This window comes from Pseudomonas sp. LBUM1669 (assembly GCF_059695705.1).
In genome coordinates this window covers 980,417-1,436,748 of sequence record NZ_CP166784.1, presented here as the reverse complement: position 1 = coordinate 1,436,748, position 456,332 = coordinate 980,417, and the positions used below count along the sequence as shown (strand labels likewise).

430 protein-coding genes and 16 pseudogenes (2 of these 446 running past the window's edge) are annotated in these 456,332 nt (G+C 58.2%); 173 read left to right on the top strand and 273 right to left on the bottom strand.

Features of this window, described 5'->3' with window-relative positions:
• The 25 genes and pseudogenes from ACA051_RS06535 to ACA051_RS06415 all read right to left on the bottom strand — a co-directional run.
• Positions 1-449, bottom strand: partial view of a lysis system spanin subunit gene (locus tag ACA051_RS06535; RefSeq protein ID WP_497374041.1) — the 5' portion only. The gene continues 88 nt to the left of window position 1, outside the view; the window shows 449 of its 537 coding nt (coding positions 1-449); the start codon lies at positions 447-449; the stop codon falls past the left edge of the window.
• The gene (locus ACA051_RS06530; protein ID WP_497308583.1) at positions 431-994 is read right to left on the bottom strand and encodes a glycoside hydrolase family 19 protein; all 564 of its coding nucleotides are present in this window, start codon (positions 992-994) and stop codon (positions 431-433) included. The genes ACA051_RS06535 and ACA051_RS06530 overlap by 19 nt, the downstream gene beginning before the upstream one ends.
• A 66-nt stretch (positions 995-1,060) precedes the next feature.
• Positions 1,061-2,077, bottom strand: a complete 1,017-nt coding sequence (locus tag ACA051_RS06525) for a phage late control D family protein (RefSeq protein WP_497374039.1) — start codon at positions 2,075-2,077, stop codon at positions 1,061-1,063.
• A gap of 9 nt (positions 2,078-2,086) precedes the next feature.
• Complete coding sequence (locus ACA051_RS06520) at positions 2,087-2,299, bottom strand: tail protein X (RefSeq protein WP_497374037.1); 213 nt, start codon at positions 2,297-2,299, stop codon at positions 2,087-2,089.
• Positions 2,292-2,675: a phage tail protein gene (locus ACA051_RS06515; RefSeq protein WP_497374035.1), complete on the bottom strand. Its 384-nt coding sequence runs from the start codon at positions 2,673-2,675 to the stop codon at positions 2,292-2,294. Before ACA051_RS06515 ends, ACA051_RS06520 begins: the two co-directional genes overlap by 8 nt.
• Positions 2,675-4,825: a phage tail tape measure protein gene (locus ACA051_RS06510; RefSeq protein WP_497374033.1), complete on the bottom strand. Its 2,151-nt coding sequence runs from the start codon at positions 4,823-4,825 to the stop codon at positions 2,675-2,677. Before ACA051_RS06510 ends, ACA051_RS06515 begins: the two co-directional genes overlap by 1 nt.
• A 128-nt stretch (positions 4,826-4,953) precedes the next feature.
• Positions 4,954-5,538, bottom strand: coding sequence for a phage tail assembly protein (locus tag ACA051_RS06505; protein ID WP_497374031.1), 585 nt, complete (start codon positions 5,536-5,538; stop codon positions 4,954-4,956).
• A gap of 156 nt (positions 5,539-5,694) precedes the next feature.
• Positions 5,695-6,201, bottom strand: a complete 507-nt coding sequence (locus tag ACA051_RS06500; protein WP_497308572.1) for a phage major tail tube protein — start codon at positions 6,199-6,201, stop codon at positions 5,695-5,697.
• Positions 6,201-7,367, bottom strand: coding sequence for a phage tail sheath protein (locus ACA051_RS06495; protein ID WP_497374029.1), 1,167 nt, complete (start codon positions 7,365-7,367; stop codon positions 6,201-6,203). Before ACA051_RS06495 ends, ACA051_RS06500 begins: the two co-directional genes overlap by 1 nt.
• 1 nt (position 7,368) lies before the next feature.
• Positions 7,369-7,554 (bottom strand): hypothetical protein, encoded by a 186-nt coding sequence (locus tag ACA051_RS06490; RefSeq protein WP_497374027.1) that lies wholly within the window; start codon positions 7,552-7,554, stop codon positions 7,369-7,371.
• Positions 7,555-7,714: 160 nt separating this feature from the next.
• Positions 7,715-8,062, bottom strand: a complete 348-nt coding sequence (locus tag ACA051_RS06485; RefSeq protein WP_497374025.1) for a hypothetical protein — start codon at positions 8,060-8,062, stop codon at positions 7,715-7,717.
• Positions 8,059-8,397, bottom strand: coding sequence for an MFS transporter (locus ACA051_RS06480; protein WP_497374023.1), 339 nt, complete (start codon positions 8,395-8,397; stop codon positions 8,059-8,061). Before ACA051_RS06480 ends, ACA051_RS06485 begins: the two co-directional genes overlap by 4 nt.
• 136 nt (positions 8,398-8,533) lie before the next feature.
• On the bottom strand, positions 8,534-9,388 hold the full coding sequence (locus tag ACA051_RS06475; protein ID WP_497374021.1) for a putidacin L1 family lectin-like bacteriocin: 855 nt from the start codon (positions 9,386-9,388) through the stop codon (positions 8,534-8,536).
• Between the two features lie 4 nt (positions 9,389-9,392).
• Positions 9,393-9,581 (bottom strand): Com family DNA-binding transcriptional regulator, encoded by a 189-nt coding sequence (locus ACA051_RS06470; protein WP_497375519.1) that lies wholly within the window; start codon positions 9,579-9,581, stop codon positions 9,393-9,395.
• Positions 9,582-9,759: 178 nt separating this feature from the next.
• A pseudogene (locus tag ACA051_RS06465) lies at positions 9,760-10,409 on the bottom strand (transposase); the annotation flags it as partial.
• Positions 10,410-10,506: 97 nt separating this feature from the next.
• Positions 10,507-11,055 carry a DUF4376 domain-containing protein gene (locus ACA051_RS06460; protein ID WP_497374019.1) on the bottom strand — a complete coding sequence of 183 codons (549 nt, stop codon included), beginning with the start codon at positions 11,053-11,055 and terminating at the stop codon, positions 10,507-10,509.
• Positions 11,056-11,058: 3 nt separating this feature from the next.
• On the bottom strand, positions 11,059-12,966 hold the full coding sequence (locus ACA051_RS06455) for a phage tail-collar fiber domain-containing protein (RefSeq protein ID WP_497374017.1): 1,908 nt from the start codon (positions 12,964-12,966) through the stop codon (positions 11,059-11,061).
• A complete protein-coding gene (locus tag ACA051_RS06450; protein ID WP_497374015.1) occupies positions 12,967-13,602 on the bottom strand; it encodes a phage tail protein I in 636 nt (211 codons plus the stop codon).
• Positions 13,599-14,594: a baseplate J/gp47 family protein gene (locus tag ACA051_RS06445; RefSeq protein WP_497374013.1), complete on the bottom strand. Its 996-nt coding sequence runs from the start codon at positions 14,592-14,594 to the stop codon at positions 13,599-13,601. The genes ACA051_RS06450 and ACA051_RS06445 overlap by 4 nt, the downstream gene beginning before the upstream one ends.
• Positions 14,591-14,923, bottom strand: coding sequence for a GPW/gp25 family protein (locus ACA051_RS06440; RefSeq protein ID WP_497374011.1), 333 nt, complete (start codon positions 14,921-14,923; stop codon positions 14,591-14,593). Before ACA051_RS06440 ends, ACA051_RS06445 begins: the two co-directional genes overlap by 4 nt.
• Positions 14,924-14,933: 10 nt before the next feature.
• Entirely contained in the window at positions 14,934-15,545 is a 612-nt protein-coding gene (locus ACA051_RS06435; RefSeq protein WP_497374009.1) for a phage baseplate assembly protein V, read from the bottom strand.
• 3 nt (positions 15,546-15,548) lie between these two features.
• The gene (locus ACA051_RS06430; protein WP_497374007.1) at positions 15,549-16,061 is read right to left on the bottom strand and encodes a hypothetical protein; all 513 of its coding nucleotides are present in this window, start codon (positions 16,059-16,061) and stop codon (positions 15,549-15,551) included.
• Between the two features lie 48 nt (positions 16,062-16,109).
• Positions 16,110-16,460: a phage holin family protein gene (locus ACA051_RS06425; protein WP_497374005.1), complete on the bottom strand. Its 351-nt coding sequence runs from the start codon at positions 16,458-16,460 to the stop codon at positions 16,110-16,112.
• Between the two features lie 507 nt (positions 16,461-16,967).
• Entirely contained in the window at positions 16,968-17,702 is a 735-nt protein-coding gene (locus ACA051_RS06420; protein ID WP_497375517.1) for a LexA family transcriptional regulator, read from the bottom strand.
• Between the two features lie 379 nt (positions 17,703-18,081).
• The gene (locus ACA051_RS06415) at positions 18,082-18,351 is read right to left on the bottom strand and encodes a hypothetical protein (protein ID WP_497374004.1); all 270 of its coding nucleotides are present in this window, start codon (positions 18,349-18,351) and stop codon (positions 18,082-18,084) included.
• Between the two features lie 106 nt (positions 18,352-18,457).
• On the opposite strand from ACA051_RS06415, the gene ACA051_RS06410 reads away from it, so the two are divergent.
• On the top strand, positions 18,458-18,847 hold the full coding sequence (locus ACA051_RS06410; protein WP_497374002.1) for a hypothetical protein: 390 nt from the start codon (positions 18,458-18,460) through the stop codon (positions 18,845-18,847).
• Here ACA051_RS06410 and ACA051_RS06405 read toward each other — a convergent pair.
• Both ACA051_RS06405 and ACA051_RS06400 read right to left on the bottom strand, forming a co-directional pair.
• Positions 18,820-19,341 carry a lysis system i-spanin subunit Rz gene (locus ACA051_RS06405; protein WP_497374000.1) on the bottom strand — a complete coding sequence of 174 codons (522 nt, stop codon included), beginning with the start codon at positions 19,339-19,341 and terminating at the stop codon, positions 18,820-18,822. The two genes, ACA051_RS06410 and ACA051_RS06405, sit on opposite strands and share 28 nt — an antisense overlap.
• Positions 19,341-19,766 carry a cell wall hydrolase gene (locus tag ACA051_RS06400; RefSeq protein WP_497373998.1) on the bottom strand — a complete coding sequence of 142 codons (426 nt, stop codon included), beginning with the start codon at positions 19,764-19,766 and terminating at the stop codon, positions 19,341-19,343. Before ACA051_RS06400 ends, ACA051_RS06405 begins: the two co-directional genes overlap by 1 nt.
• A gap of 110 nt (positions 19,767-19,876) precedes the next feature.
• Here ACA051_RS06400 and ACA051_RS06395 point away from each other — a divergent pair, with 110 nt between their 5' ends.
• Positions 19,877-21,886, top strand: a complete 2,010-nt coding sequence (locus ACA051_RS06395; protein WP_497373996.1) for an acyltransferase family protein — start codon at positions 19,877-19,879, stop codon at positions 21,884-21,886.
• A gap of 38 nt (positions 21,887-21,924) precedes the next feature.
• Here the strand turns inward: ACA051_RS06395 and ACA051_RS06390 are convergent, their stop codons facing one another.
• From ACA051_RS06390 to ACA051_RS06330, 13 genes and pseudogenes are all read right to left on the bottom strand, one after another.
• On the bottom strand, positions 21,925-23,958 hold the full coding sequence (locus ACA051_RS06390; RefSeq protein WP_497373994.1) for an SGNH/GDSL hydrolase family protein: 2,034 nt from the start codon (positions 23,956-23,958) through the stop codon (positions 21,925-21,927).
• A 96-nt stretch (positions 23,959-24,054) separates the two neighbouring features.
• Entirely contained in the window at positions 24,055-24,420 is a 366-nt protein-coding gene (locus tag ACA051_RS06385; RefSeq protein WP_497373992.1) for a tail fiber assembly protein, read from the bottom strand.
• A 13-nt stretch (positions 24,421-24,433) separates the two neighbouring features.
• A complete protein-coding gene (locus tag ACA051_RS06380; RefSeq protein ID WP_497373990.1) occupies positions 24,434-25,378 on the bottom strand; it encodes a hypothetical protein in 945 nt (314 codons plus the stop codon).
• Positions 25,379-25,389: 11 nt separating this feature from the next.
• The gene (locus ACA051_RS06375; protein WP_497373988.1) at positions 25,390-25,989 is read right to left on the bottom strand and encodes a YmfQ family protein; all 600 of its coding nucleotides are present in this window, start codon (positions 25,987-25,989) and stop codon (positions 25,390-25,392) included.
• Positions 25,980-27,017, bottom strand: a complete 1,038-nt coding sequence (locus tag ACA051_RS06370) for a baseplate J/gp47 family protein (RefSeq protein ID WP_497373986.1) — start codon at positions 27,015-27,017, stop codon at positions 25,980-25,982. The genes ACA051_RS06375 and ACA051_RS06370 overlap by 10 nt, the downstream gene beginning before the upstream one ends.
• A complete protein-coding gene (locus ACA051_RS06365; protein WP_497373984.1) occupies positions 27,007-27,405 on the bottom strand; it encodes a phage GP46 family protein in 399 nt (132 codons plus the stop codon). The genes ACA051_RS06370 and ACA051_RS06365 overlap by 11 nt, the downstream gene beginning before the upstream one ends.
• Before the next feature lie 2 nt (positions 27,406-27,407).
• The gene (locus ACA051_RS06360) at positions 27,408-27,914 is read right to left on the bottom strand and encodes a phage baseplate assembly protein V (RefSeq protein WP_497373982.1); all 507 of its coding nucleotides are present in this window, start codon (positions 27,912-27,914) and stop codon (positions 27,408-27,410) included.
• Entirely contained in the window at positions 27,911-29,026 is a 1,116-nt protein-coding gene (locus tag ACA051_RS06355) for a phage baseplate assembly protein (RefSeq protein ID WP_497373980.1), read from the bottom strand. The genes ACA051_RS06360 and ACA051_RS06355 overlap by 4 nt, the downstream gene beginning before the upstream one ends.
• A gap of 3 nt (positions 29,027-29,029) precedes the next feature.
• Positions 29,030-30,337 carry a DNA circularization protein gene (locus tag ACA051_RS06350; RefSeq protein ID WP_497373978.1) on the bottom strand — a complete coding sequence of 436 codons (1,308 nt, stop codon included), beginning with the start codon at positions 30,335-30,337 and terminating at the stop codon, positions 29,030-29,032.
• Positions 30,337-32,397 carry a phage tail tape measure protein gene (locus ACA051_RS06345; protein WP_497373976.1) on the bottom strand — a complete coding sequence of 687 codons (2,061 nt, stop codon included), beginning with the start codon at positions 32,395-32,397 and terminating at the stop codon, positions 30,337-30,339. The genes ACA051_RS06350 and ACA051_RS06345 overlap by 1 nt, the downstream gene beginning before the upstream one ends.
• Positions 32,398-32,527: 130 nt before the next feature.
• Positions 32,528-32,824: a phage tail assembly protein gene (locus ACA051_RS06340; protein ID WP_497373974.1), complete on the bottom strand. Its 297-nt coding sequence runs from the start codon at positions 32,822-32,824 to the stop codon at positions 32,528-32,530.
• Positions 32,821-33,168: a phage tail tube protein gene (locus ACA051_RS06335; RefSeq protein WP_493146802.1), complete on the bottom strand. Its 348-nt coding sequence runs from the start codon at positions 33,166-33,168 to the stop codon at positions 32,821-32,823. Before ACA051_RS06335 ends, ACA051_RS06340 begins: the two co-directional genes overlap by 4 nt.
• A gap of 60 nt (positions 33,169-33,228) precedes the next feature.
• Positions 33,229-33,651, bottom strand: a pseudogene (locus ACA051_RS06330) (phage tail sheath C-terminal domain-containing protein); the annotation flags it as partial.
• 43 nt (positions 33,652-33,694) lie between these two features.
• Here ACA051_RS06330 and ACA051_RS06325 point away from each other — a divergent pair.
• From ACA051_RS06325 to fdxA, 4 genes are all read left to right on the top strand, one after another.
• A complete protein-coding gene (locus tag ACA051_RS06325) occupies positions 33,695-33,814 on the top strand; it encodes a hypothetical protein (RefSeq protein ID WP_497373972.1) in 120 nt (39 codons plus the stop codon).
• On the top strand, positions 33,781-35,058 hold the full coding sequence (locus ACA051_RS06320; protein ID WP_497373970.1) for a site-specific integrase: 1,278 nt from the start codon (positions 33,781-33,783) through the stop codon (positions 35,056-35,058). Before ACA051_RS06325 ends, ACA051_RS06320 begins: the two co-directional genes overlap by 34 nt.
• Positions 35,059-35,083: 25 nt before the next feature.
• Positions 35,084-37,651, top strand: coding sequence for a DNA mismatch repair protein MutS (gene mutS, locus ACA051_RS06315; protein ID WP_497310547.1), 2,568 nt, complete (start codon positions 35,084-35,086; stop codon positions 37,649-37,651).
• Between the two features lie 142 nt (positions 37,652-37,793).
• Complete coding sequence (gene fdxA / locus ACA051_RS06310; RefSeq protein ID WP_219096772.1) at positions 37,794-38,132, top strand: ferredoxin FdxA; 339 nt, start codon at positions 37,794-37,796, stop codon at positions 38,130-38,132.
• Positions 38,133-38,604: 472 nt separating this feature from the next.
• On the opposite strand, the gene rpoS is transcribed toward fdxA, so the two are convergent.
• The 8 genes from rpoS to ACA051_RS06270 all read right to left on the bottom strand — a co-directional run bounded on the left by rpoS (position 38,605) and on the right by ACA051_RS06270 (position 45,746).
• Complete coding sequence (gene rpoS / locus ACA051_RS06305) at positions 38,605-39,612, bottom strand: RNA polymerase sigma factor RpoS (protein ID WP_010462770.1); 1,008 nt, start codon at positions 39,610-39,612, stop codon at positions 38,605-38,607.
• Between the two features lie 105 nt (positions 39,613-39,717).
• The gene (locus ACA051_RS06300) at positions 39,718-40,575 is read right to left on the bottom strand and encodes a peptidoglycan DD-metalloendopeptidase family protein (RefSeq protein ID WP_497373968.1); all 858 of its coding nucleotides are present in this window, start codon (positions 40,573-40,575) and stop codon (positions 39,718-39,720) included.
• Between the two features lie 211 nt (positions 40,576-40,786).
• Complete coding sequence (locus ACA051_RS06295; RefSeq protein WP_497310546.1) at positions 40,787-41,422, bottom strand: protein-L-isoaspartate(D-aspartate) O-methyltransferase; 636 nt, start codon at positions 41,420-41,422, stop codon at positions 40,787-40,789.
• A 38-nt stretch (positions 41,423-41,460) separates the two neighbouring features.
• Positions 41,461-42,210 (bottom strand): 5'/3'-nucleotidase SurE, encoded by a 750-nt coding sequence (gene surE, locus ACA051_RS06290; RefSeq protein ID WP_131059177.1) that lies wholly within the window; start codon positions 42,208-42,210, stop codon positions 41,461-41,463.
• Positions 42,198-43,256, bottom strand: a complete 1,059-nt coding sequence (gene truD, locus ACA051_RS06285; RefSeq protein WP_497373966.1) for a tRNA pseudouridine(13) synthase TruD — start codon at positions 43,254-43,256, stop codon at positions 42,198-42,200. Before truD ends, surE begins: the two co-directional genes overlap by 13 nt.
• Positions 43,253-43,726 carry a 2-C-methyl-D-erythritol 2,4-cyclodiphosphate synthase gene (gene ispF / locus ACA051_RS06280; RefSeq protein WP_010462780.1) on the bottom strand — a complete coding sequence of 158 codons (474 nt, stop codon included), beginning with the start codon at positions 43,724-43,726 and terminating at the stop codon, positions 43,253-43,255. Before ispF ends, truD begins: the two co-directional genes overlap by 4 nt.
• A 53-nt stretch (positions 43,727-43,779) precedes the next feature.
• Positions 43,780-44,625 carry an S-formylglutathione hydrolase gene (gene fghA, locus ACA051_RS06275; protein ID WP_497373964.1) on the bottom strand — a complete coding sequence of 282 codons (846 nt, stop codon included), beginning with the start codon at positions 44,623-44,625 and terminating at the stop codon, positions 43,780-43,782.
• 8 nt (positions 44,626-44,633) lie between these two features.
• Entirely contained in the window at positions 44,634-45,746 is a 1,113-nt protein-coding gene (locus ACA051_RS06270) for an S-(hydroxymethyl)glutathione dehydrogenase/class III alcohol dehydrogenase (RefSeq protein WP_033059912.1), read from the bottom strand.
• Between the two features lie 107 nt (positions 45,747-45,853).
• Here ACA051_RS06270 and ACA051_RS06265 point away from each other — a divergent pair, with 107 nt between their 5' ends.
• On the top strand, positions 45,854-46,750 hold the full coding sequence (locus ACA051_RS06265; protein WP_497373962.1) for a LysR substrate-binding domain-containing protein: 897 nt from the start codon (positions 45,854-45,856) through the stop codon (positions 46,748-46,750).
• Positions 46,751-46,927: 177 nt separating this feature from the next.
• Here the strand turns inward: ACA051_RS06265 and ispD are convergent, their stop codons facing one another.
• The 23 genes from ispD to rpsB all read right to left on the bottom strand — a co-directional run bounded on the left by ispD (position 46,928) and on the right by rpsB (position 73,054).
• Positions 46,928-47,635 carry a 2-C-methyl-D-erythritol 4-phosphate cytidylyltransferase gene (gene ispD / locus ACA051_RS06260; protein ID WP_497373960.1) on the bottom strand — a complete coding sequence of 236 codons (708 nt, stop codon included), beginning with the start codon at positions 47,633-47,635 and terminating at the stop codon, positions 46,928-46,930.
• Complete coding sequence (gene ftsB, locus ACA051_RS06255; RefSeq protein WP_008028992.1) at positions 47,632-47,910, bottom strand: cell division protein FtsB; 279 nt, start codon at positions 47,908-47,910, stop codon at positions 47,632-47,634. Before ftsB ends, ispD begins: the two co-directional genes overlap by 4 nt.
• A gap of 170 nt (positions 47,911-48,080) precedes the next feature.
• Positions 48,081-49,370: a phosphopyruvate hydratase gene (gene eno / locus ACA051_RS06250; protein ID WP_452625136.1), complete on the bottom strand. Its 1,290-nt coding sequence runs from the start codon at positions 49,368-49,370 to the stop codon at positions 48,081-48,083.
• Positions 49,371-49,526: 156 nt separating this feature from the next.
• Positions 49,527-50,372, bottom strand: coding sequence for a 3-deoxy-8-phosphooctulonate synthase (gene kdsA / locus ACA051_RS06245; RefSeq protein ID WP_421139262.1), 846 nt, complete (start codon positions 50,370-50,372; stop codon positions 49,527-49,529).
• Between the two features lie 5 nt (positions 50,373-50,377).
• A complete protein-coding gene (gene pyrG / locus ACA051_RS06240) occupies positions 50,378-52,009 on the bottom strand; it encodes a CTP synthase (protein WP_497308528.1) in 1,632 nt (543 codons plus the stop codon).
• Positions 52,010-52,283: 274 nt separating this feature from the next.
• The gene (tilS, locus tag ACA051_RS06235) at positions 52,284-53,612 is read right to left on the bottom strand and encodes a tRNA lysidine(34) synthetase TilS (protein ID WP_497373958.1); all 1,329 of its coding nucleotides are present in this window, start codon (positions 53,610-53,612) and stop codon (positions 52,284-52,286) included.
• 133 nt (positions 53,613-53,745) lie between these two features.
• Complete coding sequence (locus tag ACA051_RS06230; protein WP_010462799.1) at positions 53,746-54,693, bottom strand: acetyl-CoA carboxylase carboxyltransferase subunit alpha; 948 nt, start codon at positions 54,691-54,693, stop codon at positions 53,746-53,748.
• Positions 54,694-54,833: 140 nt separating this feature from the next.
• Complete coding sequence (gene dnaE / locus ACA051_RS06225) at positions 54,834-58,355, bottom strand: DNA polymerase III subunit alpha (protein WP_497308524.1); 3,522 nt, start codon at positions 58,353-58,355, stop codon at positions 54,834-54,836.
• Between the two features lie 76 nt (positions 58,356-58,431).
• On the bottom strand, positions 58,432-59,058 hold the full coding sequence (gene rnhB, locus ACA051_RS06220; RefSeq protein ID WP_497310545.1) for a ribonuclease HII: 627 nt from the start codon (positions 59,056-59,058) through the stop codon (positions 58,432-58,434).
• An 11-nt stretch (positions 59,059-59,069) separates the two neighbouring features.
• On the bottom strand, positions 59,070-60,200 hold the full coding sequence (gene lpxB / locus ACA051_RS06215) for a lipid-A-disaccharide synthase (protein ID WP_497308522.1): 1,131 nt from the start codon (positions 60,198-60,200) through the stop codon (positions 59,070-59,072).
• Between the two features lie 2 nt (positions 60,201-60,202).
• The gene (lpxA, locus tag ACA051_RS06210; RefSeq protein WP_131059164.1) at positions 60,203-60,979 is read right to left on the bottom strand and encodes an acyl-ACP--UDP-N-acetylglucosamine O-acyltransferase; all 777 of its coding nucleotides are present in this window, start codon (positions 60,977-60,979) and stop codon (positions 60,203-60,205) included.
• Complete coding sequence (gene fabZ / locus ACA051_RS06205) at positions 60,976-61,416, bottom strand: 3-hydroxyacyl-ACP dehydratase FabZ (RefSeq protein ID WP_008154051.1); 441 nt, start codon at positions 61,414-61,416, stop codon at positions 60,976-60,978. Before fabZ ends, lpxA begins: the two co-directional genes overlap by 4 nt.
• Positions 61,417-61,524: 108 nt before the next feature.
• On the bottom strand, positions 61,525-62,580 hold the full coding sequence (lpxD, locus tag ACA051_RS06200; RefSeq protein ID WP_497373956.1) for a UDP-3-O-(3-hydroxymyristoyl)glucosamine N-acyltransferase: 1,056 nt from the start codon (positions 62,578-62,580) through the stop codon (positions 61,525-61,527).
• Between the two features lie 3 nt (positions 62,581-62,583).
• Positions 62,584-63,087 carry an OmpH/Skp family outer membrane protein gene (locus ACA051_RS06195; RefSeq protein ID WP_010462812.1) on the bottom strand — a complete coding sequence of 168 codons (504 nt, stop codon included), beginning with the start codon at positions 63,085-63,087 and terminating at the stop codon, positions 62,584-62,586.
• Between the two features lie 45 nt (positions 63,088-63,132).
• On the bottom strand, positions 63,133-65,508 hold the full coding sequence (gene bamA, locus ACA051_RS06190; protein WP_497373954.1) for an outer membrane protein assembly factor BamA: 2,376 nt from the start codon (positions 65,506-65,508) through the stop codon (positions 63,133-63,135).
• A gap of 74 nt (positions 65,509-65,582) precedes the next feature.
• Positions 65,583-66,935: a sigma E protease regulator RseP gene (gene rseP / locus ACA051_RS06185; protein ID WP_497308516.1), complete on the bottom strand. Its 1,353-nt coding sequence runs from the start codon at positions 66,933-66,935 to the stop codon at positions 65,583-65,585.
• 54 nt (positions 66,936-66,989) lie between these two features.
• Positions 66,990-68,180 carry a 1-deoxy-D-xylulose-5-phosphate reductoisomerase gene (gene ispC / locus ACA051_RS06180; RefSeq protein ID WP_497308514.1) on the bottom strand — a complete coding sequence of 397 codons (1,191 nt, stop codon included), beginning with the start codon at positions 68,178-68,180 and terminating at the stop codon, positions 66,990-66,992.
• Entirely contained in the window at positions 68,177-68,983 is an 807-nt protein-coding gene (locus tag ACA051_RS06175; RefSeq protein ID WP_497308513.1) for a phosphatidate cytidylyltransferase, read from the bottom strand. Before ACA051_RS06175 ends, ispC begins: the two co-directional genes overlap by 4 nt.
• Positions 68,983-69,738: a polyprenyl diphosphate synthase gene (gene uppS / locus ACA051_RS06170; protein ID WP_497308511.1), complete on the bottom strand. Its 756-nt coding sequence runs from the start codon at positions 69,736-69,738 to the stop codon at positions 68,983-68,985. The genes ACA051_RS06175 and uppS overlap by 1 nt, the downstream gene beginning before the upstream one ends.
• A 13-nt stretch (positions 69,739-69,751) precedes the next feature.
• The gene (gene frr, locus ACA051_RS06165; protein ID WP_403104918.1) at positions 69,752-70,309 is read right to left on the bottom strand and encodes a ribosome recycling factor; all 558 of its coding nucleotides are present in this window, start codon (positions 70,307-70,309) and stop codon (positions 69,752-69,754) included.
• On the bottom strand, positions 70,306-71,049 hold the full coding sequence (gene pyrH, locus ACA051_RS06160; RefSeq protein ID WP_048719949.1) for a UMP kinase: 744 nt from the start codon (positions 71,047-71,049) through the stop codon (positions 70,306-70,308). The genes frr and pyrH overlap by 4 nt, the downstream gene beginning before the upstream one ends.
• A 211-nt stretch (positions 71,050-71,260) precedes the next feature.
• Positions 71,261-72,124, bottom strand: a complete 864-nt coding sequence (tsf, locus tag ACA051_RS06155; RefSeq protein ID WP_033056302.1) for a translation elongation factor Ts — start codon at positions 72,122-72,124, stop codon at positions 71,261-71,263.
• Positions 72,125-72,316: 192 nt separating this feature from the next.
• On the bottom strand, positions 72,317-73,054 hold the full coding sequence (gene rpsB, locus ACA051_RS06150) for a 30S ribosomal protein S2 (protein WP_003219330.1): 738 nt from the start codon (positions 73,052-73,054) through the stop codon (positions 72,317-72,319).
• Between the two features lie 373 nt (positions 73,055-73,427).
• Between rpsB and map the strand changes: the two genes are divergently transcribed.
• The 4 genes from map (at position 73,428) to ACA051_RS06130 (ending at position 79,464) form a co-directional block, all read left to right on the top strand.
• On the top strand, positions 73,428-74,210 hold the full coding sequence (gene map / locus ACA051_RS06145; protein ID WP_010462836.1) for a type I methionyl aminopeptidase: 783 nt from the start codon (positions 73,428-73,430) through the stop codon (positions 74,208-74,210).
• Between the two features lie 50 nt (positions 74,211-74,260).
• Positions 74,261-76,963: a [protein-PII] uridylyltransferase gene (locus ACA051_RS06140; protein ID WP_497308509.1), complete on the top strand. Its 2,703-nt coding sequence runs from the start codon at positions 74,261-74,263 to the stop codon at positions 76,961-76,963.
• Between the two features lie 175 nt (positions 76,964-77,138).
• A complete protein-coding gene (dapC, locus tag ACA051_RS06135; RefSeq protein WP_497373952.1) occupies positions 77,139-78,338 on the top strand; it encodes a succinyldiaminopimelate transaminase in 1,200 nt (399 codons plus the stop codon).
• 382 nt (positions 78,339-78,720) lie between these two features.
• On the top strand, positions 78,721-79,464 hold the full coding sequence (locus tag ACA051_RS06130) for a M12 family metallopeptidase (protein ID WP_497373950.1): 744 nt from the start codon (positions 78,721-78,723) through the stop codon (positions 79,462-79,464).
• 23 nt (positions 79,465-79,487) lie between these two features.
• Here the strand turns inward: ACA051_RS06130 and ACA051_RS06125 are convergent.
• Positions 79,488-80,288, bottom strand: a pseudogene (locus ACA051_RS06125) (cation:proton antiporter family protein); the annotation flags it as partial.
• Between the two features lie 140 nt (positions 80,289-80,428).
• Between ACA051_RS06125 and ACA051_RS06120 the strand changes: the two are divergent.
• The 4 genes from ACA051_RS06120 (at position 80,429) to ACA051_RS06105 (ending at position 87,170) form a co-directional block, all read left to right on the top strand.
• Positions 80,429-82,741 (top strand): hypothetical protein, encoded by a 2,313-nt coding sequence (locus ACA051_RS06120; protein WP_497373948.1) that lies wholly within the window; start codon positions 80,429-80,431, stop codon positions 82,739-82,741.
• Entirely contained in the window at positions 82,734-84,872 is a 2,139-nt protein-coding gene (locus tag ACA051_RS06115) for a tyrosine-type recombinase/integrase (protein WP_497373946.1), read from the top strand. The genes ACA051_RS06120 and ACA051_RS06115 overlap by 8 nt, the downstream gene beginning before the upstream one ends.
• Positions 84,869-85,837 (top strand): hypothetical protein, encoded by a 969-nt coding sequence (locus ACA051_RS06110; protein WP_497373944.1) that lies wholly within the window; start codon positions 84,869-84,871, stop codon positions 85,835-85,837. Before ACA051_RS06115 ends, ACA051_RS06110 begins: the two co-directional genes overlap by 4 nt.
• A gap of 187 nt (positions 85,838-86,024) precedes the next feature.
• Entirely contained in the window at positions 86,025-87,170 is a 1,146-nt protein-coding gene (locus ACA051_RS06105) for a site-specific integrase (protein ID WP_497373942.1), read from the top strand.
• A 194-nt stretch (positions 87,171-87,364) separates the two neighbouring features.
• On the opposite strand, the gene ACA051_RS06100 is transcribed toward ACA051_RS06105, so the two are convergent.
• Positions 87,365-87,880, bottom strand: a complete 516-nt coding sequence (locus ACA051_RS06100) for an antitoxin Xre/MbcA/ParS toxin-binding domain-containing protein (protein ID WP_497373940.1) — start codon at positions 87,878-87,880, stop codon at positions 87,365-87,367.
• A 311-nt stretch (positions 87,881-88,191) separates the two neighbouring features.
• Here ACA051_RS06100 and ACA051_RS06095 point away from each other — a divergent pair, with 311 nt between their 5' ends.
• The 3 genes from ACA051_RS06095 to ACA051_RS06085 all read left to right on the top strand — a co-directional run bounded on the left by ACA051_RS06095 (position 88,192) and on the right by ACA051_RS06085 (position 90,552).
• On the top strand, positions 88,192-88,926 hold the full coding sequence (locus ACA051_RS06095; protein WP_497373938.1) for a Fic family protein: 735 nt from the start codon (positions 88,192-88,194) through the stop codon (positions 88,924-88,926).
• A 612-nt stretch (positions 88,927-89,538) separates the two neighbouring features.
• The gene (locus tag ACA051_RS06090) at positions 89,539-89,748 is read left to right on the top strand and encodes a hypothetical protein (RefSeq protein ID WP_075948110.1); all 210 of its coding nucleotides are present in this window, start codon (positions 89,539-89,541) and stop codon (positions 89,746-89,748) included.
• Between the two features lie 51 nt (positions 89,749-89,799).
• Entirely contained in the window at positions 89,800-90,552 is a 753-nt protein-coding gene (locus tag ACA051_RS06085; RefSeq protein WP_346830914.1) for an Ea47 family protein, read from the top strand.
• Positions 90,553-90,580: 28 nt separating this feature from the next.
• On the opposite strand, the gene ACA051_RS06080 is transcribed toward ACA051_RS06085, so the two are convergent.
• The 5 genes from ACA051_RS06080 to ACA051_RS06060 form a co-directional block, all read right to left on the bottom strand.
• On the bottom strand, positions 90,581-91,345 hold the full coding sequence (locus ACA051_RS06080) for a hypothetical protein (protein ID WP_497373935.1): 765 nt from the start codon (positions 91,343-91,345) through the stop codon (positions 90,581-90,583).
• Positions 91,346-91,451: 106 nt separating this feature from the next.
• A complete protein-coding gene (locus ACA051_RS06075; protein WP_497373934.1) occupies positions 91,452-92,399 on the bottom strand; it encodes a hypothetical protein in 948 nt (315 codons plus the stop codon).
• 456 nt (positions 92,400-92,855) lie between these two features.
• A complete protein-coding gene (locus ACA051_RS06070; RefSeq protein ID WP_497373932.1) occupies positions 92,856-93,677 on the bottom strand; it encodes a GIY-YIG nuclease family protein in 822 nt (273 codons plus the stop codon).
• Positions 93,678-93,866: 189 nt separating this feature from the next.
• A complete protein-coding gene (locus tag ACA051_RS06065) occupies positions 93,867-94,172 on the bottom strand; it encodes a hypothetical protein (RefSeq protein ID WP_497375515.1) in 306 nt (101 codons plus the stop codon).
• A gap of 333 nt (positions 94,173-94,505) precedes the next feature.
• A complete protein-coding gene (locus ACA051_RS06060; protein WP_497373931.1) occupies positions 94,506-94,979 on the bottom strand; it encodes a hypothetical protein in 474 nt (157 codons plus the stop codon).
• Between the two features lie 422 nt (positions 94,980-95,401).
• Here ACA051_RS06060 and ACA051_RS06055 point away from each other — a divergent pair, with 422 nt between their 5' ends.
• From ACA051_RS06055 to ACA051_RS06045, 3 genes are read left to right on the top strand one after another with little or no spacing between them, the layout of a single operon-like run.
• On the top strand, positions 95,402-97,738 hold the full coding sequence (locus ACA051_RS06055) for a type I restriction-modification system subunit M (protein WP_497375513.1): 2,337 nt from the start codon (positions 95,402-95,404) through the stop codon (positions 97,736-97,738).
• The gene (locus ACA051_RS06050; RefSeq protein WP_497373930.1) at positions 97,738-99,045 is read left to right on the top strand and encodes a restriction endonuclease subunit S; all 1,308 of its coding nucleotides are present in this window, start codon (positions 97,738-97,740) and stop codon (positions 99,043-99,045) included. The genes ACA051_RS06055 and ACA051_RS06050 overlap by 1 nt, the downstream gene beginning before the upstream one ends.
• On the top strand, positions 99,042-102,305 hold the full coding sequence (locus ACA051_RS06045) for a type I restriction endonuclease subunit R (protein ID WP_497373928.1): 3,264 nt from the start codon (positions 99,042-99,044) through the stop codon (positions 102,303-102,305). Before ACA051_RS06050 ends, ACA051_RS06045 begins: the two co-directional genes overlap by 4 nt.
• Before the next feature lie 204 nt (positions 102,306-102,509).
• Here ACA051_RS06045 and ACA051_RS06040 read toward each other — a convergent pair whose 3' ends face one another.
• From ACA051_RS06040 to ACA051_RS06030, 3 genes and pseudogenes are all read right to left on the bottom strand, one after another.
• Positions 102,510-102,962 (bottom strand): DUF6392 family protein, encoded by a 453-nt coding sequence (locus ACA051_RS06040; RefSeq protein WP_497373927.1) that lies wholly within the window; start codon positions 102,960-102,962, stop codon positions 102,510-102,512.
• Positions 102,959-104,356, bottom strand: a complete 1,398-nt coding sequence (locus ACA051_RS06035; RefSeq protein WP_497373926.1) for an S-type pyocin domain-containing protein — start codon at positions 104,354-104,356, stop codon at positions 102,959-102,961. The genes ACA051_RS06040 and ACA051_RS06035 overlap by 4 nt, the downstream gene beginning before the upstream one ends.
• A 94-nt stretch (positions 104,357-104,450) precedes the next feature.
• Positions 104,451-104,587 (bottom strand): annotated as a pseudogene (locus ACA051_RS06030) (DNA polymerase V subunit UmuC); the annotation flags it as partial.
• Positions 104,588-104,739: 152 nt separating this feature from the next.
• Here ACA051_RS06030 and ACA051_RS06025 point away from each other — a divergent pair.
• Genes ACA051_RS06025 through ACA051_RS06015 form a run of 3 tightly spaced genes read left to right on the top strand, consistent with a single transcriptional unit; the run spans position 104,740 to position 109,412 of the window.
• Complete coding sequence (locus ACA051_RS06025) at positions 104,740-106,983, top strand: type VI secretion system Vgr family protein (RefSeq protein ID WP_497373925.1); 2,244 nt, start codon at positions 104,740-104,742, stop codon at positions 106,981-106,983.
• Between the two features lie 3 nt (positions 106,984-106,986).
• Entirely contained in the window at positions 106,987-108,276 is a 1,290-nt protein-coding gene (locus ACA051_RS06020) for a VRR-NUC domain-containing protein (protein ID WP_497373924.1), read from the top strand.
• An 11-nt stretch (positions 108,277-108,287) separates the two neighbouring features.
• A complete protein-coding gene (locus ACA051_RS06015) occupies positions 108,288-109,412 on the top strand; it encodes a type VI immunity family protein (protein ID WP_497373922.1) in 1,125 nt (374 codons plus the stop codon).
• 180 nt (positions 109,413-109,592) lie between these two features.
• Here the strand turns inward: ACA051_RS06015 and ACA051_RS06010 are convergent.
• The 4 genes from ACA051_RS06010 to ACA051_RS05995 form a co-directional block, all read right to left on the bottom strand.
• Positions 109,593-110,809, bottom strand: a protein-coding gene (locus tag ACA051_RS06010) for an IS3 family transposase (RefSeq protein WP_497372983.1) whose coding sequence is annotated in 2 segments (ribosomal slippage) — positions 109,593-110,464 and positions 110,464-110,809 — 1,218 coding nt in all. Because the reading frame shifts where the segments join, the coding sequence is not laid out codon by codon here.
• Between the two features lie 195 nt (positions 110,810-111,004).
• Entirely contained in the window at positions 111,005-111,805 is an 801-nt protein-coding gene (locus tag ACA051_RS06005) for a hypothetical protein (protein WP_497373920.1), read from the bottom strand.
• A gap of 40 nt (positions 111,806-111,845) precedes the next feature.
• Entirely contained in the window at positions 111,846-112,646 is an 801-nt protein-coding gene (locus ACA051_RS06000; protein ID WP_497373918.1) for a hypothetical protein, read from the bottom strand.
• A gap of 338 nt (positions 112,647-112,984) precedes the next feature.
• On the bottom strand, positions 112,985-113,350 hold the full coding sequence (locus tag ACA051_RS05995) for a histone-like nucleoid-structuring protein, MvaT/MvaU family (protein ID WP_497373916.1): 366 nt from the start codon (positions 113,348-113,350) through the stop codon (positions 112,985-112,987).
• Between the two features lie 224 nt (positions 113,351-113,574).
• Here ACA051_RS05995 and ACA051_RS05990 point away from each other — a divergent pair, with 224 nt between their 5' ends.
• Positions 113,575-114,291, top strand: a complete 717-nt coding sequence (locus ACA051_RS05990; RefSeq protein WP_497373914.1) for a DUF4365 domain-containing protein — start codon at positions 113,575-113,577, stop codon at positions 114,289-114,291.
• Positions 114,292-114,414: 123 nt separating this feature from the next.
• Here ACA051_RS05990 and ACA051_RS05985 read toward each other — a convergent pair whose 3' ends face one another.
• The 5 genes and pseudogenes from ACA051_RS05985 to ACA051_RS05965 all read right to left on the bottom strand — a co-directional run.
• Complete coding sequence (locus ACA051_RS05985) at positions 114,415-116,802, bottom strand: AAA family ATPase (RefSeq protein WP_497373912.1); 2,388 nt, start codon at positions 116,800-116,802, stop codon at positions 114,415-114,417.
• Positions 116,802-117,494 carry an ABC-three component system middle component 1 gene (locus tag ACA051_RS05980; protein ID WP_497373910.1) on the bottom strand — a complete coding sequence of 231 codons (693 nt, stop codon included), beginning with the start codon at positions 117,492-117,494 and terminating at the stop codon, positions 116,802-116,804. The genes ACA051_RS05985 and ACA051_RS05980 overlap by 1 nt, the downstream gene beginning before the upstream one ends.
• Complete coding sequence (locus tag ACA051_RS05975) at positions 117,484-118,920, bottom strand: ABC-three component system protein (protein WP_497373908.1); 1,437 nt, start codon at positions 118,918-118,920, stop codon at positions 117,484-117,486. Before ACA051_RS05975 ends, ACA051_RS05980 begins: the two co-directional genes overlap by 11 nt.
• A 200-nt stretch (positions 118,921-119,120) precedes the next feature.
• A pseudogene (locus tag ACA051_RS05970) lies at positions 119,121-119,237 on the bottom strand (DUF4113 domain-containing protein); the annotation flags it as partial.
• A 10-nt stretch (positions 119,238-119,247) separates the two neighbouring features.
• Positions 119,248-119,586: pseudogene (locus ACA051_RS05965) on the bottom strand (LexA family protein); the annotation flags it as partial.
• Positions 119,587-120,022: 436 nt separating this feature from the next.
• Here ACA051_RS05965 and ACA051_RS05960 point away from each other — a divergent pair.
• A complete protein-coding gene (locus ACA051_RS05960) occupies positions 120,023-120,499 on the top strand; it encodes a hypothetical protein (RefSeq protein WP_497373906.1) in 477 nt (158 codons plus the stop codon).
• A gap of 124 nt (positions 120,500-120,623) precedes the next feature.
• Here the strand turns inward: ACA051_RS05960 and ACA051_RS05955 are convergent, their stop codons facing one another.
• A complete protein-coding gene (locus ACA051_RS05955; RefSeq protein ID WP_497373904.1) occupies positions 120,624-121,121 on the bottom strand; it encodes a hypothetical protein in 498 nt (165 codons plus the stop codon).
• Between the two features lie 418 nt (positions 121,122-121,539).
• Here ACA051_RS05955 and ACA051_RS05950 point away from each other — a divergent pair, with 418 nt between their 5' ends.
• Positions 121,540-121,755, top strand: coding sequence for a hypothetical protein (locus tag ACA051_RS05950; RefSeq protein WP_497373902.1), 216 nt, complete (start codon positions 121,540-121,542; stop codon positions 121,753-121,755).
• Positions 121,756-121,865: 110 nt separating this feature from the next.
• On the opposite strand, the gene ACA051_RS05945 is transcribed toward ACA051_RS05950, so the two are convergent.
• From ACA051_RS05945 to ACA051_RS05935, 3 genes are read right to left on the bottom strand one after another with little or no spacing between them, the layout of a single operon-like run.
• Positions 121,866-122,222 carry a hypothetical protein gene (locus ACA051_RS05945; RefSeq protein ID WP_497373900.1) on the bottom strand — a complete coding sequence of 119 codons (357 nt, stop codon included), beginning with the start codon at positions 122,220-122,222 and terminating at the stop codon, positions 121,866-121,868.
• A gap of 49 nt (positions 122,223-122,271) precedes the next feature.
• On the bottom strand, positions 122,272-122,676 hold the full coding sequence (locus ACA051_RS05940; protein ID WP_497373898.1) for a DUF6957 family protein: 405 nt from the start codon (positions 122,674-122,676) through the stop codon (positions 122,272-122,274).
• Between the two features lie 16 nt (positions 122,677-122,692).
• A complete protein-coding gene (locus tag ACA051_RS05935) occupies positions 122,693-123,421 on the bottom strand; it encodes a metallophosphoesterase family protein (RefSeq protein ID WP_497373897.1) in 729 nt (242 codons plus the stop codon).
• 811 nt (positions 123,422-124,232) lie between these two features.
• On the opposite strand from ACA051_RS05935, the gene ACA051_RS05930 reads away from it, so the two are divergent.
• Positions 124,233-124,715 carry a helix-turn-helix domain-containing protein gene (locus tag ACA051_RS05930; protein WP_497373895.1) on the top strand — a complete coding sequence of 161 codons (483 nt, stop codon included), beginning with the start codon at positions 124,233-124,235 and terminating at the stop codon, positions 124,713-124,715.
• Between the two features lie 662 nt (positions 124,716-125,377).
• On the opposite strand, the pseudogene ACA051_RS05925 reads toward ACA051_RS05930, so the two are convergent.
• Positions 125,378-126,232, bottom strand: a pseudogene (locus ACA051_RS05925) (cation:proton antiporter); the annotation flags it as partial.
• Between the two features lie 575 nt (positions 126,233-126,807).
• On the opposite strand from ACA051_RS05925, the pseudogene ACA051_RS05920 reads away from it, so the two are divergent.
• Positions 126,808-127,209, top strand: a pseudogene (locus ACA051_RS05920) (transposase); the annotation flags it as partial.
• Between the two features lie 138 nt (positions 127,210-127,347).
• On the opposite strand, the gene ACA051_RS05915 reads toward ACA051_RS05920, so the two are convergent.
• From ACA051_RS05915 to ACA051_RS05900, 4 genes and pseudogenes are all read right to left on the bottom strand, one after another.
• Positions 127,348-127,800 (bottom strand): DUF4440 domain-containing protein, encoded by a 453-nt coding sequence (locus tag ACA051_RS05915; RefSeq protein WP_497373893.1) that lies wholly within the window; start codon positions 127,798-127,800, stop codon positions 127,348-127,350.
• A gap of 401 nt (positions 127,801-128,201) precedes the next feature.
• Positions 128,202-128,462: pseudogene (locus ACA051_RS05910) on the bottom strand (transposase); the annotation flags it as partial.
• A 77-nt stretch (positions 128,463-128,539) separates the two neighbouring features.
• Complete coding sequence (gene sodC, locus ACA051_RS05905) at positions 128,540-129,061, bottom strand: superoxide dismutase [Cu-Zn] SodC (RefSeq protein ID WP_497373891.1); 522 nt, start codon at positions 129,059-129,061, stop codon at positions 128,540-128,542.
• 305 nt (positions 129,062-129,366) lie between these two features.
• Positions 129,367-130,259 (bottom strand): annotated as a pseudogene (locus ACA051_RS05900) (IS30 family transposase); the annotation flags it as partial.
• A gap of 84 nt (positions 130,260-130,343) precedes the next feature.
• Between ACA051_RS05900 and tnpB the strand changes: the two are divergent.
• Positions 130,344-130,703: an IS66 family insertion sequence element accessory protein TnpB gene (gene tnpB / locus ACA051_RS05895; RefSeq protein WP_024647222.1), complete on the top strand. Its 360-nt coding sequence runs from the start codon at positions 130,344-130,346 to the stop codon at positions 130,701-130,703.
• Between the two features lie 18 nt (positions 130,704-130,721).
• A complete protein-coding gene (gene tnpC, locus ACA051_RS05890) occupies positions 130,722-132,254 on the top strand; it encodes an IS66 family transposase (RefSeq protein ID WP_497373889.1) in 1,533 nt (510 codons plus the stop codon).
• Between the two features lie 45 nt (positions 132,255-132,299).
• Here tnpC and ACA051_RS05885 read toward each other — a convergent pair.
• From ACA051_RS05885 to ACA051_RS05825, 13 genes and pseudogenes are all read right to left on the bottom strand, one after another.
• Positions 132,300-132,434 (bottom strand): annotated as a pseudogene (locus ACA051_RS05885) (helix-turn-helix domain-containing protein); the annotation flags it as partial.
• 45 nt (positions 132,435-132,479) lie between these two features.
• Positions 132,480-132,581: pseudogene (locus tag ACA051_RS05880) on the bottom strand (DUF1348 family protein); the annotation flags it as partial.
• A pseudogene (locus tag ACA051_RS05875) lies at positions 132,581-132,940 on the bottom strand (transposase); the annotation flags it as partial. The pseudogenes ACA051_RS05880 and ACA051_RS05875, both read right to left, overlap by 1 nt.
• Before the next feature lie 98 nt (positions 132,941-133,038).
• Positions 133,039-135,078 (bottom strand): endo-beta-N-acetylglucosaminidase, encoded by a 2,040-nt coding sequence (locus ACA051_RS05870; RefSeq protein ID WP_497373887.1) that lies wholly within the window; start codon positions 135,076-135,078, stop codon positions 133,039-133,041.
• Between the two features lie 368 nt (positions 135,079-135,446).
• On the bottom strand, positions 135,447-135,692 hold the full coding sequence (locus tag ACA051_RS05865) for a hypothetical protein (protein ID WP_497373885.1): 246 nt from the start codon (positions 135,690-135,692) through the stop codon (positions 135,447-135,449).
• A 467-nt stretch (positions 135,693-136,159) separates the two neighbouring features.
• Positions 136,160-136,630 carry a DUF1353 domain-containing protein gene (locus tag ACA051_RS05860; RefSeq protein WP_497308498.1) on the bottom strand — a complete coding sequence of 157 codons (471 nt, stop codon included), beginning with the start codon at positions 136,628-136,630 and terminating at the stop codon, positions 136,160-136,162.
• A 10-nt stretch (positions 136,631-136,640) separates the two neighbouring features.
• Positions 136,641-136,820: a lysozyme family protein gene (locus ACA051_RS05855; protein WP_497308496.1), complete on the bottom strand. Its 180-nt coding sequence runs from the start codon at positions 136,818-136,820 to the stop codon at positions 136,641-136,643.
• A 371-nt stretch (positions 136,821-137,191) separates the two neighbouring features.
• Entirely contained in the window at positions 137,192-137,755 is a 564-nt protein-coding gene (locus tag ACA051_RS05850; protein ID WP_497373883.1) for a glycoside hydrolase family 19 protein, read from the bottom strand.
• 56 nt (positions 137,756-137,811) lie between these two features.
• Positions 137,812-138,858: a phage late control D family protein gene (locus tag ACA051_RS05845; protein ID WP_497373881.1), complete on the bottom strand. Its 1,047-nt coding sequence runs from the start codon at positions 138,856-138,858 to the stop codon at positions 137,812-137,814.
• A gap of 81 nt (positions 138,859-138,939) precedes the next feature.
• Positions 138,940-139,146 carry a tail protein X gene (locus tag ACA051_RS05840; RefSeq protein ID WP_497308488.1) on the bottom strand — a complete coding sequence of 69 codons (207 nt, stop codon included), beginning with the start codon at positions 139,144-139,146 and terminating at the stop codon, positions 138,940-138,942.
• On the bottom strand, positions 139,121-139,981 hold the full coding sequence (locus ACA051_RS05835; protein WP_497373879.1) for a phage tail protein: 861 nt from the start codon (positions 139,979-139,981) through the stop codon (positions 139,121-139,123). The genes ACA051_RS05840 and ACA051_RS05835 overlap by 26 nt, the downstream gene beginning before the upstream one ends.
• A gap of 12 nt (positions 139,982-139,993) precedes the next feature.
• On the bottom strand, positions 139,994-143,038 hold the full coding sequence (locus ACA051_RS05830; RefSeq protein ID WP_497373877.1) for a phage terminase large subunit family protein: 3,045 nt from the start codon (positions 143,036-143,038) through the stop codon (positions 139,994-139,996).
• A 3-nt stretch (positions 143,039-143,041) separates the two neighbouring features.
• Positions 143,042-143,617: a terminase small subunit gene (locus ACA051_RS05825; RefSeq protein ID WP_497373875.1), complete on the bottom strand. Its 576-nt coding sequence runs from the start codon at positions 143,615-143,617 to the stop codon at positions 143,042-143,044.
• 356 nt (positions 143,618-143,973) lie between these two features.
• Here ACA051_RS05825 and ACA051_RS05820 point away from each other — a divergent pair, with 356 nt between their 5' ends.
• Entirely contained in the window at positions 143,974-144,201 is a 228-nt protein-coding gene (locus tag ACA051_RS05820; protein ID WP_497373873.1) for a hypothetical protein, read from the top strand.
• Here ACA051_RS05820 and ACA051_RS05815 read toward each other — a convergent pair.
• From ACA051_RS05815 to ACA051_RS05760, 12 genes are all read right to left on the bottom strand, one after another.
• A complete protein-coding gene (locus ACA051_RS05815) occupies positions 144,170-144,502 on the bottom strand; it encodes a hypothetical protein (protein ID WP_497373871.1) in 333 nt (110 codons plus the stop codon). The genes ACA051_RS05820 and ACA051_RS05815 overlap by 32 nt on opposite strands.
• Before the next feature lie 39 nt (positions 144,503-144,541).
• A complete protein-coding gene (locus ACA051_RS05810; RefSeq protein WP_497373869.1) occupies positions 144,542-144,928 on the bottom strand; it encodes a hypothetical protein in 387 nt (128 codons plus the stop codon).
• Positions 144,929-144,964: 36 nt separating this feature from the next.
• A complete protein-coding gene (locus tag ACA051_RS05805; protein ID WP_497373867.1) occupies positions 144,965-145,159 on the bottom strand; it encodes a DUF7940 domain-containing protein in 195 nt (64 codons plus the stop codon).
• A gap of 4 nt (positions 145,160-145,163) precedes the next feature.
• A complete protein-coding gene (locus ACA051_RS05800; RefSeq protein ID WP_497308438.1) occupies positions 145,164-145,493 on the bottom strand; it encodes a phage holin, lambda family in 330 nt (109 codons plus the stop codon).
• Between the two features lie 224 nt (positions 145,494-145,717).
• A complete protein-coding gene (locus tag ACA051_RS05795) occupies positions 145,718-146,281 on the bottom strand; it encodes a hypothetical protein (protein WP_497373865.1) in 564 nt (187 codons plus the stop codon).
• Between the two features lie 3 nt (positions 146,282-146,284).
• Positions 146,285-146,605 carry a hypothetical protein gene (locus ACA051_RS05790; RefSeq protein WP_497375511.1) on the bottom strand — a complete coding sequence of 107 codons (321 nt, stop codon included), beginning with the start codon at positions 146,603-146,605 and terminating at the stop codon, positions 146,285-146,287.
• Between the two features lie 5 nt (positions 146,606-146,610).
• The gene (locus ACA051_RS05785) at positions 146,611-147,906 is read right to left on the bottom strand and encodes a tyrosine-type recombinase/integrase (protein ID WP_497373863.1); all 1,296 of its coding nucleotides are present in this window, start codon (positions 147,904-147,906) and stop codon (positions 146,611-146,613) included.
• Complete coding sequence (locus tag ACA051_RS05780) at positions 147,903-148,112, bottom strand: hypothetical protein (RefSeq protein ID WP_497373861.1); 210 nt, start codon at positions 148,110-148,112, stop codon at positions 147,903-147,905. Before ACA051_RS05780 ends, ACA051_RS05785 begins: the two co-directional genes overlap by 4 nt.
• A complete protein-coding gene (dnaB, locus tag ACA051_RS05775) occupies positions 148,112-149,491 on the bottom strand; it encodes a replicative DNA helicase (protein ID WP_497373859.1) in 1,380 nt (459 codons plus the stop codon). The genes ACA051_RS05780 and dnaB overlap by 1 nt, the downstream gene beginning before the upstream one ends.
• Positions 149,484-150,191: a helix-turn-helix domain-containing protein gene (locus ACA051_RS05770; RefSeq protein WP_497373857.1), complete on the bottom strand. Its 708-nt coding sequence runs from the start codon at positions 150,189-150,191 to the stop codon at positions 149,484-149,486. The genes dnaB and ACA051_RS05770 overlap by 8 nt, the downstream gene beginning before the upstream one ends.
• Positions 150,192-150,365: 174 nt before the next feature.
• The gene (locus ACA051_RS05765) at positions 150,366-150,791 is read right to left on the bottom strand and encodes a phage regulatory CII family protein (RefSeq protein ID WP_497373855.1); all 426 of its coding nucleotides are present in this window, start codon (positions 150,789-150,791) and stop codon (positions 150,366-150,368) included.
• A 51-nt stretch (positions 150,792-150,842) separates the two neighbouring features.
• Positions 150,843-151,082 carry a helix-turn-helix domain-containing protein gene (locus tag ACA051_RS05760; protein ID WP_497373853.1) on the bottom strand — a complete coding sequence of 80 codons (240 nt, stop codon included), beginning with the start codon at positions 151,080-151,082 and terminating at the stop codon, positions 150,843-150,845.
• An 83-nt stretch (positions 151,083-151,165) separates the two neighbouring features.
• On the opposite strand from ACA051_RS05760, the gene ACA051_RS05755 reads away from it, so the two are divergent.
• From ACA051_RS05755 to ACA051_RS05745, 3 genes are all read left to right on the top strand, one after another.
• Positions 151,166-152,029, top strand: a complete 864-nt coding sequence (locus tag ACA051_RS05755; RefSeq protein WP_497375509.1) for a LexA family transcriptional regulator — start codon at positions 151,166-151,168, stop codon at positions 152,027-152,029.
• A gap of 139 nt (positions 152,030-152,168) precedes the next feature.
• Positions 152,169-152,915, top strand: coding sequence for a hypothetical protein (locus ACA051_RS05750; protein WP_497373851.1), 747 nt, complete (start codon positions 152,169-152,171; stop codon positions 152,913-152,915).
• A gap of 111 nt (positions 152,916-153,026) precedes the next feature.
• Positions 153,027-153,464: a hypothetical protein gene (locus ACA051_RS05745; RefSeq protein WP_497373849.1), complete on the top strand. Its 438-nt coding sequence runs from the start codon at positions 153,027-153,029 to the stop codon at positions 153,462-153,464.
• A gap of 122 nt (positions 153,465-153,586) precedes the next feature.
• Here the strand turns inward: ACA051_RS05745 and ACA051_RS05740 are convergent, their stop codons facing one another.
• Positions 153,587-153,892 carry a DUF1654 domain-containing protein gene (locus ACA051_RS05740; RefSeq protein WP_497373847.1) on the bottom strand — a complete coding sequence of 102 codons (306 nt, stop codon included), beginning with the start codon at positions 153,890-153,892 and terminating at the stop codon, positions 153,587-153,589.
• A gap of 966 nt (positions 153,893-154,858) precedes the next feature.
• On the opposite strand from ACA051_RS05740, the gene ACA051_RS05735 reads away from it, so the two are divergent.
• The 3 genes from ACA051_RS05735 to ACA051_RS05725 all read left to right on the top strand — a co-directional run bounded on the left by ACA051_RS05735 (position 154,859) and on the right by ACA051_RS05725 (position 155,910).
• Positions 154,859-155,218: a hypothetical protein gene (locus ACA051_RS05735; protein ID WP_497373845.1), complete on the top strand. Its 360-nt coding sequence runs from the start codon at positions 154,859-154,861 to the stop codon at positions 155,216-155,218.
• On the top strand, positions 155,215-155,526 hold the full coding sequence (locus tag ACA051_RS05730) for a hypothetical protein (protein WP_497373843.1): 312 nt from the start codon (positions 155,215-155,217) through the stop codon (positions 155,524-155,526). The genes ACA051_RS05735 and ACA051_RS05730 overlap by 4 nt, the downstream gene beginning before the upstream one ends.
• A 72-nt stretch (positions 155,527-155,598) precedes the next feature.
• A complete protein-coding gene (locus ACA051_RS05725; protein WP_497373841.1) occupies positions 155,599-155,910 on the top strand; it encodes a hypothetical protein in 312 nt (103 codons plus the stop codon).
• Positions 155,911-155,916: 6 nt separating this feature from the next.
• Here the strand turns inward: ACA051_RS05725 and ACA051_RS05720 are convergent, their stop codons facing one another.
• The 3 genes from ACA051_RS05720 to ACA051_RS05710 all read right to left on the bottom strand — a co-directional run bounded on the left by ACA051_RS05720 (position 155,917) and on the right by ACA051_RS05710 (position 156,935).
• Positions 155,917-156,126, bottom strand: a complete 210-nt coding sequence (locus ACA051_RS05720; RefSeq protein WP_497373839.1) for a hypothetical protein — start codon at positions 156,124-156,126, stop codon at positions 155,917-155,919.
• Positions 156,127-156,230: 104 nt separating this feature from the next.
• Positions 156,231-156,701, bottom strand: a complete 471-nt coding sequence (locus ACA051_RS05715; protein WP_497373837.1) for a hypothetical protein — start codon at positions 156,699-156,701, stop codon at positions 156,231-156,233.
• A gap of 48 nt (positions 156,702-156,749) precedes the next feature.
• Positions 156,750-156,935, bottom strand: coding sequence for a hypothetical protein (locus ACA051_RS05710; protein ID WP_497373835.1), 186 nt, complete (start codon positions 156,933-156,935; stop codon positions 156,750-156,752).
• 77 nt (positions 156,936-157,012) lie between these two features.
• Here ACA051_RS05710 and ACA051_RS05705 point away from each other — a divergent pair, with 77 nt between their 5' ends.
• The 12 genes and pseudogenes from ACA051_RS05705 (at position 157,013) to ACA051_RS05650 (ending at position 164,812) form a co-directional block, all read left to right on the top strand.
• On the top strand, positions 157,013-157,792 hold the full coding sequence (locus tag ACA051_RS05705) for a DUF2786 domain-containing protein (protein WP_497373834.1): 780 nt from the start codon (positions 157,013-157,015) through the stop codon (positions 157,790-157,792).
• Between the two features lie 427 nt (positions 157,793-158,219).
• The gene (locus tag ACA051_RS05700; protein WP_497373832.1) at positions 158,220-158,543 is read left to right on the top strand and encodes a phiTE_072 family protein; all 324 of its coding nucleotides are present in this window, start codon (positions 158,220-158,222) and stop codon (positions 158,541-158,543) included.
• Positions 158,544-158,569: 26 nt separating this feature from the next.
• Positions 158,570-158,848, top strand: a pseudogene (locus ACA051_RS05695) (morphogenetic protein); the annotation flags it as partial.
• A 70-nt stretch (positions 158,849-158,918) separates the two neighbouring features.
• Entirely contained in the window at positions 158,919-159,143 is a 225-nt protein-coding gene (locus ACA051_RS05690) for a hypothetical protein (RefSeq protein ID WP_497373831.1), read from the top strand.
• A gap of 61 nt (positions 159,144-159,204) precedes the next feature.
• Positions 159,205-159,678 carry a TRM11 family methyltransferase gene (locus ACA051_RS05685; RefSeq protein ID WP_497373830.1) on the top strand — a complete coding sequence of 158 codons (474 nt, stop codon included), beginning with the start codon at positions 159,205-159,207 and terminating at the stop codon, positions 159,676-159,678.
• Between the two features lie 51 nt (positions 159,679-159,729).
• Positions 159,730-160,203, top strand: coding sequence for a hypothetical protein (locus ACA051_RS05680; protein WP_497373829.1), 474 nt, complete (start codon positions 159,730-159,732; stop codon positions 160,201-160,203).
• Between the two features lie 37 nt (positions 160,204-160,240).
• Positions 160,241-160,483 (top strand): excisionase, encoded by a 243-nt coding sequence (locus tag ACA051_RS05675; protein ID WP_497373827.1) that lies wholly within the window; start codon positions 160,241-160,243, stop codon positions 160,481-160,483.
• Positions 160,464-161,567 carry a phage integrase Arm DNA-binding domain-containing protein gene (locus ACA051_RS05670; RefSeq protein WP_497373825.1) on the top strand — a complete coding sequence of 368 codons (1,104 nt, stop codon included), beginning with the start codon at positions 160,464-160,466 and terminating at the stop codon, positions 161,565-161,567. Before ACA051_RS05675 ends, ACA051_RS05670 begins: the two co-directional genes overlap by 20 nt.
• A gap of 50 nt (positions 161,568-161,617) precedes the next feature.
• Positions 161,618-161,980 carry an ArsC family reductase gene (locus ACA051_RS05665; RefSeq protein WP_497373823.1) on the top strand — a complete coding sequence of 121 codons (363 nt, stop codon included), beginning with the start codon at positions 161,618-161,620 and terminating at the stop codon, positions 161,978-161,980.
• 33 nt (positions 161,981-162,013) lie between these two features.
• A complete protein-coding gene (gene dapD / locus ACA051_RS05660; protein WP_497308398.1) occupies positions 162,014-163,048 on the top strand; it encodes a 2,3,4,5-tetrahydropyridine-2,6-dicarboxylate N-succinyltransferase in 1,035 nt (344 codons plus the stop codon).
• 157 nt (positions 163,049-163,205) lie between these two features.
• A complete protein-coding gene (locus tag ACA051_RS05655; RefSeq protein WP_497308396.1) occupies positions 163,206-164,411 on the top strand; it encodes an aminotransferase class V-fold PLP-dependent enzyme in 1,206 nt (401 codons plus the stop codon).
• Positions 164,408-164,812 carry a SufE family protein gene (locus ACA051_RS05650; protein ID WP_497297624.1) on the top strand — a complete coding sequence of 135 codons (405 nt, stop codon included), beginning with the start codon at positions 164,408-164,410 and terminating at the stop codon, positions 164,810-164,812. The genes ACA051_RS05655 and ACA051_RS05650 overlap by 4 nt, the downstream gene beginning before the upstream one ends.
• Positions 164,813-164,901: 89 nt before the next feature.
• On the opposite strand, the gene tcdA is transcribed toward ACA051_RS05650, so the two are convergent.
• Positions 164,902-165,714: a tRNA cyclic N6-threonylcarbamoyladenosine(37) synthase TcdA gene (tcdA, locus tag ACA051_RS05645; RefSeq protein WP_497373821.1), complete on the bottom strand. Its 813-nt coding sequence runs from the start codon at positions 165,712-165,714 to the stop codon at positions 164,902-164,904.
• Between the two features lie 217 nt (positions 165,715-165,931).
• On the opposite strand from tcdA, the gene ACA051_RS05640 reads away from it, so the two are divergent.
• From ACA051_RS05640 to ACA051_RS05625, 4 genes are all read left to right on the top strand, one after another.
• Complete coding sequence (locus tag ACA051_RS05640; protein WP_497308392.1) at positions 165,932-168,523, top strand: glycosyltransferase; 2,592 nt, start codon at positions 165,932-165,934, stop codon at positions 168,521-168,523.
• Positions 168,524-168,732: 209 nt separating this feature from the next.
• Positions 168,733-169,884 (top strand): succinyl-diaminopimelate desuccinylase, encoded by a 1,152-nt coding sequence (dapE, locus tag ACA051_RS05635; protein ID WP_497373819.1) that lies wholly within the window; start codon positions 168,733-168,735, stop codon positions 169,882-169,884.
• Entirely contained in the window at positions 169,884-170,693 is an 810-nt protein-coding gene (locus ACA051_RS05630; protein WP_497375507.1) for a putative RNA methyltransferase, read from the top strand. Before dapE ends, ACA051_RS05630 begins: the two co-directional genes overlap by 1 nt.
• A 75-nt stretch (positions 170,694-170,768) precedes the next feature.
• Complete coding sequence (locus ACA051_RS05625; protein ID WP_128872768.1) at positions 170,769-171,146, top strand: hypothetical protein; 378 nt, start codon at positions 170,769-170,771, stop codon at positions 171,144-171,146.
• Between the two features lie 119 nt (positions 171,147-171,265).
• On the opposite strand, the gene ACA051_RS05620 is transcribed toward ACA051_RS05625, so the two are convergent.
• A complete protein-coding gene (locus ACA051_RS05620) occupies positions 171,266-171,475 on the bottom strand; it encodes a cold-shock protein (RefSeq protein ID WP_010462862.1) in 210 nt (69 codons plus the stop codon).
• 166 nt (positions 171,476-171,641) lie between these two features.
• Between ACA051_RS05620 and plsB the strand changes: the two genes are divergently transcribed.
• The 5 genes from plsB to ACA051_RS05595 all read left to right on the top strand — a co-directional run bounded on the left by plsB (position 171,642) and on the right by ACA051_RS05595 (position 176,543).
• Positions 171,642-174,125 (top strand): glycerol-3-phosphate 1-O-acyltransferase PlsB, encoded by a 2,484-nt coding sequence (plsB, locus tag ACA051_RS05615; RefSeq protein WP_497373817.1) that lies wholly within the window; start codon positions 171,642-171,644, stop codon positions 174,123-174,125.
• Between the two features lie 109 nt (positions 174,126-174,234).
• Positions 174,235-174,837 (top strand): hypothetical protein, encoded by a 603-nt coding sequence (locus tag ACA051_RS05610; RefSeq protein ID WP_497373815.1) that lies wholly within the window; start codon positions 174,235-174,237, stop codon positions 174,835-174,837.
• Positions 174,838-174,913: 76 nt separating this feature from the next.
• Positions 174,914-175,351, top strand: coding sequence for a YbaY family lipoprotein (locus ACA051_RS05605; protein ID WP_497373813.1), 438 nt, complete (start codon positions 174,914-174,916; stop codon positions 175,349-175,351).
• 76 nt (positions 175,352-175,427) lie between these two features.
• Positions 175,428-175,826: a YbaY family lipoprotein gene (locus ACA051_RS05600; protein WP_497373811.1), complete on the top strand. Its 399-nt coding sequence runs from the start codon at positions 175,428-175,430 to the stop codon at positions 175,824-175,826.
• A 27-nt stretch (positions 175,827-175,853) separates the two neighbouring features.
• Entirely contained in the window at positions 175,854-176,543 is a 690-nt protein-coding gene (locus ACA051_RS05595) for a DUF4197 domain-containing protein (RefSeq protein ID WP_497373809.1), read from the top strand.
• 69 nt (positions 176,544-176,612) lie between these two features.
• Here the strand turns inward: ACA051_RS05595 and ACA051_RS05590 are convergent, their stop codons facing one another.
• The 3 genes from ACA051_RS05590 to ACA051_RS05580 all read right to left on the bottom strand — a co-directional run bounded on the left by ACA051_RS05590 (position 176,613) and on the right by ACA051_RS05580 (position 181,749).
• A complete protein-coding gene (locus ACA051_RS05590; RefSeq protein WP_497373807.1) occupies positions 176,613-177,002 on the bottom strand; it encodes a DUF6124 family protein in 390 nt (129 codons plus the stop codon).
• A gap of 574 nt (positions 177,003-177,576) precedes the next feature.
• Entirely contained in the window at positions 177,577-180,642 is a 3,066-nt protein-coding gene (locus ACA051_RS05585; protein ID WP_497373805.1) for an efflux RND transporter permease subunit, read from the bottom strand.
• A 6-nt stretch (positions 180,643-180,648) separates the two neighbouring features.
• A complete protein-coding gene (locus ACA051_RS05580; protein WP_497373803.1) occupies positions 180,649-181,749 on the bottom strand; it encodes an efflux RND transporter periplasmic adaptor subunit in 1,101 nt (366 codons plus the stop codon).
• 93 nt (positions 181,750-181,842) lie between these two features.
• On the opposite strand from ACA051_RS05580, the gene ACA051_RS05575 reads away from it, so the two are divergent.
• A complete protein-coding gene (locus ACA051_RS05575) occupies positions 181,843-182,478 on the top strand; it encodes a TetR/AcrR family transcriptional regulator (protein WP_497308375.1) in 636 nt (211 codons plus the stop codon).
• Between the two features lie 113 nt (positions 182,479-182,591).
• Here ACA051_RS05575 and ACA051_RS05570 read toward each other — a convergent pair whose 3' ends face one another.
• On the bottom strand, positions 182,592-183,374 hold the full coding sequence (locus tag ACA051_RS05570; RefSeq protein WP_497308373.1) for a class I SAM-dependent methyltransferase: 783 nt from the start codon (positions 183,372-183,374) through the stop codon (positions 182,592-182,594).
• 93 nt (positions 183,375-183,467) lie between these two features.
• Here ACA051_RS05570 and ACA051_RS05565 point away from each other — a divergent pair, with 93 nt between their 5' ends.
• On the top strand, positions 183,468-184,088 hold the full coding sequence (locus tag ACA051_RS05565) for an energy transducer TonB (RefSeq protein ID WP_497373801.1): 621 nt from the start codon (positions 183,468-183,470) through the stop codon (positions 184,086-184,088).
• Positions 184,089-184,091: 3 nt separating this feature from the next.
• Here the strand turns inward: ACA051_RS05565 and ACA051_RS05560 are convergent, their stop codons facing one another.
• The 7 genes from ACA051_RS05560 to ppc form a co-directional block, all read right to left on the bottom strand.
• Positions 184,092-184,787, bottom strand: a complete 696-nt coding sequence (locus tag ACA051_RS05560) for an extensin-like domain-containing protein (RefSeq protein ID WP_497308369.1) — start codon at positions 184,785-184,787, stop codon at positions 184,092-184,094.
• Between the two features lie 2 nt (positions 184,788-184,789).
• On the bottom strand, positions 184,790-185,611 hold the full coding sequence (locus ACA051_RS05555) for an isocitrate lyase/PEP mutase family protein (RefSeq protein ID WP_219097637.1): 822 nt from the start codon (positions 185,609-185,611) through the stop codon (positions 184,790-184,792).
• A gap of 33 nt (positions 185,612-185,644) precedes the next feature.
• Positions 185,645-186,505, bottom strand: a complete 861-nt coding sequence (locus ACA051_RS05550) for a DUF72 domain-containing protein (RefSeq protein WP_497308367.1) — start codon at positions 186,503-186,505, stop codon at positions 185,645-185,647.
• The gene (locus ACA051_RS05545; RefSeq protein ID WP_219097639.1) at positions 186,505-186,810 is read right to left on the bottom strand and encodes a hypothetical protein; all 306 of its coding nucleotides are present in this window, start codon (positions 186,808-186,810) and stop codon (positions 186,505-186,507) included. Before ACA051_RS05545 ends, ACA051_RS05550 begins: the two co-directional genes overlap by 1 nt.
• Positions 186,811-187,088: 278 nt before the next feature.
• Positions 187,089-187,763, bottom strand: a complete 675-nt coding sequence (gene tsaB, locus ACA051_RS05540; protein ID WP_497308365.1) for a tRNA (adenosine(37)-N6)-threonylcarbamoyltransferase complex dimerization subunit type 1 TsaB — start codon at positions 187,761-187,763, stop codon at positions 187,089-187,091.
• A 93-nt stretch (positions 187,764-187,856) separates the two neighbouring features.
• Positions 187,857-188,504, bottom strand: coding sequence for an adenylate kinase (gene adk, locus ACA051_RS05535; RefSeq protein ID WP_497308363.1), 648 nt, complete (start codon positions 188,502-188,504; stop codon positions 187,857-187,859).
• Between the two features lie 288 nt (positions 188,505-188,792).
• Positions 188,793-191,423, bottom strand: a complete 2,631-nt coding sequence (ppc, locus tag ACA051_RS05530) for a phosphoenolpyruvate carboxylase (protein WP_497375505.1) — start codon at positions 191,421-191,423, stop codon at positions 188,793-188,795.
• 214 nt (positions 191,424-191,637) lie between these two features.
• On the opposite strand from ppc, the gene ACA051_RS05525 reads away from it, so the two are divergent.
• From ACA051_RS05525 to lptF (ACA051_RS05515), 3 genes are all read left to right on the top strand, one after another.
• The gene (locus ACA051_RS05525; protein WP_109628178.1) at positions 191,638-191,982 is read left to right on the top strand and encodes a pilin assembly protein; all 345 of its coding nucleotides are present in this window, start codon (positions 191,638-191,640) and stop codon (positions 191,980-191,982) included.
• 377 nt (positions 191,983-192,359) lie between these two features.
• Positions 192,360-192,773 carry a DUF4398 domain-containing protein gene (locus ACA051_RS05520; RefSeq protein ID WP_497308359.1) on the top strand — a complete coding sequence of 138 codons (414 nt, stop codon included), beginning with the start codon at positions 192,360-192,362 and terminating at the stop codon, positions 192,771-192,773.
• A gap of 56 nt (positions 192,774-192,829) precedes the next feature.
• Positions 192,830-193,618 carry a lipotoxin F family OmpA-related lipoprotein LptF gene (gene lptF, locus ACA051_RS05515; RefSeq protein ID WP_497308357.1) on the top strand — a complete coding sequence of 263 codons (789 nt, stop codon included), beginning with the start codon at positions 192,830-192,832 and terminating at the stop codon, positions 193,616-193,618.
• A gap of 196 nt (positions 193,619-193,814) precedes the next feature.
• On the opposite strand, the gene ACA051_RS05510 is transcribed toward lptF (ACA051_RS05515), so the two are convergent.
• The 15 genes and pseudogenes from ACA051_RS05510 to ACA051_RS05440 form a co-directional block, all read right to left on the bottom strand.
• Entirely contained in the window at positions 193,815-194,144 is a 330-nt protein-coding gene (locus tag ACA051_RS05510; protein WP_497297603.1) for a PA3694 family proteiin, read from the bottom strand.
• Positions 194,141-195,055 carry an alpha/beta hydrolase gene (locus tag ACA051_RS05505; RefSeq protein WP_497373799.1) on the bottom strand — a complete coding sequence of 305 codons (915 nt, stop codon included), beginning with the start codon at positions 195,053-195,055 and terminating at the stop codon, positions 194,141-194,143. The genes ACA051_RS05510 and ACA051_RS05505 overlap by 4 nt, the downstream gene beginning before the upstream one ends.
• 144 nt (positions 195,056-195,199) lie before the next feature.
• On the bottom strand, positions 195,200-196,477 hold the full coding sequence (locus ACA051_RS05500; RefSeq protein ID WP_497308354.1) for a flavohemoglobin expression-modulating QEGLA motif protein: 1,278 nt from the start codon (positions 196,475-196,477) through the stop codon (positions 195,200-195,202).
• A gap of 36 nt (positions 196,478-196,513) precedes the next feature.
• Positions 196,514-197,079 (bottom strand): annotated as a pseudogene (locus tag ACA051_RS05495) (hypothetical protein).
• A 157-nt stretch (positions 197,080-197,236) separates the two neighbouring features.
• Positions 197,237-197,953, bottom strand: a complete 717-nt coding sequence (locus tag ACA051_RS05490; RefSeq protein ID WP_497308351.1) for a TetR/AcrR family transcriptional regulator — start codon at positions 197,951-197,953, stop codon at positions 197,237-197,239.
• A 102-nt stretch (positions 197,954-198,055) separates the two neighbouring features.
• A complete protein-coding gene (gene lysS, locus ACA051_RS05485; RefSeq protein ID WP_497308349.1) occupies positions 198,056-199,555 on the bottom strand; it encodes a lysine--tRNA ligase in 1,500 nt (499 codons plus the stop codon).
• Between the two features lie 71 nt (positions 199,556-199,626).
• Positions 199,627-200,722 (bottom strand): peptide chain release factor 2 gene (prfB, locus tag ACA051_RS05480; protein ID WP_095920368.1). Its coding sequence is split into 2 segments (ribosomal slippage): positions 199,627-200,649 and positions 200,651-200,722, totalling 1,095 coding nucleotides; the frame shifts between segments, so codons are not numbered across the junction.
• Positions 200,723-201,009: 287 nt separating this feature from the next.
• Positions 201,010-202,011 carry a diguanylate cyclase domain-containing protein gene (locus ACA051_RS05475; protein ID WP_497308347.1) on the bottom strand — a complete coding sequence of 334 codons (1,002 nt, stop codon included), beginning with the start codon at positions 202,009-202,011 and terminating at the stop codon, positions 201,010-201,012.
• A gap of 48 nt (positions 202,012-202,059) precedes the next feature.
• The gene (locus ACA051_RS05470) at positions 202,060-203,070 is read right to left on the bottom strand and encodes a chemotaxis response regulator protein-glutamate methylesterase (RefSeq protein WP_497373797.1); all 1,011 of its coding nucleotides are present in this window, start codon (positions 203,068-203,070) and stop codon (positions 202,060-202,062) included.
• On the bottom strand, positions 203,067-205,361 hold the full coding sequence (locus tag ACA051_RS05465) for a hybrid sensor histidine kinase/response regulator (protein WP_497373795.1): 2,295 nt from the start codon (positions 205,359-205,361) through the stop codon (positions 203,067-203,069). Before ACA051_RS05465 ends, ACA051_RS05470 begins: the two co-directional genes overlap by 4 nt.
• Complete coding sequence (locus ACA051_RS05460; RefSeq protein ID WP_497373793.1) at positions 205,358-206,041, bottom strand: chemotaxis protein CheW; 684 nt, start codon at positions 206,039-206,041, stop codon at positions 205,358-205,360. Before ACA051_RS05460 ends, ACA051_RS05465 begins: the two co-directional genes overlap by 4 nt.
• Positions 206,038-207,297 carry a CheR family methyltransferase gene (locus ACA051_RS05455; RefSeq protein ID WP_497373791.1) on the bottom strand — a complete coding sequence of 420 codons (1,260 nt, stop codon included), beginning with the start codon at positions 207,295-207,297 and terminating at the stop codon, positions 206,038-206,040. Before ACA051_RS05455 ends, ACA051_RS05460 begins: the two co-directional genes overlap by 4 nt.
• Positions 207,294-207,830, bottom strand: coding sequence for a chemotaxis protein CheW (locus ACA051_RS05450; RefSeq protein ID WP_497308337.1), 537 nt, complete (start codon positions 207,828-207,830; stop codon positions 207,294-207,296). The genes ACA051_RS05455 and ACA051_RS05450 overlap by 4 nt, the downstream gene beginning before the upstream one ends.
• Complete coding sequence (locus ACA051_RS05445) at positions 207,830-209,392, bottom strand: methyl-accepting chemotaxis protein (protein WP_497310540.1); 1,563 nt, start codon at positions 209,390-209,392, stop codon at positions 207,830-207,832. Before ACA051_RS05445 ends, ACA051_RS05450 begins: the two co-directional genes overlap by 1 nt.
• A gap of 294 nt (positions 209,393-209,686) precedes the next feature.
• Positions 209,687-210,409, bottom strand: coding sequence for a tellurite resistance TerB family protein (locus tag ACA051_RS05440; protein ID WP_497373789.1), 723 nt, complete (start codon positions 210,407-210,409; stop codon positions 209,687-209,689).
• Between the two features lie 175 nt (positions 210,410-210,584).
• Between ACA051_RS05440 and ACA051_RS05435 the strand changes: the two genes are divergently transcribed.
• The 8 genes from ACA051_RS05435 (at position 210,585) to ACA051_RS05400 (ending at position 220,643) form a co-directional block, all read left to right on the top strand.
• Complete coding sequence (locus tag ACA051_RS05435; RefSeq protein ID WP_094468922.1) at positions 210,585-211,499, top strand: LysR family transcriptional regulator; 915 nt, start codon at positions 210,585-210,587, stop codon at positions 211,497-211,499.
• 100 nt (positions 211,500-211,599) lie between these two features.
• Positions 211,600-213,087, top strand: a complete 1,488-nt coding sequence (locus ACA051_RS05430; protein ID WP_497373787.1) for a gamma-aminobutyraldehyde dehydrogenase — start codon at positions 211,600-211,602, stop codon at positions 213,085-213,087.
• A gap of 82 nt (positions 213,088-213,169) precedes the next feature.
• A complete protein-coding gene (ydcS, locus tag ACA051_RS05425) occupies positions 213,170-214,321 on the top strand; it encodes a putative ABC transporter substrate-binding protein YdcS (RefSeq protein WP_497308331.1) in 1,152 nt (383 codons plus the stop codon).
• A gap of 237 nt (positions 214,322-214,558) precedes the next feature.
• The gene (locus ACA051_RS05420) at positions 214,559-215,596 is read left to right on the top strand and encodes an ABC transporter ATP-binding protein (RefSeq protein ID WP_497308329.1); all 1,038 of its coding nucleotides are present in this window, start codon (positions 214,559-214,561) and stop codon (positions 215,594-215,596) included.
• Position 215,597: 1 nt separating this feature from the next.
• Entirely contained in the window at positions 215,598-216,545 is a 948-nt protein-coding gene (locus ACA051_RS05415) for an ABC transporter permease (RefSeq protein ID WP_497308327.1), read from the top strand.
• Entirely contained in the window at positions 216,535-217,344 is an 810-nt protein-coding gene (locus ACA051_RS05410) for an ABC transporter permease (protein WP_497308325.1), read from the top strand. Before ACA051_RS05415 ends, ACA051_RS05410 begins: the two co-directional genes overlap by 11 nt.
• A gap of 168 nt (positions 217,345-217,512) precedes the next feature.
• Entirely contained in the window at positions 217,513-218,937 is a 1,425-nt protein-coding gene (locus ACA051_RS05405) for a gamma-aminobutyraldehyde dehydrogenase (RefSeq protein WP_497308324.1), read from the top strand.
• A gap of 224 nt (positions 218,938-219,161) precedes the next feature.
• Complete coding sequence (locus tag ACA051_RS05400; RefSeq protein ID WP_497308322.1) at positions 219,162-220,643, top strand: APC family permease; 1,482 nt, start codon at positions 219,162-219,164, stop codon at positions 220,641-220,643.
• Positions 220,644-220,687: 44 nt separating this feature from the next.
• Here the strand turns inward: ACA051_RS05400 and ACA051_RS05395 are convergent, their stop codons facing one another.
• Together ACA051_RS05395 and ACA051_RS05390 are read right to left on the bottom strand one after the other, a co-directional pair.
• Positions 220,688-221,314, bottom strand: coding sequence for an RloB family protein (locus ACA051_RS05395; protein WP_497373785.1), 627 nt, complete (start codon positions 221,312-221,314; stop codon positions 220,688-220,690).
• 2 nt (positions 221,315-221,316) lie between these two features.
• Positions 221,317-222,570: an AAA family ATPase gene (locus ACA051_RS05390; protein ID WP_497373783.1), complete on the bottom strand. Its 1,254-nt coding sequence runs from the start codon at positions 222,568-222,570 to the stop codon at positions 221,317-221,319.
• A 437-nt stretch (positions 222,571-223,007) separates the two neighbouring features.
• Here ACA051_RS05390 and ACA051_RS05385 point away from each other — a divergent pair, with 437 nt between their 5' ends.
• Complete coding sequence (locus ACA051_RS05385) at positions 223,008-223,511, top strand: BRO-N domain-containing protein (protein WP_497308318.1); 504 nt, start codon at positions 223,008-223,010, stop codon at positions 223,509-223,511.
• A 58-nt stretch (positions 223,512-223,569) separates the two neighbouring features.
• Here the strand turns inward: ACA051_RS05385 and ACA051_RS05380 are convergent, their stop codons facing one another.
• Complete coding sequence (locus ACA051_RS05380) at positions 223,570-223,755, bottom strand: hypothetical protein (RefSeq protein ID WP_438662641.1); 186 nt, start codon at positions 223,753-223,755, stop codon at positions 223,570-223,572.
• Between the two features lie 389 nt (positions 223,756-224,144).
• On the opposite strand from ACA051_RS05380, the gene ACA051_RS05375 reads away from it, so the two are divergent.
• Positions 224,145-225,770, top strand: a complete 1,626-nt coding sequence (locus ACA051_RS05375) for a glucan biosynthesis protein D (RefSeq protein WP_497308316.1) — start codon at positions 224,145-224,147, stop codon at positions 225,768-225,770.
• A gap of 181 nt (positions 225,771-225,951) precedes the next feature.
• On the opposite strand, the gene ACA051_RS05370 is transcribed toward ACA051_RS05375, so the two are convergent.
• From ACA051_RS05370 to ACA051_RS05360, 3 genes are all read right to left on the bottom strand, one after another.
• A complete protein-coding gene (locus ACA051_RS05370; RefSeq protein WP_497308314.1) occupies positions 225,952-227,058 on the bottom strand; it encodes an NADH:flavin oxidoreductase/NADH oxidase in 1,107 nt (368 codons plus the stop codon).
• 281 nt (positions 227,059-227,339) lie between these two features.
• Positions 227,340-229,049: a single-stranded-DNA-specific exonuclease RecJ gene (gene recJ, locus ACA051_RS05365; RefSeq protein WP_497373781.1), complete on the bottom strand. Its 1,710-nt coding sequence runs from the start codon at positions 229,047-229,049 to the stop codon at positions 227,340-227,342.
• A gap of 66 nt (positions 229,050-229,115) precedes the next feature.
• Entirely contained in the window at positions 229,116-229,658 is a 543-nt protein-coding gene (locus tag ACA051_RS05360; RefSeq protein ID WP_007897614.1) for a YaeQ family protein, read from the bottom strand.
• A 147-nt stretch (positions 229,659-229,805) separates the two neighbouring features.
• On the opposite strand from ACA051_RS05360, the gene ACA051_RS05355 reads away from it, so the two are divergent.
• A complete protein-coding gene (locus ACA051_RS05355; protein WP_497308310.1) occupies positions 229,806-231,005 on the top strand; it encodes a CaiB/BaiF CoA transferase family protein in 1,200 nt (399 codons plus the stop codon).
• On the top strand, positions 230,959-231,927 hold the full coding sequence (locus ACA051_RS05350) for a TIGR02285 family protein (protein ID WP_497308308.1): 969 nt from the start codon (positions 230,959-230,961) through the stop codon (positions 231,925-231,927). Before ACA051_RS05355 ends, ACA051_RS05350 begins: the two co-directional genes overlap by 47 nt.
• Before the next feature lie 169 nt (positions 231,928-232,096).
• Here ACA051_RS05350 and ACA051_RS05345 read toward each other — a convergent pair whose 3' ends face one another.
• The 11 genes from ACA051_RS05345 to ffh form a co-directional block, all read right to left on the bottom strand.
• Complete coding sequence (locus tag ACA051_RS05345; protein WP_497373779.1) at positions 232,097-232,384, bottom strand: DUF3509 domain-containing protein; 288 nt, start codon at positions 232,382-232,384, stop codon at positions 232,097-232,099.
• 163 nt (positions 232,385-232,547) lie between these two features.
• A complete protein-coding gene (locus ACA051_RS05340) occupies positions 232,548-233,903 on the bottom strand; it encodes a transporter substrate-binding domain-containing protein (RefSeq protein WP_497308304.1) in 1,356 nt (451 codons plus the stop codon).
• A gap of 121 nt (positions 233,904-234,024) precedes the next feature.
• Positions 234,025-235,434: a threonine synthase gene (gene thrC, locus ACA051_RS05335; protein WP_497373777.1), complete on the bottom strand. Its 1,410-nt coding sequence runs from the start codon at positions 235,432-235,434 to the stop codon at positions 234,025-234,027.
• 66 nt (positions 235,435-235,500) lie between these two features.
• The gene (locus ACA051_RS05330) at positions 235,501-236,805 is read right to left on the bottom strand and encodes a homoserine dehydrogenase (protein ID WP_010462982.1); all 1,305 of its coding nucleotides are present in this window, start codon (positions 236,803-236,805) and stop codon (positions 235,501-235,503) included.
• 133 nt (positions 236,806-236,938) lie between these two features.
• Entirely contained in the window at positions 236,939-237,670 is a 732-nt protein-coding gene (gene dsbC / locus ACA051_RS05325; RefSeq protein ID WP_219095835.1) for a bifunctional protein-disulfide isomerase/oxidoreductase DsbC, read from the bottom strand.
• 314 nt (positions 237,671-237,984) lie between these two features.
• Complete coding sequence (gene xerD, locus ACA051_RS05320) at positions 237,985-238,881, bottom strand: site-specific tyrosine recombinase XerD (protein WP_010462986.1); 897 nt, start codon at positions 238,879-238,881, stop codon at positions 237,985-237,987.
• 99 nt (positions 238,882-238,980) lie between these two features.
• Positions 238,981-239,331, bottom strand: a complete 351-nt coding sequence (gene rplS / locus ACA051_RS05315; protein WP_003175895.1) for a 50S ribosomal protein L19 — start codon at positions 239,329-239,331, stop codon at positions 238,981-238,983.
• 44 nt (positions 239,332-239,375) lie between these two features.
• Complete coding sequence (gene trmD / locus ACA051_RS05310; RefSeq protein ID WP_497308300.1) at positions 239,376-240,149, bottom strand: tRNA (guanosine(37)-N1)-methyltransferase TrmD; 774 nt, start codon at positions 240,147-240,149, stop codon at positions 239,376-239,378.
• Positions 240,131-240,667: a ribosome maturation factor RimM gene (rimM, locus tag ACA051_RS05305; RefSeq protein ID WP_497308298.1), complete on the bottom strand. Its 537-nt coding sequence runs from the start codon at positions 240,665-240,667 to the stop codon at positions 240,131-240,133. The genes trmD and rimM overlap by 19 nt, the downstream gene beginning before the upstream one ends.
• 5 nt (positions 240,668-240,672) lie before the next feature.
• Positions 240,673-240,924 (bottom strand): 30S ribosomal protein S16, encoded by a 252-nt coding sequence (gene rpsP / locus ACA051_RS05300; protein WP_010463010.1) that lies wholly within the window; start codon positions 240,922-240,924, stop codon positions 240,673-240,675.
• A 250-nt stretch (positions 240,925-241,174) separates the two neighbouring features.
• Positions 241,175-242,551, bottom strand: coding sequence for a signal recognition particle protein (gene ffh, locus ACA051_RS05295; RefSeq protein WP_497308296.1), 1,377 nt, complete (start codon positions 242,549-242,551; stop codon positions 241,175-241,177).
• 210 nt (positions 242,552-242,761) lie between these two features.
• On the opposite strand from ffh, the gene ACA051_RS05290 reads away from it, so the two are divergent.
• From ACA051_RS05290 to ACA051_RS05280, 3 genes are all read left to right on the top strand, one after another.
• A complete protein-coding gene (locus tag ACA051_RS05290; protein ID WP_497308294.1) occupies positions 242,762-243,574 on the top strand; it encodes a cytochrome C assembly family protein in 813 nt (270 codons plus the stop codon).
• 12 nt (positions 243,575-243,586) lie between these two features.
• Complete coding sequence (locus ACA051_RS05285; RefSeq protein ID WP_497373775.1) at positions 243,587-244,819, top strand: transporter associated domain-containing protein; 1,233 nt, start codon at positions 243,587-243,589, stop codon at positions 244,817-244,819.
• Between the two features lie 472 nt (positions 244,820-245,291).
• Positions 245,292-246,608, top strand: a complete 1,317-nt coding sequence (locus ACA051_RS05280; protein ID WP_497308290.1) for an MFS transporter — start codon at positions 245,292-245,294, stop codon at positions 246,606-246,608.
• 114 nt (positions 246,609-246,722) lie between these two features.
• Here the strand turns inward: ACA051_RS05280 and purT are convergent, their stop codons facing one another.
• The 5 genes from purT to ACA051_RS05255 all read right to left on the bottom strand — a co-directional run bounded on the left by purT (position 246,723) and on the right by ACA051_RS05255 (position 250,091).
• Complete coding sequence (gene purT, locus ACA051_RS05275) at positions 246,723-247,904, bottom strand: formate-dependent phosphoribosylglycinamide formyltransferase (protein WP_461957368.1); 1,182 nt, start codon at positions 247,902-247,904, stop codon at positions 246,723-246,725.
• A gap of 99 nt (positions 247,905-248,003) precedes the next feature.
• Positions 248,004-248,471 (bottom strand): preQ0 transporter, encoded by a 468-nt coding sequence (locus ACA051_RS05270; protein ID WP_497373773.1) that lies wholly within the window; start codon positions 248,469-248,471, stop codon positions 248,004-248,006.
• A gap of 229 nt (positions 248,472-248,700) precedes the next feature.
• Positions 248,701-248,916, bottom strand: a complete 216-nt coding sequence (locus tag ACA051_RS05265; RefSeq protein WP_497308288.1) for a DUF1289 domain-containing protein — start codon at positions 248,914-248,916, stop codon at positions 248,701-248,703.
• A complete protein-coding gene (locus ACA051_RS05260) occupies positions 248,913-249,437 on the bottom strand; it encodes a gamma carbonic anhydrase family protein (protein ID WP_497308287.1) in 525 nt (174 codons plus the stop codon). The genes ACA051_RS05265 and ACA051_RS05260 overlap by 4 nt, the downstream gene beginning before the upstream one ends.
• A 54-nt stretch (positions 249,438-249,491) precedes the next feature.
• A complete protein-coding gene (locus ACA051_RS05255; RefSeq protein WP_497308285.1) occupies positions 249,492-250,091 on the bottom strand; it encodes a CoA pyrophosphatase in 600 nt (199 codons plus the stop codon).
• Between the two features lie 146 nt (positions 250,092-250,237).
• Here ACA051_RS05255 and ACA051_RS05250 point away from each other — a divergent pair, with 146 nt between their 5' ends.
• From ACA051_RS05250 to nagE, 7 genes are all read left to right on the top strand, one after another.
• Positions 250,238-250,789 carry an NUDIX hydrolase gene (locus ACA051_RS05250; protein ID WP_497308284.1) on the top strand — a complete coding sequence of 184 codons (552 nt, stop codon included), beginning with the start codon at positions 250,238-250,240 and terminating at the stop codon, positions 250,787-250,789.
• A gap of 69 nt (positions 250,790-250,858) precedes the next feature.
• Positions 250,859-251,362, top strand: a complete 504-nt coding sequence (locus ACA051_RS05245) for a L,D-transpeptidase family protein (RefSeq protein ID WP_497373771.1) — start codon at positions 250,859-250,861, stop codon at positions 251,360-251,362.
• 464 nt (positions 251,363-251,826) lie between these two features.
• Entirely contained in the window at positions 251,827-252,558 is a 732-nt protein-coding gene (locus tag ACA051_RS05240) for a GntR family transcriptional regulator (RefSeq protein WP_010463034.1), read from the top strand.
• A gap of 31 nt (positions 252,559-252,589) precedes the next feature.
• A complete protein-coding gene (gene nagA / locus ACA051_RS05235) occupies positions 252,590-253,696 on the top strand; it encodes an N-acetylglucosamine-6-phosphate deacetylase (RefSeq protein WP_497308280.1) in 1,107 nt (368 codons plus the stop codon).
• The gene (locus ACA051_RS05230) at positions 253,689-254,699 is read left to right on the top strand and encodes an SIS domain-containing protein (RefSeq protein ID WP_497310539.1); all 1,011 of its coding nucleotides are present in this window, start codon (positions 253,689-253,691) and stop codon (positions 254,697-254,699) included. The genes nagA and ACA051_RS05230 overlap by 8 nt, the downstream gene beginning before the upstream one ends.
• A 148-nt stretch (positions 254,700-254,847) precedes the next feature.
• The gene (gene ptsP, locus ACA051_RS05225) at positions 254,848-257,364 is read left to right on the top strand and encodes a phosphoenolpyruvate--protein phosphotransferase (RefSeq protein WP_497373769.1); all 2,517 of its coding nucleotides are present in this window, start codon (positions 254,848-254,850) and stop codon (positions 257,362-257,364) included.
• A 46-nt stretch (positions 257,365-257,410) separates the two neighbouring features.
• The gene (gene nagE, locus ACA051_RS05220; RefSeq protein ID WP_497308276.1) at positions 257,411-259,126 is read left to right on the top strand and encodes an N-acetylglucosamine-specific PTS transporter subunit IIBC; all 1,716 of its coding nucleotides are present in this window, start codon (positions 257,411-257,413) and stop codon (positions 259,124-259,126) included.
• A 235-nt stretch (positions 259,127-259,361) separates the two neighbouring features.
• On the opposite strand, the gene ACA051_RS05215 is transcribed toward nagE, so the two are convergent.
• The 4 genes from ACA051_RS05215 to purL all read right to left on the bottom strand — a co-directional run bounded on the left by ACA051_RS05215 (position 259,362) and on the right by purL (position 264,948).
• The gene (locus tag ACA051_RS05215; RefSeq protein WP_497308274.1) at positions 259,362-259,817 is read right to left on the bottom strand and encodes a hypothetical protein; all 456 of its coding nucleotides are present in this window, start codon (positions 259,815-259,817) and stop codon (positions 259,362-259,364) included.
• Between the two features lie 231 nt (positions 259,818-260,048).
• Positions 260,049-260,438 (bottom strand): hypothetical protein, encoded by a 390-nt coding sequence (locus tag ACA051_RS05210; RefSeq protein ID WP_497373767.1) that lies wholly within the window; start codon positions 260,436-260,438, stop codon positions 260,049-260,051.
• A gap of 296 nt (positions 260,439-260,734) precedes the next feature.
• Positions 260,735-261,046, bottom strand: coding sequence for a YqfO family protein (locus ACA051_RS05205; RefSeq protein WP_461957359.1), 312 nt, complete (start codon positions 261,044-261,046; stop codon positions 260,735-260,737).
• A gap of 5 nt (positions 261,047-261,051) precedes the next feature.
• Positions 261,052-264,948, bottom strand: coding sequence for a phosphoribosylformylglycinamidine synthase (purL, locus tag ACA051_RS05200; protein ID WP_497373765.1), 3,897 nt, complete (start codon positions 264,946-264,948; stop codon positions 261,052-261,054).
• 274 nt (positions 264,949-265,222) lie between these two features.
• On the opposite strand from purL, the gene mltF reads away from it, so the two are divergent.
• On the top strand, positions 265,223-266,683 hold the full coding sequence (gene mltF / locus ACA051_RS05195) for a membrane-bound lytic murein transglycosylase MltF (RefSeq protein ID WP_497308270.1): 1,461 nt from the start codon (positions 265,223-265,225) through the stop codon (positions 266,681-266,683).
• 129 nt (positions 266,684-266,812) lie between these two features.
• On the opposite strand, the gene pdxJ is transcribed toward mltF, so the two are convergent.
• The 8 genes from pdxJ to lptF (ACA051_RS05155) all read right to left on the bottom strand — a co-directional run bounded on the left by pdxJ (position 266,813) and on the right by lptF (ACA051_RS05155) (position 275,229).
• Entirely contained in the window at positions 266,813-267,559 is a 747-nt protein-coding gene (pdxJ, locus tag ACA051_RS05190; RefSeq protein WP_497308268.1) for a pyridoxine 5'-phosphate synthase, read from the bottom strand.
• A 47-nt stretch (positions 267,560-267,606) separates the two neighbouring features.
• Positions 267,607-268,290 (bottom strand): DNA repair protein RecO, encoded by a 684-nt coding sequence (gene recO, locus ACA051_RS05185; protein WP_497308266.1) that lies wholly within the window; start codon positions 268,288-268,290, stop codon positions 267,607-267,609.
• Between the two features lie 166 nt (positions 268,291-268,456).
• Positions 268,457-269,359: a GTPase Era gene (gene era, locus ACA051_RS05180; RefSeq protein WP_010463054.1), complete on the bottom strand. Its 903-nt coding sequence runs from the start codon at positions 269,357-269,359 to the stop codon at positions 268,457-268,459.
• Positions 269,352-270,041 carry a ribonuclease III gene (gene rnc / locus ACA051_RS05175; RefSeq protein WP_010463056.1) on the bottom strand — a complete coding sequence of 230 codons (690 nt, stop codon included), beginning with the start codon at positions 270,039-270,041 and terminating at the stop codon, positions 269,352-269,354. The genes era and rnc overlap by 8 nt, the downstream gene beginning before the upstream one ends.
• Before the next feature lie 184 nt (positions 270,042-270,225).
• Positions 270,226-271,080: a signal peptidase I gene (gene lepB, locus ACA051_RS05170; protein WP_497308265.1), complete on the bottom strand. Its 855-nt coding sequence runs from the start codon at positions 271,078-271,080 to the stop codon at positions 270,226-270,228.
• A gap of 5 nt (positions 271,081-271,085) precedes the next feature.
• The gene (gene lepA, locus ACA051_RS05165; protein ID WP_008151572.1) at positions 271,086-272,885 is read right to left on the bottom strand and encodes a translation elongation factor 4; all 1,800 of its coding nucleotides are present in this window, start codon (positions 272,883-272,885) and stop codon (positions 271,086-271,088) included.
• 171 nt (positions 272,886-273,056) lie between these two features.
• Entirely contained in the window at positions 273,057-274,118 is a 1,062-nt protein-coding gene (gene lptG / locus ACA051_RS05160) for an LPS export ABC transporter permease LptG (RefSeq protein ID WP_497308262.1), read from the bottom strand.
• Positions 274,111-275,229: an LPS export ABC transporter permease LptF gene (gene lptF / locus ACA051_RS05155; RefSeq protein WP_497308260.1), complete on the bottom strand. Its 1,119-nt coding sequence runs from the start codon at positions 275,227-275,229 to the stop codon at positions 274,111-274,113. Before lptF (ACA051_RS05155) ends, lptG begins: the two co-directional genes overlap by 8 nt.
• Positions 275,230-275,537: 308 nt before the next feature.
• Between lptF (ACA051_RS05155) and ACA051_RS05150 the strand changes: the two genes are divergently transcribed.
• From ACA051_RS05150 to rlmF, 5 genes are all read left to right on the top strand, one after another.
• The gene (locus ACA051_RS05150; protein WP_497373763.1) at positions 275,538-277,028 is read left to right on the top strand and encodes a leucyl aminopeptidase; all 1,491 of its coding nucleotides are present in this window, start codon (positions 275,538-275,540) and stop codon (positions 277,026-277,028) included.
• 60 nt (positions 277,029-277,088) lie between these two features.
• Positions 277,089-277,517, top strand: coding sequence for a DNA polymerase III subunit chi (locus ACA051_RS05145; protein ID WP_401329889.1), 429 nt, complete (start codon positions 277,089-277,091; stop codon positions 277,515-277,517).
• Positions 277,518-277,525: 8 nt separating this feature from the next.
• The gene (locus ACA051_RS05140) at positions 277,526-277,912 is read left to right on the top strand and encodes a DNA polymerase III subunit chi (RefSeq protein WP_497373761.1); all 387 of its coding nucleotides are present in this window, start codon (positions 277,526-277,528) and stop codon (positions 277,910-277,912) included.
• 265 nt (positions 277,913-278,177) lie between these two features.
• Positions 278,178-281,024: a valine--tRNA ligase gene (locus ACA051_RS05135; protein ID WP_497373759.1), complete on the top strand. Its 2,847-nt coding sequence runs from the start codon at positions 278,178-278,180 to the stop codon at positions 281,022-281,024.
• A 229-nt stretch (positions 281,025-281,253) separates the two neighbouring features.
• On the top strand, positions 281,254-282,276 hold the full coding sequence (rlmF, locus tag ACA051_RS05130; protein ID WP_497308251.1) for a 23S rRNA (adenine(1618)-N(6))-methyltransferase RlmF: 1,023 nt from the start codon (positions 281,254-281,256) through the stop codon (positions 282,274-282,276).
• Between the two features lie 209 nt (positions 282,277-282,485).
• On the opposite strand, the gene ACA051_RS05125 is transcribed toward rlmF, so the two are convergent.
• Positions 282,486-282,767, bottom strand: a complete 282-nt coding sequence (locus ACA051_RS05125; protein ID WP_007905514.1) for an HU family DNA-binding protein — start codon at positions 282,765-282,767, stop codon at positions 282,486-282,488.
• 394 nt (positions 282,768-283,161) lie between these two features.
• On the opposite strand from ACA051_RS05125, the gene yejK reads away from it, so the two are divergent.
• Together yejK and ACA051_RS05115 are read left to right on the top strand one after the other, a co-directional pair.
• Positions 283,162-284,166, top strand: a complete 1,005-nt coding sequence (yejK, locus tag ACA051_RS05120) for a nucleoid-associated protein YejK (RefSeq protein WP_219095810.1) — start codon at positions 283,162-283,164, stop codon at positions 284,164-284,166.
• Positions 284,166-284,516: a glutaredoxin family protein gene (locus ACA051_RS05115; RefSeq protein ID WP_497308249.1), complete on the top strand. Its 351-nt coding sequence runs from the start codon at positions 284,166-284,168 to the stop codon at positions 284,514-284,516. The genes yejK and ACA051_RS05115 overlap by 1 nt, the downstream gene beginning before the upstream one ends.
• A 158-nt stretch (positions 284,517-284,674) precedes the next feature.
• Here the strand turns inward: ACA051_RS05115 and ACA051_RS05110 are convergent, their stop codons facing one another.
• The 4 genes from ACA051_RS05110 to ACA051_RS05095 all read right to left on the bottom strand — a co-directional run bounded on the left by ACA051_RS05110 (position 284,675) and on the right by ACA051_RS05095 (position 287,256).
• Complete coding sequence (locus ACA051_RS05110; RefSeq protein ID WP_497308247.1) at positions 284,675-285,610, bottom strand: glutathione S-transferase family protein; 936 nt, start codon at positions 285,608-285,610, stop codon at positions 284,675-284,677.
• An 88-nt stretch (positions 285,611-285,698) separates the two neighbouring features.
• Complete coding sequence (locus ACA051_RS05105) at positions 285,699-286,010, bottom strand: GIY-YIG nuclease family protein (RefSeq protein WP_497308245.1); 312 nt, start codon at positions 286,008-286,010, stop codon at positions 285,699-285,701.
• A 40-nt stretch (positions 286,011-286,050) separates the two neighbouring features.
• Positions 286,051-286,521: a nuclear transport factor 2 family protein gene (locus ACA051_RS05100; protein ID WP_497308243.1), complete on the bottom strand. Its 471-nt coding sequence runs from the start codon at positions 286,519-286,521 to the stop codon at positions 286,051-286,053.
• 102 nt (positions 286,522-286,623) lie between these two features.
• On the bottom strand, positions 286,624-287,256 hold the full coding sequence (locus ACA051_RS05095) for a response regulator (RefSeq protein WP_497308241.1): 633 nt from the start codon (positions 287,254-287,256) through the stop codon (positions 286,624-286,626).
• A gap of 355 nt (positions 287,257-287,611) precedes the next feature.
• On the opposite strand from ACA051_RS05095, the gene ACA051_RS05090 reads away from it, so the two are divergent.
• From ACA051_RS05090 to ACA051_RS05070, 5 genes are all read left to right on the top strand, one after another.
• Entirely contained in the window at positions 287,612-288,244 is a 633-nt protein-coding gene (locus tag ACA051_RS05090) for a DUF1120 domain-containing protein (RefSeq protein ID WP_497373757.1), read from the top strand.
• A gap of 67 nt (positions 288,245-288,311) precedes the next feature.
• The gene (locus tag ACA051_RS05085) at positions 288,312-288,932 is read left to right on the top strand and encodes a DUF1120 domain-containing protein (protein ID WP_497373755.1); all 621 of its coding nucleotides are present in this window, start codon (positions 288,312-288,314) and stop codon (positions 288,930-288,932) included.
• A 51-nt stretch (positions 288,933-288,983) separates the two neighbouring features.
• Complete coding sequence (locus ACA051_RS05080) at positions 288,984-289,700, top strand: fimbria/pilus chaperone family protein (protein WP_497373753.1); 717 nt, start codon at positions 288,984-288,986, stop codon at positions 289,698-289,700.
• 106 nt (positions 289,701-289,806) lie between these two features.
• Positions 289,807-292,275: a fimbria/pilus outer membrane usher protein gene (locus ACA051_RS05075; RefSeq protein WP_497373751.1), complete on the top strand. Its 2,469-nt coding sequence runs from the start codon at positions 289,807-289,809 to the stop codon at positions 292,273-292,275.
• 10 nt (positions 292,276-292,285) lie between these two features.
• Positions 292,286-293,425, top strand: coding sequence for a DUF1120 domain-containing protein (locus ACA051_RS05070; protein WP_497373749.1), 1,140 nt, complete (start codon positions 292,286-292,288; stop codon positions 293,423-293,425).
• A 7-nt stretch (positions 293,426-293,432) separates the two neighbouring features.
• Here the strand turns inward: ACA051_RS05070 and ACA051_RS05065 are convergent, their stop codons facing one another.
• Together ACA051_RS05065 and ACA051_RS05060 are read right to left on the bottom strand one after the other, a co-directional pair.
• Positions 293,433-294,740: a CynX/NimT family MFS transporter gene (locus ACA051_RS05065; protein WP_497373747.1), complete on the bottom strand. Its 1,308-nt coding sequence runs from the start codon at positions 294,738-294,740 to the stop codon at positions 293,433-293,435.
• On the bottom strand, positions 294,730-295,389 hold the full coding sequence (locus tag ACA051_RS05060) for a FadR/GntR family transcriptional regulator (RefSeq protein WP_497373745.1): 660 nt from the start codon (positions 295,387-295,389) through the stop codon (positions 294,730-294,732). The genes ACA051_RS05065 and ACA051_RS05060 overlap by 11 nt, the downstream gene beginning before the upstream one ends.
• Positions 295,390-295,556: 167 nt before the next feature.
• Here ACA051_RS05060 and ACA051_RS05055 point away from each other — a divergent pair, with 167 nt between their 5' ends.
• Complete coding sequence (locus ACA051_RS05055) at positions 295,557-295,868, top strand: type II toxin-antitoxin system MqsR family toxin (RefSeq protein WP_497308225.1); 312 nt, start codon at positions 295,557-295,559, stop codon at positions 295,866-295,868.
• Complete coding sequence (locus ACA051_RS05050; RefSeq protein ID WP_497373743.1) at positions 295,865-296,353, top strand: type II toxin-antitoxin system MqsA family antitoxin; 489 nt, start codon at positions 295,865-295,867, stop codon at positions 296,351-296,353. The genes ACA051_RS05055 and ACA051_RS05050 overlap by 4 nt, the downstream gene beginning before the upstream one ends.
• Before the next feature lie 65 nt (positions 296,354-296,418).
• Here the strand turns inward: ACA051_RS05050 and ACA051_RS05045 are convergent, their stop codons facing one another.
• From ACA051_RS05045 to ACA051_RS05030, 4 genes are all read right to left on the bottom strand, one after another.
• Positions 296,419-297,183: an amino acid ABC transporter ATP-binding protein gene (locus ACA051_RS05045; protein ID WP_007944823.1), complete on the bottom strand. Its 765-nt coding sequence runs from the start codon at positions 297,181-297,183 to the stop codon at positions 296,419-296,421.
• A gap of 10 nt (positions 297,184-297,193) precedes the next feature.
• On the bottom strand, positions 297,194-298,291 hold the full coding sequence (locus ACA051_RS05040; protein WP_497308221.1) for an amino acid ABC transporter permease: 1,098 nt from the start codon (positions 298,289-298,291) through the stop codon (positions 297,194-297,196).
• 10 nt (positions 298,292-298,301) lie between these two features.
• Positions 298,302-299,483, bottom strand: a complete 1,182-nt coding sequence (locus tag ACA051_RS05035; protein WP_497308219.1) for an amino acid ABC transporter permease — start codon at positions 299,481-299,483, stop codon at positions 298,302-298,304.
• Positions 299,484-299,548: 65 nt separating this feature from the next.
• The gene (locus ACA051_RS05030) at positions 299,549-300,577 is read right to left on the bottom strand and encodes an amino acid ABC transporter substrate-binding protein (protein WP_497308218.1); all 1,029 of its coding nucleotides are present in this window, start codon (positions 300,575-300,577) and stop codon (positions 299,549-299,551) included.
• A 468-nt stretch (positions 300,578-301,045) separates the two neighbouring features.
• Between ACA051_RS05030 and ACA051_RS05025 the strand changes: the two genes are divergently transcribed.
• From ACA051_RS05025 to ACA051_RS05005, 5 genes are all read left to right on the top strand, one after another.
• Positions 301,046-301,702, top strand: a complete 657-nt coding sequence (locus tag ACA051_RS05025) for an alpha/beta hydrolase (RefSeq protein ID WP_497373741.1) — start codon at positions 301,046-301,048, stop codon at positions 301,700-301,702.
• A gap of 85 nt (positions 301,703-301,787) precedes the next feature.
• Positions 301,788-303,281: an ATP-dependent RNA helicase RhlB gene (rhlB, locus tag ACA051_RS05020; protein WP_497308214.1), complete on the top strand. Its 1,494-nt coding sequence runs from the start codon at positions 301,788-301,790 to the stop codon at positions 303,279-303,281.
• Positions 303,282-303,407: 126 nt separating this feature from the next.
• Positions 303,408-304,355: an ornithine cyclodeaminase family protein gene (locus ACA051_RS05015; RefSeq protein WP_497373739.1), complete on the top strand. Its 948-nt coding sequence runs from the start codon at positions 303,408-303,410 to the stop codon at positions 304,353-304,355.
• Positions 304,356-304,416: 61 nt separating this feature from the next.
• The gene (locus ACA051_RS05010) at positions 304,417-305,544 is read left to right on the top strand and encodes an NAD(P)/FAD-dependent oxidoreductase (protein ID WP_497373737.1); all 1,128 of its coding nucleotides are present in this window, start codon (positions 304,417-304,419) and stop codon (positions 305,542-305,544) included.
• A gap of 90 nt (positions 305,545-305,634) precedes the next feature.
• Positions 305,635-306,261, top strand: a complete 627-nt coding sequence (locus ACA051_RS05005) for a helix-turn-helix transcriptional regulator (protein WP_219095797.1) — start codon at positions 305,635-305,637, stop codon at positions 306,259-306,261.
• A 114-nt stretch (positions 306,262-306,375) separates the two neighbouring features.
• Here ACA051_RS05005 and ACA051_RS05000 read toward each other — a convergent pair whose 3' ends face one another.
• The 6 genes from ACA051_RS05000 to ACA051_RS04975 all read right to left on the bottom strand — a co-directional run bounded on the left by ACA051_RS05000 (position 306,376) and on the right by ACA051_RS04975 (position 311,729).
• Positions 306,376-307,152, bottom strand: coding sequence for an ABC transporter substrate-binding protein (locus ACA051_RS05000; RefSeq protein WP_497297516.1), 777 nt, complete (start codon positions 307,150-307,152; stop codon positions 306,376-306,378).
• Between the two features lie 308 nt (positions 307,153-307,460).
• A complete protein-coding gene (moaE, locus tag ACA051_RS04995; protein ID WP_219095795.1) occupies positions 307,461-307,913 on the bottom strand; it encodes a molybdopterin synthase catalytic subunit MoaE in 453 nt (150 codons plus the stop codon).
• A gap of 1 nt (position 307,914) precedes the next feature.
• Positions 307,915-308,157, bottom strand: a complete 243-nt coding sequence (locus ACA051_RS04990) for a MoaD/ThiS family protein (protein ID WP_497308208.1) — start codon at positions 308,155-308,157, stop codon at positions 307,915-307,917.
• A complete protein-coding gene (gene moaC / locus ACA051_RS04985; protein WP_059406245.1) occupies positions 308,154-308,627 on the bottom strand; it encodes a cyclic pyranopterin monophosphate synthase MoaC in 474 nt (157 codons plus the stop codon). The genes ACA051_RS04990 and moaC overlap by 4 nt, the downstream gene beginning before the upstream one ends.
• 234 nt (positions 308,628-308,861) lie before the next feature.
• A complete protein-coding gene (locus ACA051_RS04980) occupies positions 308,862-310,256 on the bottom strand; it encodes a PhoH family protein (protein ID WP_497308206.1) in 1,395 nt (464 codons plus the stop codon).
• A gap of 348 nt (positions 310,257-310,604) precedes the next feature.
• Positions 310,605-311,729, bottom strand: a complete 1,125-nt coding sequence (locus tag ACA051_RS04975) for a polysaccharide deacetylase family protein (protein ID WP_497373735.1) — start codon at positions 311,727-311,729, stop codon at positions 310,605-310,607.
• Positions 311,730-312,055: 326 nt separating this feature from the next.
• On the opposite strand from ACA051_RS04975, the gene yaaA reads away from it, so the two are divergent.
• The 13 genes from yaaA to ACA051_RS04910 all read left to right on the top strand — a co-directional run bounded on the left by yaaA (position 312,056) and on the right by ACA051_RS04910 (position 330,322).
• Positions 312,056-312,835, top strand: coding sequence for a peroxide stress protein YaaA (gene yaaA, locus ACA051_RS04970; RefSeq protein WP_497373733.1), 780 nt, complete (start codon positions 312,056-312,058; stop codon positions 312,833-312,835).
• An 808-nt stretch (positions 312,836-313,643) separates the two neighbouring features.
• Positions 313,644-314,960, top strand: coding sequence for a nucleotide sugar dehydrogenase (locus ACA051_RS04965; RefSeq protein WP_219095791.1), 1,317 nt, complete (start codon positions 313,644-313,646; stop codon positions 314,958-314,960).
• A 107-nt stretch (positions 314,961-315,067) separates the two neighbouring features.
• Entirely contained in the window at positions 315,068-316,549 is a 1,482-nt protein-coding gene (alg8, locus tag ACA051_RS04960) for a mannuronan synthase (protein ID WP_497373731.1), read from the top strand.
• Positions 316,550-316,584: 35 nt separating this feature from the next.
• Positions 316,585-317,754, top strand: a complete 1,170-nt coding sequence (locus ACA051_RS04955; RefSeq protein WP_497308200.1) for a PilZ domain-containing protein — start codon at positions 316,585-316,587, stop codon at positions 317,752-317,754.
• A 138-nt stretch (positions 317,755-317,892) separates the two neighbouring features.
• Entirely contained in the window at positions 317,893-319,272 is a 1,380-nt protein-coding gene (gene algK, locus ACA051_RS04950; protein ID WP_497375503.1) for an alginate biosynthesis TPR repeat lipoprotein AlgK, read from the top strand.
• Complete coding sequence (locus ACA051_RS04945; RefSeq protein ID WP_497308198.1) at positions 319,269-320,756, top strand: alginate export family protein; 1,488 nt, start codon at positions 319,269-319,271, stop codon at positions 320,754-320,756. The genes algK and ACA051_RS04945 overlap by 4 nt, the downstream gene beginning before the upstream one ends.
• Positions 320,757-320,782: 26 nt before the next feature.
• A complete protein-coding gene (gene algG / locus ACA051_RS04940; protein WP_497308197.1) occupies positions 320,783-322,372 on the top strand; it encodes a mannuronan 5-epimerase AlgG in 1,590 nt (529 codons plus the stop codon).
• 10 nt (positions 322,373-322,382) lie between these two features.
• Complete coding sequence (locus tag ACA051_RS04935; protein ID WP_497373729.1) at positions 322,383-323,831, top strand: alginate O-acetyltransferase; 1,449 nt, start codon at positions 322,383-322,385, stop codon at positions 323,829-323,831.
• An 11-nt stretch (positions 323,832-323,842) separates the two neighbouring features.
• Complete coding sequence (locus ACA051_RS04930; RefSeq protein WP_497373727.1) at positions 323,843-324,976, top strand: mannuronate-specific alginate lyase; 1,134 nt, start codon at positions 323,843-323,845, stop codon at positions 324,974-324,976.
• Positions 324,977-325,185: 209 nt separating this feature from the next.
• On the top strand, positions 325,186-326,751 hold the full coding sequence (locus tag ACA051_RS04925) for an MBOAT family O-acyltransferase (RefSeq protein WP_497308193.1): 1,566 nt from the start codon (positions 325,186-325,188) through the stop codon (positions 326,749-326,751).
• A gap of 11 nt (positions 326,752-326,762) precedes the next feature.
• Entirely contained in the window at positions 326,763-327,938 is a 1,176-nt protein-coding gene (locus tag ACA051_RS04920; protein ID WP_497308191.1) for an alginate O-acetyltransferase, read from the top strand.
• A gap of 17 nt (positions 327,939-327,955) precedes the next feature.
• Positions 327,956-328,609 (top strand): alginate O-acetyltransferase AlgF, encoded by a 654-nt coding sequence (locus tag ACA051_RS04915; RefSeq protein ID WP_497308190.1) that lies wholly within the window; start codon positions 327,956-327,958, stop codon positions 328,607-328,609.
• A 261-nt stretch (positions 328,610-328,870) separates the two neighbouring features.
• Positions 328,871-330,322: a mannose-1-phosphate guanylyltransferase/mannose-6-phosphate isomerase gene (locus ACA051_RS04910; RefSeq protein ID WP_497297501.1), complete on the top strand. Its 1,452-nt coding sequence runs from the start codon at positions 328,871-328,873 to the stop codon at positions 330,320-330,322.
• A 78-nt stretch (positions 330,323-330,400) separates the two neighbouring features.
• Here ACA051_RS04910 and ACA051_RS04905 read toward each other — a convergent pair whose 3' ends face one another.
• Positions 330,401-333,268, bottom strand: coding sequence for an RHS repeat domain-containing protein (locus ACA051_RS04905; RefSeq protein ID WP_497373725.1), 2,868 nt, complete (start codon positions 333,266-333,268; stop codon positions 330,401-330,403).
• A 166-nt stretch (positions 333,269-333,434) separates the two neighbouring features.
• Here ACA051_RS04905 and ACA051_RS04900 point away from each other — a divergent pair, with 166 nt between their 5' ends.
• From ACA051_RS04900 to ACA051_RS04890, 3 genes are all read left to right on the top strand, one after another.
• Entirely contained in the window at positions 333,435-333,899 is a 465-nt protein-coding gene (locus tag ACA051_RS04900) for a multidrug transporter (RefSeq protein WP_497308185.1), read from the top strand.
• A gap of 35 nt (positions 333,900-333,934) precedes the next feature.
• Positions 333,935-334,759: an SDR family oxidoreductase gene (locus ACA051_RS04895; RefSeq protein ID WP_497373723.1), complete on the top strand. Its 825-nt coding sequence runs from the start codon at positions 333,935-333,937 to the stop codon at positions 334,757-334,759.
• 147 nt (positions 334,760-334,906) lie between these two features.
• Complete coding sequence (locus tag ACA051_RS04890; protein ID WP_497308182.1) at positions 334,907-335,305, top strand: DUF4440 domain-containing protein; 399 nt, start codon at positions 334,907-334,909, stop codon at positions 335,303-335,305.
• A 107-nt stretch (positions 335,306-335,412) separates the two neighbouring features.
• Here the strand turns inward: ACA051_RS04890 and ACA051_RS04885 are convergent, their stop codons facing one another.
• The 4 genes from ACA051_RS04885 to ACA051_RS04870 form a co-directional block, all read right to left on the bottom strand.
• Positions 335,413-336,276, bottom strand: a complete 864-nt coding sequence (locus ACA051_RS04885; protein ID WP_497308180.1) for an efflux RND transporter periplasmic adaptor subunit — start codon at positions 336,274-336,276, stop codon at positions 335,413-335,415.
• A gap of 25 nt (positions 336,277-336,301) precedes the next feature.
• On the bottom strand, positions 336,302-336,502 hold the full coding sequence (locus ACA051_RS04880; protein ID WP_497308179.1) for a DUF1656 domain-containing protein: 201 nt from the start codon (positions 336,500-336,502) through the stop codon (positions 336,302-336,304).
• Positions 336,492-338,696 (bottom strand): FUSC family protein, encoded by a 2,205-nt coding sequence (locus tag ACA051_RS04875; protein ID WP_497373721.1) that lies wholly within the window; start codon positions 338,694-338,696, stop codon positions 336,492-336,494. Before ACA051_RS04875 ends, ACA051_RS04880 begins: the two co-directional genes overlap by 11 nt.
• Before the next feature lie 138 nt (positions 338,697-338,834).
• Positions 338,835-340,334: an efflux transporter outer membrane subunit gene (locus tag ACA051_RS04870; RefSeq protein ID WP_497373719.1), complete on the bottom strand. Its 1,500-nt coding sequence runs from the start codon at positions 340,332-340,334 to the stop codon at positions 338,835-338,837.
• 279 nt (positions 340,335-340,613) lie between these two features.
• Here ACA051_RS04870 and ACA051_RS04865 point away from each other — a divergent pair, with 279 nt between their 5' ends.
• From ACA051_RS04865 to ACA051_RS04845, 5 genes are all read left to right on the top strand, one after another.
• Positions 340,614-341,582 carry a LysR family transcriptional regulator gene (locus ACA051_RS04865; protein ID WP_497308174.1) on the top strand — a complete coding sequence of 323 codons (969 nt, stop codon included), beginning with the start codon at positions 340,614-340,616 and terminating at the stop codon, positions 341,580-341,582.
• A 173-nt stretch (positions 341,583-341,755) separates the two neighbouring features.
• A complete protein-coding gene (locus ACA051_RS04860) occupies positions 341,756-342,250 on the top strand; it encodes a hypothetical protein (RefSeq protein WP_497308172.1) in 495 nt (164 codons plus the stop codon).
• Between the two features lie 342 nt (positions 342,251-342,592).
• On the top strand, positions 342,593-342,970 hold the full coding sequence (locus ACA051_RS04855) for a DUF6124 family protein (RefSeq protein ID WP_497308170.1): 378 nt from the start codon (positions 342,593-342,595) through the stop codon (positions 342,968-342,970).
• A 1,113-nt stretch (positions 342,971-344,083) separates the two neighbouring features.
• Positions 344,084-345,058, top strand: a complete 975-nt coding sequence (locus ACA051_RS04850) for a 2-hydroxyacid dehydrogenase (RefSeq protein ID WP_497373717.1) — start codon at positions 344,084-344,086, stop codon at positions 345,056-345,058.
• Positions 345,059-345,200: 142 nt separating this feature from the next.
• Complete coding sequence (locus ACA051_RS04845; protein ID WP_497373715.1) at positions 345,201-345,710, top strand: DUF2165 family protein; 510 nt, start codon at positions 345,201-345,203, stop codon at positions 345,708-345,710.
• A gap of 21 nt (positions 345,711-345,731) precedes the next feature.
• Here ACA051_RS04845 and ACA051_RS04840 read toward each other — a convergent pair whose 3' ends face one another.
• Positions 345,732-346,634 (bottom strand): DMT family transporter, encoded by a 903-nt coding sequence (locus tag ACA051_RS04840; RefSeq protein WP_497373713.1) that lies wholly within the window; start codon positions 346,632-346,634, stop codon positions 345,732-345,734.
• Positions 346,635-346,772: 138 nt separating this feature from the next.
• Between ACA051_RS04840 and ACA051_RS04835 the strand changes: the two genes are divergently transcribed.
• On the top strand, positions 346,773-347,648 hold the full coding sequence (locus tag ACA051_RS04835; protein WP_497373711.1) for a helix-turn-helix domain-containing protein: 876 nt from the start codon (positions 346,773-346,775) through the stop codon (positions 347,646-347,648).
• 118 nt (positions 347,649-347,766) lie between these two features.
• Here the strand turns inward: ACA051_RS04835 and ACA051_RS04830 are convergent, their stop codons facing one another.
• The 6 genes from ACA051_RS04830 to ACA051_RS04805 form a co-directional block, all read right to left on the bottom strand.
• Complete coding sequence (locus ACA051_RS04830) at positions 347,767-350,196, bottom strand: TonB-dependent siderophore receptor (protein WP_497373709.1); 2,430 nt, start codon at positions 350,194-350,196, stop codon at positions 347,767-347,769.
• A 287-nt stretch (positions 350,197-350,483) separates the two neighbouring features.
• On the bottom strand, positions 350,484-351,473 hold the full coding sequence (locus tag ACA051_RS04825) for a FecR family protein (RefSeq protein WP_497373707.1): 990 nt from the start codon (positions 351,471-351,473) through the stop codon (positions 350,484-350,486).
• Complete coding sequence (locus ACA051_RS04820; protein ID WP_497308157.1) at positions 351,470-352,033, bottom strand: RNA polymerase sigma factor; 564 nt, start codon at positions 352,031-352,033, stop codon at positions 351,470-351,472. Before ACA051_RS04820 ends, ACA051_RS04825 begins: the two co-directional genes overlap by 4 nt.
• The gene (locus ACA051_RS04815) at positions 352,033-352,356 is read right to left on the bottom strand and encodes a DUF3325 domain-containing protein (RefSeq protein ID WP_094469034.1); all 324 of its coding nucleotides are present in this window, start codon (positions 352,354-352,356) and stop codon (positions 352,033-352,035) included. Before ACA051_RS04815 ends, ACA051_RS04820 begins: the two co-directional genes overlap by 1 nt.
• Positions 352,357-353,937, bottom strand: coding sequence for a PepSY-associated TM helix domain-containing protein (locus ACA051_RS04810; RefSeq protein WP_497373705.1), 1,581 nt, complete (start codon positions 353,935-353,937; stop codon positions 352,357-352,359).
• Positions 353,934-354,239: a DUF3649 domain-containing protein gene (locus ACA051_RS04805; RefSeq protein ID WP_497373703.1), complete on the bottom strand. Its 306-nt coding sequence runs from the start codon at positions 354,237-354,239 to the stop codon at positions 353,934-353,936. The genes ACA051_RS04810 and ACA051_RS04805 overlap by 4 nt, the downstream gene beginning before the upstream one ends.
• Positions 354,240-354,415: 176 nt before the next feature.
• Here ACA051_RS04805 and ACA051_RS04800 point away from each other — a divergent pair, with 176 nt between their 5' ends.
• The 3 genes from ACA051_RS04800 (at position 354,416) to fecA (ending at position 358,405) form a co-directional block, all read left to right on the top strand.
• On the top strand, positions 354,416-354,904 hold the full coding sequence (locus tag ACA051_RS04800; protein ID WP_497308150.1) for a sigma-70 family RNA polymerase sigma factor: 489 nt from the start codon (positions 354,416-354,418) through the stop codon (positions 354,902-354,904).
• Positions 354,901-355,839, top strand: a complete 939-nt coding sequence (locus ACA051_RS04795) for a FecR domain-containing protein (RefSeq protein ID WP_497373701.1) — start codon at positions 354,901-354,903, stop codon at positions 355,837-355,839. The genes ACA051_RS04800 and ACA051_RS04795 overlap by 4 nt, the downstream gene beginning before the upstream one ends.
• Positions 355,840-356,071: 232 nt before the next feature.
• Entirely contained in the window at positions 356,072-358,405 is a 2,334-nt protein-coding gene (gene fecA, locus ACA051_RS04790; RefSeq protein ID WP_497373699.1) for a TonB-dependent Fe(3+) dicitrate receptor FecA, read from the top strand.
• Between the two features lie 267 nt (positions 358,406-358,672).
• On the opposite strand, the gene ACA051_RS04785 is transcribed toward fecA, so the two are convergent.
• Together ACA051_RS04785 and ACA051_RS04780 are read right to left on the bottom strand one after the other, a co-directional pair.
• Positions 358,673-359,083 carry an HPF/RaiA family ribosome-associated protein gene (locus tag ACA051_RS04785; protein ID WP_149418217.1) on the bottom strand — a complete coding sequence of 137 codons (411 nt, stop codon included), beginning with the start codon at positions 359,081-359,083 and terminating at the stop codon, positions 358,673-358,675.
• Positions 359,084-359,296: 213 nt separating this feature from the next.
• Positions 359,297-360,244, bottom strand: a complete 948-nt coding sequence (locus ACA051_RS04780; protein WP_497308144.1) for a LysR substrate-binding domain-containing protein — start codon at positions 360,242-360,244, stop codon at positions 359,297-359,299.
• Between the two features lie 135 nt (positions 360,245-360,379).
• On the opposite strand from ACA051_RS04780, the gene ACA051_RS04775 reads away from it, so the two are divergent.
• From ACA051_RS04775 to ACA051_RS04765, 3 genes are all read left to right on the top strand, one after another.
• Positions 360,380-361,756 (top strand): L-serine ammonia-lyase, encoded by a 1,377-nt coding sequence (locus ACA051_RS04775; RefSeq protein ID WP_497373697.1) that lies wholly within the window; start codon positions 360,380-360,382, stop codon positions 361,754-361,756.
• A 62-nt stretch (positions 361,757-361,818) separates the two neighbouring features.
• On the top strand, positions 361,819-363,120 hold the full coding sequence (locus tag ACA051_RS04770; RefSeq protein ID WP_497308141.1) for an HAAAP family serine/threonine permease: 1,302 nt from the start codon (positions 361,819-361,821) through the stop codon (positions 363,118-363,120).
• 239 nt (positions 363,121-363,359) lie between these two features.
• Positions 363,360-363,677: a DUF3509 domain-containing protein gene (locus ACA051_RS04765; RefSeq protein WP_497373695.1), complete on the top strand. Its 318-nt coding sequence runs from the start codon at positions 363,360-363,362 to the stop codon at positions 363,675-363,677.
• Here ACA051_RS04765 and ACA051_RS04760 read toward each other — a convergent pair.
• Positions 363,674-364,174: a phosphate-starvation-inducible protein PsiE gene (locus tag ACA051_RS04760; protein WP_403101274.1), complete on the bottom strand. Its 501-nt coding sequence runs from the start codon at positions 364,172-364,174 to the stop codon at positions 363,674-363,676. The two genes, ACA051_RS04765 and ACA051_RS04760, sit on opposite strands and share 4 nt — an antisense overlap.
• A gap of 356 nt (positions 364,175-364,530) precedes the next feature.
• On the opposite strand from ACA051_RS04760, the pseudogene ACA051_RS04755 reads away from it, so the two are divergent.
• Positions 364,531-364,770, top strand: a pseudogene (locus ACA051_RS04755) (YebG family protein); the annotation flags it as partial.
• A 175-nt stretch (positions 364,771-364,945) separates the two neighbouring features.
• Here ACA051_RS04755 and ACA051_RS04750 read toward each other — a convergent pair.
• Positions 364,946-365,965 carry a Glu/Leu/Phe/Val dehydrogenase family protein gene (locus tag ACA051_RS04750; RefSeq protein WP_109628037.1) on the bottom strand — a complete coding sequence of 340 codons (1,020 nt, stop codon included), beginning with the start codon at positions 365,963-365,965 and terminating at the stop codon, positions 364,946-364,948.
• A 183-nt stretch (positions 365,966-366,148) separates the two neighbouring features.
• On the opposite strand from ACA051_RS04750, the gene ACA051_RS04745 reads away from it, so the two are divergent.
• Positions 366,149-366,952 carry a SirB1 family protein gene (locus ACA051_RS04745; RefSeq protein ID WP_497373693.1) on the top strand — a complete coding sequence of 268 codons (804 nt, stop codon included), beginning with the start codon at positions 366,149-366,151 and terminating at the stop codon, positions 366,950-366,952.
• Positions 366,953-367,008: 56 nt separating this feature from the next.
• Entirely contained in the window at positions 367,009-367,833 is an 825-nt protein-coding gene (locus ACA051_RS04740) for a class I SAM-dependent methyltransferase (protein ID WP_497373691.1), read from the top strand.
• Between the two features lie 23 nt (positions 367,834-367,856).
• On the opposite strand, the gene maiA is transcribed toward ACA051_RS04740, so the two are convergent.
• From maiA to hmgA, 3 genes are read right to left on the bottom strand one after another with little or no spacing between them, the layout of a single operon-like run.
• Positions 367,857-368,492 (bottom strand): maleylacetoacetate isomerase, encoded by a 636-nt coding sequence (maiA, locus tag ACA051_RS04735; protein WP_497308133.1) that lies wholly within the window; start codon positions 368,490-368,492, stop codon positions 367,857-367,859.
• 12 nt (positions 368,493-368,504) lie between these two features.
• Positions 368,505-369,809, bottom strand: coding sequence for a fumarylacetoacetase (gene fahA / locus ACA051_RS04730; RefSeq protein WP_497308131.1), 1,305 nt, complete (start codon positions 369,807-369,809; stop codon positions 368,505-368,507).
• 3 nt (positions 369,810-369,812) lie between these two features.
• Positions 369,813-371,117: a homogentisate 1,2-dioxygenase gene (gene hmgA / locus ACA051_RS04725; RefSeq protein ID WP_497308129.1), complete on the bottom strand. Its 1,305-nt coding sequence runs from the start codon at positions 371,115-371,117 to the stop codon at positions 369,813-369,815.
• 165 nt (positions 371,118-371,282) lie between these two features.
• On the opposite strand from hmgA, the gene ACA051_RS04720 reads away from it, so the two are divergent.
• Positions 371,283-372,086: an IclR family transcriptional regulator gene (locus ACA051_RS04720; RefSeq protein ID WP_497308127.1), complete on the top strand. Its 804-nt coding sequence runs from the start codon at positions 371,283-371,285 to the stop codon at positions 372,084-372,086.
• 52 nt (positions 372,087-372,138) lie between these two features.
• Here the strand turns inward: ACA051_RS04720 and ACA051_RS04715 are convergent, their stop codons facing one another.
• The 9 genes from ACA051_RS04715 to ACA051_RS04675 form a co-directional block, all read right to left on the bottom strand.
• Positions 372,139-375,501 (bottom strand): dermonecrotic toxin domain-containing protein, encoded by a 3,363-nt coding sequence (locus ACA051_RS04715; protein ID WP_497373689.1) that lies wholly within the window; start codon positions 375,499-375,501, stop codon positions 372,139-372,141.
• A gap of 528 nt (positions 375,502-376,029) precedes the next feature.
• The gene (locus tag ACA051_RS04710; protein ID WP_497373687.1) at positions 376,030-378,585 is read right to left on the bottom strand and encodes a LuxR C-terminal-related transcriptional regulator; all 2,556 of its coding nucleotides are present in this window, start codon (positions 378,583-378,585) and stop codon (positions 376,030-376,032) included.
• 140 nt (positions 378,586-378,725) lie between these two features.
• Positions 378,726-380,093 carry a DUF1329 domain-containing protein gene (locus ACA051_RS04705; protein ID WP_497308122.1) on the bottom strand — a complete coding sequence of 456 codons (1,368 nt, stop codon included), beginning with the start codon at positions 380,091-380,093 and terminating at the stop codon, positions 378,726-378,728.
• Positions 380,094-380,116: 23 nt separating this feature from the next.
• Positions 380,117-381,910, bottom strand: a complete 1,794-nt coding sequence (locus ACA051_RS04700) for a DUF1302 domain-containing protein (protein ID WP_497373685.1) — start codon at positions 381,908-381,910, stop codon at positions 380,117-380,119.
• 552 nt (positions 381,911-382,462) lie between these two features.
• On the bottom strand, positions 382,463-383,374 hold the full coding sequence (locus tag ACA051_RS04695) for an SDR family oxidoreductase (protein ID WP_497373683.1): 912 nt from the start codon (positions 383,372-383,374) through the stop codon (positions 382,463-382,465).
• A 110-nt stretch (positions 383,375-383,484) separates the two neighbouring features.
• Positions 383,485-384,387 carry an alpha/beta fold hydrolase gene (locus tag ACA051_RS04690; RefSeq protein ID WP_497308116.1) on the bottom strand — a complete coding sequence of 301 codons (903 nt, stop codon included), beginning with the start codon at positions 384,385-384,387 and terminating at the stop codon, positions 383,485-383,487.
• Entirely contained in the window at positions 384,387-385,169 is a 783-nt protein-coding gene (locus tag ACA051_RS04685) for a class II aldolase/adducin family protein (protein ID WP_497308115.1), read from the bottom strand. The genes ACA051_RS04690 and ACA051_RS04685 overlap by 1 nt, the downstream gene beginning before the upstream one ends.
• Positions 385,170-385,300: 131 nt before the next feature.
• Complete coding sequence (locus tag ACA051_RS04680) at positions 385,301-385,987, bottom strand: LrgB family protein (protein ID WP_497308114.1); 687 nt, start codon at positions 385,985-385,987, stop codon at positions 385,301-385,303.
• A complete protein-coding gene (locus tag ACA051_RS04675; protein WP_497308113.1) occupies positions 385,977-386,363 on the bottom strand; it encodes a CidA/LrgA family protein in 387 nt (128 codons plus the stop codon). The genes ACA051_RS04680 and ACA051_RS04675 overlap by 11 nt, the downstream gene beginning before the upstream one ends.
• A gap of 96 nt (positions 386,364-386,459) precedes the next feature.
• Between ACA051_RS04675 and ACA051_RS04670 the strand changes: the two genes are divergently transcribed.
• Entirely contained in the window at positions 386,460-387,356 is an 897-nt protein-coding gene (locus ACA051_RS04670) for a LysR family transcriptional regulator (protein WP_497308111.1), read from the top strand.
• Here the strand turns inward: ACA051_RS04670 and ACA051_RS04665 are convergent.
• Entirely contained in the window at positions 387,337-387,792 is a 456-nt protein-coding gene (locus ACA051_RS04665; RefSeq protein ID WP_497308110.1) for a flavodoxin, read from the bottom strand. The two genes, ACA051_RS04670 and ACA051_RS04665, sit on opposite strands and share 20 nt — an antisense overlap.
• Before the next feature lie 101 nt (positions 387,793-387,893).
• Between ACA051_RS04665 and ACA051_RS04660 the strand changes: the two genes are divergently transcribed.
• Together ACA051_RS04660 and ACA051_RS04655 are read left to right on the top strand one after the other, a co-directional pair.
• Positions 387,894-388,370, top strand: coding sequence for a PAS domain-containing protein (locus ACA051_RS04660; protein WP_497308108.1), 477 nt, complete (start codon positions 387,894-387,896; stop codon positions 388,368-388,370).
• A 54-nt stretch (positions 388,371-388,424) separates the two neighbouring features.
• Entirely contained in the window at positions 388,425-389,030 is a 606-nt protein-coding gene (locus ACA051_RS04655) for a hypothetical protein (RefSeq protein WP_497308106.1), read from the top strand.
• A 2-nt stretch (positions 389,031-389,032) separates the two neighbouring features.
• Here ACA051_RS04655 and ACA051_RS04650 read toward each other — a convergent pair whose 3' ends face one another.
• Complete coding sequence (locus ACA051_RS04650; RefSeq protein ID WP_497373681.1) at positions 389,033-389,992, bottom strand: MerR family transcriptional regulator; 960 nt, start codon at positions 389,990-389,992, stop codon at positions 389,033-389,035.
• Between the two features lie 208 nt (positions 389,993-390,200).
• Here ACA051_RS04650 and ACA051_RS04645 point away from each other — a divergent pair, with 208 nt between their 5' ends.
• The 7 genes from ACA051_RS04645 (at position 390,201) to ACA051_RS04615 (ending at position 394,751) form a co-directional block, all read left to right on the top strand.
• Entirely contained in the window at positions 390,201-390,770 is a 570-nt protein-coding gene (locus tag ACA051_RS04645) for an antibiotic biosynthesis monooxygenase (RefSeq protein WP_497308103.1), read from the top strand.
• A gap of 80 nt (positions 390,771-390,850) precedes the next feature.
• Positions 390,851-391,561, top strand: coding sequence for a dihydromonapterin reductase (folM, locus tag ACA051_RS04640; protein ID WP_497373679.1), 711 nt, complete (start codon positions 390,851-390,853; stop codon positions 391,559-391,561).
• Positions 391,562-391,582: 21 nt separating this feature from the next.
• Positions 391,583-392,158: a GTP cyclohydrolase I FolE gene (gene folE / locus ACA051_RS04635; protein WP_497308099.1), complete on the top strand. Its 576-nt coding sequence runs from the start codon at positions 391,583-391,585 to the stop codon at positions 392,156-392,158.
• 2 nt (positions 392,159-392,160) lie between these two features.
• Positions 392,161-392,532: a dihydroneopterin triphosphate 2'-epimerase gene (gene folX / locus ACA051_RS04630; RefSeq protein ID WP_007970304.1), complete on the top strand. Its 372-nt coding sequence runs from the start codon at positions 392,161-392,163 to the stop codon at positions 392,530-392,532.
• A 68-nt stretch (positions 392,533-392,600) separates the two neighbouring features.
• Complete coding sequence (locus ACA051_RS04625) at positions 392,601-392,897, top strand: DUF1244 domain-containing protein (protein WP_497373677.1); 297 nt, start codon at positions 392,601-392,603, stop codon at positions 392,895-392,897.
• Positions 392,890-393,228 (top strand): HopJ type III effector protein, encoded by a 339-nt coding sequence (locus ACA051_RS04620; RefSeq protein WP_497308098.1) that lies wholly within the window; start codon positions 392,890-392,892, stop codon positions 393,226-393,228. Before ACA051_RS04625 ends, ACA051_RS04620 begins: the two co-directional genes overlap by 8 nt.
• Positions 393,229-393,500: 272 nt before the next feature.
• The gene (locus tag ACA051_RS04615; RefSeq protein WP_497373675.1) at positions 393,501-394,751 is read left to right on the top strand and encodes a 2-aminoadipate transaminase; all 1,251 of its coding nucleotides are present in this window, start codon (positions 393,501-393,503) and stop codon (positions 394,749-394,751) included.
• A gap of 184 nt (positions 394,752-394,935) precedes the next feature.
• On the opposite strand, the gene trxB is transcribed toward ACA051_RS04615, so the two are convergent.
• Complete coding sequence (gene trxB / locus ACA051_RS04610) at positions 394,936-395,898, bottom strand: thioredoxin-disulfide reductase (protein WP_497308094.1); 963 nt, start codon at positions 395,896-395,898, stop codon at positions 394,936-394,938.
• Positions 395,899-396,214: 316 nt separating this feature from the next.
• Between trxB and cysZ the strand changes: the two genes are divergently transcribed.
• Both cysZ and ACA051_RS04600 read left to right on the top strand, forming a co-directional pair.
• Positions 396,215-396,967, top strand: coding sequence for a sulfate transporter CysZ (gene cysZ / locus ACA051_RS04605; RefSeq protein WP_497308092.1), 753 nt, complete (start codon positions 396,215-396,217; stop codon positions 396,965-396,967).
• Between the two features lie 40 nt (positions 396,968-397,007).
• Positions 397,008-398,207 (top strand): glycosyltransferase family 4 protein, encoded by a 1,200-nt coding sequence (locus tag ACA051_RS04600; protein WP_497308090.1) that lies wholly within the window; start codon positions 397,008-397,010, stop codon positions 398,205-398,207.
• A 119-nt stretch (positions 398,208-398,326) separates the two neighbouring features.
• Here the strand turns inward: ACA051_RS04600 and ACA051_RS04595 are convergent, their stop codons facing one another.
• From ACA051_RS04595 to ACA051_RS04585, 3 genes are all read right to left on the bottom strand, one after another.
• The gene (locus tag ACA051_RS04595) at positions 398,327-399,430 is read right to left on the bottom strand and encodes an NADH:flavin oxidoreductase (protein WP_497373673.1); all 1,104 of its coding nucleotides are present in this window, start codon (positions 399,428-399,430) and stop codon (positions 398,327-398,329) included.
• A 196-nt stretch (positions 399,431-399,626) separates the two neighbouring features.
• A complete protein-coding gene (locus ACA051_RS04590) occupies positions 399,627-400,109 on the bottom strand; it encodes a glutathione peroxidase (protein WP_219095738.1) in 483 nt (160 codons plus the stop codon).
• Between the two features lie 122 nt (positions 400,110-400,231).
• Positions 400,232-400,717: an FKBP-type peptidyl-prolyl cis-trans isomerase gene (locus tag ACA051_RS04585; RefSeq protein WP_045061434.1), complete on the bottom strand. Its 486-nt coding sequence runs from the start codon at positions 400,715-400,717 to the stop codon at positions 400,232-400,234.
• On the opposite strand from ACA051_RS04585, the gene ACA051_RS04580 reads away from it, so the two are divergent.
• Genes ACA051_RS04580 through yihG form a run of 3 tightly spaced genes read left to right on the top strand, consistent with a single transcriptional unit; the run spans position 400,686 to position 404,087 of the window.
• Positions 400,686-401,024 carry a DUF3565 domain-containing protein gene (locus ACA051_RS04580; RefSeq protein ID WP_497308086.1) on the top strand — a complete coding sequence of 113 codons (339 nt, stop codon included), beginning with the start codon at positions 400,686-400,688 and terminating at the stop codon, positions 401,022-401,024. The genes ACA051_RS04585 and ACA051_RS04580 overlap by 32 nt on opposite strands.
• A 60-nt stretch (positions 401,025-401,084) precedes the next feature.
• The gene (gene pta, locus ACA051_RS04575) at positions 401,085-403,184 is read left to right on the top strand and encodes a phosphate acetyltransferase (RefSeq protein ID WP_109628005.1); all 2,100 of its coding nucleotides are present in this window, start codon (positions 401,085-401,087) and stop codon (positions 403,182-403,184) included.
• Positions 403,185-404,087 carry a 1-acylglycerol-3-phosphate O-acyltransferase, YihG family gene (gene yihG, locus ACA051_RS04570; protein ID WP_497373670.1) on the top strand — a complete coding sequence of 301 codons (903 nt, stop codon included), beginning with the start codon at positions 403,185-403,187 and terminating at the stop codon, positions 404,085-404,087.
• A gap of 180 nt (positions 404,088-404,267) precedes the next feature.
• On the opposite strand, the gene cysN is transcribed toward yihG, so the two are convergent.
• The 3 genes from cysN to ACA051_RS04555 all read right to left on the bottom strand — a co-directional run bounded on the left by cysN (position 404,268) and on the right by ACA051_RS04555 (position 408,102).
• Entirely contained in the window at positions 404,268-406,166 is a 1,899-nt protein-coding gene (gene cysN / locus ACA051_RS04565) for a sulfate adenylyltransferase subunit CysN (RefSeq protein WP_497373668.1), read from the bottom strand.
• A gap of 9 nt (positions 406,167-406,175) precedes the next feature.
• On the bottom strand, positions 406,176-407,093 hold the full coding sequence (gene cysD, locus ACA051_RS04560) for a sulfate adenylyltransferase subunit CysD (RefSeq protein WP_010463281.1): 918 nt from the start codon (positions 407,091-407,093) through the stop codon (positions 406,176-406,178).
• Positions 407,094-407,343: 250 nt separating this feature from the next.
• Positions 407,344-408,102, bottom strand: a complete 759-nt coding sequence (locus ACA051_RS04555) for a Nif3-like dinuclear metal center hexameric protein (RefSeq protein ID WP_109628001.1) — start codon at positions 408,100-408,102, stop codon at positions 407,344-407,346.
• 102 nt (positions 408,103-408,204) lie between these two features.
• On the opposite strand from ACA051_RS04555, the gene algW reads away from it, so the two are divergent.
• The 3 genes from algW to ACA051_RS04540 all read left to right on the top strand — a co-directional run bounded on the left by algW (position 408,205) and on the right by ACA051_RS04540 (position 412,289).
• Positions 408,205-409,365, top strand: a complete 1,161-nt coding sequence (gene algW / locus ACA051_RS04550; RefSeq protein ID WP_438659481.1) for a Do family serine endopeptidase AlgW — start codon at positions 408,205-408,207, stop codon at positions 409,363-409,365.
• An 86-nt stretch (positions 409,366-409,451) separates the two neighbouring features.
• A complete protein-coding gene (locus tag ACA051_RS04545) occupies positions 409,452-411,557 on the top strand; it encodes a TonB-dependent siderophore receptor (RefSeq protein WP_497373666.1) in 2,106 nt (701 codons plus the stop codon).
• A gap of 12 nt (positions 411,558-411,569) precedes the next feature.
• A complete protein-coding gene (locus tag ACA051_RS04540; protein ID WP_497373664.1) occupies positions 411,570-412,289 on the top strand; it encodes a DUF4198 domain-containing protein in 720 nt (239 codons plus the stop codon).
• Between the two features lie 19 nt (positions 412,290-412,308).
• On the opposite strand, the gene hisC is transcribed toward ACA051_RS04540, so the two are convergent.
• The 10 genes from hisC to ACA051_RS04490 form a co-directional block, all read right to left on the bottom strand.
• Complete coding sequence (hisC, locus tag ACA051_RS04535; protein WP_497308074.1) at positions 412,309-413,361, bottom strand: histidinol-phosphate transaminase; 1,053 nt, start codon at positions 413,359-413,361, stop codon at positions 412,309-412,311.
• Positions 413,362-413,363: 2 nt separating this feature from the next.
• Positions 413,364-414,689, bottom strand: coding sequence for a histidinol dehydrogenase (gene hisD / locus ACA051_RS04530; RefSeq protein ID WP_497308072.1), 1,326 nt, complete (start codon positions 414,687-414,689; stop codon positions 413,364-413,366).
• Between the two features lie 126 nt (positions 414,690-414,815).
• Entirely contained in the window at positions 414,816-415,451 is a 636-nt protein-coding gene (gene hisG / locus ACA051_RS04525; protein ID WP_007901570.1) for an ATP phosphoribosyltransferase, read from the bottom strand.
• A 128-nt stretch (positions 415,452-415,579) separates the two neighbouring features.
• Entirely contained in the window at positions 415,580-416,845 is a 1,266-nt protein-coding gene (murA, locus tag ACA051_RS04520; protein WP_010463300.1) for a UDP-N-acetylglucosamine 1-carboxyvinyltransferase, read from the bottom strand.
• A gap of 22 nt (positions 416,846-416,867) precedes the next feature.
• Complete coding sequence (locus tag ACA051_RS04515; protein ID WP_007912386.1) at positions 416,868-417,107, bottom strand: BolA family protein; 240 nt, start codon at positions 417,105-417,107, stop codon at positions 416,868-416,870.
• A 114-nt stretch (positions 417,108-417,221) separates the two neighbouring features.
• A complete protein-coding gene (locus ACA051_RS04510; protein WP_497308070.1) occupies positions 417,222-417,527 on the bottom strand; it encodes an STAS domain-containing protein in 306 nt (101 codons plus the stop codon).
• Positions 417,524-418,177 (bottom strand): MlaC/ttg2D family ABC transporter substrate-binding protein, encoded by a 654-nt coding sequence (locus ACA051_RS04505; protein ID WP_497308069.1) that lies wholly within the window; start codon positions 418,175-418,177, stop codon positions 417,524-417,526. Before ACA051_RS04505 ends, ACA051_RS04510 begins: the two co-directional genes overlap by 4 nt.
• Before the next feature lie 11 nt (positions 418,178-418,188).
• A complete protein-coding gene (gene mlaD / locus ACA051_RS04500) occupies positions 418,189-418,656 on the bottom strand; it encodes an outer membrane lipid asymmetry maintenance protein MlaD (RefSeq protein WP_497308067.1) in 468 nt (155 codons plus the stop codon).
• Complete coding sequence (gene mlaE / locus ACA051_RS04495) at positions 418,656-419,453, bottom strand: lipid asymmetry maintenance ABC transporter permease subunit MlaE (RefSeq protein ID WP_497308065.1); 798 nt, start codon at positions 419,451-419,453, stop codon at positions 418,656-418,658. Before mlaE ends, mlaD begins: the two co-directional genes overlap by 1 nt.
• Positions 419,453-420,262 (bottom strand): ATP-binding cassette domain-containing protein, encoded by an 810-nt coding sequence (locus ACA051_RS04490; protein WP_497373661.1) that lies wholly within the window; start codon positions 420,260-420,262, stop codon positions 419,453-419,455. Before ACA051_RS04490 ends, mlaE begins: the two co-directional genes overlap by 1 nt.
• A gap of 277 nt (positions 420,263-420,539) precedes the next feature.
• Between ACA051_RS04490 and ACA051_RS04485 the strand changes: the two genes are divergently transcribed.
• The 10 genes from ACA051_RS04485 to ACA051_RS04440 all read left to right on the top strand — a co-directional run bounded on the left by ACA051_RS04485 (position 420,540) and on the right by ACA051_RS04440 (position 427,567).
• Positions 420,540-421,514 (top strand): KpsF/GutQ family sugar-phosphate isomerase, encoded by a 975-nt coding sequence (locus ACA051_RS04485; protein ID WP_462025519.1) that lies wholly within the window; start codon positions 420,540-420,542, stop codon positions 421,512-421,514.
• Entirely contained in the window at positions 421,514-422,038 is a 525-nt protein-coding gene (locus ACA051_RS04480; protein WP_497308063.1) for a KdsC family phosphatase, read from the top strand. Before ACA051_RS04485 ends, ACA051_RS04480 begins: the two co-directional genes overlap by 1 nt.
• Positions 422,039-422,045: 7 nt before the next feature.
• Entirely contained in the window at positions 422,046-422,618 is a 573-nt protein-coding gene (gene lptC, locus ACA051_RS04475) for an LPS export ABC transporter periplasmic protein LptC (protein WP_497308061.1), read from the top strand.
• Entirely contained in the window at positions 422,605-423,153 is a 549-nt protein-coding gene (gene lptA / locus ACA051_RS04470; protein WP_497308059.1) for a lipopolysaccharide transport periplasmic protein LptA, read from the top strand. The genes lptC and lptA overlap by 14 nt, the downstream gene beginning before the upstream one ends.
• The gene (gene lptB, locus ACA051_RS04465) at positions 423,153-423,878 is read left to right on the top strand and encodes an LPS export ABC transporter ATP-binding protein (RefSeq protein ID WP_010463322.1); all 726 of its coding nucleotides are present in this window, start codon (positions 423,153-423,155) and stop codon (positions 423,876-423,878) included. The genes lptA and lptB overlap by 1 nt, the downstream gene beginning before the upstream one ends.
• Positions 423,879-424,062: 184 nt before the next feature.
• On the top strand, positions 424,063-425,556 hold the full coding sequence (locus tag ACA051_RS04460) for an RNA polymerase factor sigma-54 (RefSeq protein ID WP_497308057.1): 1,494 nt from the start codon (positions 424,063-424,065) through the stop codon (positions 425,554-425,556).
• 74 nt (positions 425,557-425,630) lie between these two features.
• A complete protein-coding gene (hpf, locus tag ACA051_RS04455; protein ID WP_007941242.1) occupies positions 425,631-425,939 on the top strand; it encodes a ribosome hibernation-promoting factor, HPF/YfiA family in 309 nt (102 codons plus the stop codon).
• A gap of 12 nt (positions 425,940-425,951) precedes the next feature.
• A complete protein-coding gene (ptsN, locus tag ACA051_RS04450; RefSeq protein WP_347803529.1) occupies positions 425,952-426,416 on the top strand; it encodes a PTS IIA-like nitrogen regulatory protein PtsN in 465 nt (154 codons plus the stop codon).
• Between the two features lie 2 nt (positions 426,417-426,418).
• On the top strand, positions 426,419-427,276 hold the full coding sequence (gene rapZ, locus ACA051_RS04445; RefSeq protein ID WP_145306962.1) for an RNase adapter RapZ: 858 nt from the start codon (positions 426,419-426,421) through the stop codon (positions 427,274-427,276).
• A 15-nt stretch (positions 427,277-427,291) separates the two neighbouring features.
• The gene (locus ACA051_RS04440) at positions 427,292-427,567 is read left to right on the top strand and encodes an HPr family phosphocarrier protein (RefSeq protein WP_497308055.1); all 276 of its coding nucleotides are present in this window, start codon (positions 427,292-427,294) and stop codon (positions 427,565-427,567) included.
• A gap of 8 nt (positions 427,568-427,575) precedes the next feature.
• Here the strand turns inward: ACA051_RS04440 and ACA051_RS04435 are convergent, their stop codons facing one another.
• From ACA051_RS04435 to pmbA, 6 genes are all read right to left on the bottom strand, one after another.
• Positions 427,576-428,469 (bottom strand): ZIP family metal transporter, encoded by an 894-nt coding sequence (locus ACA051_RS04435; protein WP_497308053.1) that lies wholly within the window; start codon positions 428,467-428,469, stop codon positions 427,576-427,578.
• A 30-nt stretch (positions 428,470-428,499) separates the two neighbouring features.
• Entirely contained in the window at positions 428,500-429,111 is a 612-nt protein-coding gene (locus ACA051_RS04430) for a superoxide dismutase (RefSeq protein ID WP_497373659.1), read from the bottom strand.
• Between the two features lies 1 nt (position 429,112).
• The gene (locus ACA051_RS04425; RefSeq protein ID WP_497373657.1) at positions 429,113-429,541 is read right to left on the bottom strand and encodes a DUF2753 family protein; all 429 of its coding nucleotides are present in this window, start codon (positions 429,539-429,541) and stop codon (positions 429,113-429,115) included.
• A gap of 27 nt (positions 429,542-429,568) precedes the next feature.
• Positions 429,569-430,945, bottom strand: coding sequence for a class II fumarate hydratase (locus ACA051_RS04420; protein WP_497308047.1), 1,377 nt, complete (start codon positions 430,943-430,945; stop codon positions 429,569-429,571).
• A complete protein-coding gene (locus ACA051_RS04415) occupies positions 430,926-431,333 on the bottom strand; it encodes a FagA protein (RefSeq protein ID WP_497373655.1) in 408 nt (135 codons plus the stop codon). Before ACA051_RS04415 ends, ACA051_RS04420 begins: the two co-directional genes overlap by 20 nt.
• Positions 431,334-431,580: 247 nt before the next feature.
• The gene (pmbA, locus tag ACA051_RS04410; RefSeq protein WP_497373653.1) at positions 431,581-432,927 is read right to left on the bottom strand and encodes a metalloprotease PmbA; all 1,347 of its coding nucleotides are present in this window, start codon (positions 432,925-432,927) and stop codon (positions 431,581-431,583) included.
• Between the two features lie 108 nt (positions 432,928-433,035).
• On the opposite strand from pmbA, the gene yjgA reads away from it, so the two are divergent.
• Complete coding sequence (gene yjgA, locus ACA051_RS04405) at positions 433,036-433,560, top strand: ribosome biogenesis factor YjgA (RefSeq protein ID WP_054049927.1); 525 nt, start codon at positions 433,036-433,038, stop codon at positions 433,558-433,560.
• A 49-nt stretch (positions 433,561-433,609) separates the two neighbouring features.
• Here the strand turns inward: yjgA and tldD are convergent, their stop codons facing one another.
• The 8 genes from tldD to mreB all read right to left on the bottom strand — a co-directional run bounded on the left by tldD (position 433,610) and on the right by mreB (position 444,933).
• Entirely contained in the window at positions 433,610-435,052 is a 1,443-nt protein-coding gene (gene tldD / locus ACA051_RS04400; RefSeq protein WP_497297416.1) for a metalloprotease TldD, read from the bottom strand.
• Between the two features lie 4 nt (positions 435,053-435,056).
• On the bottom strand, positions 435,057-435,917 hold the full coding sequence (locus ACA051_RS04395; RefSeq protein ID WP_497373651.1) for a carbon-nitrogen hydrolase family protein: 861 nt from the start codon (positions 435,915-435,917) through the stop codon (positions 435,057-435,059).
• Positions 435,918-436,095: 178 nt separating this feature from the next.
• Entirely contained in the window at positions 436,096-439,899 is a 3,804-nt protein-coding gene (locus tag ACA051_RS04390; RefSeq protein WP_497373649.1) for a YhdP family protein, read from the bottom strand.
• A 75-nt stretch (positions 439,900-439,974) separates the two neighbouring features.
• Positions 439,975-441,432, bottom strand: coding sequence for a ribonuclease G (gene rng / locus ACA051_RS04385; protein WP_010463355.1), 1,458 nt, complete (start codon positions 441,430-441,432; stop codon positions 439,975-439,977).
• A 57-nt stretch (positions 441,433-441,489) separates the two neighbouring features.
• A complete protein-coding gene (locus ACA051_RS04380) occupies positions 441,490-442,086 on the bottom strand; it encodes a Maf family protein (RefSeq protein ID WP_497308037.1) in 597 nt (198 codons plus the stop codon).
• Between the two features lie 44 nt (positions 442,087-442,130).
• Positions 442,131-442,622: a rod shape-determining protein MreD gene (gene mreD / locus ACA051_RS04375; protein ID WP_461957232.1), complete on the bottom strand. Its 492-nt coding sequence runs from the start codon at positions 442,620-442,622 to the stop codon at positions 442,131-442,133.
• Positions 442,622-443,719: a rod shape-determining protein MreC gene (gene mreC / locus ACA051_RS04370; RefSeq protein WP_497373647.1), complete on the bottom strand. Its 1,098-nt coding sequence runs from the start codon at positions 443,717-443,719 to the stop codon at positions 442,622-442,624. The genes mreD and mreC overlap by 1 nt, the downstream gene beginning before the upstream one ends.
• A gap of 176 nt (positions 443,720-443,895) precedes the next feature.
• Positions 443,896-444,933 (bottom strand): rod shape-determining protein MreB, encoded by a 1,038-nt coding sequence (gene mreB, locus ACA051_RS04365; RefSeq protein WP_002555108.1) that lies wholly within the window; start codon positions 444,931-444,933, stop codon positions 443,896-443,898.
• A gap of 210 nt (positions 444,934-445,143) precedes the next feature.
• Between mreB and gatC the strand changes: the two genes are divergently transcribed.
• The 6 genes from gatC (at position 445,144) to ACA051_RS04335 (ending at position 450,406) form a co-directional block, all read left to right on the top strand.
• Complete coding sequence (gatC, locus tag ACA051_RS04360) at positions 445,144-445,431, top strand: Asp-tRNA(Asn)/Glu-tRNA(Gln) amidotransferase subunit GatC (protein WP_007901429.1); 288 nt, start codon at positions 445,144-445,146, stop codon at positions 445,429-445,431.
• Between the two features lie 16 nt (positions 445,432-445,447).
• On the top strand, positions 445,448-446,899 hold the full coding sequence (gatA, locus tag ACA051_RS04355; RefSeq protein WP_497308034.1) for an Asp-tRNA(Asn)/Glu-tRNA(Gln) amidotransferase subunit GatA: 1,452 nt from the start codon (positions 445,448-445,450) through the stop codon (positions 446,897-446,899).
• 10 nt (positions 446,900-446,909) lie between these two features.
• Positions 446,910-448,355 carry an Asp-tRNA(Asn)/Glu-tRNA(Gln) amidotransferase subunit GatB gene (gatB, locus tag ACA051_RS04350; RefSeq protein WP_497308032.1) on the top strand — a complete coding sequence of 482 codons (1,446 nt, stop codon included), beginning with the start codon at positions 446,910-446,912 and terminating at the stop codon, positions 448,353-448,355.
• A 190-nt stretch (positions 448,356-448,545) separates the two neighbouring features.
• A complete protein-coding gene (locus ACA051_RS04345; protein ID WP_497373645.1) occupies positions 448,546-448,920 on the top strand; it encodes a septal ring lytic transglycosylase RlpA family protein in 375 nt (124 codons plus the stop codon).
• Positions 448,921-448,970: 50 nt separating this feature from the next.
• Entirely contained in the window at positions 448,971-450,029 is a 1,059-nt protein-coding gene (locus ACA051_RS04340) for a calcium/sodium antiporter (protein ID WP_497310537.1), read from the top strand.
• Complete coding sequence (locus ACA051_RS04335; protein ID WP_497373643.1) at positions 450,026-450,406, top strand: carboxymuconolactone decarboxylase family protein; 381 nt, start codon at positions 450,026-450,028, stop codon at positions 450,404-450,406. The genes ACA051_RS04340 and ACA051_RS04335 overlap by 4 nt, the downstream gene beginning before the upstream one ends.
• A gap of 128 nt (positions 450,407-450,534) precedes the next feature.
• On the opposite strand, the gene ACA051_RS04330 is transcribed toward ACA051_RS04335, so the two are convergent.
• The 5 genes from ACA051_RS04330 to kdgD all read right to left on the bottom strand — a co-directional run.
• Positions 450,535-451,476: an AEC family transporter gene (locus ACA051_RS04330; RefSeq protein ID WP_497373641.1), complete on the bottom strand. Its 942-nt coding sequence runs from the start codon at positions 451,474-451,476 to the stop codon at positions 450,535-450,537.
• Positions 451,477-451,662: 186 nt separating this feature from the next.
• Positions 451,663-453,216, bottom strand: coding sequence for a galactarate dehydratase (gene garD / locus ACA051_RS04325; RefSeq protein WP_497373639.1), 1,554 nt, complete (start codon positions 453,214-453,216; stop codon positions 451,663-451,665).
• A gap of 11 nt (positions 453,217-453,227) precedes the next feature.
• A complete protein-coding gene (locus ACA051_RS04320; RefSeq protein ID WP_010463380.1) occupies positions 453,228-454,595 on the bottom strand; it encodes an MFS transporter in 1,368 nt (455 codons plus the stop codon).
• Between the two features lie 95 nt (positions 454,596-454,690).
• Positions 454,691-456,136 carry an aldehyde dehydrogenase family protein gene (locus ACA051_RS04315; protein ID WP_497373637.1) on the bottom strand — a complete coding sequence of 482 codons (1,446 nt, stop codon included), beginning with the start codon at positions 456,134-456,136 and terminating at the stop codon, positions 454,691-454,693.
• A 58-nt stretch (positions 456,137-456,194) separates the two neighbouring features.
• Positions 456,195-456,332: the end of a 5-dehydro-4-deoxyglucarate dehydratase gene (kdgD, locus tag ACA051_RS04310; protein ID WP_046052865.1), read on the bottom strand. Its footprint extends 774 nt past the window's final position; the window shows 138 of its 912 coding nt (coding positions 775-912); the start codon falls outside the window, past its right edge; the stop codon is at positions 456,195-456,197.

Here is a 456,332-nt window from a genome sequence, read left to right as displayed (position 1 = left end):
TGAGCATGCGCCGGGTCAAGTCGGGCTCGCGCAGTTCCATGATCCACGCCGCCGGTGCTGGAGGTGGGTGACATTGAACAGCCTGAGGCAGCGTCATCGACGTCGAGGAGGACTGACAGGCGCAGATCAGCAGTGGCGAGACGATCGCGCAGGCGACCTTGATCACGTTGGGCATCGCTAAGCGCTCGATAATGGGTTTGTTCACTGACCGATAGACGTTGCTCAAGCGCCAGACGCTTGTCGTGCTCGGCCTGCTGCCGGGTTGCGGCGGCCAGTGTCAGCTGATTGAGTGCCTCGGCGTGCAGCCTGGCCAGATCCGCGAGTTGCTGGCCATACCGCCAATCCTGAAAGTGCCAGGCCAGCGCCGCCGAACAGCCGGCCAACACCGCCAGTAACACAATCATGACGATTGCCCGATAAGAAACCGGCATCACACCGAAGGCTGACATAGCACCGCCCGCGCCCGCGCCCATAGTTGAAGACGATCTTGCAGGCCGTTAAGGCCACCGTTGATGCGGCGAGTGATGCTGTTGAACTGATCGCGGTCCGCCAGTTCGTTGAGGCCGTTCTGTTGCCAGAACCAGGCGGCTGATTCGGCGGCCCATTGGGGTTTTTCCAGCAGCTGCGGAATAAACACCAAGCGATCATCGCCGAACAGCCCAAGACTGCATTGGCGGTAGTTGTCGCGACCGGTGATCTGGATCAGGCCTCGACCGCGGTATTTTTGGCCGTCGCCGTCGGGCTCCGGGGTATTGCCCAAACGTGCGGCCAACGTGCCGGTGTCGTACTTGCTCAAATACTGATCGCTGCCGAGTTCTCGCACGTATTGAAGCTGTCCAGATTCATGGCCAACTTGTGCAAGGAAGGCGGCGACGCGTTTCGGGGTATTGATGTTGAAGCGAACCATTGCGCTGTTGAGAGCGGAAATGAAAACGCCCGCTTGGCTGCGGGCGTTGGGCATGATGGTTTCCAGCAGTTGCTGCGTAACAGTCATGGTTATACCCATAGACAGGATGGAAAAGTGACTCGGTCGCCACCGGCAGAAATCAAAAAATGTCCGTCAGGACCGAGCGTCCAGACAGGTCGCCTCGATCGAACACCGATAGCTGTTCTGACGACTGCCGCTGGCCGTAACCTTGTCGATTGACCAACGACCACGCATGAAATCGGGCCATGTACTGTCCAGCAGCACCAGACCTTCGGCGGACAATCCTGGATTGCCGGGACAGTCGATTTTCACCTTCAATGCTTCACGCATCATCCGGCGTACCTCGCCCTCACTGGCGGCCCGGGCATCGCCTGCACTCTGGTAGCGCTGGCGCATCGTCTTGAACGGCGCGATGCCGCTCTCCACCACCTGCACTTTGCCGGCGACCGCGTCCCACCAGCCGGTTTTGCAACCCTGATATTTCGCCCGGGCGGTTTCCACCAACACTGCGGAGATAAAGGCGTTATCGCCCGGGCGATTGTTGGTCGTCACCGACAGCTTTATGTTGGGAAGAACTTTGCCCGACAAGGATTTCACCTGACCGCGCCGCGCCAACACATACAGTTCGTTGATCGGCTTGGCGACGGCGTCATGAAGGTGGGCCAGCCGGGTCAGAAAACCCATGTCCGTTTCGTTGGACTGATCGATGTGTTCGATTCTGATCAGCGCCAGCTCGGGTGCGACACGAGGCGAAAACCCATGCCTGGACGTCAGTTGGCGAAACAGTGCACCCAACGTCGTCGGACCATGGCTGACCGATCGACGCTGCTTGAAACCGGTCAGGTCCGCAGCGCTGAACGGTGCCGCCGTGGCCACTAGCGTCAGACGCAACGGGAACAGCGTCGGTGTACGTCGTGTAATGACGAACTCGCCTTTGTCCACCAGTCCCGACTCCCGATAACCGACTCGCAGACCGATCTTTCCACCCAGGTCCGGCAAGCCTTCAATCCCGTCCAGACTGAGGGTCAGCGTCAAACTATCGGACTCGATTCCCGCCGCAGCGACGTGCTGCCAGGAGAGCAATCGTTCGTTGAGCAGCGCAGCATTGGCGCCATAAATTTCCACCGCGGGGGTGAATCCCAGTGACATGTTGCCTCCTTAATCCCAAGCCGAAACCGGCGTGGGTGCAACGGGTTTTGCATCCACTTCCGGCAGGACCACCCACACCCCCGCCGGCAACACTGCAGCGTATTCGGCCAGTCCCGGATTGAGCCGCCAGAGCGCTTCTTCGACGGCGTCGTCACAACGCCCGAGCTCGCGGGAGAGCAACAGGTTCACCGAATCACCGGCAATACTTCGAACCCTACGCATTGGCGACCTCCATCAGCTCAATCGACCAGTCGACCACCATCGCGGTGCCGTCATCGATGATGTTGTTTTGGGTTTCGGACACATCGTTGATCCGCCACAAGCCCCAGTTGCGACCGATGCCGTCAACCAATGGCAAAGGGATGCGCAGCGCCTGCAAGGCACGCAGTTCATCGAGCCGATCCATGGCGGTCGCGTACATTGATTTGCCCGAAATCGTCAGGGTTTGCAGGCCTTGGCCGATCTGGCTGGACTTGGGTTTGCTGATGAGAATGTCGATGTTCGTCCAGCCACCGCTCGACTTGTGCACCAGGGCGCTGTAGGCGAAGTTTCTGGACAGGCCGAAGATGAAACTGCCCAGGACCATTTGCTGGCGCATTACGTACCTCCGTCGGTCAGGGCCGCGTCACTTCGTGCAGAGAGCGGATTGATCATCATCGGCATAAACTCGCCGTTGAACTGCATGCGCAGATTCGCCATGATTTTCTCAGTCAGTCGATCAGAGTCCGTCGGATCGGCACCGGTGATCTGGATGACGGGCGAGTAGTTGAACTGCCGGTTGTCCATGGGGTTGCGGGTCAGGTCCTTGCTGACCTGATCCGGTGACCTAAGCTGGTCAACCTCGGTGTAGAGAGATTCACCAAGTATTTCCCCGCCCTTACTGCCGGCGTAGGAACCGATCAGGCCGCCGACCAAAGCGCCAATTGCAGTGCCCACGACCGGGACCGGGATGAAACTGCCGATCAACGCGCCGGCGGCAGCGCCCGCATAACCGCCGGCCAAACCGCCGACGCCCGATCCGAGCGCACCGGAAGCGGCTTTGTAATCACCCGCCAGCAGCGCTTTAACGCCGTCGTAACTCGCGCTGGCGACCGCCATGGGAGCGCCCAGCCGGCCGGTGAAGGTCTTGGCTCTGGCCATCGAAGTGACCAGTCGACTGTGCATCGCAGGACGTGGGGCTTTGGTGTTTGCGGCCCCCAGTGGTTTCTGTTTGCCGTTGTTGTCCGGCGTACCGTCGCCTGTCTTTCTCCGGTCTTGACCAACGACCTCGTCACTTCCCGGCAGCTTGATGGCAGCGTCCGGTTTCAGCAGCTCTGTTTTTGCGGAGGAAACAATCGACGTCAGCTTGTTCATGATCACCCCGCGAAACGGGGTCGCGAGCGCTGCGCCCAGCAAGGACAATCCGGCGATGACCTTCGGGAACGTCTCAACCACCGAACTGAGGCCACTGACCACCAGATCGGCGCTGACCATCGCGAGATCAGCAATGGGCGCCACTGCGTTAGCGAGCCCCGTATTGAGACGGGTCCCGCTTGCGTCCAGTGCATTCCAGCGCGCTTGCGAGGTATTGCCACGGGCGTCGGCAGTCTCGGCCATTGAGCCTTTGCTCTTATCGGCCGCTACCGTAAACGCGGTGTTCAGATCCTGGGGGCTCTTCAGCAATTCGCGGATGCCGGCATCGCCCTCAAACAGCGTCTTGATCAATGCACCCTGTTGCTCGGCAGGCTTGCTACTCAGCAGCGCCAGCACTTCCTTGATCGCTCCCGATGCGTCCGTGCGCATCCTGCTGGCTAGTGCCCCCGGCTCGATATCGAGCTCGGCCCAGGCAGCCCGTTGCTCAGGTGTAGCCTTGTCGCCCTTGCCGAACGCCGTGCCCAGCGTCTTCAACGATGCCCCGGCGCCGTCCTTGCTTACGGAAGCGCTCAGCAGGGCCGCTGCGATTGCAGCCACATGCTCGGGCTTCATGCCCGCCGCCAGACTCGTCTCGCCGCCGTTTTTCACCACCGAACCGATGTCTGCTGCCGTGGCCTTCAAATCGACCCTGGCGCCAAGGCGGTTGACCGCGTCGCCCAGGTCAAGACTTTTTGCCCGATCAAGTCTCAACGAGCTATGCCAACCGGACATCAACTCGCCGGCCTCCTTCACGTCAATTTTGTACGCAGACGCCATGATGCCGGTGTCGCGAGCGAAATCCGTCAGCACTTGCTCAAAGTCATCCGACTTGACGTTTTTGACCAGGCCCGCATTGACCGCTGCCAGTTGCACCTCCACCAGCTGCACACCCGTCGTGCCACTAGGAGAGATGCGTTTTTCGGCGGCAATTTTCGAGGCTGCATCCGCCAGCGCCTGAAGAGTTTCCGGGTCCAGCTGCAACTTTTGATTGAGGTCAACCAGAGCCGTCTGCATTGCCATTGCCGGCTTCAAATCCTCAGGTGGCGCACGCTGGTCAACCTCGGCCTTGAGCTTTGACTTGGCCTCCCCGGCTGGCGCAGGTGTCGGCGCATTTGCCTTGAGCAGCGACTGCTGCGAAGACAGGGTGCTGTTCAACGACACCAGGGTTTCTCGCAGCTTTTCCTGGGTCTCCACCAACAGACGGATGTCGAGGCTGGCGGTGTTGAGTGCCAGATTCAGCCCCGACAAAGGATCCGTGATACCGGCAAGTCCCGGTGTTTCTGATGCACTGCCGAGGGACGGCAGCTTTATGCTCTTGATCCCCGCACCGGGCGGCGAATATTTACTCTCTGCCATCCCGCTCTACTCCTGTTTCACGCCAAGGCGAGTGATCGCGATGTCGTAGCGGCGCAATGCCTTGCCGGCGTCCCATTCCAGAATGTCCGCCTCACTTACCGGGTAAATGAGCGGCACCACATCGAGGATTACTTCGATGTCGCGCTCCGAAAGAAGTCCGCCGGTTTGTTTAAAAAATCGTCGATGCGTACCTGAAGCTGTGTCCAGTCGGGCACGGTCAACAGATCCAGATCGGGAAGCATCAACCCGGTGCAATGGGCGGTGATGAACTCGGCGCGTTCCTTGGCCGTCTTCAGTTTTTTCATCGCTTTGGTGGCACGCAGTACCGGCATTTCCAGGGTCAGAGAGGTCAGGCTGCGGCCCGCTGCATCGAGCGGTTGCAGCAGTTGAACTTGGTCGGGATCGTTCGATGCTGATTCAGCTTCGGTGTCCCGCTGTAGAAAATACGACGCCGGAAGGGTCGACATCTCATGCACGTACTGCGCGATGCTCACGTAGTCCGGGCGTTTGAGCTGGTCGAGTTCCTTGACCGAGAGGCCGGTAGCCAATTTCGCCAGCTCGAAGAACTGATCGTCTTCATCGTTGCCGGCGCGAGTCAGGGCTTCTTTCTGTGCGGCGTAAAACAGTGGCTTGAGCTGGATTTGCTCGAGTGGCGATTGGTCGTCGGCGGTGATCGACGACAACAAGACGTGAACGGGAGGCGTCCAGGACATGAAATGAATTCCTTGGGTGTGCAACCTGTGGAAGCCGGCCTGTAGCGATGGCGGCGACAAACCCGACATCAATGTGTCAGGCACGCCGCTTTCGCGAGCAGGCTCGCTCCCACAGGGACTGCGTTTAACCGGGTTGCATGGGGGTAGTGCGAGGGGTTACGGAATCAAAACAGCGCGGCGGGCATCACCGAGAATGTCCACGCCGTTGAGCACGAACTTTTGCGTGCGCACGTCGATGTCGATCACCGGAATGCCATTTTCGAGGCGGTTGTAGGTGCGGCAGGAGAGTTCGAGCGTGGTGGTGGGTTTATCGTTCATCTTGAGTGTGGCTTCAGTCAAAGACTTAAGTTGACCGCCAACGGTGTGGTACGTGAACCAGGTATTGCCGTCCTGATCCTGACCCGCCTCGCGCACGTTGAGCAGAATGTCTTCCCCCAGCTTCACGCCTAGGGCGAGCATGATTTCCGGCCCCATACCTTGCAGAACCAGTTTGGCTGATAGCGCGGTGGCACTTTTGGCCATTGACTCGCTAATGAAGCGCCCGCCCACCATTGTTTCCATTACAAAATCAATCTTCGGCGGTTCGAAACTTTCCACCGTCGCCGACAACGGCAGGCCTTGCAGGGTGGCCGCGATGGCCTGTCTTACGCGGTTGGTAAACATTAGAGAACATCCTCCAGGAACTGCTCGATGATTTCATCGCGGGCGTTGAGTTGATAAACCATGTGTTCGTTCGGCGCGTAGCGGCCGTAGTCGATGACGATGAACCAGGTGCCGTTCTTGTACTTCTCGACACTGTTCAATTCCGGGTGCAGGTACACGCTGCCGCCCGGGATGGTTTCGTCGGCGACCAGGGTTTGCAGCCAGTCGTTGATGCGCTTGACCTCCTGATCCATGAACGACTTGGTCAGGTTTTTCGCCATGGCTTTCTGACCAGCCTTGACCAGCTTGCGGCTGATGGCATCTTCGAGGCCGACATAGCTGATGAACTTGCCGGTGATGGAGCGGTTACCCAGCAGCGAGAAGCCGCCGAGGATGGTCCGGGCGTAGTAGCTGATGCCGTAGCGGTTGAGCAGATCGCCTTCGGTGGATTTGTCGAGGATGTTGTATTCCACGACCCGCGACACGTCTTCGGCGTAGGTCACCTGGTTGCCCGGGCTTTCCCATTGCTTGACCTTGGCCAAGGCGGCGATGGCCAGACTCGATGGCGACAGGAAGACGTTTTTCTTCGCCGCCTTGGAGTACACCGACGGCATGTTGTGCACCAACAGGCAACGGTCGAAACCGAGGTCCGCACCGCCCAGTTCCTGACTGTAGGTCACTTGATCGGCCACCGCGGCATCCTTGCCGTCGAGTACCACACGCGCCTTGATGCGCTTGCCGAACGAGGCGAACTCGCTGGCCACGGCTTTGGTGCCGGTGAAGCCTGGCGCACCGATGATGGTCAGGTCTTCGGGCACACCGCTCAACGCGGCTAGGCCCAGTTTGCGACCGGTCAGAGGCTCAATGCCGCCGATCACGTTATTCACCGTGTCCGCCGGGGTCGCGCCCTCTTCGACGATGACCACGTAGACCGGGACCTTGACCACTTTCAGAATCTGGAACACCGCGTGGAACAACGTGCCCGACTCAGTGCCGGTCGGATCGAGCAGCGCCTGGGTGGTGAAACTGTTGATGCGGAGCGGCGCATTGCGCGGAATCAGCGGATCGGCCTTCGGTGCGGTGCCGATCAGACCGATGACGTTGTCGCCGAGGCCACCCATGGCCTCGGGGGATTCGGTGGCATTGACGGTGATGCCGTTGTGCTCGAAGTTCAGAACCTCAGCCATGTTATTCAGCCTTCTTGGCAGCGGCCTTCACGGCCTTGGTGGATGTGGATTTCAGCTCCAGGCGACCAGCGCTGAGCAGGGCGTTGGCTTCGACGTCGAGCAGGTCGAGTTCCTGGCCGGCGGTGGACCAGTGACCGCGCCCGGTGGGGAATGGGATGAGGACGGTGTAGGTTTGGCGTTCTGCCATTTGGGTTTCTCCAGATATGAAAAAGCCCCTTGATGAAGGGGCTGTCAGGTCTTGATTTGTGGATGAGAAAACGCGGTATCCAGCCGCCACGAGAGGTAGCCGATGGATACCAGCGCAACGAGGACGACCCACAACCACGTCGGAACCAACCGAAGAAGCGTCATGGGATCTTTCTCTCTGCAGCCATGCCGACCTTGTCGCTGCCTATGCAGTGCTCGCAGTTCAGCGTGCGGCAGAGCCAAGCTTTCACCGGCTGCCAGAACGTGACCATGAAGATATGGCGCATACCGGCAAGGGCCAGCGAGACGTGCAACGTGATCCCGGCAGTAGTCGGGCCGATGATGAAGATGTTCTGGTTACGGCTCATCACGACGAACCCGCTGATGGCGATCGCCGAGTAGATCAGTTTGCCGATGACGCCGTCCCGCACTCGACCGCTCAGAACACACCAAGTCGCCCACAAGGCAATCAAGCCGCAGACGATGGAATTGATCAGTTCAAGATTCATGGCTGGTTGCCTCCCCCAAACCGCTGGCGAATGAGCGTCCAGAGGTCAGCGGCTTTGATGGCTCGGTTGATGGCCGCGAGCAGCGACCCGCCGAAGGTGCCGAGCAGGAAGCCGATACCAGCGACGATCTTCGGCTCGGTCACACCCAGGTAGGTGCTGACCATGCTCGTCAGGTACAGCGCGCAGGCGACGCCGGTGACCAGGAAGATCATCCAAGCACGCCAGTCCGCCAGATCGTCTTTGTGCCACCAACTGGAAACAACGGCGCCGACCAATCCTGCGATCAGCAACCCGAACCTGTCGATGAGCTCGAGCAGGCGATGTAAAGAATCCATGCGCTCGACTCCGTGGGCATGTTGAAAAAAAAGACCTCTGCAATCGCAGAGGCCTGAATAGGTGCGCGGGTGTACCCGCGCGGTGTTGCTTATTGAGACGCTTTAGACGCCGTTCAATGACGGCATCATGCCGACATCAGAACGTCCAGATGAAGTCTTTGAAAGTCGGCAGCGGCCCAGTCGTGTTGTCTGGGTAGAACACGTTTTTCGGTACAAGCGTTGGCGTGTAGCCGAAGCGAGCCCAGACCGGTTTCTCTTGCACGATGGACAGATTGCCGTTCGCTTGAACTCGCAAGAACGCACCAGGATGACCGGCAGTTCCGCTGTTCCACAGTGGCGTGAAATTCGGGCCGTAAACCACTAGGTTACCGTCGCCCTGAATCACTGCCATCTCGGCGCCTTTGTTCTGCGTCCAGCTGGCCCACAGAACGCCCAGCGGGCCGTTGGAGATCACCAGGTTGCCGTCAGTCTGGAAGATGAAAGTCGTACCGCCGACTACATACTTCTTACCCATTTCCAGCATCGTTCCCGCAGGGAAAATGATGGACTCTTCGGCACCAGGTGCTTGAGGAATAGCTGGGTTACTGCTCCAGACCGCGGTGGAATCGGTAATTACGATGTTGCCGTCGTTCTGAACGCGCAGGTAGGTCCGCTCCGCAGCAGCAGTTTCATCACGATTAGGCGGAGTGCTGTTGAAGGTGGACCAGGTACGAACATGCTCACGATCCTTCAGAACCGCGTAGTACAGCAGGTAAAACGAGGTCGGAGTGTTCTCATACACCTTGTTGCCATACTGGGTGTAAGGCTGATTTGCTTGAGCCGACCAGACAGCGGTCTGACCATCATAAAGAACCAAGTTCGAGTCGGCCTGGAGGATCAGTCGGAAGCGCTTGTTGGGCGAATCCAGATACTGGTTCCAGGTCATTTCGTGCTTGGGAAGCAAGGTAGAGGTACCGTTCTGTGCGAACGGAATGCGTGCAGGAATAGCCATATGATTACCTTTGAGTCGAATGATTGTTCGCGGAGGATTCCGCTTTCATGTCGCTCAAAGGCGATAGCTCAAGGCTCGTGGCCTTCTCATGATTCAACGTCCCGCATCGGGAACACTTGATCTGGAGCTCGGTGAACTCACCCACCCGGGCGAGAAGTCTGTTGCACTTTCCACATCTGCATTCTTTTAACATCTGCAAGTCCATTTGGTTTTCTGCTAGCTCCGTCCCGTTCGCGCGAGCAGTGGCCCTTGGCTGGCTTGCAGGCACTATCTGCGATATGGCGTTTCTTTTGGGTGTTCGCGCACCCTCTAGAATCGCCCTCTCTTTTTTCCGCGCGCATAAAAAAGCCCCAAACTTGTCGTAATGCTGTTCACTTAAGCGGAGCAGCCTTACGGTCCACTGGAAACCGGGTCTTCGAAATCTTCATCGTCCTTGGCCTCGAAGGCCTGGGGCGGTGATCCAGAAACAATCCTCCAATACCGGCCTCAACTCTGCCAATCGTCTCCCGGTCGCTGAAACCGGGTTAGCCGCTGCCATTACGATCAGTTGAACGGCGATGTACTGGCAGACCGGTTTGAAACGGATGTCCGAAGGTACTCGACCAAACGCCACCGCCGCCTGACTGGCTTCCCGACGAATTACGTTGTAAGACAGCAAGAGTCCCCATACCTCCTGATAGACCAGATCGACTTTCTTGCTGCGCAAGGTCACTGCGTTCTGTTGCATCGAGCTCTTGATGTCCCTGAAACCCAATTCGATCTCCCAACGTTCCTGGTAAAGCGTGGCAAAGGCCTTGGTGTTGTAAGCGTTGGCCGGCAATGACGTCATGACCGTCTTCAATTTGCCTTGAATTTCATAGCTGACTTCGCTCGCTTCCCAGTGTGTCCCAAGCGTCGGGTTTCGCTTCCTGGCCTGCGGCGAGACTTTCATGCGCACCTGACGGTCGTGCGGGCTGTAACGGACCACTTCCTCACAGACGATTCCCTTTTTGGCAGGGATCAACCAATGACGGTGGGTACCCGCATTGTTGAGGCCAGAGGTCTGGCATCGGATTTCCAAGGAAGCCCTGCTGCGACTCAAATACTTAAGTGAACAGCATTACGACGGTGCGGGGCGTTTATGGGGCTGTTGCAGCCGTTGTGGATGACAAAGAATCCGGCCATCCCGTATTGAGCATTGCTTCCGTGTAGAGGCCCCCCTCGAGCGCACGAAGCAGTACGAGTTCACGGTCAAAGCAAGCTTGGACATGCGCCCTGACAGCCTTGGCAATCATGAGAATCTGCGCGGCGCCGATCTCGACGAAACCATCGACTGTTTTGAAGTTGCAGCGATAGTCAGGATCTAGCAAAGCGGAAAGACCCGTACCGGCAATCAGTGCCTGGCTGTCGCGGGTTGTTTCAATTACAAATTCGGCGACGGTGACGCCACTGACCTCGTGGGCGAATCGCTCATTAGCAATAACAACCGGATAATTCTTGGCCGGGATTGCGGGATCTGCAAGCATCGGCACTCCTTCATCACTCCACGAAAGCTGTTTACCTGCGCCAAGGCCTACTACTAATTCGGCGTACTTCTCTGTGGTGATATTAATGGCGTCTTGGGGTATATCCGCATTGCCTGGTTGATGATAAAAGCCGCTGGTAGCGGGAGATACAAAAATGCTCATAGGTTATTTCCCGATTGAAATCCAAAGGACATTAAAGCCGCCACCGGATTTAGCCCCGTTAGTTGTGTTGTAGCAGGGAATCACTGCGCCATTTAACGCAATTGAGTTATACGCATACGCTTTCTGGGTGTTCATCCCCGAGACACCGAGAATCATGAAATGATTGGAGTTGTATGTTGTTGGCAAGGTGACAGAACAGTCGCCAGAAGCATTTACGATTGATATTCCCCACTGGATAGTGAATCCGCCAATAAATTTCGGGAATCGAAGAAACCCGGTGGTCGCTACAGAGAACCAATAGCCGAACAGGAGTTTTTTGGGTGTAACGAACTTCGAGTCATCGCCTCCCAACTCAACTTCACTTTGAGTCGCTACTTTAGCAGTCCCCTGATTTAACTCTGATGCCTGGTTGGCCAGAACCGCCAATGCAGCTATATCAATATTTCCCTGATTTATTGGCGCGTTCCAGGCCTTGATGCACCACATCACTGCCAAGTTGCGGCCCCGGGTTTCCGTCGAAGTTCGCGCCACCTTGGAGGCATCGAACGTCATGTTGATGACGCCAGAAGCAGCCCCTCCACCCGGGATTTGTGTGCCCCCTACGGATACCCCAGCGAATGCACCGGAAACCGTACCCGTAGCAGCGAGCTGCACGCCATTGTTCGCCGCGTAGGCACCCGTAATGTTTTGCAGGGTGTCGAGTTGGTAACTGCCAATAGCCCGGTTTGCATCGACCCCGCGGCCATGATCCCATCCGCGCAGGAACTCGCCGCGAGACTCAGGCAGCCGGAAGTTACCGGCACCTTCATCACCCTTGTTGAACGCTGCTCCCAGAAACGCCACCAGATCAGGATAGGTCGCAATGCTCTTGACGCTGCCGTCGATTTCAAGAAATCCGGGAGCGATTTTGTTCAAGGGAAACGCCACCATGGACCCGACCGGCAACGCCGAAGCCTGCGCAATCATCGCCTCGATTTCGGCTTTGGTGTACGTATCCTTGATACCAAACCCCGCCAGCGTTTCCGGGTTCGTGCCCGCAGTGGCGCGTCCGTATTTATCGACCGTCAGACTCTTGTAAGTCCCAGCCTGAATACCCGTTCTGCCGGCCAGCATTTCAAAGCTCAGCGCAGTGGTACCCAACGTTACCGGACCGTTCGTAACCAAGTGCCAAAGAGAGTCGCCGTTCGCCGCGCCCTCTTCGACCATTACAGTCAGGTTTGGCGTCACTTTGATGCTGGCGTTGGCGTCAGTCGCCCGCAGCCACGCGCCGTTGGCCGCGACATAAATACCGTTGTCCTTCGCCGCCGTTTGCGCCGCCACCAGCACGCGCTGTCCAGACAGCACCGCGACGCCATCGATTTGTTGCGCACCACTCAACACGATGTTTTCCGTGGTGGCCACTCGAACCGATTGCTTGCCATCGAGCTTGGCCAACTCATCGGCGAGATAACCCATCACCCACGCCCGCGTTGCCTTGACCACGGTGTCGTCAATCAACAACGTCACCAACGCCGCATTACTGGTCTCGAAAATCGAGCGAATGTAAAACTCTTTCCCCGAACCCGACGTCGCCAATACCGGCTTGAACGACTCCGGGTATTTGACGATGGCGTACAGAATGCCGGTATCAGTCCAGATCCCGGCCTCACGCACATACCAACCACCAACATCCGGCGGGATGGCCACTTCAGCCAGCAACCAGCTCGGATTTTTCTCATCCTGAAACAGTGCATTGAGCGGCCCGCGCCAGACTTCGCGCTTGAGCGCGGTGTCGGTTGCCGCCGGGTTGTAAACCGCGCCACCGCCGTCACCGACGGAAAGCTGAGACAACTTGATTGGCAGGCCCGCCGCTTTGCAGGCAGTTTCGTAGGCAATCCCCGCATTGGTAAGCAGGGTGTAATATTCGGCCATTTAGGACCCCTGAGGATAAATAGTGGAGGTTTCGACGGTGTAGAGCCCGACGGCCATGAAGGCCTGCCCCGAGGCTTCAAGCCCTTCGATGACAATCGGGTAAACCGTGGTCAGTTCGCCGCACACGGTGGCTGCGCCGATGACGTGATTGCCAAAGGCGCTCAAGCCGACGGAGACCGTCAAGGTGTCGCGTTCGCTTTTTGCGTCCGCCAGACGTCGATCAAGACGGGCATCGATCTCTTCGCTGTAGGGCTGTTCGGTAAAGGCCCGAACGGAAAAGCTGTAAGGCGGGCCTGGCGGTGTTTGCTCGTACCAGGCACGCACGTCGGGTCGCAATTGCAGCCCCTTGGCAGCGTTTTCCAGGGCCATGCGTGTCCCGGCCTGGCGAGCGGTGGGCCAGGCGAGTTCTACCGTCAAACGCTTTTCGATTTCGCCAGCCGTGGAACTCCATTCGCTGACACCACGATCCGCGCCGAGGTACGGCAGGAATGCCAGCGGTGTTTCAGCAGGATTCATCAACGCCGGAAACGGCGGAGCAATCCGATCAAGCAACCGGGCAAACCCCAGATCAAGCGCCATTTCCAGCGACGAACTGTTGGCCGGCAGCAGGCTCGGACGATGCGTATCGTCACTCATAATGTGTCCACCTCGACCTCGACACCCGTGCAATACGGGGCCTGGAAAGGCGTTGTCACAATCGGCGCCAGCGGCTCAAGAATCTGCAACTGAACCGCGCCGGCACTGTGCAACGTGTAGTCGATCCAGCTCGGGTCAACTCGCCCTTCCAGGCGATGACAGGCATCGGCATATGCCTGCAACTGCTGCTGCGCGGCCACCTTGGTCAACCCGGAATCTGGCCCGGCGTTGATCTTCGCCACCACCCGGATTTTATAGTTCTTGATGTGCGCCCCCTGCACCGTGACAAGGTCCGTTTCGGGGCGCACATCAGGTCGGGCGAAATGCTGGCGAACACCGTCAAGCAACGCTTCGGAGGGCGTGCCATCACCCTCACGGGCAAGTACGGTGACCATGACCTCCCCGGGGGCAGTACAGCGTCCGTTGCCATCCTTGACCTGCGCCGCGTAGCCGTCCGGGTCGAACGTGTAGGTGACCGTCACCACGCCTGAGGCGGTGGTTTCCACCTTCACGGCGGGACGCTCACCGAGGGTGAACACCTCACGACGGTATTGCATGCGCGACCCGGCCGCCGGTGCATGGGGCGCCAGGTAGTAACGCAACCGGGCGTCATCGTCGCTTTCATAAACAGGGGCCACTGGCGGGAACGCCGCCGGGTCGCCCGGGTCCAGCAATTGCCTTTCCAGGCCCATGTCCGCCAGTCGCGCATCGAGGTTGCTGCCCGTGGCCCACCACGCCAACATTTGCTTGATCCGGGCGTTGTATTTGCGCTCATGAATTTGCAGACGCACACAAAAGGCTTCAAGGGCCAGAGTCAGCAACTCGCTCTCGTTGTCGAGGCTGACCTTGAGTTTTTCCGCGCGCTCGGGAGAACGGGCGCCGACGTACTCGACGACGAACGTCTTGAACTCTGCGAGCAAATCTTCGAACGCTTCGACGGTGACGATCGCAGGTTCGGCCAGCTGATTCTGACCAGGTATCAACATACTCATGTCACCACCTCGAATGTCTGATTATGGTTTTTCCAGAGGCCGGCGAAACGCAGCAGCAGCCCTGCCCCGTGGCGACTGGCAACAATGACCTGCGGCTGGAAATCACCAATGCCGTTCTGCTCGTTGAAAAACGCCTGCGCCGCATGGCTCTGGGCAAGCATCAGCAGGTCGTCACCGAGGTTTTGTCCCAAGAGATTCGGGATCAACGAGCCATACAAGGGACGCTTCTGACGAGTGCCCAAAGGCGTGGTCAGTGCCCGGGTCGCGCGCTGTACAAACTGCGGCCAGTCGTCGACCGTTACGCCGGTGTTTCTATCGATTCCGATCATGGAATTCTCTTTATGCAGTGCTAATGACTCGCCCCTGGTGATCCACCAAGGGGCCGCTCAGGTGCACACCGGATGCGTCGAGCAGTAAGCCGGTCGCGCCCAGTTGCAGTTGGATCGCCTCGGGCGTCATGACCCACCGGGCCGGGCCGATGCTCAGTTCGAGCGATTCGCGAGTGCCGGTGAATGTGGCCGGGCCGTTTTGCCAGCGCAGGGCATGACTGACGTCGTCGTAACCACTTTCGGTGCCGTCCTGATAGCGGCGACGCGTCAGCGAAGCCTGCGTTGAGACCGGCGGAAACTGGCCACCATTGAGGCCGAACAACGCGACGGACTGACCGCCGCTGTCGCCGCCGCCATGGTTCAGCAACACGCACTGTTCACCCACAGAGGGAATACGCGACTCGCTTTGCGCCCCGGCACTCGGGTTGAAAAACCTGATGGCAGGGGTCAACAACTCCCCGTGGCGGACCCTGCACGTGTTGCTGGCCGCATCGACTACCTCGCACACGCCAATGCGGCAGAGACTGTCGGTACGCCGATGCAGGTCTTCAATCTCGGTTTCCATTTCGGCCAGACGCTCGATGATCGGGCCCAGTTGCTGGTTGAACAGTGCGTCGAACATGGATTACTCCTCGAGTGGCTGGTACTGGCCTGGATCGTCGATGTCCGACACCTCCCAGGTACGGGCGAATTTCGGAGTGCCCAACGGGTCGTCCAGCATTAATGGGCCGAGGTACAAGGTCTGGGTGAAGGAAACGGTCCAGGTGGCGTACTCCCGGGCACCGCTGATGAATGTGGATGCAATGCCATCGATGTTCATCGGCAAATCGCATTGATCGCCGGGCAATTTCCAGCGGTTGTCAGTGATCAGGTTTTTCAACTGGCTGCCCAGGTCGCAGGCAGCCAGCGCGGAGATGGGCGACACGACCTGCAACGAAACGGTCATTGCATGAGCAATGCGTCCGTCATTGCCACGGTCACCGGGGGCGTCGTGCTCCAGTGCAATCAGAACCCAGTCGGAATCGACCGTACTGTCGAAGTCTTGATGACGGGTTACTTTCAAACCTGCAATGGCAGTGCGCAGCGCCTCGGAGACGGCGTAAACCAGCTGCGAAGGCTTTTCGATGATGGTGGGCATTAATGGCCTCCTTTTCTTTTTAGCGATGCGAAGATCAACGAGGCCTGCTCACTGTCGATCAGAGCGAGAATCGCGCGGCGGCACTTCGCAAACACCAATCCGCTTGGCCGCCCAGCGCTCGTAAAGACCGATGGCAACGTCCGCCCCGGCCATCGCCGTCAGGCAGCCAAATGCGCAAGCGGCCCAGATCGACACGCCGGCGGCATACAGCAGCATGATGGCCGAGACCCCGCAGATCACGCAGGCCCCGGAACGCAAGGCCAGACGCCGCAGCAGTGACCAGCCGCGGGCACCGTCCTTGTCGGCACGCCACATTTCGCCGGACACCCCGCCCACCAGGGCGAGGACGATGACAAGCCAGATCGGCATGTCCAGCAACGCTTGTTGCTCGTTTGTCATGTCACGCCTCCCGGGGTGATTGATGAGTGATGTGTGGTTCTTTCAAACGGTGTCTCTTGGGGTGCCTGACGGTAGGTAGGCATTCCAAAAAGCCCGGTGGTGTGCCGGGCTTTTCAGTAATGCGGTCCTTCGCGTTGATCTTTCGGCGCTACTGGCGCGGTACGGATCCATTCAAATTGTTTTTCCGACCGCGGTCCCTGCCCGCCGGATAACTGCTTCTGGTGCTTTACGCTGCACACCCGGGTCAGTTGCCAACCCTCTGAACCGTTGAGGCCGGTTCATCGCTGCCTTTGTGATGGGACTAAAGAGCTTCGTTTCGAGCTGCTTTGTTGAGCGGCTTGAGACAAAGAATATGCATGGATGCATATACAGTCAATGCATTAATGCATTTATTTATGCGCGAGGAATGCACTGACGCATGAAAGCCCCGCAGACAAAGGCGCTGACGGTTTGTGGCAGGCGAAAAAAAACCCGCTCGGAGGCGGGTTTTAATGCAGAGAGGTGAGGTTAGCGGGCGTACATGCCCCACCAGAAGACGTGACCCAGGATGACGATTTGCTCTTCCTGGACTTCCTGGAAGGTGTAGTCCTCGTCCGGGTGTTCATCGCGATTGAAGCTGCGCAGGCGAATACCGGTGGGCAAACGGTAAAGCTGTTTCACACGTAACTGACCGTTGTGATTGATGGCGTACAGGTCACCATCGACGATGTCGCCAATCCCGCACTTACCCGCATTCACGCCAACGGTGGCGCCATCGCGCAGCACCGGCAACATACTGTTGCCGCGCACCGTCACGCATTTGGCCTGATCGAACTGCACACCGTTATGGCGCAAGCTGCGCTTTCCGAAGCGCAGGCTAGAGCGCTCGCTCTCTTCGATGACGAATCTTCCTGATCCAGCAGCCAATTCAACCTCGCGAAGAAAGGGGACCGACACCTCGTCGTCATCGACGGGCGTGTCGTCGTCCCACAGACTTATGTCCTTGAGTTCGGAATGCAATTGATCGCGCCCGGCATTGACGGTGGCAGCGACATCCGCGCGCCCCCGCAACTGATCGGTGCTCACAGCGAAGTACTCGGCGATCTTCGAGATGTGTTTATCCGAAGGATCGACGATCTTCCCGCTGAGGATCCGCGAGAGAGTGGATTGAGGCACGCCGGTGCGACGGTGAAGCTCCGTGGGGGAGATCCCGCGCTGATCGAGCAGCGCTCTTAGGACGGTAGAAACATTGCGTTTTTGCATAACGGGCATAGTGCTTGATCTTTTTTCGGAAGACAAATGCTGATTTGCATAGAACATGCATAAACAGCAGAAATGTGCAGCAGGGCTTTCATGCCTGCGCCCGGCAGACCGCGCATGTTAACCTTGCGCCCATCGCGGAAAAGCCGGGCCGATGTCCCTCCTTTGCCCTACACCTTTCAACGAATTTGCCTGATATCCGATGAATAAAGCACTGTCCGATCTGTCCTCTCACACCCCGATTGTGCTGGAGTACTAACGCAAATAAGCCCTACACCCTCGAACTACAAGGGGTGTAGGGCTTATTTGACAAGTACGGAATAACGTTGGCTTGGCATTTAAGGGCATTGGTTGGCATACGGTTTGCCCCATTTTTGCCCCATCAAGATCGCTTACCCTGACCAGGCAACCCTCCCTGCAATGGTCGGCTACCACCATGGCAATGCTCTTTCAGCTTAGTGAACGGTGTCGCCGCCTCCTCATCTGGCAGTACCTGGTCGGTTTTTACCGATCGCTTCAGCGCTTTCATGGTTACCGCCCTCCTCTCCTTCACAACGATCAATGCATCCTCGAAAGAAATGCCCTGCTCATCGGCAAGCTCTTTGGCTCGGTCCCTGATCTTGGATTCTCGGTACTCTGAATGCTTACCCATGGCCAGCCCTCCGCGCTGAATGTGAATACAGGTCGTCGCCTCACTGTAGCCAGTATTAGGTCCGGCCGAATACTGTATATACAAACAGCTCAAGCAAGGCAACAACATGGACCCGTACGAAATAGAAGACACCAGCGATTGGCTTGGCTGCCCAACTGAGCTTGAGACCTGTCGCTACTTCCTACGCGTGACCGAAAATGAGGTGCAGGAACTGACCCTGCATCTGCGTAAAGCCCGCGAAGACATCTTCGGGCTGGTGCAGATGCACGCTGATGCCGCTAAAGAATGCGTGGCGCTGCGTGCTGAACTACTGAAGGCCAAGGCCGACCTCGCAGATTCAAACCGCAGAGCCACCGAAATTGAGACGAAAAGCAACTGGGAGCTGATGGCCAACAGCAGGCACATCAGCGAACTCACCCTCAGGGTCCGCGAGCTATCCGGGGAGAAACCATTCGATAGCCCCTTCCCTCATCTGCGCGATACTTCTCGCACGTAGGATTGGCACGCAGCCAATGCAATCAGTCCTTGGTCGCCGGTGTCGGTGATTCCGATAATTCGTTGAGCATGCGCCGGGTCAAGTCGGCCGCGCGATCCTCCATGAACCACGCCGCTGGCGGTGGTACCGGCTGGCACTGTGCAGCCACTAGCTGAATCCGCGGCGTCGAGAAGGACTGACAGCCGCAAATCAGAAGTGGCAAGGCGATCGCGCAGGCGAGCCTGATTGGTTTGAGCATCTGTTAGTTCCTTGTGGTGGACATGGTCGCTGACCGACAGGCGCTGCTCGAGCGCCAGGCGCTTATCCTGATCGGCGCGCACCTGGGCGGCGGCCGCATTGTTGATGGAGGTCAAGTCGTCCTGATGCAGGCCAGCCTGTTCGGCGATCTGCTTGCCGTAGCGCCAGCCCTGAACCTGCCAGGCGACTGCCGCGCTGCCGGCCATCAGCATCACGACCAACGCCAGCACACCGAGCAGCTTCTGCACCGGCGTCATCACGGCACATCCTTGAAGAAGACGTGACCGCCGATAACCACGGTCTGCTTGGCCTTACTCGCCCAGGCCGGCGCCTTCTTCATGGCGATCGCGTGGTAATGCGTCGCGCCACCGGTAGGATCCGACACCTTGCCGGCCATCACCTGATCAGCTGCGATCTGTGCCTGGGCAAACTCGCGTAACGGCATCGGCTTCGCGCCCGACAGGTAGACGTAGTTCGGGTCGTTCCGATTCCAACAGCTGAACTGGTACGGCTTCTGGCAAACGCCGGCGTAGCCCTCTCCCCACCACGACCTGGCCTTGCCATCGTTCACGCGGTTGCGGATGGTCCAGGCCACCGCGATCTGGCCGGCCAGCGATTCGCCGCGTGCCTCCCCCCACAGCGTTCGAGCCAAAACATCACGGTCCTTTTCGTTTTCGGTCATCACTTTTCTCCAAGCGAAAAAAAACCGCCCAATGGCGGTAATGGTCGGATGTACTGGTAGGATACGCGGCGCCCAGCATGGGCTTTTGTCACATGGAGCCGCACACAACAATGACTTCCACATCTGCCGCGGCAATGCCAGCGATTGATAAACACCTGAGCCACCCGAAATATCGACCGGATATTGACGGCCTTCGCGCACTTGCCGTGCTTTCAGTGGTCGCCTTCCATGCGTTTCCATCCATAATTCATGGTGGGTTCGTTGGCGTTGATGTTTTTTTCGTTATTTCTGGATACTTAATCTCAAGCATCATTTTCGGCAGTCTTGAGAAAAACAGCTTCAGCTTCGGCGAGTTCTACAGCCGTCGAGTCAATCGAATCTTCCCCGCGCTACTGTTAGTTTTGGCCGCAAGTTGGGTGTTCGGTTGGTTCACCCTACTTGCAGATGAATATATGCAGTTGGGGAAACATATCGCCGGAGGATCGTTATTTCTCTCAAACTTCGTATTGTTGGGAGAGGCTGGATACTTCGACAATACTGCGGAGACGAAGCTTCTTTTGCACTTGTGGTCCCTTGGGATTGAAGAGCAGTTCTATCTGATTTGGCCTCTGCTCCTGTGGGCAGCATGGAAAGTCAGACTGAACGCTCTACTGCTCGTAGTTATCACGGCAGCGATCTCTTTTGCATTGAATATTGCGTTCATTCAATCAGACGCTGTCGGAACATTCTACTCACCGCAAACTCGGTTTTGGGAGCTGCTGGTCGGGTCGTTCCTGGCCTATGTGACCATGCACAAGGACAAGGTATTTCCGAATTGGAGGGCCGAAAGCAGCCTGGTTCTGAGAAATATACAGTCAGTCATCGGGGTAGCCTGCCTGGCAGTAGCATTTGCGGTCATCACCAAAGCCGACAAATTCCCCGGTTGGTGGGCGATTCTGCCGACCGCTGGAGCGGGGTTGATTATCGCTGCTGGACCGAATGCATGGTTCAACAGGGTCATTCTGTCGAACCGCATCTTCGTGTGGTTCGGCCTTATCAGCTTCCCGCTATACCTTTGGCACTGGCCGTTGCTGACGTTCGCGCGAATTATTGAAAGCGCAGTGCCGTCTGTCACGGTCCGCTGTCTCGCCGTTTTGCTGGCCATTGTGCTTTCCTGGCTCACCTACCGCTTCGTTGAGCGTCCACTTCGCACGGGTGGCCGTGGGACCAAAAAAACCGCTGTGCTGATTAGTTTTATGGTGGTCACCGGCGTTGCTGGATACCTCACCTACAGCCATGCTGGCCTGCCCAATCGCGCCCTGATCAAGGACGCTGAGCGAGTCAACTCGCAGTTTGTCGGGCCGCTGTGGAAGTACATGAAAAATGATATCTGCCTCAACAAGTACCCACTGAAGGAGTCGTCTGACTACCTCTGGTGGTTCTGCATGGCAAACAACGATCAGAAACCGACGCTCTTGATTTTGGGCACCAGCTTCGCGAATCACTTGTACGCTGGGATTGCCTCCAATCCGGCCATAAGCAAAAACAACATCGTCTCGATGGGATCTTGCGATCCATCTCAGCCGGTGCTGCCGGAGGAAAGTATCCCGGTAGACAAAAATCCTTGCGCAGGAAATCGGGTGAAGCACCAAAGGGATCTAGCCGACAAGGTCATCGATGAATCTGGCACGGTGAAGTACGTGATTTTCAGTGGTCTGCGGCCGAATGTGGACGCGGAAAACATTGAAGTGCTCAATGAATACATCGACCAGTTGGAGCGACGCGGCGTAAAAGTGATCGTCTTCTATCCCCACGTCAGAGCGCAGTTTGAGATAAAAGGTTGCTTCCCGCGCCCACTGAAGGCACCTCTCATTGCCTGCGAACTAGATCGCGCGAAACTTGATGAAATTCACCAGAGTTTCCAGCCATTGGTTGATAGCGTTACTCAACGCCATCCAGATGCGAAGTTCTTTGATCCAAACCAACTTTATTGCGACGATAAGAGCTGCAAATTGGTCATCGACCATATGCCGCTTTTCCGAGACGAATACAGTCACTTCTCTGAATTCGCGAGCGGTAAGCTCGCAGAGGTATTCGTGGAGTGGGCGAAGATCAATGCTCCGGGCATCTTGATACCCTGAGGCAATAAACAAAAAGCCCGGCTGATGCCGGGCTTTTCTTATTCTGCAATTTGATAGGAAATTGCACTCAGATTGATGTAATAGCTGCCCTCATAGGGAGAGTCGAAAATTTTGAAGGATCCATCTACACCCGCAAGGATGTGCACTACCCCGCCGATCTCGCCTGTTGCTTTCTGCCAAGTGACCGGTATGAGCTTTTGCCATCTGGTGGCGAATGCCGCCGGCACCGCCATTATGTTTGATCCATCGACTAGCCTTAGCCCGCTGTATGACAAACAGTCGGAAAGCGAGAAGTGATCTCCCTGAATCGAATAGACCGGCTTGGCTGCTGAGCCAAACCCCTTGTAAAGCCAGTTTGCGTTCACCGTCTTTGGCGGCGTGTCTTTCGACACCTTCGGTGATATGGCGCCGGCCAAGGCTTTCGCCCACGCAAATCCCGTCAACATTCTCGCGTAGGCACCAGGATGGATGTTGTCGACTACAATCGGGTCATTACTTGAGCGAGCCAGGAAGTCGGCCATTACAGCGCCTTGATCCTGAATGGCAAGCGTCGTTCCCTGCACACCCAGATCTGCCAGACGACGCATCAAATAGTTTCGGAATGGGGCGCCCTTCTCGGACTGGAGAGCGTCCTGTCCCATGTTCCCGTACGGCAAGGCGTCAGCTCTTCCATACCAATATGTCGGAAGACCAACTATTGGCGTTACGCCCTTGCTCTGGCAATAACTGACCATCGCCTCGATCTCAGCAACATACGCAGTGATGTAGTTAGAAATCTGAATATCATTAATGCCAAGCTGAATCAGGCAGTAGTCATAACCTTCTATGTCCGTCGCGAGAAGCAGGTCCTTTTGCTGTGACGAAATATCACCAGCCACTGCGAGGTTTTTGAGCTCCATGATCTGGACACCGGACATCCCCGTGAGGAATCTCCGCATGTGACCAGGCCAGGCACCTGCAACCGCGTCGGTAGTGGTTGAATCCCCGCATACAACAATTTTCAGCGGGCTCGAACCCATGGAATTCTTGCCGATCACACGATACGGAGCGATCAACGAGGTTGCACCAGCGGCGGTTTGATTGCCTACGGCCCACCCAGCATAAGTGATGTTTCCGCCCGCATTTTTCACCCGCGCCACTTCCAGCCCGTTGAACACTACGGAAAACATCTTGGCGGAATGCACCCTGACGCCTACGGTGGCGTTCTTGGCGAAGTATTCCTTCCTTTCCTGCATGGGGTAGATGATCGGCTTGGAGAAGCTGACTGGTTGTGAGCCACTCTTTGTCGCAATGCCTATCGGGCCGCCCGCGGTGTGTTGATAGGCGATGCACCAGCCCTCATCCGTGACAACCGCTGCCGCCACCAGGCCGCAGAACGTGGCTGTGTCAAAGCAGCCATGAATTTCATGCCCAGGTCGAACCGGCGCAGTGGTCAGATTAAACCCAGCCACCGGAACGCCGGAAAACATGACGAGGTCTTTTGACGCGAGAACTGGTGTAGAAAAGTTGAGGTCACCATTCGTGAGATTGACTGTCTGGTTGAAAAAACGAGACGCATCGAGCGACTCAGGAATCTCAGCCTCGCCGAGCAGCGGGCTCATGAAAAAGGACTTTTCTACATTGCTCTTGTACGCCTCAGGCCCAAGAGTGAATGTATATCTAAGCGAGTCATATCTTATGGAAAGAGGAGCTGTTGTTCTGGCTCCGTCTCCTGCAAGAAAGCATTCCCAATCATCGAATCTGATCGAAACACCCACACCAGGATCCAATACGAATTTCCCGATATCGGTAAAATGGTTATTGCCAGATATGAAATAAACACCGTGCGAAGAGCGTGGCATTTCGATGATGCATCCATTCGGATTGTTCCGAAATATTTTCATGAAGACGGATGTATTATCCGAAGCATCATCGTCAATACCGCCTTCTTCAATGATATTGACTCGATTTGACGGCGCTGCGTTGCCATGACTAGTGTTGCCGCGTGCCACAGCATCCACACTTATTGCGCCAACTCCCAATCCTAGTATTTGCAAGAATTTTCTCCTTGCGCGGGAAACGCGGTTATCCATGAGCACGCTCACCACCAGACGACTAATTTCAAATAAAGTCGCCGATGGTAAGCCAGGAGGGGCTGCTTATCCATAGCGCGTGTGAGTTCGCCACAATTACGCCGGTGCAACTGGCCATTCGATTATCTGGGGAAATCCTGCCTGGGTACGGACGCGAATCAAGGCAACGGCATATTTTTTCCATGTAAGCAGTTGCACCTGGTCCTCATCGTTCGACTCACCGAGCTCGTCGGCATATCGAAGCGGCGCGATGTTCAACTCGGCATAGCGCAGCTTTTCTAGGAGCGAACTTTCTGCACTGTCTTTTGCGCTCGGCAACCGCGACTCCAAGAACGATAGGTATCTCGGGTCTTCTTCATCGATTTCTCCTTGATTTGGAATCTCCGGGCCTTGAACGCATCCGAAAACTGTCATCACAACCGCTTCCGTCTCGTCTGCAAACTGCACGTGTATGACGCTCATTCCTCACCCCCAATCAAAACGTATACGACGAAAGCCAGATAACGCCGTTTTGAGATGCGGCTTGTGTTGCCGCGTAGTAGATCGTCTGTGGCGTGATGATCGGTGTTGCAAACCATCCCCAGATCGGTGCTGTGGCCGGGGATACGTTGCCGACACCTACGAGGCCACCACCGATATAACTGACGTCACCACCGATTTGGATGACGCCGTTGGCTGCGTTGTTGATTGCATAGCCCGCACACGTTTTGGCATTTCGCGGAACAGCACTTGCGATAGAAGTGGCGGTCGCGGTGACGGCAGTGCCTCCTGACAGAACGCTTTTGCCGCCAAAGCTGACGGTGCGGTCAGCCTGATAGCCGGCTGCAAAGGCGGTTCCTGGTGTGGTCGGCCAAACACTCACCAGAGCCGAGGCCGTATAACCGGCCGGCATGTTCGCGCCACCATAGACTTCCGGTTGAGCCGCGGCCGTTGCGTTTACCCCAAGCAATGCAGGGTTGGTTGCCGACAAGGGTGCGGTCGGATTGTAGATAGCATAGATTGCGACAAACCCACTGACTGGAGACATTCCGACGTCCATACCTCCAACGCCGGTGGAGCCACCGTTGATGACCTTATTGAAGCCGGAAAGTTTGTAGTTCAGACCACCAACAGCAGTACTGACAATGATTTCATCGGCAGTAAATGTGGGGGCGCCAGCGGCAGTCGGAATGGACATACGGGCATTGCGCATTGAACCGGTCACACCCGGCGCAAGCTTCCTTGCAGCGGCCAACAACTGGTTGTTAAGGTTTTCTGTTGGCACAAGCCCGGCCGCCGTAATGACTGCCAGTATTTCATCAGTTACTGCGTTACCCCAAGCAGACGGGATCAAAGACCCCGGGGTGCCAGTCAAGGTATTCTCATCGACAAACCGACCAGCAACCAAACCGATACTTGGAACTGTTTTAGGAAAATCCACGCGGCTACTCCTTAGTCATAGTTGATTCGCACGATGGTGTGCGCGGGCGCGGGGCGCCGTATCAAGCATTCAATTGCATCACCCGGGTTGGCCCCAAAGCGTTCCCCCCAATAGCTCGCGCCAAAACGACGGCCCTTCAACTGCCGCCCCCCGGTGTTTAGAGTCCACATGAACTGCGCGGACCAACCGCCAAAATGTGCCAAGCCGAACCGCGAGCGACCCATGCGCGGCGCTCGATGCTCTGTGATTGAGGCGCCGGGGTAACCCTGGCTGACGGCAATATCAATGAAGTACTCCGGGTTCTGGCCACCGACTTCTACCAGCCGCCGGCGAACCGCAAGGCGTCGATCTTCGAAAGCAGGGTTCGGGCCGAGGCAAGCATCTGGGAGCCCCATGACAGACTCCCAGTCAGGTACCAGCTCACTGACGCCTGATGGGTCCATTTCATTGAGCAGATCAACGGCACGGGCATCTAGCCGGGAGAATTCAAGGGATACACCAGCAAGAACCAACTCGACCTCAGGCACAAGTTCTGGATCCCAGGCCGGGCCTTGGGGTAGTAGCCCGCGAAGCTGTTGCCGGTACTGATCGGCCGTTCTTGCTACAGCCATGTGATACCCCCAAATGTCAGCAGTTGATTGGTGGCGGGAACAACGTTGGCCGATGGCACAGTGAGTTGGTGGTCGGTCTCCCCTGACGAACCGCTGATGGCTTCGCGGATGTGGCTTATGAGTAAGGTTTCTCCCAGTCCTGCTTCACGCTCGTGCAGATCTATCAACTGGGCCTGAATGCCAGCACGAACTGCGCTGGTGTCCGGCACAGCGTGGATGGTGTAGGGGACCGGAACTCTGATGGGTGCAAGTACATAAAGCTCTGCCGTAACCGGCCGCAGTGGTTCGATGTAGGCTTTTACCTCTGCAAGCTGCGTCGGATTAGGAACAGGATCTACATCGCCGTCACGCATAACGAACAGGCCAACGGTGCCTGGCCCCATGTAGCTGCCCCGGCACCAGGCACGAGTTACGCCGGGCACTTCGACTGCCCAAGTTTCATAGTCGGCAGCAGAGCCGCCGTGGGGGATTACGCGATAGGAGCGAACCACCCGCGCCCGCAACGACTCAACACTTTCTATGGCAATTCCGCCGGTCAACCCCGGGGCCAACACTGTGAAAGTGTTGGTGACGCCTGCCACCGGCTGAACCAGGCTTAACGTCAGACCGGGATCAGCGTTGCCCAGAGTGCCAGCGTCGACCGCCTCAATTGTGGTGGTGTTGAGTCCTGCCGACGTGGTGACACCAGTCGTCACCTTATAGGTGCGACCATCACCGGCCTGCAACACGACATCAACATCAAGCACTGCCCCCGCCGCGGCGGTAAAACTGACCGGGCCTTCTGCTGGCTGGGCGGGGTTGCGCGGCTGATTCAGGCGCAACAAAGCGACCCGCTCCAGCGTTTCTTCGTCCGCCCGATCGGGCAGGATTTGCTCAACGATCCAGTCGAGGTAGCCGTATAAACCAAAAGCCGTGCCGCCCAGGGTTCTGGCCAGCACCTGCGCATCAGAACGGCGCAGCGAGTCAGAGGCCAAGTCACCCTGGGTACGGCCGATCAAGACAGGTAGCGAAGGCGTTTCAAACGGCATAGATCACCTGCCATGAAGAGGGTTGTTTGATTTCAAGCCGCGTACCGCCGGTGATGGTCAGCGTCGGAATTAGGTTCAGACGGTTGATATCCACCTTCTCGCTGGCGATGGAGATATCGATGACATGACCATCGTCCAGCAACCATTGCAGGGCTTCGTGCGCGTAGGCTTCGGCATCGCGCTGGGTTTGTGGTGTCAACTTCACCCGGCGTAATAGCCACAGGCGGGAGCCAATGCGGTCATCCGTGATCGGCGGGTAACTGTCGCCCCACCAACCGAAACGCTCGTCGTCATCAACGGGGTCATCTGTTTCAGCCCGGCGCCAGGTATACAGGCTGATGATCACGGCCCTAATCAGAGCAGCTTCAACGTCGGAAGGGATGACCATGCTCAACCTCCCGCGACAGGGACGCCGCTCTGGCCACTACCAGCCTGGACACCACCGTGAATATGATTAATTTGGCTGACCCCACCTGCGACCTGATCGCCCTGCGAAACGATTTCCCCGGTCTGGTTGATCACCGGCGAATCAATGTTCACCGCTGTCGTGGCCTTGATGTTCAGGGTTTGCGTCTCTATGTCGATGATCCGGCCGCGCTTGAAGTGGATGTAGTCGCCTTCGTCGGTGTAGATGGCGACCTCGCCAGACGCCATTGCCTGAATGCGGTACCGGCGATCAGCCGCCACCAGCACCACCGCATGAGATCGATCCCCCCCGATAAACGCAGCCAGCACCTCGGCGCCGGGCAGTGGGTTGCTGGTGAAACCGTAAGGTTCGAAGTGTTCGGCGCCATCCTTGAGCTCACCAGCGGTGAGGCGGACCTGCAGGCCTTGGAGCTTTTTGGAGGCATTGACCAGCACCACCGTTCCGCGGGCGAGCATATTTTTCATGTTCATTTTTTTGGCTCGTAGTCAGCGGGGATCAGGTATTCGAAGTTGTCGCCCTTGCCGCCCTTCTTCACTTTCCTTTTGCCATGCGGATCCTTCGGCTCAGGCTCGAAACCCTCAGGCGGCCCCACCTCCAATTTGGTGAGCATCCCCTGCTCACTCAGCGTGTAGGTGATGCGCGAGATCAACATGTCCCGGTCCATGCCAATGATGGGGTCGATCACCCTGACGACCGTGTTGTGACGCCAAAGCTGGCCATTGGATTGACGCCAGCCCTGAACCACATAAGTCACCGTCAGCGCCTTCCCCATTCGGCTGCTGCGCTCCCAGTTGGCTCGCGACTGGGCCAGCTCGTTGGTCACCTGGCCGGACTCCTGAATGATCATCACCCGCTTGCGCGTGGTGCGATCGTCAGCAGCGCTGGCCGAAACCTCAGCAGCATCCGGCCCGAATTCATCGTCGGTACCACTCTTCTGGCCCAGCACCTGGTACTCGGAAAACACCCCGGAAAAATCGAGCGGCGCATCGCCGGTCTTGACGTTCTTACCCACCTCAATCGCATCGAAGGTCCGACCACCACTGCCTGGACTGGCAAGCACGGCTGCGCCGCGCGCGTCGTCCGTGGAGAACACCCGGAACAATGTCAGCAACCGGTCAATGGAGGCGAAAGCCGTCTCGCCCGGCTCGATGGTGTGGTCAGAAAGTTTTCCGCCTTCGGGGATCTCACTGTTCACCGTGATGCTATAGGGCGCAGCCAACGCTTTGACGATGGCCAGCACCGCCTGGTTGTTCCATTGGCCAGGCTTGTTGACTGCCGCGCAGTCCACCAGGTCCGCCGTCAATGATCTCCCGCTGATCGTCTTGGTGATTTGCTTATCGTCGTAGCTGACCGGTGTCGCAAACACCCACGCAGTCAGCACCAGGTCATTACCGATTTTCACCTGGCACTTGTCGCCCTGCCGAATCGGTACGTTTTGCACTTGCCCCGGCCACTTCCAGGTCAACGACACATTGAAAGAGCGGGCTTGATCTTCGAGCCCCGCGGTGATTTCCACCGATTTCCAGCCGAAGTAATCCATACCGCCAACCGTGAGGCTGACCGCATTTTGGTCATCAGACATTGGTTACCTCTGGGCGATTTTGATGGGTACCGCCGGCACAAAGCCCGGGTGCTGAATGCGGTTGCGTTGCACCACCTCCGGCGAACGCGTTGCATCGCCGAAGCGTCTGTATGCCAGCACCAGTGCCGACAAGGTTTCAGGCGGTGTGATGTCGACCAACTTAACCCCGGATTGCGCGACGGCCGTCAGGTGCTTCACCACCGTCTGCCGAAAATTGTTCAGCGCCAGATAGTGCTCAGGATCAGCCTTCAGCGATGCTTCATGAATGGCCTCATTGAGGTTGTCCCGAAGCTCGATCACATCGTCAGCCACCGGTACGTCGGGCCGCACAATGGGCTGGAGCGCCTGTTGCTCAACGGAAGGCATGGAACCTATCGACTCTGGTTGTGGGGCGACCGGCATCTCACTCACGATCAGACCGATCTGCACCAGGGTTGAATCCTGAACCAGGTTCGCGGTGGCCTGCGATGCAGTGATCGCATCGGTGCCACCGATTGAACTGACGGTGTTGATGCTGCTGACCGCCTCCGTCTGCTGGCTGGCTTCGGCGACTGCCCCGCGGTAACCGCCGCCATCATTTCCCGAGCTGGTGCCGACGTTCCTGCCCGAGCTGGACCGACCACTTGAACCCGAGCTGAAAAAATCGAAGCCAGAAAAGCTGCTGAAGTAGCTGGAAAAGAGTGAGGACAAAGAACCCGGGGAGTTCATCAGTGACTGCGCGAAACCCGTGACATCCGTAAAGACACTCACGAACGGTGCGAACTGCTGCTGAATAACAGAGAACACATTCGTAAGGCTGTTGCGCATTTGTAGCAACCCGAGCCGCGCTTGATTCACTGTGCCCATGGCGGTCTTGTACCGATTGAGCGAAGACGTCAGCAGGCTTTCGGACGAATTCACCACCTGCGCCTGGGTGTTGACCTTTGCCGCCGGCGTCTTCAATGGCACGTCCGGATAGAACGTCAGCTCAAAACTGACCATGCCACCGCCCACGAAGTCGTGGGACATATCGCACTCGCCCGCCTTGACCTGCATTTTTCCGAGCCAGGGGTGGACCAGCTCGCCGCCACCCGGTGTGTTCAGCGCCTCGATCAATTTGTCTCGGCGCTCGAAACAGTCATCACCGATGATCCACGCCGTCATCTTGTGCACTTGGGACTGCTTGCCCAGCTGCTCAAAGAACGGGGTGTCCCGCTGCGGGAACTCGTGCAGTTGTCCCTTCATTCCCACCGGCACCGAAGTCTGAGGGATCAAGAAGCTGATCCCCCGGAACGAAGCCGGCAACAACTTATCACGCCACGTCGCTGTCATTAGTTGGGCCTCATAACACCGATGGTTCGGGTACCGACACTGGGCTTGATGCTCAGGCCCGGCTGATTGGTTTTCGCTTGATCGACGGTGGTGCCGGGAGGAGCGCCGGGGATGTTGATGGTGATCTCACCATTGAGCTTCGGCGCCTGGTTACCAGACGCCTGTTGAAGCAGACCGCTGGATTGGTTGGCCAGATTCGGCCGACTCAACAACTTGTCAGTGCTCGGGATGCCCGCCGCGTTTTTCATCATCCGCTGATAACGCTGAGCACCCTCTACAGCGCCGGCCTCAACAAACGCACCATCACCGCCACCTGGCCCCGCGTTGCGCACGCGCTGTTCTTCGGCGAACTCGTTGGCCTTGTTGGTGGCGGTTTTGATGATGCCTTCTCCACCTTCGCCACCGCCGAAGTACTTCATCATCGGCTCGATAATCGGTTTCAATTTCGCCCATAGCTTCTGGAACCACTCAGTGATGGGTGCCCAGTTCTTCGCAATCATCCCGAGCGGCGTCCACTCAAACATACGCCCGAGAAAATCCATTACCGGTGTGGAGACAGCGACAAGAACATCCCAAAGCGCCGAGAACAACTCAGTCAACGGCCCCCAGTTTTCGATCACCAGCCCGATCGGGGAGAATGCAAAGGCCTGCTTAAACCAGCCCCACAGGATCATGGCCGGACCTTTGATCTTTTCCCAGATCGCCTCGAAGTACGGCGCAACGGTCGCCCAGTTGGCAATCAACAGGCCGGCCGCGAGCGCGATACCTCGAACGATTATCCCGATCGGTGACATAGCGGTGACGGCACTGAGGATCTTGGTTGCCACCACGGCGCCCATCACCGCGACTCGCAGCACACCGAAGGCAACGCCGGCACCCAACACGCCGCGGATAACGCCAGGGTGTTCAGCGGCAAGCGAGGACATTTGGGAAATGGCCGGGCCGATCTGGTCCATGAAAGCATTGAACGGCGGCAGGAGACCGGAACCCACAGCGACACCCAAGCGAGTGACTTTGTTGGTCAGCAGCTGCATGGAGTTGGCAGTGGTCGCCGACCGCGCCGTGTATTCCGCCTCCATCGATCCCGCAAATTTTCCTTCCTTGCCTACGGCGCCGAAGCTGGACTTCAACAGATCGAGGTTGGTTAGCAGTGGCGCGATAGCGGACACCGACTCCGTACCGAACAGCTGCGTCAGTAACCCGGCCTGCTTCGCCGGATCGACCTTGGCGATGCGCTCCAGCACGTCTTCGATAGTGCCCTGGGCATCCTTTTGCATGCTCTTCGAAACTTGCTTGACGTCCAACCGCAGCGACTTGAAAGCCTGCGATTGTTCCTTGGTGGCCGCACTGCCCTTGGTCAGCGACAGCATGAAGTTTTTCATGCCGGTCGCTGCCACTTCACTTGGCACGCCCACGCCCGCAAGCGTTGCACCCATCGCGGCAACTTGCCCCGCCGACAGGCCGGCGATGCCACCCAACGAACCGATGCGGGTCACGATGTCGGAGATCTGCGCGGCCGACGAAGGGCCGATGTTGCTCAGGTAGTTGATCTTGTCAGCCAGGGTCACAACTTCGGGCTGGGTCATTTTGAATGATGTCCGCCACTTGGCCATCATGTCGCCGGACTGGTCGGCTGTCTGATCGAAGGCGATGCCCATCTTCACCGCGTCTTCGGCGAACTGCTTCAGCTCACCACGGGCAAAACCAGCCTGACCTCCGGCGGCAACGATGGCGGCGATGCCGCTCGCCGCCATCGGCATTTTCTCCGACATATCAAGCACGTCCTGCCCCATCTGCTTGAACTGTTCGGGTGTGTCGAAGGTAACCACCTTCTTCACGTCAGCCATGGACGTTTCAAATTCCATGGCAGCACGGGCACCAGCAATGAACGGCGCCGCAAAGGCGCCGCCTTGCAACATATCCTTGAAGCCGATGTTGCCAAGGCCTGTGCTGTTCATCTGTTTTCGGAAACCCGCAACGTTCTTGCGGATCCCGGTCAGTGTCGGCGACAGCTTGTCGACGCCGGTGATCAACGCCTTTAGCTGGAACTTGTCCGCCATCACTGCACCTGCTGAAGTTCGTTAATGCGTTGGGCGTGCTCAAGGCATTCCGTGAGCGCATCCAGTGGCCTGGCCATCATCTGTTCGGGGTCAACCTTCCAGAACCAGGCCAGGTCGTAGGCGACTGAAATCAGGTCGTTGATGGAGCCGACGCCGCACTCATGAAAAAACCGGCGACCGCCCAGCTCAGCGCGTTGAGGTCAGCCAAGTCCAGCTGGTTGACCGACGACGGCGGGATGCCTGCACAGACCGCGATATATTTGGCGGCCACATCCATGTCGAGTCCGACCTCTTCGTTCTTGTCGATCCGATACGGCAGCGCCTTGATGGCGCGCACTTCCTGTACGGTCGGCCGACGCAACGTCAGCTCAGTCAGTGGCTCGCCGTGCGCCTCAATGGCCGCCTGAAGTTTTACTGCGCCTGTCATTGCCACACCCCTTTTATGCCGTCGAATTGCAGTTCAATGGTGCCGTCATCGCCTTTCGACGTCGGCTCGTCGACCAGGTACGCCCCCGAAAGCACGTAGACCTTGCCGTTGTTGAATTCACAGGTGACCGTCATATCCGTGCCTTCGGTCAGCGTCTTGATCGACAGAGCCGGATCGTGGATGGCGGTCATCTTCAGATAAGGCGCGAGCTCTTCTTCCTTGTAGAAGCCCGGATAAACCGTCTCCCGTTTTTTATCCATCAACGGCGCTTCGGCGCCACCGGTGACGGTTAGCTGCATTCCGTCCACCTTGATGTACGCCGTGCCCGCTACTTTTTTGCCCATGGGTTGTATCTCCAGAATGAAAAAGCCCGCTCGCGGCGGGCTTGGTGATCGTGGTCAGCGTTACGCGGCGGCGTTGTACTGGAGGCGGAACTGGTTGAGCAACGCAAAAATACGCAGGCCGTTGATGTAGTCCGGCGGGAACAACACGTTCACGCGGCTCGGGTCGTTGCTGTCGCGCTCCACCACCAGGTGCTCGGCGAACAGGTCAGCGTTTTCCACATGACCTTCTTGCTCGAGCTTGGCGTACTGCGCGATCAGCTCGCCACGAATGGTGCTCGGCGTGACGATCGGCTGGCCGGCACCGAAGCGCGTACCGTCGCTGGCCAGCTTGTGGCGACCGTACTTGCTGGTGATCACGCTCTGCATGCGCCGGATGATGAACGCCGACTGATGCATGGTCTCGCTGTCCAGGTATGAGTTGTCCGCTTGGCCGTAAGCGTTTTTCTGGTAGGTGGTGATCGAGCGCTGAATGCGCACGTAGCCATCCGAACTCACTGGCTACAGCGAAGACGCCATACGCCACAAAGTGAAGAACGGAACATGGGCACAGGGCCGTATCTGGCGCAAAACGCCAGACGGGCGCATCGCAATCAACATGACGGAGTACGACAAGTGGGCCGAGAGCGCACCTCAGGAAGCGGCCTAGAAGCCGAGCTGGCCAAACACAAAGGGATCGAATTACACGGCGGAAACATTCGCGTCGTGTTCATGTGGAGGCGAGTCCGCTGCCGCGAATCCCTCGGCCTTCCGGTTACCAAAGCCAACATCAAACATGCCGCCCTTCTCAGGGCGGCAATAATTCATGAGATAAAAACAGGACACTTCGATTACACCCGACACTTTCCCAATTCGAAGAACGCGACTAACTACAGCAACGTAAAGGACGAACGGCTGGCCATGCTGATGGCCCGCTACAAACCACTAAAGGCCGTCGACATAACCCCGATGACCGAAGAAAAATACGGATACGCGCTTGATATCTGCACCGAACTATTAGGGCCAGATCGGTTGGCAGGCATCCTTTTACCCGAAGATATCCAGCTACTCAGAACACAACTGATTTCGACCCGAGCACCTTCCACAGCGAACCATTACCTGGCTACGTTCGCCGGCTTCTTGGCGTGGTGCGAGAACAACAGCTACTGCCGCAAAGGGCTGTCCACCGCCTGCATTCGATTCGCGATGATCGGGCGCGAACCGGACCCATTGACCAAAGGCGAGTTTGAACAGCTGCTCAGTAAAGGCTGCCTACACCCGCAGGACTCAGCCGCGATCACGCTAGCGGTTTACACCGGCATTCGCCCTGGGGAGATGTGCGCATTAGCCGTCGAGGACGTCGACCTGATCGCTGGCCAGATCAACATCACCCGGGCCATCACTGCGGACGGCACATTCAAAGTGCCCAAGACCGGCAAACCGCGCGCAGTACTTTTGATGCCGCCAGCTGTCGAGGCCTGCAAAATTCTACTGGGTTTGGTGGCCGATCACGCACCGCGCGAGATCGAGGTGTACATGAACCGCCACGAAAGCCGCCTCGAAACAGTCACCCCGCTACTGTCCCCAACCACACAAGCCCGGAAAAAAATCATCAACCAATGGTTTATCCCCACGTCATGGAACACTAAGTGGGCAGCCATCCAAAAGCGATCGGGGATTCGCCCTCGCCGCCCATACCAGACTCGACACACCTACGCCTGCTGGTGCTTAACCGCCCGTGGTAACCTTGCGTTCATTGCAAAGCAAATGGGCCACAAAGACTTCACCATGCTGGTCGAGGTGTACGCCAAGTGGATGGACGACGAGTCGCCGACCGAGCTTTTACACATCTGGTCAGGCATCCAAAAGCAAACCAAAAAGCCCCATTTTTGCCCCACACTTTTGAACAATTAACGCTAAGCCACTGATGAATAAAGCTATTTCAGATTTATCCAGCCACACCCCGATGATGCAGCAATACTGGCGCCTGAAGAACCAGCACCCCGACCAGCTGATGTTCTACCGCATGGGCGACTTCTACGAGATCTTCTACGAAGACGCGAAGAAGGCCGCCAAGTTGCTGGACATCACCCTGACCGCCCGTGGGCAGTCGGCCGGTCAAGCGATTCCGATGTGTGGGATTCCTTACCACGCCGCCGAAGGTTACCTTGCGAAACTGGTGAAGCTCGGCGAATCTGTGGTGATTTGTGAGCAGGTCGGCGATCCGGCCACCAGCAAGGGTCCGGTGGATCGTCAGGTGGTGCGGATCATCACGCCGGGTACGGTCAGTGATGAAGCGCTGCTGGATGAGCGTCGGGACAACCTGATCGCGGCGGTGCTGGGTGACGAACGTCTGTTCGGTCTGGCGGTGCTGGACATCACCAGCGGCAACTTCACCGTGCTGGAAATCAAAGGCTGGGAAAACCTGCTGGCGGAACTGGAACGGGTCAATCCGGTAGAGCTGATGATTCCGGATGACTGGCCAAAGGATCTGCCGGCGGAAAAACGCCGTGGGGTTCGTCGCCGTGCGCCGTGGGATTTCGAGCGCGACTCGGCACTGAAAAGTCTTTGTCAGCAGTTCTCCACCCAGGACCTGAAAGGCTTCGGCTGCGAGAACCTGACCCTGGCCATCGGCGCCGCCGGTTGCCTGCTCAGCTACGCCAAGGAAACCCAGCGCACCGCCCTGCCGCACTTGCGCAGCCTGCGCCATGAACGTCTGGACGATACCGTAGTGCTGGACGGCGCGAGTCGTCGCAACCTGGAACTGGACACCAACCTGGCGGGCGGGCGCGACAACACGTTGCAATCGGTTGTCGACCGCTGCCAGACGGCCATGGGCAGTCGCCTGCTGACTCGATGGCTGAACCGTCCGCTGCGCGACCTCAGCGTATTGCTGGCGCGCCAGACTTCGATCACCTGCCTGCTCGACGGTTACCGTTTCGAAAAACTGCAACCGCAGCTCAAGGAAATCGGCGACATCGAGCGGATTCTGGCGCGGATCGGCCTGCGCAATGCCCGTCCTCGTGACCTGGCTCGCCTGCGCGATGCACTCGGTGCGCTGCCTGAGCTGCAAGCGGCGATGACTGAGCTGGAAGCACCGCACATCATTCAACTGGCGAAGACCACCAGCACCTACCCGGAACTCGCGGCGCTGCTGGAAAAAGCCATTATCGACAACCCGCCAGCGGTGATCCGTGACGGCGGCGTGTTGAAGACCGGTTACGACAGCGAACTCGACGACCTGCAGTCACTGAGCGAAAACGCCGGGCAGTTCCTGATCGATCTGGAAGCACGGGAGAAGGCTCGCACCGGCCTGTCGCACCTGAAGGTCGGTTACAACCGCATTCACGGTTACTTTATCGAATTGCCGAGCAAGCAGGCTGAATCGGCACCCGCCGACTACATCCGCCGCCAGACGCTCAAAGGTGCCGAGCGCTTCATCACGCCGGAACTGAAAGCGTTCGAGGACAAGGCGCTGTCGGCCAAGAGCCGCGCCCTCGCCCGCGAGAAAATGCTGTACGAAGCGCTGCTCGAAGACCTGATCGCCCAATTGCCGCCGTTGCAGGACACCGCCGCTGCACTGGCCGAACTGGACGTGCTGAGCAACCTGGCCGAACGCGCCCTGAACCTCGACCTGAACTGCCCGCGCTTCGTTGACGAGCCGTGCATGCGCATCTCCCAGGGTCGCCACCCGGTGGTCGAGCAAGTGCTGACCACGCCGTTCGTGGCCAACGACCTGAGCCTCGACGACAATACGCGCATGCTGGTAATCACCGGTCCGAACATGGGCGGTAAATCCACCTACATGCGCCAGACCGCTTTGATCGTGCTGCTGGCGCACATTGGCAGTTTCGTGCCGGCGGCCAGTTGCGAATTGTCGCTGGTGGACCGGATCTTCACCCGGATCGGCTCCAGTGATGACCTGGCCGGCGGGCGCTCGACCTTCATGGTCGAAATGAGCGAAACCGCGAACATTCTGCACAACGCCACCGAACGCAGCCTGGTGCTGATGGACGAAGTCGGTCGCGGCACGAGTACTTTCGACGGCCTGTCCCTGGCCTGGGCCGCCGCCGAACGCCTGGCGCATCTGCGGGCTTATACGCTGTTTGCCACCCACTACTTTGAGCTGACCGTGCTACCGGAAGCCCAGCCGCTGGTGGCCAACGTTCACCTCAATGCCACCGAGCACAACGAGCGCATCGTGTTCCTGCACCATGTGCTGCCCGGGCCTGCCAGCCAGAGCTACGGCCTGGCGGTTGCGCAGTTGGCCGGTGTGCCGAGCGAAGTGATCGTGCGTGCTCGCGAACACCTCGGCCGACTGGAAGCGACTGCCCTGCCCCATGAGGTTCCGAAACCTGCCAAAGGCAAACCGGCCGCGCCGCAGCAGAGCGATATGTTCGCCAGCCTGCCACATCCGGTGCTGGATGAACTGGCCAAACTTGATCTGGATGACATGACACCGCGCCGCGCGTTAGAAATGCTCTATACACTAAAGACACGGATCTAACGCACTTGCCTGCAAGCTGTTAGAATCTCGCGCGGTTTGGGATGCTGCAGGCTAATAGCCTGGCCTGCAGACTATCGCTCCCAAACCTGGCGACCCCAACATGAAGGGGCTCCGCTGCCGCCGCCTGAGGAGAAAATTAGAAATGACCTTCGTCGTCACCGACAACTGCATCAAGTGCAAGTACACCGACTGCGTAGAAGTCTGTCCGGTGGACTGCTTTTACGAAGGCCCGAACTTCCTGGTGATTCACCCGGATGAATGCATCGACTGCGCACTGTGCGAACCAGAATGCCCTGCCGTGGCCATCTTCTCCGAAGATGAAGTACCGGAGGACATGCAGCAGTTCATTCAGCTGAACGTTGAGTTGGCCGAAATCTGGCCCAACATCACCGAGAAGAAAGAATCGATGCCCGATGCTGAAGAGTTTGATCGCGTCATCAACAAATCTGTAGGTAGCAAGCTCAAAGACCTCGAACGCTGATTTCCCCCGCGTTCCCAAAAGGCCCCTAGCGGGCCTTTTTGCTTTTCGGCAGGCAAAAAAAAGGGGCGGTTTGACCCGCCCACATTTTTTCCTTATTCCCTGTGTTCCTTTTCATCGTCCTGATGAATCGCTTCCTGCGATGTCCATCCCCCTCATCCTTGAAGGGTGTGTCTGTCCGTCGACACAGTTCAGATACTAGAGAGTTCCCCACCAAGAGCAATCGCCCCCAATCCGCAAAAGTCTCTGTCACATGCTTTTAATATTTATTAATAACCATATAAATCAATTAGATAACTCGAGCAGACGTAGCAGATGGGCGACTGCCACACTGTAAAAATAACGAACACTTACGAAAGAGTAAGCAAAGACTTACAGCGCGAAACTACAAACCTGAGGCGCTTGCCAGCCATCTCCCAGGCATTAAAAAACCCCGAACCAGTCGGGGTTTTTTAATGTCACTCAAGCGCGTTGCTTACTGAAACAGCGACTCGCTCGACAGGCCGTTCTTTTCGAGAATCTCTCGAAGACGTTTCAGGCCTTCCACCTGAATCTGTCTGACCCGTTCCCGGGTCAGGCCAATTTCCAGGCCCACGTCTTCAAGTGTGCTGCTCTCGTGACCACGCAGGCCGAAGCGGCGTACCACCACTTCGCGTTGCTTGTCGGTCAGTTCCGAAAGCCATTGATCGATGCTCTGGGACAGGTCGTCATCCTGCAACAGTTCACATGGATCGGTTGGGCGGTCATCCGTAAGGGTGTCCAGCAGGGTTTTATCCGAATCCGGACCCAGCGAGACGTCGACCGAAGAAACCCGCTCGTTCAAGCCGAGCATGCGCTTGACCTCCGCCACTGGTTTTTCCAGCAGGTTGGCGATTTCTTCGGGTGAGGGTTCGTGATCGAGTTTTTGGGTCAGCTCCCGTGCAGCCCGCAGGTACACGTTGAGCTCTTTGACCACATGGATCGGCAACCGGATGGTCCGGGTCTGATTCATGATTGCGCGCTCGATGGTCTGACGAATCCACCAGGTAGCGTAGGTCGAAAAGCGGAAGCCGCGCTCAGGATCGAATTTCTCCACTGCCCGGATCAGTCCGAGGTTGCCCTCTTCGATCAGGTCCAGCAGCGACAGCCCACGATTGACGTAACGCCGGGCGATTTTCACCACCAGCCGCAGGTTGCTTTCAATCATGCGCTTGCGCCCGGCCGGGTCGCCACTTTGCGACAGACGCGCAAAATGAACTTCTTCTTCCGGGGAGAGCAGCGGGGAAAAGCCAATTTCGTTGAGGTATAGCTGCGTGGCATCAAGTGCCCGCGTGTAGTCGATGTACTTGTGTTGCTTTAGCGAAGCGGAGTGTTTGGATTTGGCACGAACGGAAGGTGGAGCAGCCCCTTCATCATTCGACATCGAATCCGTAGCGATGCCGGTCTCCATAAGGAGAACCTCATCGTCGATGTCAAACTCCGGCACTTCTTTACTGAGAGCCATTGTTATAGTCCTTTGGTGAGTTCGACCCCAAGCTCAAGCGGCGCCTTTATCCTTGGCAACGCTGGAGCCTGTCCCCTCTACGTGACGGAACAGGCTGGTAACAAATCAACGACGTGGCAGGAACTGCAGTGGATCTACAGGTTTACCTTGTCGGCGAATCTCAAAATGCAGTTTCACCCGGTCTGTACCCGTTGACCCCATTTCGGCAATTGTCTGTCCGACCTTGACCTGCTGCCCCTCCCGAACCAACAGCCTGCGGTTATGTCCGTAGGCACTGACGTAGGTATCGCTGTGTTTGATGATGACTAATTCGCCGTAGCCCCTTAAGCCACTCCCGGCGTATACCACCGTCCCATCAGACGCAGCTAAAACAGGCTGTCCCAAATCTCCGGCGATATCAATTCCTTTATTCAAACTACCGTTTGAGGAGAACTTTCCAATCAGAATGCCATTAGATGGCCATCCCCAGCCGGTCGGGGCCGGGCCGGCAGGAGGCATCGGAGCAGGGGTCGGCTTGTTGGCGACGGACGGTGCAACCACCGCTGTGCTGGTCGTTGCGCCATTCGGCTGACGCCGGATTACCGTGGTTTTCAGCGAAGACGAAGGCGCTGAATCGGCAGCACTGGCCACCGGCGCCGACGTTGATCCGGTGCGACCGTCGAAGCGAATTGTCTGACCCGGATGGATCGTATACGGCGTAGGAATGTTGTTCCGTGCGGCGAGGGCTTTGTAGTCCCAGCCGTAGCGAAAAGCGATCGAGAACAACGTATCTTTTGGTCGAACGACGTATTGACCCGTGGTCACCGCCGGACGCTGGGCGACGGTCTTGTTGCGATCGACGACACGCACGTCACTCGTTTTGGAACTGGAGCAACCGACCAGCAAGGTGCTCATGACGAGGCCAGTCACCAGGCGCTGAAAGCTCTTTGTACCCATACGCTGCGCAATGACTGTGAGACTCACCCGCCGCTCCCTTTGTGGTGGCTGAAATTGTGGATTGCCGTGTTTCGGCACGAAATGTCGCAAGTATAACGGGCCGAACAGGCTTTACCTTTAATGAAGCGAAATCGCTCCGCGCACACGTTTGCTGCCAGCAGATGAATCCTGTTTAACCCATCGATGCCGCTGTAAGACCCGAGCAATCGAAGAGAATTCAGCGTGCCTGCACAAATGCTCAGGCCAGCGGCCCGTTGAGCAGTGGTACGAAGCGCACCGCCCCCAGAACGCGGCGTGAAAAGCCTTGTTCTTCGCGGATGATCAGCATCAGTTGCTGCACCTCACCGGAGCCGACAGGAATCACCAGTCGCCCGCCAGGGGCCAATTGATCGAGCAGCGCCTGAGGCACATCGGTGGCCACGGCCGTCACGATAATGCCGTTATACGGCGCCAGCGCCGGCCAGCCTTCCCAACCATCGCCCCAGCGGAAGACCACGTTACGCAAGTTGAGATCGACCAGACGTTCCTTGGCCCGGTCCTGCAATACCTTGATGCGCTCGACCGAGAAAACCCGCTCGACCAGTTGGGACAAGATCGCTGTCTGATAACCCGACCCGGTGCCGATCTCCATCACCTTGTCCAACGGGCCCGCCTCAAGCAGCAACTCGCTCATGCGGGCCACCATATAAGGCTGGGAGATCGTCTGGTTATTGCCGATCGGCAACGCCGTGTCTTCGTAGGCGCGGTGCGCCAGCGCTTCATCGACGAACAGGTGACGCGGTGTACGGCGGATCACTTCCAGCACCTTGGCGTTGGAAATGCCTTCCTCATACAACCGCTGGATCAGGCGCTCGCGCGTGCGCTGCGAGGTCATCCCGATGCCACGATGCATCGGGTCTTGTTCACGAGCCATTAGCGCAACCCCTCCAACCAGCCATCGAGACTTCTGAAGGCATCATTGAAGGTGCGATCCAGTTGCAGCGGGGTAATCGACACATAACCCTGCATCACCGCATGGAAATCTGTGCCAGGGCCGCCATCTTCGGCATCCCCGGCGGCGGCGATCCAGTAACCGGACTTGCCGCGGGGGTCGACCACTTTCATCGGTGCCGCAGCACGTGCGCGGTGCCCGAGGCGGGTCAGCTGAATGCCGCGAATATGATCCAGCGGCAAATTGGGAATGTTCACGTTGAGTACCGTGCGCGGTGGCAAGTCGAGGTCGGCGTGGGCCTCGACCAGTTTGCGCGCAAAGTAAGCGGCCGTGGGAAGGTTCTCCACTTGCCGTGAGACCAACGAAAAGGCGAACGAAGGACGCTCAAGGAAACGCCCCTCGAGTGCCGCCGCAACGGTGCCGGAATACAGCACGTCGTCGCCCAGGTTGGCGCCCAGGTTGATGCCGGAAACTACCATGTCCGGTTCGCGCTCCAGCAAGCCGTTAAGGCCCAGGTGCACGCAATCGGTGGGTGTGCCGTTCAGGCTGATAAAGCCGTTGGCCAGGGTTTGCGGGTGCAACGGACGGTCGAGCGTCAGCGAGCTGCTGGCGCCGCTTTTGTCCTGGTCCGGGGCGATAACCACGCATTCGGTGTAATCCGCCAGCGCAGCATAAAGCGCGGCGAGACCGGGTGCGGTTACCCCATCGTCGTTAGAAATCAGAATACGCATGGGCTGTCCGTCTGCCCCACCGGCACCAGATCAACAAGCTCGCGCACCAATACGGTGGCAAAGCATCCGGCCGGGAGGACGAATTCCAGTTGCAGAATGTCAGGCTCGGGATAATGCCACGTCAACCCACCAATGGGCAGCCGCAGGATGCGACGTTCGTGGCTCATTCCGGCGTTAATCAACCAATCGCGCAGATCCGCTTCGCGAGCGGCGACTGCCTGCTCCAGTACATGGACAGCGCCGGTCGCCGGCGAGTCACCTTCGCCCCACTGAGGGCCGGTCGGGTGCAGGTCGAGAATCGCCAGGCGCGGGTCGCTGCACTCGGCTTCACCGGCCGGGAAAAAACTGCGGCTGTCAGTGAAGGCCAGCAGATCGCCCACCAGCGCTTGCTGCCAGGTGCCATCGGCCACACGCGCCGCCAATACCTGATTGAACAAAAAGCTACGGGCGGTGGAGAGCAGACGCGAACGGACATTGCGTTGCTCCGGCAGCGCTTTGCGCGCGGCCCAGGCACGGGCATCGACCACGTTGCCGCCGTCAAAGCCGAAACGCTGGGCACCGAAATAATTCGGAATACCTTGCTTGGCGATCAACTGCAACCGCCCTTCAATCGCGGCTTTATCGCCAGCGAATTGCGTCAGCCGCAAGGTGAAGCCGTTCGCCGAATGGGCACCGCGTTGCAGCTTGCGCTTGTGCCGACCGGTCTTGAGGATTTTCAGCGTGTCGTTTTCGGCCGCAGACAAATCAGGATCAGCCTTGCCCGGCAACTGCACGCTGAACCACTGGCGAGTCAGCGCCTGACGATCCTTGAGGCCCGCATAACTGACGGTGCGCAATGGCACACCCGCTGCCTTGGCAATGCGCCGTGCCGCTTCTTCGGTATTCAGGCCGCGCTTTTCCACCCAGATCCACAGGTGTTCGCCATCACCACTGAGGGGGATATCGAGCACTTCATCGACCTGAAAATCTTCCGCCGAGGCTTTTAAAACCGCCGTACCGAGGGCGTCACCATAGGCCCGCGGGCCGAGCAATTGCGCTTCGTTCATGCGCGCAGCAACAAGGCAACGGAATGCACGGCAATGCCTTCTTCGCGACCGACAAAGCCGAGCTTTTCGGTGGTGGTAGCTTTCACGTTCACTTGATCCAACTCAACTTGAAGATCCGCGGCAATCAGCGCGCGCATCGATTCGATATGCGGGGCCATTTTCGGCGCTTGGGCGACGATGGTGTTATCGACGTTGCCGACTTTCCAGCCTTTGGCGTGGATCAGTGCGACGACGTGACGCAACAGCACGCGACTGTCGGCGCCCTTGAATGTCGGGTCAGTGTCCGGGAAGTGCTTGCCGATATCACCCAGCGCAGCGGCGCCGAGCAAGGCATCGCTCAAGGCGTGCAGCAGGACGTCACCGTCGGAGTGAGCGAGCAGCCCGAAGCCGTGTGCGATACGCACGCCGCCCAGAGTAATGAAATCGCCTTCAGCGAAACGGTGCACATCATAGCCGTGGCCAATACGCATAAAAAAACGCCCCGATTTTTGTCAGGGCGTGATTCTACCTGCTTTGTCGGATATTAGGCGCTTAGAGCACGTGCGTGATGCTGCAAGTGGTCGTCGATGAAGCTGGCGATGAAGAAATAGCTGTGATCGTAGCCGGGTTGCAAGCGCAACGTCAGCGGATGACCGGCCAGTTTGGCGGCCTGTTGCAAGGCTTCAGGCTTGAGCTGAGTGGCCAGGAAATCATCGCGATCACCTTGGTCGACCAACAGCGGCAACTTCTCGCTCGCCTCGGCAATCAGGACGCAGGCATCCCACTCACGCCATTTCGATCGGTCCTCCCCCAAGTAGCGGGAAAACGCCTTCTGACCCCAAGGGCAATCCATCGGATTGTTGATCGGCGAGAACGCCGACACCGACTGATAACGCCCAGGATTGCGCAAGGCGCAGACCAGTGCACCGTGGCCACCCATGGAGTGACCGCTGATGCCGCGCTTGTCCGACGCCGGGAAATGGGCTTCGACCAATGCCGGCAATTCCTGCACGACATAGTCATGCATCCGATAGTGCCGGGACCAGGGTTCCTGCGTGGCATTCAGGTAAAACCCGGCACCGAGACCGAAGTCCCACGCGCCATCCGGATCGCCCGGCACATCGGGGCCGCGAGGGCTGGTGTCCGGCGCGACGATAATCAATCCAAGCTCGGCAGCCATGCGCATCGCGCCAGCCTTGTGCATGAAGTTCTCGTCGGAGCAGGTCAGGCCGGACAACCAATACAGCACCGGCAGCTTGCCGCCCTGCTCCGCTTGCGGCGGCAGGTACACGGCGAACACCATGTCGCAGCCGAGCACATCGGAGCGGTGCTTGTAGCGTTTGTGCCAGCCGCCGAAGCTTTTCTGGCAGGAGATATTTTCCAGGCTCATGACCGACCTCAGAAATGGATGACGCTACGGATGCTTTTGCCTTCGTGCATCAGGTCGAAAGCCTTGTTGATATCTTCCAGGCCCATGGTGTGGGTGATGAAAGTATCCAGCGGGATTTCGCCGGTTTCGGCCATCTCGACGTAGCTTGGCAACTCGGTACGACCGCGCACGCCGCCGAATGCCGAACCGCGCCAGACGCGACCGGTCACCAGCTGGAATGGACGGGTGGAGATTTCCTGGCCGGCACCGGCCACGCCGATAATCACCGACTCACCCCACCCCTTGTGGCAGCACTCAAGGGCCGCACGCATCAATTGCACATTGCCGATGCACTCGAAGGAAAAGTCGACGCCGCCGTCAGTCATGTCGACGATGACTTCCTGGATCGGACGATCGAAATCTTTCGGGTTCACACAATCGGTTGCACCCAACTGCTTGGCGATCTCGAACTTGGCTGGGTTGATGTCGATGGCAATGATGCGCGCAGCCTTGGCCTTGACCGCACCGATCACGGCCGACAGGCCGATGCCGCCGAGACCGAAAATGGCCACGGTATCACCCGGTTTTACCTTGGCAGTATTGAGCACCGCGCCGATGCCGGTAGTCACGCCGCAGCCCAGCAGGCAGACTTTTTCCAGTGGCGCTTCTTTTGGAATTTTGGCGACGGAGATTTCCGGCAGCACGGTGTACTCGGAGAATGTCGAGGTCCCCATGTAGTGGAAAATTGGCTGACCCTTGTAGGAAAAGCGCGAAGTACCATCCGGCATCAGGCCCTTGCCTTGAGTCGCGCGAATCGCCTGACACAGGTTGGTTTTGCCCGACAGACAGAATTTGCACTGACGGCATTCCGGGGTGTACAGCGGGATCACATGGTCGCCGACCGCGACGGAGGTCACGCCCTCACCGATCGCCTCTACCACCGCGCCACCTTCGTGACCGAGGATCGACGGGAAGATGCCTTCCGGGTCCGCGCCCGACAGGGTGTAGGCGTCGGTATGGCAGACACCGGAGGCAACCACACGCAGCAGGACTTCACCGGCCTTGGGCATGGCGACATCGACTTCGACAATCTCGAGAGGTTTCTTGGCCTCGAAGGCAACGGCAGCGCGCGACTTGATCATGTGGATTCTCCAGTGAATAAAAACGAGACAGGGAGTGTAATACAGCGCCTTACGAGGAATAATCCGGACAAAAGCAAAACATTATTGCCACACAGGGATAATCCTTGATGTCTGAAAACCGCTGGGAAGGGATCGACGAGTTCGTCGCGGTGGCCGAGTGCAGCCAATTCACGGCGGCGGCGGAACGCCTTGGGGTTTCTTCCTCTCACATCAGTCGACAAATCGCACGCCTCGAAGAGCGCCTCCAGACGCGGCTGCTTTACCGCAGCACTCGCCGGGTTACGCTGACCGAAGCCGGGCAAACCTTTTTGCAACATTGCCAGCGCTTGCAGGACGGTCGCGAAGAAGCCTTGCGCGCAGTCGGCGACTTGACCAGCGAACCCAAGGGCATGCTGCGCATGACCTGCGCCGTGGCGTATGGCGAACGCTTCATCGTGCCATTGGTGACCCGTTTCATGGGCCTTTATCCACAATTGCGCATCGACATTGAACTGAGCAACCGCCCTCTCGACCTGGTGCACGAAGGGCTGGACCTGGCTATCCGCCTCGGACGTCTTCAGGATTCACGATTGGTCGCCACACGCCTCGCACCACGGCGCATGTATTTGTGCGCGTCGCCTTCCTACGTGGAACGGTATGGTCGCCCACACAGCTTGTCGGAACTCAGCCGCCACAATTGCCTCATCGGCAGTTCGGACATGTGGCAACTTGAACAGAACGGGCGGGAATTTTCGCAACGGGTGCAAGGAAACTGGCGCTGTAACAGTGGGCAAGCAGTTTTGGATGCGGCGTTACAGGGCGTGGGTTTGTGTCAGCTGCCGGACTACTACGTGCTGGAGCATCTGAAAAACGGCGAATTGATTTCACTGCTGGAGGCTCACCAACCGCCGAACACGGCGGTTTGGGCGCTTTATCCACAGCAGCGGCACCTGTCGCCGAAGGTGCGCAAGTTGGTGGATTATTTGAAGGAAGGGTTGGCGCAAAGGCCGGAGTATCGGAGTTAGACCTGCCAATGCATTCAGCGATAAATTCGTTGACTGGACCACCGCTTTCGCGAGCAAGCCCGCTCCCACATTGGTTCAGCGTCATACCACCAAACATGTAACCGACCGAGATCTCGTGTGGGAGCGGGCTTGCTCGCGAAGGGCGCGACTCGGTGGCCCGTATGAACACGAAAAGGCTTAGCGGCGGTTAGCCCAGCGCTGCCGCAACCACTCAAGGTCTTCAGGCCGAGTAACTTTGAGATTATCGGATCGCCCTTCAATCAGACGCGGCGCCAAACCTGCCCACTCCATGGCCGAAGCTTCATCAGTCACCAAGGCATCCGCCACCAGACTGTCCGCCAACGCCCGATGCAACGCGCCGAGGCGAAACATCTGCGGCGTGTACGCCTGCCAGATCACGCTGCGATCCACGGTTTCAACCACACGACCGTGCTTGTCGACCCGTTTGAGCGTATCGCGGGCAGGAACTGCCAGCAGCCCGCCCACTGGATCGTCCGCCAACTCACTCAACAACTTATCAAGATCATCACGCGAAAGATTCGGCCGTGCGGCGTCGTGAACCAGCACCCAGTCTTCATCATCAGCACCTTGAGCGTGCAGATGAAGCAACGCATTGAGCACCGACCCGGAACGCTCGTCGCCGCCCTCGACCCGCTGAATACGCGGATCGGCAGCACACGCCAGGTTCGGCCAGTAAGGATCATCTACAGCAAGACTGACCACCAACCCCTTCAGGGCAGGATGATCAAGGAAACAGCCAAGGCTGTGTTCGAGAATAGTGCGCCCGCCCAGTTGCAAGTATTGCTTGGGACGGTCCGCGGCCATACGGGCACCGACGCCCGCGGCAGGAATCACGGCCCAGAAGGCCGGTAACGACTGGATCATTGGGCCAACTGGTAAAGGGTTTCACCGTCCTTGACCATGCCCAGCTCATGGCGAGCCCGCTCTTCAACGGTCTCCATGCCTTTTTTCAACTCACTGACTTCAGCGTCCATGACCCGATTGCGTTCCAGCAACCCTTCGTTCTCAGCGTGTTGATCCGCGATCTGCTGAGTCAGCTCGGCCACTTGCGCCAGACTGCCATTACCCACCCACAGGCGGTATTGCAGGCCAGCCAGCAGCAAGAGCAAGACGAGGAACAACCAATTGGGACTGCGCATCGAATATCAGGTATCCAGTGGAAAAAGACAGCCATGCCAAACTATGAAGCTTCTGATAGCACGAAGCCTGGAAGATCCAGGCTTGTGCTCTTAAGGCATCAGATTAGTGGCAAATCCATCGCTGTAGCGATTTTTCCGACACAATCCGGTGTCTTTTTACCAGTTAACGATTAACCGCGGAATTCGCTGCGACCGTTGTACTTGGCTTTGCCGTTCAACTGCTCTTCGATACGCAGCAGTTGGTTGTACTTGGACACGCGGTCCGAACGGCACAGGGAGCCGGTCTTGATCTGGCCAGCCGAGGTGCCCACCGCCAGATCGGCAATGGTCGAATCTTCGGTTTCGCCGGAGCGGTGCGAGATCACGGCGGTGTAACCAGCGGCCTTGGCCATCTGGATGGCTTCCAGGGTTTCGGTCAGGGTACCGATCTGGTTGAACTTGATCAGGATCGAGTTGGCGATCTTTTTATCGATGCCTTCTTTCAGGATCTTGGTATTGGTCACGAACAGGTCGTCGCCTACCAGTTGGACTTTCTCGCCGATCTTGTCGGTGAGGATTTTCCAGCCAGCCCAGTCGGACTCGTCCAGCCCGTCTTCGATCGAGATGATCGGATAACGCTCGGTCAGGCCTTTGAGGTAGTCGGCGAAACCTTCGGCGGTGAAGACCTGGCCTTCGCCGGACAGGTTGTATTTGCCGTCTTCGTAGAATTCGCTGGCCGCGCAGTCCAGTGCCAGGGTCACATCGGTGCCCAGCTTGTAACCGGCGTTGGCCACGGCTTCGGAGATCACTTTCAACGCGTCTTCGTTGGAAGCCAGGTTCGGTGCGAAACCACCTTCGTCACCCACGGCAGTGCTCAGGCCACGGGCCTTCAGCACAGCTTTGAGGTGATGGAAAATCTCGGTGCCCATGCGCAAACCTTCCGAGAAAGACTTGGCGCCAACCGGCTGAACCATAAATTCCTGGATGTCGACGTTGTTATCGGCGTGCTCGCCGCCGTTGATGATGTTCATCATCGGAACCGGCATCGAGTAAACACCCGGGGTGCCGTTCAGGTTGGCGATGTGAGCGTACAGCGGCAGGTCCTGGTCCTGTGCTGCTGCCTTGGCCGCGGCCAGGGAAACGGCGAGGATCGCGTTGGCGCCCAGGGAACCTTTGTTTTCAGTACCGTCGAGCTTGATCATCGCGTGATCCAGCGCTTTCTGGTCGCTTGGGTCCATGCCTTTCAACAGGTCACGGATCGGACCGTTGATGTTGGCCACGGCCTTCAGAACGCCCTTGCCCAGGTAACGGCTCTTGTCGCCATCACGCAGCTCGAGCGCTTCACGCGAGCCAGTGGAAGCACCGGACGGCGCGCAAGCGCTGCCGATGATGCCGTTATCGAGAAGCACGTCCGCTTCCACGGTGGGATTGCCACGGGAGTCGAGAACTTCACGACCTTTGATGTCGACGATTTTTGCCATTGTTGTAAACACTCCAAAGTTGACGAAAACGACGCAGCTAGAGGAAATCTTTTACCGTCGGCAAGTGGTGTGCAGCGGGCAGACTTGCGGACGATAAGGCTCAGGCCCGAGGGCCTGAGCAACAAATCGTGCGGTACTTTACCGGAGAAATGAGGTTTACGCGGTTTCTACCGTCGGAAAACTCTTCACCAGTTCGTCCAGGGCTTTGAGCTGGGCCAGGAATGGCTCCAGTTTGTCCAGACGCAAGGCGCAAGGGCCGTCGCACTTGGCGTTGTCCGGGTCCGGGTGGGCTTCGAGGAACAGACCGGCCAGCGACTGACTCATGCCAGCCTTGGCCAGGTCAGTGACCTGGGCGCGACGACCGCCGGCGGAATCGGAGCGACCGCCGGGCATTTGCAGCGCGTGGGTCACGTCGAAGAACACCGGGTATTCGAACTGCTTCATGATGCCGAAGCCGAGCATGTCGACGACCAGGTTGTTGTAGCCAAAGCTCGAACCGCGTTCGCAGAGGATCAACTGATCGTTACCCGCTTCCACGCACTTGCTCAGGATGTGTTTCATCTCATGCGGGGCGAGGAACTGGGCTTTCTTGATGTTGATCACCGCGCCGGTCTTGGCCATCGCGACCACGAGGTCGGTCTGGCGCGACAGGAAGGCCGGCAGCTGGATGATGTCGCAGACTTCAGCGACGACCGCGGCCTGCTCAGGCTCGTGGACGTCGGTGATGATCGGCACGCCGAAGGCTTGCTTGATGTCCTGGAAAATCCGCATGCCCTCTTCCAGGCCGGGGCCACGGTAAGAGGTCACGGAGGAACGGTTGGCCTTGTCGAAGCTGGCCTTGAACACGTAAGGGATACCGAGTTTCTCGGTGACCTTTACGTATTCTTCGCAGACCTGCATCGCCATGTCGCGGCTTTCCAGCACGTTCATGCCACCGAAAAGCACCATTGGCTTGTCGTTGGCAATCTCGATATCGCCTACACGGATGATCTTCTGCGCCATCGGATTTACGCCTTCTTCTGGTGTTGAACCAAAGCTGCTTTAACGAAACCGCTGAACAACGGGTGACCGTCGCGAGGTGTCGAGGTGAACTCAGGGTGGAACTGGCAAGCGACGAACCATGGATGATCCGGGGCTTCAACCACTTCTACCAGCGCGCCATCACCGGAGCGACCGGAGATTTTCAGGCCGGCTTCGATGATTTGCGGCAGCAGGTTGTTGTTCACTTCGTAGCGATGACGGTGACGTTCGACGATCACGTCCTTGGCGTAGCAATCGTGCACCAGGGAACCCGGTTCCAGCAGGCAATCCTGAGCGCCGAGGCGCATGGTGCCGCCCAGGTCGGACGATTCAGTACGGGTTTCAACCGCGCCGGTGGCATCTTCCCACTCGGTGATCAGCCCCACGACCGGGTGACCGCTGGCGCGATCGAACTCGGTGGAGTTGGCGTCTTTCCAGCCCAGCACGTTACGAGCGAACTCGATCACGGCCACTTGCATGCCCAGGCAGATGCCGAGGTATGGAACCTTGTTTTCACGAGCGTATTGAACGGCGGTGATCTTGCCTTCCACGCCGCGCAGACCGAAGCCGCCCGGTACGAGGATCGCGTCGACACCTTCCAGCAGCGCGGTGCCCTGGTTTTCGATGTCTTCGGAATCGATGTAGCGCAGGTTGACCTTGGTGCGGTTGCTGATGCCGGCGTGACTCATCGCTTCGATCAGCGACTTGTAGGCGTCCAGCAGTTCCATGTACTTGCCGACCATCGCGATGGTGACTTCGTGTTCCGGGTTCAGCTTGGCGTCAACCACGGCTTCCCACTCGGACAGATCGGCGCTGCCGCATTGCAGGCCGAAACGCTCGACGACGAAATCGTCCAGGCCCTGGGAGTGCAGGATGCCCGGGATCTTGTAGATGGTGTCGGCGTCTTCCAGCGCGATCACCGCACGTTCTTCAACGTTGGTGAACTGCGCGATCTTGCGACGCGAAGAGATGTCGATCGGGTGATCGGAACGACACACCAGCACGTCTGGCTGCAGGCCGATGGAACGCAGTTCCTTGACCGAGTGCTGGGTTGGCTTGGTTTTGGTTTCGCCGGCAGTAGCGATGTACGGCACCAGCGTCAGGTGCATCAGCATCGCGCGCTTGGCGCCGACTTCGAAACGCAATTGACGGATCGCTTCGAGGAACGGTTGCGACTCGATGTCACCCACGGTGCCACCGATCTCGACCATCGCCACGTCGGCATCGCCGGCGCCCTTGATGATGCGGCGCTTGATTTCGTCGGTGATGTGCGGGATGACCTGGATGGTTGCACCCAGGTAGTCACCACGACGCTCTTTGCGCAGGACGTGTTCATAGACACGGCCGGTAGTGAAGTTGTTGTTCTGGGTCATGGTCGTGCGGATGAACCGCTCGTAGTGGCCCAGGTCCAGGTCGGTCTCGGCGCCGTCGTGGGTGACGAACACTTCACCGTGCTGGAACGGGCTCATGGTGCCCGGGTCAACGTTGATGTACGGGTCCAGCTTCAGCATGGTGACCTTAAGTCCCCGCGCCTCCAGGATGGCCGCCAATGAAGCCGATGCGATGCCTTTCCCCAATGAAGAAACAACACCGCCCGTGACGAATATGTAGCGCGTCATGAAAAACCCTAGAAGTCTGCGTTAAAGCGGTCCGAGCCGCCGGGGAAAGCGAAGGAAGGCCGAAGCCCCCGATCACCTGCATTAATCACAGTGCACCTTTCAAAAAAACCGCCGCGTTGGGACAGACCGGCAGATGGGACACCGGTACGTTGCTCGCTACACATTTTTTGGAATCGCCCAGCAAAGACTGCTTGGTAATCGGCAACTCCTGCAATTCAGTCGAATCCACAGAAGTTGTATCAAGAAGGGAGCGTAGTCTACCGGAAAGCCCCTTTCAGCTCAAACCTTGATCTTCGCAAGGTGGCTGCCAATGCAAATGCCAGCCCCACTGCTCACTGCCACTCAAGCCCCGCACATTAGCCACCGCCAGCAATTCTCCGGCGCGATAGACCAGCGGCAATCTGCCACGGACGAAGCCTGGAATACCGCGTTCGTTGAGCAAACGCTTGAGATCCCGGTGCCCGCGACCAGACAGACTCATGACCTCGCCTCCTTCACGATAGCGGATCTGCAGCGGGCCAGCGGGGATTTGGCCGGTGAAGGTGAGCACGCCATTTTCCGGCAATGCCAGCGCAGTCGAGGGGTCAGCCCAGACGCTGGCGGAGGGCGGAATGCGCAGCCAGCAGCCCGAAAGCCACCAGATACGCCCACCCGCCCGATGTAATTCGCCCTCCGCCAATCGCCAGATTGGACGGGCATCAACCGTGGCATCGCGCAAATCATCCCAACCCGACCAATGGTCGCTATCCGGCAACCGCGTCAACGCTGTGAGCCAGTGACTCACTGCGTTGCGCTGGCGCGCGGCAGAAAGTTTTGTCAGCGGCGCCAACTCCAGGGACGGCAACCCCAGCCAATCGAAATCGCTGACGGTGCTCGCGCTGACCAGATCGATTTGCGCCAGATCATCGAGCAACCCCTGCGCTTCGCTCAGATGCGCGGCGCTGCGGGCCATGGTCGTCATCGCTTGCGGCCAGCGCTCGGTCAATACCGGGAACACTTGATGGCGCAGGTAATTGCGCGAGAAATGGCGGTCCTGGTTTGAAGGGTCCTCGATCCAGCTCAACTGATGCTCGGCCGCATAAGCCTCAAGCTCGGCGCGCGTGACATCGAGCAACGGGCGCAGAAGATGCCCGCGACCCAGGACGCGCTCGCGAGGCATGCCCGACAAGCCCCTCACTCCTGCCCCGCGCAACAGCCGAAACAGCAGGGTTTCCGCCTGATCGTCGCGGTGCTGCGCGGTGAGTAGCAGTTCGTTCGCTTGAGTGGCCTCAATGAACGCGCCATAGCGCGCATCCCGGGCGGCACGCTCAAGGCTGGCGCCGGGCTGAACCTGAACGCGAACCACCTGTAGCGGCACGCCCAGAGCATCACAGACGGATTGGCAATGTGCCGGCCACGCATCGGCCGCAGCCTGAAGGCCATGGTGGACATGGAGGGCGCTGAGCGCTGGCAGGGATTGGGTTTTTGCGAGGTGGGCGAGAAGGTGCAGCAGGACAGTGGAGTCGAGCCCGCCGGAGAAGGCGATGCGCCAGGTATTGGCGGTGCGCCATGGCGCGAGACTCAGCAGAAGCCTGGTAGACAGATCAATCATGGGCTGACTCATATCGATCACTCCACACAAAACAAATGTGGGAGCGAGCCTGCTCGCGATGGCGGTCTAACATTCAACTAATCGGTTGGCTGTTATACCGCTTTCGCGAGCAGGCTCGCTCCCACATGGGTGAAGCGCGGTCAGATCAGAGACCGTAGCTCATCAGACGCTCGTAACGACGGGCCAGCAGCGCCTCGTTATCGAACTTCTTCAGCATCGCCAGTTGCGAGCTGAGCTCGGCACGGATCGAAGCCGCCGCCGCCGCAGGATCGCGGTGCGCGCCGCCCAATGGCTCGCCGATCACTTTGTCGACGATGCCCAGGCCTTTCAGGCGCTCAGCGGTGATGCCCATGGCTTCAGCGGCGTCCGGGGCTTTCTCGGCGGTTTTCCACAGAATCGAGGCGCAACCTTCCGGCGAGATCACCGCGTAGGTCGAGTACTGCAGCATGTTCAGCTGATCGCAAACGCCGATCGCCAGAGCGCCACCGGAACCACCTTCACCGATCACGGTGGCAATGATTGGGGTTTTCAGGCGGGCCATGACGCGCAGGTTCCAGGCAATCGCTTCGCTCTGGTTGCGCTCTTCAGCGTCGATGCCAGGGTAAGCGCCCGGGGTGTCGATGAAAGTCAGGATCGGCATTTTGAAACGTTCGGCCATTTCCATCAGGCGGCACGCCTTGCGGTAGCCTTCCGGACGCGGCATGCCGAAGTTGCGGCGAACTTTCTCTCGCACTTCACGGCCTTTCTGGTGGCCGATGATCATCACCGGCTGATCGTCCAGACGGGCAATACCGCCCACGATCGCGGCGTCGTCGGAGAAGTGACGGTCGCCGTGCAGTTCGTCGAATTCGGTGAAGATGTGTTCGATGTAGTCCAGGGTATACGGACGTTTCGGGTGACGCGCGAGACGTGCGATCTGCCAGCTGGTCAGCTTGCCGAAGATGTCTTCGGTCAGCGTGCTGCTTTTGTCCTGCAGGCGGGAGATCTCATCGCCGATATTCAGCGAATTGTCGTTACCGACCAAGCGCAACTCTTCGATCTTGGCTTGCAGGTCGGCGATCGGCTGTTCGAAATCTAGAAAATTCGGGTTCATAGGCGTCCGTCTTGGGTCGACATCCAAGAGAGCTTGGGCCGGCCGGTTGTCTATTCGCGCCCTACCTTAAGGGACAGGCGCGTTCAGGTCGAGATTAAAAATGCTGGTCGAGATCGGGGCCTACGGATAGCCCCCGACCGTCAACGGTATTGGAGGAAGACGTTGTCTCGCCCGAACTGGTCACGCAAGGCTTGAATCAACGCATCCGCCGGGTCGATCCGCCAGGTCTCGCCAAACTGCAGCAAAGCCTTCGCATCGGGGCTCGTGTACTCCATGGTGATCGGGCACGCGCCGCGGTGACGCTTGAACAACTCACCCAGCCAGCGTAGCTGATCGCCCTTCAAATCCTTGGTCTGTAGCTTCAGGCGCAAGCTTTCGGCGAGGTTGGTGCGCGCATCTTCCATGCTCATCACCCGCTTGACCCGCAGCCGCAGGCCACCGGAGAAGTCGTCATTGCTGACTTCGCCTTCGACCACCACCATCGCGTCCGTCTGCAACAGCGATTGCGCCGAATGGAAAGCCTCGGCAAACAACGAGGCTTCGATCCGCCCGGAGCGGTCATCGAGGGTGATGAAACCCATCTTGTCGCCCTTTTTGTTCTTCATCACCCGCAAGGCGATGATCATGCCCGCGACGGTTTGCGTATCACGAGCCGGCTTAAGGTCGATGATGCGCTGGCGGGCAAAACGGCGAATCTCGCCTTCGTATTCGTCAATCGGGTGACCGGTCAGGTACAGGCCCAGGGTGTCTTTCTCCCCTTTCAGGCGTTCCTTGAGGGTCAGCTCCTTGGCCTTGCGGTGATTGGCGTAGACATCGGCGTCTGCCTCGACGAACAGTCCGCCAAACAAGTCGGCGTGACCACTGTCGTGGGTGCGTGCGGTTTGTTCGGCGGCCTTGATCGCCCCTTCCATGGCGTTCAGCAAGACCGCTCGGTTGCGGTCGATATTGGCCTGATAGGCTTTCTGCTCGTCATGGAAGTAAGGCCCCAGACGATCCAGCGCACCGCTGCGGATCAAACCATCCAGTGTGCGTTTGTTGATTCGTTTGAGGTCGACACGGGCGCAGAAATCGAACAGGTCCTTGAACGGACCGTTCTGACGCGCCTCGGTGATGGCTTCGACCGGACCTTCACCCACACCTTTGATCGCACCGAGGCCGTAAATAATTCGGCCTTCGTCATTCACCGTGAACTTGAACTCCGAAGTATTCACATCCGGCGCGTCGAGACGCAGCTTCATGGTGCGAATTTCTTCGATCAAGGTCACGACCTTGTCGGTGTTGTGCATATCCGCTGACAGTACCGCAGCCATGAACGGCGCCGGGTAGTGCGTTTTCAGCCAAGCGGTCTGGTACGACACCAGGCCATAAGCGGCGGAGTGGGATTTGTTGAAGCCGTAACCGGCGAATTTTTCTACCAGGTCGAAAATGTTACCGGACAGGTCCGGGTCGATATTGTTAGCGGTGCAACCTTCAATGAAACCGCCGCGCTGCTTGGCCATTTCTTCGGGTTTTTTCTTACCCATGGCTCGACGCAGCATGTCCGCACCGCCGAGGGTGTAACCGGCCATGACCTGGGCAATCTGCATCACCTGTTCTTGATACAGGATGATGCCGTAAGTCGGTGCCAATACGGGCTTGAGGCCTTCGTACTGATAGTCCGAGTGCGGGTACGCCAGTTCGGCGCGACCGTGCTTACGGTTGATGAAGTCGTCCACCATGCCCGATTGCAGCGGGCCCGGACGGAACAGAGCCACCAGTGCGATCAAGTCTTCCAGGCAGTCGGGCTTGAGCTTTTTAATCAGCTCTTTCATGCCGCGCGACTCAAGCTGGAACACTGCGGTGGTTTCGGCTTTTTGCAGCAACTGGTAAGTCGGCTTGTCATCCAGCGGGATGAACGCGATATCCAGCGGCGGCTCATCGACCTTGGCACGGTCGCGGTTGATGGTTTTCAGCGCCCAGTCGATGACCGTCAGGGTCCGCAGACCGAGGAAGTCGAACTTCACCAGACCCGCCGCCTCAACGTCATCCTTATCGAACTGGGTGACCAGACCATCACCGGCCTCATCGCAGTAAATCGGCGAGAAGTCAGTCAGCTTGGTCGGCGCGATAACCACACCACCCGCGTGCTTGCCGACGTTACGCACAACGCCTTCAAGCTTGCGGGCCATTTCCCAGATTTCCGCGGCTTCTTCATCGACCTTGATGAAGTCACGGAGGATTTCTTCCTGTTCGTAGGCCTTTTCCAGGGTCATGCCGACTTCGAACGGAATCATCTTCGACAGACGATCCGCCAAACCGTAGGACTTGCCCTGCACCCGCGCCACGTCACGGACCACAGCCTTGGCCGCCATGGAACCGAAGGTGATGATCTGGCTCACCGCGTTGCGGCCGTATTTCTCGGCCACGTAGTCGATCACGCGGTCGCGACCGTCCATGCAGAAGTCGACGTCGAAGTCGGGCATGGAAACCCGTTCCGGGTTAAGGAAACGTTCGAACAGCAGGTCATATTCCAGCGGATCGAGGTCGGTGATCTTCTGCACATAGGCCACCAGGGACCCGGCACCCGACCCCCGGCCAGGCCCCACGGGCACGCCGTTGCTCTTGGCCCACTGGATAAAGTCCATAACGATCAGAAAGTAACCGGGGAAGCCCATCTGGATGATGATATCCAGCTCGAAATTCAACCGGTCGACGTAGACCTGACGCTTGGTTTCGTAGTCTTCGGTGGTGTCTCGGGGCAGCAGAACGCTGAGGCGCTCTTCCAGACCATCGAACGAGACCTTACGGAAATATTCATCGATGGTCATGCCATCTGGGATCGGGAAGTTGGGCAGGAAGTGAGTACCCAGCTTCACTTCGATGTTGCAGCGCTTGGCGATCTCGACGGTGTTGGCCAGCGCCTCGGGAATGTCGCTGAACAGCTCGGCCATTTCCTCGGCGCTTTTGAGGTATTGCTGATCGCTGTAATTCTTCGAACGCCGCGGATCGTCGAGGGCGCGGCCCTCACCAATGCAGACGCGGGTTTCGTGAGCGGCAAAGTCTTCCTGCTTGATGAAACGCACGTCGTTGGTGGCGACCAGCGGAGCACCGATTTTTTCGGCCAGGGCCACAGCGCCGTGCAACTGCTCTTCGTCGTTGGGGCGGTTGGTGCGCTGGATCTCCAGATAGAATCGATCCGGGAACACGGCCATCCATTCGCGCGCGAGGTTTTCCGCTTCTGCCGGATTACCACTGAGCATGGCCAGGCCAATCTCGCCCTCTTTGGCCGCCGACAACATGATCAAGCCTTCGCTGGCTTCGGCCACCCACTCGCGCTCGATGATGACCGAGCCATTGCGCTGGCCGTCGATGAAGCCGCGGGAAATCAGTTCGGTGAGATTGCGATAGCCGACAGCGTTCATCGCCAGCAGGCTGATCCGGCTCAGGGCGTTGTCCGGGTCCTTGTTCGACAACCACAGGTCGGCACCGCAGATCGGCTTGATGCCTGCGCCCATGGCGGCTTTATAGAATTTGACCAGGGAACACATGTTGTTCTGGTCGGTGACCGCAACGGCAGGCATGTTCATGCCGACCAGGGTCTTGACCAGCGGTTTGATCCGCACCAGACCGTCGACCAGGGAATATTCAGTGTGCAGGCGTAGGTGAACGAATGAAGCCGGCATAGTGATCCTGTCTGTGAACGTGAAGACAACAAGGCCCGGATTGTACCGGGCCTTGGTAAAAACATCAGCCTTGCGACTAACTCTCGATCAGGTTTGCGCGAGCCTCGTAAGCCAGGCGCACCGGGGCGAATGAGCGGCGGTGAATCGGCGTTGGCCCCAATCGGGCCAGGGCTTCCAGATGAACGGGAGTCGGGTAGCCTTTGTGGCCGCCGATCCCGTAACCCGGGTAAATCAGTTCGAAAGCGGCCATTTCACGGTCACGGCTGACCTTGGCCAGAATCGATGCCGCAGCGATGGCCGGCACCTTGCCGTCACCCTGCACCACCGCTTCGGCGCGCATGGACAGTTTCGGGCAGCGGTTGCCGTCGATCATCGCCAGTTTCGGCTGGATGTGCAGCCCTTCGATCGCGCGCTGCATGGCCAGCATGGTGGCATGCAGAATATTCAGCTCGTCGATTTCTTCGACTTCGGCCCGGGCGATGCACCAGCTCAGGGCTTTTTCGCAGATTTCGTCGTAGAGCTTTTCGCGGCGGGCTTCGGTGAGCTTTTTCGAGTCGTTCAGGCCCAGGATCGGACGGTTCGGATCGAGGATCACTGCAGCCGTGACCACGGCACCGCAGAGCGGACCGCGACCGACTTCGTCAACACCGGCAACCAAGTCTTCCACTTCAGCGACCAAGGTGAAATCCAGCCCCATTTGCATGTTTGTCTTACTCATTTCACTTGGCCAATCAGTTTCAGCACGGCATCCGCCGCCTGGTTGGAGGCATCCAGACGCAAGGTCCGGTGGATTTCGTCGAAGCCACGGGTCTGTTCTTCGCCCCCTTCGATCAGCGGCGACAAGGTCTTGGCCAGGGCGTCGACCGTCGCATCGTCCTGCAGCAGCTCGGGCACCAAAAGACGCTGGGCCAACAGGTTCGGCAGCGAGATGTAGGGGCTTTTCACCATGCGCTTGAGAATCCAGAACGTCAGCGGCGCCAGGCGATAAGCGACCACCATCGGCCGCTTGTACAACAACGCCTCAAGGGTCGCTGTGCCGGAGGCAATCAACACGGCGTCGCAGGCTGCAAGGGCCAGATGGGATTTGCCATCGAGCAGGGTCAGCGGCAGATCGCGGCCGGCCAGCAACTCTTCAAGCTGCGCGCGGCGTTCGGGGCTGGAGCAAGGCATGACGAACCGAACGCCGGGGCGCAAGGCCCGCAGGCGTTGGGCGGTATCGAGGAACAATGCACCGAGACGGCCGACTTCACCGCCACGGCTGCCCGGCATCAGCGCAACCAGCGGCCCGTCAGGCAAACCGAGTTCTGTTCGCGCGGCGGCGCGATCGGCTTCAAGCGGGATCGCATCAGCGAGGGAATGCCCGACAAACCGCACCGGGACCCCCTTCTCTTCATAGAACTTCGCTTCGAACGGAAACAGCGTCAGCATCAGGTCGCAGCCTTCGCGAATCTTCAGCACCCGCTTCTGCCGCCACGCCCACACCGACGGGCTGACGTAATGCACGGTCTTGATCCCGGCCTGACGCAGCTTGAGTTCGATATTGAGGTTGAAGTCCGGTGCATCGATACCGATGAACACGTCCGGCTTCTCGGCGATCAGATCGGCAACCAGCTTCTTGCGGCGTGCCAGCAGTTCGCGCAAGCGGCCCAGCACTTCCACCAGGCCCATGACCGAAAGACGTTCCATCGGGAAATACGAAGTCAGGCCCTCGGCCTGCATCAGCGGACCACCGACACCGATGAACTCCACTGCCGGATGCTGAGCCTTGAGGGCGCGCATGAGGCCCGCGCCCAGAATGTCACCGGAAGCCTCACCCGCCACCAGCGCAATACGCAGATTAGCCATGATTAACGTGTGATGCCGCGGGTCGAAGACTGGATGGAATCACGAAACACCGCGACTTCAGGGAACTGGTCCGAAGGTTCGGCCAATTCGGCGAGTGCCTGCTCAACCGTCAGGCCCTGGCGGTAAACCACCTTGTAGGCACGACGCAGGGCGTGGATCGCATCTTCACTGAAACCACGACGACGCATGCCTTCGAAGTTCATGCTGCGGGCTTCGGCGGGGTTGCCGAACACCGTAACGTAAGCTGGAACGTCCTTGCCGATGGCGGTACCCATGCCGGAAAAGCTGTGGGCGCCGATGTGGCAATACTGGTGAACCAGGGTAAAACCGGACAGGATCGCCCAGTCTTCAACGTGCACATGGCCCGCCAACGCGGTGTTATTGACCAGAATGCAGTGGTTGCCGATTACGCTGTCGTGGCCGATGTGGGCATAGGCCATGATCAGGTTGTGATCGCCCAGGGTCGTTTCCGAACGATCCTGAACGGTCCCGCGGTGAATCGTCACGCCTTCACGGATGACGTTGTGGTCACCGATAACCAGACGTGTTTCTTCGCCTTTGTATTTCAGATCGGGCGTGTCCTCGCCTACCGAAGAAAACTGGTAGATCCGGTTGTGCTTTCCGATTCGGGTCGGGCCCTTGAGAATCACATGCGGCCCGATCACTGTCCCCTCGCCGATTTCCACACCAGCGCCGACGATCGACCAAGGGCCGACCTCGACACCTTCGGCCAGAACGGCCGTCGGATCGATGATTGCGCGAGGGTCAATCAAACTCATAGTTTGCGTTCCGCGCAGATGATTTCAGCGGAGCAGACTGGTTTGCCATCGACCGAAGCCTGGCACTCGAACTTCCAGATCTGACGCTTGCAGCTGATGAAGCGGGCTTCGAGGATCAATTGGTCGCCTGGAGTGACGGGCTGGCGGAAACGCAGCTTGTCGGAGCCGACGAAGTAGTAGAGCGTGCCGTCGGCAGGCTTCACGTCGAGCATTTTGAAGCCAAGGATACCGGCAGCTTGAGCCATCGCTTCGATGATCAATACGCCCGGCATGATTGGATGCGCGGGGAAGTGACCATTGAAGAAGGGTTCGTTGATGCTGACATTCTTGTAGGCGCGAATGCGCTTGCCTTCCACATCCAGATCCACGACCCGATCCACCAGCAGGAACGGGTAACGGTGAGGCAGGTATTCGCGAATCTCGTTGATGTCCATCATTTCGGGGGGAAGCCTATGTAAAGATTGGGAGCGCGCGACTGACGCGCGCCCCTCTAGCAAATCAAGGAGGCAGTCTAGCGGCTGTGCACACTTGATATGGAAATGGTATCAGCCATCTGATGAAGCATTACCGTCAGGGGTCACGTCCCCTACACGCTTTTCCAGCTGTCGCAGACGTCGCGCGATGTCATCGAGCTGACGGATACGGGCCGCGCTTTTGCGCCATTCGGCGGCTGGTTGCATCGCCGTACCGGAAGAATAGGCACCCTTTTCGGTAATCGAGTGGGTCACCATGGTCATCCCGGTGATAAACACGTTGTCGCAGATTTCGATATGCCCCACCAGCCCTACACCACCGGCGAGCATGCAATGCTTGCCGATTTTGGTGCTGCCGGAGATCCCCACACACGCGGCCATGGCAGTGTGATCACCGACCTGTACGTTGTGGGCGATCTGAATCTGATTGTCGAGCTTCACACCGTTACCCAATACGGTATCGGCCAGCGCTCCGCGATCGATAGCGGTATTCACGCCAATCTCCACATCATCACCGACCAATACACCGCCGATCTGGGCGATTTTCTGCCAGACACCTTTCTCGTTGGCAAAGCCGAAGCCTTCGCCACCCAGCACGGCACCGGACTGAATCACTACCCGCTTGCCGATGCGCACGTCGTGGTACAGCGTGACCCGCGGGGCCAGCCAGCCGCCTTCGCCGATTTCGCTACGGGCACCGATGAAGCAATGCGCCCCCACGGCCACACCGGCACCAATACGCGCGCCGCTTTCGATCACCGCAAAGGCACCGATGCTCGCCGCTGGATCAACCACTGCGTCCGAGGCCACTACCGCTGTTGGGTGAATACCGGCCGGCGCCTTGGGCTTGGGATCGAACAGATGGGAAATACGCGCGTAGGCCAGATACGGATCAGGCACCACCAATGCATCGCCGGCAAAACCTTCAGCGTCAGCGGCCTTCAGCAACAGGGCTGCGGCCCGGCTGTCGGCCAGGTATTTACGGTATTGGGGGTTTGCGAGAAAGCTCAACTGAGCTGGGCCAGCCTCTTGCAAAGTGGCTAGCCCAGTAATTTCTTTCTCCGGGTCGCCACGTAGCGTGGCGCCGAGGAACTCGGCCAACTGGCCGAGCTTTATAGTCGCTGTCATGGATTACTTCAGCTGATTCATGCGCTCGATAACCTGGCGAGTGATGTCGTACTGAGGTTTGACATCAATCACTGCGCCACGCTCGAAGACCAGGTCAAAAGCACCTTTCTTGATGACTTCTTCCACAGCGCTGTCCAGTTTCGGCTTGAGCTGCTTCAGCATTTCACGGTCGGCAACGGCTTTGGCTTCGTTCAGTTCCTTGGACTGGAACTGGAAGTCACGGGCCTTTTGCTTGAACTCGAGCTCAAGGCGTTCACGCTCGCCTTGCTGCATCTTGTCGCCGCCAGCCATCAGACGGTCCTGGATGCCTTTGGCGCTGCTTTCCAGCGTCTTGAGTTTGGACAGTTGCGGGCCAAACTTCTTCTCGGCATCCACAGCGTATTTCTTGGCCGCGTCGGATTCCAGCAGGGCCATCTGATAGTTCAGAACGGCGATTTTCATGTCGGCAAAAGCCGGACCTGCTACCAGTACGGTTGCCAGGAGAACCAATTGAGTCAACTTACGCACGATGCACTCCTACAAAATCCATTGTCGTTATTTTGAGGCAAACGCTTAGAACGTCTGACCAAGAGAGAATTGGAACACTTGAGTCTCAGCTTCATCCGGTTTCTTGATCGGCATAGCCAACGCGAAGCTCAGAGGACCCAGTGCGGTAACCCAGGTCACGCCCACACCGACGGAACTGGCCATGTTACTCAGGCTGATGTCGTTGCACTTTGTATTGGACGCCGAACCGTTTGCGTTGGTGGTGTCTTTGCACTGCGAGTCAAAAACGTTACCCACATCCCAGAATACCGAGGTACGCAGGGAGCGCTGATCCTTGACGAACGGCAGAGGGAACAGAAGCTCTGCACCACCCTGGATCAGGACGTTGCCACCAAATGGCAGTGGATCCTGGTCCGGGTCGAACGCCGTCCCCGGGTTCGTGCCACGACTAGGCGTACTGCGCGGGCCCAGGGTGCTGTCCTTGAAGCCACGAACCGAGTTGAAACCACCAGCATAGTAGTTTTCATAGAACGGCAAGCCGTCGGTCGAACCGTAACCGTCGCCATAGCCCAGCTCGGTGTGCAGACGCACAGTGTAGTTTTCAGACAATGGCTGGAACAACTGGCCACGGTAATCAACCTTGAAAAACGACAGGTCGCTGCCCGGCGTGGTGGTTTCCAGTGTCAGGCTCTGGGAACGTCCACGGGTCGCCAACACGCCTTTGTTCAGGGTGGACTCCGACCAGCCGGCCGACGCCTTGAAGTTCAGGTAGTTGTCGCCTTCCTTGTTCACGAAGTCGAAAATCTCGTCAACGGTGTACTGACCGGTCTTGATCTTGTCCTGTTGCACGCTCAGGCCAAAGGTCAGACGCGACGTCTCGCTGATCGGGTAACCGACGTTAACGCCAGCACCCAGGCTGTCTACGGCATAGCTCGCTACATCGACATCGAGGTCATCGTAGTCAGTGGTGCGATAGAAAGCGTTGTAACCCAGGCTCACGCCATCAGCAGTCCAGTACGGGTCGACATAACCGAAGTTATAGCGGCTCTGGTATTCACTGCGGGTCAAACCGATGCTGACCTTGTTACCCGTACCCAGGAAGTTGTTCTGGGTGATCGAACCACCGAGGATCAGACCGGCGCTCTGGGCGAAACCGACGCTGGCGGTGATCGAACCGGAAGCCTGTTCTTCAACGCTGTAGTTCACGTCAACCTGGTCATCGACACCCGGTACAGCCGGGGTTTCGACGTTGACTTCTTTAAAGAAGCCCAGACGCTCAAGACGGGTCTTGGATTGGTCGATCAGGTAGGTCGAAGCCCAACCGCCTTCCATCTGACGCATTTCACGGCGCAGCACTTCGTCTTCGGACTTGGTGTTGCCACGGAAGTTGATGCGGTTGACGTAAGCACGCTTGCCCGGATCGACGGCGAACGTGATGTCTACCGTGTGATCTTCATCGTGCGGCTGAGGCACGCCGTTGACGTTGGCGAAGGTGTAACCCTCGTTACCCAGGCGACGGGTGATCAGCTCGGACGTGGTGGTCATCAGCTTGCGCGAGAACACCTGGCCTTTCTGAACCAGCAGCAGGGACTTGACCTGGTCTTCAGGGACTTTCAGGTCGCCGCTCAGCTTGACGTCACGAACGGTGTACTTCTCGCCTTCGTTGACGTTGACGGTGATGTAGACGTGTTTCTTGTCAGGGGTAATGGACACCTGGGTCGAAGCGATATCCATGTTGATATAGCCACGGTCCAGGTAGTAGGAGCGCAGACGCTCCAGGTCACCGGACAGTTTTTCACGGGCGTACTTGTCATCGTTCTTGAAGAACGACAGCCAGTTGGTGGTCTTCAATTCAAACAGGTCGATCAGGTCTTCGTCAGGGAAGACCGTGTTACCCACCACGTTGATGTGCTGGATAGCCGCAACGGTGCCTTCATTGATGTTGACCTTCAGGCCGACGCGGTTACGCGGCTGCGGCACCACCTCGGTGTCGACGGTGGCCGAGTAGCGACCCTGAGCGACATATTGGCGCTGCAGTTCGTTACGCACACCTTCGAGGGTGGCGCGCTGGAAGATCTCGCCTTCGGCCAGACCGGATTGTTTGAGGCCCTTCATCAGGTCTTCAGTAGAGATCGCCTTGTTACCTTCGATCTCGATACTGGCGACCGACGGACGCTCGACTACCGTGATGACCAGGACGTTGCCATCGCGACCCAGCTGGATATCTTGAAAGAACCCGGTTTTGAACAGCGCACGAGTGGATTCCACCAGGCGACGATCATCCGCCTGTTCACCGACGTTTAACGGCAAAGCACCAAAGACGCTACCCGCGGAGACCCGCTGGAGGCCATTGACGCGAATATCAGAGATAGTGAAGGACTCGGCGTGAACTTCGGCGATCATCAATACGGTGAGAACCGCAGTTAGCAGCAGACGTTTCATGAAGTCCTTTCTTATTCCAACTGGCAATAAACAAACTGCCGCAAAATGCGGCAGATTCGCAATTCAGCGAAGTGTTACAGACGGCTCAAATCATTGACCAGAGCAAGCAACATCACCCCGACCACCAAACTGATACCTATCTGTATCCCCCAACCCTGCACCCGATCCGACAAGGGACGACCACGCGCCCACTCGATCAGATAAAACAACAAATGTCCCCCATCCAGTACAGGAATGGGCAACAAATTCAGAACCCCCAAGCTAATACTCAGATAAGCAAGGAAATTCAGGAAATCAGCGACACCCGACTGGGCAGAAGCGCCCGCCACTTTAGCAATGGTTATCGGTCCACTCAAGTTTTTTACCGAGAGCTCGCCGAACAACATTTTCTTGAGCGAATCGAGGGTCAGTACGCTCATGGTCCAGGTGCGTCGAGCACCCTCGCCAATTGCGGCCACCGGGCCATAACTGACCTCACGAATCATCTCTGGTGGCCAATCGACCGCCTTCACCCCTGCCCCCAGATAACCGGTAGGCGCCTTGCTCTCGCCGCGAGCGGCCAAGGTCACAGGGACGTCGATTTGAGCACCATCACGCTCAACGCGCAGCATGATTTTGGTATCCGGTTGCATACGGACCGTGTCGACCACCTGCTGCCAGTCATCGAGTGACTTGCCATCCAGCGCCAACAGCCGATCACCGGTCTTCAGGCCCGCAGCCTGTGCCGGCCCTTTCGAATCCAGTTCAGCCAATACGGGCGGCAACGCTGGACGCCAAGGACGAATACCCAGCGAACGAATCGGATCCGGTTCGTCAGCCCCCTTGAGCCATTTATCCAGCATCAGCTCACGGGGTGAATCCGCCGTGGAGCCCTGCTCACGCACCAGCAATTGTAGAGAACCACTCTCGCCAAGACGACGAACCAGTTGCAGATTGACTGCGGCCCAACCGGACGTTGGCTCGCCATCGATGGCAATAATTTCCTGACCAGCACCCAGACCGGCCTTGGCGGCGATACTACCGGACTCGACCGCGCCGATGACTGGCCGCACCTGCTCGCTGCCGAGCATGGCCAACACCCAGAAAAACACCATTGCCAATAGAAAGTTGGCAATCGGCCCGGCCGCCACGATGGCAATGCGCTGACGGACCGATTTGCGATTGAAGGATTGATCGAGCTGATCGGCCGGCACTTCGCCTTCGCGCTCGTCGAGCATCTTCACATAGCCGCCCAACGGAATGGCAGCCACCACGAACTCGGTGCCTTTCTTGTCGTGCCAGCGCAGCAGCGGCATGCCAAAGCCTACGGAGAAGCGCAGCACTTTGACCCCACAGCGACGTGCGACCCAGAAATGGCCGAACTCGTGGAAGGTGACCAGCACGCCCAATGCAATCAGGGTGCCGACAATCATATAGAGCGCGCTCATCTATTTTCTCCGCAATCCTATCCAGTGCCGCATGGGGCCAACGTATTGCAGCACTTACCGCCCGTGACGGTTCAACCATTGCACGGCGAGTACTCGCGCTTTCGCGTCGGCCGTAAACACCGCCTCGAGATCATCCAGCGCAACGACCGGCTCGAGGTTTAACACTTCCTCGATGATACTCGCGATTTCCGGGTAGCGAACCCGCCCGTCGAGAAACGCCGCGACAGCCACTTCATTCGCTGCATTAAGTATGGCCGGAGCACTATTGCCCGCTTCAGCGGCCTGACGCGCAAGGCGCAGGCAAGGGAAACGCTCTTCATCGGGCACCTCGAAATCCAGTCGCGCGATGGCAAACAGATCCAGCGGCGCCACACCCGAATCGATGCGCTCCGGCCAGGCCAGGGCGTTGGCGATCGGCGTGCGCATGTCCGGATTGCCTAACTGCGCCAGCACCGAACCATCGATATAGTCGACCAGCGAATGAATCACGCTCTGAGGATGAATCACCACTTCGACCTGGGACGGCTTGGCGTCGAACAGCCAGCAGGCTTCGATCAACTCGAGCCCTTTGTTCATCATGCTGGCCGAATCGACCGAAATCTTGCGACCCATGGACCAGTTCGGATGAGCGCACGCTTGCTCAGGGGAAACATGCGCCAGTTCGGCCATCGGCGTCTGTCGGAACGGACCACCAGAGGCTGTCAGCAGAATCCGACGCACGCCCACCGCGCCAAGCCCACGGGCGAAATCCTGTGGCATGCACTGAAAAATCGCGTTGTGCTCGCTGTCGATCGGTAGCAGCACCGAACCGCTTTTGCGCACGGCCTGCATGAACAGCGCACCCGACATGACCAGCGCTTCTTTGTTGGCCAGCAGGATCTTCTTGCCTGCCTCGACCGCCGCCAGGGTCGGACGCAAGCCCGCCGCGCCAACGATGGCCGCCATGACCGCATCGACCTCAGGGTCGGAAGCCACCTGACACAGCCCCTCTTCCCCAACCAGCACGCGGGTCGACAGGCCTGCGGCGCGCAAGTCGTGCTGCAAGGTTCGGGCAGCACCCGCTTCCGGTACGACGGCAAACTGCGGCGTATGGCGCACGCACAAAGCCAGCAGCTCACTCAGGCGAGTAAAACCGCTCAAGGCGAACACTTGATAACGCTCGGGATGGCGAGCGATCACGTCGAGGGTGCTCAGACCGATCGAACCGGTCGCCCCCAGAACGGTAATCTGTTGTGGACGGCTCACGGTGCAGCCATCCACAACAACACGGCGAATACCGGGATCGCGGCCGTCAGGCTGTCGATGCGATCCAGCACACCGCCGTGGCCCGGCAGCAAGTTACTGCTGTCCTTGATCCCCGATTGACGCTTGAACATGCTCTCGGTGAGGTCGCCCACGACCGAGATGAAGACGATCACTGCCGCACCGATCAGGCCCATCAGCATTTGCACGAAACTCCAGTCGCGCACAAATCCAACGATCGCCGTAATCAACAGACTCAGCAGCAAGCCGCCGTACACGCCTTCCCAGCTCTTGCCAGGACTGACCTGCGGCGCCAGCTTGCGCTTGCCAAAGGCCCGGCCGGAAAAATACGCGCCGATATCGGCACCCCAGACCAGCACCATCACCGCCATGATCAACCAGTTACCCAAGGGTTCCTGCTTGATCTGGACCAGACCCTGCCAGGCTGGCAGCAGGATCAGCAAACCGATCACCAGCTTGCAGGCGGCGCTGGACCAGTGCTCGCTGGAACGCGGATAAGTCAGCACCAGATACGTCGCCACGCCCCACCAGAGCACCGAAGCGCCCAGTACCCAGGGCGCGAGCCCCGGCAGGATGTGCATGACAAACAGCATCAAGGCGACCCCAACCGCGTAGCCCACGCGAATCGGCTGGGCGTTGAAGCCTGCCAGGCGAGCCCACTCCCATGCGCCGAGGGTCACGACCAACCCGATGAACAGCGCGAAGCCTGTACCCTCGAGCAGGAAAAACCCGCACAAAGCGATCGGCAGCAGGATCAGCGCAGTGATGATTCGTTGTTTAAGCATTAAAACCGGGCTCCAGCCTCGACCTGCTCGCTCGTTTTACCGAAGCGGCGCTGGCGAGAAGCGAAATCGGCCAGCGCGTTACGCATGGCGTCGTGTTTGAAGTCCGGCCAGAACAGGTCGGAGAAGTACAACTCGGCATAAGCCAGTTGCCAGAGCAGGAAGTTACTGATGCGGTGTTCGCCACCGGTGCGGATGCACAAGTCCGGCAACGGCAGATCGCCGGTGGCCAGACAGGTCTGCAACAGCTCCGGGGTGATGTCCTCCGGACGCAGATGCCCGGCCTGAACCTCCCGCGCCAGACGCTGCGCGGCTTGCGCGATGTCCCACTGACCGCCGTAGTTGGCGGCGATCTGCAAGACAAAGCGGTTCGCGCCGGCGGTCATCGCCTCGGCTTCACGCATGGCGACCTGAAGCTCGGGATGAAAGCGCGAACGATCACCGATGATGCGCAGACTGATGTTGTTGTCATTGAGGCGCTTGGCCTCGCGACGCAGCGCCTTGAAGAACAGATCCATCAAGGCACTGACTTCATCGGCCGGGCGCTGCCAGTTCTCACTGGAAAAGGCGAACAGGGTCAAGACCTCGACCCCGGCCTCGGCACACACCTCGATCACTGCGCGAACCGCATCGACGCCCGCTTTATGACCGGCGACACCGGGCATGAAGCGCTTTTTCGCCCAGCGATTATTACCATCCATGATGATCGCGACATGGCGCGGCACCGCGGACGGCGCAGTCTGCTTAGTCTTTTCCATGAAAACGCGACCCTTATACGGCCATCAGGTCTTTTTCTTTCTGCGCCAGATTCGCGTCGATTTCAGCCACGTACTTCTTGGTCAAATCGTCGATCTCGCCAGTGGCGCGACGCTCTTCGTCTTCGCTGATTTCTTTTTCCTTGACCAGATCCTTCAGCGAGCTGTTGGCATCGCGACGGATGTTGCGCACGGCAACACGGGCATCTTCAGCGACGTCACGAGCCTGCTTGGTGAAGCCCTTGCGGGTTTCTTCGGTCAGGGCCGGCATGGAGATCAACAGCAACTCACCCAGGTTGGTCGGGTTGAGGTTCAGACCTGCACTCCCGATCGCCTTGTCGACGGCACCGAGCATGTTGCGCTCAAAAGCAACGACTTGCAGGGTACGGGCGTCTTTGACCGTGATGTTCGCCACCTGCTTGATCGGCGTGTCTGAACCGTAATACGGCACCATCACGCCTTCAAGAATGCTTGGGTGCGCCTGGCCGGTACGAATGCGGCCGAAGTTGTGCGCCAGCGATTCAACGGATTTTTTCATGCGCTCTTGAGCGTCTTTCTTGATTTCATTGATCATTGTTGGCCTTCCTCGATCAGGGTTCCTTCAGCGCCGCCATGTACGATGTTCAGCAGGGCGCCGGGCTTGTTCATGTTAAAGACGCGCAACGGCATCTTGTGGTCGCGACACAGGCAAATGGCCGTCAGATCCATCACGCCCAGCTTGCGATCCAGCACTTCATCGTAAGTCAGATGATCGAACTTCTCGGCATGCGGGTCTTTGAATGGGTCAGCGGTGTAAACACCATCAACCTTGGTGGCCTTGAGCACCACGTCCGCGTTGATTTCGATGCCGCGCAGACAAGCTGCCGAATCGGTGGTGAAGAACGGGTTGCCGGTACCGGCAGCAAAAATCACAACTTCCTTGGCATCCAGGTGGCGCATGGCTTTGCGCCGATCATAGTGATCGGTTACGCCGACCATGGAAATAGCCGACATCACGATAGCGGTGATATTGGCTCGTTCCAGGGCGTCTCGCATGGCCAGGGCGTTCATTACAGTGGCCAGCATGCCCATGTGGTCGCCGGTGACCCGATCCATGCCGGCCGCGCTCAGCGCTGCACCGCGGAACAGGTTGCCACCGCCGATCACCAGACCGACCTGAACACCGATGCCGACCAGTTGGCCGACTTCCAGCGCCATGCGATCCAGCACCTTGGGATCGATCCCAAACTCTTCGGACCCCATCAGGGCCTCGCCGCTAAGCTTGAGTAGAATGCGTTTATAGCGAGCCTGATAACCACTGCCCTGCTGAGCCATTGCGAATCTCTCCTGCGGCGTATTTTAAAAATTCTTTGCTAGCTGTTTACAGCTGGCTGTTCACTCTAGCTTGGCGCTGCTTCAGCGCCATCGGAACATGGCTTTGTAAGCCAGTTCCAAAGGGAAACCAATTAAAAATTGGTGCCCCATCTGAAAAGAGGCTGCGCGCGTAAGCGGGCAGCCTCTTCAGGGCGACAGTTAAAAAACCGTCTTATTGCTTGGCGGCAGCCAGCTGGGCAGCAACTTCTTCAGCGAAGTTGTCGACCGGCTTCTCGATGCCGTCGCCTACTTTGAAGTAGGTGAAGGAGACGATTTCAGCACCGGCTTTCTTAGCCAGTTCGCCAACCTTGATTTCAGGGTTCTTGACGAACGCCTGCTCAACCAGGCTCGCTTCAGCCAGGAACTTGCTGATACGGCCTTTGACCATGTTTTCAACGATGTTTTCTGGCTTGCCAGCGATCTTGTCAGCGTTGAGGGTCAGGAAAACGCCCTTCTCGCGTTCAACCGCTTCAGCGGAAACTTCCGATGGCAGCAGGAATTCAGGGTTGGTCGCCGCTACGTGCATGGCGATGTCTTTGGCCAGCTCAACGCTGCCGCCTTTAAGGGCAACCACAACACCGATCTTGTTGCCGTGCAGGTAACCACCAACAACGTCACCTTCAACACGAGCCAGGCGACGAATGTTGACGTTTTCGCCAACCTTGCCGACCAGGACCAGACGATCGGCTTCTTGAGCGGCGATCAGCGGAGCAACGTCAGTCAGCTTGTCAGCGAACGCTTTTTCAACGCTGGAAGCGACAAATGCCTTGAAGTCATCCTGCAAAGCCAGGAAGTCGGTCTGCGAGTTCACTTCCAGCAGAACGGCGGATTTACCGTCTTCTTTCAGAGCGATTGCGCCTTCAGCAGCGACGTTGCCTGCTTTCTTGGCAGCCTTGATAGCGCCGGAAGCACGCATGTCATCAATGGCTTTTTCGATGTCGCCGCCGGCCTTGGTCAAGGCCTTTTTGCAATCCATCATGCCTTCGCCGGTACGCTCACGCAGTTCTTTAACCAACGCTGCAGTAATCTCTGCCATTTCAAAAATCCTCTTGGATAGGTTATCAACCATTCCACCCGATCGAACGGGCGTTCAATTCTTCCCGAAACACCTTTGTAAGTCGCTGCACGTTACAGAAGCTGTAGCTGCGCTACCGACAAACGGTTTCCGAGGTGGCAAAAAGGGGGCCAAGCCCCCTTTTTGCTTACTGAGTCAACGCCAAGGCGTCAATTACTCAGCTGCTGCTACCGGAGCTTCTTCAACGAACTGCTCGGTGCCGCCAGCAACGTGGTTGCGACCGCGGATAACAGCGTCAGCCATCGAACCCATGTACAACTGGATAGCGCGGATTGCGTCATCGTTGCCTGGGATGATGTAGTCAACGCCTTCCGGGCTGCTGTTGGTATCGACTACGCCGATTACCGGGATGCCCAGCTTGTTGGCTTCGGTGATCGCGATGCGCTCGTGATCAACGTCGATAACGAACAGTGCGTCTGGCAGACCGCCCATGTCCTTGATACCACCCAGGGAACGATCGAGCTTCTCAAGATCACGAGTGCGCATCAGCGCTTCTTTCTTGGTCAGCTTGGCGAAAGTACCGTCTTCGGCTTGCACTTCAAGGTCACGCAGACGCTTGATGGAAGCACGGATGGTTTTGAAGTTGGTCAGCATGCCGCCCAACCAGCGGTGATCGACGTAAGGCGAGCCGCAACGTGCTGCTTCTTCAGCAACGATCTTGCCAGCGGAACGCTTGGTGCCGACGAACAGAATCTTGTTTTTGCCCTGGGCCAGACGCTCTACGAAAGTCAGAGCTTCGTTGAACATTGGCAGGGTTTTTTCAAGGTTGATAATGTGGATCTTGTTACGCGCGCCGAAAATGTACTTACCCATTTTCGGGTTCCAGTAACGGGTCTGGTGACCGAAGTGCACACCGGCCTTCAGCATATCGCGCATGTTGACTTGGGACATGATAGTTCCTTAATAAGTCGGGTTTGGCCTCCACGTATCCCAATGACCAACCAGCAGCATCAGCTGAAGGCACCCAGGTCATCGTGTCGACACGTGTGTGGATTTAAGCCTTTCGGGGTATCCCCGGAAAGCGGCGCATTTTATATCACAGGACTGAAAAAAACGGAACCCGGATTCTCAATTCCTGGTGCGCGACTTCAACCGCGCACTTGGAATCGCCCAAGAATGCGCCAATCTATAGAGAGAAGCGATGCACAGAGGCTCAGATTTGCGCTGATCGTCTGTTAGAATCGCGTTTTTCAGGGCCGCGAAGATCGATCGCGCAATGCCCATTTCGTTTCAGCAAGCGCCATCGAGCGCAGAGAGAGCCTGTATGACCGTCACCCTCAAAACCCCCGAGGACATCGCAAAGATGCGTGTCGCCGGCAAACTGGCCGCCGATGTGCTGGAAATGATTGCCGAACATGTCAAGCCGGGTATCACCACCGAAGAACTGGACCGCATCTGCCACGACTACATCGTCAACGAGCAGAAAGCCATCCCGGCCCCGCTCAACTACAAAGGCTACCCGAAGTCGATCTGCACCTCGATCAACCACGTGGTCTGCCACGGCATCCCGAACGAGAAGCCGCTGAAGGATGGCGACACCCTGAACATTGATGTCACCGTCATCAAGGACGGTTTCCACGGCGACACCAGCCGCATGTTCCACGTCGGCAGCGTGCCGGTCTGGGCCGAGCGCCTGTCGCAAGTGACTCAGGAATGCATGTACAAGGCCATCGAAATCGTCAAACCCGGCTGCCGCCTGGGCGACATTGGTGAAATCATTCAGAAACACGCTGAAAAGAACGGTTTCTCGGTGGTTCGCGAGTTCTGTGGTCATGGCATCGGCAAAGTGTTTCACGAAGAGCCGCAAATCCTGCATTACGGCCGCGCCGGCACCGGCATGGAGCTGAAAGCGGGCATGACCTTCACCATCGAGCCGATGATCAACCAGGGCAAGGCTGACACCAAGGTATTGGGTGACGGCTGGACCGCGATCACCAAGGACCGCAAGTTGTCGGCCCAGTGGGAGCACACCCTGCTGGTGACCGAGACCGGTTACGAAATATTCACCTTGCGCGCCGATGACACCATCCCGCGCGTTTCGGCCTGATCCGCCCCCAGGCAGCTCCCAACCTTATAGATAGATAGGAAAGCCAATCGATGCCGCAGGTGGATCCCGAACTCTTCGACCGCGGCCAGTTCCAGGCTGAACTGGCCCTGAAGGCAAGCCCGATCGCGGCCTTCAAGAAGGCGATCCGCCAGGCCCGCGAGGTGCTCGACGGGCGCTTTCGCAGCGGCCGGGACATCCGCCGGTTGATCGAGGATCGCGCCTGGTTCGTCGATAACATCCTGCAAAAGGCCTGGGAGCAATTCAACTGGAGCGAAGACGCCGACATCGCGCTGGTCGCGGTCGGCGGCTACGGTCGCGGCGAGTTGCACCCTTATTCCGACATCGACCTGCTGATCCTGCTGGACAGCGCCGATCACGAAGTATTCCGTGATTCCATCGAGCGTTTTCTGACGCTGTTGTGGGACATCGGCCTGGAAGTCGGCCAGAGCGTGCGCTCGGTGGACGAATGCGCCATTGAAGCCCGCGCCGACCTGACGGTTGTCACCAACCTGATGGAAAGCCGCACCATCTGCGGCCCCGAGCGTTTGCGCCAGCGCATGCTTGACGTCACCAGCACCGCGCACATGTGGCCGAGCAAGGACTTCTTCCTGGCCAAGCGCGCCGAGCAAAAGGCCCGTCACCACAAATACAACGACACCGAATACAACCTGGAACCCAACGTCAAAGGATCGCCCGGCGGCCTGCGGGACATTCAGACGATTCTGTGGGTGGCCCGTCGCGAATACGGCACCCTGAACCTGCGAGCTCTGGCCGGTGAAGGTTTCCTGGTCGAAAGCGAGAACGCCCTGCTCGCCTCGTCCCAGGAGTTTTTGTGGAAGGTCCGGTACGCGCTGCACATGCTTGCCGGTCGCTCCGAAGATCGCTTGCTGTTCGACCACCAGCGCTCGATTGCCGGGCTGCTGGGTTTCGAGGGCGATGACGCCAAGCAAGCCATCGAAAACTTCATGCAGCAGTATTACCGGGTGGTCATGAGCATTGCCCAGCTCAGCGACCTGATCATCCAGCACTTCGAAGAAGTCATCCTCGCCCCGGAAGACGAAGCGCCGCCGCAGCCGATCAACTCGCGGTTCCAGCTGCACGATGGCTATATCGAAGCGCGTAACGACAACGTGTTCCGTCGCACACCGTTCGCCATGCTCGAGATCTTCGTGCTGATGGCCCAGCAACCGGAAATCAAAGGCGTGCGCGCCGATACCATTCGTCTGCTGCGCGAGCACCGCTACCTGATCGACGACGATTTCCGCAACGACATTCGCAATACCAGCCTGTTCATCGAGCTGTTCAAGTGCAAGATCGGCATCCACCGCAACCTGCGCCGCATGAACCGTTACGGCATCCTCGGGCGTTATTTGCCGGAGTTCGGCTTTATCGTCGGGCAGATGCAGCACGACCTGTTTCACATCTATACGGTCGACGCCCACACCCTGAATCTGATCAAGCACCTGCGTAAGTTGCAGTACACCCAGGTGTCGGAAAAATTCCCGCTGGCCAGCAAGCTCATGGCCAAGTTGCCCAAACCCGAGCTGATTTACCTGGCTGGCCTGTACCACGACATCGGCAAGGGCCGGCATGGCGACCACTCGGAAATCGGTGCTGTGGATGCCGAAGCCTTTTGCCAGCGCCACCAACTCCCGGTGTGGGACAGCCGCCTGATCGTCTGGCTGGTGCAGAACCACCTGGTGATGTCGACCACCGCCCAGCGCAAGGACTTGTCCGACCCGCAGGTGATCCACGATTTCGCCCAGGCCGTCGGCGACGAAACCCGTCTCGACTACCTGTACGTACTGACCGTCGCCGACATCAACGCCACCAACCCGACCCTGTGGAACTCATGGCGCGCCAGCCTCTTGCGCCAGCTCTACACCGAGACCAAGCGCGCCTTTCGCCGTGGCCTGGAAAACCCGGTGGACCGCGAAATGCAGATCCGCCAGACCCAAAGCGCAGCGTTGGACATCCTGGTGCGCGGCGGCACCGATCCGGACGATGTGGAACAGCTCTGGTCGCAACTGGGCGATGACTACTTTCTGCGTCACACTGCCGGCGACGTCGCCTGGCACAGTGACGCGATCCTCCAGCAACCGGCTGATGGCGGGCCGTTGGTGCTGATCAAGGAAACCACCCAGCGCGAATTCGAAGGCGGTACGCAGATCTTCATCTATGCACCTGACCAGCATGACTTCTTCGCCGTGACCGTGGCCGCGATGGACCAGCTCAACCTGAACATTCACGACGCCCGGGTCATCACGTCCAGCAGCCAGTTCACCCTCGACACTTACATCGTGCTCGACGCTGACGGCGACTCGATTGGCGATAACCCGACGCGGGTCAAACAGATCCGCGACGGCCTGACCGAAGCCCTGCGCAACCCGGACGACTACCCGACCATCATCCAGCGTCGCGTGCCGCGCCAGCTCAAGCATTTTGCGTTTGCGCCTCAAGTGACGATCCACAACGACGCGCAGCGTCCGGTGACGGTGCTGGAACTTAGCGCGCCCGATCGGCCGGGCCTGCTCGCGCGCATCGGCACAATCTTCCTGGAATTCGACTTGTCGCTGCAGAACGCCAAGATCGCCACCTTGGGCGAGCGCGTGGAAGACGTGTTCTTCATCACCGACGCGAACAACCAGCCGTTGTCCGACCCATTGCTGTGCAGCCGCTTGCAGGATGCAATCGTCGAACAGCTGAGCGTCAGTCATGAACCGGATATCAAACTGTCGCGCTTGAGTATTTGAACTAACCAACTTTCCCTGTGGGATAGAGCTTTTGTGGCGAGGGGATTTATCCCCGTTCGACTGCGAAGCAGTCGCAAACGCGGTTTAATTTTGAAATGCCAGGGCCGCTCCGCAACCCAACGGCGATAAATCCCCTCGCCACACAGGCTCGCTCCCAGATTTAAAGAGGCCCCTCATGAACAACGCTCTGAACCAATTGCAGCCCTACCCGTTCGAGAAGCTCCGCGCCCTGCTCGGCAGCGTCACGCCAAACCCGGAAAAGCGCGCCATCGCGCTGTCCATCGGCGAGCCGAAGCACCGTTCGCCAAGCTTTGTCGCTGAAGCCCTGGCAAACAATCTGGATCAGATGGCCGTGTACCCGACTACCCTCGGTATCCCTGCCCTGCGCGAAGCCATCGCCGCCTGGTGCGAACGCCGCTTCAGCGTCCCGAACGGTTGGCTCGACCCCGCGCGCAACGTGCTGCCAGTCAACGGCACTCGTGAAGCGCTGTTTGCCTTCACCCAGACCGTGGTCAACCGTGGCGAAGACGCACTGGTGGTCAGCCCGAACCCGTTCTACCAGATCTACGAAGGCGCGGCGTTCCTCGCCGGGGCCAAGCCGCACTACCTGCCATGCCTGGACGAAAACGGCTTCAACCCGGATTTCGACGCTGTCTCGCCGGACATCTGGAAACGCTGCCAGATCCTGTTCCTGTGCTCGCCAGGCAATCCGACCGGCGCGCTGATTCCGGTCGACACCCTGAAAAAACTGATCGCCCTGGCTGACGAATACGATTTCGTGATAGCTGCGGACGAGTGCTACAGCGAGCTGTATTTCGACGAACAAACCCCGCCGGCCGGTCTGCTCAGTGCTTGCGTGGAGCTGGGCCGCAAGGACTTCAAGCGCTGCGTGGTGTTCCACAGCCTGTCCAAGCGCTCCAACTTGCCGGGCCTGCGTTCAGGTTTTGTCGCCGGTGACGCCGACATCCTCAAGGGCTTCCTGCTCTATCGCACCTACCACGGCTGCGCCATGCCGGTTCAGACCCAACTGGCCAGCGTCGCCGCGTGGAATGACGAAGTGCATGTCCGCGCCAACCGTGCGCTGTACCGGGAGAAGTACGATGCGGTGCTGGCAATCCTCAGCCCGGTGATGGACGTGCAGCGTCCGGATGGTGGTTTTTACCTGTGGCCGAATGTTGAAGGCGATGACGAGGAGTTTTGCCGTGATCTGTTTGTGGAGGAACACGTGACCGTGGTACCGGGCTCATATTTGTCCCGTGCGGTTGATGGCTTCAACCCGGGTGCAGGTCGCGTCCGCTTGGCGCTGGTTGCGCCACTGGCAGAATGCATAGAAGCCGCAGAACGCATTCGCGCCTTTATTACGCGCAACAAGTAACACTGCCCCCCCCGCGCCATACCCATGGCGCGGGGCGTTGTTGCAAAGCCGAACTTAACCCACTACAAACATCCAAACTACTTGAGCGCCCTTCTAACTCTTTAGTAGCGCCTTCGCATGCCCACAATAAAAGAAGCCACCCAGCCACCTCTATCCACTCTTAAATATACAACCAAATAGAGGACTTTTAGTATTCGCAGCGCGCAATGCAATGCGAAAGAGCCAAAACCACAAACATAATGAAACACCACAACATTCGCTACTTATCTTTATATCGATTACAACTTACCGAATGCGGAACACCTGAAACTGCCACGCGAGTAGCTTTTCCTGCATCTTAAAAAATCAAAACTATTTAAACACTTACAAGTAGCGATAACATATGAACATTCCAAAACCCTGCTGCCGCATGTACGACCTCAACGATGCCGGCTCTACAATTAACGCTTCCGAACCCCCCGATAACGAGGCCAGTGGTAACTACCTATCCCCCTTCGCACGAAGCGTCGCGGCGCCTACCAAATTCTGGACCAACGGCCAAACGCTGCGCATTGCTATCACACGCTATGACGAAGCCATGTTTCAGACCGTCGTCGCTGCCATCAAACAATGGGCACCCCACGTAAACCTGAACTTTGAATTCATCGAACTGGACGATAACGACGAGTTGTATGACGGCGACATACGTATATTACTGTCTCACCTGAACGATGGTGCAGACAGCTCTGTCATTGGGACAGACGCACAAAACATTCTCCCGCATCTGCCCACAATGGTGCTGGGCACCGACTACCAGTCTCCTTTTTTCACGGTAGCAGTCATGCATGAGTTTGGTCATGCCCTTGGGGTTGAACATGAACACCAACATCCCGATGCGCCGCTGGACTGGAATCTACCTGCCCTCTATCGCGAATTCAAAAAACACGGTTGGACCGAAGAAGAGATTTACCGGAATGTCCTGAAAAAACTTGATTACCGCCAGATCCGTCAAACACCTTATGACCCGAAATCAATCATGCATTACGCCTTTCCCGCGAGTGTCATGTGGGACAAGATCGAAGTTCCTCAAAACAACCAACTGTCCGAGCAAGATATCAAGTTCATTAGCTCGGTTTATCCACGCTGAAAACCGTCAGGTCGCCTATTCGCTCATGACTTCACTTGACCTAGGTTGGCCTCACTCAAATCCAGTTCCCCCAACACTTCTCGCAACACGTCATCGCCAATCTGGTGATGACGGCTGAGCTTGTACAATTCCAGGCGCTGCGCTCGCAGCGCCTTCAACCGCAGACGCCGCTCCAGCAAATCCATCTGAAATGCCAGTGCCTGGGCCTCCGCCGAATCATTGAACACGTCCAGTTGATGACGATACTCGGACATGATCCGCGCCTTCAGTTCGGCGGCCAACGCGGACTGAGCGGCGTCCTGGGGAGTGGCCTCTTCGGCTTCGAGCGCATGAATCGCCGCTTCGGCGGTCTTGCGCCAGGCGTCACGCACTTCATTGCGGCGTTTGTCGTCGGGACTTTTCTCAATGCCGCGCAGCAACAACGGTAGCGCAATACACGCGGCAATCAGCGACAGCAGAATCACCCCGGCCGAGATGAAGATCAGCAGATCCCGCTCGGGAAACGCGTCGCCGCCCATCAGCAGCGGCACCGACAGTACACCCGCCAGCGTCACGGCCCCGCGCACGCCGCCGACCGTCAGCAGCCAGCAGGAGCGCGCGGTCGGCACTTGAGTCATTTCGCCTTTGCCGCGCAATCGCCGCAGCAGAACCGACAAACGCCAGATGCTCTGCACCCAGACAAAGCGCAACACCAGCAGCACCAGAAAAATCGCCACCACGTCCAGGCAGCGGTAAAGCAAGGTCGGCCACAGCGAAGTTTCATGGCTGGCCACGGCCTTGATGATGTCCGGCAACTGCAAGCCCAGCAGGAGGAAGATCAAGCCTTAGTTTTTCTATGTAGAATAGGTAAACAGCTAGGTTTAGTTTATCATCCTGCTAGACGTAAACGGGGCGCAACCAGTGATTGAACCAAAGACTCTTAGCAAGACCGTACACACAATCGCATGGGCAGAGGGAGGTGGTCGTGACTGAAGCCACCACTCTCGAACCCGTCACAGCCCTTTATGAGAGGGTGGACACGGAGTCGATCAGAGAGGCCTGTGAGAGCTCTCAACCATCACTGAATTCTCGGGCAGACAACTCGGATAAGCAGATAGACGCTCAGCTCCCATTTGCCGAGGTCACAAGTTCGAATGGGATTTCGCTCAAATGCAGTTATCTTGATCATCCAGGGTTTGATCCGGCTTCAAACCTATGTATCACCATTCACTATCTTGTCGTTAAGCTGTCACCAAGTAGGGTCGCTGGATGGACACAAACTTTATTCACAGCTCTGAAATACCTCTTTGACTTTCTGGTAATTTATAATTCAGGCCGAGAGATTCGGATTACACATTTCTTAGACATCACCCCGTCAGTATTTAAATCCTACATGACCCATTTAAGGAAAGAAGGCAAGACTCAGGCCTATGCATTTAGGATCAAGTCGCTTCTTGTAATGGGCTCCGCCGAAACAGAGCTGGTTCCCAAAATAGAACTACCCGCAGTCACGATGGATCAATCTATTCCCTCGGAGCCTCTTTATGAGGATGGCCTTGCGACTCTTACTGCATGTACCAAAAATGTAGTCGACGCGATCCGCATGAAAATCGAAAACCGAAGATTCATTGAAGAAGCAGAGCCTTATACCTTAGAAGAGCTAAATGACCTACACGATACTCGAATAAGTGATGAAGACTTGTTCGGGTGGTATAAAGTTCGCCTTCTGAAAAAACTGCGCACCGATAGGCTGCAAATATTTGCGAAGATTAACCATGCTAAAAACCCAGAAGCGCGCGCCTTACCGAACAACAAGAATCTAAAGAAAGCATTCCATGAATTATATGAGCGCATTGGAAGCGCACTGGACATTCCTGAAAAATTCTTACGGGCAGAGCCAGTGCGAAGAAAGTCTCTACATTGGTCATTAATCTTGGATCCCTATAGGGTAACCAAGACATTTATTATGCATGACTTTCCTTTCGCCTACAGCTCCGAAGAGTTAAGGAAAGAATATAATACTCTATCGTTGGGACGCGAGGAAAACCGAGATAACGTAATTAAGGTTCTAGCCCACAAGCTATCTGCAGTCAGGACATTTCAGGAACAACACAATGTACCGACGTCCATGAGCATGGATGAGCATATGGCGCTTTATTTTCCAACGGCGGATGACCTCGTGGGGCTAGCACTGTTTATGATGTTGCAGGCTGGCTGGAACAAAGAGACTGTGCTAGATATTGACAAGGATAACTTTGAGCATGCTTTAACATCAACAGTCGAAGAGAGAATAAAAATCGTTTGGTCTGAGAAATTCCGGAGCCAGGGTTTACATCTTCCCTACGATGCCCCGAAACAGATGCTTGCCAGGACGGATAGCGAGGATCCTTACTCCCTATATAATCTGATTTTACTGGCTAAAGACCTTACAGCCCCAATTTCCAGATATGTACAAGGTCGTACTGACCCCTTCAAAAATCGTCCAGTGAATTCTCTTTTCGCTTACGTGAGGTCATGGAGTGCATGGTCATCATACACCCCACTCGGCACACTAGATTTCCAAACAGCATTTGGAAGAGAGGTTAAAAGTTTTCTTGCTCAGCACACTGTCATTGATAACGGAATTCGCTTGAAATCTGCGCAGTCGTTAACTCGTCGTTTGCGAGCTACGTGGGTCTATTACAATGCGGAGAACACACCTTTCGCTTTTCTATCGCAGTTGCTTGGGCACAACTCTCGTGACACCACGGATGAGCATTATGACAACTCCTCGCTTGCACGCTCTAGACGATATACACGTCTACGCGATGCTCTTGAACACGTCATTGAGCTAGTGCGAGCTCGAAAATTTAGCGGTTTGCTCAGCAAGGAGCAGCCCGCATCTTCAAAACCGAAGCTCACTGCATTCACTCTCCCATACTTTGATAGGGTGCTATGGGCCTGTAGTGATCGCAAAAATCCTGACTGGGCTGGAGCACCAGCATTGCAAGCGGAAGAGCTTTGTAGTGCGCTCGAGAAATGCATATTTTGCAGCCAAATCTGGATACTCAAAGACTCTCTACCTTACCTGTTAGAGCGAATTAGCCACATTGATGATCTGATGCGGGATCACCGAATGTCTGATTTTGGGTCTGAGTTAGAAGCGGAACATAAAGCAATCAGTTCAATTTTTGATCGCTGGAATGATCAAGGCGCGATCAAAGATGCAATCCGCTACCGAGCTGCTAATGCACCTCTACTGCCACGGGAGATGCGCGACCTTCAGTTGATTTTCAGAACGGGTGAACTTGATGCATAACAGTAACTTAACTCTAGCTCACCACACACAAAGCACTCTGGAAAACGCGGAAGCCGTTTCTAGCGATAAGCAGTACAGGCAATTGCTTCTCGACGAATTTGAAGGCGATGTCAATGATGAAGCCGAGGAAGAACTGGAACAACTGCTTCGTGCGACAGAACAGGTTTTCCGACCGACTACAAGCGATCTAATCATGCAGCTGGAAGCAACCGCAGGATGGTTCCCAATTTCGTCAGCATCATTGTATCGCGATGCATACTGGAGGTTGGACAATTCAAAATTTAGCACTCAACTCCGTATATCTTTCGACAGCGAGATCGAAAAAGGAAACGAATTAAAGCGAGCTCTTTCATTCTACATGCTGCCTCAGCATTCGCTACTTGGCGGAATCAAGAGCAATCGTTCGGCAGTCAATCGAACTTTGGAATTCAAGCTTATCGAGCGCTATATCTTTCAAAGCTTTCACATAACTGCCAAAAGTACAGATTTGACGCTAATTACCGCAAAATTATTGAACCAAGCCTTGGACAAGGCCAAAGGCGTGAGCGCCAAACACTATCAGAATCTCTTCAGGGTTTTGAAACTATGGATACTTGTTTCAGATCAGCATTTAATCCCGAAAGAACTTAGGATAACAGTCCCACTTAAAAAAATTGATGTACCCGAGCGCAAGGCTGATATTTATAAACAAATACAAAATTCGCTCCTAGGCTGGACAGCTTTTTCGGAGGAGGAACTCGGCCACCTTGTTGAATACGCTTTATTTTGGCTAGAGAAAGCTGCACCGGAGCTAGAAAAACTAGAACTGCATATCGCCGAAATTAGTAAGCGCGCCAAAGGGCGAATCGTATTATCGTCCATAGATGAGGAACTTGAAAACAAGTTTCGCGTATTAGTAGATGAAAAAATAGTAATGGAACTCAATCGCAACCACTGGAAATCTAAAACTCGAAGAACACAATATAGCTATACATGGCGAGAGAATTTCTCCATTGCGCTTGACCACGTCAGGAATGCGTTATTTATCATAATAGCCTTGGTAACTGGCGCTCGAGCCTCCGAACTCACTCCGCTCAGCATGTCTGATATTACAAATGACAAACCCGATGGATCAGGTGACTATTGGATACGAATCGTTCGCTGGAAGACGGCCGCAGACCCGATCTACAATGGCGAGGTAGAGTTATTACCTCTACCAAAATTCGTCGCTGAATGCGCGTTTCTTTACGACAAGCTCGCGAATTTCGGATGCATTATAAAACGCCATTGGTTATTTCAATCAAATCGATTTATGCAAACCAAAACAACGATTACCACCCATACGCTGGCACATGTTATCGCCCAACTTAAAGAAGAATTACCCATAGAGCGAATCCACGCTCATCGCTTCCGCAAGACCATTGCTGAGATTCTTATCAATCAGGATGAACGCAATTTAGATTTGATAAGGGCGCTTTTTGGTCATAAAAATTTCAATATGACCATGCAATACATAGCGCGCAACCCTGCAATGGTTAGATGTGTGGCCGCCGCAATCGAGATCTCCTACACGGAAGAGCTCCACGATATTATTACTCAAATACACTACGGAGCATATTCTGGTGAAGTGGCTCAGCGCATTGCCAAAAACCTAGCAGGCAAGCAAGAGGAATTGAAAAACAACGGTCGCGAACTGAGGGTTACTCTCATTGAGTTCGTTTCTAACTTACTGGAGGGCGGCGAACCTTTGTTCATTAAGCGAACCGCCGTTGGCACATATTGCGTAACAGCTGAGAGTTTTGAGCCCGAAAACTTTCCACCATGCATTGCTGGACGAAATTTTGATAATGAAGTGGCACGACCCGATCCAACCAACTGCCATTATGAATGTCGGAAAGTCGTTGTTCTAGATAAAGCGCGCGCTTCCTTAGAGGGTAATATTCGATTCTATCAACGTATTATCGATCACTCGCTCAATCAACTGCCGGAAAAAACCCGACGCGTGCTTATAAACAAAATAGAATCGTACCGCTATCATTTGACAAATTTGAACTCGACTACAATTAGTCGGTATAACACTCAAATTGCCACTGGCGTTATTTTCAAGCAAACCCCAGCAGATGATACCGTGGTGCTGGAGGGGGTGTTATGAACACAGAAACTCGTCAGCGGATAATTGACCTGATCATACAAGGCTACTACTCAGGCGGCATTGAATCGCTGAAGGTCGGAAAGATTGCTGATGCGGCTAATATTACGCGTCAGGCCCTCCACCGCTATCACGGAGATCTTATTGACTACATAAAAGGGATAAAAGATGTCGCGGAACTGCTTCCAAAAACAGAGAAAGAAGCTGTTGACCAACTCCTAATAGATGCTCGCCACAGAGTACTTGAGTTAGAGAAAGCACTGTGCACCCAGGTTGCAAGCCACGAAAGAAAATTGAGCTCAACAGTCGAGAGTTATATCACATCATTGATGCAAAACGATATTACTCTCTATGAGACTGATGAAATCACTCTCGCGTTCGAAAAGCAAAGCTCATTGATTGAGAACTACACCCATCAAATAAATGAATTAAAAGTTCAGTTAGCCAAGGTCAAACTAAACGAGACAAATCAGAAACTTGTACCTCATAACGCTCAGCGTCTAGTTATAGAGCCTAATCTCATGCCGGCATTGCTCGCTTACAAAAGAGATGAAAACTATGATAACTATCTAGATCTCAAAGATAACGAAATTGCCAAAATCATCTCTAAGATCAACGCCTTCAAAAGCAAACACACCAGACTTGTGATCTTCTTAGAACGATTAATCTGTGATTTCAGCAGCTTCGTGGATTCGCTCCCTCCGTCACTGTCTGATGAAATCGTAATACGCCTGCCTCTCTACTCCAATATTGAGATCAAGTCGTTTATATCTTCCATTACACTCCCTGGTGCGAAAATCATCTACGTGCCAGAGTGTCTATCAATTTCAGAATCGTCAGCGCAGCGGAAATTTCGATCTATCAATGTACCTAAGCAGGATGTCACCCACGCTTCTAAAGCTGAGCATGTTTATGTATTCAAAGGGATCGAGCAAGTGATTCACTATGTCGTATCGCCGGGAATATAGAATGCTTATCATAACTAAAAAATTTCTAACTTATACCCCCACTGGCACCGGACGCGAGATATCGCATTTCGTTTTGATACATGAGGGAAAATCCCAATGTACGCTATTGAGTCATGCGAACCTCTTTTTATATGAGAAAACTCGACAATCCAAGAAGACTTCTTCGCGGTACGCGAGTATTATATCTATGTTCTATCGATACCTCTCTACATTAGATGATTTCAAAGAAAAACCACCTAGCATTTATCACATTTCCGTCCTAAACAAGCATGTGAAGCGGTGGCAAGATAGCCGTGAAATCGAACGTGTAAAGAAAAATAAAGCAAAGCCGTCCAGCGCTACCATATTCGATGACGCGATGCTTTTAATGAATTACTTTCGATGGCTGGGCGACTCGCACTTTCCTGTCGCAATCCAAGTGAAGCTAAAAACATGGATACCCCCATTTAAAAGCGCTCGCTATCAGTCATATATTTCATTGAAAGCGCGAGACATCATTGACTCAACTAGCATTCGTACTCTCGACAAAGTTAATAGACAGACTTCATTCGATGGATTAATTACACCTCACGAAATTAAGACTCTCACGTCCAACTATACCGACCCTGTTTATTCTTCGCTCTTACTCTTCGCAATCGGTACAGCTATGCGCCCGATGGATCTCTGCAGATTCCCTTATTACGGAAATGGAAAGAACAACCACATCATGCCATTTTCTGCAATGGGCATGAATAATACGACTACGGATTATGTCATCACGAACAGTAAGGGCAGCAAAGATCGCACAATAATTTTGCACCGAGATGCTCTTAAAGCCTTGGAGGAATCCTATATCACTCCTCTCTACCCTGAGCGGGCATTGAAATATGAAAAAAAATATGGCCGCAAACCACCGATGTCGATTCTCTTCCTTAGCCACGATGGTGATCCTGTAACGCCTGACATGATCTCGCAACGCACCAATGCAGCGAAAGCTAAAGCTCTGCGTACTGATCCAAATTTGCGCCCTAGCTTAACATTCTACGATGCAAGAGACTGGTGGCCTACGCACTATATGATTCAGTCCTTCGGAGATGAGTTGGTAAACTCAAATGAAGTTCTCTTCAACTATGCTATCGCCCAAGTGCTTCTTAGCCAAATGGGGCATAGCAGCTTGCGAACAACGTTCAAACATTACATATCTATGGCTACTGTCATCCTTTCAATTTACCGGGGTAAAAGCACTGAAATTTTCAAGGCAGCCGATCTAAGTTGCACTGCGTATTTATCCAACGTAGCCAAATTTGAGCCTGACACTCCTCTACCGAACACCGTTGGTGAAGGACTGGAGTAGAATGGGGTTGATCTGCTCTATACAACAACTCATATTTCGCAACTGGCGGCCGCTGCTTTGGTGATTAGCACAGGAGTTTACGCTCCGTCTCTGACCTCCAGCACCCTCTCGCTAGGTTGGGCGCTTCAGCTAACGGGTGAAGCGCAAACTTTCTGATGTCGCCGCCGGCTATCAATAAGTCCGCCGGACGGGACTCACAGAAGAACTCCCTTCTCCAGCTGGCCGATAAGATCGAAGACGGCCCTCGTTTCCACCCTCGTCCCCATCATATCCAGAGGACGCTTCGAACCAAGCCCACGAACCGGCGTACTCATCCATTCCGTTGCAGCAGCGACATCGTTTTCGAAAAGGGAAAGGGCTTCCTCAATGACAGCTACCAATGAGACAAAGCAGTCGCTTTCTACCGTGTTCAACCGTCCTGCTTTTGCCCTACGGGCCATCATTGTGGGTGACATGCAAATAGCCTTGGAGACAACACCTCGCTGCACCTGCAAGAGGCTTGCTATCCGTTCGAGGTATTCGAAAGGTAGTCCTTCGTGAACTAGGTCATGAAGCCTGGTGCCGCGTGACGGCAGTCCGAGGGTCATCCAAATGCTCGGTGGGATCTGCGGCCCTGGTTGGTATTCCTTGATCGATGACAGCACTTTCACCTCCATATAAAACCTACCATCAAGCCGGGCCAGGTGGCCCGAATTAGCGATATCCCCCATTGCCCGCCACGTATGATCTGTCAGACCAGGAAGATATGGTATGGAGAGGTAGTTAGTTCTTCCTAGCCTGTGAGCTTTCGTGACTTCCACGAAATGCTATGCACCGCTTCGCTCGTTTCGAAATCTACACTTGTTGCATGACAAGCGCTTTAAGCATGGATAGTGTCAGCGTCATGAATGCCTCAGAACCAGCTCTCCCCGACTCGATTCCTCCGTCAATGCTAGCGCGCGCAGACTTGCTTGTAACGAAGTCAGCTTTCCTGGCCGGCATGGTCGCGCCTGAAACCGCTTCGTCCTTGAGCAGACTGTTGATGAACACTGACGCCCGTTTTTCAAGGATCATCGACGGCTACCACACAGGGCCAGAAGCTCTGAAGAATGCACTGAACTCAGCGAACCAGCAGTCCACGCTGGAGAAGGTGCCAGAGCTTCGTCGACGCATCGTAGCGGCGCTAGCCCACCACTATCGCCTTCTACAAACTCCAGCTGGGAATGGTGTTGTGGCGAGAATGATCGCTCACCAGCATTTGGCTCAGCTCCGGCTACATCCGCAACTCTGGTCACTTTCTCGCGGCTTGGCCCGTAGGCAAGAGGAGTATCACGCTGCCCTGAACACGACTGATAGCACTCAAGATGTTCAGCTTGCTGCCGGTGCCCAGCGATCTGACAAAGCCCTTCTCGGCTTCATTGAGTTCATGCTTGATGTCTGCCATGAGGAGCTGGACTACATGACTGCAGCCCTGAATCGTTCCAAACTTCGTGAATCTGTTTCGCATGCGATCCACACAAACCCTCGCTTAACAGAGGCCGGGGTCAGAGCAGAAATTGCACCAGCTTTCCTGGCAATGCTGATCCAGGGCGCGCTTCCTCGTTCTGAGTTCGTGACCTTTATCGGACTTCAGCCTGACATCGCAAACGCTCAGCTCAACAGGTTGATTGACGTCGGCGTCGTAGTGAGCTCGTCATCTGACCTCCTCACACTTGAGGTTGCGTTACCAGACTGGTTTGTAAGGGAACTCCTTCCGGATCTGCACAAGAGCTGGTAGCTCTGATCGCCAAGATGCAGCCTCGCAGATACTACGGATGCCGGCAGAATTGCTGGCCAGGGTTTACGTCGAGCCGGGCCATGAGGCCCGAAGCAGCGACATTTAGAAAATGCCTCGGGAGCCATCTACTGCTAAGCCGTTCTCCCGCAAAGACGAGCGCATTGCACTGTCATAAATTGTCTCAGCTGAAGCCCGTCCCGTTCTTGAAATCGTCTTGTTTTGTCGGTACTTGTAGGGCACCAATCTCATGCACGGAAAGCAACCATGCACACAAGATTCAGAGTGATTGAAACCACCACACTGGACGATGGCAGCAAGCGATACAGGGTGGTTGACCTTGTGGAGGGAGGTTCAGCTAGCAAGCATGGTGTGTACAAGGCCAGGACAGAGGCAGACGCTGTTTGCTCGGCATTGAATGCTGAACATCCAAGGCCGTTGGCAGTGCGTGCATCGCAGAATGCCTACTGTGCCGATACGGCATCTCACTCGCTACTATGCAGAGCTACTTACGGAGCCGGTTTCTATTAGGGAAGCGCTGACCTCAGACACCAGGCAACTTGAACGGGAACAACCCCTGCCTGCTACGCTTTCCTCTTTCATGGAGGAATCACAATGTCGAACGCAGACTTACTCCCTTCCCTACTCTTCAAGATCAATCAAAACCAACTCGCTCTCGAAGCCGCGATAATGGAGCTGACACTCTGGGTCGAGCAGCGCGGATCAGCGGAGGTCGCTGGCAATGTTCGCGGCGCTTTGGACACAATCAGCAAGAACGAAGAGTTCATCAATATGACGCTTGCGGTGCTCATGACGCCTGAGTAAAAACCGACACAGTCAAATGGACGTACCTACCGGTAAGAGGAGATATCGACAATGGAAAATTGCCCGCATAGATATCTAGAGCTTTCTCTCGACCGATGGAATGAATGTCACTGGCATTTACATCAGATGGAAGCTCACTATCACGAGCCGGAGCCATTTCGTTATTCGTGCAACTCTTTTTTGCGCGCGGTGAAGGAAGTGCCTGATGCATTGAGTAATGACCTGCAGAAACACCGTGAGGTGAAGGCAAAAATCAAACCGCAATTCGATATTTTTTCAAAAAACGACTTCATATACAGACTGGGTAAGCAGCGGGATTTTATCGTCCACCATGGAGCGCTGAACCTAAATAGCCATGGCCGGATTGGTACAACGGAAGGGGCCAAAATCAAGATCGTCTTTCCGTTTCAGGTGCATCCTTGGGAAACTTCGGATGCAGCTTACGAGCGTTATAAAGCCTTGTGCAAAACGAATAAAGTCTTACGCGGACTAGGCCCCGATTGCGATTCCGCCCCGGCTCTTTGGCGCACATGGATGATTCCACAATTTCCGAACCGAGACCTTCTCGACATTGCGTTTGAGGCGTGGAGTCACCTAGGCGAACTCCTATCTGTGGCAGTAGAGGCATTTGGCGGTGAAAAGCTGGATCTCAGCTTACCTTGTCGTCACGCCCCAGAACTCATCCGAATCAGACGATATAGCCAGTATGAGTTTTTTTTGAGCGTCGACGGAATCGATCTAAAAGAGGAAGAGCGGAAATGGCGCGAGCGACATACCAAGGCCGATCCAACGCAGGAGAGTTAACCGCAATGGCTTGATAGGCATGCAGCTCTCATGGCCACTCATTAGACTGGTAGTCGGAACTTGTTGCCCGCAAAAATCCGGCCTCGAAATTGCGGATTGAAACAAATAATTCTTCATCACCAAAGGCCTTTGCTGTGAAGCAACAAGCCATGATGCCACGATAGAAATAGTTCCAAAGATCAGCGCGATGCTCGGCTTGCCTTAAGGTTCCATGCATGCCCCGCATTTGGAACCTTGGTGGAGCCCCCCCGAACATATCCATAATTTGCGGTGACGCGGCATGGACATAACCAGAATATGCCTTACTGACAGTTCTGGATGCGTCCAGGTTCTTGCTTGAGCCTTTTGGGCCGTTTACACATCGATCCAAATACGCGCGAATCTTTTTCCTCGGAACCATTGCCCGATCTTTGGACGAAACAGCAACGTCATTGGGATCAAACTCTTCTTGAAAGAAATCCTCCAGATATCTCGTATGTGAAGGAGTCGACTCTCCAAGTATTACCGAGAAAGATAGGAATGAAATATCTTCGGTGATCTCATCAAGAATTCGTTGTAGGGCGGCCTGCTCTTGAACAAATCCTGCTTCCAAGAGCAGCCTTGCGGCATGGAGACCGCTCACCATCCGAGCGAGCTTCTGCACCAAAGCTTGATGTACCGTCTTCTCTACATACCGATAAACGAACGAATCCTTGTACTGAACACGTCTTGGTGCAGGGACGCGCATTGAAAATACATTAACTGTACGCTCCATATGTTCTAGCGCTTGCTCGTACAAATTCATATCCGTCATCTGGAAACTGCCATCAGGCGATGATTGATCGCAAAATGTTTTTTTAGTCGTCCGGCTACATGTTCATCGCCAGCAGCCAAAACGGGATTAGCAAGAGGGATAAACGTTACTCAGCCATCATTTTGTCGTAGCGATGTTGGCAGTAACTGCATTTACCCTCGGAGTACAACCGTTCCTCGATGGAGAGTGGCTCCCCACAGTCTTCGCAACTAGAGTATTCCAACTCGCTGAAGCATGCCGCACACTCACCCTCGTCTACCAATAACGCATCCTCTCCACATTCGGGGCAGGTACACGTAACTGGTTCGTCGCCATCCTTAACGCGCCAGTGATTTCTACCCGCCATACGAGCAGAAATAGCCGGCCCAACGACCGCTGCGTATAAAGCCTCCTCCTGGCAACTGCTACAAATAAACGTGATAGCGCCACGCGTAGCTGTTGGATCAGTCACTTTCACCAACCGAGACTCACATTCCGGGCAAACCATAGAATCAATAGATTCGGTTACGGCACCAAAAGGCCAACTGACGGAGTTGAGGTTTTCCTGGCAAGCTCTCAGCTCAGCTTCAAAAACCGCCGTGACACTCAGCATGAGATCCCAACATTCCTGGCCCAGAATATCCACTGGCCGCTCATCCAAGTGTGGCTCACAGAACTGCGTGATAAGGTGCAACGCGTTCGCAACCGCTTCCTTCATGCGCTCGACAGGCAACTGGCTATAGTAATGCTCAATATCGTTGCGAATATCTTGCAGCGCCTTGAGGAGCTTCCAGTCCACTCCAGTAATGCCCAAGGCATTCAGACGCTCAATGATGTCTTGTACTTCTACAGTTTTTTTACCCTTGCCGATCCAAATAACTGCTCCGGTTGTAGGGTCGGTCACTGGGATAACCTTGGTCTTCAAAAGTGCTTCATCTGAATTTTCAGGGCTTAGCTGCTGTAGCTTGTATTTGAATAGCAGCAGGATTCCCGCGTACAGATTGCGAATTGCGGAAAGCACTCTGCGATCATCCTCCTCATGGAAATCCTCCATCCCAACCTGGATGGATTCCACTGCATTCCTTAGCATCGACATACAAGGTTCCTCCCGTTTTTAGCTACTGAGTGTAGCGTGCCGTCGGGGTCATCGGAGCACATATGAGCACCGTTCGCTGGTAGAACAGATCTCGTAGGCGAGGGTTGTGTCGGAAGCGCCCCATACTGACCAATTACTATCCGTCAGATGTCTCAAGTTCGTCCTGCAATTCGAGCCTGGCGATCAAGTATGGGAGAGTCAACGTGCGACTCTAAAATCCAAGGCGCGACATGGAGGGAGCAGATGAAACCTGGGAGGCCGTCGTGGGGTGGCGAGTACTGGATCAACACCGCCAGATCATGAACTGGGATAATGTAGTTTTTGGTTTTGCTCATGGCCTGCGGCATAGACATGCTCATGGTGACACAAAGGCTGCTTGGCTTGCCCAGGGCAGGGTTAGATCTAGCCACGAACAGGCTGACATGCGCATTCGGGCTAATTACCGTTGAGACCACTGTCTCTAGTAAGAAGTCGACGCTTCCAGTCATTTTCACGTTCCAGCATTTGCTCCTTGCCCGTGTGCTTATCTGCAATTTCCAGAATGGAGAAGTGGAACCCGTCTGTGAATATCGTCCCCTTCTCATCTCTCAATGCCTTGAGCCTCTTGTTGCCGCCATGCCCACCCTTTGCGTACTCGCACCACCGGCCCCAGAGCCCTGATTCGCCCGTAGCGCTGCCTACGTACAGCATCTGATGCTCACGGTCGGATATCAGATAAACGCCAGCCACGCTTGACAGAGCAGCCTCCCATGACTGGATGTTCTCCCTAGCGATGATCTTGAGTTCACGAAAGCTGATCTCGACAGATTTGAATCCTGGGAACGGGCCTATGGTCAGAGGTGACGGCAGAATCTGCGAAATAGACATTCTGTCGATGCAATTATGTAGAAGCCGATATGAAGGCCGGTCGGTACGATGGAAGTTGATTATCAGGCGACCCTCAAGCTCCTTGAATTCTTCGAGGCGATTGAACGTGTAGCGAAATTTGCATTTGGTGCTTGGATCACTGATTGGCGTGGCCTTAAGTGAGTCATACGCTCCCACGAACAGCCAGTGCTTTGGGTTGGGCATCTGGATAACAGAAATCAGATACTTGCGCTGAAAATTTCGCTGCATCTGCCAAGACTGCCAGTAATCAAACTTCCCATCCAGGTAGACATCCAAAGGATCAACCTTGCCGTTAAAACATGCCAAGTGGATTTTGGTATGTTTGGGGTCAAACTGGGGAAAAACTGACCCGAGTAACTTCTCGAGCATGCGGTGGGCTCCTGGCGGGCAATAATGTCATGTTGATTATCACGGGCAATATGGTGTCATCCAAGACGAAAATCAATGAGCTTGGTTCGATTGTTTCTGGCTGTTAAGGAGAGCGGCATTCAGCGATAAGCACTTCGCTAACAGTTGCTACTGCCGGTTTCACTTTCTAACGCTACATAGATCAGTTTGTCACCATTCGGAATACAGCATCCTCTCCACTTCTAGCATCATGACGGGGTACCTTTCCAATAGTTCTTTTAGGCTGTTCTGATCTAGCAGCTCTACCGAATTCAACGCAGCATGTTCATGAGCCTGACGATTAAAGAACTGATTCGTGAAGCAAACCTTCTCAAAAACCACGTGGGGGTGGCCACGCCTATAGAAGGCCTCACCTGTCACCACGTCCTTAACGGCCTCCCAGCTCAACATGGCACCGTCCGTGCCGCTGGTTTTTGCCTGCACCAACGGGCCCTTCCCCTCCCTTAGGGCCACCATATCCACGCCGTTGTCGTTGCTACCTGGGGTTCGGTAGCACGAGTAACCGCGCTTAGCTGGCCGACTGAAGCAAGCAAAGCGCAAGAAAGAACGAGCGTGCACAACGCTTATAGTAGGGCGTTACGATTGACTGGTTCACATCCCTGCTCTCACTGAATCCCACGAGAGCCGAGTTTAGTGGATAGAAGTGGATTTCACCTGAGTGATGGCGTTCTGCGCTTGATCTTGTCCGCTTCCTGGAACCAGGGATTTACCATAAGTGCCGTTCACTTGAGCTAAATCCAGAAAACTTGCCACCCATCTAGAAGGAATCCAGCTACGTCTGCACGGGGATCACCAATCGGGCTCTGGCTCTGTACCCAAATGAATAGACATAACCAGCGCACGCCGGTAGTGCAAAGGGGTGGCGTTCAACTCGAGGGACAGAAGTCGGTCAGCCGCACCAACCAAGGCGTCAATCCGCTCGCGAGGCACTGCTACATACGCAACCAGGCGTTTCCCGCTTGCCGTCATAGATCCGATTCCTTTTGGAGGATCTACGTCTTGCATCAATCGAGGATCTGCGTATAGCTGGCATTCGACTTCTGGGTATTTGAAGCTCTCCGGGTAGAGAACTTCGCCCTTCAGCGTCAGGATCATATGTTCATGATAATGACCTTCGTTAGCCCTCAAATTGTTGGGCAGGGCTAGGCTGAGTGACCACGTAAAATCCCACCCGGAAAGCTTAATTTGATAGAGGGCCCGTTGCGTTTCAAGCCTGGGCCGGCCTCGCCGAACGCTAGATTTTTTCTGGGCTGTACGGGTCATAGCGACCTCCACCAGACAAACGACCAGCCTTGTGGAAAGGATGAACAACTCCTCAACTGACCCTCAAAGCATAGCCGTAGTGAGCGCTGGAGCACGATGGGACGTAAACCAATGGAATGGAGGCTGGCCGAAATTTCTCACCCGAAAACGCCAAGCTGCACTTGACGCCTTCGCGACCAATTGTCAGAAGCTTTATGGAACCACAGCGCGCCGATAAAACTGATGACGCTGCCAAGCAATTTTTACGATTTAGGTCTCACTCCGTCACAGGGTGGAACATTCCCCACGCAAATCCATCGAGTGAAAATATCCAATTTGAGGCATAACCACGTGCTGTCGTTGCAGCATAATGCCGCCCAGTATTATTCATAATCGTGCTCCGCACCGCGTCAGCAACCGCCAAGCACTGCAGGGAATTTCAAATAATGTCGCAAGCCTCCAACAACCTGGCCGCCTACATCTGGTCTTTAGCCGATTTACTACGTGGTGACTTTAGGCAAAGCCAGTACGGTCGTATCATTCTGCCGTTCACCTTGTTGCGTCGCCTCGAGTGCGTGTTGGAGGCAAGCAAGACGGCGGTGCTGGCGGAGCATGCACGCGTCCAGCAACTTAATATCTCCGAAGAAGCCCAGGAAAAACTGCTCCTGCGTGCCAGCGGTGGGCTGTCGTTTTTCAATACCTCGAAAATGGATCTGTCCAAGCTCGGTGAATCCGGCATCAAGGGGAATCTGGAGTCCTACCTGCAGGGCTTTTCCAAAGATGCACGGGAGATTTTCGAACACTTCAAGTTCACCGAGTTTCTCGGACAGCTGAACGATGCCAACCTGCTCTACAAGGTTGTCCAGAAGGTACGGAAGACGGACTTAAGCCCTGCGGCTGTTTCCAACCACGACATGGGCTTGGTGTTTGAAGAGTTGATTCGCCGATTTGCGGAAAGCTCGAATGACACCGCTGGGGAGCACTTTACCCCGCGTGACATCGTGCGGCTCACCACCTCCCTAGTGTTTATGGAAGACGATGATGCGCTGACAAAGCCCGGCATCATTCGAACCATTTACGATCCAACAGCGGGTACTGGAGGTTTTCTATCTTCAGGCATGGAATACGTACATGAGCTCAATCCAAAAGCGGTGATGCGCGCCTATGGCCAGGAGCTCAACCCCGAGAGTTACGCCATCTGCAAAGCGGACATGCTGATCAAGGGGCAGGATGTCAGCAACATCAAGCTAGGCAACACCCTCTCGAACGACCAGCTTTACGCTACTGAATTTGATTACATGCTCTCTAACCCACCCTTTGGCGTGGATTGGAAAAGGATCGAGCAAGAGATCAGTGACGAGCACACGCAAAAAGGATTCAGTGGCCGTTTTGGTGCAGGTTTGCCACGAGTCAGCGATGGCTCCTTGTTGTTCCTAATGCACCTGCTCAGCAAGCTACGCGACGGTTCTCAAGGTGGTGGACGGATTGGCATCATCCTCAATGGCTCGCCTTTGTTTACCGGTGGCGCCGGCTCTGGCGAATCGGAGATCCGCCGCTATATTCTCGAAGCCGACTTGCTCGAAGCTATCGTCGCGCTGCCTACCGACATGTTCTACAACACCGGCATTTCGACCTATGTCTGGGTGCTGTCGAACAAAAAAACCCAGGAGCGTAAGGGTAAGGTACAACTGATCAACGGCGTGAACCTTTGCGGAAAAATGCGCAAATCCCTCGGTTCCAAACGCAATGAAATGGACGAAAGAGATATCGCGACGGTGATCCGCGCTTTCGGCAGCTTTACCGCAGTCGACGCTTACGAACTGGACAAACAAGCCGCACAAAAAAGCAGTCGAGGCCGCCAGGCTGCCAACCCGAAAGTTGAGGCAGCCAAGACCTTCGCCAGCAAGATCTTCAACAGCCATGAGTTCGGCTATCGCCGTATCAGCATTGAGCGACCGTTGCGTCTGTCCTACCAGTTCAGTGAGGAGCGAGTGGCCACCTGTCGCTTCGCCCCAGGCCCCCTCAACAGCGCCATGCGCTGGGTCTACCAAGAGTTCAGCGCAGTAGAGGGCGAAAGATGGAGCGACGGCGAAAACTGCAAGCGTTACGGTGAGCTAAGCTCCCATGAAGACTCCATTCGACGTTACTGCAAACTGCACTTCGCCGATCTAAAAGAGAAACACATCAAGGATCTACTCAACAGAACAACGTGGATGGATCAGAAGCGGCTGTTACTCAAGGCGCAAAGCTTGCAGGTCATCATTGGCACTGCTCAGCACGACGACATAAATACTTTTGACGACACGCTCAAGGTTACCTGCAAGCAACAGGGTATTGCCCTGGATGCAAAAGAGAAAAAGCAGATTACCGATGCCGTGAGTTGGAAAAACCCAGAAGCTGAAAAGGTCATCAAGAAAATTCACAAAACTAAAGCCAATCCCCTATATGGCTTGTTTGCCGTCAACGGGGAAGTGCTGGAATACCAAACCGATAGTGACCTACGCGACAACGAAAACGTCGCACTTGACCCGAGTCAGAGCGTTGACGCTCTCAACGAGGCTTATTTCCTTAAAGAAGTACAACCTCACGTCCCTGATGCTTGGATTGATGCGAGCAAGAAAGACACAAAAGATCAGGAAATCGGCATCGTCGGTTATGAAATCCCGTTTAGCCGTCACTTCTACCAGTATCAGCCCCCAAGGGATTTACTGGAGATAGATGCAGATCTTGATGCCGTTACATCTGAAATCATGAAAAAGCTGAAAATGGTGCACTCATAATGGCGGGTAAATATAAGCCTTATCCTGAGTATAAGGACTCAGGCATTGAGTGGCTCGGAGAGATACCTAGTTCATGGAAGGTCAGCCGCTTGAAGTTCATGGCAAAAATAAAGAATGGGCAAGATTATAAAGCTGTTGAAGCCGACGAAGGCTATCCTGTTATAGGATCCGGAGGGCAGTTCACATACGCATCTAAATTTACATACAACCGTGAATCCGTACTTCTTGGTCGGAAAGGTACGATTGATAAGCCATTATACATCAACGAACCATTCTGGACAGTGGACACGATGTACTACACCGAGATAAATAAAAATACTTATCCAAAGTATTTTTATTACTTGGCACTGACAATTCAGTTTGGAAGATATTCAACCAATACAGCTTTGCCAAGCATGACTCAGGAACACCTAAACAACTATTTTTTTGCAACGCCAATTAGTAATACTGAAAAAAAAGAAATTGCCAATTTCCTCGATCACGAAACCAGCAAAATCGATACACTGATCGAAAAACAACGACAGCTTATCCAACTGTTAAAAGAGAAACGTCAATCCATAATTAGCCATGCCGTCACAAAAGGTTTAAACCCCAACGCAAAGATGCGCGAATCGGGGGTTCAGTGGCTGGGCGAAGTTCCGGAGCACTGGGGCATTGGCAAAATTAAAAACTTATCGTCTACTATTTCAAAAGGGACAACGCCATCCACGATGGGGTCAGATTTTGAAACTACTGGAATCCGTTTTCTAAAAGCAGAAAATATTGGAAAAGGATTTTATGTCGCACCACAGCCAGAATTTTATATTTCTGAAAAGACAGATGAGCAACTGATTCGAAGTAGATTGCAAAATAAGGATGTACTTGTAATTATTGCTGGCGCAACAACGGGACTGTCATCAGTAATCACTACTGATTTGTTACCAGCAAACACCAATCAAGCCGTTAGCTTTATACGGCCATTAAACAAAGCGTACTCAGAATACATTTCTTATTGGCTGTCAACTGAGTATGCTCAAAGCAATATATGGCAGGTTGCCGTTCAGGCTGCACAGCCGAATTTATCTATGGAAGCTCTTGGCAATATTTACATTCCAATACCGCCTCAAAAAGAAGTAGAAAATCTCGTCACTGAAATTAATGTAAAACTTTTACAGCTCGCGAGCCAATCTGAGAATGCAGAATTGGCTATCAATTTGATGTGCGAACGCCGTGCGGCCCTAATATCCTCCGCCGTCACCGGAAAAATTGATGTAAGAAGCTGGATTGCTCCAAAAGAAATTGAAGCCAACAAGGAAGAAGCAGCATGAGTGCATTGGGTGGCGGTAAGGCCAACGAGCTGACGTTCCAGAACAACATGCTCAAGCATTTACTGGCCAACGGCTGGCTGCTGGGCAAGGCTGAACATTACAACCGTGAGTTGGCCTTATACCCAGAGGACTTGCTGGGTTTTGTGCAAGACACCCAGCCTGAACAGTGGCAAAAATTCTGCGCGCTCTATGCAAGCAACCCAGAGCACCACTTTCTTGACCGTGTCGCCACCCAACTGAAAAAGACTGACCCCATTGCTGCCAATAAAGACATGCGCACCTTCGGCACCCTGGGCGTGTTGCGCCATGAACTGCGTCACCGTGGCACCCGCTTCAGCCTGTGCCAGTTCAAGCCTGAACACGATCTAAATCCCGACACCTTGGCCCGTTATGCCAAGAACCGCTGCCGTGTCGTCCCCGAGTTGATTTACTCTCCTTGGGCGAACAAAACCCATCTCGAACAAACCGGTAGCAAGGCTCAAGCCTGGCGCATTGATTTGGTATTGTTTGTAAATGGCTTGCCCGTGGCCACGCTGGAGCTGAAGTCCGAATTCAAGCAGGCAGTAAAGAATGCCATTAAGCAATATAAGACCACGCGCTTTGCCACCGACCCAATTACCAAAAAGCCCGAACCGCTGCTGACCTTCAAGCGTGGCGCGCTGGTGCATTTTGCCGTGAGCCAGTACGAGGTCTATATGGCCACGCGGTTGGAAGGCGCGGAGACCTTCTTCCTGCCATTCAACAAGGGCACTACTGTCGGCGGTGCCGGTAACGATGTGCCGGTAGACATTAACCAGTACGCCACCGATTACCTGTGGAACGAGGTCTTGCTGCCCAGCAATCTGCTGTCGATTCTCGGACACTTTGTACATCTGCAAATTGAAGAGAAGGAAGATTGGGAAGGCCGTAAATACAAAAAAGAAAGCCTGATTTTTCCGCGTTACCATCAGTGGGATGTGGTGAATAAATTGGTCACGGCAGCCCGCACTGAAGGGCCTGGCCATAAGTACCTGATTCAGCACAGCGCCGGCTCCGGTAAGTCCAACTCGATTGCCTGGATAGCGCATCAGCTGTCGGCGCTTTACGACGCGCATGGCTGCAAGCAATTCAACTCCGTGATTGTGGTGACGGATCGCACCGTTCTGGATGATCAGCTGCAAGACACCATCAACCAGTTTGAACATGTCGATGGCGCGGTTGGCCGCATCAATAATCAGGAAGGTGATGGCTCGAAATCAGAGAAGCTGGCAGCCGCGTTGGAGAACTCACAGCCCATTATTATTGTCACCATCCAGACCTTCCCCTACGTGCTGCGCGCCATCGAGAATAGCGTCAGCCTGAAAGAACGCAGCTACGCAATCATTGCCGACGAAGCCCACTCCTCGCAAACCGGCTCTACAGCGCGGCAGCTGAAAGAAGTGCTGATGATTGAGGCCAAGGCCAATGGTGAGGACGAACTCAACTCTGAGGACATCCTCGATGCCGCCGTGGCGTCCCGGCGGGCATCAAAAAACCTGAGTTACTTTGCCTTCACCGCCACGCCAAAAACCAAGACGCTGGAGCTGTTTGGCCGTTTGCCCAAGCCAGCTGAGCAACCCTCTAAAACCAATAAGCCCGAGGCCTACCATGTGTACAGCATGCGTCAGGCCATTGAAGAGGGCTTTATTCTGGATGTGCTAAAGAACTACACCAACTACAAAGTGGCCTACAACCTGGCGCAAAAAATCGATAAGGCCGATCAGGAAGTTGAAAGCAAAAAAGCCAAGGTCAAGCTCAACCAGTGGGTGCGCCTGCACGAGTACAACATCGCGCAAAAGGTGCAGGTTATCGTTGAGCACTTCCGCAGCAACGTCATGGGCCTGCTGGGAGGGCAAGCCAAAGCTATGGTGGTCACCAGCTCGCGCAAAGAAGCTGTGCGCTACAAACTGTGCTTTGACAAATACATCGTCGATAAGGGCTACCAAAAAATCCATGCCATGGTGGCGTTCTCCAGTGAAGTGGAATTCACCGAGAAAGACCCCAACGCTGTCGCGCTACTCGGCACCAAATACACCGAAAGCAACATGAACCCAAATCTCAAAGGCCGCGACATGCGCAAAGCCTTTGATAGCGATGATTATCAGGTGATGATTGTTGCCAACAAATTTCAAACCGGCTTTGACCAGCCCAAGCTCTGCGCCATGTACGTGGACAAAAAGCTCGGCGGTGTGGAGTGCGTGCAGACCCTGTCACGCTTGAACCGGACTTATCCGGGCAAGGCGGAAGTCGGCACTTTCATCTTGGATTTCTTCAACGAGCCGCAAGAAATCCTCGACTCGTTCCAGCCGTATTTTCAGACGGCAGTACTGGCGGATGTTTCCAATCCAGACTTGATCTTCGATCTATTTGAGAAGCTCAACGCCGCTGGTATTTATAAGTCGACTGAGGTTGAGCAGTTCTGCGCCGCCTTCTTCGTCAAAAACAAAAGCAATGCGGCGATTGCCAATATTTGCAAGCCAGCGGTAGAGCGCTGGACGAAAAGCTACAAGCAGGCGGTTGAGGCCTACGCGCACTCGAAAGAAATATTTGAGCGGATTAAAAAGACCCAAGATGCTGTGTTGATCGCCAACGCGGAAAACGACCTGAAGGAATGCAAGCAAGCCAAGGACGCCCTCGATATCTTCAAAAAGGATCTGGGCACCTTCGTGCGCTTCTATGAGTTCATGTCGCAGATCGTCGATTACGATGACAAGCAGTTGGAAAAGCTCAGCCTGTACGCGCGAAACCTAAGCCCAATGCTGCGAGAAACCGCTGTGGACGAGGATGATATTGACCTCAACAGTATCGTGCTCAGCCACTACCGCGTTTCGAAAATACGCCAGCAAGACCTGAAGCTAATAGAAGACTCGACCGACCATAAACTGGTACCAGGAGAGGGGCTTGGCTCAGCAACGGCAAAGGACATCAAGGAAGAGCTGCTTTCGCAAATATTAGAAAGGCTCAATGAGCTGTTTGTGACTGATCAACTGACTGAGAAAGACATGGTGAATTACGCCTACACCATCCGCGACAAGGTCAGTGAAAACCAATTGGTCATGCAGCAACTGGCCAACAATACCGCTGAGCAAGCACTGCTAGGTAACTTTGCCAACGCGGTAGATGACGCAATTATGGACAGTGGCGATGCTCACCAGAATCAGATGATGCAATTGTTATCTGACCCAGCCAAAGCCAGTAAATTTGCGAAAGTGGTTTTTGATTTGCTTAACTTGACGGCTTAATAACTGGCTGCCCCGTTTGGAAAGTCGCTTTTTGTGGGAATGTATACCGATCTTCAGACCTTTTGATGTGTCGCCTATGGCGACGATCAAGCGTGATGTCTATTTGTTGCCAGACGAAGGAAAGACCTGGAAAGCCATCGCGCAGGCGGGGAAACGCTATAGGGGCCCAGAGGGTAGAACTGCTGAGTCCTACCCCATAACTATTTATTGGCCCTTAAAGTGAATTACGTTGACAGCCAACGAGTCGGTGTATTGAAAGATCATCCGAACTGATCCATACACCTTCGGATCTAGAGTGTACGCATCCCAACCACCCTTCTTGCCGAGCACTGGAAGCGTCACGGGCCCTTTTGAGTCTACTGGAGCACCAAATTTTTCTCTCACCCAGCTTTGGTTGATCTGCTTGACCAAGGGCTCAGGCAAGGGGCCCTTATATTCTTTGGTGCCCTCAACAGTTTTAAGAAGTGTCACATAGACATGCTGAAGTATCTTCTCTTCAGAAAAGCTCAAGCTCAAACCGTCTTCAACAGCCAAATATGGCTCATTATCACCGTCAAATAAATACTGAAGACTCGTTTTAGGAATAGTACCTTCCGCCAGCAATGTGGAATAGCTCTTACCAATTCTTTTTACGTAATTGTCTACTTTAGTAGTCATTTGTACCATCCCTGCTCTTTATGCAGATTATGCAATTCTTCGCGAGCCTTTTCAATATCACCTTCTGTGTAACCCTCTTCGAGCAATCCTCGCTTGATAGCGTCAAAATTACTATCAACTGCTGCTTTTAGATTTGAGGCGTCGAGTCTTTGCTTGGCTTTTACATTTCGCCCGGCATAAGTCTCGCTATATTTTCTGTGAACCGACTGCGGAATCGCGATACTCGGCGCCTGAGATAGTAGGTATTTAATCTCCTCCGGCGTCACGTTATCGAAGTTATCAACGATATATGTTCTAAGTGCCGCTTGAGAGGTGATATGGTCAATATCAAGCGTATCCTTCACACTTCTGTTGCTCAGATCCTTGTACACCCCAACCTCTAAAGGCTTTACTGCCGGCTTCGCAAAAACAATGTAAAGAGGTGGAATACCTGACTTTGGCGGAAATACCAGGATGCAGTCCTGCCAGGTTATGTCATTTTCGGCGGGATAAATCTCGATCTGGGTATCAATATCCTCGGCTATTGGGTGTACCAATACTTTTGAAAGCTCGTCTGACACACCTGGATACGGCGTTGGAGCAGTAATTACAGGGCCATCATTTGGAGTCCAGATTATAGTGATGCCGCCAACATGCGCTTCAATGTGCAGCTTATCTGCGCTCCAGCTAGCATTCACGACCGGAACACTTGCCATCCCAGAAGCCTGGGCCGTATGTATTCCGTAGACCTGAGCCTCTCCCTTTTCGTCCCTTCGGAACTGGAAGCGAACCCGTGTCGCCGCCTCACTCATAGCCCTCAGTTGCTCCTCGGTGTAAAGACTGCCGTCAGCTACGTCGGCAGGCCAGAACGCTAGGAGTAATCCGCTAGCGACCGAACCAGCTGTCAAAGCGCTGCGCAGGGCCCACCTACCAAGTCCCTCAGTGCCAAGCTGCCCGGAGATTCGACCAAGGTACGTTATGCCACCGGAACCAGCCTCAACACTTGCGGGAGCTCCAACAGCTCCGAGAACCGCGACTTTACCAAAATTATCCGCCGGCTCTTTACCCTTTCCTGCTTCTATCGAGCCTGCAGGAACGGTGCATGATTTCGCGAAAACGCAGAGTTTCGGCGGCTTGTAACCGCTTAGATTATTGGTTGGAATGCCTGCCGTGAATTCGCTTTTATAGGATCCATCGCTGATAGCTTGAGCCCAGATATGGGTCGCGGCCTGGGCTTTGGCGGCAAAATCAGGAGCAATGGCGACACTCACATCTTCAGCGGCCATTGTGCTGGTCTGGGTGGAGATAAGACGGTTGCTACCGAAGGGGCAACCACACTGGACAGCATGGCCATGAGTAGCGATAGCTACGAACTCATCGATGACTGTCGGGTTACCCTCAGCGATAAACCCCATTGAACTGCATTTTGGATACCACACCGGATCACTGATACGCGCCGCTTTTTGATACTAAATGGTGGTGTTCGTGGAGCCCTTGACCACTTTACTGTTGGCGCTGATTGAAACTGCCCCACCGGCTCACTCGAATTTTCTTGCACAGCGACTGCTGGGCCCGGAGCGTCTCCTGGCTCGCATTATATAGGTGGCCACAACTTCTTTGATCGGCGCCATCTCGGTGAGACGCTTCAATAGTACGAATATCCGATGCGCATGATACTGTAGGAAAATTCTGATTTTTTGCTGAGACAACTCCTGCACCAATTTTTATATTGAGGGAATGAAGCGAATCCCGCACCATCCTTGATTCCTGAATCGTTTCAATGGATGGAATTCAAGGCATGCTGGACGCAAACGCAACTCATATTTCCCTCACGCTGGAGGGCATATCTGTTGACCTTCAGGTACTCAGTTTTGTTGGCCGCGAAGCCCTCAATCAGCCGTTCTGCTTTGACATCGAACTGGTCAGTGCCCGTCCCGACCTGAAACTTGAAGAGCTTTTGTACAAGCCGGGTTGCCTGACCTACGGAGCCACCGGCAAAGGCGTCATCCATGGCGTGGTGTATCGCATTGAGCAGGGCGATTCCGGCAAAAGTCTGACCCGCTACAGCATTAGCCTAGTCCCGCAACTCGCCTACCTGCGGCACAACTATGACCAGCAGATCTTTCAGCATCTGACGGTGCCGAAGATTATCGCGCAGGTACTCGAAGCGCGCGGCATTCTGGGCGACGCCTACAGCTTTCAGCTCGGCGCGGTCTACCCCGAGCGCGATTACTGCGTGCAGTACGACGAATCCGACCTGCATTTCATCCAGCGCCTGTGCGAAGAAGAAGGCATTCACTTCCACTTCCAGCACAGCGCCAGCGGCCACAAGCTGGTGTTCGGCGATGATCAAACGGTGTTCCGCAAACTGTCGCCCGTGAGCTACCAGCAAGACTCTGGCATGGCCGCCGACAAGCCAGTGATCAAACGCTTCAACCTACGCCTGGAAACCCGCACCAGCCGCGTCAGCCGCCGCGACTACGACTTCGAAAAACCGCGCATCCTGCCTGAAGGCGCGGCCAAAAGTTCATTCCTGCCAGACCTGGAAGACTACGACTACCCCAGCCGTTTCACCGACCGCGAACGCGGCAAGCAACTGGCGACCCGCGCTCTGGAACGTCATCGCAGCGACTACCAGTTGGCTGAAGGCAAAAGCGATCAACCGATCCTGGTCAGCGGCCATTTCCTGGCCTTGAGCGAACACCCCCGCACTGAATGGAACGACCTGTGGCTGCTGCTGGAAGTCATCCACGAAGGCAAGCAACCGCAAGTGCTGGGCGAAAACACTACCAGCGACGTCACCGATAGCAAGGACGACTTCCACCAGGGCTACCGCAACCGCTTCCTTGCCACCCCGTGGGACGCGCACTACCGCCCTGCCCTCGAACACCCGAAACCCAAGGTAATGGGCAGCCAGACCGCCATCGTCACCGGCCCGCCGGGCGAAGAAATCCACTGCGACCAGTACGGGCGGGTCAAAGTCCAGTTTTTCTGGGATCGTGACGGCCAATCGGACGACAACACTAGCTGCTGGCTGCGCGTCGCCACCGGCTGGGCCGGCAGCACGTACGGAGGCATCGCCATTCCACGCGTCGGCATGGAAGTGCTCGTCACCTTCCTCGAAGGTGATCCCGACCAACCTCTGATCACCGGCTGCCTGTTTCACAAGGAAAACGTCGTCCCCTACGATCTGCCGGCCAACAAAACCCGCAGCACCTTCAAAACCCTAAGCTCACCGGGCGGTAAGGGGTACAACGAGTTTCGTATCGAAGACAAAAAAGGTGCGGAACAGATCTACCTGCATGCCCAGCGCAACTGGGATGAAAACATCGAGCACGACCAGAAGATCCGCGTCGGCAACGAACGCCACGATACCGTCGAAGCCAACACCCTCACCGAACTCAAGGCCGAAGAACACCGTATCACCCATCAGGATCGCAAAACCGAAGCGCGGGCCGATGATCACCTGACGGTTGGGGTGACGCAGCATGTGAAGGTCGGCACGGCGCAGTTTGTTGAAGCGGGGACGGAGATTCACTACCACGCCGGCGACAAGATCGTGGTGGAAGGCGGGATGGAACTGACGGCCAAGGCTGGCGGGAGTTTCGTCAAGGTTGATGCGGGTGGCGTGACCATCAGTGGCGCGCAGGTCAAGACCAACTCGGGTGGTTCGCCCGGTGTTGGTACGGGCATTCAGATATTGGGGCCTGTTTTGCCAGGTCTGGCTGATAAGGACAAGTTCGGGAAATTGCTCGAAAATGCCCCACGCAGTCACAAAGCACGGTATCTGCTTCAGGACGAAAAAACAGGCGAACCGTTAGTAGGAAGCCCTTACACATTGAAGCTGGCCGACGGCACGCGTATTGCTGGTTACACCAACGAAGAAGGAAAGACCTTTCTGGCGCATAGCACCGACCCAACAGAAGTGGAGCTGTTGACGCCAGTTCGTAAGCCAGAGCCTGAAGAACCATTGATCAGGGCGGGTGAAAGTGCTCCAAAGGAAATGACCCTGGACTTCAAAAATGCCAACTCGGAGGGCTGATACATGGCAGTCATGCAACCACCTCAAACGCCGCAGGGCTGCACTAATACCAGCATTGAAGGAACGATCAAACAGGCTCCACTGCCCAACCCGGACAACAAGCCTTACTTGATGGAAAAAGCGAATTACGCTTCGCGGTTTCCGAAGTTGTCTATCAAGAAGGCTAAGGACGGTGGTGTCACAGGTCTGGAGCTCAAACAACTTGTCATGAGTGGGTTGATCCGAGCAGACGAGTATCGCTGGGATTTTCTCTGGGACTATAAAGCGGAAGTATGCTTTGACATGGCATCCCTTCCACCCAAACCATTTCTCAGCTCCTCGTGGTTCGGCGAAGATGAGAAACCCGATCCACTGCGGCGCCATACCTTATTTCCGTTCCCCAAAGGTTCGGTCAAAGGCTTACTGCGACGCCCGGACGTCATCATCGTAAAAAATCGGAGTATTCGCTGGCCGGGACAGGCCGGCCCTGATCATCAGGGTATTGCTCACCCGAATAATCTAGAACGTTTAGTGGAAGTGAAATTTCCAGGGGACGTACTTGGAATGGCTCAAAGGGAGGCCTATCTGGATATCGCAGGGGGGGCGAACCGGTTCTCTGTTTTGGAAATCAGCGACTGCCGCGATGATGGTGATCGTGAACGAGATCGCCAGTACAACAGAGAGCACAAGCCAACGGGAGAATTCAACCCTCTACAATGGCCGGTGTTATTACCCCCCAGAAGCCCTGAAGAGACGCCAAGGCCTGCCCCTGTTCCAGTACCCGCGTATGGCCCCACACCGACGCCCCGGCCTGCCCATGTTGAAAGCTGGACTCAACAGGTTCAGGAGGCCGTGGATGGCCTTCTAGAACAAGGAGCCCAAGGTATTCGGAAACTCTCGCAGGAAGTACAACAACATCTCGAAGACGCTGCAACATGGATCGGTGTTAAAGGTGAATGGGTTCGACGCGAATCACAAAAAGCTTGGGAATGGGTCAGTGAAACGGGGACTCAGGTTATTCGTTGGACAGATGAACAATTGAGAGCCGCCTGGAAAGAAATCCAGCACTTTACAGACATGAACCTCGATATGCTTCGGCGAGTCGATTGGGTGCAAATTTTGATCGATTTGGGGATTTTAGCTGTAGAAGTAGTAATCGTGTTTGCCATCGGAGCAGTCTTTGTAGCAATGGGTATTCCAGCAGCCCTCCTTACCAGTCTGCTGGTTATTGTGCGCTTGGCTCAGGCTTCGTGGCTCTTGTTAGCCAGCATTTTGAGTGGTTTAGCGATTAATGCAGCAGCTGTTGCCGGATAGAAGAGATGACTATGAATGCATTGGAAAAATTGACTAAGCAAGCACCAGATTTAGTCTTTGAGTTGCCGGATAACACGCCAGTGGTCAGGTTGGGGCTGATCGCTACGGTGTATTTCAAAGAAGGTTACTTGCTTGAAAACAAGAAAAAAGTCATGGAGTGCTTCGACCGGTTCAAGAAAGAATTTGGTCAACATCTAAAAGGGCAATTTGATGGTCGCTATAAAAAACTGACCGACGATAGTTTCAAAAAAACGACTCTGAAGATTCTTGAAACTGACTCGAACGAACAATATGAATGGCACATTACCAGTGCTCCGACCGCAAATGAAGCCGCTGAATACAGCCTTTCAGCATTGAACTCCTTCGAAGTCCATGGCGACCAGAAACGCTCTTATCTGAAGATCACTTTGCCTTGGGCTTTTTTGCAGGAAGCTGATGGCGCTGCTCGATATCAGAACTGGCTGGTTTACCTCTCTAACCAGGTTAGGGCCGAACATGGTTATGGCGGCCTTTCCAGCATTCTACCCTATGACTTCGATAGCTACATGCCTATGGAATTTCAGCTTGCTCAGCGGTTCTCCGGACTTGAAGTGGACTCTATGGTGCACAACTTTAAGCGAGAACTGCTTGATCACATTAAGGGCGTGAACTGGTACACCGTTCTTGGAAAGCAATTTGTGGAGCGGATCGGGGGCGAAGACCGACTACGTCATGCTTTTGGTGGGCGTGGCGATGTAGAAGTTTTGAGTTACGAGAACGGACTGATCATCCGTGCGGGTGACCTCCCCCAGTTGGGTGCAGAAAATGAACAGCTTCCCTCTGCCTATGTGGCGGTCAATCGAGTCGTAAAATCGTTGCGCATCCCTAATCCCGATCAACTGCACACCTATTCTCCTTATGGAAACTGCTTCGAAGAAGACAGCACAGCCCGCTGGTACGCTCGCTTCGACCAAGAAGATAGTCAATCAAAAACTCCTGCACGCCTTGAAGCCGGTCAACCGTGCAGCGTGGCAGGTTACTGGTTCAGTCCAGCCCAATCCGACTCCCGACGTTATTTCAATCAGGGAGAAATCCTGCCGAGTTTCAGCGGCTCAAGCTGGGGCGATACGCTTTGGTATTGGTCGGGTGAGAAGTAACGCAATGGTGGTTGCCGGTCAGAAGTCATTTCCGAAGGCTGGCAACGCGTCGCCATACCCGCTAGCGAATTTCTAACGACCTCGTAGGTTGAAATACATGCGAATCAAAGCAGCAAGAGGTTGATCGGGGCGACGCGGTTGCCTGGACTGGCCCCTATCAAACCGGACACCTATACCCCGTTAAATTGATGCCGCTGCCAAGCGCCTAAATTCCCGTGGTGAACGGTATTTCAGCGCGCTGTGCGGATGCTCCTCGTTGTAATGCTCAAAGGCAATCGTCAGGTTGCGTAGTGCCGTTTCCCGGTCAGGTTTGGGCATGTGCGCGACGTAGTCGCGCTTGATCGTTTTGACGAAGCTCTCGGCCATGCCGTTGCTCTGCGGGCTGCGCACTGGTGTCGTCACCGGCTGCAAGCCGATCTGTCGGGCAAACTGGCGTGTCTGTTCAGCGATGTAGGCCGAGCCGTTATCGCTTAACCATTGCACCGGGGTGGCAGGCGGTTCTTCACCGAAGCGTGTTTCCACCGCTTCCAGCATCAGATCGCGGATATCGTCGCCGCTGTACCCGGTCGGGCTGGCCACCCAGCCGATGGCTTCGCGGTCGCAGCAGTCCAGGGCAAAGGTCACGCTCAGCTTGTCGCCGTCTTCACAGCGAAACTCAAACCCGTCTGAGCACCAGCGGGTATCGCTGGAGGCAACAGCGATCCTGCCTTCATGGCGGCGTGCCACGCCGGGTTGTTTAATCCGTCGTTCCAGCAGTAACTGATGATCGCGCATCACGCGATAGACCCGTTTGACGTTGATCGGCGCCTGACTCTGTTGTTCACGCCGACGACGGAGCAAGCCCCACACACGACGGTAGCCATAGCTGGGCAACTCACTGACTTCAGACTGAATCTCTTTGACCAACGCGGCATCGTCCAGCACGCAGCGACGCCTGCCAGGTACCGTTTTAGGATTGAGTCGAGCTGTTAACTGCGAGCGCGCTACACCGAGACTTTCACTGATCAGCTTCACAGGTCGTCCCCCGGCAACAAGGGTGAGTGCGCAATCCATTTTCGCGACCGAGCAATCTCCACGGCTTCCTGAAGGATCTCGACTTGCATGGTTTTCTTGCCCAGCATCCGTTGTAACTCACGGATCTGTTTGAGTGCGTCGGCCAACTCAGATGCCGGCACTACGGTCTCTCCGGCACTGACCGCCGAGAGGCTGCCATTCTGATAAAGCTTGCGCCATTGAAAGAGCTGGTTGGCATTCACGCCATGGCGCCGGGCCACGACCGAAACACTTTGTCCTGGTTGCAGACTCTCGCGAACCATCGCCAGCTTTTGCTCTGGGCTCCAACGGCGACGCCGTTCCTGGCCCAGCAACTCCCCACCCTTATCACTACTATTAGTCATATACATAACCGTTTGCCTATCCCTTATCTTAAGGGGGAAACGGTGTCCTGTCTTTCAGGGGGCTCGTCCATTGCCCAAGCTCATGGTTGTATGCATGCAGAACAGATGTCTAACCCTCGGGATGACTTGTACTCCATTTGTAAGAAATTCAGAGGCAACACCTATGCTCACGCTCAAAACCGACCTAGTTTACTGTCATGGAGTGACTTCCTTGTTTTCAGTGCAACCAGGATAAATTGTGCAGCTTTGCCCATCCGGCATAATGAAGCTGCTGAAGTCCTTGTCGTTGCCATAGCAAAATGCGTACTGATCCTTAAATCCTTTACCCATGCAGCGTTTCCAGCCATTAGGCACTTTGATCCAAGTGTCTCCGATGGCGGGTTTCTCCTCATCAGCCAGATTGATTTTCAACCGTACGGTCTTACCTGGCAGCTGATCCAGGGTAAACGCGGCAGAGGGCTTACCTGGTATTGGCTTTCCAACCAGATCGTATGTTTTACAGTCGAGAAGTTTTGTGAGTCGACGCAAACCACCCGCCGTGCGGAACATCCACTGGCATTGACCAGAAAACTCGCTCTCACCTGATGTGTTGAAGACTCCTTTGTCCATGTTCAAAAGATCCTCGCGCACGGAAATTCCCGCCGAGTCTCTTCCCATGTCTCCGAAATCATCACCATAGGTAGCGTTGATTTCAAGGTCTATCTGACTGATTACCAACTCACAGCCTTTACTGGAGCGCCGTATTTCAATCTGCGAATCCGGCTTGTACTCCTTTCGCCACTCACGGTTGAATTGCGAATCTAGATTGTCGCGCTTACCCAAGTCGCACGTTTGGCCTTTAACGGGCACGTAACTCACCGTCGCGACGTAGGCGAAATTCTTCGGTAGATCCGCAGTAAAGGTGAAGGTGTTCGACTTGTCAGACTCCGTAGCTGTGCAGCCAACCAAAAACATCATGCCCCCCGTAAAAGTCAGACCCAAAACTGCACTCTTCATAAGGTTTCTTCTCTGATCATGTGCAGAGTTTTTCTATGTGTCATGGAGTGACTTCCTTGTTTTCGGTGCATCCAGGGTAAATGGTGCAACTACGGCCATCCGGCATAATAAAACTGCTGAAGTCCTTGTTGTTACCATAGCAAAATGCGTACTGATCCTTGAATCCTTTGCCCATGCAGCGCTTCCAGCCATCGCTTACTTTGACCCAGGTATCCTTCATGTAAGGTCGCTCTTCATCAGCGAGATTGATTTTCAACCGTACGGTTTTCCCAGGGAGTTGATCCAGGGTATAGGCGGCAGAGGGCTTACCTGGTATTGGCTTTCCAGCCAGATCGTATGTTTTACAGTCGAGAATTTTTGTCAGTCGACGCAAACCACCCGCCGTGCGGAACATCCATTGGCATTGGCCGGAAAACTCGCTCTCACCAGCTGCGTTGAAGACTCCTTTGTCCATGTTCAAGAGATCCTCGCGCACGGAAACTCCCGCCCAGTCTCTTCCCATGTCTCCGAAATCATCACCATAGGTAGCGTTGATTTCCAGGTCTATCTGATCGATCACCAACTCACAGCCTTTACTGGAGCGCCGTATTTCAATCTGCGAATCCGGCTTGTACTCCTTTCGCCACTCACGGTTGAATTGCGAATCTAGATTGTCGCGCTTACCCAAGTCGCACGCTTGGCCTTTAGCGGGCACGTAACTCACCGTCGCGACGTAGGCGAAATTTTTCGGTAGATCCGCAGTGAAGGTGAAGGTGTTCGACTTGTCAAACGCGGTGGCCGTACAGCCAACCAAAAGCGTCATACAACCCGTAAAAGTCAGGCCCAGTACTGCACTTTTCATAAGGTTTCGCCTCTTGCCATGTGCAGATTTTCTCTATGCGTCATGGGGTTGTTTCCTTATTTTCGTTACAGCCGGGGTAGATGGTGCAACTACGGCCATCAGACATTTTGAAGGTGCTGAAATCGACGTGATTACCTGAACAAAAGGCGTCCTCATCCTCAAACCCCTTACCCATACAGCGTTTCCAGCCACCTGAAACCTTGACCCACGTAGAGGCTGACTGGAACAGATTGAACTGTTGGGAGCATCTACATAAGCAGGCAAACTAACTCTAGAATCAACGTACGTTAATCAGTAAAAAGGCCCTTCTCGGGCCTTTTTTTGTACTCAAACAAAACTCACTTGGTCAGCCAGGACTCAACGGTGTCTGAACCGTATTTCGCTTTCCATTCCTTCAGAGTTTTGTGATTGCCGCCTTTGGTTTCAACGACTTCGCCAGTGTGCGGGTTTTTGTAGATCTTCACTTGGCGTGGCTTGCGACTGCCGATTTTAGACTCGACGACTGGAGCGCGACGACCAGCTTGAGGATCAAGCAGAGCAATCACTTTCGGCAGGCTGTAACCGTATTCGGCAAGCAATCCGCGCAGCTTCGTTTCGAAATCGATTTCCTGCTGGAGGCCAGCATCACTCTTCAGCGCTTCCAGGGCTTGGAGTTGTTCGGCAAGGTGTTTTTCGAGCTGGCGGAATTCTGCGAGTTTGGACATGGGAGGTCTCGGCTTAATAAGTTCTCTAACGTTACACCAAAACTGCGATTTTAATGAAGTCATTATATTTGTGATTAGACACAAAATCGCAGTCTAGTGGTACTTAAAAAGCGTACCGTCCAGCGTTCACCCTCATGGTTAAAAGTACAAAGGTGGTGTCGACTTGCTTAGGAAAATGCGAAAATTTCCGCACTTGAACAGGTCAATGTCTAAGGGACTAGGAAATGGAATACCCAAAACGCAGCATGCATGGCGACGCTGGCGAATATCTGATGGCGTACACCTTCACGAAGCTTTTTGGTTGGCCATGCCGGCTCTACGGCGTGGACATCGGCGTTGACGGTGAAACCGAGGTGATGAACGCAGCGGGAAAATCCGATGGGGACATCATAAAAATTCAGGTCAAAAGCTTTGACACTATGAGGGGGACACTTTTCTCTGTCTATGTGGATGAACGTCACATCCAATACTGGAAGCGCTTTTGCTTGCCAGTAATTGTCTGCGCCGTCGATCTTTCCACTGAAAAGGTCTACTGGAAACAGATTACTGCCACAGAGGCCTATGCCACAACAGGTGAATCCAAGAAGGTGACCTTCGATTTGACGAAGGACGAGCTCACACATGCCAGCAAAATACAACTCGAACGCCTGGTGCTACCTGAGGATGCGAAGTCGCTTGAGCCGCTCATGGCGGAATTAATGGAGAAGTCCCAGCGCATTCAGCAAGAGATTCACCACTATGATTATGAAGGTATTGATGAAACTCTTGCCTACTGCAAGGAGTTGGAACAAATCATCAGCAAAATCGAGCCAATCGTCCTCCATTTCCCTTGGAGATTGAGTGCCGTAGGGTATGGTGCTCTTAGGTCAATCAAGCACAATGTCCGCATTACACAGAATAATGCAAACCATGATTTCGTATCGATGGCGAACGGGGGCTGACCTTCTTTTCTCAGAAAAAGTAAGTTCTGAGAGTGGTATTTCGCTGAAATACCACTTCCATGGGCGTCACGACATCACTCAGATATAGATTCATCATTAAATATGAACTGCCAATTCCGTATATCAGTCACGACCTAAATCAGCTTCACGCTCCACCACTAAAGGTGCGTATTGATAATTATCTACAGAATCGTACTCTTCACCAGTCATAAGATTAAGTTGTCGCACAGAGCGCCCATACTTAAGGTATTTATATACAAAATACTTAGCAACTTTATCCTCATGCGTCGAAAGCACAACTTGCCTGTTTGGGAACTCGTTACGTAACAACTCCACCAAGGAAGACATATTGATGTCATCCATGGTTTGTACCGGATCATCAATCAACACTGGGGAAAAGCCTTTTGCATATATCTTATTTAAAGCTAGCGCTAAGGCAATTACCACTGCAGAGATCTGCCCTGAACTCATCGTATTAAGGACGTCGTGATCACGCTGATAATTTGACACCAATCGTACGTTCTTAAGTTCGTCTCCACCTGTAGGGTCTTTGAGAAACACTCCCTGCCCGATACCAGACTGATGGGATTGCAAGATTTTTCCGGAATAGATATAAAACGGAATTTCAATATCTCCGATCAACTTCTTTTTATATCTACGAATTTGTTTAAGAACCTTTATAGATACATTAGCCAGATCCTGCTCAAGCCGTAGAAGTTTTTCAGCATTCTCTAAGTGGGTAGCGATATCTTTGAGCACAAGCTGAAATGACGAATGATAACAAGACTCCAAGTATCTCTTCTTTTGAGCAACGTGTTCTTCCGTCACAGAAGCCAAATTATTATTTATATTATTAAAGTAGTCTTTGAACATACGATCAAAAGCATTACCGTCGTCTGCAATCTGGTACTCGATAGATGTCTGCGGGGTATTGGTGCGGACGCGATTCATCATCTCATCTAGGTTTCGAGAGAGATGATCACTGTCTAAGTTGTTAGTTAACTTTGGAAGCATCAAATCGCTGACGCTGAACGGGCAACTACTAAGCCATGAATTCAGTTTGTGCAACCGTTCTTTAACCAGAACCGCCTTTTCCAGTGATTCCAATACTTCATCACGCAGAGCTGGATTATTAGCACGAAACTCTGAAATTTGTTCAATGATCGGATCGATGAATCGCTTATTTATATCATTCTCTAATGCAAGAACCGCAAGATCCTGTCCTGATAACAGTACCGAGAAATCATTAACGCGGTTAGCCGCAGCAGCTTCCAGATCTGTATGATCATCATGAGGCTTGCCACAGAAGAGACATTTCGATTCTTCTGGCAGCTGACTAAGGGAGCGCGATAGTTCGGCGTGCTGGGCTACAATTTTACCGAATACTGTTTTAAGACCGGAGCTCGTCCTGCGAAGTTCCTTAACTGCCGCCTGAGCGATCTCAAACTCATCATAGTCTTTGCGTCCAAGTAGATCAAAAACGTGAGAAAAATTGGTCGGGATATCTCCTTGTACCAGGGAGCTGTGAGACCTCTCAAGTATTTGATCTTTCGACTTCCTCTCATCGAACTCCTTTATGTAATCTAAAGAATTATAAAAACCAAGATAATCTGTAAGAAGTTCAGGTGATCGCAATGCTCTAAAATAGGGGAGAGTGATGAGATAGATGTCTTTGTAATGTATAAATTCCTGCAGGACATTTAACTCAGCGGAAAAAGATGAAAGTTTCGTTTGATTGAAGGCCTCAAACTCTTCCAAATCCCACTCAGGGGATTTCGATAATTCAATCAGCCAAGGAAACAAATAACGGTGTTCTACATCGCCAAATTTTGCCGCGTGACTGGCACTGTCAATGTTGTGGCTTTTTTTCAACAGCTCGGCTTTTTCGCTCTGCATCGCACGCTGAGAACCGAGTTTCTTCTCGATGCTTTTTAAGCGAGCATACTTAGCCTCGGCTGCAGCAGTATCACCAAAAAGTTTGGAAATTTGCAATGCTCGACCAGTTTCACTATTCGTTTTTAAAAAGGAGGCTGCCTCCTCCTGTTGAATATAGTGAAATAGATGAAAATCTCTTGTGAAATCACTATTTCCAAGAAGATTTTCTACTTCTACCTGCTTTATCGGCGTCCAACCGTCAGCGCTTTCAATGAAAACATCCCAAAGCTCAGGGAAGCGGGATATTCTTTGCGCTCCTGTAGGAATCGGTGACTTAAGCTTTCGTCTTAGTGACAACGCCTCCCCCCAAGAGCGGGAAAGCTTAATATCAATCAAGACGTCTGATCGAGGGTTGTGGGCAACGACTACGTCTTCAGGAGTCTGCCGTCCGTCCGTGCTTATGAAGCGATTGATTGCCCCAGTTAGCGCCAATTCAATGGCATCAAAGACCGAAGTTTTCCCGTAACCATTAGGCCCATCAAGGAGCATTAGGTCGCTTCCATTGAAGCTCACCTTATATGCTTCTCCACCGAAAACTTTGAAGTTGGTGAATTCCACACTCATGAGTTTAAGCATCAGCTCACTCTCCCTAGGAACTGCATCATCAACTCATCATCGACGATATTATCATCAACACCTAACGCAAACTTATACAACGTCCGCTCATCAACAGTAAGCCCAGAGACTAAAGATGCATCAAGATCAAATAAACGCTTCGGATCATGCACATAAATTACAAACGGTATTTTTATAATTATTTTTAATAGCAGCGAGTAATAATTTTTCAGTGTAGCAGACTTCTCTTTAAATTTTTGAAAGAAACGTCCGTCTCCCTCTCCAATGAGTTCGTTAATCTTAATAATAGTGAAATCAATATCTTTTGCTTCTAAATCCATCAACTCTGCAGCGCTGTATGAAATCACATTTTTTTTGAAGTTGTACCGATCTTCCTCTATTTGAAAAACCTGTTTGTTCGTGATTGCAAGGTCGGGCCAACAAATAATCATCGTGCAATTCTTAGCAAACACCCTGTCAACAATTGGGTCTTGACGAATTTTCGAATATAGATCATCCGCCCAAACAGACAATATCAGATCGGCTTGCTGGTGAGTCGCATTCTGGCCCTCGATAACCAGGTAAAACTCTGCCTTATTTTCAGTATCCTTTGGTTTGAAAAGCCTAGCCACGAACTCCTCATATTCAAGCTCAAACTCTACTGACTCATAGCCATTATTTAAAAATACTTTATCAATCAAATTAATCAGCATTTAATTCATCCATGGCTTGCTGAATGGGTATCAACCGAAGCTTACCAAAATACTCATCCCGAGGCTCACGCTCCTCAACACCGATTAATTGGGGAGGAGTGGTGTGTCTTGCAGCTTGCTCATACAACGACATGACTTGAGGCCCATCATAGATCAGGTGATTGACCTCATATAGGTCTACAACTATTCGGGTATTCGCTATCAGTGCTTTTGCGATTTTTGTCGGGGACTTGTCATTTATGGTTGTCGGCAGATAATAGTTTTCAGGGTGAGATTGTGAGCGATACACCAGCTTATGTTGACCGGCATCATTCTCACAGCATCCAAAGTCCAGAGAATTAAATATTTTTAGCAACACATCCGTGATGCCGTTCTCATTGACCAAAAATGCTTGATCTATATTAGACAACCCATCAAACCTTATTGCCGGTGAAAAATTCTTATAATAGGCCATAAGCTTATCAGGCGTGGCCTTAAGCAGTGAATAGCGTATCTGAGACAAATTGCACACGAAGTCCTCCAACCCTTCGGGCGAAGTGTAGTAATCAGGATTATTCATAAATTCATCAAAGAGGCAAAAAAATCGCTCTTTGAATTTAATTGCCATATACTCGCTGCTCACATCATCAAAATCCGCATCTAGAATCGCGAGAATATCGGGAACATCAATATGAAGTAGCTCTGTTTTTCTCTTATTCAAGTGGCGCTGTGTTACGTAGCTGTCGAGCGTTTCCAATAGATGATGAAAAACGCTTTCAATTTGCTTAGCAGTATTAATACCTGCTCTTACTATTAGTATCTCGCTCAGCTTGGTTTTTATTAGCTCATTAATATCATCGATACCGCAGCATGCTCGCCCACCATACAAATAGCTTTGCACCCTGGATATCGCCAAAGATGGATCTGCGATAATTGCCTGAAGCTTGGCATAAACTTGATTTACTGTTAGTGCCCCGAATGCCTGTTGGATAATCCTAGCAGTCTTGTTCCGCGTTTCGTTGGGTGTGACCGATTTGAATATGGTGCTGGTCGTTGCGCTCGCCGCGTGTTCATTTGTCAACGCTTGGACAAATGTGGTTATGGCTTGCTGCAAAGTCTGGCCTGCGGGAAGACTGATCGACTTCCAAGTATGGATATAACCGACAGGCCCAGGCTGACCATATAGGTTCAACACCAACCCAAACAACGCATCATCATAAGAACTAAAGCTTTGCTCGGCATAGGCTTTAACTTGATGAAACGACACTAAAGCGTTATTAACAAACAGTTCAAAGTCTTCATTATTTTCCAAAACAATGGAGTCACCCTGAAATGTATGCGCTGGATTTACCCCAAGCTTATCGGCTATGTGACAGAGCACATAATGAATAGCCACTTTCCCCTGATAATTATATCCACTCCAAGAGGGGGTTGCGTCGTGAATCATTAATGCAGTCCTTTATTAGGGTATTCCTGGCTTTCTGTTTCCACACCGACAGCGAAATAGAGTCGGGCAAACTGCTAAGAAGCCAACTCAAGATGCCACGCATCAAAGAATTGCACAATGCCATTACTGAAGGGTTACGACAAACGTCTATCCCTGACTGTCGAGGTTAAAAATGTCACGGCACCAGCCTCGCAGCTGCGCTAAAGACAGTACACAGTCCAAAGTTGATCTATCCGCGTAGTGAAGCTCTGGCTCATCATCTCCCGGGGCATTCCCCAATCGGGATTGGTTGGCACACTCGCCAAGTGCAGTGTTCCACTAACCTGCATTCTCGGACATTAGGATGATGTCGGAGCCTCGCTTGCACAGGCGCTTGCACACCGGCTCGCAGTTCACTGCCGCAATCACTATGTGGCCGTGTTCAGCGGTGATCGAGCGATCAACCACAGCCATATCGCCATCGAAGATCCCGGCGCCTTCCATGCTGTGGCCTTCGATGCGCACCAGGTAAAAATGCGGTGCTCGGATATCCAGAAGTTCGTCGATGGAAATGTGCTGCTCAAGATGATCCGCAGCAGGCGATGGGAATCCCGCAGGGACTTTGAACGAGTAAAACGGGAGCTGGACTCCCCCTGCAGCAAGTGGGCCGAGGATGGTGACGCTCATGAAGCGTGCCTCAATCAAAACTGTATATACATACAGTTAACGTCGAAGCGTGCTTGCGGTCAATCTCAGCCTGGAAAAATTGCGACCAATGGGTTTTCTTAGAGGACGTTTGGAGGTTGGCCAGGAGTCATGGAAGCTGAAAGCTGACCAAGTTTCGATGTGCCGCACGAGGTTGCGAACTGCATTCCACTGCCAACCAGTTTGCATTCAACACACCAATCGCGTTGGTTTGTCCCTAAACCAAATTGGGCAAGGAACAAGGCATGCGACAGGCAGAAATCGGCCAAAAGTAGTCAGTGGACGGAGCGATGGCAGAGGAGTAGCTTTGCTTGGTCTGCTACCTGAGCAGATTCGGCTTTCCTCCCAACGGTCGTCACCAGACTGCAACGATGCCCGGCCTCGTCACAGTTTAGGCGAGAGAATATATGGAACCCATATGAACAGAATCGGCAACAATCTAATTTGCTCTGGAGCCAATGAAGAGATTGTGGAAGCACTCGTAGCCAATAACGTTGAGTTTGCAGTTGTTGGCGGCTTAGCTGTGGCTTGGTACTGCCCTGAGCGAAAGGCAGACGATATGGATATTCTCATTAACCCCTCCCCGGAGAACTCAAAGCGGGTTTTTCAAGCTCTCTCTGGCTTAAATATCATGGGAATCGAACCCGATTCATTTTTTAAAGAAAGCGTTCAAGTTCAGTTAAAACACCATCACTACGCAGATATCTTGACCCCACCCAAGGGCGGGCCCACTTTCGATGAGACCATCAGTGATTCCATTGAGGGAAATCTATTTAACAAGCCAGTTCGCATCCCATCCATCGCTAAACTTATCGTACTTAAAGAGCACACCATCGCAACAGCTCAGTGCAGCAAACACTTAAAAGATATTGAGCTATTGCGCCAGGCCATATAAAACTGCATTCAAGTCGTTCGCTTGACTCACTGGGGGCGTGCTCGCGCCTTGCACAAACGTTATGAATGCCTGCAAAGGGTCGTGTGCGGCGGGTCGCCAAGGGAGCGAATGGCTTTAACCACTATCAGGCACTGCCGAATAGCTGGCTGTATAACTCATGTATGGTTTTCAACTCAACAAAACTACCTTTGTTCAATATGCGGATATTCGGCCTTTCTGATTTTAAGCCGGTAGCATCACCTTTTGTGTGCTTAGCGGTTTTTAGATTTTCTAGACTATCTAATGGCTGGCCAGGGCTAGCGCCAAAATAATAATATGGCCCGAGATCAAGCGTTTCATTATTGAAGTAAACTAAAACTACGCAGCCAGACGGTTTCTTTGCCAGCGAAATATGGATTTTATGTGTTGCCGTAGTCGACCCTATAAATGTGGCTTTAAGTTGAATGTGTCTAAGAATGCCATTTGCTTCGGCAATGATATCGTAGCCAGATCTGTCGACTTCGGGTTTAGATATTTCAAGACTAAAATCTTTGGCTTTCCATGAGAATTTCAGTAACTCACCGATGAGCAAATGCTCGATTAGCTTTTCTCGGTATGAAGAGTGCAGCGAGTGTTCAGTCATTTTTGGTTGTCTGCGTTCGAACAGGGACTAATGGTTAAGCCAGGGGGCCGGCTTCGTCAATAGCTGCCTACGGTGAGTGTCAGCTATGGGTCGATCTCTGCCGGTCGCTCATCTAGATTCAGCGTCAAAAGCTGGTCAGAATGGATTTAAGCTGGCGTGCGATCCCGTGCAATTTCCCGGCAGAAAGGCAATCGCTTCTTCGCGCAAGCGGCTTGCCGTACCGGGGGAATAGTCCAATCAGGTAGGTGGTTCACCAATGCCCCAGGTAGTGACAGGCGATTGAGTGTGCGCATGATTAGCCTCGGCTCAGACATCACTGTTCTGAGAACCCACCTTGAGCACAGCTAGGCTACCCAACGACTTCCACGCACTGATCAACGCACCAAAATTTTCGGACGACGCTGTTGGACAGCGTCAAATGAAGCGGTGGCAGCTCATCGCTGGCGACATCTACAAAAGCACATCCATCGAGGCATTGCTCGAAGCAAGGGGCAAAGCTGAGGGCTACATTCACGGCCTTTTGGACGCTGGACACCTGTCGACGAGAGACACTGACCGGGACTATTTGATCCTGTGCATCGTGCAAAGGCGGCGCGAGTTTTTGCAGAAATTGTTGAACGAGTTCGGCTACTGAGCCCGATCTCTAGTCTCGCGGCAACAGCCAGTTGCTGAGGGGTATCACAAAAGAGAACCAACCAAATGAAGGGCTCCGAATTGCGGTTTCGGAGCTCCTTGACTGAATACTCAGATACGCTCGCCGGTGCGCAAAAACTTAAGAAAACTCACCCGCCCAACACCCCGCAGAAAGCTGCCGATGACGTAATTGCCGTTTCGTGTTTCAAGCAGCCAGAAACGCCCTTCTTTCCGTACGGTGTGAATTTTTCCTGTGCGAAGGATGGCGCCATCTGCTTCGCGGTATACCTCGTGTTTCTCTGCGTGGTCGAAAGAAACACCTACACACGTATCATCAGCGATAAAAGCATCACTGATGAAAGCAGTAATCGGCACGCTGTATTTTCGATCACTCGCTCGCACCAAGCGACTCAGCTGGAAGTCACTCACATCCTTACCGTGAATCTCGACTGCAATTTCTTCCGGCATCCGGCCAAAGCTCCAAAACGATCCAATTTGTGTTTTTCGGCGTCACCGCTCACCCAGCGGACATCGAAAACGCGGCCCCCAAGCTTGCTTCTTTTCTCTGACCTGAGCCCCAGAGAAGGTAGACGGTATTTTTGGTTTCAAACATGCAGCCGTAAATGAAAGACACTCCGAAATTGCTCCGCACCCACATCTTCGGTTGAAAGCGGCCCCTGCTTTCTAGGACAACTTCGTGGGCGTACAGCGTCGCGGGAATCAGACCAAGTAACGTCAGCTCTTCCTTTTCCACCGATGTCACAGTGAGGTCGATCAAGATCCACTGCCGCACGACGCAGTACGCTTTGCCGGGGAACAGCTTTCCCGCGAAGGAAATCAAGTCCTCTTGAGATCCATTCCAGCCCGAAGTCTCCCCTTCGGTACCGTAGAGGAGCCGAGCGATTTCATCCAACGTGACCATTGCAATACCGATGCTCTCAAATCTCGATCAACAAATTCGGATCAAAACCTGTTTTTTGGTTTGGATAGCCGCGTGGATTGGAAACTACGTGGCACCCATTTTTGATGAAGTCCGCTGCGACGTGCGTATGCCCGTAAACCCAAAGATCGGCCTTACACAACAGTTCTGGCCAATCATTGGCATAGGCGGCAATCAGGTCTTCAGGAAGCTCGTCACCCACGTGTTCCAAGGCTGGTGCGTGGTGCGTGACTACGACTGTTTTGCCGTTGAAAGGCTTTTCTAACTCTTGAATCAGCCAGGAATGCGCAGCCCTTGATTTAGCTATCAGGTCATCCGGGTTCAACCGTCGAAAACTTTCATCCGCTCTGATCACGGCGAAGTCATTCATGCATTCCCACGCAGCGCGTTTTGCCGCAACGGCATTCCCAGTTGACGAGTAATCCGTCCACGCCGTTGTGACCAAAAACCGGGTTTGATCCAGGATCAAGGCTTCGTTTTCGAGTACGTGGACATGAGGCGCTGCCGCCTCCTTCATCTTGCGCAGCGTGTGATCGATGTGGCCACCGTAGTACTCGTGATTGCCACACACGTAGATCACCGGACACTGGAAAACCTCGTTCGCCCATTTCACTCCACGCGATTTGATATCAACGTCACCCGCAAGAATGACTGCGTCCGCATCGGTTGGGGTGGGATCGAATTGAGCAAACTCAAGGTGCAGATCTGAGTAGATTTGAAGCTTCATCGAAGTCACCTGCTATTCAGTGCTCGGCACATTCCTGAACTGGTGAATGAGCACTCTTCGTATCCTCATAGATTGTTCGAGTGTTGGTGAGCAAACTGACATCGAGACAATTGTGAGCGCTGCTGTACACAGCTCCGCTAGCGACCTTGTGAAGCAGAACGCGCCCTCTATTTTGGTGGTAACCAACCACCAGACTGGTCAACGTCTCCATGCGGTCAGAAGTAGTTCCATTCACATGGGGCGCGGTCACAACCTGCACCTCTTCGATCATGTGATCTGGACTCCGCAGCGAAAGTAAGTGCTCCAGAACGGAGGCGTCTGCTGGCATACACCATTTAGGCCAAGATCGGCCTCCGTCACGAATCCGCCAGCGGACGTGGTACCAAGGAACCTCCAATTCTCGCTCAACCATTCGCCAAGCCGTCCGGCCTGGCCCTGGGAATCCAGGCGGGCCAATCGAAAAAGTTTTATCTGAAATAAACATGACGCGGGGTTCCTCGTAGCGCGGTGCAGCAGTTCTGCATAAAGCGGCTGGTTAAAAAAAATGGGGCTACGTATGTTGGTTGAAACGGTCTCCTCGCCGCTTGTGGAGTTCGGCGGCGGAAATTTCGCGCACGGCTACTCCCGCCACTATCTGGCAATTTATGGCTATTGTTTTAAGGACACCAAAAAAGCCAAGTGGAAGATGTGCAATTTTCGATATTTGATATTCGAAGGTTTAAGGCCTTCGATTTCACCTGACTAATATATACGGTCGATGAAATCGAAGCAACATGGCTTTATCCCTACCTTTTGGGGATGCAAAATGCCAATGAAGCGCGCATTCGCTATCACGCTGCGAGCTTTGCGCATAGCAAAGGGCATGAGCCAGGATGAGTTTTCAGAAGCTATGGGTCGTCATTACACGAGCTGGCTTGAGAACGGAAACTCGAGCGTTACGCTGGATAAAGTAATTGGCATCGCTGCCGTGCTGAAAATCGAACCACTTTTGATGATCGCTCTGTGCGAATCCGTACGGAAAGGACAGTCCATTCAGGAGACGATGAAGAGCGCTCTTGCCAATACTGACCTTCTCGGTCAGAGCGGTTTGCTCGAAGCATTCCAGAATGAAGTTGACCGAGTTCAGAGTACAGAAGGCCTCTCCAATGAATCGCGTCAGAAACTGATTGAAGTAAAGATCAAAGCCCTTCTGCACACAGGGTTGGATCAAAAGGATATTGCTAAAAATCTTGAGCTCAGCCCGGCAACTGTTTCCAGATACTGCAAAAAAATCAGGGAGAAAAATAGCAACTAGGCCCAGTGTCTTCCCACTAGTGAGTCGGTGCCCTGTTGATCCCTTCTAATCAACTCTCTGCAGCCTGGCGAACCTGCTGATGAGACTTTGAAGCGCATCTCATCTACGCTCGAGGCTCTCAAACGAGACGGAGTCCTCGAACTCATCACCTTTAAACATGAACCTCGAAAGGGTCGCCCGGTAACTCGTGACGTCTAAAAGGCGCTCGAACGCACGCCACTGCCCAAGCCGCTGGCATGTCCAATTCTGAAATCGCGTGGGAATTGGGAGTCTCGAAATCGATAGTGCAGCGCTATCTTGCCCAGGCAGCCAGCTGAGCCGCGCCATCGAACACATCTATTGACCCAAGGAAACTGGTGTCGAGTCGGCTAGCGTTTTCAACGCCGAACTCCTCAAAATGTAAACGTCTAGGCTCAGTAAAACCAAGGGATTCAAGCCAAATCGAAGCGGTAATTTTTAAACACGGGGCGACGAAAAATGGATTAGGTTTACATCTTCCGCAAAAAAACTCGCACAGAGGGCTTGTTTACATTTCTCCACTTAGGCATGCTGAATTCGAGTGTTTAGCCAGTTGATGGACATCCTTAAACCCAAGTAGTCACTGGATTTATGAGTGAAAATCAACAGACTACCCATCCTCTCCGACCTCGTTTACCTTCCCCCCCAAGAAAAACTAGCGTGACGTTGAACGCGAACTCCAGCAACGACCAGACACTGCGGTTGAGCAGCCGGGTACTGGTCTGGCGCGGCAGCAGATCGAGCCAGCTCTGCATCATCCCCGCCGCGACCGCCGACAGAATGCCCGAGGCGCCAAGACGCTCGGCCAGCACGTGGGCGGCAAACGGCAGCAACAACATGAAAACGACATGGGTCGCCGGATCATCCCAGCCACGAGCGATCATCCACGACCTCAAACGCCCGACCAGCCAGCTCAGCGCCACGCCAACGGCCAGGCCGCCGACCGCCACCAACACGAATGTCACACTGGCGTTGGCCAGTGAAAACACGCCGGTTACCGCTGCGGCCAACGCAAACTTGAACGTCACCAGGCCCGAGGCATCGTTCATCAGCGCCTCGCCTTGCAGCATGTGCATCAGCGGCGTCGGCAAGCGGTTCTGAGAAATCGCCGAGACCGCTACGGCATCCGTCGGCGACAGCACGGCCGCCAGCGCAAAGGCCACCGGCAGAGGAATGCTCGGCAACAACCAATGAATGAAATAGCCGGCGCCGACCACCGTAAACAACACCAGCCCCACCGCCAGCGTCAGGATCGGCCCGCGCAGGCGCCACAGTTCTCGTTTGGGCATACGCCAACCGTCGGAGAACAGCAGCGGCGGCAGGAACAGAAAGAGGAACAATTCGGGATCCAGCGCCACATGCAGACCCAGGGTCGGCCAGGCCAGCACCGCACCCGCGGCAATTTGCACCAAGGGCAGCGGCAGCGGGATCACCCGTCCGATCAGGCGTGAAACGCCGACCAGCATCAGCAGGATCAGGACGGTGTAGGCGGTTTGCATAAAGCGCAGTTCCCAGGCAATCGACAGCATTGAAGTGCCATATTAGCCGCTTAGACTGCGGGCTGACCGTTGCACCAATGTCGCACGCAGTCGCGAACTGCCTGACTCCCCCTATGGGAGCGAACTGGCTCACACAGGGGTTGCGATGACTTAACGACCGCGGCCGCCGCGAAACCGTCCGGTCATGGCATAATCCTTCACCTTTTATTTCCAGCACCTGCAAAGGGGGCAATTCCTTGACCGTTTCAAGCAAAACGTTGCACCTTTTCGGCATCAAAGCCTGGGATGCCGCATAAAAATCAATTAAGGCCTTTATAATCAAGGCCTTGAGCTACAAATCCACCACAAAAAGCAGCATCTTTTGCGATTCTTTAGAACCCAATAAACATTGGTCCAAACGGTTGCGTTTTGGGGAAGAGTTTCCCGAAGAAAATCCCACCTCCGGCTTCCTGCCGACTAAATACAACTCCTATTAAACAGTCCCCTAGGGAGACGCTGCAAAAATAGCCAACCGCCCCCACCCTTGGCACACTGAGTACCTTCAACCAGCCACCCTCTCCGTGAGCGTTACGCGCGTGCAGAAGACCTTCTCCGAACTCGAATACACCGGCAAGAAAAAGCAGACTCGCCGAGATCGCTTCCTGGCTGACCTTGAACAGCTGGTGCCCTGGGCACAGCTGGAGGCGCAAGTGGCGCCGTTCTATAGCGACACCACAGGCAAGCGCGGACGCCCTGCGATTGGGTTGTCACGCATGCTGCGCATGTATGTCGTGCAGCAGTGTTTCGGTTTCTCCGATGAAGGTTGCGAAGATGCCGTCTACGACAGCCAGGCCATCCGTGGTTTTATGGACATCGACCTGGGCCGCGAGTCGGCACCGGATGCAACTACCTTGCTGCGTTTTCGCCGCTTGCTGGAAACCCATCAGCTAACGCGGGTGCTGTTTGAAACGATTAACCTGAATATAGTTCAAAGCGGAGGCAAGGGCACTGGAGAGTTCGTGTGCCTGAGGGGGGGAACGCTGGGGTGGCAGGTGAGTCAAAGGTATCAGAGCCAACTTCACGAATCCGAGTGAAGCGGCCCACGATAAAAATCGCGCGCCGCTTGTTTTGCAAGGTTACTGCGGCATCATTGAAGAGTGATGCGAAGAGATCAGCCAGTTGTGGCCTTCATAAATGTAAGTGTAGGTATAGCGGGCTGGCACCTTGGCGCCGTCCTTCATCGTGAAGGTGTAGGTGCCGATGTCGACTGCCCAGTTGCAACCCGTCTGTATGGATCGGCTGTCAATATTGCCTTGTGGCTTTTTTTTCAGGAACTCATCGAAGTATTGAATTCTTTGGTCATTTGTCAGCCTAGGATCGTTAGCCAAAGTTGCCAGAAGCACGGAGTCCTTGCTGTAGTTTTTTGCAACTTCTTTTGAGTCAAGCGTTGCCAGTGACTTGTTCCAGCGTTCAAACAGGTTCTCCACCTCCGTTGTGGAAAGGGTTTCGCATAGCTGTGTTTCAGCGGCGACGACTGATTGAGCAGTGAATGCTGAAAGTAGTAAAGCAGATGCAAAAAAGATGCGCATATGAATGCCTCTTGTTGATGGATGAGTTACGTGAAAGTATGTTTTCGCGGACTGATTAAAAAAACGGCTCAATAGTCCACGCTGTTTACGCGGAGAATTGGGCTAAAATGCCACCATTGCGGTACGCGCAGGACAGTAGCGAGATTTTCAACCTACCCACTGAACGGCAAGTTGATCGGTCCTCCTTAAAGACGATTTTCAGGATGCTATTGGCTGGAAACTTGGGCGCCAGTTGTCCACGCCAGAAATAAGACTCATTATTAGGAGTAGTCCGGCACGACGAATCAACCGATGATTCGTCGTGCGTGACCAATGCATCAAAAACCGTACATTCGACGTTGGAAACGCTTTTTATTTCAGGCCGCCCAAAGGTGGGCGGTCTCAAGATCCAAGTGCAACAGTCAGTTAATGGTTTTGAGCTTGTTGCTCGCGGGATAGCTGAAGATAATCGACCATTACCTCAATCGGAAACCACCAACCCAGCGCCTGGCTTGGCCGAGTGTTTAGTAAGTAGACAAATTCGTCCAGCCGTTCCAGACGGATCAGGGAGAGATCAGTGCCTTTGGGTAAATATTGGCGCAGCAAGCCATTGGTGTTTTCATTACCCCGCGTAGCCATGAGCTGTGTGCATCCGCAAAGTAAATTTCCATGCCGTGTTTACTGTGATGGTTTTGAGCGGAAATGCAAACTGCTATGCCACTCAAAACGATCAGCAGAGCGGTTTTTGCGAATACGCGATTTAGATTACACCGCAGGCAACGCGGTCGCCGCCACCGCCCAGAGGCTTGGGCGTATCGGAATGGTTATCGCCGCCGATATGGATCATCAATGCATGGCCCTTGATCTGCGAAAGTGTTTTCAGGCGCGGCGCGAGTACAGGGTAGTTGGCGACACCTTCGTGGGTAACGTAAACCGCTGGTAGATCGCCTAAGTGGCCATCGGCGTAAGGGCCCAGATGTTTGATGGTTTTCTGTGGGTCGAAGTGACTGCCGGCGGCAAGTGCAGCGACTTTCACTCCGTCCTTGATAGCTGGTTCGCAACTGCCGTTTTCGTGCACATGGAAACCGTGGGCGCCGGCTGGTAACGATTTCAGATCGGGGGTGAAGACAAGACCATAGGGTGTTTCATCGACCTTGATGGTGCCGATCGCTTGCGGTAGCCCATCCGCTTTCACGAGACTCATTGGTACCTGAAGGGAAGCCGCGTTTGCAGAGCCGAGTGCAAGGGTGCCAACCAATCCAAACCAAAGTGAACGTTTCATGGAGCTATCCTTAACCTTGATGGTTACTGCGTATCGTTTTGGGGGTGAAACGTATAGCAAGCTTGGGTAAGTCGCTGTTGAATAGGTCGTTAGTCATGCTTGCGAGTGACGCAGAATAAGAAAATCCAGATCTAGCGGACAATAAAAAAACCTTGCGAGTGCTAATAGAAAAATACTATGGAGTACAAACGCGCCCCGGGTGTTTTTAAGGCTTATACGAATGAGCGTCTTGCCATGCCAACAAAGTCCACATCTCTGCACTGAGGGAGCGGGTGGGGGGCGGTCTCAGGTTCCAAGTGCATCAGTCAGTTGATGGTTTCGAGCTTGTTCCTCGCTAACAGCTGGAGGTAATCAACCAGTACTTCGACAGGAAATTTCCAGCCCAGCGTCTGGCGTGGTCGAGTGTTCAGCAGGTCGGCAATTTCGTCCAATCGTTCCTGGCTGACAAGGGAAAGATCCATGCCTTTGGGCAAATACTGGCGTAGCAAACCATTGGTGTTTTCATTGCTCCCGCGCTGCCATGGGCTGTGCGGATCTGCAAAGTAAATTTTCATCCCCGTCTGTGCTGTGATTTCAGCATGGCGGGCCATCTCACTGCCTTGATCATGCGTCATGGTTTTCAGCAGAGATGGTGCCATGCGCGACATCTCTCGGGAATGGCTTGAGCCGCTGCATCAGCGGTCGGTGCGTCAAGTTTCGCCAGAATGACGTAACGGCTGGTGCGTTCAACCATCGTGGCGACAGCAGAGCGGTTGTTGGCCCCAATGATCAGGTCGCTTTCCCAGTGCCCTGGAACAAGGCGGTCAGCGACCTCCGGTGGGCGCAAGTGGATGCTTAGCTCAGAGGGATAGCGCTCTCGACGCATGGCGCTCTGGGTTCGAGGGCGACGCTTGCCTTTACCTTGGCGCAAGTAGCTGATGAGCTGGCGTTTCAACTCGCCGCGCGGATAGGCATAAATTGCCAGATAGATGGTTTCGTGACTCACATGTCGCTCGGGGTGATCGGGCCAAATACCGCGCAGTCTGCTGGCGATTTGCTGGGGTGACCAGCCAATGCGCAACATTTGCGTGATCACTTGGAATAACTCAGAACCAGAGCACAAACGAGACTGGCGGCGCGACTTGTGACGGAGCGTTCGTGCCCGGCTTGCGGCGTGAACCGAATCGTATCGGCCCGCCTGGCTGTGCCGCCTGATCTGTAACCGCTCCATGAACCCCACATTCAAAGCCGCCAATTGATCCCGGATGCTGTGCTCCCGATTCCTTTCTGGAGCCCATCCGCCATGATGCGACCCGACGCAAAAGTCGAAAAAGTGTATCTGTACCCCAAGCCCGTCGACTTCCGAAAATCCATTGATGGCCTGGCTGCGCTGGTCGAGCTGGACATCAAGGTCGCCGTGTTTGACCCGGTGCTCTTCGTCTTCCTCAACAAACCGCGCAACCGCGTGAAGATTTTGTACTGGGAGCGCAACGGCTTCTGCCTTTGGCTCAAGCGCCTTGAATCTGAGCGATTCAAAACATCGCCCGATGCCACCGACGAGGCGATTGTCCTAACTGTTCAGGAACTCAACTGGATGCTCGACGGTTTCGACCTCTGGCGTAACCGTCCTCATCAGGTTTTGACGCCGCGATTCGTGGCCTGATTCGTTATAATCCAGGGCATGATTTCAATGCCCAAAGATCTTCCTGACGATCCTGCGCTGCTCAAGCAATTGCTAGAGCAAATGCTGCTTGAGCGCGAGTCTAACAAGGGCCGTATTGTTCATCTTGAAGAAGAAAACGCGCTGCTGCGTCAGCGCCTGTTCGGACGCAAGTCCGAACAAACAGCCGATCCGGCCACGCCGCAGTTAGCTCTTTTCAACGAAACTGAAAGCATCGCCGAACCCGTCGGCGAAGACGCTGAAGAAGAGGTCGTCGGTCCAGCCAGGCGTCGCGGTAAACGAAAGCCGCTGCCCGCCGACCTGCCACGTATCGAAGTCATCCACGAACTTCCCGAGGATGAACTGACTTGCGTTTGCGGCTGCCGCAAACACGCCATTGGCGAAGAAGTCAGCGAGCAGCTTGAAATCGTGCCGATGCAGATTCGCGTTATCAAACATGTGCGCAAAGTTTATGGCTGCCGCGATTGTGAGACCGCACCGGTCACTGCGGATAAGCCGGCTCAACTGATTGAAAAAAGCATGGCCAGCCCAAGTGTTCTGGCGATGCTGCTGACCACCAAGTACGTGGACGGTCTGCCGCTTCACCGTTTTGAAAAAGTACTAGGCCGCCACGGCATCGATATTCCGCGCCAGACCCTGGCTCGCTGGGTTATCCAGTGCGGCGAGCACTTCCAGCCGCTGCTGAATTTAATGCGCGATAGCCTGTTGGCCAGCCGTGTCATCCACTGCGATGAAACACGCGTACAGGTGTTGAAAGAGCCTGACCGAGAGCCGAGCAGTCAGTCCTGGATGTGGGTGCAAACCGGCGGCCCGCCAGACAAACCGGTGATCCTTTTCGACTACTCCACCAGCCGAGCGCAGGAGGTACCGTCGCGCCTGCTCGAAGGTTATCGCGGCTACGTCATGACTGACGATTACGCGGGTTACAACGCGCTGGGAGCACAGGCCGGAGTTGAACGTTTAGGGTGTTGGGCTCACGCACGGCGTAAATTTGTCGAAGCGCAAAAAGTACAGCCCAAGGGCAAGACAGGACGGGCCGACATCGCATTGAAGTTGATCAGCAAACTATATGGCATCGAGATCGCCTACAAACGGAGTGGTGATGAGGCGCGGAAAAGAGGCCGCCAGGAGTTGAGCGCCAGCGTGCTGTGTCAACTGAAAGACTGGATGCTAAAGACGCTGCCGTACGTGACTACACAGAACGCATTGGGCAAAGCCGTCAGCTACTTGGCAAACAACTGGAACAAACTCGAGCGGTACGTCGAGGAAGGTTACTTGCCCATCGACAACAACGCCGCAGAACGTGCAATACGGCCGTTCGTTATCGGAAGAAAAAACTGGTTGTTTAGCGACACGCCAAAAGGGGCGACGGCTAGCGCTCAACTTTACAGCTTGGTCGAGACTGCTAAAGCCAACGGCCAAGAGCCCTATGCGTGGCTGCGCCACGCACTTGAGCGCCTGCCAATGGCGGCTTCGGTGGAAGATTACGAAGCCCTGCCACCTTGGAAATGCGCACCCCAATCTCATAGCTAACCGCACCGCCCACCTTTGACTAGGTGGGTTTTATGGAGCGCTTACCCTGATCTCACGGCTAATGGTGCTTGGATGACGCCTCAGTAAAGTGGCGATAGCTCGCAGAGTGAATTGTTGAAGCTGCATCACCATGATGGCGACCCGCTCCTCAGTGCTGAGATGTGTATACGTCGTGGGCATGACAACACCTTACATCAGGTGTTGCACTTGGTCCTTGAGACCGCCGTCGTTAATGCAGGCAAAACGCCGCTGCATAAGCCCGTTCGCAGCGAACTCCCAATTCTCGTTACCGTACGACCGGAACCAGTTGCCCGAGTCGTCGTGCCATAGATCGCCTCCCCGCAAACATAAGCATCTTTCAAACTGGGAATATTCATGCTGCGCATGCTTGCCGGCAATCTGTTCGGGAGACAAACTCTAACGCAACATATGAGTCCCGAAATCAAAGCGCTCACTGCCTCGCAACAGTTTGCACTTGGGTCGACAGGGCCTACGGCGTACCTTCATGTAGCGCTGCACTATCAGGGCTGAGTAACGGCCGCAACTCTCCCGATAACGCCTCAACTCCCGACTGATGGTTGAGGGCGAGCGCTTGATCAAGAGGCCAATCTGAGCAGGCTGAGGCCTTGGACGTGATCGAGCTGGATGGTTACCCGCTCTTCGACGCTAAGTTCATGATAGGACATAGTGCAACACCGAACCGGAACGGTCAGGTGTTGCACTCAGTTCCCTCGGCCGCCCCACGACTACTTCAGACCTTCTTCGAAGGGAAAAATATTTTATATTAGTCGCTATACAAATTCTTTGCAGGAATGAATACTCCTAGATTGCGCGTCTGGGCAACCGATCCATAACCCCAAAATGGTGAAGTCCATTTTGAGGCAAGTCCAGGATCATAGATCGCGCATCTTGAGCCATTCTGGTATGACCAGCAATTGTCTGTAGCATTATTTGCAGTTCGAGAGTACTGAGTGGAAACGTCATAGTAATCCTCCCTCGCAAAATTAGTAGCAACATGACCAAAGCGAGTCCAAAGTGTCGGTCTTGCCGCAATCCGATAAGCGGCAATATTGTATTTGCCAAATCCAGATGGATATAACGATGACTCAAACGCCCAATTCTCGCCAGCTAAGTCAAACACATATGTACCGCCACTACTGGGCAGTTCTACGTAACATGTGCTGTAGTATAGAATTTCCGACGAACCCTGTGGGGTTACACCGCTGCAAAAGAGCACTTGTGTTGTCGTTCCAATAAACGTTCCAGTCAAAGAGTCGTAGTTACCTTTTTTAACATCGACATTTACTCCAGGGGGCACCTTGACGACCAACGTCCTTGTCGCGGTCGGCGCAGTAGTATCTCCTCCGCATACAGCTTGCGCCCTCGTCTTACTGGAAGGGTATTTCAGATCAGTGTGACCGATAAATGTTGAACTACCGTCATTCAAAAGGTAAGAACATACCGCCTGCCTTGCGGACACGCCTCTCCATGGAAGTGGATGTTCCACCCCAATGGGTGTATTACGAAATACTGGCTCATTGAGGTACAATATATAAGGGCGACTAAAATTTAACCGACTTGCAACTTCCGCAGTCGGAAAACCTGTTGCATCGTCGACAGCCATCCCATTTTCACCTACACCCCATGAACCTAAGTTAGTAATTTGGTCATCCGAAAATGCACCGGGAACTGGTATATTTGAATACACTTCAAAACCAACATCATTAATTTTCTTGAATTTGTACTTGGTGAGATTTTGAATAAGACGGGCTCTGGCACCTGAGCTTGAATCGGCCGTACCATCAATGCCCGCTTCAATATTCAGAAGCCATCCATCAATATGAAGCGTTCTCGCCAATGCTGCAAGCTTGTCTATTGTGGGGGTGTTTATCGTGCAATCGTTATCCCATAAGGAACAACTATAATCAGTTCCGATTAATGCATCAGTCAAGTCAGTAAAGCTATTGTCATTTGCAATAAAAACCGTACCATAAATAGGTACGCCATTTGAGTGCGCCGCTCGTACCCAGTCCGGATGAGGGGCCACGACATGACTTCCCTCGCTACTTGCGCCGCCAAATGCAATGAACTTCCTGAAAAAGGCCCATCCACTAAAATATACTGACGTGTCGACGCCTGATTCATATGGATTTACAGAACCAACGGTTCGGTCTATCAGGGTGTAGTCTCTGGTCGTTACTGGTCGGACGCCAACTCCGGCCCACTCTGTTGTCATAGCAGGTTTCGTCCACGCAGGTGCAGGCGCAACGTAACTTGCTGGGAGCGGGCTGTTCAAATCTAAAGATGAGAGAAGAGGATAGCCTCTTTGATTATGTGTTGCATTCAAAGCCCAGACATGGTTACGCTTAACATTGACAGCGCCTGTTATTTCATCTTTTGGCACGCATGTAATAGCGACCGGAGTCATCCCTGCAGTAAGGGTACCTTGCGCCCTGGATGCATCAACAGAGCACAACTCTTCTCTTGGTTGGCATCCTACATAAATCGAGTATTGACTCCCGACAGCAATATATCGAAGTACATTTTTTGCAGTATGCCCTCCGCTAAAATTACCAGTGGTCCGAACGGCGGAAGAGTATGGATTTTGTGTAATACATATTTCCTCTGGCCTAGAGCTTCCAAGAATACGTATCGGAATACCTCCCCCAGCCACTTCGGGGGGCATTATTGCCGCCGATAACGTGGTCTTTTCTTGTAGTTGAATTACTGTCTGAGTCAAATTTTTATTCGGCTCTGGCTCACTTCCATACACTGGAAGCACAACTGATGCCAAAAACATCATAATTATACAAAGAAGCTTCATGATTTCCTCCGTAGTAATAAAAATCAATTGTGAACCGGATCAAGCTGTACATTCCCTCTGTAGCCAAAAAAATTGCTGACCTGGCGTATACTCAATGAGCATTTACCGTACAACACATTTTTCTCAATATCTGGGATTAGGCAGAGTATTTGGAGTTCGTTATATTGTACGCTTGCTGGAAAATCCGCGTTACCAACAAGGCAATTTATAGCACTCCGATTATTGATGATAATTTTTGCACTTATCTTTGAATTTTTTCAGGCACTGGCAGATAGACATCTTTAATTATTATTCCTGCATACGCGCCTTGAGTTACCCTATGACTCTCTGTGTAGCTTGACGAGGCGACTGGGAACTTATAGGCAACTTTAGCACCAGTGATCACCGGTATAACCAGTTTGACCATAAAGCGCTTGATGCATTTTGCCACATACCAACGGCTGAACCGTAGACTTCTGAGAGTTTGTTGGATTACGACTTCCCCAATCGCATGTTTCACCATTACTAGAGAAACATATGATATCTCCAGCTGGCGAAACAAAGTAGAGAACATCTAAATCGGCAATCATGCCATCGTTCCATCGTTCCATCGTTCCATCGTTCCATCGTTCCATCGTTCCATCGTTCCATCGTTCCATCTGGCGTAAAATTGCGCATAAACTTTCGAGCACCAATGATTAGAATCATAGCCGCTTGTTCCATAGATGGTGTTATGCATAGCACCGCAAACCAGAGGGGTTATTGTTTCGGAAGCACTTAACGAGGACCGTCCTCATGCGCAATTTCTTCCATCACTCGAAAGACAAGCGACGTTACCGTCAGCGGTAATGGTCATTTGCGTGCCGTTCCAGTCTCGCCACAAGAGACACTCTATATAGCCAATAAAAAATATGCTCTTATTATTCGCACTTAAAGACAGTCTTAAATAACCATGTATTTCTGCTTGACTTCGGCGACTGCCGATACTGAAAGTACTGAGTTGAACCCAAACGTTCCTCTGCCCATCTCCTTGGACGGTGGCCGGCTGGATATTGAAGCATCCCAACCGGTCGCTCTTTTTCCACTTCGGTACTAATTGAACTCACGTCAGCAGCGGCTGCCAGGCGGCTTCAAGCTCTCGCTTCAGCGGGCGGCTGGAAGGCTTGTCTTTGCCCGCCAGCTTGCGAAACACACGGACGCCCTGGTAAATGATCCAGCGCTTCCAGGCCGGCACCCCCAGCACACCCATCGACTCATCAAAAATCTCATCGCAGCGCTCACGCGTGATGCTCACCAGCTCGCCCGCAACCACGATCGTCAAGTACTCACAAAGCAGGTCGTGCACCACAGCGGCCTGGCCGTAACTGCCCCAGGGCGGAATCAAATTCCACAGCAGCTGCGGCACGCTGGCCCCGTCGGTCAGATACCCCGTCGGGACCGTGACCCACTGCTCGCTGTACTGGCTGCCCAGGTAATAGCGATAGGGCGTGATCACGCGCCAGTGATCGGCCCCCAGCACCTGACTGGCTGCCGTGTCGTAGCGTATATCCAACGGGGCGGTGAATGACTGCATTAGCCTCTCCTCACGAAAATGTTCCGCCCGCAAGGCGAAACTGTTTGAGCAAATCCTCCAGGCGCTGCTCATGCTGGCCATAACCGGCCCCGGGCAGGCTGGCCCAGATGCTCCGGCACTTGTTGATCGCCGTTTCAATGCGCCCCGCATGTACGTCGGGCAGTGCCCGGCATTCGCGCAGGTGCTGCAAAGCCAACCGATCCTGACTGATTGGACAGAAATCCGCCAGCTTGAACAGCGTCCGGTAATGCGGTCAGTCCTTGAGCATCTGCTGATAGCGGCCAGAGGCGCTTGAGGTCAATCCACCCGTGTTGATAGTCTTGGACGATTGGCCTCGGACGAAGGGGGGATTGGTGAAACCCTTGAACACCTCCGATTTCCTGTCGATGCCGGTCACAATACCGAGGTGCCTGATGGCAAGAAATCATCGCTCCTTTTCGATCCTATTCAAATGTGAAGCTGTGAGTCTGATGCTCGACCAAGGCTACCGTTATATGGAAGCAAGCCGCTCGCTGGGATGTTGACGCATCCTTTCCGGTCGCTCTTTTTAACTTTGCGGGATCAGCTCGACGAGACGCATAACACTGCCCTCGCCCGCTCCCACAGCTGCAGTCGATCTGCCAGGCCATTGAGGCCGCCATTGATCTTGCGCGTGATCGCTTCGAACTCATCCCGATCGGCTAAGGCGTTCAGCTCGCGCCCCCACCAAAACCACGCGGCCGACTCGGCGGCCCATTGCGGCAGCTCGAGCAGCTCTGGCGTGCGCAGCAGACGCTCGTCACCAAACAGTGCCAAGCTGCAGCGCAGGTAGTTATTGCGGCCGGTCACCTGGATCAGGCCGCGACCGCGATAGCGCTGGCCGTCACCGTCCAGTTCTGGGGTATTGCCCAGCTTCACCGCCAAATTACCGATGTCGTATTTGCTCAGGTACTGCTCCCCACCCAGCTCACGCACGTACTGCAGCTGGCCCGACTCGTGACCCACCTGGGCCAGGAACGCCGCTTGGCGCTTGGGCGTTTTGATTTGCCGGTGCGCCATGGCGGCGTTGAGGGCGGACACAAAAACGCCCGCTTGGCGGCGGGCGTTCGGCATGATGCGTTGTAGCTGTTGCTCGGTGATGGACATACAAACTCCAGGCATAAAAAACCGCACGCGGCGGATTGGGGTGCACGATTGCGCGGTTACAGGGTGACGACTTTGAGCGGCTTGGCTTCCTTCTGCTTTTTCTTGCCCTTGGCATTGGCCTTGCCCGTCTTGCCGCCGTTGCATTCGACGGTGGTCGACCAGCCCGCTTGGGTATACACCTGCTCGACGGAGTCGGTCAGGTATTCGCCATCGAGGCCGACCTTAAAACCCTGGGCAATGATCGAGCGTTCGGCAAACAGATCCGTGCGGCCGGGCATCTCAAAACGCACACCGGCGCTCGATCGATTGAACGCGGCCAAGCGCGCCTTGGCGGCGGACTCGGCGGCGGTTTTGTTGGGGTAGATATGCCGATCGGTATGCACCGAGGGTAGGCCGTCCGGCAGGTCGTCATTCTCCAGCGACACGACCACCAGCTTTCCGGTTTTCGGGTCTTGGTGCTTAGCCCCAACCGTCTTGTGCGTGTTGCGATCGCCGAGGGTGAATTGCCAGCGACTGACATCACTGCGCGTCAGGGTGATCGCGCCAAACGCCTTACCGCTGGCCGTCTGCCCACCTTGGCGCGGCATGACCAACAATTTGCCGTCCGCGACCTTGGCCGTGCAGTCGTATTGCTTAGCCAGGCGCGTGATGAAATTGAAGTCAGACTCGCCGAGCTGATCGGCCCGGGCGACCTTGGTCGACACTGGACACCCCGGCGCCCAACCGTTACGCGCGGCGACATCACCGACGATCGTCGACAGCGGCACGCCCTCCCAGCTCCCGCTACGCACGGTCTTGCCGCTGCCGCGCATGTCGCTGGCCTTGCCCTTGATCACGATCGTATCCGGCGGACCGGACACCGTGACCTCATCAACCACGTAACGGCCCATACGGGCCAAGCCCGTCTCGGCATAGCCGAGGTAGACCTCAATCCCGACCCCGCGCCGGGGCAGCGTCACTAATCTATCACGGTCATCTATGCGCAACTCAAACGTGTCCGAATCCATACCCGGTTTGTCGGTGGTGCTGAGCTGGATCAGCCGATCGTTGATCAGTCCGGTGATATCGGCGCCATCGGCCACGATACGAAATTGGGGTGTCATCGAATTTTTCCCAAAAAAAAACCCGCACAAGGCGGGCAAAAAAGTAAGGATTGAAGCGATTAACGACACGAGTGTAGTCCATCAATCCCACAGCGTGATTTGTTCTTGAGCGGGCGCCGCCAGATCCGGCAGTATGATCAGCACACCTGCGCGGTACGGCTGGGGCTCATCAGCCAACCCCTGATTGACATCAAGGACCGCCTCCACGCTGCCGTTGAGGTGGCCATAGAAGTTATGGCAGATGGTGTCCAGCAGATCCCCGTCAGACGTTCTGCATGTCGTCGCCATAGCGCACAAACTCCAGAGTGAACCCTTGTTTACGGGGGATGCCGCCCTGCATCAGCGAGCTTTGTTCTTCTTCGACGCTTTTCAGACACCAGGTGCCGAGCGCGTCGCCATAACCCGTGGTCAGCGTCAGCGGCTTGAGCTGGGCGCCAAGCGTGCGCAACGTGTCGAGCTGCTTCAGGCCGCCCTTGAAACCCGGGAAAATCGCGCCCTTGAGCGTGATTTTTTCGTCGCCCATGCCCACGCCTTGCTGCGCCGGTCGACGCGACAGGCGCTCCTGAGAAGCCCAGCGGAATTCGGTTGATCGACGCAACTCATCGAACGCGGCCGTGTCGAGGTTGAAGAAATACGGCTGCGCCTTGGGGTCTTGCGGCTGGATGATCAGCAGGTGTGGAAACGGCTTGACCGCCTCCGGCGCCGGCGTCTGATCCGTGGCAAAGGCCCCCGTAGGCACGATGTTGGCCAGTGACGGACTGACCTTGCCGGCGATCTTGTTGATCGCCGTCGCCGCCTTGCCCGCCTGTTCCTTCAGCACGCCCAGGCGCTCGTCAATTTGCGACAGCGCCCGGGTGGCCGTGCCGTACATGGCCACCACTTGCCCGACCTTGGCCTGAGCCGCATTCACCCCGCGCATGACGCGCTGAAGCTTGGCCCCGACCGCTGGACCGACAAAGGGTAAGCCCTCCAGCTCGGACGCTGCGCCGGTAATTTCCCCGATCGCGCCATTCACCGGCCCCAACATGCCGTCCAGGCTGCGCCGTCCGGTTTCCCCGGCCGAGGCCAGAAACTTCAGCCCCGACTGTAACTGCTGCAATGAAGTCTTTTCCTGATCAGACATACGCCCTCCTGATTAAACGTGCGGCGCATCAAAGAGCTGTGCGCTCCCCATTTGCTTGGCCATGTCGCGATAGTGCTGATCGAGCAACGGCTTGAGCTGGCCATAGAGTTGCGCCGCGTCCTTGACGTCACCGTTGACCGTTAGCGAAAACGGCGCCTGAATCGCCACGTTGGACTCGACATTGGGCGCCTCCACTTTCGCCGCCATCGGCTTGACCAAGGCCCCCGCCGCCGCCTCCGCGCTGGCCGGCGCCAGCATCATGGCTTTGGCCGCCTCCCCCGGTTGCGGCGCCGGATCTTCCAGCCCCGAGCGAATGACTTTCGGTCGACGCAACTCAGAGCCCGGAAAGCGCACCTTGTTGGCAAAGTGCGGCATCAGCATGGCGTCTTTCGAGTTGAGGTCGCGCGGGTCATACGACACCGGCGGCGCGGCCGGCACAATCGGCGCGGCGGCCGTCGCGGCAACACTCGCTCCCGGGCCGGCGCCCGGATTGGCCAGCATCAGCGGCCCGGTGGTCGACGGCGCGAATGATTGGGCAATTCCGCCCAGCACCGGCGGGATGTCCTTGCCGGCATTGGCCATCATCAGCGGCCCGGCGGCCGGCAGGCGCTTCAGCTCGTTGGGCGTGCCAAACGCCGCCTTACCCAGCGCACCGCCCAGGGCGTCACCGCCCTGGCTGCCGAGATAGCCGCCAATCAAACCGCCGACGAAAGTGCCAACCACCGGCAGGACCATCGTGCCGAGCGCCGCCCCAGCGGCCGCCCCGGTCAGCGTGCCCGCCAGCCCACCCACTGCCGCGCCGTAACCTTCGGCTTTTTCGTCCTGCGTCACCGCGTTGTCGTAGGTGTCCTTGGCTTTCAAACCGGCCTCAACGACCGCAAAGATCGCTGGACCCTTGACCCCCGAGGCCACGGTGCGACCGACGCCACTCACCGCCCGACCGACCGAACCGGCCGCGCCGGCCGTGCTGGCCGCCTTGGCCGTGTTTGCGGCGGTCGAGGCGACACTGGCCAACTTGCCGCCTTTACCACCCCGGCCGCCCTTCCTGCCCTTCTTGTCGCGCTTGCCGTCGTCGTCCAGATCGCCGGCATCCAGACCACCACTCCCGCCACCACCACCGCCCACCACAATGACTTTTTGCGGAATGTTCGGGTTACCCATCAGCGAACCGCGACCGATGTTGAGCAAGCCCTTGGCGATCTTGAAGGTACTCATGGCGCTCTGAAAGGCGATCACCGCTGCCACGGCCGCGCCGATGCCGGTCACCACCTTGGGCGATTCGTCCGACAGCTTGCTCAACCCTTGAGTGACGTAGGTCCCTTCGAGGGCCTCGTTACGTTCAGCCTTACCCTTAACCCACTCGATTTTCTTGTACCCTTTGACATACCGGGCGACCTTGCGCTCGGCCACACACTGGGCAAAAAAATCATCTGGCAAATCGTTGGCAAAGTGCAGCGCACCCGGACCGTCTTCCACCGGGTAACGGTTATAAATCCAGTCCTTGGCCGTGTCCGTACCGATTAGCCAGAGCTCAACTCCATTGCGCTCCGTCAAACCTTTCCAGGTCACGTCCATCATGGACGGGCGTTGGGCAATCACCGGCCGGCCAGGCTTACTGGCACCCTTGACCGCAAAAACATTACGCCAACGGCGCAAACGACAGAACTGGTACACCTCATCCACATGGTTACCGCCGGAGTCGATGGCCGTTGCCAAGATCGCCAGGGCCACACCGCACGGATGGGGGTACCGAGCCTTGAGTTTTTCATCGAGCGCCGCCCACGTGCGCTCATCGGACGGGTCTCCCCAGATGACCTGGTAGTCGATAATCCAGCGCTCCATACCAGCGCCCCAGCCCACCACCATGAACTCCAGGCGGTTGCCTTGGGTGTCGACCGATGCGGTGAGCATCAGTACCGCGGACGGCATGGATCCCAGTCCATAATTCTCCAAGCGTGCCCGGGCCATCAGGACATCAGCTTTGGTTTGTTCCTGGGCGCTGTCCCAGACCTTGGCCAGGCGCGTGTTGTAAAACACCTGCATGGGCTCAAGATCGCCTTTGTTCTGAGCCACCTTGGCCTTTTCAAACTGCATGGCCAATGCCGCCCAACCGGTCCAACCGGGTGGCGAGTACAACGCATTGAGGTTAAAGCCTACGGTTTCGCCATCGCCTTGGGCATGGGCGCGCCACTCCCCCTTCGCCAGCATCTCGCCCTTGTGAAATTCCTCAATCAGCACATCACAATCAGGACCGGCGCACTGGTAATGCACCACCTGGTAACCGGTCGAGTAATGCAGACGCTCCCACTCCAGAACCTGCATATGCCCGCAGGTCGGACAGGGCACGTAGTAATAGCGCTGGTCGCTGGACTCAAACAGATCCGCGATACGCGAGGCACCCTTGATCGTCGGCGAGCTGGAAAAATAGAACTTGGCATTGCGGCCGAAGGTACTGGCCCGCGTTTCGGCCAGCTCGACAGGGTCGCCCTCCTCACCCACGTCCACAACCCAGCGATCAACCTCATCCCCATAAATATAGCGGGCCGACAGCTCCGACAGGTTGGCGGCGGAGCCGGCGGTGGTGATGTACAACGACCCGCCTTCAAACTCCTTGGTGTCCATGGTGTTGCGCGCATCGCGCGAACGGTTGGCCGCCACACGCTCGCGCAGGACCGGTGTCGCCTTGATGGTTTTGCCGATCCGCGATGACACGCGCTTGGCCAAGCCCAGGCTCGGCAATAACGTCAGAACGTTGGACGGCGCCATGTGGATCAGGCCACCGATCCAGTTCAGCGCGATCTGTGTTTTCATCAGTTGCGAGGCCACCATGGTGACCACGCGCTTGCAGGGGTGTGCCGGGGACAGGCAACGCATGGGCTCGCGGGCATACGGTGTGCGCGAAGTGCGGTATTTGCCTGGCTCAGCAGCTCCGGTATCGCGCGGGATCCGCATGTACTCGTCAGCCCATACATCAATCCAGACATCCGGTTCTGGTCTTAGCCCACGGAAATAAGCCTCACGGTACGCCTCTGCACCGTTCGGCATTTCCGGTGACATAGATTAGCTCTCAACAGTTAATACATGGGCAAGGTCCGCCAAAGACATGCGCTCTGCATCCTCAAGAACTCGGCGCAATTCTGCCGTCAGACGCTTTTCGATTTCCCAGTGACTTGTCATCGCTGCCAGTTCGGGGGCCAATTGCGGCGACATGCCCAGCAATAGATCGCGCAGCGTGCGACCAGCGCTGTAGGCTGCGATTTCCACTTTAGTCCGCTCAACCAAGAGACCTCGTCGCTCGCACAATTCGATCCCGGCTAGCTGCGCCAGATTATGCTCACGCAGGGCACGGGCCTTCTGGAACTCGGGCTCCTGGTCCTGAACGAAAGACGCTGCAAAGGACATCGGCAGGCCGTGAGCATCGCGCTGAGCTCGATCCTGCTGGTGACGAGCGGCGACGGCGGCCTTGCTTGGATCGGCGGTTTCAAGAATCAAGGCCTCGGTTGCGAGGACATCGACCTTCTTCCCATCCGGGGCCAGCACCAAGCGGCTGCTTTCCTTGAGCTGAGTGATATAGCTGGGCGACCTGCCAATACGATCCGCGAAGGCCTTCTTCGATAGGTAAATGGGCGCCGTCACCGTCTTTTCCTTAGGTCTCTTCTTACTGAAATTTTTCGCTGAAAATTTTTCTAACTGAAATCCTTACTGAAATATCGCGCGACGATCTTTAGCTCAGGGCTTTAAGCCCGTTTTTTTGAAATTTCAGTAAGGGATATTTCAGTAACTTTTCAGGGGGGCCGCTAACGCTTTTGCGCGGGTTTGCGACCCCGTGTCCTTCGGAAAACGCCAGGGTCCCCGGCGACTTTCGTCACACCAACATCGTGCAAGGCGGTAGGCCTCCCTGGACCATGCCCCGCAAACAGAGCCGCGCAATGGCGGACGCCTCCTCACATGGTTAAGATCGATTTGGGATCATCAAAACCAAAAGGAAACATATGAAAAACCTCAACACTGAAGCTTATTCAACTCAGCTTGCACTGATGTCACTGATAAGGGCTCTCAATGAAAACGGCCAACAGGCCATCGTCCGTCACGCAAAAGTATTTCTCGACAATGAGCTCAAACATTTCCCCGAAGGCCTTAGAGACGACTTGGAGGAAGTCAAAAAATCGACTGCTAATATTTTTGCGGTCAACGCCCCAGCCTTAACGCCGAAACAATAAACTGCTCGCGCGGCACTTGAATGCCGCTAAATCGCTCCACCTGCTGCTCAAGGCGCTCAACGGTGGCCTTGAGCATCTCAACTTCAATCTCTTCCTCACTCTTTACTTTATCGCAAGGGCGAAGATCTCTTGGTGGTTGTAGACCATGAACAATAGCCGCGGCGTATACCGACGCTTTTGAAACGGAGACGGGCGGATAGCTTTCTTGCATCTGCCCGTTATCAACACGCGTGAAGCTGACACAGTCGTCATACACAACAACCTGCCAAGTCGAAATGGCTTGCTTGTCTCTAACGCTCATGATTCGCACCACTCCCCAATTTGTAATTTCTCGGGCCGCTTAGTAAGTGGTGCACAACTGCACGCGTTGCTCAGCCAACAAGGCATCTAAATGCTGAACCAATGGGCCAGGCGGGCCAACATGACCTGGGCGATCCCGCAACTTAAGATCCTCAACCAGTCGCGCCACAGAGTCGAACGCTTCAACCAGCGGGCTGACGGGTGACAAAAAGCTAGACACAACACCAGTGGTGTAGCTGATCGGCTCTGCGGCAGACAAAGCAGGCAATGGCTCCAGCTCATTCACCACGACACTTTCAATGTGCGGGAAATGGGCTTTGATTTGGTCACCGACGAACAGAGTCACCTGCTTGTCGAGCAATTCCATACGCTCAGCCTTGACCAACACAGACGATTCTTGATGCGGAGTAATCCAGTATTTTTTCATTTAATCACCTCGTTGTGAGTTAAAGGAAGACGCGACCTACTTGCCCAGATTCGGCTGAAGGATCACGCGAGCAACCATCACCAGGACGCCCAACACGCCATAAGCAATCGGCGGCAGCACGGTCTGTAGTTGCGGCATCAGCTGTTCAGCGATGCCCAAGACAGCAATGGCGCCGCCGGCCTGCACACTGGTCATGCTCAGCGCTTGTTTCCAGTTGTCGATCAGTTGCATGGAATCACTCCTGCCGCTTGGGCAATTTGAAGTCGGTGAATCGGTCGGCCAACGCGGCAACCTTCTTGACGCCCAGCGTGCCGATGCAGGCGCCTACAGCGGCTGCAAGGCTCGAAGGGAGATTGAAGTACTCGAGCAGCGGGAAGGCCCCGGCAGTGATCGCACCACACAGGCAGGACTCCAGCAAAGCTTGTCGCCGCCCCCCGCCGCCGTAGATGACACGCAAGAAAGCGATCCAGCACGACAGCGCCGCAGCGTAGAACATCGGTGCATGCTGGCTAAGCCAGGCCATGACGATGAGCCAGGTGTCTGGTTTGTCGGGCATGTTCGGCATCTCAGATTCCTCCCTTTCGGGGAGCGAAATTGATTCAGCTCCAACAGCACTCCCAGCTCGGAGCGATGGGTGTGGTGGAGCCGAAAACGAAAAAGCCCCGCACGATGGCGAGGCCTTGGAACAGAAAGCAAAAAGCCCAGCGGATGGCTGGGCTTTGCTTGTCGTCTCTCATAACGCGCAAGATCGACATGATGGGAATAAATTACGATCATTCCGTCACTACGTCAAGCAGCATCAATGAAGATTTCTTCCCTGTCGAATACCTCGGTCGCATGGATGACTGCGGCCTCTTCGAACGACTCAAGGCGCTTTGCAATCCCAGTCTTCCAGCGCCGGCGTGTCGACTCTGGCTTGCCCTCCAGGTCCCAGGTGTTCATGTCGTAGAACTCGGCGGGCAGCACGATCATATCGGTGGAGCGCTTGCCGATCTGGACACCCTTGAGTTTGGGGATTGCCCAAGCGGTAAGCGCCTTGTAGATGAACAGCTGCGGAGCCGGGGAAGTCATGCGTGCCACCAGACGGCCGATGGCGGCGACCTTATTAGCCTTGTGCGTCGAGTACTTGGCGACCAAAACATTCCACTGGGCTGGCTCAAGCTGGCGGTGCAGCAGCGCATAGAGGCAGCAGTCGTAATCGAACTTATCACGCGGTGACAGCGAGCTACCGGTGCCTCCTTGGCGTAGATCGGCGTCGATCAGCTTCTGCCACGACTGCTTGGTGCTGTTGTCGATGTTGTCGGCGGCCAGTACGCGCACCAGAGTGCCCATCACATCTTTATAGATGCCCATTGATCAATCCCCCGTGAAATTCGATCCGCCAGCACCGCGGCGGTTGTTCTGGTGGTACTGCGCCGCTGGCCCTGACCTTAGCGACGCACGCTTCAATGCTTCGACCTCCTGCTCCACGGACTGCAGCTTCAGGCTCAACTGGGTTACCAGAAACTCCAATGACAGCGCGTAACCGGTGCCAGCCTCCACCCACCCTGAGGCATTGCACTGGGCGCAAGCCAGTTCGTGGAAAACGCCCTTAATGAATGCCTTCCCCTTGCACGCCGGACACGATGCCAGTTCGATCTGCTGGGCGTTGAAGGCGGGGCCATGCTGCTTTTTCACCATTTTTAAACCTCGCCCTTAACAAATTGCACAATTGACTCGCAGGCCGCGCTATTCAAGGCGCCTACGATCTTTTGCGAATCTTCATATCTAACGCCTGTCTGCTGGTGGATCGCCTTGAAGCCGCGCTCATCTAACCAGGTGTGCCACTTCACCAGAGCCAGACGACGCTGCTCCTTGGCCTGGGTGTTGATGTAGGTGGAAGCGATCTTGCCGAGGGAATGGTTCAACAACATCTCGCCGATGTGACCGTCGACGCCGAGGTCGGTCCACGCAGTACGGGCCACCTTGCGCAGGTCGTGGCTGGTCCAAGCGCCCTGCCCCAGTCGGGTGAACACGGCACTGGCCTGGTTGTCACTCAGCGCCTTGCCTCGGCGGGACGGGAACAGGAACGGACCCTCGTACCCTTGGGCGGCCTGCCGGTCACGGTAACGGCGTAGCAACGCGCAGACCTGGTCGGTCAGCGGGACTCGCAACTCGGTCTTGCTCTTCGTGTGCTCGGCCGGCAGGAACCATTCACGCTCAGGCAGCGCAATGTCGGCCCAGCGAGATTGCCGGGTTTCGCCGATGCGGGTGCCGTGGCACAGCATCATCAAGGCCAGCATGGCGTCACCGGGCGCACGCTCGAAACGCTCGGTCAGTTGCTCTACCAGCTCGGGCAACTGGACATCGCGCAGGCGGGCGGGTTTCGGCAGGATGCGCGCCGTCGTGAAGTGGATGAATTTGAGTTCGGCCATCGGGTTGGCCGGGATCAGATCCAGCTTACGGGCCTGCCGAAACGCCACCGCGAGCATTCGATACAACTGCTGGACGTACGACAGCGACAACTCTTCCTGAGCAGGCCACATCAGCAGCTTGTCCAGAGTCTGGGCGTTGACGTCGGGAATCAGCAAATCATCCAGACGCGGCTTGAGCTGGCAACTGATGGCAGACTTGCCGGCTGAGCGCCGCTTGGCCGAGAGCGCGCGGGAGCGGGTCATGCGATCGGCAAACCAGTCCAGCAGCTCACCGACAGTCACCCATCCCGAAACACTGGCGGCGCCGTCGGCCGCCACTCGCAGGCGCACCGCCGGCAAGGCTGAAACCACCTGTTTGGTGGACAGGTCCGGATAGCCGCCGATACGGTGCCACTGACGTTTGTTCAGCAGGTACCACGACCCGCGCGCGCGATTCTTCGCATAACGGAAGTGCAACGCGGGGTGACTGGCATCCCGCAGGTCGCGCACATGCTCAAGCTTGGCGTTACGCTGAATTTCAGTGTCTGACAGCTTCACCGTCAGGGTCTTGATCAGGGCGCTCAATCGGTCGCCTCCGGTTGGGCGAGACGGTCAACCACCTCGAACGTTGTCGGCCACATCCATGCACCATACCGATGGGCCATGGCCTCGTCGGCGAACAGCGCCAAGGCATGGTCGGGGGTGCTGCTCAAATCCATTTTGAACGAGCAGCAGAACACCGCAAAGCGATAGGTGGACGGCTCGGGAACAGCGAGTCGCATAGAGTCCATCAGAATGTTTCCTTTTGGCGGTAACGGTTGGCCAGGCTGGTGACCTTGGCCGGCTGCTCGACAGCCTCTGGCTTCCACCCGGCGGCAAGGTTTTCAAAGCGGTTGTACTGCCCGAGAAATGCAGTGCGGACCGTGCCCATCTCGATGTCGCGGCCCTTGCCGATGATGATTTCAGCAATGCCCTTGGCTTCGGTGTTTTCGTGATAAACCTCGTCGCGATACACGAACAAGATCACGTCGGCGTCCTGCTCGATGGCGCCGGACTCTCTCAGATCCGAGGGGATGGGCCGCTTGTTGGGGCGTTCTTCGCATTTTCGGGAGAGCTGGCTCAGCAGAACGACGGGGATGCCCAGCTCCTTAGCGAGCAGCTTGCAACCGCGACTGATACTGCTGACTTCTTCGGTGCGATTGCCGCCCTCGCCCTCCAGCAGCTGCAGGTAGTCAATCATCAGCAGGTCGAGGCCGTAACGCAGCTTGTGGCGGCGGGCCAATGAGCGAATGCGCCCGATTGACGAACCGGCACGGTCGGCGATGTACAACGGGGCGCGACGCAGCACGCCGGCCGCTGCGGCGAGCTCCGTGCCGTGGTTCTGGCACGCCGTGCCGTTCTTCACCTGGGTGAGCGGAATACGTCCCTCCGAAGCCACGGCGCGGTCCAGCAGTTGGCCCTTGTTCATCTCCAGACTGATAACCAGTGAGGACTTGCTTTGGCGCACGGCCGCATCGATCACAAAGCCCATCGCCAGCGTGGTTTTACCCATAGCAGGACGCCCGGCGACGATGTACAGGTGATCGGGTTGCAGGCCGCCGATCTTCTCGTCCAGGTCGCGCAACCCCGTTGATAAGCCGATCAGGGTTTCGCCGCGAGCATGACGGTCATGGCGCTCCTGCCACACCTCCAACTGATCGACCAACACATCGCCGACTTTGACGATGTCGTCATCACCAGCGCCGCAATCGATGGCCATCGCAGCGGCTTGAACGGCAGCGATTTTCGTCTGCACGTCCTGATCGCTGTGCGCGATGTCCATGGCCTGGCCACCCAGATCGAACAGAGCGCGTTCGATTGCCCGGTCACGCACAATGCCGGCGTAGGTCTTGGCGCTGGCGACGCTGGGCGTGCCGTTGACGATTTCGGCGCAGTAAGCAAAAGCCGGCGTGCCATCCAGCAAGACGCCGACGTGATCTCCCACCGTGAGGAAGTCGACGGCCTTACCGGCCGAGCGGACCGCCAAGATTCCCCGGTATACCTCGGCGTTTTCCGCGAAGTAGAACGATTCGGCGGACAGGTCATCGCTCAGCGAGTCGATCAGTTCGGGGCGCTGCATCATCGCGCCCAGCAGGCCATGTTCAGCCTCGATGCTGTAGGGTTCACGCATGGTAATTACCCTCGACGACCTTGACGAAGTTGCTCGGGGCAATCAGCCAATCGAAGTTGCAGCGGAAAGAACTGCCCCCCGAAGCGGCCACCTCGCCCATCAGAAACTTGCTCGAACGCACCAGGGCGAAGTACTCAGCCCAGAATTGGAGATCTTGGTGCACCGGGCTCTCGTTCCAGCGGGCACCGATCTTGGCGATCCGATCCTTGGTCAACATCACGACTCGGGGAAACTCTGGAAGCGCCTTGTTGAACAAATCGACGATGGCCTGAGTCGGGCATTTCGCTTTCGAAATCTTCGATGGTGGCTCGTCGTCTCCAAGAGGTGATGGTTCACTTGATGGTTCTATTACGGTTCTGGGTGCGGCTGCTGCGGGGGTTTTTGTCGTGAGCTGCGGGGGGGGTGGTGCATCTGCTGCGGGGTGCAGCTCTTGCGGGGGTGCGTATGATGCGGGGGTCAGGGTGTAAATCGTCGAACGCCCCATCCGCTCACGAACGGATAACAGCCCGACTTGCCCCAGCCACTTGATGGCGGTCTGCACCGTCCTTTCGGAAAGACAGGTACGTTCCGAAATACGTGCAACGGATGGCCAGCAAACGCCCTCATCGTTTGCGTTGTCCGCCAATGAGATCAGCACCGCCTTTTGTGGTCCGCTCATGCCCTGAAGCGGCCAGCATAAGCTCATGATTATGGTGCTCACAGCGGGTCTCCAGTTGCAGATTCAACCGTGATAAGCCGCGATACGTTTTGCGATTGTTCGAAAAGTGTCGCGACATAGGGGGGATTGCTTGAATTGGGTTGGTTCTGCATAATCAGGCCTCTCTAGTTTTGCAGATCAGCCGACCTTCTCCGTCGGCTTTTTTGTGTCTGAAATTCAGGCAGCCTTTAGCGACTCGCGTAGAACCTGAAGCGCGTCAATTGCCTCAAGGATTGCTTTTTCGCCCTGGGCTTTTTCGTGCTGGCTGATGTGGTTGTCCGCCGTGGCGTCGAAGATCAAACGGCCAACATCGCCGCACTCGGCCGACAGGCTCCCCAGTGCGATCAGCAATGGCTTCGCCGCAGGACGCTCCCGCGATACCAAGTCAAATCCGAAACGATCAGCCCAAGCCGCCAGAGGGCGGAAGTCGCGAGTGAACGCCATGATCCGATCAAGCTCGGCAACGTTCATGTTGTGGCTGTCGTAATCAGGGTTGGCTTTTTGTGCCAGCAGCGTACGAGACGTAAAGCTGGCACCTTCCGCGATCTTCTTGGTGCCGTGCTCGTCCACTACGTCGTAGATGGCTCTCATCAGTGATTGCATGTAACACCTCGAAAATTGTTACGTGGCTCGCTGCCACTAGGTCCGCGATCATTAGGCGGCGGACTTCTTTGGATGAGCTTCCGTGAGCAGCCAAGACGGCTCGAACGGCTTTCCATTCTCGGCAGCCAGAGCAGCAATTCGCTCGGCATAGCGCGTCTCGCCGGTGTATTCGGTGCGCGGTAAACAGTCAGCGGTAAGCCACTTGTAAACAGCTCGAGGAGACTTTCCACAGGCCAGCGCAACGACAGGAACGCCACCAGCGTCATCGATAGATTTCTTGAGCGGCCGCATAAGGCCTCCGATTCAATTGTGAACTTACAGTACATATTATGTCGGAACTGAAAGTACATGCAAGCGCATGCGATATTGAACCTATGGTTCATATAGAAGAAATCCGGACAGCCTTCGTGGCTCGTCTAAAGAAATCCTTGGCAGCTCACGGCATTGACCAGTGGGGGGCAGGCGCTCGCCTAGCTAAAATCGCCAAGGTCACCCCGAAGGCTTCTAGCAAATGGCTGAACGGCGAGTCGATGCCGGGACCTGCGAAGATGCAAGCAATTGCGGATGCACTCGGCGTGAAAATTGAGTGGCTTCAGTATGGATCTGGAGATGATCCGGCGCTCTCGCGCATGCCGGTAATCGACGATACAGCCGTTTCCGAGGTGAAGTCCGCCGCCGATGTCGTGCGTGAGATGCTTACAAAGCAGGGGAAAGGGCTTTCTGAAGACGCTCGTAGACGATTGCTGGCTGCGGCAGAATCTAACGATGGTGATGGTGCTATAGAGGTGGACTACTACCGCCCCGGCGTAGTCGGTGACGAAGTATGGATCGCGCACTACGACGTCCGGGCCGCTATGGGTGGCGGGCAAATACCACACGACTATCCAGAGATGCTTCAGGATGTTCGGGTTAGCCCTCAACATCTGCGCGAGATGGGAGTTGAGTTCAAGGAACACTTCCATCTCAAGATGGTGACGGGCTGGGGTCAGTCGATGGCGCCCACGATCAGGCACCGCGACCCGCTTCTAGTCGACATAAGTATTCGGGAATTCGTAGGGGATGGGATTTACATGTTCTCTTGGGAGGGTCACCTCTACATCAAGCGACTCCAATGGATTGGCGACGATCAGATCAAAATGATTTCTGATAATACGAGACACCCACCGCAAACGATAAGGGCTGATGAGACCTACATCCAGGCTCGGGTGCTGTTGGTGTGGAATGCTCATTTGGTATAAACCGCGCCTTTAGCAAGATAATGCGACGAGGCAGGCGAACATGACGACGTAATTGTCCCGCTCACCAAGCTCAGCAAGGAAGAGCGGCGCCGACCATGTCTGATGATGTGCATGGCGGTTGAACTTTAAGGAGTGTTGAGTGAAACCGGAAAAGAGAAAAAATTACGTTTTTGATTTTTATTCGTTAAGGTCTGACAAAGAGGACCTCTTTTGCATTCCTGTATGCTCTGCATTAGAAAAAATAATCAACGGCGAATCCGTATCTAGCTATACCCAATACGGCTGCACAAGAGAAATATTCGGCTTAAACTACAGGATCGAAAGCGACTCTTACGCAGGGCAGATACGCAAGATCAGAAAAGCTGATCTTCCCGAGGTTGGTGCATTGGGACAAGACAGCAAAAAGATTGAGCTTGAAATAGATGAAGGCGTAATTGAGAAGAATTTTTTCGTCTTTTATAGAGAAAACTCTCTTCTTGTCTTTCATCGAAATGATGATGGAAATTCAGGGAACCACATCGCTCAACTGCTCACTTCATCATTCGGCTTCGCCTTCTATGCCTTACCTATAATCAGACCCGAGCAAGCTGAACTCCTACTTAACAATAAACTTACGATCAAGAAGTTTTCAGTAAAAATCCCAAAGCCGACCAGCCCATGCCTGTATCCTCAGGACAGCATTAGCGCCAAGACAATTGAACTACTTAATTGCTCGGGTGCAGACACTTTGGACATAACATTCACGATAGACCAAAAAATAGAAACAAGCTCCGGAAAACTTTCAAGCGCTCTTCAAACCGCAATAGGCCACTTATTAACTATGGGAGCAACTAAGGCCAAACTTGACACTGACGAAACGGCAAAATACTTCCTATCGACCTTATAGCAAATAGGATATACTCAAAACAGAGCATCAACACGAATTCATACTTCCCACCTAGCGAAAGCATGTACAAGCTTGCGGACATGGCCAAGGAAGAGCAGAGGGAGCTAATTAATGACTATTTCGGCAAAACTACAAGAATTGTCTAAGTTCTCAGTAGCACTAGCTGCAACCTGGATGTTTTATAGTTACCATTTCGTTTTCTCTGCGAGCGATATCAATATCGTGGCCGGAGCTATTGCAAGTAGTTCGGGTACAATTTTGGGCTTTTTAATTACAGTAATAGCGTTAATGGCATCAGTAATGGATCGAGATCTTTTGAGGAACCTTAGAGCTACTGGCGGATATAGAAAACTGATAGTTGGTGGTTTTGTATGCGCCGCTCTCCATTTGACGCTATTGGCGCTTTCGTTAAGCTTGCTGCTTCCATGGGCTAACGGGAAAGACCAACTTTTGCTGATGACCGTTTTTACTGGCGCACTAGCCGCAGTCTACCTGGCCACGACCGGATTGAGTTTTTACAGAGTCATCATCTCTATTAGCAAAAACTGAATCGAATAGAGGGCTAAGATTCGCAAAAGCCGGGCCCGGTTCCGACCTTGTTTTTTCCTTCCCCATCCCCGCCCTCCAAGCGATTCAAATGACTCTCCCTACCCCATCTCGGGTTTCGCTGATTAGAAAGGCGCCGGCTCCTCTAATGGCTCAAACACCTCCACCGGCCGATCCTCATCAGCACTGGCCTCCCACTTAAGCGTCACCGACTCATCGTCGTTGAATGTCATGCCTATGCCGTCCGTCTCGGATAGCAGACCCATCACCTCTTCCCACTCTCGATCACCGTCCGTATCCAAACGATGAATCGTCACCCAGCGCTGAGCCTGCGCGGCTGGATAATTGATCATTGACGAAACGCGCAAGCCTAAGCGCTCTACACCGGACATCTCAACTCTTGCTGCTGGTTTCACTTTGCCCTGCGTCATGCTAACAATCCTTCGACTACTGTGTATATATCCAGTTATTACGAAGGATAACGAACCATTGATTCGCGGTAAATCCCCCTGCGGGCAATCGTGCGAAATCATCCAGATCTGTACTTTTTAAAAAATATGTACTTTTGGTACTTGACCAAATATGAACCTGTAGTTCATATTAAACCCATCGCAGCGATACACAGCCACTGCGAAGGGCCTCTAAAGGGTCTGACTCGCTCTTTAACAGTCAGCGCAACAAACAACAGAACGCATTGCCTCTACCGGCGACCGGCGAGCAGACAGGCCCGAAAGCCTGCCAACGACAGGAACAACCTGGACGACTGCCCGATGGTGAAACGCCAGAACCGTGTGAATGACCCGGCAAGCTATGCGCCCCGCTCCTCCAGCGGTAATAGGACGGACAGCATCACTGCTGCACCTTGGCGACAGGGTGCATTGGGATGCGGACGAATCCCCGGCTTATACCGGCCACCTGTATGCAACAAACCAGAGAACGGCGAGCGCCCGCTAGATGCCAGCGACGCGCATTGGAGGATGACCATCATGAAATAGACGAGCGATCCACCCGCTTGGCGCAGTAAGCCTGAAGGCTGTGCCTTTCACCCTGGCAGGCAGCGGACATCTTGGCAGTCGGTGTGACCGCGCACCATCCGGGCAACCGGTAGGCCTACCCCAAAGTTAAAGAACACTGCTGATGAAACAAACCCAGGCCGTCGCCAGCTCAGTCCAAAAAAAGACTTAACGTCGTGTCCGGGACCAGTTGACCATTACAGTAGCGAACCTGGGAGGCTGTCACGTAGGGAGGTCTTCGTGACACCAACAAAAACCCGGTTCCGATCGGGCTTTTTTACGCCTGCCTTTATCCGTCAGCACTCCCCCCTGCGCCCAACGGCAACCAGCAGGCGGCGCCGAGTGCTGACGAATGAACGCAACCCCACCACCGAGGTATCAGTCATGAACCAAGCCATCCGCCAACAAGCTCTCCTGCAGGTGACGCGGGAGCGTGCAGCGATTTCGACTTCCGAGATGTACCAGAAGATCGGGCGCGAAGAACCGGCCCGGGCGCCACGCTTCAACGTCATCCCGCTGGGTGGCAACAAGTTCGACGTCGTTGAGCATGACACCGGCGTTTCCCGGGGATCCCGCGACGGGCACAACATGGCCTGCAACTTCGCAAAACAGCTCGAGCAGAACGCCGACTTGTTTGAAGGCGTCCGGGTAACCGGTAGTCGCTTCGACCGGATCCTGCTGCGCTGGACCATCGGGTGTGCGGTGCTTCTTTTCCTTTTCGCCTACTTCGGAGCGCAGCAATGATCGGCCAGCCAATCCCGGATCCCCCCGACCAGATCACCAACCACCTGAACCGGGCGATGGAAGAGTATTTCGGCGCCGGCAAACATGTTCAGCACGTCGAGCCGGGCGTGTCCGGTGAGCGCGAGCTGACCTTCTGCACCGCCTACGGCGACAAGCTGCGCGCCAAACGCGACAAGATCGCACCTGACCTCAAACGGCTGGCCGACAGCGGTGCAAGCCTCTACCAAGCCTGCAAAGAGCTGGGCATCAGCCACAAGCGTGCCCTGCTAATCGCCAAAGAGAACAATTTCAAGTTCAACGACTCATGAAACGAAGACACCAACAACGCAACCGGAAGACCTGGCTAAACTTGCCAGCCAGCGGAATTGAAGAGCTAGGCCATGGCCAAGAGCAACGCGGAACGTTCGGAGAAAGCCGCCGCGAAGAGGAAGAGCCGCGGCGAAGTAGAGATTCGGTTTCACAGCCTTCCCGCTACGCGCCAAGCCCTTGCTGAACTGATGGCCTGGAGCGGCATCGAGGAACATGGCGAGGCAATCACGCTGATGATTCACCACCTGCACGGACTTGGCCCGGGCGGTGCCCTTCCCCTGCTCGCCCCGCCGCGACACGAATACGTGATTCCCGAAAACGTGTCGCGGAAATTGAAGCTAGCCTTCGACCGGGAGGCGCTACGCGTCGCCTTGGATGACTAAGCGTGGTCAGCGAATCTTGTCGCGATGCAATGCGCAATAGCCCGTCCAAGCCATGGCAGCACTCGCCGCTTCACTTTGAAGGTCCCAGTATTTTTCGTAAGCGCCCTCTTCATGAAGACCGGGATCAGACGCCAGATGCGCATCTACAGCATCGAGCTTTTCACCGAAAACATTTGAAAGCCTTGAGCATGCCTCGAAGTATTCGCGACGTTTCATGCCTTTTTTCTCCCTAATCCGGCGGAATGCCGGGCCATCAAGCAATAGCTCACAAACACATATCTCGCCACCACCGGTCACGGAGGGCGGCGCCGTAGTTTGCTTTACCTTTCATGGCGGTAATCAATCCAATAACGCCATGCTCGCTGAGCGACATCGCACAGGTCGTGTGTTGTGCCGGCCTTGTCTGTGTACATCCAGCAAGGCAGCTGATAGATACCTGCCTCATCAGACTCAGTCCGGTCTCTAGCACTGAATGTTTGAGGCTGCGTCTTTGGGTGTTTCACATCGTTGGTCAGCTGTCGGCACACATCGAGAGCGGTCCCGGCGTCCATATCCAAGGCCTTGACCAGCCGGATCACCTCTCCTGGGCTATCGGCACCGCGAGGCTTGGCGGCTTTGTCAGTCATATGATTGAGAAAGAAAACCGCGGTAACGAGCCGTCGGTAGATGAACATAAATCTCCCGATGTCGACTGGAATATCCGCTTGGTATTCAAACCAAAACTCTTCAAAAGCGGGCCCCGCAAGCTCCTTGAAATATCCACGAAGATCGCTGAGTTCGACTGTACCCACGGTTTTCTCCATCCGGCTCCATGCCGGGCCGAACACAAATACTCTACTTCAACGAACTGTGCCAGCGAGCTCTGCGCGGTATAGGCCGGCCAAGTCTCGCCAGAGTGCCAGATTAGCGATCAACTTCAGCCCGTCGCGCACCTGAGTCTCAAGCTGATCGTCCGCGAGGCTGAGCAGCCGCACCACCTCATCGCCGATCAGGCGCACCGCTTCCACATCGGTTTTAGTACTCATCGCAATCACCGTCAGGTTTTGCTGAGTGCAAATCATCAACCCAATTTACGAATCACGCCAGCCGGCGAGGATGCCCTATGTCCGCACAACAGATCGATGAAAAAAAACTTGAGCGGGCTATCCGCAAAATCAAGCACTGCCTGGCACTGGGCCAGAGCGCCAACGAGAACGAAGCAGCCACTGCACTTCGGCAAGCACAGGCGCTGATGCGCGAATATCGGTTGACCGAAATGGATGTGAAGCTCAGCGACGTCGGAGAGGTTGAATCTAAGTTCTCCCGGGCCGAAAGATTGCCAACATGGGACCGACACCTGTCCGCAGCCGTTGCCGAGGTGTTCGGGTGCACTTCGTTGCGCACTCGGCAGTGGTGCAAAATCAAGCATCGTGTAATCGAGCGTGCGTCCTTCGTCGGCGTTACTCCATCTCAGCACATTGCGCTCGACGCCTATGAGTCGCTGCTGACCAAGCTAACCTTGGCGCGCAAGGAATACACCGCGGGGGTGCGGTCGGGCAAACATAGAAGCTCATATTCAGCCGAGACGGCTGGTGATCACTTCGCTCTTGCGTGGGTTGGGCAGGTCTATGGAAAGTTGCGGGCTTTGGTTCCCCAGGGTGAGAGCGATGACACGGCGGCAGCGAGCGAGGGTCGTGACCTTGTTGCCGTTCAGAGCCAGGATAAAGCACTCATTGCCGAATACCTCTCCAGCAAAAACGTCGGTAAATCCCGCAAGACTCCAGAGACAGAGCTCGACATGAACGCCCAAATCGCGGGCATGCTGGCCGGGCGAAATGTCGACCTGCACGCCGGCATTGCCCGCGCCGGCGACGAGCCGCTTGCGATCTCCGCCATCGCTTAACCCGATACCGCCACCCTCCACCGCCCGGGCATGACCAGGCGGATCGAAGTCAGAAGTCCATTTATTCCAACGCCATCGATTTCCTAGAGCGACTGGGCAAGCTGTCAGAGCTCTCTTTAGTGGCACGATGCAACAAAGAAACATTGTAATCGAAGGTCGATATCAACGGCATTGGCCCCTCGTTCCGAGCCATCCCGAGCCATTGCCTTGTTCGTTCAACGTCAAAGAATTCGTTCTTGAACTTCATCTTCGCAACAAGGTTCGCTGAGACCCTAAAGTGTCCACATCCGGCCGAGCATTTGACCTCGGACCAGCCCCCTACCATGTGAACAATTTTAGAAGCAGCCTGGCAAATTAAGCATTGCATGTCCGATCTCCATTTCGATGACTTTTCTACTGTAGCCGAACATCGGCCAAGGCTCCCTCCATGCCCACAGAAAACAAACCGGTCGAGCCGCTGAAGGTTGAGCGCTCGACAGTCACGAAGCTGGTGATCACCGGCGCTCCACGGCTTGATCCGATCACGGTTTTCCTTGAGGACTTCGGGCGCCGAAACTGCCCGATCGAGTCTGATCCTAACTACCAGACCGCCCAAGGCAAGCTCACGATCAACCGCTGGGACAGCAGCTGGAACGCCTACAGGGGCGGTATGGGACCGCGAACGGTTGCGGAGTTTGTCGCCGACTGTGACTGGCACTACGTCCTCAACTGCTTGGATCGCGGGATGAGCAGCACGCCGCCGATGGGCTAACCCCATATGAAGCCGATCAGCCAGTCTGGAAGCCGAGCATCCACATGCCGCGCTGGGCCTGCCGCATCCTGCTGGAGATCACCAACGTCCGCGTCGAGAGGTTGCAGGACATCAGCGAGGAGCAGGCCAAGGCCGAAGGGGTTCGGCGAGTGGAGCTGATTAACCGCTGGTTCGCTCACGACGACAGCGAGAACGCTTTCGGTACGGCCACTGGCGCCTTTCGCGACCTGTGGAAGTCCACCGGCGGCGACTGGGACGCCAACCCGTGGGTCTGGGTCGTCGAGTTCAAGCAGGTGACGCCATGATGCTCAAGGCAGCAGCCATAAGCGCCTGCCTCTGGGGCTTGATCTTCCTCTCTGTTGCAGCGGTGACCTCATGAGCGACCATTCAAAATTGAAACAGCTGGCCGAGGGCTGCCGCGACGAAGTCATTCGTTCACACGGCGGGGCCGGGATGATCGAGGACGCTGGTCTATTACACCGTGACGAGCTGTTCCTCAAGGAGTGTTCGCCCGAGGCAGTGCTGGCCTTGATCGCCGAGAACCAGCGCCTGCGCGAAGACCGCGACGGCCTACTTGAAGCAGGAGCGCACCTATTATGATCTTGATTCCAATAGCAGCCCCGCTCTACATGGCCTACCTCATCTACAAGGGGCCGTGGCGATGAATGCTCAGGTTCTCGACCCGTGCAGCGCCAGCCGTATGATGTGGTTCGATAAGGGCGACCAGCGCGCTCTGTTCGGTGACATCAGGGACGAAGAGCATGTGCTTTGTGATGGTCGGGTGCTGAAGGTTGAACCCAACGTCATCATGGACTTTCGGCACCTGCCCTTCCCCGAAGCCAGCTTCAACATGGTTGTCTTCGACCCGCCGCACCTGGTGCGCGCCGGTCGTGAAAGCTGGCTGCGGCTCAAGTATGGAATTCTCACCGACGACTGGCGAGACGACCTTCGCAAGGGGTTCGCCGAGTGCTTCCGTGTGCTGAAGCCCGGCCAGTTCCTTGTCTTCAAGTGGAACGAGACCCAGATCCGGGCCAGCGAGATTCTTGCCCTTACCGATGAGCAGCCGCTGTTTGGCCACAAGTCCGGCAAACGCGAAAAGACGCACCGGATCACCTTCATGAAGCGCCCAGCCTAAGCCCTCCCCCAACTCAACAGCCTGCCGGTGTACGGCGGGCGAGGTATTCGCATGTCTGATCAAAAACACCACCTGCGCGAAATCGCTATCGAAGCGATCACGGATATCGCCCAGCACCTGCCGCTCGACTGCCAGATGTTTGTCATCGTCTGCCGCCCGGGCAAAGCAGATTACGACCTGGTGCTCCCGTCGCCCGAGGCAAACCTGAATAACGCACTCGACGCGCTGCGCCGCCAAGGCCTGAGCATCGACGGCGACAACGCCTACAAGCGCGATCTGCTGGATTGCGCCGTCGGCGCGCTTGCCCTCGGTGCGCAGAACTGCCGTCCGCCGCCATCCACTCACTGGGCAACGCGCTTCTGGGATATAGGCCGGGAAGAGCATGGCCAGCATGAACAACTGCTCAGCCTGATTCGGAGAATGCGCAGCTATATGGACCAAGCGGGGATCGATGCGAAGCCTGAAAGCATGAATCCGATGGAGAAGCTCGCATCGGACATCGATATCGCCCTCTCCGATCTTTAACCACCTTCTGCCGCCACGCGCGGCATGGAGCATCATCATGGCAAAAGTCACCCTGGATGAATGGGCGGCGGCCGAGTTCAAGACGCCGCCAAGCCCCAACACCCTGCGCAAATGGGCGCGAGAAGGCCGGATCGCTCCGGTACCGGTGAAGCACGGGCGCAGCTATTATGTAGAATCTGACGCCCACTATCAGGAACCTGACCAGCAGCCCGTACGCATCGTCGGCGGCAGCCTGCTCAGCAGAGTAGAGAGAGCACGCCATGGCGCCCAGGCCGCGTAACACCGGGTCAAAGGATCTTCCGCCCAATCTCTACCGCAAGACCGACGCCCGCAACGGCGTCACTTATTACACATATCGCGACCCGATCAGTGGTCGCGTATTTGGTCTGGGCAAGGATAAGGCGGCGGCAATACTCGAAGCTGTAGCCACCAACCACGCCAGCCCCCTAAAGCCAACACTCTCCGAGCGAATCAGCGCGCCGGCGCCAGCAACGGGCAAATTGTTTTCGGAGTGGCTGGTTGAGTACCGCGAGCTGTTCGCCGAGCGCAAGCTGTCAGCGAGCAGCAACAAAAACGTGGGCATGCGGATAAATCGATTGATGGCGGTGTTCGGATCGAAGGGGATGAAGGACATCACAACGATGGATGCGGCCGACTACCTGACAGGCATGGCCAAAGAGGGAAAGGCACAGATGGCCCGGGCGATGCGCTCGCTATTGCGAGACGTGTTCGCCGAAGCTCAGGCGCGGGGGTGGGCAGACACCAACCCGGTCGAGGTGACCAAGGCGGCGCGGGTGAACATCAAGCGCGAGCGGCTGACGCTGGAACTGTGGAAGGCAATTTACGAGGAAGCCACGAAGCCGTGGCTACACCGGGCGATGGAACTTGCGGTGCTCACCGGCCAGCGCCGGGACGACATCGCCTCAATGCTGTTCAAGGAGGTACACGACGGGTTCCTGCATGTCGTGCAATCCAAAACCGGGGCGCGGATCCGGATCAGTACCGGCATTCGGCTTGAGTCGGTCGGGCTGGAACTTTCCCAAGTCATCAAGCAATGCCGCGATAGCGTTCTGTCACAACACCTAGTGCATCATGCTCAAGCACCAGGGCGGGCCAAGGCTGGCCAGCCGGTAGTGCTGGACACGCTCAGCTCCGCATTTGCAGAAGCACGGGACAAGGCCGGCGCGAAGCTGGGGATAACTTTTGGACGGCAGCCACCGACCTTCCATGAACAGCGCTCATTGGCGGCCCGGCTTCATGAGCTCGAAGGGCGCGATGCCCAGAAACTACTCGGTCACCGTTCGGCCAGTATGACTGATCTATACCGTGACATCCGAGGCGCTGAGTGGATCGACGTGGCATAATCCGCGACTGAGTTTTGGGGGGATTTTGGGGATGTTTTGGGGAAAGAAATATGTCCATTAAAATCAAGCACTTACAGATTTACGGTATCAAAGCCTGCGACACCATGAAAAAGGCGCGCACCTGGCTCGATGAACACGCTGTCAGCTATGACTTCCATGATTACAAGACGGCCGGAATCGACCGTGAACACCTGACCCAATGGTGCGACGATCACGGCTGGCAAGTGGTGTTGAACCGCGCAGGCACGACCTTTCGCAAGCTCGACGACGAACGCAAAGCCGATCTCGACCAAGCGAAAGCGATCGAACTGATGCTCGCACAACCCTCGATGATCAAGCGCCCGGTGCTCGATCTCGGTGACCGAACCCTGATTGGCTTCAAGCCAGATATCTACGCGGCGGCGCTCAAGTAAGCCTGCCCGTTCAATTTTGTTAGAGGTATTTACATGTCCACTACCCTGTTCAGCCTGGCCTTTGGTGTCGGCACTCAAAACCGTCAAGGCGCATGGCTGGAAGTGTTTTACGCACAGCCACTGCTTAACCCGTCGGCCGAACTGGTCGCGGCCATCGCGCCGGTTCTGGGCTACACCGAAGGCAATCAGGCCATCGCATTCAGCACCGCTCAGGCCTCGCAACTGGCTGAAGCGTTGAAAGGCGTCGACTCTGCACAAGCCGCACTGTTGACCCGTCTGGCCGAGAGCCACAAGCCGCTGGTCGCGACCCTTCTGGCTGAAGACGCCCAGCTGACCTCCACGCCTGAGGCGTACCTCAAGCTGCATTTGCTGTCCCATCGTCTGGTCAAGCCGCACGGCCTGAACCTGGCGGGCGTGTTCCCGCTGCTGCCGAACGTGGCCTGGACCAGCCAGGGCGCCATCGACCTGGCCGAACTGGCCGAACATCAACTCGAAGCCCGTCTGCGCGGCGAGCTACTGGAAGTGTTCTCGGTAGACAAATTCCCGAAAATGACCGACTACGTGGTTCCGGCCGGCGTGCGTATCGCTGACGCGGCACGTATTCGTCTGGGCGCCTACGTCGGCGAAGGCACCACCGTGATGCACGAAGGTTTCGTCAACTTCAACGCCGGCACCGAAGGCCCGGGCATGATCGAAGGCCGCGTTTCCGCTGGCGTCTTCGTCGGCAAGGGTTCGGACCTGGGCGGCGGTTGCTCGACCATGGGCACCTTGTCGGGCGGCGGCAACATCGTGATCAAGGTCGGCGAAGGCTGCCTGATCGGCGCGAACGCCGGTATCGGCATTCCATTGGGCGACCGCAATACCGTCGAGTCGGGCCTGTACGTGACCGCCGGCACCAAAGTCGCGCTGCTGGATGAAAAAAACCAGCTGGTGAAAGTCGTGAAGGCCCGTGAACTGGCTGGTCAGCCTGACCTGCTGTTCCGCCGCAATTCGGAAACCGGTGCCGTGGAATGCAAAACCCACAAATCGGCGATCGAGCTGAACGAAGCGCTGCACGCTCACAACTAAGCAGCGTCACACGATCACCTGTAGGAGCGAAGCTTGCTCGCGAAGGCCCTTGAGGCCGCCAAAAGCTTCGCGAGCAAGCTTCGCTCCTACAGGTTCGGCGTAGACCCGACCATCAGGTCAGGCGTACACCCGCCCATGTTGACCAGGGCCCGATAGCATGATGATTCCCTCTCCCTGGCGCGCCGACTTCCCGGCCATCGCCGCGCTGCAACGGCAAGACCAGACCTATCTGGACAACGCCGCCACCACACAAAAACCTCAAGCCCTGCTGGACGCTTTGGCGCATTACTACGCCAATGGCGCGGCCAACGTGCATCGGGCGCAACACTTGCCCGGCGCCCATGCCACCCAGGCGTTCGAGGCCAGCCGCAGCAAAGTCGCGCAGTGGCTGAATGCCGGCGAATGCGGGCAGATCATCTTTACCCACGGCGCGACCTCAGCGCTGAACCTCCTGGCCTATGGCCTTGAGCACGTATTCAATCCGGGCGATGAGATTGTCATCAGCGCCCTGGAGCATCACGCCAACCTGCTGCCGTGGCAGCAACTGGCGCAGCGTCGCAACTTGAAACTGGTGATCCTGCCGCTGGAGGCTGACGGTTTGATCGACCTCGACGCTGCCGCGCAATTGATCGGTCCACGAACCCGCTTGCTGGCGGTCAGTCAGCTGTCGAACGTGCTCGGCGCCTGGCAGCCGTTGCCCGCCTTGCTGGCAATGGCCAAGGCGCACGACGCGTTGACCGTGGTCGATGGCGCGCAAGGCGTGGTTCATGGTCGCCATGACGTGCAGGCTCTGGGTTGCGACTTTTATGTGTTCTCCAGCCACAAGCTCTATGGCCCCGACGGTCTGGGCGTGCTGTTCGGTCGCCATGAAGCGCTCAAGCAACTGCGTCATTGGCAGTTCGGCGGTGAAATGGTGCTGGATGCGGATTACCACAGCGCACGCTTTCGCCCCACGCCACTGGGGTTTGAGGCCGGAACGCCGCCGATATCGAGTGTGATCGGTCTTGGGGCGACGCTGGATTACCTCGCGGGCCTCGATCAGGACGCGGTCTCGGCCCATGAAGCGGCGCTGCATGACTATCTGTTGAAGGGCCTTGAAGCGCGCAACGGCATACGGCTGCTGGGCAAACCGCAATTGGCGTTGGCGAGTTTTGTCGTCGAGGGTGTGCATAACGCTGACCTGGCGCATTTGCTGACCGAACAGGGCATCGCCGTGCGCGCCGGTCATCATTGTGCGATGCCGTTGCTCAAGAGCTTTGAACTGGCCGGGGCCATCCGGGTGTCGTTGGCGCTGTACAACGATTCCGAAGACCTGGAGCGGTTCTTTGAAGCGCTGGATCAGGCGCTGGAGCTGTTGCGATGAGTTTACCGGCCGACGCCGTTATCGCACTCGAAACCTTTCAAAATGCTGCGGGCTGGGAACAGCGGGCGCGGCTGCTGATGCAATGGGGCGACCGTCTGCCTGCCTTGAGTGATGTCGATAAAGTCGACGCCAACCGCGTGCATGGCTGTGAAAGTCAGGTGTGGCTGGTGGGTTCATTGAATGACGGTCACTGGCAGTTTGCAGCGAGCAGCGATGCGCGGTTGATCCGTGGGTTGGTGGCGTTGCTGCTGGCACGGGTCAATGGGTTGTCGGCGGATGAGTTGCGGCAGGTGGATTTGCCGGAGTGGTTCAATCAGCTGGGGCTTTCGCGGCAACTGTCACCTTCGCGCAGCAATGGCCTCAATGCCGTGCTACAGCGGATGAATGAGTTGGCTGGTTAACCGCTTTCGCGAGCAAGTTCGCTCTCACATTGGAATGCAATCCCCTGTGGGAGCGAGCCTGCTCGCGATGAGGCCATCAGCCCCACCACTCAAACCTCAGGCTTGACCCGGTCCGCCGGCCGCCGCACACCCGCCACGATCTTATCCACAGCCTTGGTCGCCGCGACCATGCCGAACGTCGCCGTCACCATCATCACCGCGCCAAACCCGCCAGCGCAGTCGAGCTTCACGCCATCGCCGACAAAACTCTTCTGCAAACAGATGCTGCCATCCGGTTTCGGGTAGCGCAGTTGTTCGGTGGAAAACACGCACGGCACGCTGTAATGACGCGTCACGGTGCGCGAGAAGCCGTAATCCCGGCGTAGGGTCGAGCGCACTTTCGACGCCAACGGGTCATTGAAGGTGCGGTTCAAGTCGCAGACCTGGATCAGTGTCGGGTCGATCTGCCCGCCCGCCCCGCCGGTGGTGATGATCTGGATCTTGCGGCGTTTGCACCAGGCAATCAGCGCCGCCTTCGCATTCACGCTGTCGATGCAATCGATCACGCAGTCGATGTTCGGCGTGATGTACTCGGCCATGGTCTCGCGTGTCACGAAATCCGCCACCGCGTGCACCGTGCAGTCCGGGTTGATCCCGCGCAAGCGCTCGGCCATCACCTCGACCTTGGGTTTGCCGACGGTGCTGTCCAGCGCGTGCAACTGACGGTTGGCGTTGCTGACGCAGACGTCATCCAGGTCAAACAGCGAAATCTCGCCGACGCCACAACGGGCAATGGCCTCCGCTGCCCAGGAACCGACGCCACCGACGCCGACGATGGCCACATGGGCCGCGCGCAGGCGCGCCAGGCCGTCGATGCCATACAAACGGGCGATGCCTGCAAACCGCGGATCTTCTGTACTCATGACCATTACCCCAAAAACCGGCGCGCATTATAGGGCTAGACAGCGACAAGATCTAAGTTCCCGCGACAAGTGTAAGAACTTATGCGAAACGGGATTGCCAAACGTAGGGCATTTCCCTGTCAGCTATACGCTCAGGGAATGCCCGGTGTAGGATGCGCGCCCCTTGGCACTCGCCGACCGGTCCTTCGTTCCACAGCCTTTGGAACCTGAAATAGCTATGTCATCGCGTAAATTTGGACTCAACCTGGTCGTGGTGCTTGCCATCGCAGCCTTGTTTACCGGCTTCTGGGCGCTGATCAATCGCCCGGTCACCGCCCCCAACTGGCCCGAACAGATCTCCGGCTTCTCGTACTCGCCGTTCCAGCAAGGCCAGTATCCGCAGAAAGAGCAGTACCCGACCGACGATGAAATGCGTCGCGACCTGGAGATCATGAGCAAGCTGACGGACAACATCCGTACTTACTCGGTCGATGGTTCCCTGGAAGACATTCCCAAACTGGCCGAAGAATTCGGCCTGCGGGTGACCCTCGGTATCTGGATCAGCCCGGACGAGGTGCGCAACGAGCGCGAAATCACCCGCGCCATCGAGATCGCCAACAGCTCGCGCAGTGTGGTTCGCGTGGTGGTCGGCAACGAGGCGATCTTCCGTAAGGAAATTACCGCCGCAGAACTCAGCGTTATTCTGGATCGCGTTCGCGCCGCGGTGAAAGTGCCGGTAACCACGTCCGAGCAATGGCACGTCTGGGAAGAAAACCCGAGCCTGGCCAAGCACGTCGACCTGATCGCCGCCCACGTCCTGCCGTACTGGGAACATGTGCCGATGGAGCAGGCGGGACAGTTCGTACTCGATCGTGCCCGTGATCTGAAAAAGATGTTCCCGAAAAAGCCGCTGCTGCTGTCGGAAGTCGGCTGGCCGAGCAACGGCCGTATGCGTGGTGGCGCCGATGCGTCGCCGGCAGACCAGGCGATTTACCTGCGCACGCTGGTCAACAAGCTCAATCGCCAGGGCTTCAACTACTTCGTGATCGAAGCGTTTGACCAACCGTGGAAGGCCAGCGACGAAGGTTCGGTGGGCGCTTACTGGGGTGTTTTCAACGCCGCGCGTCAGCAAAAATTCAACTTCGAAGGCCCGGTCGTCGCGATTCCGCAATGGCGCGTGCTGGCGGTCGGTTCGGTGGTCCTTGCGCTGCTGTCCCTGACCCTGCTGATGATCGACGGCTCGGCCCTGCGCCAACGCGGCCGTACCTTCCTGACCTTTATTGCCTTCCTCTGCGGATCGGTGCTGGTGTGGATCGGTTACGACTACAGCCTGCAATACAGCACCTGGTTCAGCCTGACGGTCGGTTTCCTCCTCGCCCTTGGCGCACTCGGGGTCTTTATCGTACTGCTGACCGAGGCGCATGAACTGGCCGAAGCGGTCTGGACCCACAAGCGTCGGCGCGAATTCCTGCCGGTGGTGGGCGATTCGGACTACCGACCGAAAGTGTCGATCCATGTCCCGTGCTACAACGAGCCGCCGGAGATGGTCAAACAGACCCTCAACGCCTTGGCCAACCTCGACTATCCGGACTTTGAAGTCCTGATCATCGACAACAACACCAAGGACCCGGCGGTCTGGGAGCCAGTGCGCGATTATTGCGAAACCCTGGGCCCGCGCTTCAAGTTCTTCCACGTCGCACCACTGGCCGGCTTCAAGGGCGGCGCGCTGAATTACCTGATTCCGCACACCGCCAAAGATGCCGAAGTGATTGCGGTGATCGACTCGGACTACTGCGTCGACCCCAACTGGCTCAAGCACATGGTGCCGCACTTCGCCGACCCGAAAATCGCTGTGGTGCAGTCGCCGCAGGATTACCGCGACCAGAACGAAAGCACCTTCAAGAAGCTCTGCTACGCGGAATACAAAGGCTTCTTCCACATCGGCATGGTCACCCGCAACGACCGTGACGCGATCATCCAGCACGGCACCATGACCATGACCCGGCGTTCGGTACTCGAAGAACTGGGCTGGGCCGACTGGTGCATCTGTGAAGACGCCGAGCTGGGCCTGCGCGTGTTCGAAAAAGGCCTGTCGGCGGCGTATTACCACACCAGCTACGGCAAAGGTCTGATGCCCGATACCTTTATCGACTTCAAGAAACAGCGGTTCCGCTGGGCCTATGGTGCGATTCAGATCATCAAGCGTCACACCACCAGTTTGCTTCGCGGCAAGGGCAGCGAACTAACCCGTGGCCAGCGTTACCACTTCCTCGCGGGCTGGTTGCCGTGGGTGGCGGACGGCATGAACATCTTCTTCACCGTGGGCGCCTTGTTGTGGTCGGCGGCGATGATCATCGTGCCGCAGCGGGTCGATCCGCCGTTGCTGATTTTCGCGATCCCGCCACTGGCGCTGTTCGTGTTCAAGGTGGGCAAGATCATCTTCCTGTACCGCCGTGCGGTCGGGGTCAACCTCAAGGATGCGTTCTGCGCGGCACTGGCCGGGCTGGCGCTGTCGCACACCATCGCCAAAGCAGTGCTGTACGGCTTCTTCACCAGCAGCATTCCGTTTTTCCGCACACCGAAGAACGCCGATAACCACGGCTTCTGGGTGGCGATTTCGGAGGCGCGCGAAGAAGTGTTCATCATGTTGCTGTTGTGGGGCGCGGCGCTGGGGATTTACCTGGTGAACGGCATGCCGAGCAACGACATGCGCTTCTGGGTGACCATGTTGCTGGTGCAGTCGCTACCGTACCTGGCGGCGCTGATCATGGCGTTCCTGTCTTCGCTGCCGAAACCGGCACCTGAGGCCGAGACGGTACCGGCAGTCTAAATCTGTGCAGATGCACTAAACGGCGGCCAATGGTCGCCGTTTTGCTTTAAGATAACCGCCATTTTGCGCGCCTTGCCTCAATTCCTGTAGGAGCGAGGCTTGCCCGCGAATGATGCGACTCGGTGTAACAGATACACCTCATTATCGTTCTTCGCGGGCAAGTCGGATCGCCGCATCGCTCGCCCCTACAAAAGCTTCCGGAGTTTTCCATGACGGCCCACGCCGACCTTTCGCCGACCCTTCAACTCGCCATCGACCTGATCCGCCGTCCGTCCGTGACGCCGGTCGACGCCGATTGCCAGAAGCAGATGATGCAGCGCCTGGGCGATGCCGGTTTCACCCTGGAGCCGATGCGCATCGAAGATGTGGATAACTTCTGGGCGACCCACGGCCAACACGACGGCCCGGTGCTGTGCTTCGCCGGTCACACCGACGTGGTGCCGACCGGCCCGGTGTCCGCCTGGCAGGTCGACCCGTTCAACGCGCTGATCGACGAACACGGCATGCTCTGCGGCCGTGGCGCGGCTGACATGAAAGGCAGCCTCGCTTCCATGACCGTGGCCGCCGAGCGCTTTGTCGCCGATTACCCGGACCACAAGGGCAAGGTCGCGTTCCTGATCACCAGCGATGAAGAAGGCCCGGCGCACCACGGCACCAAAGCTGTGATCGAACGCCTTGCCGCCCGTAAGGAGCGTCTGGACTGGTGCATCGTCGGCGAACCGTCGAGCACCACGTTGGTGGGTGATGTGGTCAAGAATGGCCGTCGCGGCTCCCTCGGCGCCAAACTGACCGTGCGCGGCGTGCAGGGTCACGTGGCGTATCCACACCTCGCCAAGAACCCGATCCACCTCGCCGCCCCGGCGCTGGCCGAACTGGCCGCCGAGCATTGGGACCACGGCAACGATTTCTTCCCACCGACCAGTTTCCAGATCTCCAACGTCAATTCCGGCACTGGCGCGACCAACGTGATTCCGGGCGATCTGGTGGCGGTGTTCAACTTGCGCTTCTCCACCGAATCCACCGTTGAAGGCCTGCAAAAGCGCGTCGCCGACATCCTCGACAAACATGGCCTGGACTGGCACATCGACTGGGCGTTGTCCGGCCTGCCGTTCCTGACCGAGCCGGGCGCGTTGCTGGATGCCGTGGCATCGAGCATCAAGGACATCACCGGGCGTGAAACCAAGGCGTCCACCAGCGGCGGCACCTCCGACGGGCGCTTCATCGCAACCATGGGCACGCAAGTGGTCGAACTGGGCCCGGTCAACGCAACGATCCACCAGGTCAACGAGCGCGTGCTCGCAGCCGACCTCGACGTGCTGACCGAAATCTACTACCAGACCCTGATCAAGTTGCTCGCTTGATGCTCGCCTGCCCGATCTGCAGCGAACCGCTGAACGCGGTGGACAACGGCGTGGCCTGCCCCGCCGGGCATCGTTTCGACCGTGCGCGGCAGGGTTACCTGAACCTGCTGCCGGTGCAGCACAAGAACAGCCGCGACCCTGGGGATAACCTCGCCATGGTCGAGGCCCGTCGCGACTTTCTGAACGCCGGCCATTACGCGCCGGTGGCCAAGCGCCTGGCCGAACTGGCGGCGCAATACGCGCCCCAGCGCTGGCTGGACATCGGTTGTGGCGAGGGTTACTACACCGCGCAAATCGCCGAGGCCTTGCCGAATTCTGACGGTTACGCACTGGACATCTCCCGGGAAGCGGTCAAACGCGCCTGCAAACGCAACCCGCAACTGACCTGGTTGATCGCCAGCATGGCCCGGGTGCCGTTGGCTTCGGGGAGTTGCCAGTTTCTCGCCAGCGTCTTCAGTCCGCTGGACTGGGAAGAGGCCAAGCGCCTGCTCAGCCCTGGCGGTGGCTTGATGAAAGTCGGGCCGACCAGCGGCCACCTGATGGAATTGCGCGAGCGGCTGTACGACGAAGTCCGTGAATACACCGACGACAAGCATCTGGCCCTGGTGCCGGAAGGCATGGCGCTGCAACACAGCGAAACCCTGGAATTCAAACTGACGCTTTCAAAGGGTCAGGATCGCGCCAACCTGCTTGCCATGACGCCCCACGGCTGGCGTGCCAGTGCCGAACGCCGAGCGGCGGTCATCGAACAGGCCGAGCCGTTCGAGGTCACCGTGTCGATGCGCTACGATTATTTTGTACTTAAATAATTTTTGGTCTTGAGCAATGGCTCAAGGCCGGCTAAATCCGCGAATGGATTTTTCAAGACCGCAGTGAGGACATCCATGCGCCAACCCGATATCGAGATTTACCTGAAAGACGCTGACGTCGACTACAAAGCCGTCGCAGACTGGCTTAGCGAAGCGTTGGGCCAGTGCAGTGAATGGGTCAAGAAGGGCCAGACCTACAAGTGCAAGGCCGGCAACGTACCCGTGACCTGGCTACCGAAAGCCGTCGGTAAATGGAACAGCCTGTTCCTGGACAGTGACCAGACCCCGTGGGAAGACGACATCGCTTGCGCCCGCGCCGCGTTTGCCGCGCTGAATGTCGAAGTGCGTTGCGCGCCGGGTACATGGGTCGAGGAAGAAGGAGAAGAAACCGCAGATCGCTGGATGCGTATCAGCGCTGATGGTGAAGAAGAAATCACCTGGAAAACTGCTTAACCCGCCACACACGAAACCTGTAGGAGCGAGGCTTGCCCGCGAAGGCGTCATCACTGGCGCTAAAAGCTTCGCGGGCAAGCCTCGCTCCTACAGGATTTTGGGCGATCTGAAGGGTGGGTTTACAGACCTACAACATCCTCAGCCTGCAACCCTTTCTCGCCGGTCACCACGGCGTATTCCACCTGCTGACCTTCAGCCAGCGAACGGTGCCCTTCACCGCGGATCGCGCGGTAGTGCACGAACACGTCCACCCCGTCCTCGCGCTGAATGAAGCCGTAGCCCTTGGCGTCGTTGAACCACTTCACATTGCCGGTTTCACGCGTAGCCATGTCTCGTTACCCCCTTGTTTTTATTTTGAGCGGTCGAGTATATGACAGGCGCAAAAACTCTCAACTACAGATTGGTTGAGCGCTTTTTTGCCGATTTTCGGCGAATACGGCACACTATCGGCCGCCCGAGCAATTGCTTGGTTTTACTCACTCACGCAGAAGCCGTATGACCCGTTCCCCGTTCCGCCGTCTTGTGTTTGGCACCCTGCGCCGACTGCTCTATCTCTGGGTTCGCTCGGAGACGATCAACCAGTCGTCGTTCACCCTCAACCTCGACCGCAGTCGTCCGGTGTTCTACGTCCTGCAAAACCCTTCGCTGACCGACCTGGCCGTGGTCGACACCGAATGCGGCAAGGCCGGCCTACCCCGTCCGGTGCTGCCTGTGTCTGTGGGTAATCTGGTGGAACCCGCCGCATTTTTCTACCTGACTCCGGAGCCCGATTGGCTCGGCCGTCAGGACAAACGCGGCGCACCGCCGACCCTGACCCGACTGGTCAGCGCCCTGAGCCAGAACGCCGCCGAAGATGCGCAGATCATTCCGGTCAGCGTGTTCTGGGGCCAGTCACCCGACAGCGAATCGAGCCCGTGGAAACTGCTCTTCGCCGACAGCTGGGCCGTGACCGGTCGCCTGCGTCGGTTGCTGAGCGTCATCGTGCTGGGGCGCAAGACCCGCGTGCAGTTCTCGGCACCGATTCACTTGCGAGAGCTGATCGACCACAACAAAGGCCACGAGCGCACGGTGCGCATGGCACAGCGGATCCTGCGGGTGCACTTCCGCAACCTGAAAGCCGCAGTGATCGGCCCGGACATTTCCCACCGTCGCAACCTGGTCAAGGGCCTGCTCAATCAGCCGCTGGTCAAGCAAGCGATCCTCGACGAAGCCGAACGGGAAAACATCTCTCCGGAGAAAGCCAAGGCCCAGGCCCTGCGCTACGGCAACGAGATCGCCTCGGACTACACCTACACGGCGATCCGCTTTCTGGAAGTGGTGCTGAGCTGGTTCTGGAACAAGATCTACGACGGGATCAAGGTGAACCACATCGAAGGCGTGCAGAAGGCCGCCCAGGGTCACGAAGTGATTTACGTGCCGTGCCACCGCAGCCACATTGACTACCTGCTGCTGTCCTATTTGCTGTTCCGCAACGGCCTGACGCCGCCGCACATCGCCGCCGGGATCAACCTCAACATGCCGGTGATCGGCAGCCTGCTGCGGCGTGGCGGTGCGTTCTTCATGCGCCGCACCTTCAAGGGCAACCCGCTCTACACCTCGGTGTTCAACGAATACCTGCACACCCTGTTCACCAAAGGTTTCCCGGTCGAGTACTTCGTCGAAGGCGGCCGCTCGCGCACCGGGCGCATGCTGCAACCGAAAACCGGGATGCTCGCGATCACCCTGCGCAGCTTCTTGCGTTCGTCGCGTATGCCGATCGTTTTCATCCCGGTCTACATCGGTTACGAGCGTGTGCTGGAAGGCCGGACTTACCTCGGCGAATTGCGTGGCGCGAGCAAAAAGAAAGAATCGATCTTCGACATCTTCAAAGTCATCGGCGCGCTCAAGCAGCGTTTTGGCCAGGTGGCGGTGAACTTCGGCGAGCCGATCAAACTCGCGGAATTCCTCGACAGCGAACAACCTGACTGGCGCCAACAGGAACTCGGCCCACAGTTCAAACCGGCCTGGCTCAACGAAACCACCAACCGTCTCGGCGAGAAAGTCGCACAGCATCTGAACGAAGCGGCGGCGATCAACCCGGTGAACCTGGTGGCCCTGGCGCTGCTGTCCACCACCCGACTGGCGCTGGATGATCGCGCTATGGCGCGGGTACTGGATTTATATCTGGCGCTGCTGCGCAAGGTCCCGTACTCGCCGCACACCACGCTGCCGGAAGGCGATGGCCGGGCACTGATCGAGCATGTGAAGGACATGGACCTGTTGTCCGAGCAAAGCGATGCCTTGGGCAAGATTCTGTATCTGGACGAGCAGAACGCCGTCCTCATGACCTACTACCGCAACAACGTGCTGCACATCTTCGCCCTGCCCGCCTTGCTCGCGAGTTTCTTCCAGAGCGCCTCGCGCATGAGCCGCGAACAGATCCTGCGCTACACCCGCGCGCTGTATCCGTACCTGCAATCGGAGCTGTTTATCCGCTGGACGCTGGACGAGCTGGATGGCGTGATCGATCAATGGCTCGACGCGTTCGTCGAGCAAGGTCTGCTGCGTTTCGAGAACGACGTCTACCTGCGCCCGGCGCCAAGCTCACGGCATTTTGTGTTGCTGACCTTGTTGTCGAAGAGCATCGCCCAGACCTTGCAACGCTTCTACATGACCGTGTCCCTGCTGCTCAACAGCGGCCAGAACAGCATCAGCGCCGAAGAGCTTGAAGACTTGTGCACTGTCATGGCCCAGCGCCTGTCGATCCTGCACGGGCTGAATGCCCCGGAGTTCTTCGACAAGAGCCTGTTCCGCCACTTCATCCAGACGATGCTGGATCTCGACGTACTCAAGCGCGACGAAGCCGGCAAGCTGAGTTATCACGAACTGCTGGGTGAACTGGCGGAAGGCGCGGCCAAACGGGTGTTGCCGGCGGAGATTCGTTTGTCGATCCGTCAGGTGGCGTTGCATCGAAGTGAAGATGCGGCGGACCAGGCTTAGTTGGAGCCGGCGGTAACTTCCTGACAATGACTATAGGAACAAGGATGTTCTTATAATCTGTCAATTATGGATTAATAGAGGCCCATTTAATTTCGATACGGATATCGCGATGAGCCAATCAGATAACGCAACCCCCTATATCACCCTGACGTTTAGTTTGCCTGAAGACTTTCTGCCCCCCAGCGATGGCGAAGGTGAAACTTATATAAGCGTTCAAACTACCAACACTGCTACCCCGCTCAACGTAGCGCAATTGCGAGAACCGATGCTGCGCAGCGGGCGCTGGAACTTTTCGTTTGCACACAACTATTCCGATGTCAGCGTCAAATACCTCGTGACGATCAACATGACCCATAACGGAGTTCCTTTGCTGATTGATCTGGACTACGTCGTGATTGTCCATCGTGCGCCGCACCGACAGACCCTGCATCTGAGCCCCATTGGCCGTCTCTACATCCAGGCGCAAGCGCCCCGAGCGGTCGAACCCGAACATGCCGTCACCGTTGCCGCCCATGAGCATGACGACACTCACGCCCTCGTCACCCAAATCCATGTCAGCGAAAAAATGGCGGAGGCGTTTTATCTGGAATACGATCCAGCCACGGTCGTTCCCGGCAAGCGCTATACCCTGACCGCCACTGAAAACGAATACCGGAATTCAATAGCGGTCTATCCGGGATCCGTTGTATTGAAGCCCTTTAGCAAGGTTTGAAAGCCCCCCAACACGTTTATCTTCGTCGCTCGTTATCTCGCTACCTATTCGTTCAGCAAGTCAGGAAATGCCCTACATGGCGTTTATTGCTGTCGGGGATATGCTAACGACTCGTCATTCCGACGATGCATTCGATAAGGAAATCAAAGTGAGCAACGACTACCAAAAGAGCATCAGCGGCACCGTGCACTATCTGCTGAGAACTGAGTTACCACCCAACTCGACACTTCACGTCAATCTATTGGATGTCACCTGCGCAGATACCCCTGCCAAAGAACTCGCCCGGCAAGTTACCCCTTGCGCAGAAACAACGGGTTTGGACTTTACCTTGCTGTACAAGATGGCCGATGTCCTGCCTGACCACCGCTATGCAATCCGTGCACGGATCGAAACAACCGAACAAGTGATCTTCGCGACCACTGAAGATCACGCAGTGCAGTTGGGTGTCGATCACCTGCGCCCTGAGGACGTTATTGTCCACAACGTTCGTACAAAACCAGACCGTAACTTCTAAGCCCTGCGCTGAAAAAATCCGTTAAATTGTCGTTGGCGCCGGCCTTCTTCGGGCGCCAAGGACAAGGATTCAATTCATGAAAAAACGCTCGCTTCTGGCACTGGCTGCTTTGCTCAGCGCCTGCCAAACCCTGCAACCTGCCACGAAAACCAGCCTCGATGGCGAAGTCTTCTACCTGCAACGCATCGCCCTGCCGCCGAGCGCCACCTTGAGCGTCAGCCTGCAGGACGTGTCCCTCGCGGATGCGCCCGCCGTTATCCTCGACGAACAGAAAGGCCCGGTCAAAGGCCAGGTGCCGCTGCCGTTTCATCTGAGTTACGATCCGGCCCAGGTCAAACCCGGCCATCGCTACTCCGTCAGCGCGCGCATCGAAGTCGACGGCAAGCTGATGTTCATCACCACCGAACATCACGCCGTAAAGCTGGATGGCCGCGATCCGCAGCCACTGAAAATTCGCGTCGACGCCGTCCGCTAAACTCCTCTTTCGTACAAGGAAGCTGCCATGTTCCGCCCTACCCTTCGTTTCGCCGGCCTCTGCGCAGGCTTGGTGATCTCCGCCAGCGCACTGGCGCTGTCGCTCAATGACCTGTCGCAAAAAGACGCCACCGGTGGCCTCAAGGACGCCCTGACCCAAGGCGCGCAACTGGCCGTCAAACAACTCGGCACGCCGGGCGGCTTCAGCAACAACCCGGACGTAAAAATCGAACTACCGGGCAAACTGGCTAAAGTCGCCAGAAAAATGAAACAGTTCGGCATGGGCGATCAGGTCACTGAGCTGGAAACCAGCATGAACAAAGCGGCCGAAACCGCCGTGACCCAGGCCCAGCCGATCTTGGTCGATGCCGTGAAGAAGATGAGCGTCGAAGACGCCAAAGGGATACTCAGCGGCGGTAACGACTCGGCGACCCAGTACCTGAGCAAAACCAGCCGCGAACAGATTCGCGTCAAGTTCCTGCCGATCGTCAAGCAAGCCACCGACCAGGTCGGCCTGGCCAAGCAATACAACACCTTCGCGGGCCAGGCAGCGACCATGGGCGTGCTGGATACCAAGAACGCCAACATCGAAAGCTACGTCACCGAGCAGGCCCTGAACGGCTTGTTCGAGATGATCGGCAAACAGGAAGAAACCATTCGCAAGAACCCTGCGGCTGCGGCGACGAGTCTGGCGAAGAAGGTGTTTGGTACGCTTTAATTCCAGGCAATTGAAACTCGCAAAAAAGCCCACTGGTCTTTACAGGTCAGTGGGCTTTTTCCGTTTGCGCTACTGGTGCGGATCAACCTGATCCAGAACGCGATTTACCGATAACTCCGCCAGCGAAATCATCTGTTGAACCGCCAACATAAGATTGCATGTCGGTCCGTTCAGACCGAAGGCTAACTCACTGGCCATCACATTTGCCGAAGCGAGGGTTTCGCAGGCGTGAGCCAAAAGGGTTTCGGAATCAACGTTGGGGGCGATGACGAAGACTGGGCTGGGACGACGGTCAGCTTTAGCCTTTTTTTCGGGTGGTGGCGCCAAATAGTGATCAAGAGCGCGAATTGCCGCGTCGTGGAGTTTTTTGGAATCGAGAAAGGCGTAAGGGGAAACCGGGTCGGTTTCTTTTTCCAGTTCTGCTTCCGTGTCTGGAGGATTTGGGCTGTCTTTAATCATCGTGTAACTCCTGAAGTATTGGAGCTGTCACCGTTCGCTGCGAAACGAACATAAGGTGGCAGCTGTACGCAGGTTCGCAGACCGGGACTTCAGGAACCCGGCAGACCCGAAGATCTCCCGCGCACAGCCGCCATAACACAGGCATAAAAAAACGCCCGCTTTCGGATGGTGGACGCTGTGCGTCTGAAGTTTAACCGGGCTGCGAAACCCGGTCGCTGCTTTTTGCAGCGACACCCAAAAGCCTAGAGATCGCGCTTCCGACAGACAACCTGAAAGTTTCGTGGGAAGGTTCTGATGTTTTGGCAGATCTTTAAACATAGTCGCCTGCCAGATCGCCATCGTCGGAACGCCGCCCGGGGCAAGCCCGCTCCCACAGGGTTTTGTGTCGTACACGGTATTTGTATTCAGAAGATTAACTGTGGGAGCGAGCCGGCTCCGGGCGGCGTTCCGACGAAAGCGGTCGTCCATTTGCGAAATGTATTGCCTGTCACGACGCCATCGCGAGCAGGCTCGCTCCCACAATTTAGAGCGGTGAACGTCAGCAAGAGAGCGGGCGGCCCGAAGGCCGCCGAGATTACACCGACTCGTTCCTGACCCTGAACCACGCCGCATACAACGCCGGCAAAAACAGCAGCGTCAGCGCCGTCGCCACGATCAACCCGCCCATGATCGCCACGGCCATCGGCCCGAAGAACACACTGCGGGACAACGGGATCATCGCCAGCACCGCCGCGAGTGCGGTCAGCACAATCGGTCGAAAGCGTCGCACCGTGGCTTCGATAATCGCTTGCCACGGTTTAAGCCCGGCGGCGATGTCCTGCTCGATCTGGTCCACCAGAATCACCGAGTTACGCATGATCATCCCGGACAGCGCGATGGTCCCGAGCATTGCGACAAAACCGAACGGCTGACGGAACACCATCAAGAACAGCGTCACGCCTATCAAGCCCAGAGGTGCGGTCAGGAACACCATCACCGTGCGGGAGAAACTGCGCAGTTGCAGCATCAGCAAGGTCAGCACCACCACAATGAACAGCGGCACGCCGGCCTTCACCGAGTTCTGCCCGCGGGCCGAGTCTTCCACCGTGCCGCCGACGTCCAGCAAGTAGCCGTCCGGCAATTCGGCGCGAATCGGGTCGAGGGTCGGCATGATTTGCTGCACCAGCGTCGCTGGTTGTTCCTTGCCGTAGATGTCGGCGCGGATTGTCACGTTCGGCAGGCGATTACGGTGCCAGATGATGCCCTCTTCAAAGCCATATTCCAGGGTCGCGATCTGCGACAGCGCCACGCTGCGGCCGTTGTCGGTCGGCACCGCCAGGCTCGGCAGCAACGACAGTTCGGTACGCTCATGCAAGGTGCCGCGCAGCAGGATCTCGATCAACTCGTTGTCTTCGCGGTACTGGCTGACACTGGACCCGGTCAGGGAGCTTTGCAGGAACTTCGACAGGTTTGCCGTGCTCACGCCCAGCGCCCGGGCACGGTCCTGATCGACGTTCAGGTAAACCACTTTGCTCGGTTCTTCCCAGTCCAGATGGACGTTCACCACATGCGGGTTCTCGCGAACCTTGGCCGCCACTTTGCGGGCCAATGCGCGGACTTCCTCGATGTGCTCACCGGTCACCCGGAACTGCACCGGATAGCCAACCGGCGGGCCGTTTTCAAGGCGTGTGACCCGCGAACGCAGGGCCGGGAACTGTTCGTTGAGGGTTTCGATCAGCCAGGTACGCAGGATTTCACGCTCCTCGATGGTCTTGGCCAGGACGACAAACTGGGCGAAGCTCGCCGCCGGCAGTTGCTGATCCAGCGGCAGGTAGAAACGTGGCGAACCGGTGCCGACGTAGGCCACGTAGTTGTCGATACCGGCGTGATCCTTCAGCAAGGCTTCAAGGCGTTTAACCTCGTCGGCGGTGTTGCTCAGGGAGGCGCCTTCGGCGAGTTTCAGATCGACCATCAACTCGAGTCGACCCGAGGCCGGGAAGAATTGTTGCGGCACAAAGCGAAACAGCACGATCGAGCCGATGAACAACACCGCAGTCAGCACGATGACGGTTTTACGCCAGCGCACGCACCACTCCACCAAGCGTCTGACCCGCTGATAGAACGGCGTGCCATAAGGGTCGGGCTGGCCCGTGCCATGTTTGGCGGCATGAATTTTCGCCAGGTCCGGCAGGAGTTTTTCCCCCAGGTACGGCACGAACACCACCGCCGCAATCCACGAAGCCAGCAACGCGATGGTCACCACCTGGAAGATCGAACGGGTGTATTCGCCGGTGCCCGACTGCGCGGTGGCAATCGGCAGGAAACCTGCGGCGGTAATCAGGGTGCCGGTGAGCATCGGGAACGCGGTGCTGGTCCAGGCATAACTGGCGGCCTTGATACGGTCGAAGCCCTGCTCCATTTTGATCGCCATCATTTCCACGGCGATGATCGCGTCGTCCACCAACAGGCCCAACGCCAGCACCAACGCGCCGAGGGAAATCTTGTGCAGGCCGATGCCCAGGTAATACATGCAGGCGAAGGTCATCGCCAACACCAGCGGAATGGCCAGCGCCACCACCATACCGGTGCGCACGCCGAGGGAGAAAAAGCTCACCAGCAACACAATCGCCAGGGCTTCCACCAACACCTGAACGAACTCGCCGACACCGGTTTTCACCGCTGCAGGCTGATCGGAAACCTTGCGCAGCTGCATGCCGGCCGGGAGGTTTTTCTGGACGCGATCAAACTCGATTTCCAGCGCCTTGCCCAACACCAGAATATCGCCGCCGTCCTTCATCGCCACGGCCAGACCGATGGCGTTTTCCGCCATGAAGCGCATGCGCGGCGCCGGCGGATCGTTGAAGCCGCGACGCACGTCCGCCACATCGGAAATACGGAAGGTGCGATCACCGACGCGGATCGGGAAGTTCTTGATCTCATCGACTGTCTGAAAATTCCCCGAAACCCGTAGCTGCAATCGCTCGCTGGTGGTTTCAAAGAACCCGGCCGTGGACACCGCGTTCTGCTCTTCAAGGGCTTGCTGCACGGCGGCCAGTGGCAAGCCGAGCGTGGCGAGTTTGACGTTGGAGAGTTCGATCCAGATCTTCTCGTCTTGCAGCCCGAGCAGATCGACCTTGCCCACATCCTTGACCCGTTGCAGCTGGATCTGAATGCGGTCGGCGTAATCCTTGAGCACCGCGTAATCAAAACCCTCGCCAGTCAGCGCGTAGATGTTGCCGAAGGTGGTGCCGAATTCATCGTTGAAAAACGGCCCCTGAATACCCGGCGGCAAGGTGTGCCGAATATCACTGACTTTTTTGCGGACCTGATACCAGAGGTCCGGTATTTGCACCGAATGCAGGGAGTCACGAGCAATGAAGGTCACCTGGGATTCGCCGGGGCGCGAGAACGACACGATGCGTTCGTATTCGCCGGTTTCCATCAGTTTCTTTTCAATGCGCTCGGTGACCTGGCGCGAGACTTCCTGCGCTGTGGCGCCCGGCCAGTTGGTGCGGATCACCATGGCTTTGAAGGTGAACGGCGGGTCTTCGCTTTGGCCGAGCTTGGTGTAGGAAAGCGCGCCGACGACGGCCAGCAAGAGCATCAGGAACAGTACGATCTGGCGATTGCGCAGCGCCCATTCGGAAAGATTGAAACCCATCGGGGATTACTCCTTGTCCGCCAGATTGACCACTCGGTTGGAGCGATCCACCGGGCGCACTTGCTGCCCTTCAAGCAAAACATGGACGCCAGCGGCCACCACCCAGTCGCTGGCATTCAGGCCTTCGAGCACCGGGACGGTTTTTTCGCCGAAGGCACCGACCCGGACCGGGGTTTTCTTCAAGGTATTGTTGCCACTGACGACCCAGACATAGGTCGCGCCGTTTTCCGCCGTCAGTGCCGACAGCGGCACAGACAGCGGAATCACGTCAGCGGTCTGGACGAACACCCGGGCGCTCTGGCCGAGTTCGGCCGGGACCTTGCCGCCAGTGAATGAAATCCGCGCGGCGAAGGTGCGCGACTTTGGATCGGCCGCGGGCGACAGCTCGCGGATGCGCCCGGCGAAACGCTGATCGGGTTGGGTCCAGAGTTCTACCGACACCGGCTGACCGACCTTGAAGCGGCCGAAGCTCTGCTCCGGCAAGCTGATCAACACTTCACGCTCGCCATCGGTGGCGAGGGTAAACACGGTTTGCCCGGCCGCCACCACTTGCCCGACTTCCACCGCACGCTTGGCCACCACGCCATCCTGGGGCGCTCGCAGCACCGCGTAGCTGGCCTGATTGGTCGAGACGTTGAATTCGGCTTTGATTTGCTTGAGGCGTGCTTCACCGGATCGGTAAAGGTTTTCGGCATTGTCGTACTGCGAACGGCTGACCATCTGACGGTCCATGAGGGTCTTGTAGCGATCACGCTCGGCGCGCACCAGGCTCAGATTGGCCTCGGCGGCGGCCACTTGGGCACGGGTGGCTTCCAGTTGCAGGCGAACGTCCTGGGGATCGAGTTCGGCCAATGGTTGGTCAGCCTTGACCCGCTGCCCCTCTTCAACCAATCGTCGACTGACCTTACCGCCAATGCGAAACGCCAAGTCCGGCTCATAACGAGCCCGCACTTCACCGGGAAAGCTTTCCATTGCCTGCGCCGAAGGCTCCGGCTGCACCACCATCGCCGGGCGGACAGTGGCTTTAGGCGCCTCTTCGTGGCCACACGCAGACAATAAAAGCGCCAGACAGACTGGCAACGCGAGGGGCAAGGCATAGCGGAACATGGTGAAGGACCTTTCGCTAATGGTGCTTGGAATAATTATACTGGCGAGTATGTTATTAATAGCAAACTCACCAGTCCAGTATTAAAGCGAAGAATGTCGAACAATCTTTCAGCACCCAACGGCCCGGGCCGCCCCAAGGATCTGGCCAAGCGCCAGGCCATCCTTGATGCGGCGAAAATTCTGTTTCTGAGTAATGGTTACGCCAGCACCAGCATGGATGCCGTGGCGGCTGAAGCCGGCGTGTCGAAGCTGACGGTCTACAGCCATTTCAACGACAAGGAGACGCTGTTCTCCGCCGCCGTGATGGCCAAGTGCGAAGAGCAGTTGCCCACGCTGTTTTTTGAGTTGCCGGACGGCATTTCGGTAGAAACGGTGCTGCTGAACATCGCACGTGGCTTTCATCAGCTGATCAACAGCGATGAATCGGTGAACCTGCACCGGCTAATGATGGCCTTGGGTAGCCAAGACCCGAAACTCTCACTGATCTTCTTCGAGGCCGGGCCGCAGCGCATGTTGCATGGCATGGAGCGGTTGCTGACCAAGGTTGATCAGAGCGGCGCGTTGAGCATCGATAAACCGCGCAATGCGGCCGAGCATTTCTTCTGCCTGCTCAAGGGCGCGGGGAATTTCCGCTTGCTGTATGGCTGCGGCGAGCCGGTGACGGGCGACGCAGCCGAGGAGCATGTGCGGGAAGTGGTGGGGTTGTTTATGCGGGCCTATCGACCTTAGCGATGATCGTTCCCACGCTCTGCGTGGGAATGCAGCCCGGGACGCTCCGCGTCCCATCCCAAACCGAACGCGGAGCGTCCGTTGATGCATTCCCACGCAGAGCGTGGGAATGATCAGGGTTTCAGTGCTTTCTTCGGATAAATATCATACCGACTGGATTTGCCGTCCAGCGCATGACTGGGCTTGGGCCCCGCAATACACGGCGCTTTGCGCGGTCGCTTGACCACCACCCGATGGCTGGCCAGCGCCAATGCAGCTTCGAGCAGTGCCGGCGCATCGGGATCATCGCCAACCAGCGGCCGGAACAGGCGCATTTCCTTTTTCACCAACGCCGTTTTCTCACGGTGTGGAAACATCGGATCGAGGTAGATCACCTGCGGCGGCTCGCCTTCCCAGTTGCGCATGACCTCGATTGAGTTGCCCTTGAGCAACTTCATCCGCGCCACAATCGGTGCCACATCGAAATCTTCCGCAGCACGGGCCAGACCATCCTCAAGCAACGCCCCAATCAGCGGCTGACGCTCGATCAGGCTCATCTCGCAGCCCAGGCTCGCCAGCACGAACGCATCCTTGCCCAGCCCCGCCGTGGCATCCAGCACACGGGGACGCACGCCCTGCGCGATGCCAACCGCCTTGGCGATCATCTGCCCCGTGCCACCGCCGAACAACCGCCGATGCGCAGCACCACCCTCGACGAAGTCCACCCGCACCGGCCCTGGTGCGTCCGGTCCGAGCTGTTGCAGCTGCAAACCCTGTTCGCCCACCTGCAAGGCAAACTCGCCGTCATCCACGTGCAAAGGCAAGCCCAGGCGTTCGGCCCACTGCTCGGCTTGTGGCTGAAACGCCGGGGCCGAGGCCTCGACATGGATGCGGCAGGCCGCAGGTTGCTCAATCATGGGAAAACACGCTCAAAAAATTAATGATCGGCAAAAACGGCCGATAACAAAACTAACGAGCATTTTGCCAGAGCTGAGCGTCGACCGAGAAAAATGTCAGGCATTCAATCCACATCCGTAGGCTACCTATCGCGTCATGGCGATTATGGCCTGCGAAATTCACAGGCACTGAGCGGCGTCAGTCACCTGTGGCAGGATTTTTTTGCCCAGGCCCTGGCCGAACAGTCGACCGATGTGGTGCCGGCGTGTGGAACTTTCCCACCGGTTGATCTCGAAAGCCCAGTCGAGCCTACCGTCGGCAGCGAGCTGCTGGCGCATATCGTTTCCCAGCGCGAATGCGATGTGAAAGAGACCGAAGTCAAACCACCCGAGCCGCTGTTCCTGCCGATTGCCGAGTTCGAAATGGACCTGGCCGACAAGCCTTTCCCGCCGTTCCCGGCCGAAGAAATCGTCGCCCAGCAGAAGCAACAAGACTTTGAAAGTGGCTGGGTGCGGCCGATCGTGCTCACCGCCGGCCAGCCTGTACCGGAAGCCGGCCCGACGCCACAACCGCGTCCACTGCATTTGCCGATCGCCGAATTCGAGCTCGACCTGCTGGACAAACCGCTCCCGCCGTTCTCCCCTGAAGAGTTGGTCGAGCAACAAAAACACTTCGATTTCGATACCGGCTGGGCTCGCCCGATCGTCCTGCAAAACCTGCGCATCGCCGCTTAAGCCTCAGCGACACACCCACCACGGCCCGACATCGACATGAAAGTGATTTCGATGGGCGGCGTTGTAGTCCGGGCTCAACACCACACTGAACAGGCCACAGGCGCCATCGCGAACCTGGCGCAGAAACCGTGCGTCCTGATTATCCTTCGGCCAGTCCTTGAGCACGCTGATGGAGCGACCATCCGCCAGGCGGAAACCGGCGATGTCCAGCGCATCGGCGCTGGCGTGCTGGCTTCGCCTGCCGTTTTCGCGGCCATAGACGTTGCGACAGGCAAAGCTGCCAAGATGATCGACCCGGCTGACAGGCTGTCCATACACCGCTTGCGCGGCAGGTTGCAGGGCATGGTGTTCGAACAGGGCAAACGACACCGCCAGGCGGCAACTGGCGAGAAAGCTGCTGCTCAGCGCGACATCGCCGCCCTGCACCCGCAAGGTGTTGATCAATGGGCACGTCGCGCCGGGGCTGTCGGCCTGATGCGCAACGCGTAAACCGGAGCTGCTCAAGGCTTGATCACACAATTGCGGATCATCGCGCAGGCGCATCAGTTTGTAGCGCGTCAGAAAGTTCGGTTCGGCCTTTACGTCCAGCGGCGCCCAAGGGTTCCACTGGGGTGGCAGCGAGATCCAGCCGCGCCAGACGCCCACGCCCGCCGCACCGATCATCAACAACATCAACAACAGCCACCACCGAAACCGCATCGTCAGCCTTTGAACAATTGATTGGCCTTGGCGTATGGCATCGACCGTGACGTGAACCCAAAGGTGCCCGACGTCTTGATCTCTTCGGCCGCGCGGAAAAACTCGCCGTAGGCCGCCAAGGCCAGGGCCGAACCGACGCTGATGCGTTTGACGCCCATCTCGCTCAACTGCTCGACCGTCAATTTGAGCCCGCCGGACATCAACACGTTGACCGGTTTCGGCGCCACGGCGCGGACCACCGCCAACACGTCTTCAGCGCTGCGCAGACCCGGCGCGTACAACACGTCGGCGCCCGCTTCGGCGAACGCCTGCAAACGGCGAATGGTATCGGCCAGGTCAGGATTACCGTGCAGAAAATTCTCGGCACGGGCGGTCAGCATAAACGGGAAAGGCAGGCTGCGAGCCGCTGCGACGGCGGCTTCAATGCGCGCTACGGCATGTTCGAAACAGTAGATTGGCGCGTCTTCACGGCCGGTGGCATCTTCGATCGAACCCCCGACCGCACCGGCCGCCGCGGCCTGCAAAATACTCTGTGCGCATTCAGCCGGGTCGTCCGCGAAACCGTTTTCCAGGTCCACCGCCACCGGCAGTTCGGTTGCCGCGACAATCGCCCGGACGTTCGCCAGCGTATCGTCGAGCGTCAACCCGCCATCAGGGCGTGCGTTGGAAAAGGCATAACCGGCGCTGGTGGTCGCCAGCGCCTCGAAACCCAGGCTGGCGAGCATCTTCGCCGAGCCGGCGTCCCACGGATTGGGAATGACAAATGCGCCCTCGCGTTCGTGCAGTGCTTTGAACGCCTGGGCTCGAAGGGTTTGCGCATCCATTGGCAGGCTCCTGAAAAGGGGAACGAATCCGCCTCAGAGCAGGCCAAGTTGCTCGGCGGCGGGCTCTCTGTATAGCTCAGGCAACGGCGGCAAGCCAGGCAAACGCAGCATCAGTTTTGCGTGAAAACGTTGCGCCAGTCTGGCGGCCAGCAAGTTATCGGCGGTGTGCAGGAAGATATAGGGCGTGCGGCCCTCTTCGATCCACACGGCGATTTTCTCGACCCACGGCTCCAGGAACGGATCGTTCGCCTCAAGCTGTGGATGGCCGATGAAGCGCACCTGCGGAAACTGGGTAAACGCTGCCGGACGCGGCGGCACCCTGGGCTTTTTCGATTGGGCGTGGAGTACCGATGGATCGGTCGACGTGCAGCTGAACAGCGCTCGCGGATCAAGACAGATGCGTTCTACGCCCCGATCCAGCAGCAGCCGATTGAGCCTGCGCTCGCTATCCCCTTTGGCGAAGAACTCGTCATGCCGCACTTCGACGGCCAGCGGGCGCTCAAGCGCATCGATGAAGCCGGCCAGTTCGGGTAATCGGTGCGGCGTGAAGCTTTTCGACAGTTGCAGCCACAGGGGCGAAACCCTTTCACCGAGCGGGCGGAGCAATTGCAGGAAAGTGTCGGCGGCGGTCAGTTGCTCGCGCAGGTCACCACCGTGGCTGATGTCGCCGGGAAACTTGGCGGTGAAACGAAAGTGTTCGGGCATGGTTTCGGCCCAGCGCTGCACGGTGCTGGCAGCCGGGCTCGCGTAGAAGGTCGTATTGCCTTCTACGGCGTTGAATACTTGGGAATAGAGATTAAGAAATTCGGCGGGTTTGGCATCCGGCGGATACAGATAATCGCGCCAGGCGTTTTCACTCCAGGACGGGCAGCCGAGGTAGTAAGGCTGCCGCATCAGATGTACAGGTCGAGGCCCATTACATCCGTATCCCAATCGACAAAACCGGCAGTGCTCAGGTAGCTGGCAAGTGCCGTGGCGACGCTTTTGCTCATGGCGCGGTGGTAGATCATGTCTTGCTGACGGGCCGGGAGATTGCTCAAGCGTTGCGCAGAAGCCTTGGCGGCACGGGCGGCCATTTGCTCTTCGGACGGAATTTCCAGTTCGCCGTCGATATCGACGTAGTCGTCATCCGCCACAGGGCCTTTGCGAGGCTTGCGCTTGATGGGGTAGGACTGGGAGGAAACGCCGTCTATACGCATGAGTACATGTCCGGTATCAGTAATGGCAGTTTAGTGGCACATAACCCACTTCGCAAACCGCCGAGTGATAACTAGAACACAGAAATACGAAAAGGTTTAAAAGCCGGGATCAGAAAGTGACGATTGGCTGAGTTGGGAATGTTTATTGTGGCGAGGGAGCTTGCTCCCGCTGGGCTGCGAAGCGGTCCCAATTATAGTCAGGTAGTCCGCGCAGTCTGATTTTACGACTGCTTCGCAGCCGGACGGGAGCAAGCTCCCTCGCCACAAAAGCAGTCGGATCAACGCGCTTTCGGCGTCGCCACTTTGTCGCGCAGATAAACCGGCTGCGCCTCATCCGCCACGATCGCCTCACCACGCTCCCAGGCAAACCGCGCCAGCGTCAGCAGGTCTTCAGCGTGGGGCAGCATGCCCGCGTCCTGGCCGATCAGGTTGACGGCGATGCGCTCGGCATACCCCCAACCCGTGCCGGCGCCGAACCATTCACCCTTGGCATCGGCCGGCAATGCGGCCACTTCCGGTGCCAACACCGCTTCATTGCCGACCAGGCGCATCTCCCCCGCCGTTTCGCGGTAGCACCCCCAATACACTTCATCCATGCGCGCATCGATGGCGGACGCGACCTGGCTGACGCCGTGCTCGCGATACGCCCGTTGCGCCAGTACCGCCAGGTTGGAGACCGGCAACACCGGGCGATCCAGCGCAAAGGCCAGGCCTTGCACCACACCGATGGCGATTCGCACGCCGGTGAATGCGCCCGGTCCACGACCGAAGGCGATGGCATCGACCGCTTGCAGGGTGGTCCCGGCGTCGGCGAGCAACTGCTGGATCATCGGCAATAGTTTCTGCGCATGCAGGCGCGGGATCACCTCGTAATGACTCGTGACCTTGCCGTCATGCAGCAAGGCAACGGAGCAAGCTTCAGTCGCGGTGTCCAGGGCCAGCAAGGTGCTCATCGATGTTTCCGTAAGAGAGGTCAGAAAAAGTGCGCCAGTATAAACAACTACGGCCCGCAAGCGGGCCGTAGAAGATGAAGCAGTTCAGACTTTTCAGTTCAGCGCTTCAAGCACCTTGCCGGTGATCGCTTCAACCGAGCCGACACCTTCGATGTGGCTGTACTTCGGTTTGCCCTGAGCGACGGACAGCTCCTGGTAGAACTTCACCAGAGGCTCGGTCTGAGCGTGGTAGACGGAGAGACGATGACGCACGGTTTCTTCGGTATCGTCTTTGCGCTGCACCAGCTCGTCACCGGTGATGTCGTCTTTACCGGCAATTTTCGGCGGGTTGTAGACGATGTGGTACACGCGGCCTGAAGCCTCATGCACGCGACGACCGGCAATACGCTGGACGATGTCTTCGTCCTTGACGTCGATTTCGACCACGTGATCCAGCTCGACGCCGGCTTTCACCAGGGCTTCAGCCTGGGGAATGGTGCGCGGGAAACCGTCGAACAGGAAACCGTTGGCGCAATCCGCCTGGCTGATGCGTTCCTTGACCAGATTGATGATCAGGTCATCGGAAACCAGGCCACCGCTGTCCATGACGCTCTTGGCGATCAGGCCCAGCTCGGTGCCGGCCTTGACCGCGGCACGCAGCATGTCGCCGGTGGAGATTTGCGGGATGCCGAACTTTTCGGTGATGAACTTAGCCTGAGTACCTTTACCGGCCCCGGGAGCTCCCAGCAGAATGACGCGCATCGATGTGCTCCTCAATTTTTTATATAGATAACAACGGATTCGCCTCGTGGGGCCAATCTCAAAAACAGGGTCGTGGCCGCCCAAACGGCCAAAGGCTGCTCAAGATACACAGCAGGCCCGGACCACACAAGCCGCCGAAAGTCGGAGAAACCCGCGCCTTGCGTGACCTTTTGACGGGGTACCCCAAGTCGCAACCCCGTCATTAACTGTCGCCTGGCGGACCTTTTCAGCCCCCCGCCCACCGGCACCCGAAGCTCGCGCCGGGCTCCTTCCCCCACGACGAAAACCTTAGCCGGTATTTCGCAAACCGGCAGCGATCCCCGCCACAGACACCAGCAGCGCCTGTTCTACCGGGCTGCCCTGCGCCACTTCCTGTTGCCGCGAACGGGCCAACAGTTCGGCCTGCAATAGATGAAGCGGGTCGAGATAGGTGTTGCGCAAGCGGATGAATTCGAGGGTGTCGGGGCTATGTGCCAGTAGTTGAGACTGGCCAGTCAACCCGAGGACCACGGCGCAGGCCTGCGACAATAGGTCGCGTAAATGCGCACCCAAAGGGAGCAAATCCGGCTCGACCAGACGCTCATCGTAGGATCGGGCAATGTCGGCGTCGGCTTTGGCCAGGACCATTTCCAGCATGTCGATGCGTGTGCGGAAGAACGGCCACTGTTCGCGCATCTGCCCCAACAGCTCACCTTCGCCGCGCTCCAGCGCCTTGCTCAGCGCCGCTTCCCAGCCGAGCCAGGCCGGCAACATCAGGCGCGTCTGGGTCCAGCCGAAGATCCATGGAATGGCGCGCAGGCTTTCGATCCCGCCGGCGCGGCGCTTGGCCGGGCGACTGCCCAACGGCAAACGGCCCAACTCCTGCTCCGGGGTGGATTGGCGGAAATACTCGACGAACTGCGGATTTTCCCGCACCACGGCGCGGTAAGCCTTGACGCCGTCGGCAGCCAATTCATCCATCAAATGGCGCCACGCCGGTTCCGGCGGAGGGGGTGGCAGCAAGGTCGCTTCCAGCACCGCCGCGAGGTACAGATTGAGGTTTTGCTCGGCGATGTCCGGCAGGCCGAATTTGAAACGAATCATTTCCCCCTGCTCGGTGGTGCGGAAACGTCCCGCTACCGAACCGGGCGGCTGCGACAGAATCGCCGCGTGTGCCGGACCGCCGCCGCGCCCCACGGTGCCGCCGCGACCGTGGAACAACAGCAGCTCGACTTGCTGCTCGCGGCAGATATCGACCAAGCGCTCCTGCGCCCGGTATTGCGCCCAAGCCGCGGCGGTGGTGCCAGCGTCCTTGGCCGAGTCGGAATAGCCGATCATCACTTCCTGCGGACCTTGCAGGCGCGAGCGATAGCCCGGCAGCAGCAACAGCTGTTCAATCACCGGGCCGGCGTTGTCGAGGTCAGCGAGGGTTTCGAACAGCGGCACCACGCGCATTGGCCGCAACACGCCGGACTCTTTGAGCAGCAGCTGCACGGCGAGCACATCGGAAGCGGCGCCAGCCATGGAGATCACATAGGAGCCGAGCGAGGCCTCTGGGGCGGCGGCAATTTCCCGGCACGTCGCCAGCACTTCGGCGGTGTCGGCCGACGGCTTGAAGTACGCCGGCAGCAACGGCCGGCGGTTGTTCTGCTCACGCACCAGGAAGGCGATGCGCTCTTCCTCGCTCCAGTCTTCATAGCGACCGAGACCGAGGTAATCGGTAATTTCAGTCATCGCCGCCGTGTGACGGGACGAATCCTGGCGCACATCGAGCCGTACCAGGAACAGCCCGAACGTCACCGCCCGACGCAGGCAATCGAGCAACGGCCCCTCCGCGATCACGCCCATGCCGCACTCGTGCAAGGAGTGGTAACACAACTCCAGCGGATCCAGCAGGTCGCGGTTGTTGTGCAGCACATCGGCCGGTGCCGGGGTGGTGGCTGTCAATGACGCATGCGCCCAGTTGCGCGTTGCCCGCAGTCGTTCACGCAACTGTTTAAGCACCGCGCGATAAGGTTCGGCGCTGTCCCCGGCCTTGGCTTTCAGCGCATCGCTGGCCTGTTGCATCGACAGTTCAGCCGCGAGGTGATCGACATCGCGCACGTACAAATCAGCGGCCATCCAGCGCGCCAGCAGCAGCACTTCGCGGGTCACGGCGGCCGTCACGTTCGGGTTGCCGTCACGGTCGCCGCCCATCCACGAGGCAAAGCGAATCGGCGCGCCTTCCAGCGGCAGATGCAGGCCGGTGGCGGCATGCAGGGCTTTATCGGCCTTGCGCATGTAATTCGGAATCGCCTGCCACAGCGAATGCTCGATCACCGCGAAGCCCCATTTGGCTTCGTCGACTGGCGTCGGGCGGGTGCGGCGGATTTCTTCGGTGTGCCAGGCTTCGGCGATCAGGCGCTGCAACTTCGCCTGGATCTGCTCGCGCTCGGCCGTTGTCAGGTCGCGATGATCCTGGGCGGCGAGTTGCGCGGCGATGGCGTCGTATTTCTGGATCAGCGTGCGACGCGCCACTTCGGTGGGGTGCGCGGTGAGGACCAATTCGATCTCCAGCCGTCCGAGCTGCCGGGCCAGGGATTCGGCGCTATGGCCTTCGGCACGCAGGCGCGCGAGCAGTTCCGGCAACACCCGTGCCTCGAACGGCGCCGGCTGCGACTCTTCGCGGCGGTGAATCAGCTGATACTGCTCGGCGATATTGGCCAGGTTGAGAAACTGGTTGAACGCCCGCGCTACCGGCAGCAACTCTTCTTCGCTCAATTGGTTGAGGCTTGCGCTCAGCTCGGCATCCATCGAACCGCGACGGTCAGCCTTGGCGCCCTTGCGGATCTGCTCGATCTTGTCGAGAAAGCCGTCCCCGTACTGTTCACGAATGGTGTTGCCCAACAGTTCACCCAACACGTGAACGTCCTCGCGCAAGCGTGCATCAATATCGGTCATCAGCAGTTCTCCAGCGAAAATCCGGGTGTCTTTGAATGCCATGCTCTGACCACAGAGAGTGCCGCTCTAAAGCGCTTCTTACAAGCAGACGACGAAGGGACGGTAAACCTTATGGGTTCGAGCTAGTCTGAAGAGTAAGCCGTACAACGGCTTGCCGCCGACCGCTGGCGGACACTCACACGCCTGCCACGAGCAGGAGCGAAATGAGGTTTTTATGAAAATCCGCGAACTTGCCCTGCATTGGGAAGAAAACGCCAAGGGTCGCCTGACCGACACCGGTTACAGGATTCATCTGGACATGGAAGCGGCTGCACGGCTGGCGGCGATTACCGAGATGTACCCCAAACGCCAGCCCGAAGAACTGCTTGGCGAACTGATCGGCGCCGCGCTGGAAGAGCTCGAAAAGAGCTTTCCCTACGTGAAAGGATCGACCGTGGTGGCCACCGATGAAGAAGGTGATCCGCTGTACGAAGACGTCGGCCCGACCCCGCGTTTTCTCGCGTTGTCCCGTCGTCACTTGCACGATTTGTCATCGGGTGATGACAAGCAAAAACACTGATTTCCCCGCCGAACCCTATGGGAGCGGGCTTGCTCGCGAAGGCATCGTGTCAGTCCCCATCTGTTTGACTGATACACCGCTTTCGCGAGCAAGCCCGCTCCCACATTTAGCCTGCGTATCCCTTCGATAATTGCGTGTTCCCAGGCCGTCAAATGGTCGCGGATACCGCTGCACATCGCCAAAGTTCCCGATTTAGAGCCTTGTCCGTTCGGTCAAAGTATTTTCGGGCGATAGGCCATCTTCTCTGAACTTTTGAAAAACCCCTCGGGTCACAGCCATTAACCACGCCTGGGACGGCCGTTTCAAAACACCCCGGAAATTGACGGTTACGGCTCCTTGCCCAGCATGGATTTTTAAGTTTTTCAGGAGTTATACCAATGGAGTTGAAGACCATGAAGACCCGAACTGCCAAATCCTCGTTCACCCACCTGCGCGGTCTGAAACTGGCTGCCCTGGCAATCGGCAGCAGCTTTGTACTGGCCGGTTGTGCCGGCAATCCGCCGACCGAGCAATTCGCCGTGACCCAATCGGCTGTGAATGGTGCCGTCAGCGCCGGCGGCACCGAGTTCGCCGCCGTGGAAATGAAATCCGCGCAGGACAAGCTCAAACAAGCCGAAATCGCCATGCACGACAAAAAGTATGCCGAGGCCAAAGTGCTGGCCGAACAAGCTGAGTGGGACGCTCGCGTAGCCGAACGCAAAGCTCAGGCGATGAAAGCCGAACAGGCTGTGAAGGACTCTCAGAAAGGGGTTCAGGAACTGCGTCAGGAAAGCCAGCGCACCGTGCAGTAAGCGCGCGTCCAGACCCACAGACCTGAAGCTCTTATCGATAGAAAGGACGAATTATTATGCGTACACAATTGATGATCCCCGCTCTCCTGGCCGCAAGCGTTGCACTGGCTGCCTGCTCCACCCCGCCTAACGCGAACCTGGAACAGGCCCGCACCAACTACAGCGGCCTGCAAGTCAACCCGCAAGCCAGCAAAGTAGCTGCACTGGAAACCAAAGACGCCAGCGATTACCTGGACAAGGCCGACAAGGCTTACCAGGACAAGAAAGATCAGAACGAGGTCGACCAACTGGCCTATCTGGCCAATCAACGTGTTGAAGTGGCAAAGCAGACCATCGCCCTGCGCACCGCCGAGGCCAACCTGAAAAACGCGGCGGCGCAACGTGCCCAGGCCCGTCTCGATGCTCGCGATCAGCAAATCAAGCAGTTGCAGGACAGCCTCAACGCCAAGCAGACCGATCGCGGTACGCTGGTGACCTTCGGTGACGTGCTGTTCGCTACCGACCGTGCTGACCTGAAATCCAGCGGTTTGGTGGATATCAACAAACTGGCGCAATTCCTCTCGGAAAACCCGGATCGCAAAGTGATCGTCGAGGGTTACACCGACAGCACCGGCACTGCGAGCCACAACCAGTCGCTGTCCGAGCGTCGTGCCGGCTCGGTGCGCATGGCACTGGTAAAAATGGGTGTTGATCCAGCGCGCGTCGTTGCGCAGGGTTACGGCAAGGAATACCCGGTTGCGGAAAACACCAGCACCTCGGGTCGTGCGATGAACCGTCGTGTGGAAGTGACCATTTCCAACGACAACCAGCCCGTGATCCCCCGTTCGGCCGTCAGCTCGAACTAAGCTTCCCCCGCTGAAACACAAAAGCCCCGCCTGAGTCGATCAGGCGGGGCTTTTTATGTCTGCAGATCACTCAACCCCTGTGGGAGCGAGCCTGCTCGCGATTGCGGTTTAACATTCAACACTTCTGTTGTCTGACACACCGTTATCGCGAGCAGGCTCACTCCTACAAGGGATCTTCAGTGAATGCAGGACTGGGTTACTGCTCGAGTTTTTGCGGAGTTTCTTCGCCCATGCAGCGCACGGCTTTTTTCTTGTTGTTGACCAGTACGCCCGTCAGGCCTTTTTGTTCGGTGTCGAACATCACCAGTACGCCGTCGATGCATTGGGCCACTTGCGAGGCAGGCTCCAGGGAGACCTTGTAGTCCTCTCCCGGCACGGTCTTGATCATGGTGAAGTCGCTGAGCAGCAGCGCATCTTCCGGTTTGGCGAAGTGCAGGTAGCCGTAGTACCACAGGGCACCCACCGTGCCGAGGATGCTGCAGATACCGGTGATGATCAGCGGGATGGCGTTACGTTCTTCACTCATTGCGGACTCTCTGGTGGTTCATCTTCTGAATTCGGGGGTGCCGGGTAATTGGGGATTTCACCCAACCGGCGCAGGCCGTTGAAATGCTGCGGGTCGTCGAGATAACGCAGCATGACCTTGCGCCAGACCGGGTCGGCAAATGTCTGCACATGTCCTCCACGGGTCAATTGCAGCACTCGCGGCGGCGGCGCAGCTTGATACAGACGGATGCCGTTGGAAAGGGGCACGATCGGATCGTCGATGCTGTGGTAGATCAGTTTCGGCACGCCATTGAGCTGCGCCATGGAGTGGATCGCGCTGTCGCCGTCCGGCACCAGCCACGAAAGCGGCACCTGGAGCGCCCAGGTCAGCCAGGAATTGCTCAGCGCGAATTGGCCGATGCTGCGATAACTGGCCGGCACGCCGTCGAGGACGAAAGCCTTGAGTTGTTTCTGGCGCTCAGGATGTTGAACCAGATAATGCACGGCCATTGAACCGCCAAGGCTCTGGCCGAGCAGGATCAGCGGCTTGCCCTTGACTTCCGGCGCCTGATCGAGCCACTTGAACGCGGCGTCGATGTCCTGATAAATCGCCGGCAGACTCGGTTCGCCTTCGGACAACCCGTAACCGCGATAATCGATCAGCAGCACCTGATAACCTTCCTCCGGCAACCACCAACTCCCGCCCAGATGCATCGGCAGATTGCCGCCATTGCCGTGCAGATGCAGCACCGTGCCCTTGACCTCGACACCCTTTTTCGCCGGCAGCCACCAACCGTTCAACCTGAGGCCATCGGCAGTGGTCAGGGTCACTTCGCGGTAGTCGAGTTTGGCTTTTTCCGGAGTGAACAGTTGGCCGGGTTCGGGGTAGAACAGCAGGGAGCTGCAACCGCCGAGGGTCAGGAGAAGGCAGACGATGCCGAGGATTCTCATCCTATGAAACCTCGCGAAAATGGGTTGAAACACCGAACAAATGTGGGAGCGAGCCTGCTCGCGATGCGGTTTAACATTCAACACTTCTGTTGTCTGACACACAGCCATCGCGAGCAGGCTCGCTCCCACAGGGGGATTTGGTGATCACAAAATGTTGGAGTAATCCGCTTCGATCCGGTCCAGGCTCAGGTGGTTGAGGAAGTTGGAGAAGCACATCCACGCCGACAGTGCATTCAGGTCGCGGAACTGATCCGGCAAATACTTCGGTGGCACCACCAGCCCTTCATCCACTAACTGACGCAAGGTACGCATGTCTTCCAGCGTGGTCTTGCCGCAAAACAGCAGCGGAATCTGCTCAAGCTTGCCTTTACGCACGGCCAACTGAATGTAGTTGTAAACCATGATAAAGCCCTTGAGGTAGGACAAGTCTTTGGTAAATGGCAGGCCGGTCGGCACCGAACCACGGAACACCCGGCTGGCGTTGCCGTAGCTTTCCGGCATTTCGAAGCCTTGCTCGCGGAAGAATTCGAAGACCTGCAAGAAGTCCGCGCCCTCCTCCACCATGTGAATGGCCCGGGTGCGGTTGGTCAGTTTGCGCAGGCGGCTCGGGTAGGACGCGAAGGTGATGATTTCCATCAGGATCGCCAGCCCTTCCTGGGTCACCGTCGACGACGGCGGGCCTTTGGACAGGAAGGTGCAGATCGGCTGGTTCAGCCCGTTGAGCGTGGTGCCGACGTGTACCAGCCCTTCATGAACTTCCAGGGCGCGCACGTCACGTTCGTTGAACATCGCATCGGTGCGGATCTTGATATAGTCGGCGCCGGCCGCCGCATCGGCGACAATGCCGTCGGACTCGAACACGCGAATGGTTTCTTCCGCCTCGCCAAATACTTTGCTCAGCCGGGTTTGCAATAAATGCACGGCCTCCTTGGCGGTAAGGATTTTCGGCTCGTCCTTCAGGTCACCCCGGCCATCGATGTTGTTCAGATAATCGGAGAGCATCAGGCCGAGGTCGGACAGGGTCGGGTCGCCGGCATGGAACGCGTCGGACGCAGCGCCGTACAACTCCTGGGAAATCAGGCCGAAATCCTCGGTGCCGCGCGCTTCAAGCATGCGCACCACCATCCGGTATTCCTTGCACATGCGCCGCATGATCTGGCCGACCGGGTTGAACTGGCCGAGCTGACGGGTGATGTCACGCTCGATGTTCTGGAATTCCAGTTTCACTTTGCTGGAATCGAACGACAGCGGCCGATTGAGGTAATAGTCGCGGTCAACGGCCGGCATTTCCTTGCCCTTGGCCTTGAGGAAACCCTTGCGGATGTTGTCGTCCCACTTGACCGCATCGAGGACGCGAATCGGCGTCTGCGCCAGCACAATGCGATCGGACAAAATGCGTATCGTCTGCTGGTAATCGTCCACCCGAAACTCCTGTAGTAAAACCGTTAGGTGCTGGCTTTATTTAACTTTAGCTTTGGCTTTGGCCAGGCGCTGATAACGCACCGCCTCGACGAAGACATCGGATTGGCCGGATCATCGAGGTAAGCAAAGACCTGGTCCATGCTGTTGTTGATCAAGACACCGTCACCATCATCGGTCTGGAAGACTTCACCGCTCAGGGCTTCTTGTCCGAGGACTTGATTGATCTGCTCGAGATCGAGGTTGTAGACCACCAATTCGTGCTTATCGGTGAGTTCAAACCCGGCAATGATGAAATGCCCACCGAATTGCGCCGGCACTTTCGCCGACAGGTACCAGCGGCTGCCATGGCGTGACACCGTAAAGGGGTAGGCTTCGCGCTCTTTGGGTTTGGCCTTGAAGTAGCTGACCGCCTGGTAGCGATTGTCGCTCAGACGGGTCAACTCCAGATTCATCGGCTCGCCCCAGGCGTTGGTGCTGGTCCATTTGCCGAGCAAACCTTTGGGCGCGGGGTCGCTGGCGGGCAGCGGGTCCCGGAAGGTCACCAGACAGCCACTTAGCAGCAGGAACGACAAGGCGATCACAACGACACGCCAGGCTTTCATTCAACACTCCCTATGAACACACAGCCCCGAATGGTCACCGAACCTGTAGGAGCGAGGCTTGCCCGCGAAGGCGTTGTGTCAGTCAACACATATGTTGAATGTTAAACCGCCTTCGCGGGCAAGCCTCGCTCCTACAGGGTCGAGTGCCCTGCAGGATTTACACCGACGCCAATACCAAATGCATGTAGCGGGTCAGGATACCGAGCATTTCGGCTTCGGCGACAGGCTCGGCGTCGTTGAGCAGGCCCTGATATTCCATCCGTCCGATAATCGCCGTCAACACCTTGGCATCCTGTTGCGGTTCGCGCGAACCCAATACCTGGAAAAGCTGGCACGTACCCTGTAGCAGAATCTGCTGATGTGACCGTACCAACAGCGCCAGGCGCGGGTTCAGCAACGCTTCCTGGCGGAACGCCTGTTCCGCCATCAAGTGTTCGCGGCGGTTGATCAGTTGCCGGTGAACATAGTCCGCCATCAACCGCGCAATGTCGTCCGCCAACTGCGAGCGCGACTCGGGGCTGCCGTCGCCGCTGACCACCATCTCGCGCAGCAGGCCCTCGTTGTTCACCCACAACTTGGCCATGAACGCGGCGCTGCGTTCCACGTATTGGGCGAAGGTATCGGTGAGCAAGTCATCAATATCCTTGAAGTAGTAAGTGGTGGCCGACAGCGGCACACCGGCCTCGGCTGCCACCGCACGGTGACGCACGGCCCGCACGCCATCACGCACGACAATGCGCATTGCCGCATCGAGAATGTCCTGTCGACGCTGCTCGCTGCCCTGTCGGCTGGCCTTGCGGCCCTGGTACTGAACACTTTCAGCGACTGCAGTGGCGACACCCGCTGCACCCTCTTGAGCCATTGCACGGTTCACGACAGGTCTTCCTCTCTTACTTCAAAAGTAACCATTTGATACGTTTGTACCAGACAGGCAATAAAAAGCCGCCTGTTATAGGCGGCTTTTTTATTGAAACACTTACGCTTGCGGCCGCATGTGCGGGAACAGGATCACGTCGCGGATCGACGGTGAGTTGGTCAACAACATCACCAGGCGGTCGATACCGATCCCTTCACCGGCCGTTGGCGGCATGCCGTACTCCAGCGCGCGAACGAAGTCGGCGTCGTAGTGCATGGCTTCGTCGTCGCCCGCGTCCTTGTCGGCCACCTGCGCCATGAAACGCTCGGCCTGGTCTTCCGCGTCGTTCAACTCGGAGTAGGCATTGGCGATTTCACGGCCACCGATGAACAGTTCGAAACGGTCAGTGACGTTCGGGTTGTCGTCGTTACGACGGGCCAGCGGCGACACTTCGAACGGGTACTGGGTGATGAAGTGCGGCTGCTCCAGCTTGTGCTCGACCAGTTCTTCGAAAATCATCACCTGCAACTTGCCCAGACCTTCGAAGCCCAGCACCTTGGCGCCGGCCTTCTTGGCGATGGCGCGAGCCTTGTCGATGTCGGTCAGGTCGTCAGCGGTCAGCTCAGGGTTGTACTTGAGGATCGAGTCGAACACCGACAGACGCACGAACGGTTCGCCGAAGTGGAACACTTTGTCGCCATACGGCACGTCGGTGCTGCCCAGAACCAGCTGTGCCAGTTCGCGGAACAGTTCTTCGGTCAGGTCCATGTTGTCTTCGTAGTCGGCGTAAGCCTGGTAGAACTCCAACATGGTGAATTCAGGGTTGTGACGAGTCGAAACGCCTTCGTTACGGAAATTGCGGTTGATCTCGAACACTTTCTCGAAGCCGCCGACAACCAGGCGCTTGAGGTACAGCTCAGGCGCGATACGCAGGAACATTTCCATGTCCAGCGCGTTGTGGTGCGTCTCGAATGGCTTGGCCGCCGCGCCGCCCGGAATGGTTTGCAGCATCGGCGTTTCGACTTCGAGGAAGTCGCGCTTCATCAGGAAGCTGCGGATGTGCGCAATCACTTGCGAACGAACGCGGAACGTCTGGCGTACCTCTTCGTTGACGATCAGGTCAACGTAGCGCTGACGGTAGCGCTGTTCGGTGTCGGTCAGGCCGTGATGCTTGTCCGGCAGCGGGCGCAGCGACTTGGTCAGCAGGCGCACTTCGGTCATTTCAACGTACAGGTCGCCCTTGCCGGAACGGGCCAGGGTGCCAACGGCGGCGATGATGTCGCCCATGTCCCAGGTTTTGACCGCGGCCAGGGTGTCTTCGGACAGGGTCTTACGGTTGACGTAGACCTGGATGCGCCCGGTCATGTCCTGGATCACCATGAACGAACCACGGTTGAGCATGATGCGACCGGCAACCTTGACCGGAATAGCAGCTTCTGCCAGCTCTTCCTTGGTCTTGTCCGCGTACTGTTTCTGCAAGTCTTCGCAGTAGTTGTCGCGGCGGAAGTCGTTGGGGAAGGCATTGCCCTTGGCGCGCTCGGCAGCAAGCTTTTCCTTGCGCAGGGCGATCAGGGAGTTTTCTTCCTGTTGCAGGGCCTGGTCGATTTGTAGGTCGCTCATGTCTTTAAAAATTCCATCACAGGTTCGTTGCCCCCACCGAGGGCAGGGGACTTAAGGTCTTGACTGACGGTTTACAGCCCTTGTTTCAGGCTTGCCACCAGGTATTCGTCGATATCGCCGTCGAGTACCTTGTCGCAGTCACTGCGTTCGATGTTAGTGCGCAAATCCTTGATTCGCGACGCATCGAGCACGTAAGAGCGAATCTGGTGACCCCAGCCGATGTCGGACTTGGTGTCTTCCAGGGCCTGGGAGGCGGCGTTGCGTTTCTGCACTTCCTGCTCGTACAAGCGCGCCCGCAACATTTTCATCGCGGTGTCTTTGTTGGCGTGCTGGGAGCGTTCGTTCTGGCAGCTGACCACAGTGTTGGTCGGAACGTGAGTAATACGCACGGCCGAGTCAGTGGTGTTTACGTGCTGACCACCGGCACCCGAGGAGCGGTAGGTGTCGATGCGCAGGTCCGACGGGTTGATGTCGATTTCGATGTTGTCATCGATTTCCGGCGACACGAACACGGCCGAGAACGAGGTGTGGCGGCGGTTGCCGGAGTCGAACGGGCTCTTGCGCACCAGACGGTGCACGCCGATCTCGGTGCGCAGCCAGCCAAAGGCGTATTCGCCCTTGATGTGGACCGTGGCGCCCTTGATCCCGGCGACTTCACCGGCCGACAGTTCCATGATGGTCGCGTCGAAACCGCGTTTGTCAGCCCAGCGCAGGTACATGCGCAGCAGGATGTTGGCCCAGTCCTGGGCCTCGGTACCGCCGGAGCCGGCCTGGATGTCCAGGTAGGCGTTGTTGGCGTCCATCTCACCGCTGAACATGCGACGGAATTCGAGTTTTTCCAGCGACTCGCGCAGTCGCTCGACTTCGGCAGCGACGTCATCGACGGCGGCCTGGTCTTCTTCTTCGGCGGACATCAGTAGCAAATCTTTGGCGTCGGCCAGACCGCTGTGCATTTCGTCGAGGGTTTCGACGATCTGAGCCAGCAGCGACCGCTCGCGGCCCAGTTCCTGAGCGTAAGACGGGTTGTTCCAGACAGACGGATCTTCAAGCTCGCGATTGACTTCAGTCAGACGCTCATGCTTTTGATCGTAGTCAAAGATACCCCCGAATAGTTTCGGAGCGCTCGGACAGGTCCTTGATACTGTTAAGGATCGGGTTGATTTCCATGGCGGGCAGCACTCGTTGGCGAACTTTTGAAAGCCGGCGAGTATAACGCAATCATGCTGTCACGGCAGCCCGCCTGGCGGCTTTAGGGCGAATGGTTTTGGCTGATTGTGATGTAGAGGCTGACACTTGTAGCAGCTGCCGAGCCTGCGAGGCTGCGTTCGAGGACGCAGTCCTCGTCAATTCTTTGCATGCGGTTTACCTGAAAGACTGCGCTGCCTGAATTTACGACGGTTTCGCCGCCGAACGCAGCCTCGCGCTGCTCGGCAGCTGCTACAGGAAGCATCGGGTTATTCGATGCCCACCTGATTGCGCCCATTGTTCTTCGCCAGGTACAGCCCCTTGTCCGCCGCCGAGATCAATTGCCGGCAGTCACTGCCCGGCTGCGGGATCATGGTCGACAGGCCGATGCTGATGGTCAGACTTGAGCCTTCGCTGGGGAAAATGTGCGGAATCTTCAGCGCTTCCACGGTGAGCCGTAGTTTTTCCGCCACCAGCCGCGCGCCGCCCGGCGTGGTGTTGGGCAGCACCAAAACAAACTCTTCACCCCCGTAACGGGCGGGCAGGTCCGACGGTCGGGCGCTCGCGTCGCGAATCGCGGTCGCGACTTTGCGCAGGGCTTCATCGCCTTCGAGGTGGCCGAAGCTGTCGTTGTAGGACTTGAAGTAGTCGACATCAATCATCAGCAGCGACAGTTGACTCTGATCACGTAGCGACCGGCGCCATTCCAGCTCCAGGTATTCGTCGAAATGCCGGCGATTCGACAGCCCGGTCAAGCCGTCGGAGTTCATCAACCGCTGCAACACCAGGTTGGTGTCGAGCAACTGCTGCTGGCTGACCCGCAAAGCGCGGTAGGCCGCATCGCGCTGCAGCAGCGTCATGTAGGAACGCGAGTGATAGCGAATGCGCGCCACCAGTTCGATGTTGTCCGGCAGCTTGACCAGGTAATCATTGGCCCCGGCAGCAAACGCCGCGCTCTTGATCAGCGGGTCTTCCTTGGTCGACAGGACAATGATCGGAATGTTTTTGGTCGCCGGATGGTTACGGTATTCACGCACCAGGCTCAGGCCGTCCAGACCGGGCATCACCAGGTCCTGCAGGATCACTGTCGGTTTAATGCGGATCGCCTGCGCGATGGCCTGATGCGGGTCGGCGCAGAAGTGGAAGTCGATATTGACTTCGTTCGACAACCCGCGACGCACCGCCTCGCCGATCATCGCCTGATCATCCACCAACAACACCATGGCGGCGTTTTCGTTGGTCTTGAAGTCGTCGAGCTGTAAGTCAGTCATGTGCGGTCACCTGAATACTGCCTGCGCCAGGATTGCTGTGAAAAGTCTTCATTTTGGGAAAATCTCCAGCAATCGTGGCGCTATCTTGTCCAGTGGGCGAACTTCCACGGCAGCGTCGATGGCCGCTGCCGCTTTCGGCATTCCGTACACCGCACTGCTGTGTTGGTCCTGAGCGATGGTCAAGTAGCCCTGTTGGCGCATGAGTTTAAGCCCCTGCGCGCCGTCGCGCCCCATGCCGGTGAGCAAAACCCCCACGGCATCGCCGTTCCAGTAATTGGCCACGCTCTCGAAAAACACATCGATCGAGGGCCGATAGATCTCGTTGACCGGTTCGGCGGTGTAGGCCAGCGTGCCGTTTTTCAACAAGCGAATATGGTGATTGGTGCCCGCCAGCAACACCGTGCCGGCCAGCGGCGGCTCACCTTCCTGGGCCAGGCGCACATTCAGGCCGCTGGCGCTGCTGAGCCATTCGGCCATGCCGGCGGCGAATACCTGGTCCACATGCTGCACCAGCACGATGGCCGCCGAAAAATCCCGTGGCAGGCCCTTGAGCAAGACTTCCAGTGCGGCTGGCCCGCCTGCCGAGGAGCCAATTGCAACCAGGCGCTGGCGCGAGGCCGAGCTGCGCAGCGGACTGGGGTACGATCGCTCTCGATTGCCCTTGTCACCAATCAGCCAGCCAATGTTAATGATCTTGCGCAACAACGGCGCCGCCGCCTCTTGGGCATTGCCCGCGCCGAGGGCCGGAGTGTCGACCACATCCAGCGCACCGTGGCCCATGGCCTCGAACACCCGGTGCACGTTCTGCTGCCGGTCGACCGTGACGATGACAATGGCGCACGGGGTCTCGGCCATGATCCGCCGGGTGGCCTCGACGCCGTCCATCACCGGCATGATCAGGTCCATCAGGATCAGGTCCGGCGTATGTTCGGCGCAACGCTGCACCGCTTCCGCGCCATTGCCGGCAACCCAGACCACTTCATGCGCCGGTTCGAATGCCAGGGCGCGGCGCAGGGCCTCCACCGCCATGGGCATGTCGTTGACGATCGCTATTTTCATGCCCGCGCTCCTCCGATGAGCTCAACCACTGCATCAAGCAGGGCATCGTCATGAAAACTGGCTTTGGCTAGATAATAGTCGGCTCCGGCGTCCAGTCCACGACGACGGTCTTCTTCACGATCTTTATAGGACACCACCATCACCGGCAGCGATTGCAAGCGATTGTCCTGGCGCAGTAAAGACACCAGTTCGATGCCGTCCATGCGCGGCATATCAATGTCGGTAATCAGCAGATCGAAATCCTCCGAACGCAGGGCGTTCCAGCCATCCATACCGTCGACCGCCACGGCCACGTCGTATCCGCGATTGAGCAGCAACTTGCGCTGCAACTCGCGAACGGTCAACGAATCGTCGACCACCAGAATCCGTTTGCGGGCCGCTTCTACGGCCTGGCTGCCCTGACGGGCAATCCGCTCCAGCCGCCCGGTGTTGAGCAGTTTGTCCACCGAGCGCAGCATGTCTTCAACGTCGACGATCAGCACCACCGACCCGTCGTCGAGCAAGGCCCCGGCGGAAATGTCCTGCACCTTGCCCAGACGTTCGTCCAGCGGCAACACGACCAACGTCCGCTCGCCGATAAACCGCTCGACCGCCACCCCGTAAATCGCCTCGCGCTCGCGGATCACCACGACTTTCAGGGTTTGCTGACTACTTGTGCTCGCCGGGCGCTGCAACAGCTGACTGGCGGCGACCAGCCCGACATGCCGACCTTCGTGCCAGAAGTGCTGACGCCCTTCGACCTGGACGATGTCCGCCGGTTCCAGATCGCACATGCGTTCGATGTGCGCCAGCGGAAACGCATACGCCTCGTCACCGACCTCCACCACCAGACTGCGCACCACCGACAGTGTCAGCGGCACTTCGAGGTGAAAGCGGCTGCCCTCGCCTGCCGTCTGCTCCAGCACCACCGCGCCGCGTAACTGACGGACCATGTGCTGAACCGCGTCCAGGCCGACGCCGCGCCCGGACACTTCGGTGACCGTGTCGCGCAGGCTGAAACCCGGCAGAAACAAGAAGGTCAGCAGCTCTTCTTCGCTCAACTGGGCAGCGGTTTCGGCGGGGGATAACTGCCGCGAGATGATGCTGCTGCGGACCTTTTCCAGATCGACGCCGTGACCGTCATCGCTCAACTCCAGCACCAGCAGACCGGCTTGATGGGAGGCGCGCAGCCGAATCAACCCTTCTTCGGGCTTGCCAGCGAGCAAGCGTTGCTCGGGGGACTCGATGCCGTGATCGACGGCGTTGCGCAATAAGTGCGTCAGCGGCGCTTCGAGCTTTTCCAGGACGTCGCGATCGACCTGGGTTTTCTCGCCCTCGATCTCCAGCCGCACCTGTTTACCGAGGCTGCGACCGAGGTCGCGGACCATGCGCACTTGCCCCGTCAACACGTCGGCAAACGGCCGCATGCGACAGGCCAGCGCGGTGTCGTACAAGACTTGCGCTCGCTGACTGGCGTGCCAGGCAAACTCATCCAGTTCTGCGTTTTTTTCCACCAGCATTTGTTGCGCCTCGGCCAGCAGCCGACGGGCATCGCCCAGAGCTTCCTGGGCTTCGAGGCTCAAGGCATGCTCTTTGAGATGGACGTTGAGGTTTTCCAGCGCCCGCAGGCCATTGTTCTGCATGCGCTTGAGGCGTTGCATCGTGGCCAAGTGCGGCTTGAGTCGCTGGGTTTCGACCAGGGATTTGCTCGACAGGTCGAGCAGGCTGTTCAAACGTTCGGCCGTGACGCGCAGTACGCGTTCGCCGTTTTCGGTGGTGCGCCGGGGCTTTTTCGGGGGTTCTGCGGGTGGAGGTTCGGTGGCCGGAACCAACTCTTCGACCAGTGGTGCGGGCGCTTCGGGCTCCCGCTCGGACTCGGTCATGAACGGGGCGATCGGCGTGCTGATCGGCGCGGCCAGCGCCAGCGGATCGAGCAACCGCGCCATCAATACCAGATAGGCCTCGATCTCCGCCGCAACGGAATTGTTGTTGGGCGTCGCAATGCGCATCAGCAAATCAGTGCCTTGCAGCAAGGCGTCAATGTGCTCGGGCCGCAGGTACAGGCGCCCTTCCTGCGCGCTGACCAGGCAATCTTCCATCACATGGGCGACGCTCACGCCGGCATCGACCCCGACAATCCGCGCCGCACCTTTGAGCGAGTGAGCGGCGCGCATGCACGATTCGAGGTGATCGGCCTGGGTCGGGTCGCGTTCCAGCGCCAGAAGACCTGCGCTCAGCACCTGGGTCTGGGCTTCGGCTTCGAGGCTGAACAGCTCCAGCAACGAGGCGTCGCGCATTTGCTCGGGGGTCATGTGAGGCTCCGGGTCACGGCGGACAACAGCTGTTCTTCATCCAGCCACCGCAGGCTGCGACCCTTGAATGGCAACACGCCACGGGTGAACTTGGCGCTGGCCTGGGTACCGGATTGCGACGCGGCATCGAGGATACGCTCGTCGATGGCATGAATCCCGTCCACTTCGTCCACCGGCACCACTACTGGCCCGCCGTGGGCGGCAATGATCAGCATCCTCGGCATCACGCGTGCGCCAGACACCACGCTGCCGGAGCCATCGAGACCGAGCAGTTCGACCAGCGACAGGCACGCCACCAACGCACCGCGCACATTCGCCACGCCGAGCAGGGCCCGGGAGCGCTGGTGCGGCAACGAATGAATCGCTTGCAGCGGTGCCACTTCGACCAGGCTGCGAGTGGCCAGGCCCAGCCATTCTTCGCCGAGACGAAACATCAGCAGCGAGCGGGTTTTCACGTCGATTTCGACCGCCACCGAGACCTGCTCGCGATCGTCCTGTTGCAAGGCGTAGCGGTCGAGCAAACGCGTAGCCGCGGCGGAATACACCGCGCAATTACGGCAGTGAATGTGCTCGATCAGCAGCGGGCAGGACTTGTCGCCGTGGATCCCGATGCGGTTCCAGCAATCGTCGATGGCCTGGGCATCTTTATGGGTGAGGCTCAAGGTGTCGGAAGCATTCATCGTTTACGCTCACTGTCGGCGGCGCGCTCGCTGCGGGCGGCGCGGTCCTGCAATCTTTTCGCACCCGCCGTGTCGCCCTGGGATTGCAGCAAGGCGGCCAAGTGCATCAACGCGTCGGGGTGTTGCGGTTCGAGGTACAACGCCTTGCGATAAAAACCCTGGGCCTCGAGGACTCGGCCGGCGACATCACTGAGCAGACCCAGCCAATAAAACACCTGGGCCACCGGCTCGTGGCAGCGCAAATAGCCTTCGCAGGCGGCGCGGGCTTCGGCACTTTTGCCTTCATTGGCGAGGGCCGCGATGTTGGCCAGCAAGGCGGTAGCGTCCGAAGCTTTTGGCGTGACGGCCGGCGGTGTGAGGGTTGCGAACGGACGATTGCGAACGGGCGGCGGTGTCACGCTGCGCACCGGCTGACGCACTGGCAGCGGTGTCGGAACAAAGACTGGCAGAGGCTCGGGCGCACTCTGGCGACTGAAGGCAAAAGACTGCGGGATGCCAATCGAGCGCATGCCGAAACGACCAAGCAAATTGCCTTCGGCCGGGCCGATAAACAGCACGCCGTCGACATGGGTCAGGCGCTTGAGCACTTCGAAGACTTGCTGCTGGGTGGGCAGATCGAAATAGATCAGCAGGTTGCGACAGAACACAAAATCATAGGGTGGCTCGCTGGTCAGCAACGCTGGATCCAGCAGATTGCCGACCTGCAAACGCACCTGATCGAGCACTCGCTCATTGAGGCGGTAGCCGTCTTCTTCGGCCGTGAAATGCCGCTCGCGAAATTCGATGTCCTGGCCACGAAATGAATTCTTGCCGTACAGCGCACGCTTGGCTTTTTCCACCGACAGCGGGCTGACGTCCATGCCTTCGACTTTGAACTGATGCGGCTTGAATCCGGCATCGAGCAAGGCCATGGCGATAGAGTACGGCTCCTCGCCCGTCGAACACGGCAGGCTGAGGATCCGCAGTGCGCGCATGTTGTTGATCTCAGCCAGTCGTTTACTGGCCAGCTTCGCCAGGGTGGCGAAGGACTCCGGGTAGCGGAAAAACCAGGTCTCGGGAACGATCACCGCTTCGATCAGCGCCTGCTGTTCGTCCTGCGAACCTTGCAACGTGTGCCAATACTCATCGGCCGTCAGCGCCCTGGAGGCGGTGCTGCGCTGGCGCAGCGCGCGCTCGATGATAGCCGGCCCCACCGACGTCACGTCGAGGCCGATGCGTTCCTTGAGGAAATCGAAAAACCGCTGATCGCTGCTCATGGCTGTTCCTCAAGCGATGCCGGGTCCAGCGGTGGCGAAGGAAACAGCAGCGCGCGCACCTTTTCATCGAGCAGATCGGCCACTCGCACCCATTGCAGCAAGCCTTGGGCATCTTCACGGACCGGCCCCAGGTAGGGCGCCTGGCGATTGTCCAGGCCGTAGGGTTTAAAATCCGCCGGGTTGCAGCGCAAGGTGTCGGTGGCCTGTTCCAGAATCAGCCCGAGTAACTTTGAAGGCGTCTGCTCATCCGGCCAATAGTGCACCAGCACCAGCCGTGTGCTGGTGCGCGATTGCGCCGGTTCGCCAAAGGTCAGCGCGCTGAGGTCGATCACCGGCACCACCGCGCCGCGATAGGCGAACACCCCGGCGACCCAGTCCGGCGCCTTGGCAATCGGCTTCAATGGCAGACGCGGCAGCACCTCGGCCACTTCGCGCGCCTGCAAGGCATAACGCTCGTTGCCGATGCGAAACAGCAGAAACAACGCGTGCTTTGCCGGCATCACCGCGCTGCGTTTGGCCGCGAGTTCGCTCATCAGACTTTGAATCGCGAGACGCCGCCCCGCAGCCCTACGGCCACCTGGCTCAGCTCGTCAATCGCGAAACTGGCCTGGCGCAGGGACTCGACGGTCTGGCTGCTGGCGTCACCCAACTGCACCAGCGCGTGGTTGATCTGTTCGGCGCCGGTGGCCTGCGCCTGCATGCCTTCGTTGACCATCAACACCCGCGGCGCCAGCGCCTGAACCTGGTGGATGATCTGCGACAACTGCTCGCCGACCTGCTGCACTTCGGACATGCCGCGGCGCACTTCTTCGGAGAACTTGTCCATGCCCATGACCCCGGCCGACACCGCCGACTGGATCTCACGGACCATTTGCTCGATGTCATACGTGGCCACAGCGGTCTGGTCCGCCAGACGCCGCACTTCGGTGGCGACCACGGCAAACCCGCGCCCGTATTCGCCAGCCTTTTCGGCTTCGATGGCAGCGTTCAGCGACAAGAGGTTGGTCTGGTCGGCGACTTTGACGATGGTCACCACCACCTGGTTGATGTTGCCGGCCTTCTCGTTGAGGATCGCCAGTTTGGCGTTGACCAGATCGGCCGCGCCCATCACCGAATGCATGGTCTCTTCCATGCGCGCCAGGCCTTGCTGACCGGACCCGGCCGCTACCGAGGCCTGATCGGCGGCGGTGGACACTTCGGTCATGGTGCGCACCAGATCACGGGAGGTGGCCGCGATTTCACGGGACGTCGCGCCGATTTCGGTGGTCGTGGCAGCGGTTTCGGTGGCGGTGGCTTGTTGTTGCTTGGAGGTGGCCGCGATCTCGGTCACCGAGGTGGTGACCTGCACCGAGGAACGCTGGGCCTGGGACACCAGGGACGTCAGCTCGGTCATCATGTCGTTGAAGCCGGTTTCCACGGCGCCGAATTCGTCCTTGCGCGCCAGGTTCAGACGACCGCTGAGATCGCCGGTACGCATTATTTCGAGGATCTGCACAATGCGGTTCATCGGCGCCATGATCGCGCGCATCAATAAAAGACCACACAACCCGGCACTAATGACTGCGACCAGCAACGAAATGCCCATGATCAGCTTCGCCACCGCGACCGATGAAATGATCGAGTCAGTGGCTGCTTCAGCCGCCTCCCTGTTGAATTCAATGAGTTCATCCAGCTGTTTGCGGCCGGCAGCCCATGCTGGGGTCAGCTCTTCGGTGAATATGCGACGGGCCTGTTCGACGTCCTTATGCTGGTAGGCATCGAGTACCACTTCTAGCAGCTTGTCATATTGATCGTGCAGCTTTTCAAACTCGTCGAATCTTGCCTGATCATCTTTCTCGAAGATGGTACCCCGGTAGCTGGTCATCGAGCGTTGCAGCCTTTCCTCAATACCCTGGTACATATCCTTGTCAGCCTGGGTCATTCCCCGACCGCCACCCAGCCCTATCAGTTGCTGGGTCAGCACGTAATCATCGACCCAGGCACCGCGAATCAGGGAGCTGGAGTGAATCCCGGGAAGACTGTCCGAGCGCACAACGTTCTCACTGGACTCAATCGACAGTAAACGGGAATACGACACGACGACCATCAGCAACATGATGGCGATAATCACCGCAAAGCTCGCCAAGATGCGTTGGCGTAACGTCCAGTTCTTCACAGTCAGTCCTCGGGGCGGTACAAATGCTGCGGAGTATAGCTGAGGGTGTTTCATTTATAAGACGGCTGTCATGCCACTATTCATGGCGATGACAACGGATTGGCGGGAATGTGCGGTGAGGTCACCGGGATGGGGTGAGGCTTGAAACGCCTTTGCGAGAAGACTCGCGCCCACAGTTGTATGGGAGCGAGCCTGCTCGCAAAAAACAATGACGCGGTTTAACAGACCGTAACTTTACAGGGACGCCTGACGCACCTGCTTCTCCAACTCCGCCTTCAACCCCGGCTCCAGCTTCAACTGCCGTGCCAGTTCATCCAGGTAGGACTTCTCCATGAAGCTCTCCTCATCCACCAGCATCACGCTGGCGATGTACATCTCGGCAGCCATTTCCGGTGTGCTCGCCGCGCGGGCGACTTCTGTCGGGTCGAGCGGCTTGCTGAGTTCGGCATGCAGCCACTGCTGCAACTCCTGATCGTTGTCGAGCTTGGTGAACTCGCCTTCGATCAATGCACGCTCGCGTTCATCAACGTGGCCATCGGCTTTGGCCGCTGCAACCAACGCTTTGAGGATCGCCTGGCTGTGCAGTTCAACTTGCGCGGGCGGCAGGCGGTCGAGCGTTTGTGGCTCGCTCTTCGGCGCTGTGCCCTGCTGGGCCTGCCAGTTGCCGTAAGCCTTGTAGGCAATCACGCCAAGTGCCGCGAGGCCACCGTAGATGGCGACTTTGCCGCCGACATTGCGGGCCTTTTTGCTGCCGAGCAACAGGCCCATGGCGCCGGCCGCCAAGGCACCGCCACCTGCGCCGGAGAGCAGACCGCCGAGGCCGCCCGAACCACCGCTTCCGCCGAGCAATCCGCCCAGTCCACAACTGGACGACTTGTTTTGATTTCCGCCGGCCTTGTTCTGCATCAGGTCCTGACCGGACTTGAGTAGTTGATCGAGCAATCCACGCGTATTCATTTTGCCGCCTCCACGAAAGGGGTTAACCGGACACATAAGGCCACCAGCCTAGAACGAAAGTGCCCGGCGACCGGGAACGAGAGTGCTTCTGGATGTTGCCTGGAAAAACAGGGCTATCGATTAAAGCGATATACACTCAAGCAAATCTATAAAAACCGCCCACCGGGTATTTTCCATGATGACCTTGCGTCAGATTCGTCACTTCATCGCCGTGGCCGAGACCGGATCGATCTCCGCCGCCGCGCAAACCGCGTTCATTTCCCAATCGACCCTGACGTTGGCGATCCAGCAGCTGGAGGAAGAGATTGGCGTCGGCCTATTCAACCGACACGCCAAGGGCATGAGCCTGACCCATCAGGGCCATCAATTCCTGCGCCAGGCGCACCTGATTCTGGCAACGGTGGATAACGCCAAACGCAGCCTGCAACAAAGTACCGACCAGGTCGCCGGCCAATTGATCATCGGCGTGACCAGCCTGGTGGCCGGTTACTACCTCGCGGATTTGCTCACCCGTTTCCAGCGCGCCTACCCCAACGTCGAGATCCGGGTGATGGAGGATGAGCGCCCGTATATCGAGCATTTGCTGGTCAGCGGCGAGATCGATGTCGGCGTGCTGATCCTCTCCAACCTCGAAGACCGCCATGCCTTGCAGACCGAAGTGTTGACTCATTCGCCCCATCGGTTGTGGCTGCCAGCCCAGCATCCATTGCTGGAACACGACAGCATCAACCTCGCCGACGTGGCCCGCGAACCGCTGATTCAGCTCAACGTCGACGAAATGGACCGCAACGCCCATCGCATGTGGTGCGGGGCCGGACTGCAACCGCGCATCACCTTGAAAACCGCGTCGACGGAAGCCGTTCGAAGCCTGGTAGCCGCAGGTCTGGGCGTATCGATCCAGCCCGACATGACTTACCGCCCCTGGTCACTGGAGGGCGACATCATTGAAGCGCGCCCTATCGCAGACCTGAGCCAGACCCTCGACGTCGGCCTGGCCTGGCGTCGCGGCACCGCGCGCCCGGCGTTGGTGGACCCGTTTTTGACCGTCGCCCGCGAACAACCCCACGGCGGGCGCAAGCCATCTATTTAATCGAACGCCACCTTCAGTATTTAGAATTTGTCGACCTCGGGCCCGCGCACTAGTCTTGCTCCATCAATAAGACGGCCGAGCCCCAGTCACAGGGAGCACCATGGCCACACAAGAAAAGAGAACCCGAAAAATGGCTGGCGCGCAGACCCCGTTGTTCACCGCGTTGTTGATCGATGGCGAATTGGTCGCGGGCCAGGGTTTTGTCGAACCAATCCTCAACCCGGCCACCGGGGAAGTGCTGACCCACATCGCCGAAGCCAGCACCGAGCAAGTCGAAGCCGCCATCCTTGCCGCCCACCGCGCCTTCGCCGGCTGGTCGCGGACCACACCGCAGCAACGCTCGAACCTGTTGCTGGACATCGCCAACGCCATCGAAAAACAGGCCGACCTCCTCGCCCGTCTCGAGTCCCTGAACTGCGGCAAGCCGTCGCACCTGGCCCGTCAGGACGACTTGAGCGCGACGGTCGACGTATTCCGCTTCTTCGCTGGCGCCGTGCGTTGCCAGACCGGCCAGCTCAGCGGCGAATACCTGCCGGGCTACACCAGCATGGTCCGGCGCGATCCGATTGGTGTGGTCGCCTCGATTGCGCCGTGGAACTACCCGATCATGATGGCCGCGTGGAAAATCGCCCCGGCCCTCGCCGCCGGCAATACGCTGGTGTTCAAACCGTCCGAACACACGCCGCTGTCGATTCTGGCCCTGGCGCCGGCGCTGGCCGAGATCCTTCCACGCGGCGTGATCAATATCGTCTGCGGCGGCGGTGAAGGCGTCGGCAGCCACTTGGTCAGCCATCCCAAAGTGCGCATGGTGTCGCTGACCGGCGATATCGTCACCGGACAGAAAATCCTTCAGGCCGCGGCAAAAACCCTGAAACGCACGCACCTTGAGCTCGGTGGCAAAGCGCCGGTGATCGTCTGCAACGATGCAGACATCCAGGCCGTGGTCGAAGGCGTGCGCACTTACGGTTATTACAACGCCGGCCAGGACTGCACTGCGGCGTGCCGGATTTATGCACAGGCCGGGATTCACGACCGCCTGGTGGCGGAACTCGGCGCGGCGGTCAGCAGCCTGCGTTTTGCCGGCAAACGCGACGCCGACAACGAAATCGGCCCGCTGATCAGCACCCGCCAGCGCGACCGCGTGGCCAGTTTCGTCGAACGCGCCCTTGGCCAGCCGCACATTGAACGGGTGACCGGCGCGGCGGTGCATTCCGGTGCCGGCTTCTATTACCAACCCACCCTGCTGGCCGGTTGCAAACAGAGTGATGAAATCGTCCAGCGCGAAGTGTTCGGGCCGGTGGTCACCGTGACCCGTTTCGATCAGCTCGAACAAGCCGTGGACTGGGCCAACGATTCGGAATACGGCCTCGCCTCCTCGGTCTGGACGCAGAACCTCGACAAGGCGATGCAGGTTGCGGCGCGCTTGCAATACGGCTGCACCTGGATCAACAGCCATTTCATGCTGGTCAGCGAAATGCCCCACGGCGGCCTCAAGCGTTCGGGCTATGGCAAAGACTTATCCAGCGATTCGCTTCAGGACTACAGCGTGGTGCGGCACATCATGGCGCGCCACGGCCAGCATCTCTGACTACGCTAATAACAAGCCGCTAACGGCAAGCTTCACCACGTTCACAACTGCCCCGACCATAATTAAAGAAGAGGGAATCCCCATGTTCGTGCACAAGACCGCACTGCTCAGTGCAATCACCACGGCGCTGTTGGCCAGCGCCAGTCTCCAGGCCGCCGAACCGCTGAAAGCCGTCGGTGCCGGCGAAGGCCAGCTGGATATCGTGGCGTGGCCCGGCTACATCGAACGTGGCGAAAGCGACAAGGCCTACGACTGGGTGACCGGTTTCGAGAAGGAAACCGGCTGCAAGGTCAATGTGAAAACTGCAGCGACCTCCGATGAAATGGTCAGCCTGATGGCCAAGGGCGGTTATGACCTGGTGACCGCGTCGGGCGATGCGTCGCTGCGGTTGATCGCCGGCAAGCGTGTGCAGCCGATCAACACCGCGCTGATCCCGAATTGGAAGAACATTGACCCTCGTCTCAAGGATGGCCCGTGGTACGTCGTCAATAACCAAACCTTTGGCACCCCGTATCAATGGGGCCCGAACGTGCTGATGTACAACACCAATGTCTTCAAGACCGCCCCGGACAGCTGGAGTGTAGTGTTTGAAGAGCAGACCCTGCCGGACGGCAAGTCCAACAAGGGCCGGGTCCAGGCGTACGACGGCCCGATCTACATCGCCGATGCGGCGCTCTATCTCAAAGCGAAACAGCCGGAACTGGGGATCAAGGACCCGTACCAGCTCAACGAAACGCAATACAAAGCGGTACTGGACCTGCTACGCAAGCAGCAACCCTTGATCCACCGCTACTGGCATGACGCGACCGTGCAGATGAGCGACGTCAAAAACGAAGGTGTCGTGGCCTCCAGCACCTGGGGCTACATGGTCAATGGCCTGGTGGCGGACAAGCAGCCGGTTGCCTCGGTCATCCCGAAAGAAGGCGCCACCGGTTGGGCCGACACCACCATGCTGCACGCCGAGGCCAAGCACCCGAACTGTGCCTACAAGTGGATGGACTGGTCGTTGCAACCGAAAGTCCAGGGTGACCTGGCGGCCTGGTTCGGTTCTTTGCCGTCGGTTCCGGCCGGGTGCAAGGAGAGCGAATTGCTGGGTGCCGAGGGCTGCAAGACCAACGGTTTCGACCAGTTCGAGAAGATCGCCTTCTGGAAAACCCCGCAGGCTGAAGGGGGCAAGTTCGTGCCTTACAGCCGCTGGACCCAGGACTACATCGCGATCATGGGCGGCAGATAACACACACCGTCCCCTGTGGCGAGGGAGCTTGCTCCCGCTGGGTGGCGAAGCCGCCCCAAAACCAGTCAATGCGGTCAATCAGAGAGACCGCATCAGTCCTTTTGGGAGTGCTGCGCACTCCAGCGGGAGCAAGCTCCCTCGCCACAATAAGTTTTCCAGCCAGAAAATTGATTCAGATTTTTCAGAAGTCCAGGCAGTGCCGCTGTGACGGCCCTCGCCTTTTTGGAGCACCGCACCATGACGCTTGCAGTCCAGTTCACCAACGTTTCCCGTCAGTTCGGCGAAGTGAAGGCCGTTGACCGGGTTTCCATCGACATACAGGACGGCGAGTTCTTCTCCATGCTGGGCCCTTCCGGCTCGGGCAAGACCACCTGCTTGCGCCTGATCGCCGGTTTCGAACAACCGAGCGCAGGCTCCATCCGTATTCATGGCGAAGAAGCCGCAGGGCTGCCGCCGTATGAGCGTGACGTCAACACGGTGTTTCAGGATTACGCGCTGTTCCCGCACATGAACGTGCTCGACAACGTCGCCTACGGCTTGAAAGTCAAAGGCGTCGGTAAAGCCGAACGGCGGAAACGCGCCGAAGAAGCCCTCGACATGGTCGCCCTCGGCGGCTACGGCGAGCGCAAGCCAGTGCAACTGTCCGGCGGTCAGCGCCAGCGCGTGGCCCTGGCCCGCGCCCTGGTCAATCGCCCGCGGGTGCTGCTGCTCGACGAGCCGTTGGGCGCCCTCGACCTGAAGCTGCGCGAACAAATGCAGAGCGAGTTGAAGAAGCTGCAACGCCAGCTCGGCATCACCTTCATCTTCGTCACCCACGACCAGACCGAAGCGCTGTCGATGTCGGACCGCGTGGCGGTGTTCAACAAAGGACGCATCGAGCAAGTCGACACTCCACGCAACCTCTACATGAAACCGGCTACTACATTCGTCGCGGAATTCGTCGGCACGTCCAACGTGATTCGCGGTGATCTGGCCAAGCAATTGAGCGGCAATCCACAGCCGTTTTCGATTCGCCCGGAACACGTGCGTTTCGCCGAAGGCCCGCTGGCCAGCCACGAGATTGAAGTCAGCGGCTTGCTCCACGACATTCAGTACCAAGGCAGCGCCACACGCTATGAACTGAAACTGGAAAACGGCCAGACCCTCAACATCAGCCAGGCCAACGTGCAATGGCTGGACGTCAGCGCCCAGCATCAGACCGGGCAACGCATCAGCGCACGCTGGGCGCGCGAGGCGATGATCCCGCTGCACGACAACGTTGTCGGCGGGGTGTGAGATGACCAGCGTGGCTATCCCTCAAACCCCGGCCGGCGGTTCGCCGTTGCGCAGGTTTTCCAACCTGCTGTATCGCCGACCGAATTTTTACCTGTCGCTGCTGCTGGTGCCGCCGTTGCTGTGGTTCGGCGCGATCTATCTCGGTTCGCTATTGGTGCTGTTGTGGCAAGGCTTCTACACCTTCGATGACTTCACCATGGCAGTCACCCCCGACCTGACCCTGGCGAACTTTGCAGCGCTTTTCCAGCCGTCGAACTTCGACATCATCCTGCGCACGCTGAGCATGGCCGTCGTCGTGTCGATCGCCAGCGCCATCGTCGCGTTTCCGATTGCCTATTACATGGCGCGTTACACCACCGGCAAGACCAAGGCGTTTTTCTACATCGCGGTGATGATGCCGATGTGGGCCAGTTACATCGTCAAGGCGTATGCCTGGACCTTGCTGCTGGCCAAGGGCGGCGTCGCGCAGTGGTTTGTTCAGCACTTGGGGCTGGAGCCGGTTTTGCACTTCGTGCTGGGCATTCCCGGCGTCGGCGGCAGCACCTTGTCGACCTCGCACCTGGGCCGTTTCATGGTGTTCGTCTACATCTGGCTGCCGTTCATGATCCTGCCGATCCAGGCTTCGCTGGAACGCCTGCCGCCGTCGCTGCTGCAAGCTTCTGCGGACCTGGGTGCCAAGCCACGCCAGACGTTTATGCAGGTGATTCTGCCGCTGTCGATTCCCGGCATCGCGGCCGGTTCGATCTTCACCTTTTCGCTGACCCTGGGCGACTTCATCGTGCCGCAACTGGTGGGCCCGCCGGGTTACTTCGTTGGCAGCATGGTGTACGCGCAGCAAGGCGCGATCGGCAACATGCCAATGGCCGCGGCCTTCACATTGGTGCCGATTGTGTTGATCGCCATTTACCTGACCATCGTCAAACGACTGGGGGCTTTCGATGCACTCTGAGAAAGCTTCCATTGGGTTAAAAATCGCCGCCTGGGGCGGGTTGGTGTTCTTGCACTTCCCGATCCTGATCATCTTCCTTTACGCCTTCAACACTGAAGAAGCCGCGTTCAGCTTTCCACCCAAGGGCTACACCCTGCATTGGTTCAGCGTGGCGTTTTCTCGGCCCGATGTACTGGAAGCAATCAAGCTGTCGGCCGAAATCGCCGCCATCGCGACACTGATTGCGATGGTCCTTGGCACCCTCGCGTCGGCGGCGTTGTACCGGCGGGATTTCTTCGGCAAGCAAGGCATCTCGCTGATGCTGATCCTGCCGATTGCGTTGCCCGGGATCATCACCGGGATCGCGTTGCTGGCGACGTTCAAGACATTGGGGATCGAACCGGGGATGTTCACCATCATCGTCGGCCACGCGACCTTCTGTGTGGTGATCGTCTACAACAACGTCATTGCCCGTTTGCGCCGCACTTCGCACAGTTTGATCGAGGCCTCGATGGACCTCGGTGCCGATGGCTGGCAGACCTTCCGCTACATCGTCCTGCCGAACCTCGGCTCGGCGCTGCTGGCCGGCGGCATGCTCGCCTTTGCGCTGTCGTTCGACGAAATCATCGTTACCACCTTCACCGCCGGCCATGAACGCACCCTGCCGCTGTGGCTGCTCAACCAGCTCAGCCGCCCACGGGACGTGCCGGTGACCAACGTCGTCGCGATGCTGGTGATGATGGTGACCATGCTGCCGATTCTCGGCGCCTATTACCTGACGCGGGGCGGTGAAAGCGTGGCGGGTAGCGGCGGAAAATAACCGAATGACCACTGAAGGAACCGAATCTCTGTAGGAGTGAGCCTGCTCGCGATAGCGGTCTTATAGTCGACATCACTGTTGAATGACAGTCAGTCATCGCGAGCAGGCTCACTCCTACATTTAGAGCCGGTTCAGACAGAAAAATAAAAGTGCTAGTGAGGAAACGCCATGCAAACCAAACTCTTGATCAATGGCCAACTGATCGACGGCGACGGCCCCGCCCAACCGGTGTTCAACCCGGCCCTCGGTCGTGTGCTGGTGGAAATCAACGAAGCCAGCGAAGCTCAGGTCGATGCCGCCGTGCGCGCCGCCGATGCCGCGTTCGACAGCTGGGCGCAAACCCCGCCGAAAGAGCGCTCGCTGCTGCTGCTTAAACTCGCCGACGTCATCGAAGCCCACGGCGAAGAGCTGGCCAAACTGGAATCGGACAACTGCGGCAAACCCTACAGCGCCGCACTGAACGACGAGATCCCGGCGATTGCCGACGTGTTCCGTTTCTTCGCCGGCGCCAGCCGTTGCATGAGCGGTTCGGCGGGCGGCGAATACTTGCCCGGCCATACCTCGATGATCCGCCGCGATCCAGTCGGCGTGATCGCCTCCATCGCGCCGTGGAACTACCCGCTGATGATGGTCGCCTGGAAAATCGCCCCGGCCCTCGCTGCGGGGAATACCGTGGTGCTCAAGCCATCGGAACAAACCCCGCTGACTGCGCTGCGCCTGGCAGAACTGGCGTCGGAAATCTTCCCGGCCGGCGTGCTCAACCTCGTCTTCGGCCGTGGTCCTACCGTCGGCAGCCCTCTGGTCACGCACCCGAAAGTGCGCATGGTCTCGTTGACCGGCTCGATCGCCACCGGGTCGAACATCATTTCCAGCACCGCCGATAGCGTCAAACGCATGCACATGGAACTGGGCGGCAAAGCCCCGGTGATCATCTTCGATGACGCCGATATCGACGCTGCTGTTGAAGGCATTCGCACCTTCGGCTTCTACAACGCCGGGCAGGATTGCACCGCAGCTTGCCGCATCTATGCGCAGGCAGGCGTCTACGAAAAATTCGTCGAGAAACTTGGCGAGGCGGTCAGCAGCATCAAGTATGGGTTGCAGGATGATCCGTCGACCGAACTGGGTCCGTTGATCACTGCGCAGCACCGTGACCGTGTGGCCGGGTTTGTCGAGCGTGCCGTGGCGCAATCGCATATCCGCTTGATCACCGGCGGTAAGGCAGTGGAGGGCAATGGGTTTTTCTTCGAGCCCACTGTACTGGCAGATGCTCAGCAGGATGACGAGATCGTTCGTCGCGAAGTGTTCGGGCCGGTGGTGTCGGTAACCAAGTTCATCGACGAAGCCCAGGTGCTGGGTTGGGCCAACGATTCGGATTACGGCCTGGCGTCGTCGGTCTGGACCTCGGACGTCGGTCGCGCGCATCGCTTGTCTGCCCGCTTGCAATACGGCTGCACCTGGGTGAATACGCACTTCATGCTGGTCAGCGAAATGCCCCATGGCGGTCAGAAATTGTCCGGCTACGGGAAGGACATGTCCATGTACGGGTTGGAGGACTACACCGTCGTTCGGCATGTGATGTTCAAGCACTAAAAAATCGCGAGCAGGCTCGCTCCCACAGGTTCACCGCAGTACCTGTAGGAGCGAGGCTTGCCCGCGAAGGCATCACCTCGGTTTCAAGGAGAAACAGCAACACGCACCACCAGGGTTCAACGCCAGAAAACCAAAACAATAACCACCGATCCGGGCAGCGCCTCCACGGCCCCGCCACGGTTTCGGACATCCGAAATCTGCCGATTTTCCGGAGCTGACACACCATGAGTACACCCGAACTATCCCCATCCGTTGCCGACAGCGACGCCGAGCAACTACGCAAGTTGGGTTACACCTCGAACTTCAACCGCAGCATGAGCCTGTGGGAAAACTTCGCCCTGGGCTTCACTTACCTCTCTCCGGTCGTAGGGGTTTATACCCTCTTCGGCCTGTGCCTGGCCGCCGGTGGGCCACCGATGTTCTGGGCCTATTTGCTGGTCGGTTGCGGCCAGTTGCTGGTGTGCCTGATCTTCGGTGAAGTGGTCTCTCAATTCCCGATTTCCGGCGGCGTGTACCCATGGGCTCGTCGCTTGGTGGGCAAGCGCTGGGCGTGGATGGTCGGCTGGATCTACTCCATCGCCCTGTGCGTGACCATCGCTGCTGTTGCGGTGGGTGCAGGTCCGTACCTGGCCGCGATGATGGGCTTTGAACCGAGCAACAACACCAACATTGTCATCGCTCTGTTCCTGACGCTGTTCGCCACCCTGGTCAACCTCAGCGGCACCAAAATGCTCGCGCGGATCGCCATGTTCGGCTTCCTCTGCGAACTGGTCGGTGCGGTAATCGTCGGCGTTTATCTGCTGATCTTCGAGCGTCACCAGTCGATCAGCGTGTTATTCAACACCTTCGATATCAGCATCGACGGCTCGTACCTGCCGGCCTTCCTCACCGCCTCGCTGGCGGGGATGTTCCTGTACTACGGCTTCGAGGCCTGCGGCGATGTCGCCGAAGAAACCCCGAACCCGAGCAAGCAGATCCCGGTGGCCATGCGCATGACCATCTACATCGGCGGCATCGCAGCAATGTTCGCCTGCCTGGCGCTGATCCTCGCCGTGCCGGACATGCAAGCCGTGATCAACGGCACCGACAAAGACCCGGTCTCCACCATCCTCAACAACGCCTTCGGCCCGGTCGGCTCGAAAGTGGTGATGGGCGTGGTCATGATCTCCTTCATCTCCTGCGTCATCAGCCTGCAAGCGGCGGCGAGTCGTCTGCTGTACTCCTACGCCCGAGATGAAATGGTCATCGGCAGTTCACTGCTGAAGAAGATTTCTCCTACGACCCAAGTGCCGGTGGCCGCGCTATTCGTGTCCGGCGTCCTGCCGGCGCTGATCATCATCCTCGGCTTCTTCCTGCAAGATGCGGTGGCAACCATCGTCAGCTTCGCGGCAATCGGCATCTACCTGGCATTTCAGATGATCGTGCTCGCCGCGCTTTACGCACGCCTGAAAGGCTGGAAACCGAGCGGCAAATTCACCCTCGGCGGATGGGGTTGGGCGGTGAACATCGGCGCGCTGGTTTATGGTGTCGGCGCGATCATCAACATGGCCTGGCCGCGTACACCGGATGCGGCGTGGTACATCAACTATGCGATGGTGTTGAGTACGGCGATCGTGATTGGGTTGGGGTTGTTGTACATGTGGTTGGCCAAGCCGTATGACCACGGGACTGCGCCTGCGGGGGATGCGTGGAAGGTTAGTCGGTAATAGCCATTGTCCAGCCCGCAGCGATGCCGGCTGGACGCTTGGTGTTAGATCGGCTGAGGTTTGGAGAGGGTTTCGAACTCGTCCATCAGCAGATGGATTTCGGTACTCGGGTTGGGTTCACCGCTGATGGCGACATCCTCGATAATCTTTGGCGCTAAAGCTCTCGCCCTTTGAAATGGCTCACCCAGGAGTTGGGCGAAATAGTTGACGTCTTCGCCATTGGCGTACTTATCCATGTTGGGCTTCTTTCTGAGGCTCTTGGCTACCAGGTCGCCAGGAGAGCGCTTCCCGACTGCACGAAAAGGCTTTCGATTGAATCCGAAGTGCAGAAGCAGCCAAAACTCAAAGCAAGGATACGAAGCGATGACTTTGATTTTCGGATGCGATCTCGCCAGATTGATAGCTCGCTCAAAACACAAATGCGTATCGCGATCCAATGCACAAAACACCTTGTCGAAGCCTTTTTGACGGGCGATCGCTGTTTCAACAATGCCACTTGGGTGTGTGATGCCGCAGTGGGCAATTTCTACTAGAGCGCTGGCACGAAAATGAAAGGCGGCCTCCTCCAGATATGGTTTCCCTGACTTGCTGTCTTCACAGAGAATCAGCACTTTGGGTTGAGGCTTGAACCGGGGTTCCTTCCGATCAAACAGCCTTATTGAACGCGCCATGATCAACCCCGCCTTATCAACGGTAACCCACGATAACGACCTTCAAAGTAGCGTTTTTCGACGTCTTCTCCTTCCCTGCCTTCAAAATCGTGAACCGAAAAAAGACAGGTTGCACCGTTAGCATCGCGTTCGGTGATCCAGAACTGATCGCGCCGAAGTGCTTTGGTATTCATTAGATGAGTGTCATGGGTGGTAAAGATCAGTTGAGTACTCAGCCCACTGTCCAAGTGTTTTTCAATCAGGCCATCGACTATTGAGGGATGAAGGCTACTGTCCAATTCATCGACAGATAGAATTCCGCTGCCATCGGCGTGATTGATCATGAACCAGGGCAGCCAGAAACCGATCAGGTTTTTTGTACCGCCGGACTCCTCTGAAAAATCGAACTCGGCTTTTCCTAAAAGGCTCGTATGCGTCAGGGTGACTTTGTCTTTTTGGGCCGCCGCAAAGAACTCCTTGAGTGTGAGTTTTTTTGTACGGTGAAAAGATTCTGCGTCTTCGGTGTTGAGGTGAATAGCTGACACCGGGATATCCACTTCCTTTAGAAAGTCTCGCAAGTTGCCAGTGAGATCCGAGGCCATCTGCAGAAATCTGATGGACGCTGCAGACAGCCCCATCATGTTGTTCTGCTCAATAACCAGTAGACCTGATTGAAACCAGCTAAACGGGGCCCGCAACTGGGTCAGCTCTTCGCTACTGTTCGCCACCGCCTGTGAAATAAACAACATTTTGGGGCTCGTCAGCCGCCGCCATGCACCGTGGACTTCTTTACCACCCTCAAGACTTGCCCCAAAAACATATTGCTCACCCTCCTCTACAAAACGACGCTGATACAACAGAGTTTCCTTTCCTTTGGGATATGAAACCAGTTGCTCCTCGATAATCCGCTGAGCCGTCAGTCGTAAAACAAAGCGATATCGGAGCCCGCGTTGAATGAAGTTGTACTCAAAGGAACTGGGTTCGTTTTGAAGTTGCGAGTCAAAACGAAATGGCGAGACCGGTAGTGGTTCATCATTTGAGGAAGGTAATGCGGTGAGCAGCTGTCCGATGATCCCCATCGCCCGGATGAGCGAAGATTTACCGGACGCATTCGGCCCATAGATCGCAGCAACCTTCAACAAATCCGGTAGTTTTTCCCCATTTACGGGCGGCGCGAACAGGTTGCGCTTTTTACTCAAGCGCGGCGTCGCAGCCATGGACAGGGTTTGCCTGTCGCGGAAGGAGCGATAGTTGGAAACAGAAAATTCGATCAGCATGCAGCGAACCCGCAGTTCATTCCTGAAAGCGCAAAAAATAAAGGAAAAAACAGCCGTTCGGCGCAGTCGGGCTGCACTTCACGCAAAAACAGGAAATTCCTACAGACCGAGCCTTCCGTTAGAAGCTCCAATTCCTACAACACGCGGCGCCAGAGTAGACTTGGCGCCGCGAGCGCCTGAACGATAGGCTTGACCTCGTCGCTGCCAAATCAGCGACCCGGAGTCGAAGCCGGGAAATGTCAGAACGGTGCTTACGCGCCCCCATAGAACTGTGGCTGTTTTCTGCCGTTAGTTCTGCATTATGGCGGGCCGTGTGGCGCGGGCCTTTCGGCTTCCGTTTTGACTGGAAGTGTCCCGACTTCGAACGCCACTCGGTTCGCCACCCTACCTGTCGAAGGGTTGGTGGCGACTTTCCTGATCAAAACGGAAGTCACTTCATGTCAGCTCACGCTCAAAATTCGCTTCAAGCTTACTTCACACCAATCGTCTTCACCCGTCACAACCGCTTCCTCCATGCGTTCATTCAGGACAACCAAGCCTGGTTCTGCGTCCAGGACCTCGGTCGCTTGATGGGCCGTCCGCTGGACCAACGTCTCACCCTTAAACTCGATCCCGATCAACGCCGATACGTCTTGTTGATGAAAGACGGCAAAACGGTCGAATCGCTGATGGTCAGCGAATCGGGAATGTATGCCTTGCTGGTCCACCATTTCATCCCGGAAAACCGAAACCTGCGTCAGTGGCTAAGCAACGAAGTCATCCCGAAGCTGCGTGAGTCGAAAGCGGCTGTGGAAAACATTCCAAGCCTGAGTTCATTGCAGTGGGCAGGCATCTCGGTGCCGCTGCTGCATTGGCAGCATCAGGCCTGGATCAAGTGGCGGGACATGCCTGATCTGATGCAGGTACAACGACCGTTCACGATCATGGGCACTTGCAGTTGAAGGCAGGGTGAAAAATGAACAAGGGGCAGACTTCTCAGTCCGCCCCTTGGTTTATCGCTCAAAACCGCGAAACACTCCGCATCGCATCCACCAGATACCGCATCGCAATCCGGTCGCTTTCCGACAACTCGCGGTACCGCTCCAGCAACTTCATTTCGTCCGAATTGAGACGATGCCTTCGCCGCCCGGTCGCCAGGCAGGGAAAGATTCCTAACATTTCGGTGATGCCTTGTACTTTCGTCATGGACGACGTCCTTCTATAAGACCGAGAAAACTTCAAAACCGCATCGCCCTATCCTTTTATTAGTCGCCGGCCTGAAGGGCAGAAACCGGCCATGAACACAGAATAGGAACATTCCCGGCGCTGAAAAGCGGTTTTTAGAGTAACTAGTCAAAAAAAGCAGAAATGCCCTATAAATCAGAAAGTACTGTCGGAAAACTTCACCGACATTTCTTGTTTCATTGCCGCATCATCAAATTGCTACCAATCATTTTTTCTCTGCAACCGAACGGTTTAAGCTATTTGGCATCTCTTTAAGGTCCGTTGCGTTTGGCCAAGGTATGTCCGAACCGATATTTTTGATCCAGCACGTGCCAGGAACGGCGCGGGATTGTTCACGACAGGTTGTACTTATGCATCGCAGGAATTTGCTCAAAGCGTCCATGGCCATTGCTGCCTACACCGGTTTGTCGGCCACTGGCCTGCTGGCCTCACGTGCCTGGGCGGGCAATGGCACCGCTGATGGCGACGCCCAGGCGTTCGATTTCGAAGCGCTGAAGATTCAGGCCAAGCAACTCGCTGGCAATCGCTATCAGGACACCAAGCAGGTGCTGCCGCCGACGCTGGCGACCATGACGCCACAGAATTTCAACGCGATCCGCTATGACGGCAACCACTCGCTGTGGAAAGACTTGAACGGTCAGCTGGACGTGCAGTTTTTCCACGTCGGCATGGGCTTCAAGCAGCCGGTGCGCATGTACAGCGTCGATCCCAAGACCCGCCAGGCCCGTGAAGTGCATTTCCGCCCTTCCCTGTTCAACTATGAAAAAACCACCGTCGACACCAAGCAGCTCACCGGCGACCTGGGGTTTTCCGGGTTCAAGCTGTTCAAGGCCCCGGAACTGGACAGGCACGATGTGTTGTCCTTCCTCGGCGCCAGTTATTTCCGCGCAGTAGACGCCACTGGCCAGTACGGTCTGTCGGCACGCGGGCTGGCGGTCGATACCTACGCGAAGAAGCGTGAGGAGTTCCCGGACTTCACCAAGTTCTGGTTCGAGACGCCGGGCAAGGACAGCACCCGCTTCGTGGTCTACGCGCTGCTGGATTCGCCGAGCGCCACTGGCGCGTACCGCTTTGACATCGATTGCCAGGCCGAACGCGTGGTCATGGAGATTGATGCCCACATCAACGCGCGCACCGCCATCGAACAACTGGGCATCGCACCGATGACCAGCATGTTCAGCTGCGGCACCCACGAGCGCCGCATGTGCGACACCATTCACCCGCAAATCCACGACTCCGACCGACTGGCCATGTGGCGCGGTAACGGCGAGTGGATCTGCCGCCCGCTGAACAACCCGGCGACCCTGCAGTTCAACGCCTTCGCCGACACCGACCCGAAAGGTTTCGGCCTGGTGCAGACCGATCACGAGTTCGCCAATTATCAGGACACTGTCGACTGGTACAGCAAGCGTCCAAGCCTGTGGGTAGAACCTACGACCGCGTGGGGCGAAGGCTCTATCGACCTGTTGGAAATTCCTACAACCGGCGAAACCCTCGATAACATCGTTGCGTTCTGGACCCCGAAAAAACCGGTCGCGGCCGGAGACTCCCTGAACTACGGCTACAAGCTCTACTGGAGCGCCCTGCCACCGGTGAGTACGCCTCTGGCGCGGGTCAATGCGACCCGTTCGGGCATGGGCGGCTTTATCGAAGGCTGGGCACCGGGCGAGCATTACCCGGAAGTCTGGGCACGACGCTTTGCCGTGGACTTCACCGGTGGCGGTCTGGACCGCTTACCGGAGGGCGCGGGGATCGAGCCGGTGGTGACGTGCTCGAATGGGCAGGTGAAAGACTTCAACGTGCTGGTGCTGGATGACATCAAAGGCTATCGGATTACTTTCGATTGGTACCCGACCAACGACAGCGTGGCGCCGGTTGAGCTGCGGTTGTTCATTCGCACCAATGACCGGACGTTGAGTGAGACCTGGTTGTACCAGTATTTCCCGCCGGCGCCGGATAAGCGTAAGTACACCTGATAGTAAAAGGTTGTCTGGGCGGGCCTCTTCGCGGGCAAGCCTCGCTCCTACCAGAGCATGCGATCAACTGTAGGAGCGAGGCTTGCCCGCGAAGACGGCCTGACAGTCCACAAACATCCCGGCCCAGAAACGCAAAAGCCCCAATCAACTCGATCGGGGCTTTTTGCTTTTACAGCCGCATTCAGTCGCGCAAATCAGACTCATGAATCGGCTGATCCCGATGGGTCGCCCGTTGATACTGCGCAGGCCAGACGGCCTTGCGACCACCCAAATCATCATCTGCATGCAACGGCCAATATGGATCGCGCAACAGCTCCCGCGCGAGGAAAATGATGTCCGCCTGGCAGGTGCGCAAAATGTGCTCGGCCTGGGCCGGTTCGGTAATCATTCCGACCGTGCCGGTGGCGATGCCTGACTCCTTGCGCACCCGTTCGGCGAACCGGGTCTGATAGCCCGGACCTGTAGGAATCTCCGCGTTGGCTGCGGTACCGCCCGACGAGACATCAATCAGGTCCACACCCAGATCTTTCAGGCGCCGCGCCAGCTCCACCGTTTCATCCGGGTTCCAGCCGTCTTCCACCCAATCGGTGGCCGACACTCGCACAAACACAGGCAGCTCCTCAGGCCAGACTGCACGCACCGCTTCGGTGACTTGCAGCACCAGCCGGATCCGGTTCTCGAAAGAGCCGCCATATTGATCGCGTCGCTGATTGCTCAATGGCGAAAGAAACTGATGCAGCAGGTAACCGTGAGCAGCGTGCACTTCGACCACTTTGAAACCGGCCGTCAGCGCTCGCTTGGCTGAGGCGACAAAGGCCTGAATAACTTCGGCGATCTCGCTTTCATCAAGCTGCTTCGGATGGGTGTGCTGCGGGTCGAAAGCAATCGGCGAAGGCCCTACAGGCACCCAGCCGCCGTCTTCGGGTTTGACGCTGCCATGCTTGCCGATCCACGGCCGATGGGTGCTGGCCTTGCGCCCGGCGTGGGCCAGTTGAATGCCCGCCACGGCGCCCTGAGCGGCAATGAAGCGCGTGATGCGTTGCAGGGGTTCGATTTGTTCATCATTCCACAAGCCGAGGTCCTCGGCGGTAATGCGCCCGTCGGCCGTGACCGCCGTGGCTTCGGTAAAAATCAGGCCGGCTCCGCCGACGGCGCGGCTGCCGAGGTGGACCAGGTGCCAGTCATTGGCCAGCCCATCGACGCTGGAGTACTGGCACATCGGTGACACGGCAATGCGGTTGAGCAGGGTCAATTGACGAAGGGTATAGGGTTCAAGCAGCAGACTCATGGGGCACCTCTCGAATCAGTGGGCAGGCTCCAGGGTTCTGTTTGAAAAGTCGACGAGTGACAGGAAAAAGGCGCAGCACCCGCCCCCGCGGGCAAAAATTGGACGAGACGTCACAAGGATTATCAAGCAGTGCTTAGAGCCTAGTCGACATCGGGGGATGAGGGAGGGTTCCGAGGGATTGGCTGTCAGAAAGATCGTTTTCGCGGGCAAGCCTCGCTCCTACGGATCACTGATACCTGTAGGAGCGAGCGGTGCGACGATTCGACTTGCCCGCGATGGTGTCAACGCGGTTCGATGTGGGCAATCATCAACTGAACGGTCTCGTTCCCGCGAAACTCGTTGAGGTCGAGTTTGTAGGCCAGTTCCACCCATTTGATGGTCGGGTTCGGCCAGATGTCGCGATCGATGCCGAAGGCAATGCCATCAAGCTTCACCGAGCCACATTCACTTTTGAGCACCACTTTGAGGTGCCGCTCGCCGACCACGCGCTGTTCAACCAACTGAAACACGCCATGAAACAAAGGCTCAGGGAAGTGCTGCCCCCAAGGTCCGGCATGGCGCAGGGCACGGGCCAGTTCGAGATGGAATTCTTCGACCGCCAAAACCCCGTCCGACAACAGACGCCCGGTCAGGTCTTCTTCGCGCAATTGCCTGCGCACTTCTGCGTCAAAGGCCTCGGCGAACAGCGGAAAATTCGCTTCCGGCAAGGTCAAACCGGCCGCCATGGCGTGGCCGCCGTACTTGCTGATCAGGTTCGGATGCTGCGCGGCCACCACGCTCAGGGCGTCACGGATGTGGAAACCCTGAACCGAACGCCCCGAGCCCTTGAGCAAACCATCACCGGCATCGGCAAAGGCAATGGTCGGACGGAAATAACGCTCTTTCATACGCGAAGCGAGGATGCCGATGACCCCCTGGTGCCACTCGGGATCAAACAGGCACAAGCCGAACGGCATCGACTCGACCGGCAAATCCTTGAGCTGAGCCAGCGCTTCACGCTGCATGCCCTGCTCGATGGACTTGCGGTCCTGGTTCATACCGTCGAGCTGCACGGCCATTTCCCGCGCCAAGCCTACGTCGTCGGTGATCAGGCATTCGATGCCCAGGCTCATGTCATCCAGGCGCCCCGCCGCATTCAGGCGCGGGCCGACAATGAAGCCCAGGTCGGTCGAGGTGATGCGCGCCGGCTCACGCTTGGCGACTTCGAGAATCGCCTTGATGCCCGGACGGGCGCGGCCGGCGCGAATCCGCTCCAGGCCTTGGTGCACCAGAATCCGATTGTTGGCATCCAGCGGCACAACGTCGGCAACACTGCCCAGCGCCACCAGGTCCAGCAACTCGCCGATGTTCGGCTGCGGCGTGTTTGCGTACCAGCCGAGGCTGCGCAAACGCGCGCGCAGGGCCATCAACACATAGAAAATAACCCCGACGCCGGCCAGTGCCTTGCTCGGAAACTCGCAACCGGGCTGGTTCGGATTGACGATAGCATCGGCCAACGGCAGTTCGTCGCCGGGCAAGTGGTGGTCGGTGACCAGCACGTTGAGGCCAGCCTTTTTCGCCGCCGCCACGCCTTCGACGCTGGAAATGCCGTTGTCCACGGTGATCAGCAACTGCGGCGTGCGTGTCAGCGCCACTTCAACGATTTCCGGGGTCAGGCCATAGCCATACTCGAATCGGTTCGGCACCAGATAATCGACATGCGCCGCGCCCAGCAGCCGCAACCCCAGCACGCCCACGGTACTGGCCGTCGCGCCATCGGCGTCGAAGTCGCCGACAATCAGAATCCGCTGGCGCTGTTCCAACGCCGTGACCAGCAAATCCACCGCCGCATCCATGCCTTTGAGCTGCTGGAACGGAATCAGCCGCGCCAGGCTCTTGTCCAGTTCCGCCTCGGATTGCACGCCCCGCGCCGCGTAAAGACGCGTCAGCAGCGGCGGCAGATCACCGAGGAATGGCAGGGTGTCGGGCAACAGGCGAGGTTCGATGCGCATGGGGTGACAGGTGCTTCTCTTGAATACGTAGGATAAAACCGGATAACGCGGATGAACGGCGAAAAATCAGCCGCGTTCGCCGCTCAGCCACTGCAACTGGACTTCGTGCTGACCCCGGTCGTCGGTGACGAAAATCGTCCCTTCGCTGATCATCACGTCCCACTTGATAACACGGGGCATGTCCTTGGCGAGGGTTTCCAACACTTCCTGAGGCACGGCTGCGATGTGCACGTTTTTCAGGTTCTTGATCGCCGGGATCACCTTGGTTTCCCAGACGCGCAGACTGCCGTAGGCCAACAAGCTGGTGCGCTCGGTACGGCGCGAGCACCAGGTCAGACGATCGGCGTCTGGCTGGCCGACTTCGATCCAGTGCAGGACACGGTCATCCAGGCTCTTTTCCCACAGGGCGGGTTCATCCACGTCTGACAGACCGCGACCGAACGACAGCTGCTCGTTGTACCAGAAGGCGTAGGCCAGCAGCCGCACGGTCATGCGCTCTTCGGTTTCCGAAGGGTGACGGGCGATGGTCTGCTTCACGCTCTCGTAGACGCTGCGGTCGAGGTCGGTGAGGTTCAGTTCAAACTTGTAGGTCGTGGACGGCTGGGCCATGAACGGGCTTCTTGATACGAGGAAAGGCGGCAAGTCTAACCGATGCAGTAGTCAATCAACGAATAGAAGGCGAGGAACCTTGCTCGTCTGACGTTGGGCTATGTTAAAAGGCTATATCCGCTCAGCCTTTGTCCTACAGGATCCAGTATGCCGTTCACCGCCAAACCGCTCTCAGGTCTGAAAGTCATCGAATTGGGCACCTTGATCGCCGGGCCGTTTGCCTCGCGCATTTGCGGTGAGTTCGGCGCCGAAGTGATCAAGATCGAATCCCCCGACGGCGGTGATCCGCTGCGCAAATGGCGAAAACTCTACGAAGGCACCTCGCTGTGGTGGTTCGTGCAGGCGCGCAACAAAAAGTCCCTGACCCTGAACCTGAAACACCCGGATGGCCTCGCGATTCTGAAAAAACTGCTGAGCGAAGCGGACATCCTGATCGAGAACTTTCGCCCTGGCGTGTTGGAAAAGCTCGGCCTGGGCTGGGACGTCCTGCACGCCCTCAACCCGAAACTGGTAATGGTGCGGCTGTCGGGGTTCGGTCAGACCGGGCCGATGAAAGATCAACCTGGTTTTGGTGCCGTCGGTGAATCCATGGGCGGCCTGCGCTACATCACCGGTTTCGAGGACCGGCCACCGGTGCGCACCGGGATTTCCATCGGCGACTCGATTGCCGCGCTGTGGGGTGTGATTGGCGCGCTGATGGCGTTGCGTCATCGCGAGGTCAACGGTGGCCAGGGCCAAGTGGTGGACGTGGCGCTGTATGAAGCGATTTTCGCCATGATGGAAAGCATGGTCCCGGAGTTCGATGTATTCGGTTTCATCCGTGAACGCACCGGCAATATCATGCCGGGCATTACGCCCTCCTCGATCCACACCAGCGCCGACGGCAAGCACGTGCAGATCGGCGCCAATGGCGATGCAATCTTCAAACGCTTCATGCTGGTCATCGGTCGTGAAGACCTGGCCAACGACCCAGTGCTGTCCAGCAACGACGGACGCGACAGCCGCCGTGACGAGATTTACGGGGTGATCGATCGCTGGGTCAATTCGCTGCCGCTGGACACCGTGCTGGCGCAGCTGAATCAGGCCGATGTGCCCGTCAGCCGGATCTTCAGCGCCGAAGACATGTTCAGTGATCCGCAGTATCTGGCCCGGGAAATGTTCCTGCAGGCCAAGCTGCCGGATGGTAAAGACTTCAAGATGCCGGGGATTGTGCCGAAACTCTCTGATACACCCGGCGATTGCGAATGGGTCGGGCCACAACTGGGTGAGCACAACGCACAGGTACTCCAGGAACTTGGCTATGACGCGTCGCAGATTGCACAACTGCGCAAAGACGGAGCCATCTAAGCTGAGGCGCCGGCTAGCGCAGTCCATCAGATTCTGCCTGGCGCATGGCGGGCGGGTAGTGCGCGCGTTGCTGGTTACGCTTCTGCTCGCCGGGCTGGCACCATCCGCGATGGCGCAACCCAAGGAAACGCTGATCTGGCTGATGCGTGATTTGCCGCCATTGACGATCTTCGAAGGACCGAAAAAACGCCAGGGCGTTATCGACCAACTGTTGCCGCTGTTGATCGCCGGCATGCCGCAATACGAACACACGCTGATGCGGGTCAATCGCGCTCGCGGCTTGCAAATGCTCCACGAGCCCTCCCTCACGTGCGACGCGGCGCTGAACAAAAGCAAGGAGCGCGAGCGCTGGATTGCGTTTTCCATTCCGGTTTTTCGGGCGATGAGTAATGGTGTGGCGGTTCGGCGCGTGGATCGTGAGACGCTGACACCCTTTATCCAGGACGGTGAACTGGACTTGGCCGCCCTGCTCGCCAGTGGCCGCGAGAAGCTGGGCATCATCGCCGAGCGCAACTATGGTGAGTACCTCGACGCACTGCTCAAGCAAGCGCCGCCCGACGCGCTGACGCTGCACTACGGCAACGACGCCTTGGGCAGTCTCCTGCAAATGCAACGTCTGGGACGATTGCGCCTGCTACTGGGCTATCGCCCGGAAATCCGTTACCAGGCCCAGCAGCAGGGAATCGCGGAGGATGAGCTGCAGTTTTACCCGATTCGTGGAGCGGAAAAATTCTTGTCCGGTTACATCGGCTGTACCGACACACCCAAGGGCCGGCAAGCGATCGTCGAGATCAATCAGCTGCTGCGCAAACTGCCCCGCGACCAGTTGAGCGAGGCTTACGCCGCGTGGCTCGACCCGGAAAGTCGCAGTGCTTACCTCGAAGAATCCCGAGTGTTCTTCGAGCGTCAGGCGCAGCCGTGACAAATCGCAGGCAAAAGAAACCCCGAGAAGTGGGGAGACGACTCGGGGTTAAACGTGGCCTACATAACGACCAGTGGCAGCAAGCTACAAGCACCGGAGCACAATGCTTGATCCTGCTGTTACATGGTCTGACGACCTGAGTGCAGGAAGGTTCCCACAAAAGAACAATTCAATTTCGACTGGCCAGGACCTTATCCTGAGCCGCATTGCGCAGCGCCGCGATGACGCAGGGTTCCAGCCGTCCTTCGGCAATCAGTACGTCGCGGTGCAAGCCGTCGACGACATCCGTCAGCAGACGGTAATCGGTTAACTGGGCTTGATTGAACGCCCGTTCGACCACGATCGCGCCGGCCGCATTCTTCAGTGTCACCAGGCATTCGCCATGGGCGCCCGACGGGGTCAGCGTGACCTGATACGGGCTCAGAGCCTCACCGAGCAATAGACTGATACTTTCCATCTCGATCACCACTCAATAGTCCGAAAACAAAGTGCCTTGGGGCGTGTTCACAATAAATGACCACTGGCCCGAGAAGAAAGTTCTGGATTCCAGGTGCAGACGCGTCGGCGTCCCTGGTCGATAGAGCATGCACGGCAAAGATGACAGGGAAAAAACAGCCGATTCACAGTTGCCTTGTCCGGTGGCCGATATCAGTCCATCCCCCCAGCAACCCTCGCAATTGGCCATCGGCGCTGTAAAACGGCACCGTCCACTGGTAGATGTCCCGGACACCGTTGTTGAACAGCAATTGACGTTCACTGAAGCGTGGCTTTCGAGTCTCCATCTGCGCCATGAATTCAGCATGCAGCAGCGCTGCGGTTTCCGCCGGCAGCACTTCGAGCTCAACCAGCTGTCGCCCCTGAACCTGGTCAAGACGGGTGCCGAGGCTCTCCTCATAACTTTTGTTGCACATGATCAAACGCCCTTGCAGATCACGGACAAACATCGGATCGGGCATGGCGTCAATCAACGCATGCTGGAAAGCAAGCTGATCGCCGAGTCCCTTCTCAGCGTCTACGCGTTGCTTGATCAGCGCCGCGAGCCTGCGGTTCCAGAGCAAGGAAAGCAGTCCGAACAGGCTGACGATAAACATGCCCCAGCATACCCAGTGAGTCATCTGCCGCCAGCGAGAAGGTGACTCGACGGGAGCGATACCGTTGAGCCATTTCAGGCGAATGGCACGCAAGTCGGCCGCAGGAAAGGCCTCCAGCGCCTTGTTGAGAATGCTCAGCAACGGCGACTGACCTTTGCGTACCGCAAGGTGATCGGCCTCCCATTTGCCCTCCAAACCGCGCCCGACCTTGAGCTGCCCCAACGGATAGAGCTGCGCTCCGATTTCATTTTCGATGGTGGCAAAGGCTTCACCACTTTCAACCAGCGCCCTGGCTTCAGCGTAAGTCTTGACCGTACGCAACTCGATCGCCGGGTAGTCGCGGCGAATCGTGCCTTCGAGTGCATGCCGGGCCGGCAACACCAGTACTTTTTTCGCCAACTGCGCCAGATCGTGCACGACCGGTGCGCCTGCCCGTCCGACAAACACCCATCCAGCGCCACCGAATGCATGACTGAAATCCAGGAACGCCTTACGCTCGTCATTCATTGCCAGCGTTGTGCTCATGTCCGCCTCGCCACTTTCCAGACGCCCAAGCAGCTGATCGGTGGAAAACGACTCTTCGTGAACAAACTGCAAGCCCGTCATGGCACTGATGCGATTGAGCAGATCGTTGTTCAGACCGCTCCACTGACCGTGTTCATCCTTGAACAGATAAAGCGGGTATTGCACCGACGAGACGATGACTTGCGGGTGCTCGGCAATCCACTTCAATTCCAGAGCATCCAGTTCGATGGTTGCGCCGACGCCCGCCCCCCTGGACTCGGGCGTCGCCAATTGCGCGGCCGCCCCTTCTTGAACAAAGCCCAGAACGCCGATCAAAAACATCCAGCACACGGCTGGTTTTAACCCTCTGAAAAACAGCATTACCACTTCCTTCGCAATCAACTCGCCCATCCTTTCTGGGGCGAAAACGAGACAAGTGTGGCATGCAGAAATGAGAAAGCCCGTCAGGAGACGGGCTTCAAAATGTGACAGCTTTTACCGGTTACAGAGGCTTGCCGCGGTTGCCATGCTGACTGACAAAGGCCTGCACGGCTTTCAAATCGTTCGGCAACACGGTGCAACGCTCATCTCGCTCAAACAAATCAGAAAGATGTGCAGGTAGTTCGAGCGCTTTTCCTACACCGGCTTTCTCCACTGCTTCCGGGAATTTGACCGGATGGGCCGTACCGAAAATCACCATTGGAATATCCAGGCTACGACGGCATTCGCGCGCAGCCTTCACACCGATAGCGGTGTGCGGATCCAGCAGTTCGCCGGTTTGCTCGTAGACTTCGGCAATGGTTTCGCAGGTTTGGGCGTCATCCACGGCCAGGGAATCGAACAGTTTGCGGGCTTCGGTCCAGCGTTCCTGTTCGACGCTGAAACCGCCACCTTGCTTGAAGTTGTCCATCAAACCGGCAATCGCTGCGCCGTTGCGACCGTGCAGGTCGAACAGCAGACGCTCGAAGTTCGACGACACCATGATGTCCATCGACGGCGACAGCGTGGCGTGCAGGGTTTCCTTGACGTACTGGTTGCCGCTCATGAAGCGGTGCAGGATGTCGTTGCGGTTGGTGGCGACGATCAACTGATTGATCGGCAGGCCCATGTTGCGCGCCAGGTAACCGGCGAAGATGTCGCCGAAGTTGCCCGTCGGCACCGAGAACGACACCGAACGCGCCGGGCCGCCCAACTGCAGGGCTGCGTGGAAGTAGTAGACGATCTGGGCCATGATCCGCGCCCAGTTGATCGAGTTCACCGCCACCAGACGCGTGCCCTTGAGGAAGCTCTGGTCGGCGAAGCTGGCCTTGACCATTTCCTGGCAGTCATCGAAGTTGCCTTCAATGGCGATGTTGTGGATGTTCTCGCCGAAAAGAGTGGTCATCTGCCGACGCTGCACTTCGGACACGCGGTTGTGCGGGTGCAGGATGAAGATGTCGACGTTTTCGCAGTGCTTGCAGCCTTCGATGGCGGCCGAACCGGTATCACCGGAGGTGGCGCCGACGATGACCACGCGCTCGCCACGTTTTTCCAGCACATAGTCGAGCAAACGACCAAGCAGCTGCAGAGCGAAGTCCTTGAACGCCAGGGTCGGGCCGTGGAACAGCTCCAGCACCCATTCGTTGCCATTCAGCTGACGCAACGGTGCCACGGCGCTATGCGAGAACACACCGTAGGTTTCTTCAAGGATCTTTTTGAAATCGGCGTCAGGGATGCTGCCGGTGACGAACGGGCGCATCACCCGGAAGGCCAGCTCGTGATACGGCAGGCCAGCCCAGGAAGCGATTTCTTCCTGGGTGAAACGTGGCAGGTTTTCCGGGACGTACAGACCGCCGTCGGTGGCAAGACCGGCCAGCAGGACATCTTCGAAATTCAGGGCCGGTGCCTGGCCGCGGGTACTGATATAACGCATGACTGGCTCCAATAGACAGTGTTCGCAAACCCGGGCCCGCACGCAGGCCCGGTGAACGATAACGGCTTAGTTCAGGTGCTCGACGCGGATCCGAACGACCGGACCGACCACACCTGCCAGGGCTTCCAGCGCGGCGATCGCGTCGTTCATGTGCTGCTCCAGTACACGGTGGGTCAGCAGGATCATCGGCACCAGACCGTCATGCTCTTCGACTTCTTTCTGCATGATCGATTCGATGTTGATGCCACGCTCCGACAGGATGCTCGCGACCTGGGCCAGTACGCCCGGATGGTCTTTCGCCTGAATGCGCAGGTAGTAAGCGCTTTCGCAGGCCTCGATCGGCAGGATCGGGTGCGCCGACAGTGAATCCGGCTGGAAGGCCAGGTGCGGCACACGGTTTTCCGGGTCGGAGGTCATGGCGCGAACCACGTCCACCAGGTCGGCGATCACCGACGAAGCGGTCGGTTCCATGCCGGCGCCCGCGCCGTAGAACAGGGTCGAACCGGCCGCATCACCGTTGACCATCACCGCGTTCATCACGCCGTTGACGTTGGCGATCAGGCGATCGGCCGGAATCAGCGTCGGGTGCACGCGCAACTCAATCCCGGACGCGGTGCTGCGAGCGACGCCGAGGTGCTTGATGCGATAGCCCAGCGCTTCGGCGTAGTTCACGTCAGCGGTGGTCAGCTTGGTGATGCCTTCGGTGTAAGCCTTGTCGAACTGCAGCGGAATGCCAAAGGCGATGGAGGCCAGGATCGTCAGCTTGTGGGCCGCGTCGATGCCTTCAACGTCGAAGGTCGGATCGGCTTCGGCGTAACCCAGGGCTTGCGCCTCGGCGAGTACGTCTTCGAAGGTGCGACCTTTCTCACGCATTTCGGTGAGGATGAAGTTGCCGGTGCCGTTGATGATCCCGGCAACCCAGTTGATGCGGTTGGCGGACAGGCCTTCACGGATCGCCTTGATCACCGGAATGCCACCGGCCACAGCCGCTTCGAACGCCACGATCACGCCTTTCTCGCGTGCCTTGGCGAAAATCTCATTACCGTGAACGGCGATCAGTGCCTTGTTCGCGGTGACCACATGCTTGCCATTCTCGATGGCCTTGAGTACCAGCTCGCGGGCAACGGTGTAGCCGCCCATCAGCTCTATAACGATGTCGATCTCAGGGTTCGTGGCCACTTCGAAGACATCGTTGGTAATCGCAATACCGGTCGTTTGGAACTGAGGCTTTGGCGTGCGCATGGCAATTTGTGCCACTTCGATTCCACGCCCGGCACGACGAGCAATTTCCTCGGCGTTGCGCTGAAGTACGTTGAAGGTACCGCCACCGACGGTCCCTAACCCACAGATGCCTACTTTGACCGGTTTCACTGTGAACTCCCCATAAAACGGCCGACTCAAGGCCGGCCGTGAAAACAGCCGCATACTCGCGGCTCTCTATTAATGGCCCGGCAAATGGTGCCGCCGGACCATGATCGTCAAAGGCTGGCCGTGACGATGCGAATTATTTCGCGCCCAGCGCCAGTTTGGCGACTTGTGGCGCAGGCTGGTAGCCCGGAATGACCTGACCGTCAGCCAAAACGATGGCCGGTGTGCCGTTCACGCCGATCGACTGACCCAGTGCGAACTGCTTGGAAACCGGGTTATCGCATTTGGCGGCCTTGATTTCCTTGCCGTCGACCATTTTGTCCATGGCAGCTTTCTTGTCTTTCGAGCACCAGACCGCTTGCAGCTGTTCGTCACCCGGCGAGCCCAGGCCCTGGCGCGGGAACGCGACGTAACGCACTTCGATGCCGCGCTTGTTCAGCTCAGGCACTTCGGCGTGCAGTTTGTGGCAGTACGGGCAGGTAGTGTCGGTGAACACGGTGATGTGCGATTTGGTTTCGCCGATCGCCGGGTAGACCACGGTTTCTGCAACCGGGATGGCGTTGACCAGTTTGGACACGCCCAGGCGTTCGGTCTTCTCGGTCAGGTTGACCGGTTTGCCGTCCTTGAGCTGGAACAGGTAGCCCTGCACCACGTATTGGCCATCGGCGCTGGCGTAGAGCACGCGACTGCCTTGCAGTTTGACTTCGTACAGGCCCGGCAGCGGACTGGCGGAGATGCTTTCTACGGGTACTTCCAGCTGGAGGTTTTCCAGGCTTTTACGAATGGCTTTGTCGGCCGCGTCATCGGCGACGGCAAAGGTACTGACCAACGCAATGGCTGCGGCGGCGAAAATCTGGATCAGACGCATGAGAACTCCTGAAGGCGGACAAATGGGACGATCAGAACGCCCGTGCCGAAACACCGGGTCATAACCGCCCATCGTGCAAACCGGCAAAGCCTACCACATAAGCCCCCTGTGGCCGAATGCGCCTGACGCAACACACATAATGGTGCGTATCTGATAACACTTGTTGTGGCGAGGGAGCTTGCTCCCGCTCGACTGCGCAGCAGTCGTAAAACAGGCACCTCGATTTTCCTGATTAGCCGTGGTCCATGGTTTTGGGGTCGCTTCGCGCCCCAGCGGGAGCAAGCTTCCTCGCCACCGGTGATTTGTTCCATCCGTCAGCCGCGCGGATGGTGTTTGGCGTGCAAGTCCTGCAAGCGGGCGCGGGCGACATGGGTGTAGATCTGGGTGGTCGACAGGTCGCTGTGGCCAAGCAGCATTTGCACCACTCGCAAGTCGGCGCCGTGGTTGAGCAGGTGCGTGGCGAAAGCGTGACGCAAGGTGTGCGGCGACAGCGACTTGCCGATCCCGGCGACCTTGGCCTGGTGCTTGATGCGGTGCCAGAAGGTCTGGCGGGTCATCTGCTCGCCGCGCTGACTGGGGAACATGACATCGCTGGGACGTCCGCCAAGCAATTCTTGGCGACCATCACGCATATAACGCTCGACCCAGACAATCGCCTCCTCGCCCATCGGCACCAGCCGCTCCTTGCTGCCCTTGCCCATCACTCGCAGCACGCCTTGACGCAGGTTGACCTGTTCCAATGTCAGGCTGATCAGCTCCGTCACCCGCAAGCCGCACGCGTAAAGCACTTCGAGCATGGCGCGGTCACGTTGGCCGATGGCTTCGCTCAGGTCTGGCGCCTTGAGCAGCGCTTCTACGTCTGCCTCCGACAGAGACTTAGGCAGCGGCCTGCCCAGTTGGGGCATATCGACACGTAGGGTCGGATCGACGGCAATCAGCTTTTCACGCAGCAGATAACGATAAAAGCCACGCACACCGGAGAGAAATCGTGCCGTGGAACGGGGTTTGTAGTTTTGCTCCAGGCGCCAGGCCAAGTGATCGAGGATCAATTCGCGGCCAGCATTGATCAGTTCCAGGCCCTTTTCCTGCAACCAGCCATTGAACAAGGCCAGGTCGCTGCGATAGGCATCGCGGGTGTTATCGGAAAGACCTTTCTCCAACCACAGCGCGTCGAGGAATTGGTCTATCAATGGATGATCGATGGCGGGCATAAAGGCTCAGGCAAGACCGACAGTACGGTCAGGGAAGATAAATCGCAGGCAACAAAAAAGCAGCCCGTAGGCTGCTTTTTTCTGCATCGGAAGCTGGACTTAAGCCAGTTTTTCCTTGATGCGAGCTGCTTTACCGGACAGGTCACGCAGGTAGTACAGCTTGGCTTTACGTACGTCACCGCGACGTTTAACGGCCATGCTGTCGATTTGCGGGCTGTAGGTCTGGAAAGTACGCTCTACGCCAACACCGTTGGAGATTTTACGAACGGTGAAAGCACTGTTTACGCCGCGGTTACGCTTGGCGATAACAACACCTTCGAACGCTTGCAGACGCGAACGGTCGCCTTCCTTCACTTTCACCTGAACGACAATGGTGTCGCCCGGGGCAAAGGTAGGGATCTCTTTGGTCATCTGCTCTGCTTCGAGTGCAAGGATGATTTTGTTAGTCATGCTGTGCTCCTAAGGTAAATCGTCGATTTACCATCGATACGTTGTTAACTATCGTCCCGCTCGCGGATGTATTCCTCGAGCAGCTTCTTCTCTTCTCCAGAAAGCGAGCGGCTTTCCAGAAGATCGGCGCGTCGTTCAAAGGTCCTACCAAGGGACTGCTGTAAACGCCAACGCCGGATATGCGCGTGATTGCCACTTAGCAACACGTCGGGAACACGCTGATCCGCATACACCTCCGGTCGGGTGTAGTGCGGGCAATCCAGCAAACCATCCGTAAAGGAATCTTCCTCGGCGGAGTCCGCATGCCCTAAAGCTCCAGGCAGCAGTCGTGTAACCGCATCGATCAGGACCATCGCCGGCAGCTCGCCGCCAGACAGTACATAGTCGCCAATCGACCACTCTTCATCGACATGAGCCTCAATAAAACGCTCGTCAATGCCTTCATAGCGGCCGGCAATAAGGATCAATGCATCCAGATTCGCCAACTCGCGTACCGCCGACTGAGTCAGTTGACGGCCTTGGGGGGACAGGTAAATCACCTTCGCCGCCTCCCCGGCTGCTGCCTTGGCCTGAACCAGAGCATCTTCCAGGGGCTTGATCTTCATCACCATGCCCGGACCACCGCCAAATGGGCGATCATCCACAGTGTGATGTCGATCCGTCGTGTAGTCTCGCGGATTCCAACAGGTGAGCTGCAACAGCCCCTGTTTCACCGCACGACTGGTGATGCCGTACTCGCTGACGGCGGAAAACATCTCGGGAAACAAACTGATCACTTCTACGCGCAAGTTAGCCACGCTTAGAAGTCCGCATCCCATTCCACCTTCATCTCGCCTGCGGCAAGGTCGACGGCCAACACGCATTGCTCCGTATAGGGCAACAGGCGTTCGCGATCATCCAGGCTGCCAGCGCAAGGCTTGACCACCATTACATCATTGGCGCCGGTTTCCAGAAGATGATCGATTTCCCCAAGCAATTGCCCGAGTTGATCAATAACCTTCAGACCTTCCAGCTGGTACCAGTAGTACTCGCCGTCGGTCAATTCAGGGAACAGGTTGCGCGGCACACAGATCTCATAACCGGCCAGAAGACGAGCTTCTTCACGATCATCAAGACCCTTGAGCTTTGCGACCAGGAACTTGTCGTTCCCTCGTCCGCTGACCAGCTCGACCTGTTTCACATTGCCTTCGCGCTTGAGCGTCCAGGTTTTGTACTGCAACAGGTTTTCAGTCGGATCAGTAAAGGAATAAACCTTCACTTCGCCGCGAACGCCATGAACAGAATAAATCTTGCCGATAACGATCAAATCATCAGCAATGGCAGGCGTCGCGCTCATATTGCTCAGGCCGCAGCCTTAGATGCATCCTTCAACAACTGAGCAACACGCTCAGAAGGTTGTGCACCAACGCTCAGCCAGTAGGCTACGCGCTCTTGGTTCACGGACAGACGGACTTCTTGACCACGAGCAACAGGGTTGAAGAAACCAACCTGTTCCTTGTGCGAACCGTCGCGCGGGTTGCGGCTGTCGGTTACGGTCAAGTGGTAAAACGGGCGCTTTTTGGAGCCGCCAAGGGCAAGACGGATTGTTAGCATGTGAACATCGTTCCTGTAGTCGGTGCTGCAAATCTAAAGGCACAGCGGGCATAGGTGCCCGAAAGGCCGCATATTCTAAGGAATATCCGGACTTTTGCAAATGACTTTTTCCGGCGGCCTTCCGGTCGCCATCAAGATTTGCTATAGAGCCGTCGTTGAAAACGGCCAGTCAGCTCCCGCCAAGTGCGGGTTTGCTGGAGTTCCCACATTGCTGTGGTACTGCGCCGACATGACTGCCGGCGCGGATTCTTTACATCTTGGGCATGCCGCCGCCGGGCAACATACCGCCCATGCCGCGCATCATTTTGGCCATTCCGCCTTTTGCGGAGAATTTCTTCATCATCTTCTGCATCTGCTTGTGCTGCTTGATCAAGCGACCGATGTCCTGCACCTGAGTGCCGGAGCCCATGGCGATCCGGCGTTTGCGCGAACCGCTGATCAGCTCAGGGTCGCGGCGCTCGGCCGGGGTCATGGAATTGATGATGGCTTCCATCTGCTTGAACTGTTTCTCTGCCGCGCCCTGGGCGTTGCCCATTTGCGCCAGATTGACGCCGCCGATGTTCGGCAGTTTGTCCATGAGGCCGCCAAGGCCACCCATGTTCTTCATCTGTTGCAGCTGATCGCGGAAGTCTTCGAGATCGAAGCCCTTGCCCTTCTTCAGCTTCTTGGCCAGTTTGTCGGCCTTGTCCTTGTCGAGGGTCGCTTCCGCCTGTTCGATCAGACTGAGCACGTCGCCCATGCCGAGAATGCGCGAAGCGATCCGCTCGGGGTGGAACGGCTCGAGCGCGTCGCTCTTCTCGCCCATACCGATGAACTTGATCGGCTTGCCGGTGATGGCGCGCACCGACAGCGCGGCACCGCCACGGGCATCGCCGTCGACCTTGGTCAGGATCACACCCGTCAGCGGCAATGCATCGCCGAAGGCCTTGGCCGTGTTGGCGGCGTCCTGGCCAGTCATGGCGTCGACTACGAACAGGGTTTCGACCGGGTTGATCGCGGCGTGCAAGGCCTTGATCTCGCCCATCATCTCTTCGTCGATGTGCAGACGACCGGCGGTATCGACGATGACCACGTCGATGAATTTCAGTTTTGCTTCTTTAATAGCCGCTTGCGCGATGTCGACAGGCTTCTGGCTCAGGTCGGACGGGAAGAAGGTCACGCCGACTTCACCGGCGAGCATTTCCAGCTGCTTGATCGCCGCCGGACGGTAAACGTCCGCGGACACGACCATGACCGACTTCTTCTTGCGCTCTTTAAGGAAGCGCGCGAGTTTGCCGACGGTGGTGGTTTTACCCGCACCCTGCAAACCGGCCATCAGGACCACGGCCGGCGGAACGGCGCTCAGGTTCAGGTCTTCGTTGGCGGCGCCCATCAGGCTTTCGAGTTCGGCCTGGACGATCTTCACGAAGGCCTGGCCCGGCGTCAGGCTGCGAGACACCTCGGTGCCGACGGCGCGCTCCTTGACCGAATTGACGAAGTCTTTCACCACCGGCAAGGCGACGTCGGCTTCGAGCAACGCCATGCGCACTTCGCGCAGGGTGTCTTTGATGTTGTCCTCGGTCAGCTTGGCCTTGCCGGTGACATGGCGCAGCGTCTGCGAGAGACGGTCGGTTAAGTTTTCAAACATTGCGCGATCCTTTCAGGCCCTGTGTAGACCGGGATAATGGCGGCCCAGACCGGAATAAACATGAGCTCGGCGAGCCTGCGGCGTGGGCAGGTCGCGGATTATAGCGAAGACTGCGTCTGGCGGACACCTCGTCGTCAGGTTGCATGGTCTTTCGTGCTACAGGGGTTCTATGCCAAACTCAGCGCCTTTCGGGCTTGCCTAACAGGATTTATGCTCCCCTTGTCACCCAGTTTGCTGACTACCCTCGCCGCCGCCTGCTTATACGCCGCTGCGACCCTCTATCAAGGCTCTCGCCTGGCCACTGGTGCCAAGGCGAACAAGCGCCTGCTGGTCACGCTCGGCGTACTGGCCGTGCTGGCTCACAGCGCCAGCCTGTTCACCCACCTGCTGACCCCGATCGGCCTGGGCCTGGACTTTTTCAGCGCGGCCAGCCTGATTGCCGCGGCGGTCATCGCCCTGACCCTGCTGGCCTGTTCGCGGATCCCGGTGGAAAACTTGCTGATATTGCTGTTCCCGCTTGGCGCAGCCACGGTACTGCTGGCACAGTTCGCCCCCGCCGGCACGGTACAGGTCATCGACGAAGAACCGGGTATTCTTGCCCACATACTCTTGTCGATCCTTGCTTACGGCATGTTCACCATCGCCATGTTCCAGGCCTTGCTGCTGCTTGTGCAGGACCATCAACTCAAGCACAAACACCCGTCGGGCCTGATCAAGAACTTCCCGCCGCTGCAAACCATGGAAAGCTTGTTGTTTGGCTTCCTCTGGGCCGGCTGGACCCTGCTGTCGCTGTCGCTGATTTCCGGCTGGCTGTTCGTCGACAACCTGTTTGCCCAGCACCTGGTGCACAAAACCCTGCTGGCTTGCCTGGCCTGGATCGTCTTCAGCGTGCTGCTATGGGGCCGTAACCGCCTCGGCTGGCGCGGACACAAGGCCATTCGCTGGACCCTCGCCGGCTTCTGCCTGCTGATGCTGGCCTATTTCGGCAGTAAGCTGGTCCGTGAATACATCCTGCATATCTGACGGGCGGCATTAATGGACGACTTGCCCATAGGGCCGATGCTCGCGGTATTGGCCCTGCTGATCTTATGGTCGGGGCTGTTTACCGCCATCGAAACGGCACAACAGCACTTGCTGGCCCAGCGCACCGCCTCTCGCTCCAGCGACAAACCGGTGGCAAAGCTGAGCTTCCCGCTCAACAGCCTGATTTTCTGTAATACCTTGTGCCGGGCACTGGCGGTGGTCATCAGCACCTTGCTGGCGATCTTCATCTGGGCGGAAAACGGCCCATGGATTGCCTGCCTGGGCGCAGGGGTCGCGCTTCTGGTGTTCGCCGACTACCTGCCGCGCACCCTCGCCGTGCGCTATCCCGACGCAGTGCTGTCCCTGGGCAACACGCTGCTCGGCGCGCCACTGAAAATCATCTACCCGGCCGCCTGGCTGCTCAATGGCTTCACCCGGCTGCTGATGCGACCGTTTGCCCGCAAGGTCAAAGTGGTGCAACAAAGCGAAGACGAGAGCCCCAGCGAGCGCAAGGACGATCACGAAGCCGTCTGCCGCCCCCACCCGCTGTCGGGCATCCACGCGCTCGACAACATCACGGTCAACGACATTCTGGTGACGCGCAGTGAAGTCGACGGGATCAACCTCGACGACTCCCTCGCAGAGATCATCGAGCAACTGCGCAACAACAAGCGCACCCGCCTGCCAATGTTTCACAGCGACATCAACCAGGTCGAAGCGGTGCTCAACACCCGGCAGATCCGCCATTTGCTACCCGATGCGAGCCTGACCCTCGAAGCGCTGCTGGCCGCCAGCCACGAGCCGTACTTCGTGCCGGAAAGCACGCCGCTGCAATTGCAACTGCTTAATTTCCACAAACAGCAGCGGCGCCTGGGCATGGTGGTCGACGAGTACGGCGAAGTGCTCGGCATCGTGACCCTGGAAGACATTCTCGAAGAAATCGTCGGCGAATTCGAAAGTCAGCACAGCCTGGACAACCCGCACATCCACCCGCAGGCCGATGGGCGACTGATGATCGAAGGTGCGGCGTCGATTCGCGAATTGAACAAGAGCCTGGGCTGGCACCTACCAAGCGACGGCCCGAAAACCCTTAACGGCTTGGTGACCGAGGCGCTGGAGACCATTCCGGACAGTGCGGTGTGCCTGAAGATCGGGCGTTATCGGCTGGAAATTCTGGAGACGGAAGACAATCGTGTTACGCGCGTGCTGATCTGGCATACCAGCTCGGTTCCAGCCGTTATCTAAACCCTGACACCTGCCCTGGGGTGTGGGGTTTATCTGTGGCGAGGGGATTTATCCCCGTTCGGCTGCGAAGCAGTCGTCAACCAATTACATGCGGTTTGACTTTGAAGTGCTGGGGCCGCTTCGCAGCCCAACGGGGCGGTGAGACGTTTCGATAAATCCCCTCACCACAATTGCATTACCACCCCTTAGTCTTTGTTGTCTTTGCCAGCCTGTTCAATAGTGTCATCGCCAACCCAAGCCCCTTGTTTGATCGTTAGCCACCTTCCTATAATCGAACCCGCTTACCCAAGCCCCAGCCGAACCACGTGCTTACCCCGCACGCAGCAGGTTCCGGCCTGACCATCAACACTTTCCGCACTACACCGACGACTGTTCCTACCTTGAGCAGCGGCCGCGCCTCACTCCCACATCCCTGGGTGTTCGACCATAATAATTCGCTCCACTGGGGCACATGACTGTCAGGGATAACCGCATGACGACCAGCACGACTTATACCGAGACCACGCCCACCCAACCGACGAACTCCGCCACCCGAGTAGCCACGGCGAGCTTTATCGGCACCGCTATCGAGTTTTACGATTTCTACGTCTATGCCACAGCCGCTGCACTGGTGATCGGCCCGGTGTTCTTCCCGCAGACTTCCGGCACCGCCCAGATGCTCTCGGCATTCCTCACCTTTGGCATCGCCTTCCTTGCTCGCCCCTTGGGATCGGCGCTGTTCGGGCACTTCGGTGACCGCGTCGGGCGCAAATCGACGCTGGTCGCCTCGTTGCTGCTGATGGGCGTGTGCACCACGCTGATTGGCGTGTTGCCGGGTTATGACAGCATCGGGGCCTGGGCGCCGATCCTGCTCTGCGTGCTGCGGTTCGGCCAAGGCCTTGGGCTGGGTGGCGAATGGGGCGGTGCGGCGCTGCTGGCGACGGAGAATGCGCCCAAAGGCAAGCGCGCCTGGTTCGGCATGTTCCCGCAGCTCGGCCCTTCGATCGGCTTTCTGGCGGCTAACGGCCTGTTCCTGACGCTGGCCATGACCCTGAATGACGAGCAGTTCCGCTCGTGGGGCTGGCGGATTCCGTTCCTGCTCAGCGCCGCGCTGGTGATGGTGGGTCTGTATGTGCGCCTAAAACTCCACGAAACCCCGGTGTTTGCCAACGCCATGGCCCGCCAGGAGCGAGTGAAGATCCCGCTGGTCGAGCTGTTCAGCCAGTACTGGGCGCCGATGCTATTGGGCGCCGGGTCGATGGTGGTGTGCTACGCACTGTTCTACATCTCGACGGTTTTTTCGCTGAGTTATGGCGTATCGACACTCGGCTACAGCCGCGAAACCTTCCTCGGCCTGCTGTGCTTCGCCGTCCTGTTCATGGCGGCGGCAACACCGCTGTCAGCCTGGGCCAGTGATCGATACGGGCGCAAACCGGTGCTGATCATCGGCAGCGTGCTGGCGATCCTGTCGGGATTCTTGATGGAACCGCTGCTGACCCAAGGCTCGACGTGGGGCGTGGCGCTGTTCCTGTGCATCGAGCTGTTTCTGATGGGCGTGACGTTTGCACCGATGGGCGCGCTGCTGCCGGAGCTGTTTCCAACGCATGTTCGGTATACCGGCGCGTCGGCTGCCTACAACCTGGGCGGAATCGTCGGGGCCTCGGCGGCGCCGTTCTTCGCACAGAAACTAGTGGCGATGGGCGGTTTGAGTTATGTCGGCGGGTATGTGTCGGGGGCGGCAGTGCTGAGCTTGATTGCGGTGCTGTGCCTGAAGGAGACGCGGCATAACGATTTGAATCGGGTGGCCTGAAGCAGAAGCATCGCCAGCAGGCTGGCTCCCACATGGAAATTGGGTGTACACAAAATCTGTGACCAACCAATAACCCTGTGGGAGCTAGCCTGCTAGCGATAGGCGCACCTCGGTTTACAGCTCGACTACAACAGCCTGAGAAGCGCGGGTTGCCTTGGCACGAGCCGCTTCAATCGACTCATCCCGCGCCAACGCCACGCCCATCCGGCGCTGGCCATTGACCTCAGGCTTGCCAAACAGACGCAACGCCGTATCCGGTTCGCTCAACGCAGCCCCCAGGTTGGCGAAAGCGGTCTGGGTCGACTGCCCTTCTACCAGAATCACCGCCGAAGCCGATGGGCCGAACTGACGGATCAACGGAATCGGCAAACCCAGAATCGCCCGTGCGTGCAACGCGAACTGCGACAGGTCCTGGGAAATCAGGGTCACCAGACCGGTGTCATGCGGGCGCGGCGAGACTTCGCTGAACCACACCTGATCACCTTTGATGAACAGCTCGACGCCAAACAGGCCGCGACCGCCCAGGGCTTCGGTGACGGCTTTAGCAACGCGCTCGGATTCAGCCAGGGCAATCGGGCTCATGGCTTGTGGCTGCCAGGATTCCTGATAGTCGCCCTTCTCCTGACGGTGACCAACGGGCGCGCAGAAAGTAGTGCCGCCGACGTGACGCACGGTCAGCAAGGTGATTTCGTAGTCGAAGTCGATAAAGCCCTCGACGATCACGCGACCTTTACCCGCACGGCCGCCTTCTTGAGCGTAATCCCAAGCGGTTTTCACATCATCAGCGCTGCGCAGCAGGCTCTGGCCTTTGCCCGACGAACTCATCACTGGCTTGACCACGCACGGGAAGCCCAGGTCCTGGACGGCCTTGCTGTAGTCCTCGAAGGTGTCGGCGAAGTGGTACGGCGAGGTCGGCAGGTCCAACTCTTCGGCGGCCAGGCGACGGATGCCTTCGCGGTTCATGGTCAGCTGCGCGGCACGAGCGGTCGGGATCACGGTGAAGCCTTCGGCTTCCAGTTCCACGAGGGTCGCGGTGGCGATGGCTTCGATTTCCGGCACGATGAAGTGCGGCTTCTCGGCTTCGATAACGGCACGCAGGGCGGCGCCGTCGAGCATGTTGATTACGTGGCTGCGATGCGCGACTTGCATGGCCGGTGCGTTGGCGTAACGGTCGACGGCAATCACTTCAACGCCCAGGCGTTGCAGCTCGATCACCACTTCCTTGCCCAACTCACCACAGCCACACAGCAATACGCGGGTCGCGGTTGGCGACAATGGAGTTCCGATACGGGTCATCTCAGGTCCTCAAGAAGCGGATCATCGAGGGTCGCGGCGCCTGGCGCGCTTCCCATGGGGAGAAAGCGCGGCATTTTACATGAACCGCAGGGTTTGGCTTCAGCTGGCGACAGCCTGTTTGCGCAAGCGCCAGGCCATGATCAGCCACACGACCGTTACGCCGGCGAACTTCGAGCCCATGGCGGTAAGGATCACGGTCGGGGTGAAGGCATCGATCATGCCGAAGAAGATAAAGGTGTCGAGGGGAATGCTCAGGGCCGAACTTATCCACAGGCGATCGTGCAACGGGCGTTTGGTGATGCTGAACACCAGCCAGTCAATGCACTCGGACACCGCGAAGGCCGTGGCGCTGGCCAGCGCGATGGACGGATCGGAAGTGACATAGGACAGGACCAGCGCCGCCAGCATCGCCGCAATGGCGCCATGGCCGAAGCGGGTTTGCACCATATCGCGCAGGACAAACACCAACCCGCCCCAGGCCGACCAGATGATGTCCAGGTGCGGGGCGGTGGAAAAGGCGTAGTTGATCAGCACGACGCTGCTGATGTAGGCGATCAGGAAGAACATGGGGTGGCGGGATACCTGTCAATTTGGCGCACAGGGTACTTTATCTTGGGCTCACAATTAACCCTGTGGCGAGGGAGCTTGCTCCCGCTGGGGCGCGAAGCGGCCCTGAAATCAGGGGGCGCGGCGTGTCAGGTTGAATGTGTTTGTCAGCTATGGGCTGCTTCGCAACTCAGCGGGAGCAAGCTCCCTCGCCACAAAAAACCTCATCAGCCACAAAAGCTCACAAGGCTCAGGAATCGGATCTTGAAGGCAGCATCCAGATCAACCCACTCGACTTGGCCCGCTCATGACACAACCCCAACACCCTGCGGCGCTCTTCGTTGTCCATCCGGCTCCAGCGCGTGATCTCTTCGACCGTGCGCTGACACCCGGTGCAGATATCATCCTCGTCCAGCGCACAAATGCTCACACACGGCGATGAAACCGGTCGTTCGGTGGCGCTCATTCTTCCTGCTCGACCAGATCACGGGCATAACGCTGCGAATTGTGCACATAGTGCGCAGCGCTGGCCTCCAGCATCTTCTTTTGCGGCTCGGTCAGCTCACGCACCACCTTGCCAGGCGAACCCATAACCAGCGAGCCGTCGGGAATCTCCTTGCCCTCACCGATCAGCGAGTTGGCGCCGATGATGCAGTTCTTGCCGATTTTCGCGCCGTTGAGAATCACGGCATTGATACCGATCAGGCTGTAATCGCCCACGGTGCAGCCGTGAAGCATGGCGTTGTGGCCAATGGTCACGCCGGTGCCGATGGTCAGCGGGTAGCCCATGTCGGTGTGCATCACCGTGCCGTCCTGGACGTTGCTGTTCTTGCCGATCAGGATCAATTCGTTGTCGCCACGCAACACGGCGTTGAACCAGACGTTGGCGCCCTCTTCCAGTTTGACCTTGCCCACCAGCACGGCATTGGGTGCGATCCAGCTCTGCGGATGGGTGTCGACGCGGGCATCGCCCAGGCGATATTTCATCTTGTTTTCCTCAAGGCTCAGGCAGCCGCGATTCACGCCATACGAACGATGGCTTCAACTATTGATAAAGCTTTTGGGCGGATGGTGCAGACTGATGTCGGCGTCATAGAGCAGGTTGATCAGTTCAACGATCATGATCGCCGTCAGCCCCCAGATTTTGTACTCGCCGTAACGATAACTCGGCACGTACCAACTGCGCCCCTGGTAATCGATGCGGTGGGTGTGTTCCCGAGGGTCCTCACGGAAAAACTCCAGAGGCACGCTGAACACCGCTGCGATCTCGGCATCGTTGGCCAGGTACTCGACAAAATCCGGAATCACCCCGACATAAGGCGTGACCTTGATACCGTGCAGGGAGATCAGCGGGCTCAGCGGGCCAATCACTTCGACCAGCCCAGGCGGCAAGCCGATTTCTTCTTCGGCCTCCCGAAGCGCGGTGAAAATCAGGTCCGGGTCTTCGGGGTCGCGCCGACCGCCGGGAAAGGCGACTTCTCCGCCATGGGTCGAGAGCCCGCTGGCACGCAGGGTCAGAATCAGTTCCGGTTCGTCGCTGCGGGTGATGGGCACCAGCACTGCGGCTTCGGGGAAACGTCGATCGGTTTCCAGGGTACGCGGCGTGTGGTTGCTTACCCGGTGAAGTAGCTCGTCCAGCATGAGTCTTCTCGATTTGTTCTCTACCTCGCATCATGCACCAATCACACCGGCCGCCCAACCCCATAACCACTGCATGTCGCTAAACGACAACTTGCCGACAGACACCGCTGCACGCCAAGATAGGCGCAGCATTCAGGAACCCCAGCATGAAATTTTGCAGTCAGTGCGGCAACCCGGTCACCCAGCGCATCCCCGAAGGCGATTCGCGCCAGCGTTTTGTCTGTGACAGCTGTCAGGCGATTCACTATCAGAACCCCAACATTGTCGCCGGCTGCGTGGCGACCTGGGGCTCGAAAGTGTTGCTGTGCCGGCGCGCCATCGAGCCTCGGCTCGGTTACTGGACCCTGCCCGCCGGTTTCATGGAAAACGGTGAAACCATCGAGCAGGCGGCGATTCGCGAGACCGCCGAGGAAGCCTGCGCGCGGGTGCGCAACCTGAACATCTATACGTTGATCGACGTGCCGCACATCAGTCAGGTGCATGTATTCTTTCGCGCGGAGCTGGTGGACCTGGATTTTTCCGCCGGCCCCGAGAGCCTGGAAGTGCAGCTTTTCGACGAAGCCGACATCCCGTGGTCCGAGTTGGCTTTCCGCACGGTGGGCCGTACCTTAGAATGCTTCTTCGCTGACCGGCGGACCGGGGTATACCCCGTGCGGTCCGAGTCGATCCCGCCGCTTGTCCAGCCTGCCATCACCTAAAAGCTCCTGGCTCCAAAATCACCTATAACTAACTAAATAGTCGCGACACCTTTCAGGGATATCGTTTCAATGCGCTGGTTGCTTGCCGTGTTTTGCTTGTCGTTCGTCGCTATGTCACAGGCTTCCGTTGCGGAAACCCTGAACGGCAAAGTCATCGAAAAAGTTCTGGTGCTCAAATCCGCCCATCAATTGCAATTGATCAATGACGGCAAGCCGCTCAAGACCTATCGCATATCCCTGGGCAAACGGCCCAAGGGGCCGAAACTGATGGAAGGCGACAAGCGCACGCCTGAAGGTTTCTACTGGCTGGACTGGCGCAAGGTCAGCGATAAATTCAATTTGTCGATGCACATCTCCTACCCGAACATCAGCGACTCTGCCCGTGCCCGGCGCGAAGGCGTCGAGCCTGGCAGCATGATCATGATCCATGGCACACCGGACACCGAAGAAACCCCGGAAGAACTGTTCCACACCCTGGACTGGACCGACGGCTGCATTGCCATGCGCAACATGGACATGCGTGAGGTTTGGGGCCTGGTGCCGGATGGCACGATGATCGAGATTCGGCCGTAATCCCGTAATCCCGTTACCTGTGGCGAGGGAGCTTGCTCCCGCTGGGCTGCGAAGCAGCCCCAAGTTCGGCCTGACACCGCATTCTCCGATTTCAGGGCCGCTTCGCGGCCCAGCGGGAGCAAGCTCCCTCGCCACACAAAGCCACCTGCTGCTATCCAGCTACGTGTCTGACCGCTACCTTCGGTCGCTCCTCGAAAAATAAATTCAAAAGATCGCAGCCTGCGGTAATGACTGCCGGGAAGATACCAATCCTCCCGGCAAGCGTTACCGCAGGCTGCGATCTTTGCGTTCAAAACCTCCACCTCTAATACCACTTAATACCAAACCCTAACCCCACCACCCAACAGGGCAGGCTTTCCGACGCCAACAGCAAAGTACTGGCATTGACATGGTATTCAAGTGGTATTAATTTTCGGCCATTCGCGGAACACAACACTCCAATATCCGCATCGGACATCCCTGACATGAATGACCTCCAGGCCCTACGCCCTGACGACACCCAGCCCACGCCGCTGTACCTGCAACTGGCGCGCAATCTGGAAGCGGCGATCCATGCCGGCCAGTGGAAAGCGGAGCAGGCCATGCCCTCGGAGCGCAACCTCAGCGAGCTGCTGGGCATCTCCCGCGTCACCGCCCGCAAGGCACTGGAAGTCTTGTTCGAACAAGGCCTGATCCGCCGCAACCAGGGTTCCGGCACGTTCATTACGCCGCGCCTGGAACAACCGCTGTCGCGCCTCTCGGGTTTCAGTGAGATGTTGCGCCTCAAGGGCTTCGTTCCCGGCTCGCAATGGCTGGAACGGGAAATCACCCCGCCGACCCACGAAGAACTGATCCGTCTCGGCCTCTCGCCCAACGACAAAGTCGCGCGGCTCAAACGCCTGCGCAAAGCCGACGACACGGTGATGGCGATCGAGATGAGCACCCTGCCCGCCTCGATCATCCCCAAGCCGCAAGCGGTGGGCGATTCCCTCTACGAATACCTCGACGGCATCGGCAAACCGATCGTCCGCGCGTTGCAGCACATCCAGGCGATCAACGCCTCGGACGAATTCGCCGCCCTCGTCGGTATCGCCCCCGGCACCGCCATGCTGCTGATGACCCGGGTCGGCTACCTGGAAGACAACACACCGATCGAAGTCACCGACACCTACTGCCGCAACGACTACTACGACTTTGTCGCAGAGCTTCGTCGATAACCCGCTTCGCCGCTAAAACCGAGAACAGATCATGTCCGAAGACAACATCCTCACCGCCCACGGCTGGGTTCGCGGCCGGCTGATTCACGAACACGGCAAGGTCGTGTCCATCGAAGGCGTGCCGTGCGATCCGGCCGACAACGACTTGCCCTACCTGCTGCCCGGCTTCATCGACCTGCACGTTCACGGCGGCGGTGGCAAAGACATTATGGAAGGTGCTCCGGCCTTCGAAACCATCACCAAAACCCACGTGCGTTTCGGCACAACCTCGCTGCTGGCAACCACCATGACCGCGCCGCCGGAGGAGATTTCCAGCGTGCTCAAAGCCGTCGGCGAGTTCTGCGAGCAGCGGCCAACAGGCTGCGCCCGGGTCCTCGGCGTGCACCTGGAAGGCCCGTACATCAACCCCGGCAAACTCGGTGCCCAGCCGAACTTCGCCCACACCGCGCTGATGGCCGAAGTCGAGGACTACCTGGCGCTGGCACCGATCCGGGTGATCACCATCGCCCCGGAAATCGCCGGCCACGATGCCTTGATCCGCACCCTCAGCGAGCGCGGCATCCGCATGCAGATCGGCCACACCCTCGGCAGTTACGAGGAAGGCGTCGCCGCGCTGGCGGCGGGTGCCAGCAGTTTCACTCACCTCTATAACGCCATGAGCCCGCTGCATCATCGCGAGCCGGGCATCGTCGGTGCGGCGCTGGCCCACGCCAAATACGCGGAGCTGATCCCGGATTTGCTGCACGTGCATCCCGGCGCCATGCGGGTGGCCCTGCGGGCGATCCCATGCCTGTATTGCGTCACCGATTCCACCGCCGCCGCCGGCATGCCGGACGGTGAATACAAGCTCGGCAGCCACACCGTGACCAAATGCCTGGGCGGCGTGCGCTTGCCCGACGGCACGCTGGCCGGCAGCACGCTGACCATGGATCAGGCGCTGCGCAATCTGGTGAAGATCGGTTTGCCGATCGCCGAGGCGTCGCAACGTCTTTCGCAATTTCCCGCCGACTACCTCGGACTCGAAGAACGCGGCCGCCTGCAACCTGGCAGCTGGGCCGACTGCGTGCGGCTGGATCGCTCACTCACACTCACCGCCGTCATGGTCGAAGGAGAAGACATTGACTTCAAAAATGCTTGAAGAGGCGCTGTCCTCGTTCGAGGCCGTGCAAGCCCAACTGCAGCAACTCGACCCGCAGATGATCGAGATCGCCGGACGCCTGCGCCGTCAGCCGCCGCAAGTCGTGATGACCGTCGCCCGCGGCAGTTCAGACCACGCCGCCAGTTACTTCGCCTACCTGACCATGCAGCAACTGGGCTTCCCGGTGGCGTCGCTGCCGATGTCGGTGGTGACCATGCTGCAAGCACCGCTGAAGGTCAGCGGCCAGGTGGCGTTTGCGTTTTCGCAGTCGGGGCAAAGTCCGGACCTGGTGAACAGCCTGCGCCTGTTACGCAAACGCGGTGCACTGAGCATTGCCATGGTCAACGCCGAAAGTTCGCCGCTGGAGGCCGCGTGTGAATTCAGCCTGCCGCTGTGCGCGGGTACAGAAACCAGCGTCGCCGCCACCAAGAGTTTTATCGCCACCCTCAGCGCCAGCGCCCGTCTGATCGCCCACTGGAAAGAAGACGTGGAATTGCTCGAAGCCGGCAATGCCTTACCGGAAGGTCTGCGCGAAGCGGCGCAACAGGATTGGAGCCTGGCCATCGACGCCCTGCGCGATTGCCAACGCTTGATGGTGATCGGCCGTGGCGCCGGTTTTGCCATCGCTCAGGAAGCAGCCCTGAAGTTCAAGGAAACCTCGGCGATTCAGGCCGAGGCCTTCAGCAGCGCCGAAGTCCGTCACGGCCCGATGGCGTTGATCGATGAAAACTACCCTCTGCTGATCTTCGCCCCACGGGGTGCCGAGCAGGCCGGTTTGCTGAGCCTTGCCGCGGACATGCGCCAGCGTGGTGCCCGCGTTCTGCTGGCGGCACCGGATGACATTGCCGAACGTGACCTCACGCTGACCCGCGCCGAACACCCGGCCCTTGATCCGATTCTGGCAATCCAGAGTTTCTACGTCATGGCCGCTGGTTTGGCCGTGGCCCGTGGCATGGACCCGGACCAGCCGCGGCACCTCAGCAAAGTCACACGAACCCACTGAGCTGAATAGCCCCCCCCGTAGCAGCTGTCGAGTGAAACGAGGCTGCGATCTTTTCAACGCAGAATCAAAAGATCGCAGCCTCGTTTCACTCGACAGCTGCTACAGGCGAGCTGATCCGAACCGCCGTTTTTACTGATGAGACCGAGCCATGCATAACAACAATAAAGAGCTGACCCTCAGCGCCCCGCTCAGCGGCCCGGTGCTCACGCTCGCCAAAGTCCCGGACCCGGTGTTCGCCAGCGGCGCGATGGGCGACGGGATCGCCATCGATCCACTGAACGACACCCTTCACGCCCCCTGCGCCGGCGTCGTGGTGCATGTCGCCCGCAGCGGTCACGCCGTCACCTTGCGTGCCGACAACGGTGCCGAATTGCTCCTGCACCTGGGCCTAGATACCGTCGAGTTGCAGGGCGAAGGCTTCTCGATGCTGGTCAAGGAAGGCGCCCGCGTCAGCAACGGCCAGCCGCTGTTGCGCTTCGACCTGGACAAGGTCGCGCAGCAGTGCAAAAGCCTGGTCAGCCTGATGATCCTGACCAACAGCCAGGCGTTTCAGGCGCGGCCCATCACGTTGAAATCGGTGAAGGTCGGCGACCCGCTGCTGCACATCATTCGTCGAGCGGCGCCGGGCGCCCAGGCAGAGGTGGACCTTTCGGGTGAAGCGCATTTCGGCCATGTGCGCATCGCTCATCGTGGCGGTCTGCACGCTCGCCCGGCCGCGCTGATTCGTCAGACCGCGCAAGGGTTCAAGAGCAAATCGCAGCTGCATTTCGCCGGAAAATCGGCGACCTGCGACAGCTTGATCGGGCTGATGAGCCTGGCCGTCGGCGAGCAGGATGAAGTTCAGGTCAGCTGCCAGGGCCCGGATGCCGAAGCGGCGCTGCAAGCGTTGCTGATCGCCTTGTCCACCGCGTTGGCCGAAGACAGCCATGCCGCTGCGCCTGCGCCCATCACCCGACGCACTCGGACTGCCGAAGCCGGCGTACTGCACGGTGTTTGCGCAGCGCCCGGTCTGGTCGGAGGGTCGTTGTTTCGCTTGAACGCCATCAGCCTGCCGGTGGATGCCGGCCGCCACGATCCCGTGCAACAATTGCACGCACTCGATACCGCGCTGACCGTCGTGCGCGGCGAAATCGACCACACCCTGGCCCAGGCGAGGAAGCACAAAAGCACTGACGAAGAAGCGATCTTCACCGCGCACCTCGCCTTGCTCGAAGACCCGGCGCTGCTGGACGCGGCCAACGTTTCCATCAATCAAGGCATGGCCGCGACGCACGCCTGGAGCCAATCGATCGACGTGCAGTGCGACGTCCTTCAACAACTCGGCAGCGCGTTGCTGGCCGAACGCGCCAACGATCTGCGCGACCTCAAGCAACGGGTGCTGCGCGCCTTGCTCGGCGAAGCCTGGCATTACGACGTGCCGGCCGGCGCCATCGTCGCCGCCCATGAACTGACGCCCTCGGACTTGCTGCAACTGAGCCAGCAAGGGGTCGCCGGGTTGTGCATGGCTGAGGGCGGCGCGACTTCCCACGTGGCGATTCTGGCGCGGGGTAAAGGCTTGCCTTGCCTGGTTGCACTGGGTTCGGCGCTGCTGGACCAGGCGCAAGGCCAGGCGGTGGTGCTGGATGCTGATGGCGGTCGTCTCGAATGGGCGCCGACGGCTGAACGCCTGGCCGACGTGCATCAGGCGCAACGTGATCATCAGCAACGCCGTGCGCTTCAACAATCACAGGCTCATACCCCGGCACTGACCCTCGATGGCGTGCACATCGACGTCGCCGCCAATGTCGCGTCCAGCGCAGAGGCGGAAGACGCGATGGCCAATGGCGCCGATGGCGTCGGCCTGCTGCGCACCGAGTTTCTGTTTGTCGACCGCAACACCGCACCGGACGAACAGGAACAACGCCTCGCCTATCAAGCGGTGCTCGACGCCATGGGCGACAAGTCGGTGATCATCCGCACCATCGATGTCGGCGGCGACAAGCAACTCGACTACCTGCCGTTGCCAGTCGAAGCCAATCCGGTGCTCGGCTTGCGCGGCATTCGCCTGGCTCAGGTGCGGCCGGAATTGCTCGATCAGCAACTGCGCGCGTTGTTGCACGTCAGCCCGCTGTCACGCTGCCGGATCCTGTTGCCGATGGTGACCGAGGTCGATGAGTTGCTGCACATCCGCCAGCGCCTCGATGCGTTGTGCCTTGAACTCGGGGTAAATGAACGCCCGGAGCTGGGGGTGATGATCGAAGTCCCGGCCGCCGCGCTGCTGGCCGAGCAACTGGCCGAACACGCGGATTTCCTGTCCATCGGCACCAACGATTTATCGCAATACACCCTGGCGATGGACCGCGACCACGCCGGCCTCGCCTCGCGAGTCGACGCCATGCACCCGGCCCTGCTGCGGCTGATTGCCCAGACCTGCGCCGGTGCGGCAGTGCATAACCGTTGGGTTGGCGTTTGCGGCGCACTGGCCTCCGACCCGCTGGCCACGCCGGTCCTGATCGGCCTGGGCGTCAGCGAGCTTTCGGTCAGCCCGGTGCAGATCGGCGAAATCAAGGACCGCGTGCGCCACCTCGACACGGCCGAATGCCGACGCATCAGCCGCGACCTGCTCAAGCTGAGCAGCGCCAGCGCGGTGCGTCACGCCTGTCACCAGCAATGGCCTCTGAGCTGAACAACGACAACAACTCTCAAACAAAAAGAGCACAGGGAGAACCGCCATGTACCACTACTTCATCGAAGGCCTGCAGCGCCTCGGTCGCGCATTGATGCTGCCGATCGCGATCCTGCCGATTGCCGGCCTGTTGCTGCGTCTGGGCGACACCGACCTGCTGAACATCGCGATCATCCACGACGCCGGCCAGGTGATCTTCGCCAACCTGGCAATGATCTTCGCCATCGGCATCGCGGTCGGTTTCGCCAAGGACAACAACGGCACAGCAGGCCTCGCCGGGGTGATTGGCTACCTGGTGATGATCTCCACGCTCAAGGTGCTGGATGCGAGCATCAACATGGGCATGCTCGCCGGGATCGTCAGCGGCTTGATGGCCGGCGCGCTGTACAACCGATTCAAGGACATCAAACTGCCAGAGTACCTGGCGTTCTTTGGCGGCCGGCGCTTCGTGCCGATCGTTACCGGGTTCGCCGCCGTCGGTTTGGGTGTGATCTTCGGTTTGATCTGGCCGCCAATCCAACACGGCATCAACGGCTTCGGCACATTGATGATGGAGAGCGGCAGCATCGGCGCCTTCGTGTTCGGTGTGTTCAACCGCCTGCTGATCGTCACCGGCCTGCACCACATCCTCAACAACATGGCGTGGTTCGTCTTCGGCAACTTCACCGACCCGACCACGGGCGCCATGGTCACGGGCGACCTGTCGCGCTACTTCGCCGGTGACCCGAAGGGCGGCCAGTTCATGACCGGCATGTTCCCGGTGATGATCTTCGGACTGCCCGCCGCCTGCCTGGCGATGTACCGCAACGCCCTGCCGGAACGCCGCAAGGTCATGGGCGGGATCTTCCTGTCGATGGCGCTGACCTCATTTCTGACCGGCGTCACCGAGCCCATCGAATTTGCGTTCATGTTCCTCGCACCGTTCCTCTTTTTGCTCCATGCGCTGCTGACGGGTCTGTCGATGGCGATCACCAATGCGCTGAACATCCACCTGGGTTTCACCTTCTCCGGCGGCTTCATCGACATGGTGCTCGGCTGGGGCGAATCCACCAACGGCTGGCGGGTGGTGCCGGTGGGGTTGGCGTATGCGGTGATCTACTACGCGGTGTTTGATTTCTGCATTCGCCGCTTCAACCTCAAGACGCCAGGGCGTGAAGAGGTGCCGGCGGGCGAAAAGGTTGTGGTCACCGAGAATGAACGCGCCGGGGCGTACATCAAGGCGCTGGGTGGGGCGCAGAATCTGATTACCGTGGGCGCGTGTACCACTCGGTTGCGGCTGGACATGGTGGATCGCAACAAGGCCAACGATGCGCAATTAAAAGCACTGGGGGCGATGGCGGTCGTGCGTCCTGGCAAGGGTGGGAGCCTGCAAGTGGTGGTCGGGCCGATGGCGGACAGCATTGCTGATGAGATTCGCTTGGCGATGCCGGCGTTGGGTCGCGCGCTTGTTTCCTCCCCTCCCGCGGTTATCGATGCACCGAAACCTGTGGCAGTGGCGAACTCAGAAGCGCAGCGATGGCTGGATGCCTTGGGCGGCGGGGACAATCTGTTGCAGATGGATTGCGTGGCCATGACCCGGATTCGACTGCAACTGGCGGATGGCAAGGCGTTGTCGGAAAGTGATTTGAAGGCGCTGGGTTGTCAGGGTGTCAGCCAGCTTGAAGGGGGTGTCTGGCACCTGGTGATTGGCGATAAGGCGCCGAGTTTAAGCGGAGCGCTGGAGGCGTTGGTTAATCGTAGCGAGGTGAGTGCCAAGGTTTGAAACCTACACAATCCTGTAGTGAGGGAGCTTGCTCCCGCTCGACTGCGAAGCAGTCGTCATCCGGTTTGATGGGGTTTACCTGAGAGAACGAGGTGGCTGATTCAGGGCCGCTTCGCAGCCCAACGGGAGCAAGCTCCCTCGCCACAATGGTTCGGTGTATTTAGATCCATTGTGGTAGCGAGGCTTGCCCGCGAAGAGGTCCTGACAAACACAGAAAAGTTCAAGGCACATAAGCTCAAACAGACGTTGCGTGTTGCTCAACTTCGTAATGTCGAGTCTGGAAAGGCATCAGCGTCTGAGCCTTCAGACCCAGCCCCTCATTCAGGCCCCAAGAATCCGCGAGTTCATCGCGACGTTTGCGAAGCGGAACAGTAGCTACCTGCGACTTCACTTCAAGTCTGGATGTCGAGCGTGAAAAAAGCTTAAGAGCGTCGAAGGTTTCCAATACACGGCTATCAGAAACACATGCAAAGCGCGTGAACCGCTCGAGCAAATAACCTGCGCGGCGAACTTCGAGCTCGTCAGCGTGAAGACTCAGGAAGGCTTCGACTTCACTCATAAGGTCTTCCTTCGAATACCAGACAACTTTGGCTGCGCACACCAGCGCAGCGTCATCTGCTTGATTCAAAGGTTTTTTGACCAAGGTGTCCAACGCGGATGAGAGGACGTGGCCGCTATGGGGCGTCGCCATCTGTAGTCTCCAGGTAATCTTGCAAAATACTGGTGAGAACTGAGGTCGGTGGCTCTTTGTTGCCAACATATACATCAATTGCCTGCAATGCCAGACGACGAAGTTCAGTGGTCAGTATGAAACCCGCCCGAAGCAGCGCCATGATGTCGCCAATATCCTGGTCTGTCGCTCTACCCAGTTTGGATATTGCGATGTCGACAGGAGCAGCAATATGGACATGCAGCGGTGACTCTACGGAGAAATCTGCAAGGGGGGACTGCGTTCCCAGTAGTCTTCATGAATGGGACCGAAGCTGGTGTTGTATTGAAGGTCGTAGTTCAGCTCCATCAACCGACCGGATTGTTCATCAACAAATTGTTCAGGCACCTCTGCGAGCAAGCTCTGCAGGTGAAGACCCGGTGGGAGTTTTGCATAGTAAATCTCAGCGTCAACATCAGTTGACACACGGTGATGAGTGTAGAGGTGAACGGCGCACCCTCCGAACACAATAACCTTGACCGCCCCTGGCTCTGCGCGCTCTCCGACCAGTTCCAATTCGACGGATTTGAACATCAAAATTAGCGCCTGCCCAAGCGCGGTGTTCGAGTTAACCCTGGGAGCAATTGCGTCCGGCAATTCCATCTTTGAACCTCAAGTGGATTGAAGTGTTTGTGATGGACATAGGCTGGACTTGGCACTTCCGACGGACAACCTGAAAGGGTTGTCGGATATTTCCTCGAGCGATGTAGCCGTTACCGTAAGAATAGGTATGAATACCTTGACTAAAATAGGCGGCTATCAGGCAGCCATCGCAGCGATGCGGCGACCCGACAAGCCAGCTCCCACAGCATTGGTCTCCATACATTCATCATATCGCAGGCAACAAAAAACCCGCTGAACGCTAATTCAGCGGGTTTCTCATTTCAGCAGCCGGAAGATCAGAAATCCTCCAACCGCCACACTTCATAAGCCGGCGTCTCATAGGGATGGCTGAGTTTCAGCGCGGCCACCACGGCCACGATCAACTCATCCGCCACCACCAACTCAACCTTCCATTCCTCGACCTGCTCGACCTGTCCCGCTTCACCAATGAACGGCTGACTGCCATCCAAAGGCCGAAACTGGCCCAACCCAAGCACTTGCCACGCGCAGTGATCATAAGCACCGATCCGCCCGCCACCGGCAGCGAACACAGCGCTCTTGACCACCTCGACATGACTGGCCGGAACAAAAAAGCTGAGCTTATACACAGCCCTTAGTTCACCCAAACCCGCGCATTACGGAACATGCGCATCCAAGGAGCGTCTTCGTTCCAGTCTTCCGAACGCCACGAGTTCTGCACGGCGCGGAACACGCGTTCCGGGTGCGGCATCATGATCGTTACGCGACCGTCGCGGCTGGTCAAACCGGTGATCCCGCGCGGCGAGCCGTTCGGGTTGGCCGGGTAGTTTTCGGTGACCTTGCCGTGGTTGTCGACGAAACGCATCGCCACACAACCCGACAGATCGGCTTCCAGCAACGCTTCTTCGCTGGCGAACTCGGCATGACCTTCACCGTGAGCGATGGCGATCGGCATACGCGAACCGGCCATGCCTTGCAGGAAGATCGAGTTCGACTCCTGGACCTGAACCATCGCCACGCGCGCTTCGAACTGCTCGGAACGGTTGCGCACGAAGTGCGGCCAGAACTCGCTGCCCGGGATCAGCTCGTGCAGGTTGGACATCATCTGGCAACCGTTGCACACGCCGAGGGTGAAGCTGTCGGTACGTTCGAAGAAACCCTGGAACGCATCGCGAGCACGGCTGTTGAACAGCGCGGACTTGGCCCAGCCTTCACCGGCACCCAGTACGTCGCCGTAGGAGAAACCGCCGCAAGCCACCAGCCCCTTGAACTCGTTCAGGTCGACACGGCCGGCCAGAATGTCACTCATGTGCACGTCTATCGCGTTGAAACCGGCGCGGTCGAACGCAGCCGCCATTTCCACCTGACCGTTGACGCCCTGCTCGCGCAGCACGGCAACCTGTGGGCGGATGCCTTTCTTGATGTAAGGCGCGGCGACGTCCTGGTAGACGTCGTAGCTGAGCTTGACGCTCAGGCCCGGATTGTCTTCTTCCAGCAGCACGTCGAACTCTTGCTCGGCGCAGTCGGCATTGTCACGCAGACGCTGGATCTGGTAGCTGGTTTCAGCCCACTGGCGTTGCAGCAGACGACGCTGACCTTCAAACACGGTTTCGCCGTTGAAGGTGATGTTGATCTGGCCATTGTTCATTGGCTGACCGATCACCGACACGCACTCGCCCAGACCGGCAGCGCTGAACTGCGCGAGGATGTCCGGCGTGGCGTCCTGGCGAACCTGGATTACAGCGCCCAGTTCTTCGTTGAACAGGATCGCGGCGATGTCGGCAGACGTTTCTGCCAGACCGTCGAGGTTCAGGCTCAGGCCGCAGTGACCAGCGAAGGCCATTTCCACGGTGCTGGTCAGCAGACCACCGTCGGAACGGTCGTGGTAAGCCAGCAAGTGACCGTCGGCGTTGAGGCCCTGGATCACGGCGAAGAAGGCTTTGAGGTCTTCGGCGTCGTCGACGTCCGGCGCTTGCGAGCCGAGCTTGCCGTGAACCTGGGCCAGGATCGAGGCGCCCATGCGGTTCTGGCCACGGCCCAGGTCGATCAGGATCAGGTCGGTGGTGCCCTTGTCCATGCGCAGTTCCGGGGTCAGGGTCTGACGGATGTCAGCCACAGGCGCGAAACCGGTCACGATCAGGGACATCGGCGAGGTCACGGTCTTGTCGACGCCTTCGTCGTTCCAACGCGTGGCCATGGACATGGAGTCCTTGCCCACCGGAATGGTAATGCCCAGCTCAGGGCACAATTCCATGCCGACCGCTTTCACGGTGTCGTACAGACGCGCGTCTTCACCCGGGTGACCGGCAGCGGACATCCAGTTGGCCGACAGTTTGATATCGGAGATCTTGTTGATGCGCGAAGCCGCGATGTTGGTCAGGGTTTCGCCGATGGCCATGCGGCCCGACGCCGGAGCGTCCAGCAGAGCCAGCGGAGTGCGCTCGCCCATGGCCATGGCTTCGCCGGTGTAAACGTCGAAGCTGGTGGCGGTGACGGCAACGTCAGCCACCGGGACCTGCCACGGGCCGACCATCTGATCACGGGCAACAAGGCCGGTGATGGTGCGGTCGCCGATGGTGATGAGGAAGCTTTTGCTCGCCACGGCCGGGTGATGCAGGACACGCTCGACGCAGTCGGCGATGTCGAGGGTCGACGGATCGAAATCGTCGCCCAGTTCATTCTCCCGAACGGCCGAACGGTGCATACGCGGGGCTTTGCCCAGCAGCACTTCGAGCGGCATGTCCACCGGGCTGTTGCCGAAGTGGCTGTCGGTGACCGTCAGTTGCGGCTCGGCAGTGGCTTCACCGACGACAGCAAACGGGCAACGCTCGCGTTCGCAGATCGCCTGGAAGCGTTCGAAGTCAGCCGGGCCGACCGCCAGAACGTAGCGCTCCTGGGATTCGTTGCTCCAGATTTCGTGCGGGGCCATGCCCGGCTCGTCGTTTGGAATGTTGCGCAATTCGAAGCGGCCACCGCGGTTGCCGTCGTTGACCAGTTCCGGGAAGGCGTTGGACAGACCGCCCGCACCTACGTCGTGGATGAAGCTGATCGGGTTGTGTTCACCCAACTGCCAGCAACGGTCGATGACTTCCTGGCAGCGACGTTCCATTTCCGGGTTTTCGCGCTGTACCGAAGCGAAGTCCAGGTCCGCCGAGCTGGTGCCGGTGGCCATGGAGGATGCCGCGCCGCCGCCCAGGCCGATCAACATCGCCGGGCCGCCGAGCACGATCAGCTTGGAGCCGACGGTGATCTCGCCTTTCTGTACGTGTTCGGCACGGATGTTACCCATGCCCCCGGCCAGCATGATCGGCTTGTGGTAACCGCGAACTTCGTCGCCACGGGGAGTGGTGATCGACTGTTCGAAGGTACGGAAATAACCGGTCAGGGCCGGACGACCGAATTCGTTGTTGAACGCGGCACCACCCAGTGGGCCTTCGATCATGATGTCCAGCGCGGTAACGATGCGCTCAGGCTTGCCGTATGGCACTTCCCACGGCTGTTCAAAGCCCGGGATCTGCAAGTTGGATACGGTGAAACCGGTCAGGCCGGCCTTTGGCTTGGCGCCACGACCGGTAGCACCTTCGTCGCGAATCTCGCCGCCACTGCCGGTGGATGCGCCCGGGAACGGGGCAATCGCGGTCGGGTGGTTGTGGGTTTCGACTTTCATCAGGATGTGCACCGGTTCCTGCACCGCGCCGTACTGGCGGGTTTCAGGGTCCGGGAAGAAACGACCGGCGACGTTGCCGACGATCACCGAAGCGTTGTCCTTATAAGCCGACAGAACGCCTTCGCTGTGCATCACGTAGGTGTTCTTGATCATGCCGAACAGGCTTTTTTCCTGGCTCTGCCCGTCGATGTCCCAACTGGCGTTGAAGATCTTGTGACGGCAGTGCTCGGAGTTCGCCTGGGCGAACATCATCAGTTCGATGTCGTGAGGGTTGCGCTTCAAGCCGACGAAGGCGTTGACCAGGTAGTCGATCTCGTCTTCGGCCAGGGCCAGGCCCAGCTCGGTGTTGGCTTTTTCCAGCGCGGCGCGGCCGCCACCCAGCACGTCGATCGCGGTCAACGGCTTCGGCTCGGCGTGGCTGAACAGGCCGGCGGCTTGTTCAAGGTTACCCAGCACGATTTGAGTCATGCGGTCGTGCAGACCGTTCGCAATAAGCTGCGCGTCGGCGTCACTGAACTGCCCGGCCACGTAAAACGCGATGCCGCGTTCCAGGCGCTGGATCTTGCTCAGGCCGCAGTTGCGAGCGATGTCGCTGGCTTTACTGGACCACGGCGAGATGGTGCCGAAACGCGGCAACACCAGGAACAGACGACCGGTCGGTTCTTGTACCGGAACACTTGGGCCGTACTTCAGAAGGCGCGCGAGCACCTGCTGTTCGTCGCCGGTCAGGACGCCGGTAACTTCGGCGAAGTGAGCGAATTCAGCATACAAGCCGCTGACAGCCGGGACCTTCTGGCTCAGTTGCTCAAGGAGTTTGCTGTGGCGAAAGGCAGAAAGGGCAGGAGCGCCGCGCAGGATCAACATCTTCGGGACAGCCTCGGGAAGGGGTGTGCTTTGAGGCCGTGCATTCTAGCCTAAACCGCCCGCGACATCACCCGAAACGGTGCGCGCGACCGCACCCGAACGTCGGGCCGGGCATTTGGACCTTAAACAGCGGTGCGCCGAGGGTTATTTTTTATGTCAAAAATTGCCGTTCTGGCCCATTCCTGCGGGCTCCAAGCGGGTTTTACGCTGCCTAGCAGACAAGCCCTTCGCTGTCGAGATATGGCGCTCGTGGTCCTTTGCGTATACTGCGCAGATGTTTTCCCCAACGGCTTTGCGTCCGCGATACGCCAAATGGCTGATCGCAACCGGACTCTTCCTGATGCTCAGTGGCTGTGTTGATAAACCCAACACGCTGGAGCGCGTAAAGGAGGATGGTGTGCTGCGGGTGGTTACCCGAAACAGCCCCGCCACCTACTTTCAGGATCGCAACGGTGAAACCGGCTTCGAATACGAGCTGGTGAAGCGCTTCGCCGACGATCTGGGGGTGGAACTCAAGATCGAGACCGCCGACAACCTCGACGACCTGTTCAATCAGGTGGGCAAGCCTAACGGACCGGTGCTGGCTGCTGCCGGTCTGGTCAGCAGCGAGAAACGCAAACAGCAGGTGCGGTTTTCCCACTCCTATCTCGAAGTCACCCCACAGATCATCTACCGCAACGGCCAATCGCGGCCGACCGATGCGGGCGACCTGGTCGGCAAGAAGATCATGGTGCTCAAGGGCAGCACCCACGCCGAACAGTTGGCGGAGCTGAAAAAGAAATACCCCGGCATTGAATACGAAGAATCCGACGCGGTTGAAGTCGTCGACCTGCTGCGCATGGTCGATGAAGGCCAGATCGATCTGACCCTGGTCGATTCCAATGAAGTGGCGATGAACCAGGTCTACTTCCCCAACGTGCGAGTGGCCTTCGACCTCGGCGACGCCAGCAACCAGAGCTGGGCCGTGGCCGCTGGTGACGACAACAGCCTGCTCAACGAGATCAATGCGTATCTCGACAAGGTGAAGAAAAACGGCACTCTGCAACGCCTGAAGGACCGTTACTACGGACATGTCGATGTCCTCGGCTACGTGGGCGCCTACACCTTCGCCCAACACTTGCAGCAACGCCTGCCCAAGTACGAACAACACTTCAAGGCATACGCCAAGAAAGAGAAAGTCGATTGGCGCCTACTGGCGGCCGTCGGCTATCAGGAATCGTTGTGGCAAGCCGCGGTGACGTCCAAGACCGGCGTTCGCGGGCTGATGATGCTGACCCAGAACACCGCGCAGGCCATGGGCGTGTCCAACCGGCTCGATCCCAAACAAAGCATCATGGGCGGCGCAAAATACCTGGCCTACATGAAAGAGCAGTTGGACGAGTCAATCCAGGAGCCGGATCGCACATGGTTTGCACTGGCGGCCTACAACGTCGGCAGCGGCCATCTGGATGACGCGCGCAAACTGGCGGCGAAAGAAGGACTGAACCCGGACAAGTGGCTGGACGTGAAGAAGATCCTGCCGCGTCTGTCCGAGAAAAAGTGGTACAGCAAAACGCGTTACGGCTACGCCCGAGGCGGCGAACCGGTGCACTTCGTGGCGAACATCCGTCGTTACTACGACATCCTGACGTGGGTCACGCAGCCGCAGCTTGAAGGCAATCAAGTGGCGGAAGGCAACCTGCATGTGCCGGGGGTCGACAAGACCAAGCCGAATCAGGAAACCCCTCAGCTTTAGATCTTTGGTGTGTTCAATGGCGTCTTCGCGGGCAAGCCTCGCTCCTACGAGCCGGCGTCGATCACACCATCGCGAATCAACACAATCCCGTAGGAGCGAGGCTTGCCCGCGAAGGTAGCGCCGCCTATCTCAACCCTTGAGCGCAGCCGCCAGAATCAGCGCCTTCATTTCCGATACCGCCGACTTGAACCCGACAAACAACGCATGCGCCACCAGCGCATGGCCGATGTTCAGTTCGTTGATGCCCTTGATCGCGGCCACCGCTTCAACGTTGTGATAATGCAGGCCGTGACCGGCATTGACGATCAGCCCCTGAGCCAGACCAAACGCCACGCCATCTGCCACACGCTTGAGTTCTTCAGCCACTTCGGTCGGCGTCTCGGCATCGGCATAACGACCGGTGTGCAGTTCAATAGCCGGAGCACCCACACGACGGGACGCTTCGATCTGCCGCTCGTCCGCATCGATGAACAGTGATACCTCACAGCCAATCTTCGACAGACGATCCACCGCAGCCTTGATCCGCGCCTCTTGTCCCGCCACGTCCAGGCCACCTTCGGTGGTCAGTTCCTGACGGGTTTCCGGGACCAGGCATATGTGTGCCGGGCGGATGCGCTCGGCGAACACCATCATTTCTTCGGTGACGCCCATTTCGAAATTCATGCGGGTTTGCAGTACATCCTTGAGCAACAGCACGTCGCGCTCCTGGATGTGGCGGCGGTCTTCGCGCAGGTGCACGGTGATGCCGTCGGCGCCCGCCTCTTCCGCGTCCAGTGCTGCCTTGACCGGATCCGGGTAACGAGTGCCCCGGGCCTGACGCAGGGTGGCCACGTGGTCGATGTTCACGCCAAGAAGAATGCGATTGCTGGTGGTCACGGAAGCGCTCCTGAATTTAAAGATTCGGCGCACAGCATACGGGGAGACTAAGGCTTGCGAAACAGCTCGCGACTGACCAGCGGACGACCGCCCAAGTGAACAGCCAGCGCCTGACGCATCAGACGCTTGGCAGCGGACAACGCGCCAGGCGCGGTCCAGTCCGCCTCCGCCATGGCCAACAGCTCGGCACCGTTGAACAGGCCGGGTTGCAGCAGATAGACCTGCTCCAGGCCGGCGTCCACTTGCAAACGGTACAGACCGTCCGGGGCGATGGGCTCGCCGTGGATGTCGCTGGTCAGGGCGAAACCGTAACCGAGGTCGTCGAGCAGGCGCCATTCGAAAGAGCGCAGCAAAGGCTCCAGCGGACGACCTTCGGCCAGCGCGAGCAACGTCGCGGCGTAGTGATCGAACACACCGGGATGCGGGTCTTCGGCGGGCAACAGGCGGATAAGCAGTTCGTTGAGATAGAGGCCGCTGAACAAGGCCTCGCCGTTGAGCCAGGTTGAAACACCGCCCGCTTCCATTCGCCCAACGTTCTTCAGCTCACCCCGCCCCCGAAACTCCACTTCCAGCGGCACGAATGGCCGCGCCAATGTCCCGGCCTTGCCCCGCGCACTGCGCAACACCGCCCGCAGCCGACCTTGCGGCGTGAGGAAGTCCACCAGCGCGCTGCTTTCGCGGTAGGCGCGGGAGTGGAGGACGTAGGCGGGTTGGCCAATGGGCTGGGACATGGAGTTCTCAATGAAGAAACGCGATCTTATAAACAACCAGAAACCAATGTGGGAGCGAGCCTGCTCGCGATTGCGGTCTGTCAGTCAACAGTGATGTTGAATTTCAGGTCCTCATCGCGAGCAGGCTCGCTCCCACAGGGGTTCTTCGGTGTATCTGGATCCGGTGTTACAGGTCGCCGTAACCCAGCGAACGCAATGCGCGCTCGTCGTCGGACCAGCCGCCTTTCACTTTCACCCACAGGTTAAGCATGATCTTGGAGTCGAACAGCAATTCCATATCCTTGCGCGCCTCGGTGCCGATGCGTTTGATGCGCTCGCCCTTGTCGCCAATGATGATCTTCTTCTGGCCGTCACGTTCGACGAGGATCAAGGCATGGATGTGCAGGGTTTTACCCTGCTGCTTGAACTCTTCGATTTCGACGGTGATCTGGTACGGCAGCTCAGCGCCCATCTGGCGCATGATTTTCTCGCGCACCAGCTCTGCGGCGAGGAAACGGCTGCTGCGGTCGGTGATCTGGTCTTCCGGGAAGAAGTGATCGTTTTCCGGCAGGTAACCGGCAATCACCCGCTCCAGCGCTTCAAGGTTGTGCCCGTGCTGGGCCGAGATCGGCATGATCTGCGCGTTCGGCAGTTGCTCCTGCAACCAGCTCAGGTGCGGCATCAGTTCGGCTTTGTCTTCGATGCGATCGGTCTTGTTCAGCGCCACGATCAGCGGGCCGGTCACGTACTGGACGCGCTCGAGGACCATCTGGTCTTCGTCGGTCCACTTGGTGCGATCCACCACGAAGATCACCACGTCGACGTCTTTCAACGCCGCCGAAGCGGTCTTGTTCATGTAGCGGTTCAGAGCCTTTTCGCCGCCCTTGTGCATGCCCGGGGTGTCGACGTAGACAGCCTGGATGGCGCCTTCGGTCTTGATGCCCAGCATGTTGTGGCGGGTGGTTTGCGGCTTGCGCGAGGTGATCGCCAGCTTCTGACCCAGGATGTGGTTCAGCAGCGTGGACTTGCCCACGTTGGGACGGCCGACGATGGCAACATAGCCACAGCGAGTTGCAGTTGAATCAGTCATTGCCATTCTCCACACCCAGGGCAATCAGTGCTGCGGCGGCCGCTACCTGTTCGGCAATACGACGACTCACACCCTGACCTCGGCTTTTTTCATTCAGTAAGGTGATTTCACATTCGACGAAGAACGTCCGGCAATGCGGCTCACCCTGGATATCCACCACTTCGTAACGCGGCAGCTCGCAACCACGCGATTGCAGGAATTCCTGCAGGCGGGTTTTTGGATCTTTGTTGGTGTCGACCAGCGTCAGGCCTTCGAACTCACCGGCCAGCCAGGCCAGCACGCGCTCGCGCGCCATGTCCATGCCGGCGTCCAGGTAGATCGCACCGATCAGCGCTTCGAGGGCATCGGCCAGAATCGACTCGCGACGGAACCCGCCGCTTTTCAACTCACCGGAGCCCAGGCGCAGGTATTCGCCCAGATCAAAACCGCGGGCCAGTACGGCCAGCGTCTCACCTTTCACCAGACGTGCGCGCAAACGCGACAACTGGCCTTCGCGAGCCAGCGGGAAGCGATCGAACAGCGCCTCGCCAGCAACGAAGTTGAGGATGGCATCACCGAGGAATTCCAGGCGTTCGTTGTTGCGCCCGGCAAAACTGCGGTGAGTCAGGGCCAGGACCATCAGTTCCTGATCCTTGAAGGTGTAGCCGAGCTGACGCTCTAGACGGCTTAAGGAGACGCTCACGGTTTACCCACGCTGAGTTCGTGGCTGGATTCCACCGCCATGGCCGTGATGCGGCGCAGGCTTGGGACAATTAACGCTGTGTTCAAAAATTACGTCCTGAATATCATTGTTTTCATGCTTTCGGCGCCGATTGTGTCGACTCCAGAAATGCATTCGGCGCTGTGTTCAACAGCGCCGTGTGTGATTACTTGATCAGGCCAACCCGCGAGAAATTCGGCAGGTGACTGAGTTTGGGTTCCGGCCAGCTCATCCAGACTGCGAAGGCCTTGCCGACGATATTCTTGTCGGGAACCATGCCCAGCAGATCCTTGGGAATGCTCGGATCGTCCCAGTAGCGACTGTCGTTGGAGTTGTCGCGGTTGTCGCCCATCATGAAGTAGTGCCCGGCCGGCACGGTCCACGAACGGTCCGGCGATGCGCGATAGCGGCTCATTTCCTTGCGGATCAGGTGCTCGGCGACACCGAGTTTTTCCTTGTAGAGCTCGGCACTGCCCAGCGTGCCCGGCTCGGAGCCGACCAGTTGTTCGGCAATCGATTCGCCGTTGACGAACAGACGCTTGTCGGCGGTATAGCGAATCTGGTCACCCGGCAGGCCCACCACACGTTTGATGTAGTTGACGTTCGGATCGCTCGGGTAGCGGAACACCATCACATCGCCGCGCTGCGGATCACCGACTTCGATGACTTTCTTGTCGACCACCGGCAAGCGGATCCCGTAAGAAAACTTGTTCACCAGAATGAAGTCGCCGACGTCCAGGGTCGGTTTCATCGAGCCGGAAGGAATCTGGAACGGTTCCACCAGGAACGAACGCAGCACCAGCACGATGAACAACACCGGGAAGAACGACTTGCCGTATTCAACCAGCAGCGGCTCTTTGTTCAGTTTCTCGACGACCACCATGTCAGCCTGGCTGACACTCCCCTGATAGGAGTTGATGGCAGCCCGGCGCCGAGGCGCCAGGAACAGCAGATCGAGCAACGCCAACAAGCCGCAGACGAACACGGCGATAACCAGCAACAGCGGGAAATTTAGTGACATAGGACCTAACTATCCAACCTGAGCACCGCAAGGAAGGCTTCTTGTGGAATTTCCACGTTGCCGACTTGCTTCATGCGTTTTTTACCGGCCTTTTGCTTTTCAAGCAGTTTTTTCTTACGGCTAACGTCACCGCCGTAGCATTTGGCCAATACGTTCTTTCTGAGTGCCTTGACGGAGGTCCGCGCAATGATCTGCCCGCCAATGGCGGCCTGGATCGCGACGTCGAACATCTGGCGCGGAATCAGTTCTTTCATCTTCTCGGTCAACTGGCGACCTTTGTAGTGCGCGTTATCCTTGTGCACGATCAGCGCCAAGGCGTCGACCTTGTCACCGTTGATCAGCACATCCAGTTTCACCAGATTAGCTGATTGGTAACGGTCGAAATGGTAATCCAGCGAAGCATAGCCGCGGCTGGTGGACTTCAGACGGTCGAAGAAGTCGAGGACCACTTCGTTCATCGGCAAATCGTAGGTCACCTGGACCTGCGTGCCGAGGAACAGCATGTCGTGCTGCACGCCACGCTTCTCTATGCACAGCGTAATGACGTTGCCCAGGTGCTCTTGCGGCACAAGAATATTGGCTCGCACGATCGGTTCGCGCATGTCTTCGATCGAGGACAGGTCTGGAAGCTTGGACGGGTTGTCGACGTAAATCGTTTCACCGGTTTTCAGCAACAGCTCGAAGATTACCGTCGGCGCCGTGGTGATCAGGTCCAGGTCGTACTCGCGCTCCAGGCGCTCCTGGATGATTTCCATGTGCAGCATGCCGAGGAACCCGCAACGGAAGCCGAAGCCCAGGGCGTCGGAGCTTTCCGGGGTGTACTGCAGGGACGAGTCGTTGAGCGTGAGCTTTTGCAGGGCTTCACGGAAATCTTCGAAGTCGTCAGAGCTGACCGGGAACAGACCGGCGTAGACCTGCGGCTGAATGCGCTTGAAGCCTGGCAGCACGTCGACGTCCGGCGTGGAACTCAAGGTCAGGGTGTCACCGACCGGTGCCCCGTGAATGTCCTTGATGCCGGCGATGATGAAGCCCACTTCGCCAGCTTTCAGGTCAACGGTGGCGGTGTGTTTCGGGTTGAAGACACCGACGCTGTCCACCAGGTGGATCTTGCCGGTGGATTTGACCAGGATCTTGTCGCCCTTCTTCACACGACCGTGCCGCACACGTACCAGGGAGACAACACCCAGGTAGTTGTCGAACCAGGAGTCGATGATCAACGCTTGCAGCGGATCTTCGTAGTTGCCGGTCGGCGCAGGAATGGTCTTGACCAGACGCTCCAGCACTTCGTCGACGCCCAGGCCGGTCTTGGCACTGCACTCGACTGCGTCGGTGGCATCGATGCCGATGATTTTTTCGATTTCTTCTTTCACACGGTCCGGATCGGCCTGTGGCAGGTCGATCTTGTTCAGGACCGGCATCACTTCCAGGCCCTGCTCAATCGCGGTGTAGCAGTTGGCTACCGACTGCGCTTCAACGCCCTGACCGGCATCGACCACCAGCAACGCACCTTCACAGGCCGCCAGCGACCGGCTGACTTCGTAGGTGAAGTCAACGTGGCCCGGGGTGTCAATGAAGTTCAGCTGGTACTTGATGCCATCGCGAGCGGTGTAATACAGGGTGACGCTGTGGGCCTTGATGGTGATCCCGCGTTCACGTTCCAGGTCCATGGAGTCCAGGACCTGGGCTTCCATTTCGCGCTCGGCAAGGCCGCCGCACATCTGGATGAAGCGATCGGCCAGCGTCGACTTGCCATGGTCAATGTGGGCGATGATGGAGAAATTGCGGATATGACTCAAATCACTCACGGATCAACACTCAAAAAGGCTGCAGGCATAGCCCGCCGAAAAATAGCCGGGAATTGTACCTGATCCACGGCGCAAGCGTCACGTTCGCAGGTCAGACGGCGCCTACAAAAACGCCCCGGTCTTGCGACAGGGGCGTTTTTTATCACCGGCGAGGTCGGGAACCCCCCCTGATCAACCGGCTCGACGCAACAGCCAGACACCGGCCAGGGCACAGACACCCGCTGGAACCAGCACCGCAAACAGTGGCGAGAAACCGAACACCAGGCTCGAAGGCCCCAGCAAATCCTGGACGATGCGGAAGGTGAAGCCGACCAGCACGCCAGTGAAGACCCGCTGACCCAGGGTCACCGAGCGCAACGGCCCGAAGATGAAGGAAATCGCCATCAGTACCAGCGCGGCGGTCACCAGCGGCTGCAACACCTTGACCCAAAATGCCAGCCAGTAACGGCCGTTGCTCAGGCCCTGGTCAGCCAGGTAGTGGATGTAGCCCCACAGACCGCTGATCGACAGCGTGTCAGGCGACATCACCACGGTGCTCAGCAGTTGCGGGCTCAAGGCGACATCCCAGCGCTCGACCGGGGTGGTGACCACTTCGGTGCTCTTTTCATGGAACAGCGTGGTAGTCACGTCGCTCAACTGCCAGTGATCCTGATCGAACTTCGCCCGCTTGGCGAAGCTGGACGACAGCATATGACGCTCATTGTCGAAACGATAACGGGTGACACCGTACAGCAGACCGTTCGGTTGCACAGAGTTGACGTGAATGAACTCGTCACCCTGGCGATGCCACAAACCATGCTTGGCGCTCTGCGCATCGCCGCCACCCTGAGCCAGGGAACGGTTGGCCTGAGCGGTGACTTCGGTGGCCGGCGCGACGTATTCGCCGATCAGCACTCCCACCACCATCAGCACCAGCATTGGCTTCATGACCGCCCAGACGATGCGCCCGATCGACACGCCCGCAGCGCGCATGATCGTCAGCTCGCTGTGACTGGCCAGGCTGCCAAGGCCGATCAGACAACCGATCAGTGCCGCCATCGGCAACATGTCGTACAAACGACGGGGCGCGGTCAGCAGGACGTAGCTCAAGACGTCCACCAAGGTGTAGGTGTCGCTGACCTCACTCATCTCATCGATGAAGGCAAACAGGGTCGCCAGGCCAAGGATAATCCCCAGAACCGCCAGGATGGCTACGAATACGCTGCTACCAATGTAGCGATCGAGCTTATCCACGGGCCACCTCCAGCGCACTGCGGCGACTCGCCATCTTCAAGCGCAACGGCTCCCAGTAGAGTAAGCCCAGACCAATGGCCAGGAAGATCGCGTGAACCCACCACAACCCCAACGCCGGCGGGATCTTGCCTTTTTCGAGGGCGCCGCGCGCGGCAATCAGGATGCTCAGGTAAGCCATATAAAGAAGAATCGCCGGCAGTAACTTGAGGAAACGGCCCTGGCGTGGATTGACCCGCGACAGCGGCACCGCCATCAAGGTCACGATGAACACCAGCAACGGCAGGGACAGGCGCCATTGCAGTTCAGTGCGCGAACGAATGTCATCGCTGCCGATCAAGGAACGGGTGGTCATTGCATCGCGGTCGGTGACTTCGTCGCTGACGTCCGGCTTGGGCAGCAATACGCCGTATTCCTCGTACTTGATCGCCCGGTAGTCGGCCTGCCCCGGGTTACCGTCGTAGCGATAGCCGTTATCGAGAATCAGGTAACGATTGCCGTCAGGGCGGATTTCCTGACGGCCCCTCTCGGCCACCAGCACGGAAATCCCGCGATCCTTCTTATCGGACGAGACGTTCTTTTGCGAAATGAATACGCCGCCGAGGTTGATGCGATCATCCGACAGCGTTTCGGTGTAGGTCACCCGCGTCCCGTCACGCAGCGCCTGGAAGCGACCCGGCTCCAGGGTATCGAACTCGGTCAGCGCATCCTGCTTGTTCAGCAGCAGCTGGAACTGATTGGCACCTTGTGGCGCCAGGCTCAGACTCAGCCAGGCCACGACCAGCGCAACCAGCGTGGCCGGAAACAGCGTCATGGCAAACAGACGTTGCTGGCTCATGCCGGTGGCCGACAAAACGGTCATTTCACTTTCAAGGTACAGGCGACCGTAGGCCAGCAGGATCCCGAGAAACAGGCCCAATGGCAGGATCAACTGCAGAAAACCCGGCAGACGAAAGCCCATGATCAGGAACAGGGAGCCCGGATCCAGCAGGCCCGAGGCCGCCTGGGCGAGGTATTTGATGAAGCGCCCACTCATGATGATGACCAGCAGCACGGCGCTGACGGCGCTCAAGGTCAACAGGACTTCGCGGGACAGATAACGGAAGACAATCAAACCAGACACTCCAGGGTTGTCAGGCTAAGGCGGCCAAACAAGCAAACGTATCAGACAGCCCGCAGGGCAGAGCCGCCGAAAAAGTTGGCGCATTATCCTGTGATTGAGTGCGCCTGTCACTGCGCATGCTCAAGCAGGCGGGGAATGCGTTGAAGATCGTACAACCGAGGGTTGTCAGGCGCAGGGAGCGAGGTTCAAACTGCGGCCTTTGTCGCGGGCCGAGACCTGCGTCTTTCTATCTATAAGCAAGCGTCTGTGCGCCGCCGTTTTTGCCCGCGCACGTTGACCATTCATTCAGGGACCCGGACATGGAACTGGTTGTAAAGAGCGTTAGCCCAGAAACGTTGAAGACCGCCACTCTGGTGGTCGCCGTCGGCGAAGGCCGCAACCTCGGCGCCGCTGCCAAACAACTCGACGAACTAAGCGGCGGCGCCCTCAGCGCTGTACTCAAGCGCGGCGACCTGGCCGGCAAAGTCGGCCAGAGCCTGTTGCTGCACAGCCTGCCGAATCTCAAGGCCGAACGCGTTCTGCTGGTCGGCGTCGGCAAGGACGAAGAGCTGGGCGACCGCCCGTTCCGTAAAATCATCGCCGGCGTCCTCAACACCCTTAAAGGCCTGGGCGGCACCGACGCCGTGCTGGCGCTCGACGAAATCGTGGTCAAGGGCCGCGACAGCTACGGCAAGACCCGCCTGCTGGCCGAAACCCTGGTGGATGGTGAATACACCTTCGACCAGTTCAAGAGCCAAAAAGCCGAACCTCGCGCCCTGAAGAAAATCACCCTGGTGACCATCAAGGCTGCACAGGCCGAAGTCGAGCGCGCCGTGGCCCACGCCACTGCGATTGCCAACGGCATGGCGTTCACCCGCAACCTGGGCAACCTGCCGCCGAACATCTGCCACCCGACATTCCTCGGTGAGCAAGCGAAGAACCTGGGCAAAGAATTCAAAAGCCTGAAAGTCGAAGTCCTTGATGAGAAGAAGATCAAGGACCTGGGCATGGGATCGTTCTATGCCGTGGGCCAGGGCAGCGCCCAGCCACCGCGCCTGATCGTCATGCAATACAACGGCGGCAAGAAATCCGAGAAGCCGTATGCACTGGTCGGCAAAGGCATCACCTTTGACACTGGCGGCATCAGCCTGAAACCGGGCGCCGGCATGGATGAAATGAAGTACGACATGGGCGGCGCAGCCAGTGTGTTCGGCACCCTGCGTGCCGTGCTCGAGCTGAAACTGCCAATCAACCTGGTGTGCATCCTGGCTTGCGCCGAGAACATGCCGAGCGGCAATGCTTCGCGCCCAGGCGACATCGTCACCACCATGAGCGGCCAGACCGTGGAAATCCTCAACACCGACGCCGAAGGCCGTCTGGTGCTGTGCGATGCCCTGACCTACTCCGAGCGCTTCAAGCCGCAAGCGGTGATCGACATTGCGACCCTGACCGGTGCGTGTGTTGTCGCGCTGGGCTCCCACACTTCGGGCCTGCTGGGCAACAACGACGAGCTGATCGGCCAACTGCTGAGCGCCGGCAAGTCCGCCGACGACCGCGCCTGGCAACTGCCGCTGTTCGATGAGTATCAAGAGCAACTGGACAGCCCGTTCGCCGACATCGCCAACATCGGCGGCCCGAAAGCCGGCACCATCACCGCCGCCTGCTTCCTGTCGCGCTTCACCAAGAACCTGAACTGGGCGCACCTGGACATCGCCGGCACCGCATGGACCAGCGGCGGCAAGGACAAGGGCGCCACTGGCCGTCCGGTTCCGTTGCTGACCCAATACCTGCTGGACCGCGCCAAAGCCTGAAACCGATGACCTCGGGCTGCGTTGCTTTCGAGTGACGCAGCCCCGGGCTCAGGAACCGCAATGACCAAAGTCGACTTCTATATCCTGCCCAGCGCTGATCCATCGGCACGGCTGGATTTCGCCTGCAAGCTCACCGAAAAAGCCTGGCGCATGGGCCACCGCATTTACCTGCATTGCAGCGATGCCGCCCAACGCGAGGATCTCGACGCGCGTTTGTGGGCCTTCAAGGGCGAAAGCTTCGTGCCTCACGGTCCTGCCGAAAGCGAGCCGGATAGCTTGATTGTCCTGGGTCTTGGCGATGACTGCGGTCCGCATCAGGATCTGCTGGTCAACCTTGACCTGAAAGTCCCGGCCTTTGCCAACAAGTTCGCCCGCGTAGCGGAAGTGGTGGTGGAAGATCCGACGATTCGTGCGGCGGCGCGGGAGAGTTTCCGTTTCTACCGCGAACAGGGCTATCCTCTGCAAGATCACCGTTTACAGCGACTCTGAGCATTCCGATGGACACTCCAAAACCGCAACAACAGTCCGCGCACCTGCTGGACGACCTCGAGTCGATCCGTCAACTGCTCGGCGATGACAACCTGCAACCGCCACTGCTGACCGACACGGTCAATGACGGTGATCAGGAACAGATTCCGATGTTGTTCGACTCCGTCAGCGCTGCGTCGCAGACCGTCGAACCGACACCGCCCGCCCCTGCCGCGCAACCGGCACCCGCGGCCAGCAAAGGCCCCGACGCCTTGCTGCACCTGGACAGCGAACTGCGTGCTGCTGCGATGCTGATCATGCAAGACGTGATCGACGACTTCGCACCGCATATCGAAACCGAGATCAAGCGCCGGCTGGATGCGCGGATGGAACGGTTGCTCAGCCAGTACGAATAACACTGAGTCGAGCGGGCTTCTGTGGCGAGGGAGCTTGCTCCCGCTCGGTTGCGAAGCAACCGCAAAACCTGAACACACGGTGTACCTGACACACCTGACTTGCTGTTGTCGGGGCCGCTTCGCGCCCCAGCGGGAGCAAGCCCCCTCGCCACAGGATCATTCCACATTTGATCTGCGCCCGGTCCGCCCCTGCTCGCCCTCTGCCCCATGCCCCGCTATACTTGCCGGCTTTTCCTGAATAAATGCCAATAGGGTCCCGCCGCGCATGGATAAGACCTACCAGCCGCACGCCATTGAAACTTCCTGGTACAACACCTGGGAGTCAGAGAATTACTTCGCCCCGCAAGGCGCGGGCGAGTCCTACACCATCATGATCCCGCCGCCGAACGTCACCGGCAGCCTGCACATGGGTCACGGCTTCAACAACGCGATCATGGACGCCCTGATCCGTTTCCGCCGCATGCAGGGTCGCAACACCCTGTGGCAACCGGGTACCGACCACGCCGGTATCGCCACGCAAATGCTGGTGGAACGCCAACTCGAAGCCCAGGGCCAGAATCGCCACGACCTTGGCCGGGAAAAATTCCTCGAGAAAGTCTGGGAGTGGAAGGATCAGTCCGGCGGCAACATCAGCCGTCAGATCCGCCGCCTCGGCTCATCCGTCGACTGGAGCCGCGAGCGCTTCACCATGGACGACGGTCTCTCGGAAGCGGTTAAAGAAGCGTTCGTTCGTTTGCACGAAGACGGCCTGATCTATCGCGGCAAGCGCCTGGTCAACTGGGACACCAAGTTGCACACGGCAATTTCCGATCTCGAAGTGGAAAACCACGACGAGAAAGGTTTCCTGTGGAACCTGAAATACCCACTGGCCGATGGCGCCAAGACCGCTGACGGCAACGATTATCTGATCGTCGCGACCACTCGCCCGGAAACCATGCTCGGCGATGCCGCCGTCGCGGTTAACCCGAACGATGAACGCTACAAAGCCCTGATCGGTAAATTTGTCGAGCTGCCGCTGATCGGCCGCCGCATCCCGATCATCGCCGACGATTACTGCGATCCTGAATTCGGCACCGGTTGCGTGAAAATCACCCCGGCCCACGATTTCAACGACTACGAAGTCGGCAAGCGCCATAACCTGCCGCTGCTGAACATCTTCGACAAGAACGCCGCCGTACTGCCGGCCTGTCAGGTGTTCAACCTTGACGGCACGCTCAACGAAAGCATCGACGGCACCCTTCCGGCCGAATACGCCGGTCTGGACCGTTTCGAAGCGCGCAAGCAGATTGTGGCTGCCTTCGATGCCGCCGGCTTGCTGGTCAGCATCGACGATCACAACCTGAAAGTGCCGAAAGGCGACCGTTCCGGGACCGTTATCGAGCCGTGGCTGACCGACCAGTGGTATGTATCGACCAAGCCGTTGGCCGAGCCGGCCATCGCTGCCGTTGAAGACGGCCGCATCGCCTTCGTGCCGAAACAGTACGAAAACATGTACTTCTCGTGGATGCGCGACATCCAGGATTGGTGCATCAGCCGACAGCTGTGGTGGGGCCACCGGATTCCAGCCTGGTACGACGAGTCGGGCAAAGTCTATGTCGGCCGCGACGAAGCCGAAGTACGTGCCAAGAACAACCTCGGCCCGGACGTTGCGCTGCAACAGGACAACGACGTTCTCGACACCTGGTTCAGTTCGGGCCTGTGGACGTTCTCCACACTCGGCTGGCCTGAGCAGACCGAATTCCTGAAGAAATTCCATTCCACCGATGTGTTGGTGACTGGCTTCGACATCATTTTCTTCTGGGTTGCCCGGATGATCATGCTCACCATGCACCTGGTGAAGAACGAAGACGGCACGCCGCAGGTTCCGTTCAAGACCGTTTATGTTCACGGTCTGGTCCGCGATGGCCAGGGCCAGAAGATGTCCAAGTCCAAGGGCAACGTCCTGGACCCGCTGGACATCATCGACGGTATCGAGCTCGAAGAGCTGGTGCAGAAACGCACCTCCGGCATGATGCAGCCGAAACTGGCGAAGAAAATCGAGAAGCAGACCCGCGACGAGTTCGCCGACGGCATCGCCAGCTACGGCACCGACGCCCTGCGCTTCACTTTCTGCTCGCTGGCGTCCACCGGCCGCGACATCAAGTTCGACATGGGCCGCGTCGAAGGCTATCGCAACTTCTGCAACAAGATCTGGAACGCCGCGCGCTACGTGCTGGACAAGGGCGAAGACTGCGGCCAGAACGGCGAAGCCTACGAGTTGTCCCTGGCGGATCGCTGGATCATCTCGCAGCTGCAACGCACCGAAGCCGAAGTGACCCGTCAGCTCGACCAGTTCCGTTTCGATCTGGCCGCACAAGCCTTGTACGAGTTCATCTGGAACCAGTATTGCGACTGGTACCTGGAACTGTCCAAGCCTGTGCTGTGGGACGAAAACGCGCCAGTCGAACGTCAGCGTGGCACCCGCCGCACCCTGGTTCGGGTGCTGGAAGTTGCCCTGCGTCTGGCGCACCCGTTCATGCCGTTCATCACCGAAGAAATCTGGCAGCGCGTCGCGCCGCTGGCCGGTATCGAAGGCAAGACGATCATGCTGCAACCTTGGCCAGTGGCCAATGAAGCGCGCATCGATCAGGGTGCCGAAGATGACATCGAGTGGCTGAAGACGCTGATGCTCGGCACGCGCAACATTCGCGCCGAGATGAACATTGGCCCGGGCAAGCCGCTGAACCTGTTCCTGAAAAACGTCAGTGCCGAAGATCAGCGTCGTCTTACCGAGAACGAAGCCCTGCTGAAGAAGCTGGCTCGCCTCGAATCGATCACTGTGTTGGCTGCCGGCGAAGAAGCACCGCTGTCCGCCACCGCACTGGTGGGCGAGATGGAAGTGCTGGTGCCGATGGCTGGCCTGATCGACAAGGACGCCGAACTGGCGCGCCTGGACAAGGAAATCCTGCGTCTGCAGGGCGAAGTTCAGCGGGTGGGCGGCAAGCTGTCTAACGCCGGTTTCGTCGACAAGGCCCCGGCCGAAGTCATCGAGAAGGAACGCGCCAAACTGGCTGAAGCAGAACAGGCTTTGGGCAAGCTGGCGGAGCAGCATGCGCGGATTGCCAGTTTGTAACGGCAAATCGCAATGAAAAAGGGAGGCCCTTGTGGCCTCCCTTTTTTGTGCCCGCCCTTTTCGCTTTCTGTAGGAGCGAGGCTTGCCCGCGAAAAACGATAACGCGGTGTACCTGATTGACCGTGTCGCGGCCTTCGCGGGCAAGCCTCGCTCCTACGGGATCCCCGCGCAGCCATTGTCTGTGGGACAATACCCGCCACTTTCAGCCATACCCGAATCGACCACACCCATGAACGCCCCCCGCACACCCCGCCCTGCGCGTAAAAAGCCTGACTCCGCGACCCCGGCCAAAGCCGTTGAGCCGCGCGAAAAGGCCAGCCTGCACCCGCGCAATCGCCACCAGGGTCGCTACGACTTCCCGTCGTTGATCAAAACCACGCCGGAACTGGCGAAGTTCGTGATCATCAACCCTTATGGCAAGGAAAGCATCGACTTCGCCAGCCCGGATGCGGTGCGGGTATTCAACCGAGCGCTGCTCAAGTCGTTCTACGGCATCGCCCATTGGGACATCCCGGCCGATTACCTGTGCCCACCGGTTCCGGGCCGTGCCGACTACGTGCACTTCCTGGCCGACCTGCTGGCCAGCGTCAACGACGGTGAAATCCCTCGCGGTGCGCCGGTCAAGGTGCTCGATATCGGCATGGGCGCCAACTGCGTCTATCCGTTGATCGGCTACAGCGACTATCGCTGGCACTTCCTCGGTTCGGAAATCGACCCGACGGCGGTGGCTGCAGCCAAAGCCATCGTGCAATCCAACGGTCTGAACAAAGCCATCCAGTTGCGTCAGCAAAGCAATCCCAAGCACATTCTGCTGGGCCTGCTCGAACCCGGCGAACGCTTTGACCTGACCATGTGCAACCCGCCGTTCCATGCCTCGATGGACGAAGCGACCAAAGGCAGCGAGCGTAAATGGCGTGCTCTGGGCCGCGCCGACCCGAAGCGCAAACTGCCGGTGCTGAACTTTGGCGGTCAATCGGCCGAACTGTGGTGTGAAGGTGGCGAAGCACGCTTTGTGACGCAACTGATCGCCGAGAGCGCGCATTTCCAACACAAAGTGCTTTGGTTCAGCACGCTGGTGTCGAAGGCTTCGAACCTGCCTTCGATCCAGACGGCGCTGAAAAAGGCCGGTGTTCTGGAAAGCCAGGTCGTGGAAATGTCTCAGGGCCAGAAGCAAAGCCGCTTTGTCGCGTGGACCTTCCAGACCAAATCCGAGCAACAGGTCTGGCGCGAGCGCTGGGTAAAGAAAAGCTGAGTAACTGACCGACGCAGATCAAAATGTGGGAGCGGGCTTGCTCGCGAAAGGGCCATAACATTCAGCATCAATATTGAATGTAAGACCGCTTTCGCGAGCAAGCCCGCTCCCACAATGGGTTTAGCGGTGTATGCGGGAGCACCTCTAAATCGCAGACACAAAAAAGCCGTGCCCGGATTGCTCCGGAGCACGGCTTTTTTTACTGCGTCTTACTTGTTAACAGCGTCGGTCAGGCCTTTGGCCACAACCAGCTTGATAACTTTCTTGGCAGCGATTTCGATGGCAGCGCCAGTCGAAGGGTTACGGCCGGTACGGGCTGGACGCTCAGTCACTTTCAGTTTGCCGATACCTGGCAGAGTGATTTCGCCGCCGTTTTCCAGCTGATCGGCAACGATTTGGCCCAGTTGGTCCAGAGCGTTACGCGCGGTGGTTTTTGGCGCGTCGATAGCTTCAGCGATGTCGGCGATCAGTTGGTCTTTAGTAAGAGCCATGTAGTGTTCCTTCCCTATCAAATTCATATGGATTGCAGAGTGCAGTGTCAGCCATCGAGCCCGATCTTCTGGATCTGGCACCCTCGGCCAATAACCACGGGATCGGGGTTATAGATACCGAAATCAGGGTTTGGTTCGACCTGACAAATGCTGAATGCACGCTTAACGCAGTGACTTCGCGTAAGACGGGGCAAAACTAGCACAGAGACGGGGAAATATCCGCCTCTAGCTACCCATTTGGTCAGCTTTATTGCTCTAAAACGGGAAAAAACTGCATAAGGTCCGTCGCACGGCTGCGAATTACCCTTCGAGCCGCGCCAAAACCAGTGGTTGCGGTACACTTGGCACTTTTTGGGGGAGCACGCCCTCCTCTCTTCAACCAGCCGAGAAGCCCATGCCGATCCGTCATTGCATCGTCCACCTGATCGACAAAAAACCCGACGGCACACCCGCAGTTCTCCACGCCCGCGACTCTGAACTGGCCGAGTCGAGCGCCATTGAGAACATGCTTGCCGACCTCAACGAAAGCTACAACGCCAAACAAGGCAAGGCCTGGGGTTTCTTCCATGCCGAGTCCGGGGCGCATCCGTTCAGCGGCTGGCTGAAGGAATACCTCGAGGGCGGCAAGGATTTCACGGCGTTCAGCCGGGTGGCGGTGGAACACCTGCAAAAACTGATGGAAGAGTCGAACCTCTCTGTGGGCGGCCACGTGCTGTTCGCGCATTACCAGCAGGGCATGACCGATTACCTGGCGATCGCCCTGCTGCACCACAGCGAAGGCGTTGCAGTGACCGACCAGCTGGACGTGACCCCGTCCCGACACTTGGATCTGGGCCAGTTGCACCTGGCGGCACGGATCAACGTGTCCGAGTGGCAGAACAACAAACAGTCCAGGCAGTACATTTCGTTCATCAAAGGCAAGAACGGCAAAAAGGTGTCGGAGTATTTCCGCGACTTTATCGGTTGCCAGGAAGGCGTCGACGGCCCGGGCGAAACCCGCACCTTGCTCAAAGCCTTCAGTGATTTCGTTGAAAGCGAAGATTTGCCGGAAGAGTCCGCCCGCGAAAAGACCAAGACCCTGGTCGATTACGCCAGCAGCCAGGCCAAGCTCGGCGAGCCGATGGGCCTGGAAGAACTCTCCGAACTGATCGACGAAGAGCGCCCGAAAGCCTTCTACGATCACATCCGCAACAAAGATTACGGCCTGTCTCCGGAGATCCCGGCGGATAAGCGCACCTTGAACCAGTTCCGTCGCTTCACCGGCCGCGCCGAGGGTCTGTCCATCAGCTTCGAAGCGCACCTGCTGGGCTCGAAGATCGAATACGACGAAGAGGCCGGCACACTGATTATCAAGGGCCTGCCCACTCAATTGACTGATCAGCTGAAACGGCGCAACTGATGCTGAACGGCGTGCTGAAGAAATTCCTGCTGATCCTGTTGGTGGTCGTGGTTTACCAGAACTGGGGCAAGATCGAGCGAGTGTTCAATCCGAGCCAAGTGGTGTCCGAGCAAACCCAGGCCAAGGCCAGCGTCGTGCTCTACGCGACCGATTGGTGTGGCTACTGCAAACTGACCCGGCGCTTTCTCGATCAGAAAGGCATTCCGTACAAGGAATTCGATATCGAGAAAGACGCCGAGGCGCGCAAGGCCTATGAGGCGTTGGGTGGCGGCGGGATTCCGATTATCGATGTGAACGGGACGTTGATTCGCGGGTACGACCCCGATGCGATCCTCGCAGCCCTCAAATAGCTGATCAGGCCCACAATCCTTGTGGCGAGGGAGCTTGCTCCCGTTGGACCGGTCCGCGTTCGGGCGCAGCAGTCCCTTTTTTGGGGCCGCTTCGCAGCCCAGCGGGAGCAAGCTCCCTCGCCACAGGTTCAAGCCAGTCCACCCATACGTGAAGTAGGCTACTTCGCTTCGATACGGAAACCAAACCGCGGAAAGTGCACATGCACCACACCGCACCGTTCGTCGTCACGACGCAGAATCAACTCCTCTCTCCCCGCAAACAGCAACTCACCCGCCACCGGATCAACGCCGTAGTCCGTTGCCGCGATGACCACTTGCTGGCCAGCCTCAAACCCATTCGGCTCATCGAACTGCTCATCTGGTAACGCGGCCGGTGTGGCATGTCGCGCAACGTCCAGCGCTTGCTCGGACGCCATCTCACTGAACGCGCCATGCCCGAACCCCATCACGCGACCCAACCACGCCGACACCGCCGGATAAGCATCCACCAGTGGTGAAGTCACGGGCGTGGCCTTGAGGAACCACATCGGATGGGCCAGCGCAAAGTCGGCAATCGACGGCTCGCCGAACAGAAAGTCTCCGCGCTCGCGCTGAAGCTGCTGCTCCAGGCGCGCCATGAGGGTTGGCCATTGGTGACGGGCTTGCTCGGTGGATAACTTTGTCGCGCTGCCCCCGCTGAAGAGTCCGGCGCGATCAGCCAGAAACGCCTTGATCGCTTCCGGCGGCAGGCTGGCGAAACGCACTGCTATCGATTCCGGTTGAAATACCAGGCTCACGGCATGCTGGAACACCACCGAATCGGCCCAGGCGGCGAAGGTCGCGGCGATCATTTCCTGACCTTCCGGGAAGAACGCCGGCAAGGCTTTCTCCTGCTCCAGACGACGGGCAATCAGCGACGTGTCGCAATAAATATCCGCGCCAATCTGCAATACGGGCGTCTTGCGGTAGCCACCGGTCAGGGCGGTCAGATCAGGTTTTGGCATGATCGGCGCGATCTTCACCGAGCGCCAGGACAACCCCTTGAAACCCAGCAGCAAGCGGGCCTTTTCGGCGAAAGGGGACGTCGGGTAATGATGAAGAATTAACTCGGACATGCTCGGCTCCGCCGCACGGATAAGGAACCCGCAGCTTAGCGCGCAATCCAGGGGCAGCCTACAGATCTGCCTGATGGGCACTTATCAGTCAGGTTGATAAGCCCGCGGCAGCGCTGGCGACCAGGCATTCCTTGGCGCTTTTCCTGAGTTTTTTGATCAAGCGTTCCTGACGCAGTGCTTCGCCTTTGTCGCGGCAGACTTCTGTGTAGACCAAAGCCACAGCAGGGCTGGAAAGGAAGAAGCGTGCGCCCTTGCCACGTTGGTGGGTAGCGAAGCGGCGCACGGGATCGTCGCTGACCCCGCAGTACAGCGAACCGTTGGCCGCGCGAACGAGGTAGACGAACCAGGGTTTGCTCACCGGCGTGTCGGCGTCGACAGGGATTTCGCTGGGGGTAGTCACGTATCGATCAAGGCTTGAAAGGAAACAAGCCGCGATCTTATCAGCGACTGGCCTGGAATGCCTTCAGCCCCTTCAAGGCTTGAGCGCGAACGGCATTTTTCACCACAGGCGTCCAGCCCAGCAACAGCCCCTTGAAACCTAGCGCCTGGCGCGACCAGGCCCACAGATCGAAGCTGTCATGGTGCTCGCAGATCTTGCCGTCACGAAACACGAACTGCGCCTGAATATCATTGACCACCGTGTTGCCGGTCTGGCTGAACAGATAGGTCGCGACCCAATGCGCACCGCCGGTGCGGTCCTCGGCTCGAACATTGTCGAACGTCAGAGAAAAATCCTTCGCCCGAGTCGTGAGCATGCGCCACATGTCGCCGGCATCGCGGCCTCGCAGTTCGCCGAAGGCCGGATCACTGAACACCACGTCATCGGTGTAGCAGGCGCTCATGGCCTCGGCATCCAGCCGCTGGAAGGCTTGATAGAACTGGGTGATCAATGCGCGGTTGGCATCACTCATGGGCAGGCTCCGGACGTTTGAAGAATTGCCTGCACGATAGTCAACAAATGCGCGGAACACTATCGGTATTCGTGGCGGGAATACCCTGAGGTGCGCCGTCACCTAATGCACCATGCCGCTGTCCCGGGCGTAGGCAAAAAGGTCTACATCCGTGGAGATGCCCAGCCTCTGCATCGCCATGCTTTTCTGTTTGCTGATAGTCGACACGCTGCGTTTGAAGTAGGTCGCAATTTCACTGACGGTCATGCCGCTGGCGAGCATTCTCACCACTTCATGTTCTTTGGCCGACAGCGAAGGGGAATGCGACTGAGCCGCGATGTCTGCCTGAGCCAGCGCCGTACGCAATGACTTGCTGATAAAACGCCGTCCCTCACCTACCGACTTGATTGCCTGGGGTAGCTCTGTCGCCGAGGCATCCTTGGCGACGATCGCCATCACGCCCTGAGCGAATGCCACTCTTAGCGTCGCAACGCTGGCAAACATGGTGACCAGAATGATCGGCGTCGAAGCGTAGTGACGTCGAACCGTGTTCAGCATCTTCAGTCCGTCGGCCTGTTGGTTGCCCGGCATGGAGAAGTCCGTGATCAACAGATCACACGGTGTGGTTGAGAGAAGGCTCAACAGGCTGTCCGGGCCATCGGCCTCCCCCACGACCACACACGTCCGGCTTAGATTGATGAGCATCCGTAACCCGATGCGGACGACAGGATGGTCGTCAGCAATAATTACGCGCATTGTCGGATTTATCCTGTTTGGTGACTGGAATATGCGAAAAATAGCGCCGTCCTATTCCGACCACAACGACCAATCTCGACCGAATAACCCCCTCCCCCAACGTATCCGGGGCTCTGTCCTTTCTCTGATAAAACAAAAGGAACCGCCCTACGTTTTAAAGCTACGCAGCTCACACCAAAAGACTACAGACAACACTTCGCACGATGACGATCTGTAGCCCGCCATGACCTTTCCTACCCCCGGCCAGCCTTTTTCGTATTAGTTGCATTCCGCCCGGCTACCTCGACCGATAGATTGCGCCCTGCCTGCACAGGGCAAACTCCTCAACAATCTTTCATCAAGGAAGAGCCGACGCATGAATAAAAACATCCCCCTCCTGACAGCTGCTTTGCTTTTGACCGGCGCGGTGCCGGCGTTCGCAGCGTCCACTACCGAACTGAGCGTGACGGGCACCATCACTCCGGTGGCCTGCACACCTACTCTGGCCAATGGCGGCGTCGTCAATTACGACAAGATTTCGGCAAAGGACCTGAAGCCCACCTCCCACACCCGACTCGAGGACCAATCCATTCAGCTCACCATCGACTGCGATGCACCAGCGCAGTTTGCAATCAGTGTCTCCGATAACCGCAAGAACACAGCGAGCGTGGGCAACTCGGCCTTCGGTCTGGGTTTGATCAACGTGAATGAAAAACTGGGCTCTTACCAATTGAGCTTCATCAACCCGGTCGGCAATGTCCCGGTGAACTCGATGTATTCGAGAAACAAAGGCGACACCTGGAGTCGGCTTGACGCTGACTCCGCGATTTTTCCGACGGACTGGGTCGGGTTTGGCAACCGGATCGACAGTAATTGGACACCCGATTTCCTTCAGACCGTGACGGTGGATATTGCACTGACAACCCTGATTGCCCCCGCCAACAACCTGACCCTGACCGACAAAGTGAATCTCGACGGCTCCGCAACCCTGCAAATCGAGTACCTGTAACTCGACTTCATTTAACGGGCAGCGTGAGGAATGCGGCGTTGCCCGCTCATTCAAAGGATTAACGCTCATGGACAGAAGCTCCCTTGCGCTTTGGCCGCTCCTGTTGATCACCTGCGCACCCGCGGTTTTCGCCGCCAGCAATGCCGGGTTGAGCATCACCGGGTTGATCACCCCTGGCGCTTGTACACCGACCCTGTCCAACGGCGGCATCGTTAGCTACGGCAAACTGACGGTGAAGGATCTGAATCCGGACCAGCCCACAAGCCTGCAAAACGGCACGCTTTACCTGGAGGTGAACTGCGAAGCCGCCACTCTGTTTACCCTGACGACAATCGACAATCGTGATGGTTCTTCGGCTATTCACCCCAGTCACCATGGACTGGGCGTGATCAACGACGATCAGAATCTTGGCAGTGTGGCATTCGGGCTGTTTGATACGGTGGCTGATAAGGCTCCGGTAAGAACCATCATGTCCCGTAACGACGGTGCCAACTGGCGGGTCTCCTCCTACCTGGGACATGCCGCCCTGACCTCGTTCGCGGCGCTGACGGACCTGACCTCACCGATCGCCATTAAAAACCTGAACGCCCGGCTCACGGCGTTTACCACCATCGTTCGCGCGAACGACCTGACGCTGAACGACGAAATCCCCATCGACGGGCAAGTCACCGTGCAGCTGAATTATTGACAGGCCGGTGTTCCCGGCACCTATTTATTCGACCACTCAACGAGACACGTCATGACGTTGTTTTCATCTGTCACCCGCCCTCTACTCCTTGGCGGGATCGGTACACTCGCCTTCTTGCTGACCGCACCGGCCCAGGCCGACGGCATGGTTCCGAACACATCGGTGGTCATCGTCAACGAGGCCGACGGCGAAGCGTCCGTTTCAGTCACCAACACCGATGCCAACCTGGCATTGATGCATGTCACCCTCGAAAACATCCCAGAGGACAGCGAGCCCCTGGTGTTCGTGACGCCACCGCTGGCACGCGTCGAAGCGGGCAAAACCCAGTTGGTCCGGTTCATTCTGCAAACGGAAAAGCCCCTGCTGACTCAGCGATTGAAGCGGGTGATCTTCGAAGGCATCCCCCAAGGCAAACCGGCCGCAGAGGCTGGCCGGGCACGGGTAGGCGTGACCGTGCGCCAGAACTTGCCGGTGATCCTTCACCCCAAAAGCCTGCCGCCCAATCGCAAGCCGTGGACCGACCTGCAATGGTCGCTGAGCGACGGTCAACTGATCGTGCGCAACGACACCCCTTACGTGGTTCGCCTCAGCCAGGAAGTGCAATTACTGCCTTCCGGCGGCAACGCGATGTTGCCGAAAACCTACGTGCTGCCGGGCGAGCGCATCAGCATCAAGGCACCTGAAGGGGCCGCCACTCAGGTGCGCTTTCAACCGGCGACCGTCTATGGCTTTGCGGTGCAGCATTACGAGGCGCCGCTCCGGTCCTGACACCCACCTGAGAATGAGCGCCGACGTTTCAGGGCGACGGCCGGTTGGCCGTTGCCACAGGCGTGTCCGCAACCCCGACGCGCCGCTATAACTCCAAGTGAACCCGATGAACACAGTATCAACTTACCGTGACGGCGAAGCCGTGCCCGTCATTCGGGCCGCCACTCGCCCTGAACTTTTGTGGCGGCGGACCACGATGGCGATGCTGCTGAGCAACATGCTGATGATGCTCGACGCTCATGGAAACGTGTCATTGCCAACGTCGTTCGACAAAGACACGTTGCTGCAGCGGGGAATCGATCCGGGATTGGCGACGTCGCTGATGCAGGCACCGCAATTCACCGCAGGCCGGCACCCGGTCACGCTCACCGTCAACGGCCAGCGCCTCGGCCGGGTCGATGCCACGTTCAACCGTGAAGGAGACGTGTGCTTCGATCGCGTCCTGCTCGATGCGGCGAACCTGAACGTGCCGACCCGCCTGCTGAACGAGGGTCGGTGCCACGACTTTCTCGGCACCTCACCGCAGACCGTCATCGAACCTGACCCCGCCAGCCTTGCCCTGTCGTTGATCGTCCCCACCGATGCGCTACGTCCCGCCGTCCGGGATTTTTCCACCTATCAAACAGGCGGCATGGCCGGTTTGCTCAATTACGACGTCACCGGTTTGCACAGCCGTTCCGGCGACCGTTCAAACCGCTACGCCTCGGCCAACACCGAACTCGGTTTCAATGCCGGCGACTGGATCGTGCGCAGTCGTCAGGTGCAGACCTGGCAGGACGATGCTTCCCGAACGACACCGGTCGCGGCCTACGCCCAGCGCACCTTCGCCAGTCAGGAGGCGGTGCTGCAAGCGGGTCAGATCAACCTCTATAACCCGGTGCTGGCCGGTGCCCGGATCACCGGTGTGCAGGTGCTGAATGAGCAAGCGCTGCAGGTCGAGGGGCAAGGTGCGGTCATCGAAGGTATTGCCAACAGCCAGGCGCAGGTCGAGGTTCGCCAAAACGGTACGCTGATTCATTCCACCGTGGTGCCCGCCGGCCCCTTTGCGCTCGACAATGTGCGACGCCTCAACACCCGCTCCGATGTAGAGGTCACCCTCAAGGAAGCCGATGGCAGCGAACGCAGCTATGTTGTCCCCGCCGCGATGCTCGGCTTCGGCTTGCCGGCGCCCGGTTATTCGTTGGCCGCCGGCCGAGTGCGCGGTACTGGCGAGACACAGGGCGGCGAGCCGTGGGTGATCAGTGGCGGCTGGAGTGGTGCACTTCACCCGCAAGTCTTGCTCAGCACAGGCCTGACCGGTGCCGCCGACTATCACGCAGCGGCTGCCGGCGTGGGCTTGTTGCCCACGTCCGCGACACAGGTTCAGGCCACCCTGACAGGCACCGCCGCCCGTGGCGAGACTGCTCGGCAGGGACTTCAGGCTGACCTGACCGTATCGCACCGTTTGAGCGAACAGTGGGCGCTCAATGCCGGAGGCTCTTACCGCACCCTTGGCTACCGGGAACTGGAAGATGCGGTGTTCGACAGCCCCTGGGACAACGATGAATCCACTTACCGCGACCAACAAAGCGCCGCCCTGTCGTGGTCCCACCCATGGCTAGGCGCCTTTAGCAGCGGTTTCAGCCGCTCCCGTTCATTCGACGGCCAAAGCAGCAGCCGCGCGCTCGCCTCCTGGGGTAGCAACATCGGGGCGGTGTCTGTGTCCGTGACGGCCGAATGGCAGGTCAGCGGCAAGGACCGCAGCGATGACAGCGTCTACCTGAACCTGAGCATTCCATTGGGTGAGAACCGTCGGGCGCGCTCCTGGGTGCGCAGCGCCTCAGGTGAATACCGCAGCGGTGTGGGTTTGAGTGAGCAGATCAACGATCAACTGGCTTACCGACTTGGCATTGAACACGACACGCATGACAGACAGGTGCAATCCACTGCCGGTATTTCGCTGTTACCGCGCTACAGCCAACTGGACCTGAACTACACCCGCACCGACGCCGAGCGTTCCAGCTATCAGGCCAGCGCCCGTGGTGGCGCCGTGTTGCACGGCGGTGGCGTGACGCTGTCGCCTTATCCAGTGAGCGACACGTTTGCGCTGTTGTCGGTAGGCAATATAGGCGCCATCAAAGTGGCAACACCCAGCGGCCCGGTCTGGACCGACTGGCAAGGTCAGGCCGTGGTCCCGCAAGTGGCGGCTTATGGTCGTAGCGCAGTGGAGGTCGACACCAAAACCCTGCCGCGCAATGCCGATATCCACAACGGGATGGCGGTGATTTCTGCCGGTCGCGGTGCCGTGGACAACATCGAGTTCGGCATCAGCATGACCCGCCGCGCGCTGCTCAAGGTCACCACCACCAATGGCGTCCCCCTGCCGAACGGCGCAGCCGTGAACACCGAAGATGGCGAGTTCGTCACCCTGGTGCAGGACGGTGGCCTGGTTTTCCTGCCCAACGTTCTGAACTCACGCGCACTGTGGATCTCCGCGCCTGGGCTGGATCGCTGCGAACTTCAGTTTGAACTGCCGGCCGCCCCCGACACCCAGGCGTATTACGAAACCGCCCCCGCCAAGTGCCAAGCGCTCTGAGAATAACGCCATGAACCTGTTCCGCTATTTGCTATTGCCACCCACCCTGTTACTGAACGGATTCGTTTCGCCCGCCTGGGGATACTCTGACGACTGCCAGTTCAACCTGAGCCAGCCGGTGCTGGATTACGGGCTGATGAACAGGGCAATTCGCCCCGATTCAACACCGGAGCGGAACCTGGGAGAACGCCAGCTGAACCTGAGCCTGAACTGCTCACAACCCATCGACATGACCCTGTTCTATCGAGCCATGGCCGCGACGGCCACCCGCTTTCACTTTGCCGAACGCGGCAGCTACCAACTGCGCATTCGCGACGCCGTACTGGATGGTCAGGTGGTCGATCTGGGGTTGGTCGGCGGTAGCGGCCAGCCACCCACAGAATCAGCGCGCAACCTGATTTGGCGACCCGGGTTCGGGATCACTCCGGTGCAGGCCGGCGTGCCGATACAGGGCCGACATTTCTCGGCACAGCTTGAGCTGACGGCTTGGGTCAAAGACCAAGGGATGCAAGTACGTGAAGCGGTCACCTGGGAAACTTCCGCTGTGTTCGACGCCGTCGCTGCCGGGCGCACCCAGGAGGCGATCTTGCGTGCCCGCTTCGCGCCTGCGGCCTGCGAACCGGTGCTGTCCAACGGCGGCGTGGTCGACTTCGGGAAGCTGTCAAAAAAAGACCTGAACCCTGACCAGAGCACTCGCCTCCCTCCCCAGTCTCTGACGTTAAGAGTGGGCTGCGACGCGCCCACTTCATTCGCCCTGATCATGCATGACAACCGCGATGGCACGGCGACCATCAGCAGCGAGATCGACTATGGCCTCGGCAGGGACCACCGCAATAACAGGATCGGCCGGTATTCACTCAACGTCGACCCGGCTAACGCCAGCGCCGACCGTTTCGCCCGTCTTTTACGCACCGACTCCACCACCGGTGGCATGACCTGGAACAGCGCCAGCGCCAACCCGATCCCCCTCGCCAAGACGAGTTACCTGGGGTTTACCGACGGCGCCGGCAGTAACTCTGGCCCGGTGCTGATCCAGAACCTCAGCACCACGGTGACTGTCGACGCGGTCATCGCGCCGGCCAACAGCCTGGAGTTGAGCAGCGCCATCGACCTCGATGGCTCGGCGACGGTCGAGATTGTTTACCTCTGACATCGGCTCAGACTTTTTCGCTTTCAACCTGAACGTACAACGAACGCCCGGCGCCGAGGCCGGCGATGATGGCGCCAAGACCGATCACGCCGAAGATCCAGCCCAGCGCGGTCCAGCCGCCCGTCCAGTCATGCACGATACCGACCGCGAATGGCCCCATGGACGCCAGGGTATAACCGAATCCCTGGGCCATGCTCGACAGGTTGGCGGCCACATGGGAATCGCGCGAGCGCAGCACGATCAGGGTCAACGCAAGACTGAACGCACCGCCCTGCCCCAGACCGAGCAGGATCGCCCATCCCCACAGGCCTTCGATCGGCGCATAGAGACAGCCGAACAGTCCGCCGAGTGTCAGCAGCATGACCACCACAATCGCCAGCCGCTGATCCTTGCCGCGCGTCGCCAACCAGGGCGCCGCCAGAGAACTGGCCAACTGCACAATCACCGAACCGGAGAGCACGAGACCGGCCTGGGTCGGTGTCAGGCCGCGACCGATCAGGATCGATGGCAACCAGCCAAAGACGATGTACGCCAGGGATGATTGCAGCCCCATGTACAACGTGACTTGCCAGGCCAGCGGATCACGCAACAGGCCGCGAACCCGATAGGCGACGTTATGTGCGCCGTGTTTCTGACCGACTTGCGGTAACCAGAAAACCGCCGCAACCAGCGCAGGCACGACCCAGAAACCGAGGCCCAAGGCCCAGCTCTTGTCGAAATGTTCGCTCAACGGCACCGTCGCACCCGCCGCCATCGCCGCGCCCAGACAAAGAGCCATGGTGTAGACGCCGGTCATGGCGCCGGCCTGTTTCGGGAAGTCGCGCTTGACGATGCCCGGTAACAACACACCGATCACACCGATGCTCGCACCGGCCAATACACTGCCGGCGAACAGGCCGACCTCACCGAATGAACTGCGCAGGATGATACCGCCGGCCAGCATCAGCAGAATGCCCAATACCACGCGCTCGGCGCCAAAACGTCGCGCCAGCAAGGGCGCCAGCGGAGCAAACAAACCGAGGCACAGGACCGGCAACGTTGTCAGCAGTCCGGCCTGGGACGCCGACAAGCCGAGGGTCTTGGAGACTTCGCTGAGCATCGGCGCCATGCTCGACAACGCCGGGCGCAGGTTCAGCGCGACCAGAATCAAACCCAGCAGCAACAGCCAAGGACGACGCAGGCTTGGATGCTGCTGCTGGACCTCTTCGTCATCGGCCTCGGCGTCGATCAGCAGCTCTTCGAGTTCTGCTGTGCGCTTGGGTTGAGTGATGTTGCTGTTGCTGCTCGACATGGAATTCTCGGTTTCAAGGTTCATTGATCAACTGCCTCGACAGGGCTTTAGCCCGTTCCGGGTCGCGTTGTTCGACGGCATCAAGCAGCTCGATATGAAGGTCGAACACTTCTTGGCGTCGGGGGAAGATGTTCAGGGTCTGGCGCAATTGCGCGCCGACGATGCTGGAGAAATAGCGATACAGCTCGCTGAGGGTCGGGTTGTGCGCGGCGTCCACCAGACGGCGGTGGAACACCAGATCGCAGGCAATGTAGCTGTCGAGATCGCCGTGATAGTGGCTGCCGCTGACGCCCAGCGCTTCGCGCAACGCCACCAGGTCCTCGTCAGTTCTGCGCAAGGCCGCGAGGCCGATAGCTTCGACTTCAAGGATGTGCCGGGTCTCGCGGGCCTGTTCGTGGGAGCAGCGGGACAGGGCCTTCATGGTATCCAGCGGATCGATCACCGCCCGCAAGTAACTGCCGTCGCCCTGACGGATTTCGATCAAACCGGAAAACGCCAATACACGCATGGCTTCACGCACGGTGTTGCGGCTGATGCCCAACTCGGCGGACAGCTCTGGCTCGGTAGGCAAACGCTGGCCGACCTGCCAAGTGCCAGCATTGATGCGTTGGCGCAGTTGATCCAGGGCCTGATCGACCAGGGATCGCTTAACGAGTGGTGAAATGTCTGACATAGGATTCGCCCTTTCATCCAATCATAGGATGAATTTTCTGACATGTTAGTCAGCTTCACGTAGGACGGCAACCGCCTAAGGTCAGAGGCAGGGAAATGGAGCGGGATTTTCGATTAGTCAAAATTACCCTTTAAGGGTAATTTCAGGGATAGGGTTTTTGGTTTCTTATGGAAAAGAGCACACCCCATTACGACTTGGCGGTGGTCAAGGCGGAGGTTGTCAGGCTAGGCAAAAAGGCATTCACCCGGCGGGCTCTCGAATCGGGCAATGACATGGGTTTCACCCTCTGGCAAATGATCCAGGCGATCTGTGAACTGGAGCGCCGAATGCTCTTCAAATCCATGACCACCTATGTCGACCACAGAGTCTGGCAAGACGTTTATCACACGAAATTTCATGGAATGGAGATTTACATAAAAGTGTCTTACCGCCCCGGCGGTGGACATCCAGTAGTCTCCTTCAAGGAGAAAAATCTATGAGAACGCAGCAATGCGTCAACTGCGGCACTCACGATGGAATGGGACACTTCGAAGGACGTACCCTCTCCGTCAATTACAAACAGATGTCCCGACTTGTTAACGATCTTGCAGGCTGGGAGTGCAGAGTCTGCGGTGAAATAGAATTCGATCATGACACCGACAGCGCCGACCGTTATTCGGATGCCGGCGATCAATTGCTCGCAGACTGCTTGCAACTGATCGGCTCTGAAATAAAGCGTATCCGCCGCAAACTCCACCTCACGCAAAAGAACGCAGTGAAGTTGCTGTCCGGCGGTGGGAACAATGCCTTTTCGCGGTATGAGCGTGGTGAGCTGCCTGCGCCCAAACCGTTGCTCACACTGATGCAGTTGTTGGATCGTCATCCCTATTTGCTGGCTGAAATTCAAGTCTTGAACGAAGGTGCCGCCCTCAAACAACTATTGGTCGCCCGTCATCCGGAATTTGAAGCGGCACTCACCTCCTGACCCCGAACCCCAGACAAAAATAAACCCGGAACACTGTCCGGGTTTATTTCACTGCCAAGCGTCGATCAATGCAGGATCTGGCTCAGGAACATCTTCGTCCGCTCATTCTGCGGGTTGTCAAAGAAGTCGTTCGGCGCTGCCTGCTCGACGATTTCACCCTTGTCCATGAAGATCACGCGGTTGGCCACGGTGCGGGCGAAGCCCATTTCGTGGGTCACGCAGAGCATGGTCATGCCGTCTTCGGCCAGACCGATCATGGTGTCCAGAACCTCTTTCACCATTTCCGGGTCGAGTGCCGAAGTCGGTTCGTCGAACAGCATGATTTTCGGTTTCATGCACAGGGCGCGGGCAATCGCCACACGCTGTTGCTGGCCGCCGGACAGTTGCCCCGGGAATTTATGCGCCTGCTCCGGAATGCGGACGCGCTCCAGGTAATGCATGGCGATTTCTTCGGCCTGGCGCTTGGGCATCTTGCGCACCCACATCGGTGCCAGCGTGCAGTTCTGCAGGATGGTCAGGTGCGGGAACAGGTTGAAGTGCTGGAACACCATGCCGACTTCACGACGGACCGATTCGATCTGCTTGAGGTCGTTGGTCAATTCCACACCATCGACCACGATGCGACCCTGCTGGTGTTCTTCCAGACGGTTGAGGCAACGAATGGTCGTCGACTTGCCGGAACCCGACGGGCCGCAAAGGACGATTCGCTCGCCCTGCTTGACGTTCAGGTTGATGTCTTTCAGCACGTGGAACTGGCCGTACCACTTGTTCACGCCCTGCATCTGAATAATGCCTTCAGGGCTCACAGGCTTTTTGATTGCTTCGCTCATTACAGAACTCCTAACGCTTGTGGCCAGTGTCGAGCTTGCGTTCCAGATGCATGGAATAGCGCGACATACCAAAACAGAAAATCCAGAACACCAGGGCCGCGAACACATAGCCTTCGGTGGCCATGCCCAACCATTTCGGGTCGGCGGCGGCTTGTTTGACGCTGTTGAGCAGATCGAACAGGCCGATGATGATCACCAGGCTAGTGTCCTTGAACAGCGCAATGAAGGTGTTGACGATGCCAGGAATCACCAGCTTCAGGGCTTGCGGCAGAATCACCAGGCCCATGCTGCGCCAGTAACCGAGACCCATCGCTGCGGCCGCTTCGTACTGACCTTTGGGAATCGCTTGCAGACCGCCACGCACCACTTCGGCGACGTAGGCCGACTGGAACAGGATCACGCCGATCAGTGCTCGCAGCAGCTTGTCGAAGTTCATGCCTTCAGGCAGGAACAACGGCAGCATCACCGAGGACATGAACAGCACCGTGATCAACGGCACGCCGCGCCAGAATTCGATGAAGGTCACGCAGACCACTCGAATCGCCGGCATGTTCGAACGACGGCCCAGCGCCAGTACGATACCCAGCGGCAACGCACCGGCAATACCGACGGTGGCGATCACCAGGGTCAGCATCAAGCCGCCCCATTGGCTGGTCGCCACCTGGGTCAGGCCGAAAACGCCACCATGCAACAGGCACCAGGCAATGATCGGGTACAGCACCAGGAAGCTCAGCCCGTACACCGCTTTACGCGGGAAGCGCGAGATGAACAACGGTGCCACGCCGATGACTGCCAGCCACACGGTCAGGTCCACGCGCCAGCGCAGGTCCACAGGGTAGTAGCCGTACATGAACTGGCCGAAGCGCTGCTGGATAAACACCCAGCAGGCGCCTTCCTTGGTGCAGTCGGCCTGGGAGGTGCCGACCCAGTTGGCGTCGAGGATCGCCCACCCAAGGATCGGTGGAACCACCAAGTAGATGAGGTAGAACGCAAACAGGGTCAGCAGCGTGTTGAGCCAGCTGGAGAACATGTTGGCGCGCATCCATGCGATCACACCGATGCTGCTGCTCGGTGGGGGCATGTCAGGTTTGAAAGTATGAGTACTCATGCGCTTTTCCTTACCGCTCGATCAGCGCAATGCGCTTGTTGTACCAGTTCATCAGCAGGGAAATGCTGATACTGATCGCCAGGTACACGCTCATGGTGATGGCAATCACCTCGATCGCCTGCCCGGTCTGGTTCAGCACCGTACCGGCAAACAACGACACCATTTCCGGATAACCGATACCGGCCGCCAGCGAGGAGTTCTTCGCCAGGTTCAGGTATTGGCTGGTCAGCGGGGGAATGATCACGCGCAGGGCTTGCGGGATGATCACCTTGCGCAGGGTCGGACCGTTGCGCAGGCCCAACGAGTGCGCCGCTTCGGTCTGGCCGTGGCTGACCGACTTGATGCCCGAACGCACGATCTCGGCGATGAACGCCGCGGTGTAAACGGTCAGGGCCAGGGTCAGCGCCAGCAGTTCCGGGATCAACACCCAGCCACCGACGAAGTTGAAGCCTTGCAGCTTGGGCATTTCCCAGTGCACCGGCGCGCCGAAGATCAAGGCGCCCAGCGCCGGAATCACCAGAAACAGCGCCAGGCCGACCCAGAATTTGTGGAACGGCACACCGGTCGCTTCGAAACGCTTGTTGGCCCAGCGGCTCATCAGCACGATGGCGACAATGGCCACGACGACACTGACCACAAACGGCCAGAAACCGTCCGCAGCCAACGCTGCCGGCATATTCAGGCCGCGGCTGCTGACGAAGAAGGTGTCGCCGAAGTTGTGGCTGTTGCGTGGCCCCGGCATGGTCAGGAACACCGCGAAGTACCAGAACAGGATTTGCAGCAGTGGCGGAATGTTGCGGAAGACTTCCACATAAACAGTCGCCAGCTTGGCAATGATCCAGTTCTTCGACAGCCGTGACACACCGACGATGAACCCGAGGATCGTCGCCAGGATCACGCCGATGAACGTCACCAGCAGCGTGTTGAGCAAGCCGATGACAAACACACGGGCATAGCTGTCCGATTCGGTGTAGTCGATCAGGTGTTGAGCGATGCCGAAACCGGCACTGCGCTCCAGAAAGCTGAAACCGGAGGTAATGCCCCGGTGTTGAAGGTTGGTTTGCGTGTTGTCGAACAGGTACCAGCCCATCGAGACCACCGCCACAATGGTGATGATCTGAAATAGCCACGCACGCACTTTGGGATCGCTGAGGCTGAGCCTCTGCTTTGGTGCGCCGATTGAATTTTGCATGAAGTGCCCCGGATGTAATGGAACAGAACATCACCCGGTGGTTGGCCCACCGGGTGATAGAACCATCAGCGCACTGGTGGTGCGTATTGAATGCCGCCGTTGTTCCACAGAGCGTTCAGCCCGCGGTCGATGGCCAGTGGAGTGCCCTTGCCGAGGTTTTTCTCGAACACTTCACCGTAGTTACCCACTTGCTTGACGATCTGCACGACCCAGTCTTTCTTCACTTTCAGGTCTTTGCCGTATTCACCGTCAGCGCCCAGCAGACGAGCAACGTCCGGGTTCTTGGTGGATTTGGCTTCAGCTTCAACGTTTTTCTGGGTGATACCCATTTCTTCAGCGTTGACCATGGCGAACAGGGTCCACTTCACGATGCTGAACCACTCTTCGTCGCCTTTACGCACGACTGGGCCCAGAGGCTCCTTGGAGATGGTTTCCGGCAGAACGACGTAGTCGGTCGGGGTCGCCAGCTTGCTGCGTTGTGCGTAGAGCTGGGATTTGTCGGAGGTCAGCACGTCGCAACGACCCGATTCCAGCGACTTGGCGCTTTCATCGGAGGTGTCGAAAGTGATCGGGGTGTATTTCAGACCGTTACCGCGGAAGTAGTCGGAAACGTTCAGCTCGGTGGTGGTACCGGCTTGAATGCAGATGGTGGCGCCGTCGAGCTCTTTAGCGCTTTTCACGCCCAGCTTGTTGTTCACCAGGAAGCCGATGCCGTCGTAGTAAGTCACGCCGGCAAACACCAGACCCATGCCCGAATCGCGGGAGCTGGTCCAGGTGGTGTTACGCGACAACACGTCGATTTCGCCGGACTGCAGCGCGGTGAAGCGCTCTTTGGCGTTCAACTGGCTGAACTTGACCTTGGTCGCATCGCCGAAAACGGCAGCGGCCACAGCGCGGCAGACGTCAGCATCGATACCGATGATCTTGCCAGTGGAGTCCGGAACCGAGAAGCCCGGCAGACCGTCACTGACACCGCACTGTACGAAACCTTTCTTCTGAACTGCATCCAGGGTTGCACCCGCCTGAGCGAACCCGCTGACACCAAGCACTGCAGCTGCAGTCACGATAGCCAGGGTGGATTTCAACATCTTCATTCAAACCTCCAGTTTTGCTCTTGTTGTGTCGGAGCGTGAGTCCAGTCGCACCCTTATGAGGCGTAGTCGACCCGTGTTGGCTTTTTTTGGGGTCAACCGACGTAAAGACCTTAGCTATGAGTCTAGTAAGAGAAAATCCACATCATGGACAACTCACTTCTCACCAATCGGCCGAACGGGCTGTAGCCCTTTCACGTTCGCGAAGCCCGTAGCGGCCACTGGCGAACATCCATCACCGGATTCTTTGCTATCCCGCTGCCAGCAGTACACTGATAGTGTTACCGCAAGGCGCGAGATAGGTTGCACCGCTTTCACATAGCAAAGCCCGTACCAGACCGCTTGCCGATGCGGTTAAGGGACAGGTCAATAGCAAAACTTGTAGCCTTGCGACATCTTATTAACGGATCAACCTGACGCGCACTCACATCACGCACCCAATGAGAGCGCACGCACAAAACTGGAGCAGCCATGACCGAGCCCTTGATTCTTCAACCCGTAGAGCCCGCAGACGCCTGCGTTATATGGCTGCACGGCCTGGGCGCCGACCGCTACGACTTCCTGCCGGTTGCCGAGGCGTTGCAGGAAACCCTGCTGACTACGCGCTTCGTTCTCCCCCAGGCACCGACCTGCGCCGTGACCATCAACGGTGGCTACGCGATGCCCAGCTGGTACGACATATTGGCCATGAGCCCGGCGCGCGCGATCAATCGCGAGCAGCTGGAAGAGTCGGCGGACAGGATCGTTAAATTGATCGAAGTGCAGCGCGCCATCGGAATAGACGCCTCGCGGATCTTTCTGGCAGGCTTTTCCCAAGGTGGCGCGGTGGCGTTACACACCGCGTTTCTGAAATGGCAGGGACCGTTGGGTGGCGTACTTGCCCTCTCGACGTATGCACCGACCTTCAGCGATGAACTGGAGCTTTCCGCCAGCCAGCAACGCATTCCCGTACTGTCTTTGCATGGCCAGTACGATGACGTCGTTCAAAACTCCATGGGCCGCACCGCTCACGAGTATTTAAAGCAGCGTGGTGTCACCGTGACATGGCAGGAATACCCAATGGGCCACGAAGTGTTACCCGAAGAAATCCGCGACATCGGCGTCTGGCTGGCCGAGCGTTTACGCTAAAAGTTACCCATTGATCCATCCCACTACGCCGCGCCCGATTCTTGCATTACACTGGCCGGCGTATATTCCTTAACCAATTGATGAGATGACCGTGCTCAAAGCACTCAAGAAAATGTTCGGTAAAAGCGAGACTGAGCAGCTCGCGCCAGTTCCCAGCGCTCCGTCTCATATCCCCAGCCACCGCACCGACGGTAATCAGCCTGGCCGGACCGCAACCGTAGCGGCACCGAAACACGAGCCTGTGACCACACCGGCCGCCCCACCTGTCGAGATTCTCGCCGCCGAGCCACCGCGCAGCGAAACGCCGAAACCGGCAAAACCAAGTCGCGAACCGAAACCGAAACCGAAAGCGCCGGTCATCCCCTGGAAACTCGAAGACTTCGCCGTTGAACCCCAGGAAGGCAAAACCCGTTTCCACGACTTCAAACTCGCCCCGGAACTGATGCACGCCATCCAGGACCTGGGCTTCCCGTATTGCACGCCGATCCAGGCGCAAGTGCTTGGCTTCACCCTCGCGGGCAAAGACGCCATCGGTCGCGCCCAGACCGGCACCGGCAAAACCGCTGCGTTCCTGATTTCGATCATCACGCAACTGCTTGAAACCCCGCCACCCAAAGAACGCTACATGGGTGAACCGCGGGCGCTGATCATCGCGCCGACCCGCGAACTGGTGGTGCAGATCGCCAAGGACGCCGCCGACCTGACCAAGTACACCGGCCTCAACGTCATGACCTTTGTCGGCGGCATGGACTTCGACAAGCAGCTCAAGCACCTCGAAGCCCGTCACTGCGACATCCTCGTGGCCACCCCGGGCCGCTTGCTCGACTTCAACCAGCGCGGCGACGTGCATCTGGACATGGTCGAAGTCATGGTGCTGGACGAAGCCGACCGCATGCTCGACATGGGTTTCATCCCGCAAGTGCGCCAGATCATTCGCCAGACGCCGCCGAAGAACGAACGTCAGACGCTGCTGTTCTCCGCGACCTTCACCGAAGACGTGATGAACCTCGCCAAGCAATGGACCACCGACCCATCGATCGTCGAGATCGAGTCGCAGAACGTGGCCAGCGAAAACGTCGAGCAACACATCTATGCCGTCGCCGGTGCCGACAAATACAAACTGCTCTACAACCTGGTCAACGACAACGGCTGGGAGCGGGTGATGGTGTTTGCCAACCGCAAGGATGAAGTGCGGCGCATCGAAGAACGCCTGGTGCGTGACGGCGTAAACGCCGCGCAACTGTCCGGCGACGTGCCGCAGCACAAGCGCATCAAGACTCTGGAAGGCTTCCGCGAAGGCAAGATCCGCGTGCTGGTCGCCACCGACGTGGCCGGTCGCGGCATCCACATCGACGGCATCAGCCACGTGATCAACTTCACCCTGCCGGAAGTCCCGGACGACTATGTGCACCGCATCGGCCGTACCGGTCGTGCTGGTGCGGAGGGCGTGTCCATCAGCTTCGCCGGTGAAGATGACTCCTACCAGCTACCGTCCATCGAGGCGTTGCTGGGTCGGAAAATCAGCTGTGAAACGCCGCCGACGCATCTACTGCGGGCGGTTGAGCGTAAGCGCCCGTAACCCGGCCCTTACTGAAAGAGGCGCAGCCGGAAACGGACTGCGCTTTTTTTTCGTCCCGATGTTGCTCGATACAACTAAAAGTCCATAATGGACAAATTAGTTTACTTTCAGTGCCCGGAGCCGACCATGTCCAGTACGCCATATGTGATCACCCAACCCCAGGCCCGCGAACTGCTGGCGCAGGTCGACGTGCCGCAGATCCTGCGTAAGCTGTTCCGCGACCTGGCTGCCGGGCAAGCGGTGCAACCGACGCAACAGCTGGTGGAATTCCCTCAGGGTGCTGGCGACTTCATCAACTACCTGGGCGTGCTGGCCGAAGACGGCGTCTACGGGGTCAAGACTTCGCCCTACATCGTGCGCGAACAAGGTCCGCTGGTGACGGCCTGGACATTGTTGATGTCGATGCAGACCGGCCAACCGTTGCTGCTTTGCGATGCCGGCGAATTGACCACCGCACGCACGGCCGCAACAACCGCCGTCGCTGTCGATGCCCTCGCTCCGTTGAAGGCGCAGCGCCTGGCGATTATCGGCAGCGGCAAGGTGGCTCAGGCACATCTGCATTACGTTAAAAATCTGCGTGACTGGCAGAGCATCAGCCTCTATTCGCCAAGCCTGAACGATAAAAACCCTGAAACGCTGGCACAGCTCAAACGCCTCGATCCACGCCTGACCATCACCGACAGTCGAGAAGCGGCGATTCAGGACGCCGACGTGATCATGCTCTGCACCTCGTCCGCCGGCCCGGTGATCGATCCATCCAACTTGAGTAAACCGGCGCTGATCACCTCCATCAGCACCAACGCCCCGCGCGCCCATGAAGTGCCGCCGCAGAGCCTCAATGACATGCAGGTGTTCTGCGACTATCGTCTGACCACCCCGGGCTCGGCGGGTGAAATGCTGATTGCGGGGGAACAGCATGGCTGGGACACGCGCTTGATTGTCGGCGACCTGCCCGATTTGCTCAGCGGAAAAGTCCCGCGTCCCGACTACGACCGTCACGTGTTCTTTCGTTCTATCGGCCTAGGCCTGGAAGACATCGCACTGGCCAACGCCATCTACCGCCTACAGCAATAAACACCACGATCCCACAAGGCTTATCTATAACCATGGCATTTGCGCTCGACAGGAGACGTTCATGAGCCAGGCAGATTTCATCATCATCGGCGGCGGGATTGCCGGCGCTTCCACCGGTTTCTGGCTGTCGCAGCACGCCCGGGTGATTGTGCTCGAACGCGAATCCCACCCGGCTTATCACTCCACCGGTCGATCCGCCGCGCTGTATACCGCAGCCTATGGCACACCGCAGGTTCGGGCACTGACCCAGGCCAGCCGCGACTTCTTCGATGCGCCGCCAGCCGGTTTCTGCGAACACCCGCTGCTGACCCCGCGCGGCGAGATGACCGTGGACTTCACCGGCGACCCGGCCGAACTGAACAATCAATACCTGAGTGCCAAGGCCACGGTGGCAGAGATGCAACGGCTCAGTGCCGACGAAGCCTGCGCGCGCCTGCCGATCCTGCGCCGTGAAAAAGTCCATGGCGCGATCTACGACCCTACTGCCAGCGACATCGACACCGATGCCCTGCACCAGGGTTACTTGCGCGGTATCCGTCGCAATAAAGGCGAAGTCCACACCGACAGCGAAGTGCTGAGCCTGACCCGCAATGCCGAAGGCCTGTGGCAGGTTCAAACCAACAGCCAGACCTTTAGCGCACCGGTCATCATCAACGCGGCAGGCGCGTGGGCCGACAAGATCGGCGAGCTGGCCGGCGCCAAGCCGTTGGGCCTGCAACCGAAGCGGCGCGCGGCATTCATCTTCGCCGGCCCCGAGGGCGTGGACATCCACCATTGGCCGATGCTAGTCAGCCTCGACGAATCGTTCTACATGAAACCCGACGCCGGAATGTTCCTCGGCTCGCCAGCCAACGCCGACCCGGTCGAGCCACACGATGTGCAGCCCGAAGAGCTGGATATCGCGATGGGCATCTACCAGATCGAAGAAGCCACCACCCTGACCATCCGCCGTCCGAACCGAACCTGGGCCGGTCTGCGCAGTTTCGTAACAGACGGAGACCTCATCTGCGGCTTCGATCAACATGTGCCAGGGCTGTTCTGGGTCGCGGCGCAAGGTGGCTACGGCATCCAGACTTCCCCGGCCATGGGCCAGGCCAGCGCAGCGCTGGTACGCGGTAAAGCCTTGCCCGAACAGCTCAGCCGTTTCGGCCTGGACGCCGAGATGCTCTCCCCCGCCCGCCTGGGCTGACTTTCGTCCTCAGGTGACGTGTCGACACGATTGCGGCACACTTCCAGCGCCCTTTTTGCAGGGCGCTGACGCTGCCTGGAGCTCCACTGTATGAACGCACCTGAAAAAGACCCGGCCCTGGACAACTACCGGGCAATCGCCGATGCGATCGCTACGTTGTTCTTCCCTCATGCCGAGGTGGTGCTGCACGATCTGCGCACGCAAAAAATCGATTACATCGCCAACAATCTGTCCAAGCGGGAAGTGGGCGATGACGCGGCACTGGAGGACATGCTCAGCGACGATGTCAGCGAACGGAACATCGGGCCGTATGAAAAGCTCAATTGGGACGGCCAGAAGATTCGCAGCCTGAGCAGTGTCTTGCGCGACAACGACGGCCATCCTCTGGCGGTGCTGTGCATCAACCTGAACATCTCGCTGTTCGAAAATGCCAAGGCCGCGCTGGACCTGTTCCTCTCACCAAGCAAGCTGATTCCGCAGCCGGACTCACTGTTTCGCGATGACTGGCAGGAGCGTATCAATACTTTCCTGCACGCCTGGCTGCGCGAACGTCAGCTGAGCCTGAACCTGCTGACACGCGACCACAAACGCGAACTGGTGTTGGCGTTGCACGCCGAAGGAGCCTTCAAGGGCAAAAGCGCTTCGAACTATGTGGCCAATGTGCTGAACATGGGGCGGGCGACTGTTTACAAGCATTTGAAGGAATTGAAGGGCTGAGCCCAACGATGTGTATTGGCTGATCCGGCCTCTTCGCGAGCGAGCCCGCTCCCACATTTTGCCCTGTGTTCGCAGGACTAATGTGGGAGCGGGCTTGCTCGCGATATAGGTTGATCAGTCGCCGTAAATGTCCGACTTGAAGTACTTCTCGGAAATCTTCTGATACTCGCCACTCGCACGAATGCCATCAATGGCCGTGTTCAACTCGGCAACCAACTCGCTATTACCCTTGCGCACCGCAATCCCGGCACCCTCGCCCACGTATTTCGGATCCTTCAACTCCGGCCCGACAAAGGCGTAGCCCTTGCCACGCGGCATCGCCAGGAAGTCACTCAGTGGGATGGTGTCGGCAAAAATGGCGTCGAGGCGACCGGCTGCCAGGTCCATGTAGATTTCTTCGTTGTTGCCGTAGCGCTTGACGTTGATGCCCTTCGGTTCAAACACCTCGGTGGCGTAACGGTCAGTGGTGGTGGCGCGCTGCACACCGACGGTCTTGCCCTTGAGGCTGGCGTACTGGTCATCCACGGCCGCGCCTTCCTTCATCACCAGACGCGATGAAGTGAAGTAGTACTTGTGGGAGAAATCCACCGACTTCTTGCGGTCTTCGTTGATGGTCATGGACGACAGCGCCATGTCGATTTTCTTCACTTTCAGGGAAGGAATCAGACCGTCGAATTCTCCTTCGACCCACACGCACTTGACCTTCATCTGCGCGCACAGGGCATTGCCGATGTCGTAGTCGAAACCAACGATCTCGCCCTTGTCGGTTTTCGACGCGAAGGGCGGATAAGCGGCTTCAATGCCGATGCGCAGGGTTTTGTCGGCGGCGAACAGCGTGCTGCACGCTAACAGGCTCAGCGCCAGACCGGTGATGAGGGGGAGTTTCTTCATGGTCGTTCTCTCGCGGGTTGTTGTTGGTTTGGCAAGACAGAAGAAAGAGCTGAAACGGAGGAAACACCTTTTTTTGTACTTATAATTCCATACTGGACTTTTATGTATAAGTCGTCAATCGGGGTTATGGCCGATGGTCGGGTGGTGCGTCAGGAAGATATTGGGTGATGCGAATGGCCCTTCGCGAGCAGGCTCGCTCCTACAAGGGATCTACGTCGTACACAGATTTTGTGTTCATGGAGATCAACTGTGGGAGTGAGCCTGCTCGCGATGGGGTCAGACCTTTCGACAACAAAATAACAGGTTGTCTACTGCTTCCAGCGATCCGCCGCCGCATGATCACTGTCACGCCCTTCCACCCAACGCGGCCCGTCGCTGGTGTTTTCTTTCTTCCAGAACGGCGCACGGGTTTTCAGGTAGTCCATGACAAAGGCGCAGGCGTCGAACGCCGCCTGGCGGTGGGCGCTGGCGGCGCCGACGAAGACGATCGGTTCACCCGGCTCCAGGGCTCCGATCCGGTGCAGCACTTCAAGCTTCAACAGCGGCCAGCGCTGTTCCGCCTCCAGGGCGATTTTGCCGAGGGCTTTTTCGGTCATGCCCGGATAGTGCTCGAGAAACATCCCGGCCACATCGAGCCCGTCATTAAAGTCGCGCACGTAGCCGACGAAACTCACCACCGCCCCAACGCCGACATTGGCGGCGTGCATGGCATTGACTTCCGCCCCCGGATCGAAGGCCGTGGACTGCACGCGAATCGCCATGTCAGCCCCCAGTCACGGTCGGAAAAAACGCCACTTCGTCACCGTCAGTCACCGGTTCGTCGAGCTGGCAGAGGTCTTCGTTGCGGGCGCACATCAGGTTCTGCTCGCACAGCACCTCGGCACCGTCACGCTGAGCCAGCAACGCACGCACATCGTCGACGGTGGCGAAATCGCCTTCAACCTTGACCGAGTCCACGCCGAGCGCTTCGCGGTAGCGGGCAAAAAACTTCACGGTGACATTCATGGCTGATCTGCCTGGAAATGGCCGCTCTTGCCGCCAAGTTTTTCCAGCAGCCGCACGCTTTCGATGGTCATGCCACGGTCCACGGCCTTGCACATGTCGTAGATCGTCAACGCGGCGACACTGGCAGCGGTCAGGGCTTCCATCTCGACGCCGGTCTGCCCGGACAACTTGCATCGCGCGACGATGCGCACGGTGTCATCGCCTTCGGCACTCAGCTCGACCTTGACGCCGGTGAGCATCAGCGGATGGCACAAGGGAATCAGGTCGCTGGTTTTCTTTGCTGCTTGAATGCCGGCAATGCGCGCCACGGCGAACACATCACCCTTGGGGTGACCGCCGCTGACGATCATCTGCAGGGTTTCGGGCAGCATGCGCACCAGCGCTTGAGCGGTCGCTTCACGGAACGTCACGGCTTTTTCGGTGACGTCGACCATGTTGGCGCGACCTTGGGAATCGAGATGAGTCAGCACAGGGTTACTCCTGATCAGGAGCGTCGATTGTAAACCTGCGGGTCAATTTTTCGCACGTTTGATTATTTGATGGATGGCCCTTGTAGGAGCGAGGCTTGCCCGCGAAGGCGGCGTGTCAGACAGATTGATGTTGAATGTGCCGCCGTCTTCGCGGGCAAGCCTCGCTCCTACAAGGGTTTTGTGGTGGGCATAAAAAACCGGGCAGCTTTGGGCCGCCCGGTTCTGGTTATGTGGTTACAAATGCGATTCGGCGTATTCGGCCAGAATCGAACGTGGCACCCCTTGCAGGGTGATGTGGACACCGTTCGGGAAATCCTTGAAGCGTTCGGTCAGGTAGGTCAATCCGGAGCTGGTCGCGGACAGGTAAGGGGTATCGATCTGTGCCAGGTTGCCCAGGCACACCACTTTGGAACCGGCACCGGCACGGGTGATGATGGTTTTCATCTGGTGCGGTGTCAGGTTCTGGCATTCATCGATCAGGATCAGACTCTGCTGGAAGCTGCGGCCTCGAATGTAGTTGAGGGATTTGAACTGCAACGGCACTTTGCTGAGGATGTAATCGACGCTGCCATGGGTGTTTTCGTCATCCATGTGCAAGGCTTCGAGGTTGTCGGTAATGGCGCCCAGCCAAGGTTCCATTTTTTCCGCTTCGGTGCCGGGCAGGAAACCGATTTCCTGGTCCAGCCCCTGCACGCTACGAGTCGCAATAATGCGGCGATAGCGTTTGCTGACCATGGTCTGCTCAATCGCTGCGGCCAAGGCCAGGATGGTTTTACCGGAACCGGCAGCACCGGTCAGGTTGACCAGGTGGATATCCGGGTCAAGCAAGGCGTACAGCGCCAGGCTCTGATAGATGTCACGCGGTTTCAGGCCCCAGGCTTCCTGGTGCAACAACGGTTCCTGGTGCAGGTCAAGGATCAGCAGCCGGTCTTCCTCAATCTCCTTGATCCAGCCGACAAAGCCCTGCTCGTCGATGATGAACTCGTTGATGTGCACGGCCGGCAGGTTATCGATCAGCTTCACCTGGTGCCAGGTGCGGCCATGGTCCTGACGGGTTTCGACCTTGCTCACGAGGTCCCAGAAGGAGCCGGTCATGTTGTGGTAACCGTTGGGCAGCAGCGATACGTCATCGACCAATTGGTCGGTGCTGTAGTCCTCGGCCGCGATCCCGCACGCCCGGGCCTTGAGGCGCATGTTGATGTCTTTGGTGACCAGCACCACGGGCAGCTTGGGTTCGCGCGCGTGCAAGTCGATCAACTGGTTGATGATGATGTTGTCGTTCAGGTGTTCGGGAAGAATGATGTTCGGCTCGGCACGCTTGCTCATCAGAATTGACAGCAAACCCTTGGGCCCACTTTTGCCACGCTGGATCGGTACGCCAAGCTCGACGTCTTCGGGGCTGGCATCGCCCAGGGTCTTGTCGATCAGGCGAATCGCCTGACGGCATTCCGCAGCCACGCTGTGATGCCCGCTCTTGAGCTTGTCCAGCTCCTCAAGCACGGTCATCGGGATGGCAACGTGGTGTTCTTCGAAGTTTAGCAGGGCGTTTGGATCGTGAATCAATACGTTGGTATCGAGTACATAAAGGATTGGCTGGTTGGAGGAAGAACTACGTCCGTGATCATCCATACTCGGTCACCTTTGTGGGAGCCATTCGACGCAATACCTTGGCGGTGCTGCGCCTCGAAGTGACTACCGAATTCACCTGCGGGGACTCAAGTGAACTGCATCCATAGCGGGGTCTTGGGAGACGCCACCTGTGTTGCAGGTTTCGGCGGTCTGTCTTCGTAATACTCCAAAACCCATGACAGAAAAAAGTACTTTGACGTTTTTTTGAAGTTTATTTTTCAGAGTGACCAATAGCACTAGGCGGATGGCCATCACCCCGTTAAAGTCGGAAGTCCGCCTGCATCGAAATCTGCTCGAAAATCACCCCGCTTTGCCCTCCTCTCCAATGATTCCGGGCTTTTGACGGTTTCAACGAAACGCGTCCTGACAATCCTCCCAACCGATCCCGCTTTGCGCCGTTTGCGTAATGAGCCAGGGCATCGCCGTTTTCACGGCATCCTGCTTCACATTGAAGTTGATCACCCCGTGTCGCCACAGCAGCATCAGCGTCAACACGCGCTGGGCGCTCGGGTTGCCCTTGAGCTTGCCGGCGCCATCCTGGGCATCGATGTCCCACAAGGCTACTTGCAAACCCTGAGCCTTGAAGAAGCCTTCGGCATCCGAGCGGCGCTGGCCATCCGGCGGGCGAAACAGCGGCACGTAATTCTCCGGCAGTTTGCTTTTGACCAGGTCGACGCTACGGCGCACCGAATCCTGCCAGTCCTGCCAGTGGCTGTGGGAGCGAAACTCCCAGCCTTGCACACCGATGCACTGCGTCGAATACGTCACTTGCAGACTGGCCACCGAGCGCTCGGAAAGACGCGCCTGGATGTCTTTACCCAGCACAAAGAAGGTGCCGCTCATGTTGGACTTGCGCAGGTACTCCGTGACCCAGCCGGTGTTGTCCGGCGTGACATTGGCGGCGCTGTCGAACGTCAGCAAAAACAACCGGTCATGCATCTCGTCGCCGTTGCGCTCATAGTCGCCAAAACGATCGACTTCGCTGCTGCTCTGTGGAAACAGCGCGGCCTTGCGCATCTGCTCGTCGAGGTATTGGGCGTGGAACAATCGGCTCGGCTCCGACCACTTGATGTAATAGCTGTCGTCGCTGACCTGAAACTTGGCCGCTTGCTGGCGCAGGGTGTCCAAGTCCTCGACGAGGAAACAAAAGGAGGCATCCTGATCGCAGCTCTGCTGGGCAAAGTTGTAGTTGGCGAGCAAGCGCTGCCACAGGCGCTGGCGCAGATTGTTGACGGCCTCCAGATTAATCTTGCGCAGGCCCAGGCGTTGGGCCAGGTTCGCTTCATCCAGCGATTCGCTGGCGAGCAGCACCCGCGCGAACATGAGGATTTCGGCGCGTGATGCCACGTCGAACAGCGTCGGGCTGCTGAGCTGTTCCGGCCATGTGCTGCGATCAAGCGTCGCCACATCGCCGGGCGCCGCCATGGCACCGAAGCTCAATAGCCAGGCCGATAATAGAAAAACGATACGCAAAGGGATGTCTCCATAACAAAACCCGCGCGGCACTATAGCTGATCCGGCCCACATTCCCGCAGCAGCACCGAACCCATTGTGGCGAGGGAGCTTGCTCCCGCTGGGCTGCGAAGCAGCCCCAAACCTGCGATCTGATTCCTTCTGGTGAAACCTGCGCAGCAATCTTGCGACCGCTTCGCGCTCGAGCGGGACGGTGCGGCGATCCGACAAGCTCCCTCGCCACAAAAGCCCATCCAGTCAAACCACCGATCACCTATGGACTTGATAGCTGGAGTGAACCGGCTCAACCCCCTAGAATCGCCCCCACGATTAAAGGAGACGACTTCATGCTGATGGTGATTTCCCCCGCCAAGACCCTCGACTACGAAACACCGCCGGCGACCCAGCGCTTCACCCAGCCGCAATACCTCGACCATTCCCAGAAGCTGATCATGCAGCTGCGCGACCTGACGCCAGCGCAGATCAGTGAGTTGATGCACGTCTCCGACAAGATCGGCGGCCTCAACGCCGCGCGTTTCGGCAGCTGGACGCCAGCGTTCACACCGGAAAACGCCAAGCAGGCGTTGCTCGCTTTCAAGGGTGACGTGTACACCGGTCTCAACGCTCAAACCTTCAGCGAAGCCGATTTCGATTACGCCCAGCAGCACTTGCGCATGCTCTCAGGCCTGTACGGCCTGCTGCGCCCTCTGGACCTGATGCAGCCTTATCGTCTGGAGATGGGCACCAAACTGGCGAATGCCCGTGGTAAGGATCTGTATGCGTTCTGGGGCACCCGGATCAGCGAATGGCTGAACGAAGCCCTGGCCGATCAGGGCGACGACGTGTTGCTTAACCTGGCCTCCAACGAATACTTCTCCTCGGTCAAACGCAGTGCCCTGAACGCGCGCATCATTAATACCGACTTCAAGGACTTTAAGAACGGCCAATACAAGATCATTAGCTTCTATGCAAAAAAAGCGCGCGGAATGATGAGTCGTTTTGTCATTGAAGAGCGCGTCAACGACCCGGCAGACCTCAAAAAATTTGACGTTCAAGGCTATCGCTACAGTGCCGAGCAGTCTAAACCGGACCATCTGGTATTCCTGCGCGATCACGCGCCAGAGTAAGCACCCGATCGGTGCACGACAGTAAAAATTCGTCGTGCACCGCCGTCTGATCGTCCAACAATTCCCCGCCATATTTGCCGTTTTATTGGCGCCAAAAATACATCACTCGATTTTCTAACTATTGTTTCACTCGACTTTGATTATTTTTTTCAGTAGTGGCACTGAAAATTTTTATCGGTAGTGGCACAAAACTATCTGACTCGATAATAAGCCTATATATAAAGGGCCAAACGGTAAGTGCTATCAATCTGAGAGCAGTGCCATCTTTCTCAATATTTCAAGAAATTTCAGAATTCGCGATGGGCGGGCTGGAACTATGTCCAAATGCGTAGCTCATACCACCGGTAACGATTCTCTCAATGCATGTACGAGATAACTTACGCAGAGAAGAGCGTCACGTAGCGAAGTTGTCACATTAACTTCTGCAGACTGGGCCTCTAATTTGGGCAACACATAAAGGACAGGAGATACGCTCATCACTATCCCCTTCAAGGCCAAGGCTGCGCCCCTATAAACGTGCTCTCCTGAGCACCCAACCGCTTGATTTACGGGCTTCCGCCTGACATTAAGCGCGCAAGACCATTGCACGAATGTCTTCTGATCAGAAGATCGGCTGCATAACAGGGCACATCAGAATAATAAGGCCTAGTTGCGCACATCTTGAGTGCACTTATTTAGACACTCGGAACTTTGTATGCCTGCACGCGGCGCTTCGGCGCCTGTAAGGCCGCACTTGCGAGTGCACTATACCGCTGAACACCATTAACTCCGGCCATGTAATGGCTTGATAAACACAGAGGTAATTGCGATGCGCATCAGCATATTTGGTTTGGGTTACGTCGGCGCAGTATGTGCCGGTTGCCTGTCTGCACGGGGCCATGACGTCGTTGGCGTCGATGTTGCCAAAGACAAAATCGATATGATCAACGCCGGCCGTTCGCCGATCGTTGAACCGGGTCTGGGCGAACTTCTGAAGAAGGGTATCGAGACGGGCAAACTGCGCGGCACGACCAACTTCGCCGAAGCGATTCGCGACACCGACCTGTCGATGATCTGCGTCGGTACGCCGAGCAAGAAGAACGGCGACCTGGAACTGAACTACATCGAAGCCGTGTGCCGCGAGATCGGTTTTGTCCTGCGTGACAAGACCACCCGCCACACTATCGTGGTTCGCAGCACCGTTTTGCCGGGCACCGTCGCAAACGTTGTCATCCCGATCCTCGAAGACTGCTCCGGCAAAAAAGCCGGCGTTGATTTCGGCGTTGCAGTGAACCCTGAGTTCCTGCGCGAAAGCACCGCGATCGCTGACTACGACCTGCCGCCAATGACCGTCATCGGCGAGTTCGACAAGGCCTCGGGTGACGTTCTGCAATCGCTGTACGAAGAGCTCGACGCACCGATCATCCGCAAGGACATCGCTGTCGCCGAGATGATCAAGTACACCTGCAACGTGTGGCACGCCACCAAGGTGACCTTCGCCAACGAGATCGGCAACATTGCCAAGGCGTGCGGCGTCGACGGTCGCGAAGTGATGGAAGTGGTCTGCCAGGACAAGACGCTGAACCTGTCCCAGTACTACATGCGCCCAGGCTTCGCGTTCGGCGGCTCTTGCCTGCCGAAAGACGTGCGCGCCCTGACCTACCGCGCCGGTGCCCTGGACGTGGAATCGCCTTTGCTGAACTCGCTGATGCGCAGCAACGAGTCCCAGGTGCAGAACGCCTTCGACATCGTTTCCAGCCACGACAAACGCAAAGTCGCCCTGCTGGGCCTGAGTTTCAAGGCCGGCACCGATGACCTGCGCGAGAGCCCGCTGGTGGATCTGGCGGAAATGCTGATCGGCAAGGGTTACGACCTGAGCATCTACGACAGCAACGTCGAATACGCCCGTGTCCACGGCGCAAACAAGGACTACATCGAGTCGAAGATCCCTCACGTCTCGTCCTTGCTCAACGCCGACTTTGACGACGTGATCGCCAACTCCGACGTAATCATCCTCGGCAACCGTGACGAGAAATTCCGCGCCCTGGCGCAGAACGCTCCACACGGCAAGCAAGTGGTCGACCTGGTCGGCTTCATGTCCAAAGCCACCAGCGTCAGTGGCCGGACTGAAGGCATCTGCTGGTAAGTCAGTTTTCCGGCCGGGGGATTCCCCCCCCCCGGCCGGTCTTTCGCCTGCCTTAACCCCATCGGGCCACCCGACAGGCTCGCCCGAGATAGAGACGGATGCAGATTATGCACAGGCTAAAGCACGGCCTACTTCAGGCCGCCGGTTGGCTGTTTTACTTAAGTATTTTGATGGGCATCGCCATGGCGTTGCCTGCGTCCACATTCGATTCCGATTCGAAGGACTTTATCTTCCTCATCGGTTTCATCGGCATCTGGCGCTACTCGATGGGCGCCACGCACTTTGTGCGCGGGATGCTGTTTCTGTACGTGGTCTACCCGCACCTGCGGCGCAAAGTGCGCAAGCTGGGTAAAGCGGCAGACCCGTCCCATGTGTTCTTGATGGTCACCAGCTTCCGTATTGACGCGCTGACCACCGCTCAGGTCTACGCCTCAGTGATCCGCGAAGCGATCGACTGCGGCCTGCCGACCACGATGGTGTGCTCCATCGTCGAAATGTCCGATGAGAAGCTGGTGAAAAGCCTTTGGACGAAAATGAATCCGCCGGATCGGGTCAAGCTCGACTTCGTGCGTATTCCTGGCACCGGCAAGCGTGATGGCCTGGCCTACGGTTTCCGCGCCATCTCCCGCCACCTGCCGGACGACCGCGCCGTGGTGGCCGTGATCGATGGCGACACCGTGCTCGCCGAGGGCACCGTGCTCAAGACCGTGCCGTGGTTCCAGCTGTTCGGCAATGTCGGCGGCCTGACCACCAACGAGTTCTGCGAAGTGCGCGGCGGTTACATCATGAGCGAGTGGCACAAACTGCGATTCGCCCAGCGCCACATCAACATGTGCTCGATGGCCCTGTCCAAGCGCGTGCTGACCATGACCGGCCGGATGTCGGTGTTCCGCGCCACCGTGGTCACCAACCCGGGCTTCATCGCCGACGTGGAAAGCGACTCGCTGCAACACTGGCGCCTGGGCCGCTTCAAGTTCCTGACCGGTGACGACAAGTCGAGCTGGTTCAGCCTGATGCGCCTGGGCTACGACACGTTCTACGTGCCGGACGCCGCGATCCACACCGTGGAACACCCGCCGGAAAAAAGCTTCATCAAGGCCAGTCGCAAACTGATGTTCCGCTGGTACGGCAACAACCTGCGTCAAAACGCCCGCGCCCTGGGCCTGGGGGTTAAACGCCTCGGCCTGTTCACCTCGGTGGTGCTGTTCGATCAGCGCGTATCGATGTGGACCTCGCTGCTGGGCTTGACCGTCGCGCTGATCGCCAGCTTCAAGTACGGCACCGCGTTCATCCTCGTGTACCTGCTGTGGATCGGCATTACCCGCCTGATCCTGACCGTGTTGCTGTCGTTGTCCGGTCACCGGATCGGCCCGGCCTACCCGGCGATTCTCTATTACAACCAGATCGTCGGCGCGATGGTGAAGATCTACGTGTTCTTCCGCCTCGACCGACAGTCCTGGAGTCGCCAGCCCACTTCCCTGACCCGTGATCTCGCCAGCTTTCAAGGTTGGTTCAACACTTGGTCGTCTCGGACCATGACCTTCTCCGCCGGCAGCATTTTTGTTGCCGTGCTGCTGATGATGGTCTGACCGAACTCGCCTGAATTAACTAGGAAATCGCCCATATGAATACCGCCGTCAACGCCAACGTAGTGCATGAGTCAGAAGCCCAGCGCCAGCACGCCCGAGTAAAAATCCCGGCCAAGCTGCGCTTCTTCGGTCCCGACCGGACCCCGATGGAAGCTCGAGTGATCGACCTCTCCGCTGGCGGTCTGGCCTTCAACGCCGGTCAACTGCCGCTGAAAATCGGCGACGTGTACAAGGCTCGCCTGCAATTTGTCATCGATAACCTCGGCCTGGCCATGGACGTGGAGCTGCAAGTGCGCTCCTTCGACCGCCCGACCGGTCGTGTCGGTTGCCAGTTCCAGAACCTGGAACCACAAGACATTTCGACCCTGCGCCACCTGATCACCTCGCACCTGGCCGGCGACATCGTCAGCATGGGTGAAATGCTCGCGACCCTGCAGCGCGACAACTTCACCAAGGCGCGCAAGATGAAGGACGGCGGCCACGGCATGACCGCGTTCGGTCGTCTGCGTGCAGTGACCTTCAGCCTGGCGATTTTCATCGTCGGCCTGGCGGCGTTCGGTTTCATCTTCAAGTCGGTGTACGGCATGTACTTCGTCAGCCACGCCCAGGCCGGTCTGGTCAGCGTGCCGGGCATGAACATCACCATGCCGCGTGACGGCACCGTACAGAGCCTGATCAAGGCCGACGGCGTTGCCGCCAAAGGCGCTCCGCTCGCGACATTCAGCACCAGCATGCTCGATGTGCTCAAGGGCCATCTTGACGACAATCAACTGCAACCGGCCAAGGTTGAAGAGCTGTTCGGCAAGCAAATGACCGGCACCCTGACCTCGCCGTGCGATTGCACCGTGGCCCAGCAAATGGTCGCCAACGGTCAGTACGCCAGCAAAGGCGACGTGATCTTCCAACTGGTGCCGCGCAACAGCGAAGCCAACATTGAAGCGCGCTTCACCTATCGCCAGTTCGCCGATGTGCGTCCAGGCAGCACGGTCAGCTTCCAGATTGCCGGCGAAGAAACCACCCGCAGCGGCAAGATCGTCAGCAGCACCAGCCTGAAAAGCGCCGACCTTTCCTCCGACATCCGCGTGCTGATCCAGCCTGACGAGCCACTGGACAGCAAGTTCGCCGGTCGCCCGGTTGAAGTGAACAGCACCCGTGGTCCGAACCTGAACTGGCTGATCGACAAAGCCATGGCTTCCGGTCTTTAAGCAGAGGACATGCCCGTGACCATCACAAAAATCTCGAATACGCCGCAGTCCCTGTGGGAGCGAGCCTGCTCGCGATGGGATCGCCGCGGTTTGTCTGATGTACCGAGCCGCTTGAATCGCCAGCAGGCCGGCTCCCACATGGGTACGGTGTGTGCTTTGGCCCTGGCCGTGAGCCTGGCCGGGTGCGTCGGCCTGCCCGACCAGCGTCTGGCCAACGAAGCCCTCAAGCGCGGCGATACCGCGCTGGCGGCGCAGAATTACCAGCAACTGGCAGACCTGGGCTACAGCGAAGCACAGGTTGGCCTGGCCGATATCCAGGTCGATAGCCGTGATTCGGCGCAGATCAAACAGGCCGAGGCGACTTACCGCGCCGCGGCCAGCGTCTCGCCGCGGGCCCAGGCTCGCCTGGGTCGTCTGCTGGTGGCCAAACCCGGTTCCACCGAAGCCGAACAGCACGAAGCCGAGGGCCTGTTGAAAAAAGCTTCGGCCGCTGGCGAAGGCAATACGCTGATCCCGCTGGCGATGCTGTACCTGCAATACCCGCACAGTTTCCCCAACGTCAACGCCCAGCAGCAGATCAGCCAATGGCGCGCCGAAGGCAAGCCGGAAGCGGGCCTGGCCCAAGTGCTGCTCTATCGCACCCAGGGCACTTACGACCAGCACCTGGACGAAGTGGAAACCATCTGCAAAGCCGCGTTGAACACCACGGACATCTGCTACGTCGAACTGGCCACGGTCTATCAGAAACAGGCCAAGCCAGAGCAACAGGCCGAGCTGATCAAGCAGATGCAAGCCGCTCAGGCTCGCGGCACGGTCACCGCTCAACGCGTGGACAGCGTCGCTCGCGTGTTGGGTGATGCGACCTTGGGCAAGACCGACGAGAAAACCGCTCAGTCGCTGCTCGAAGGCATCGCTCCGGGCTACCCCGCTTCCTGGGTCAGCCTCGCGCAATTGCTCTACGACTTCCCGGAACTGGGCGACGTCGACACGATGATGAAGTACCTGGACAACGGCCGCGCCGCCGACCAGCCACGTGCCGAACTGTTGCTGGGCAAGCTCTACTACGAAGGCAAAATGGTGCCGGCCGACGCGAAGGCCGCCGAAGAACACTTCAAGAAAGCCGTCGACCGAGAAGTGGCCGCCGATTACTACCTCGGCCAGATCTACCGTCGCGGTTACCTGGGCCAGGTTTATTCGCAGAAAGCGCTGGACCACCTGCTCAAGGCTGCGCGCAACGGCCAGAACAGTGCCGACTTCGCCATTGCCCAACTGTTTTCCCAAGGCAAGGGCACCAAGCCCGACCCGCTTAACGCTTACGTCTTCAGCCAATTGGCCAAGGCGCAGAACACCCCGCAAGCCACCGAGCTTGCGCAAACACTCGAAGCCCAACTGCCGCCTGCCCAGCTCGCCGAGGCCAAACGCCTGTTGAAACAAGAACAGGACGTTCGTGGTGCCTTGAGCCAGAACACGCTGGAACTGCATGCCCTGCAAGAAGAAGACGGCGAGGAATCCCTATGAAGTTGAATCCATTCGTGAAGGCCGGTATTGGCCTCTCATTCGCCCTCTTGTGGTCGTGCCCGACCCTGGCGGCCCTGACTGAAAGCAAAAACTACGGCCTTGACGTGAAAATCACTGCCCAGTCCGAAGACGACACCGACCTGGGTACCGCAAGCGGCGGCGACGTCAACGGCGTCGGCCTCGACCTGCGTCCATGGATCTACGGCGAGAGCGGCGCGTGGAGCGGCTACGCCATGGGCCAGGCCGTGACGTCCACCGACATCATCGAGACGGACACCCTGCAACAGTCCGACAGCGACGGCACCCAGGCCACCGACAACGGTGACCGCAAAAGCAAGAAAAACTACCTGGCGATGCGCGAGTTCTGGGTCGGCTACAGCGGCCTGACGCCGTACCCCGGCGAGATCCTCAAGCTCGGTCGCCAGCGCCTGCACAACGATGACGGCCAATGGCGCGACACCAACATCGAAGCCCTGAACTGGACCTTCGACACCACCCTGTTGCGCGCCAACGCCGGTGTGGCCGAACGCTTCAGCGAGTACCGCACCGACCTCACCGAACTGGCCCCAAAAGACAAGGATCGCCTGCACGCTTACGCCGATGCGGCGTATCAGTGGACGCCGGGCAACTGGGTCGGCATTCGCGGTCATCACACCCACGATGACGGCAAACTCGACTACGCGCAGCCGGGTGTTCCTGCCGATTCTCTGGACAAGAAACAGAACGGCGACATCAGCTGGATCGGCCTGACCGCCGACAGCGATGCCTACAACTGGCGCAACACCAACACCGTCAACTACTGGGGCAGCGTCACCGGCATGAGTGGCGACCGCGACGAGGTCAACCCGCTGAACGCCGACGGCACCGCGCCGGCACAAGCCAAAACCAGCGGCAACGTCGATGGCTGGGCCACTGACCTGGGCGTGCGTCTGCGCCTCGATCCGCAATGGCAAGTCGGTGCAGCCTATGCCCGCGCCAGCGCCGATTACGAACAGAACGGCCTGGAAAGCAACCGCTCGAACTACACCGGCACCCGCTCGCGGGTTCACCGTTTCGGCGAAGCTTTCCGTGGCGAAATGCAAAACATGCAGACCGCCACCCTGTTCGGTTCGTGGATGCTCAACGACGAATACGACGCCAGCGTGATCTACCACAAATTCTGGCGTGTCGACGGTAACAAGCCGGTTGGCAGCAATGGCATCAACGCCGTCGAGAACAATACCGACGACGGCACCGGGGCGATTCTTTCCAGCACGTCCCTGCCGCTGGAAGACGGTAGCAAGGACCTCGGCCAGGAAATGGACGTGGTCGTCACCAAGTACTTCAAGCAAGGCCTGCTGCCAGCCTCACTCAGTCAGTCGATCGATGAGCCTTCGGCCCTCGTGCGTTTGCGCGGCGGTGTGTTCAAGCCAGGCGATGCGTATGGCAAAGGCGTCGACTCGTACATGCACCGCGCGTTTATCGACGTGATCTGGCGCTTCTGATGCGAACCGCTAAGGGAGTTCCTGACATGAACAGTCCGAAGAGAGGCTCGATAACCTTGCTGGCCGGCGCGATGCTGCTGGCCAGCACGGCAGCCTTCGCCACAGTGGAGCCGGCCTCGCCCATTCAAAAAGGGCAACCGGCGACCATTGCAAAAGGGTTGCAACAGGCCAAGACCTACACCGTCAGCAGCGCACCGACCGCACCGCTGGAACTGGAAAAACCGAAACTGCCGGACACCTCCGGCTACACCGCCGAAGCCATCGCCGCGAAAATCGTGCGCACCAAGGCTGGCAAAATCAGCGTGCGCCGGATGATGCAGGAAAACGCCCTGAAGGACTTCATCGGCGGCGATAACAAGATGGCCGAGTGGGTGGTGCGTCAGCACGGCATCCCGCAGGCGATCTTCATCGACGACGGCTACATGAACCTCAAGGACCTGGCCAAGAAAGTACCCAAGCAGTACTTCAGCGAAACATCGCCGGGCGTGTTCCTGGCGAAGTTGCCGATCGTGGTGGGTGAGAAAGGCATCCTGGAAATCGACAAGCAGACCCAGGAACTGCGCCTGTCCCAAGAGTCCGGTTCGTTCCTGGTCAACGACGGCCAATTGTTTGTGCGTGATACCAAGATCACTGGCTGGAGCGAGAAAGCAAACGGCCCGGCGGTCTTCAAGTCGCCGAAGGAATTCCGTCCGTTCATGCTGTCTTGGGGCGGCACCGAGACCTACATCGCCAACAGCAAGATCGCCAGTTTCGGCTACGCCAACAGTAAGTCCTACGGCGTGAGTATTTCCCAATACACGCCGAACATGGCCAAGGTGCTCAAGCGCCCTGAACCGACCGGCTGGATCGTCGGTTCCGAGTTCTCGGACATGTGGTACGGCTTCTACTGCTACGAAACCCAGGACTTCGTGGTCAAGGGCAACACCTACAAAGACAACATCGTCTACGGCATCGACCCGCATGACCGTTCACACGGTCTGATCATCGCCGACAACACCGTTTTCGGGACCAAGAAGAAACACGGGATCATTATTTCCCGTGAGGTCAACAACAGCTTCATCTTCAACAACCGCAGCTACGACAACAAGTTGTCGGGCCTGGTGATCGACCGTAACAGCGTGAACAACCTGATCGCCTACAACGAGATCTACAAGAACCACACGGACGGCATCACCCTCTACGAGAGTGGCGACAATCTGATTTACGGCAACAAGGTGATCAGCAACCGTCGCCACGGCATCCGTATTCGTAACAGCGTAAACATTCGCCTCTACGAAAACCTCGCCATGGCCAACGGCCTGACGGGCGTGTACGGCCACATCAAGGACCTGAGCGACACCGACCGGGACATCAAGCTCGACCCGTTCGACGCGCAGGTCTCGCTGATCATCGTCGGTGGCGAACTGGCCGGCAACGGCAGCGGACCGCTGTCCATCGACTCGCCGCTGAGCGTCGAGTTGTACCGCGTGTCCATGCTCGCCCCGACCAAATCCAGTGGCATCAGCTTCAACGGGATTCTTGGCGAGCGCCAGGATGAAATTCTCGACCTGCTGGTGCGCCAGCAGAAAGCCGTGCTGATCGACCCTGTCGAACGCCAGACCGAAATGCAGGACTGAGGATAATTTTATGCACCCACACTTGATCAAATTACTCAGCCTGTCGGCCCTGACCGCCGGCATTCTCGCGGCCAGCGCCGGCGCTCGTGCCGATGAAGCCAAAGCACCTGCCTTCAGCGCCGAACCGTGCTGCAACCTGTGCCCCGAAGCCCACGACGCGAAGAACTACACCACGCGCTATCAGCAGAACTTCACCACGCTGGTGCAGGCTCAGGGCGATTGGCTGTTCCGTACCCAGGAAGACTTGCGCACCGAATTCGACACCACGCCCGCCGGCTACAAACGCATGAAAGAGCTGCACGATGCGTTCAAGAGCAAAGGCATAGAACTGGTCGTCGTTTACCAGCCGACCCGTGGCCTGGTAAACCGCAACAAGCTCAATCCGGAAGACAAAGCCAAATTCGATTTCGACAAGGCACTGAAGAACTACAAGACCATGCTCGGGCGTTTCGCCGCCATGGGCTACGTGGTGCCGGACCTGTCGCCGCTGACCAACGAATCGCTGCCCGACACCTTGCAGGCCCACGACTTCTACTTCCGCGGCGACCAACACTGGACGCCGTATGGCGCCCAGCGCACAGCGAAAATCGTCGGCGAGAAAATCAAGCAATTGCCTGAGTTCGCTGACATTCCCAAGCGCGAATTCGAGAGCCATAAGTCGGGTCGCATGGGCAAGACCGGAACGTTACACAACATGGCCGGTCAACTCTGTGGCACCAGCTACGCGGTCCAGTACATGGATCAGTTCACCACCGAGCCCAAGGGCGAAGCAGCGGACGGCGACCTGTTCAGTGACTCTGGCAATCCAGAGATCACCCTGGTCGGCACCAGCCACAGTGGCAAGAACTACAACTTCGCCGGTTTCCTCGAAGAGGCCATCGGCGCCGACATCCTCAACGTGGCGTTCCCCGGCGGTGGACTGGAAGGTTCGATGCTGCAGTACCTGGGCAGCGAAGAATTCCAGACCAAGCCGCCGAAGATTCTGATCTGGGAATTCTCGCCGCTCTATCGCCTCGACCAGGAAACCATCTACCGCCAGATGATGGCGCTGCTGGACAACGGTTGCGAAGGAAAGGATGCACAGATGACCGGCAGCACCACGTTGAAACCGGGCAAGAACGAATTGATGGTCAACAGCAAGAACCTGAACCTGCAAAACAGCAGTCACCAGGTCGACATCCGCTTCGCCGATCCATCGGTGAAAACTCTGCAAGCCACCCTCTGGTACATGAACGGTCGCCACGAGGACATCAAGATCGATAAACCGGAAACCTCCGACACCGACGGGCGTTTCGCCTTTGAGTTGCGCACGGACGAAGACTGGGCCTCGCAGAATCTGCTGGCCGTCGAAATCCAGGGCCCTGAAGCGGGTGCCACTCCACAGAAAGTCGAAGCGAAGATCTGCAAACGCAATGTATTCCCTGGCGCTGGGCAACGTACCGCTCAAGCCGGGCAGTGAGGCAATCTCTTATGACATGCATGCAAACCCGAACTTTGAAAAAGTTAATCGCGCCCTCCCTGCTGACGTTGGCGATGTTCGCCGGCGCCACCCAGGCTGCCGCGCCACTGCGTCCGCCACAGGGCTACTTCGCGCCGATTGAAAAAGTCAAAACCGGCGACAAGAGCGAAGGCTGTGACGCGGTCCCGACGCCGTACACCGGCTCGCTGCAATTTCGCAGCAAATACGAAGGTTCCGACAAGGCCCGTTCGACCCTGAACGAAGCCTCGGAAAAAGCGTTCCGCGACACCACTGCCGACATCACCAAGATTGAGCGCGGCACCAGCAAGCTCGTGATGCAGTACATGCGTGACGGTCGTCCGGAACAGCTTGACTGTACGTTGAACTGGTTGACCGCCTGGGCCAAGGCCGATGCGTTGATGTCCAAGGACTTCAACCACACCGGCAAGTCCATGCGCAAATGGGCGTTGGGCAGCATGGCCTCGTCCTACATTCGCCTGAAGTTCTCTGACTCCCATCCGTTGGCGAACCATCAGCAAGAGTCGCAGTTGATCGAAGCCTGGTTCAGCAAAATGGCGGACCAGGTGGTCAGCGATTGGGACAACCTGCCGCTGGAAAAAACCAACAACCACTCGTACTGGTCCGCCTGGTCGGTGATGGCAACGTCCATCGCCACCAACCGCCGTGATCTGTTCGACTGGTCGGTGAAGGAATTCAAGGTCGGCGCCAATCAGATTGACGCCCAGGGTTTCCTGCCCAACGAGCTCAAGCGCCAGCAACGCGCCCTCGCCTACCACAACTACGCCCTGCCGCCGCTGGCGATGATCGCCAGTTTCGCTCAGGTCAACGGTGTGGACTTGCGTCAGGAAAACAACGGCGCATTGAAACGCCTGGGTGATCGAGTGCTCGCAGGTGTCGAAGACCCGGAAGAGTTCGAGAAGAAGAACGGTAAAGAACAGGACATGACCGACCTGAAAGAGGACTCGAAATTCGCCTGGCTCGAACCGTTCTGCACGCTCTACACCTGCTCGCCGGATGTGCTCGAGAAAAAACACGAGATGCAGCCGTTCAAGACCTTCCGCCTCGGGGGTGACCTGACCAAGGTCTACGACCCGGCCAACGAGAAAGGCAAAAAAGGCTCCTAGAGCCAAACACAAATCCCTGTAGGAGCGAGGCTTGCCCGCGAAGGCGGTCTGACATTCACCAATGATGTCGACTGACACTCCGCCTTCGCGGGCAAGCCTCGCTCCTACAGGGATCGCGGTGATTTGAATGCAATACATCCCCCGGTTTTCGGTGGGGGGTTTGGGGGGGCCGTTGGCCCTTGACTGTGGTTAAACATGGAGAGACCGGGATGGTATTTTCATCCAACGTGTTCCTGTTTTTGTTCCTGCCGATCTTTCTCGGCATGTACTACTTGAGCGGAATACGCTATCGCAACCTGCTGCTGCTGCTCGCCAGCTACATGTTCTATGCCTGGTGGCGTGTGGACTTCCTTGCGCTGTTCGCAGCCGTCACGTTGTGGAACTACTGGATCGGCCTTAAAGTCGGTGCCGCAGGCGTTCGGACCAAACCGGCACAACGCTGGTTGCTCCTGGGCGTGGGCGTCGACCTGTGCATCCTCGGCTACTTCAAGTACGCCAACTTCGGCGTCGACAGCATCAACGCGATGATGACTTCGGTCGGTCTGTCGCCGTTCATCCTGACCCACGTGCTGTTGCCGATCGGGATCTCGTTCTACATCTTCGAGTCCATCAGCTACATCATCGACGTCTACCGGGGGGACACCCCGGCGACCCGCAACCTGATCGACTTTGCCGCGTTTGTGGCGATCTTCCCGCACTTGATCGCCGGCCCTGTGTTGCGTTTCCGTGACCTGGCCGACCAGTTCAACAATCGCACCCACACCCTCGACAAGTTCTCCGAAGGTGCCACGCGGTTCATGCAGGGTTTCATCAAGAAAGTCTTCATCGCCGACACACTGGCGGTGGTGGCCGACCATTGCTTCGCCTTGCAGAACCCGACCACGGGTGATGCCTGGCTCGGAGCACTCGCCTACACCGCGCAGTTGTACTTCGACTTCTCCGGTTACAGCGACATGGCGATCGGCCTGGGATTGATGATGGGTTTCCGCTTCATGGAAAACTTCAAGCAGCCGTACATCAGCCAGTCGATCACCGAGTTCTGGCGTCGCTGGCACATCAGCCTGTCGACCTGGTTGCGTGACTACCTGTACATCACGCTGGGCGGCAACCGTAAAGGCACGCTGATGACCTATCGCAACCTGTTCCTGACCATGCTGCTCGGTGGTCTGTGGCACGGCGCGAACATCACGTACATCATCTGGGGCGCCTGGCACGGTATGTGGCTGGCGATCGAAAAGGCCCTGGGCCTCAACACCTCGCCACGCAGCATCAACCCGATCCGCTGGGCGCTGACTTTCCTGCTCGTGGTCATGGGTTGGGTGATCTTCCGCTCGGAAAACCTGCACGTCGCCGGTCGCATGTACCACGCGATGTTCAGCTTCGGCGAATGGTCGTTGTCGGAACTCAACGCGGCCAGCCTCACCGGCCTGCAAGTGGCGACCCTGGTGGTGGCTTACATGACCCTGGCGTTCTTCGGCATCCGTGATTTCTACACCAACCTGCCGCCAGAAAAGACCAAGCCTGTGGTGAATGTCGAGGCCGATGGCCCCGCTGCTGCCACGCCTGGAATGATCAAAGCCGTACCGGGCGACAACCCGGGCAGCATCCACGAACCGGGTTACACCGTCGGCGTTGAGGCCACCGTGCAACCGGCTTACTGGACCGCTGACTGGTCGCGTTACGTGATGCGCACGCTGGTGCTGGTGCTGTTCATCGCCTCGATTTTCAAACTCTCGGCGCAAAGCTTCTCGCCGTTCCTTTACTTCCAGTTCTGAGGGATCTGACTATGACCCGCTCATTACGCATCTTCTACATCGCCCTGTTCATGGTGACCCTGCTGGTGCTGGGCCTGTGGTCGACGCGCAGCTTCTTCGGCTTCAGCACCAACGCCGATGCGACGGTGCTCAACGGCCGCTGGGCCAAAGCCGTGGAAACCCATTACGACGAAGAGTTCCCGATCAAGCGCCTGGGCACCAACCTTTGGGCCGCGCTGGATTTCAAACTGTTCAACGAAGGTCGTCCGGGCGTGGTGCTCGGTCGCGATCAATGGTTGTACAGCGATGAAGAATTCAACCCGATCGTCAACGAAGAGTTGAACCTGCAAGGCAACTACGCGCTCGTAGAAGGCGTACGTCAGGAATTGAAGGCCAAAGGCGTGAAACTGGTAATGGCGATCGTGCCAGCCAAGACTCGCCTGTACCCGGAACACCTGGGCGCAGTGAAACCTTCGAGCATTCACGCCAACCTCTATGAAGACTTCCATGCTCGCGTGGCGGCCAACAAGATCATCGCGCCCGACCTGTTCGGCCCGATGCTGAAAGCCAAGCTGGACGGTCAGCAAGTGTTCCTGCGCACCGACACCCACTGGACCCCGGAAGGCGCGCAAATCGCCGCCGAGACCCTGGCCAAAACCATTGCCGAGAAAACCCCGCTCAGCGGCGAGCCGCAACGCTTCGTCACCGAACCTGCGGAGAAAGTCACGCACAAGGGCGACCTGCGGTTGTTCCTGCCGCTGGACCCGCTGTTCGAAAACCTGATGCCCAAGACTGAACCGTTGCAAAAGCGCAACACCGTGGTGGCGCAAGACCAGCCTGCCGGTGATGACGCGCTGTTCGCCAACACCGAAGTGCCGGTGGCCCTGATCGGCACCAGCTACAGCGCCAACCCTAACTGGAACTTCGTCGGGGCGCTGAAACAAGCGTTGCAAAGCGACGTGGTCAATTACGCCGAAGACGGCCACGGCCCGATTCTGCCGATGCTCAGCTACCTCAAAAGTGATGCTTTCAAGAACAGCCCGCCACAGGTGCTGATCTGGGAGTTTCCTGAACGTTATCTGCCTGTGAACAACGAAATCGGTGACGCCGACCCGCAGTGGGTCGCAGAGCTCAAAGCTGCCGGCGTAAACCAACAAAACGTAGCCGCAAACACTAAATCCGAGACGCCCGACCGGGCGCAAAACTGAAAGAGAGAGGTACTACCATGACTTTCACTACTACTCCTCGCCGTCTCGCCAAGACCTTCGCACTCGTTGCAGGCATGAGCGTGTTGTCGATGTCCGCCTTCGCTGGCGACGGCGCACTCTACGGCCCGACAGCACCAAAAGGTTCGAGCTTCGTGCGTGTCTACAACGCCGGTAACGCTGAAGTCAGCGCCACCGTCGGCTCCACCAACCTGGCCGAAGTCGCGCCGCTGTCCAGCACTGACTTCAGCTTCATGCCGGGTGGCGACTACAGCGCCAAGGTCGGTAGCCAGACCCTGCCGGTGAAACTGGCCGGTGATCACTATTACACCCTGGTCAACAACGCCAGCGGCGCGCCGCAACTGATCGAAGAGCCGCCGTTCAAGAACAAGCAAAAATCCCTGGTTCGCGTACAGAACCTCAGCGACAAGGCCCTGACCCTGAAAACCGCTGACGGCAAGACCGAAGTGGTGCCGTCCGTGGCGGCCAAAGGCCGTGGCGAGCGTGAAATCAACCCGGTCAAAGTCAGCCTGGCCCTGTATGACGGCGCCACCAAAGTCGGCGACGTGAAACCGGTTGCCCTGGAACGCGGCGAAGCCGCCGTGCTGTACGTCACCGGTAAAGGCAGCAGCCTGTCGCCAGTCTGGGTAAAACGCCCGGTTTCGACGCGCTAAATAGTTTCGTCAGGACGGTGATCCCTCTGTAGCAGCTGGCGAAGCCTGCGTCCGGCTGCGCAGCAGTCGTAAAACCGGCACATTCGGTCTTCCAGAGAGACCGGGTTGCCAGGATAACGACCGCTTCGCGCTCGAACGCAGCCTCGCAGGCTCGGCAGCTGCTACAGAGATCGGTGAAACGGCCTGGCTACGGAATAAGAACAAGAGTGAAACGACAGAACGCAGTAGCTCTGACCCATACGATTTTCAAGGAGTAACAACATGATTCCGGTGATCTTGTCAGGTGGTAGCGGCTCACGTCTTTGGCCGCTTTCGCGTAAGCAATTCCCTAAACAGTTCCTCGCCCTGACCGGCGAACACACGCTGTTCCAGCAAACCCTGGAACGCCTGGTGTTTGAAGGCATGGACACCCCGATCGTGGTCTGCAACAAAGACCACCGCTTCATCGTCAACGAGCAGCTGAGCAACCGTAAACTGGAAACCCAGCGCATCCTGATGGAACCGTTCGGCCGCAACACGGCGCCGGCCGTGGCCCTGACCGCGATGATGCTGGTCAACGAAGGTCGTGACGAATTGATGCTGGTACTGCCGGCGGACCACGTGCTGGATGACCAGAAAGCCTTGCAACGCGCACTGGCCCTGGCCACCGTCGCTGCGGAAAACGGCGAAATGGTGTTGTTCGGCGTACCGGCCACCAAACCGGAAACCGGTTACGGCTACATCAAATCGACCGCCGACTCGCTGCTGCCCGAAGGCGTCAGCCGTGTCTCGCACTTCGTCGAAAAACCGGACGTCAAACGCGCCACCGAGTTCGTCCAGTCCGGCGGTTACTTCTGGAACAGCGGCATGTTCCTGTTCCGTGCCAGCCGCTTCCTGGAAGAGCTGAAAAAACACGATCCGGACATCTACGACACCTGCCTGCTGACCCTTGAGCGCAGCGAGCAAGATGCCGACACCATCACCTTCGACGAAGCCACCTTCGCCTGCTGCCCGGACAACTCCATCGACTACGCGGTGATGGAAAAAACCCAGCGCGCCTGCGTCGTACCGCTGACTGCCGGCTGGAGTGATGTCGGTTGCTGGGCGTCGCTGTGGGAAGTGAATGAAAAAGACCTCAACGGCAACGTCACCAAAGGCGACGTGGTCATCCAGGACAGCAAAAACTGCATGATTCACGGCAACGGCAAACTGGTGTCGGTGATCGGCCTGGAAAACATCGTGGTCGTCGAAACCAAGGACGCCATGATGATCGCCCACAAGGACTCGGTCCAAGGCGTGAAACAAATGGTCAACACCCTCAACGAGCAAGGCCGCAGCGAAACCCAGAACCACTGCGAAGTCTATCGTCCGTGGGGTTCCTACGACTCGGTGGACATGGGTGGCCGCTTCCAGGTCAAGCACATCTCGGTCAAGCCGGGCGCGTGCCTGTCCCTGCAAATGCACCACCACCGTGCCGAACACTGGATCGTGGTCAGCGGCACGGCCGAAGTGACCTGCGACGAAAACGTGTTCCTGCTCTGCGAAAACCAGTCGACCTACATCCCGATCGCTTCGGTTCACCGTCTGCGCAACCCGGGCAAGATTCCACTCGAGATCATCGAAGTGCAATCGGGCAGCTACCTGGGCGAAGACGATATCGAGCGGTTCGAAGATATCTACGGTCGCTCTACCCCGATCGAACGCGGCGTGTCGGTGAAAACCATCGCGCAGTAAGCGTTAAGTAAAAACAAAAGCCCCCGTCCAGTCCGCTGCGTTTTCCCTATCCGCAGCGGGTGGGTCGGGGGCTTTTTGTTATCCATTGCTGGACCTTTTCGCAGTGACCACCTGCTTGGCCAAGGTCTTTCTGATCTTCGTCTGTGAATAAATGGAAACAGCAGCGTTCGAGCGATTGAACAAGCCCGTTTTGCCTGGTGCGTAGCGCTCGATACCGCTTGCCCCTTGAATGGTCTGATAATGAATATTCCAGGCACTTTGTTTTCGATCGTACTTCATAAATGCGAAACCGGTGGTGACTAACTCCTGTAGGCCTTGCCCGTCCGAGGCATAGGCGTAGTCCTGAAATTCCATCGCCGCGCCAAGCCCCATCCCATGTTCCCGTGCGGAAAGTTCGTTGTATTGCACATTTTCCTTCGAGCCCTCCACATGCCGGACGCGAAGCACACTGTCGTTTAGTTGATCCACGGTCAGAGAACAACCACTGAAGCCTGGAGTGAATACATGATCAGGCTCGGTTCCAGTGGGCCTGAGTGGTATATCCACATAACCGCCTTGCGGAGCCCAGAAACCAGACACCGCATTGGCTTTGTCGGGAATCTCGCCCTTTGGGATATCAACGATTCTTAATGCGTTGAACATCCCCTTTCTAGCTCCCGAGTAACTCAGTTGGTCCATGGTGAATATAAACTCGCCCCCGCCATTCTTATTACTTACGCCGGAAAGAATATCTTTCGAATATCGACCAGGAACCGGATCCAGAAACGTAGTGCTGACCTCCACCCGGCTAAACTCGCTTACCTCCAGGGCCTTGTGAATGTTGGTCGGCTTACCGGTCGCCGGCACACTCAAGTTAGGTTTTCCTCTATCAATAGATGGCGCATCCGGAATATCGCGCGCGGCACCTGCCGCAATGACCGGCTCCCACAATCCGTTGGCCAGTTTTTTGCGCGTGACAGCTCCATCATCATCAATAAAGGTGACCGGATTGTTCTGGGCCATCTGATACAGGTTGGGCCCATCAATACCTCCCTTCGGATCAGGATTGAGCCAACGAAACAACCACGGTACGTAGTAGCGCAGTCCGTAGTTATAGAGCCCGGTGGTCTCCCGCTCCTTGCCCGAATAACGAATGGTTTTATAGTCGCTGTCTACCACGTCCGCTCCGGCGTACCACGCGGTTTCGCCATAGGGATAAAAGAGTTCCTGGCTGATGATTTGCGCATCGTCGGCCAGTTCCACGGTGCAGGATTTCAGGTGGTCGACCAGGGTGTAGCGGTGCTGATCGTTGACGCCGGACGGCGGTACGCTTTCCCAATGCAACACCCGCACGGCGTTGAGACCGGCCTGTGCGGTGATGACCTGCCGCACCTCCCCGGTGCCACTGTCGGTACTAAGTACAAGCCCCGGCAAGTAGCGCACTTCCGCCATCATGGTTCTGGCGTTGGTCTGCAACGAACGAATTTTGCGCGTCCGCTGGCCAGCGCCGTCATAGAGATAGAGTTCACAGTCATTGCGTCCGGAATCGCGCTCTACCGGGGTGACCGAGTGCAATTGATTACGCACATTCCACGTCAGAAAGCGCCCCTGATCCAGTTCCAGCAAGTTGCCCTTGGCATCAAATGCAGCCGCGATATCTGCTTCGGTTGGCGGCACGCCGTTGCGCCAGGGCAGGCAGCGATTGCTGTAGCGCGCGGCTGTCAGTTCTCGCCCCGGGCTCTGTGCGCCGACATGCGTCAGCTTCAGCAGGTTGCAGCCCTCGTCATAGCGGTAGGTCTGATGGTAATTGCTGACCGCTGCCGGATCAGTGCGGCCGACTGAGTCCGGCCCCTGGTTGCGGCTGCCTGCCTCCCAGCCAAACGCCTGGATCAACTGATAAAGACTGTCGTAGATAAACCGACTGAGAGGGTCGATGCGTTGATTGTTGAAGTAGCGCACCGGCAGCGCCTTGTCTTCGATACTCAACACATTGCCCACACGGTCATAGACGTAGAACAGATGTTGCAGCAGTCCGGCTCGGTCGCTGTACGCACGCCGCTCCAGCAAGCGCCCATCCTCGGGGTCATACGTGAGCGTTGTTTGTACGCCGTTACCCGCCACTTCTCGTACGACCTGTCCCTCGGCGTTGTACTCGATGTCGCTGACCAGTGTTTGCCAAGCGGGCTTGCCGGCCAGTTTCAGGGCGCCTTGGCGTAACCGACCGTCCACGGTAAAGGCGAAGGTCTGGCCGTTCTGCCGGGCATCGACGGTTTCCAGCACCTCACCCAACGGACCGTAACGCCACGTTGAGCGGGCCCCTTCGCCTGGCTCGAGCAGGTTTTCTCGATCCACTATTGGCTCCGGCCAATCCGCTGCAACGGCTTCCAGGTTGAAGTGCTGGACATGCCGGGTGCATTGGCCGGTGATCGCAAACGCTTCAAACAGTACCGTCCCGCCGGGGCTGTCGTGGCGAATCAACTGCCCGAAGGGGTTGTGATCATCGTTGCCATGATCGGGGCGACCGTATTCCATGCGCTCGGCGCATCGGGGCGGCTGGGTGGCGACGTGCTCAAACACCGCCAGGGGACGCAGCAGGTCGTCGTAGCGAACCTCGCGTCGGGTACCGCGACTGTCCCAGCCCTGCAGCAATTCATTGGCCAGGCCGAGCAGACTGATCTGTAAGCCAGCATCGACACTGTCCGTACAGACGGGATGACCGGAAAGGGAATGCACGGTCGTGAGACTGGCCCGCGTCATCGGATCTTGCTGCTGGAGCAACCACAGCCGCGGATCCCAGCGCTTTACCGCGAATCCCGCGGCATTGTGGAAGGTTCGGTTGATGCGGGCCTGAGTCTGGACACCTTCGATCTCGCGCCAATAATCGACCGAACGAATTGGCAGCCCTCGCGGGTCGAAGGTCGACACTTTGGGTGTTTTGTGGTGCATTCCCAACGCTGAGGTCTGCATGCAGGCCCGTTCCTGTTTACTTTTGGATATCTAACCGTTCGTGGCCGGGGCTGGCTACTGTCAGAAATTACAGTGACGACCAACGGCAATCACGGCTGATCCTTGAATGTCCATTCCCGCAGCCGTTCGGTAGGATGGTGGTCATGAGTTCAAGGAGCGTTCAAACATGTTCATCGGCGTTTTGCTGGTCATCACCTGGCTGATTTTATTGTTGCGCTACCCAGCCAAGGCTTTGCCCGTCTCGGTGGCGGCCGCCATCGGCCTGGGCCTGGTGGCCACGTGGGTGATCTGGATGGACAATCGCGAGGTCAAGCAACTGGCGCGCCTGGAGTTGCGCATCACCTACGCGCCCGAACACTGCCCCGCAGACCGGCCGTTGAAGCTGACCATGAACAACGGCAACGACGTGCCGCTGACCGAGTTGCGCTGGCGCGTCGCCGCGTATGCGCCGGGCGATACGGTCAATCTGGCCGACAATCAATACGCCGCCCCGCGTTATCGCGGCCCCGGCGAACTGCAAGCCGGCGCCAACTGGGAAGACTGCTTGCCCCTGCCGCCGCTGCGCCCCGGCTATCGCCCGCAAACCCTGGAGTTTCGCGCCGAGCATTTGCAGGGTAGTTTCTCCGACTGATCCCCCCCTCTATTTTTTTGCACAAGGACCGCGCCATGCCCGTTGCGTTGATTACCGGTTGCTCCAGCGGCATTGGCCGCGCCCTCGCCGATGTGTTCAAAGGTGCCGGCTACGAAGTCTGGGCCAGCGCCCGCAAGGCTGAAGATGTGGCCGCATTAGCCGCTGCCGGTTTCACGGCCGTGCAGCTGGACGTCAACGACGGCGCGGCGCTCGAACAGTTAAGCGAGCGAATCAACCAGCAACATGGCGGCCTCGATGTGCTGATCAACAACGCCGGTTATGGCGCCATGGGGCCACTGCTCGACGGCGGTGTGCCGGCGATGCAGCGCCAGTTCGAAACCAATGTGTTCGCGATTGTTGGCGTGACCCGCGCGCTGTTCCCGGTGTTGCGTCGTGCCAAGGGATTGGTGGTGAACATCGGCAGCGTTTCGGGGGTGTTGGTCACGCCGTTTGCCGGCGCGTATTGCGCCTCGAAAGCCGCCGTCCACGCATTGACCGATGCGCTGCGCATGGAGCTGGCACCGTTCGGTATCCGTGTGATGGAAGTGCAGCCAGGCGCGATCGAATCCAGCTTCGCCAAGAATGCCGGGCATGAGGCGGAGCAGTTGATCACTGAGCAATCGCCGTGGTTTGCGTTGCGTGAAGGCATTCGTGCACGGGCCAAGGCCTCACAGGACAAACCGACCCCGGCCAGGGAGTTTGCCGTTGGTTTACTCAAGGCTGTCCAACAGAGCAAACCACCGCGGCTGATTCGCCTGGGCAATGGCAGCCGGGCGTTGCCGTTGTTGGCGGGGTTGCTGCCAAAGGGGTTGCTGGAGGCGGGGTTGATGAAACGGTTTGGGCTTAAGGGGCAACTCTAAGACCGAGTCGACGCCATCGCGAGCAGGCTCGCTCCCACAGGGATCTTTGGTGTGAATGCTATCTATGGCACCCAGTAGAATCCTGTAGGAGCGAGGCTTGCCCGCGAAGACGTCAGACCAGACGCTGCAAAAATTCAGGAAACAACCATGACCGACTACACCGACTACTTCGACGAAGTGATCCAGGCCCATGTCGCCATCGAACAATGGCTGGCCGAAGAACAAGACGACTCGGAACTTGAACAACTACTGAGCCGGTTTTCACCACAGTTTTCCATGATCTCGCCCCTCGGCCGGGTGCTGGATTTTGAGGCGTTGAGCGAGTTGTTCTTGCTGGCCGGCGGCAAGAAGCTCGGTTTCAGGATTAAGCTCAGCGAGTTGCGCGGTATCGCGCTGCACGACGGTGGTGCGGTAGTAAGTTATCGCGAGCAGCAGACCGATGCGACCGGCCTGCACTCGGATCGCCGCTCGACGGTGGTGTTTGAGAAACCGGCCAGTGGCAAGGTCATTTGGCGGCATTTGCACGAGACGTTTTGCAAGGGCTGACACGGTCGCTTTTTGAGGCGAGGGAGCTTGCCCCCGCAGGGCTGCGAAGCGGCCCCAAGAGGGGACTGCTACGCAGTCCAACGGCAGCAAGCTCCCTCGCCACAGGGTCACTCGCCAGCCGCAGATTTAACGACAACGGTGCAGGTAATCCCCGCCGCCAACAGCACCCCCTCCGGCACTTCATCAATGTGAATCCGCACCGGCACTCGCTGCGCCAGGCGCACCCAGTTGAACGTCGGGTTCACATCTGCAATCAGCTCGCGACTTTGCGGGTTATCGCGGTCGTAGATGCCCCGGGAAATGCTCTCCACATGCCCCTTCAACACCTCGCCGCTCATCAGTTGCATGTCGGCCTTGTCGCCCACCCGCACGTGCGGCAGTTTGGTTTCCTCGAAGAAGCCATACACCCAGAACGAATTCATATCGACCACGGCCATTTTCGCTTCGCCGATGCGCGCGTAGTCACCGCGATGGACGTTGAGGTTGGTGACATAGCCGTCCACCGCAGCACGGACCTCGGTGCGCTTGAGGTTCAGTTCAGCCGCTTCCAGTTGCGCCTGGGCATGCTGGTAATCGGCCAGGGCCGAGTCGGCGATATTGCTGGCGTCGTCGCGGTTTTCCTTCGAGATCACCAACGCATCCATGTCGGCGCGGCGATGGGCGTTGACCTTGCGCATCTCCCACGTCGACTTGCGCGAGGCCACCAGGGCCTGTGCCTGTTTGACCGCGATGCGGTAGTGCTCGGGGTCGATGCGCATCAGCAAATCGCCCTTCTTCACTTGTTGGTTGTCGCGCACCGGCACGTCCACCACTTCCCCGGTGACATCGGCGGCGACGTTGATGATGTCGGCACGCACCCGGCCGTCGCGCGTCCACGGCGTGTCCATGTAGTGCACCCAGAGGGTCCGGCCGATCCCTATCGCGAGGGCCAGCACCAGCAACGTGGCGAGCAGGCTGAAAAGCTTTTTCATCAGGGCATTCTTCAGAGATAGAGAGTCAGTGGTAGACAGTCAGCGCCAGGGCACCGAACAGACAGGTAAACAGGCTCAGGCGCAGCAACGCCGGGTGCCAGAAGAAGCGGTACAGATCGAACCCGGACAGCAACCGGTCCAGCGCCCAGGCCAGCGCCGCGGCGATGAAAAACATCAGCGTCATGGTCGGCATGTACACGCCGTGGAAAGCGATTTCACGAGGCATGTTTAAGTCCCTGGGGCGAGGTGTTGGCAACAGCATTTATGTAGCCGGCGAGCGGTGATTGCGGGTCCAACAGCGAGGTGCGGATGAAGTGCAGATAACTCTTCACCCGACGCAACGCGGAGGTGTCGAAGTGCGGCGCGAACGGTTCGTCGGTGGCTTGCACGCGGCTGATGGCGTGGTCGACCGCGATCAAGCCGCGCTCCAGATTGCTCTGGCTCGGTTGCAGAAACAGCCGCACCAGCGAGCGGCCCATCACGCGAATTGCCTGGCGCCACGGCTGGGATTCGGCGTAGGCCGGATGCACCGGCAGAATTGCCTGCTCCTTGCGCAACTCGATGATCGCGTGACCGACTTCCAGCACCACGAACATCCAGCGCAGCAAGTCCCGTTGCACCTGCGGCTGACCCACCGCGAGGCCATAAGCCTGATGCAGCAAGTCCCGGGTCCGGCTTTCGAAACTCGACGCCAGGCCCTTAAGCTTGCCGCTGATCGCGTACACCACTTGCCCGCGCAAATCCTGCTCGAGCCGGCGCCACAACCAGCGGCTGTTCGGCGGCAGAATAATCGCCCCGGCCGCCGCGCACACCAGCATGCCGAGCACCATGGCGATGTAGTCGTTGATGAACGCGTAAGGGTTGTAGACGGTGAGGTTGTCCGGCACCGAACCGGTGCTGAAAAAGATCAGCAGCCCGAGGCCGACACCGGCATATTGCGGCCGCGATGTGAGGAACGAACCGAGCACAATCACCGGTGCGAGCATCACGCACAGCAACGGAAAACCGTCGATCCACGGGAAGATGAAAAACATCTCGACGAAGCCGATCAGCGCCCCGAGGAACGTCCCGCACGCCATCTGAAAGGCCATGCGCTTAGGGTTCGGTGTCGCGGCGGACAGACCGACGGTGGCCGCGGCGATCAGCGTCATGGTCGCCCCGCTCGGCCACGCCGTCGCTACCCAATAACTGCCCAGCACCACCAGAATGAACGCCGCGCGAATCCCCGACGCCGCCGACGCCATCCAGTTGGTTTGCGGAGTGAACGGTTCGTCCCAACGCTCGCGCGCGTGGCTGTGATCGGCCAGTGAGGCGTGGGTCTGTGCATAACTGTGCAACTCGTCGACGAAGCGATAGAGCAGTTCGTAGGCGGTATGGAAATCGAGCTGCTCGGTATCGCTCGGCGCACTTTCCTGAAAGGTCGCCCGCAGGCTGCGAACCCGCACCGGCAGGTTTTCCTTGTAGGTCGCCAATGCGTCGGCCAGGCGTGCGGCATCGGGGCTGGTCAAGGCGCGACCGCTGAAGCCGTCGAGCAATTCCGCCAGGTCCTGCAACCCCGGTTTGATCGCCGCCACCACGTGATCGGCGCCGCTGCTGCGCAAGCGTTCGAGCAATTGGTGCAAGGCGTTGAACCGTGTGGTGATGCCCATGAACTCGCTGTTCAAGCGACTCAGTCGTCCGTTGCGTCGACGCATGTGCGGGTCTTCGAACACGGTGACGCTGCGCAGCCCTTCCAGGCCGACGGCCTCGGCGATAAAGCGCACGTTACTGGCTTCGAACGCCTCCCGTTTGCTGCGCCCACGCAAGCCATCGGTGACGAACAAGGCGAACACACCGAAGCGCTGGTACAAGGCGTTGCGCATCGCCGCGCTGGCGGTTTGCGGCAGGATCGCGGCGCTGACCACGGTGGCGCAGAGAATCCCCAGGGAGATCTCCAATACGCGCCAGACCGCGGCCATGAACGCGCCATCCGGGTGGGCCAACGCGGGCAATCCGACCATCGCGGCGGTGTACCCGGCGAGCACGAAACCGTAAGCGCGAAAGTTGCGATAACGCGCCGCACCGGCCGAGCAGAGGCCGACCCAGATCGCCAGCGAGCCGAGGAACAGTTCAGTGTTTTGCGCGAACAAGGCGATCAACGCCACCATCACCGCCGACCCGGCCAGCGTGCCGAGAAAGCGGTAAAAACTCTTGGCGAATACCTGACCGCTTTGCGGTTGCATGACGATGAACACGGTGATCATCGCCGTGCGCGGTTGCGGCAACTCCAGACGCATCGCCAGCCACAGGGTCAGGAACGCGGCGAACAGCACTTTGAAAATGTAGACCCAGGTCACGCCGTCGCTGCGTGCCCAGTCAAAGAACCCACGGCGCCATTCAAGGGAGTACAGCCAGCGCAGAGGTGCGGGCAAGGGGGTCATGGAATCCTGCTCACTTTAATTCAGTCAGGTGGAGAACCTGTGGGAGCCAGCCTGCTGGCGATAGCGGTGTGTCAGTCAATGCTGAGGTCACCTGACACATCGCAATCGCCAGCAGGCTGGCTCCCACAGGGTTTGTGTTCACTTGAGAAGCGTCGGGGTTTTCGGTGCAGCTGTCCGGCTGTCTTCCGGCACATCGTCACCCGCGCCGAGTCCACCGCCCAAAGCCGTCACCAGTTCAGCATGTGCACTTAGCCGCGCGGCCTGAACCTGCTGCTGAACCTGCTGCTGTTTGAACAACAACGTCTGCGCATTGAGCACGTTGAGGTAGTCGGTGAGGCCACGCTGCCAGGCGACCATCGCGATGTCGTAGGTCTTCTGCGCAGTGGCCACCGACTCGGCGGCGAAGGTCTGCTGCTTGTCCATGGACTCGCGGCGGATCAACTGGTCGGAGATGCTTTTCAGCGCGTTGACCAGTGTCTGGTTGTACCTGGCCACGGCGATGTCATACCCGGCCGAGGCTTCGCCCAGCTCCGAACGCAAGCGACCGCCGTCGAAGATCGGCAACGAGATCGCCGGGCCGACGCTGTAGTTGAGTTTCTTGCCGGTCAAAAACTCCAGCGCCCCGCCGCCGGTGGCCATGTAGCCGAGGCTGCCGACCAGATCGACGTTGGGATAGAAACCGGCATGGGCGACATCGATACCACGCGCCTGGGCCGCGACTTGCCAGCGACTGGCAACCACGTCCGGGCGTTGACCGAGCAATTGTGCGGGCAGCGCCGACGGTAGTTTCAGCGGCGCGGCCAATGACAGCGCGGGTCGTTGCAACTGCGCGCCCTCGCCCGGGCCTTTCCCGGCAAGGGCCGCCAATTGGTTACGGCTCAGGGCGATTTTTTCGTCCAGCGCATCGATCTGACGATGGGTTTCCGGCAGCGGCGTTTCAGCCTGACTGACCTCGAAATGCGTGCCGATGCCGCCGTTCAGACGCTTCTGCGCAAGGTCGAGAATTTGCTGCTGTTGCTTCAGGGTCGCCTCGACAATGTCCCGCTGCGCGTAGTGCAACGAGAGTTCGATGTAGGCGCGCACGATGTTGTTCTGCAATTCGAGCTGGGCCAGACGCGCTTCGGCGGCCGTCATGTGCGCCATGTCCACAGCGCGCTCGGTGGCGTTGCTTTCGCGGCCCCAGAGGTCGAGGGCATAGCTGAAACCCAGCGCGGCGTTGTTGTCCCAAGTGGTCGTGTTGGCCAACGCCCCCGGCCCGTAGAACTGATCGGCGGGCCAGTTATGACGCTTGAGGGTGGACTCGCCATTGATCTGCAACGACTCGGCGGACTCGGCGATGCCGGCCATGGACTTGGCCTGCCGCACCCGCGCGGCGGCCAGATCCATGGTCGGGCTGCCTTGCACGGCGAGGTCGATCCAGCGGTTCAATTGCGGGTCACCATAGGCCTGCCACCATTGTGCGGTGGGCCAGTGAGCGTCCTGCGCAGCGTTTTGAATGGCTTCGTCGGTGGCCAGGGAATCGGCCTCCAGTGCCTTGCCCTGCGGGGCAATGCCTCCGGTTCCGATGCAGCCGCTGATGGTCAGGGATAAAGCCAGAACACTGAGCGTCTGAAGCGCTCTGTTGATGCGACGCGGCACTGCTGCGATTTCCTGAAAGAAGGGGCGTACGAGGTCCTGTAGGAGCGAGGCTTGCCCGCGAAGACGGCGTATCAGTCGACATCGTTGGTGACTGTTACGCCGCCTTCGCGGGCAAGCCTCGCTCCTACAAAGACCGGCGCAATTCTAGGCGGCGGCCCGAAGGGCGATAAGCTGGGAATCCTGTGAATCTTTGTTACCGTTAACGCGATAATCCGTTGGTCGGGGTCACCGCCCCCGCAACTTCGTGTCACAATTTGCCATCGCACCCGAGAGCACCCCATGGACACTTTGCAAAACATGCGCGCCTTCAGTTACGTGGCCGCGGCCGGCAGCTTCACCGCCGCCGCCGTGCAACTGGACACCACCACAGCCAACGTCTCGCGCGCGGTCTCCAACCTGGAAGCCCACCTGCAAACCCGCCTGCTCAACCGCACCACCCGCCGCATCGCCCTGACCGAAGCAGGCAAACGCTATTTATTGCGTTGCGAACAGATCCTGGCCTACGTCGAAGAAGCCGAAGCCGAAGCCAGCGACGCCCACGCGCGCCCGGCCGGGCAGCTCAAAGTGCACACCATGACCGGCATTGGTCAGCACTTCGTGATCGACGCCATCGCCCGCTATCGCAAGACTCACCCCGACGTCACCTTCGACCTGACCATGGCCAACCGCGTGCCGGACCTGCTCGACGAGGGCTACGACGTGTCCATCGTCCTGGCCAGCGAACTGCCGGACTCGGGCTTCGTCTCCCAGCGCCTGGGCATCACCTACAGCATCGTCTGCGCCTCGCCGGCGTATGTGAAAGCCAACGGCTGCGCGCACAAACCCAGCGACTTGCTCAACCACGCGTGCCTGCGCCTTGTGAGCCCGGTGATCCCGCTGGAAAAATGGACCTTCGACGGTCCGGAAGGCCAGGAAATGGTCACCATCAACAGCTCGCCGTTCCTGGTGAACTCGGCCGATGCCATGAAAACCGCGATCACCAGCGGCATGGGCGTCGGCGTGTTGCCGGTGTATGCGGCGATTGAAGGGCTGCGTGACGGCACGCTGGTGCGAGTGATGCCGAACTACCGCTCGCAGGAACTGAATCTGTATGCGATCTACCCGTCGCGGCAGTACCTGGACGCGAAGATCAAGACCTGGGTCGAGTACCTGCGCGGGTCGTTGCCGGAAATATTGGCGGCGCATCAGGCGGAATTGGTGGCGTATGAATTGAGTGGGAGTCTGGGTGGGGTCAGGGTGGCGAATTAGCCGCCACGCCTCATTGGCTTATGGCAAAGGAATGCCGACTCACCGGTTGATGTCGCGAAAAGACACTGTAAGTTCGTAATACCTGTAATTTCTGACAGTAGACGGCGTTTATTGGGTCAAGGAGACTTCATGACGTAGATTCGACTTATTGTCGTTATGAAAGGGAAAACGAAATGACAACTTACTTGATTGAACAAAACACAACCTCCAAAGCCGTATCGGGCACGTTGACAGCGGAGATTCAAAAATTTGGCCAATTTGATGGAAAAGCCACTCACTTTTACACCAATGACATCCAAGTTTTCCTTAAAGCCCTCCATCAAACTGACGACAAAAACTGGATGACTATCACTTTTCTATTCCCGGCGAATATTGAAAACCAGCGACATGAGTTTTATGAAAACAGCCCAGTTGAACCGCCTTCTTTCTCTCTACATTGGATCGATGAAAATGGACTCACCTGGTTTCGCCCCTATTACTCGAGGTTGGATGCGGGGCACATTGATATAAATTTCGATCTTGCCAAAGGTACGCTCGACGCTACGTTTAATTTCACATTTAAAGACAAACTTGATGCACGCCAAGTTGTGGGCCAGATGACGAACATCAAAGGTCTGGAGCACGTGAAATACAGTTTTGAGGGTGATAAGACGGGACACACAGTTTGAAAGTTCGTGAAACATTTAAACATCTGGTCCTACAGACGTGGTGATTTTGGCGGATGTTTCTGACAAGTTCTGTCGGTTGTTGGGTCAGACGGGAAATGGGTAGGCTTTGTGGGTCGCTGCAAAATCAGCGATCAGGCTTGGAAACCTGATTCCCATCACAGCACATGGCATACTGCGGCGCTTTTTTCAGCACGCAATTCCTTGTTATGGCGGCTGTGCGCGGGAGACCTTCGGGTCTGCCGGTTTTGATGGGATATCGGTTTTCCAAACCGCGCATGGCTGCCACCCTTTCGCTTGGAAACGAAAATGGCAGCTCGATTAATCCCATTTCGAGTAACTGTCATGATCAAAGAAACCCCGAATCCCCCGGAAACCGACGACGTTTCCCCCTACGAATCCCTCGATTCCAAAAAACTCCACGATGCCGCCGAACGCGCATTGGATCACTACCTCAACCCCGCCGCACTCAGATCCCCTGCCGCGCGCAAACCCAGCACGATGTTTTTGATCGCACCGGATATCAAAGACGAAGACCTGCTAGCCCATACCTGCGAGTCGTTGGCCCAGGCCAGCGTGATGGCGAGTGACTTCGCGGACTATCTGGAAGGCCCACACCGGCACAAGGCGATGGCGATCCAGCAGATCGTCATGCTGGCCGAACTGGCAGCGAACCGGATGCTGGATAACGTAGCCATACCAAAACCTGCGCCACACAGCTAATCCCCCTGTGGGAGCGAGCCTGCTCCGGGCGGCGTTCCGACGATTGCGGTCCGACATCCGGCACTGATGTCGGCTGACACTCCGCCATCGCTGGCAGGCCAGCTCCCACAATTGAATTTTGTACATCAGTAAGAGATTGGTCGGCTGTCAGGCCGCCTTCGCTGGCAGGCCAGCTCCCACAATTGAATTTTGTACATCAGTAAGAGATTGGTCGGCTGTCAGGCCGCCTTCGCAGGCAAGCCAGCTCCCACAATTGAATTTTGTACATCAGTAAGAGATTGGTCGGCTGTCAGGCCGCCTTCGCAGGAAAGCCAGCTCCCACAATTGGATTGGGTGCATCAGCAAGATATCGGTCGGCTGTCAGGCCGCCTTCGCTGGCAGGCCAGCTCCCACAATTGAATTTTGTACATCAGTAAGAGATTGGTCGGCTGTCAGGCCGCCTTCGCAGGCAAGCCAGCTCCCACAATTGAATTTTGTACATCAGTAAGAGATTGGTCGGCTGTCAGGCCGCCTTCGCAGGAAAGCCAGCTCCCACAATTGGAGTGGGTGTATCAGCAAAATGCTGGTCGGCTGTCAGGCCGCCATCGCGGGCAAGCCTCGCTCCTACAAGGGCCCAGCGTACACCCGCTTCTCACCACTCATCAGGCCGAGCGTTAGCTCGCCTGCAGCTCTTGATCTTGATCCACCCGCCCCTTTCGGGAGGCTGAGTGGAGGTGTTCATCCGGGGAGTGGCGCGCAGCGCCGTTCGACGCAGTCGAACACGCTGCATGTAGGTCGTCGCGAAGCAGACCGGAGGGCAGTGTCCCCGGATGGATACCGGAGCGAAGGTACGCCGAGCCTAGGCGAGGGGCCGGACGCTTGGGGCGAGCGTTTTTTTGCTTACTTTTTTTAGGCGTTTGTAAAAAAAGTGAGTCGCCGTAAGGGCGAAACCGCCAGCCGCCGTTACCGCAGAAATGGATATGTACACCTGAGAGAGACAGGTCGGCTGTCAGGCCGCCTTCGCCGGCAAGCCTCGCTCCTACAGTTACCCCCGGCAATCCGCGAACTCGCACAACAACGGAGAAGAATGTTAGCGTGCTTGGCATTCACCAAGCCCCGACGAGCCCTCCTCCCATGAAAAAGACCGTCCTCGCCTTCAGCCGCGTCACCCCGGAAATGGTCGAGCGCCTCCAGCAAGACTTCGACGTCATCGTCCCCAACCCGAAAAACGGCGACATCAACGCCCAATTCAACGAAGCCCTGCCCCACGCCCACGGCCTGATCGGTGTCGGTCGAAAACTCGGCCGCGCGCAACTGGAAAACGCCGCCAGACTTGAAGTCGTCTCCAGCGTCTCCGTCGGCTACGACAACTACGACGTCGCCTACTTTAACGAACGCGGGATCATGCTGACCAACACGCCGGATGTCCTCACAGAAAGCACCGCCGACCTGGCCTTCGCCCTGCTCATGAGCAGCGCCCGCCGCGTCGCCGAACTCGATGCCTGGACCAAGGCCGGCCAATGGCAAGCCACCGTCGGCGCCCCGCTGTTTGGTTGCGATGTGCACGGCAAAACCCTGGGCATCGTCGGCATGGGCAACATCGGCGCAGCCATTGCCCGCCGCGGGCGACTGGGCTTCAACATGCCGATCCTCTACAGCGGCAACAGCCGCAAGACTGAACTGGAGCAGGAACTGGGCGCGCAGTTCCGCAGCCTGGATCAATTGCTGGTCGAAGCTGATTTCGTCTGCCTGGTCGTGCCCCTCAGCGAGAAAACCCGCCACCTGATCAGCCACCGCGAACTGGCCCTGATGAAGCCGAGCGCCATCCTGGTCAACATTGCCCGCGGTCCGGTCGTGGATGAACCCGCCCTGATCGAAGCGCTGCAAAACAACCGCATTCGCGGCGCCGGGCTGGACGTCTACGAGAAAGAACCGCTGGCCGAGTCGCCGTTGTTCCAGCTGAAAAACGCGGTGACGTTGCCGCACATCGGCTCCGCGACCCATGAAACCCGCGAGGCCATGGCCAACCGTGCGTTGGCTAATCTGCGTAGCGCACTGCTGGGCGAGCGGCCGCAAGATCTGGTCAACCCGCAAGTGTGGAAAGGCTAACTAAAACGGGCAGAGACTTATAAAGTCTCTGCCCGCCCGTTACATAACTTGCAATTCAGTCATCTCACTAAAAAAGTTCAAGGACTATACACTCCACACTACTTATCCGACCCACGGAAAATAGTGATGGAGCACACTAACCTTGAACAGCCTTACCACCGACAAGATCATCAGATACAGCAAATTATCGTTAATGGCCTATATAAGCTTTTTCGGCCTTCTGGTGATGTACAGCAACTTCACCGACTACCCATCCAACTATGAATATGTCGGCCACATCCTGAGCATGGACACCACCCGAGAAAACATCAACCTGAACTACCGGGCAATCACTTCACCCATGCTCCACCACCGAATCTACTGGTTCATCATTACCCTTGAAGTGATCTATACCGCCTTTTGCCTGGTCGGTGCCTATCACCTTTACCGAAACATAAACGCGTCTTCCGAGATGTTCCATGAGGCCAAAAAGTTCTCAATCATCGGATTAATGATCGCCATATTTGTCTACTACGTTTGTCTGCAAGTGATCGGCGTCGAATGGTTCAACATGGACGAATCACAAACCTGGAACGCCAAGGACTGGGCCCGGCATATTGTCGATTTCATCCTTCCGCTGCTGATATTCATCGCGCTCCGGACCGAGCGCTAAGCGCACTCGGCCCCAACGTTTTCATGCGAGTTTGCCATTGCCTTGCGCTATCGGCGCCTTGGGTTTGCGGAACACCAGTACGTTGCCGAGCATCACCAACACCAACCCCGCCAATGCCGGCGCTGTCCATTGATAGCCTTCGGCAAACGCCGAGACATTGAGCGCCACGACCGGGAACAGCACGGTGCAATAGGCCGCCCGCTCGGGGCCCATACGCCCGACCAGCGTCAAGTAAGCGGTGAAGCCGATGACCGACCCTGGAATCACCAGGTACAGCAGCGAGCCGATGTAGCGCGCATTCCATTCCATGTCGAACGCAATGCCCCTGAACAGGCACCACACCGACAGCATCGCGGCGCCATACGCCATGCCCCAGGCGTTGGTGGTCAACGGCTTCAAACCGGCCTTCTGTTGCAGGCTCGAGAGCATGTTGCCGGCCGAGAAACACAGGGTCCCGAGCAGCGCCAGGCCAAAGCCGAGCAGGGTTTCAGGGCTGGCGGTGTGGCCCGCCAGTTCCGGCCAGAACAACAGGCCAAGCCCGGCCAACCCCAACGCACCGCCCATCAAAACGTTGCGGGCGATTTTCTGGCCGAAGAACACCCGTGAATTCAGGGCGTTCCACAACGTGGCCGTGGAAAACACCACTGCGACCAGACCGCTGGGAATCCACTGGCTGGCGGTGAGGAAACACATGAAGTTGACGCAGAACAGGCACAAGCCCTGCGCCAGGCAGATCAAATGCCCGCGACGGTTCATCACTTGCAGGCGCCGACTGAGCAGCAACAGAACAAACAGCACCAGCGCCGCGAGGCCGAAGCGATAAACGATCGACACAGGAATGGCCACCACGCCCAACTGCCATTTCAAGGCAATCCAGGTGGTGCCCCAGACCAGCACGGTCAATAAATACAACGACAGGTTCATGGCAAAGGCTCCTCAATAGGGGCTCAGTGTCCTGCGCCAGGCCCTGGCGCACTTGCATAAACTTGCGGTTTTGTAGGCCGACAGGCTGGCAGGCCAACGTCTACGGAGTAGGATGCAAGGCGTTGGAGAGAACCGATCATGCCCGCATTGGAAACCCTGCAAGTCTTTCAAGCCCTCAAGCGCTCGCCCAATGCTCGCCTCGAGCACAGCGCCGAGCTCGGTGACGGCATGGCTGCGGCCTTGTGGAGCAACCATCACGACGCCCAGGACTACGAGGCGCCGAGCCACCACACGCTGTCGTGCTACATCGCCGGCGGCACCGGCACGTTCCGCCGCGACCAGCCCGGCACCAAGGGCGGTCCGGACAAGCTGTGCATCCTGCCGGCCGAGCATCAATCGGGTTGGGTGATCAACGGCGACATTCGCCTGGCCCACGTGTATTTCAGCCCCGAACAATTCGCCCTCGGCTGCGTCACGCTGCTGGACCGCGAGCCTCGCGAACTGCAATTGCGCGAAGCCACATTCCTCGACGACCCGGCACAGGCCCGCCGCTTTCGGCAAATGCTCACACTCAACTGGGATGAGCCAGGCGAACGTTTGCTCACCAGCAGCCTGGCTCATGAAATGCTCAGCCACGTGTTGCTCGGCCAGGTCGGGATGCGTGAGGGCTTGCGGTTAAAAGGCGGATTGGCGGCGCATCAGCGGCGGCAGTTGGTGGAGTTCATCAACCATCAGTTGGCCGAGGCGATCAGCCTGGGGCAATTGGCGGCGTTGTGTGCGCTGTCGGAATATCACTTTGCGCGGATGTTTCGCGAGAGCTTTGGCTTGCCGCCGCATCAGTATGTGTTGGCGCGCAGACTGAGCCGGGCGCGGGAGTTGTTGCGTTCGACGTCGCAGCCGTTGGGGGAGATTGCGCTGGCGTGTGGGTTTGCCAGTGCGAGTCATTTCACCAATCGGTTTCGGCAGGTTTTGGGGGGGACGCCTGGGGAGTATCGGCAGGCGTTTTTGCGGTAGTCCCTAAATTTGCAGCGCCTGTCATGCCGTCTTCGCGGGCAAGCCTCGCTCCTACAAGGACAACGTAAAACGTGTAGGAGCGAGGCTTGCCCGCGAAGAACGATGACGCGGTTTTTCGTCAGAACTCCAACGTACTGGACAGCGAAATCTGCCGCGAATCCCCCATCGACACAAAGAACCGGCTCGCCGCCGAGGTGTAGTAGGTGCGGTCAAACAGGTTCTTCACGTTGAGCTGAAACTTGACCTTCTGCCCTTCAACCTTGGTGTCGTAGGTCGCGAACGCATCGGCCACGGTGTAGCTCGGCAGGTCGAAATCGTTGACGGCGTTACCCGCCCGCTCGCCGACATAACGCGCACCCGCGCCGACCCGCAATTGATCGCCGCCCACAATGGTGCCGAAGTCGTAGACCGCCGACAGCGAGCCACTGTTCTTCGCGACGTTTTGCAGTTTTTTGCCCTTGTAGGTCGGGTCTTCAGTGACTTCGGCGTCGGTGTAGGCATAGCTGCCGATCATGCTCCAACGGTCGCTGAGCTGACCGCTCAAATCCACTTCCAGACCACGGGAACGTACTTCACCGGCGGCGCTGTAAATCGTCACCGGGCCTTCGGAGTTGGCCACCAGTACGTTGCGTTTCTTGATGTCGAACAGCGCGACGTTGCCAGTCACGCGCCCTGGCATATCAAGCTTGGCCCCGATTTCCCAGGACTTGGCTTCTTCCGGCGCGACGCTGCCGTCGAGCACGGTGCTGCTGCCGCTCAACGGTGCAATGGTCGAGTTGGGTTTGAACGACTCGGTGTAGCTGCCGTAGAACGACAGCTCGTCGGTGAAGCGATAGACCAGACCGGCGCGCGGCACCCATTTCTGACCGTTGCTGTCGGTGTTGGCCTGGAACGGCACGCCTTTGCCGGCGTACTGGTCGTATTCCTGAAAGCGTGCGCCCGCGACGAAAATCCATTGATCGGTGAGGTGGATCGAGTCCTGCAGGAAGATCGAATCGCTGCGCAGCTCATCGGTCTGCGCGCTGTCCGCCGGGCTGACCGTGGTGCCGGCGACTTCGCGGCCATAGACCGGGTTGACGTAGCTGAAGGTGCTCAGGCTTTTCTGGCGGATCAGGTCTTCGCGGTAGATCTTGCGGTACTCGTCATCGACGCCGAACACCAGGTCATGTTGCAGGCCCAACACGTTCACCTTGCCTTCGAGGCTGGCGGTGGTGAAACGGTCGGTGCTGATAGCGTTCTGGGTGCCGTCCATGCTGCGGGTCAACGTGCCGCGTCGGGTGTCGATGGCGGTGACGCGCACCTGGCTGGCGTCGTAGGTTTCACGGTTCCAGCTGTAGCCGAAATGGGCGTTCCAGTTGTCGTTGAGCTCGTGATCGGCTTCGAAGTGGTAAAGGTCCGAGCGGCCTTCCATGTTGTTGAACGGCTCGTCCAGGCGTTCATTGCGCGAGATGTCCAATGGGTGGTTGGTGCGCGGATCGATGATCGTGCCGCGGTCGAACGGGGTGAGGAACTCGCGGTGTTCGTAGGAGAACAACAGCTGGGTGCTTTCGCCGAACCAGGCCAGTGACGGCGCCACCAGCGTCTCGCGGTGGGTGCCGAAGTTGCGCCAGTAATCTTCGTCTTCGTGGTCCAGCACCATGCGGTAAGCGAAGCCGGAATCACCGAGTGCGCCGGTGCTGTCGAGGCCGCCGCCGCTGCCGTTTTTGCCGTCGCCGTAGGTCGAACCGCGCAGCGTCAGGGCGTTGTATTGCTCAAGTTCGGGTTTCTTGCTGACCATATTGACCACGCCACCCGGGTCCTGGATGCCGTAAAGCAACGAGGCCGGGCCCTTGAGCACTTCGACTCGGTCCACGGTCGCATTCATGCCTCGACCCTGCACGATCGGCATGCCGTCGCGCATGATCGATCCGTTGCGGTTGTCGCCGAAACCGCGGGTCATCACCGAATCCTGAGTGCTCGCCAGCGTGTTGCCCTGGGTGATGCCGCTGACGTTGGCCAGCGCGTCATCCAGATTGCGCGGTGCCTGATCGCGAATGACCTGGGCGGGGATGACGTTGACGGTCTGCGGGATTTCCTGGAGCAAGGCCGACGAGCGCATCACCGAGCTGGTGGGCGGCGGCTGATAGCTCATGGACTGACCGGCCACCGAGTTGATGGTGGTCGTGCCCAGATTCAACGTGCCGGCACTGGGCAGCGGTTCAAGCACCAAGGTGTGAGCATCGCTACGGCGGAAAGTGAAGCCCGAACCGCTGAGCAAACGCTGCAAGGCCTGCTCGGCGCTCAACTGGCCATTGATCGCCGGGGCAGTGAGGCCGTAGGGCGCTTCATCGGTGTAGACCACGCTGATGCCGGTGACGCGGCTGAAGTCGCTCAAGGCCTGGGGCAGCGGCTTGGCAGCGATGGCGAAACTGAACTGCGTGCGCTGCTGCGTGTTGCCCGCCTCAGCGGCCGATGCGACGCTCGATGGCAGCAAGGCCAACGCCGACATACTCAGTGCAGAAACACCCAACCACTGTTTGACCGAACCCGGTTTTGCCCTGGACTTCATTGCTCAATGACCTGTGTAGAACCTACGGGATGCGAATGACTCGCAGTTTCAGTCACTACACGGATGAGGGTTGGGTTTACCTCATCAAAAATCTGAAAATAATTTCATTGGGATTATGTATCGCCTGATCGGACGCCTTCGCGAGCAAGCCCGCTCCCACATTTGGAATGCATTCCCTTGTGGGAGAGGTGGTGTTTGAACTGGCCCCATCGCGAGCAGGCTCATTCCCACAATTTGGAATGCATTCCCTTGTGGGAGCGGGCTTGCTCGCGAAAGCGCCAGTGGCTTCAACGCAAGATAATGAGATGTCCCAAAACGCTGGTCTGCTCAAACCCCAAAACACCCTGCAACGAACTCAACACCGCCTGCGGATCCTTGCTCGGAAAACTGCCACTGACCCGCCGCGCCGCCAGTTCATCGTTGAGCAGCACTATCCGCCCTGGGTAGTAACGCCCCAGATCCTGCACCACATCGGCCAGCGTCGCCTTGTAGTAATTGAGCCAACCCTGACGCCAGGCCAACTGCGCTTCGCCGTCGACCACACGCAGCTTTTGCACCGAACCTTCGCCATAGGCCACTTGCTGGCCAGCGGTCAGAATCTGCTGCTCGGCGTACTTGTCCGCTGTCACGCCGACCCGTCCGGACAGCACCGTGACCTGCGCACCATGGGGCTGCAATCGCACTTCGAACTGCGTGCCGAGCACCCGCGCCTGACCCTTTTCAGCATCGACCACAAACGGATCGCCCGTGTGGGTCACGCTGAAGAATCCGGCACCGCGACGTAGCTGAACGTGGCGCTCGCCGCGACTGAAATCCACAGCGATGGCGCTGTCGGCATCCAGCGTCACTTGCGACTGATCGGCCAGCGTCACGGTGCGAATTTCCCCCGGCGCAGACACATAGTCCGCCCCCAGATCATCGATCCAGCGCGTCGGCTGCCAACCCGCACCGAGGCCGATCATCAGCACCAGGCACGCGGCCATGGCCAGCGCGCCAGACCAGCGCCGCACGCTGGTACGTCGGGATCGGTTCATCGCATTGAGGTAACCCTGCAAGGCGAAAGCGTCTTCATCGGCCAGGGTTCGCGCTGGCACTTCGCTCAGTTCCCACAGCACTTGCGCCTGGGCGTAAGCCTCGGCGTGGGCGGGATCGGCCTGGAGCCAGCGGCTGAAAGTGAGTTGATCGCCGCTGCTCGGTTGGTCGTGCAACAGGCTCAGCCAGGCGAGCGCAGCCTGCTCTTGGGCGGGCGTCGGGGTGACGCGGTCGATTGGATTCAAGGTGCTTTCCCTGGCGTGCGCGTTGGCGGTTCCTGCAGGCTGGCCTTGCAGGCATCGAGGGCGCGCATCATATGTTTTTCCACGGCGCTTTGGGACAGGCCCATGGCCTTGGCGATCTCCGCATATTTGCGGCCGTGGATGCGGTTGAGCAGAAAGATTTGCCGGGTACGTTCCGGCAACGCGCGCAACGCCGCTTCGACGTGCCGCAGGTCGTTGCCCGCCTCCAGCGCCGCTTGTGGTTCGCTGCCCTGACTGTCCGGTTGATCCGGCATCCAGCCTTCGTTGACCCGCACCCGCGTGCCTTCGCTGCGCAGATGGTCGATGGCAATGTTGCCGGCGCAACGCAGCAGGTAAGTGCTGAGTTCCTCGACCTGCACCAGCGGACGCCGCCAGAAACGCAGGAACAAGTCCTGCACCAGATCGGCGGCGGTCGCTCGGCAGCCGACACGCCGGCTCACCAGCGCTTCCATCTGCGAACGCTGGGACAGGAACACCTGAAGGAAATGCGCACGGGCGCCGCGATGTTCTTCGTCGCGCGATTCCGGGGGATTGGTGATCATCACTGCGCAAACACGGCGACGGGGCTGGCGAGCAGGCTCAACCCGGCCAACGCCAAGGCCAGGCGCGGGCGATACGGCATCAACAACACCAGCAGCAAGGCGCTGAGCATCAACACCGCAAACCACTCCACCAACCCGAGCCCCCAACCGGTTTTCGCCACCGCCGCCCATAAAGAAACCGCCAGCAGCAACCAGCCGCTCAGCTTGAACGTTTTACGCCGCCGGGCCGACGACTTGCGCCCCAGCAGTTCGGCGTGATGCCGATCCATCGATAAACACAGCGCGGTGAAACCGCCGTAGCACAGCAGCAAAGCCAACAACATTCAGTTCACCTTCTGCTCAAGCGCGATCGGTCGGGCACGCTCTTTGGCGACGCGAACGGTCTGCCCGGCGCGCTGCATTTTCCAGGCAGCCCAGGCCAGGAACAGGCCACTACCCAGGCACGTCAAATCGAACCCGGCGAGCGTCCAGTCGCCTTGAGCCAGCGTCACGCCCAAGTGGTACGGCGTGGTCAGCGCGTTCAAGAGCGGCACGCCGCAGAACAGCACTGCGGCCAACGCCAATTGCTCGACCCACGCCGGGCGACCACGGCGGAACACTGCGTGAACCACGCTCAAGCCCCAGACGATGAAAAAGCTGTTCACTTCCCAATCAGCCCGGGTGGCCATCTCGACCGGCAGCAGCCGATTGGCCCAGAAGAACGCCGCCACCGCGACCACCAGCCCGGACATGCTGGCAATGTTCAGCACTTCCACCAGCCGCAACTCGAAGGGCATCACACCGCTTTTGACATGTTTGAGCTGACGTTTGCCGAGCCAGATCACCAGCCCGGTGCCGATCATTGCCGTACTCGCCAAACCGCAAATGAAGTACAGCCAGCGCAGCACGGGGCTCGCGAAATGCCCCATGTGCAAGCCATAGAAACTGCCGGCGATGGCCATCGGCACCGGTTGCTGCGGCGTGGCGCTGAGTTGTTGGCTGGTCACGCCGTTGAAGGTCACCGCGCTGCTGGCGTCATAAATCACTCGGTCGGCGTCATCCCTCGAGACGACAATCGAGGCATTCGCATCCCCCGGATTGTTCACCGTCAGCCGTTCCACCCGGCCGCCCGACCACTGCGCGCGCGCCCGCTCCAACAGCGGCGCCATCGGTGCCAGTTCAGCCGGTGTGCCGGCAAGCTCGGGTGTGCTGGAGGCCGGAAACACCTCCGCGTAAAACGCGCGGGGATCGCCTTTGTACGAGGCCAGGATGCTCGCCGGCATCACCATCGCCATGAAAATCACCAAGCTGCTGTAAGTGATCATCAGGTGGAACGGCAACACCAGAACGCCCACCACGTTGTGCCCGTCCAGCCAGGACCGCTGGCCTTTGCGCGGGCGGAAGGTGAAGAAGTCCTTGAAGATTTTCTTGTGGGTGATAATCCCGGTGATCAGGCCGATGAACATCACCATGGCTGCGATGGTCGACAACCAGCGGCCCCACGGATAGGGCATTTGCAGCTGGAAGTGGAAACGATAGAAGAAGTCGCCGCCCATGGATTCGCGGCCCTGCACTTCGCGGCCGGTTTGCGCGTCGAGCAGTTTCTCGGTGAATTGCCCGCGCTCGCCGGGTTTGGCCGGGGTCTGTTGCCAACGCACCGACAGGCCCGGTTCCCGGGCGCTCGGCAAGTCGATCAGCCAGCGCGAGGCACCCGCGGCGTGTTGCTGGAGGTAGTCTTGCGCCAGGGTCAGACTGGCTTCGGAGGTCACCGCGCGCGCCGGTATCTCGGGCTGCATCCAGTGACTGATCTCGTCCTTGAAATAGGCGAGCGTGCCGGTCAGGAAAATCGCGAACAGCAACCAGCCGAAGGTCAACCCGGCCCAGGTGTGCAACCAGGCCATCGCCTGACGAAATCCCTCTTTCATGCGTGGCCCATCCAATACGCCAACCCTGACACCGCCGCCAGCACAAGGCCAGGAACGATCAACCCGAACCAGGCCTGCCACGCGCTGCGACAGGCAAAACACCAGAGCACCGCCACCAGATAGACCAGAAACGAGGTCATCATCCCGGTCACCACCGCTTCGGCGCGGGCCATCGGCAACCATAAGCTCAGGCTGACGCTGGCCAGCGCCGCGACGATATAGCCGCCCACCACCGCAGCCAGCACCCGTGAAGTGACGGCCAATCGATAAGAAACGGAGAGCGTGCTGATTTTGCCTTTCATGTTTCGACCTTGAAACCGGGTGAGGCCGCGTGAAGATCACGGGCCAGCAAGCGCGCAATACTAATGATAAATATTCTCATACGCAAAACAGATCCGATTGCCGGGGGCGCTGCACACCTCTACAATGCGAACAATTCTTGTTCTCTAACGTATCCGTTTGTGTCGGAGTGGTTCTGTTGCAGCCCGCCAATCCCGTCGAAGTCCTCTATCACGCCCACCACAATTGGCTCACCGGTTGGTTGCGGCGCAGGCTTGGCTGCCCGGACAGCGCGGCGGACCTGGCCCAGGACACGTTCATTCGTGTACTCACGGCCCGGGAAACACCGCAGATCATCGAACCGAGAGCGTTCCTCACCACGATCGCCAAACGCGTGCTGTTCAACCATTACCGTCGTCAGGATCTGGAACGCGCCTACGCCGAAGCACTGGCGCAAATGCCCGAGGTGTACGCGCCGTCCGAGGAAGAACGGGCAATCATCCTGCAAACCCTGATGGAGCTGGACCAGTTGCTGGACGGTTTACCACGCCGGGTCAAGCGCGCCTTTTTGCTCGCGCAGGTCGATGGACTGACTTATCCACAGATCGCGGCCGAACTGGGCATTTCCATTGCCACAGTCAAACGCCATTTGAGCAAAGCAGCCATGCGCTGCTACTTCGCACGATGAACGGCACTCCGGACTTTTCTTCCCAGGTCGCCGAACAGGCCGTGCACTGGCTGATGGAAATGCAGCAAGGCCCGCTGAACCCGCGCCAGCAGCACGCCTGGCAACAATGGCACGATGCGCACAGTGAACATCAACGGGCGTGGGAGCATATCCAGCGGGTCAATCAGCGGCTTCGCGGTTTGTCCTCTCCGCTGGCCCACGCGGCGCTCAATGCGCCGAAGTCCGGCAGCCGACGTCAGACGCTGAAACTGCTGCTGATTCTCGGCGCAGGTTCTGCAGTCACGTGGGGCATGCGCGAGCAAAACATGCTGCCGCCGTTGCTTGCTGATTACCGCAGCCCCATCGGCCAGCGGCGCAAGGTGGCGCTCGGCGCAGGCAATCAGTTGCAGCTCAACACCGCGAGTTCGGCGGATGTGCGGGTAGAGGGTCAGCAGCGGCTGATCCGTTTGCTGGAGGGCGAACTGCTGTTGACCGCCAGCCAGGCGTTTCAGGTGCAGACCGCGCAGGGTGTGTTGACGACGCAAGGTGGGCGATTGAACGTCCGACAGTTTGCTGATCGCACCCAGGTGGCCGTGTTCGAGGGCAGCGTCGAGTTGAACCCGGACGGCGGCAAACCGCTGGTGTTGCCCGCCGCCCGGCAACTGGGTTTCGGCCCGCGTGGCGTGGGTAAACCGCTGCCGCTGGACGCCGACAGCGGCGCCTGGGCCGACGGCATGCTGGTGGCCGCCCACATGCGCCTCGGCGACTTTCTCGACGAGCTCGGCCGTTATCGTCGCGGGCAGCTTAATTGCGATGCGAAGGTGGCGGATTTGTTGATCTCCGGGACGTACCCGCTGGACGACAGCGAGCGGATTCTTGATCTGCTGGAAATCAGTTTGCCGGTGAAGGTAAGGCGCTTTACGCGGTATTGGGTGACCGTCGAAGCGAAGGCGTAATCCTGGAGCGAGACACCTTACCTGTGGCGAGGGAGCTTGCTCCCGCTGGGCTGCGAAGCGGCCCCAAATTTACGACTGCTGCGCAGCCGAGCGGGAGCAAGCTCCCTCGCCACAAAAAGCCAGCCAGTGTCAGCCCAGCAAAAGAGTTTTCATCCAGCGTGAGCCGTTTTTCAGATCTGGCGTGACAGAGAAGGAAAGCTCCCTTGATTCCACCTTCTCAGGACTGTCCTCCATGCACCCCACCCGCCTCACCCCGCTGGCCCGCACCGTGCGCCAACTCTTGCTGGGCGCCAGCCTGAGCTTCGGCGCGCTGCCGCTCGCACACGCCACCGACGCCAAGCCGTACCACATCGCACCGTCGTCCCTGGAAAACGCCCTCAACCAGTTCGGCCGTGAAGCCGGCGTGTTGATTACCTTTGGCTCGCAAGTCACCCGCGGTGTGCAGAGTCGTGGCCTGGAAGGCAACTTCACCCCGTCGCAGGGCTTGGACGCTTTGCTCGAAGGCACCGGCCTGCAAGCGCGCGCCGAGGGCGACAATGCCTTCAGCCTGCAACCGGCGGGCGACACCGCGCTGGAGCTGGACACCTCGAAGGTAGTCGGCGACTGGCTCGGCGAGGCGGCGCCAATCAACGTCTTCGAGCACCCCGGCGCACGTGATGTGATCCGCCGCGAGGAGTTCGAGCGCCAGGGCGCGACCCAGGCCAAGGACGTGCTCAACCGCATCCCTGGGGTGAACGCGCCGGACAACAACGGCACCGGCAGCCATGACATGGCGCTGAACTTCGGTATTCGTGGCCTCAACCCACGCCTGGCGTCCCGCTCGACCGTATTGATGGACGGTATCCCGGTGCCCTTCGCACCTTATGGCCAGCCGCAACTGTCATTCGCCCCGGTGAGCATCGGCAACATGGACGCGGTGGACGTGGTCCGCGGCGGCGGCGCGGTGCGTTACGGCCCGCAGAACGTCGGCGGCGTGGTCAACTTCGTGACCCGCGCGATTCCCGACGAGCCGACCGTGAAAGGTGGTTTCCAGACCGAAACCAGCCCGTCTTCCAGCCACGACGGTTTCAAAACCACCGGCAACTTACTGGCCGGCGGCACCGCCGACAACGGCCTGGGCGGCGCGCTGTTGTATTCCGGCACCCGTGGTGGCGACTGGCGGGAACACAGCGATACCGAAATCGACGACCTGATTCTCAAGGGCAAATATCAGCTCGATGACGCCAACAGCTTCAACGCGATGGCTCAGTATTACGAAGGCAAGGCCGACATGCCCGGCGGCCTGAACGTTGCCGATTACGACGCCGACCCGTACCAGTCGACCCGCCCGAAAGATCAGTTCTGGGGCCGCCGGACAATGTTCAACTTCGGCTATCGCTATCAGGAAGACCGTCGCGAATTCACGGCCAACACCTTCTTCACCAAAACCCTGCGCAGCGGTTATCTGGACCAGGGCACGTTCCTGTCGCTGTCACCACGCGAGTATTGGGTGCGCGGCCTGGAAACCCGTTTCGCCCAAGGCTTCGACCTCGGCCCGACCAGCCATGAAGTCGGCGTCGGCTATCGCTACATCAACGAAGCCGGCCACGAACTGCGCTACCGCGAGCCGATCGCCAACAACACCTTCCCGACCACCAACAGCCGCAATGACCGCGACACCCGTGGCGGCACCGAAGCCAATGCATTCTTTGTCGACGACCGGATCGACATCGGCAAATGGACACTCACGCCGGGCATTCGCTACGAGATGATCGACTCGCAGCAGACCAATAACCTGACGAACGTGAAGTACAAGGGCGACTACAACACCGCGCTGCCGGCATTGAACGTGCTCTATCACGTGACTGACACCTGGAATCTCTACGCCAATACCGAAGGCTCGTTCGGCAGCGTGCAATACAGCCAGATGCCGAACCGGGTGACCAGCGGCGAAGTCAAACCGGAAAAGGCACGGACCTGGGAGTTGGGTACCCGTTACGACAACGGTGCGTTACGAGCGGAAATCGGCGCGTTCCTGATCAACTTCGACAACCAGTACGAAAGTAATCAGACCAATGACTCGGTAATCGCTCGCGGCGAGACGCGTCATCAAGGGATCGAAAGCAGCATCAATTATTCGCTGGATGACTTGAGCCCGTCGCTGGCCGGCTTCGATGTCTACGCCACGTATGCCTTTGTGGATGCGACCATCCGCGAAGACGGACCGAACAAGGGCAATCGTGTGCCGTTCTCCTCGAAACACAAAGGCAACATCGGGGTGGGTTACACCGAAGGGGCCTGGAAGTTGAACCTGGACAGCAGCTACCAGAGCGACCAGTTTGCCGACAACGCCAACACCTCGACCGAAAGCGCTGATGGCAGCACCGGCAAGATTCCCGGGTACATGCTGTTCAGCAGCCGCGCGGCGTATGACTTCGGGCCGAAGTTGTCGGATTTGAATGTGGCGGTGGGGGTGAAAAACATCTTCAACCACCGGTATTACACCCGGTCGTTTGATGACAACAACAAGGGCAAGTACGTGGGCGAGCCGCGGACGGTTTATGTACAGACATCCGTGGCTTTCTGATTACTGTCGACATCACTTGAGTTTGTCGCAGCCCCTGTGGCGAGGGAGCTTGCTCCCGCTCGGCTGCGAAGCATTCGCAAACCGGCTGAGACGGTTTGCCTGATAAAACTCGGTTGCAGGTTTTGGGACTGCTCCGCTGCCCAGCGGGAGCAAGCTCCCTCGCCACAGGTAATCATGGAGCCAGCGGATTCGGTGAACACCACAAACAAGAACGGGCCTGCATCAGCAGGCCCGTTTTCAGTGGGAAGGTAAAAAGTGAATCAGGCTTCAGCCGTTTTGTGCAGCCTGTTCGTTCTCGAGAAACTCTTCTTCCAGCAGCACATCAGCATGTGCGCCTCGTTCAAACGGCACAACAGCGGCACGTGGTTTGCCCCGCAGTTTGCCAAACAGGTGATCCAGCGCGTGTTCAAGTTTGGTGGCCGCACCGTCGATCGCTTGCTCAAGGGTGTCGGCTTTATGAGTGACAGAAATCGGTTGGTGGCCTTTTGGTCGCGCTTCCAGTTGGCAGCGCATGTCATGGGGACCTGGCTTGTCGCCATTCTCGTCCCGCAGATGAACCTCGACGCGTGTCAGGTCCTCTTCATAACGTTCGAGCGTGCTCTCAATGGTAGTACGTACCCACTCCTCCAGTCGGATGCTGCTTTGAATATGGTTATCGCTGTTGACTTGGATTTGCATAGTTCATCCCTTATTTCAGCTAGCTCGCGAGAGGCGCATCGGCTGGCCCTTGGGCGTCATCACCGTGACCTCTTACTTACACAATCGGTCTGCGCGCAGAACATTTCAACCCCTAAAAAAAGATAAATATGGATTCGCAAAAAAAGCCGGACAACCGGTAAAAGCGCTGTTAAGGTCGGGAGTTGGGTCGCCCCTCTCTTTAGTCACAATTGCTCACATCTGCCGCTCCGCCAGTGGGTGCAGACTCCGGAAAATCCCCGCCTCTTCTACCAGCCAGTCATGCACCGCGCGCACGCCCGGATGGCTCAGCGCCCCTGGCGCATAGAGCAACACATAACGCTTGTGATTGGGCACCGCCAGGCCGAACGGCACAATCAACGTCCCCCGCTCCAACTCGTCATTCAGCAACGTGCGCCGCGCAATCGCCACGCCCATGCCGGCAATCGCCGCTTCGATGGTCAGGTGATTGCGATTGAAGGTATGCCCGCGCCGCACGTCCGCGCCTTCGAAGCCGATGGCATTGAGGTAGAACTCCCATTCGGCGTACTCGTAACTGCCGCGCCAGGCGGTGATGTCGTGCAGCAACGCAAAATGCACCAGGTCCGCCGGGCCGTGCAGCGGCGGTCGGCCGCGCAGCAGGCTCGGGGCGCAGACAGGGAAGATCTGCTCGTCGAGCAGGGTTGTGGATAACAGTCCGGGATAACTGCCGTCATTCAGGTCGATCGCCAAGTCGAAGTCGCCTTCGTGCAAGGGCACGCTGCTGTCCTCAGCCACCAGGCGCAATTGAATGTCCGGAAAGCGCTGCTGCAAGCGTGGCAGGCGCGGGGTCAGCCACTTGCTCAAGAACGATGGAATCGAACGCACCCGCAAAATCCCGCTGATCATTCCGGCGTCCAGTCGTCGCAATTCTGCGTCGATGCTGCCGTAAGCCTCGTTGACCGTGATGGCCAGTCGCTGGCCCTCGGCGCTCAATTCCACGCCGCGTGCACGACGGTGGAACAGTCGAAAACCCAAACGCTCTTCCAGTTGGCGGATCTGCTGACTGACCGCACCCGGCGTGATGTGCAGCTCTTCGGCGCATCGGGTGAACGACAAGTGCCGAGCGGCACAGGAAAACACGTGCAGCCAGACGTAAGTCTGGGCGTGCAATTGGCGACTCATTGTTTAGTCCTGCTAAAGGCTGTCTTAGGAAGTTTCGTTGGTCACGTAGGACCGAGGTAGGCAGTATCGCCGACATTGCGCTTGTCCTACAAAAATGGCAGCGATTTCTCTCCCATTGCTTGTATAGGCTTTAGCATGGCTATCAGTGTTTTCGATCTCTTCAAAGTCGGCATCGGTCCATCCAGTTCCCATACCGTCGGCCCGATGCGCGCCGCAGCGACCTTCGCCCAGGCACTGATTGACCAGGATTTGCTCGACGCCGTCCGTCGGGTAGAAATTCGTCTGTACGGCTCCCTTTCGGCCACCGGCGTCGGCCACGCGACCGACCGCGCCTGCGTCATGGGCCTGATGGGCGAATGGCCGGACAGCATCGATCCGACCAGCATCGACAGCCGAATCCAGACCTTGCGCGAAACTGGTGAACTGTCTCTGGCCGGCCACAAGACCATCGCCTTCAACTGGCAACGCGATCTCCTGCTGCTCGACGAGAGCCTGCCTTACCACCCTAACGCCATGTCTCTGACAGCCTTTGGCGAAACCGGTGAGTTGTCGGAGCAAACTTACTACTCGATCGGCGGCGGCTTCATCATCGAAGCGGCGGAAGCCGAGTCGGGTATCGCGCCGGCCAGCGACGTGGTGCTGCCCTACGATTTCTCCAGCGCCGCCGAATTGCTCAAGCTCTGTAACCTGCACGGTCTGCGCGTTTCCGATTTGATGATGGCCAACGAACTGGCCTGGCGCAGCGAAGCTGAAATCCGTCAGGGCTTGCTGCATATCTGGTCGGTGATGCGTGAGTGCGTCGAGCAAGGCCTGCGTCACGAGGGCATCTTGCCCGGCGGTCTGAATGTTCCTCGCCGCGCGGCGAAATTGCACCGTAGCCTGCTGGAAATCGGCAAACCGAATGTCATCACCTCGACGCTGTCGGCCATGGAGTGGGTGAACCTGTTCGCCCTCGCCGTGAACGAAGAAAACGCAGCGGGCGGGCGCATGGTGACGGCACCGACCAACGGCGCGGCGGGGATCATTCCGGCGGTGCTGCACTACTACATGAAATTCAACCCGGACGCGTCGGACGATGACGTTGTCGCGTTCTTTTTGGGCGCGGCTGCCGTAGGAATACTCTGCAAGAAAAACGCGTCCATCTCCGGTGCCGAAGTCGGCTGCCAGGGTGAAGTCGGCTCCGCCTGCGCCATGGCCGCCGCCGGTCTGGCCGACGTGCTCGGCGCCACGCCCGAGCAACTGGAAAACGCCGCCGAAATCGGCCTGGAACACAACCTCGGCCTGACCTGCGACCCGGTCGGTGGCCTGGTGCAAGTGCCGTGCATCGAGCGCAACGCCATCGCGGCGGTGAAGGCCATCAATGCCACGCAAATGGCCCTGCGCGGCGACGGCAAACACTTCATTTCCCTGGACCGGGTGATCCGCACCATGCGCGATACCGGCGCCGACATGCATGACAAATACAAAGAGACTTCACGGGGCGGCCTGGCGGTGAGCTGGGTGGAGTGCTGAGGAGCACTCCCTGACCGTCTGCAACACGTGAGCCCGAGCAAGAACAATAACGAGGCCAAACGATGACCGATGTACGTACACCTGCTGCCGATAATCCTGCTGTAGACCTGACACGCAATAGCGAAATAACCCACAAGGGCTGGAGCAAACACGACACCACCTGGATGCTCGGCCTCTACGGCACGGCCATCGGCGCCGGCACGCTGTTCCTGCCGATCAACGCCGGCGTGGGTGGTTTCTGGCCGCTGCTGATCCTGGCAGTGCTGGCATTTCCGATGACCTACTTCGCTCACCGAGGCCTGACCCGCTTCGTGCTGTCCGGCCGTTCCGGGGACATCACCGAAGTGGTGGAGGAACACTTCGGCATCGGCGCCGGCAAGTTGATCACGCTGCTGTATTTCTTCGCGATCTTCCCGATTTTGCTGGTGTACAGCGTGGCGCTGACCAACACCTTGAGCAGCTTCATGGAGCATCAGTTGCACATCGCCCCGCCACCGCGAGCGATTCTGTCGCTGGTGTTGATTCTCGGTCTGATGGCGATCGTGCGTTGCGGCCAGGGCGTCATCGTCAAATGCATGAGCGTGCTGGTTTATCCGTTCGTCGCGGCGTTACTGCTGCTCGGTGTCAGCCTGATCCCGAACTGGAACGGCGCTTTTTTTGCCACCGCCAGCGAAGGCATGCCGCTGCCGCTGTTCTTCAAAACCTTATGGCTGGCGATCCCGGTCATGGTGTTTTCGTTCAACCATTCGCCGATCATTTCCGCGTTCGCCGTTGACCAGAAACAGCGGTACGGCGAGCACGCCGAGCGCAAGAGCAGCGGCATCCTCGCCATTGCCCACGCGATGATGGTGGTGACGGTGATGTTCTTCTGCTTCAGCTGCGTGCTGGCACTGTCCCCGGCTGACCTGGCGGCGGCGAAGGCGCAGAACATCTCGATCCTGTCGTACCTGGCCAACCACTTCCAGACCCCGGTCATCGCTTATGCCGCGCCGCTGATTGCGCTGGTGGCTATCACCAAATCCTTCCTCGGCCATTACATCGGTGCCAGTGAAGGCTTTCAGGGCCTGATCGTGAAAAGCCTGCGCGGCCGTGGCCGGGTGATGTCGGCAAGCTGGCTGAACCGCGTCACTGCGCTGTTCATGATCCTCAGTTGCTGGGCCGTAGCGACCTTCAACCCGAGCATCCTCGGCATGATCGAAACCCTCGGCGGGCCGATCATTGCGTGCCTGTTGTTCCTGATGCCGATGTACGCCATCCGCCGCGTGCCGGCCTTGCGCCAGTACTCCGGGCAAGCTTCGAACGTGTTCGTGGTGTTGATCGGCTTGGTTGCACTGTCTGCGATCATCTATTCATTCATGCCCTGAATCGGGCAGACAAAAAGGAGGCGGACTACAGTGCCCGTCTCTTTTTTGCCGTGTCTATTGTTCGACAATTTTTCCGGCATGGCCCTTGCTATATCCCTATAGGGGCTACCCAATGTTGCTCCTCAAAGAAGCAAGCGATGATGGCGATATGGCTATGGAATGGCCGATGGTCTGGTACTGCGAACCAACCCGATCATGGCCAGTCAACTACTGCACGTTCAATCAGGCGGTGACGCATCATGGACAATCCTTTTCAGCTCATTACCGATGCCTTTGCAGCGGATTATCAGATCAACCTGAGCATTCAGGGTCTGGACGGCAGCATCATGCTGACCCTCTCCAACAGCGGCCACGTGGTTGCCAAGCGGATGATCAGCGCAGAACAGCGCAATGACCCCAAGCGCCTCAAGCGCCTGGTGCAAAGCATTCAGTTCGGCATTGCCATCGAACAGGGCCACAGCGCCGTGGCCATCCTCGAAGCCATGACCGATGGCGACAATCGCAACCAGCCGCCACCCCGGGTCAAAGCCCGGCCCCGGCCGACCATGGGCCTTTAAATCTCGCCCTTCTCGACTTCGGGATGCTCACCGGAACCCGCACCGGTCTTGCGTTGCGGGTGTTCGATCTTCACCGATGGGAATTGCGACGAAGCGTAACGCACCACCAGAATTGCAAACGCCAGCAGCAGAATTCCGCCGCACAGGTAAATGATGCCCAGGTCCGGCGGATTATGGTGCGAGACGTTGGAGATCAGCAGTCGCGTCAGCGCCGTGATCGCCACATAGATCAGGAAACGCACCGGCATGTGGTTGGTCTTGAAGTAAATCCCGACCATCGCACCCAGTTCCAGGTAGATGAACAGCAGCAAGATGTCATCGATCTTGATGTCCCCTTCTTCGATCATCCCCAGAAATTCCATCACCGCCGCCCACGCGGTCACTGCACCGATGGCGAACAGCGCCAGGTAATGGAAGGTCTCGACAAACAGATTGCCCAGGGACTCTGCCAATTGATGCACGTTCTGCCGCAGGTTCTCGGCCCAGTTGATTTTCACGATGATTCTTCCTTAGCTCGGTTCGAGCGGATGATGCGGGTTTGACGTGACGGTTGTTCTGCATGCAGAAAAAAGGCCAGAGGCTGTTGGGTGAGATGGCGATGGGCTGCCACGGGACACTTCTCTGGTGTCTCGACGGGCCCCTTCGCGGGCAAGCCTCGCTCCTACAGATCACATCAACCTGTAGGAGCGAGGCTTGCCCGCGAATGGAGCAACACGGTTTAACTGACAAATGCTGATTTCGGTCTACATTAAAAAGCCACTACCCAAAGCGCAGGGATTCGCTTATCCTTTTCGCTGTATATAAATACAGTAGTCGAAACAGACAACTAATGTGAAGGCATGTGAGGTGGTGAATGGCCGTCGAAGTGGTATACCGCAGCAGCCGAGATCTGGAGCGCTTGTTCATGGATAAAGCCGAAGCTGACCGTCATGACAAAATGCTCGAACTGGCTGAATTGCTGGCTGAAGTGTTGCAGAAAGCCGTTCCGTCCCTGACCGAACAGCAAGTGGAAGAAGCCGGGATCTACATGGCGAAGAATCGCGATGTGTTCGCCAAGGCATTCAAGAGCCAGCCGGATGCGTTGTCCGAACTGCTGAATGCGCCGGTTGAAGTGGTTGAAAAGGTTGAACCGGTCGAAGAGGGTGAAGCCGCTGAGCCGACCAAGCCAGCCAAAGCCGCCAAGACACCGAAGTAAACAACGCCCGAATTGAATAGGCCCTGAGTCGAATGGCTCAGGGCCTTTTTCATGTCTGCCGTAAAGGAGTGGCTCAGCGGTACAGCACTTTCTCCGCCAACTCGTCCGCCACCCGTGCCGGAGAGCGTTTTTCCGCCTGGGCATGGGCGAAGACTTCAGTCAGTCGAGAGGCGATTTTCGACAGGTGCGCGGTAATGGTCGTGAGCTCTTCGCCACGGTGCTTGAGCGACACGTAGATCAGCCCGCCGGAATTGATCACGTAGTCCGGCGCATACAAAATGCCCCGCCGCTCCAGTTGATCGGCAACGTCCAGATGGGTCAGCTGATTGTTAGCAGAACCGGCCACCGCCGAGCAGCGCAATTGCGTCACGCTGTGGCTGTTGAGCACACCGCCCAGGCCGCAGGGCGCGAGAATGTCGCACGGCGTACTGAGCAACGCGTCATTGGCGATCGGGTGAGCCCCCAGTTGCTCCATCGCCAATTGCACTTTGCCATGATCGATGTCGCTGACCAGCAGTTCCGCACCGGCGGCGTGCAGCTGTTCGGCCAAGGCATAACCGACGTTGCCCAGGCCCTGGATGGCCACTCGCAGGCCTTCGAGGTTGTCGCTCCCCAGACGGGCCATGGCGGTGGCACGGATGCCAGTGAACACGCCCATCGCTGCGTGGGGCGCGGGGTCGCCGGCCGAGGTGGTGCTGGTGACGTGTTGGGTCTGTTGGGCGATGCAATCCATGTCCGCCACCGAGGTGCCGCTGTCGATCGCGGTAATGTAGCGCCCGTCGAGCTGATTGATGCAGCGGCCGAAGGCTTCGAACAGCGCCGCGCGGTTTTCCACATGCACCGGTCGAACAATCACCGCCACCCCGCCGCCTTGGGCCAGGCCGGCCAGTGCGGCTTTGTAACTCATGCCCTGCGCCAGGCGAATTGCATCCTCGACCGCAGATTCGTCGCTGGGATAGGCAAGGTAACGACATCCCCCCAGGGCAGGCCCCAGGCGGCTGTTATGAATGGCAATGACCGCCTTCAACCCGGTGACCGGGTCGACGCTCAGATGCAGCGATTCAAGGCGAGTGCTTTGCATGAGAGCGAACATCGTCGGGCTCCCGAATCACTTCTTGTAGTCGCCAGTATAGGCTTGCGCCCAAAATTTGCAGAAGCGCACCGGAATAAGCGGCGCCGCATTGCAGGCTTTCGGGCATAACCTGCTACCGCATGTGTGCGGTACTGGACGAATGCCGGCGACGGGGCTAAAACGAGGCATTGCCCGGAGATTTTGATGACGCCGCGCCAACGTTTTTTTGATTGCCTGCAACGATCACCGCCCGCGCTGTTCGAGGCTGCGCTGTGGATGGCGGCCGAGCACGACAAAGAGGTGAATCCCGAAAAAGTACTGGCCGAATTCCAGGACCTGCAACAGCGGGTGAGCTATGGCTTGCCGATGCTGCCGGTGAGCGAACTGGCCCAGCCGCTGTTGCGGCGCATGAATGACCTGGGGTTCGCCCAGGACGACTTCACCCCGTTGCGCCCGCAGGTCGCCCTGCTCAACAAAGTGCTGGAACTCAGGCGCGGCCAGCCGTTGTCCTTGGGGCTGATCGCACTGGAGTTGGCCAAACGCCTGGAGATCCCTTTGGTCGGGGTCAATTTCCCCGGCCATTTCCTGCTGCGGGTTCCGGGCGCCGATCATCTGCTGGACCCGTGCGGTGGCCGCCGCTTGTACCCCAACGATTGCCGTGAATTGCTGCAACGCCAGTACGGCCCGAACATGCTACTCAACGCCGAGCATATGCTGACCGCCGACCCGGTGCAGATGCTGCAACGGCTGTCACGCAACCTGCGCCAGCTGCACCTTTCCCACGATGACTGCATCGGCGCCTTGATCGACGCTGAACGCGTGCTGGAACTGGGCAACGCGAACGCTGCCGATTACCTGGCCCGGGCCAGCCTCTATCAACGGCTGGACTGCCCGAATGCCGAGCGCTTCGACCTGGAGCATGCACTGCTGCTCAGTGATGACCCGATCCAGCGGATTCGCCTGACTGAACGTCTGGGGCATTTGCCCCCCAACTCGATTGTGCATTGACGCCACGGGTGCTCCACTGACGCTCTGCATTTTTTCGTCATCTGGATGAAGCCGCCATGTACTCCCCGTCCCCTGCGGAACGTTTCTTTGAGGACTTCCACCAACGCCGACCTGGCACCACCAGCGCAGCATTTGCCCACTTGCGCAGCGACCGGTATGAATCGTCTTACGCGGCACTGGCCGCAACACTCCCCTCCTCGTCTTCCCCCTTGACCGTACTTGATCTGGCCTGCGGTAACGGTTACTTGCTCAATCTACTCGACGAGCTTCGCCCCGGCCGCCTGCACCTGATCGGTGTGGACATGAGCCAAACTGAATTGGATATGGCCCGTTCGAAGCTGCCGAACGATGTTCGCTTACTCAAGGAGCGCGCCCAGGCGTTGTCAATCACCACCGCCAGTGTCGACGTCGTCGTCTCGCATCTCGCGCTGATGTTGATGGACGACATAGAACGGGGGCTCAGCGAAATACACCGAGTGCTCCACAAGGAAGGTAACGTTGTCGTCATCGTCGGTCGCGGTTTTCTCATGGGGCCAGTGGGAGAAGCCTATTCGCAGGTGTTTCGCGAAGTAGCCGCGCAAGATGCCCTGGCGCATTTGCCGATGGGTGATCCACGCATGCGCACTGAAACCGGTTGGCTGGAGTTATTCAACAAGGATTTTGATGCCGTGACCTTGGAAGATATCGACGTGTCCTGGCAGCCAGACTTCGCCGAACTCTGGCAATCACTCAGCGAGACCTACGACATCGACCGGTTGACCCCGGCGGCCAGAGTGCAATTGAAGGAACGCTTAAGCACGTCAATCAGCACTCTGGAACAACCGGATGGAACCTATGTCACTGGTTGGGGGTTGCGCATGATCCAGGCTCGGGCTCGCTGACGAGAACACAGGCGCCTGCAGACTCACGGCGTATCGGGCTGATTCGCCGGATGCGCCTTGATGAACGCCGGATGCGTAGCCGCCAACACCGCCACCCGGCGAATCCGTGGATACGCCTCAAGCGCGATGTTGAAGCGCTCGGCCGCGTACAACTGAGGGATCAAGTACACGTCTGCCAGGCCCGGTTCAGCGCCGAAGCAGTAGCCGTCATCACCGATCAACTGCTCCACCGTCGCCAACCCCTGGCTGATCCAGTGCCCGATCCACTCCACCACCTGCGTTTCATCGTGGCCCAACTGCCGCAGCTTGTTGAGCACGCTGACGTTGTGCAGCGGATGCACGTCGCAGCCGATCACCGCCGCAACACCACGCTCATGAGCCCGCGCAGCCAGGTCTTTGGACAGCAGCGGCACCTGTGGATAACGTTCCTCCAGGTATTCGATGATGGCCGGCGATTGAATCAGCAGGTCGCCTTCGTCGGTGCGCAAGGCCGGCACGCGGCCTTGTGGGTTGATGGCCAGATACGGCGCTTGCCGATGCTCGCCACCTGGCGGTGCGATCAGGTTGACCGGCAGTGCCTGGTAATCCAGGCCCTTGAGCGCCAACGCGATGCGCACCCGGTACGACGACGTCGAACGGTAGTAGGTAAAAAGCTCCATGACCCGATCCTCTTAGCGCGCCGCGATCACTTTGCCACGGCATTCACCGAAACCGATGGAGGCAAAACCGTCGCGACTGCAACGGGCGCGCAGGATGATTTCGTCGCCGTCTTCGAGAAATTTGCGCACCTCGCCCGACGCCAGCTCGATCGGCTTTTTCCCGCCTTCGGTGATTTCCAGCAAGCTGCCGAACTGACCGTTTTCCGGCCCCGACAACGTGCCCGAACCGAACAGGTCACCGGCCTGCAACTGGCACCCGTTGACGCTGTGGTGCGCGACCATTTGCGCCACGGTCCAGTACATGTGTTTTGTGTTGCTGAGGGTCAGGCGATGGGCCGGCAGTTTTTGCTCGCGCAGGCCTTCGGTGAGCAACAACACTTCCAGCTCGATATCGAACGCTCCTGCGGCTTGATCGCGCTTGTCGAACAGGTACGGCAGCGGCTGCGGATCGCCTTCAGGGCGCACCGGTTGTGCGCGACGGAACGGCTCCAGTGCTTCGGCCGTCACGACCCACGGCGAGATGCTGGTGATGAAACTCTTCGACAGGAACGGCCCCAGCGGCTGGTATTCCCAGGCCTGGATGTCGCGGGCCGACCAGTCGTTGAGCAGGCAAAAACCGGCAATGTGATCGGCCGCATCGCCAATGGCGATCGAGTCGCCCATCTCGTTGCCCTGGCCGATCCAGATGCCCAGCTCCAGTTCGTAATCCAGACGTGCGCACGGGCCGAAGGTCGGCTCGGTCTGACCGGCCGGCAAGGTCTGGCCTTTCGGACGGCGAACGTCAGTGCCGGAAGGGCGAATGGTCGAGGCACGACCGTGGTAGCCGATAGGTACGTACTTGTAGTTCGGCAGCAAGGGGTTGTCCGGGCGGAACAGTTTGCCGACGTTCTGTGCGTGCTCGATGCCGACGTAGAAGTCGGTGTAATCGTTGATTTTAGCCGGCAGGTGCATCTCGCAATTCGCCGCCAGAGGCAGCAGTTTTGCGCCTTGGGCCTCGATCTTGCCGTGCAGGGTGCTGCCTTCAGCGAACAGTTCCAGCAGACGTTCGCGCAGGGCAATGCGAGCCTCGCGGCCCAATTCAAAAAACGCATTGAGCTGGCCGCTACGGGTGGCTTCAACGGCCGTTTTTGCCACGCCTTCGAACAGACCGGCGTCCAACGCCGCTTCCAGATCAAAGATGTGTTCGCCAATGGCCACACCGCTGCGCGGTGCCGAACCTTTCACGCTGAACACGCCCAGCGGCAGGTTTTGCAGCGGGAAATCAGCATGGCCGTTGGCGGAAGAAACCCAGCTACGAGTGATGGAAGTCTGAGTCATGGGTTATCTCCGGGTCGGGTCGAAAGTTGCGGGCAGCGTGGCCCAGCAGGCATCGTAGTTGGTTTGCAGTTGCGGGCAATCCAGGGCAAAACGGCTCGGGCGCAGCACTTGGCTGGTCTCGAACATGAACGCCATGGTGTTGTCGATTTTCGCTGGCGCCAGTTCGGCGTTGATTGCCTTGGTGCAGGTTTCGCCGTCCGGGCCGTGAGCGCTCATGCAGCTGTGCAACGACGCGCCGCCGGGCACGAAACCTTCGGCCTTGGCGTCGTACTCGCCCTTGATCAGGCCCATGAATTCGTTCATCAGGTTGCGGTGGAACCACGGTGGACGGAAGGTCTTCTCGGCCACCATCCAGCGTGGCGGGAAGATCACGAAGTCCAGATTGGCCAGACCGTGGACGCTGGTCGGCGAGGTCAGGACGGTAAAGATCGACGGATCCGGGTGATCGAAACTGACCGTGCCGATGGTGTTGAAACGGCGCAGGTCATATTTGTACGGCACGTTATTACCGTGCCAGGCGACCACGTTCAGCGGCGAATGATCGAGCTCGCAGCCCCATAACTGGCCGAGGAATTTCTGCACCAGGGTGGTCGGTTGCTTGAGGTTTTCGTAATGCGCGACGGGGGTCAGGAAGTCTCGCGCGTTAGCCAGACCGTTGCTGCCGATCGGCCCCAGGTCCGGCAGGCGCAGCGGTGCGCCGTGGTTTTCGGCGATGTAGCCGCGAGCGTGCGGGTCAAGCAATTCGACGCGGAATTTAAGCCCGCGCGGCAGCACGGCAATTTCCAGCGGTTCCAGGTCCAGCACGCCCAGTTCGGTGGCGATGCGCAGGCGCCCCTGCTCTGGCACCAGCAACAGTTCACCGTCGGCATTGAAGAACACGCGTTCCATGGAACGGTTGGCGCGGTAGCTGTAGATGCTGATCCCGGCTGGTTTTTCCGCGCCCGAGTTGGCAGCCATGCTCACCAGCCCGTCGATGAAGTCGGTCGGTTCGGTGGGGATGTCCAATGGGTTCCAGCGCAGGCGATTGGGAGTCACTTCACCCAACGGGCCACCGGCCAGTTGCCGCTCCAGTTTGACGAACGCCGGGTGATTGGCGGACGGCTGAATGCGGTACATCCAGGTGCGCCGCGCTTCGCTGCGGGCCATGGTGAACGCGGTGCCGGAAAACAGTTCGGTATAGAGGCCGTATGGGGCTTTTTGCGGGGAGTTCTGGCCGACGGGCAGTGCGCCGGGCAACGCTTCGCTGCTGAATTCGTTGCCGAAGCCTGACTGATAAGCCAGCGCTGGCGCCGTTGAATCGAGGTTCATGGAGCCTCCTGAACAGGGAGTAGGCAATGGCCTGTCGCTCTGCTGCAGAGGTCTCGGCACGCCTGGGTTATTTTTGTCGTAATTCGATTACGCATAACGTAATTTGATTGGTATTGACCGTCAAGCTATAAAGACGCCCATTCGTCCCGGGATCACATCGCCTCCATGGAAACGCCGCGCAACAACGACAAACAGAAAGTCCGCTCGGCCGAGGTCGGTACCGACATCCTCAAGGCCCTGGCCGAGTTGTCGCCCTCGACCTCACTGTCGCGCCTGGCTGAACACGTGCAGATGCCGGCGAGCAAGGTTCATCGTTATTTGCAGGCGCTGATCGCCAGTGGTTTTGCCGAGCAAAACGCAGCGACCAACCACTACGGCCTCGGCCGTGAAGCCTTGCGCGTTGGTCTCGCCGCCCTCAACAGTATGGACGTGTTGAAAGTCGCAGCTTTGCCCTTGGCCGAGTTGCGCGATGAACTGAACGAAACCTGTTTTTTGGCGGTGTGGGGCAATCAGGGCGCGACTGTGGTGCACATCGAACCGGCAGTGCGTGCGGTGACGGTGGTAACGCAATTGGGTTCGGTGCTGCCGTTGCTCAGTTCGTCCACTGGACTGGTATTTGGCGCGTTTCTACCGAAACGGGAAACCGTGGACTTGCGCGATCAGGAACTGCACAACGCCACTGACCACGTCTTGGCGGACGATCAAACCTATGCGGCCTTGTGCGAACAGATCCGCGAACGCGGCCTGCATCATGTGCACGGGTTGTTGATGCCGGGAGTGGATGCCTTGTCGGCACCGGTATTCAACGCCGTGGGGAACGTGGCGGCGGTCTTGACCATTGTCGGCCCGACTTCGTTATTTCATGCCGACGAAAACGGCCCGGCGGCGCAGCGATTGCTGGCGGCGACGCGGGCCGTGAGTTGGCGGATGGGGTATGAGACACCGCCGATGTCCGAAGACCGGAACTGATCAGCTCCGATCATTCATCCTCTGGATAACACCTTGATGTGCGTCCCGACTGTCAACCGATCACGCGGGTCGTACTCTCGGGGGTCCAGTGCGGCACAGCCACCGCAGTGACATAACTGACTCCAACCGGAACGCCCGTGACGGCCGAGAGCACGTCGGTCAGATCCCTGATCGTGGACAGCAGGCCAAGTGCAGAGGCCGCCGATCCTACCGAGGCGACCTTACCCAGGTACATGAGGATTGCCCCGCGCCATGCGGCAGCAAAATGTGCATTGGCGCCTGCAGAATCCCCATGGCTGGATGCAATGATGCCTTGCACGATCGAATGACTGATCTTCAACACGCTGACGGCGAAACCCACCGGCGGGACAAAGATCGAGATCACATCCAATGCCACTTCGAGAAGAATCTTAGTCTCCTGCCAGAACGCTTCGACTGGCGAGGTGGTCAGGACATCCAGATCATCGAGTGCGCGATTAATCAGGTTTTCGTATTCGGCCTTGAAGTTGTAAACCGGATTGGTGCCGCCCAACCCCGGTACTGGCAACGAACCTCGTGGATCGCGGGACTTGCTGATGTAGGCGCCGACCCTGTTCTGCCCACGTAATCCAGCCAGACTCCGAAGATGCTCGCCCAAAATACGATCGTTCTCGATAGCCTTGGATAAATCACCGACCCAGATAAAGGCCTTGCCAGGCGAATTCGGGATATAGGCAAACTTCATATGCCCCTCACCAAAAACATACCCCCCGGCTATGCGCGCACCTTCAAGCCAGAATTCATAAACCCCTTCGCCAGGCTCACTGCCAGGTGAAACACCGTCTGGCGTCCTTGTGTCTCGATCCAGCCCCTTGATCGACTCTATCAACCAATCATAATGCCCCGACGGCAACGTGCCATTGAGCTTTTGCGTCAATGCTGCTCGGAACATCTCGTTTTTCTTGAGCTCCCGGTACAGGTTGGCCCGCAGATCAATATCCGACTTCCATAGAAAGTTTGATTTCAGATAACGGCTGTAATGCTCGCCGGGCATCAGGTCGATAAGCTTGTTGAGCGTACTGGAATTCAGCTCAGTCATTGGCTTGCCCGTGTCTTTCCACCAGAACTCAGACACCCGGATACTGTCTCTGAGCGTACTCGATCCAGGCAGCACGATTTTCTCGAACACATTGGTATCGCTGCGCCACAGATGCCAATTAATAAACAACTGTGTCAGCGTCATTGCGCCTTTGTGGAATTTCACCATGACTTGATCAGGATCGATTTGGCGATCGCCCGTGCGGCCCAAATGTTCATTTAACCGGCTCATGACCAATTCACGAGAAAACTTGTGAAAGCCCTCAATATGAAATTTGTCTTTTGACGCGTTATAAATGGCCTTGAAGTCTGTGGTCAAACGATTGAACAGCTGGCGATCAGAGAGCGAGGCGTTTCGGTACCAATGGGGCGTGACTGCCTTTTCTTCGGCGTCTTCCCAGTCAAGGACACTTTGAATACTGCCCTTTAACCCATCGCTTTCAACCCAGGCAACAAGATTGACCTGGTCCCACCATGCTCGGCCCTGATTCCTCTCCCTCGGCTCACCACGCGGCCATTCCTTGCCGAAGACTTCATGCTCCAGATTACGTCGATCACTTTCATGCACTTGGGTTCGAAGGTAGGTACGTCCCTCTTCTTCAAGTGCCCACAACCCTATATACCGTTGCAGACTGTCCAGATCGGAGAATTCGTACCAGTCTTTATCCGTCGGGGAGCCGGGGGCATAAAGCACGTAAGCTTTGAGATTCAGGTCTCCTCCTTTCCTCCGGTAGACAATGAGATCCTTCAAGGGCTTGAAGTTATAGAAAGCTCTTAATGCGATACCAGACGCTTCAATAGAGGGATCGCCAAAGTTGTAACGCTGAACAATATCCTGCGCAGCCGAGGTGATGTGTTTTTGCAAGATGGCGCCGAACAGGGTCAAAGCCGTCTTTCGACCCAGCACTTCCCGCAAAGCTTCCTTGACGTTCTGCTGGCCATACACCCGCTGCCGCGCGGGGCCATACGCCAGACGCAGATCCAGCGTTTCAATGGCGCGCATTATGTTTTCAGGCGTCAGCCTGGCGAGGTCATAGTTCTTCTCCAGCGTAATCGTGTAACGCCCTGCGCGATCATGTGCCCCATACATGAACGCCTGGGTCAGCGTTTTCCGCTCAATGTGTTCTATGCGTTTGCCATCCGCCATCCTGACCGAGTGCTGAATATTCACGAACACCGTGTCAGGATCGATTCGTTCGTCGGTTCCCGGCGAGATGAATGCCTCTACTGCCTGTCGGGCATAAGCTGTAAGAGTCGCCACATCTTTGGTCAATTCATGAAGCTGAATCTGGCTTTCCAGCAGGTTCTTCTCCAGACCGACATAAAGCTCCTGATTGGTGACATAGGCTTTTTTAAACCACTCGGGCCGGGCATTCGCCAGCATCGCCTTGATCAAGAAGACATTTCGCGCATTTTCAGAACGTACAAGTGCATCCATGGACAGAATAGGATCCAGCGGCTTCCACGCCGCCTCGGTATGCGCGCCGACGGTCACTAACTTTCGTACTTGATAGATGACATCACGACTTTGCCTTGCCAACAGACCGCCATTGCAATGCTCAAACAGTTCTTCAAGGATTCTCGCGTAACGAACCGCTGGAACAGTCGATACCAGAGCTCGCTCGTCCTCCGACAGGCCCTGCAAAAGGTCGGCGCGGGTCGACGCATTGGACAACCGTTGTTGCAATGCTTGATGAAGTGCACTCACGGTGCTGAATTTTTCAAATCCACCGAACGGCGAATAAAGAACAACCTCTTGATTGCCTGCTGGATTCAGCTCATTTGCAACAGCGCCGGAAAGAGAAATAACAAAGGTGGATGCCAGCGTCGCAAAACCTCCCTTTTGTTTTTCAACAGAGACGGCATAGCAGGAACTTGGCAGTCCCGAACCGATTAAACCATTGATGGTCGCGACATCGGCTTTGGACATCAGGTTCTCGCTGCCCGCCAAGTCCAGCTCGCGCCAGAAAAGTCGCGCCTGAAGAATGCGCAACTCCTGTTTAGGCGACGGCAAAGGACGATTTCTACTATCAACCAGATAGGATACGTTCCAATACTTACCTAATTCAGAACTGCATTTCTCAGGCAGCTTTTGCATCAGTTCGGCGATCATTTTTCCGACATTTGCCACATCCAGATGCTTCAGCCTGAAGGTTTCAGTGCCGATTTTATCCAGCTCATACATCCCGTATTTATCAGCAGTGTACTGGGGTGGCCTGCCGCGCTTTAAGCACTCAAAAAACACATCTAGCAGATTGCCAGTGGGTTCTGCAGATGTTGGACTTACACCCGAGCGAAGATTAACAAAACGCCGCGCTATAGAGGCGCCAGAGTCCATCTTCTGAAACTCGCCTATCAGGCCAACATGAAGAATCGCCTTAAACTAAGGAATTTTCCTGAGTGTTTCAAGTAAATTGTTACGCGCTTCACGCACTGGGTCCAGCATTGTATTTGTTGCTTGTTCGACTTGCATTTCCAACCTCATTTAGTTTGATCACAAAAACGGCACGCTGCTGCCGACTAACTTGAGATCAAACTAAAACAGACAGAACCATTATTAAAAACTCAAATCGTTTTTCAATAATTGTACAAGCAACTTAAATACAGAAAAAACACATAAAGAAAAAACGAAATACATGAACCAACAGCCTCCACAACAAAGCCGCGCACTCAGCCACTGCGGGCTTGGCACGGCAAAGACCACCCCACCCCTAACGTTTAATCAATCATTAAAACACCAGACCTTACAGATAAGATGAAATATCTCCCACCGGAAATTTCTTCCAATCCGAAGGGACTTTAAAGCAGAACCGGCCATTCGTACTCCGTGAGCGCTCATACTCACTAGCAAACAGTCTTGCACTCTTCAATCCAATAAACCGACACTCTTGGCTTTCGCAACCGCCTGAGTCCGACGTTCCACGCCCAACTTTCCGTGAATTCTCCGCGCATGTGTTTTTACCGTATGCAAGGAGATAAACAACTGCTCGGCTATTTGCTGATTCGAATTGCCCAGAGCAATCAGCTTTAGCACTTCCACTTCACGCTGACTGAGCGGATTAACTTCACTCATCGGCAGATTTTTTTCCGAACGCTCCCAACCATCATCAAGTGCTGGCAGAAGATCGGGCTTTCGCAATTGCAACTCACCGAGCGCCTGGCGAAGCCCATGGTGCTCAGAAAGATTCAATCCTTTGCGCAACCAATCCCGGGCTCCGACCCTGTTACCGTTCTGCCACGCGACTTCGGCTGCGGCGAACAGCAATTCGACCTCCAGCGCCAGCATGCCCGCGAGCTGCGATTGTTCGAGTGCCAGGGCGAAATGGCTCAGCGGGTCCTGGACCTGGTGCAGATCGACTTTTGCCAGCACCAACAGATAATCGATCCGCGCGATCAACATCAGCGTCGCGGGAGGCGCCTGCCGTGCATGCGGGCCACGATAGTGGCGCAGTACTCGACTGAGCGCCTCATGGGCCAGTTCCGGGCGGCCCTGCTGAAGCCAGAGTTGACTGCTGATCTGCAACAGCACACCGCGGTAAACGGTGTCGGGAATCTGCCGTTGCTGCATCAAGCGCTCGGCATCGCGTAGATGGACAAATGCTTGGGCATAGTCGCGCTGATTGGCCGCCACCTGCGCCAAACCGAGGAAACCGTAAAGCACCCGTTTGTCGTGGTTGCGCAAACAAATAGACAGCCCCGCTTCGAAATACTCGGCAGCCTGCGTATCCAGACCCTGGCACAAACTCAAGCGTCCACGGTGCAAGGCAATCCGCCCAAGTAGAGGCTCGGCGATCCGCTCCTGTTGAGTGAGCATGCCCTCGACGTTGGCGAGCAAATGGTCGGCGCGTTGAGGAGCCCCACGTTGCTCCAGCAATTGCGCATGATCGAGTTCCAGCAGCCCTTCGAAAACCAGCGAGCCTTGAGCCCGTGCCAGGCATAACGCATCGCGGTTTATCGCCTGCGCCACTTCGAGCTCACTCCTGAGCAGGGCCTGTTGCGTCAAACCCGACAGGCACATCAAGCGCACGGGCCAGAGGTCAGGACCGAGCACAGTCAACGCGTCGAGAAAATGCGCGCGTGTCCCCTCCATGCGCCCCTGCAAATGCAGGAGCCACCCTTGCTGGGCCTGCCAGCGCGCAATCAATTGCTGCTGAAGGAGCGACGACGGCATAGGTGTGAATCGTGACAACTGCTCGATGCAATCGGCCGCTTGCTCGAATCGACCGGCAAACAGCAAGGCTGCGGTGATCAACCCGACCAGTTGCGGCGAACCGAACATCAGCGCGTCGCCTTGTTGCTCGTACAACTTCAACAACAGCACGACCGTCTGCTCCTCGAACAAATGCTCGAAACTGAAATGCTGCAGCAGGCTGACCGCGACCTCGAACTCTTCGGCCAGCAAGGCCTGTTCGAACGCCGCTTTCCAGTCCTGCTCGGCGGCGAACCACTGACAGGCGCGGCGATGCCAGGAACGTCCGGCCGGCCATTGCTCATCGCGCATCAATTGCGTGAGGGGACGGAAAATCTGTAGCCAGTCTGCCGAGTCCTGCCAGGGCTCGATAAAGCACCCCAGGTCCTGCAACGTCTTCAGACATTGCGCGCCCTCCGCTGCGCCAAACAGGTGATCGCACAGCCGTGCGTTGAAGCGTGGCAGATGCGCGAGCACCTGCCACGCTTCCGTCAACTCCGGGGTCAGGCTGGTGAACAGCTCGTGTTCGAGGTAATCGAGCAGCGTGTTCGGTCGATTGTGAAGCGGGTCGTTGCGCGACCAGTCGCATTTCTGCAGCAGTGCAACGCGCACGCCAGCACACCAACCACCGCTGCGCTGGATGATCTTGCTCGCGGTGGTGTTGGCATCGGCCGGTGTCAGGTGGCGCAACAGCGAGGCAATCTCAGTTTGATTGAAGGCCAGCGTGGCGCGTTCGCATTCGTACAACTCATCATCGAGCAGCAACCGCGGCCAGTTGCATTGCGGGCGACGGCGGGCGCCGAGCCACCAGGTCAGCATCGGGCTGCTGACGGCCAGCATGCGATCCAGCAGGTGATCGAGTTCCGGGTTCGGAACGCGGCAATAGTCATCGAGAAACAGCCAGGTCGGCGCCTGCAATCGAGCCAACGCGCCGAGCATCGCCGGCTCTTCTGACGAAGCCAGCCCCAGCGTTTCTGCCACACGCTGACGAAATTCCGCCGCGCTCATCGCTACACCCGATAACGGCAACCAGCACACCCGGTATGGCGACGGCGCCTGCAACAGGCAGTCGGCAAGCAGCGCGGTCTTGCCGCTGCCGGCCGGCGCGCAGAGTAATTTCACCCGAGACGTGGACGCCAGCAAGGGCTCGGTCAATCGCTCACGTGACAGGTGATGAGAGGACAGACGGGGCAGGAATCCAGAACGGTCAAGACACGGGGTCATGGCGGTCATTGCGGCGTGCCTATTTATAATTGTCCGGCAACCCTAGCCCTCTCTAACCCGCTTGTTGAGAAGTATTCAGGACGCTGATTGGCAGCCATAAAAAAGGCGACCCACCGGTCGCCTTCTGCACTGCGAATGTATCAACTCCCTTACCGGACGCCCTCGGCACGCAACGCCGATGGCGTGTAGTCCGCCGCCTTGGCTTCAAAGCCGAATTCAAAGCTGTGCTTCTCTTCGTTCTTCATCCCCAGCGCAATGTATCGACCGGCAATGATGTCGTAGAGCGCTTCGAGCGTGTAAGCCTGGGCCTGATGATCGTAGTAGTACTGAGCGTGACCCTCGGCCACTCGCCACAGTTGACCGCGACCGTCGTAGTGATCCACCAGCGCCACTTGCCAGCTGTCTTCGTCGATGTACATGTGGCGTTTTGCGTAGATGTGCCGCTCGCTCGACTTGACCGTGCCGATCACTTCCCAGACGCGGTGCAGTTCATAGCGGGTCAGGTCCTGGTTGATGTGGCCGGCCTTGACGATGTCATCGTACTTGAGGCTCGGCGAGTCGAGTTTGTAGCTGTTGTAGGGGATGTACATTTCCTTCTTGCCGACCAGTTTCCAGTCGTAGCGATCCGGCGCGCCGGAAAACATGTCGAAGTTGTCGGACGTGCGCAAACCATCGGCGGCGGTGCCCGGCCCGTCGTAGGCGACTTGCGGCGCGCGGCGCACGCGACGTTGGCCGGCGTTGTAGATCCATGCCAGGCGCGGTTCTTTCACCTGATCGAGGGTTTCGTGCACCAGTAGCACGTTACCCGCCAGACGCGCCGGCGCCGTGACCGACTGCTTGAAAAAGGTCAGCACGTTGGCGGCTTTTTCCGGGTCCAGGTCCTTCATCAATTGCGGAACGGCGATCTCTTCCTCAAAGCGGATCGGCGTGTAGCTGCCGTTGGTCTGCGGCGTCACCTGGGTAATGATGCGTCGCAGGTTACCGCCGTGATAACGGGTGATGTGGTTCCACAACACCTCCACGCCCGTCTTCGGAATCGGGAACGCGTAATAACGGTTGCCAGTGAAATTGGCCAGGCCGTTACCCTCGTTGATGCTGTTCACGTTCAGCGCGCTGCGCTTGGCCGACTCGTAAATCTCCGGGGGTACGGCCACGGTGCGGTGAGTCGGGTAGACCGGGATCTTGTAGGTTTGCGGGTAGCGCTTGAACATCGCCACCTGACCTTCCGAGAGTTTGTCCTTGTACTTGTCGACGTTGGCGGGGGTGATCACGAACAGCGGTTTTTCGCTGGCGAACGGGTCAGCCAGGAAGCCTTTGCTGTCCACCGCGCCGGCATTTTTCGGGATGCCACCGGTCCACGCCGGGATCGAGCCATCCGCGTTACCGGCCTTCTCGGCGCCGAGCGGCGTGAGGGTGGTGCCGAGTTTGTTCGCTTCCTCCGGCGATACCGCCGCCATCACGTTGGCCGCCAGCAGGCTCAGGGCCAGGGCGCCGCATTGCAGAATCATCTTGCGCATCACATTCATCCTTCTCAGCCAGATCAGAAGTTCACGCCGAAGCTCAGTGCCAGGAAGTCGCGGTCTTCCAGGGTGTTGTAGTCACCGCCGAAGAAATCGGTGTAACTCAGGCTCGCGGTATAGGTGTTGCGGTAGTCGGCATCGACACCGACGCTGACGGCCTTGGCGCCTTCGTTGAACAGCCCGTTGGGGCCATAACCCGCGACGTCATGGGACCAGGACAGGTTGGGTTTGAGGTTGATCCCGCCGATCACGTTGGCGTAATCGAGGATCGCCCGGGCACGGTAGCCCCAGGAAGTCGAGGTGACGAAACCTTCGGTGTCGCCGCCGAAACCGTACTGGCCGTAGACCGAGTCGCGGCCGTAACGCAGGTTGCTGCGCGACTCCAGGCCACCGACGTGCACCACCGCCGCTTCGCCGACCAGCGTCAACCGTTGTGCGCCCCACACCTGATCGAAGAACTGCGTGAGGGTGCTCTGGATCTGCGTGATTTCCTTGCGGCGGTAGCCTTTGTTGTCAGCGCCAGGGGTGGTGGCGATCGGTGACGCAGCGCCACCGGCAATCGGGTTGAGCAAAGCCAGGGTCAGGTCGTTGGTGCTGACCTGCACCGGAGCATTCGGTCGATAGCTGATCTCGCCGCTCCACGCGGTGCCGGTAGGCAAGGTGGTAGAGAAACTCGCGCCGTAGAGACGAATGTCTTCCGGGTAGTCGAGGTAATACTGACCGCGACCGAGCATCACGCTTTGGGCCAGGCCCGCACCGCTGCCCGGCGCAAGACGGTTGGCGATACTCACCATCCCCGGCAGGCTGGCCAGTGTCGATGCACCCGCGGTAACGGTGCCCACCGTCGGTGTGCGGCTGTGGTAATTCATGAAATACAGGCCGTACTCGGTGTCGTCACCGAGCCAGCGCAACGCCGTGCCCCACTGCCCGGAATCCCGCGCATCGCGGTCGCCACCACGGGGAACGACCACGCCTTCGCGGGTGACCTGGATAGGCTGACCGAAGGCTGCCGCCAGTGGCGCCAACGGGGCAATGGCGGGGCTGCCTACGGTGTAATTGTTGTTGCAACCATCCGCCACCACGTCGTTGCCGAAGAAGGTGCCGCAGTTGTCGACGACAGTCTGGTCCCACTCCAGTTGATAGAAACCTTCCACCGAGAGCTGATCGGTCAGGCCTTGGGAGGCGAACAGCATGTTCACCGGAATCAGCCCCTCCTTGATCTCGGCGCCTGGGCGACGGAACGCGGATACGTCGATCGGGTTGATGCTGTTGATCGAGTTGCCGATGAAAGTACTTTCACCCCAACTGACCACTTGCTTGCCGGCGCGCAAGGTGCCCGGCAAATCGGCGATGGAATAGTTGTGATAAACGAAGGCATCGAGAATCTGCGCACCGGAGGACTTGGCGCCTTCCTTGCGGCCGCTGTCGCTGATCTGTTTGAACGGGCGGTCTTCATCCTTCAGCTCGAAGTCGTACCAGTACTTGCCACGGACGAACACGCCAGTGTCGCCGTATTTCAATTCGAGGTCGTGCAGGCCTTTGAAGATCTTGGAGAAGGTTTCGCCCTTCTCGAAGTTCTGCCGGCCATCATCACCGGTCGAAGACTGTCCGGTTCCGCCGTTGACGGTACCCACCAAAGATTTATCGGCATCGCGCATGCCCCAACTCGCGCCGACGGACAGCGAGGAGTCGAACGTCCCCTCGATTTCGCCAATGTTGAACGCAACAGCCTGCGCCTGGGCACAGCAGCCCAAGGCAACCGCAGCGGCCAGCGCTTGCGGCGTGAAGATGGCGCGCATTGTTGTTTTTGTCATGCGTCTTCCCCGGTGAGTGACAGAAGGCCCCACCCTACTGCCGCACGTTTGGAGCGATAAGCGCACCAAGGAGGTATTCGTGGTGTACCTCTAAAGGATGAATGGCCTGACGGGACGGGGGTTTGCGCCGGATATGGATGGGCTGGATGGGGGGCTATCAGCAGAACGCATGGCGGGAGGATGACACCGACCTGTAGCAGCTGCCGTGGCGCGGCGGACTATTGCTCATGCTGCAACAGTGCATGTCGCGAATCGCTATTTTTCCTTTGGGCTCAAGGCCTTATTCTTGCCGGGCTTTCAAGGTGAACCGCCAGAAAGCACGAAGCGATGGTGTGTGATCAGCCCACGCCATTGGCGACAGAATCCAGATGAATCGACGCTTTATCGATTGATCGCCCTGTGTTCTCTGACGTTGATTTGTAGCTCCTTGATCCAACGTCTTACTTTGGCCGCTGCGTTTGCAGCGGCCTTTTTTATGGGCAAAGGTTTTGTAGCGAGGGGACAATCGGGGACTTGGCAGGATTCAGGCAAGCCCTGCGCAATACATCAACGTCAAATCGAATACTTCTGCAAATTCCCCATCATTTCCTTCAGCGCCTCAATATTGTCCTTCGGGTGCGCCGCCCCTTCGAAATCACAAATCTGCTGCCAATGCGCCGCCACATCCTCCGGCGAGAAGCCCGCCCGCGGATCAAACCCTGCGCCCAGGCTACGCTCCCAGCGAACCTTGCCCATCCAGCCGCCGCCAACTTCGAACAACCCGGACGTCTCCTGGCAATTTTCACTGGCCAGGTACACCACCAACGGGCTGACCAGTTCCGGCTTGAGTTGCTCGAACACTTGCGGCGGAATCAGGCCTTCGGTCATGCGGGTGCCGCCGGTGGGCGCGATGGCGTTGACCAGGATGTTGTTCTTGCGACCTTCGATGGCGAGTGTGCGGGTCAGGCCGTAGAGGCCGAGTTTGGCCATGCCGTAGTTGGACTGGCCGAAGTTGCCGTAGATGCCCGAGGTCGATGCGGTGAAGATCACGCGGCCGTAGTTTTGCTCGCGCATGTGCGGCCAGGCGGCGCGGGTGACTTTATAGGCGCCTTCGACGTGGACGCGGTAAACCAGGTCCCAGTCGGCGTCGTCCATTTTGTGGAAGGTCTTGTCACGCAGGATCCCGGCGTTGTTGACCACGACATCGATGCGACCGAAGGCGTCGAGGGCGTGCTGGACGATTTTGTCGCCGTCGGTAACGGAGTCGTGGTTGGCTTCGGCGATGCCGCACGCCTCGCGAATTTCCGCCACCACGCGGTCTGCTGCCGAGGCGTTCGCGCCTTCCCCTTGCGCCGAGCCGCCGAGATCATTGACCAGCACTTTGGCGCCCTGTTTGGCGAACAGCAGCGCGTGAGCCCGGCCCAGGCCGCCGCCGGCACCCGTGACGATCACAACTTTATCTTCGAAGCGCACAGACTCATTCATGGGGGAACTCCAGCAGACCAGGGACAATAAGTCCGAGTGTCAGGCACCAGGCTGCTGGTCACAATAAACACAGGTAGAGCTGAATGGTGCCCGATAAGGCTGGGGGATAGTCAGGAACAGGCGGCCCTGCGCGGCGGAGAAACCAGCCGATCCCGAAACTCCAGGTAATGTTTGAGCACCTGCGCCGGCGCTTCGGTCTGAGGGTAATGGCCAATATCGGGCAGCAGCACCGTGTCCGGGTTGGGGACCAGTTCCCGATAGCGCTTGACCATGTGAGCGCCGGAAATGGGGTCGACCTCTCCATCGATGACCCGCAGCGGGACCTCGCCACGCTGCATGGCGCTGACCCAACGATCGCGCTGAACACGCCGCTCAGGGATATAAGCGATGAGTTTGTGCATGATCCGCTGGCCGTGATTGCTGTCGATCAGGCCCCAAAAATCATCCATCTCACTTTCGGTGGGTCGAGTTTGTGGACCAAATATCTGCCGGAAACTTTTCACCATCGCATCACGCGTGAAGGCGCGGCCAATCATCCAACCTAACGGGCTGAGCAATAGTTTTTGCGCCAGCAGCGGTCGATGGGTTTCGGGAAACAGGCCACCATTGAGGAACACGCAACTGGCGAGGTGAATGCGCGCTTCGTAATGCCGGGCCAACAGCTCCTGAGCCACGCTGTCGCCATAATCGTGGGCCAACACATGCACCGGCTGCTCGATGTTCAAATGCGCGAGCAAGGCCTGTTGCAGATCGGCCTGCTCCAGCAGGCTGTATTCGTGATTGACCGGCTTGGCGGAGTCGCCGAAGCCGAGCATGTCGCAGGCAATCACCCGATAGCGCTGCGCCAGCGGTTGCCACAGGTAGTGCCAGTCCCAACTGGCGGTGGGAAAGCCGTGGATGAGCAATAGGGGCTCACCCTGACCCGCCGTCCAGTAACGAATGGTCTGGCCACGGAACGCGAACTCCTGGCCGCGTTTGCGCCAGACACACAGGGGGATCTCGGCGAGCTGCATTAGAGTTTATAACCCGGGTCTTGTTGATCGAGTTTGCGCAGCAACGCCGGCCAGGCCAACGCGCCACCCATCCCTTGAGCACTTTTGGTCACGCCGGCGATCATCGCCTTGGCGCCCGCCAGAATCTGCGGCTCGATAGCAATCAGCTCGGCGCCACCGTTCTGCGCCAGCACCTGGATATCGCAGGCGCGCTGAAAGGTGAACATCATCAGGAACGTGTCGGCGATGGTGCTGCCGCAGGTCAGCAAGCCGTGGTTGTGCAGCATCAGGAAATTGTTTTCACCCAGGTCGGCTTGCAGACGCGCCTTCTCTTCATGGTTCAGGGCAACACCTTCGTAGGCGTGATACGCCAGGCTGGACAGCACAAACAATGACTGCTGACTGATCGGCAGAATGCCCTGCTTTTGCGCGGACACTGCCACACCTGCAGCGGTGTGGGTGTGCAATACGCACACCACATCGTGACGCACTTCATGCACGGCGCTGTGAATGGTGTACCCCGCCGGGTTGATCTCGTAAGGGCTGTCCATCAGCTTGTTGCCGGCCTGGTCGACCTTGACCAGGCTCGATGCGGTGATCTCGTGAAACATCAGCCCGAACGGATTGATCAGGAAATCTTCGGTGCCCGGCACCTTGGCCGAGATGTGCGTGAAGATCAGATCATCCCAACCATGCGAAGCAACCAGACGATAACAGGCCGCCAGGTCGACGCGGGTCTGCCACTCGGCGGCACTGACCTGGTCTTTCACACTATGGGGGGATTGGACGGGAGCAACTTTCACGGCAAGGACCTCCTGTTCTTATAGTTTTACTGTCGTTACCGCAGTCTAGTCGCCCCCGGATTTCGCGTAGTTGCATTGGCAGCCAGCTTGGTGACCTAACGAGTCAGTTCAGGAGAAAGACTGGATCCATGTCAAAGGACCGCCGCCAACAAGGGGGCGGCAAACAGGTTCAAAAGCCCCGTCAGAACCATGACAAGCCCCGCGACCGAGCCTTCCTCACCGCCCACTTCATGGGCCCGACTGACGCCGGCACCGTGCGCGCCGACGCCAAACAACGCGCCGCGCGCAAGAGCGCTGCGCAACGGTAGCCACTTCAATAAAAGGCCGCCGAGCATCGCCCCGAACACCCCGGTGAACATCACGAACACCGCCGTCAGTTCTGGCACGCCGCCGAGGTCGTGAGCCAGCGGCATGGCAAACGGCGTGGTGATGGAACGTGGCACCAGCGACATCGTCACCGAACTGTCCAGCGCCAGCGCCTTGGCCAGACCGAACGAGGTGCCGATGGAAGCTACACTGCCTGCCAGCATTCCGAGCAGCAACGCCGGCCAATGCCGCATCAGCATCTGCCGCTGTTGCCAGATCGGCACCGCGAACGCGACGGTCACCGGCCCCAGCACCCGCATCAGCCAATGGGTGTTGCTCGAATACTCGGCATATGCGGTGTGCAGCGGAACCGCGAGGGCCAGCAGCAGGGCCGGAACCAGAATCAGCGGCGACAGCAGATAACGCCCGGTGCGCCGGTAGATCCAGCGACTGAATAAATAGGCCGAGAGTGTGAAGGCCAGCCAGAACATCGGCATCAACTCAAGCTTCATGGGACCTCCTCAACCGCACCACCCCTTCCACGGTAAACGCGGTGACCAGCATCACCATCAGCGTACTGACACCAATCACCAGCAGAATCCGCCAACCGTCATCGCGCATCAGGCCGCCGTAATCGAGCAGGCTCATCAGCGCTGGAATAAAGAACAGCAGCATCTCGGCCATCAACAGGCCGGCGCCCATTTGCAACGCCGCCGGTTTGATCCCGCCAACCGCGAAGGCCAGCAGCAACAGCGCCATGCCGATGACGCCACCCGGGATCGGCCAGGCCAATCCTGCGGCGATTTCGCAGCCGAGCAGGTAGATGCCGAGCAGCACGGCCAGTTCAGCGGTCAATCGAGCCAGGCGTTTGAAGGTTGATGCATTCATGGTTTCAGTCCTCACAGGTGCTCATTTTACGGAGCGGGCTGCTATCCCCGAAACGAATTGTTAGACTCGGCTCTATTCCAATCTGGAATCATGCGCATGGAATTCAAGCAACTACGCAGCTTCGTCGAAGTGATGCACCAAGGGGGTTTCACTCAAGCCGCCAAGACCCTGCACATCAGCCAATCAGCGGTCAGCAAGCAAGTCGCTCAGTTGGAACAGAGCCTGGGCACACCGCTGCTCGAACGTTTGGGTTCGCAGCTTCGCCTGACCGCCGCCGGCAGCGTGGTACTGCAACGGGCCGAAGGCATGCTGCGGCTGCGCAACGAGTTGCTCAGCGAATTGGACGATTTGAGCCAACTGGCTCGCGGGGAATTGCGTCTGGGCCTGCCATTGCTGGGCAGTGACGCGCTGTTCGCCGGGCTGTTTGCCGAGTACCGGCGGCGCTATCCGAACATCAGCATTCAGTTACTGGAGGGCGGTAGCCTGAACATCGAACAAGCGGTGTTGAGCGGTGAGCTCGAACTCGGTGGCAGTCTGTTGCCGAAGGATCCGCAGTTCGCCTTTCAGCCTTTCTGTGATGAGCCGCTGGATGCGCTGCTGCCCGCCGATCATCCCCTGGCGACGAAGTCGGTGATCGGATTGGAGGAGTTGGCCGATACGCCGTTTCTGCTGTATCAGCGCAGCTTCGTGCTCAACGACCGTTTGCTGCAGGCCTGTCATCAGCTGGGGTTTACGCCCAAGGAAGGTGGGCGCAGTGGCCAGGCGGATTTTCTCGCGGCACTGGTGGCGGCCGGCCAAGGCGTGGTGCTGTTGCCCAGCGTGGTGGCACGCGGGCTGGTGCGGCCAGGTGTGGTGCGCCTGACCTTGAATGCCCCGAGCTATTTGCGCTGGGACATCGCCTTTATCTGGCGTCAAGGTGCGTACTTGTCGAAGGCTGCACAAGCCTGGCTCGCCCTGCTGCGCGAGCGGCCGGTCAGCCCTGCAGCGCTTTAATCAACTCCGTCAGCCAAGGTTCGGCGTCGGTTTCCGGGGTCACGCTTTCGCTGGCGTCCAGGCGCAGCATTGGCAGCACTTCGCGCAGGCCCAGTTCGCCGAACAATTCACGCATCTGCTCGCCGCCGCCGCAGAACGTATCGCCATAACTTGCATCGCCCAAGGCGATCACCGCCCCCGGCAAACCGCGCCAGGCCGCAGGCAATTGGTCACGGATCATCGAATACAGCGGTTGCAGGTTGTCCGGCAACTCACCCATGCCGGTGGTCGACGTCACCGCCAGAAATGCTTCCGGGCCGAAGGCCTGGACATCGGCAAGCATTGCCCGCGGGTTGTGCCAGGTTTCGAAACCCGCTTCTTTTAAAAGAGTGGCGGCGTGGCGGGCAACTTCTTCTGCCGTGCCGTACACCGAGCCGGAAATGATGGCAACTTTCATCAATCGATCCTGAAGCTGAGTAAAAGACACAGATATTAACAGCACAGGCTCATTTGATCTTTTAGAATGCAAATCCCTATCAATACGGAAAGGATTCTCCGATGATCAACGCTCAACTGCTGCAAATGGTGATTAACGCTTCCAACGACGGCATTGTGATTGCCGAAAAGGAAGGCGAACAGGACAACATCCTGATTTACGTAAACCCTGCGTTTGAGCGTCTGACGGGTTACACCAGCGAAGAAATTCTCTACCAGGATTGCCGTTTCCTGCAGGCCGGCGACCGGGATCAGGAAGTCCTCACTACGATTCGCGAATCCTTGAGCAATGACGGCTCCTGCCGGGAAATCCTGAGAAATTATCGCAAGGACGGCACGCCGTTCTGGAATGAGCTTTCCCTTTCCACAGTGAAAAACCCGAATGACGGGCAGACTTACTTTGTGGGCGTGCAGAAAGACGTCACCGTTCAGGTCAAGGCACAACAGCGAGTTGCGCAACTGGAGGCGCAATTGGCGCAGACGCAAGCCGAGCTTGCTGCGCTCAAAGCGACGAACGGCAAAAACAAAACGGCGAATTAATGGTCATTAACTACAATCACCGATGACTTTGTAACTATTCCTTTCGAGCAAGCCATGCAACGCGACGCACTCCTGACACAGGATGAGCTGGATTTCATCCAGACCATGCAACACAACCCGCAACTCAATGTGCGGGATGCAACGTCGAGTCTGCTCGTCAACGGTGGATCGCAAATCCGTGATTTGCTCACGCGCCTGGCAGCACATGAGCAAGTCACCATCCAGGCCAACTTCGAAAACCAGCAAATGACCTTTCCGCTGCACCTGGTGGAAGACGAATTTCATGCGCTGCATTTGCGCCTGGGTGTGCCGAGTATTTATGAAGACGGCCCGATGGTACGGCCATGGCGCCTGACGCTCGAAGAGCCAGTGGCGCTGGAAAATGCCAAAGGCCAGCCTGGCACGATGTGGGTGCACGAAATATCGTTCAAAGGCGTTTTGCTGGAAGTCCGCAACAAGACCAAACCCCCCAAGCACTTCGCGTTGTGGTTCAGCCCTTCAGGCTATGAGCGGATTGCATTGCGCGGTACTTTTGAGCGCGAAACCGAACAAGGTTTCTACGCCTACGAACTGAGCCAGAGCGACAAGGACGAGACCGAGCGTCTGCGCCAGTACATCCTTCAGCAGCATCGCCTGACACATCCCGCACTGCACCTCTGAATTCAGGTATCCAGGTTTCCTGCCAGGAACTGTTTCAGACGCTGACGCATCACCATCCCCTCATTCCCCAGACACCCGATCGACGATCCGGCCAGGCTGTCCTGTGCCAGGTCCGACGCATCGCCGGCCAGCAACAACTGACAGTCCAGGCTCAAGGCCAGTCGATTCAGACGTCGAGGCAACTCAGGAGCCGGTGCGTGATGGGACACCAGCACCAGTGCCGTGGGCTTGATCCGCTCGCAAACCAGGGTCAACTCGTCGAAGGGCTGACCGATCGCCAGCAATTGAATGGCCGAGTCGACACTGCTCAGGTACAGCGCCGTGACCAGCACTTCGAGTTCATGAGCCTGATCGGCCAAGGCGCAGACAATCACACGTCGAGGCTGCATGACACGCACCAGCAGCATGCGCTGCAACACGCGTGAACGCAGGAAACCATCCAGAAACAGCCACCCACTGGTCTGACCGAACGCGTCATGGCGCTGCAGCATCAGCTTCCAAATCGGCATCAGGATGTCCTGGAACACCACTGTCAGAGGGTAACTGGAAAAAATCTGTCCATAGACTTGCTCCAGCTTCACCTCGTCAAACGCCGTTACCGCCACCTGCACCTGCTGCTGCCACTGGGCGTAGTCGGCCTGAACGAGTTCGTCGGGAATGATCTTCGCCAGGGCTTTGAGCGGCTCGGTCTTGGCCAGTATCTTGCCGACCTTGCTCACCGCAACGCCGCGGTCGATCCAGCCGAGAATGCTGCGGACCTTTTCAATATCCGCCATCGAGTACAGCCGATGCCCGCTTTCGGTGCGTGTGGGCTGGATCAGGCCATATCGTCGCTCCCATGCGCGCAACGTGACAGGGTTGATACCCGTCAGGCGCGCTACTTCACGAATGGGAAACAGCTCTTCCTGTTCCAGTGCAGCACCTCGCTGCAAAACTGGGACACCTTCAGTCAGGACAGGCATGTGGCAATGACGTCCGCGTGCAAAATTGGATCCCATTCTAACTCTTCCACCCCATGCCTGTTCAAGACTGATAAACGACGAAGTCGCTGGTGTATCCGTCAAAATCAGGAATAATCCTTGCTTGTCTCAAGACGCAGCCCATCACCCCGGCGCTGCGCCTGGCGAAACTCCTACCCGGAGTGACGCGTCTGTTATACGGAGATTCACCATGTCTACCTCACCCGTCACGCTGATGGTTGCGCGCCGCGTCGCCGATGGGCGCTATCAGGACCTGATGGCCTGGTTGCGCGAAGGCGAACAACTGGCCACCGACTTTCCCGGTTATCTCGGCTCAGGCGTGCTCGCTCCGCCGCCCGGCGATAACGAATTCCAGATTATTTTCCGCTTTGCCAACGAGCAAACCATGCACGCCTGGGAGCACTCCGCTTCGCGTACCGCATGGCTGGCCCGCGGCAGCGATCTGTTTGCGCATAAGACGGAACATCGCGTGAGTGGCATTGAAGGCTGGTTCGGCGCGGTCGGCCAGCGCCCACCCCGCTGGAAGCAGGCTGTGGCGATCTGGCTGGCATTCTTTCCGGTTTCCCTGCTGTTCAACTTTGTATTGGGGCCGTTGCTCGACGACATGAGCCTGCTGCCGCGCGTACTCATCAGCACCCTATGCCTGACGCCATTGATGGTCTATTTCTTCATTCCGTTGTCGACCCGCCTGCTGGCCGGCTGGCTGAACAGCACGCCGGCACGCCCATTGCCCGCCGAGCCCACTCCCCAAAACCACTGATTTCCATGTAGGAGCCCCGCAATAGGTGAATGCCGCTGCGCGCTGGTATAGTTTTGCTCTTACCGCGACGCGAGCCGTTCATGACCTCTTCCGCAGCTCCGATCCTCATCACCGGTGCCGGCCAGCGTGTCGGCCTGCACTGTGCGCAGCGTTTACTCGAAGACGGCCATCCGGTGATCTTCAGCTACCGCAGCGAGCGCCCCGGCGTGCAGACATTGCGCAACCTGGGCGCCACTGCGGTATTTGCCGACTTCTCCACTGAAGCGGGGATCCTCGCGTTCATCACTCAACTGAAAACCCACACCGACAACCTGCGAGCCATTGTCCACAACGCTTCCGAATGGCTGGCCGAAACCCCGGACACCGACGCCGAGGCCTTCACCCGCATGTTCAGCGTGCACATGCTGGCGCCCTATTTGATCAACCTGCACTGTGCCGACTTGCTCGAACGCTCAAGCCCCGCCGACATCGTGCACATCAGCGATGACGTGACCCGCAAGGGCAGCAGCAAACACATTGGCTACTGCGCCAGCAAAGCCGGGCTCGACAGCCTCACCCTGTCCTTCGCCGCGAAATACGCGCCGACAATCAAGGTCAACGGTATCGCGCCAGCCCTGCTAATGTTCAACCCCGACGACAACGCGGCGTACCGCGCCAAAGCATTGGCCAAATCCGCGCTGGGCATCGAACCCGGCAGCGAAGTGATCTACCAGAGCCTGCGTTATTTGCTCGACAACCCTTATGTCACCGGCACGACCCTGACCGTCAACGGCGGACGGCACATCAAATAAGCGGCCCCGCGAGGATGTTCCATGACGTTATCCCTGCCCCAGAATTCATTGTCCCAGAGCTATCGCGATATCCTCATCGGCCTCGGTGAAAACCCCGACCGCGAAGGACTGCAAGACACCCCGGTTCGCGCGGCCAAGGCCATGCAGTACCTCTGCCACGGCTACGACCAGAGTGTCGAAGAGATCGTCAACGGCGCACTGTTCGCTTCCGACAACGATGAAATGATCATCGTCGACAACATCGAGCTGTACTCGCTCTGCGAACATCACATGCTGCCCTTCATCGGCAAGGCGCATGTGGCTTATATTCCAACGGGCAAAGTGCTGGGCCTGTCGAAGATTGCACGACTGGTGGACATGTTCGCCCGTCGCCTGCAGATCCAGGAAAACCTCACCCGGCAAATCGCCGACGCGGTGCAGCAAGTGACCGGTGCGGCGGGCGTCGCGGTGGTCATCGAAGCCAAGCACATGTGCATGATGATGCGCGGCGTCGAGAAACAGAATTCGACCATGAACACCTCGGTGATGCTCGGCGCCTTCCGCGACTCGAGCAACACCCGCCAGGAGTTCCTGCAATTGATTGGACGGAGCAAGTAGCAATGCCACAACTTCAACCAGGAATGGCACGCATCCGGGTCAAGGACCTGTGCCTGCGGACCTTCATCGGGATCAACGAGGATGAAATCCTCAACAAGCAGGATGTGCTGATCAACCTGACCATCCTGTATGCCGCTCAGGAAGCGGTGCGTGACAACGACATCGATCACGCGCTGAATTACCGGACCATCACCAAGGCGATCATCGCCCACGTGGAAGGCAATCGCTTCGCCCTGCTCGAACGCCTGACCCAGGAGATCCTCGATCTGGTCATGGCCAACGCGTCGGTGCTGTACGCCGAGGTTGAAGTCGACAAGCCACACGCCCTGCGATTCGCCGAGTCGGTGTCCATTACGCTTGCAGCGAGCCGCTGACCGCGTCTGGCGCATTGTCCGTCAGACTTTTATCATCCGCGCCACGATTGAATTGCACAGAGCCCGCCATGAACGATCAACAACGCCTGGAACTTGAAGCCGCCGCCTTTCGCCGGCTGGTCGCCCACCTGGACAGCCGCAAGGACGTGCAGAACATCGACCTGATGAACCTCTCGGGTTTCTGCCGCAACTGCCTGTCCAAGTGGTACAAGGCCGCCGCCGATGAACGCCAGATCGAGGTCAGCCTCGATGACGCCCGCGAAGTGGTTTACGGCATGCCTTACGCCGAGTGGAAAGCCCAATACCAGCAAGAAGCCAACGCCGAACAACAAGCGGCGTTCGCCAAAGGAAAACCCGATGAATGATTTGACGACCCTGCGCACCAGCCTCAAGAGCGGCGATCACGTTTTCGCCGACACCCTGGCGTTCATCGCCGCGGGTTATGACTACCAGCCTCAGGCTTTCAACAACGGTGGCGTGGAAAACGCCGCCGGGCAGAACGAAGGTTCGTGCAAGACCCTGGGCCTGGCGCTGCTGGAAGGCCTGAGCGATGAAGAAGCGCTGTTGGCGTTTGGCGAGCATTACCGCTCGGTCGTGGCCACGCCTGAAGGCAACGACCACGGCAACATTCGCGCGTTGATTACGCATGGTCTGGCCGGCGTGAAGTTCTCGCAGCAACCGCTGACTCGTCGCTGATCAAAGCCCGCAAAACACTTCACAAGTGACACTGAACCTGTGGCGAGGGAGCTTGCTCCCGCTGGACTGCGTAGCGGTCCCTCTTTTTTGGGGCCGCTGCGCGACCCAGCGGGAGCAAGCTCCCTCGCCACAGGTTACGCTTTGCCTGCCCATCTCTTATTCGCACACATCCCGACTTTTAAGATTGACCCGGCAACTTTATTTCGTTTGCCGGGTACCACTGCTCACGGCTTAGATAAAAAGAAGCATCCCTTCTTCTGAGTCAGGTACCCATGAGCAGCGAAACCATCAGCCAGTCGATCAACGTCGTTCATCCCGTCACGCTCAGCCACGGCAAAAACGCCGAGGTGTGGGACACCGATGGCAAACGCTATATCGACTTTGTCGGCGGCATCGGCGTACTTAACCTTGGCCATTGCCATCCGCGCATCGTCGAGGCCATTCGCGAACAAGCCACGCGGCTGACTCACTACGCGTTCAACGCCGCACCGCATGCGCCCTACATCGAACTGATGGATCGTCTGACGGCGTTCATGCCGGTGGACTACCCGGTCAGCGGCATGCTCACCAACAGCGGCGCAGAAGCGGCGGAAAACGCCCTGAAGATCGTGCGTGGCGCCACCGGTCGCACCGCGGTCATCGCGTTCGACGGCGCCTTCCACGGCCGTACCCTCGCCACACTCAATCTCAATGGAAAAGTCGCGCCTTACAAACAGAAAGTCGGTGTACTGCCGGGGCCGGTGTTCCATTTGCCGTACCCAAGCAAGGACAACGGCGTGACCTGTGCCGATGCCTTGAAAGCCATGGATCGACTGTTTAGTGTCGAAATCGACGTTGAAGATGTGGCCTGCTTTATCGTCGAGCCGGTGCAAGGCGAAGCGGGGTTCCTGGCGATGGACGTGGCGTTCGCCCAGGCGCTGCGCACGTTCTGCAATGAAAAAAAGATTCTGCTGATCGCCGATGAAATCCAGTCCGGCTTCGGCCGCACCGGCGAACGTTTTGCGTTTTCGCGCCTGGGCATCGAGCCGGACCTGATCCTGCTGGGTAAAAGCATCGCCGGCGGCGTGCCACTGGGCGCGGTGGTCGGGCGCAAGTCGCTGCTCGACACCTTGCCCAAAGGTGGACTGGGCGGCACCTATTCGGGCAACCCCATCGCCTGCGCCGCCGCATTGGCGACGCTAGATGAAATGACGGATGCCAACCTGCACGCCTGGGGTGCGCAGCAGGAAGAAGCGATTGTCAGCCGTTACGAGTCCTGGCGCGCAAGCGAACTTTCACCGTATCTGGGTCGTTTGACCGGCGGCGGCGCGATGCGCGGCATCGAACTGAGCCATGCCGACGGCTCCCCGGCCTCGGCGCAGTTGACGCAACTTCTGAGCCTGGCGCGAGACGCGGGGTTGCTGCTGATGCCCAGCGGTAAATCGCGCCACATCATTCGGTTGTTGGCGCCATTGACCACCGAGTCTGCCGTGCTGGAGGAAGGCCTGGATATTCTTGAGGCGTGCCTGAAGAAACTGATCTGAATATAAAGTCCCTGTAGTCCCTGTAGTCCCTGTGGGAGCTGCCTGCTAGCGATGGTGTGTCAGTCACATCGATGTAGCTGACACACCATCGCTAGCAGGCTAGCTCCCACAGGAGTTTGTGTTGACCGCACTTTCTGTGGGCACAAAAAAACCGGCCGAAGCCGGTTTTTTCATTTCAACGATTTCAGAACTTGGCGTTCTGCAGGTCATCGAGGTAACGCTCCGCATCCAGTGCCGCCATGCAACCGGCGCCGGCCGAGGTGATGGCCTGACGGTAAACGTGGTCAGCCACGTCACCGGCAGCGAAGATGCCTTCGAGGTTGGTCGCGGTGGCGTTGCCGTCGCGGCCGCCCTGCACAACCAGGTAACCGTCTTTCAACGTCAGCTGGCCTTCGAACAGCGAAGTGTTCGGGGTGTGGCCAATGGCGATGAACACGCCGTCGACTGTCAGCTCGTCAAAGCTGCCGTCGTTGTTCTTCAAACGGGCACCGGTCACGCCCATGTTGTCGCCCAGGACTTCGTCCAGGTTCGAGTTCAGCTTCAGGATGATCTTGCCTTCGGCAACCCGGGCATTCAGCTTGTCGATCAGGATCTTCTCGGCGCGGAAGGTTTCGCGGCGGTGAATCAGGGTCACGGTGCTGGCGATGTTGGCCAGGTACAGCGCTTCCTCGACAGCGGTGTTGCCGCCACCCACCACAGCCACTGGCTTGTTGCGGTAGAAGAAACCGTCGCAGGTTGCGCAGGCCGAAACGCCTTTGCCCATGAACGCTTCTTCCGAAGGCAGGCCGAGGTAACGCGCGCTGGCGCCGGTGGCGATGATCAACGCGTCGCAAGTGTAAGTCGCGCTGTCGCCGATCAGGGTGTATGGCTTGGCAGCGAAGTCGACGGCATTGATGTGATCGAAAACGATCTCGGTTTCAAAGCGCTCAGCGTGCTCTTTCATGCGGTCCATCAGCGCCGGGCCGGTCAGACCGTGGACATCGCCCGGCCAGTTGTCGACTTCGGTGGTGGTGGTCAGTTGACCGCCGGCTTGCATGCCGGTGATCAGCAGTGGCTTGAGGTTGGCACGGGCGGCATAGACCGCGGCGCTGTAACCGGCAGGGCCGGAACCGAGAATAATCACTCGCGAATGACGGACTTCAGACATGACCTGCTCCTGTTGACCGGCCGTAAACATCTGGCGCGGAACGCCGGGTTGCCGGCGGGAATAAAAAAGGACCGTTGAAAGCACTTGGGGAAGGCTTGAGCTCGACAGTCCTGTAAAAAGTATGGGGTGCAGCGTATCGAGGGGGCGAAGATTAAGGAAATACGGTTTAACAATCCAGCTCATAGGTGGTCTCTATACCGTCACGCTGAATATAGAGACGCCTTTGTTACAGTTGATGTCGATGCTGCGACCGCGCTTTCGCCTGTCAGGCAAAGCCGGTAAGGTCGGCGCGTTTTCCCTCTGCTCGGAGCACGTTATGCCCGCCCCCGTTCTGTCCGGCCCGCAATACCTGCGCGAAGGCCTCAAGCTGGTCTTGAGCCCCAGCCTGCGTTTGTTCGTATTGTTGCCCTTGGCGATCAACCTCGTGCTGTTCGTCGGATTGATCTACCTGGCCAGCCATCAATTCAGCCTGTGGGTCGATACGCTGATGCCGTCCCTGCCCGACTGGTTGAGTTTTCTCAGTTACGTCCTCTGGCCGATTTTTGTCGTGCTGGTGGTTCTGATGGTGTTTTTCACCTTCACCATGCTCGCCAACGTCATCGCCGCGCCGTTCAACGGCTTCCTGGCGGAGAAAGTGGAAGTGGTGGTGCGCGGCACCGATGACTTCCCAGCGTTCAGCTGGGGCGAACTGATCGAAATGGTCCCCCGGACCCTGGCCCGGGAAATGCGCAAACTCGGCTACTTCCTGCCGCGGGCAATCGGCTTGTTCATTCTCTCGTTCATCCCCGTGGTGAACATCATTGCCGCGCCGCTGTGGCTGCTGTTCGGCGTGTGGATGATGGCGATCCAGTACATCGACTACCCGGCAGACAACCACAAACTGGGCTGGAACGAAATGCTCGCCTGGCTGCGCGAAAAGCGTTGGCAGAGCATGAGTTTCGGCGGGATCGTGTATCTGGTGTTGCTGATTCCGGTGGTCAACATCCTGATGATGCCGGCGGCTGTGGCGGGTGCGACGCTGTTCTGGGTGCGTGAGCGCGGCGCAGAGAATCTGGTGACCCAACGCTGACACCGTCACAAATCCATCATCGAAACGCCACAATGACGACATGCCCCCAGCCGACACTGGGGTCATGACGACAGCTCTGCATATCACTCTGATCACCGAAACCTTCCCACCGGAAATCAACGGCGTGGCTAATACCCTTGGCCGCTTGTGCGATGGTTTGCGCGCGCGCGGGCATCAGGTCGAACTGGTGCGGCCGCGTCAAGGCTGCGATCAGCTGGCGGCCAGTAGCGATGAATTGTTGCTGTGTCGCGGCTGGCCGTTGCCGGGCTATCCGGGCTTGCAATGGGGTCAGTCGTCCGTGCACAAGCTGCTACGGCGCTGGAAGCGTCATCGTCCGGACGTGCTCTACATCGCCACCGAAGGACCGTTGGGGTTGTCGGCGTTGCGCGCGGCGCGGCGCTTGGGGATTTCGGTGGTCAGCGGCTTTCACACCAATTTCCAGCAGTATTCCAATCAGTACGGGCTCGGCTTGCTGTCGCGCTTGCTGACTCATTATCTGCGCTGGTTTCACAATCGGTCCACGTTGACTCTGGTGCCGAGCATCAGCCAGCGACTGGAACTGGAGCGGCGTCATTTCGAACGTCTGGCGTTGTTGTCCCGAGGGGTCGACAGCCAATTATTTCATCCGGTTAAACGCCTGCAATCTTTACGCGAACAGTGGGGGCTGACCGAGAAGGACATCGCGGTCATCCACGTAGGACGCCTGGCGCAGGAGAAAAACCTTGGCTTGCTCAAGCGCTGTTTTGACGCGTTGAAGGCCACTTATCCACAGCGCAAATTGAAATTGATCGTGGTCGGCGACGGGCCGCAGCGAGGTTTTTTGGAGAAGGAACTGCCTGACGCGATTTTCTGCGGCTCACAACGTGGCGAAGTCTTGGCCAGTCACTATGCGTCAGCGGATGTATTTCTGTTTCCAAGCATGACCGAAACCTTTGGCAATGTGGTGCTTGAAGCGCTGGCCTCGGGATTGGGTGTGGTGGCCTACGATCAGGCTGCCGCGGCTCAGCATATACGCCATGGCTACAACGGCGTGTTGGCGATGCCGGGGGACGAAGAGGCGTTCTGCGATGCCGCGACGTGGTTGTTGGAAGAGCGCGAAACCTTGCGCTGCGTGCGGCTCAATGCGCGTCAGCATGCGAGTCGTCAGGGTTGGGCGGCGATTATCGAGCAGTTTGAGGGGCAGTTGCGGGGGGCTTGTGTCAGGGAACAGGTGGTTCCTGGTGCAGCGTCCTTACCCTGAATCTTTGGTGACATTGAGTCAGCCATCGCGAGCAGGCTCGCTCCCACAGTGGTTCTGCGTCGAACACAAATCCAGTGTGGGAGCGAGCCTGCTCGCGAAGAAGTGAGTCCAGTCGCTGCTTAAACCAGCGTCATCAACGCCTCACGGCTGAACGGCAGGATGTCTTCCTCACGACCATCACGCACTTTCTGCGCCCAGTCCGGGTCGACCAGCAGCGCACGCCCTACCGCCACCAGATCGAACTCATCGTTGTTCAAGCGCTCAAGAAGTTTTTCCAGGCTGGCCGGCTGCGCGATCTTGTCGGTGTTGACCATGAACTGCAGGAACTCGCCATCCAGGCCAACGCTGCCCACGGTGATGGTCGGTTTGCCCGTCAGCTTGCGCGCCCAGCCGGCCAGGTTCAGCTCGGAACCGTCGAACTCCGGCTCCCAGAAACGGCGCGTCGAGCAGTGGAAAATGTCCACGCCAGCGTCGGACAATGGCTTGAGGAACTCACCCAGCGCCTCCGGTGTTTGCACCAGGTGCGCGGTGTAATCCTGCTGCTTCCACTGCGAGAAACGGAAGATGATCGGGAAGCCTTCGCCGACGGCTGCACGCACGGCCTGAATCAATTCGATGGCAAAACGCGAACGGTTGGCCAGGCTGCCGCCGTATTCGTCGGTGCGCTGGTTGCTGCCTTCCCAGAAGAACTGGTCCACGAGGTAGCCGTGGGCGCCGTGGATTTCCACGCCATCCATGCCGATGCTTTGGGCGTCTTTAGCCGCTTGGGCGAACGCCGCGATCACGTCCTGGATATCCTGTTGAGTCATGCCGTGAACCACGACCTGACCGTCCTTCAATTTCTCCGACGGGCCGTAACCCGGAACGCTGGCATCCGGCTCGGTGCCGATGCGGCGCACGCTGCCCACATGCCATAACTGAGGAACGATCCTGCCGCCCTCGGCGTGAACTGCGTCGACCACTTTTTTCCAGCCGGCCAGCGCGGCTTCACCGTAGAAATGCGGCACGTTCGGATAGCCGTTGGAGGCCTTGTGCCCGACGGTGGTGCCCTCGGTGATGATCAGGCCTACGCCTGCGGCGGCGCGTCGACGGTAGTACTCGATCACTTTGGAATTGGGAACGCCACCCGGCGAAAACGAGCGGGTCATCGGCGCCATGACGACGCGGGTCGGCAATTCAAGGGTGCCGAGGTGGAACGGTTTGAACAGGGCTTTGACTGGCATGGGACGCTCCACGTGAAAAGACTTTATGACGGCGATAATATGGAGAGCCGCAAGCTTTGAAAAGCACTATTGATTTTGGTGATTAAGGGTCAAAAGACAGTAGGAGCGAAGCTTGCTCGCGAAGGTGTCAGGTCAGTCGATATCAATGTTGAATGACATGACGCCTTCGCGGGCAAGCCTCGCTTCTACAGAGGGGTTAGCTCAGCGCTTTTTCAATCGCATGGATGACCGTCGGATCATCCGGCGCTGTGCGCGGCGAGAACCGCGCCAACACACGGCCGTCCTTGCCCAGCAGGAATTTTTCGAAGTTCCAGGTGATGTCCCCCGGAAACTCCGCGCCCTCGCCCGCCAGCAGACGGTACAGCTGATGACGATCGTGACCGTTGACTTCCAGCTTGCTGGACAACGGAAAGGTCACGCCATAGTTGAGGCTGCAGAATTCCTGGATCTCTTGCTCGGTACCCGGTTCCTGCCCGGCAAACTGGTTGCACGGCAGGCCCAGCACACTGAAACCCTGGCCTTTGTACTTCTGGTAAAGGTTTTCCAGTGCCGCGTACTGTGGGGTCAAGCCACATTTGGAGGCGACGTTGACCACCAGCACGACGTTCCCTTTAAAGGGCGCCAGCGGTAGCTCCTGTCCATCCAGGGCTGTCAATTTAAGGTCGTGAAAAGCACTCATGACGAACTCCAGATTCCCGTGTTCTACTCGAAACAGCCACTTGGCGTTGTCGCCAGGGACAGCCGCGGACTAAAAAGGCGCCCTCGGGCGCCTCTCCAGTTCTCTGAGCTTAGCGCAGAAAATCAGTGGTGATGGCCACCTTCGCCATGGACGTGACCATGAGCGACTTCTTCCTGGCTGGCGTCACGGATGTCGATGATCTTGACCTGGAAATTCAGGCGCTGACCGGCCAACGGGTGGTTGCCGTCGACGGTGACATCGTCGCCGTCCAGATCGCGGATGGTAACGATCTGCATCTGGCCGTCCGGCGCGGAAGCGTGAAACTGCATGCCCACTTCCAGTTCGTCGACGCCTTCGAACATGCTGCGGCTCAGGGTGCTGACCAGTTCGGCAGCGTATTCGCCGTAGGCATCTTCAGGTTCAACGGCTACGGTCAGCTCGTCGCCGACTGCTTTGCCTTCCAGAGCCTTTTCCAGGCCCGGGATGATGTTACCTGCGCCTTGCAGGTAGACCAGCGGCGCGCCGCCGGCGGAGCTGTCGATGACCTCACCAGCGTCGTTGGTCAGGGTATAGTCGATGGAGACAGCCTTATTGGCGGCGATCAGCATGGGGCGAGACCTTTTGCATAAGAATGAAGAAAGGCCAAGTTTAGCGAAGCAATCGTCCGAAAGCGAACACAACCCGGACAGACGGATTGCGGCGAAAGGCTCGACGGTCACCGGCTTCCATCAGGATGAGGACGGGCATTGGGTGGCCGACCTGTCCTGCGGCCATACTCAGCACCTGCGTCACCAGCCGCCGTGGCAATCACGTGCCTGGGTCCTGGATCCCGCGCAACGTATTGAAAAAATAGGCCAGCCCTTTGATTGCGGTTGGTGCGCACAAGGCTCGGTTAGCGATAACCTTGGCGACTGAATTTCGGTAGATCGTCAGATATAGATGATCGCCATTGCCATGCACCCTTAGAGAATCCGCATGCAAACTTTTTTTATCGCGCCCACCGATTTTGGTGTGGGTCTGACCTCCATCAGCCTCGGACTGGTGCGCACCCTTGAGCGAGCCGGCCTCAAAGTCGGCTTTTTCAAACCGATTGCCCAACCGCATCCGGGTGACACCGGGCCTGAACGGTCCACTGAACTGGTGGCCCGCACTCACGGTTTGAAACCGCCTCAGCCGCTCGGTCTGGCACACGTCGAGCGTATGCTCGGCGACGGTCAGCTGGATGAGCTGCTCGAAGAAATCATCACTCTTTATCAGCAAGCGGCCGTCGGCAAGGATGTGCTGATTGTCGAAGGCATGGTCCCGACCCGCAGCGCCAGTTACGCCGCGCGGGTCAATCTGCATTTGGCGAAAAGCCTCGACGCCGAAGTGATCCTGGTTTCCGCGCCGGAAAACGAAGTGCTGACTGAACTGTCCGGCCGAGTGGAACTGCAGGCGCAATTGTTCGGCGGGCCGAAAGACCCGAAAGTCCTCGGCGTGATCCTAAACAAGGTCAAGACCGACGAGAGCATGGAGGCCTTCGCCTCGCGCCTGAAAGAACATTCGCCGTTGCTGCGCAGCGGTGATTTTCGCTTGCTCGGCTGCATTCCCTTTCAGCCGGAACTGAACGCGCCGCGCACCCGCGACGTCGCCGACCTGATGGGCGCGCAGATTCTCAATGCCGGCGATTACGAAACCCGGCGCATGACCAAAATCATCATCTGCGCCCGCACCATGCGCAACACCGTGGAGCTGCTCAAGCCCGGCGTGCTGGTGGTGACCCCCGGCGATCGCGACGACATCATCCTCGCCGTCAGCCTCGCCGCCATGAACGGCGTGCCCCTGGCCGGCCTGTTGCTGACCAGCGACACCCTGCCCGACCCGCGCATCATGGACCTGTGCCGAGGCGCATTGCAGGCGGGCTTGCCGGTGTTGTCGGTGAGCACCGGCTCCTACGACACCGCCAATCAGTTGAACGGTCTGAACAAGGAAATCCCGATCGACGACCGCGAGCGTGCGGAGATCATCACCGATTTCGTTGCCAGTCATCTGGATGCCAACTGGCTGCACCAGCGTTGCGGCACGCCACGGGAAATGCGCCTGTCGCCCGCGGTGTTCCGCTATCAATTGATCCAGCGCGCCCAGGCCGCCAACAAGCGCATCGTCCTGCCTGAAGGCAGCGAGCCGCTGACCGTGCAAGCCGCGGCGATCTGTCAGGCGCGCGGCATCGCCCGTTGCGTGTTGCTGGCGAAACCGGAAGACGTCGAGGCCGTCGCCCGCGCCCAGGGCATCGAGCTGCCGCCGGGGCTGGAAATCCTCGACCCGGATCTGATTCGCGAGCGCTACGTCGAGCCGATGGTGGCCCTGCGCAAAAGCAAAAGCCTCAACGCCCCGATGGCCGAGCAGCAACTGGAAGACACCGTGGTGATCGGTACCATGATGCTGGCGCTGGATGAGGTCGATGGTCTCGTCTCCGGGGTCATCCACTCCACCGCCAACACCATCCGCCCGGCCCTGCAGCTGATTAAAACCGCACCGGGCTGCACGCTGGTGTCGTCGGTGTTCTTCATGTTGTTTCCCGAAGAAGTGCTGGTCTACGGCGACTGCGTGATGAACCCGCACCCGAGCGCCAGCGAACTGGCCGAGATCGCCCTGCAAAGTGCAGACTCGGCTGCCGCGTTCGGCATCACCCCGCGTGTGGCGATGATCAGCTACTCCAGCGGTGAATCGGCCAGCGGTGAAGAAGTCGAGAAGGTTCGCGAGGCGACATTGCTCGCTCACGAACAACAAAACTCTTTGTTGATCGATGGCCCGTTGCAGTACGACGCCGCTGCCAACGAAACCGTCGCCCGGCAACTGGCGCCGAACAGCCAGGTCGCCGGTCGCGCCACGGTGTTCGTGTTCCCCGACCTGAACACCGGCAACACCACGCACAAAGCCGTGCAGCGCAGTGCCGATTGCGTCAGCCTCGGGCCGATGCTGCAAGGCCTGCGCAAACCGGTGAACGACCTGCCGCGCGGCGCGCAAGTCGATGACATCGTGTACACCATCGCGTTGACCGCGATTCAAGCTGCCAACCGACCTATGGATCTTTAAATGCTGGCTTTCCTACCTGCCGCCGTGCGCGGCGTGATTGCATCGTTGTTGCTGGCGTTGAATACCATTTTGCTGTGCTCGTTTCTGTTCTGCGTGGCGATCTTCAAGGTGTTGCCCTTTGCCCTCACCCAGCGTTTCACGCTCTGGTTGATGAGCCATACCCATGAAGCCTGGATCAGCAACAACAAGGCCTGGATGAACCTGGTCTGCCGCACCCGCTGGCACCTCAGCGGCCTGCAAGGGCTGGATTATCAGCACTCGTACCTGATCACCAGCAACCACCAGAGCTGGGTCGACATCATGGTGTTGCAGTACGTACTCAACCGTCGCATCCAGCCACTTAAGTTTTTCCTCAAGCAGGAACTGATCTGGGTGCCGGTGATTGGCCTGGCCTGGTGGGCGCTGGGTTTTCCGTTCATGAAGCGCTACTCCAAGGCCTATCTGGAAAAGTACCCGGAGAAGAAAGGCAAGGACCTGGAAACCACCCGCAAGACCTGCGACAAGTTCCGCAATAACCCGGTGGGGATTTTCAATTTCGTCGAAGGCACGCGCTTCACTGAAGGCAAGCATGCGCAGCAGAAATCACCGTTCAAGTACCTGCTCAAACCCAAGGCCGGCGGCATTGCGTTTGTGCTGGATGCGATGGGTGAGCAGCTTGAGTCGATCGTCAACGTGACCATTCACTACCCGGCCGGGCGTCCCGGTTACTGGGATCTGCTGTGCGGGAATGTGAAGGATGTGGTGGTGCATTTTCAGGAGCTGAAGATTCCGCCGCAGTTCATTGGCAAGAATTACGACCAGGATGGCGAGTATCGATTGCAGTTTCAGGGCTGGATCAACCAGCTATGGGAAGACAAGGATGCGTTGCTGGAGCAAATGCATCGGGAGTATCCGGCGAAGTAATCAGGCGCCTGTACCGGCCTCTTCGCGGGCAAGCCTCGCTCCTACGGATTTGGGATGATCGCAACATATGACGCGACACAAACCCGTAGGAGCGAGGCTTGCTCGCGAAGGCGTCCGAACAGACACAAAAAAACCCGCCGATGATCGCTCATCGGCGGGTTTTTTATTAGCGGCTAATGCTTAGATCGCGCCACGCTGACGCAGCAGATCCAGCACTTGCTTGACGCTTTCTTCCAGCGACAGCGACTGGGTGTCAACCACGAGGTCGGCGTCCAGCGGCACGTCATACGGGAAGGAATCGCCCGGGATGTTATCCCCGGCCGCCGCGTACAGGCCTTGCGGATCACGCTCGGCACAGACCGTCGGCGAGGCCTGGACGTACACCGTCAGCAGACGTTCCTTGCCGATCAGTTCCCGCGCCTGCTCACGACCTTCAGCACTTGGCGCAACAAACGCTGCCAAGGTCAGCAAACCGGCTTCGTTGAACTGACGCGCAACGTGCGCGGCACGACGCCAGTTCTCGGTACGCCCGGCGCGATCCTGTGGCAGGCCTTTATTCAGGTCGTGACGCAGGTTCTGGCCATCGAGGACAAACACCGCACGGCCCAAGTCGAACAGTTTGCGTTCAACCGCGTAAGCCAAGGTGCTTTTGCCCGCACCCGACAAGCCGCTGAACAACACGGTGGCCGGTTGCTGACCGAAACGCTGGGCGCGTTCTTCGGTGGCCACGTGCGCCAGTTTGCCGTGGTGCGTGCTGCTGCCATGCGCCAACGGCTGGGCGATGATCATGCCGGCGGCAACGGTGCCGTTGGTCAACCGATCGATGACGATGAACGAACCGGTGGTGCGGTTACTGGCGTAACCGTCCAGCGCGATCGCGGCGTCGAGGCTGACCTTGACCCGGCCGATCTCGTTCAGGTTCAACGAACTGGCCGGACCTTCTTCCAGGGTGTTCACGTCAACGCGATTGACGATGCTGGTGATCGAACCCGGCACGTAACTCGTGGCGCGCTTGATGTCGTATTTCTTGCCCGGCAGCATCGGTTCTTCGGCCATCCACACCAGCATGGCGTCGAAGGCGTCGGTCACTTGCGGCAGGTTATCGGCGTGCACCAGCAAGTCGCCGCGAGAGATGTCGATCTCGTCTTCCATGGTCAGCGTGACAGCTTGACCTGGACCGGCGTGTTCCAGCTCACCTTCGAAAGTGACGATGGATTTCACGCGGCTGCTCTTGCCCGACGGCAACACAACGACTTCGTCGCCCTTGTGCACGACGCCGCTGGCCAGAGTGCCGGCGAAACCACGGAAGTTCAGGTTCGGACGGTTGACGTACTGCACCGGGAATCGCAGGTCGGTGTAGTTGCGGTCGTTGGCGATCTCGACGGTCTCGAGAATTTCCATCAGCGACTGGCCGGTGTACCACGGCGAGCGCTCGGACTTGTTCACCACGTTGTCGCCTTTCAATGCCGACATCGGCACGAAAGCCATGGTGGTCGGCTTGAATGCGATGCCGTCGGCGAACTTCAGGTAATCGGCCTTGATCGACTCGAACACGGTTTCGTCGAAGCCGTTGAGGTCCATCTTGTTGATGGCGACCACGATGTGCTTGATGCCGAGCAACGAGGCGATGAAGCTGTGGCGGCGGGTCTGGGTCTGCACGCCGTAGCGGGCGTCGACCAGGATGATCGCCAGGTCACAGGTGGACGCACCGGTGGCCATGTTGCGGGTGTACTGCTCATGGCCAGGAGTGTCGGCGATGATGAATTTGCGTTTGGCGGTGGAGAAATAGCGGTAGGCGACATCGATGGTGATGCCCTGCTCACGCTCGGCCTGCAGGCCGTCGACCAGCAACGCCAGGTCGATGTCTTCGCCGGTGGTGCCGACTTTTTTCGAATCGCGGGTGATGGCTTCCAGATGATCTTCGTAGATCATCTTGGAGTCGTGCAGCAGGCGCCCGATCAGGGTGCTCTTGCCGTCGTCGACGTTGCCACAGGTCAGAAAGCGCAGCATTTCCTTGCGTTCGTGCTGGCCCAGGTAGGCGAGGATGTCCTCGCTGATCAAATCAGATGCGTGCGACATGACAACCCCTTAGAAATAACCCTGACGTTTCTTTTCTTCCATCGAGCCTGCGCCATCGTGATCGATGACCCGGCCCTGGCGTTCGGAAGTTCGCGTCAGGAGCATTTCCTGAATGATGTCGGTCAGGCTGGTGGCCTCGGACTCGACCGCACCGGTCAGCGGGTAGTCACCCAGTGTGCGGAAACGGACTTTCTTCTTGACGATGCGCGCCTTGTCTTCATCGCTCAGGTGATTGAGCAGGCGTTCGTCGTCGATCATGATCCAGGTGCCATTCATCTCGATGACGTCGCGCTCGGCGGCGAAATACAGCGGCACGATCGGGATGCCTTCGAGGTAGATGTACTGCCAGATGTCCAGTTCGGTCCAGTTCGACAACGGGAACACACGAATGGATTCGCCCTTGTTGACGTTGCCGTTGTAGACGTTCCACAGTTCTGGGCGCTGGTTTTTCGGGTCCCAGCGGTGCTTGGTGTCGCGGAAGGAATACACGCGCTCTTTGGCACGGGACTTTTCTTCGTCGCGGCGAGCGCCACCGAAAGCGGCGTCGAAGCCGTACTTGTCGAGGGCTTGTTTCAGGCCTTCGGTTTTCATGATGTCGGTGTGCTTGGCACTGCCGTGGGTCAGCGGGTTGATGCCCTGCGCGACGCCATCGGGGTTCACGTGTACCAGCAGGTCAAGGCCCAGCTCTTCGACCATGCGGTCGCGGAACGCGTACATCTCCTTGAACTTCCACCGGGTGTCGACGTGCATCACCGGGAACGGCAGTTTGCCCGGGAAGAATGCCTTGCGCGCAAGGTGCAGCATCACGGCGGAGTCTTTACCGACGGAGTACAGCATCACCGGGTTATCGAACTCGGCGGCGACCTCGCGGATGATGTGGATGCTTTCGGCCTCCAGCTGTTTCAGATGCGTCAGTTTGTCGACCATGGCTACTCACGAAAACGATCTTATGGACGGCCAGCGGGCCGTGTTCGAGCGGGGAATCCTAGCACAGCGACCTCTTCTAATCAGGCCGCCAGCTAGATCGAAAGGGCATATGAATATACCCCCTCGTTTGGGCAACACGGACCCGTAGAAGCGAGGCTTGCCCGCGAAGAACGATCACGCGGTTTAACTGATGGACCGCGTTATCGTTCTTCACGGGCAAGCCTCGCTCCTACAGGGAACTGTGTGAAATTCAGATCGGATTCGGGCAATCGATGAAGATGTGCTCGAGGGCAAACCGTCGGGCCAGGTAATCACCCAATGCCTGCACGCCATAGCGCTCGGTGGCGTGGTGGCCGGCGGCGATGAAGCTGATGTCGTTTTCCCGGGCGCTGTGGAAGGTCTGTTCGGAAGCCTCGCCGCTGAGGTACAGATCGACCCCGGCCAACACGGCCTGATCGATGTACCCCTGACCGCCACCGGTGCACCAGCCTACGCGACGGATCATTTCGCTGCCTTCGATCAGCAACGGCTCGCGGCCCATGACCTCCTGCACTCGGCGAGCGAAATCACGGGGCGTCATCGGTTCGCTCAACGAGCCGACCAGGCCGACCACTTTGAGGTTGTCCGGATCCAGCGGGCCTTCGACCGTGATGTCGAGCTGACGCGCCAGCTGCACGTTGTTACCGACGTCCGGGTGCAGGTCCAGCGGCAAGTGATAGGACAGCAGGCTGATGTCGTGCTTGAGCAGGGTTTTCAGCCGACGCTGCTTCATGCCGGTGATGCACGGGTTCTCGCCTTTCCAGAAATAGCCGTGATGCACCAGCACCAGATCGGCCTGAGCTTCGACCGCGGCGTCCAGCAAAGCCTGGCTGGCGGTGACGCCACTGACGATTCGCATCACCTGTGGGCGGCCTTCGACCTGTAAGCCGTTGGGGCAGTAATCGGCAATCCTGGCACTGTTAAGGTAACGGTCGGCTTCTTCGACCAGGGTGCTCAAGGCGACGGCCATAAAAGACTCCTAAATATCCCGTTCAGAGGCGAGCTGCGCCTCGTATAATGCGCGACATTATGGGCGGTCTCATACCGCCTGCAACCTCTCAGGACGTGCTTAATGCTCAAGGCGCTGCGTTTTTCCGGCTGGCCGCTGTTGGCCGGCGTGCTTATCGCTCTGTTGATCATCCAGCGTTACCCGCAGTGGGTCGGGCTTCCGAGCCTCGACGTCAACCTGCAGCAAGCCCCGCAAACCACCACGATGCAGCAAGGTCCGGTGTCCTATGCCGACGCGGTCACCACCGCAGCGCCGTCGGTGGTGAACCTGTACACCACCAAAGTCATCAACAAACCAAACCATCCCTTGTTCGAAGACCCGCAGTTCCGCCGCTTCTTCGGCGACAACTCGCCCAAGCAGAAGCGCATGGAGTCGAGCCTGGGCTCGGGCGTGATCATGAGCCCGGAAGGTTATTTGCTGACCAACAACCACGTGACCAGCGGCGCCGACCAGATTGTGGTCGCGCTCAAGGACGGTCGCGAAACCCTGGCCCGCGTCATCGGCAGCGACCCGGAAACCGACCTCGCGGTGCTGAAGATCGATCTGAAAAACCTGCCGTCGATCACCGTCGGTCGCTCCGATAACATCCGCATCGGTGACGTCGCGCTGGCCATCGGCAACCCGTTCGGCGTCGGCCAGACCGTGACCATGGGCATCATCAGCGCCACCGGTCGTAACCAGTTGGGCCTGAACAACTACGAAGATTTCATCCAGACCGACGCCGCGATCAACCCCGGCAACTCCGGCGGTGCGCTGGTGGATGCCAACGGCAACCTGACCGGCATCAACACGGCGATCTTTTCCAAGTCCGGCGGCTCGCAAGGCATCGGTTTTGCGATCCCGGTCAAACTGGCCATGGAAGTGATGAAGTCGATCATCGAACACGGGCAGGTGATTCGCGGCTGGCTCGGCATCGAAGTGCAGCCGTTGAGTCAGGAACTGGCGGAGTCGTTTGGCCTGTCGGGACGCCCGGGGATTGTGGTCGCGGGGATTTTCCGTGACGGTCCGGCGCAGAAGGCCGGCCTGCAATTGGGTGATGTGATTCTAAGCATCGACGGCGAACCGGCCGGCGATGGTCGTCGTTCGATGAATCAGGTCGCGCGGATCAAACCGACCGACAAGGTCACCATTCAGGTGATGCGCAACGGCAAAGAGCTGAAGCTCACGGCGGAGATCGGCCTGCGTCCACCACCGGCGCCGGTTAAAGAGAAAGAAGAAAACTGACCCTGGCCCGAGGATCTCGGGCTAACAGCAGACATTCTCATTAGGCATGTTATATTGTTTCAATATCTCAATTGGAACAACATAACATGTCGTCTAGAACAATGGCTTGCGTGGCAAGTCTTGCCCTCGGCCTGCTGGGGGATCCGGTCTTCGCCGAAGAGCCCGGCACCCTCGAACTGGACGCCATCAGCGTCACCTCCGACTACGAATCGCCCACCGGCCCGGTCCAGGGTTACCGCGCCATGCGGTCTTCCAGCGCGACCAAAACCGATACCGCGATCCGCGACATCCCGCAATCCATCAGCGTGATTCCCGTCAGTGTGCTCAATGACCTGGGCAGCACCAGTGTCGAGCGCGCCCTGGATTTTGCCGGCGGTGTGTCGAAGCAGAACAACTTCGGAGGCCTGACGCTTTACGAATACAGCGTGCGCGGCTTCACCACGTCGGAGTTCTACAAGGACGGCTTCAGCGCCAACCGGGGTTACCCGAGCACCCCGGACGTCGCCAACATCGAGCGCATCGAGGTGCTCAAAGGACCCGCCGCCAGTCTCTACGGGCGCGGCGATCCAGGCGGCACGGTAAACATCGTCACCAAGAAACCCCAGCCCGAAGCTTTCACCACCCTGCAAACCAGCGCCGGCAGTTGGGATCGTTATCGCACCGCCCTCGACGTCAACACGCCGCTGGATGACGACGCCAACGTGCTGTCTCGAATCAACCTGGCCGTCGAAGACAACCACAGCTTCCGCGATCACGTCGACAGCCAGCGAGTGTTTGTCGCCCCCTCCTTCAGTTGGCAACTGAACCCGGACACCAGCCTATTGGTGGAGAGCGAATTCGTCCGTCATAGCTCCACGTTCGATCGCGGCATCGTCGCGCCGAACAATAAATGGAGTGGCGTTTCCCGTTCGACGTTCCTTGGCGAACCCAATGACGGCAACATCGACAACCACAATAATCTGCTGCAAGCCGCGCTCGAACATCATCTCAATGACAACTGGAAACTGCGCCTGGCCAGCCATTACAAGGAAGGCAAACTCTGGGGCTACGCTTCCGAAAGTCGCCCGTTGAATGCCGACGGCCACACGGTGAATCGGCGGTATCGCGAGCGCGATACAAACTGGCACGACAGCATCACCCAACTCGAATTGCGCGGTGTGTTCGACCTCGGTAGTTGGCAGCACGAACTGCTGATTGGCAGCGAGTATGAAAACTTCCGCAAGAACGAACGGGTCACGACCATTGCCGGCGGCCCCTACGCCGTCGACATTTATCAACCCGTCTACGGTCAGCCGAAACCCAACGGCAAGCGCTCCGGCACCGACCTTTTTGAACACGTCGAAAGCCGGGCGCTGAACCTGCAGGACCAGATTGTCTTCACCGACAAACTGCGCGGCATGCTCGGTGCTCGCTTCGAACATTTCGAGCAAAGCATCGACGATCACAGCCGCGGCGCCACCAACCGCCAGAGCCACGACGCCCTGACCCAACGGGCCGGTTTGCTTTATCAACTGACACCCGAAGTCGGGCTATTCGCCAACGCCTCCACCTCGTTCAAGCCGAACAACGGCCTGGACGCTGGCGGCAAATCCTTCGACCCGGAAGAAGGCGTCGGTTACGAAGTCGGGATCAAGAGCGAGCTGTTCGATGATCGCTTGAGCACCACCCTCGCCGCCTTCCATATCGAAAAGGAAAACATCCTTGCGCTCGACCCGGGCACGGACACCAGCCGCGCCATGGGCAAGGCCCGCAGCCAGGGATTCGACTTCCAAGTCACCGGGCAAGTGACCGACGCGGTGCGGGTGATCGGTGCCTTCGCCTACATCGACGCCGAGGTCACCGAGGGCGACAAGGTCATTCCCACCGGCAGCCGAATCCTCGGCGTCGCCAAGCGCAGCGGCAGTCTGCTGGGCGTTTATGAATTCCAGGATGGACATTTACGAGGCTCGGACGTCGGCGCGGCGTTCACTTACGTCGGCGATCGCTCGGGCGAGTCCGGCAGCGATTTCGAGCTGCCGGCCTACCACACCGTCGACCTGCTGGCCCATTACAAGGCCAGCGAAAACGTCACTGTCGGCCTGAACCTGAACAACATTTTCGACGAGAAATACTACGAGCGCTCGTACAGCAATTACTGGGTCAACCCCGGCGAGCCGCGCAATTTCACCGTCAGCCTCACACTCAATCTGTAAAAGGAAGTTCCCATGCAACACCTCAAACCCCTGGCATTGCTCGGCCTGCTGTTCGCAACCCAGGTGTCGGCCCATGGTCTCTGGACCGAACAACGTCGCGGCAACATCGAAGTGATTTACGGCCACGGCGCCGAAGACAACGCCTTCAAGGCACAAAAGATCAGCGGCGCCTGGGCTTATGACGTCAACGGCAAAATGATCCCGGTGACCGTGCAGCGCTTGGCCGATCACGCACGTCTGCAACCGTTGAAGCCGCCCGCCGTGATGGCGGTGGCGCTGGACAACGGCATGTGGTCGCAGACAGCGGATAAAAAATGGATCAACGAAGGACGCAGCAAAGTGCCGGGGGCCATCGAGTCGACGCAGACCTTCAAATACAGCCTGGCGATTTATCAGCCAGGAGCGAAGTTGCCGAAGCTTGATCAGATGAAGCTGCTGATTCTGCCGGAGGTTGATCCGCTGACGGTAGGACCGGGCAAGTTGCTGCCAGTGCGGGTGCTACTGGATGGGAAACCGGCGGCGGGGGTGAAGTTGACTGGCGATTATCGCAGTGCGCCGAATACCTTGAGCACCGAGACTGATGCCGACGGCCGTGCGCAGGTGGTGGTGCGCAATGAAGGGTTGAATGTGATTTCGGCGCAGATGGAGATTGTGTTGAAGGACAATCCGGATGTCGCGACGCGCGGCGTGTTCAGTTCGCTGACCTTCCTCGGCGAACCGCATCACGAGTAACCCACAAAACCTTGTAGGATCAGAGGTCGCCGAGGCCGTCGATCAGTGCCTGATTCTGCTCCGGCGTACCAATCGATATCCGCAGGAACTGCGCAATCCGCGCCTGCTTGAAGTGCCGGACGATCACGCCTTGCTCACGCAATTTCGCCGCCAGCCCGGCCGCATCGTGCTGCGGATGACGGGCAAAAATGAAGTTCGCCGCCGATGGCAGTACTTCAAACCCCTTCCCTTCCAATTGCGCAACAACCCACTCACGATGCTCGATGACCAACCGGCAGGTCTTGTCGAAGTACTCGCGATCCTCGAACGCCGCCGCCCCCCCGACATTCGCCAGGCGATCCAGCGGATAGGAGTTGAAGCTGTTCTTGATCCTCTCCAGCGCCTCGATCAAATCCGGATGCCCCACCGCCAGGCCCACCCGCAGGCCGGCCAGTGAGCGGGACTTGGACAAGGTCTGAGTCACCAGCAGGTTCGGATAACGGTCCACCAAAGTGATCGCCGTCTCGCCGCCAAAGTCGATGTAAGCCTCATCCACCACAACCACCGAATCCGGGCTGGCCTTGAGGATTTGCTCCACCGCATCCAGTGCCAACAGGCAACCGGTCGGGGCATTCGGGTTCGGGAAGATGATCCCGCCGTTCGGCTTGGCGTAGTCCGCAGGATTGATCTGGAACTGCTCGTCCAGCGGCACCGTGTCGAACTTGATGCCATATAACCCGCAGTAGACCGGATAGAAGCTGTAGCTGATGTCCGGGAACAGCACCGCTTTGTCGTGTTGCAGCAAGCCGTGAAAAATGTGCGCCAGGACTTCATCGGAACCGTTGCCGAGGAACACCTGATTGGCCCGCACGCCGTAATACGCAGCCACAGCGTTTTTCAGCAGATCGCTGTTCGGGTCCGGATACAAACGCAGATTGTCGTTGAGTTCGGTCTGCATCGCTGCCAGGGCTTTTGGCGACGGGCCGTAAGGATTTTCGTTGGTGTTGAGCTTCACCAGTTTCGCCAGCTTCGGCTGCTCGCCCGGCACGTAAGGCACCAGATCCTTGACGAACGGGCTCCAGAATTTACTCATCTTCAGTTCCCCTGCTTGTCGTCGACGATGCGGTATTCAGCGCTACGGGCGTGGGCGGTCAACGACTCGCCACGGGCCAGCACGGAAGCGGTCTTGCCCAGTTCGGACGCACCTTGCTCGGAGCAGAAGATGATCGACGAGCGTTTCTGGAAATCGTACACGCCCAGCGGCGAAGAGAACCGCGCGGTGCCGGACGTCGGTAACACGTGGTTGGGACCTGCGCAGTAGTCACCCAGGGCTTCGGAGGTGTGACGACCCATGAAGATCGCGCCCGCGTGACGGATCAGCGGCAGCCAGGCTTGCGGATCGGCGACCGACAACTCCAGGTGCTCCGGCGCAATGCGGTTGGCCACTTCGATGGCTTGTTCCATGTCGCGAACCTTGATCAGCGCGCCACGGCCATTGATCGAGGTTTCGATAATCTCGGCGCGCTCCATGGTTGGCAGCAGTTTGGCGATGCTGGCCGCGACCTTGTCGAGGAACTCGGCGTCCGGGCTGACCAGAATCGCCTGGGCATCTTCATCGTGCTCGGCCTGGGAGAACAGGTCCATGGCGATCCAGTCCGGATCGGTCTGGCCGTCGCACACCACGAGGATTTCCGACGGCCCGGCGATCATGTCGATGCCGACCTGGCCGAACACGTGGCGCTTGGCAGTGGCGACATAGATGTTGCCCGGGCCAACCACCTTGTCGACCTTCGGCACGCTTTCGGTGCCGTAAGCCAATGCGGCGACCGCTTGCGCGCCACCAATGGTGAAGACGCGGTCAACTCCGGCGATGCACGCTGCGGCCAGCACCAGCTCGTTGATTTCACCGCGCGGGGTCGGCACCACCATGACCACTTCCGTCACACCGGCGACCTTGGCCGGAATCGCGTTCATCAACACCGAGGATGGGTACGACGCCTTGCCGCCCGGGACGTACAGGCCGGCGCGATCCAGCGGCGTGACCTTCTGGCCCAGCACCGTGCCATCGGCTTCGGTGTAGGTCCAGGACTCCTGTTTCTGTTTTTCGTGGTAGCTGCGCACACGAGTCGCGGCTTTTTCCAGCGCTTCGCGCTGAGGCACGGTGATCCGTGTCAGCGCCAGTTCCAGACGTTCGCGCGGCAGGATCAGGTCCGCCATGGACGCAACGTCCAGTCCGTCGAACTGCCGGGTGAAGTCCACCAGCGCGGCATCGCCACGCTCACGCACAGCCTTGATGATGTCCAGCACTCGCTGATTGACCGAGTCGTCAGACACACTTTCCCAGCTCAGCAGATGATCCAGATGATGCGCGAAATCCGGGTCAGCAGCGTTGAGTCGGCGAATTGCAGTCGGTGCGGTCATAGCGAGAGCCTCATAGGATTGGCAAAAACTCAGGCGCCCTAACTTAGCAGTCGTTTCCGCTTGGGCACCTGAGAATTCTGGCTATGAGGCGGATAGACGGGCGCGACTTAACGTCGCGCAGGTGAATCAGCCGCGGTGTCGAGACTCCACTGCCTTGCGCAGGGTGTCGATCAACGCCTGGATACGGGCGTGCTGCATTTTCATCGAAGCTTTATTGACGATCAGCCGGGAGCTGATGTCGGCAATGAAATCCTGGGGTTCCAGGCCATTGGCGCGCAGGGTGTTGCCGGTGTCGACCACGTCGATGATCTTGTCTGCCAGACCGATCAGCGGCGCCAGTTCCATCGAGCCGTAGAGCTTGATGATGTCGACCTGACGGCCCTGCTCGGCGTAGTAACGCTTGGCAACGTTGACGAACTTGGTCGCCACTCGCAGGCGGCCCTTGGGCTCGACGTCGCCGACACGGCCGGCGGTCATCAGCTTGCACAGGGCAATTCGCAGGTCCAAAGGCTCGTACAGACCCTGGCCACCATATTCCATCAGCACATCTTTACCGGCGACGCCCAGGTCCGCGGCACCATGTTCGACGTAGGTCGGCACATCGGTAGCGCGCACGATCAGCAGGCGCACATCGGCCTGAGTCGTGGGGATGATCAGCTTGCGGCTCTTGTCCGGATTCTCGGTCGGCACGATGCCCGCTTCAGCCAGAAGCGGCAGGGTGTCGTCAAGGATGCGGCCCTTGGACAGTGCGATGGTCAACATGGGAAACGTCAGTCCTTATCAGGCTACTGATGCCCGGTCGCAAATGGCGCCGGACACACATCGAGCCAGAAACAGGCTCGACTTGAAACAAATTCAACGGGCGCGTCCCTGCGCCCATGCAGCAGAAACTAGCCCGGTACGCGGCGGATCTTGGCGCCGAGCATCTGCAGTTTCTCTTCGATGCACTCGTAACCACGGTCGATGTGGTAGATGCGGTCGATCAGGGTGTCGCCTTCGGCAATCAGTGCCGAGATCACCAGGCTGGCCGAAGCGCGCAGGTCGGTGGCCATCACTGGCGCGCCTTTCAGCTTTTCGGTACCGGTAACGATGGCCGTGTTGCCTTCGACCTGGATCTTGGCGCCCATGCGGTGCAGTTCATAAACGTGCATGAAGCGGTTTTCGAAGATCGTCTCGATCACGGCGCCCGTGCCTTCGGCAATGGCGTTGAGGGAGATGAACTGCGCTTGCATGTCGGTCGGGAACGCCGGGTACGGAGCGGTCCGCACGTTGACGGCTTTTGGCCGCTTGCCGTGCATGTTCAGCTCGATCCAGTCTTCGCCGCAGGTGATTTCCGCGCCCGATTCCTTGAGTTTCTCAAGAACGGCTTCGAGGATGGTCGGATCAGTGTCCTTGACCTTCACACGACCGCCGGTTACGGCTGCGGCCACCAGGTAGGTGCCGGTTTCGATACGGTCAGGCATCACTTTGTACGTGGTCGGGTGCAGACGCTCAACGCCATCGATGGTGATGGTGTCGGTGCCGGCGCCAGTGATCTTGGCACCCATGGCAATCAGGAAGTTAGCCAGGTCGATGACTTCAGGTTCGCGAGCGGCGTTCTGCAACACGCTGCGGCCCTTGGCCAGAGCAGCGGCCATCATGATGTTTTCGGTACCGGTTACGCTGACGGTGTCGAAGAAGAAGTGCGCACCGCGCAAGCCGCCTTCAGGCGCCTTGGCCTTGATGTAGCCGCCTTCCACGTCGATGACCGCGCCCATGGCTTCGAGGCCACGAATGTGCAGGTCAACCGGACGCGACCCAATGGCGCAACCGCCAGGCAGGGCGACTTCGGCTTCACCGAAACGGGCAACCATCGGGCCCAGCACCAGGATCGATGCACGCATGGTTTTCACCAGCTCATACGGTGCGATCAGGGTCTTGATGGTGCGCGGGTCGATTTCGACGCTGAGCTTCTCGTCGATCACCGGCTCAATGCCCATGCGGCCGAACAGCTCGATCATCGTGGTGATGTCGTGCAGGTGCGGCAGGTTGGCAACCGTTACCGGGCCATCGCACAGCAGGGTTGCAGCCAGGATCGGCAGGGCAGAGTTTTTCGCCCCGGAGATGCGGATTTCGCCATCAAGACGAACGCCGCCAGTAATAATCAATTTATCCATAAGAATCTCGACGCCCTTGGGCTCAGGTGCGCTCGGCCCAGGCCGCGCTGCTGAAAAATTTCATAGTGACCGCATGGATGCTGCCATCGGTGATCCATGGGTTCAAATGGGCATAGATCTGCTGCTGACGCTTCACCGGGCTCAACGCCGCCAGTTCATCGCTAATCACGTTCAGCTGGAAATTGCAGCCTTCGCCCTCAACTTCTACCAACGTTCCGGGCAGCTTTCCTTCAAGGAAGCTCTTCACTTCTACGGCCTGCATGCTCAACCTCAATCGGCGCCCTGTGCGCGCGGGTCGGACATCATACAAAAAAGCCCCGCGCCTGCGAACCCCGCGAAGCAGGACTCTGACGGGGGGCTTCTTAATAGATGCTGGTTAGGGATGCGCCAACAGCTCGGTCAATTCGCTGACCTGAGCGATTTCACGCATGTCTTCTGGCAGCCCGCGGATGCTCAGCGCCTTGCCGGCCGCCTCTGCATCGCGCATGAAGCACAGCAGCAGGGACAAGCCTACGCTGCTGGACTTCAACACTGCCGAACAATCGACTACCACTTCGGCAGCCGTGCTGGACTTGATCAACGCCTGCCCCTGCTTGCGCAGACCAGGGCCGGTGAGGTAATCCAGCATGCCGCTCAGTCGCAGCTCGCCGGTTTCGCTCATCCGAATGGCCGACACACTCATTGGACAGACTTCTCGGTGGCGTCTGCGGTTTTTTCCTTGGCCTTGGCGACTTCGCCGGCCCAATCATTGATGGTCTTGTCCAAGTCATTGCCATTGCGCTGCATCGCATCAGCGAACTGATCGCGGAACAGCTTGCCGATGTTGATGCCGTTGATGATCACGTTGCGCAGTTTCCACTCGCCATTGATCTTCTCGAGTGTGTACGACACAGGATAGATCGAGCCGTTGGTGCCTTTGACCGTCATGGCAACGCTGGTACGGTCTCCAGACTCATCCTTGGCAGGGTCGACGGTAATGCCCTGATTGTTGTACTCAAGCAAGGCGTTGCCATAGAACTGGAACAGACCTCTCTTGAAGTTTTCTTCGAAGGTCTTCATCTGCGCCGGCGTGGCTTTGCGCGAGTATTTGACCGTCATGATGCTTTTGGAAATGCCCTCGGCATCCACGACTGGCCCGACGATGGTGTTCAGCGCCGTGTAAAAGTCTTTCGGGTCCTGCTTGTACTTCTCTTTGTTGGCCGACAGGTCGGCAAGCAACCGAGTCGTGGTGTCCTGCACGATTTCGTGCGCTGAGGGCGCTGCCACGGCGTTAGCCATCAACGGCAGGGCCGCGAGTAATACCAACAGGCCACGTCGCAAGGTAGAGATCATTCAAAAGCTCCTCATTTGGCGTCTTTGCTAACGGTATTGAGCAGAAATTTACCGATCAGGTCCTCGAGCACCAGCGACGACTGGGTGTCGTGAATGGTTCCACCCTCCTTGAGCAAGCCTTCTTCGCCGCCCACGCTGATGCCGATGTACTTCTCGCCCAACAGGCCAGCCGTCAGGATAGATGCAGTGGAGTCAGTCGGCAGGTTATCTACGCGCTTTTCCAGCTGCATCGTCACTCGACCGGTGAAACTGTCGCGGTCCAGATCGATCGCCGTGACCTTGCCGATGGTCACACCGGCCATGGTCACTTTAGCTCTGACCGTCAAACCGGCGATATTGTCGAAATACGCATAAAGTTTATAAGAATCGGTGGTGGCACTTGGGGACAGGCCACTGACCCGCAACGCTAGCAACAGCAAAGCCAGGATGCCAGCCAGCAAGAAAAGGCCGACACCGATTTCCAGGGTGCGGTTTTGCATCAGAAATCTCCAAACATCAAGGCGGTCAAAATAAAGTCCAGGCCGAGCACAGCCAAAGAGGCGTACACCACGGTCTTGGTAGTGGCACGACTGATCCCCTCGGAAGTGGGCTCGCAGTCATACCCTTGGAATACGGCGATCCAGGTCACGACAAAGGCGAAGACGATGCTCTTGATGATGCCGTTGAGCACATCATCCGTGAACGTCACGCTGTTCTGCATGTTGGACCAGTAGGAACCTTCATAGACACCCAGCCAGTCGACGGCCACCCACGAACCGCCCCATATGCCCACCACGCTGAAAATCATAGCCAGCACTGGCAGGGAAATGAAGCCGGCCCACAGCCGCGGGGCAATGATGTACTTGAGCGGGTCGACGCCAATCATTTCCAGACTGGACAATTGTTCGGTGGACTTCATGTTGCCGATTTCGGCGGTCAGCGCCGAACCTGCACGCCCGGCGAACAGCAATGCCGTGACCACGGGGCCAAGTTCACGCAACAGCGTCAGCGCAACCATCTGCCCGACCGCCTGCTCCGAACCGTAGCTGGACAGAATGTTGAAGCCTTGCAACGCCAGCACCATGCCGATGAACACCCCGGAGACCACAATGATCACCAGGGACATCACGCCCACCGAATGCAGTTGCTTGACCAGCAGGCCAAAGCCGCCGCCGATACCACCGCGACCGAGCAAGGCATGAAACAGGAAAATCGCCGAACGGCCGAACACCGCCAGCACATCGATGCCGCCGTGGCCGAATCGACGCACGCGTTCCAATAGTGAAATCTTGCGCATCAACGCTTCCCCAGAAGATCTGCGCGGTAATCCGTCGCTGGAAAGTGGTAGGCGACCGGACCGTCGGGATCGCCGGTCATGAATTGACGAATACGCGGCTCCTGCGAGTTCATCAGCTCCTCGGGAGTGCCCTGCCCCAAGACCTGGCCGTCGCCCACCACATAAATGTAGTCGGCGATGCTGGCAGTCTCGGCCAGATCGTGGGAGACCACGATACTGGTGATGCCCAGCGCATCGTTGAGCAAGCGGATCAGGCGCACCAACACGCCCATGGCGATAGGGTCCTGACCGACAAAGGGTTCGTCATACATGAGGATTTGCGGGTCGAGGGCAATCGCCCGCGCCAGCGCAACACGGCGCTTCATGCCACCGGACAGTTCGTCGGGCATCAGGTCGATGGCGCCACGCAACCCCACGGCCTGCAATTTGAGCAGGACGATGTCACGGATCATTTCTTCCGGCAGCTCGGTATGAACGCGCAGCGGAAAGGCGACGTTCTCGAACACGTCGAGGTCGGTAAACAGCGCGCCGCTCTGGAACAACACGCCCATGTGCTTGCGCGCATCGAACAAATCGCTGCGCGACAGCTTTGGCAGGTTCTGGCCATTGACCCAGACTTCGCCCTTGGAGGGCCGCAACTGTGCGCCCATCAACCGCAACAGCGTGGTCTTGCCACACCCGGAAGGCCCCATGATGCCGGTGACCTTGCCGCGCGGGATACGGATATCGACGTTATTGAAAATGCTGCGCGCACCGCGCTTGAAGGACAGTCCCTTCAGCTCGACCGCGTAGGCGTTATCGGCACTCATCTAAACTCCTTGCGATGCAGCCTCACACTCGGACGCCTGGCTTTCTGACGAAAGCACATACCTCCCCGGGCAGGCCGAACTGGCGGCGAACTATATCACTGCAAAGGCCAAGCGCCCAAGGCCCAAGCCGGCCCATGTTCAGCAACATGACAGGCAAAAAGCCTCGTTCAGAGGGGATTCGGTAACAGGGAATGACAAAGCGTGACGAACTTGCGTGAGGGTTTTGATCATTACCGCTATAATCGCCGCCTTTTCATCAGGCTATACGATTTCTGACATGAGCCAATCCAGCGACCTGATTCAATCTGCACAACGCACCATCCGCCTCGAACTGGAAGCCGTACAAGGCTTGCTGCCCCATATCGACGCAGATTTCGTACGCGCTTGCGAGATGATTCTGGACAGCAAAGGCCGCGTGGTCGTGGTCGGCATGGGCAAATCGGGGCACATCGGCAACAAGATCGCCGCCACCCTGGCCAGCACCGGCACCACGGCCTTTTTCGTGCACCCGGCCGAAGCCAGCCACGGCGACATGGGCATGATCACCCGCGACGACATCATCCTGGCCCTGTCGAATTCCGGTTCCACCAATGAAATCGTCACCCTGCTGCCCCTGATCAAACGGCTGGGCATCAAATTGATCAGCGTGACCGGCAACCCGGACTCGGCGCTGGCCAAGGCCGCCGAGGTCAACCTCAACGTTCACGTCGAGCACGAAGCCTGTCCACTGAACCTGGCACCGACCTCATCGACCACCGCCGCGCTGGTGATGGGCGACGCCCTGGCCGTTGCTCTGTTGGAAGCCCGGGGTTTTACCGCTGAAGACTTCGCCTTTTCCCATCCAGGCGGCGCGCTGGGCCGACGCCTTTTGCTGAAAGTCGAAAACGTCATGCACGCCGGCCAGGAGCTGCCGCAGGTTCAACGCGGCACGCTGCTCAAGGATGCGCTGATGGAAATGACCCGCAAGGGCCTGGGCATGACCGTGATCCTGGAAGCCGATGGCAAACTGGCCGGGATCTTCACCGACGGTGACTTGCGCCGCACACTGGACCGCAGCATCGACATTCATAGCGCCACCATCGATCAGGTCATGACCGCGCACGGCAAGACCGCTCGCGCCGAGATGCTCGCCGCCGAAGCCCTGAAAATAATGGAAGACCACAAGATCAACGCACTGGTCGTGGTCGACAGCGAAGACCGCCCGGTCGGCGCCTTGAACATGCACGACTTGCTGCGTGCGGGAGTAATGTAATGAGCACGGACCTGCTGCAACGCGGCAAACAGATCAAACTCGCGGTGTTCGACGTCGATGGCGTGCTGACCGACGGGCGCCTGTACTTTCTCGAAGACGGCAGTGAATTCAAGACGTTCAACACGCTCGACGGCCAAGGCATCAAGATGTTGATGGCAGCCGGCGTGCAGACCGCTATCATCAGCGGCCGCAAGACCCCAGTGGTCGAGCGACGGGCGAAGAACCTCGGCATTCCACACCTCTATCAGGGTCGTGAAGACAAACTGGTGGTGCTCGACGAACTTCTCGCCCAACTCAACCTAAGCTATGAACAGGTCGCCTACCTGGGTGACGACTTGCCGGACCTGCCGGTGATTCGCCGCGTGGGTCTGGGCATGGCCGTAGCAAACGCTGCCAGCTTCGTGCGTGAAAACGCCCATGGCATCACCCTGGCCCGTGGTGGCGAGGGTGCCGCTCGCGAATTCTGTGAATTGATCCTGCGCGCCCAGGGCCGCCTCGATGCGGCCAACGCCGCGTACCTGTGAGCCCATTATGCTGAGCAAAAAGATTCGTAACATCTTGGTGTTCGGCTGCATCGCGGCGCTGTTCGCCGCGGTCGGCTACTGGAACATCAGCCCCGAACGCTTCCTCGACAAACCCGTGGTCAAGGTAGACGAAACCGCGATCGACTATTACGCGCTCAACGCCCACAGCGTGCAGTACCTGCCAGACGGCAAATTGCAATACGAGATGACGTCCGACAAGGTTGAACACCTGAAGGCGACCGAGGTGACGTTGCTGACCAACCCCGACCTGAACATGTTTCGTGGCACCCAGTTTCCCTGGCACGTCCAGAGTGAGCACGGCGAAGTCAACCCGGACGGCACTCAGGTCGAGCTGATTGACTCGGTGCGCATCACGCGTTTCGACGAGAAAAACCGCAGAACCCTGATTACCACCACCCGAATGACAGTGTTCCCGCAGCAGCAATATGCGCAGACCGATCAACCCGTTAGAATCGACGGCGCTGGCGGTGTATCGACAGGCAACGGAATGAAAGCGTATTTGAAAGAAAGCAGGATACACCTGCTATCGAACGTAAGAGGACAGTATGAGGCTCGTTAAAACTCTCCCTATTTTGCTCAGTCTGGGCGCAGCACTGGGAAGCGTGAGCGCCTGGGCTCTGCCGAACGATCAAGAGCAGCCTATCCGCATTCAGGCCGACGACGCCCAACTGGACGACAAGAATGGCATTGCCACCTATAAAGGTGACGTGATCATCACTCAGGGCTCGATGAAGGTCACCGGCAATACCGTGACCATCACCCGTACCCCGGCTGGCGACATCGATGTGGTGACCTCGGTGGGCAACCTTGCCTACTTTGAGCAGATGCAGACGGCTGGCGACACCAAGCCGGTTCAGGGCTACGGAGTGACCATCCAGTACCACGCCTCGCAAAACCGCGTCGTATTGATCGATCGTGCAAAAGTCATCGACAAGGACAACAACGTCACCCAAGGCGAGAAAATCGTCTATGACACGGTGAAAAAGCTGGCGAGCGCCGGTCGCGCCACGGGCAACAAGGTCACCGAGTCGCGTCCGCGCATCGACATGGTGATCCAGCCCAAGCCAAAAACCGACGAGAAAAAGGCCCCGTAATGGCAACTCTGAAAGCTCAGCATCTGGCCAAGAGCTACAAGAGCCGCCAAGTCGTGCGTGACGTCAGCCTGTCCATTGACAGCGGTCAGATCGTCGGCCTGCTGGGTCCTAACGGCGCCGGCAAGACCACCTGTTTCTACATGATAGTTGGCCTGGTACAGGCCGATCAGGGTCGCGTACTGATCGACGATCTAGACGTCAGCCACCAGCCGATGCACGGTCGTGCAAAGGCCGGTATCGGCTATCTTCCGCAAGAAGCGTCGATCTTCCGCAAACTGTCGGTGGCCGATAACATCATGGCCATCCTCGAGACCCGCAAGGAACTCGACAAGGCAGAGCGTCGCAAGGAGCTGGAAAGCCTGCTGCAGGAATTCCACATCAGCCACATCCGCGACAACCTCGGCATGAGCCTGTCCGGCGGTGAGCGTCGTCGGGTGGAAATCGCCCGGGCACTGGCCACCAACCCGAAATTCATCCTCCTCGACGAACCATTCGCCGGTGTGGACCCGATTTCGGTGGGCGACATCAAACAGATCATCTACCACCTCAAGGCCAAAGGCATTGGCGTGCTGATCACTGACCACAACGTCCGTGAAACCCTGGATATCTGCGAAACCGCCTACATCGTCAACGATGGCCAGTTGATCGCCGAGGGTGACTCCGCCACCATCCTGGCCAACGAACTGGTCAAGGAAGTGTATCTGGGCCATGAATTCCGCCTTTAAGCGCTAAGGTGTCTGGCTGATTGTCCGAGCGCTTGTCTCGATAAAAAATCAATACTTTTTTATTGTTACAGCGCTCTAGGCAAACGCTGCAGTTTCGGGCATATAATTTGCTTATGTTTGGCGCTCCGGCGCCCTGTAGTGGATGGCGCATGTGCGCCGGCGAATAAGGTGTTAAGCCCCTGCCATGAAACCATCGCTAGTCTTGAGAATGGGCCAGCAGCTGACGATGACACCGCAGCTGCAACAGGCTATCCGCCTGCTCCAATTGTCGACCCTGGACCTGCAACAGGAAATCCAGGAGGCCCTGGAGTCCAATCCGATGCTCGAACGCCAGGAAGAAGGCGACGACTTCGATAACGCCGACCCTTTGGCCGACAAAGCCGAACAGCTCCCCAACGCCGACATTTCGGAACCCTCCTACCAGGAAACCGCCCCGACGGTGGATAACCTCGAGGAAGGCGACTGGAACGAGCGCATTCCCAACGAGCTGCCCGTCGATACCGCGTGGGAAGACGTCTACCAGACCAGCGCCAGCAGCCTGCCGAGCAACGATGACGACGAGTGGGATTTCACCACCCGCACATCGGCCGGTGAAAGCCTGCAAAGCCATTTGTTGTGGCAACTGAACCTTGCACCGATGTCCGACACCGATCGCCTGATCGCCGTGACCCTGATCGACTGCATCAACAATCAGGGCTACCTGGACGAAACCCTTGAGGAAATTCTCGAGGCCTTCGATCCGGAACTGGACATCGAACTGGACGAAATCGAAGCCGTCCTGCACCGCATCCAGCAATTCGAACCGGCCGGCATTGGCGCCCGCAACCTGAGTGAATGCCTGCTGCTGCAACTGCGCCAACTGCCAGCCAAGACCCCCTGGCTGGCCGAAGCGAAACGCCTGGTCACCGACTACATCGACCTGCTCGGCAGTCGCGACTACAGCCAGCTGATGCGCCGCATGAAGCTCAAGGAAGATGAACTGCGCCAGGTCATCGAGCTGGTGCAGAGCCTCAACCCGCGTCCGGGCTCGCAGATCGAGTCCAGTGAAGCCGAATACGTTGTCCCTGACGTCATCGTGCGCAAGGACAACGAGCGCTGGCTGGTCGAGCTGAACCAGGAATCGGTGCCACGGCTGCGGGTCAACGCCCAATACGCCGGGTTTGTGCGCCGCGCCGACACCAGCGCCGACAACACCTTCATGCGCAATCAGTTGCAAGAAGCTCGCTGGTTCATCAAAAGCCTGCAAAGCCGCAACGAAACCCTGATGAAAGTGGCCACCCAGATTGTCGAGCATCAGCGCGGCTTCCTGGAGTACGGCGACGAAGCGATGAAACCGCTGGTTCTGCATGATATTGCCGAGGCGGTGGGCATGCACGAGTCGACGATTTCACGAGTGACCACGCAGAAATTCATGCATACCCCACGGGGCATATATGAACTGAAATACTTTTTTTCCAGCCATGTCAGCACCTCCGAAGGCGGCGAATGCTCGTCCACAGCGATCCGCGCGATCATCAAAAAACTGGTTGCCGCGGAAAATCAGAAAAAGCCGTTGAGTGACAGCAAGATCGCTGGTTTACTGGAGGCACAAGGCATTCAGGTGGCTCGCCGCACCGTCGCCAAGTACCGCGAATCCCTCGGGATCGCGCCTTCGAGCGAACGCAAGCGGTTGATGTAGAGCCACGCCACAGCGTTCCAGTGGTAGATCATCTGATCTACCGCTTTATGCACTGGCAACGAAGGAGAAGCTGTATGCAAGTCAACATCAGTGGACACCAACTGGAAGTGACCGAACCTCTTCGCACCTACATCGGCGAAAAACTCGAACGATTAGAGAGGCATTTCGACAAGATCACCAACGTGCAGGTCACGATGACGGTCGAAAAGCTCAAGCAGAAAATCGAAGCCACGCTGCATATTCCCGGCAATGAAGTGGTCGCCAACGCGGAGCATACCGATATGTACGCGGCGATCGACGCACTGACCGACAAGCTGGATAAACAACTCAAAAAGCATAAGGAAAAGACCCAAAGCCTCCTTCAGGGCGCTACCGGTCGTTAACACTCCCAACCCATGATCCGACTTGAAAGCATCCTGACCCCCGGCCGTTCCCTCGTGAACGTGCCGGGCGGCAGCAAAAAGAAAGCCCTCGAGCAAATTGCCAACCTGATCGCCCGGGAAGTGCCGGATCTGGAAATGCAAGATGTCTTTGAGGCTCTGATTGCGCGTGAAAAACTCGGTTCGACCGGTTTTGGCAACGGCATCGCCATTCCCCACTGCCGCCTGAAGGGTTGCACCTCGCCCATCAGTGCCCTGATGCACCTCGACGCACCCATTGATTTCGACGCCATCGACGGCGCCCCGGTTGACCTGCTGTTTGTTCTGCTGGTCCCGGAAGCAGCTACCGATGCGCACCTGGAACTGCTCCGCCAGATCGCCAGCATGCTTGATCGCAAGGAAGTACGCGAAAAACTGCGTAGCGCCCCGAGCAACGAAGCCTTGTATCAGGTTGTCCTGGACGAGCAAAACGGTCACTAATCATGCGTTTGATCATTGTCAGTGGCCGTTCCGGCTCAGGTAAAAGTACCGCACTCGATGTTCTCGAGGACAACGGCTACTACTGCATCGACAACCTGCCCGCCGGATTGCTGCCGGAACTGGCCGAGCGCGCACTTATTCATACCGAGCTGGCACAACCCCTGGTCGCGGTATCCATCGATGCACGCAACCTGCCGAGCCACCTTTCGCGGTTTCCGGAATTGCTCGAAGAAGTCCGCAGCCGGCATATCAAGTGTGATGTGTTGTACCTGGACGCCGACGAAGAAACCCTGCTCAAACGCTTCTCGGAAACCCGCCGCCGCCACCCACTGAGTACTGCCCACCGTTCGTTGGCGGAGGCAATTCAGGACGAAACCAGTTTGCTGGGGCCGATCGCCGATCTGGCGGACCTCAAAGTCAACACCACCAACCTGAACCTGTATCAACTACGCGATACCATCAAGTTGCGCCTGTTGAACCAGCCAGATAGCGGCACTGCGTTCCTGGTGGAATCTTTCGGATTCAAGCGTGGCATGCCGGTGGATGCGGATCTGGTGTTCGACGTGCGCTGCCTGCCCAACCCTTACTGGAAGCCGGAATTGCGCGATCAGTCCGGGCTTGATCAACCGGTGGCCGAGTACCTGGCGGCACAACCGGACGTCGAAGAGATGTTCCAGGACATTTCCACTTACCTGCTCAAGTGGTTGCCGCGCTTTGCCGCCAGCAACCGCGCTTATGTCACCATTGCCATTGGCTGCACCGGCGGGCATCACCGCTCCGTCTACCTGACCGAACGTCTGGGCCAGGTCCTGCAACAATCCCTGAAGAACGTCCAGGTTCGCCACCGCGACCTCAGCTAAAGGATTCACATCGCGATGCCTGCTCTGGAAATCGAAATCATCAACAAGCTGGGCCTGCATGCCCGCGCTTCGGCAAAATTCGTTGGCGTTGCCGGTGAGTTCAAGGATTGCACGATCCGGGTCGGACGTACTCCCGACTCCTTGGTCGACGGAAAAAGCATCATGGCCATGATGATGCTCGCCGCCGGCAAGGGAACAAAAATCCACCTCAGTACCGAAGGTGAACAGGCTGACGAGGCCTTGCAGGCATTGGTGGAGTTGATCAACGACTACTTCGGCGAAGGCGGTTAAGCACTCGCCTAGGCGAGTGCAGTATCCATCACCATCATCAAACAAAACCCGATCAACAAGCCAAGACTCGCCAGCTTGTCGTGACCATTGCGCCGCGACTCGGGGATGATTTCATGGGTGACCACCAGCAACATCGCACCCGCCGCCAACGCCAACCCTAACGGCAATAGCAATTCGGCCAGGCTCACCAGCCAGGCGCACAACAGCGCAAAGACCGGCTCAACCAGACCTGAGGCAGCACCGATCAGGAATGCCTTGACCCGCGACATCCCCGCCCCTGCCAGTACCAGCGCAATCACCAACCCTTCCGGCACATCCTGCAACGCAATGCCCATGGCCAGGCTGTCTGCATCCGGCATCCCACCACCGGCCGAAACACCGACCGCCATGCCTTCAGGAATGTTGTGGGCAATGATGGCAAACACAAACAACCAGATCCGTGGCGGGATGACCGGCCGCTCCAGGGTTCCGACGAGCATTTGCGGCGAGGCGCCAGACACCTTTCGGTCCACCAGAAACAGCCCGAACGCGCCGAGCATGATGCCGAAGCTGATCAGACCACTGGCCGCCCAGGGTGTCAGCCCCAGGCTTTCAGCAGCGGAAATACCCGGAACGATCAGCGAAAACGCCGTCGCCGCGAGCATCACCCCGGCACCAAAACCGAGCAACGTATCGCTGACCGCCTGCGGCATGCGGCGAATCACCAACACCGGCACCGCGCCCAACGCAGTGCCCAGGGCACAAACCGCCCCGCCCTGCAGTGCACGCAGCAGCTTGGGTTCCAGATCGAACCACGCCAGCCCATTGGCGACCAACAACGACATGCCCGCCAGCAGCAACAGCGATCCCAACGCGTAACGAAACATTCGTCCGCCTCCGATCGCCAGTGTTTCAGTGCCCATAGTCAGCCTTGGATTGTTTTTATAGAGGACTTAAACCAGCGCAGCCTGATAACGCGCAGCGACTTCAGGCCAATTGATCACGTTGTAGAACGCATTGATGTATTCCGGACGACGGTTCTGGTACTGCAGGTAATACGCGTGTTCCCAGACATCCAGGCCTAGGATTGGCGTATTGCCGTTAATCAATGGACTGTCCTGATTACCGCTGCTTTCAACGACCAGTGTCTTTTGCGGCGTCACACTGAGCCACGCCCAGCCGCTGCCGAAACGAGTCAGCGCGGCTTTGGTGAAGGCTTCCTTGAAACTGCTCAGGCCGCCCAGTTGCTCATCGATCGCCTCAGCCAAGGAGCCTTCAGGATTGCCGCCGCCGTTGGGCGCCATCACTTGCCAGAACAGCGAATGGTTGGCGTGGCCGCCGCCCTGATTGATCACCGCCGCCCGGAGTTTTTCCGGCAACTGCAGGACGCTGGCGACCAGTTTTTCCACCGGCCACTCGGCAAACTCGGTGCCTTCCACCGCAGCGTTGAGGTTGTTGATGTAAGTCTGGTGGTGCTTGGTGTAGTGGATTTCCATGGTCTGCGCATCGATGTGCGGTTCCAGGGCGTCGTAGGCGTAGGGCAAGGCAGGCAAGGTAAAAGCCATTTCAATGAACTCCATGATGTAGGGGCGCAGGCGAGGCGGCATCGATGTGCAGCAATCGATGCGTACGCGGGTATTCGCCGTGTTCGCTGATGAAATTCAGCAGCTCGACGTAGGTTTTGCTGCTCTGGCGCAACGCTGCTTCACGCAGGGCTGGCGCCAGTCGTGGGTCCTGCAAGGTCTGCAACAACCGCTGATGGATCGCGCACAGGTATTCGGCGCTCTCCTCTGGCTGGTTCAGACGCAAATGCAGGTCCGCCAGGTTGTGGTGGGAAATCACGCTGGCCGACACCGCTTCGTCGGCATCCGCCCAGCGCTCGAACAACACCTGGGCCAAGGCAAGGGCCTGCAAGTAAGCCTCGCGGGCATCGACCAATTCGCCCAGCATGAAATGGCGATTGGCCCTTTCGATCGTGCGTTTCCAGTGCTCCATGGTGAGCCTCCAAAGCGGTAGCGGTGATTACACGCCGCCTGCGGTGAGCTTCTCTGGGTTGAGTAATTCTTCCAGTTGGCTGCGCGTCAGGTCGGTGTGCTCCAGGGCGACATCGATCACCGGGCGCCCTTGCTGATAGGCCTTCTTGGCGATTTCAGCGGCTTTTTGGTACCCAATGATCGGGTTGAGTGCGGTCACCAGAATCGGATTGCGTGATAGCGCTTCTTTGATTCGTGATTCGTTGACCTTGAAGCTGGCAATGGCCTTCTCACCCAGCAGATGACTGGAGTTGGCCAGCAGTTCGATGCTGCTCAGCAGGTTCTGGGCGATGATCGGCAGCATCACGTTCAGCTCGAAATTGCCCGACTGACCAGCGATGGTAATGACCGTGTCATTGCCGATCACTTGGGCGGCGACCATAGCGGTGGCTTCCGGGATCACCGGGTTGACCTTGCCGGGCATGATCGAAGAGCCCGGCTGCAAGGCTTCGAGTTCGATTTCGCCGAGGCCGGCCAGCGGGCCGGAGTTCATCCAGCGCAGGTCGTTGGCGATTTTCATCAACGAAACCGCTGTCGCTTTGAGCTGCCCGGAGACAGCCACCGCAGTGTCCTGGGAGCCGATCAGCGCAAACAGATCCTTGCCCGGCGTGAACTGAACATGGGTCAGTTCGCTCAGCTGTTGGCTGAAACGTGCTGCGAATTGCGGATGTGCATTGATCCCGGTACCGACCGCCGTGCCGCCCTGGGCCAGGGATTGCAGGCTCGGCAGCAGGTCCTGCAAATGACCGATGTTGGCCTTGAGCTGTTGCGCCCACCCATTGAGCACCTGGCTCATGCGCACCGGCATGGCGTCCATCAGGTGCGTGCGACCGGTTTTGACGTGGTGATGAACCTCTTCAGCCTTGCGTTCGATGACCTGCACCAGACGCACCAGCGCCGGCAGCAGTTGCTCATGCAACGCGAGTGCGGCGCTGACATGGATGGTGGTCGGGATGATGTCGTTGCTGCTTTGGCCGCAGTTCACGTGGTCGTTAGGGTTCACCGGCTCGCCGAGCAGGCGGCTCGCCAGGGTGGCAATCACTTCGTTGGCGTTCATGTTGGAACTGGTGCCGGAACCGGTCTGGAAGATGTCCACCGGGAAGTGCTGCATGAAGTCGCCCTTGAGCAGGCTCAGTGCCGCGTCAAAGATGGATTTGCCTTGGGATTCACTGATTTGCTTGAGCTCGACGTTGGCTTGGGCGGCGGCCGCCTTGGCCAGGATCAACGCACGGATGAACTGCACCGGCATCGGCTTGCCGCTGATCGGGAAGTTATCCACCGCACGCTGGGTCTGCGCGCCATAGAGCGCATCCACCGGGACTTGAAGCTCGCCCATGCTGTCGCGCTCAATACGAGTCTTGGTCATCTGTAAATCCTTGCACCAGTTCTATGAGAGGAATCGAGGGCTGCAACTCGCAGATCGAGAGTTGCCAGGTGTAGCTTTGCCAGCGCTTGAGGCGGCATTTGCACAGAGAGAGGCGTTCGAGTTCGCGCAGCGGGCGCCAGGCCTGATCCAGGCAGTAGGTCCGCCAGTGCCAGGGCAGCGCGACATCGGTGGCGGTGTCGAGCAACAAACGGAAGGACGTCTCGGCGATGGTCCAGGGAGAAGTGGCCGTGCAGCACGCCAGATACCGGCCTTCAGCCAGGTAATGTTCGATCAGGCGCGGCTCGTCGGGGTCCATCGCGCAACGGATTTTGCGACTCATCCAGCGCCAGCTTTCGAGGTAAGGTTGCTCGTGCAAGGCAGAACTCATAATCCGGGCTCGCTCGCTAATGAGATTTATTATTAGATGATAATGAGAACCAAGACAACCCCAGCAAAGCACGCCGAATTCATTGTGGAAGCGGGCTTGCTCGCAAATGCAGTCTGATATTCACCATTGATGTCGACTGATACACCGCCTTCGCGAGCAAGCCCGCTCCCACATGGGTTCTGTGCAAGGCGCATAAAAAAGGCGCGCCACCCAATGGGTGGCGCGCCTTTTTGTGTAGCGGCAAGCGTTAGCTGCCCGCGACGGTCATCCGCTCGATCAACACCGAACCGGTGCGAATGTTGCTGCGCAATTCCAGGTCATTACCGACGGCAACGATCTGCTTGAACATGTCGCGCATGTTGCCGGCGATGGTCACTTCCTGGACCGCGAACTGGATTTCGCCGTTCTCGACCCAGTAACCCGCCGCGCCCCGGGAATAATCACCGGTGACCATATTCAGCCCCTGGCCCATCAGCTCGGTGACCAGCAAGCCACGCCCCATGCGGCGCAGCAAGGCGGCCTGATCTTCATCACCATGGGTGACGAACAGGTTGTGCACGCCACCCGCGTTGGCGGTGCTCGGCATGCCCAACTTGCGACCGGAGTAAGTGCCGAGGATGTAGGACACCAACTCGCCTTTTTCGACGAACGGTTTCGCGTACGTCGCCAAGCCATCACCGTCGAACGCCGAACTGCCCATGGCGCGCATCAAGTGTGGACGCTCGTCGATGGTCAGCCATTCCGGGAACAGCTTCTGACCCAGCGTGCCTTCAAGGAACGACGATTTTCGATAGAGGCTGCCGCCGGAAATCGCCGAGAGGAAGCTGCCGAACAAGCCACCGGCCAGTTCCGCAGAAAACAGCACCGGCACTTCGCAGGTCGGCACCGGACGGGCACCCAACCGGCTCGCGGCCCGTTGCGCGGCACGTTGACCGATGCTCACCGGGTCGGCCAGCAAGTTGCCCTGACGGTTCACGTCGTACCAGTAATCGCGCTGCATCTGGCCATCGGCCTCGGCAATCATCACGCAGCTCAGGCTGTGACGGGTCGACGCATAGCCACCGATAAAACCGTGACTGTTGCCGTAAACACGGCAGCCTTGATGAGTGCTGAGGGTAGTGCCGTCGGCGTTCTTGATCCGGCTGTCGGTAGCAAATGCCGCGGCTTCACAGGTCAGCGCCTGCTCGATGGCTTGCTCCGGGGTGATGTCCCATTCATGGAACAGGTCGAAATCCTGCAGAGCCCTGGCCATCAGCGCGGCATCTGCCAGGCCGGAAGCTTCGTCTTCGGAGGTGTGCTTGGCGATGGCCAACGCCGCCGCGACGGTTTCACGAATCGCTTCTGGGCCACTGGCCGAGGTGCTGGCCGAGCCTTTGCGCTGACCAACGTACAAGGTGATACCAAAGCCCTGGTCGCGGTTGAATTCGACGGTTTCGACCTCACGCTGGCGCACCGAGGTGGACAGGCCCTGTTCCAGGGATACAGCGACCTCACAGGCACTGGCCCCCTGACGCTTGGCTTCAGCGATGATCTGCTCGACTTGTTCTTGCAGTGCCGGCAACGCTTGTGGGCCGACGCTTTCAACTGCACTCATGCTGTTCTCCACTCAAATTCTGCTTTCGGCTGGGGCCTTCGAGCGACCGGGCCGGACAAGCGGCCCCCGACTGGTTATCATGGCGGCGTTTCTTTGCGGACGGCCACCATGGTTGATTCTTACGACGACTCCCTCGATACGGGAGAAAAAAGCAAATCCCAGGTTAAACGCGAGCTTCATGCTCTGGTTGACCTCGGCGAGCGCCTTACAACGCTCAAGCCTGACTTGCTGGCAAAACTGCCGTTGACCGACGCTATGCGCCGGGCACTGGCTGATGCGCCCAAGCACACCGCGAATATCGCGCGTAAACGGCACCTTATGTTCATCGGCAAACTGATGCGCGATCAGGACACTGACGCCATTCTCATGTTGCTCGATCAACTCGATGCCTCCACCCGGCAGTACAACGAACGTTTCCATGGCCTGGAACGCTGGCGCGATCGCTTGATCGCGGGCGACGATGCGGTCCTGGAGAAGTTCGTGCTCGACTACCCGGAGGCTGATCGTCAGCAGTTGCGCTCCCTGATCCGTCAGGCCCAGCACGAACTGGCGACCAACAAGCCACCGGCATCGAGCCGTAAAATCTTCAAGTACATCCGTGAGCTGGACGAGACTCAACGCGGTCTGCGTTAAATCTCGAATCGGGTGAGTCGCCAAGCGGCTCACCCGAAGCTCCATCCTTTTACGATCCTGTGCCACCCACAGTGATCGCATCGATTTTCAGCGTTGGCTGGCCGACACCCACCGGCACCGACTGCCCATCCTTGCCACATGTCCCCACCCCGCTGTCCAGCGCCAGATCGTTACCGACCATCGACACCTTGCTCATGGCTTCCGGGCCGTTGCCGATCAACGTCGCGCCTTTGACCGGGGCGGTGATTTTGCCGTCTTCGATCAGATACGCCTCGCTGGTGGAGAACACGAACTTGCCGCTGGTGATGTCCACCTGCCCGCCGCCGAGGTTAGCGCAATAGATGCCGCGCTTGACCGACTTGATGATTTCTTCCGGGTCGCTTTCGCCCGCCAGCATGTAGGTGTTGGTCATTCGTGGCATCGGCAAATGCGCGTAGGATTCACGGCGACCGTTACCGGTGCGGGCCACACCCATCAAGCGGGCGTTGAGTTTGTCCTGCATGTAGCCTTTGAGCACGCCGTTTTCGATCAGCGTGGTGCACTCGGTCGGGGTGCCTTCGTCATCGACGCTCAGGGAACCGCGACGACCGGCCAGCGTGCCGTCATCGACGATGGTGCACAGCTTGGACGCAACCATCTCGCCCATGCGCCCGCTGTAGGCCGAGCTGCCCTTGCGGTTGAAATCACCTTCAAGACCGTGGCCGACCGCTTCGTGCAGCAGCACGCCGGACCAACCCGAACCCAACACCACCGGCAACGTACCGGCCGGCGCAGGAATGGCTTCAAGGTTGACCAGCGCCTGACGCAGCGCTTCACGGGCGTAGCCCATGGCGCGGTCATCGCTGAGGAAATAACGGTAATCGGTACGACCGCCACCGCCATGCCCCCCGCGTTCACGGCGGCCGTTTTGCTCGACGATCACGCTGACGTTGAAGCGCACCAGCGGCCGCACATCGGCGGCCAGGCTGCCGTCGGTCGAAGCGACAAGAATGCGCTCCCAGACCCCGGCCATGCTCACGGTGACTTGCTGGATACGCGGGTCAAGGGCGCGAGTTGCCACGTCGATACGCTTGAGCAGTTCGACTTTTTCCGCGCGGCTCATCACTTCCAACGGGTTGTCCGGCCCGTACAACTGGGCGACGTCCGCCGTGGTGAACGCCTGCACCGTGCCGTTCTGCCCGGCGCGGGAGATCGAACGCGCCGCACGGGCCGCTGCGCCGAGGGCTTCGAGGGTGATGGCATTGCTGTAAGCGAAACCGGTTTTTTCACCCGATTGCGCACGCACGCCCACACCTTGGTCGAGGTTGAAGCTGCCTTCCTTGACGATCCCGTCTTCCAGCGCCCAGGACTCGGAAATCTGCCCCTGGAAATACAGATCCGCGGCATCGATGCCCGGACCGGCCAGATCGCCGAGCACACCTTGCAGGCTCTCGATCGTTACGCCACCGGGCGCCAGGAGGTGTTCACTGACGGAGGACAACAACTCGCTCATATGTTTACGCCTTAAATTCGTCGTTCTGGGCAGGTCGCTGTGCGCCCTGCGAGAAAAAGCGCCGGTGACTGGACACCGGCATCCGCGCCCTGATGGACGCCTGTTCGCTGCTATCGCGTTCGGCCAGCAGCACGGCCTCGCCTTGATTCTGTTGTGCCAGCACCCGTCCCCAAGGGTCGACGATTGCGGCGTGCCCCCAGGTTTCTCGAGGTCCCGGATGCGTCCCACCCTGGGCGGCCGCGAGCACATAACATTGAGTCTCGATGGCCCGTGCGCGAATCAGCACATCCCAATGCGCCGCCCCGGTCACCGCGGTAAACGCCGACGGCGCGGTAATCAATTGCGCGCCCGCAGCTCGCAACTCGCTGTATAGCTCCGGGAAGCGCAGGTCGTAACACACCGTCAGACCGACCCGGCCGACGGGCGTGTCCGCCACCACGACCCCACTGCCATAAGCATAGTCATCGGATTCGCGATAACGCCCGCGGTTGGCCGCCACGTCCACGTCGAACAGGTGCAGCTTGTCGTAGCGCGCCACCGTTTCGCCCTGATCATTGACCAGCAACGAGCAGGCATGCGCCTTGGACGTCGGATGGTCCAGCGGCGGCAACGGCAAGGTGCCGGCCACTATCCATAACTTGAGGTCGCGGGCGGTCTGTTTCAACCACGGCAGGATCGGACCTTCGCCCAGCGCCTCGGCGCGACCGATGTCGGCAATGTCGCGACGGCCCATGGCGGCGAAGTTTTCCGGCAGCACCGCCAGCTGCGCGCCGCCTGCTGCCGCTTCTTCAAGCAGATACCGGGCCCGGGCCAGGTTGACCAGCACATCGCTCTGGCTGACCATTTGAATCACCGCAAAAGACATGGCCTTTTCCTTATCGGGAATCAACACAACCCTGTAGGAGCGAGGCTTGCTCGCGAAGGCATCTTGCCTGACACACCGCGGTGCGTCGATTCGCGGGCAAGCCTCGCTCCTACAAAGGTCAGGGGCGAAGCATCAGAACCGAGGACCATGCTACTCCATAGATCTGGAGAGTGGCTTTTCAAAAAGGCTTGTCGAAGGTGATTTTCGGCTCTTTCCATGGGCCTTTGACGGTGTATTTGACGCTGGCGAAACGTGCCACGCGGTCACCGATCAGCTTGTCGATCAGGAACAGCGCGCCGCCGATGGCCGGTGCGCCGACAATCAATGCGGCAATCGGCAGGTTGTTGGTCACCGGCAAAGTCACCAGCAGTTTCGCGTCAACCTGGTCGGCCACCAGGTTCAGGGTACCGTTCAGTTCGATGTTGCTCGACGGGCCGGTCAGCAGAATCGGTTCCTTCGTCACATAAACACCGTTGGTCGCGACCAACAGACCTTTGACCCGGTCATAACTCAAGCCTTTGCCAAACAGGTCGGAGAAGTCCAGGCGCAGACGACGACCGATGGAATTGAAGTTGAGCAGGCCGAATACACGCAGGGCCTGGGCGCCGCCTTCGACCTCAACGAACTGGCCTTTATTCAACGAGGCATCAAGGGTGCCGGAGAAACGTTTGGTGGCCAGCCACGCCGGTGAACCGGGCCAGCGACCGTCGACATCCATGTGAAACTCTTCACTGGTGACGCTCGGTGCAAAGCCCCAGCCTTTCAGCACGTCAGCAAGATTCTTGCCGCTGATCCGCCCTTTGTACCAACTGCTGGAGCTGCCGGGTATGCCCTCCCAGCCGCCACTGCCCTGCAGCAGAACGCCCTTGAGGCCCATATCCAGAGTATTGAGCGCGATGCCCTTGGCGGTCGGACGGACTTTCAGGTACCAGGCGCCGACGAGGTCCTGCCCCTGGAACAGCTGATTGATGGTGATATCCAGTGCCGGGATCTTGGTCGGGTCCACCGAGGCCAGTGGATCCGGTGAGTTTTCGTCGGCAAGGACCGTCGGGTCTGGCGCCGGCAACCGCACGGTTTGCAGATTGATCGCAATCGGCGCGCCTCTCGCATCGGGGATGCTCGCGCTGCCCTTGACCTGCTGACTGTCGAGTAGCAAGGCCCACGCGGCCGGTTTGCGGTTCAACTGCACCGACGCCTGATCGAGCGTAGTGCCGATACCGCTGAGCTTGCCAACCTTGAAGTCCGCACTGCTGAGCAGCTGCTTGGCACTGCCGCCCGGATCCTGACCGGCGTACTTGTCCGCCAGATCTTTCCACGGTCCGACATCCAGCTCCGACAGCACGCCACGCACTCGCAACCCTTTGGCGCCCGGCAGCACGGCACTGCCGCCGCCCAGGAACAACTCGCCACGACCGTCGGCAAAATTGCCGGGCGGCGCCGCAAACGTGAAGTCTGCCAGCTCGCCATAGTTGACCCAGTAGCGCCGTTCCGGCCCCTGAAGGGTCATGCGGAACGTGGTGTCGCGGCCAGCATCGGCGGACATGCCGAACGGCGCCGGCAAATCGACCGCCACGCCTTTGAGACTGGAATTGACCGACAGTTGGCTGTCAGGGCCGTCGAGGCTCAGTTGCAGTTGATACGGGATCAGACCGGACACCGGCAATGGCTGGGTGACGCTCAACCAGTCAGTGAGTTTCTTGACCTCTACATGTCCGGAGGCGGTGACTCGGGTCTTGAGGTTGCCCGCACTGCCATCGGCAAAAATCTGCGCGGTGACCGGTTTATCGAAGGCGCGCGCGGTGATGTTCTGTCCGCTCAAGCCCTTGGCGCTGTCGAAACGGAAATCACCCTTGAGCTGTGTCAGCTCCAGGGAAGGCTCGGCCAGCTTCAAACGCGCCTTGGCGGTCTTGAAGTCGACGAGAATCTTTGGCTGCTCGCCTTTGACCAACGGAATATCCAGCTTCAGCTTGCCCTGCAGATCGCCCTCACCTTCCCAACCTGCGAAGGTGTCTGCGGTGCCGATCGGCGCTTCCTGAAGAATCTTCAGGCCGTCGCCCAATCCGCCGGAAAACCCACCGTCGAGGAACAGGTGAACGCTTTGACCTTCCGGTGCATGGGGAATATTGACGTAAATGTCGCGAACCTGAGTGTCGAGCAACTGGCCTTTGCTGGCCAGGATCCGCACGCCACTGTCTTCAACAAACACATCGCCCGTTACCTTGCTGACATGTGGCCAACCCGGTTGGAAGGACAGTTCGGCATCGTGCACCTTGAAAAACAGGCTGATGCTGCGCGCCGTCTCGGCGGCGCCATGGTTCAGCGAGCCCTGATACTGGAAAAAGCCCTGGTCCACCGCGCCTTTGAGAATCGCCGTGCGCAGCCATTCGTCCAGCGCCGGGCTGAGCATGGTCGGCAGGTACTTGGCGGTGTAGCGACCGTCGCCGTCCACCAGGCCGACCCGCAGGTCCATGTAGTCTTCCTGGGTGTGGTCGAAATGCAGGCGGATCAGGAAGTCACCGGCAATTTTGCCCTCCTCCCCCAGCACCTTCAGGTACGGCGCGATCAGGGTGAAGCTTTCTTTGTCGAGCTTCCAGGTCAGCCGGGCGTTGGCCTGAATGTATTGCCATGGCTTGGCGAAAATCGGGTCCAGGTGCAGGACAAAGTCTTTGCTGTCCATCCGCAATTCACCCTGACCGAGGTCACCGCTGATGCTGCCGCTGACATTTCGCGCTGCCGGAGCGCCGTGATACGCGTCGAAGCCGACCTGATCGAGGTTGGCGGCAAAGCTGAACTTACTGTCGTCGGTGGCATTGGGCCGCAGGTCGATCAGCACATTGCGCAGCCCACCGGTCACCTTGAGTCGTTCGATCGCCGTGGCAACGCCTTCGGGCAGAGGCCCCAAGGCGTTAATCAGCGGCGTGAGCGGGGTGAGATCGAGGCGGTCGGCTTGCAAATGCCAGAGTTCTTCAGCCTTGTCGGTGGCGGCGCTCTGTCGAAGTTGCAGATGCGATTCCCAGCGGGTCTCGCCGAAGTTCATGGCCAGAGAGTCCAGGGTCACCAGCATGCCTTCGGTGCTGCGCTGGAAATAACCGTTGAGCGCCAGATTGTTGATCTGGATCGGCTTGCGATCGGCATAGGCGCCCTTGAGTTGCGGCGCGTTCAAGCGAATGGCGCCGCTTTGCAACGTGCCCTTTCCCCAGTTCACCCAGAGCTCGCCACCGGCCTTGAGCTCGGAGAAGTTCCATTGCCGGGTCAGACGCTCGGGCAGCCATTTCGACCAGTCACTTTGCGGCAGGCTCAGGTAGGCCTCGGCCTCACCGTCCTTCCACTGGCTGGCGCGAATACGCGTGTGCACACTCATGGCCACCGGTTGGCCGTCTGGCAGGTTTAGACGGACATCGAGGCGCTGGCGGTAGACGCCGGTTTTCAGATTCAGGCCAACGTAGGTCAGGGTCAGCGGCGGGTGGTCCAGTGGCTGCAAGGTCACCTGGCTGTCGATCACCGACAGCTGCTGGACCATTTGCATGCGGTTGAGCAACTGCTCCGGATCAAGCGGCTGGTCCTGTTGCACCGGCAACCCTTCCAGCGCCCAACGACCATCCGCGCCTTCCTTGAGGCTGATCTTCAGGCCGTTGAGTTCCAGGTGGGCAATGCGAACTTCGCGAGCCAACAGGCTTTCCCTAAGGTCCGGCACCGCTCGCACCTGATCCAGGTGCAGGGCGTTGGCGCCCTCGCCGACCGTCACGTCGTGCGCCAGCAAAATCGGCGCGAAACCGCTCCAGTTACCTTCCAGCTTGCCAATTTGCAGCGGCATGCCCAAGGCGGCGCTGGCTTTGGTTTCGACGTCGGCACGGTATTCGGCCACCAGAGGCGTCAGCTCCCGGCCGAGGCTGACGTATAACGCCATCAACACCAGGACCAACGCGCACAGGCCAAGACCCCAGCGGGTCAGTGCGGCCAAAATGCGTGTCAGACGTTCCATGTCAGTTGGCTCCCATGGCAAAAATACTGCAAAAAGCTGAGGCCAGCCGTTCTAGTAAGGTAGAAACACAGCGATTCAGAGCAGCACCACGTCGTATTGTTCCTGGGAATACATGGTTTCCACCTGGAACCGAATGGTGCGTCCGATAAATCCTTCCAGCTCGGCGACATTGCCCGACTCCTCGTCGAGCAAACGGTCGACGACTTTCTGGTTCGCCAATACACGATAGCCTTCCGCTTGATAGGCGCGCGCCTCGCGGAGGATTTCGCGGAAAATTTCGTAGCAGACCGTTTCCGGCGTCTTTAGCTTGCCGCGGCCCTGACAGCTGCTGCACGGTTCGCACAACACTTGTTCGAGGCTTTCGCGGGTGCGCTTGCGCGTCATCTGCACCAGGCCCAACTCGGTAATACCGATGATGTTGGTCTTGGCATGGTCGCGTTCCAGCTGCTTCTCGAGGGTACGAAGCACCTGGCGCTGGTGCTCTTCGTCTTCCATGTCGATGAAGTCGATGATGATGATTCCGCCCAGATTGCGCAGACGCAGCTGGCGGGCGATGGCGGTCGCGGCTTCGAGGTTGGTCTTGAAGATGGTTTCTTCGAGGTTGCGATGGCCGACGAACGCCCCGGTGTTGACGTCGATGGTGCTCATGGCTTCGGCCGGATCGACCACCAGATAACCGCCGGACTTGAGCGGCACTTTGCGCTCGAGGGCTTTCTGGATTTCGTCTTCGACGCCGTAGAGGTCGAAAATCGGCCGCTCGCCGGGGTAATGCTCAAGACGATCGGCAATTTCAGGCATCAGTTCGGCGACGAACTGTGTGGTTTTCTGAAAGGTTTCCCGAGAGTCGATGCGGATCTTTTCGATCTTCGGGCTGACCAGGTCACGCAAGGTACGCAACGCCAGGCCTAGGTCTTCGTAGATCACACTCGGCGCACCGATGGTTTTGATCTGCTCGTTGATCTGATCCCAGAGACGGCGCAGGTAGCGGATGTCCATGAGGATTTCATCGGCGCCGGCCCCTTCGGCGGCGGTACGCAGGATGAAACCGCCCGCCTCCTTGATGCCTTCTTTGGCCACGCAATCGGTGACGACTTGCTTGAGGCGTTCACGCTCGGCTTCGTCTTCGATCTTCAGCGAAATGCCGACGTGGGCCGTGCGGGGCATGTACACCAGATAGCGCGACGGAATCGACAGCTGAGTGGTCAGGCGTGCGCCTTTGGAGCCGATCGGGTCCTTGGTGACTTGAACGACCAGACTCTGGCCTTCGTGAACCAGCGCGCTGATGCTCTCCACCGCCGGGCCTTCGCGCAGGGATATTTCCGAGGCGTGAATGAACGCGGCGCGGTCCAGACCGATATCGACGAAGGCGGCTTGCATGCCCGGCAATACCCGCACGACCTTGCCTTTATAGATGTTGCCGACGATCCCGCGCTTTTGCGTGCGCTCGACGTGGACCTCTTGCAGGACACCGTTTTCGACCACCGCCACGCGCGATTCCATCGGCGTGATGTTGATCAGGATCTCTTCACTCATGGCAGGGTCTCGTTCAGGCATGTTCACGATAATGGCCGCATCTTGTCAGTACGACGCTCAGCGCGCGTTAAGGGTTTGCCAACAGGGTATGCCGAAATGGCCGAGCAGCTCAGCGGTTTCGCACAGCGGCAGTCCAACCACCGCCGAGTAACTGCCATTGAGCCCGGCGACAAACACCGCGCCCAGGCCTTGAATGCCATAGCCACCGGCCTTGTCCCGGGGTTCACCACTGGCCCAGTAGGCCGCCGCTTCATCGCGAGCGATGCTGCGAAAACGCACCAGACTGCGCACTACCCGCGACTCACAACGCTCACCGTCAAGCACCGCGATGGCGGTCAATACTTCGTGTTCCTGACCGGCCAACATCATAAGCATGGCGCACGCCTCGGCTTCGTCCACCGGTTTGCCGAGAATTTTCCCGTTGAGCACCACGGCGGTGTCGGCACCCAGCACGCAAAAATCGGCGGCGGACACGACCGCGCCGCGCCCGGCCTCGGCTTTGCCGCGCGCCAGGCGCTCGACATAGGCCGACGGGGATTCTTGAGCTAAAGGGGTTTCATCGATGTCCGCGCTGATGGCGGAGAACGGCACGCCGATCTGCGTGAGCAGTTCACGCCGACGCGGCGAGCCTGAGGCCAGATAAAGCTTTCTCATCAAGACATCTCCCTGTCGAGGTTATGGGCAAATGCCTGACCGAATTAATTGATCTTGTAGCGTCGACGCAACCCGCGCAAACCGTAGCTGACCCATGGCCAGAGCAATGCACTGACCAAGGCCGGCAGTACCAGCGCCAGGGTCGGCTGACGGTTGCCGGTCAGGGCGCTCAGCCATAGTTGAACCAGCTGCGCGAGGCCGAAAATCACCAGGATCACCAGGCTCTGTTGCCACATCGGGAACATGCGCAGGCGCTGTTGCAGCGACAGGACCAGGAAAGTGATGAGGGTCAGGATCAACGCGTTCTGGCCCAGCAAGGTGCCGTAGAGCACGTCTTCGGCCAGGCCCAGGCACCACGCGGTGACCATGCCGACTTTCTGCGGCAAGTACAACGCCCAGAAAGCCAGCAGCAAGGCCAGCCAGAGCGGGCGGAGGATTTCCATGAATTGCGGCAGTGGTGAAACGCTGAGCAGCAGGCCAATGGCAAACGTCAGCCAGATCATCCAGTCATTTCGGGATGCGGTAGCACCGACCATTATTCTCGTCCCCCAGTGGAAGCCGGCGCGGAGACAGGCGGTTTGGCGGCAGGTTTCACCGCAGCCGGTTGAGTGGCGGGCGGTTTGGTTGCGGCAGGTTGCGATGCGGGTGGCTTGGCGGCCGCCGGTTTGGCCGGGGTTGCCGCCGGTGCGGGTACTGCCGGCGTTGCGGCAGGCGCAGCGGCTGCGACGGGCACCACCACGGTTGCCGGAACGGGTTTAGGCACGGTCGCCGGAATGATCGGCCCACCACCGTGCTGGTCCAGCGCTTCTTGCGCCTGGGCAGCATCGTTGGCGCGCTCTTCGGCGGTGCGACCGTCGGTGAACACCAGCAGCAGGTAACGGCTGCGGTTCAACGCGGCGGTCGGCACGGCACGCACGATGGCAAACGGCTGGCCGGAATCGTGGATCACTTCCTTGACGGTCGCGACCGGGTAACCGGCCGGGAATCGCTGACCGAGGCCGGAACTGACCAGCAGATCGCCTTCCTTGATATCAGCCGTGTCCGCTACGTGACGAAGTTCCAGGCGTTCCGGGTTACCGGTGCCGCTGGCAATCGCCCGCAGACCGTTGCGATTCACCTGCACCGGAATGCTGTGGGTGGTGTCGGTCAGCAGCAGTACACGGGAGGTGTAAGGCATTAACTCGACCACCTGGCCCATCAGGCCGCGGGCATCGAGTACCGGCTGACCGAGGACCACACCGTCGCGCTCACCTTTATTGATGATGATGCGATGGGTGAAGGGGTTGGGGTCCATGCCGATCAACTCGGCCACTTCGACCTTTTCGTTGACCAACGCAGAGGAATTGAGCAACTCGCGCAGCCGAACGTTCTGCTCGGTGAGGGCGGCCAGCTTTTGCATGCGGCCCTGCAACAGCAGGTTTTCGGTCTTGAGTTTTTCGTTTTCGGCGACGAGTTCGGTACGGCTGCCGAATTGGCTGGCCACACCCTGCCATAGCCGCTGCGGCAGGTCGGTGATCCAGTAAGACTGCATCAGCACCAGCGACATCTGGCTACGCACTGGCTTGAGCAGTGTGAAGCGGGCATCGACCACCATCAGCGCGACCGATAGCACGACCAGCACCAACAAGCGCACGCCCAGTGAAGGCCCTTTGGTGAAAAGCGGTTTAATAAGCCGCTCCTCCCAGGCAAATGTTTTGTTTATTCATACGGCAGACCGGCCTGGATGCAGACTGACAGAAGATAAACGCCAACAGGCAGCACTGCAAAGTGCCGCCTGCGCGCTCAACAGCATAGATGCATCGGGCGAGATCACTCGCTCGACAGCAGGTCCATGGTGTGTTTATCCATCATTTCCAATGCACGGCCACCGCCGCGAGCAACGCAGGTCAGCGGGTCTTCGGCAACGATCACCGGCAGACCTGTTTCCTGGGCCAGCAACTTGTCGAGGTCACGCAGCAAGGCGCCACCACCGGTCAGCACCAGTCCACGCTCGGCGATATCGGAAGCCAGTTCCGGAGGCGATTGCTCCAGCGCACTTTTCACAGCCTGAACGATGGTGGCCAGGGACTCTTGCAGAGCTTCCAGCACTTCATTTGAGTTCAAGGTGAAGGCACGCGGAACGCCTTCGGCCAGGTTACGGCCACGAACGTCTACTTCACGCACTTCGCCGCCTGGGTAGGCCGTACCGATTTCCTGCTTGATGCGCTCGGCAGTCGATTCGCCGATCAGGCTGCCGTAGTTGCGACGCACGTAGGTGATGATCGCTTCGTCGAAGCGATCGCCGCCAACCCGAACGGATTCGGCGTAAACCACACCGTTCAGGGAGATCAGCGCGATTTCAGTGGTACCACCACCGATATCGACCACCATCGAACCGCGCGCTTCTTCAACCGGCAGGCCGGCACCGATCGCAGCAGCCATTGGCTCTTCGATCAGGAACACTTCACGAGCACCGGCGCCAAGGGCCGATTCACGGATGGCACGACGCTCAACCTGGGTGGATTTGCACGGAACGCAAATCAGCACCCGCGGGCTTGGCTGCAGGAAACTGTTTTCGTGAACCTTGTTGATAAAATATTGCAGCATCTTTTCGCAGACGCTGAAGTCGGCAATGACGCCGTCCTTCATCGGACGAATGGCAGCAATGTTGCCCGGCGTACGGCCGAGCATGCGCTTCGCCTCGGTGCCGACAGCAACGACACTTTTCTGGTTACCGTGTGTCCGAATAGCCACAACCGATGGCTCATTCAGGACGATACCGCGCTCGCGCACGTAAATAAGGGTGTTGGCAGTGCCCAGGTCAATGGAAAGATCGCTGGAAAACATGCCACGCAGTTTCTTGAACATGGGAAAGGGACCCTAGGCAACGCGTGGGTAAAAAAGTGCGGCAAACTCTAACAACGACAGGGATTTTGGGCAAGGCGCCAATATGTTAAATTGGCCGCTTTTCTGTGCACCAACCCCCACAATCGCGGCCTTATGACCGTAGAAATGCGGTAGTGTTCCGACAATCTAACACACGGACGCCGTCCGTTCTGTTTTCCACTGGAGATTCCCATGGCGCTTGAACGCTCCGACGTGGAAAAAATCGCTCATCTGGCCTGCCTTGGCCTCAATGATGCCGATCTTCCACACATTACTTCAGCCCTGAACAGCATTCTCGGGCTGGTCGACGAAATGCAGGCGGTCAATACCGACGGTATCGAGCCGCTCGCCCACCCACTGGAAGCCAGCCAGCGCCTGCGTGCAGACGTCGTGACCGAGACCAATCATCGCGAGGCCTATCAGTCCATCGCACCAGCGGTCGAAAACGGCCTGTACCTGGTTCCGAAAGTCATCGACTAAAGGGAAAGAGCCTGCAATGCATCAATTGACTCTGGCCGAGATCGCCCGCGGACTCGCCGATAAAAAGTTTTCTTCCGAAGAGCTGACCAAGACCCTGCTGGCGCGTATCGCCCAGCTCGATCCTCAGCTCAACAGCTTCATCAGCCTCACCGAAGACCTGGCGCTCCAGCAGGCGAAAGCCGCTGACGCACGCCGCGCCAACGGTGAGAGCGGCGCCCTGCTCGGCGCGCCGATCGCCCACAAAGACCTGTTCTGCACCCAGGGTATCCGCACCAGCTGCGGCTCGAAGATGCTCGACAACTTCAAGGCACCGTACGACGCCACGGTCGTTGCCAAGCTGGCCGCTGCCGGCGCAGTGACCCTGGGCAAGACCAACATGGACGAATTCGCCATGGGGTCGGCCAACGAGTCGAGCTACTACGGCCCGGTGAAAAACCCGTGGAACCTCGAATACGTTCCGGGCGGTTCGTCCGGCGGTTCCGCTGCGGCGGTCGCGGCGCGCCTGTTACCGGCGGCTACCGGCACCGACACCGGCGGCTCGATCCGTCAGCCCGCGGCACTGACCAACCTCACAGGCCTGAAACCGACGTACGGTCGTGTTTCGCGCTGGGGCATGATCGCTTACGCCTCCAGCCTCGATCAGGGCGGCCCGTTGGCCCGCACTGCCGAAGACTGCGCAATCCTGCTGCAAGGCATGGCCGGTTTCGATCCGCAGGATTCCACCAGCATCGACGAGCCCGTGCCTGATTACAGCGCCAGCCTCAACGGTTCGCTGCAGGGCCTGCGCATCGGTGTGCCGAAGGAATATTTCAGCACCGGCCTCGACCCACGCATCGCCGAGTTGATCCACAACAGCGTCAAGGAGCTAGAAAAGCTCGGCGCCGTGATCAAGGAAATCAGCCTGCCGAACATGCAGCACGCGATCCCCGCGTACTACGTGATCGCCCCGGCAGAAGCTTCTTCCAACCTGTCGCGTTTCGACGGCGTGCGTTTCGGCCACCGCTGCGAAAACCCGGTCAACCTGATCGACCTGTACAAGCGCTCCCGTGGCGAAGGTTTCGGCCCGGAAGTGCAGCGCCGGATCATGGTCGGCGCCTACGCGCTGTCCGCCGGTTACTACGACGCCTATTACCTGAAGGCGCAGAAGATTCGTCGCTTGATCAAGAACGACTTCATGGCGGCCTTTAATGAAGTCGACATCATCCTCGGCCCAACCACGCCGAACCCGGCCTGGAAGCTCGGCGCCAAGAACAGCGACCCGGTGGCTGCATACCTGGAAGACGTCTACACCATCACCGCCAACCTCGCGGGCCTGCCGGGCTTGTCCATGCCTGCCGGTTTCGTCGAGGGTCTGCCGGTCGGCGTGCAACTGCTCGCCCCGTATTTCCAGGAAGGTCGCCTGTTGAACGTTGCCCATCAGTATCAGTTGAACACTGACTGGCACACCCGCACCCCAACCGGCTTCTGAGGAGAAACACATGCAATGGGAAGTCGTGATCGGGCTGGAGATTCATACCCAGCTCACCACCCGGTCGAAAATCTTTTCCGGTAGCTCCACCACGTTCGGTTCCGAGCCGAACACCCAGGCCAGCCTGGTTGACCTCGGCATGCCTGGCGTACTGCCGGTGCTGAACCAGGAAGCCGTGCGCATGGCCGTGATGTTCGGCCTGGCCATCGATGCCGAGATCGGCCAGCACAACGTGTTCGCCCGTAAAAACTATTTCTACCCGGACCTGCCCAAGGGCTACCAGATCAGCCAAATGGAATTGCCGATCGTCGGCAAGGGCCACCTGGACATCGCCATGGAAGACGGCACGATCAAACGTGTCGGCGTCACCCGTGCGCACCTGGAAGAAGACGCCGGCAAAAGCCTGCACGAAGAGTTCAACGGTGCCACCGGCATCGACCTGAACCGTGCCGGCACGCCGCTGCTGGAAATCGTCTCCGAGCCTGACATGCGCAGCGCCAAGGAAGCCGTGGCCTACGTCAAGACTGTCCACGCGCTGGTGCGTTACTTGGGCATCTGCGACGGCAACATGGCCGAAGGCTCGCTGCGTTGCGACTGCAACGTGTCGATCCGTCCGAAGGGCCAGGTTGAATTCGGCACTCGTTGCGAGATCAAGAACGTCAACTCGTTCCGCTTCATCGAGAAGGCGATCAACAGCGAAGTGCAGCGTCAGATCGAGCTGATCGAAGACGGCGGCAAAGTGATCCAGCAGACCCGCCTGTACGATCCGAACAAGGACGAAACCCGTCCGATGCGCAGTAAAGAGGAAGCCAACGACTACCGTTACTTCCCCGATCCGGACCTGCTGCCGGTGGTCATCGAGAACTCGTTCCTCGACGACGTGCGTGCCACGCTGCCGGAATTGCCACCGCAGAAACGCGAGCGCTTCCAGGCGCAGTTCGGTCTGTCGGTCTACGACGCCAGCGTCCTGGCCACCAGCCGCGAGCAAGCCGATTACTTCGAGCAAGTCGTGAGCATCAGCGGCGACGCCAAGCTGGCGGCCAACTGGGTCATGGTCGAACTGGGCAGCCTGCTGAACAAGCAAGGCGTGGAAATCGACCAGTCACCGGTCTCGGCCGAGCAACTGGGCGGCATGCTGCTGCGCATCAAGGACAACACCATCTCCGGCAAAATCGCCAAGGTGGTGTTTGAAGCGATGGCGAACGGCGAAGGCAGCGCGGACGAGATCATCGACAAGCGTGGCCTGAAACAAGTGACCGACAGCGGCGCGATCTCGGCGGTGCTGGACGAAATGCTCGCGGCCAACGCCGAGCAGGTCGAGCAATACCGCGCGGCAGACGAAGCCAAACGCGGCAAGATGTTCGGCTTCTTCGTCGGTCAGGCCATGAAAGCCTCCAAAGGCAAGGCCAACCCGCAACAGGTCAACGAACTGCTGAAAAGCAAGCTCGAAGGCTGACCGGAATGGAGCCAGCTCTAACTACTGGCTCAATTCCCTGTGGCGAGGGAGCTTGCTCCCGCTGGTCTGAGAAGCAGACCCAAATCGGTAACCGCATTCTTTCAGTAAGAATGCATCAAACGATTTGCGACCGCTTCGCGGCCGAGCGGGAGCAAGCTCCCTCGCCACATTTATTTTGGGAAGCTTTCAAATGAAGCGTCTACTAGGTGCTTGCGCCCTGCTCTCTCTGCTGGCCGGTTGCGCCAGCAACGATGCCATCGATCCACACGGCTACGACAAGACCGGCGTAGCTTCGTATTACGGCGCCAAACACCACGGTAAACGCACCGCCAGCGGCGAGCGTTTCAACATGAGTTCCCTGACTGCCGCCCATCGCCAGTTGCCATTCGGCACGCGGGTGATGGTCACCAATCTGAATAACGACAAGTCCTGCGTGGTCCGGATCAACGACCGCGGGCCGCACACCCGTGGTCGCCTGATTGATCTTTCACGCGAGGCCGCCGAACAACTGGGTATGCTCCGTAGCGGCACTGCACGGGTTCGCGTGCAAGCCATCGACGATTAACTGACGGAGCCCCGACCATTTTCGGACTTGCCGATTTACCCCTGATCAGCCTGATCGAGTTGCTCGGTGGCCTGCTGTTGCTGATCGCCGGCGCCGAGCTGATGGTCCGTGGCGCCGTGCGCCTGGCGGCGCGCTTGCAGGTGCGGCCGCTGATCATCGGCCTGACCATCGTCGCCCTGGGCAGCAGCGCGCCGCAAATGGCCGTCAGCCTGCAAGCCACCCTGGCGCAAAACGCCGATATCGCCGTCGGCAGCGTGATCGGCAGCAGCATCTTCAACATCCTCGTCACCCTCGGGCTTTCGGCGCTGATCATTCCACTGCGGGTTTCGCGGCAACTGGTACGCCTGGATATTCCGCTGATGATCGGCGCCAGCCTGCTGGTGTTTTTACTGGCGTGGAATGAAGAGCTGAACCGCGTGGACGGCATGATTCTGCTGGCCGCCCTGGCGCTGTATCTGGGTTTGCTGCTGCGTCAGTCGCAGCACTCGGCCCGTCCACCCTCCCATGACGGAACACCCCGGGCACCGTGGTTCAGCAGCGTGCTGATGATCGTCGCCGGACTGGCGATGCTGGTCTATGCCGGCCATTTATTGCTGGGAGCCGCCGTGGCGGTCGCGACTGATCTGGGGTTGTCGGAGCGGGTCATCGGCCTGACCATCGTCGCCATCAGCACGTCCCTGCCGGAACTGGCCACCTCATTGATCGCCGCCTTGCGCGGTCAACGGGACATTGCCGTGGGCAACGTGATCGGCAGCAACCTGTTCAACCTCCTGGGTGTGCTCGGTCTGACTGCGCTCGTCGCCCCCTCGCCGCTGTCGGTCTCGCCCAACGCCCTGGATTTCGACCTGCCAGTGATGCTCGGTGTCGCGGTGTTGTGTCTGCCGCTTTTCTACACCGGTTACCGGGTGACCCGCGCCGAAGGCCTGCTGTTTCTGGGCTTGTACCTGGCTTACGGTCTGCACGTGGTGTCGTTCACCACCGGCATGCCCCTGGCCGGCAAGCTTGAACACCTGATGCTGTTTTACGTCCTGCCGGCGCTGGTGGCGTTTCTGCTGTTCACGTCGCTACGCGCCTGGCGTCGCCAACACCACAAGAGGGAAATGCCATGACCGACCATAAAAAGCCTGGCGTTGAAGTCCGCCGCCAAGTGATGGGCGATGCGTTCGTCGACCGCGCATTGGGCAATGCCACCGACTTCACCCAGCCGCTGCAGGACTTCGTCAATGAACACGCCTGGGGCGCCGTGTGGAACCGCGAAGGTCTGCCGCTGAAAACCCGCAGTCTGATCACCCTCGCCGCCCTGACCGCATTGAAGTGCCCGCAGGAATTGAAGGGGCACGTGCGCGGTGCGTTGAACAACGGCTGCACCGTGGAAGAGATCCGCGAGGCGCTGCTGCATTGCGCGGTGTACGCCGGTGTGCCGGCGGCGATTGATGCGTTTCGGGCGGCGCAAGAAGTGATCGACAGCTATCAGAAGCCTGAGTGACTCTTCAAAAGTTGTGGTGACAGGACTGGCGCCTTCGCGGGCAAGCCTCGCTCCAACAGGTTCGGTGAACTCCGTAGGAGCGAGGCTTGCCCGCGAAGAGGCCCTGGACACCAGCGAAAATCCCGAAGCTAGATCCACCCGCCCCACTGCAACAAGAAGATCCCGACATTGGTGGTCACCGCCGCCATCAACGTGGTGATCACGATGATCGCTGCCGCCAGTTCATGATTGCCATTGGCCTGACGGGCCATGACAAAACTGGCCGCGGCGGTCGGGCTGCCGAAGTACAGGAACAAAATCCCCAACTCCGCACCACGAAAGCCCCAGAGCCATGCACCCAGTGTCGCCAGAACCGGCAGGCCGATCATCTTCACCAGGCTTGAGCTGAGCGCCATGTTGCCGCTTTTGCGCAATGCCGCCAGCGACAGCGTGCCGCCAATGCAGATCAACGCCAACGGCAAGGTGGTTTGCGCCAGGTATTGGCCGGACGTCTCCAGCCATCCCGGCAAGCTGATCTTGAAGTAGGCAAACGGTGCCGCCGCAAACACGCTGATGATCAGTGGATTGACCATCACGCTTTTGCAGATGCTCCAGGGGTCGGACTTGATCACGGGGCTGTACACCGCCAGCACAATCGTCGAGAGCGTGTTGTAGAGCAGGATCACCAACGCCGCGAGAATTGCCCCGAGGGAAATCCCGTAGTCGCCGTACATGCTCGCCGCCAGCGCCAGCCCGATGACCCCGTTGTTACCGCGAAAGGCGCCTTGGGTGTAAATCCCCCGGTCTTCCCGTGGGCACTTCCAGATCGCCCAGCCCCAGGCGATGGCGAAACTCGCCAGGGTGGCGAGCGAGAAGTAGATGAGCAGCGCCGGTTGCAACGCGGCGTGCAGGTCGGCATGCAGGATGCCCAGAAACAGCAACGCCGGCATGGTGACGTTGAACACCAGGGCCGACGCAGTGTGGATGAAGTTGTCGTTGATCCAGTCGATGCGCTTGAGCAGCACCCCCAGAAACAGCATGGCAAACACCGGCGCGGTGATGTTCAGGGTTTCGAGGAAAATTGCCAGCATGCCGGGGATAACCTTGGGTGAGCGTCGTTAGGGGGCTAATGATAAGCCACCAGGTCCCCCGGCGTCTGGACGAGCAGGCGATGACTCACCTGTGGCGAGGGAGCTTGCTCCCGCTGGACTGCGTAGCAGTCCCCTTTTTTGGGGCCGCTTCGCGACTCAGCGGGAGCAAGCTCCCTCGCCACAGTCTTAAGTAATCGGCGCCGGGTTGAACAGGGTGATGTCGTTATGCAGCTTATGCTGCTCGGCCCAAGTCTGCTTCGTGCCGCTGGCCACGTCCAAGTAGTAGTGAAACAACTCCCAGCCGAGGTCTTCGATCGAAGCGCGTCCGGTCGCAATCCGCCCGGCATCGATGTCGATCAAGTCTGGCCAACGCTGCGCCAGCTCGGTCCGGGTCGACACCTTCACCACCGGCGCCATCGCCAAACCATATGGTGTGCCACGCCCGGTAGTGAACACATGCAGGTTCATCCCCGCCGCCAACTGCAACGTCCCGCAGACAAAATCACTGGCCGGGGTCGCGCAGAAAATCAGCCCTTTGCGCTTGAAACGCTCGCCAGGGCCCAGCACGCCGTTGATCGCGCTGCTGCCGGATTTGACGATCGAGCCCAAGGACTTCTCGACAATGTTCGACAACCCGCCCTTCTTGTTGCCCGGCGTGGTGTTGGCGCTGCGATCCGCTTCACCCTTGGCCAGGTAACGGTCGTACCAGTCCATTTCCCGCACCAGTTCCTGAGCAACTTCCTCAGTCTCCGCGCGGGAAGTCAGCAGGTAAATCGCGTCGCGCACTTCGGTGACTTCGGAAAACATCACCGTCGCGCCAGCCCGCAGCAACAGGTCCGAGGCATAACCCAGCGCGGGGTTGGCGGTGATGCCGGAAAACGCATCGCTGCCGCCGCACTGCATGCCCAGAATCAGCTCGGACGCCGGCACGGTTTCCCGGCGACGCTGATCAAGCTTCTTCAAACGGGTCTCGGCCAGCGCCATGATCTGTTCGATCATCTCGGTGAAACCGTGACTCGAATCCTGCAAGCGGTACAGCCACGGATCGCTCAAATCCACCGAACTGTCGTTCTCGTGCATCACCTGCCCGGCCTGCAATTTCTCGCAGCCCAGGCTGATGACCAAGGCTTCGCCACCCAGGTTCGGGTTACGCGCCAGGTTACGCACGGTGCGGATCGGGATGTAGGCGTCGGTGGCGGTTATCGCCACGCCACAGCCGTAGCTATGGGTCAGCGCCACCACGTCATCGACGTGCGGATACTTGGGCAGCAATTCATCCTTGATGCGCTTGACCGCATGGTCCAGCACGCCGGTAACGCACTGAACGGTCGTGGTAATCCCGAGAATGTTGCGCGTGCCGACGGTGCCGTCGGCGTTGCGATAACCCTCGAACGTGAAGCCTTCCAGCGGTGCCTGCGCGGCCGGCACTTCGGTGGACAGCGGCAAGCTGTCCAGCGGTGGTGCGGTGGGCATGCGCAGTTGATCTTCCTTGACCCAGCTGCCGCGTGAAATCGGCTGCAACGCGTAGCCAATGGTCTGGCCGTAACGAATCACCTGGCCGCCCTCGGGAATATCCTCGAGGGTGACTTTATGGCTCTGCGGCACGAAGTCCACCGTCACCAGGCCATCGGGAAACTCGGTGCCGGCCGGTACGCCCTGGTCGTTGACCACGATCACGACGTTGTCCCGCTCGTGCAGGCGGATGTAGCGCGGCGAGTCGGAATGTTCAATCAACTGCATGACGCCGCTCCTCAGGAATGCGCTTGAGACAATTTGTTATTGGTTTCAGGACCGCTGACGGGCGGCTCTTTGAGCACCACACGCTTGATCGGACCGACGATCACCAGGTAGCTGAACACCGCGACCAGTGCGTTGCAACCGACAAACACCAGCGCCCATTTGAACGAACCGGTGGAGCTGATGATGTAGCCGATCACGATCGGGGTGGTGATCGAAGCGATGTTGCCGAAGGTGTTGAACAGGCCGCCGCTGAGACCGGCGATCTGTTTTGGCGAGGTGTCGGACACCACGGCCCAACCCAACGCACCCACGCCTTTACCGAAGAATGCCAACGCCATGAAGCCGACGACCATCCACTCAACATCGACATAGTTGCAGGCCACGATGCTGCTGGAGACCAGCAAACCGGCAATGATCGGCGCCTTGCGGGCGAAGGTCAGGGAGTGGCCCTTGCGCAGCAGGTAGTCAGAAATCACCCCGCCGAGCACACCCCCGATAAACCCGCAGATGGCCGGCAACGAGGCAATGAAGCCGGCCTTGAGGATGGTCATGCCGCGTTCCTGCACCAGGTACACCGGGAACCAGGTCAGGAAGAAGTAGGTGATGCCGTTGATGCAGTACTGGCCCAGATACACACCGAGCATCATGCGGTTGGTCAGCAACTGGCGGATGTAGTCCCACTTCGGACCGTCGCCCTTTTTGCCCTTGCCTTTGTCCTGATCCATGTCGACCATGCCGCCGTTGTCGGCGATGTGCTTGAACTCGGCGTCGTTGATCATCGGATGCTGGCGCGGGCTGTAAATCACCTTCAGCCAGATACCCGAGAATATGATACCGATCACGCCCATGACGATGAACACGTGCTGCCAGCCGAAGCTGTAGACGATCCAGCCCATCAGTGGTGCAAACAACACGGTGGCAAAGTACTGCGCCGAGTTGAAGATCGCCGAGGCAGTGCCGCGTTCAGCCGTCGGGAACCAGGCCGCGACAATGCGTGCATTGCCAGGGAAGGATGGCGCTTCGGCCAGGCCCACCAGAAAGCGCAGCATGAAGAGCGCAACCACCGCCGTGGACATGCCGAACTCACCGACATAACCCTGCAGCACGGTGAACAGCGACCAGGTGAAGATGCTTAATGCGTAGATTTTTTTCGAGCCAAAACGGTCCAGCAGCCAGCCACCGGGAATTTGCCCGGCCACGTAAGCCCAACCGAATGCAGAGAAGATGTAACCGAGGGTGACCGCGTCGATGCCGAGGTCTTTTTGCAGGCTGGAGCCCGCGATGGCGATAGTGGCCCGGTCGGCGTAGTTGATCGTGGTCACCAGGAAAAGCATGAGCAAAATCAAATAGCGGACGTGAGTCGGCTTGGTCGCTTGCATGTAGATGTACTCCCACTGATTATTTTTATGCGCGGGTGAATCTTTGGTTTTTCTGTGGAAGCTGGCCTGTCGGGTCCCACAGGTATTGCGGTGTATCAGGAGCCGATGTAGCTGGTCTTCACGACCGTGTAGAACTCTTGCGCGTAGCGACCTTGCTCGCGGGAACCATAGGATGAACCTTTACGCCCACCGAATGGAACGTGGTAATCCACGCCCGCCGTCGGCAGGTTGACCATCACCATCCCGGCCTGGGAGTGGCGCTTGAAGTGGTTGGCGTACTTCAGCGACGTGGTGGCAATGCCTGCCGACAGACCGAATTCGGTGTCGTTGGCCATGGCCAGCGCGGCGTCGTAATCCGCTACGCGAACCACGTTGGCGACCGGTCCGAAGATTTCCTCACGGCTGATGCGCATCGCGGCTTCGCTGTCGGCAAACAGCGTTGGCGCGAGGTAGTAGCCTTCGGTATCGCAGGTCACCAGACCGCCGCCGCTGACCAGACGCGCACCTTCGGACTGGCCGATGTCGATGTACTTCAAGTCCTGTTCAAGCTGCGCTTGCGAGACGACCGGGCCAATGTCGGTGCCGGTTTTCAACGCGTGACCAACCTTGATCGACTTCATGCGCTCGGCCACGGCTTCGACGAACTTGTCGTGAATCCCGGCGGTGACGATGAAGCGGCTCGACGCCGTGCAACGCTGACCGGTGGAGTAGAACGCGCTCTGCACCGACAGCTCGACCGCTTGTTTCAGGTCGGCATCGTCGAGAATGATCTGCGGGTTCTTGCCACCCATTTCCAGCTGAACCTTGGCCTGACGCGACACGCAGCTGACGGCGATCTGACGACCGACACCGACCGAACCAGTGAAGCTGATGCCGTCGACTTTCGGGCTCTGCACCAGCGCATCGCCAACCACGCGACCGCTGCCCATCACCAGGTTGAAGACGCCGGCCGGGAAGCCTGCGCGGGCGATGATTTCCGCCAGCGCCCAGGCGCAGCCCGGCACCAGATCGGCCGGTTTCAGCACGACGCAGTTGCCGTAGGCCAGGGCTGGGGCGATTTTCCACGCAGGGATGGCGATCGGGAAGTTCCACGGCGTGATCAGGCCCACGACGCCCAATGCTTCGCGAGTGACTTCGACGTTCACACCCGGGCGCACCGACGGCAAGTAGTCGCCGGACAGGCGCAGGCACTCACCGGCGAAAAACTTGAAGATGTTGCCGGCGCGGGTCACTTCGCCGATGGCTTCGGGCAGGGTCTTGCCCTCTTCCCGGGCCAGCAAGGTGCCGAGCTCTTCGCGGCGGGCGAGGATTTCGGTACCGACTTTATCCAGCGAATCGTGACGAGCCTGAATACCCGACGTGGACCAGGCCGGGAACGCGGCGCGCGCGGCGTCGATGGCGGCGTGGACCTGAGCGAGGTCAGCCTTGGCGTAGTCGCCGATGGTGTCGGTCAGTTCGGACGGGTTGATGTTGGCGCAGTAATCGCTGCCCGCGACCCATTCACCGTTGATGTAGTTATCGAAACGCTTTGTATCAGCCACAACAATCTCCTCACGCAAAAGGCCGCTGATTGCTCCGCGGCCTTATTAATCGGGTGTGTTACTGCGCACCTTGCTTGTCGATCAGCGCGGCCAGAGCTTCGTACTCTTCTGGCAGCAGATCGGTCAGCGGTGCACGCACAGGACCTGCGTCATAGCCGGCAATTTTTGCCCCGGCCTTGACGATGCTCACCGCGTA

Excerpts from the sequence above, each read along its gene's own strand:
- ACA051_RS06530 (WP_497308583.1), bottom strand. The coding sequence starts at position 994 with ATGACTGTTACGCAGCAACTGCTGGAAACCATCATGCCCAACGCCCGC.
- ACA051_RS06525 (WP_497374039.1), bottom strand. The coding sequence starts at position 2,077 with ATGTCACTGGGATTCACCCCCGCGGTGGAAATTTATGGCGCCAATGCT.
- ACA051_RS06520 (WP_497374037.1), bottom strand. The coding sequence starts at position 2,299 with ATGCGTAGGGTTCGAAGTATTGCCGGTGATTCGGTGAACCTGTTGCTC.
- ACA051_RS06515 (WP_497374035.1), bottom strand. The coding sequence starts at position 2,675 with ATGCGCCAGCAAATGGTCCTGGGCAGTTTCATCTTCGGCCTGTCCAGA.
- ACA051_RS06510 (WP_497374033.1), bottom strand. The coding sequence starts at position 4,825 with ATGGCAGAGAGTAAATATTCGCCGCCCGGTGCGGGGATCAAGAGCATA.
- ACA051_RS06505 (WP_497374031.1), bottom strand. The coding sequence starts at position 5,538 with ATGTCCTGGACGCCTCCCGTTCACGTCTTGTTGTCGTCGATCACCGCC.
- ACA051_RS06500 (WP_497308572.1), bottom strand. The coding sequence starts at position 6,201 with ATGTTTACCAACCGCGTAAGACAGGCCATCGCGGCCACCCTGCAAGGC.
- ACA051_RS06495 (WP_497374029.1), bottom strand. The coding sequence starts at position 7,367 with ATGGCTGAGGTTCTGAACTTCGAGCACAACGGCATCACCGTCAATGCC.
- ACA051_RS06490 (WP_497374027.1), bottom strand. The coding sequence starts at position 7,554 with ATGGCAGAACGCCAAACCTACACCGTCCTCATCCCATTCCCCACCGGG.
- ACA051_RS06485 (WP_497374025.1), bottom strand. The coding sequence starts at position 8,062 with ATGAATCTTGAACTGATCAATTCCATCGTCTGCGGCTTGATTGCCTTG.
- ACA051_RS06480 (WP_497374023.1), bottom strand. The coding sequence starts at position 8,397 with ATGGATTCTTTACATCGCCTGCTCGAGCTCATCGACAGGTTCGGGTTG.
- ACA051_RS06475 (WP_497374021.1), bottom strand. The coding sequence starts at position 9,388 with ATGGCTATTCCTGCACGCATTCCGTTCGCACAGAACGGTACCTCTACC.
- ACA051_RS06470 (WP_497375519.1), bottom strand. The coding sequence starts at position 9,581 with ATGTTAAAAGAATGCAGATGTGGAAAGTGCAACAGACTTCTCGCCCGG.
- ACA051_RS06460 (WP_497374019.1), bottom strand. The coding sequence starts at position 11,055 with ATGAGCATTTTTGTATCTCCCGCTACCAGCGGCTTTTATCATCAACCA.
- ACA051_RS06455 (WP_497374017.1), bottom strand. The coding sequence starts at position 12,966 with ATGGCCGAATATTACACCCTGCTTACCAATGCGGGGATTGCCTACGAA.
- ACA051_RS06450 (WP_497374015.1), bottom strand. The coding sequence starts at position 13,602 with ATGAGTGACGATACGCATCGTCCGAGCCTGCTGCCGGCCAACAGTTCG.
- ACA051_RS06445 (WP_497374013.1), bottom strand. The coding sequence starts at position 14,594 with ATGAGTATGTTGATACCTGGTCAGAATCAGCTGGCCGAACCTGCGATC.
- ACA051_RS06440 (WP_497374011.1), bottom strand. The coding sequence starts at position 14,923 with ATGATCGGAATCGATAGAAACACCGGCGTAACGGTCGACGACTGGCCG.
- ACA051_RS06435 (WP_497374009.1), bottom strand. The coding sequence starts at position 15,545 with ATGTTCGACGCACTGTTCAACCAGCAACTGGGCCCGATCATCGAGCGT.
- ACA051_RS06430 (WP_497374007.1), bottom strand. The coding sequence starts at position 16,061 with ATGCCCACCATCATCGAAAAGCCTTCGCAGCTGGTTTACGCCGTCTCC.
- ACA051_RS06425 (WP_497374005.1), bottom strand. The coding sequence starts at position 16,460 with ATGACAAACGAGCAACAAGCGTTGCTGGACATGCCGATCTGGCTTGTC.
- ACA051_RS06420 (WP_497375517.1), bottom strand. The coding sequence starts at position 17,702 with ATGCAAAAACGCAATGTTTCTACCGTCCTAAGAGCGCTGCTCGATCAG.
- ACA051_RS06415 (WP_497374004.1), bottom strand. The coding sequence starts at position 18,351 with ATGGGTAAGCATTCAGAGTACCGAGAATCCAAGATCAGGGACCGAGCC.
- ACA051_RS06410 (WP_497374002.1), top strand. The coding sequence starts at position 18,458 with ATGGACCCGTACGAAATAGAAGACACCAGCGATTGGCTTGGCTGCCCA.
- ACA051_RS06405 (WP_497374000.1), bottom strand. The coding sequence starts at position 19,341 with ATGACGCCGGTGCAGAAGCTGCTCGGTGTGCTGGCGTTGGTCGTGATG.
- ACA051_RS06400 (WP_497373998.1), bottom strand. The coding sequence starts at position 19,766 with ATGACCGAAAACGAAAAGGACCGTGATGTTTTGGCTCGAACGCTGTGG.
- ACA051_RS06395 (WP_497373996.1), top strand. The coding sequence starts at position 19,877 with ATGACTTCCACATCTGCCGCGGCAATGCCAGCGATTGATAAACACCTG.
- ACA051_RS06390 (WP_497373994.1), bottom strand. The coding sequence starts at position 23,958 with ATGGATAACCGCGTTTCCCGCGCAAGGAGAAAATTCTTGCAAATACTA.
- ACA051_RS06385 (WP_497373992.1), bottom strand. The coding sequence starts at position 24,420 with ATGAGCGTCATACACGTGCAGTTTGCAGACGAGACGGAAGCGGTTGTG.
- ACA051_RS06375 (WP_497373988.1), bottom strand. The coding sequence starts at position 25,989 with ATGGCTGTAGCAAGAACGGCCGATCAGTACCGGCAACAGCTTCGCGGG.
- ACA051_RS06370 (WP_497373986.1), bottom strand. The coding sequence starts at position 27,017 with ATGCCGTTTGAAACGCCTTCGCTACCTGTCTTGATCGGCCGTACCCAG.
- ACA051_RS06365 (WP_497373984.1), bottom strand. The coding sequence starts at position 27,405 with ATGGTCATCCCTTCCGACGTTGAAGCTGCTCTGATTAGGGCCGTGATC.
- ACA051_RS06360 (WP_497373982.1), bottom strand. The coding sequence starts at position 27,914 with ATGAACATGAAAAATATGCTCGCCCGCGGAACGGTGGTGCTGGTCAAT.
- ACA051_RS06355 (WP_497373980.1), bottom strand. The coding sequence starts at position 29,026 with ATGTCTGATGACCAAAATGCGGTCAGCCTCACGGTTGGCGGTATGGAT.
- ACA051_RS06350 (WP_497373978.1), bottom strand. The coding sequence starts at position 30,337 with ATGACAGCGACGTGGCGTGATAAGTTGTTGCCGGCTTCGTTCCGGGGG.
- ACA051_RS06345 (WP_497373976.1), bottom strand. The coding sequence starts at position 32,397 with ATGGCGGACAAGTTCCAGCTAAAGGCGTTGATCACCGGCGTCGACAAG.
- ACA051_RS06340 (WP_497373974.1), bottom strand. The coding sequence starts at position 32,824 with ATGACAGGCGCAGTAAAACTTCAGGCGGCCATTGAGGCGCACGGCGAG.
- ACA051_RS06335 (WP_493146802.1), bottom strand. The coding sequence starts at position 33,168 with ATGGGCAAAAAAGTAGCGGGCACGGCGTACATCAAGGTGGACGGAATG.
- fdxA (WP_219096772.1), top strand. The coding sequence starts at position 37,794 with ATGACCTTCGTCGTCACCGACAACTGCATCAAGTGCAAGTACACCGAC.
- rpoS (WP_010462770.1), bottom strand. The coding sequence starts at position 39,612 with ATGGCTCTCAGTAAAGAAGTGCCGGAGTTTGACATCGACGATGAGGTT.
- ACA051_RS06295 (WP_497310546.1), bottom strand. The coding sequence starts at position 41,422 with ATGACCTCGCAGCGCACGCGCGAGCGCCTGATCCAGCGGTTGTATGAG.
- surE (WP_131059177.1), bottom strand. The coding sequence starts at position 42,210 with ATGCGTATTCTGATTTCTAACGACGATGGGGTAACCGCACCCGGTCTC.
- truD (WP_497373966.1), bottom strand. The coding sequence starts at position 43,256 with ATGAACGAAGCGCAATTGCTCGGCCCGCGGGCCTATGGTGACGCCCTC.
- ispF (WP_010462780.1), bottom strand. The coding sequence starts at position 43,726 with ATGCGTATTGGCCACGGCTATGATGTGCACCGTTTCGCTGAAGGCGAT.
- fghA (WP_497373964.1), bottom strand. The coding sequence starts at position 44,625 with ATGAGCCTGGAAAATATCTCCTGCCAGAAAAGCTTCGGCGGCTGGCAC.
- ACA051_RS06270 (WP_033059912.1), bottom strand. The coding sequence starts at position 45,746 with ATGATCAAGTCGCGCGCTGCCGTTGCCTTCGAGGCCAAGAAACCTCTC.
- ACA051_RS06265 (WP_497373962.1), top strand. The coding sequence starts at position 45,854 with ATGTCTGAAAACCGCTGGGAAGGGATCGACGAGTTCGTCGCGGTGGCC.
- ispD (WP_497373960.1), bottom strand. The coding sequence starts at position 47,635 with ATGATCCAGTCGTTACCGGCCTTCTGGGCCGTGATTCCTGCCGCGGGC.
- ftsB (WP_008028992.1), bottom strand. The coding sequence starts at position 47,910 with ATGCGCAGTCCCAATTGGTTGTTCCTCGTCTTGCTCTTGCTGCTGGCT.
- eno (WP_452625136.1), bottom strand. The coding sequence starts at position 49,370 with ATGGCAAAAATCGTCGACATCAAAGGTCGTGAAGTTCTCGACTCCCGT.
- kdsA (WP_421139262.1), bottom strand. The coding sequence starts at position 50,372 with ATGGCGCAGAAGATCATCCGTGTAGGCGATATCGAGATTGCCAACGAC.
- pyrG (WP_497308528.1), bottom strand. The coding sequence starts at position 52,009 with ATGACGCGCTACATATTCGTCACGGGCGGTGTTGTTTCTTCATTGGGG.
- tilS (WP_497373958.1), bottom strand. The coding sequence starts at position 53,612 with ATGAGTCAGCCCATGATTGATCTGTCTACCAGGCTTCTGCTGAGTCTC.
- ACA051_RS06230 (WP_010462799.1), bottom strand. The coding sequence starts at position 54,693 with ATGAACCCGAATTTTCTAGATTTCGAACAGCCGATCGCCGACCTGCAA.
- dnaE (WP_497308524.1), bottom strand. The coding sequence starts at position 58,355 with ATGCCGGCTTCATTCGTTCACCTACGCCTGCACACTGAATATTCCCTG.
- rnhB (WP_497310545.1), bottom strand. The coding sequence starts at position 59,058 with ATGCAAATGGGGCTGGATTTCACCTTGGTCGCTGAAGTGGAAGACTTG.
- lpxB (WP_497308522.1), bottom strand. The coding sequence starts at position 60,200 with ATGGCTAATCTGCGTATTGCGCTGGTGGCGGGTGAGGCTTCCGGTGAC.
- lpxA (WP_131059164.1), bottom strand. The coding sequence starts at position 60,979 with ATGAGTTTGATTGACCCTCGCGCAATCATCGATCCGACGGCCGTTCTG.
- fabZ (WP_008154051.1), bottom strand. The coding sequence starts at position 61,416 with ATGATGGACATCAACGAGATTCGCGAATACCTGCCTCACCGTTACCCG.
- lpxD (WP_497373956.1), bottom strand. The coding sequence starts at position 62,580 with ATGACAGCGACTATAAAGCTCGGCCAGTTGGCCGAGTTCCTCGGCGCC.
- bamA (WP_497373954.1), bottom strand. The coding sequence starts at position 65,508 with ATGAAACGTCTGCTGCTAACTGCGGTTCTCACCGTATTGATGATCGCC.
- rseP (WP_497308516.1), bottom strand. The coding sequence starts at position 66,935 with ATGAGCGCGCTCTATATGATTGTCGGCACCCTGATTGCATTGGGCGTG.
- ACA051_RS06175 (WP_497308513.1), bottom strand. The coding sequence starts at position 68,983 with ATGCTTAAACAACGAATCATCACTGCGCTGATCCTGCTGCCGATCGCT.
- uppS (WP_497308511.1), bottom strand. The coding sequence starts at position 69,738 with ATGGAAAAGACTAAGCAGACTGCGCCGTCCGCGGTGCCGCGCCATGTC.
- frr (WP_403104918.1), bottom strand. The coding sequence starts at position 70,309 with ATGATCAATGAAATCAAGAAAGACGCTCAAGAGCGCATGAAAAAATCC.
- pyrH (WP_048719949.1), bottom strand. The coding sequence starts at position 71,049 with ATGGCTCAGCAGGGCAGTGGTTATCAGGCTCGCTATAAACGCATTCTA.
- tsf (WP_033056302.1), bottom strand. The coding sequence starts at position 72,124 with ATGGCAGAGATTACTGCAGCGTTGGTTAAAGAACTGCGTGAGCGTACC.
- rpsB (WP_003219330.1), bottom strand. The coding sequence starts at position 73,054 with ATGTCCCAAGTCAACATGCGCGATATGCTGAAGGCCGGTGTGCACTTC.
- map (WP_010462836.1), top strand. The coding sequence starts at position 73,428 with ATGACCGTCACCCTCAAAACCCCCGAGGACATCGCAAAGATGCGTGTC.
- ACA051_RS06140 (WP_497308509.1), top strand. The coding sequence starts at position 74,261 with ATGCCGCAGGTGGATCCCGAACTCTTCGACCGCGGCCAGTTCCAGGCT.
- dapC (WP_497373952.1), top strand. The coding sequence starts at position 77,139 with ATGAACAACGCTCTGAACCAATTGCAGCCCTACCCGTTCGAGAAGCTC.
- ACA051_RS06130 (WP_497373950.1), top strand. The coding sequence starts at position 78,721 with ATGAACATTCCAAAACCCTGCTGCCGCATGTACGACCTCAACGATGCC.
- ACA051_RS06115 (WP_497373946.1), top strand. The coding sequence starts at position 82,734 with ATGCATAACAGTAACTTAACTCTAGCTCACCACACACAAAGCACTCTG.
- ACA051_RS06110 (WP_497373944.1), top strand. The coding sequence starts at position 84,869 with ATGAACACAGAAACTCGTCAGCGGATAATTGACCTGATCATACAAGGC.
- ACA051_RS06105 (WP_497373942.1), top strand. The coding sequence starts at position 86,025 with ATGTTCTATCGATACCTCTCTACATTAGATGATTTCAAAGAAAAACCA.
- ACA051_RS06100 (WP_497373940.1), bottom strand. The coding sequence starts at position 87,880 with ATGGGGGATATCGCTAATTCGGGCCACCTGGCCCGGCTTGATGGTAGG.
- ACA051_RS06095 (WP_497373938.1), top strand. The coding sequence starts at position 88,192 with ATGAACACTGACGCCCGTTTTTCAAGGATCATCGACGGCTACCACACA.
- ACA051_RS06090 (WP_075948110.1), top strand. The coding sequence starts at position 89,539 with ATGTCGAACGCAGACTTACTCCCTTCCCTACTCTTCAAGATCAATCAA.
- ACA051_RS06085 (WP_346830914.1), top strand. The coding sequence starts at position 89,800 with ATGGAAAATTGCCCGCATAGATATCTAGAGCTTTCTCTCGACCGATGG.
- ACA051_RS06080 (WP_497373935.1), bottom strand. The coding sequence starts at position 91,345 with ATGACGGATATGAATTTGTACGAGCAAGCGCTAGAACATATGGAGCGT.
- ACA051_RS06070 (WP_497373932.1), bottom strand. The coding sequence starts at position 93,677 with ATGCTCGAGAAGTTACTCGGGTCAGTTTTTCCCCAGTTTGACCCCAAA.
- ACA051_RS06065 (WP_497375515.1), bottom strand. The coding sequence starts at position 94,172 with ATGGTGGCCCTAAGGGAGGGGAAGGGCCCGTTGGTGCAGGCAAAAACC.
- ACA051_RS06060 (WP_497373931.1), bottom strand. The coding sequence starts at position 94,979 with ATGACCCGTACAGCCCAGAAAAAATCTAGCGTTCGGCGAGGCCGGCCC.
- ACA051_RS06050 (WP_497373930.1), top strand. The coding sequence starts at position 97,738 with ATGGCGGGTAAATATAAGCCTTATCCTGAGTATAAGGACTCAGGCATT.
- ACA051_RS06045 (WP_497373928.1), top strand. The coding sequence starts at position 99,042 with ATGAGTGCATTGGGTGGCGGTAAGGCCAACGAGCTGACGTTCCAGAAC.
- ACA051_RS06040 (WP_497373927.1), bottom strand. The coding sequence starts at position 102,962 with ATGACTACTAAAGTAGACAATTACGTAAAAAGAATTGGTAAGAGCTAT.
- ACA051_RS06035 (WP_497373926.1), bottom strand. The coding sequence starts at position 104,356 with ATGGGGTTTATCGCTGAGGGTAACCCGACAGTCATCGATGAGTTCGTA.
- ACA051_RS06025 (WP_497373925.1), top strand. The coding sequence starts at position 104,740 with ATGCTGGACGCAAACGCAACTCATATTTCCCTCACGCTGGAGGGCATA.
- ACA051_RS06020 (WP_497373924.1), top strand. The coding sequence starts at position 106,987 with ATGGCAGTCATGCAACCACCTCAAACGCCGCAGGGCTGCACTAATACC.
- ACA051_RS06015 (WP_497373922.1), top strand. The coding sequence starts at position 108,288 with ATGAATGCATTGGAAAAATTGACTAAGCAAGCACCAGATTTAGTCTTT.
- ACA051_RS06005 (WP_497373920.1), bottom strand. The coding sequence starts at position 111,805 with ATGAAGAGTGCAGTTTTGGGTCTGACTTTTACGGGGGGCATGATGTTT.
- ACA051_RS06000 (WP_497373918.1), bottom strand. The coding sequence starts at position 112,646 with ATGAAAAGTGCAGTACTGGGCCTGACTTTTACGGGTTGTATGACGCTT.
- ACA051_RS05995 (WP_497373916.1), bottom strand. The coding sequence starts at position 113,350 with ATGTCCAAACTCGCAGAATTCCGCCAGCTCGAAAAACACCTTGCCGAA.
- ACA051_RS05990 (WP_497373914.1), top strand. The coding sequence starts at position 113,575 with ATGGAATACCCAAAACGCAGCATGCATGGCGACGCTGGCGAATATCTG.
- ACA051_RS05985 (WP_497373912.1), bottom strand. The coding sequence starts at position 116,802 with ATGCTTAAACTCATGAGTGTGGAATTCACCAACTTCAAAGTTTTCGGT.
- ACA051_RS05980 (WP_497373910.1), bottom strand. The coding sequence starts at position 117,494 with ATGCTGATTAATTTGATTGATAAAGTATTTTTAAATAATGGCTATGAG.
- ACA051_RS05975 (WP_497373908.1), bottom strand. The coding sequence starts at position 118,920 with ATGATTCACGACGCAACCCCCTCTTGGAGTGGATATAATTATCAGGGG.
- ACA051_RS05960 (WP_497373906.1), top strand. The coding sequence starts at position 120,023 with ATGAACAGAATCGGCAACAATCTAATTTGCTCTGGAGCCAATGAAGAG.
- ACA051_RS05955 (WP_497373904.1), bottom strand. The coding sequence starts at position 121,121 with ATGACTGAACACTCGCTGCACTCTTCATACCGAGAAAAGCTAATCGAG.
- ACA051_RS05950 (WP_497373902.1), top strand. The coding sequence starts at position 121,540 with ATGAAGCGGTGGCAGCTCATCGCTGGCGACATCTACAAAAGCACATCC.
- ACA051_RS05945 (WP_497373900.1), bottom strand. The coding sequence starts at position 122,222 with ATGCCGGAAGAAATTGCAGTCGAGATTCACGGTAAGGATGTGAGTGAC.
- ACA051_RS05940 (WP_497373898.1), bottom strand. The coding sequence starts at position 122,676 with ATGGTCACGTTGGATGAAATCGCTCGGCTCCTCTACGGTACCGAAGGG.
- ACA051_RS05935 (WP_497373897.1), bottom strand. The coding sequence starts at position 123,421 with ATGAAGCTTCAAATCTACTCAGATCTGCACCTTGAGTTTGCTCAATTC.
- ACA051_RS05930 (WP_497373895.1), top strand. The coding sequence starts at position 124,233 with ATGAAGCGCGCATTCGCTATCACGCTGCGAGCTTTGCGCATAGCAAAG.
- ACA051_RS05915 (WP_497373893.1), bottom strand. The coding sequence starts at position 127,800 with ATGCGCATCTTTTTTGCATCTGCTTTACTACTTTCAGCATTCACTGCT.
- sodC (WP_497373891.1), bottom strand. The coding sequence starts at position 129,061 with ATGAAACGTTCACTTTGGTTTGGATTGGTTGGCACCCTTGCACTCGGC.
- tnpB (WP_024647222.1), top strand. The coding sequence starts at position 130,344 with ATGATGCGACCCGACGCAAAAGTCGAAAAAGTGTATCTGTACCCCAAG.
- tnpC (WP_497373889.1), top strand. The coding sequence starts at position 130,722 with ATGATTTCAATGCCCAAAGATCTTCCTGACGATCCTGCGCTGCTCAAG.
- ACA051_RS05870 (WP_497373887.1), bottom strand. The coding sequence starts at position 135,078 with ATGAAGCTTCTTTGTATAATTATGATGTTTTTGGCATCAGTTGTGCTT.
- ACA051_RS05865 (WP_497373885.1), bottom strand. The coding sequence starts at position 135,692 with ATGGAACGATGGAACGATGGAACGATGGAACGATGGAACGATGGCATG.
- ACA051_RS05860 (WP_497308498.1), bottom strand. The coding sequence starts at position 136,630 with ATGCAGTCATTCACCGCCCCGTTGGATATACGCTACGACACGGCAGCC.
- ACA051_RS05850 (WP_497373883.1), bottom strand. The coding sequence starts at position 137,755 with ATGTCCATCACCGAGCAACAGCTACAACGCATCATGCCGAACGCCCGC.
- ACA051_RS05845 (WP_497373881.1), bottom strand. The coding sequence starts at position 138,858 with ATGACACCCCAATTTCGTATCGTGGCCGATGGCGCCGATATCACCGGA.
- ACA051_RS05840 (WP_497308488.1), bottom strand. The coding sequence starts at position 139,146 with ATGGCGACGACATGCAGAACGTCTGACGGGGATCTGCTGGACACCATC.
- ACA051_RS05835 (WP_497373879.1), bottom strand. The coding sequence starts at position 139,981 with ATGTCTGATCAGGAAAAGACTTCATTGCAGCAGTTACAGTCGGGGCTG.
- ACA051_RS05830 (WP_497373877.1), bottom strand. The coding sequence starts at position 143,038 with ATGTCACCGGAAATGCCGAACGGTGCAGAGGCGTACCGTGAGGCTTAT.
- ACA051_RS05820 (WP_497373873.1), top strand. The coding sequence starts at position 143,974 with ATGAAAAACCTCAACACTGAAGCTTATTCAACTCAGCTTGCACTGATG.
- ACA051_RS05815 (WP_497373871.1), bottom strand. The coding sequence starts at position 144,502 with ATGAGCGTTAGAGACAAGCAAGCCATTTCGACTTGGCAGGTTGTTGTG.
- ACA051_RS05810 (WP_497373869.1), bottom strand. The coding sequence starts at position 144,928 with ATGAAAAAATACTGGATTACTCCGCATCAAGAATCGTCTGTGTTGGTC.
- ACA051_RS05805 (WP_497373867.1), bottom strand. The coding sequence starts at position 145,159 with ATGCAACTGATCGACAACTGGAAACAAGCGCTGAGCATGACCAGTGTG.
- ACA051_RS05800 (WP_497308438.1), bottom strand. The coding sequence starts at position 145,493 with ATGCCGAACATGCCCGACAAACCAGACACCTGGCTCATCGTCATGGCC.
- ACA051_RS05795 (WP_497373865.1), bottom strand. The coding sequence starts at position 146,281 with ATGGGCATCTATAAAGATGTGATGGGCACTCTGGTGCGCGTACTGGCC.
- ACA051_RS05780 (WP_497373861.1), bottom strand. The coding sequence starts at position 148,112 with ATGGACTCTATGCGACTCGCTGTTCCCGAGCCGTCCACCTATCGCTTT.
- dnaB (WP_497373859.1), bottom strand. The coding sequence starts at position 149,491 with ATGCGTGAACCCTACAGCATCGAGGCTGAACATGGCCTGCTGGGCGCG.
- ACA051_RS05765 (WP_497373855.1), bottom strand. The coding sequence starts at position 150,791 with ATGCAATCACTGATGAGAGCCATCTACGACGTAGTGGACGAGCACGGC.
- ACA051_RS05760 (WP_497373853.1), bottom strand. The coding sequence starts at position 151,082 with ATGCGGCCGCTCAAGAAATCTATCGATGACGCTGGTGGCGTTCCTGTC.
- ACA051_RS05755 (WP_497375509.1), top strand. The coding sequence starts at position 151,166 with ATGGTTCATATAGAAGAAATCCGGACAGCCTTCGTGGCTCGTCTAAAG.
- ACA051_RS05745 (WP_497373849.1), top strand. The coding sequence starts at position 153,027 with ATGACTATTTCGGCAAAACTACAAGAATTGTCTAAGTTCTCAGTAGCA.
- ACA051_RS05740 (WP_497373847.1), bottom strand. The coding sequence starts at position 153,892 with ATGACGCAGGGCAAAGTGAAACCAGCAGCAAGAGTTGAGATGTCCGGT.
- ACA051_RS05735 (WP_497373845.1), top strand. The coding sequence starts at position 154,859 with ATGAACCAAGCCATCCGCCAACAAGCTCTCCTGCAGGTGACGCGGGAG.
- ACA051_RS05730 (WP_497373843.1), top strand. The coding sequence starts at position 155,215 with ATGATCGGCCAGCCAATCCCGGATCCCCCCGACCAGATCACCAACCAC.
- ACA051_RS05725 (WP_497373841.1), top strand. The coding sequence starts at position 155,599 with ATGGCCAAGAGCAACGCGGAACGTTCGGAGAAAGCCGCCGCGAAGAGG.
- ACA051_RS05720 (WP_497373839.1), bottom strand. The coding sequence starts at position 156,126 with ATGAAACGTCGCGAATACTTCGAGGCATGCTCAAGGCTTTCAAATGTT.
- ACA051_RS05710 (WP_497373835.1), bottom strand. The coding sequence starts at position 156,935 with ATGAGTACTAAAACCGATGTGGAAGCGGTGCGCCTGATCGGCGATGAG.
- ACA051_RS05705 (WP_497373834.1), top strand. The coding sequence starts at position 157,013 with ATGTCCGCACAACAGATCGATGAAAAAAAACTTGAGCGGGCTATCCGC.
- ACA051_RS05700 (WP_497373832.1), top strand. The coding sequence starts at position 158,220 with ATGCCCACAGAAAACAAACCGGTCGAGCCGCTGAAGGTTGAGCGCTCG.
- ACA051_RS05690 (WP_497373831.1), top strand. The coding sequence starts at position 158,919 with ATGAGCGACCATTCAAAATTGAAACAGCTGGCCGAGGGCTGCCGCGAC.
- ACA051_RS05685 (WP_497373830.1), top strand. The coding sequence starts at position 159,205 with ATGAATGCTCAGGTTCTCGACCCGTGCAGCGCCAGCCGTATGATGTGG.
- ACA051_RS05680 (WP_497373829.1), top strand. The coding sequence starts at position 159,730 with ATGTCTGATCAAAAACACCACCTGCGCGAAATCGCTATCGAAGCGATC.
- ACA051_RS05675 (WP_497373827.1), top strand. The coding sequence starts at position 160,241 with ATGGCAAAAGTCACCCTGGATGAATGGGCGGCGGCCGAGTTCAAGACG.
- ACA051_RS05670 (WP_497373825.1), top strand. The coding sequence starts at position 160,464 with ATGGCGCCCAGGCCGCGTAACACCGGGTCAAAGGATCTTCCGCCCAAT.
- ACA051_RS05665 (WP_497373823.1), top strand. The coding sequence starts at position 161,618 with ATGTCCATTAAAATCAAGCACTTACAGATTTACGGTATCAAAGCCTGC.
- dapD (WP_497308398.1), top strand. The coding sequence starts at position 162,014 with ATGTCCACTACCCTGTTCAGCCTGGCCTTTGGTGTCGGCACTCAAAAC.
- ACA051_RS05655 (WP_497308396.1), top strand. The coding sequence starts at position 163,206 with ATGATGATTCCCTCTCCCTGGCGCGCCGACTTCCCGGCCATCGCCGCG.
- ACA051_RS05650 (WP_497297624.1), top strand. The coding sequence starts at position 164,408 with ATGAGTTTACCGGCCGACGCCGTTATCGCACTCGAAACCTTTCAAAAT.
- tcdA (WP_497373821.1), bottom strand. The coding sequence starts at position 165,714 with ATGAGTACAGAAGATCCGCGGTTTGCAGGCATCGCCCGTTTGTATGGC.
- ACA051_RS05640 (WP_497308392.1), top strand. The coding sequence starts at position 165,932 with ATGTCATCGCGTAAATTTGGACTCAACCTGGTCGTGGTGCTTGCCATC.
- dapE (WP_497373819.1), top strand. The coding sequence starts at position 168,733 with ATGACGGCCCACGCCGACCTTTCGCCGACCCTTCAACTCGCCATCGAC.
- ACA051_RS05630 (WP_497375507.1), top strand. The coding sequence starts at position 169,884 with ATGCTCGCCTGCCCGATCTGCAGCGAACCGCTGAACGCGGTGGACAAC.
- ACA051_RS05625 (WP_128872768.1), top strand. The coding sequence starts at position 170,769 with ATGCGCCAACCCGATATCGAGATTTACCTGAAAGACGCTGACGTCGAC.
- ACA051_RS05620 (WP_010462862.1), bottom strand. The coding sequence starts at position 171,475 with ATGGCTACGCGTGAAACCGGCAATGTGAAGTGGTTCAACGACGCCAAG.
- plsB (WP_497373817.1), top strand. The coding sequence starts at position 171,642 with ATGACCCGTTCCCCGTTCCGCCGTCTTGTGTTTGGCACCCTGCGCCGA.
- ACA051_RS05610 (WP_497373815.1), top strand. The coding sequence starts at position 174,235 with ATGAGCCAATCAGATAACGCAACCCCCTATATCACCCTGACGTTTAGT.
- ACA051_RS05605 (WP_497373813.1), top strand. The coding sequence starts at position 174,914 with ATGGCGTTTATTGCTGTCGGGGATATGCTAACGACTCGTCATTCCGAC.
- ACA051_RS05600 (WP_497373811.1), top strand. The coding sequence starts at position 175,428 with ATGAAAAAACGCTCGCTTCTGGCACTGGCTGCTTTGCTCAGCGCCTGC.
- ACA051_RS05595 (WP_497373809.1), top strand. The coding sequence starts at position 175,854 with ATGTTCCGCCCTACCCTTCGTTTCGCCGGCCTCTGCGCAGGCTTGGTG.
- ACA051_RS05590 (WP_497373807.1), bottom strand. The coding sequence starts at position 177,002 with ATGATTAAAGACAGCCCAAATCCTCCAGACACGGAAGCAGAACTGGAA.
- ACA051_RS05585 (WP_497373805.1), bottom strand. The coding sequence starts at position 180,642 with ATGGGTTTCAATCTTTCCGAATGGGCGCTGCGCAATCGCCAGATCGTA.
- ACA051_RS05580 (WP_497373803.1), bottom strand. The coding sequence starts at position 181,749 with ATGTTCCGCTATGCCTTGCCCCTCGCGTTGCCAGTCTGTCTGGCGCTT.
- ACA051_RS05575 (WP_497308375.1), top strand. The coding sequence starts at position 181,843 with ATGTCGAACAATCTTTCAGCACCCAACGGCCCGGGCCGCCCCAAGGAT.
- ACA051_RS05570 (WP_497308373.1), bottom strand. The coding sequence starts at position 183,374 with ATGATTGAGCAACCTGCGGCCTGCCGCATCCATGTCGAGGCCTCGGCC.
- ACA051_RS05565 (WP_497373801.1), top strand. The coding sequence starts at position 183,468 with ATGTCAGGCATTCAATCCACATCCGTAGGCTACCTATCGCGTCATGGC.
- ACA051_RS05560 (WP_497308369.1), bottom strand. The coding sequence starts at position 184,787 with ATGCGGTTTCGGTGGTGGCTGTTGTTGATGTTGTTGATGATCGGTGCG.
- ACA051_RS05555 (WP_219097637.1), bottom strand. The coding sequence starts at position 185,611 with ATGGATGCGCAAACCCTTCGAGCCCAGGCGTTCAAAGCACTGCACGAA.
- ACA051_RS05550 (WP_497308367.1), bottom strand. The coding sequence starts at position 186,505 with ATGCGGCAGCCTTACTACCTCGGCTGCCCGTCCTGGAGTGAAAACGCC.
- ACA051_RS05545 (WP_219097639.1), bottom strand. The coding sequence starts at position 186,810 with ATGCGTATAGACGGCGTTTCCTCCCAGTCCTACCCCATCAAGCGCAAG.
- tsaB (WP_497308365.1), bottom strand. The coding sequence starts at position 187,763 with ATGAGCACCTTGCTGGCCCTGGACACCGCGACTGAAGCTTGCTCCGTT.
- adk (WP_497308363.1), bottom strand. The coding sequence starts at position 188,504 with ATGCGCGTCATTCTGCTGGGAGCTCCCGGGGCCGGTAAAGGTACTCAG.
- ppc (WP_497375505.1), bottom strand. The coding sequence starts at position 191,423 with ATGACCGATATTGATGCACGCTTGCGCGAGGACGTTCACGTGTTGGGT.
- ACA051_RS05525 (WP_109628178.1), top strand. The coding sequence starts at position 191,638 with ATGAAAATCCGCGAACTTGCCCTGCATTGGGAAGAAAACGCCAAGGGT.
- ACA051_RS05520 (WP_497308359.1), top strand. The coding sequence starts at position 192,360 with ATGGAGTTGAAGACCATGAAGACCCGAACTGCCAAATCCTCGTTCACC.
- lptF (WP_497308357.1), top strand. The coding sequence starts at position 192,830 with ATGCGTACACAATTGATGATCCCCGCTCTCCTGGCCGCAAGCGTTGCA.
- ACA051_RS05510 (WP_497297603.1), bottom strand. The coding sequence starts at position 194,144 with ATGAGTGAAGAACGTAACGCCATCCCGCTGATCATCACCGGTATCTGC.
- ACA051_RS05505 (WP_497373799.1), bottom strand. The coding sequence starts at position 195,055 with ATGAGAATCCTCGGCATCGTCTGCCTTCTCCTGACCCTCGGCGGTTGC.
- lysS (WP_497308349.1), bottom strand. The coding sequence starts at position 199,555 with ATGAGCGACCTACAAATCGACCAGGCCCTGCAACAGGAAGAAAACTCC.
- ACA051_RS05475 (WP_497308347.1), bottom strand. The coding sequence starts at position 202,011 with ATGACTGACTTACAGCTCGACGACTTCAAGACCAACGAAAACGCCGCC.
- ACA051_RS05470 (WP_497373797.1), bottom strand. The coding sequence starts at position 203,070 with ATGAAAATAGCGATCGTCAACGACATGCCCATGGCGGTGGAGGCCCTG.
- ACA051_RS05465 (WP_497373795.1), bottom strand. The coding sequence starts at position 205,361 with ATGACCCCCGAGCAAATGCGCGACGCCTCGTTGCTGGAGCTGTTCAGC.
- ACA051_RS05460 (WP_497373793.1), bottom strand. The coding sequence starts at position 206,041 with ATGAATGCTTCCGACACCTTGAGCCTCACCCATAAAGATGCCCAGGCC.
- ACA051_RS05455 (WP_497373791.1), bottom strand. The coding sequence starts at position 207,297 with ATGAGCAGCGATCAGCGGTTTTTCGATTTCCTCAAGGAACGCATCGGC.
- ACA051_RS05450 (WP_497308337.1), bottom strand. The coding sequence starts at position 207,830 with ATGAGCGAACTCGCGGCCAAACGCAGCGCGGTGATGCCGGCAAAGCAC.
- ACA051_RS05445 (WP_497310540.1), bottom strand. The coding sequence starts at position 209,392 with ATGTTGCTGATGGTCGTCGTGTCGTATTCCCGTTTACTGTCGATTGAG.
- ACA051_RS05440 (WP_497373789.1), bottom strand. The coding sequence starts at position 210,409 with ATGAATACGCGTGGATTGCTCGATCAACTACTCAAGTCCGGTCAGGAC.
- ACA051_RS05435 (WP_094468922.1), top strand. The coding sequence starts at position 210,585 with ATGATGACCTTGCGTCAGATTCGTCACTTCATCGCCGTGGCCGAGACC.
- ACA051_RS05430 (WP_497373787.1), top strand. The coding sequence starts at position 211,600 with ATGGCCACACAAGAAAAGAGAACCCGAAAAATGGCTGGCGCGCAGACC.
- ydcS (WP_497308331.1), top strand. The coding sequence starts at position 213,170 with ATGTTCGTGCACAAGACCGCACTGCTCAGTGCAATCACCACGGCGCTG.
- ACA051_RS05420 (WP_497308329.1), top strand. The coding sequence starts at position 214,559 with ATGACGCTTGCAGTCCAGTTCACCAACGTTTCCCGTCAGTTCGGCGAA.
- ACA051_RS05415 (WP_497308327.1), top strand. The coding sequence starts at position 215,598 with ATGACCAGCGTGGCTATCCCTCAAACCCCGGCCGGCGGTTCGCCGTTG.
- ACA051_RS05410 (WP_497308325.1), top strand. The coding sequence starts at position 216,535 with ATGCACTCTGAGAAAGCTTCCATTGGGTTAAAAATCGCCGCCTGGGGC.
- ACA051_RS05405 (WP_497308324.1), top strand. The coding sequence starts at position 217,513 with ATGCAAACCAAACTCTTGATCAATGGCCAACTGATCGACGGCGACGGC.
- ACA051_RS05400 (WP_497308322.1), top strand. The coding sequence starts at position 219,162 with ATGAGTACACCCGAACTATCCCCATCCGTTGCCGACAGCGACGCCGAG.
- ACA051_RS05395 (WP_497373785.1), bottom strand. The coding sequence starts at position 221,314 with ATGGCGCGTTCAATAAGGCTGTTTGATCGGAAGGAACCCCGGTTCAAG.
- ACA051_RS05390 (WP_497373783.1), bottom strand. The coding sequence starts at position 222,570 with ATGCTGATCGAATTTTCTGTTTCCAACTATCGCTCCTTCCGCGACAGG.
- ACA051_RS05385 (WP_497308318.1), top strand. The coding sequence starts at position 223,008 with ATGTCAGCTCACGCTCAAAATTCGCTTCAAGCTTACTTCACACCAATC.
- ACA051_RS05380 (WP_438662641.1), bottom strand. The coding sequence starts at position 223,755 with ATGACGAAAGTACAAGGCATCACCGAAATGTTAGGAATCTTTCCCTGC.
- ACA051_RS05375 (WP_497308316.1), top strand. The coding sequence starts at position 224,145 with ATGCATCGCAGGAATTTGCTCAAAGCGTCCATGGCCATTGCTGCCTAC.
- ACA051_RS05370 (WP_497308314.1), bottom strand. The coding sequence starts at position 227,058 with ATGAGTCTGCTGCTTGAACCCTATACCCTTCGTCAATTGACCCTGCTC.
- recJ (WP_497373781.1), bottom strand. The coding sequence starts at position 229,049 with ATGCGCATCGAACCTCGCCTGTTGCCCGACACCCTGCCATTCCTCGGT.
- ACA051_RS05360 (WP_007897614.1), bottom strand. The coding sequence starts at position 229,658 with ATGGCCCAGCCGTCCACGACCTACAAGTTTGAACTGAACCTCACCGAC.
- ACA051_RS05355 (WP_497308310.1), top strand. The coding sequence starts at position 229,806 with ATGCCGTTCACCGCCAAACCGCTCTCAGGTCTGAAAGTCATCGAATTG.
- ACA051_RS05350 (WP_497308308.1), top strand. The coding sequence starts at position 230,959 with ATGACGCGTCGCAGATTGCACAACTGCGCAAAGACGGAGCCATCTAAG.
- ACA051_RS05345 (WP_497373779.1), bottom strand. The coding sequence starts at position 232,384 with ATGGAAAGTATCAGTCTATTGCTCGGTGAGGCTCTGAGCCCGTATCAG.
- ACA051_RS05340 (WP_497308304.1), bottom strand. The coding sequence starts at position 233,903 with ATGCTGTTTTTCAGAGGGTTAAAACCAGCCGTGTGCTGGATGTTTTTG.
- thrC (WP_497373777.1), bottom strand. The coding sequence starts at position 235,434 with ATGCGTTATATCAGTACCCGCGGCCAGGCACCGGCCCTGAATTTCGAA.
- dsbC (WP_219095835.1), bottom strand. The coding sequence starts at position 237,670 with ATGCGTCTGATCCAGATTTTCGCCGCCGCAGCCATTGCGTTGGTCAGT.
- xerD (WP_010462986.1), bottom strand. The coding sequence starts at position 238,881 with ATGCCCGCCATCGATCATCCATTGATAGACCAATTCCTCGACGCGCTG.
- rplS (WP_003175895.1), bottom strand. The coding sequence starts at position 239,331 with ATGACTAACAAAATCATCCTTGCACTCGAAGCAGAGCAGATGACCAAA.
- trmD (WP_497308300.1), bottom strand. The coding sequence starts at position 240,149 with ATGGGATGCGGACTTCTAAGCGTGGCTAACTTGCGCGTAGAAGTGATC.
- rimM (WP_497308298.1), bottom strand. The coding sequence starts at position 240,667 with ATGAGCGCGACGCCTGCCATTGCTGATGATTTGATCGTTATCGGCAAG.
- rpsP (WP_010463010.1), bottom strand. The coding sequence starts at position 240,924 with ATGCTAACAATCCGTCTTGCCCTTGGCGGCTCCAAAAAGCGCCCGTTT.
- ffh (WP_497308296.1), bottom strand. The coding sequence starts at position 242,551 with ATGTTTGAAAACTTAACCGACCGTCTCTCGCAGACGCTGCGCCATGTC.
- ACA051_RS05290 (WP_497308294.1), top strand. The coding sequence starts at position 242,762 with ATGCTCCCCTTGTCACCCAGTTTGCTGACTACCCTCGCCGCCGCCTGC.
- ACA051_RS05285 (WP_497373775.1), top strand. The coding sequence starts at position 243,587 with ATGGACGACTTGCCCATAGGGCCGATGCTCGCGGTATTGGCCCTGCTG.
- ACA051_RS05280 (WP_497308290.1), top strand. The coding sequence starts at position 245,292 with ATGACGACCAGCACGACTTATACCGAGACCACGCCCACCCAACCGACG.
- purT (WP_461957368.1), bottom strand. The coding sequence starts at position 247,904 with ATGACCCGTATCGGAACTCCATTGTCGCCAACCGCGACCCGCGTATTG.
- ACA051_RS05270 (WP_497373773.1), bottom strand. The coding sequence starts at position 248,471 with ATGTTCTTCCTGATCGCCTACATCAGCAGCGTCGTGCTGATCAACTAC.
- ACA051_RS05265 (WP_497308288.1), bottom strand. The coding sequence starts at position 248,916 with ATGAGCGCCACCGAACGACCGGTTTCATCGCCGTGTGTGAGCATTTGT.
- ACA051_RS05260 (WP_497308287.1), bottom strand. The coding sequence starts at position 249,437 with ATGAAATATCGCCTGGGCGATGCCCGCGTCGACACCCATCCGCAGAGC.
- ACA051_RS05255 (WP_497308285.1), bottom strand. The coding sequence starts at position 250,091 with ATGCTGGACGAGCTACTTCACCGGGTAAGCAACCACACGCCGCGTACC.
- ACA051_RS05250 (WP_497308284.1), top strand. The coding sequence starts at position 250,238 with ATGAAATTTTGCAGTCAGTGCGGCAACCCGGTCACCCAGCGCATCCCC.
- ACA051_RS05245 (WP_497373771.1), top strand. The coding sequence starts at position 250,859 with ATGCGCTGGTTGCTTGCCGTGTTTTGCTTGTCGTTCGTCGCTATGTCA.
- ACA051_RS05240 (WP_010463034.1), top strand. The coding sequence starts at position 251,827 with ATGAATGACCTCCAGGCCCTACGCCCTGACGACACCCAGCCCACGCCG.
- nagA (WP_497308280.1), top strand. The coding sequence starts at position 252,590 with ATGTCCGAAGACAACATCCTCACCGCCCACGGCTGGGTTCGCGGCCGG.
- ACA051_RS05230 (WP_497310539.1), top strand. The coding sequence starts at position 253,689 with ATGCTTGAAGAGGCGCTGTCCTCGTTCGAGGCCGTGCAAGCCCAACTG.
- ptsP (WP_497373769.1), top strand. The coding sequence starts at position 254,848 with ATGCATAACAACAATAAAGAGCTGACCCTCAGCGCCCCGCTCAGCGGC.
- nagE (WP_497308276.1), top strand. The coding sequence starts at position 257,411 with ATGTACCACTACTTCATCGAAGGCCTGCAGCGCCTCGGTCGCGCATTG.
- ACA051_RS05215 (WP_497308274.1), bottom strand. The coding sequence starts at position 259,817 with ATGGCGACGCCCCATAGCGGCCACGTCCTCTCATCCGCGTTGGACACC.
- ACA051_RS05210 (WP_497373767.1), bottom strand. The coding sequence starts at position 260,438 with ATGGAATTGCCGGACGCAATTGCTCCCAGGGTTAACTCGAACACCGCG.
- purL (WP_497373765.1), bottom strand. The coding sequence starts at position 264,948 with ATGTTGATCCTGCGCGGCGCTCCTGCCCTTTCTGCCTTTCGCCACAGC.
- mltF (WP_497308270.1), top strand. The coding sequence starts at position 265,223 with ATGTTTTCCCCAACGGCTTTGCGTCCGCGATACGCCAAATGGCTGATC.
- recO (WP_497308266.1), bottom strand. The coding sequence starts at position 268,290 with ATGTCCCAGCCCATTGGCCAACCCGCCTACGTCCTCCACTCCCGCGCC.
- era (WP_010463054.1), bottom strand. The coding sequence starts at position 269,359 with ATGACTGATTCAACTGCAACTCGCTGTGGCTATGTTGCCATCGTCGGC.
- lepB (WP_497308265.1), bottom strand. The coding sequence starts at position 271,080 with ATGTCACTAAATTTCCCGCTGTTGCTGGTTATCGCCGTGTTCGTCTGC.
- ACA051_RS05150 (WP_497373763.1), top strand. The coding sequence starts at position 275,538 with ATGGAACTGGTTGTAAAGAGCGTTAGCCCAGAAACGTTGAAGACCGCC.
- ACA051_RS05145 (WP_401329889.1), top strand. The coding sequence starts at position 277,089 with ATGACCAAAGTCGACTTCTATATCCTGCCCAGCGCTGATCCATCGGCA.
- ACA051_RS05140 (WP_497373761.1), top strand. The coding sequence starts at position 277,526 with ATGGACACTCCAAAACCGCAACAACAGTCCGCGCACCTGCTGGACGAC.
- ACA051_RS05135 (WP_497373759.1), top strand. The coding sequence starts at position 278,178 with ATGGATAAGACCTACCAGCCGCACGCCATTGAAACTTCCTGGTACAAC.
- rlmF (WP_497308251.1), top strand. The coding sequence starts at position 281,254 with ATGAACGCCCCCCGCACACCCCGCCCTGCGCGTAAAAAGCCTGACTCC.
- ACA051_RS05125 (WP_007905514.1), bottom strand. The coding sequence starts at position 282,767 with ATGGCTCTTACTAAAGACCAACTGATCGCCGACATCGCTGAAGCTATC.
- yejK (WP_219095810.1), top strand. The coding sequence starts at position 283,162 with ATGCCGATCCGTCATTGCATCGTCCACCTGATCGACAAAAAACCCGAC.
- ACA051_RS05115 (WP_497308249.1), top strand. The coding sequence starts at position 284,166 with ATGCTGAACGGCGTGCTGAAGAAATTCCTGCTGATCCTGTTGGTGGTC.
- ACA051_RS05110 (WP_497308247.1), bottom strand. The coding sequence starts at position 285,610 with ATGTCCGAGTTAATTCTTCATCATTACCCGACGTCCCCTTTCGCCGAA.
- ACA051_RS05100 (WP_497308243.1), bottom strand. The coding sequence starts at position 286,521 with ATGAGTGATGCCAACCGCGCATTGATCACCCAGTTCTATCAAGCCTTC.
- ACA051_RS05095 (WP_497308241.1), bottom strand. The coding sequence starts at position 287,256 with ATGCGCGTAATTATTGCTGACGACCATCCTGTCGTCCGCATCGGGTTA.
- ACA051_RS05090 (WP_497373757.1), top strand. The coding sequence starts at position 287,612 with ATGAATAAAAACATCCCCCTCCTGACAGCTGCTTTGCTTTTGACCGGC.
- ACA051_RS05085 (WP_497373755.1), top strand. The coding sequence starts at position 288,312 with ATGGACAGAAGCTCCCTTGCGCTTTGGCCGCTCCTGTTGATCACCTGC.
- ACA051_RS05080 (WP_497373753.1), top strand. The coding sequence starts at position 288,984 with ATGACGTTGTTTTCATCTGTCACCCGCCCTCTACTCCTTGGCGGGATC.
- ACA051_RS05075 (WP_497373751.1), top strand. The coding sequence starts at position 289,807 with ATGAACACAGTATCAACTTACCGTGACGGCGAAGCCGTGCCCGTCATT.
- ACA051_RS05070 (WP_497373749.1), top strand. The coding sequence starts at position 292,286 with ATGAACCTGTTCCGCTATTTGCTATTGCCACCCACCCTGTTACTGAAC.
- ACA051_RS05065 (WP_497373747.1), bottom strand. The coding sequence starts at position 294,740 with ATGAACCTTGAAACCGAGAATTCCATGTCGAGCAGCAACAGCAACATC.
- ACA051_RS05060 (WP_497373745.1), bottom strand. The coding sequence starts at position 295,389 with ATGTCAGACATTTCACCACTCGTTAAGCGATCCCTGGTCGATCAGGCC.
- ACA051_RS05055 (WP_497308225.1), top strand. The coding sequence starts at position 295,557 with ATGGAAAAGAGCACACCCCATTACGACTTGGCGGTGGTCAAGGCGGAG.
- ACA051_RS05050 (WP_497373743.1), top strand. The coding sequence starts at position 295,865 with ATGAGAACGCAGCAATGCGTCAACTGCGGCACTCACGATGGAATGGGA.
- ACA051_RS05045 (WP_007944823.1), bottom strand. The coding sequence starts at position 297,183 with ATGAGCGAAGCAATCAAAAAGCCTGTGAGCCCTGAAGGCATTATTCAG.
- ACA051_RS05040 (WP_497308221.1), bottom strand. The coding sequence starts at position 298,291 with ATGAGTACTCATACTTTCAAACCTGACATGCCCCCACCGAGCAGCAGC.
- ACA051_RS05035 (WP_497308219.1), bottom strand. The coding sequence starts at position 299,483 with ATGCAAAATTCAATCGGCGCACCAAAGCAGAGGCTCAGCCTCAGCGAT.
- ACA051_RS05030 (WP_497308218.1), bottom strand. The coding sequence starts at position 300,577 with ATGAAGATGTTGAAATCCACCCTGGCTATCGTGACTGCAGCTGCAGTG.
- ACA051_RS05025 (WP_497373741.1), top strand. The coding sequence starts at position 301,046 with ATGACCGAGCCCTTGATTCTTCAACCCGTAGAGCCCGCAGACGCCTGC.
- rhlB (WP_497308214.1), top strand. The coding sequence starts at position 301,788 with ATGACCGTGCTCAAAGCACTCAAGAAAATGTTCGGTAAAAGCGAGACT.
- ACA051_RS05015 (WP_497373739.1), top strand. The coding sequence starts at position 303,408 with ATGTCCAGTACGCCATATGTGATCACCCAACCCCAGGCCCGCGAACTG.
- ACA051_RS05010 (WP_497373737.1), top strand. The coding sequence starts at position 304,417 with ATGAGCCAGGCAGATTTCATCATCATCGGCGGCGGGATTGCCGGCGCT.
- ACA051_RS05005 (WP_219095797.1), top strand. The coding sequence starts at position 305,635 with ATGAACGCACCTGAAAAAGACCCGGCCCTGGACAACTACCGGGCAATC.
- ACA051_RS05000 (WP_497297516.1), bottom strand. The coding sequence starts at position 307,152 with ATGAAGAAACTCCCCCTCATCACCGGTCTGGCGCTGAGCCTGTTAGCG.
- moaE (WP_219095795.1), bottom strand. The coding sequence starts at position 307,913 with ATGGCGATTCGCGTGCAGTCCACGGCCTTCGATCCGGGGGCGGAAGTC.
- ACA051_RS04990 (WP_497308208.1), bottom strand. The coding sequence starts at position 308,157 with ATGAATGTCACCGTGAAGTTTTTTGCCCGCTACCGCGAAGCGCTCGGC.
- ACA051_RS04980 (WP_497308206.1), bottom strand. The coding sequence starts at position 310,256 with ATGGATGATCACGGACGTAGTTCTTCCTCCAACCAGCCAATCCTTTAT.
- yaaA (WP_497373733.1), top strand. The coding sequence starts at position 312,056 with ATGCTGATGGTGATTTCCCCCGCCAAGACCCTCGACTACGAAACACCG.
- ACA051_RS04965 (WP_219095791.1), top strand. The coding sequence starts at position 313,644 with ATGCGCATCAGCATATTTGGTTTGGGTTACGTCGGCGCAGTATGTGCC.
- alg8 (WP_497373731.1), top strand. The coding sequence starts at position 315,068 with ATGCACAGGCTAAAGCACGGCCTACTTCAGGCCGCCGGTTGGCTGTTT.
- ACA051_RS04955 (WP_497308200.1), top strand. The coding sequence starts at position 316,585 with ATGAATACCGCCGTCAACGCCAACGTAGTGCATGAGTCAGAAGCCCAG.
- algK (WP_497375503.1), top strand. The coding sequence starts at position 317,893 with ATGGGTACGGTGTGTGCTTTGGCCCTGGCCGTGAGCCTGGCCGGGTGC.
- ACA051_RS04945 (WP_497308198.1), top strand. The coding sequence starts at position 319,269 with ATGAAGTTGAATCCATTCGTGAAGGCCGGTATTGGCCTCTCATTCGCC.
- algG (WP_497308197.1), top strand. The coding sequence starts at position 320,783 with ATGAACAGTCCGAAGAGAGGCTCGATAACCTTGCTGGCCGGCGCGATG.
- ACA051_RS04935 (WP_497373729.1), top strand. The coding sequence starts at position 322,383 with ATGCACCCACACTTGATCAAATTACTCAGCCTGTCGGCCCTGACCGCC.
- ACA051_RS04930 (WP_497373727.1), top strand. The coding sequence starts at position 323,843 with ATGACATGCATGCAAACCCGAACTTTGAAAAAGTTAATCGCGCCCTCC.
- ACA051_RS04925 (WP_497308193.1), top strand. The coding sequence starts at position 325,186 with ATGGTATTTTCATCCAACGTGTTCCTGTTTTTGTTCCTGCCGATCTTT.
- ACA051_RS04920 (WP_497308191.1), top strand. The coding sequence starts at position 326,763 with ATGACCCGCTCATTACGCATCTTCTACATCGCCCTGTTCATGGTGACC.
- ACA051_RS04915 (WP_497308190.1), top strand. The coding sequence starts at position 327,956 with ATGACTTTCACTACTACTCCTCGCCGTCTCGCCAAGACCTTCGCACTC.
- ACA051_RS04910 (WP_497297501.1), top strand. The coding sequence starts at position 328,871 with ATGATTCCGGTGATCTTGTCAGGTGGTAGCGGCTCACGTCTTTGGCCG.
- ACA051_RS04905 (WP_497373725.1), bottom strand. The coding sequence starts at position 333,268 with ATGCAGACCTCAGCGTTGGGAATGCACCACAAAACACCCAAAGTGTCG.
- ACA051_RS04900 (WP_497308185.1), top strand. The coding sequence starts at position 333,435 with ATGTTCATCGGCGTTTTGCTGGTCATCACCTGGCTGATTTTATTGTTG.
- ACA051_RS04895 (WP_497373723.1), top strand. The coding sequence starts at position 333,935 with ATGCCCGTTGCGTTGATTACCGGTTGCTCCAGCGGCATTGGCCGCGCC.
- ACA051_RS04890 (WP_497308182.1), top strand. The coding sequence starts at position 334,907 with ATGACCGACTACACCGACTACTTCGACGAAGTGATCCAGGCCCATGTC.
- ACA051_RS04885 (WP_497308180.1), bottom strand. The coding sequence starts at position 336,276 with ATGAAAAAGCTTTTCAGCCTGCTCGCCACGTTGCTGGTGCTGGCCCTC.
- ACA051_RS04880 (WP_497308179.1), bottom strand. The coding sequence starts at position 336,502 with ATGCCTCGTGAAATCGCTTTCCACGGCGTGTACATGCCGACCATGACG.
- ACA051_RS04875 (WP_497373721.1), bottom strand. The coding sequence starts at position 338,696 with ATGACCCCCTTGCCCGCACCTCTGCGCTGGCTGTACTCCCTTGAATGG.
- ACA051_RS04865 (WP_497308174.1), top strand. The coding sequence starts at position 340,614 with ATGGACACTTTGCAAAACATGCGCGCCTTCAGTTACGTGGCCGCGGCC.
- ACA051_RS04860 (WP_497308172.1), top strand. The coding sequence starts at position 341,756 with ATGACAACTTACTTGATTGAACAAAACACAACCTCCAAAGCCGTATCG.
- ACA051_RS04855 (WP_497308170.1), top strand. The coding sequence starts at position 342,593 with ATGATCAAAGAAACCCCGAATCCCCCGGAAACCGACGACGTTTCCCCC.
- ACA051_RS04850 (WP_497373717.1), top strand. The coding sequence starts at position 344,084 with ATGAAAAAGACCGTCCTCGCCTTCAGCCGCGTCACCCCGGAAATGGTC.
- ACA051_RS04840 (WP_497373713.1), bottom strand. The coding sequence starts at position 346,634 with ATGAACCTGTCGTTGTATTTATTGACCGTGCTGGTCTGGGGCACCACC.
- ACA051_RS04835 (WP_497373711.1), top strand. The coding sequence starts at position 346,773 with ATGCCCGCATTGGAAACCCTGCAAGTCTTTCAAGCCCTCAAGCGCTCG.
- ACA051_RS04830 (WP_497373709.1), bottom strand. The coding sequence starts at position 350,196 with ATGAAGTCCAGGGCAAAACCGGGTTCGGTCAAACAGTGGTTGGGTGTT.
- ACA051_RS04820 (WP_497308157.1), bottom strand. The coding sequence starts at position 352,033 with ATGATCACCAATCCCCCGGAATCGCGCGACGAAGAACATCGCGGCGCC.
- ACA051_RS04815 (WP_094469034.1), bottom strand. The coding sequence starts at position 352,356 with ATGTTGTTGGCTTTGCTGCTGTGCTACGGCGGTTTCACCGCGCTGTGT.
- ACA051_RS04810 (WP_497373705.1), bottom strand. The coding sequence starts at position 353,937 with ATGAAAGAGGGATTTCGTCAGGCGATGGCCTGGTTGCACACCTGGGCC.
- ACA051_RS04805 (WP_497373703.1), bottom strand. The coding sequence starts at position 354,239 with ATGAAAGGCAAAATCAGCACGCTCTCCGTTTCTTATCGATTGGCCGTC.
- ACA051_RS04795 (WP_497373701.1), top strand. The coding sequence starts at position 354,901 with ATGAACGGCACTCCGGACTTTTCTTCCCAGGTCGCCGAACAGGCCGTG.
- fecA (WP_497373699.1), top strand. The coding sequence starts at position 356,072 with ATGCACCCCACCCGCCTCACCCCGCTGGCCCGCACCGTGCGCCAACTC.
- ACA051_RS04785 (WP_149418217.1), bottom strand. The coding sequence starts at position 359,083 with ATGCAAATCCAAGTCAACAGCGATAACCATATTCAAAGCAGCATCCGA.
- ACA051_RS04780 (WP_497308144.1), bottom strand. The coding sequence starts at position 360,244 with ATGAGTCGCCAATTGCACGCCCAGACTTACGTCTGGCTGCACGTGTTT.
- ACA051_RS04775 (WP_497373697.1), top strand. The coding sequence starts at position 360,380 with ATGGCTATCAGTGTTTTCGATCTCTTCAAAGTCGGCATCGGTCCATCC.
- ACA051_RS04770 (WP_497308141.1), top strand. The coding sequence starts at position 361,819 with ATGACCGATGTACGTACACCTGCTGCCGATAATCCTGCTGTAGACCTG.
- ACA051_RS04765 (WP_497373695.1), top strand. The coding sequence starts at position 363,360 with ATGGACAATCCTTTTCAGCTCATTACCGATGCCTTTGCAGCGGATTAT.
- ACA051_RS04750 (WP_109628037.1), bottom strand. The coding sequence starts at position 365,965 with ATGTTCGCTCTCATGCAAAGCACTCGCCTTGAATCGCTGCATCTGAGC.
- ACA051_RS04745 (WP_497373693.1), top strand. The coding sequence starts at position 366,149 with ATGACGCCGCGCCAACGTTTTTTTGATTGCCTGCAACGATCACCGCCC.
- ACA051_RS04740 (WP_497373691.1), top strand. The coding sequence starts at position 367,009 with ATGTACTCCCCGTCCCCTGCGGAACGTTTCTTTGAGGACTTCCACCAA.
- maiA (WP_497308133.1), bottom strand. The coding sequence starts at position 368,492 with ATGGAGCTTTTTACCTACTACCGTTCGACGTCGTCGTACCGGGTGCGC.
- fahA (WP_497308131.1), bottom strand. The coding sequence starts at position 369,809 with ATGACTCAGACTTCCATCACTCGTAGCTGGGTTTCTTCCGCCAACGGC.
- hmgA (WP_497308129.1), bottom strand. The coding sequence starts at position 371,117 with ATGAACCTCGATTCAACGGCGCCAGCGCTGGCTTATCAGTCAGGCTTC.
- ACA051_RS04720 (WP_497308127.1), top strand. The coding sequence starts at position 371,283 with ATGGAAACGCCGCGCAACAACGACAAACAGAAAGTCCGCTCGGCCGAG.
- ACA051_RS04715 (WP_497373689.1), bottom strand. The coding sequence starts at position 375,501 with ATGGACTCTGGCGCCTCTATAGCGCGGCGTTTTGTTAATCTTCGCTCG.
- ACA051_RS04710 (WP_497373687.1), bottom strand. The coding sequence starts at position 378,585 with ATGACCGCCATGACCCCGTGTCTTGACCGTTCTGGATTCCTGCCCCGT.
- ACA051_RS04705 (WP_497308122.1), bottom strand. The coding sequence starts at position 380,093 with ATGCGCAAGATGATTCTGCAATGCGGCGCCCTGGCCCTGAGCCTGCTG.
- ACA051_RS04700 (WP_497373685.1), bottom strand. The coding sequence starts at position 381,910 with ATGACAAAAACAACAATGCGCGCCATCTTCACGCCGCAAGCGCTGGCC.
- ACA051_RS04695 (WP_497373683.1), bottom strand. The coding sequence starts at position 383,374 with ATGAATGAGTCTGTGCGCTTCGAAGATAAAGTTGTGATCGTCACGGGT.
- ACA051_RS04690 (WP_497308116.1), bottom strand. The coding sequence starts at position 384,387 with ATGCAGCTCGCCGAGATCCCCCTGTGTGTCTGGCGCAAACGCGGCCAG.
- ACA051_RS04680 (WP_497308114.1), bottom strand. The coding sequence starts at position 385,987 with ATGAAGCTTGAGTTGATGCCGATGTTCTGGCTGGCCTTCACACTCTCG.
- ACA051_RS04675 (WP_497308113.1), bottom strand. The coding sequence starts at position 386,363 with ATGAATGCATCAACCTTCAAACGCCTGGCTCGATTGACCGCTGAACTG.
- ACA051_RS04670 (WP_497308111.1), top strand. The coding sequence starts at position 386,460 with ATGGAATTCAAGCAACTACGCAGCTTCGTCGAAGTGATGCACCAAGGG.
- ACA051_RS04665 (WP_497308110.1), bottom strand. The coding sequence starts at position 387,792 with ATGAAAGTTGCCATCATTTCCGGCTCGGTGTACGGCACGGCAGAAGAA.
- ACA051_RS04660 (WP_497308108.1), top strand. The coding sequence starts at position 387,894 with ATGATCAACGCTCAACTGCTGCAAATGGTGATTAACGCTTCCAACGAC.
- ACA051_RS04655 (WP_497308106.1), top strand. The coding sequence starts at position 388,425 with ATGCAACGCGACGCACTCCTGACACAGGATGAGCTGGATTTCATCCAG.
- ACA051_RS04650 (WP_497373681.1), bottom strand. The coding sequence starts at position 389,992 with ATGCCTGTCCTGACTGAAGGTGTCCCAGTTTTGCAGCGAGGTGCTGCA.
- ACA051_RS04645 (WP_497308103.1), top strand. The coding sequence starts at position 390,201 with ATGTCTACCTCACCCGTCACGCTGATGGTTGCGCGCCGCGTCGCCGAT.
- folM (WP_497373679.1), top strand. The coding sequence starts at position 390,851 with ATGACCTCTTCCGCAGCTCCGATCCTCATCACCGGTGCCGGCCAGCGT.
- folE (WP_497308099.1), top strand. The coding sequence starts at position 391,583 with ATGACGTTATCCCTGCCCCAGAATTCATTGTCCCAGAGCTATCGCGAT.
- folX (WP_007970304.1), top strand. The coding sequence starts at position 392,161 with ATGCCACAACTTCAACCAGGAATGGCACGCATCCGGGTCAAGGACCTG.
- ACA051_RS04625 (WP_497373677.1), top strand. The coding sequence starts at position 392,601 with ATGAACGATCAACAACGCCTGGAACTTGAAGCCGCCGCCTTTCGCCGG.
- ACA051_RS04620 (WP_497308098.1), top strand. The coding sequence starts at position 392,890 with ATGAATGATTTGACGACCCTGCGCACCAGCCTCAAGAGCGGCGATCAC.
- ACA051_RS04615 (WP_497373675.1), top strand. The coding sequence starts at position 393,501 with ATGAGCAGCGAAACCATCAGCCAGTCGATCAACGTCGTTCATCCCGTC.
- trxB (WP_497308094.1), bottom strand. The coding sequence starts at position 395,898 with ATGTCTGAAGTCCGTCATTCGCGAGTGATTATTCTCGGTTCCGGCCCT.
- cysZ (WP_497308092.1), top strand. The coding sequence starts at position 396,215 with ATGCCCGCCCCCGTTCTGTCCGGCCCGCAATACCTGCGCGAAGGCCTC.
- ACA051_RS04600 (WP_497308090.1), top strand. The coding sequence starts at position 397,008 with ATGCCCCCAGCCGACACTGGGGTCATGACGACAGCTCTGCATATCACT.
- ACA051_RS04595 (WP_497373673.1), bottom strand. The coding sequence starts at position 399,430 with ATGCCAGTCAAAGCCCTGTTCAAACCGTTCCACCTCGGCACCCTTGAA.
- ACA051_RS04590 (WP_219095738.1), bottom strand. The coding sequence starts at position 400,109 with ATGAGTGCTTTTCACGACCTTAAATTGACAGCCCTGGATGGACAGGAG.
- ACA051_RS04580 (WP_497308086.1), top strand. The coding sequence starts at position 400,686 with ATGGAGACAGCCTTATTGGCGGCGATCAGCATGGGGCGAGACCTTTTG.
- ACA051_RS04585 (WP_045061434.1), bottom strand. The coding sequence starts at position 400,717 with ATGCTGATCGCCGCCAATAAGGCTGTCTCCATCGACTATACCCTGACC.
- pta (WP_109628005.1), top strand. The coding sequence starts at position 401,085 with ATGCAAACTTTTTTTATCGCGCCCACCGATTTTGGTGTGGGTCTGACC.
- yihG (WP_497373670.1), top strand. The coding sequence starts at position 403,185 with ATGCTGGCTTTCCTACCTGCCGCCGTGCGCGGCGTGATTGCATCGTTG.
- cysN (WP_497373668.1), bottom strand. The coding sequence starts at position 406,166 with ATGTCGCACGCATCTGATTTGATCAGCGAGGACATCCTCGCCTACCTG.
- cysD (WP_010463281.1), bottom strand. The coding sequence starts at position 407,093 with ATGGTCGACAAACTGACGCATCTGAAACAGCTGGAGGCCGAAAGCATC.
- ACA051_RS04555 (WP_109628001.1), bottom strand. The coding sequence starts at position 408,102 with ATGGCCGTCGCCTTGAGCACCCTGGTCGAAGAAGCCGACCGTTACCTT.
- algW (WP_438659481.1), top strand. The coding sequence starts at position 408,205 with ATGCTCAAGGCGCTGCGTTTTTCCGGCTGGCCGCTGTTGGCCGGCGTG.
- ACA051_RS04545 (WP_497373666.1), top strand. The coding sequence starts at position 409,452 with ATGTCGTCTAGAACAATGGCTTGCGTGGCAAGTCTTGCCCTCGGCCTG.
- ACA051_RS04540 (WP_497373664.1), top strand. The coding sequence starts at position 411,570 with ATGCAACACCTCAAACCCCTGGCATTGCTCGGCCTGCTGTTCGCAACC.
- hisC (WP_497308074.1), bottom strand. The coding sequence starts at position 413,361 with ATGAGTAAATTCTGGAGCCCGTTCGTCAAGGATCTGGTGCCTTACGTG.
- hisD (WP_497308072.1), bottom strand. The coding sequence starts at position 414,689 with ATGACCGCACCGACTGCAATTCGCCGACTCAACGCTGCTGACCCGGAT.
- hisG (WP_007901570.1), bottom strand. The coding sequence starts at position 415,451 with ATGTTGACCATCGCACTGTCCAAGGGCCGCATCCTTGACGACACCCTG.
- murA (WP_010463300.1), bottom strand. The coding sequence starts at position 416,845 with ATGGATAAATTGATTATTACTGGCGGCGTTCGTCTTGATGGCGAAATC.
- ACA051_RS04515 (WP_007912386.1), bottom strand. The coding sequence starts at position 417,107 with ATGCAGGCCGTAGAAGTGAAGAGCTTCCTTGAAGGAAAGCTGCCCGGA.
- ACA051_RS04510 (WP_497308070.1), bottom strand. The coding sequence starts at position 417,527 with ATGAGTGTGTCGGCCATTCGGATGAGCGAAACCGGCGAGCTGCGACTG.
- ACA051_RS04505 (WP_497308069.1), bottom strand. The coding sequence starts at position 418,177 with ATGATCTCTACCTTGCGACGTGGCCTGTTGGTATTACTCGCGGCCCTG.
- mlaD (WP_497308067.1), bottom strand. The coding sequence starts at position 418,656 with ATGCAAAACCGCACCCTGGAAATCGGTGTCGGCCTTTTCTTGCTGGCT.
- mlaE (WP_497308065.1), bottom strand. The coding sequence starts at position 419,453 with ATGCGCAAGATTTCACTATTGGAACGCGTGCGTCGATTCGGCCACGGC.
- ACA051_RS04490 (WP_497373661.1), bottom strand. The coding sequence starts at position 420,262 with ATGAGTGCCGATAACGCCTACGCGGTCGAGCTGAAGGGACTGTCCTTC.
- ACA051_RS04485 (WP_462025519.1), top strand. The coding sequence starts at position 420,540 with ATGAGCCAATCCAGCGACCTGATTCAATCTGCACAACGCACCATCCGC.
- ACA051_RS04480 (WP_497308063.1), top strand. The coding sequence starts at position 421,514 with ATGAGCACGGACCTGCTGCAACGCGGCAAACAGATCAAACTCGCGGTG.
- lptC (WP_497308061.1), top strand. The coding sequence starts at position 422,046 with ATGCTGAGCAAAAAGATTCGTAACATCTTGGTGTTCGGCTGCATCGCG.
- lptA (WP_497308059.1), top strand. The coding sequence starts at position 422,605 with ATGAGGCTCGTTAAAACTCTCCCTATTTTGCTCAGTCTGGGCGCAGCA.
- lptB (WP_010463322.1), top strand. The coding sequence starts at position 423,153 with ATGGCAACTCTGAAAGCTCAGCATCTGGCCAAGAGCTACAAGAGCCGC.
- ACA051_RS04460 (WP_497308057.1), top strand. The coding sequence starts at position 424,063 with ATGAAACCATCGCTAGTCTTGAGAATGGGCCAGCAGCTGACGATGACA.
- hpf (WP_007941242.1), top strand. The coding sequence starts at position 425,631 with ATGCAAGTCAACATCAGTGGACACCAACTGGAAGTGACCGAACCTCTT.
- ptsN (WP_347803529.1), top strand. The coding sequence starts at position 425,952 with ATGATCCGACTTGAAAGCATCCTGACCCCCGGCCGTTCCCTCGTGAAC.
- rapZ (WP_145306962.1), top strand. The coding sequence starts at position 426,419 with ATGCGTTTGATCATTGTCAGTGGCCGTTCCGGCTCAGGTAAAAGTACC.
- ACA051_RS04440 (WP_497308055.1), top strand. The coding sequence starts at position 427,292 with ATGCCTGCTCTGGAAATCGAAATCATCAACAAGCTGGGCCTGCATGCC.
- ACA051_RS04435 (WP_497308053.1), bottom strand. The coding sequence starts at position 428,469 with ATGGGCACTGAAACACTGGCGATCGGAGGCGGACGAATGTTTCGTTAC.
- ACA051_RS04430 (WP_497373659.1), bottom strand. The coding sequence starts at position 429,111 with ATGGCTTTTACCTTGCCTGCCTTGCCCTACGCCTACGACGCCCTGGAA.
- ACA051_RS04425 (WP_497373657.1), bottom strand. The coding sequence starts at position 429,541 with ATGGAGCACTGGAAACGCACGATCGAAAGGGCCAATCGCCATTTCATG.
- ACA051_RS04420 (WP_497308047.1), bottom strand. The coding sequence starts at position 430,945 with ATGACCAAGACTCGTATTGAGCGCGACAGCATGGGCGAGCTTCAAGTC.
- ACA051_RS04415 (WP_497373655.1), bottom strand. The coding sequence starts at position 431,333 with ATGAGTTCTGCCTTGCACGAGCAACCTTACCTCGAAAGCTGGCGCTGG.
- pmbA (WP_497373653.1), bottom strand. The coding sequence starts at position 432,927 with ATGAGTGCAGTTGAAAGCGTCGGCCCACAAGCGTTGCCGGCACTGCAA.
- yjgA (WP_054049927.1), top strand. The coding sequence starts at position 433,036 with ATGGTTGATTCTTACGACGACTCCCTCGATACGGGAGAAAAAAGCAAA.
- tldD (WP_497297416.1), bottom strand. The coding sequence starts at position 435,052 with ATGAGCGAGTTGTTGTCCTCCGTCAGTGAACACCTCCTGGCGCCCGGT.
- ACA051_RS04395 (WP_497373651.1), bottom strand. The coding sequence starts at position 435,917 with ATGTCTTTTGCGGTGATTCAAATGGTCAGCCAGAGCGATGTGCTGGTC.
- ACA051_RS04390 (WP_497373649.1), bottom strand. The coding sequence starts at position 439,899 with ATGGAACGTCTGACACGCATTTTGGCCGCACTGACCCGCTGGGGTCTT.
- rng (WP_010463355.1), bottom strand. The coding sequence starts at position 441,432 with ATGAGTGAAGAGATCCTGATCAACATCACGCCGATGGAATCGCGCGTG.
- ACA051_RS04380 (WP_497308037.1), bottom strand. The coding sequence starts at position 442,086 with ATGAGAAAGCTTTATCTGGCCTCAGGCTCGCCGCGTCGGCGTGAACTG.
- mreD (WP_461957232.1), bottom strand. The coding sequence starts at position 442,622 with ATGGTCGGTGCTACCGCATCCCGAAATGACTGGATGATCTGGCTGACG.
- mreB (WP_002555108.1), bottom strand. The coding sequence starts at position 444,933 with ATGTTCAAGAAACTGCGTGGCATGTTTTCCAGCGATCTTTCCATTGAC.
- gatC (WP_007901429.1), top strand. The coding sequence starts at position 445,144 with ATGGCGCTTGAACGCTCCGACGTGGAAAAAATCGCTCATCTGGCCTGC.
- gatA (WP_497308034.1), top strand. The coding sequence starts at position 445,448 with ATGCATCAATTGACTCTGGCCGAGATCGCCCGCGGACTCGCCGATAAA.
- gatB (WP_497308032.1), top strand. The coding sequence starts at position 446,910 with ATGCAATGGGAAGTCGTGATCGGGCTGGAGATTCATACCCAGCTCACC.
- ACA051_RS04345 (WP_497373645.1), top strand. The coding sequence starts at position 448,546 with ATGAAGCGTCTACTAGGTGCTTGCGCCCTGCTCTCTCTGCTGGCCGGT.
- ACA051_RS04335 (WP_497373643.1), top strand. The coding sequence starts at position 450,026 with ATGACCGACCATAAAAAGCCTGGCGTTGAAGTCCGCCGCCAAGTGATG.
- ACA051_RS04330 (WP_497373641.1), bottom strand. The coding sequence starts at position 451,476 with ATGCTGGCAATTTTCCTCGAAACCCTGAACATCACCGCGCCGGTGTTT.
- garD (WP_497373639.1), bottom strand. The coding sequence starts at position 453,216 with ATGCAGTTGATTGAACATTCCGACTCGCCGCGCTACATCCGCCTGCAC.
- ACA051_RS04320 (WP_010463380.1), bottom strand. The coding sequence starts at position 454,595 with ATGCAAGCGACCAAGCCGACTCACGTCCGCTATTTGATTTTGCTCATG.